Here is a 461,373-nt window from a genome sequence, read left to right on the forward strand (position 1 = left end):
TAAGGGGCATGAAAGTAAACTAGGAGAAATTGTTTTCCAGATTCCAAAATCTACTCCCGCATTTGCATCACGTACCATCCATCTCAAAAACATGTTGATTCGTTTTGCAGCAGAGTTCTTGAGTGGGTCACTCACGTGTTTTTGTGTTCTTGGTAAATGTTCGACCTCAAAAAATAATTTCTTAAAATTTGAAATAGCGGGTTGTAGGCCTTTACTTGTGATTCCCATCTTAAAAGCATTTTCTAGACCACCATGATTGAGATAAATGTGCTGTAATGCTCTTATGAATGTCTCTAAATCTCCGCTATTAAAAGTACGATGTACAAACCCATCAAAAAGGTGTGCTTGATCTGGATCGTAATTTAAGATAAAATCATAAGGTGCATTTCCCATGATATCCATCATTTTTGTAGCATTCGTTATGATACTCTTGCGATTGCCCCAGGCAATAGTAGCTGTTAAGAAAGCGGCAATCTCGATATCTTCTTTTAGTTCAAATTGATGAGGGATTTGAATAGGATCGTGTGGAATAAAATCGCCATTCTCATATTGAATTGCTTTTTCGTCCAAGAAGATTTTAAGATCCTTTTTATTCATGTGTTCGTATATGTGTGCAGTAGGGTGTGTTGCGCTTTCGCGAAAGCGTACTAAGATTAACTAGTTACAAACTCGCCATCTTTCATTACAAGCTTACGGTCTGCCATATCTGCTAGCTCTTCATTGTGAGTAACGATAATAAGCGTTTGATTAAACTCATCTCGTAGTCTAAAGAACAACTTATGAAGATGATCTGCGCTTTCTGTATCGAGATTACCAGAAGGCTCATCTGCTAGTATGAGCGCAGGATTATTGATAAGCGCTCTAGCAACTGCTACTCGCTGTTGCTCACCTCCAGAAAGTTCGTTAGGTTTATGATTATAGCGATGTGATAATCCTAAAAAGTCAAGAAGCTCTTTTGCTCGGGCCTCTGTGGGTGCTTTATCTTTTTTGGCAATAAATGCAGGAATACACACATTTTCCATAGCTGTAAACTCAGGAAGTAGTTGGTGAAACTGAAATATAAAGCCAATATGCTCATTACGGAAGGCGCTCAGTAACTTAGATTTAAGCCCTGTTAGTGATTTTCCGTTAATAGTAAGTTGTGTTTGGGCATTGTTATCAGGCATGTCTAGAGTGCCTAGAATCTGTAGTAGTGTAGTTTTACCAGCACCACTTTGCCCTACAATAGAAACTACTTCTCCTTTTTTTACGTCTAATGCAACGTCTTTAAGGACTTGTAGGTTTCCAAAAGTTTTTGATATATGTTCTGCCTTTACCATAATACAATATTGACTGTGAAAGTACTATAATAGCTGCTTTTTACCAACGTACTAGGCGGTCTTTTTAAAGATGCCTTTGACATTATTATAATCTATAAAATAAGTAACTCTAAGGGATAGCGTATGGTTAAGAGGTTCATCAAATAAGTTGCCAAGACTCTGTCCATAATCTAAAGTGGATTGCTCATCAAAGTTCGAAATCTGATGACGATAGAGTAGGGACGCTTCGCTTCCTGGAGCAAAACGCCAGCGGTAACTCACATCAAGATTCCAGATATTAAAGTTTGCATTAGGATCACGCTGTACGGTGGTATCATAGTTATCTATTTGAGATCTTGACCCGTCAGTATTTAATAGGTAATATACGTTGCTACTGTGATCTGATACTGCCCAAAAGTTACGTAGACTTAAGTTGAGCGCCTTATAGGGGTCAAAATTATAATTTACATTCACTCTGTTTTCTAAAGATTTTACGTCTCTAAGGCCCAAAAACACCTCTGTATCTGTGTTATCAACCCATCCAAAGTTGTCTTTTCTACTAGAGTAATTAGATGATAAAATAACGAGCAATTTATCTGAAAATCTATAACGTGGTGAGAAATTAATACTGTGATTAAATTGATCTTGATTTCCAAACCATGAACGCACAGAACCTCTTAAATCAAAAGCAAATTTCTTTCTAAAGTCGGTTGAGATAAATCCACTACTACCTAGGTTAGACTCAAAGGTGACAAATCTTCCTTCTACTCTTGGCTCAAAATAATCCTGATCCTTACCGTTGAGACTCATGTCAAGTCCAAAAGCTAGGCGTTCTGTGGTTGAGAAAAAAGAATCAAAGCGTATGCTGTTTCTTGTTTTAATACTAGGCTCATATAGACGTCTATGTCTTACGGTTACATCAAAACGATATCTATTAAATTTACCCTTAGGTTGTATTAGCTCATAAGATCCACCTACAGCAAAGCTATTAAAGTTATTTCTAAAGTTTACCCCTAGGTCATTGATGTTGAGTTTAGTATCTGCAAAGTCATGACCAAAACGATAACGCCAGTTTCCTTTAATCTTTCTAAAGTCAAATTCTGATAGAAAACCGCTAGTGGTTTCTCCGGCTTCCCTTACGTTACTAAAAATTGCACGTCCAGATGCTCTAAAGTTATTCCCTTTATCTGCTATATCAAATACACCACCAGTAACATTTGCATTTCTAAATTTACTGCCACTTCTTGTTACATTAGTATTAATGAGTGATACAGAAGAGTTTTGATTAAACTGTTGGTCTAGTACAAATACATTGTAATTTGTGAGTGGTTCCACCACTTCGTCGCGTTTACTTTTTTCAATTACTTCAACGCCATTTACCTCTGTCGTTATTGTATTTTCTATGGTAGCAAAGGTTTCTTGACCTACTGAATTTAAAAACCCTATACCCAGACCGCCTTTAGTACGTCCAGAGATCTTTACAGAGTTTACAAGCTTTACGGTAGAAGGTGAAGATATCACCTCTTCTGTATCTAATAATTCAGGGCTGGCAGAAGGTGCTCCTCCAATACGTCTTGAAAAGAAAATTCTTCCTTTATTAAATAAATCTATTCCTTCTGTAAAGAATGCTCTATTCTCTCCAAAAGTTTGCTCAAAAGGTCCTAAGTTGAGCTCTACATTATCAAAAGCTACTTGGCCAAAATCTGGAATTAGCTGGGCGTCAAGTGTAAAACTATCTGTAAGACCATATTTTATATCTAGACCTCCAGTAAAGTTGGTTTCATTATTTCCATCAAAGAAATTAGTAGAGGTTTGTGCAAAAGGGAAAAAGGTAAGTCTTACTGGTGGATCAATGTCACGCACACCTGTCACTGTACCGTTGTACTGCGTGTCTCTACCAACACCACGTTCTATAAAATTCCATGTATGTGTTTCATTCTTTTTTACTAACCTTCTATAGAAATTCACACTCCAATCTTGAACTGCTACCTCTGGAAAACGCAGGGCATTATAAGGAATGCGATACTCTGCATACCATCCTTTGTCATCTCTAGAAACTTTACATTCAAAAACTACATTAAATCCAAAATCTCTGTTGTTCTGTGTGATACGTTGATCACCTATCGTTCCGGCGCTAGTTACATAAAACCGAGTTTCATTGATACCGTCATTATAAGTATTTAAAGCAACTACAAAATGATCTGCTTGTGAGAATACTTGATCTCGCTGACTGAACTGACTGGGTATATTTTCTGGGTCTGGATCAAATAAGTAGGCTGCTATGTAAACTGCCTTATCATCATAAGCCATTTTAATTTCTGTGCGCTGGTCTTCTTCAATCGTTCCTACATTCCCAGGTTCAAACATGTTAAAGCCATCATAAGTAGCTAGAGACTTCCATACAGCATCATCGAGCACACCGTCTATCTTAGGTGGCGTGTTTATGCGCTCTGCATTAAGCGTTTTAGTTTGCTGAGCTTTAAGGAAATGGGGCAATAGTAAAAACAGGGAGAATATCCCAAATAGAAAAATGCGCATAGCATGTGTTTGATTGGCTTGACAAATCTAACCGTGTCATTCTAAGAAAACTCTAAATAAAAAGTTAAATAGAGAAATAAAAATGTTTAATAAATAGTATCTTTGATTAAACAAAAATAAATATCTCCCATGCCATATAGAAGTTTTGAAGAGTATAACATTGAAGTTACAGACGAAATAAAAGATAATTTCACCTCAATTATTAAAAACTTAGGAGAAGACACCACTAGAGAAGGTATTGTAAAAACACCAGAAAGAGCGGCAAAAGCAATGCAATTTCTTACTTCTGGATATGACATGGATCCAGCTGCTATACTCAAAGGAGCGATGTTTAAAGAAGATTATGATGACATGGTTATCGTAAAGAACATAGAGCTTTACTCATTGTGTGAGCATCATATGCTCCCTTTCTTCGGTAAGGCTCATATTGCGTACATTCCTAATGGTCATATCGTAGGGCTAAGTAAACTACCTCGTATTGTAGACGTGTTTGCAAGAAGACTTCAGGTACAAGAAAGGCTTACACATGATATTTTAGAATGCATCAACTCGACATTAAATCCTAAGGGTGTTGCTGTGGTCATTGAGGCGTCTCACATGTGTATGATGATGAGAGGTGTACAAAAGCAAAACTCCACAACGACCACTTCTGGTTTTAGAGGACAGTTTGAAAAGCAAGAAACTCGTAATGAATTTCTCAAATTGATTTCATCTAGTCTAGATTAATAATTTTGGAATGTTATTTGATTAGTTTAAAGTATTATATTTAATATACTTATGGATAATCAAACAAATAAATACAAGCTTTTATTAATTGGACTTCTTATTGACGTCTTAGGTATTGTTACCTCAAGTTGGGTGTTTCCGGTAATAGGAGATATGTCTGACGTGGTATGGGCACCATTATCTGCATGGCTCATGACAAGATTGTATAAAGGCGCTGCAGGAAAAGTAGGAGGTGTTATCACCTTTGTAGAGGAGATTGTACCTGGTTTAGACATCATTCCTTCTTTTACTCTAATGTGGTTATATACATACGTTTTTAAAAGCTCTGCAATAGGGCAAAGTATTGAGAAGAAATTTGAATAAACTTCTCAATTACAATTCGAACTACAACATTATGTTATAAAAAAAGCCACTCAATCGAGTGGCTTTTTTATGATATGTATAAAGAGTAATTGTATACTAGTACTCTCTTAACGCCTTTACGTATTCACGTAATTCGTCTTCATTTGTTTTTTTATCTACATCTCTTATCAAGCAAAAGAAGTAGTGTAAGCTTTCTTCAGGAGTGCTTTCCGCAGGATCTGCAGCTGCAATCACTTCTTCATTTTCATCTTCAATATCATCATCTGCAGGGATAGGAATTGCAAAAGTTCCTGTTTCCTCTATATGTTCAGCAGCAAGGCGTGTAGCTTTGGCTAATAAAGGTAGTTGCTCTGTAATAGTATGAGGGCGAAGCGTTTTAAGGTCTTCAACTACTGTATTTGTTATAATTCCGTTTTGAGCAACATCTCCTATGAGTTTTTTGATCAAGTTTACGGCTTTACTATCTTGAAGTGTATTCATTGTAAAATGATGATTTATATATGAAGTTGGTATAGTTGCAAAAATAGGTTTTTGATTCGCTTTTTACGACTATTTTTTATTATAAATTCGCAATAAGTAATCAATTAGCAATGAGCAAACGGGCGTTAAAAAAGCAAATTTCTACATTAAGCAATGCAGAGCTTCAAGAGCAAATTATGGAGCTTTATGAACGTATACCTGAGGTGAAGACCTATTATGACTTTGTTTTTAACCCTAAAGAAGATAAACTCGTAGACGAAGCAAAAATTAAAATAAGTAACGAGTATTTCCCCACACGACGCAAACGTCCTAGAAAAAGACGTTCTATTGCTCAAAAGTATATCAAGCACTTTAAAACATTAGGAATGAACCCGCTGTTACTTTCTGATGTGATGCTTTTTAATATTGAGATTGCACAAACATTTGAGCAATCTAGTCCAGGACTTCCAGATGCGTTTTATAAAAGTATGCTCAATTCCTTTAAAGAACTCGTGCAGTATGTTACTTATCATCATCTATTAGAAGAACTAGGAGAGAGGATAGAACACATCGTTTCACTAGCAGAAGAACGTAAGTGGCCTAACGCAGATTTGTTTGACGAAGCAGCAGATCCATCTTAAAATCACCCTCTTTCGTCCATTTTCATTAAATAAGGCATAATTTTTAAAATTGTGTCAAGAATTCTTGCAGTACGCTTTCGCAAAAGCATAAAAATCACTTAGTTTTGCAAGATTGACTTTTAACCGAAGAAACCTACACTTTTGAGCGACGCTATTCAAGAAAAAGAAACTCCAGAAAAAGAATTATACGATTACCAACTCAAGGATCTTGAGGCTGTTTTTAGCGTAATGGATCGTACATCGGAAGACTATAACTTGTTGTATCAACTACCTACTGGTGGTGGAAAAACAGTTATTTTCTCTGAGATAGTTCGTAACTACATAAAAAGAGCAAATAAGAAAGTAGTAATCCTCACGCACCGTATTGAGCTTTCTAATCAAACCTCAAGAATGCTTACAGAATTTATGGTCCCTAACATGATCATAAGTAGTGACGTTAAGACCTTAGAAGAAGGTGATGATTATATGTGTTATGTGGCGATGGTAGAAACGCTTACTAACAGACTGCAAGAGGAGCAGATGAATATGGACGATGTAGGTCTTGTCATTATTGATGAGGCGCATTATAACTCCTTTAGAAAACTCTTCAGCTACTTTGATAAAGCTTTTATTTTAGGGGTAACTGCAACTCCACTAAGTTCCAATATTAAGTTGCCTATGAAAGACAACTATAGCGAACTGTTAATAGGGGAGAGTATACCTGCTTTGATAAAAAGAGGATTTTTATCTAAAGCAAAAACAATAAGCTATAATGTAGGGTTGAGTTCCCTTAAGCTTGGTATTAATGGTGATTATACAGTAAAGTCTTCAGACATTCTGTACACAGATACCATCATGCAGCAAAAGCTTTTGAGCGCTTATGAGGATCAATCTAAAGGGAAGAAGACGCTTATCTTCAATAATGGTATAAATACCTCTCGCTACGTCTATGAGACGTTTAAAATGGCAGGGTATGACATACGCCACCTAGATAACACTAATAGTGCTAAGGAACGAACAGAAATCTTAGACTGGTTTAAAAATACTCCAGATGCGATACTTACTTCTGTAAGTATTCTTACTACTGGTTTTGATGAACCTACGGTGGATACTATTATCTTAAACAGAGCAACAAAGTCACTTACCTTATACTTCCAGATGATAGGTCGTGGATCACGTATTGCCCCAGGTAAAACTACATTTAAGGTACTTGATTTAGGAAATAATGCAGCGCGTTTTGGACTTTGGGAAGCACCAATAGACTGGAAAGAGATTTTTGCATACCCAGATTTCTATCTTGAAAACCTAATTGCAGATGAGGAGATAGAGCGCAACTTCACCTATGTGATGCCTCCAGATTTACGTAAGGAATTTGCAAATACTAAGAATGTTTATTTTGATATCAAGAAGGAATACAAACGTGTAATTAAAGAGGGACTTAAAGCAAAAACAGCATTAGAAAATGCCATCGAGCAACATGCAGAAATGGTGATTGAAAATAGTGAAGATGTTTTTGATGCTAGAATCCTTGCACGTAAGTTAAAGGATGATATCGCGTATCGAGTGCGTCTATATTCATATAGTATTATGAATAACACTAAAAACTATAGAGACTGGTTACAAGAAGATTACGAGCGTAAGTTAAAGCTTAGAGTTAATCAGATTTGTAGAGAACGAGATATGTAATCTCTGCAAGAAACTACCATAGTATATTTATAAAAAGAGCCCAGAAGTATAAACATCTGGGCTCTTTTATTTTTGAGGATGATTAATTTCTATAATGATGAATTAGCTTTTCTGCTCTGCGGCATATGCTTGCACTTCATCAAGAACACGTAGTAAATTACCACTCCATAGTTGTTCGATTTCTTCTTGTGTATAACCACGGCGCACAAGCTCTATAGTTACATTCATAGTTTCTGACGCATCGCTCCACCCTTCTACACCGCCACCGCCATCAAAGTCTGATGAGATACCTACGTGGTCAATTCCTATCTTTTCTACGAGGTAGTCGATGTGATCTATAAAGTCTGTCACGTCTACGGCAGGAGGAAGGTCTGTGCGTTCTGCCAGTTTCTTCTTCTGTGCAGGAAGTAACACGTCTCTATAGGTCTCGTAATACGCTTTTCTTTCGGCTTCAGGTAGTGCTCTTGCTGCTGAGCGATCTAGCCAAGTAACACCTAGAGAATCTGCGATGTTTTTTATCACTTGATTTGCTTCGGCTTGGTAGGCGTCATTTTTTTCTGTGTTTAAGTAGCTTTTAAAAGCAACTGTTTGTACCACACCGCCATTATCTTGCATCCATTGCAATTGTTCGTCATCAAGATTACGGCTATGGTTACATAATGCTCTAGCAGAAGAGTGAGAAGCTATAATAGGTGTCTCACTTAGCTCAATCATCTGGCGCATGGCTTCCTTGCTAGGGTGTGATACATCTATCATCATCCCTACACGGTTCATCTCTGCAATAACCTCTTTTCCTAAGTCACTTAGTCCATTGTGCAGCCATACATCATCGGCTTCACCGGTGTTACTATCACTTAGCTGGCTATGCCCATTATGTGCTAGTGACATATAACGACCTCCTAGATTATAGAACTTCTCTACATTAGAAGCATCTGTACCTACTGGATATCCATTTTCTATACCGATCATGGCTACTTTTTTACCAGATTTCCAGATATCTCTTGCTTCTTGAGAAGTCGTAGCTAGCTGTATTTGCTCTGGAGCAATCTCTTCACAGAGTTTATGAATGGCATCAAACTTTGACATTGCATTCTCATAAGCGGCTTTGTAACCTTCTTCGTTAAGCTCTCCTTGACCTGTATACACCACAAACCATGGCACGTCTAGACCACCTTCTTGCATTTTAGGTAAGTTTACCTGTGATGCTAGGTTTTGTGTATAGTTTACGGTGTCTGTAAAGTTATCTACGTTTATATCGCAATGCGTGTCTAGCGTCATCACGTTGCTGTGTATTTCTTTCGCTTTTGCTAGTACTTCGGCCTCCGTCATTTCTTTTGGTGGTGCTACTTCTTTTTTCTTTGTTTCTTGACAAGAAAACATCGCTAGTATACAAGCGGTAATGGTAAGGGATCTAATCATTGGTTATTATGGTTTTTGAAGTTCCTAAGATACTGAAATTGAGTGTTCACATTTTCGCGAAAGCGTAATTATCTCAAAAGTCTAAAAAAAGCTGCGTGTCGTACCATATACCGTTTGCATCTTGTATGGACGCAATGCTGGTATGTGTGGCATCACTTTCTATAGCTGCTTTGTGCTTGGGGCTATTGAGCCAGCCGTTTACAACACCTTGAGCAGTGCGGTAACCTTTACCTACGTTCTCACTCACAGCGGTGGCGCCTTTGTACTTTAAGTAATCACTACGCTTAAAGAAGTTATCGTGACTCATAAGCCGCTTGTCTACCATATAATTAGTGTGATCAAGGGCTTGGGCTTGAGATAGGGTAGTGGTTCTCAAGGTCCTGATACCAAGAGAGTCTCGGTAGTCATTTACGAGCTGTAAGATGGCAGCTTCTCTAGCGCTATCACTGGGTCTATTGCTCGTAGAAGTAATGGGCGGACTAGTAGTGGTGTTAGATTTCTTTTTCTTTTTACAACTGGCAGTAAGCACTACCAGAACGAGTAATACGTTTAAAATTCTCATATTTAGATACTTATGGTTAATAGTGGCTAAGTTATAAAAAAAAGAAGACCCTAGCGCTTATAGCAACTAGGGTCTACCAAACTAACCAACCAAAAATCTAATTCTTATCCTCTTCTAGATCTCGTAGATGTGCTTCTACTTGACTTGCTATTTGAGCTTCTGCTCGTGCGCTGCGGTGCAGCTTTACGAGATGAAGATCGTTGAGTGTTAACTTTACTTGAGCTTCTACTCTTAGTAGATACCGCTCTTTTTTGTGAGGTACGAGGTGCAGCTTTAGACTGTGTACGTGATCCTCTATTTGTTGCTACAGACTTAGTACTTCTATTTGTAGTACGCGTTGTAGGTCTTGTAGTTCTAGGAGTACTCTTACGTACGCTATTTCCAGATCTAGAAGATGCCGTAGGGCGTTGTCTAGGTGTAGTAGCTACTGTAGGTCTTCCTCGTTGTGTTTCATTACGATTAGAGATTACAGCACGCTTGTTTGTACTTCTTCTTGACGTTGTAGTAGCAGTACCTCTCTGTGCACCATTACGGCTAGTAGATTGTGCTACACGACCATTTCTACTTGATGTATTTGCGCTAGATGTTCTACGTGCAGAAGTATTATTTCTTCTTGTAGTAGTAGTAGTGTTAGCACGACTTGCAACGCGTCCTGTGTTTGCTCTTGTAAAGCGAGCGTTATTACGGTCTACATTATCACGTCTACCATTATTGTGAGCTACACGACCTCTATCTGGACGTCTAAAGTCACGGCGAGCATTTGCATACCCACGGTTGTAACCTCTGCTATAATTGTTTCTATGGAATGCATAGTTATAACGTACTGGTGTGTAATATCTTCTATATGGTGTATTAAATACTAGACATCTGTTAAAAACTGGTCTGTAATAGTAATTGTGATACGGGTGGAATACATAGTTTCTGTTATACACGTTGATGAAGCCTGTATAGTGAGAAAATAATCCGCGGTTGTTGTAATAAATCTGTAGTCCTCCTACACGAGATATTCTGTTGTCTCTATAGTTGATACGTACGTCACCTGCTTGTGCTAAGCGTCCGTAATTATCATAATAAAGCGGAGTGTCTTCTACTTGAATCACAGCTCCATACTCATCATACTGTACATATGGATCATAGTCAAAACCTGTGTTAAAGCTTATGCCCACTGGCCCAGCGTTTACAGAGAGGCTTACTCCTTCTACATACTGTGGTATGTAAAAATCAAACTCTCCATCTGGAAATACTGAAAATTCGATACCGTTTTCTACAAAAATATACTTGCTACCGTCATATACGGTACCGCGTCGTATCGATGTATCTTCTTCTGCTGCATAGGTACTTGCCGAGAAGGTAAGTAGTCCTATAAATAATAATGCAAGATGTTTCATAATGTTCGTTTTTAATTAATTGTGTGGATTGATGTTCACGATTAGGTAATTACAAGTAGCGTGCCAAAGTCTGAAAAGCACCCTATACCAAGTAGGGTAGTAGTACCGCTTTCGCGAAAATTTTAAATACACAAAACACTTAATCTACTGAATAACAGTTTTATAAAATAGAAAAAACTGATTACATCAACGACGTTGCTATTGTTTCGTTTTAATTCTAATAATGGCCATGTAATGGAACTTATCTACTCTCGACCCATTATAAAATGGCTCCTATGAAATCAATACTGCTCACTTCGTTCTTATTATTAAGTACAATATTTACAGCAATCGGTCAATCTCCTACGGTGATTGAATTATTTACATCACAAGGATGTAGTAGCTGTCCACCCGCAGATAAATTAATAGCTCATCTATCTAAAGAACTTAAGGAGGAGGTTATTATTCTTTCTTATCATGTAGACTATTGGGATTATATAGGCTGGAAAGATCCTTATGCATCTGCTAGTAATACAAATCACCAATATGAATATGGTCGTACTTTTAATATAAGGAGCGTTTATACTCCTCAAGCAGTAATTAATGGTCGTAATCATGTGGTAGGATCTAATGAAAGAGAGCTCAGGGGAGCAGTAGCTAGTGAAACTAGTCGTATTGATAAGTCAGCAGTTACTATTGCTTCATTAGAGCGTGTGGCGGAAGGTGTTACTATTCAAGCAAGTTTTAAAAAGCTTCCAGATAATGCTATAATTATGTATGCTCTCACTGTAAAGGAAAAAACGACCATTATAAAAAGAGGAGAAAACAGAAACAAAACCTTAAAAAATACGCACATCGTTGCAAATTTTAAAAAGGAGCAAACATCTTATAATCAGCAAGATGTGGTTTTAAGTATTCCTTCGTGGGTAGCAAAGGATGACGACATTACAGTAGTTATTTATGTTTCAGAACCAGAGAACGGCATTGTAGCATCAGCAGCTCAAAACGTTAAATAACTCTGAATTAGCATTTTGATTAACAACTAGCTATGATGCTTTAAAATACCTTTATCAAAAAAAAAATAAAGCTATGAATACTACACAAAACAAAAAGCACGCAGACTTTCAAGATGCACACAGAAGATCTTCAAACTTTAATCGTACCATCCCAAAAGAAGAATTTGAGATTAAAGGTAACGGAGACGTTACTTTAGATAATGAGTAAGACTTATATAATACTTGTAAGTTTTTTTAAGATAAACCCCTTGATAAAGAGCCACTACCACATATAAGGTAGTGGCTTTTTCCTATTATAGAGATGATACCTTACTCGTTAAACTTCTCTAAAGACAACTCTTAAATACTATTAAAGTGCATTCTCAGCATGTAGTCTCCCCGTAATTTTACAACAACAAAAAAAACATTACCAATGGAAAGAGAAATAAAAGGAGGTTTTAGAACCATAAATCCTCATACCGAACAATCAATTAAGGAGTATACATATTTTACAGATGATCAGGTTACAGAAGCGATAGACAACTGTCACGACGCTTTTAATGACTGGAAAATGCAATCGCTTGACGATAGAGCCACTGTAATAAAGAATATAGGAGAGCAACTTAAAAATTATAAAGATCAACTTGTACAACTCATGACCGATGAGATGGGTAAAACCATTGAGCAAGGGAAAAGTGAGATTGATCTTTGTATTGCTATCACAGAATATACTGCCGAGAACGGAGTAAAAGAATTACAACCTATAGAAAGAACTCTACTAGATGGTGGAAAAGGAATTATCAACTTTTCTCCAGAAGGTGTTATTTACAGCATCCAGCCGTGGAATTTCCCAACATACCAACCACTTAGAGTTGCCATTGCAAACTTACTAGCGGGTAACGGGATTTTATTAAAGCACGCGCAGAATGTAACGGGAAGCGCATTATTAATAGAAGAGCTCTTACTTAAAGCTGGCGTACCAGAAGGACTTTTTAAAGTACTTGTGATAGATCACGCACAGTCTGATAAGGTGATAAGCAATGATAAAGTACGCGGAGTGACATTTACAGGAAGTTCTGCTGGAGGAAAAATCATAGCAAAAACTGCAGGAGCATCTATTAAGAAAACAGTATTAGAGCTGGGAAGTAACGATGCATACATCGTACTTGATGATGCAGATGTAGAAGAAGCTGTAAAAGCCTGTGTACAAGGTAGAATCATAAACAATGGTGAGACTTGTATTGCAGCAAAACGTTTTATCGTAGTAGATAAAGTGTATGATGCATTTAAGGAAGGCTTTGTACAAGGAATGAAAGATGTGGTCATGGGAGATCCTAATAAAGATGGAACACAACTAGGACCAATTGCTCGTAAAGATTTACAGGAGTTGCTAAGCGACCAAGTAAAAGAAAGTGTAGAAAAAGGAGCAAAAATTGAAACTGGAGGAGAAATACCAGATGGTAGCGGATATTACTACCCATCTACAGTACTAAGTAACGTACAGCCTGGACAACCAGCTTATGATGACGAACTCTTCGGGCCAGTAGCTTCTTTAATTAAAGCAAAAGATAATGAAGATGCAATGCGCATAGCAAATGATAGCCGTTTTGGACTAGGAGGAGGAATTTTCTCTAAAGATGAAAAAGCAGCAGTCAAGCTAGCACAAGAGCACTTTGATACAGGAATGATTTTCATTAATTCGTACGGACTGGCACAGCCTATGATGCCTTTTGGAGGAGTAAAAGACTCTGGATATGGTAGAGAGCACGGAGGATTCGGGATTAAAGAATTTGTAAATGCTAAGTCTATTTTACTAGCAGAAACTGAATAATATGAGTTATCAGTCATCTTTTATGAAGCAAGCCATTGCGCTAGCTCGAGAAGGTAAAGATACAGACGGTGGCGGCGCTTTTGGCGCCGTCATTGTTCGTTCTGGGCAGGTCATTGCGGCTTGTCATAATCTCGTAGGAGGTTCGCAAGACCCTACGCAGCATGCAGAGTTACGTTGTATTCAACTAGCATGTAAAGCGCTTGGTACAAAAGATCTTTCAGATTGTGATTTGTATACGAGTTGCGTGCCTTGCATGATGTGTTTAGGCGCAGCGAGATGGGCTCGATTTCAGCATATTTATTACGGAGCTTCTGCTGCCATGGCAAAAGATGCTGGCTTTATCTATAGCGATATGTTTTACGCTAGAGATATTGAGGCACGTGATCAAGAGTTTAACATGCAACAGTTTCTTGGAGAAGAGGCTGCTGCGGTGTGGAACGATTAATTATGGAGTTACGCTTTCGCGAAAGCGTACTAAAAACCACTACAATGATATTAAGGCTTCAAGACAACCGTTCTTGGAGCCTTTTTCTTTATCCAGAACAGAATACAGAGTGATATTGCGGCACACGAAGAAAAACCAATGAAGAGTGGGAGCGTGGTCTCCTCAATAAAACGACCTATAAAAGTACTGATGGGCACTGCCATAAGTGTAGAAATAAGACCTGTGATTGCCGCTCCTATACCAGCAATGTGACCTACAGGCTCCATCGCTAGCGCTCTAAGATTACCAAACATAAAACCTATACAGAAAAACTGCATTGCAAAGAACCCTATGAGTACATATACCGAAGGATGCAACACATCATTAAATAAAATCACATATAATATGGAAACGATAAAGAAGCCTACGAGGGCACCGGTGACTATTTTTTCCATCCCAAAACGCACGACAAAGTTGGCATTGAGTAAGATGGCAGCGCCTATAGCCGAGGCAAGTCCGGCAAAAATGTAAGGAAACTCATCTACGAGGCCATATTGATTTTGGAAAATTTGCTGACTAGCACTTATGTACACAATAAACGAACCTACAATAAAGCCTTGTATAATCGTGAATCCCATGGTGCGCTTATATTTTATAGTCTCGCGAAAACCTCTCGTTATGCGCTCTATAGAAAAAGGAATTCTGTTTGCTGGTTTGAGTGTTTCCTCTTGACGCCTCCAGAACCATAGCATTACAAAGAGGCTTATTATTACCTGTACTAAGAAAATCGCTTGCCAGTTCCAGATATCAAGAATCACTTTACCCATAGCGGGAGCGATTATAGGAACAAGTAAAAAAACTACCGTGACGAAAGACATAATACGCGCCATATAATCGCCTTCATAAAGGTCTCTTATAATCGCAACACAGATAGTACGCGGCGCCGAAAGTCCGATGCCCTGTAATATTCTACCTAAAATCATAACCTCAAAACTACGTGTGTACATACATATAAATGAAGCGATTATAAAGACGGTAAACCCAAAGTAAACAGAAGATTTTCTACCTTTAGCATCGGCTAGTGGTCCAAAGACAAGTGGTCCCAGGCCTAGACCTAAGAAAATCATACTTATAAGTAACTGATTATCGGCGGGAGTTTTGGTTTGTATCGCAACACCTATAATATCAAGTGCTGGAAGTAGGGCATCAATAGATAGTGCGGTGACAGACATTAACGCCGCCATAAGTGCGATAAATTCTATTTGCGATCCTTTCGTTTTTTGCATTTGGCAAAAGTACAAGAATGCCTTACGAGCGATGGTCGTTTTATGTAAAATCTAACACCGTGTTAACACCCCACAAAGGAATAGTTTTTGCTACCTATCTAATAAAACTGTATCTTATGAAAAAATACATCATCATCATCCCGTTTCTTATACTCGCAATCGCGTGTAAGACTAAGCAACCCATGACGCAGCAAGAGCTGGCAACAGCAAGCCGTGTGCAAGAATTAATAGACAATCGCAAGATTGATATTACAGCAACCTGGGCATACCCACTGGCAAGTAATGTACTCAACCAACTAGCAGTAAACAATGGGCTAGGGGCTGGTAACAGCGGTAGCCGCATCAATTTATTAGGTAACGGCAACTTTCTCAAAATACATAACGATAGCGTGAGCGCTTATTTACCGTATTATGGCGAGCGCAGGATGGGCGGCGGTTACAACTCATCAAATGGTGTGGAATTTTCTGGAATTCCTAAATCCTTTGAAATTACTAAAGACAAGAAAACAGATCGCACAGAAATGACATTTTCCATATCTCAAGATGCTGAAACCTATGAGGTGTTTATAGAATTTTTTAATACCAAGAAAGTTCAGATTTCTGTAAACAGCGTTCAACGTTCAAGCATTCGCTATGATGGATTTATGGACTTAGATGTAGAATAATGTTTTTATAACGCTTTCGCGAAAATTTGAACAGATGATACTGAGTCTTTTTATTTTCAATTAAACCCACAGATATTATATACGCAGCATTGCCATAGCACCATAACCTTAAATCTTTGAGTGTATGCTTTTATGATTTCGTTTTGTGAACTAGAAGTAGGACGAAGAGAGACTGTACAGTTTGTTATTTGTTTTAGGAATTGTAAAGAGTACTAATGGTTAATCAAATATTCTATTTGACATAATATAAATTATAATACAAATTGATATATCTAGAAAAGAGTGGATAGCGCGCTTTTCAGCGCTATTTGACATAGTTACAGATATAGCAACACCACAGGTGTTTTATATCGTCAGCATTTATGTAACAGCCCTTTTACGTACTTATTGCTATAGTGGACTTTAAGAGATTCACGAAATCCTATAACTACAATATAAACCTGTGAGTATTCTTGTAAGAGCTCTTTTTCAGACTGATCAATACTTACAGCTGTAAAATGCTTCGTTTTTTCTTTTGGTTATAATTCGCTTATATGGGAAAATGCTTTAACCAAAAGATTAAAGAGGCCAAATTCAAATAAGAACCCAGTTTTGAAATTAACTGTTAAACTAATTCCAGGTTTCTAAATAATTTATAAATTAAAAATTTCTTTGAGGTAATGTGGTTCTTGTTTAATACGTTTAACATCTTTTACAAGAAAGTCAGCAATATCGGATTTCTGAGAATCTCTTAGTTTACCGGATAAATTATTATTTGAGTTAGACAAATCAATAATTCTTTTATTTCTAAGGTTTTTTGCAATGAATAACATACTATTCATGAGGTTATTTTTATCAGATTTATTGATACCGTAGTTTTTATCTGATAATGCAGTAACTACACATTGATCAATAATTGTTGTGGGTAATTCTAATTTATTCCTGTCTCTATACACCTTTAAAAGTTTTACAATCCTTCTAGTGTTCGGTTTGTTAACCATTAAATTCTTGTCAATTCCAACATTGGATTTCGACGAACTACCTTTTTGCCACACCCAGTTTGGATTAACATACAAATTCAGTTTCTTCTCTAAATCATAATTGTTAATTTCCCTACCAGGTACTATATCAAAATGAATATCTTCTTCATATTGGCTCCGAAAAGTCAAACCAATTGTCTTCTTTTGCTTTGTAATTTTAGCTTTTGATGCAAAAGATTCTTCTATGGTTTCAAAAACATCATCATACATCTTTTCTAATGTTGTATAGTAATTTCTCTGAAAAGGTAAAATTATATCCAAATCATAATTTGACCCTATCGCCGTTCTTTTATGAAATGATCCAGCATCTTCAGGAGAAGTCACTAACCCTGCTTTAAACTTCTTAGATAATCTTTCCTTTACTTTCTTTCTATATTTGAGTACATCATTATAGAACTTTGAGTCTGCTTTTAAATGTTCATCTTTTAAGACATTTTTTAAGTATTCATTTGAACGAAATGGATTTTTATTTTCCTTAGTGCGTTTAAATTCATTTGTCAAATAACCAATTCCACCTCCTAAACTAGCACCAATTAAACTCTTTTTTAAAGTTCTTTCTCCATCATAATTATCCCATGTAAATTCATCACCTCTTTTATTATGGTCAGACCATTGAGAAAGAATATCACTTATTGCAATAATACCAATTCCTACAAGTGCCCCTTTAATAATATATTTATCTTTTCTTCTCATTTTTTTTGCTTTTTAGGTACAGGGTGCATTCCTCCCCCTTTCCATTTACCAGTGATATGCCAATTTTCATAATGGTATATCCATAAACTTGTCCAAGGAATAATACAGTCAGAAAGCAACATTTTTGAATTAAATTCTTGATATTTAGGATAATACAAACATAATTCATTCAATGGGTAAACATGAGGGATTTTATCATTCTTAAAATTCCTCTTTAATTCCGGATTCAAAATATTTACTTTCGGTCGCATGCCTATTCTATATTTTAACTTAAAAGAATAATTTATACTTCTTGAAGTAGGCCTTATTAATCCAGTACATATAACACAATCTTTTAAGAGCTTAACGTTAAATTCTGGATAGCTTTTTTTTAGAGCAATAAATTGCTCTGATAAATTATATATTTTTTGTTTATTCACTTCCGAAAAAAGTATTGTTTTTTATCATTTTCATACTATCAACAAGTGATTCGGCTATAATACCATTCGAAGTGTTGATACCAATACTATTCATCTTCCTAGCTTTTTCAAGCTGGTTTACTTGTGATTCTTGTGCTTTTAAGAATACTTTTTCACCAAATAATCCCTTTATTGTATTTGCTTCCTCAATAACACCATTTTCATCTTTCAAAATTTCCCATTGCTTATCTAAATGAACTACGAATTTCTTAAAATGTTCATACAATTCAGGTTTTTTATCATCATCCCACTTATCACTAAAATCTTCTTCTGGATTTACAGGATTTAATACTTTCAAGCGATTTCCAACTAGACCAACGATGTTAAAATTTTGCTTTATTTTATTTATGATATTTTCAATAGTATCAAAAATTGACTCTTCACCTTCATAAAACTCACCTGCAATAGTTGTTAAAATTATACTGGATGTTGCCATTTTAGGATTCGAATTAAAGAACTCATCACGATACATCTTGATTAACTGAACTGCTCTTTGTAAAGGTTTCTTTTTGGAAAACTCATCAGCTGGTAAATTTTCCATTGCATACGCCTTTTCTAGTAAAGTCATTTTTGCCAAATTTGATTTGTCTACAAACCAATTTCCATAACCCCTTGGATTACTTGACGTCCAATCTCCTAATTCCCTATCTGGTATAACTAATTTATCTTCGTCAAAACTTGTCTTTTGACAACCAGGTAAAATATCCATATGAAAATCACCAGCGTAGTTTAGGCGAATACACCTATTCTTTAATTCAACTTTATCTTTATACCTATCGCTATTCTGCAGAACTCTTTTTAATTGATTGTAAATATATTGTGGAGAATATTTCTCCCAATCCATAACAATATGTACTACTATATCTAAATCGAATTCATTTTTTCCAGTCGGCTTGACAGTAGTTCCAATTCGAACTGAACCTTGAGGGTATATTTCAAAAACAGCGTCTTTAAAAAAGCCAGTATCTTCATTAAGTAAACTCTCGATTGCTCTATAAGCAGTTTCCATTCTTTCTTTACGCGTGTCATCTAATTGAATTTGTTCAGCGATTCTGGCTAATAAATCGTCTAACTGCGTATTTTTATTTTTAAATAATATCATGTTTTACTCCACTTTAAATTTAAAACCCACTTTGCGTGCGGCCCAATATTGTATTTAGTACCTAACTCTCCCTCATCATAACCTAGTTTATTAATCATTTGGGCACTAGCCCATTTGATATATTCACTATCTCCTTTAAATAATAATTCTTCCAATTCCTTTTGTTGTGATTTATTTGGTATCAATTCTAAAACATCATATTGCAGAATCTCCCAACAATCCCAACCGGATTCAATAGGAGCTCGTTTTAATGGCGTTTGAACTGATTTTAAAAATCTGTAATTAACGTATGGAAAATTCTTTTTTTTAAGGATTCGATTATCTGCTTTCTCCCCCAACAGTTCTTCGTAAAATTCTCTCCAATGAGAAATTTCACGATTTTTTTCACTATTAAACCAATCAAGAAATTTCATTGCATTTCTTGCAGGTACAAAAACCGCTAAATCACCATTTTTTAATCCAGCGGTCTTCATTTTTAAATCGTCAGTAGCATTCATTTCCTTCAAAACACTTTGTGTTTCAGGTAATCTTTTATACTTGCCTCCTACGTGTTGATACCAATTCCAATTTGGATTTGCGTTTTGTACTAATAAGTATTTATCATTAACCTTAATTACATACTGATAGGACATGGAAAATCTTATGTATTTTCCAAATAGGCCAATCCAAAAAGAATGCAGCGTTAATTTTAACCTATTTCTGTTTTTGTAAAAAAAATTAAAACCATCAATAATTAAAATAGTGATAATTAAAATATATCCGCCTCCAATGAATTCAGGACGAAGCGACTCATCTATATTATAACCTATGGTAATTAGAATTAATGCAACTAATATTTTTAAAATAAATCTCAACATACATATTTATTATTACCCCTTTGGTGGAAAATTATCGTTACCAAAACTATCTTTTTGTCTAATTTGCCCTTTTTGATTATGAACTAAAAGTTCAGATTTTTGATTTTTAGCAATTTTTCTAGCTGCGTTAATTGCCTCCTTTTGAGTAGAAGTAACTTTTGTTGCCTTTTGATTCCCTGCTCCTTTAACTGCCCAACCACTGCTATGTGGAACTACGTGTTGATTCTTTTTCATTATTTAAATTTTTATTATATTTTCTACAATGCCTTGTATCTTAAAATCTCTTGTTAATATAATTGGCTGATGCTCTTTATTTGTTGATTTTGGTAACAAAACAATATGGTCTACATTATTTTTGAATTCCTTTATTGTAGCTTCATCATCAATTAAAGCGACTACTCTATCTCCATCTGCTGCGGTTTGTTCTTTTCTTATTAAGACTAAATCTCCATCATCTATATATGCTTTGTTCATTGAGTCACCAGAGGCTCGAAGTATAAAATACTTTTTATCCATTCTAATGAGCTTTGATGAAACAGAAATTTCTGTTTCAATATTTTCTTCAGCAAAAAGTGGAAATCCACATGCAACATTCCCTAAAACAGGAATATTTATCATTTTCACATACTCTTCTTCACTTTCTGCAACTTTTAAAATAGTTGATTGCGCTTTACCATAAGTCCTTTTAGAATTGTTCGTTTCTAGTAACTCAGCGACAGCAACATCTAATATTTTAGCAATTTTGAATAAATCCTCAAGACTTGGTTGTCTTCTGTTTTTTGCGTACGAATTAACCATGTTATAACTCTTCTCTAGCCTTTCAGCTAACCAAGTTTGTTTAATGCCTCTACTTTCTAAAACTTCTTTTATGCGATTCATGCTAATGAATTGATTTACAACTGTAAAATTAATTTATAATATTTTTATATCTCATATTGTGAGATGTATTTTACAAACAAAATGATAACATTTATTAACAAGATGTAGCCTTTTTATTTATTAATATTTTCAAACCCTTTTCCTACTTTTAGGAATAAAATTATCACATATTAAATTTCAGAAAACGCAATGAATCAAATAGTTAAAAATCAACACTATATACCAAGGTCATATTTGAAAAATTTTGGATATCTAGTCTCGGAATACACACGTCCAAGCGGAAAAGTTGATAAAAAATATAGTATTTATAATATCGAGAAGGGTGGTGATATAAAAGTGAATAGTACGAAAAAAGTATGCAAAATGGAATACTTATATGACCTACCTTTTGCTAATGAACAACATCGACAATTCATAGAGAGAGCATATGATAAAGAAGTTGATAGGCATTTTGCAGAGGTAACCGAGTTCATTTCAGATGAGAGTTTGAAAACCATAAGTGATGAAATGAGAGAAAAGCTGCTAAAATGTGCTTTAAGTCTTTATTTCCGTACTCCAAGACATGTTGCAATTAGTGAGAAAGAAAAAGCAATAGTTTCTAGATTACCAGAGGGTAAACAACAAAAATTGCTTGATACTTTTAAAACTCGAAGACTTGAAAAACATCTTGAAAATTTTGAAAAACTATATAATCAGAAAAAGAAAAACGGCATTTGTATAAATAAAGCAGTTGGAGATTGGGATTTCATATCTGGTGATAATCCAGTAATTATTAGAGCTCCAAGTGGTCAATTTATAGATGTTTTTTCTTTAGAAAATATTATACATGTACCCTTTTCTCCAAAGTTTTGTATTACAATTATGCCAGATACGGAAACAAATGAAGTACCTACGTTCGCTCGTTATGACTATCCTAATCATCATATTATGACTATAAATTATGATATTGAGGAACGCCATGATCAGTATATATTTGGTTCCGAAAAGGCTTTAAATGATTACATAAATGAATCTCCAGCATATAAGGCTCCTGCGAGTGAAAATGACCAAAGAGTTTTAGCAATAAAAAATACAGTTTTAGGATTGCAACACTTTACAAAAGTACTAGAGCAGTATGGACCTTTTTCAAAAGAATCAAGAGCAGTTTTCTTATATTATTGGCATTCAATACCTGCTTTTAAAGAAGACCCAAATAATATAAAACTTAAAAAACAGCTAGGTTATTAGCCATTTCATACATATTCCCTCTTCACTCTTTTATCGTTGCTTCAGAAATCGATCTCCCATCCACATCCCAAAAATAAACCACTACCAGCAACAACCCTTACTAAAAACCGCAATCACATAATATTTTTCACAAAGTCAAGCAAATCCCCTAAAAACTGCGACCATCTATAACACAGTTATTCCCTTCTGTAATGTCCCCACCACAAAAGCGATTAATTACACCTATAAAAGTCCAAGGCAAATCACTGCTCACTTACAGTTTTTATTTACCTTAGAAGTTCCAGAAAAATGATCGCAACATATGAGTAAACAAACCAAAGAGTTCGACCACTTAAAATCGGTAGATGAAGAACAGCTACCCGTAGGAAAAAATAAATTAAAAGATTGGACGCATTTTGCGGGTCTTTACGCTGCAGAGCACGTAGCAGCAACAGAGTTTGTAATTGGGGCGACCTTTGTCGCATTGGGAGCCAAAACTTCAGATATTATTCTAGGATTGTTAATCGGTAATATTCTGGCTGTGTTAAGTTGGAGATTCATCACCTCCCCTATCGCTGTAGAAACTCGTTTAAGCCTCTACACCTATCTCAATAAGATAGCGGGTGACTCGATGACCAAGTTATATAATTGGGCAAATGTGATCATCTTTTCTGTTATTTCGGCGGCGATGATTACGGTATCGTCCACAGCAGTACGTTTTGCATTTGATATTCCTGCGCAACTTAATTGGTATCCCACAAATGCTTGGTTTGTATTGATTGTATTGGCGGTGGGTATAGTTGTGGTTTCTATCGCACTCTATGGTTTTAATGCCGTTTCTGAGTTCTCTGGTCTCTGTGCGCCTTGGCTTTTTGTAATGTTTACAGGAGGTGCAATGGTGCTGCTGCCTGCATTGTCTCTAGATGTGTTAGATAAAACCATACCATCAAATTGGGCAGATTTTATGACGCTAGGTAATCAATCCATCTGGACAGGAATTAATAGCGATGGTGAGACTGGAATTGGACTCGTAGAGGTTATCGGTTTTGGATGGGCGGCAAATACAATCACCCATTTTGGACTGGTGGATATGGCATTATTACGTTTTGCCAAAAAGAAAAACTATGCCTACGCTTCTAGTACGGGAATGATGTTTGGTCACTACGTAGCGTGGATTGCTGCAGGAATTATGGGAGCTGGTGCTGCCGTTATTTTAGGCAAATCTATTGTAGAACTTGATCCAGGTGATGTTGCTTATTACGCTTTAGGTTGGTCTGGTTTTGTCATTGTGATTGTTGCAGGATGGACTACAGCAATAACAAATTTATATAGAGCAGGTCTCGCTGCTCAGGCCATTTTTTCAAATCATTCTAGAAAGAAAACAACTATTGTCGTTGGCTTGGTAACCGTGACTATCGCTTGTTTTCCTTTTGTATTCTCACAGATTTTACCACTCCTCACCTATGCAGGACTACTCGTAGTTCCAGTAGGTGCGATTGTATTTACAGAACATCAAATCTTCCCTAGAATAGGATTTACAAGATACTGGTCATCGTACCGCAAGCTTAAATTTAGTATGCCGGCTGTTGCCTCTTGGGGATTAGGCTTAGTTTTTGGCTTCGGACTGCAAGCGCTAGATGTGATATCCTTTTACTACCTCTTTATTCCTACTTGGTTTTTTACCATCGCTATGTACACCTTCCTTGCATCTAGATATGGGGCAAAAGATAGTTATACAGAAGAGGTAAAAGAAGAAGCACTTAGAGAGGAAACTATAAAACGTTTTCAAGAGCAACAAGCCGCACAAGAAGATGTGCAGGTTAAGGATACTTCTATGTTTTCAAAGACATTAAAATTCTTAGCAATTTCAGCACTTATAGCTAGTCTAGCACTGGCTTGTAATGTGATGTTTGGCAGTGCTTCTGAGACAGAATATATTGACAATAGACAACTATTTTATACGTACACTTTTATCTGTACTATCCTTTATTTTGTATTTGCATATTGGGCATTACGAAGAGGAAAATCAAAAAACGCAACTATCTAATGGGAAAATTGACACCACTTAATCAAGAAAATCTAGCCGAAATAGGCAAACAAATACCAGTACCTACGTATGATCGTTCGCCAGATAAGGCAGGCATTGTACACATAGGCGTAGGTGGTTTTCATCGCGCTCATCTTGCATACTACGTGCATCAAATCAGACAACTGGGTGAAGCATCAGAATGGGAAATTTGTGGAATAGGCTTGCGCCAAAATGATCAAAAACTTCACGATATTTTCAAGAAACAAGACCATCTCTACACCTTGATGGTTCAGCATCCAGACGGAAAAAAGGAGGCAGAAGTCATTGGCTCCATTGTCGATTTTAAAATGGGCACAGACGACCCAGAGGCTGTCATCACCCGTATGGCAGCACCTGAAACAAAGATTGTATCATTAACCATCACTGAAGGTGGATACAATTTTAATCCTAATACAGGTGAATTCAATTTTGAAAATCCGCAGATTCAGCACGAACTCGCACATCCTGACGACCCAAAAACAGTATATGGTTTTCTTACAGCATCCTTAAAAAGACGTCGTGATGAAGGACTACCTGCTTTTACCGTACTGTCTTGTGACAATATTGAGCATAACGGCAATATGATACAGAAAATGTTGCTCGCTTTCGCGAAAGCGCAAGACCCTACACTAGCACAGTGGATAGAAAAAGAGGTGAGTTTTCCCAATAGTATGGTAGATCGTATCACGCCTGTAACCACGCAAGAAGACATCAAACTACTAGCTGATACTTATGGCGTGGAAGATGAATGGCCCGTTACCTGCGAACCTTTTATACAATGGGTGGTAGAAGATAATTTTTCTAATGGAAGACCCGCTTTTGAAAAAGTAGGCGTCCAGTTTGTACCCGATGTAGTTCCTTATGAGAAAATGAAATTGCGTCTGCTTAACGCTGGGCATTCTGTGTTAGGACTTTTAGGTGTGCTACACGGCCACCCTACTATAGATGTATGTGTACAAGATGAGCTATTCGCACAGTATTTACGTGCCTTTTTTGACGAAGAAGCAACACCAGTTTTAGGTGAGATTAAAGGTATTAATCTAGCAGATTACAAGGATAGTCTGCTAGAACGATTTGGGAATCCTAACATTAAGGATAGTGTAGATCGTATCTGTTCAGAGAGCTCGGCAAAGCTTCCAAAGTTTTTAATTGCAACCATTCAAGAGAATTTAGCTACTGGTGGAAGTATCAAATATGCGACACTTGTTTTAGTAGCTTGGTGTTATTATAGTGACAAACAAGAAAACCAAAACGGGCAAAAACTAGTCATTCAAGACGAAATGAAAGAGGAGTTGCATCAAGCAGCAAAGAAGACTACAGAAGATGCTTTAAGCTTTATAAAGCTGGAATCTATTTTTGGAAACCTTATTGATAACAAAAGATTTACAGATCTATACACGGAGATGGTTAATCGTTTTTACAATGACGTTGATATCAAAAAGTATATGCAAGAATTGTTATAAAGAGCTGTTCTGAGTTGCTTGATACTCATTTTAGTCATTAAAAAGATAAAAGCAGCTCAAGGTGTGGGTTTTAGCTAAGGTAAAGTATAAAATATGTTATAAGAGGAATTGTACACTTTAAAAATCTAGGTAATAGTTATAGGGTGTACATTCTCCTGTATGATATCTTCAAGCGCTTCTTTGTTTATAGGCTTATTGATAATATCACGTATGCCCACATTGCGACATCGATCTTTTACCTCGCTTATTTCTAGTGCTGTTAATGCTATGATGGGAATTTGCTTGTTCTCTGCAGAAATAACTTCTGAGGCTTCAAATCCGTTCATCACGGGCATATTGAGATCCATTAAGATGAGATCAAAATGGGTGTTGTGGTATTCTTTTATAGCTTCTTCTCCATTTACAGCAATGGTACACTTGTGACCAAGCGTTCTTATTAGTTTTTGAGTTACTAGTTGGTTGATCTTATTGTCCTCAACGACTAGTATTTCTAGGCTCTTAGATTCAGAAACCACCGCTCGCTCATCAATCTCATTTGCAACTTCGCATGCTAGGATAAACGAGAATTGCGATCCTACTCCTACTTCACTGGTGACAGATAATTTACTACCCATCACTTTCATTAAGGACTTAACGATAGGCAGTCCAAGACCAATGCCGTATGAGGTGTTTTCTTCTGTATTAGCTTGTTTAAAACTATCAAAAATGATGGCTAGATTTTCTTTAGAGATACCTGTTCCTGTGTCTGAGACTTTAAAAGTGATGCGATCCATGCCTTTTTCTTTTTCAGCTAAACTTACACTGAGCGTTACAGTACCATTTTTTGTGTTTTTAAGCGCATTATCAATGAGTTTTAAAAGAACCTCTGTAAGATTAGTTTCATCTAAGATGTAGTAGCTGGAAATCTCATCTGCAATAGCTAGTCGTAGTTCCGTTTTTTGCTGGTTTGCTAGATAATTTAAGGAGGTGACAATATTCTCTAAGAGGTTATGTAAATGAACCTTCGTACGCTTAATCGTAATGTTGTTAGACTCTACCTCATTAATCTTTAATATGTTATTTACCACCGATTTTAAATGATCTCCAGAGAATTTTAACGCATTTAGAAGACTTTTATTTGTCTTAATAATGGAAGGATTTTCTATAAGCATCTCTGTAATTCCTACCACTCCGTACAAGGGTGTTCTTAAGTCGTGACTAATATTAACTAATAGCTCAGATTTTAATTTGTGAGCGTGTTCTGCTTCATTTTTGGCTTGTAATAGCGCCTTATTATTTTTTTCAAGCGCTAAGAATGATAATCGTCTCTTCCGATTATAAAAGATTAAAAAGGAGGTACTTAAAAATAACAGCGCACCAATGCTTCCAAAGATGATAACGTTGGATTTTAATTGAGATGCTTCGGCTTTTTGTTGGAACTCCTTTACTTTAAAATCTGCTTCAACTTGTTCTATTTGGAGGTTTTTTACCTCATTAAAATCTAAGTCTTTATAATAGAAATGTTTTCTAAGGCTTTCTAGAGCCGCATCATATTCTCCTAGCTCTTGATGTATCTCACTTTTAAAATCATAAATATCTATAAGTTCTCTGGTGAGACTATGCTTCTCTCCTATCTCTAGTGCGTTATTAATAAAGGTGAGCGCCAGTCTATGATCTTCTTTTTGGTTATAATAAATAGCAAAGTTCAACTGTTGCAGGAGCCCGTAGATTGGGTCTTCCTTGTCAATGTTAGGTAACAACGTATCGGCTTCTAGAATGTAAGGATATGCTTTATCTGGATCTTTAAAATTAAGGTACATGCCCGCTATATTGTAATAGGTATAAAAGGAATGCTCATTTTTGCCTGCCTCTAGTGTGTATACGATAGACTTTTCAAAATAAGCAGCAGCCTCGTCTGCCGTGGTAATATCCATTGAGTATATATTACCGAGACCATTGAGTGAAGCTACGTTTACGAAGTAATCATCTGTCTTTTTATCGAGTGCGAGGTTATAGTAATTTTTCGCGGAAGCGAAATCTTTTATAGCTTGATAGGTATTTGCCAGACTCACATAAGCCTTTGCTTGTAAGGTTTTATCCTTTCCTTGATTTGCATATTGCACTGCAGAAGTTGCAAATGTTAATCCATCCTTATAATTCCCGCTTATGTTTTCATCCTTAGATAAGGAAATAAAAATACTGACGCTATCTATAACGTCACTAGCACTATTTTGAGATAAAATAGGTGCACAATAGCAACATACAAGTAGGACTAAAAGTAGCTTGTTTTTCAACTTTAATACATTTGGGGCATTAAAAGATAGCAAAGATTAATTTAAAAGTCACTGGAAAAGACATTATTACGATAAAATGCCACATAATAATAAATATTTGTTACTTCTTTAATTTCAGATGCTTAAATCTACTATTCAGTAATTAGAGGTAAGCTGTTTTAGTCTTGTTTAGAGAAATATACGCTTTACAGAATCCGCATATTATTCAGAATTCAACAACCAAATTTTAAGTAATTCAGAATTATTTACTGTAATTTTTAAGCAGGTAATTTTCAGAGAAAGCGATTTTTTTGCTATATTACAGAGACAACTGCCTAATATTTAAAGTTTTAGAATCCCTATTCATAATTGCAATTTATTTATGTTTTAAACTTTTGAAACATAATTAAGGATCTAGATAAAAATCGTAAATTCTTAGTTATGATACTTGTATTATATTCTTAACTAACCACCGCCCCATATGAATAGTTTTGATATTAATTATTTAATGGTTTCCATATTTACCGCAATCTTTGGCGTTTTTGGAATATACCACTTCGTATCTTATTTAATTTTACGGCATAAAATTTTATGCCATTACTGTATCATTATATTTGGACTTACATTGCATTGGAGTTGGTCACTATTTCCGGAGGGATATCTTCCTGAGGTTATTCAAAAAAATGGATCACTTATCTCTGCAATGACCACCACTTTTGGATTCTTATTGTTTACAACCAATTATTTAAATATTCATCGCGGCAATCATCCTAAAATATCACGCAGTTATACTTTTTTAAAATATACCACAGTTTTAATCCCAATTCTTTTTGTTCTTAATATTCTAACTCTCCATATTCCTTGGTTGCATAGTTCGCTAGTAATGTCTGCAGCGATTACTGCTTTGCTATCCGTATTATTGAATATTTTCTCTGGGATTCGCTTATTTAATGAAGAAAAGTTTAATAAGTACTATTTGTATGCATACTCCCCAATGCTACTCTCCTCAGTCATCTATATAAGCGCATGGTTTTTAAAAGATGCTTATACTGTAGACAAACATTTTATTGTATTAATCACTTCAATTCTCATCACTCTACAACTCATTCTCTTCTCTATTTTAATTGGCTATAAGTTTAAGTCTATTGAAGACGAAAACATAAGAACACAAGTAGAAACTAATAAAATCCTTGCCTTAGAGGTAGACAAGCAGACGAAAGATTTACAAATCGCAAAAAAGGATTTAGAAAGTAAAAACCACGAGCTTGAATCTGTCAATTCTCTTAAGAACAAGCTGTTCTCTTTGCTTACACATGACGTTAGAGGACCGTTACATAATATCGCCCTGCTGGTTAATCTACTTGAAAACCAAATTGAGGATAATGAACTAAAAGAGATCTCACAAAGTCTTAAAAATGAACTGGATGATAGAATTGCTATGGTGAGTGCGTTACTAGACTGGTCATATAACCAGCTAGAGGGAATTAAACTCAATAAAAAGGATTGTGATATTCAAGAAATCTTTACATCTATAGCTAAGCAATATGAACGCTCAGCAAAAGAGAAAGATGTAAAACTATTATTCGAAATTGAAACGCCTACCCTATTTATTGATGAAAATATGTTTAAAGTGGTCTTACGTAATTTGATTTCAAATGCCATAAAATTTAGTACAAAGAATCAAAATGTCATATTATCAAGCAAGAAATGCCCAGATGGTATTGAAATAGGCGTACAAGATTTTGGCGTGGGAATGACAACTAGCTGGCACAAAAATCTTGTTAAAGATTGTATTCCTAAGACAACTTTAGGCACTAAGGGCGAGCAAGGAACGGGTTTTGGACTACTCATCACAAAAGACTTTGTTGAAATGAATGGAGGCGAACTTTTCTGTACAAGTAAACCCAATGAAGGCACTCATTTTGTAATGCGTTTTGCGGTTAGTAATAGCTGATTTATGCTGCATTCTAAGGGTTTATTAGGTATTTTATAAATAAGCAGATTACGTTTCCAATCCCCATAAAAACCTACCATCCAAAACTTAACATTTTATTTTTTTTACATTTTCTCTCGTCTAGTTCAGAATTATTGCTACTTTTAAAGTCTAAACTTTAGGAGTAGCTATTAAATTAGTTTGAGAAAAATCCTTAGAACCTGATTTGGTTAATACCAACGTAGGGAAAAGTTAGAGGTTCTTGCACCACTGCGCACTTCCTCTATTTTTAATTCTATCCTTCTCATTCCTTTATCGTTTATATAACCGAAGCACAATGCTTCATAATTGTATTAAACATGATAAACATAAAGGTCAATCAAACCTCGTATCAATTTCCAGCACAGGTCACACTAGACCAGATTCTCACCCAACTCGACATTTCGGTTAGTGGGATTGCTGTGGCTATTAATGAGCGCATTATTACCAGATCACATTGGGTTTCTACCATTCCTGATGATGGCGATGCGGTGCTTATTATTAAAGCCACACAAGGTGGATAATAGCGACTTCTAGGTACTTCAAGAGTAAAAAAACATCATTAATTAATCCAGAAAGATGAAAAATAGAGACACTGCGCCTAAGCAAGGCGGCATTACCCGAAATCCATTTCCTAATTCAAAAAAAATCTACGTAAATGGTACGATACATCCACAAATTAAAGTGGCTATGCGCGAGATTGCGCTTAGTGATACTGTGGATTCTATGACCAAAAAGAAAACACCTAACGAGCCAGTAACGGTGTATGACACCTCTGGACCATATACAGATCCAAAAAAAGAAATCAATATACACAGCGGTTTAGAGCGCATACGTGAGTCGTGGATTTTGGAGCGCAATAATGTAGAACAATTAGACAGCTACTCCTCTACCTATTGCAATGAGCGTCTTAATGATAAGAGTCTAGATCACATGCGTTTTAAGCTTTTAAAGAAGCCTATGCGTGCAAAAAAAGGTGAGAATGTAACGCAGCTGCATTATGCAAAACAAGGAATCATCACTCCAGAAATGGAGTATATCGCTATTCGCGAAAATCAGCGTATCGATGAGATGACGGAGATTAGAAAGCAACATAAAGGAGAACATTTTGGCGCATCTATTCCTGATAAAATCACGCCAGAATTTGTACGCTCAGAAGTTGCAAGAGGCCGTGCCGTAATCCCATCAAACATCAACCACCCAGAAGCAGAGCCTATGATTTTAGGGCGTAATTTCTTGGTAAAGATTAATGCAAATATTGGAAACTCTGCAGTTACCTCGTCCATTGAGGAAGAAGTAGAAAAAGCTGTGTGGGCATGCCGCTGGGGAGCAGATAATATCATGGATTTATCTACTGGTGAAAACATACATGAGACCCGCGAGTGGATCATACGCAACTCCCCTGTTCCCGTGGGAACAGTTCCTATTTACCAAGCGTTAGAAAAAGTAAATGGCGTTGCCGAAGATCTTACATGGGAGATTTTTAAGGATACCTTAATTGAGCAAGCAGAGCAAGGCGTAGACTATTTTACCATACACGCCGGTGTGTTGTTGCGTTATGTGCCCATGACCGCAAATCGTGTGACCGGTATCGTCTCTCGTGGCGGATCTATCATGGCAAAGTGGTGTCTTGCACATCATAAAGAGAGCTTTTTATATACGCATTTTGAAGATATCTGTGAGATTTTAAAACAATACGACGTTGCCTTTTCATTAGGTGACGGTTTACGCCCAGGATCTGTGGCAGATGCAAATGATGAGGCACAATTTGCTGAGCTAGAAACACTAGGCGAACTTACACAAATCGCTCGTAAGCATGATGTTCAGTGCTTTATAGAAGGTCCTGGTCACGTACCGATGCACATGATTAAGGAAAATATGGAAAAGCAAATCGAACTTTGCGATGAAGCTCCTTTTTACACCTTAGGGCCGCTTACCACAGATATTGCGCCTGGATATGACCATATTACCTCAGGTATTGGTGCTGCCATGATAGGCTGGTATGGTTGTGCGATGTTGTGCTACGTTACTCCAAAAGAACACCTTGGATTACCCAATAAAGAAGACGTGCGCGTTGGTGTGGTTACATACAAACTAGCGGCGCATGCTGCAGATCTGGCCAAAGGTCACCCAGGTTCACAACATCGAGATAATGCGCTGAGTATGGCACGTTTTGAGTTTCGCTGGGAAGATCAGTTCAATCTAGGTCTCGATCCAGAGCGCGCTCGTGAGTATCACGATGAAACCTTACCAGCTGCAGGAGCAAAAGTGGCTCACTTCTGCTCAATGTGCGGACCAAAATTCTGCTCCATGAAAATTTCTCAAGAAGTCCGCGATTTTGCTGCTGTAAATGACATAGTCGATAACGAGGTCATCCAAAAAGGAATGGAAGAAAAGTCTAAAGAATTTAAAGCCAAAGGTTCCGAAGTATATCTGTAAAAAGATGTGGGAGTTCCCACGCTGCAAAAGCGTGGGCAGGCTTTCCACTACAATCTTTTGCCAGAAAAAGGCAAAAGGATTTTCATTACAATCCTTAACTCAAAAACATGATCATCGTACTATCACCAGAAAATGATATCCCTAATGAAATAGAAATAATCAACAAGTTATTTAAACAAGGATTAGCATGCTATCATGTAAGAAAACCACATAAAAATTATGAGGAATATTGCGCCTATATACAACAGATTGATACGGTATTTCATGACAGGATTGTAGTGCACGATCATCATATGATAATCAACGAATTCAATCTAAAAGGAATCCATTTTAAGGAACAGCATCGCATAGATCACATAGATAATCCTGGTAAGTATTTTAAAGGATTAAACATGTTCGGAAAAACGATAAGCTCTTCTTTTCATGATTTGCAAGCCTTAGAAGACTGCTATTTTGAATTTGATTATCACTTTTTGAGTCCTGTGTTTAATTCCATATCAAAGGAAGGTTATAAAGGCCGTGGCTTTGATGTAAATAACAGTGATAAAACAATCATCGCCCTAGGCGGAATCCGCCCAGAAAATGTAGCACAAGTCAAACAACTAGGCTATAACGGAATTGCTGTTTTGGGAAGTATTTGGAAAGCAGAGAATCCTCTAGCTAGCTTTAGAAAAATGAAACAAGCTTTTTGAGAATAGTAACATCAGGAAAGCACATATAACCATGTATAAAACAGCTCGCGTTAAGGATTGAGCGGTTAGACTGCGCTCACCGCAGGCTATACTAAGATTAGAGGATATTTCAAACGCATGAAAGTGATATTTAGAGGACTAAAAAGATAACAATAAAACAGTTCGCGTTAAGGATTGAGCGGTTCGACTGCGCTCACCGCAGGCTATATGTTTGAGCTCTTTTTATGAATATTTCGTTAATAAAAAAGCGAGTAGCGAAAGCCTGACCTGAAAGGGAACGCCAAAATAAAGAGTAAAATATAGCATTGAAAACAAACAATTACATATTAACCATTGCAGGCCTAGACCCATCAAGTGGCGCAGGAATCACTTCAGATATTAAAACATTTGAAGCGCACCGGCTATACGGTTTATCAGTGTGCACCGCAGTTACGGTTCAAAATGACATCGATTTTAAAGAATGTGTGTGGATAGACAAAGCTGTGATTATTTCGCAAATAGAAACGCTTTTTGAACGGTTTGAAATATCCGTAGTGAAGATTGGTATTATTCAATCTTGGGAAGTGCTCTCTCTTGTTTTGGATAGCTTACATACGCTTAATCCTGTAATAAAAATCATTGTAGATCCCATCATAAAGGCGAGCGCTGGTTTTGATTTTCATAGCCTCGAGCATCAAGATATTTTTGACAAGATATGGTCACAATGTTATATGATTACTCCTAATTACGAGGAAATACAGCAGCTATATCCACACCTTAATATTAAAGAAACTATAACACACATAAGTAGCTTCACAAACATTCACTTAAAAGGTGGACATAGAAATGATAAAACAGGATGGGACGTGCTTTACCACAGTAAAACGGTTGTAAAAAATATTGCTCCAAAGGCAGAAAAGGTGTTACTGAAACACGGAAGCGGTTGTGTGCTTTCGGCCGCGCTGGCGAGTAATATTTTGTTGCAGCAAGGTATAGAAGAAGCCTCGATAAACGCAAAATATTATACCGAAGCCTTTTTAAACTCAACCGATAACTTACTGGGACAACACAGTTACCCAACACTAAAAATTAAGTCGTAATGATACCAAAACTACATTATATCTCTCAAGGTAATACTCCAGAAACGCATCTTGATAACATACAGAACGCTTGTATTCATGGCGCAACACTGGTGCAACTCCGCTTAAAGAATGTCTCTTTAGATCAGGTATTAATTACAGCAAAAGAAGCGCGAGCAATAACCGCACAATACGGCACAAAACTCATCATCAATGATAATTATGAAGTAGCAAAAGAGGTAAAAGCAGATGGTGTGCATTTAGGAAAAACCGACTCCTGCCCTACTGTCGCTAGAGCGCATTTATACTCTTGGCAAATTATAGGTGGCACAGCAAATACGCTAGAAGACTGTCAATCATTGATGGACAAAGGTGTGGATTATATAGGCCTTGGTCCCTTACGATTTACAACTACCAAAAAGAATTTAAGTCCGGTTTTAGGTTATAATGGCTATCACCAAATTACAGATACATTAAAAACTAAAACTCCCATTATTGCAATCGGAGGAATCACAATCGACGACCTAACAGATCTAATAAAAACAGGCATTCATGGAATCGCTGTATCTGGAGAAATCACTAGTGATTTTACAAAAATAGATGCCTTGCAACAATCACTAGGAGCATCATTAATAGAAGAACAACGCCATACATTTGAATAATATATGAACGATATTTTAAAAATAGCCGACAAGGAATTCAGCTCACGATTATTTACTGGAACGGGAAAATTTAGCGCAGATCATTTAATGAGAGAGGCTTTGATAGCATCTGAAAGCGAACTAATAACCGTTGCTCTAAAGCGTGTAGATGTTGCTAATGAGGAGGATACTATGCTTCAAAGCATTATGCGTCCCCATGTGAATATACTTCCCAACACTTCTGGAGTAAGAACTGCAACAGAAGCAGTTTTTGCAGCGCAACTAGCGCGTGAGGCACTAGAGACTAATTGGATTAAACTAGAAATTCATCCAGATCCCAAATACCTATTACCAGACCCTATAGAAACCCTCAAAGCCGCCGAAGAGCTTGTAAAGTTAGGTTTTGTAGTCATGCCATACATACATGCAGATCCTGTGTTATGTAAAAGGCTGGAAGATGTGGGTGTACAATGTGTAATGCCTTTAGGAGCACCCATAGGCACTAATAAAGGAATAAAAACGGTAGACTTTCTAGAAATTATCATTGAGCAAAGTAATTTACCTGTAATTGTAGATGCCGGTATTGGTAGTCCGTCGCATGCGGCTTATGCCATGGAGTTAGGAGCTGATGCTGTTTTAGTAAATACTGCCATCGCAGTGTCTAAAAATCCTGTAGCTATGGCAAAAGCATTTAAAATGGCAGTAAAGGCTGGTCGCATAGCTTACACTGCAAAACTAGCTCCGGTAAAAACATATGCAGAAGCTAGCAGCCCACTGACTTCTTTTCTTAATTAAAACAACTAGTTATGTCTTTTAAAAATACTTTTGACACCTATGATTGGGATACTGTAGAAAAAGAAATCTATAGCTACACAGCACAAGATGTACGGCATGCTCTTGATAAGGAAAAAATCGATTTGGAAGATTTTAAAGCACTGATTTCTCCTGCTGCCAAAGACTTTCTTGAGGAAATGGCACAGCGTAGCCATGTGCTTACTAAAAAGCGATTTGGTAATACCATCCAGATGTATATCCCGATGTATCTGTCTAATGAGTGTCAAAACATATGTACGTACTGCGGTTTTAGTATGACTAACAAAATTCCTCGTAGAACACTCAATGATGAAGAGATCTTAAAAGAGGTTGCATTTCTAAAATCTAAAGGATATGATCACATATTACTGGTTACCGGAGAAGCAAACAAAACGGTAGGCGTTTCTTATCTAAAGCACGCAATTGTACTCATCAGAGAACATTTTTCAAATATAAGTATCGAAGTACAGCCGCTAGATCAAGAGGAATATGAACAGCTTATAGAAGCTGGTTTATATGCTGTGTTGGTATATCAAGAAACGTATCATGAAGCAACGTATAAAACACATCACCCTAAGGGTAGAAAATCAAACTTTGATTATCGCTTAGATACACCTGACAGACTTGGTAAAGCTGGAATACACAAAATAGGTATTGGTGCTTTATTTGGTCTTGAAGATTGGCGTGTAGATAGTTTTTATACAGCCTTACATTTAAAATATTTACAAAAAACCTATTGGAAAACAAAGTACTCCATCTCCTTCCCTAGGCTAAGACCGCATCAAGGAGAAGTGCAACCTAAAGTTGAAATGACAGATGCCGATCTGGTGCAGCTTATTTGTGCATATCGCTTACTAGATGAAGATGTGGAGTTATCAATGTCTACTAGAGAAAGTGAACGCTTCCGAAATAACATTATAAGTTTAGGGATTACGTCAATAAGTGCACAATCTAAGACAAACCCTGGAGGATATGTGGTAGACCCACAATCCTTAGAACAATTTGAAATTTCAGACGAAAGAGATACGGAAGAAATCAAACAAATGATTGAATCTCAAGGGTACCAAGCAGTTTGGAAAGATTGGGATAAAAGTTATTTTGAAATTGCTTAGCATGGAACTAACCACCGCCGAAAAACAACAATATAGCCGACATCTTATTCTAGACAAAATAGGATTAGAAGGTCAATTAAAAATCAAAAAAGCAAGCGTTTTAGTCATAGGTGCAGGTGGTTTGGGATGCCCAGTATTACAATACCTTACTGCTGCAGGTGTTGGTAGCATTGGAATCATAGACAATGATGTGGTGGAGCAATCCAATTTACAACGTCAAATTTTATATACTCATGATGATCTTGGGAATAACAAAGCCATATCAGCTACAAGACGCTTAGAAAAGCTCAATCCTTATATCAATTTTGATACATACCCAATGCGTCTTACTAGAGATAATGCGCTAGAGCTCTTTGCAAACTATGATATCATTGTAGATGGATCTGATAATTTTGCTACGCGATATTTAATAAATGATGCTGCTGTATTAAAAGATAAACCTGTCGTGCTGGGTTCTATTTATAAATTTGAAGGTCAGCTGGCTGTATATAATTATAAAAGTGGTCCTACCTACCGATGTTTATATCCAACACCTCCTAAGCAGAATGAAATGCCTAATTGCTCTGAAGCCGGAGTTCTAGGCGCACTAGCAGGAATTATAGGTGCATTACAAGCCAATGAAGTATTAAAAATCATCTGTGGAATAGGTGAAGTTCTTTCTGGAAAATTGCTCACCTATAACATGTTAAGCATGGAACAAATGATTTTGGGATTTGATAAGGATACCAGTATCATAGTCAGTCGTCTTGAAGACGAGTACGAATTACAATGTGAGTTTTCTGTAGACAATATGGGTATTACAATAGATGAGATTAATAAACATCCAGAAAAATACAATCTCCTTGATGTTAGAGAGCATAATGAAAGAGCAGTACATCATATAGGAGGTCAACATATTCCTTTAGGCGAACTGCAGAATAGAGCACACGAAGTATTGCAAACTAAAGATCTGGTTGTGTATTGTAAAGCTGGTGTACGTAGTAAAAAAGCTATCAAATTATTGCAAGAAGAAGACTTTGACTGCAGGCTTTTATATTTGACGGGGACTGTTTTGTAGTTTTTGCTCAACAAATTTAATTCTATAAAAAAGAAAACGCCTTAGCTATGCTAAGGCGTTTTATATACTTAATATTAAGTCGTCTTATGCAATCTCTAAAAGCTCAAGTTCAAACTCTAAGGTTTGTCCTGCTAGTGGGTGGTTTGCATCTACAATAATATGATCTTCATTTACTTCAGATACACGTAACTGCTGCTCAGAACCATCAGGTCTAGAAGCTACTAATATAACACCTACTTCTGGTTTGATTTCTTCAGGTAGTTGCGTTTTCGGTACTGTTTGAAATAACTCTTGCTGCACGTCACCGTACGCTTCTTCCTTAGTTATAGTAACCGTTTTCTTCTCGTTAACCGCCATATCTATTAAAGCATTCTCAAATCCTGGGATAAGTTGGCCTTTGCCAAGTTCTACCTGTAAAGGTTCTCTTTGTAAAGAGCTATCAAACACCTGTCCATCTGCTAATTTTCCTGTGTAGTGTACTTTTACTACATCATTTCCTTTTACTTTACTCATAATTACTTGTTTTTAATCGAATTATAATTTGCAAAATTACAAGAAGAAAATCGGCTTACGAAGGAATCCATCAATGAATCTGGATACTGTAAAAACTTGTACTGTGATATGTAGTTTTACGACGATTCATAATATCCAATTTTATCTCAGAAATAAAGGCCTGACACCCCTGCCAGACCTTTATAAGCTCAAAAATCGTGAGCCCCTCTCACGATGTTGATTCAATTGAATTGTGCAAAAAACTACTTCTAATCTCAGAGAAGCATGAACGCTATTCAACAAGAAGCTAGTGCTATTGATAATCTTTTTGCCAGAGGTAAATTGATTATTAGACTTTATAAAAATTACTTATTTCATATTGAGCCAACTTAGGAATAGCAGCGGTAAATACTTTAATCTCCCAGTGGCTTAAGTGCGGCATCATTTCCATAGGATGCTCAAAGAATATCGTATTATCTGCTGTTGTAAACGTAGCAGACGGAATAATATAAAAGGCTCTTGGGGCATCTTCTATTATTGTAACTAAACCCAAAAAACGGTGCGATGCAACCTGTCCGTAATCAAGCTTTTGAATTTTAATACTTTCTTCCTCTTTAACTTGGATAGTCCTTAGTTGCAATTCGCTTGTTTTACCTGTAGGTGCCGTAATGAAAAAGTCTAGAACTTCTACCCTATTAATATCTGGAGTGATTGTAAAATCGGCTTTTGAGAGTTCGCTAGTAACAAAATCTAGTAGTTGTGATGTTTCGTTTTTCATAATGGGGTGCAAAGGTAATTATTTCTTTAAATAAGTATGATTACACAACCACCATAAAGATCCTCTAAGAAGGTTACATCAAATGTATTTTTAGTTGAGAGTTACGCTTTCGCGAAAGCGTAAAAAGAAAATATTTAATCATATTTCAAACAACATCAACCACAACTTAATAATTAAAAATGTAATGCGAATTATAAAGCGATGGACAGATAGCTGAGTCTCTTAAAAAATAAATAGATTCTTGTGTAATGTAATCAAGATACTATCGTCAGAGTACAAATAGCTTAAAATGAAATCTATATTATAGTTTGCGAAAATTTCATCTTTTTAATTACTTAAACATTAAAAAATTAACTTTTTTTAAGCTTTAAAATATTATTTGAACACTAGTTTTGCGCTTTTAAATTATTTATCAAGAATCTCAATAAGGAGATAGCAACCTGCAATAACGAGCAAGGTGCTAAATAGATAAGCCAATTAATTGGAACCAATGTTAACTCATACTTCTATCTAATTGCTATTATCTCCTTGCAAGAATGAAGAAGAACATGACACAGACTACACAAATTACCCCAAAATTTACAGCTTTAATCCCGCTATTTGTATTTGTAATAACATTTTTAGGCGTTGGTATTTATCAAGATGACTTTTATGCACTACCTGCTCCTATGGCGGTTATTACTGGAATTATTGTGGCTTTTATAATGTTTAAACAGACTATAAATGTTAAGATTGACATCTTACTCAAAGGATGTGGTGATGACAAAATTTTAACCATGTGCCTCATTTATTTACTAGCTGGAGCATTTGCCGCAATTACTAATGCTACAGGAAGTGTGGATGCGATTGTAAACCTGGGCTTAGATTACATTGCGATACAATATATCTATGTAGGTATTTTTGTGATTGCTGGGTTTTTATCAGTTTCTACGGGAACATCTGTGGGAGCAATTGTTGCACTAGCACCCATTGTTGTTGGTTTTGCAGATAAAAGTAGCGCAGACCTTGCCATTCTTTGTGGAGCTTTGCTAGGTGGTAGTATGTTTGGAGATAACCTCTCAGTAATTTCAGACACCACGATTGCCGCTACCCAATCTCTGGGTACAAAAATGAGTGATAAATTCAAGCAGAATATTAAAATTGCGGTTCCCGCAGCCCTACTTACTATTGTTATTTTGATTTTTCAAGGAGTAGATCTCACGACAGATGTTACAGAAACCGTTGTTTATGAATATGATGTAATAAAAATTGCTCCTTATGTCCTTGTAATTATCCTCTCTATTGTAGGTCTCAACGTTTTTGTAACGCTACTTGTAGGTGTACTTGCTGCAGCCTTACTAGGGATTCTTTATGGTGATTTTACCATTATAGAGTCCACAAAAATTGCCTATACAGGATTTACAAATATGACCGAGATTTTCTTGTTATCTCTGCTCACTGGTGGTCTTGCAGCACTTGTAGCTAGTAATGGCGGTATTGAGTTTATCTTAGTGAAAATTAAAAAACTTATTAAGAGTAAAAAAACTGCCCAACTTGGTATTGCAGCGCTGGTAAGCACCATCAATATGGCAATTGCAAATAATACCGTATCCATCATTGTTGCTGGACCTATAGCAAAAACCATTAATGATGAATATGAGTTAGACAATAAGAAAACGGCTTCTATTCTGGATATTTTCGCTTGTATCTTTCAGGGCTTATTACCTTATGGAGCGCAGGTTTTAATGATTTTGAGCTTCTCAGAAGGTAATATCAATTACTTAGATCTTGTAGCAAATACTTGGTATTTATTGCTACTGTTTGTAGTTACCATCTTATACATCATCTTTAAGAGTGATACTCATAAGCACGCTTTCGCGAAAGCTGATTAATTTATCATCGAAGCACGTGGTTAGTACTAATGACTGGTAGGTTATATGTAGAATTTTTTGCGAAATCGAAAGAGAGAAGAAACCTAGAAGAGCTTGTAATTAAGTTTTGTAGCAAATTTTATGCAGCATTATAACTTTATGACAATCCAGACATAATTGTTAAACCTATCCCAAATTCAAACCTTACCGAGAACCGTACGAGAAGCTGCTGCGTTATATATGTAAATCTATATAACACAAACACTAAACAATTATGAAAACAGTAAACGTATTATCAATGGCACTTTGTGCAGGACTTTTATCACTTGCATCATGTGAAGGTTCAAAAAATGTAGGAAAAGAAGAAGCAGCAGATCAAAATGAGATGATGGATGATAAGTTGTCTCAAGTGGAGGATATGATGGACGATAAAATGTCTGAGGGTGAAGATATGATGGATGAAATGACAGTGATGGTAGGTGGTGCAGCAATGTATCCTTCTAAAAATATTGTTGAGAATGCTGTAAACTCTAAAGACCATACTACCCTAGTTGCTGCTGTAAAAGCTGCAGGTCTTGTAGAAACTTTACAAGGAGAAGGTCCATTTACAGTTTTTGCACCAACAAACGCTGCTTTTGAAAAACTTCCAGCGGGAACAGTAGCAACACTACTTAAGCCGGAAAGTAAAACTGCTTTACAAGGTGTACTTACGTATCATGTAGTTGCAGGAAAATTTGATGCAGCTGCTATCATGAGCGAGATCAAAAAGAACAACGGTACGGCTACATTTACTACTGTAAACGGTGGTAAACTAATGGCTTCTGTAAAAGGAACATCAGTAGTTCTTATGGATCAAAATGGAAACAGCTCTACAGTAACTATTGCAGATGTAATGCAGTCTAACGGTGTGATACACGTAGTAGATACAGTGGTTTTACCAGCTAAATAATTATAAGAATACCCAACTTGAAAAGCGTCAACTGTAAATTACAGTTGGCGCTTTTTTTATTTCAGCTTTTTTATGCGGTAAATCACTCGTATTAAAAGAGCTAGCTTCATGAATTGGAGATTGTGAATATCTATTGTTGTTTTTTACTTTTTCGCCTTGAGCTAACCCCTATTTTTGGCAACCTTAAAATAAAAGAGATATGAGTGCAACTTGGTATGAGTGCAAAGTAAAGTATAGAAAATTTGATGAGGCATCTGGAACTCAAAAGGTAAAAACAGAGCCTTTTCTAGTAGATGCAATATCATATACAGAAGCAGAAAGTAGAATAACGCAAGAAATGGCTGCCTACTTAAGTGATAGCGAAGAAATCAAAATCACAAACATAAAAGTAGCAAACTACGCAGAGATACATCCGTTTGAAAACTCAGATAGATGGTTTAAATCTCGTGTATCACTCATTGCTTATGATGAGGAAAGTGGTAAAGAGCGTAAGACTAATCAATATTTGCTTGTACAAGCAAATGATGTGAAGGAAGCCTTTGATAACACTGTTGTCACTATGAAAGACACGATGGGTGAATATACAATTCCAGCAGTTTCTGAATCACCTATTATGGATGTATTCCCATACTTTTCTGGTGAGGAAGAAGATCTTGAACGTCTAGAGGAGTTTACTAGAATTAAAGATTCTGTTCCTGTAGATTATAGCGAAAACAAGGAGCAAGCCATGGCAGACTCGCTCGTTACCGAAGAAGAATAGATTAGACGATTTTACATAAAATCTACTATAAAGAGGCTGTTTATATACTTATAGGCAGCCTCTTTGTTTTTAATAACACATGCCCTTCATAACTACGGTAAGACCCACGCGGGATGAGTATCTTTGCTAGATTACTATATAACTGTTTTACGTAGTTATTAAATAAGAAGATTATGATTCCAAAACTTCATTACATATCGCAAGGAAGCTCACTCAAAGAGCACATTGAACATATACAAAAAGCATGTAATGCCGGAGCTGAGCTCGTGCAACTCCGTATAAAAGACTGTTCTCAAAAAAAACTGCTTGCCATTGCACAAGAAGCTAGAGAGATTACCGCTCATTTCCAAACGCGATTAATTATTAATGATGATTATAAACTTGCCAAAGAGGTTAAAGCAGACGGAGTACATCTAGGAGGTACAGATGCCTGCCCTATCTCTGCTAGGAAGCACTTATACACTTGGCAAATAATAGGTGGCACGGCACATACTTTACAAGATTGTGAGACACTTATTGAGAAGCAAGTAGATTATATAAGTCTAGGGCCTTACAGCACTTCTACCACAAAGGAAACTACAGCAAGCACGCTGGGTGTTTCTGGTTACAAAGCAATTATAGAAGAACTGGGTACCACTACTCCTATTCTTGCCGTGGGAGGCATCACACTTGATGATGTTACAAAAATTTTGGAGGCTGGTATAGATGGTATTGCCGTTTCAAAAGCGATAACGACAGATTTCAATAGCATTCGCTCGTTTAATGAGTTGCTCAGTGCTTCTTCTACACAAGAGCAGCGACACTCTTTTAAATAAGCATTAGTTACTTGTGACATGCGTTACAGATTATAGGTACGCTTTCGCGAAAGCATAAAAAGTCCATAACAACAAAAAGCCCATCTAAATAAATAGATGGGCTTTTTTAAAAACTTAAAGTATGTATTAGATAACTTTTACGTTTACTGCGTTTAAACCTTTGTTACCTTCTTGAAGATCAAATTCAACTTGGTCACCCTCGCGAATCTCATCGATTAATCCTGAAATGTGTACAAAGTGGTCTTTTTCAACACCTTCTTCTGTAATAAAACCAAATCCTTTGGTATCGTTGAAAAATTTTACTGTTCCGTTACTCATAATAATATTTATTTAATAATTAGTAATCGATATTCAATTACGCGGTAAAAATACAACTTTTAATTACCAATCTATAGGGAAATAGTCTTTTAAAAATTTTCCTGACCAATGCTTACCTGTATTGATACCATCAATAAGTGGGTCCATCACCCTAGCAGCACCGTCTACGATGTCTAATGGTGGTTGAAAGTCATGTACTTCTACTTTCTTTTTTGATAGCTCCGCAGGGTCCTCATCTGTCACCCAGCCCGTATCTACGGCGTTCATATAGATCCCAGACTTAGCAAAAGTGGCAGAAGACGTGTGTGTAAGCATATTTAAAGCAGCCTTTGCCATATTAGTATGTGGGTGTCTATCTTCCTTTTTAAAGCGGTGAAATTTACCTTCCATAGCAGATACATTTATGATATGCTTTTGTCCAGTATTTTCCTTCATCATAAGGTTAGACAAGCGATTGCATAATACAAAAGGCGCTACAGCATTTACAAGCTGTACCTCTACCATCTCTGTCGTTTCTATCTCGCCCAGCTTTAAACGCCAGCTATTAGTCTTACGTAAATCAACTTGTTGCAAATCTGCATCTAGTTTTCCTTCTGGAAAGACTTCGCTAGTTTGTAACGAATTATCAAAACTGTAAGGAATCTGAGAAAGCTCTGCCGAGTTGCGCAGTCCTATTCCTGGCTCAGGTCCATGCCAAGTAACTGGCAATACATTATTCTTACTAGTTTTTGCAGTACTCACACTTAAGTCTGATAACTCCTGCAAGCAGGTTATGTGATCTTGTAAGAGTGGTTGTGCGAGCTTAGGAAGTTGATCAACGGGTAGTTTTTCATTTTCCATTAAGTGGAAATAGAATCCAGATGGCCTACGCACCGTTTGTGCCGCATTATTAATTAAGATATCTAGTCTATCATATTTCTGCTCTATATAATTACAAAATATCTCTACACTGGGTATATGACGTAAGTCAAGACCATGGATATGCAAGCGATCGCTCCAGTCACCATAATCTTCTTCCTTTGCATATCGTATTGCGCTATCTGCAGGGAAACGTGTGGTTGCCACCACCGTCGCACCAGAACGCAATAGCATGAGAGTTATATGATAACCTATTTTTAATCTTGAGCCTGTTATTACAGCTACTTGCCCGTTTAAATCGGCTGTTTGAAAGCGTTTTGCATAATTCAGATCACCACATGAAGTACACATGGTGTCATAAAAGTGGTGCAGCTTTGTATACACTGTTTTACACACGTAGCAATTTCTTGGAGACTCAAGTTCTGGAGTGTCTTCTGGGATTGCAGCTGCGCCCAGTAACTTAGGAGCAACAAAAAGCGAAGCTTCTCTAGCAGATCGTATTCCAGTGGTTTTACGAGCGTGCTTATCTCTAGTAATCATCTTACGTTTAGCAGCCTTCTTTGCGTCTTTCCTCCTACGCTGAAACTCATCTCTATTAGGACGAGATAACATTCCTGAAGCTTTGAGAAGCTCTGTGCGCTGTTCTTCTGGAAGCTCAAAAAGCTGATTCGTATCGGCTACTAGTTGCTGCAATGTATTAATACATGCATCAATTTCTTGTTGAGAGAGAATTTTATCTTGGGTGTTTTTACTTTGATCTTCGGGCATAATGAACTGCAAACAGATTTTTTGCAAAGGTAATTATACTCTTTTGACCTTTTCTTTAAAAGTGGGTGTTATATTATGTATTTGGGTTACGCTTTCGCGAAAGCGTAACGCTACCAAATAATAGTTAAAAATCTACAAAGCATTATTTATTTTTAGTTATTAAACCATTCACACTATTTAAAATATACGGTTGCTAGGCTCAAAGATTACATATGTACTAAAACAAAATATTTCCATATGTCTTGTTACAATTTTACAATCAGACGAATAGCAGAAATTTTACGACGAAAAGCAATAATTTAAAGGAAATTATTTTTTTCTGTTAAAAAAGATAATTTCGCCATTGGAAAGAGTGTGTTATTTTCGGTTATTCGTCTGATTTACGCATATTTGCGCACTCATCAATCAAATCTGAATGATTAAAAAATACACTGTTTTTTTTCTATTTTCAATACTTAGCGCCTCCGTTTTTGGTCAGAAGGTTGGAATTAATACTCAAACTCCTCGTAAAACATTAGAAGTTGCAGGAGATATGGTAGTTACTCAACAAACCGTAATATCAGAATTGCCACCAATTGCAGATGGCGATGAAGCGAGTTTTCTAATTCAAAATGACAGTGACTTTATTATTAAGCTTGATCCCAAAAATCCTTCTGGTGCGGCATTAGGTTATATACAGACATATATTATAGAAAATCCCAACTTAGACTGGGTAAGAGATTTTGACACAGGCATTTCGGCTACAGATTATGAACTTATCGTGGCTTCTGCGCATTTTAACAATCAACTCGTACTTGTCGGAATAGAACAAGACAAATTCTCTTTACCCTATACTTCTACTTTTATCGAAAATGGGACTTGGCATATCATTGCAGATTATCCTGGTGTGGCAAACGACTTTGATACAGCAGATTCTAAGTGGGAAATACAAACATTGATTTTTTCTAAGGATTTAACTAAGCAATTTGGTGTCATCTCAGTCCCAATGGGCGGAGGAACTACAAACGCGGCTGCAACACCATTTATAGATTAATTATGCGAACGTTTCTATTATTGTTAATCTTATTCTCATCACTTGCCCATGCTCAAGTAGGCGTAGGAACAACAAATCCTCAAGCAGATTTACATATCGCAGGTGATTTACTAGTGCAAGACGCTTTTAAAACGGCAGAGCTGGGAACGGTTTCTGCTGCAGAAGAAGATTTTGAATTAGTGACTCATATTACTACTAGTAATCCTCCTGGACTTGTTACAAAGCTTGATGTTTCAGAAGTTTCTGCAGCTCCTATCAATGTTGTCAACTATACATTCTCAAACCTAGATGGTGATAACCTTACTGATGTCGATTTACAATTTAAGACTAATAAGTATATCGTCGCTGTTGCAAATTTTCAATATATAGGTGATGGAGTTAGTAAAACTACTGTAAACCCTACGGTGCGATCTATGGGTACATTTGTTATAAGAACCTTTGAAAGTGGAGATTCTTGGCACCTTGAAATTGGAAACAGAGAGCTAGATCCACTTGCAGGTGGTACGGTTACTTATAAGGTCACGCTAGTTATCTATGATAAATCTTACTACAGAGAACTACCACAAATCATTACTAACTTAGGCTCCTCAAATAGCGGTACAGCTTCATCAATACCTGATTTAAATTGAGAACTTCATTACTTTCATATTCTTTAGTGCTGGTTACAGCAGTATGTTGCATATCTACAATGCGCGCTCAGGTAGGAATAAATAAACCTAATCCCTCAGCAATACTTGACGTAGATGGTGATGTAATTGTAGATCAGACATTAACACTAGAAAACCCAGGAAACTCTTTAGAAATAAGGGGTTTAAATCTACTTGTTGTTTCTACTGCTAATGATATGTTACAGTATGACATTGATATTGCAAAATATGGGCCTATTAACAATGTGCAATTCGAATTTACAGATTTATCTTATGATGGCTTACAAGATTATAATACTCAGGTCCCTGTAGATGAATATGAAATGGTTGTACACAGTTTTTTCTTTAAGCGAGTGGGAAGCGATAACTATAACGTATTGTTGGGAAGTAATTCATCTGTTTTAAATGTAGAGGGTTATCAGGTGTATGCTTATAAACACGCCACACACAATACATGGTTTTTGAGAGCTATTGTAAACGACTCATCATTTCAGATTGATACTGGCTTGGGTACTATTATAGAAAATAATATTGATATGATTCTCAATGTAGCTTTATACCGCAAAGGATTACTTACTAAAACACTTAACGAGGTTAATGTAGATATGGAAACTTCAAGTACTGGTACGGCTCCTCTTCCTGCTGGATTTACAAATTAATGAAGGTCTATATGATATGAGGTTATTAAAGCCAACTAATTAAATAGTAAGTGCTTTAAAATCTCGCAAAAAAGTATATTCGCGCCATGTGGATGTATTTAGGCTTACTAGCCGCACTTTTTCTTGGATTACACAACTTAGCAAAGAAACATGCAGTACAAGGTAACGAAGTGTTACCTGTATTGTTAGGTACACTCTGCGCTGGTTTTGTATTAATACTTCCATTTTTTATAGGTTCAAGATTTTTTCCAGAATACACTAAGGAAATAGGGTTTTACATCACTCCTATTCCATGGAAAACGCATGGTTTTATCATTATCAAATCCATGATTATGACTGCCTCATGGATTCTAGCATATCAAGCTTTAAAGCACCTACCTATCACCATAGTAACTCCTATACGATCTGCTGGACCGTTTTTTACATTTATAGGTGCTATTTTTATATATAGAGAGCAACCTAATGCTCTACAATGGGTAGGTTTCTTTGTGATTATTCTATCAGTAATTCTTTATGCAAATATTGGTAAGAAAGAAGGGATTCACTTTAGAAAGAATAAGTGGATTTTTGCCATTATAGGTGCTACTTTCCTAGGAGCCTCCAGCGGATTGTACGACAAGTTCTTAATTCAGAATCTATCTCTTAATCCTCAAACGTTGCAGTTTTGGTTTTGCTGGTATACTATTTTAATGCTACTAGCCATTCTAGCGATTACTTGGTTTCCCAAAGCCAAAAAAAGACAAGCCTTTACCTTTAGGTGGACCATTATAGCAGTAGGTGTACTACTACAAACCGCCGATTATTTTTATTTTAAAGCGCTACAAGATCCAGATGCGCTTATCATGTTACTCTCTGCAATAAAACGTAGCCAACTTATCATTGCCGTAGTTATAGGTGGTCTTGTATTCAAGGAAAAGAATAAACGTAAGAAACTAGTTCCGCTCGCAGGTATTTTGCTTGGTGTCTTCCTTATTTTGTATTCTTAGTGAGGTGCTGTTCGGTTATAACAGACTTATGTTAGCCTGTAGCTCATGCTTAAACTTAATTAAATAGTGTGCTTTTTTCACGCTTTCGCGAAAGCGTAACATCCTACTTATCCCCTTTCCTATCTTTTAAACCAGCTCTATTTAAAAAGGATAATTTTTATATCTATTTCTGGTCTTAAATTAAATGTTTGTTAAAAAAGAATGAACGTTCATTTTTGATACTATCTTTGCACCAGCAATAAAATAATATGGCCAAACTTCAAAAAAGTATAGATAAACGTAATGCGCTTGTAAAGGCGACCATAGAGCTTGTAAACAATAATGGTTTTCATGCTACACCTATGAGTAAAATAGCCAAAATGGCAAACGTTTCTCCTGCCACTATCTATTTATATTTTGAAAACAAACAAGACTTAGTAAATAAAACATATATAGAAGTTAAGGCTTCTTATACAGAATATGCATTTGCATCTTACGACGCCACGCTGCCAGTAGAATCAGGTTTTGAGTACATCTGGAAGCGCATTGCAGATTTTAAATTAAAGGAATGTGAGAAAGCAATGTTTCTTGCTCAGTGTGATAACACTCCTATGATTGATGAGGAAAGCAGACAAGAAGGAATAAAGCACTTACAGCCCCTACTCGACTTATGGGAACGCGGTAAAAAGGAAGGAATTATCAAACCATTATCAGATTTTATATTATACGCATATGCAATTAATCCGCTTTCATTTTTAATGATGACCCAAAAGCGAGGAGCATTTCAATTAGATAAAACGCACATGGAAGAAGCTTATCAATCTGCATGGAGTAGTATTAAAGTATGTCAATAAAAAACAACAAGAAACCAAATAATAAGAATATGGATTTATTAGATAAGTTAAACTGGAGATATGCCGCAAAGGCAATGAATGGTAAAAAAGTAGCCGAAGATAAAATTGAAAGAATTTTAGAAGCTACAAGACTTGCTCCTACTTCGAGCGGACTACAACCTTTTGAAGTTATGGTGATTAAAAACCAAGACATCAAAGAACAAATTAGACCTGTAGCATGGAACCAGTCTGTAGTTACGGATTGCTCACACTTGTTAGTTTTTGCTGCTTGGGATACATATACTCCTGAGAGAATCAACTACATGTTTGATCTTACTAATGATATAAGAGGATTTAAAAATGAAGGATGGGAAAACTACCGCCAGATGTTATTAGATTCTTACCCACAAAAAGATGAGCAAGAAAACTTTGAGCACGCTGCGAGACAAGCATATATCGCTTTTTCGCATGCAATCATCGCTGCAGCTTTTGAAAATGTAGATGCAACACCACTAGAAGGTTTTGACGCTACAGAAGTAGATAAAATATTAGGCTTACGCGAAAAGGGTTTACGTAGTGCAGTATTACTTCCTTTAGGATATAGAAAAGAAGATGAAGACTGGCTAGTAAATCTTGTAAAGGTGAGAAAGCCTATGGAAGATATGGTGACTGTAATAGAGTAAAAAGATATAGCGATGACTAAAAGTATATTATTAAAAAGTAGACCAGAAGGAACACCATCTTTATCAAATTTTGAATTTGTTACAGATGAAAAAAACTTATCTGCTGGTTCTGGTGAAATCTTAGTAGAAGCAGCATATGTTTCTGTAGATCCTTATTTGAGAGGTAGAATGAGTGATGCAAAGTCATACATCGCACCCTTTGAAATAGGTAAACCTATACACTCTGGTGTAGTTGCAAAAGTAACAGCATCTAATAATGACGCTTTTAAAGAAGGTGATTATGTTTCGGGAATGCTAGATTGGGCAACTGCTCAAGTGCACACTGGAGAAGGATTGCTTAAAGTAGATCCATCAAAAGCTTCATTAAGTGCGTACCTAGGTATTTTAGGAATGACTGGACTAACAGCTTTTCTAGGGTTACATGAAATAGGAAAACCTGTAGCTGGAGAAACGCTCGTTGTTTCTGGTGCAGCTGGTGCTGTAGGTAGCGTTGTAGGACAGATTGGAAAAATCTTAGGACTGCGTGTAGTAGGAATTGCTGGAACCGATGAGAAGGTAGCAATGCTTAAAGATAAATTTGGCTTTGACGCAGCTATCAATTATAACACTACAGATGATATGGCGGCGGCAATAAAAGCTGCAGCGCCAGATGGTGTAGATGTTTACTTTGATAATGTAGGTGGACCCATCTCTGACGCAGTGCTCGTAAATATTAATCGTTTTGCAAGAATGATTATTTGTGGAGCAATCTCTGTGTACAACAATACAGAAATACCTATGAGTATGAGTGTACAGCCGTTTTTAGTTAAAAATAGCGCACTAATGCAAGGTTTTATTGTCTCGAACTATGCAGAGAAATTTCCTGAGGCTATGAAACAACTGGCTACTTGGTTATCTGAAGGTAAACTTACTTACACGGAAACAGTAGTAGAAGGTTTTGAAAATATCCCAACAGCTTTTATTGATTTATTTGAAGGCAAAAACAAAGGGAAAATGGTCGTAAAGATCTAAAGATTATTGAAAGAAAAAAGAAAAAGAAAAGTACGATGAACAATTTTGAATTTAAGAATCCGACTAAAGTCATCTTTGGAAAGGATACGATTGCAAAGCTGAGTGAAGAAATTCCTGCAGATGCCAAAGTGCTATTATTATATGGTGGTGGAAGTATCAAGAAAAATGGAATTTATGACCAAGTAAAAACAGCGCTATCAAATGTAAATGTTACTGAGTTTGGAGGTATCCCTGCAAATCCTGAGTATGCAGTACTTATGGAAGCGTTAGAGGTAATTAAAGACAAAGAAATTACATATTTACTTGCTGTGGGTGGTGGTTCTGTAATCGATGGAACTAAGTTTTTATCTGCAGCAGCTCTTTATGAAGGAGATACGCCTTGGGATATTCTTACACAGAATATCAAAACTGAGAAAGGAATGCCTTTTGGAACGGTATTAACACTACCAGCTACAGGATCTGAGATGAATTCAGGATCTGTAATTACGAGAAAGGAAACGCAAGAGAAGCTTGCTATGGGAGGTCCAGGATTATTTCCAGTATTTTCTATCTTAGATCCGCAGGTAATTACTTCTATTCCAGAACGCCAGCTAGCAAATGGTCTTACAGACGCATTTACTCACGTTCTTGAGCAATATATGACGTATCCTATAGGTGCGCGTTTACAAGATCGTTTTGCCGAGAGTATCTTACAAACATTAATCGAGGTAGCTCCTACTGTTATTAAAGACCCAACAGATTACAAAGCCGCAGCAGATTTTATGTGGAGTTGTACCATGGCTCTTAATGGATTAATTCAAAAAGGAGTTCCTACAGACTGGGCGGTACATGCCATTGGTCATGAACTTACAGCAATGTTTGGTATTGATCACGCACGCACGCTAGCAGTTATTGCTCCTAGTCACTATAAATTTAATTTTGAAGCTAAAAAAGAGAAATTGGCTCAATATGCAGAACGTGTATGGAATGTAACAGAAGGTAGTATAGATGACAAAGCTTATGCTGCTATCGAAAAGACAGAGGCTTTCTTTAAAGAATTAGGAATAGATACGAAGCTCTCAGATTACACAGAAGATTACGAAGGAACTGCTGAGAAAATTTCTAAGCGATTTACAGATCGTGGCTGGGAAGGATTAGGAGAACACCAATCACTAACTCCAGATAATGTGGAGAAAATAGTCAAAATGGCTTACTAATAACAATTATGAAGATTATACAATCACTAGCACTTGTGCTAACTATTATCACAGCAACAAGCTGTAAGGAATCAAAAACTAAAACAACTTCTGAAAAAGTTTCGGAAGTAACAACAGAAACCAAAAAAGAAAAAGAAATGAACGTTTTATTTGTATTAACATCACACGACCAACTAGGAGACACTGGAAAGAAAACAGGATTTTGGGTAGAAGAATTTGCTGCGCCATATTACTCGTTACTTGACAAAGGTGTAAACATTACAATCGCAACTCCAAAGGGAGGAGCTGCACCTATAGATCCAAGTAGTGACTCTCCAGACGCTGCAACAGAAGCTACAGAGCGTTTTGACAAAGACGAAACTGCAAAAAACCTTATCGCAAACACTAAAGTACTTGCAGATATGAATGCAGACGATTTTGACGCTGTATTTTACCCAGGAGGTCACGGACCATTATGGGATCTTGCAAATGACGCAAAGTCTATCGCACTTATTGAAAAATTCAATAGTCAAGATAAGCCAGTTGCATTCGTATGTCACGCTCCAGCTGCATTAAAAGATGTAAAAGGAACTGATGGAAACCCATTAGTACAAGGTAAAAAAGTAACAGGATTTACTAACACTGAAGAAGAGGCTGTACAACTTACTGAGGTAGTACCTTTCTTAGTAGAAGACATGCTAACTAAAAACGGTGGTATCTATTCTAAAAAGGAAGATTGGGCTGCATATGCAATCCAAGATGGAAACCTTATTACAGGGCAAAACCCAGCTTCATCAGAACTAGTAGCTGAAAAATTATTAGAGAGCATCAAGTAATTGATGTATTTCTTACAAGTGAAAAGGTTGCCGTTTGGCAACCTTTTTTTATGCGGTAAAGTGTGATAATTTTTAATTTGTTTGCTGTAGAAGGGTTACGCTTTCGCGAAAGCGTAAAAACAGAATACATCGTTACTATCTCCTACTCCGCCTTTCTGAGCACCTCAAGGGGAGAACTGTGCAATACACCTCCTATATTACTAAGGCCAATAAACACAACCAATGATGTGATGCCAGGTAGAAATACTAGGAATGGGATTAAAGATGGGACAAATGGCTCTTTAAAGACATATATTGCTAGCATCAAACTACTCACTAATGCCAGTAAGATCCCAACTAAACTTCCCAAAACACCTAAAAAGAAGTACTCAAATGCCGAAATCTTAAGAATCTGCTTGTTTTTTGCACCTAATGTTCGCAGTAGTACGCTTTCTTTAATGCGTTGATATTTACTCGTACGTACAGAACCTATAAGTACGATGATCCCTGTAAGAATACTAAAGAATGCCATAAAATTGATTATCCACGACACTTTGCTCAAGATATCTTCTACCACATTATAAACCTGTCTTAAATCAATAATTGAGACGTTAGGAAATGCCGTGACTAAATCCCGCTGTAATCCCGCCGATTTTTCTTTAGTACCTGCATACGTGGTTAACACATTAAACTGAGGAGCATTCTCAAGTACACCCTTAGGAAAAACGATGGAGAAATTGAGTTGTAATCGTGCCCAATCAACCTTGCGAATACTTCCCACGGTAGTTTCCATAAGCACTCCTTGCACATTAAAAACAATAGGATCACCTACAGTCACATTTGCATCATCTGCAAGATTATCAGAGATGGAAATTGTTATAGGTTCGTTAGGTGCTATAGCGTCTATCCACTCCCCTTCCACAATTTCTTCTGAAGCTATAAGCTCATCCCTGTAAGTAGTTCTAAACTCATGGTTGAGAATCCACTTACGTATTTGTGCGGTACTATCTGTACGTAAGGTGTTTACTAGAATTCCATTAATACTGTGCATACGCATAGTCACTAGCGAAATATTATCAATAACTTGTAAGTCATTAGTTTTGAAAGTAGTGGCTACCTCCTCAACTTGATCTGGCTGGACGTCTAGCGTAATGATATTTGCACTATTTGAGGTGTTGCCTACTTCCGTTTTGGCAAGTAATATATCCTTTGTAAAATAAAGCGTACTTATTAAAAAAGTACCTAAACCTATGGCAACTAGTAATACTAAAGTTTGATTATTAGGTCGGTATAAATTGAGGAGACTCTGGCGCATGGTGAATGACGCTTTCTTGGGGAAGTACTTCTTAACGATGAGCATAGTACCTCTTGCTACTCCAGCTAAAACAGCAAATGTCACGACAACACCGCCTACAAAAGCGAGTGCGAATAAACCATCCTTTAATAACCAAAAGGAAAATAAATACAGTGATACCAAAATAAGCCCTACGACCACTAATCTAGCTTTTGCACTTTCTTGATTAGATGTTTCAGTCACTCTTAACACATCTAATGGAGACACATACCAAGTACGAATAAGTGGTAATAGCGCAAATAAAACAGACATAAATAAACCAAGTAATACTCCCATGATGAGTGGCTGTATGGAAATATTTATGGTCACATCAAAAGGTAAAAACTCTTGTAGGATATAAGGGAATAACTCTTGTAGACCTGCGCCTATGATGGTGCCTATGATTCCACCTATTAATCCAATGCCAGCTATTTGTATCAGAAAAATTAAAAAACTCTGTTTTCTAGATGCTCCCATGCACTTCAAAACAGCGATGGCTTTCAGTTTTTCTTTGATATAGATATTTACAGAACTAGCGATGCCTACGCATCCTAATAAAAGTGCTATAAATGCTGCAAGGTTGAGAAATGCTCCTACATTTTCGTATCGCTGTCCTAAGCGCGCACTGGTACTTGTATGGGTATCTATGTCCGCATTTTCTAATTTGAGAATTGGATCTATGTTTTTTTCTAAAGCTTCAAGATCTATGGACGGTGCTTTATAAAAAAATTGATATTCCTTACGACTACCAAACTGCAATAGCTCCGTCTCTGCAATAAAACGATTAGGGATTATTACGGGCGGTGCAACAGAACTTGATACAGCACTGCTTCCTGGCATAGATATTAACTCCCCAATGATAGGCAACGTGATCGACCCTACTTTGATAGAATCTCCAGGAACCACATTGTACTGTAGCATAAGAGTTGCGTCAACGAGAGCTCCGCCATTACCCTGATAACTAGTTCCTGCGTTTACGGGATTAGTTTGCATAGCTCCATAGAATGGAAAATCGCCTTCTAGCCCTCTTACACGTACCAGTTTTGTTCCTCCATTTTTAGGAAACGCAATCATAGATACAAAGTTTACCTCTGATGCATCTGGTTGAAGCGAGTCTATGATAGCTTGAGCACGCTCGCTTGGAGCTTGTCTACTGTCAATGATATAATCAGCCCCCATGAGGGTTTTAGATTGTCGCTGTATATTTTCTGTAAGATTCTGGCTAAATAGCTGAATGGAAACCACCGCTGCAATTCCCAATATGATGGAAGCCATAAAGAGCAACAAACGCACTTTACTTGCCTTAGCATCCCGCCATGCCATTTTAAACAACCAACTTGTAGCTGCCTTAGTGATTAGTTTTCGATTATTCAAGATGCTGTGGTGCGTTCGTTAGTTAAAATTTGACCTCCTTTTAATCTCAAGATTTGTTGAGTTCTATTTGCTAGATCTAAGTCGTGTGATATAATCACTAAGGTAGTTCCGGCACTTTTGTTTAGTTCAAAAAGGAGTTTTATCACTTTTTCGCCAGTTTCCTCATCAAGATTTCCCGTAGGTTCATCTGCAAAAAGTATTGATGGCTTATTTACGAAAGCTCGTGCAAGAGCGACACGCTGTTGCTCTCCACCAGAAAGTTGGGAAGGATAATGATCTATACGATCAGCTAGACCCACTTGCTCTAGTAGTTCTTTTGCACGTATAGACGCACTTTTGTCTCCCTGAAGTTCAAGAGGTACACTCACATTCTCTATGGCAGTAAGTGTTGGTAATAGTTGGAAATTCTGGAAGATAAAACCTACTTCTTTATTGCGTAATGCAGCACGCTCATCTTCGTTTAATGCACTTAAGTCATGACCGCATAACTCAACAGTACCAGCATTAGGCTGGTCAAGACCTGCACATAAACCTAGCAGAGTCGTTTTACCACTACCTGACGGACCTATGATAGAAAAAGTTTGACCTTTTTCTACTTCAAAATCTATATTTTGTAATACGGTGAGCTGTTTTGAGCCGCTGGTATACGTCTTTTCTAGCCCGCTTATCTTTAATATCTTTGACATGCTTCCTTAAATAAATACAACTAATTATGTTCTCTATAAAATTAACACAATGGTCTTTAAAAAGCCCACAGTCGCTACAATACATTATCACAAAGTTTATTCTTGTTATAATGACGATTTCATTGGCTTCATGTAACAGTAATACGGCTACAAAAGAACAAGTTGTACAAGAGCCCACAATAGCGGTTTCTCAAGAAGAGGTACATGATTCAAATAAAACTCTGCTCTTCTTTGGAGATAGTATTACTGCTGGCTATGGCCTAGATGATACAAATGATGCCTATCCAGCACTCATCCAAAATAAAATAGACAGTTCAAACTTAGATTATGAGGTGATAAATTCAGGCTTAAGCGGAGAAACCAGTGCAGGTGGTCGAAGCAGGATAGATTGGATCCTCAACCAACCAATAGATGTATTTGTGCTCGAACTTGGTGCAAATGACGGCTTACGAGGCGTTGCTGTAGAAGAAACCAGAGAAAACCTTCAAGCTATTATTGATGCTGTACGTGCCAAAAGTCCGTCTACTACTATTGTTCTTGCTGGAATGCAACTGCCTCCTAATTTTGGAGAAGTGTATACATCTAATTTCAAAAACATGTTTTTAGAACTTGCTACCTCAAATGATATAAGCTTGATTCCTTTTATTTTAAAAGACGTGGGCGGTATTAAAGCCCTTAATCAAAATGATGGTATTCATCCTACAGAAGAAGGTCATGAGATTGTTGCCGAAACTGTCTGGGAAACCCTAGAAGAGCTTCTCACCAAAAAGCAATAAACAGTATTGATTATCAGTTATTTGAAAATATAAATATATCGTTATATCATTAATTGCATCTTCTCATTTTACAATGCTCTAATGCGTTAAAACACTCTTATCACCTTCTTAAAATACCATTAAGACCCATGGTAAAGCTGTAAAGTCCACTTAATTTTATAAAAAAAACAAAATTATGGAACTTACAAATAAGACAATAATCATAACAGGAGCATCAAGTGGTATAGGTGAAGCAACCGCACACAAACTAGCATCACACGGTGCAAATGTGGTATTAATGGCTCGTAGTGAAGATAAATTGCAAGAGCTACAAAAAGCAATTACCGATAATGGTGGAAAAGCGATTGTAGCAACAGGTGATGTAACAAGCAAAGAAGATTTTGATAAAGGTGTTGCTGCCGCGGTAAAAGAATATGGCAAAGTAGACGGCCTTATTAATAATGCAGGATTAATGCCATTATCTTTTGTAGAAAAGCTCAAAACAGATGAGTGGATGCAAATGGTAGATGTAAATATAAAAGGAGTATTAAATGGAGTTGCAGCCGTTTTACCAGAACTTAAAAAGAATAAAGGAGGCCATATCATAAACATCTCTTCCATGGCAGCACACCGCTATTTTCCAGGTGGAGCTGTGTATTGCGCTACAAAGAGCGCCGTAAAGATGTTTTCTGAAGGACTACGTCAAGAGTTAGCTCCAGAATATGGAATTAATGTTACCTCTATCGAGCCAGGCGCAGTAAGCACTAGCCTTACTGAGACAATCACAGATGAGGATGTCAAGGAAATAATGGAAGGAATGCAAGAAATGACAACGCTAGAAGCAGAGGATATTGCAAATGCAATTTACTACTCTTTAAGCCAGCCAGCGCGTGTCAATATTAATGATGTGTATATTGTGCCAAGTGAGCAAAAATAAGCTTAGATAAGAATTACAATAGAAATAATGTAGGGTATGCTTTTGCGAAAGCATACCCTATTTTTTTTACCAAATTTCTATACGCTCCTCCTCGGTCTTAAAGTTCTCTTGTCCTTCAGTAACATTAAAGGCTTCGTAAAAAGGCGTAAAGTTCATTAATGGGCCGTTTACACGCCACATAGGTGGTGAGTGTGGGTCTGTAGCAACATAGTTACGCAAATACTCATCTCTTGTCTTTACTCTCCATATACGAGCTACAGACATGAAAAAACGTTGATTAGGAGTATATCCGCCTATAGAGATAGTATCTTTTCCTTGCTCCGTCATTTTAAAAGCATCATAAGCAATTGCGATTCCGCCATTATCTGCAGTGTTCTCACCTACTGTGAGTGCTCCTTTAAGATGCACACTGTCTAAAACGGTAAAAGAATCATACTGCTCGATAATTTGCTGCGTCTTTACCTTAAATTTTGTGTAGTCATCATCCGTCCACCAGTTTGTTACATTTCCATCTTTGTCATACTGCGCTCCTTGATCATCAAAAGCATGTGTAAACTCATGTCCTATTACCATACCTATACCTCCATAATTTACAGCATCGTCTGCATAAAGATCAAAATAAGGCGGCTGTAAGATTCCTGCAGGAAACACTATTTCATTAAGAGATGGGTTATAATATGCTGTAACAGTGGATGGAGTTGTACCCCATTCATCACGATTAGGCGCTTTATTCAATTGTTTAAGTTCGTAGTCATAACTATCTTCACGCAAGTCTACTACGTTTTCAAAAAACTGCCCTCTGTCGATTGAAACATTATACTCGCGCCATACATCTGGATATCCTATTTTCTTGTTGATGGCATATAGCTTTTCTTTAGCTTTTACTTTGGTACTATCACTCATCCATGCTAAGTTTTCAATGCGAACTTCAAGTGCGCTTTGAAAATTATTTACAAGTTCAAGCGCTCTCTTTTTGGCATCCTCATTGAAATAACGCTTTACGTATAGTTGTCCTAATGCAAACCCTATTTGCCTGTCTACATTGCGCACCATACGTTTAGATCGAGATTGTTGCTCAGACTGTCCAGATATCACCTTAGTATAAGCAAATGCCGCATCTTGAAATGGAGTGCTCAACATAGTATCATGACTGCTTATAGAGTGTGCTTTTAGATATAATTTCCATTCCGCTAGTGGCACACTTGATAACATGCTATTTAATGCATCATAATATGCGGGCTGTCTAACGTCAAGCGAGTCTACGCTTGCTCCTAAGTTCTCTAGCATTTTTGACCAACCTATAGCAGGCTGTTTAGCTGCTAGATCTTCAACTGAAAACTTATTGTAGTTATCCTTTATGACTCTGCGCTCGATACGTGTTTTATGAGCGCTAGCAAGTTGTTGTTCTATGCTGTATACTGTTTCCGCTTTCGCGAAAGCGTTATCCTCACCCACTAATTCAAATAGTGTAGCTAAGTACTTTTTATAAGCCTCTTGAATTGCTTTTGACGAGCCATCTTCATTGAAATAATAATCACGGTCAGGTAATCCCAAACCAGTCTGACCAACATGCAAAATATTAATCTTACTATTTTTTTGATCTGGAGATATGTAAGGAGCTACCACCGAATAATCTCCGCTCATAATTTGCGTGCTCACAAAGTGCATCATCTCTGAAACATTACTAATAGACTCAATTCGATCAAGAATAGGTTTCATAGGTTCAATCCCTCGTTTATCAATACTCAAAGTATCCATACCTGAAGCATAAAAATCACCTACAAGTTGCTCTACAGAACCTTTGATATGTGTTTCTGTTGAGACTTCTTCTAAGATATTCTTTAATAACTCTTGCTGTGGAATGTTTAAAAATCTGTAAGCTCCTACTCCTACTTGATCATCTGCAATAACGGCATTGTCATACCATGTTTTATTGACATGATTGTAGAAATTATCTCCCGGTGCAATGGAAGTATCTATACCATCAAAGGCGATAGCTTGTTGCTTTTTCTGAGCTTCGTCTTGACCGTCATTCTTAGTGTTGCAAGAAATTACCAAAACAGCAATGATTGCCGAATAAATGAGATTTTTCATAATGTTATACTTTTAATCTGGATACAATCAATGTAAGAATTAAAATTAGTCTTCTGATCCCCAAGGTGCGTCTGGAGTTTCTATAGGATTTGTGAGATCCATAACCACTGTAAATAGTCGATCTGTACCCAGTCTTCTTAAATTATATGTAAATGAAGTTTCATCTACGGTGATCCACCATACATTAGTCGCTGCTCCCGGAATCATTTGCTGTGTGTGGACATCTGCAGGAAAAAATTGAATATTAGCTTTTCCAGCATTACTAGCAGTACCTCCATAGAAGTTTACGTCATCCTCGCTGCCATCTTCATGACGATGATCATGTTTTAATGAGATAATACCGTCATTCATAGTAAGTATCCACGTACGTGACTTATCATCACCTACAAAAAACGGAATTCTAATCTCGTTTTCATTGCAAGAACGTACATGCATAGTGAGTTGTTTACCTCCAAAGGCTTTATCTTCTTTAGGTTTTTCAAGTACTCCTTGATATGCTTTACCACAATGCGCCTTGAGCGTATCCCAAAATTGTTGAGAAGGTACATCTGATTGAGCAGAGGCAGAAAATGAAATTAAACCGATTACGAGGAGAAAAAGAAGATTTTTTATCATTCTCAAATGTAATTAAATTAAGTAAAGTGTAAATATTTAATATTTTAGGGCCACTGTAAAAAGTTTTACATCAGCACTTTGTAAATTTAAAATTTGATGTTTTGATGAATATGTGTATTACGTCTGATATAATGAGATATTCATCATGTTATATAAGGAATTCCTTTGATACCAAGAAGCATATTCTTACATTAAAAAAATGTGTGTTATGCGTATCTTGCGTGTAATGTTAGGATCCCAAATCAACACATTGAATTTTAAGATTACACTATGAACTACAAAAATCACCTACTCGCATTAGCTTGCACCATACTCGGTAATTTAACGTTAACTGGGCAAGTTGGAATAGGTACTACCTCTCCAGACGCATCAAGTATGCTCGATATCACTTCCACAGAAGCTGGAATTCTCATTCCAAGAATGACAGAAACTGAGAAAGAAGATATTGACTCTCCAGTAAAAGGACTGTTGGTTTTTCAAGATGATGGAAATGAGGGATTTTGGTATTTTGATGGAACTATATGGGTGCCTATTGATAATAAGGGAGAGTTTATAAGTATAGGTGGTGTTATAAGAAATACCACAAATAGAAAGGTTGACGACTTTGTAGTAGGAAGCACTACTCTTGAAAATATCGCTGGAGGTGATGATGATAGACGTCTATTTTTTGATAAAAGTAGAGGAGCCTTTAGAGCTGGATATAATGATGATGACTCATGGGATGATGCAAACCGAGGAAATTACAGCGTCGCACTAGGCTTTAATAGCGTAGCTAGTGGAACGTTTTCGACAAACATAGGACGTGGTGGTGACACTTCTGGAGATTATGCAGTCTCGATAGGTCGTGAAAATACAGTATCAGGAGCAAATGCTACTAGTTTCGGGTACATTAACGAATCCTCTGCTGCTTATGCAACAACTTTTGGTAGAGGAAATGTTGCAAGCGGTGAGTATGCAATGGCTGGTGTTCTTGCTAGTAAAGCCACTGGATTGCATTCCGTAGCTCTTGGAAATACAAGTACCGCTTCTGGTGAGAACTCATTTGCTTTAGGACGTCTTAATCAGGCTTCTGGACTAAATAGTATTGCCTTTGGATTTACGAATGTTGCAGATAAGGAAGGAGCTATTGCTATGGGAAATGTTAATAGAGCTAATGGTGATCGTAGTGTTGCTTTAGGTAATAACTTGCTTGCGCGTTCTTATAGTGAAGTTGCCGTTGGTTTATACAACACAGATTATACACCTGCATCCACATCATTAACCGTAGGTGAAGATCGAATTTTTAGTGTAGGAAACGGTTTTAGAACTGGTGGTGTTACCACATTCAATAATGCACTAACCATCTTAAAAAATGGACATGTAGGTATAGGAACAGATAATCCAGGAGAAGCCTTGGAAATTCATGGTGATGACAACTTTAGTGGTGATGCAGATTTTGATGCTCACAGTTATGGTACCAATATTACCTCATTTCACATCCGTAGTGCTTTTGGAACACAAAACAATCCACAAGCCGTTTCTGGTAAGGCTAATGCAAATTACTATAACATGGAAGCTCAAGGATATGATGGTACTGCATACAGAAATGCATCTGCTATAAGAATGGGTTCTATGGCAAATAATCTTACTGGAGCCTCAGACATGCCAGGACGTATTGACTTTCACACTTCAACAGACGGTACTATCGACAATAAACTTAGAGTTCGTATTGATGACAATGGAAATGTTGGGGTAAATACTGGAAACGCTGTTCTCACAGAAAAATTAGAAGTTAACGGTAAGATAAAAGCGGTGGATGTTAACTTTTCTGGGTTGCCTGTTTTTGCAAGTGATGCTGCTGCAGGAACTGGCGGACTTACTCAAGGTGATATGTATAGAACAGCAGGTGGAGCTTTAAGGATTAAGCTATAGATTATTGTTGTTTTCCTCAATCTTATTGAAAGCTCTTTAAATCAACAAGCGCTCTAAGTTGACTGGATAGCTGGTTCTGTTTTATAGAAAAGCTTCTATTTCCTATTCCTAAACCAATTAAACTCTGTACTCTTAATCACATAGCCTAGTCTGATAATACTACTAGATTTTTGAAAATCAAGTAATGACTCTGCTTGACCTAAATACCACTCAAGCATGATGTGTTGGTTAAGTTTACTTGTTTTAAAAGGGTTGTAATATAATCTAGAGCGCACTACACCTCTGCCATCAAAACCTAGTCCTTTACGTAGCATAAGATTTAACGTGAGCTTATCATGCTTAATCTCATGATTAATATGCACTTCCCCTACTCCTACATATTCTAATAAGTCTGCATTACTTTCTTGGTAACCAAAAGGCAACCAGAGCTCAAATCGTGCTGTAGTATTTTTAAAAAGAGGTGTTGTGTATCCAGCGGTAATACGATTCCAACTGCGAGAAGATATACTGTCTCTGCCGTTAGATTCATGCTCAAATTCAAGTGATGCTATACCTCTTAATTGATTATCCTTATTGAAAATCGCTTTACCTATCGCGATAGACGGATTGAAATTAACATCTCTAAAAGGTAATGACTCCTTATAAATATTCCAGAATGCCTTTTGTGTATACGTCAAGTATAAATAAGACTCGAAGGGAAGTAAATCTCTCGAGATTATCTGTTTGAAACTTACTTGATACTTAGCATCTGCGCTATTGCGATCTATATCTCTATTAGTAGGTAAGCCCGTTACAAAGTAATTGTCTTGGTAACTAGAAAATGAAGGCAATCCTTGTAAAGAATCATTAAACTTATCACGTGTGATTTCTTGTCCAAAAGAAACGCCGTAAGACAACAGCAGAACAATTATGAATAGTTGTTTTTTCATCATTTTAAGATATGAAATTACTAATGTAAAAGCTAAGCTATGGTAATTTGGATACTTAAACCGACTTAACAGAAGAAAACAACAGCTTCTTGTCTTTAAAACTTATTTTTTCTTCTTCTTTTTTGGAAGTGCCTTAGGTTCGATACTTTTAAGAGCAGATGCAATGCGCTCTGCCATAAGTTTATCAATAAGTTCTTCCTTTGTCAAGTGATGAAACACTGCGTGAACGCTTTCTTTTAGCTCTGCAGCAATTTCTCTGTTAGGCTTGGTTTTGAAGATTTTCTTGGCCCAAAGTACCGTATTATTATCCTCAATTTGTTGTGGTGATGCTTTCGCGAAAGCGGAAAAAGAAATACCAAGCTCATGTTCAAACTCAGGAATCTCTTTTACTTCCTCTTCTTGTAAAATAGTAAGTGCATATCCAGTTGCACCAGCACGAGCTGTACGACCACTTCTGTGTACATACATATCGTAAAATTCTGGAAGGTGGTAATTTACTACGTATTCAACACCCTTCACATCAATACCTCTAGCAGCAAGATCTGTTGCTACAAGAATGTCAATGTGCCCTTCTCTAAACTGGCCCATCATACGGTCACGTATAGGCTGGCTTAAACTTCCATGGATTGCGCCAGAGGAAAATTTATTAATCGCTAGATTTTTGGCTAGTTTATTAACTGCTGCTTTTGTTTTACAAAAGATGATACCTCTCTGCCCTATTCTTGAGTTCAAGAAATGCATTAAAACATCTAGTTTTTCAATAGGCTCAACAACTACATATTCATGTGTAATTTTCTGACTACCTAGGGTTGCAATTTCAGCGCTAACTTCTATTGGGTTCTTAGAAAGATAGTTTTGAACTATTTGTTTGATTGCTCCTGGCATGGTAGCAGATAATAGAAAAGTCCTTCTATTATTAGGCATAGCAGTAACAATCGTATCTAGACTATCTTTAAGAGAGCTTACCATCTCATCTGCCTCATCAAGCACAAGATAATTTGCTTGCGTAATATTGATAGCCTGGCGTTCCATAAGATCTATAAGACGTCCAGGTGTTGCTACAATAATTTGAGCAGGTTCCTTAAGTCGTTCTATTTGATCTTTTACAGGTACACCTCCATAAAAAACGGCAGTGCTTACCTCAGGAAGATGTGCAGCAAGTGCCGCAATGTTAGATTGTATCTGTTGCCCTAATTCCCTTGTAGGAACAAGAATAACTGCTTGCGTAGTTGGGTTAGTGCGATCTATAAGCTGTAATAACGGTACCCCAAAGGCTACCGTTTTTCCAGTCCCAGTTTGTGCGAGCGCTATGACATCCTTTTTAGACGTGAGCATTGCAGGTATAGCCTGCTGCTGTATATCTGTAGGAGAAGTAATCTCTAGTGATTTTAAGGCTTCTTGGATAGCATCCATTACACCTAATGCTGTGAAAGTACTTGTCATAGTCTCAATATTTATTAAATAATAATCTCCTATTTACTGTAATGTACAATGACTATCTCAGTAAAAGGATATAGTAATCTTATGCTTCTTGTAAGTGTCTTTTAGACTTACGGTAGTTATGCTTAGGGTAAATATTGCGCTTTGCAAAACGATTAAGGTTTCCAGCATTTACCATTTTAATATAAATAGGCTTCGTAACTCCAAAGTACTCATAAGTAGTCCCATCTGTAAATGTGATTTCTAGTAGTAATCCTTTGTGCTGGTAATCTGCGATAGCGGCATTTGTTATCGTCTCTGTGTAAGCTTCTAAATTTGCAGCTTTGGTCTCTGGTGCCATGCTTACTAGAAAGTGGTAACCATCAATAATGCGACGGCTTTGTATCTCTGCTTCCTCTTGTTTTGCATCACCATCTTGAAATTTATCTGGGTGCCATTCTTTTACAAGGTTGCGGTAGCTCTTTTTGAGCATTTTAAGATCAATTTCTTTTTCAACTCCAAAGAGTTTCTTGTATTCATTTATTCTCTTCATAATCAGGGCTTTTATCAGAGCGCGAAAGTACTTCTTTTTAATGTAATTTAATAAATTATAAAAAGTTAATAGCAAGGACACTATAAATTAAGAGTAAACAAAAAAAAGCCCGTCAGTTATGACGGGCTTTTCTCTTAATTGAAAGTATATATAACTTAGATAACTTTTACGTTAACTGCATTTAATCCTTTGTTACCTTCTTTAAGGTCAAACTCCACTTCGTCACCTTCTCTAATCTCATCGATTAATCCAGAAATGTGTACAAAATGGTCTTTTTCAACTCCTTCTTCTGTTATGAATCCAAAACCTTTAGTGTCGTTGAAAAATTTTACTGTTCCTTTACTCATTGTATTATAATTTAATTTATTAATACTTAGTGATAAACAAAGATGGTGCCACAATCTACAATCATCAATCATCAATTTATATCCTATAACTCAAAATGCATCAAAGGTCATTTACTGTACTACAATAGGACACAATTCTTTTAAGATATTTTTTTGAAATAAAAATATGGCCTTTAAGAAACACGATAGCAATAAAGTAATTTACAACTCGTAATGAACGCTTATCTAAACATCTAAAAATAAGATAATTACCACTAATCAAAACGCATTACAACAAACTTAAATTGCATAGATTTTTAAAGGATTTTAAATAGTTCTGGACAACAGACCATTATTACATTTATCGTTAAACTATTTATAAAACGTTCAGCCTTAGATTTTTGTTAACACTTTAGATTTTAAATTTACGAAACCAAAAACATCAAAAGCTATGCAACACTCAAACAACACCATCTTAAAAAGTCTCAATGATTTAATTGAATATTCAACAGATTTTAGATTTCAACGTAGTGCTAGCTTTCAACAGCTTCACATTGCATTGATCAAACATTTTTTTAACGCATCATCTGTTGTCTTAGATATTGATACAAATAGCGTTTGTTTAGGAATAGATGTATTAAACAAAGGTGCCGAAGTGACTATAGAGTTTGATAATCTAGAAAAATTCTTAAAGTCATGTATTCGCAATAAGCCAAGTAACATGGCATTTTATAAAAATATACTACACTACTACGCAAGTAATGCGGCAGTAGCTTAATAGTAATTAAAAGCGGTTCTTATTGAGTCGCTTTTTTTATGCTTTCGCGAAAGCGTAAAATCAAAAAATAACATATAACCATCACTTGTTAGTTCTTAAAAAACAGGTGATTATTGCCAAAAATGTATTAATTAAAACACAATCTAATCATAGTTTTATTGCTAGCTCAAATTTGTCATTATCTTTATATCACAACAATCAAACCCACTTAATTATGAATAATAACACAAAAGGTATATTAGGACTAATCGCTGTAGCAGCAGGAGCTTTAGGATTATATAAGTACAAGAAAATGTCTCCTGAAGAGAAAGCAGCTTTAAAAGACAAAGCAAGAAAAGCTGGAGACACTCTAAAAGAAAGTTATAATGAAGTTGAAGATCAAGTGTCTGAAAAACTTACAAGCTTAAAAAACGCTTTAGAGCGCGAGACTGCAAAAGCTAAGAACTCTGTAAATAGAAATATAGATCACGCAGAAGATGTAATTGACATCACTGCAGAGAATATTGAAAAGACAGTAAAGTCATAAAACAATTTAAAGTAAAAAAAAGTCCCATCTACACGATGGGACTTTTTTTTGTTTCCAAGAGTTTGATTATACCCTACCCCTTCTAAAACGCATCTTCTTTGTTTGCGTCTTATCATTTTTACGTACGCTATTTATAAAATATACACCGCTTAGCAAGACACATGCTGCAATAATAGACTGAGTAGTTACATTTTCATCTAGAAAATACCAACCTAAGAATAAAGCAACAACAGGATTTATATATGCAGAGGTTGCCACTTTTTCTGTTGAAACATTTTTAAGTAAGTAATTAAACGAAGTAAATGCCGCTATTCCTCCAAAAACAATAAGGCATACCATAGATATCTGTGCGCGCGAACTCCAATCTACAGGAGAGCTCCATGTTTCTCCTATAATAAAACTCCATGTCCACAATAAAATACCAGCACTTACCATTTGATAACCAGTAGTAATAAAAAAGTTTTTAGGTAAGTCTGCTTGCGCTACAAACAAACTCCCTATACTCCAACTCAAAATACAGGTAAATATCATTATAATTCCTAGAGTTGCTCCTTCTTGCATAGCGATCTCCCTTTGAGAAACTAGTAAGTACATCCCTATTAACCCTAAAACTACACCAATGATTGATTTGAGCTTTAATCCCTTTTTCTGAACGATACGCATTAACAAAAGAATAGACAACGGCTGTAATGCTGCTAGTAGCGCGGCAAATCCGCTATCCACATACTTAAGTGACCATACAAAAACTCCGTTACCATACACGAGAAAGAAAAAACCAGCGAGTACAGAGTTGCGCAGTTGTTTCCTAGTTATTTTAAGTGATTTACCGCTTAGTCCCGCAATGAGAAAGATTATAAGACCTGCAGTGGTAAAACGTAAACCTGCCAGCATAAATGCAGGAACTTCGCTTACTACAATTTTATTCCACAGATAAGTTGATCCCCAAAAAACATAAATAGAGAAAAAAGCGAGAATAGCTAGATAGGTTTCCTTCTTCATTATAAGGCCTTAAATAGTTTAAAATTTATAAGTTACGAACTTAGCTATTTTATGCATACGGAGTGTATCTTTATTTTTAAATAAAACAACAATAGAATTTGTAATTTATTCAAGTAAACTGCGCTCTTGAGTAGTATCTTTACTCTTATTTATAAACCATCTTGGACGAAATACGCACCTATATAAACCAGTTTGCTCCCGTATCTGATATAGATTGGGAACTTTTTACGTCAAAGCTTGTAGAACGCACGTTTAAAAAGAAAGAAACCATTCTTAAAGCTGGTGTAACAGAAAACTACATTTCCTTTATTAAGGAAGGTTCTGTACGTTTATTTATACCAAAGGAATCATCAGACAAAGAAATCACCTTTGGTTTCTGCTTTGAAAACCAGTTTGTAAGTGCCTACGATTCATTTTTAGTTCAAGAACCATCTAACCACTCTGTACAAGCCCTCGAAGACACTGTGATTTTGAGCGTTTCATATAAAGATCTACAAGAAATTTACGAGAAAACTGCTATAGGCAATCTTATAGGCAGACTCACTGCCGAAAATCTTTTTATTACAAAATCAAAAAGACTACAATCACTCCTAGATCAAACTGCCGAAGAGCGTTATTTGAGCATCTTTAAAGAACGCCCTCAGTTACTTAAGGAAATTCCGCTTAAATATATAAGCTCTTACATAGGCGTGACACCACAGGCTTTAAGCCGCATACGCAAGCGTATTACTTGATACAGGTTCATTGTCTGGCATCATTTGTGAAAGTACCTTTGTAAAAAAAAATGCTTATAATATTCTTTATAGTAATCCTCTGGTATAGCGGATTATTTTTTCAGTCATTCTTTCTCCATAGATATGCTGCTCACCAGACATTTACAATGTCTAAAACCACAGAAAAAATCACTTTTATATTAACCTGGCTTTTTCAAGGACCAAGTTACTTAAGTGCTTATGGTTATGGGATTATGCACCGTATGCATCATGCTTATACAGACACAGAAAAAGATCCCCACTCCCCTTCTTATGATGCAAACCTATTTGCAATGATGTGGAAGACTAAGACTATTTATCAAGATATAAATAATGATCGTATTGAGGTAGATCCTAAGTTTAAGAAAAATGTACCACAGTGGAAGAGTTTTGACAACTTCGCTAGCTCGCGCTTATCACGCTTACTTTGGGTAGGTTTATATATCGCTTTCTTTGCCGTATTTGCAACAGCTTGGTGGCAATGGTTATTATTACCTGTTGCCTTTGCAATGGCTCCTATACATGGAGTGATTATCAACTGGTTTGGTCACATTCTAGGGTACACAAACTTCAAGACTAAGGACACTTCTAAAAATTTATTTCGCTTTGACTTCTTAATGATGGGTGAAGCATATCATAATAACCACCACAAATTTGCGGCTAGACCTAACTTTGGAGGTGTGCATTGGTATGAGATTGATGTTACTTATGTAATTATGAAAGTATTGCACCGCACAGGAGTGATAAAGATGAAACCTATCACGATAGACGTACACTCGCACCATTAAAAATCGACCATTCTGTGAGCAAACGTATTCTTAAGTTCCCCCAGCTTAGGTGATATGTAACGCTCACAGAAGGGTTTATTTGGATTTTTCTTATAGTAATTTGTAATCTCTTCTCTTGAAGGATTAAAGTCTTTAAAAGGCATTACGGCAGTAATTATTTTCTCTTCGCTGCTTTTTTGTAATGTTTTCAATACCGCTTTCGCGAAAGCGTTATCCTCCTCATTATAAACATATACTGCAGATCGATACGTATCTCGCATGCTGTGCATTTTTGTACTCTTATGCGTGAGAAGGTGAATTTCAATTAATACCTCCAGAGGTATAACGCTCCTATCATAATGCACAATAACAGCTTCAGAAAAGGAAGCGTGTATTCCAGTTGAAGCAATATATCCTTGCGCTACAGTCAGAACACCACGCAATGATTGGAAAACCGCCTCTGTACACCAGTGACAGCCACCTCCTAATCCTATTTTATGTATTTCCTTATCTTTCAATTAGTCTAGGTTCAATAAAGCAGACGTTCGTTTTAACTCTTGATTAAAGTGCTCCTTGGTTATCTCCTGCTTGTAGCTAGGTACAATCTCGCTTAATCGTTGTTTACCCTCAGCTGTTTCCATAATCTCTGGGAAGGCCTTCTCTAGTACGTCTAGCATAATTCTAGGCGCTGTAGACGCTCCTGGCGATGCACCAAGTAAACAAGTAATTTTCCCATCAGATCCGCTTACGATTTGAGTCCCAAATTCAAGCTTCCCTCCTGCAAATTCATCTCGTTTTATAGTCTGTACTCGCTGTCCAGCTACTTCTATGCGCCAGTCTTCATTTTTTGCATCTTTTATAAAAGTGCGTAAGTCTTTCATACGGTCGTCAAAGTTCATGGTAATCTGACCTATCAAATATTTAGTCAAATCTAGATTGTGCCAGAAGGCACCTAGCATAGAAGGTATATTTTTAAACGTTACACTATCAAGTAGGTCAAAATTAGATCCTTCCTTTAAAAATTTAGGACTAAAACCAGCAAAGGGGCCAAACATTAATTGCCGCTCTCCATCTACATATCTAGTATCTAGATGCGGCATGCTCATAGGTGGCGCGCCCTCGCCTGCCTTGCTGTACACCTTTGCATAATGCTGATTTATGATTTCCTTGTTTTTACAAACAAGCCATTCTCCACTTACGGGAAATCCTCCAAAACCATCTTTCTCTTCTATTTCAACAGTTTCTAGCAATAGCAAAGCACCACCACCTGCACCTATAAATATATGATCTGCCTCTATAGATTGCTTAGTTCCTGTTTTTAAATCTTTTGTAATTGCCGTCCAATTCCCATTTTCAAGCGGATCGAGATCCTTTACTTCTTTATGGAAATGGACAGGTGTATCAAATTCTGTTTCTAGAATCTCATATAATCGCTTTGTAAGTACGCCAAAGTTAACTTCTGTCCCTCGATCTATGCGCGATCCTGCCATTACCTCACCCTCTGTGCGCTCTCTCATGATAAGCGGAAACCACTCCTTCATTTTTGACACATTGCGAGTAAACTCTATAGTATCAAACATAAAGTGATCTTTAAACGCCTCATAACGCTTCTCTAGATAATCTGCGTTTTTTTCTCCAGTCACCCAACTATGATGAGGAATAGGCTTTAAAAATGCCTGAGGATCCTCTATTAGACCTTCTTCTACGAGATGCGCCCAGAACTGTTTTGTGATTTCAAACTGTTCACAGATTTTGATTGCCTTATCAATAGAAACAGAACCATCACTTTCCTCTGGACAATAATTGAGTTCGCAAAGAGCAGAATGACCCGTTCCTGCATTATTCCAAGCAGCCGAACTTTCTTGAGCTACATCTCCAAGTCGTTCTAGAATTAAGATGCTCAACTCTGGTTTTAGCATCTTGGCCAGTAACGCCAGATTTGCACTCATAATTCCTCCGCCTACACAAATGAGGTCGTAATGTTGTTTTGGGATAGCTCCAGTCATAGTAAATTTTTACACTCTAAAGATATTAATAAGCTCGTTGAGTTTGAGTAAAACATCAAAAAAGAATGAGTCGGTAAAGATTCTAAATGATAACAATTACGCTTTCGCGAAAGCTTAAAATGGCAACACAAAAATCTCACACATATCATGAATTTACACTTTTAGTCTTGTCTAAAAATTAAGCTAATACAGCAATCAAAATCCTCAAAATGACTACTCTTTCCACTATGCAGTTATCATCATAAATTAACTTAAAATCTCTGATACCAATCTTAAATAGCTATTCTTTATGATTAAATAATAGCTTTAAAAATATTACATAACTTATTGATTTTAATACATTTGATATTATTTCAAACTCTATATAGACAACATCTATAGTTAGTAATTAATGATGATTCATTTACCATTGATTTGCTAAACAAAAGTCTTAAACAAGTGTTGATTAGAGAGCAGAATGTTTCAAAAATTAAGTCCACTTTGCTCTCTATTCTGCTTTAGAATATTCCGAAACTTACTAGTTCTACATCCAGAATGTATCGCACAAAAAAGAGGCGATGATTTTATAATCATCGCCTCTTTCAGGTATTAATTTAGGTTCCTAAAATTACTTTAGAAGACCTTCTATTTTTTCGATTACACCTTCTGCTGCTCTCTCCCCAGAAACCATTGCTGCATTTAATGAACCATTTAATAAATGATCTCCAGCAAGAAAAATGTTATTGGTAAGCTGCGTTTCTGATGGCGCGCAATTGTTACGGAGATTGCTAAGCTCAGGTAATGCTTTTCTTATTTCATAAGATTTGAGAAAAGTAGCTCCTTTTATACCACAATACGTACTAAGCTCTGACGATACCATAGCGCTAAGTGCTTCTATGCTCAAATCGCTATCATCTACTACGGTAACGGATAATAAACTCTTTGCACCATTTGTAGCTGTTTGTAGGGTGTCGTGATAGAATATGTTATTAATTCTTGTATTCTCATCTGCCACAAGACCTATGAGTGGTTTACGGTCTTTGGGAGCATCTGCTTCAAAGTATAAGTTTACACATGATTTCCAAGGAGTCTCTTGACCTCTCAGGTTGGGAACTATATGACTTGCTTCTGTTGCAATAATGATGTAGTCACTCTCTAGCACCTCGCCATTTTCTAATGTGATTGTTTGTCCTGAGACTTCCTTAACGGCGGTGTCTAGTCTAATCTGAGTATTAGCTAGCTGTTCTTGTAATTGTTTTGGTATTGCTCCTATTCCAGCTTTTGGCAATGTTGCCATACCAGAACCAAACATCTTATAAACGAACTCAAACATCCTACTAGATGTTTCAAGTGAAGATTCTAAAAATATCCCACTAAAGAATGGCTTAAAGAAATCTGTTATCATCGCTTTACTAAAGCCTTTATCTTGCAAATACTTTAAAGTGGTTATTTCTTCTTCCTTAAAAATATCCTCCAGTGATTTCTTCTTAAGACTTTTATTAAGCTTTAAAATTTTAACCTTATCCCCTAGTGTGCCTATAGATGAGCTCATAGTTGGGATAAGCATTTTGAGACTACGTGTAGGATCTCCTATAGATTGCGAGTTTCTATTTTTATAAATAGTAGCTCCAGGTAAAAACGATTGTAATTCAAGTTTTTTGTAATCAAGATACTCTTTGGCTTTCGGGTAGCTTTCTAGTAGCACTTGAAAACCATGATCTAGCTGGTATCCTTTTACAATATCAGTTTTTACACGTCCTCCTATTCTATCTGTAGCTTCAAGAATTATGGGTGCGTAGCCTTTTTTCTCTAAGTTAATAGCTGCAACAAGGCCGCTTATTCCAGCGCCTATGATGTAAATCTTCTGGTCAGTTTGATTCATAACTCAAAAATAAGGTAAGTATGTATTGTTTGGTCTGTTGGTTTGATAATTCTTGTACTATAAAAATCCGCTGGCTGTGGTGTGATCTTATTCTAATAGGAGATCGTTTCACATTTTCGCGAAAGCGAGATTGTTTTAGAATGGATATCCAATAGCAAAGTTAAAAATAGGTTCGTCAAATTTGAAATCCCATCGCTCGCCCTCTGGTAATGATGGATCGTGAAAAGGAGCTGCGAGATCAAAACGAATCACAAAGCCCTGAACATCTACTCTAAGCCCAAAGCCACCGCCTATTCCTAATTCATTGATAAAATCTGAGGTGAACTTATCTTTACCTTCAAGATCTTCATTTTCTGTGCTATTCCATATGTTTCCAGCATCTACAAAAAAGGCTCCTTTGAGATAACTGAAAATTGGAAAACGGTACTCTGCATTTGCTTCTAGCCTGATGTTTCCTATTTGGTCAAAGAAGTTTCCGCTAGATTGATTTCCAGAAGATGTTCCAGGACCCAAAGAGCGTATTCTAAAAGCACGCACACTATATGGACCACCAGAATAGTATTGCTTTACAAATGGCAATATCTCTGAGTTGCCGTACGCATACCCATATCCTGCAAAGAGTCTCGTTGCGATTTTCTGCTCATTTGCCATATTAAAATGATACCTAAAATCTACATCTAGCTTTGCAAACTGCGCATATTCCAGTCCTATAAATGTCTTATTTTGAGTGTCTGCATCATCTTTTCCTAGCAAACTAACGGCGTTACCTGCAAGTTCAAAATTAGAATTAAAAAAGATTTGATGTGTTTTTTGCGTATCTACCATCCCATTATAGGTAAAACTGTAATTGAGCCCAGCAATAAACTGCTGATCAAAACTCTGTCTTAATAAGGGATTTTCAGTGAGTATATCTTCAAATTCTGTCGTGGTATTAGAGAGTCTCGTATAACTCACAGAAATAGGATTAATACGGTGTGTGACATATTTATTTGCATCCCACACATAGCCAAACCCAGCATTACCAGATAATAAGGTGTATAATTTAGAACGGCTCAAATAATCCACACCGAGTGCTGCAACCGTTTTTGGAATATTATACTCAAAAAAATCTGTTGAAATATCAATAGGAAAAATCACTCTTGGGAATACGAGTTCGCTGGCCAGACCTAACTCTATACTACTTAATGACTCTCCTCCTCCTAGTTGTACTTCGTACCCTGCAGATCCTGTGATATTAAGAATCTCTCCACCGTTAAAAAGATTTCTGTTGCTATAGGTTAAAGCCAATCCAGGTCCAGCAAAGTTGTTTGATTTGGTCACTGCTTGCACTTCTGCTCGTATGGCTCTTTTATTTAATGGCGACAAATAAATATTTGCCTCAAGAATACCCAAGCTATCTGTGCGCAAGCTATCAATCTCGTCATACTGGATATTTACAAATTTATAAGCTCCTATAGTAGACAAGCGTCTTGCCGTATTGCGGGATACATCTGGATGGTACAACTGCCCTTCTTCAAGTTGCACAAATGGCGCAAGGTATTTAGGTTTAAAATAAAGCTCTTCTTGAATAAAATTCAAACTGTCATAACGAACCACATCAGACTGCAAAGAGTCCTTTAGGGCATAATTAGGATACACATTTACCTTGCTTATTTTGTAAGGAACAATGACCTTATTAGGCACATCCTTCTTAATCTTCAAGAACATATCAAAACGCTTATTGCTGTATTGATTGGTATCTATCTCAAATATTAAAAACGAAGGATTGAAGTTGTAATATCCTTTTCTTTTAAGGAGATAATCAATACGATCGCGCTCAAGTTTAAGATTAGACAAGTCATATCTCATGCCTTTTTCAAGCGGTGAGGAAGCCACCGTGCTTATCATCTCTCTATAAATAGGCGGTGATAGTGTATCAAGTTGATACGTCTCCATGCGGTATGGCGTAGGGACTTTCAAATCATAGATGATGGAGGCTCTTTTTTTTGTCTCGCTTTCGCGAAAGCGTGAACTCACCGTACTATAGAAAAATCCGCGGTTTTCTAGTCTGTTGCGTAGTAATGATTCTACTTCAAATTCTTCTACATCAGATTGATAAACTGGCTCCTCTCCTATTTTTTTATTAAGCCATTTATTGATTGCTCCTGGTTTTTCACGCTGTGCTTTGTAATAAACACTTAAATAAGGATAGCCTCCTAAGATATTAGAATTAGGGGTAGGTCGTAAGACGCCTTCAAGCTCTGTCTGTAGCGAACTTTGATTTGTGATGGTGCTATCTGGCGTTATGACAATTTCAGCGCCAGTATATAAACGTTCTCCCTCTGGAATGTACTTTTCAACACTACAAGATGCACATAAAGCAATCAAAACTAGAGCTAAAAAATATGTAGATAATCGGTATTGCACGTGCTAGTTGTTTTTATTGTTTTCAATAGTTTCCTCAGGTGGAGTCGCTTCTTTCTTAGCTTTTTCCTCTTCTACAAGCTGCTGCTGTTTCTTTCTTAAAATAGCATCCCACAGCTGACTAAATTTATTGAACTCTTGCTGGAATATAAGCGATATACCGCTTACAATCGTTTGTCCATCTATTACATTCTCAAACTCACTACGGCGAAAACCTTTAAGACGGTATTGACCGTCCTCGGTAAGCTCATATTCAAGACTCACATTCCCAATAAGCGGATTACTCTCGCCAGAAGCACTTTGACCAGCTACATCAACACTACTGCCTACGCGTACTGTAAGCTTATCACCAAAAAACTTACGTTGTGCTGCAATATCTAGCTGTGTACGCTCTTGTGGTGTGGTTCCTTGATAATCTGTAAAACTATCTAATCCGAAATCAAGTTGAAATCCTGTTTTTCCCAACAACTTATCTGAAAAAATATTAAGCTGGTCCGATAAAGCGTCATTCAAGTTATCTCTTGCAATACTTGCAAAACCACCACGACTACCATCAGAATTGGAATCTGGGTAAAATCTATTTAATACCAGCAATGAGAATACCTGACGGTTGAGCTCTCCTTCTTGCTGGTTTACTTGCTGCACACGGCTATAAATCTGGCCACCTATAGCACCTTGTTCATCTTCTGGTAAATCAAGAGCAAAATTGATTTTTGGACTCAGCAGTTCGCCATCTATATTTAAATAAACTAAGAATGGTAGCTGCTGTCTGTATTTACTACTTTGAGCAGGGTCTGCTCCCGCATTTGCGCTTGCCATTAAAGGTGATGCAGAAGCCTCAACTTCATATACAGCACGTACATCGAGTTTTGCATCAAATGGATCACCAGACCAGCTTACTCTACTACCAGGATCTAATTTGAATGTGCGGTTCACTAGATTGTATAGGTTCATTTCATACTGACCACCAGTCACATCATACACACCCGTGAGCGTCATTCTACCATTAGGTTGTAATGTAAAATTAAAATCTCCTTCTCCTTGTACTTTAAGATTATCGCCCGTTTCCTTGTCAATGAGTACGGTTACTTGCGCTTCTTTATTAACCTTAAAAAGTCCTTTGAAATCGAAACCTGTAATTGTTCCGGTCTCCTCTTCTGTTCTTGTAAGTATGGCATCTGGATTTTCACGATTTACAAAAACTACAATTCCGTCACTAGATTCTATATTTGCTGCCGCCGTAGGCATCACATAAGTAACATCTGTAGCACCTCCTACTGTTGCGTCCACCGTAACAATTGGAATTTGTAAATCCCCCTTGATACTTGCTTTTGCATCAAAAACAGCCGTACCATAAATGAAGTCATTATCTTCTGGCTTAGCATTTAAAGCTTGAAAATCTTTTGCGTTGATTGTTAAATCAAAAGTTGGGTTAATAAAACTCTCCGTACCAATGAGCCCAGAAACTACAAGTGTGTTTTGTTTTTCATCTAATACTGTAAAATTAGACATTGAGATTCCATCGTTATCTAAGGAGATTGTTTCGTTCTTTAAAGAAAAAGGAGCATTAAGCTTTGACACTACAAATCCTGCATTCTTAAACCTCAAAAATCCTTGATATTCTAAGCTTGCTAGTGCCCCATTTAATTTAAAATTACCCTCCAGACTTCCTGAGCCATCTTTAAGCTCTCCAAGTGAAAAGCCATCTATAGCTTCCATTTTAATCTCGTTAATATCGAGATCCATGTTAATTAATGCGCCATCTACATCTGCTACATAATCACCAGTCAAATCAAGGTCTACACTTCCACCTTGCACGCCTAAGTTAAAGTCATAACGATCTCCATTAAGTGATCTACCTGTAAGCTCTGCTGTACCTAGATTCTCTCCCAATAAACCAAGCTCTTGCACATATAAGTCTGCCAAGAAACCTAAATCTCCAAAAGGCTCTTCTAATACCAGATCGCCGTTAAGATTTCCAGTAGCTAGTTGCTCATTTGGATTGAGATAAGCTAAGAATTCGCTAATCTTAAAATTCCTAAAGTCTATTGCAATATGGTCTTTCTCGATAGTAGGCAATTTATCTGTAATCTCTACTGATTGGGTATTTCGCTTAAAGCGAAAATCATTAAAGGATAATTTTTTATCTGTGATGAGGACTTCATTAGTAACTGGGATTCCCCATTGTTTTTTATTAAAAATCAAACTATCTCTCAAAACACGAAAACGGAGATTATCTCTACTTCCAGTAATTTCAGATTGAACTTGTATAAGCTTCTCTCCTCCCGCATAGGCAAGAAAATCTAATGCTAGCTCATTATTGGTCTGATTACCGCTTATCTCTGTACGCTGAATTGCAAGTGGACCAGCTGTTATTCCTTTAAAGCCCAGATTAAAATTGAAATCATCCTTATCTGTATTCATTACAAAAGCAAGACTATCAATCTCGTTACCTCCATAATTAATATGTGGTGCTTTAATAGAAGCATTTAATACACGCTTTGCTTGTGCAAAGTCTAGATCAATGGATACCGTGTCAAGATCTTTCATGTTTACTAAAAACACTTCATTAAGTAAAGGCGACTGTCTAATTTTTCCTTTAAGAATAAGATTTACAGGATTCACCAGTGTATCTGCAACAGCCACATCTCTATAGAAATAGCTATAAATGTGATCTTGAAGTGCTGTTGTTATGCGTGCTGGATCTGCATTTGATTTTAAATCAAGATTCATGATTTTATTATCAAAAGTAACTGAGGTACTATCTGGGCGAACTCTCGCAGTACCATCTAGGTTCCCAATGAGGTATGAGCGGTCATCATAAACAACAATACCATCATCCATCGTAGCAGCTACGTCATAACTCGTTGCATTACCTTTAAAATTTCCTTTTAGTTTAAAACCTGTGCGCACATCTCTTTGCATGAGACCAAGCGCTTGAAGATCTGCTCCTATAATATCAAGATCTATTGAGGCTTCAGGAGCTATAGAATCTAACACTACTAAGCCGTCTAACGTCATATTAAGATTTTCATCTTTATAAGTAGATTTAAATGCTCCTTTACCATTTGTGACTTGACCTTTGAGGTTAAGGTCCTTAATAGCATACTTATTATATTGGAAAGTATTTACAGTAGCATCTATACTAGCATCGAGTGTATTTACGGTGCTTCCTGATCCACTAGTTTTAACAGATAAGGTGAGTGCTCCTAGTTGGTCATTACCCAGTAATTCTCCCATCGCATATTCCTGCACAGCAAGATCTGCCTCAAATGCAATTGTGTTACTATTTTTAAATCTACCAGCTATGGTTGCTGCACCTTGGCTTGTAGTCATTGTTGCGTTCGCTATAATATCCTCAATACTACCCTTTGCATTCCCTACTAGTTTAAACTTCTCAGGTAAATTAATTGAAAGCGAGTCTGTACTTACAAACTTTGAAATATCCCTCTTGCTTGTTTGTGCTTGTATTTTTGGTAAGTTCATGTAGAGCTTATCTACATCATTAAGATTACTAAGAGAACCACTTGCCGAAATCGCTGTTTCTTTACCCCAATTCACGCGTAATGATGGAACATCAAGTGAAGCCAACGATCCTGATGCACTTACAGATCCAGTTATTAATTGCTTGCTTAATGCGCTTGCATATTGATTGTTTGCTAAGTCTTTCTGAAATCGATAAGCATCCTTAACATTAAATTTAACGCTTGGTATTGAGACATTTAGAGTTACCTTTTCAGGTTGCGATGTTAATGATTCAAATGAAGGGTAATTCATTGATATATTACCATCTAAAGTACTATTATTTAACTGAAGCTTTAAATTATTGATAGCTAGATTTTGCTCTGAAACAATAAAATCTGTTGCCAAAGATTTAAGATGAATACCACTAAATTCATAACCCGAAAGATGAGCGATAGTACTACCCGCTTTAAAGTCTTTTAGAAATGTATTTGATGCGTCAAAGGCGATATCTTCAAGAATAACAGCATTGGGATTGAATACACCTTTAGAAGGAGTTGCTCCATCTACTGTATAGGCAATATCTGTATTTTTTATTAGCGCTTCGTTTATTTGAATAGTGTAAGCCGGAAAAATGGAACTCGCTACCGTTTCATTATTTAATGCAGGTGCGATAGTTGTCATATCAATACCTAACTTGCTATCTGCAATATTGATTGTATTTATATCAATGGTAAACGTATTAAAATCTGCTTTTGGGATTTCGGCATATAGTTGTTTGAAATCGAAGTCAAAATCAATTCCTGCCTCTGTACCAGTATAATTACCGCTAACGTTGTTAAGCGTTAACTCGTCAAACGCTAGAAATGGTAACGGAATTTCTTCTGCATTTGGATCTGCAGGTATTGGAACTTGGTAAATATTAAAGCGTCCATTTGTAATCACGCCACTAGTAGCAGTGAATTTCATTACTTCCAGGTCTACAATATCCATCTCTACTTCAAGAACATCAAATACGTAACTGCTTGTAATTCCAGTTACGGCATCATTGTAAGTGATGTCAAAATCCTTTAAGGAAAGATCTCCTATAATTATATCAAGAGGCTTTGTCGTAGTGGTATCTACCACTGCAGTTGATGGGCTAGCAAATGCTTCTGTTATAAAGTCAAAGTTAAACCCAGAGATACTATCTTTTCTTATGATGTTTGCACGAACGCCTTCCCACTGTGCATCTTCAATTCCTATTCCAGAACCTTGTATTATGGGAAGAAACGGGATATTTGCCTCTAATGATCTGCTGTAAACCAGAGTATCACCCTTCTTATCTTCTATATAAAGTCCTTCTACCGCAATATCACCATCAAAGGTGATAAACACCCTTTCTAGTTCAAATTTGGTATTTGTCTTCTCAGATAAATAGGTAACTGCTTTAGAAACTATAATATTCTGTCCCCACTCACTTCGTATGAACAAAATAATTAAGAATAATATGAAAAGTATGATCAGTAAGATTCGACCAATAATGCGAAGCCATCGATACTTTCTCTTAGGCTTTTTTGGGATAGACTGTTGTTCTTCTGACAATGAAAATAGAGGATTTGATAAGCTTTAACAAATTAACGCCGATAATCGCTTTTAACATAATTTGACGACGTAATCTTCTGTTAAATAGTATCAACCTACTATTAAAATTTTAACATTGTTGTGTGTTACGCTTTCGCGAAAGCGTGCTAGAGCCAAACCCAAGCAAGAGCTTTTAGAAGTTTTTAAGCTTCGGAATGTAAATTTCGTAGGCAACATAAATAGTAATTACTACCTAAATACAGAACGAAATGATCTATGAGATGGAGATAAGTAAAGGAGCAATTGGTAGGCTAGTCAGCCATTAAAACGCTATCTATAATATATAAAGAGCCATTTGAGGCACTCATATCTGAAGTGAGTATTCTAGCAGTATGACCACTTTCATCATTAAGGATGATGTTTGTTTTATTTAATGTCGCATGGATGCTAGCTCCATTCTGGGTAGTCAACTCTAATGAGCCTCCACTTTTTTTAATTTCTGATTCAAGTTTTTCTGTAGTCCACTTATTTTGAACTACGTGATACTTAAGTGCGCTTTTTGCCTCAACCTTATTATAATCACTAGATTTCTTATTTAAAACACTTAAATTTTTATTGTCAAATGCCTCATTATTTGGGGCAAATACAGTAAAAGACCCTTGATTTACTAAACATTCATCTATTTCTAGTTCCTTAATTTGAGATTCAAATTCTGAAAGCTCCTCAGTATTGTTAATTTTAGAAACTAAGCCATGAACCTTATTATCTTCAATGATGATCTGTTCTTTAAGAGCTTTTTCTGATAGTTTCTTTTGGAGAATCTCGCGTTGTGCTTCCTCGCGTATTTCTTGACCTCGTTGTTTATGATCACAAGATGATAGCGTAACGAATGCAGCAATGCACCCTCCTAACAGTATCGTTTTGTTGAAAAACATAATAATTCTTTTTTTACAAATATCACCAGGACACAAAAGAATGACCGCTAAGTAATCGTTAAAAATGGACTAAAAGACGTTAAAAACATAAAAAGCGAGCCATTATAGCTCGCTTTTTACAACTTTTTAATAAATAATACACCTATTATAGGGTATCCATATCAATTACAAAACGATATTTTACATCGTTATTTTGTACACGCTCATAAGCTTCATTAATATTTTTCATATCAATCATTTCTATATCGCTTACAATGTTGTGCTTACCACAGAAATCTAACATTTCTTGAGTCTCTTTAATACCTCCTATAAGAGAACCTGCAACACTTTTACGTCCCATAATAAGATTACCACCATGTACATCTGGTAACGGTTCTATCGCTCCTACCATACACATAGTTCCATCTACGCCTAACAATGCTAAATATGGATTGATATCGTGGCTTACAGGTACTGTATTTAATATAAAATCAAAAGTTCCATGTTGCTCTGTCATAGCATTTTCATCCTTAGAGATCAGAACGCTATCTGCTCCTAGGCGTTTTGCATCATCGGCTTTTCCTTTTGAAGTTGTAATCATTACTGTCTCTGCTCCCATGGCATGAGAAAACTTAATTCCCATATGACCAAGACCACCTAGACCTACAATTCCTACTTTCATTCCTTCCTTGATACCCCAGTGGTGTAATGGTGAGAATGTAGTAATACCTGCACATAATAAAGGTGCAACGGCTTTAATATCTAAATTACTAGGTATGTTAAGCACGAAGTTTTGATCTACAGTTACTTCTTGAGAATACCCTCCAAAGGTGTGCCCATCTGTATGCTTGTCTTTACTGTTGTAAGTCCATGTCGCTCCTTCTTTACAGAATTGCTCAAGGTCACTTTTACATGATGAACATTCTTGACAAGAATCTACTAGACACCCTACTCCTACTACGTCTCCTTTTTTAAATCCTGTGACATCAGATCCTACTTCTATTACTTCTCCTACAATTTCATGTCCTGGAACTACTGGGTACATTGCTGGTCCCCAATCACTTCTTACCGTATGTATATCACTGTGACAAACTCCACAGTATGTAATTTTAATTTTTACATCTGTAGCAAGTGTATCACGACGTTTTATTGTCATTTCTTTTAAGTCGGCGTCTTTATCTTGAGCGCCATATGCTTTTACTTCTGTCATATTTGGTTATTTAGTTTATTATTAATTGGTAGTTTTCGCGAAAGCGTAACTATTCTTCTTTCTTTTTAAAATGTTGAAATCTTTTGAAACCTATTCCTGTCTTTAACTGGCGCGCTTCATTATAATATGCGTCTGCATATACTCTCGTAAAATTTGCTCCAAAGAATAAAATCAGGCTGCTATAAGAAACCCAGAGCATGATGAGGATTATTGATCCTGCTGCTCCATATGTAGAACTAGGCTCCATAGTATTAAAATAGTATGCCATCGCAACTTCTCCTAATATAAATAAGATGGTTGTAAGACCGGCGCCTACTCGTACTGCTTTCCAGCGCACATAAACGCTGGGTAAGAACTTAAACAATGCAGCAAATAGCGTATATATCACCATAAATGAGACTGCAATATCTATTACAAAAATAAACTTTATTAAAGAGGCTGGTAAAAATTCTGCTAGTCTATTTGAAAATGCACTAAGTAGTGAAGTGGCTATAAAACTGATGAGAAGTAAGAACCCAATAATTAAAATAAATCCAAATCCCTTCGCCCTACTTTTTATAATATTAAAAATCCCATCTTGCTCATTGAGATTAACTCCCCATATCGTGTCTAGCGCCTGCTGTAATTGAAAAAAAACACCCGTTGCACCGTATAATAGCACTAAAACACCCACTGTAGCTGTAAAAAAACCAGTTTCTTCATCTCCTCGGTCTACCATCATGAGTCGTATAGACTCTGCTGTTTCTTGTCCTAAGACTTTAGTAATTTCAGCAAGTAGTTCTCCTTGAACGATATCTCTACCCCACACCGCTCCTACAATGTTTAAAATAATAACAACAAGTGCAGGCAGTGATAAGATGGCATAGTAGGCAACGATAGCACTTAACTTAAATGGGTCTGATGCCATCCATTTTTTATAAGTGTCAACCATAAGTCGAGGCACATCCTTTATTTTAAAAGAACGCCTACCTTGGTCTGCCGTCATATAATTATCTGTTTTTTCCATAAAAAAACCCTTTTGCAAGGGTTTAAACGTTATGCGTTATTTTTTTGCTCTTGGAGCGTTGGGTAATCAATGTAACCTTCTTTTCCAGGAGTATAAAACGTATCTGGATTAGGCTCATTGAGAGAAGCATTTTCTTCAAAACGCTTAACTAAATCTGGGTTTGCTATAAAATTACGTCCAAAAGCGACTAAATCTCCTTTCTTATCCATCAAATCTTGATTTGCCTTTGCAGCATCATAACCACCACTAAGAATAAGTAAACCACTAAAACGGTCACGTATATTCTTCTTAATATCTGCTGGTAAGCCTGGTGCTCCCATAGATTCATGGTTTACGAGATGTATATAAACTGGTGCAATCTCTTCTAATTTTGCAGATAGGTAATCAAATGTCTCTTTCTGGCTATCAAAAGGTCCTAGGTCATTCATTGCTCCATTAGGTGATAAACGAATTCCAACTTTTTCCTTACCTAATGCTCCTACAACTCGTTCTGTAACCTCAAGTGTAAAGCGGCATCTATTCTCTACAGAACCACCGTAGTTATCATCTCTCTTATTTGTTCCAGTATTTAAAAACTGATCTAATAAATAACCATTTGCGCTATGAACTTCTACGCCGTCAAAACCAGCTTCAATAGCATTTTTTGCTGCAGTAACGTACTCTTCTATGGTATGCTCTATATCCTCAACGCTCATCGCTGTAGGTTCTGGAATAGGTAATTCACCTTTTCCATCTACATACATCTTCGTTTCTTCTGGTCTAATAGCAGACGGCGCAAATACTATCGCATCATCAGACATGTTATCTGGATGTGATATACGACCAGAATGCATAAGTTGCATAAATATTTTTCCACCATTTTTGTGTACAGCAGTAGCAACTGGCGTCCAAGCCTTTACTTGCTCACGACTATAAATACCTGGTATACGAGGATATCCCACACCATTAAGTGATGGCGAAGTTCCTTCTGTTATTATAAGTCCTGCACCGGCACGCTCACCATAATACTGAATCATTATATCTGTCGGGATATGTCCCGCAGTAGATCTAGACCTCGTAAGAGGCGCCATTACCACCTTATTTTTTAATTTAAAATGCTCAGTATTTAACGGGCTTAAAAGTTCTTTATAATTTTCCATGCGACTTTTTTTTTGCAAAATTAGTCCATGCTCTGGCCCATTGCGGTTAATGCGTTGTTAAAACAATGTTTTCATTATCATAAGGTTTTCACTTTCGTTAAAAATTGAAATCATAACCAACTATCTTTTTGATGCAAGTAAGTGAAGTTGTACTTTTATCTCTTAAAGCGAGTATTAAACCTTACTCACATCATTATAAAAGAAAATTTGTATGGCTACTAAAGATATGATTCTCAAGAAACTTCAAATCTTAATTACACAAGAATTTGATAGTCCGGAGCAGGCTTTTGCTTTTTTTGACGAAGATGGTAATGGTACTTTATCAAAGGATGAAATCAAAGAACTATTAAAAAAAGCAGAAATAAGTGGTTTTATAAGGTCTATGGTTGCCTCTGCATTAATAGACGGATATAGTAAGGATGGTAATGATAGTGTGAGCTGGGAAGAGTTTAAAAAGGCACTTGACGAGATCAAACACTAATTTCTTACCAATAGGATTCACTTTTTTAAAATAGCATTCACAATCTTTTCCATTTTTTAGGAATTATTCCTAATATCTCAAAATAAAGAGTAACTTTGTAACTCATTTATGAATGAGACAGAGCCTACATATCATTGTGTTATAGACGTAGAAACTACGGGAAAAGGAATTAATGGCAATCGTATCACAGAAATATGTGCGGTACGCCTTAAAGATGGTGAGGTAGTAGATAAATTTACTTCACTAGTAAATCCTGAACAATACATTCCGCCATTTATTACCAATCTTACGGGTATAGATGACGCCATGGTGGCAGATGCACCACTGTTTAATGAAATCGCAGATCGAATTATTGAGATATCCTCAGGAGCCATATTTGTAGCACATAATGTAACTTTTGATTTTAATGTGTTACGTAGCGAGTTCAAGCGACTCGGTCACTCATTTACTCGAAAGAAACTTTGTACGGTTAGGCTTTCGCGAAAGCTTATACCTAGTCTATTCAGCTACTCGTTGGGTAATCTTTGCGCCTCCATAGGAATTCCTCTTAACAATCGTCACAGAGCTGAAGGAGATACAGATGCTACTGTAATTCTCTTTAAAAGATTGCTTACCCTCGATGAAGATGGTAAAGTAATGAGTTCCTTTCTTAATGTTCGCTCTAAAGAAGCTACGCTCCCACCTCATTTACCATCACGCACTATTCAAGAGTTACCAGAAACAGCTGGCATTTACTTGTTTAAAGATCGCGCGGGTAAAGTGATTTATGTGGGCAAGGCAATTAATATAAAAAAGAGAGTCCTCTCGCATTTTTACGATAAAAAGAATAAGGAATATTTATTAGGTCAAGAAACCTATCAAATAGATTATGAAGTTACTGGAAATGAACTTTGCGCATTATTACTAGAATCTGAATATATTCAGCAATATTTCCCAAAGTTCAATAGAGCTCAAAAAATACCCACAAGCACCTACTCTATTATATCTTATGAGAATAGAAAAGGTATCATACAGCTCGCTGTAGCCAAGACAAAATATAGACATACAGCTACTCAAAAAGTATTTACTAGGGCTAAAGCCACAGAGCGACTCATGGAGCTTTGTGAGATGCATGAATTATGCCCACGTTTTTGCGGACTTCAAGCAACCTTTGATGAGTGCTCACATTACAGTTTAAAAAATTGTAAAGGTATCTGTAGTGATAATGAATCTGTGTCTGATTATAATCTCCGCGTTCGTGAGGCATTGCAATCCTTTGATGCAGAAAATGAGAGTTACATTATAAAGGAAGACGGTCGCACCGAAGATGAAACAGCGTTCATATACATAGACAAAGGTGTTTATAAAGGTTTTGGCTTTGTACCTGAGACAGAGCAAGTGAGTCATTTTGATGAAGTAGCCTCACATTTATTACCTAAAAAAAGTACGTATCATACAGACATTATATTGAGAAGTTATTTACGTAGACATAAAAATCCGCATATTGTATCACTTGCTATTTCTGCTTAATTATGGACACAGCCTTAGATTTTAAAACCTATTACCTTGAAATACCTGAACTATTAGTAAGTCATTATCCTGATCTTAATTTTCAAAATCATTGCTATCTACGCATTGCGCTAGATAATGTAATAGGCACAAAGTGGGATACTCAGATTGCTAAGCCAGCATATAAGCATCTTACAACAGATCAAAGAAAACTGGTCATATCTTATCTCTCATCTTACGTGAAGGACAAGAACTTACTTTTATCACATAATATGATCTCACTAGCATATAGAGGAAAGTTAGTGTAAACAGATACTTTTTCCTACCCAAAGAAAAAGGCTTGCTTCTCTTACTAAGGAAAGTATAATTGGTAATTTTGCACCGTTAATCACTTTATATATTAATTAGGTATAAAGTGGCTAATTAACTGCCGTGATAACATATAAACAGGGCGTTACTAATTATCTAGCTATGCATCCAAATAATAAAAATATAGGTCCTTATCTTTTTAAACAGCTTAGAAAAGCAAATAAAGAGCTTGCTCCTTATGTTCTAGAAACAGACCGGGGAATTCAAACAATAGATTTTACAAATCCTAAAGCGGTTTTAGAACTCAATCGTGCTATTTTATTAAGCGATTATTCTTTAAACTGGTATGAAATTCCTGAAGGATATTTGTGCCCAGCAATTCCGGGACGCGTAGATTATCTACATTATCTCAATGATTTTATAGGAAAAGAAGATGCTCACGGCCTTGATATAGGTACTGGTGCAAACTTTGTATACCCACTTCTAGCAGGATCTGTTTTTAATTGGAAAATGAAAGGAGTTGATATTGATGCAAAGGCTATTAGAAATGCAAATACAATCCTTGAAAAAAATACGCACCTCAAAGGATTCTTAACAGCTACCTATCAACAAGATCGTGCTAATATCTTTACAGGAGCTATTTTACCTGGGGAGCATTACGATTTTACAATGTGTAACCCTCCTTTCTACAGCTCTGAAAAGGATGCTTTTAAAGCAACTAAGGAGAAATCAAAAGGGCTTAAACTCAAAGAAGTTGAACGTAACTTTGCTGGACAATCTAACGAGCTTTGGTGTAATGGTGGAGAAGCACTATTTATCAAACGCATGGTGAAGGAAAGTGTAAACTTTAAATCACAAGTGGGCTGGTTTACAACTTTAGTTTCAAAAAGCGAACACCTTCCTAAAATCAAAAAGCAACTTGAAAAGCTTAATGCTGAGCATAGAACGGTAGATATGTCTCAGGGTAATAAGAAATCAAGATTTTTAGCTTGGAGATTTAAAGAGTAGTAAAAAACAATACGCTTCTTAACAACCAACTTTATTTACTTTACTCTTCCTTTAATTAGATATGAGCCATACTCACTTCAAATTATTCAAACCTTATGGTTTTATTAGTCAGCTGCTGAGTAATGATGCGCGACAGGCTAGAAAGAAGAAGTTTTTGAGCGAGTTATATGATTTTCCTGAAGGCACAATGGCTATAGGGCGTCTTGACGAGAAATCTGAGGGACTACTACTCATGACAACAGATGGTAAACTCTCAGATACCATTAATCGATCAGGTATTGAAAAGGAATATTATGTTCAAGTAGATGGTATGATTACGGACAACGCCATTAAACAAATGGCCGCTGGAGTCGAGATTGGTTTTGACGGTAAGAAATATCAAACAAAACCATGTAAAGTAAGACGATTAATTGAGGTTCCTACGCTGCCAGAACGTTCTAAGAAAATAAGAGATGCTCGTCATGGTCCTACACCATGGATATCTGTAACTATTACAGAGGGGAAATTTAGACAAGTACGTAAGATGACGAGTGCTGTAGGATTCCCTACACTGAGACTTGTAAGAATAAGAATAGGCTCACAAACCCTAATGGGTCTGGAGCCTAGACAAGTTATTGAGGTAAAGGAGTTGCTTTAAGCAACTTTACTCACGCGTACTGCGTTCATTCCTTTTTGTCCTCTTTCTATTTCGTAAGACACTTTATTGCCTTCTTTAAGTTCACCATCGCGTACTTCAGAAATGTGTACAAAGTACTTTTCTGGAGTATCGGCATCTTTGATAAATCCAAAACCTTTTGAAGAGTCAAAAAATTCTACAAAACCAGTTCTGATAGGATCTGGCTCATCGCCTTCAACTTTCTTAGGAATCCCTAAAACAATATCTTCTACATCTACCTCTTCCTTCAAAGCTGGATCTGGTGGAGTATCTACTAATTGTCCTAAGTGGTTTACGTATACAAACTCATTTGCTTTTTCTCCGCTTTCTTTTCGCGCTGCTTTTTTCTTGCGCTTATCTTCAGCTTTCTTAAGCCTTTTCTTTTCTCGTTCTTTTTTACCAAAGGTTTCTTGTGGTCTAGCCATTAACTCTTTTCTCGTATTAAATGAAGTCGTTACAAGAATATCCCGTAACGCTCACGTTTACGCAGTTTAAAAACAATTAAGTCTGTAAAAGATTTTTGAACTGTGTAACCTACCTTTTGATAAGGTATTCGTGAATAATTGTAAAGATACAAAAAATAATGTGATTTTTTAGCTTTCGCGAAAGCGTAATTATCTACACACCCCACTATGACTTGTATTTAACACCATTTGTTATCCTTTTCTTATCAATGGGTTAAAGCCCATTTTATAACTATGATATCTTCTTAACTTTATAAAAAACAAAAGATATGAAAGCACAAGCAAATACCAATAACAAGTTAAAGGAAGACCAAAAGGATACATCATACAACTCTGATATTACGAGTGAAGATCTTAAAGTATTAGGACAAGATATCGAAAGCAATATTCGTCAAGATGGTGGAGATGATGTTGCGTTAACTAATAGAGTAGAAAAAGTTGATTTTTCTGGAAAAGATCTAGACGTGCCTGGACGTAGTGCCGCTAGCAAGAACACAACAAACAGAATTAAAGACGAGGAAAACATGTTATATAGTCAAGGTGGAGAATCAAAAGAGAATCTTGAAGAGCAAAGTGATCAGTATATAAAGTAACCATTTACAATAAATGATAAAAAGCGACCAAACGGTCGCTTTTTGTTTATCTGGAAGTTAACTTTACAATTAGTATATCTTTATTAAATGACAATAGCACATACAGTACTTATAGGATTAATAGGCTTTTCATTCCTTTATTACGGTGTGAGTTGTTTGTCTTCCAATTTTATGACCGCCGAATTTGAGCGCTTTGGACTATCTAAACTACAACGAAAAATTACTGGCGTCGCGCAAATTATAGGTGGACTAGGAGTCTTAATAGGATACTTCTACAAGCCGTTACAAATTGCAGCCCTGATGGGGATTTCACTACTAATGTTATTAGGATGGGGTGTTCGCCTTAAGATAAAAGATACCTTTATAGCCGCTTTGCCATCCTTTGTATTCTTTGTGCTCAATGCTTATCTAGCTTATTATCTGATTTTCCTTAAATAAGAATAATCAATACTGAAAGTGCTAAAAACAAAAATGCAGGAAAAGACTTTTTTAAAGCATCCCCTACTTTCAAGTGCATTGCAATTGCTCCTACCATCATCACCGCAATACCTAAAGCACTATAAAATTCTAAAACTGGTACAAAAATAGAAACTAGAAGCCCTAAAGCAAGTAAACACTTAATGGTTCCTACAGCATTCATCGCCGTTTCTGATAATCCATAATGAGCAAATTCTTCTTTTAAAGAGTTTGCATTTCCTCCTCTCCAAGGTGAAGATTGTCCTTTACGCAATAGCCAAACATTAAGAATGCTTAAACCAACAATACATTTTAAAACAATCGATAAATATTCCATGTGTTTTTTATTTAAAATTAAGATTTTAAGATATGTAAAGGCTTCATTTCACAATAAATATTAATTTCTATCATGAAATTTACCAAGAGATTAAGATTTAAGACCTTTACTTAACAAAATATAAGCAAAATCATGAATGACAACAGTACACCCGCATTAAATATATTAGGCTCATCGTTGATAGGTTGTTGCAGTGATCCTATGACAGGGTATTTTAGAGATGGATACTGTAGGACTGCTGGCATAGATCAAGGTACTCATGTAGTTTGTGCAATTATGACAGAGGAGTTTCTTACTTACACCAAGTCTAAGGGTAATGACCTCTCTACTCCTATTCCTCAGTGGAATTTCCCTGGACTTAAACCTGGCGATGGATGGTGTTTGTGTATTTTAAGATGGCTAGAAGCAGAAAAAGCTGGAGTAGCGCCACTGGTAAAGTTGGCTGCTACAGATCAAAAAGCACTGGAGTACACTTCCATTGATATGCTTAAAAAATATGCATACGATTAAGAATAGGTAGTTTTCTCGTAGTAATTAGACTGTAAACATAGTATAGTGAATCGTTTAATTACTAGCTATTTAAAAAATCACTAAATCTTAGCTTGATACGTGTATAAGTCAAAATACCTTCCTTCTTTATCTATAAGTTCATCATGAGTTCCCTGCTCTGCGATGCGCCCATCTTCTATCACTAAGATTTGGTCAGCCTTTTTTATAGTACTAAGCCTGTGAGCAATAACAATAGTCGTTCTATCCTTTACAAGTTGTGATAACGACTTTTGAATAAGCGCTTCGCTTTCGGTGTCGAGATTTGAGGTTGCCTCATCTAGTATAATCACTTTAGGAGCAGCAAGTATTGCTCTAGCAATGGCAATACGCTGTCGCTGCCCACCAGATAGTTTTACACCTCGCTCACCTATAAGTGTATCAAGTCCATCTTCAAAACGATCTGTAAACTCATTTACATAACCAGCCTTTACCGCTTCCTGTAATCGCTCTTCTGAGGCATCTGGTCTAGGGAACATTATATTGTCCCTTATGGTTCCCTCAAATAGAAATTCATCTTGCAATACAACTCCTAAATGCTTTCTAAAACTAGGTAACTTTACTCTTGATAAATCTTGACCATCTACAGACACCACTCCTTGTTGAGGATTTAAGAATGTTGCAGATAATCCTGCAATAGTAGACTTTCCAGAACCAGAGCTACCTACAAGTGCTACCGTCGTTCCTGCTTTTGCTTCAAAGGAAATATTATGTATCACTTCTTTTCCTTTTTCATAAGAGAAGGATACATTTTCAAATTTTATATCTCCTTTAAAATTTTCTAGTTCTATGTCACGATTACCTATTTCATCCTCAGGTGTCATATTCATTAATTCTTCCGTACGGTCTAATCCTGCTAGCGCCTCTGTAAGTTGGCTCCCTATATTACTCATTTGTACGATAGGTGCAATCATAAAACCTAGCAAGAGTGTAAAAAACAGAAACTCTCCCGTAGTCATCTCTCCTTGTATCATAAAATAGCCACCTATACCCATAATTCCCACAGATGCTAAACCAAGTAAAAATGTAGAACTACTAGACATCACTGCAGTGGCAGTAAGACTTTTCTTAACGTTTTGGAATAATCTATCAACACCTTCTTCAAATGATTTATTTTCTTGTTCTTCTGCACCAAAGCCCTTTATCACTCGCACACCAGATAGTGTCTCGGTGAGTCTTCCTTTTACTTCGGCATTGATTTTACCTCTATTTCTAAAAATAGGACGGATATATTTGAAAGCACGTAAGGCAACATACCCAAAAATGGCTACTGGTAAGAACACAAACAACGTCATTAACGCATTAATACGTATTAATAGCACTAGTGATATAACGGCGGTAATGGTACCTCCCACCAGCTGTACTAATCCTGTACCTATAAGATTGCGCACGCCTTCTACATCACTCATGATACGTGATACGAGGGCTCCAGATTTTGTGTTATCAAAAAAACTAATAGGTAATGACAATACTTTCTTCTGTACCTGAGCTCTAAGTTCTGAGATGAGATACTGTGCTTGCACACTCAATATACGTGTAAGTAAAAATGATGTGATGGCTTGTATAAGAAGCGCAACCCCTACGAGCCACAATAAATCGTATAGTGCAGCCATGTCCTTATTAGGGATAATGTCATCTAGTAATGCTTTTGATTTCCATGGCAACACGAGACTCGCTAGACGACCTATTACGATAAGAATGAGTCCAATAAATACTAGCTTTCGACGTGGCCAGATAATGGTTTTAAATGCAGATGTTATAGTTACTTTACTCTTTTTACTTTGTTCTTTTGACATAGTACAAAACTAGTTATAATTGCGCTTTCGCGAAAGCGTAACTAACCACCGTCATTATATTTGAAAGCTGTAACTATGGGGTTTTTATCTTATGCTAGTAGCATCATACACTATTACTTTTTCCCAAAGATGAGCGCATTCTTCAATAAACATTTTATGTGCAGCCTCATCTTGATATGCCTGCTGATCCTCAGCTGATGCAAAACTCAGCACTAAATTATAAGTAAAGCTATCATCTACAACTTCCCTTGTTGCTCTAGGGGCTGTACCTATAAACTGTGTTTTTGCATATAACGAACTATCCAAGAAAGTGCGCAGGGACTTTTCAAAAAGTTGCTTATCCTCCTCGTTGGTAGGGTCTTTAAACCAAAAATACACGATGTGGGCATAATTTTCATTAAACGCTGTCTCGCTATCTGTTGAGATAATGACATTATTCTTGATCGCAGCAGTACCCACAGTAGATTCCTTTTGATCGCAAGAATTTATGAAAATGCTGAAAATGAAAAGAATAATGAGTTGCTGTTGTATTTTCATGCGCTATAATTATGAGTTAAATGTAACAAATCTTACCTTTGTACGTTATATATACTCAATAATAGAGTTTATTCTTTATTATAACTTTATCATATCTTAAAATTATCATAACGTAATTTTTACTAGTCTCGGTTTTACTGGGTTTAGAGCATATTTTTTAACAGTTTTAGTTAAATACTTGCTTTTATGAATCATTTAGGTTATAATGGGGTAATACTCACTTAATACAAAGACAATACATGAGACAACTCAAAATCACCAAGCAGGTTACTAATAGAGAGACGAAATCCCTGAACAACTACCTTCAGGATGTGAGCAAGATTGATTTAATTACTGCCGAAGAAGAGGTTGAGTTAGCACAACGTATTCAAAAAGGAGATGAGAGAGCACTAGACGCTCTTACAAGAGCAAATCTTCGTTTTGTAATATCTGTAGCAAAACAATATCAAAATCAAGGTTTATCCCTTTCTGATTTAATTAACGAAGGAAATGTTGGGCTTGTAAAAGCAGCAAAACGTTTTGATGAAACTAGAGGTTTCAAATTTATCTCATATGCCGTATGGTGGATTAGACAATCTATCTTACAAGCTATTGCAGAGCATGCACGTACGGTACGTCTTCCTCTCAATAAAATTGGTGAGATAAGTAAGATTAACAAAGCAATGGTTTACTTACAGCAGGTACACGAGCGTAAGCCTACCTCTGGAGAAATTGCAAAGTATCTTGACATATCTGAAGAAAAAGTAAAAATCTCACTTAAAAACGTAAGTCGTAGTTTAAGTATGGATGCTCCTTTTGCCGAAGGTGAAAATGATAACAACTTATATGACGTTTTAAGTTCTAGCGAGTCACCTCGTCCAGATAGAGAGCTTATGCAAGAGTCTTTAAGTATTGAGATCAACAGAGCACTTGATACACTTACAGAGAAAGAAGCAGAGGTTGTACGTTTAAACTACGGTCTAGGTAATCAACCAGCTATGACGCTTCAAGAGATAGGAGATATTTTTGATCTAAGCCGTGAGCGTGTACGCCAGATTAGAGAGAAAGCTATCAAGAGATTGCGTCACACTTCTAAAAGTAAAATTTTAATGAAGTATTTAGGATAATCTCCTTAATTACATTACAACATAAAAAAAGCCCGTTTTTACGGGCTTTTTTAGGTTAAGTAGGTTAGATATTAATGCTAGCTTTGGGGCCTAGACACTAAAAACTATTGTAAAATCAACTTATGAATTGGGGATTCTAATTGACCATCTTTTAATGATGATTCAAATATAAAACCCTTAATTCAATCCCACAAGCTATTTGTGTATTTTATCGTAATTAAATGCATTTTATCGATATTAATAGTATCTACATGTTAATATCTGCCAATTAAGACTACAGATTGTCATCTGGATTAAACCTTTGAGTACATTAGAAGTCTTATAGTTAGTTAAAAACGTATCTCATAGAAGAGCAGGACCTCATACTCGCATTACAGCAAGATCCAAATAATGGATCATTTGCTATGTTACTTGATAAATATCAAAAGCCATTGTATTGGCATATACGAGGGATTGTAAAAAATCATGAAGACGCAGATGATGTGCTTCAGAACGTCTTTATTAAAGTGTATAAGGGTATCAAAAACTTCAAAGAAGATAGTAAGCTCTATACCTGGTTATACAGAATTGCTACTAATGAATCGCTAACGTTTTTAAAAAAACGTGCTCGACATTTACAAATTTCAAATGAAGAGCTTCAAACGCGTATTGTAGAGAACCTAGAGAGTGATGTCTATTTTAATGGTGACGATATACAGCTAGCGTTAGAAAAAGCAATAGCGCAATTACCAGAAAAACAACAGCTAGTCTTCCAGATGAAGTATCATCAAGATATGAAATATGAAGATATGAGTGAAATACTTGGAACTTCCGTAGGAGCTCTCAAAAGCTCTTACCATATCGCTACAAAAAAAGTAACCGCCATATTACAAGCAGATTAAACCTTTTGACTTTTTAAGAGTCTTATTTATAGAACCGTGAAAACAACAAACAACATACCGTCTAAAAGAGGTTTTAAAGTTCCTCAAGATTACTTCGACACTAGTCGAGAAGTAATTCTTGATAATATCACTTTAGAAGCATCATTATCTAGCTCAAGTAATGAGCGCTATGATATTCCTGATGGATATTTTGAGAACTCTAAAAACGAAATGCTTGCTACGCTTTCGCGAAAGCTAGAAGAAGAAAGCATACCAACTCAAAAAACTGCTACTAAAGTAATATCTCTTAAAAGCTATTACTATTCCATTGCGGGAGTTGCGGCTGCCCTCCTACTCTTAGTAAGTATTGTTTGGTCACAACTAGATACAACGGCTGGAATCGAGAGTATTGCTATTGCAGAATATCTTGATGGCGAAGCAGGTGATCTTGAACAAATAGAATTTGCAGATTGGTTATCTGATGATGACATTGATGCGCTTCACAACGATATTGCCTTAGACGAATCAGTTATTATAGACTATCTAGATGATCGCACAGATAGCTACCACTTTTACTTAGATTAAATTATGAGACTACTTATAACATTTATAATTACCATTATGATCACTGCGACTGCAGTAGGTCAAGAGGAAGATAGAAATTCAAAAAAAGAAAGAATACAAGCACTTAAGGTTGCTTATATAACAGAAAAGCTATCGCTTACTCCAGACCAAGCACAAGTGTTTTGGCCTATTTACAATACCTACGGTGAGCGCATGTCTGAGATTTATAGCAGAGAACGTAAAGTACTTAAGGAAACCAGAGATCAATTTGATACTATGGATGAAAGCAGTGCAAAAAACACGCTTGACAACATTCAGTCTTTTGAGCAACAAAAACTTGATGCTAGAAAAGCACTGTTTGTGAGTTTAAAAAATAAGCTCTCTTATAAAAAGACACTTATACTTCTCAAAGCCGAAGGAGATTTTAGACGTGATTTATTACACAAACTTCGTGGTGATAAAGATGGAAAGCGCGATCACAGAGAACCATAATAACTCTCTTATCTTTTAAAATTAAGCCTTGCTAGTGCGTTTTTTCCTCCCGCATAAGCTGTAGAATCATTTGCAAACCTTACAGTCAAGAAAGGCGCGTCAGATAATTGTTTCCATGAAGCACCTGAGTCGCTTGAATATGAAATACCTGTAAATCCAGCTGCAATGATTTCTTTTCCATTTGAGTTAGGAACATACTGAACACAACTTTTATAGCCATCATTTTTACCAGAAGCTGTAACTATCCATGACTTACCACCGTCGCTTGTCATGGCTATATTGTCAATATTATCTTCTGGTGTAGTATAATCACCTCCGTATATAATACCTGTTTTATTGTCATAAAAATCCATGGTATAAGCACCTTGAGTATCTTTTCCTTGAGCTACTGGAACGTTATAAATACTCCAAGAAAACCCTTTGTTTGCAGAATAGTATATTCTAGACGTACCGCCACCGGTAATAATCCATGTCTCGTCGCCTATGGTTTGAATATTAGTATTACTAGCAGCAAAAGCTCCTTCTTTTTCTAGTTGATTAGGCAATGATCCACAATCTAGCTTTCCCCAAGTAGCACCACCATCCCTTGTAACAATAATAGATAAACAACCGTTTACAGAATCCCCTATCGCGATTCCCTCTTCCTCATTCCAGAAAGTCATAGCATCATAAAAAACACCATCTTGTTGCTCTGTATATACTAATGAAACCTCTTTGCTTGTTCTATCATAACGATATAACAATGCTGGGTTTTCAATAGAGAGTATGTAAAAAGCCTTGCTCGTACTAGCTATACTTCTAAAAGCTGGGTTTTTACCCAAAAAGTCTATTCTACCTTTATTAGTTTCCTTAAACTGTGAAGCCATCGCAGCATCTGTAGACTTGGTTTTATCAAGATTCATCTCATAAATACCATAGTGACCGTCGCTACCTGCATACATCACTGCATCGTGAGCTACTTCTAGAGCACGTATACTTGTACTGTCCTGATGTAAAAATTCGATATCCACTTTCGTGAAAACTTGAGCATCCTCAACAGCAGGAGATTGGTCATTGGTTTTTACATCCTTACAAGATGTAATAAGAAGAAATAAAATGAAAAAAGTAGATAGAAAACGCATTGTCAAAATTTTAGTAAAAATAGCACTATTACCTAAAGAACCAATACCTTTACACCCTCAAAATAAAGTATGAAATTACACAGAAATTTAGTCTTTGCCGCAGTTGATGCACTAGGGATGATATTTAATGACGGAGAACAAGCTGATAAGGTTTTAAGAAAGGTTCTCAAATTTGACAAAAGATGGGGATCCCGTGATCGCGGTTTCATTGCAGAGACAGTTTACGATATCGTGCGCTGGCAACGATTATACTCAGAAATTGCAGAAGTAAAAGCACCATATAGTAGACCTAATTTATTTAGGTTATTTGCTGTTTGGGCTACATTAAGAGGTATTGAAGTTCCAGACTGGAAACAAATGGAACCTATACCTACTCGAAGAATAAAAGGACGTTTTGACGAACTTTCAAAAATCAGAAAGTACAAGGAGTCTATTCCGGACTGGATGGATGAGATGGGAGAGAAAGCACTTGGTAAAAAATGGGCTTTAGAACTTGCAGCTTTAAATACACAAGCACAAGTTGTACTTAGAGCAAATACGTTAAAAACTACTCCAAAAGATTTAAGAAATACCCTTGCAGATCAAGATATAGATACTCGATTATTAGATGGGTATCCAGATGCCGTAGAGCTTGTAGAGCGTAAGAATGTATTTACCACAGAAGCTTTCAAGAACGGTTTCTTTGAAGTGCAAGATGCCTCATCTCAAAAAGTGGCACGTATGCTTGATGTAAAACCAGGAATGCGCGTAGTAGATACTTGCGCAGGTGCTGGAGGAAAAACACTACACCTAGCAGCCTTGATGGAAAACAAAGGGCAGATTATCGCCATGGATATCTATGAAGGTAAACTTAAGGAACTTAAAAGAAGATCTAAGCGTGCTGGAGCGCATAATATTGAGACTAGAGAAATCACCTCAACAAAGATTTTTAAGAAACTATATAATACGGCAGACCGCGTATTGATCGATGCGCCATGTACAGGCCTAGGAACTATTAAACGTAATCCTGATCTAAAATGGAAATTGCAGCCAGAATTTATAGATAAGGTTGTACAAAGACAAGCAGAATTACTAGAAAGCTATAGTAAAATCGTTAAGGAAGATGGAAAAATGCTTTATGCTACTTGTTCTATCTTACCTAGAGAGAATCAAGAGCAAGTGCAAGCCTTCCTAGCTACAGAACAAGGTCAGAAGTTTCAACTTGATAAAGAAGAAACAGTAAGCCCTGCAAAAACTGGTTACGACGGATTTTATATGGCATTGCTTTCGCGAAAGCAATAAAAAAACACCTCAACACTACTCTTATTTATCAAAGAAGAGTTCTGAGATTATACTTAATGAAAAAGCCTTATTATCGATTGATAATAAGGCTTTTTTTATGTGAATAAATCTAATCTAAGAATTAAAATCTACTGCACTATAATCTTCTTAGTTTTAGTAAATCTGCCCGTTTGATCATTTACTGTTACTATATATACTCCTGAAGAGAGGTTAGCTAAGTTCAATAATACTCTAAAACCATCATTACCTCTAGCTATTGCTTTATACGTTAATTGCTGCCCTAGAAGATTAGAAACACCTATATACACTTTACCATCATAATCTGTTGGCAATTGCACATCAAATTGATTCTCTTCTACTGATGTAATGACTAAGTCTGTAGTTCCTTCTAGGAAATCATCAATGTTTAATGTATCATCTATAGTAACCGTATAATCCTGCACCTCCCCAAAACGGAAATCTGAACAAGGATTATTAATATCACCTGGCTCTCCTCCATCGATGGCCTTTGCTCGTAATATATGACTTCCCAAAGGTGCATCTAGTGGAATTACCAGATCAAAACTATCTAGCGTATTTGCTCCTGGGAAAGGAACGCCTTGAATCAATTGTTCTGACTCTTCAAAAATGAAATTATCATTAAAATCAATCCATACCGAGAGCACTTCAATACCTGCTCCTGCATCATAATTATGACGCGCTTGAAGTACGTATTCATTTTGACCAGCTACATTACTTAGTGTTGTCTCAAGATCTGTACGATCTGCATAACCTTGAGGCCCGTTTGAAGGCTCTGTATTACACCCATCACCACCATCATCTACATTGATGGTGTTTAATATAAATTGCTTAATTCCGTCTGCCTGGCATCCATTACCATTAGGCTCTGTCGCTCTAGGCATACAAGAGTTGACTACTTCTGTAGTTGCAATATCATTTGTAGGATCTTGATCATCCACGCTATTAGTTCTTGCTTCTAACTGATAGGTCGTAAATACTGTAATATCTGCTTGGACTGCAAATGAGAATTCTTCAATCGCTCCAGGAGCGATGGCGCCAGTAAAAGTTTCTACTACAGGAGTTCCGCCGTCTATGGTGTATTGTACTTCAAAATCTGACTGCGCATTTGCTCCAAAATTCTTGACACGAATAACTACTATTTCTTGTGACAAACCACCAGCCGATTCTGGTGAAATGATACTCACGACTCCAAGGTCATTTTCAAATAAGTGTGTTACTGTTTTTACAGCATCATTATTTACTGGAGCTTGATCTGTAGCTAGACTAGTTTCTGCAGCTATTATATATGATTGTCCTTGTACAGATAAATCTACTGTGGTTGTAAATTCAAATGAGCCGTTAGAATTAGGAGCAATAGGCCCAGCAATAACCTCATTGGCTACCACTACCCCATCTAATGATAAAGAAATAGGGATATCTACTTGTGCATCTGTACCAAAATTTCTTACTGTTACTTGAACAGTTTCAGTACTTGTGAGATTTCCATCTACTGGAGAGTCGATAGCAATTACACCAACGTCACTAGTAAATCCATCAGATAATCTAAAAGAAGCTATCTGCGTATCCCAAAAATTGGTTGCCGAGAAATATTCTGCCGTATGCCAAAAAGAAAAGTCATTTGGATCCATTGTTAAATGTGAGTAATCTCCAAAACGATTAGAAAAAGTTTGTATTCCAGAACCTTGTATAATGATAGCTTCACCCAGTGTCATCTCACCAGAAGTATCACCATCAAAACGCCCTGTATAACTGATTCCGATAAAATCACTAGCGCTTCCTATATTAAAGGCTAGTCCTATGTTTCCTTGAGCATCCATTGCACCACTTCCCATAAAACGACTTTTTCCATCCTCAGGAGCATAAGTTCCTTGCTGGAAAACACTCCATGGTTCTGTATCACTGTTACGCAACTCTGTCCAGCGTATTCCTGATCTATCATTTCCGTCTACATCTACATTAAATGTGATAAGCCATGAATTATGATCTTCAAAACTTCTATAGTTTGCAGCATAAGAAATAACACCTCCTATCATATCTATTTTTTGATTAGATCCAGGCTGCGCCAGATCTCCCTCTCCAAATTCTCCAAAAACTGAATCAAAAGGAGCAACTGGTATTTCTAACGGCATTGATACCGTTGAGTTTCCAGGCTCGTCAAAATTCACGTCTAGTTCCCAAACTTTTAAATGATCTTCTGTTATCGCTCCACCCCAACCATCATCTTGTAAATAAACAATATAACCTGGTGCATCTTCAGGGAATGTAAAACCTGTAAGGTTTGCTGGTTCTGGGCTAAAAACAGTAGCCGGGTTACGCACAATACCAGGAAGATTAAAACCAACTAAAGTAACGTTATCCTCTCCTGCAAGCATTGCTGCTCTATCAAGAGCATAGGTCGTATTCCCTTGATTTTTATTTGCCGTTAAGTAATACGCATCTGGCCACACAGCATAATGCGGATAATCTGGAAAAGCATCTAGTTGAAATTGATATAAGAAATAGGCACCAGTAGGATCTGGAGTTTCAGAAACTCCGATTACAAGAATATTATTTAAACTCGCAACATTAGAGGTTTGAAACTGGCTAACAAAAAAACGATCTGCTAGTTGGTCATACATAACAATAGGATCTCCTTGATTCTGTCCATTTCCTAGAAAATCTCCTAATGAAACAGGCCCTAAGAGTAATGACCCTTGTTTATCATATATGTTAATGACACTATTTACTCCTTGTACGTAATGATTAGGCCCCACCGCTCCAGAAGGATCTGGTGGTGTAAAATTAGATTGTGAAGAATTTCCTCCTCCAAAATTTGCTTCTGTTTCAAGCATCATGAATTGCCCCGTAGTAAACTGAGCAATCGGGTCTGCACCTAGCGGTAATGCTTGGTCATTTACTTTTCTATTTCCTCGTAAGTTATTAGGAACAATCGTAATCTCTGAGACTCCTTGAGATTTATTTGCATTAATTATTGGTAAATCTCTTAGTGCTGCTGTTTTACCTACAAAGTTTCCTGTAGTAATCTCAGAAGGTGGCAATAACTCCTGCGCAGTGAGATAAGTAGAAAATGTAATTAGTAAAAGAAAAAGTAGTTTGTTCTTCATGATCTAGGGGTTTTCATTAAAGGTAATGTTTTAACTAGTTCTCTACAATAGTTAACAACTCGTTAAAAGAACAAGACAAAGAGATATTATCCTACCTATAATATCAATAAATATTGTAGTAAATTTACTTCCTTAAACAACGCAACAAAACCAATCGGATGATCCACTTCTTTGGAAACCCTCAAGGCACTGTTTACGCAGTACAAAGTACACAAGCATTTACACAAGATGATACCGCAAAGCTGGTATGGCTTTTCGGCAACTCTCATAAAATTGAAGCGTCTCATATTGACGCTTTTTTTATTGGGCCACGAGCCGCTATGATAACTCCGTGGAGTACTAATGCTGTTGAGATTACCCAGAATATGGGAATTTCAAATATTATAAGGATAGAGGAGTTTCACGCTTTCGCGAAAGCGGACTCTTCATCACAACAAGTTAACACGAATCCTTTTCCATCTATAGAAGATGCTACAGGCGTGGTTACAGAAAACACTCCTGATTATGATCCTATGATCTCTCAAGAGTACGCAGCTTTAAATCAAGATATTTTTACGGTTAACGTTACTCCAGAACCTATTTTATCTATAGAAGACATTGCCGCATATAATGAGCAAGAAGGTTTATCGCTAAGCGATGAAGAGGTTGCTTACCTTGATGGTGTTGCTGCCAAAATAGGCAGACCACTTACAGACTCTGAGGTTTTTGGTTTTAGCCAAGTCAACTCGGAGCACTGTCGTCACAAAATCTTTAATGGAACTTTTGTTATAGATGGAGAAGAGATGCCTTCTTCCCTATTCAAGTTGATAAAGGAAACCTCAAAAGCAACTCCAGGAACAATAGTTTCTGCATATAAAGATAATGTTGCTTTTATAGAAGGACCTAGAGTAACACAGTTTGCACCAGACACTGCAGATAAGCCAGATTTCTATACAGAGAAAGATTTTGACTCTGTTATTTCTTTAAAAGCAGAAACACACAACTTCCCAACTACCGTAGAGCCTTTTAACGGAGCTGCTACAGGTTCTGGGGGAGAAATACGTGATAGACTTGCGGGTGGTAAGGGATCACTTCCACTTGCTGGAACAGCTGTATACATGACTCCGTATTCTAGACTTGAAGAAGAACGTCCTTGGGAGCATGGAATGGATGCTCGCAAATGGCTTTATCAAAACCCGATAGACCTACTTATTAAAGCTTCAAATGGTGCTTCAGACTTTGGAAACAAATTTGGACAGCCTTTAATCGTAGGATCAGTTCTTACTTTTGAGCATCAAGAAGACGGTCAGCGTCTTGGGTATGACAAAGTAATAATGCAAGCTGGTGGTATTGGTTATGGTAAACGTGAACAAGCACTTAAAGATACTCCACAAGATGGTGACAAAATTGTAATCTTAGGTGGTGAAAATTATAGAATAGGAATGGGTGGTGCTGCAGTTTCAAGTGCAGATACTGGAGCTTTTGACTCTGGAATCGAGCTTAATGCGGTACAACGTTCTAACCCAGAAATGCAAAAACGTGCTGCAAATGCAGTACGTGGTATGGTTGAGAGTGATGTTAACCCAATCGTATCTATACACGATCATGGTGCTGGAGGGCATCTTAACTGCCTTTCTGAACTTGTAGAAGATACTGGAGGTCTTATCGATCTTGACAAGTTACCTGTAGGTGACCCTACCCTATCTGCAAAGGAAATTATAGGAAACGAGTCGCAAGAACGTATGGGACTTGTGATAGGAGAAAAAGATATCGATATGCTACAACGCATTGCAGATCGTGAACGCTCACCTATGTATGAAGTAGGTGATGTTACAAATGATCATCGTTTTACTTTCAAAAGTAAAACAACAGGCTTAAGTCCTATGGACTTGCACCTAGATGATATGTTCGGGAGCTCTCCAAAAACTATAATGACAGACAAAACAGTTGTTCGTAATTATAAAAACCCAGAATATCAACTTGAGCATTTCCACGATTATCTAGAGCAAGTATTGCAACTAGAAGCTGTGGCTTGTAAAGACTGGCTTACTAACAAAGTAGATCGCTGTGTAGGTGGTCGCGTTGCAAAACAACAATGTGTCGGACCGTTACAAATACCACTTAACAATGTGGGTGTGATGGCACTTGATTATAAGAGTACAGAAGGGATTGCTACGTCTATAGGACATTCTCCGGTTTCTGGTCTTATTGATCCTGTAGCAGGAAGTAAAAACAGTATTGCAGAAGCACTTACAAACATAGTATGGGCACCTCTTAAAGATGGTTTACAGTCTGTAAGCCTTTCGGCAAACTGGATGTGGCCTTGTAAAAATGAAGGAGAAGATGCTAGACTTTATAAAGCTGTAGAGGCAATATCTGCAATGGCAATCAATCTTGGGATTAATGTTCCTACCGGTAAGGATAGTCTCTCAATGAAACAAAAATATCCAGATGGAGATGTAATTGCTCCTGGGACTGTCGTTATTTCGGCAGCTGGAAATTGTAATGACATAAATAAAGTAGTAGAGCCTGTTCTTCAAAAAGACGGTGGTGCTATTTATTACATTAATATGTCTGGAGATACTCATAAACTAGGAGGATCTAGTTTTGCACAAGTGTGTCACGCTATTGGTAATGAAGCGCCAAGTGTTGTGAGTGATAGCGCTTTCGCGAAAGCGTTTAACACCATACAACAACTTATTAAAGATGATAAAATTCAAGCTGGTCATGATATCGCTAGTGGCGGACTTATCACTACCCTACTTGAACTTTGTTTTGCAGATGTAAACTTAGGTGCAAACCTAGACCTGACTGCACTTGGAGAACAAGATCTTATCAAGTTACTTTTTTCTGAAAATGCAGGATTAGTTTTCCAAGCAGATGCATCTGTTGAAAAAATACTTACTAATAATGGTGTTGCATTCTCAAAAATAGGAACAGTAACAACCACTGCAGAGCTTACAATCAAAAATAGTGGCGTAGAATTAGGTCTTAACATTGCATCGCTGCGCGATACTTGGTTTAAGACTTCTTATTTACTAGATAATAAACAAACGGCAAATGGTCTTGCAAAAGACCGTTTTGACAATTATAAAGTACAACCATTACAATATACGTTCCCTGTAAACTTTACAGGAAAAAAACCAGCATTAGACACTAGTAAAGCTAGACCCAAAGCAGCAATCTTACGTGAAAAAGGAAGTAACTCTGAGCGTGAGATGGCAAATGCGATGTACCTCGCAGGTTTTGATGTAAAGGATGTACATATGACAGATTTAATCTCTGGACGTGAAACACTAGAAGATATTCAGTTTCTTGGAGCTGTAGGAGGATTTTCTAACAGTGATGTATTAGGTTCTGCCAAAGGATGGGCTGGAGCCATAAAATATAATGAGAAAGCAAATAAAGCGATTAAAAACTTTTTTGCACGTGAAGACACACTCTCTGTTGGTATCTGTAATGGTGCCCAACTTTTCTTAGAACTTGATCTTATAAATCCAGATCACGAGAAGTTAGCTAAATTAAAACACAATAACAGCCGCAAGCACGAGAGCAACTTTACTTCTGTAAAGATTGAAGAAAACAACAGTGTGATGCTTTCTACGCTCGCTGGAACTACTTTAGGCGTATGGATTTCTCATGGTGAAGGTAGATTTGATTTACCTATGGGAGCAAGCGCATATGATATTGTAGCGACCTATGGTTATGAAGGATATCCTGCAAACCCTAACGGATCAGACTTTAATACAGCGATGATTTGTGATACTACTGGTCGTCACCTTGCAACGATGCCGCATATCGAGCGATCTACATTCCCATGGAACTGGGCGCACTACCCTGCTGCAAATAATGATGAGGTAAGTCCTTGGGTTGAAGCCTTTGTAAACGCAAGAAATTGGGTTGAGAAAAACTCATAATATTATATACTTCAAATTACAGAATGCCTCACTTATCACTAAGTGAGGCATTTTTTTTTATAAAATCTTGTAATTGAGTTACATAATATTTCAACGAGTATATAATTTGTAATACTGTTTATATATTACCGACTAGGTAGGACAATTTGATTGCAGCTTGTTTTATCTTTAGTTGCACGTATTCAACCAAGTAAGACACTTTAATGCTCTTTAAAAAACTACCAATTATTGTTTGTATATTTTTCTGTTACGCTTTCGCGAAAGCGCAACAAGAGACGCCACAATATAAACGTGTAAAAGTATTTTTAAATCAAACAAAAACGCTTGCACTATTAAACCAAACTGGTGTTGCCGCAGACCACGGAATACATAAAGATGGTACTTTTATCATCTCAGACTTTTCATTACAAGAGCTGGAAAAAATTAGAAATGCAGGTTTTCAATTCGAAACAATTGAAGAAGATATACAGAAAGCCTATAAAGAACAATCAACACGATCCACCATTGCCACTCGCAATGTAGCTTGTAGGTCTAGTGATGCTGTTGCTTATGAAACTCCTGCAAACTTTAATCTAGGATCTATGGGTGGCTACTTGACATATCAAGAACTACTCGATGAACTCGATGACATGGCTGGACAATATCCAGACTTAATAACTGTGAAAGCTCCTATAAGTAACTTTCTTACGGAAGGCCTTACAGATGATGGTGTCACGCCGTCCATAGGAGGAAATCCTATTTACTGGTTAAAAATAAGCGACAATCCTAACAATGATGAAGCTGAGCCAGAAGTACTCTATACATCTATACATCACGCCAGGGAGCCTATGTCCCTCATGCAGCTGGTGTACTATATGTGGTATTTACTTGAAAATTACGATACTAATGATGAGATACGAGCCATTGTAAATAACACAGAACTCTATTTTATACCAGTTATAAACCCAGATGGTTACTTATATAATGAGCTAACAGATCCTGAGGGTGGCGGACTATGGCGTAAAAATAGAAAGAATGGACATGGAGTCGATAATAATCGCAACTATGACTACCATATTAATGGTAATCCCAACGATGGTAGTTGGGGCGGTCCAGGATCTTCATCAAATACAAATAACCAGACTTATCATGGTTCGGGTCCATTTTCTGAAGTAGAGACGCAAGCAGTAAAATGGTTTGTTGAGCAGCATGATTTTGTGATTGCTCTTAATAATCATTCTTTTGGCGAGTTAGTATATTATCCTTTTGGCTATGCAGATGTGGACACTCCTGATGATGATTTGTTTCAAGGAATTGGAGGAGCACTTACCTCAATGAATGGTTACAACGCACTTAATGATTTTCCTTTTGCTGGAGACAGTGACGATTTCATGTATGGAACCGTGGGAACTCATGATAAAATTTTTGCTTTCACCCCAGAAATAGGAACCTCATTCTGGCCGCCTGCAAGTACAATAGTAAGTACTTCACAAAATATGATGTTCCTTAATATTACGGCTGCACAAATGGCAGGTAACTACGGCGTACTAGAAGAGACATCCCCTACATTTACAGGGGAGTCTATTTCACTTTCTACTTCTTTTGATGTAAAAAGGTTTTCTGTAGAAAATACAGGAGACTTTACTATTACCTTATCTTCTGTATCTTCTAATATTATTGATGTGGGAGCGCCAGTTACATTATCGAATTTAGCACCATTACAAACTCAATCAGGAAGTATTGCTTATTCCCTATCTACAAATATTGAAGTGGGTGATACTATTGAATTTGATCTAATTATAAACAACGGCCTTTTTGAAAAAGAAGTCCGCGTTAGTAAAATATACGGTAGTACAACACAGATATTTTATACAGATGGAAATTTGCTCGCAGATTTTGAATCTACAAGTTGGGGAACCACGAGTGCAAGCTTTGTTTCACCTTCCTCTTCAATAACAGATTCGCCTTCTGGTAATTATAGTGACAACACTAATAATTTCATAGAACTCACACAGTCTTTAGATCTCACAGAAGCAACTACGGCTACAGTAAGCTACTATGCAAGATGGAACATAGAAGATACATGGGACTATGTGCAATTTGAGATTTCTAAAGATAATGGAGCTACTTGGGAGTCACAGTGTGGCAATTTTACTACTACCGGGACAAATATTCAGCCTTTAGGAGAACCTTTATATGACGGTGTTCAAGATGATTGGATACTGGAAGAAATTAATTTAAGTGATTATATAGGAGAAACTATTAAGGCAAGGTTTAGTTTGCGCACAGATGGCGCGGTAACACGTGATGGTTTTTATGTTGACGACTTATCATTCTCTATAATATCTGGTGAGCAATTACACGTAGATAGTGAACAATTTTCAAAAGCTTTTGAGATATTTCCAAACCCAGTTTCGAATCATCTCAATATACGCACATCACTAGCTTCATATACGACTAGTGTATATAATGTTTTAGGTCAAAAAGTGACTACCTCCCTCCAACAAAGTGGAAACACAACCGTAGACTATAGTGTTTTGCCTACGGGAATGTATTTTTTGAAGGTAGAAAACACAAAAACGAGCACTATTTTTAAAATTGTTAAAAAATAAGTTAAAACGCATCTTAAAGAAAATCAAAGGTATATCGCACTTTGATTAAAAATCCTTTCTCATTTTATGAATATCTCAATAAAAACCGTGCAATTTTTCCTATTTTGTAACACTATATAAAAAGCAATCTATGGAAATTACCAGACTTTTTGATTTTCCTTATTATCAATTGGAAAAATTTAATCTCTCAGACGCACTCAACACCAAGAAAAATGGTGTCTGGGTTGCTACGTCTACTCAAGAATATATCGATCAAGCAAATGCTATAAGTCGTGGTCTATTACGATTAGGTGTTAAACCTAATGATAAGATTGCTGTTATCTCTTTGACTAATCGCACAGAGTGGAATATTTGCGATATAGGAATTTTACAATTAGGAGCTCAAAACGTCCCTATTTATCCTACCATTTCTGAAGAGGACTACGCTTATGTACTCAATCACTCTGAGTCTAAGTATGTATTTGTATCATGTAATGAAGTACGTGATAAGGTAATGGCTATAAAAGATAAAGTACCTTCTCTTATTGAAGTATACTCTTTTGAAGAAATTAATGATTGTAAAAACTGGTCTGAGGTTCTAGAGTTAGGAGCAGATACTTCTAATCAATCAGAAGTAGATGCTCTTAAAGCTGCTGTAACCACTAAGGATCTTGCTACGCTCATATATACATCTGGTACTACTGGCCGTCCTAAAGGGGTAATGCTTTCTCATGAGAATATTGTGAGTAACGCACTTGCTAGTGCATACCGCCTACCTCTTGCCGAAACAGGAATGAGAGCCCTAAGCTTCTTACCTGTATGCCACATTTATGAACGTATGTTGATGTATTTATATCAATATAAAGGTGTATCAATTTTCTTTGCAGAATCGCTGGAGACTATAAGTGATAACTTAAAAGAGGTGAAACCTCAAGTTATGACTGCAGTGCCACGTTTACTTGAGAAAGTATATGACAAGATTATTGCAAAAGGAGCTGCACTTACTGGAGTAAAGAAAAAATTATTCTTCTGGGCTGTAGATTTAGGTCTTAAATATGAACCATATGGTCAAAATGGCTGGTGGTATGAAAAACAGCTTGCACTTGCTCGCAAACTCATATTCTCGAAGTGGAAAGAAGGTTTAGGTGGCAATCTTGATCTTATAGCTTCTGGAAGTGCTGCATTACAACCACGACTTGCTAGAATATTTAACGCTGCAGAGATGGGCATCATGGAAGGTTACGGACTTACGGAGACTTCTCCTGTATGTTCTGTAAATGATATGCGCGATGGAGGATTTAGAATAGGCACTGTAGGTAAATTGTTGCCAGGTGTTGAAGTTAAAATCGCAGAGGATGGTGAGATTTTAGTAAAAGGACCTAATGTAATGATAGGTTACTACAAGGATCAAGAAAAAACAGAAGAGGTATTAAAGAACGGCTATTTCCATACTGGTGATATAGGTCACATAGATGAAGATGGTTTCTTAAAGATTACAGATCGTAAAAAAGAGATGTTCAAAACATCTGGAGGAAAATATGTTGCTCCTCAACTTCTAGAAAATAGATTTAAGCAATCACGTTTTATAGAACAAATCATGGTAATAGGAGAAGGGCAGAAAATGCCAGCTGCTTTAATACAACCTAACTTTGAATTCTTAGAAGAATGGGCAAAAATGAAAAACGTAAGCTATTCTAATTTAGATGAACTTCTCGCATCAGAGCGTGTTCAAGATCGCTACCAGCAGGAAGTAAACGAAGCTAATGAAACATTTGCTAAATGGGAGAAAATTAAAGCTTTCCGTCTTACGCATGACGCTTGGACAGTAGAAGGTGGACACCTCACTCCTACTATGAAACTTAAACGTAAGATTATTAGAGAGAACTATATTCATCTCTATAATGACATTTACGATTTATAACATTAAAAAAGGTTGCGCATTGCGCAACCTTTTTTGATTAGAGCAGTTTCTATCAAAAAACTCTATCCGTTTATGTCTCTATACTCACTAGCACTTGTATTATCTCAGTTTAGCTTAATTTTCCTCATCATATGGAACGCGCAGTCCGTACATTGGGATCTACCCTCTTTAAGTGTACAACTACTAGGCATATTTATAGCTCTTTGGGGCATTTACAATATCAGAATAGGAAATTTCAATATTCAGCCAGAGGTAAAGTCTGAGGTTCTTGTAACTAAGGGAATCTTCAACATTTTAAGAAACCCCATGTACACGGGAATCCTATTAGTTTTTCTGCCTGTGGTTATAAGAGGTGACCATCCGTTTCTCTGGATTTGCTATGTATTATTATTTATCGTCCTTATTCTCAAGATATATAAGGAAGAGGCTTTCTTGGAGGAAAAATTTGGTCAGTCTTATTCAGTTTACAAGGCTCGCACATGGAGAATATTGCCATACATATTCTAATATGACTAGTGGTTTGAGAATGATTTTGTGGGTTATTTACGCTTTCGCGAAAGCGTAACAACCACTACTACCAATACCGTTAATATTAACAATCTCTTATAGTGCTACTCTCTTTCTATTTAGGGCGCAAAGCGGTAAATTTGTTGCTTTGTAAAAATGTATGATAGATCACGAAGAACGTATTGAAGTTTATGGTGCTCGCGCCCACAACCTGAAGAATATAGATGTAATGATACCGAGAGAAAAACTCGTTGTAATTACAGGATTATCTGGAAGTGGAAAGAGTTCGCTAGCTTTTGATACCATCTATGCAGAGGGACAACGTCGTTACATAGAAACGTTTTCTGCATATGCACGACAGTTTCTAGGAGGATTAGAACGTCCAGATGTAGACCAAATTCTAGGCCTTTCTCCAGTTATTGCTATCGAGCAAAAAACTACTAGTAAAAGTCCGCGATCTACGGTGGGAACCATTACAGAAATTTACGATTTTTTACGTCTCCTTTATGCAAGAGCGGCAGATGCCTACTCTTACAATACTGGCGAAAAGATGGTAAGTTACAATGACGAGCAAATACAGAAGCTCATTACAGAGAGTTTTGAAGGTAAAAGGATTAACATCCTCGCTCCTACCATACGCTCGCGTAAAGGGCATTATAGAGAGTTATTTGAACAAATTGCAAAACAGGGTTTTGTTAAGGTTCGTGTAGATGGTGAGGTTAAGGATATTGTAAAAGGATTAAAAGTAGACCGATACAAAGTACACGATATTGAGATTGTAGTAGATCGCATGCTTGTAAAGAAAGGTGATGACGATGACAAACGCTTGCGCGAAAGCATAAATACCGCAATGTATCACGGTGATGATGTGTTGATGGTGCTTGACCAAGACACGCAGGAAGTACGTTATTTCAGCCGAAACTTGATGTGTCCTTCTACAGGAATCTCATATCCTAATCCAGAACCAAATAACTTCTCCTTTAACTCCCCTAAGGGCGCTTGCCCTAATTGTAATGGTATAGGAGAACTATACAAAGTAAACCCTAAAAAGATAGTTCCAGACCCAAAACAGTCTATTAACGCTGGTGGACTAGACCCCCATGGACCTAAGAAGAACAACTGGATCTTTAAACAACTTCAACTTATTGCAGAGAGGTTTGACTTTAAACTCACAGACCCAATAGAAAAAATCTCTAAAGAGGCCATGGATTTTATATTCTATGGTGGAAATGAAAAGTTTTCTGTTTCTTCAAAGCAATTAGGTGTTACTAGAGATTATAAAATTGATTTTGAAGGGGTAGCAAATTTTATTGAAAATACCTTTAATGATAGCGAGTCTACTTCGCTTGTACGTTGGGCAAAAGGATACATGGATAAGGTAGCCTGTCCTGTATGTGAAGGATCAAGATTGCGCAAAGAATCACTCTACTTTAAGGTTGATGATCGCAGTATTGCAGACCTTGCTTCTATGGATATTCTTGAATTACAAGAGTGGTTTAAGACAGTAGAAAAACGACTCTCTAGCAAGCAATTACAGATTGCATCTGAGATAATTAAAGAAATAAACTCAAGAATACAATTCCTTGTAGATGTAGGACTTACATATCTTAACTTAAATAGAAGCTCTAAGTCATTATCTGGAGGAGAAGCGCAGCGTATCAGGCTCGCTACACAGATAGGGTCGCAACTTGTAGGCGTGTTATACATACTAGATGAACCTAGTATTGGGCTACATCAACGTGATAATGAAAAGCTTATTAATTCGCTTATTTCTCTGCGTGATATAGGTAACTCTGTCATCGTTGTAGAGCATGATAAAGATATGATTGAGCGTGCAGATCACGTGATTGATATAGGACCAAGAGCAGGACGTTTCGGAGGAGAAATTATAAGCGAAGGGACTCCAGAAGATTTGCTTAAGCACCATACATTAACAGCACAATACTTGAATGGTGAGAAAGAAATTACCATCCCAAAACAACGCCGAAAAGGAAATGGTAAGTTTATAGAGCTTAAAGGAGCGACAGGAAACAATCTTAAAAATGTTTCTATTAAAATTCCTTTAGGTAAAATGATTGCTGTGACAGGAGTATCCGGTAGTGGTAAGTCTACGTTAATTAATGAGACGCTCTACCCTATCATGAATGCTCATTATTTTAATGGTGTAAAAGTACCTATGCCTTACAAGAGCATCAAGGGACTTGACGAATGTGATAAAGTAATAGATATCAATCAAACACCTATAGGGCGTACACCTAGATCTAATCCTGCAACCTACACTAAAGCCTTTGACGAAATTAGAAGTCTTTTTGCAAAGACTCCTGAGGCGCTTATACGAGGTTATAAACCTGGACGTTTTAGTTTTAACGTTACTGGTGGTCGCTGTGAGACGTGTAAAGGTGGAGGTTTAAGAGTGATTGAGATGAACTTCTTACCAGACGTTTATGTAGAGTGCGAGACCTGTCAAGGAAAACGTTTTAATAGAGAAACCTTAGAAATTCGTTACAAAGGAAAATCAATTTCTGATGTTCTTGAGATGACTATGACCGAGGCAGCAGAATTTTTTGAACCTATTCCAAAAATATATCGCAAACTTAAAACGATAAAAGATGTAGGATTAGGCTATATTACGCTAGGACAACAGAGCACAACCTTATCTGGCGGTGAAGCGCAGCGTATTAAACTTGCGTCTGAGCTGAGCAAGAGAGATACTGGGAATACCTTTTACATACTAGATGAGCCTACCACAGGACTTCATTTTGAGGATATTAGGGTACTAATGGATGTACTCAACCGTCTTGTAGATAAAGGAAATACCATCCTCATTATTGAACATAATCTTGATGTTGTAAAAACGGCAGATCACATCATAGATATAGGATATGAAGGAGGAAAAGGTGGTGGCGAGGTAGTTGCCATTGGTACTCCAGAACAAATAATTAAAAAAAATAAAGGATACACAGCCCAGTTCCTAAAGAAGGAAATGGCATAAAGCTATATTTACAATATGGTTTTAAATTAACAACACTAAATATAATTATGAGCAACGAAAATAGACCTAAAGGCTGGAACGAGAAAAAAACAAATGATTCTTGGGCTATCTTTAAGATAATGGGAGAATTTGTAAATGGATTTGAAAAAATGAGCCGTATAGGTCCATGTGTATCCATTTTTGGAAGTGCGAGAACTAAACCAGATAATAAGTATTACAAACTAGCTACCGAAGTTGCCGAAAAAATTGCAGATAACGGTTATGGTGTAATTACTGGTGGTGGTCCAGGTATCATGGAAGCGGGTAACCGCGGTGCACACCTTGCAGGAGGAACATCTGTAGGACTTAACATTGAACTTCCTTTTGAGCAACACGACAATCCATATATCGATAGTGATAAGAGTTTAGACTTTGACTACTTCTTCGTGCGTAAAGTGATGTTTGTAAAGTACTCACAGGGATTTGTAGTAATGCCAGGAGGTTTTGGTACTCTTGATGAACTTTTTGAGGCAATCACACTTATTCAAACACATAAAATTCAGAAGTTTCCTATTATTCTTGTTGGCACAGAATTTTGGGGAGGACTTATGGATTGGGTAAAGACAACTTTACTTGATAGTTTCCAGAACATCAGCGCTGGAGATATGGATCTTATACACCTTGTAGATACTTCAGATGAGGTAATTGAGGTGCTTAATAACTTCTATGATGAATACCAATTGAGTCCTAATTTCTAAAGGTGTTACGCTTTCGCGAAAGCGTGAAAACTACATATAACAGTAAAACAAAAACAGCTTTTTCTATTACAAATTAACACATCCCTTTTCTAGTTGAGACACACCCTAAAATCTCTGTATGCTTTTATCTCATTGCTTCTCTTAAGTGTATTAGCCACGAGTCAACATACCATGGAAATTAATGCACAATTAATTCCAGATGAAAGAGCTATACATCTCAATCATACAATTACTATCACAAATACGTCTAGTGATGTGTGGAATGATGTATACTTAACAGACTGGGCACATAGTTTTTCTAGTAAAACCACACCACTAGCAAAGAGATTTTCTGAGTCTTTTGATAAGAAATTTCATCTTGCACCTGATAGTGATCGTGGTTTTACTAAAATGACTTCTATTGCAGGTCAGGGAACTATACTTCAATACACAAGACCCAAAAAACACCCTGATATCATAAAGGTTTTGTTGCATGAACCGCTATTGCCAGGTGCTTCTGTAAGAATGACCCTTGATTATACTGTAGTACTTCCAGATGTAAAATTTACAGACTACGGGATTACTAAAAATGGTGATTATAACTTGAGATATTGGTTTGTAACACCTGCCGTATATAACAATGGCTGGGAGTATTATAGCAACAAGAATCTTAACGATCGTTATTTTCCCCGAACAGATATACGCTTACAATTTTCTATTCCAAGAGGATATCAGCTAGTAACAGACCTTGAGCAAAATGACATTAGCAGTTCACATATTCAAGGTGAGAGACTTACTGTGCTTACAGGTAAAAATCGCACAGATGCTAAGATCTTTTTACTTAAAAACTCAAACTATGAAGAGGTTCAAACAGATTATGTAACCATTGTATCTAATCTGCATGACTACAGAATCCCTTCACCCTTAAGAGCTTTAATATCTGACCGCATTGCAGGTCATTTGCATAAAAATTTAGGCCAGTATCCCTTTGATAAAATTCTTGTTACAGATCTTGACTATAAAGAACAACCAGTATATGGGCTTAATCAGCTACCTAGTTTTATAAGTCCGTTCCCAGATGGTTTTCAATATGAAATTAAGCTTCTCAAGACAACGATCAACAACTATGTAAACAATACACTTCTAGTTAATCCAAGAACCGATAGATGGCTTATAGATGGCATTAAAGTTTACATGTTACAAAATTACATGGACACTTATTATCCTGATCTAAAGGTCGTAGGCTCTTTAGAAAAATACTGGCTTGTGCGACAGTTCTATGCTTCAGAACTTGAATTTAATGATCAGTTTAATATTTTATCTACTCATATATCTAGATTAAATCTTGATCAACCGCTAGATACACCCTACGACGAGCTAATTAAATACAACAAGAATATAGGCACGTCGTACAAAAGTGGCGTAGGACTTAATTACCTCAATGATTACATAGGAGATAATAAACTTGATGGGATTATTAAGAATTTTTATCAAAAATATAAGTCTCAACCACTCAGATCATCGCAGTTTGAAAAAGAAGTCAATGCTCAAATTAACAAGGATGTAGATTGGTTTTTTAAAGATTACATAACTTCTAATAAACGACTAGATTATGCCTTAAAAAATTCTAAGGTTAAAGGCGATTCTATTTATGTTGATGTAAAAAAGAAAGAGCGACGCTCCTCTCCTATTTCCATCTATAGCTTTAAGAATGACAGTCTTACAAGTAAGCGCTGGGTTTCTGGCACTCAGAAAATAGAAACACTTGCATACTCAAAAGAAGAAGCAGATAGGTTTGTCTTAAATTATGAGAATATCATTCCTGAAAATAACCTGAGAAACAACTACGAGAAACCCAATGCTTTTTTGAGCGTGGATAAACCCGTACAACTCAAATTCTTGCAAGATTTTGAAAACCCTGCAAAGAATCAGTTGTTTGTAATGCCCGTTGCTCAGTTTAATATATATGATGGTTTTATTCCTGGCGTGAAGCTCTACAATAAAACACTTTTAACAAAAGCTCTTAATTACAAAATAGAACCTCAAATAGGTTTAAAGTCTAAAAAGCTTATAGGTAGCGCTTCTGTATCGTATAGACATGACTATCAAAATCAAGGTCTCTACGCATTGAGATATGGGATTTCTGGAAATCGTTTTTCTTATGCACCAGATTTATTGTTTACAAGAGTTACACCGTTTGTAAATATGTCTTTTAGAACTTCTAACCTTAGGTCAAATAAGCGCCAGAGTGCATCTGCACGATTTGTAAGTGTACAACGACAAGAAGATCCCCTAATCGCATTACCTACTCCTAATTATGATGTACTTAACTTAAGATACACAAGATCAAATCCGGGAATTATTCATACACTAAACGTTACAGGAGATTTACAGTTTGCAAAAAACTTCGGGAAAGTATCTGGTAATATATTTTATAGAAGACTCTTCCTTAACAATAGACAATTAAATGTGCGCTTATTTGGCGGTGTATTTACCTACAACAATACACAGGCAGATGGCAACTTTTTTAGCTTTGCGCTAGATCGACCAACAGATTATTTATTTGATTATAACTACTATGGGCGATCTGAAGATAGCGGTTTATTCTCTCAACAAATTATCATTGCCGAGGGTGGTTTTAAATCACAGCTTGATGATGTAGCCCCTGTATTTGCAAATGACTGGATGTTTACAGCAAATGCAAGTACTACCCTCTGGAAGTATTTTTATGCTTATGGCGATGTTGGTGTAGTTAAAAATAAGAAAGCAAACGGAAGACTTGTGTATGACTCTGGGATTCAAGTAAGTCTACTTGATGACTACTTCGAACTATATTTTCCTTTGTACTCTAATTTAGGCTGGGAAATAGGCCAACCTAACTATGATCAGAAGATTAGGTTCCAACTACAAATAAGTTTTGATACGGTGATAAGACTTTTTTCACGAAAGTGGTACTAAAGATTCTCAAAAAGAACCGTTTAAGTTGTCATATTCTTAATAAAATCAAAAAATCTTGACTTTTGTTGAAAATGGACTGCGTAAAAAGCACTTCTAATGCGAAAATTATAAGTATTTAACGCAGCTACATATTGCATTGTGGATATGTTTTGGCTATTTTTACAATCAAATCTTTTAAACTTATGGCAATTACTTCTAATACCAAAGCAGCATTATCTTATGATGACTTTAAAGAATCTGTTCTTGAAGATTATCGAATCGCTGTTACTAGTAGAGAATGTAGTCTTTTAGGACGTAGAGAAGTCCTTACAGGAAAGGCAAAATTTGGAATTTTTGGTGATGGAAAGGAGCTTCCACAGTTAGCATGGGCACGCGCTTTTAAAAATGGTGACTTTAGATCTGGATATTACAGAGATCAAACGTTCATGATGGCCATAGACCATTTATCTATAGAAGAGTTTTTTGCTGGTTTATACGCACATACAGATATAGCATTTGACCCTATGAGTGCTGGAAAGCAAATGGGTGGTCACTTTGCAACACACAGTCTTGATAATGACGGTAACTGGAAAAACTTACTAGCTCAAAAGAATTCAAGCTCAGACATCTCTCCTACTGCTGGACAGATGCCTAGACTTTTAGGACTTGCGCAAGCTTCAAAAGTATACAGAAACGTTGCCGAAACTCAGAAAGAAAACTTCTCACATAATGGTGATGAAGTTGCTTGGGGAACGATAGGTAATGCTAGTACAAGTGAAGGTTTATTCTTTGAAACTATAAATGCTGCAGGTGTACTTCAAGTACCTATGGTAATAAGTGTTTGGGATGATGAATACGGAATTTCTGTTCACGCTAGACACCAAACTACAAAAGAGAGTATCTCTAAAATTCTTGCTGGTTTCCAGAGAGACGAAGAAGATAAGGGATATGAGATTATTAAAGTAAACGGATGGGATTATCCTGCACTAGTAGATGCATATGAACGTGCTGGAAAAATAGCCCGTGAAGAGCATGTACCAGTTTTAGTTCATGTTGTTGAGCTTACACAGCCTCAAGGGCACTCTACTTCTGGATCTCATGAACGCTATAAAGATCAAGATAGATTACAATGGGAACGTGAGAATGACTGTAATGTACAGTTCAGAAGCTGGCTTATTGATCAAGGTCTAGCTACAGACGAAGAACTTACTGTTATAGATAAAGATCTTAAAAAGAAAGTGCGAGATGGCAAGAAAGCTGCTTGGGAAGCATTTTTAAGACCTATTAAAAGTGAAAAAGAAAAAATAACATCAATATTAGAGGCACTCATTAAAAACTCTAGTAATGGTAGTTTTATAAAGCCGCTTTTTGAAAAGCTGGTAGAAAATAAGGAATCTCTCAAATGTGATTTACTTAGTACAGCGCGTAAAGCTTTACGTCTTACTATAGGTGAGGAATCTGATACTCACAAAGAACTCGCAGCATGGATTGATAACTATATTGCAACAATTCAACCACAGTACAGCGCACACTTATACAATGAAAATGGCAATGGTGCGACTTCAATAGAGGCTGTTGCCCCTACTTATGGAGAAGAAAACCTTGTAGATGGTCGCGTTATCTTAAGAGATAACTTTGATGCTATCTTTAGCAAATATCCTAATACACTTGTTTTTGGAGAAGATGCTGGAGCCATTGGTGATGTAAACCAAGGGCTAGAAGGAATGCAAGAGAAATACGGAGAGCATAGAGTTGCCGATGTAGGAATACGTGAAGCAACGATACTTGGTCAAGGAATAGGAATGGCGATGAGAGGCTTACGCCCTATTGCCGAAATTCAATACCTTGATTATATTCTATATGCAATCCAGATTATGAGTGATGATCTAGCAACTCTACGCTACAGAACTCATGGTAAACAAAAAGCACCACTTATCGTAAGAACTCGAGGTCACAGACTAGAGGGAATATGGCACAGTGGATCACAAATGGGAGCCATCGTACATCTTCTTAGAGGTATGTACATTCTTACTCCTCGTAACATGGTGAAAGCTGCTGGTTTTTATAACACACTATTAGAAAGTGATGAGCCTGCACTAGTTGTTGAGTGCTTAAACGGTTACCGTTTAAAAGAAAACTTGCCTACTAACATAGGAGAATTTAAAACTCCAATAGGTGTTGTCGAAACTGTAAAAGAAGGGACAGATATCACAGTCCTTTCTTACGGAAGTACACTGCGTATCGTTATGGAAGTTGCAAAAGAACTTCTAACTGTAGGTATCAACATCGAAGTAATTGATGCTCAATCCTTATTACCATTTGACCTTAATCACGATGTTATTGAGAGTATTAAAAAGACAAATCGTTTTATCGTTATAGATGAAGATATGCCAGGTGGAGCTAGTGCTTACTTACTTAATGCGGTATTAAATGAGCAAGATGCTTACAAATATCTAGATAGCAAGCCAGAAACGATGACTGCTAAAGCACATAGACCAGCGTATGGTACAGATGGAGATTACTTCTCTAAACCTTCGGCAGATGATATATTTGAGAAAATATACAGTATGATGAACGAAGTTAATCCTTCTAGTTTTCCTAAGTTGAGATAAGAAACTTAGTCTAAATATAAAACGAGATACATTAATTTGTATCTCGTTTTTTTTTTACGCTTTCGCGAAAGCGTTACTAACTAATACTACTCCGTTAGAATATTTTTTTTAATCTACCTCCTACTCTGGATATTCAATCCTGAGGTGATAAATGTTATTAAGCTTCTTTTTAAGTACTTTCTTAATCTGCTGAATTTCTTTGAATGTAATATTTGCATTAAGAAACTGCCCTTCATCCATTTGCTTCTTGATTATCTTTTCTACAAAAGCATCTATAAGTGTTGAAGTTGGATTTTTAAGACTCTTGGAAGCAGCCTCTACACTATCTGCCATCATTAATATCGCAGTTTCTTTACTAAAAGGTAACGGTCCTGGATATTGAAAATCTGTGATTAGTGTGTCCTCATTAATTTCCTTTTCCTTAAAATAAAAATACTGTACAGTACTGGTACCGTGATGCGTACGTATAAAATCGATTACACGATCTGGTAAATTGTATTTGCGTGCTAGTTCAATTCCATTGATCACGTGATCTATGATAATGCGTGCACTTTCTTTTGGAGATAAATCATCGTGACTATTAATACCTGTAGCTTGGTTTTCTGTAAAATCTGTGGGATTTTCTATTTTACCAATATCATGATAAAGAGCTCCTACCCTAACAAGCATGGCGTTTGCACCTATTTCATTTGCTGCTGCTTCAGATAAGTTTGCTACATTGAGACTATGGTGAAAAGTACCAGGAGCTTCATCTGCGAGGCGCTTGAGAAGCTTTGAGTTAGTATCTGATAATTCTAATAGTGAAACATCACTCACCAAACCAAAAACCTTTTCATAAATATAGATGAGCGGCTGTACAAATAGTGTTGCTAGACCAGCGAGTAAAAACATACCAAAGTCTTCCCACTGCAGCCCCTCCATTCCACCTTCACTTATAATATTAAATGCAAAATATGCTAGAATATAAATGAGTGTAATTTGACCTATGGAGATAAAGAGATTTGCTCTTTTATATAATTCCGGTATTGTTAAAATAGTTACAATACCTGCAATGACTTGTAAGAAAAAATATTCAAAACTATCTGGCACTATAAATCCTAATAATAGTATTGCAATTACATGTGTAAAAAGTCCCAATCGAGCGTCAAAAAATGCTTTGATAATGAGTGGTAGTATACACATAGGTACAGCATATACATACTGAGGACTCCACTTCACAACTATCGTTGTAAGAAGCACCATCACTAGAACATTGAAAAATATAAAGGTTACTTTAGTATTATTTAAAAATACAGAAAGTCGATAAGTTCGTATAAAAAGAAGCAACATTACGAGTGCTAGCAGCACTAACAAGATGTATCCAAAGAGCACCCAATTATAACGCGAATCACTTATGTTTTGCGACTCGTATTTGGCTTTTAGAGATAGTAATTTTTGCAGATTATCACCTTCTACGAGTTCTCCTCTTGCTATCACAATACTTCCCTTAGGTACTATATTGCGTGTTTCTGAAATCTGACCAAGCTCTATATCAAGTGTCTCCTTTGTAAGAACTTCATCTAACGAAACATTTGCTTCTAGTCCATCAAAATAAAGCTGAAGGTATTTATTAGAGTATGCTGCATAAGCACCATTCTCAATGACAGATGTAAGATCATCTGTTACATTATTAAGTACTGAAATTTGGTTTAACCTCATTTCATACACTTCATTTCCTTTTTTTATGAAAATAAGTCGGCCAGAATCATAGACAGGTTTGTTTTTTATAACACCAGTTTTGTAAACTCCCTTTAGCAAATTACTTCCATACCTTCTCAATTCTGGTTTTGGAAATTGATAATCAATACTATCAGGAAATACCTTATCAAAATTTTCATCATAAGATGCTATGATGTTATCTACAATGCCTTGATTATAATTAAAGTACACTGCAGATTGAGACTTTACCTGACTACGTTCTTCTTCTAGTTCTGTAGCACTTTTTAAAATAGCAAAATCCTCATCTGCATAAAGATTTTCATACTGCCATGGAAATCCCTTTTGAATCTCGTATTGGAATTTTCCGCTTTTCGGAAAAAAATAAACAATAAATCCTGCACAAATGAAGACAAGCAAGAGCTTGTAGATGAGATCTTGATGTTTATAAAACTTTTGTGCAGTGCTGCTCATAGGGTTGTCTAGTATGAAGCTAAAGTACTAAATTATTATCGCTTGATATACCACTTAGAGCGTCGCTATAGATTCTAAAATCTTCAAATTTTCCTTACATTCGCAAGAGAAAAATTTAGTACTTCAAACACACAAATATATGAGTAAGAACGTTGTTATAGTTGCGGCTGCACGCACACCGATAGGGAGTTTCATGGGAGCTTTATCCTCTGTTACTGCTAGTAAACTTGGATCAATCGCTATAAAAGGCGCTTTAGATAAAATTAACCTTGACCCTTCACTTGTAAGTGAAGTATATATGGGTAACGTGGTACAAGCTGGTGTAGGTCAAGCACCTGCAAGACAAGCTGCACTAGGAGCTGGAATACCAGATACTGTACCTTGTACTACTGTAAATAAAGTATGTGCTTCAGGAATGAAAGCTGTTATGATGGCTGCACAAGCAATTGCTCTAGGAGATGCAGATATTGTTGTTGCTGGTGGAATGGAAAATATGAGTCTTATTCCTCATTATGTTCAGTTACGTAATGGACATAAATTTGGACCGCAGACTATGGTAGACGGTATGCAAAAAGACGGTCTTGTAGATGCTTATGATGGTAACGCGATGGGTGTATGTGCAGATGCATGTGCAACTGAATATAAATTCTCACGTGAAGATCAAGATGCTTATGCTATCCAATCTTATAAGCGTAGTGCTGCTGCTTGGGAAGCTGGAAAGTTTGATAATGAAGTAGTACCAGTTCCAGTACCACAAAGACGTGGAGATGATGTTATCGTATCTCGCGATGAAGAATTTACAAATGTAAAAATGGAAAAAATTCCTGCTTTACGTCCTGCATTCTCAAAAGACGGAACAGTAACTGCTGCAAATGCATCTACAATTAACGATGGCGCTGGTGCTGTAATCGTAATGAGTGAAGAAAGAGCAAAAGAGCTTAACCTTACTCCACTTTGTACTATAAAAAGTTATGCAGATGCTGCACATGAGCCAGAGTGGTTTACTACTGCACCTTCAAAAGCATTACCTAAGGCTCTTGCAAAGGCAGGTGTAGCTCAAAGCGATATTGAGTTTTTTGAGTTTAATGAAGCATTCTCTGTAGTAGGTCTAGCAAATATGAAAATATTAGGCTTAACAGACGAAAACGTAAATGTAAATGGAGGAGCTGTTTCTTTAGGACATCCATTAGGATGTAGTGGAGTGCGTATTCTTATTACACTTATGAATGTCCTGAAGCAAAACGACGCAACACTAGGTGCTGCCGCGATTTGTAATGGTGGTGGAGGTGCTTCAGCCATGGTAATAGAAAATCACAAATAAGAATAGTTATACCCTATGCGATACGGTATTTGCCAGCTTAGTATAGTCCCTATGCGCGCCGAACCTTCGGATCCTAGCGAACTTGTAAATCAAGTTCTATATGGTGAACATTTTAAGGTTGTGGAGCAACGCAAGCAATGGAGCCGTATTAAACTTTCTCATGATAAATATGAGGGATGGATTGATAATAAGCAATACGTAGAGATTAGTGAGGAGGAGTACGCTTTCGCGAAAGCGAAACAAACCACACTCACCACAGATCCTGTACAATTTATCACAACAGAACATAACCAACTACTTACGGTAGTGCTAGGTTCTTCTGTTGAAAATATTGCGCTTCTTAAAGATTCTTATGATGGCAATAGTCACACTGGAAAAACATCCAGAACGCAGCTTGTGGAAACGGCACTACTCTATCTAAAAACTCCATATTTATGGGGCGGAAGGACAACCTTTGGTATAGATTGTAGTGGTTTTACTCAAATGGTGTATCGACTTAATGGCTTTGAACTTAAAAGGGATGCTTCACAACAAGCAACACAAGGTGAGGCGTTAAGTTTTATAGAGGAAAGTGAACCTGGTGATCTAGCATTTTTTGACAATGCAGAGGGATTAATTACACACGTAGGTATTATTATGGAAGATAATTATATCATACACGCTCATGGAGAAGTGAGAATTGATCGCTTAGATCATTCTGGTATTTATAATGTACATAAGGGTGTACACACTCATAAATTAAGAGTGATTAAGAAAATTATATAGTTTAGATTTAAAATATCTCACAAAAAAATAGCCACTCAAATGAGTGGCTATTTTAATTTATAGAAGATAGAAGATTAGTTTCCTCCTTCTAGTTTTTCAATGTTTGCTTTCATTGCATCTGCCTTAGATGTTTCACCTAGTTGCTCATAGATTCCGTATAGAGATCTTGCTACATCAAGGTAATCAGGCTTTGCTGCTAATGCTTTTTCTAAGTAAGGAACAGCATTCTTGTAAACATCCTGACGTTTAAGTTTTAAAGCATCATACTTGTCATAGTCTGCTTTTGAAGTTCCTAAACTATTCATCTCATCCACAATTGCACGCTCATCAGATAAGATAAGAACAGCAATGTTATTATAAGCTGCAGCATATGTAGGATCAAGTTCAACAGCCTTCATGTAATATTCCTTTGCCTTTTCCTTATTTCCTTGTTGATCAGAACTTACACCTAGGTTATATAATAATTCTGGATTGTTAGGGTCTTTTTCAAGAACTTTTGCAATTACTTCTTGATACTTATCCATTCTCTTCATTTTAAGGTAGATGTCTGCCTCAGAACGTAATAATAAGATATCATCTGGATTCTCTTTACGAGCATCTGCCATTGCAGCAAGCGCCTTTTCATTTTCATCCTTAGAGATGTAGATAAGAGCGATGTTTTTTGCTATTTCTGCACTTTTAGAATCTCCTAACTGCTCTTCTGGTTTTACGTGAGTTTTAGCAAGTACTTGAAGATCTCTTTCTTGCTTGCTTGGAAAATTTTCAACTTCGCTTGTCTCAACATTAGTTGCTACGTAAGAAACTTCTCTTCCTTTAAAACCTAAGTCTTTAAGCTGCTCATAATAACCTAATGCAGTATCGTAATCTTTTCCATTGATTGCATTTGATGCCGCAAAGTATAAGTATACAGTATCCTTCTTACTTAAGTTATATGCTTTTTCAAGTTTTGTTGCTGCACTTGCATAATCTTGACCATTTTGATCTGCTACTGCACCATTGATATAAGCATTTGTAACATTTGCAAGACCTGCTTCTGCTTCATTACTATACTTAGTATCCTTTAGATCTGAATAAGCCATTGCTGCTTTTTCTAGATCCTCTTGATTTTGATTATCTACTCCTAAATATGCCTGAGCTTTAAGAAGCATGAACTTCTCTTTTGTTTTCTCATCCATATTAGCTGTCAGAGCTTCGGCAGCTCCTAGTAGCGTTTTTGCTTCAGTATAGCTTCCAGACTTAATAGCCTTCTCTATAGCTTTTACTTCCTTTTTCTGTGCAAATGCCATTGATGTTGCGGCAAGTGCTATTGCTAAAAATAGTTTACTTTTCATTGTAATGGTTTAATTAATATAAGGGTTTCAAAATTACTACTTTTTTATCAACCCTTGATTATCGCTACTCCTCTTCATCAGATGAGTTTTGTTCTTGGGCTGTTGACTCTCCAGTAGGGTTCTCAGTAGTTTCACCTACTACTCCTTCTAGATCTTCTTCATCTATTGCATCATCGTCGCTTTTTACTTTGGCAACAGCTGCAATAGAATCATTTCCTTTAAGATTTATAAGTCTAACACCTTGTGTTGCTCTACCCATAACTCTAAGAGAAGCTACTTCCATTCTTATGGCAATACCAGATTTATTGATAATCATAAGATCATCATCATCTGTTACATTTTTAATAGCTACAAGTTCACCGGTTTTCTCTGTTACAGAAATAGTTTTTACACCTTTTCCTCCACGGTTAGTAATTCTGTAATCTTCAAGACTACTACGCTTACCATATCCTTTTTCTGAAACAACTAGAATATTGCTTTCTACGTCATTTACAGAAACCATACCTATGACCTCGTCTTGATCATTTGCAAGAGTTATGCCACGAACGCCAGAAGCGTTTCTTCCCATAGGTCTTGTCTTGCTTTCCTCAAAGCGTATCGCCTTACCAGACTTAAGTGCAAGCATTACTTGACTTTCTCCTGTAGTAAGTTTTGCAGATAGTAATTCATCATCATCCTTAATGGTAATTGCATTAATACCATTAGTACGAGGACGAGAATATTGCTCTAAAGCCGTCTTCTTCACTTGTCCTTTTTTAGTAGCCATGATTATAAAGTGATTATTGATGTATTCCTCATCTTTTAAATCACCGGTACATACAAATGCTTTTACTTCATCATCTTGCTCTATATTGATAAGATTTTGAATCGCACGACCTTTTGAAGTTTTACTGCCTTCTGGAATTTCAAATACACGCATCCAGAAACATTTTCCTTTTTGTGTGAAGAATAACATGTACTGGTGGTTTGTACCCACAAATAAATGCTCTAGAAAATCCTCATTACGAGTAGTAGATGCTTTTGTACCTACTCCTCCTCTATTTTGTGTTTTATATTCTGTAAGTGAAGTTCTCTTAATATATCCAGCATTTGAAATGGTAATTACCACTTTCTCATCTGGAATAAGATCTGTGATACTCACATCTCCTCCAGCATACTCAATAACAGAACGACGCTCATCACCATATTTATCTTTGATTTCTTGAAGCTCTTCTCTAATGATCGTCATACGACGTTCTTTATGAGCAAGAATATCCTTTAAATCATCAATAGTTTTCATGATCTCGTCATACTCTGTACGCAACTTGTCTTGTTCCAGACCTGTAAGTTGACGTAAACGCATCTCTACAATCGCCTTTGCTTGAATTTCAGAAAGCTTAAAGCGTTCGATTAAGTTGTTACGAGCTTCATCACCGTTTGCACTTGCACGTATAATTGCAATTACTTCATCTATATTATCAGATGCTATGATAAGTCCCTCTAGAATGTGAGCACGATCTTCAGCTTTTTTAAGCAAGTATTCTGTACGTCTCACAACCACTACGTGACGGTGTTCTACAAAATGATGAATCATGTCCTTAAGATTAAGCATCTCAGGACGTCCATTAACTAAGGCAATATTATTAACACTAAAAGAAGATTGTAGTGCAGTATATTTATATAATTTATTAAGAACGATATTAGGAATACCATCACGTTTAATTACATAAACGATACGCATTCCATTACGGTCAGATTCATCACGAATAGCAGAGATCCCTTCGATCTTCTTATCGTTAATCATATCTGCCGTTTTCTTAATCATATCTGCCTTATTGACTTGATATGGTATCTCCGTAACGATGATACACTCACGACCTTTAACTTCTTCAAACTCTGCCTTTGCACGCATTACAACACGACCACGACCAGTTTTAAAAGCTTCTCTTACTCCGTCATAACCATAAATGGTACCACCAGTAGGAAAATCTGGAGCTTTTACATGCTCCATTAGTTCATCTATAGTAACATCATTGTTATCTATGTAAGCATGAATACCGTCTACAACTTCAGAAAGGTTGTGTGGAGGCATATTTGTCGCCATACCTACTGCAATACCAGAAGCGCCATTAATAAGTAAGCCTGGCACTCTTGTAGGAAGCACCGTAGGCTCCTTAAGAGTATCATCAAAGTTAAGTTGATGATCTACAGTGTCCTTATCAATATCTGCAAGCATATCCTCAGATATCTTTTGCATTCTAGCCTCCGTATAACGCATTGCTGCTGGGCTATCACCATCCACAGACCCAAAGTTACCTTGACCATCTACGAGCATGTAACGTAAGCTCCATTCTTGAGCCATACGCACCATAGCGTCATATACAGAGGTATCTCCGTGTGGGTGATACTTACCTAATACTTCTCCTACTATTCTAGCACTTTTTTTATGAGCACCGCTTGCTCGTATTCCTAACTCGTGCATCCCAAAAAGAACACGACGGTGTACTGGTTTAAGACCATCGCGTACATCGGGTAATGCACGTGACACGATAACCGACATCGAGTAATCGATGTAAGCAGATTTCATTTCATCTTCAATATTAATCGAGATCAGCTTTTCTCCTGCAGCCATATATAAATTGATTAGATTTTATGTCAAAATTTTACTAGCTAGCAATGTAAGCATTTTGAAGGTTTTTTAAGGGTTCACGCTTTCGCGAAAGCGTACTATTTATCAACAAATTTTAACAAAGTCTTTTAATAACTACCTAAAGCCCTTGAAGGCAAATTGTCAGGTATTTTTGGTAATTTGGACTAATGACTTTAAGCGGAATGATTTTTGAACCAGTTTGCTTAAATTTACCTTAGAAAGAGAAGATAGATATGGACGATAATTTTTCACCAAGAGTAAAAGATGTGATTGCTTATAGTAAGGAAGAGGCCTTGAGGTTAGGTCATGACTTTATAGGTACGGAGCACTTACTACTTGGCTTATTAAGAGACGGAAGCGGTAAAGCAATCGATATTTTAGGAGCTTTAAATATAGACTTAGAGCACTTAAGGCGTAAGGTTGAGATACTAAGTCCGGCAAACCCCAACTTGAACTTACAGAGTAACGATAAGAAAAACTTACACCTTACTCGCCAGGCAGAGCGTGCACTTAAGACCACATTCTTAGAAGCAAAGCTTTTTCAAAGTTCATCAATAAATACGGCTCACTTATTATTATGTGTATTGCGTAATGAAAATGATCCTACCACAAAACTGCTCAATCGACTTAAAGTAGATTATGACAGTGTAAAAGACCAATTTAAATTAATGATGGCAAACGAAAGCGATGAATATATAGAGCCTATTAAGTCAGAATCTTTTAGTGATGATGCCGATAATAGCGATGAAGGATCAAAAGAAAATCCTTTTAACAGCCCTTCTACGCCTAAAGGAGGAAAGAAAAGTAAAACACCTGTTCTAGATAACTTTGGTAGAGACCTTACTGCAATGGCAGACGAGGGTAAACTTGATCCAGTAGTAGGACGCGAGAAAGAAATAGAACGTGTCTCTCAGATTTTGAGCAGACGTAAAAAGAATAACCCTCTTTTAATAGGAGAACCTGGAGTAGGTAAATCTGCTATTGCAGAAGGACTTGCTTTACGTATCGTTCAACGAAAGGTATCTCGTATTCTTTTTGACAAGCGTGTGGTTACTCTTGATCTTGCTAGCCTTGTGGCTGGAACAAAGTATAGAGGACAGTTTGAAGAACGCATGAAAGCGGTGATGAATGAGCTTGAGAAGAATGATGACATTATTCTTTTTATTGATGAAATTCACACGATTGTAGGTGCAGGTGGAGCAACAGGATCTCTTGATGCATCAAATATGTTTAAACCAGCTTTAGCTCGAGGCGAAATACAATGTGTTGGAGCTACTACGTTAGATGAATTCCGTCAGCATATAGAAAAAGATGGAGCCCTAGAGCGTCGTTTCCAAAAAGTAATCGTAGAGCCTACAACAGTTGAAGAAACTATTGAAATCCTACAAAACATTAAAGGAAAATACGAAGAGCATCATAACGTAACATACACGGATGAGGCTATTGAAGCTTGTGTAAAGCTCACTAATAGGTATATGACAGACAGATTTCTACCAGACAAGGCTATTGATGCGCTGGATGAGGCTGGATCTCGTGTGCATATTACAAATATAGACGTTCCAAAGAAAATTCTAGAACTAGAAAATAAGCTAGAAGAAGTAAGAGAACTCAAAACATCTGTTGTTAAAAAGCAGAAGTATGAAGAGGCTGCGAAGTTAAGAGATGACGAGAAAACCTTAGAAAAGGAACTTGCAATTGCTCAAGAGCGCTGGGAAGAAGATGCAAAGCTTCATAAAGAAGAGGTATCTGAAGATAATGTTGCAGATGTAGTGAGTATGATGACGGGAATCCCTGTTAATCGTATTGCACAAACAGAAAGTAACAAACTTGCCGAACTACCTGCTATCATTAAGAAAAATGTAATAGGTCAGGACGAAGCAGTTGCTAAAGTAGCTAAGGCTATACAACGTAACAGAGCAGGATTAAAAGATCCTAATAAGCCTATAGGTTCTTTTATTTTCTTAGGACAAACGGGTGTAGGTAAAACGCAACTAGCAAAAGTCCTTGCAAAGGAACTATTTGATAATCAAGATGCACTCATACGTATTGATATGAGTGAGTACATGGAGAAATTCTCAATATCTAGATTAGTAGGAGCGCCTCCTGGATACGTAGGTTATGAAGAAGGTGGACAACTTACAGAAAAAGTGCGTCGTAAGCCTTATGCAGTAGTACTTCTTGATGAAATAGAAAAAGCGCATCCAGATGTGTTTAATATGCTATTGCAAGTACTAGACGATGGTTTCTTAACAGATTCTTTAGGTCGTAAAATCGATTTTAGAAATACAATCATCATTATGACATCTAATATAGGTGCAAGAAAACTCAAAGACTTTGGTCAAGGAGTTGGTTTTGGTACCGCTACTCGTAAAACTCAAGTAGACGATAATGCTAGAAGTATTATCCAGAATGCACTTAAAAAGGCCTTTGCACCTGAGTTTTTAAATCGTGTGGATGATGTTGTAGTATTTAATGCACTAGAGCGTGAGGATATTCATAAAATCATTGATATTGAACTTGCAAAACTATTTACTAGAATCAAAGACTTAGGATATGACTTATCTCTTAGCGAAAAAGCTAAAGATTACATAAGTGATAAAGGATTTGATAAAGAGTATGGAGCAAGACCGCTTAAGAGAGCTATTCAAAAATATATTGAAGATGCACTAGCTGAGGAGATTATAAATTCTCAACTAAAAGAAGGTGACAGTATCTTCATGGATTTTGATGAGAAGAAAGAAGAACTAGTAATTGATATAAAAAAGGCAGCACCGACAGAGTCGTAGTTATAGCCAGGTATTTATAAAAAATCCCCGAAAGGTCTAATTGACTTTTTGGGGATTTTTTTATTAAAAGTACTATGCATACATTGTTAATGTATTGATAAATAGATTATTGTATTAGGTATTATTATTATCTTAAATGTCTAAGTCCCCCATGCATTTATGACACAATCAATAGAACACCACTTAAGTTTATCATTCGGCGAGATAACTGTCTATAACGACTATGTTTATACGGTTATGAACGAAGGCATAACCGTATCACCAAATCTGAACGATATTCTCCTTGCTGTAGCCGAAATCTATTATAGTGATAGAGAATTTGTCTATATAACTCACAGAATTAACTCCTACTCCATTGACCCTATTGTTTACATAGAAACTTCAAAAATTAAAAACTTAAAAGGTTTTATAGCCGTTTGTCCAAACAAGAGTCTTATTGAATCTTTTAGAATTGAAAAATTATTTTTTGAAAAGCCTTTTGCAGTATACCAAACCCTAGATGAGGCCCTAGCATATAAGGAAGAATTGCTCACTGGTAAACAATGATTTTTTTGTGGTAAATACTTTTATCTTATTTAAAAAAGAAAGAGTTTTGCGCACAAATTAATTCCCCCTACAACTCTTGAAAAATATTAAAGAATTTGAATTTGGAAAAATCCAAATCGAAGACAATTTTGTTATTGGTATTATGAAAGAAGGCTCTCATGTAGATCGAGAGTCTAACCAATTACTACTATCATTTTGCAACGACTATTTTAATGATGAGCCATTTGGCTACATTTCATATAGACTCAATTCATATTCAGTAGACCCTACGGTATATATGGATGCTGGAAATCATTGTGGTCTTAAAGCCATAGCTGTTGTTTTTGATAATCCGCTTATTAAATCCAATGTATTATTAGAAAAGCAATTTTTTAACCAACCCTTTGAGTCTTTCAATACTGTAAATGACGCAAAGACTTGGTTGTCTCAGCTGCTAGTTAAATAAGGCTTTTGCAATATGATGTGATTAAATAACTTAATATCATAGAGCACATCTACAAACTATTTATAATTTTAATAAAAGTATTGTTGAATAAAAAAGCCTTCAATTTTAGATAAAATTGAAGGCTTTTTATTAGATTAATTTACTGTTATTTAGTAGGTGGTTTAGATGGACGCACTTCTATTTTACTAGGTAATGTCCTTGGATGCATTTTGAGAAGATCAACGGTAATCTGACCAAGATCCTCTGGTTGTATGCGCCAGTCAGTACCTTCCTCTGGTGATCTACCTCCAAAATGGCTACTTACAGAACCTGGCATAATGGTAGTCACTTTTACATTATCTTGTCTTAAGTCTAACATAAGGGCTTGTGAGAATCCTGTTAAGCCAAATTTGCTCGCGTTATAAGCTGTTCCTTTTTCAAAGAAATTTGTTCCCGCAAGACTAGAAATTGTAAAAATATATCCTTCTGTTTTTTTAAGTGCTTCAAGTGACGCTTTTACTGAGTAGAAAACTCCTGTAAGATTGGTATCAATGGTCTCATCCCATTGCTTTATAGACATATCTGCAATACTCTCAAAATGCCCTAAACCTGCATTTGCAATGAGTACATCAATTTTTCCAAATTTATCTAGTACTGCTTTTACCGCATTTTGCTGGCTTTCATAATTCCTTACATCTGCCTTAATACCGAGAATGTAATTATCATTTTCAGTTAGTTCATGAGCTGCTTCTTGAGCACCTTTCTCATCTCTTCCCGTGATTGCAACCTTCATCCCTTGATGCAACAAGGCTTCGGCTATACCGCGTCCTATACCTTTAGTTCCACCAGTTATTAATGCGACTTTATCTTTTAATGATTCCATGATTACGTGTTTTTTATAAAGATAATCACGCTTTCGCGAAAGCTAACAAGAAATTTTCTTAAACTAAATCTAAAAAAGTGACACCTTTGCAAACAACTTAATCTGTAATCAAATGTCTATTAAATATATCTATTCGCTTCTTGTTATTACCATTTTACTATCCTGTAAATCTACTAGCCTACTTCCAGAGAACACGCAAGAAATACAGCAGTTTAACTTTGTAAATGAAGTGATTATTCCTGCCGACGCTATGTATGACGGAGTAGCTGTGGGTGGTTTATCTAGTATTGATTACGTGGATGGCAAGTGGTATATTATAAGTGACGACAGAAAAGATCCGCGATTTTATATTGCAGATATCAAGATTGAAAATGGCAAGTTACAATCACCAGTTTTCACATCTATGGTGAACCTCAAGGACACCTTAGGTATTGCTTTTAAGAGTGGTCTGGCTGATCCAGAATCTCTCCGAGTTACTCCATCAAAAGACATTATATGGTCAAGTGAAGGAAATATAAGCAAGGGTATTAATCCGTTTGTAAGAATATCAAGTATAGACGGAGCGTTTAAAAGTGCTATTAAGATTCCTTCTAGATATCTTGTTCAAAACGATCTTGCTAGTGGGCCGCATAACAATGGAGTTTTTGAAGCGCTTACTAGAAATTACGATAACAATGGCTTCTGGGTAACTACAGAATTACCACTTAAACAAGATGGCATAGTGCCAACTGCAAGTGATGCAAACTCTCCCGTGCGTATTGCATACATAGATCATGAACGCAACACTTTTACTAGAGAGTATGCTTACATGCTAGATAAAGTGGCTAGGAATGGGAAGCTTGAAGTAAATGGTGTGACTGAAATTTTGTCATATGACGAACACTCTTTTCTAGTTCTTGAACGGTCTTATGCTTCGGGTCATGATGACGGTGGAAATGACGTTAAGATTTACCAAGTTTCTATAAAAAATGCAACAGATGTAAATGACCTAAACAGTCTTTTTAATTCCTCTTACATCCCTGCTACAAAGAAGCTGCTATTGGATTTTAGTAGCGTGCGTAGTCTGCTCACAGATGGTATAGTAGATAATATTGAAGGAATGACTTTTGGTCCTAATTTTGAAAATGGAAATAGATCACTAGTCGTTATCTCAGATAATAATTTTAACTCCTTTGGAAAACAACTTAGTCAGATAATCCTATTTGAAATTAAGTAAAAGTTACTCTTTGATGAGTAGGCTTATTACTAGTTTGCCCTTATTTTTGTTGAAAAATATACGATGCTTAAGACCTTTAGAATTCTCAGTGTATTAGAAGGAATATCATTCTTATTAATCCTTTTTATCACCATGCCATTAAAGTATATATTTGATAATGGAGCACCTAATAAAGTTATTGGTATGGCTCATGGATTTCTATTTCTTGCCTATGTAGTAATGGCAATTATGATGAAATCATATATGAAATGGAACAATAAAACAGTAGGAATTGTCCTTTTATGCTCTATTATTCCATTTGGTACTTTTTGGATGGATAAAAAATATCTCCAGTCTACTTAAAGAATTTTATACTGATATAATAGTTAGGCTCTTCCCCATTACTAGCTCGTATTGCATTAATTATAGGCAAAATAAAGCCTAACACCGCAAGTATTAATAAAGTAACGAGACCTAATCCAAATAATAGTATTGCAGGGATGCTCAGTATGCAATAAATGAACAGACTTATCTGAAAATTTGCAATAGATTTTCCATGCTCATCCATGTTATTTACTCGGTCTTTATTAGAAAGCCACAGTATAAGTGGTACTATAAAACCTCCAAAACCAGTTATATAGTCTAGAAGTTGGGATAGATGAGTAAGTGCTAGCAGCGTTCTATCTTCACGCGCAAAAGTGGTTTGTTGTACGATTTCCATATGATTGATTATTGATTGATACTATATATGTATATGCTTACGCGAAAATGTTACACGTTTACGTAATTTTGTAAAGATGAATGTACAAGATACTATAGTAGCTTTAGCAAGTCCAGCCGGCGCTGGCGCTATTGCTGTAATACGCGTTTCTGGAGCTCAAGCCCTAGAAATAACCTCCCCTATTTTTAAATCTGTAAGTGGTAAAGTGTTATCAGAGCAAAAAACACATACCATTCACTTAGGACATATTATGGATGGTGAGCGCACTATAGATGAAGTTCTAGTCTCATTATTTAAAGGCACAAACTCATACACTGGCGAGCCTACCGTCGAAATTTCTTGCCACGGATCTAATTATATTCAGCAAGAAATCATACAGTTACTATTAAGGTCAGGCTGTCGTGCTGCGCAGGCAGGAGAATTTACACTACGTTCATTTATTAATGGTAAAATGGACTTGAGTCAAGCAGAAGCTGTTGCAGATCTAATTGCAAGTGATAACGAAGCTTCTCATCAAATTGCCATGCAACAAATGCGAGGAGGCTTCTCTAATGAAATAGCACAGCTGCGTCAAGAGCTTTTAAACTTTGCATCCCTCATTGAACTAGAATTAGACTTCTCTGAAGAAGATGTTGAGTTTGCAGACCGTAGCCAATTTAAAGAACTCATCGCTCGTATCACAAAAGTACTCAAGCGTCTCATAGATTCTTTTGCAACTGGTAATGTAATAAAAAATGGAATTCCTGTAGCTATTGTGGGCGAACCTAACGTAGGGAAATCAACATTATTAAATGCACTGCTCAATGAAGAGCGCGCTATTGTATCAGATATCGCAGGTACTACCCGTGATACTATAGAAGATGAGCTATCAATTGGTGGTATTGGTTTTAGGTTTATAGACACTGCTGGTATACGAGAAACTGTAGATGTGATTGAAGGCTTAGGAATAAAGAAAACATTTGAAAAAATCAAGCAGGCACAAGTAGTTATTTTATTATTTAGTGCAAATGAATTTCTTGCAAATGCCGAGTCTTTCAAAACAGAAATTGAAAAAATCAAAAACAAGTTTCCACTAAAGCCTCTTGTTATTGTCGCCAATAAAGTTGATCAAGTTTCTGAGAGTGACGTTAAAGAAATAAGTAATCAAATACCAAATCTCCATTTACTTTCTGCTAAAGAAAATAAAGGAGTTGATGAACTTAAAACTAAACTTCTAGAATTTGTAAACACTGGTGCCTTACGCAACGACGAGACTATTGTTACAAACAGTCGTCACTACGATGCACTCTTGAAAGCACTAGAAGAAATAGAAAAAGTGCAATACGGACTAGATACAGATCTCTCAGGAGATCTTATGGCAATAGATATTAGAGAGGCGCTCTATCATTTTGGAGAAATTACCGGACAAGTTACTAATGATGAGCTACTTGGTAATATTTTTGCAAACTTTTGTATCGGGAAGTAATTTCGATTACTAAGAAAATATTAAGAATATCTTCCTAGATACAATTACTTATAGATATTTTAAGAAGTATAGTCTTAAGAGCTTTGATTATAAAATCATGAAAATCAATATTATATTCATCAAAAAATAGTTCCGGAGTATTAGTATTTAGAAAACCTTCATTTAAATATTATATAATAAAGGCTGAGCAATTACAGTATTGCTCAGCCTTAAAATTATTGGGATGTAGTACTTCCTTATTATCTCTTGATAAGAACTTTCGTCCCTTGCACTACTCCATTTACAGTTGGCTTTAAGAAGTAAAAGCCTCTATGTAAATTTCCTAATTGAAGTGATGTTATAGATTGCCCTTCAGAAATTGTTGCATTTTGAGAAAATACACGAACTCCAAAAATATTGTATAGTTCGAAAGACACTTCGGTATTTATAGAGCTAGTGATATTCACGTTGGCATCTTTAATTACTGGATTAGGATATACTTTAATCTTAGAAATAACAATTGAAGAGTTATCGCAAGCCCCTAATGTTGCACCTTTTCGTAAAAATACTCTTGCAGCATAACGGCTTACACAAAGTGAACGCCCTTTGTAACAGAGCTGAACGCGCTGGAAATATGGATTATTACCACATGTAATATCCTCTACTGTAACAGTAATTTCCTTTGTAGTCTCACATCCATTGAAGTCCATTATGGTAACTGATACGGTTGTTGTTTCTTCAGGACAAAAAGTAATACTTTCTGTAGTCTCCCCCGTACTCCATAGTATGGATGTATCACCTTCTGCTACAATATCAAATACAGATAATGTCGTACAATCAGAATCATAACCTTTGTATATAGTCACATCCTCAGATACTGACAATGTTATTTGTGCAGGGCTAGATATATTAATATTTTCAACTAGGAGCTCTTCATCATTACTATCACTAATAATTACTGAATAGGTACCTTCAGATAGATTCTCTGCAAAATTTTCTGTCTGCCCGTCACTCCAAATATAGCTATACGGCGCAACACCTCCAGTTATAGAAACGGTTCCGACTCCATCATTTGCACCAAAACAAGTGATGTCAAATGTTTCTATAGATGCCACTTCTAATGGCTCTATAGTTTCAAATAAGAATCTAGCTGAAACTGGAAAGTGATCAGACGCGGTAAATGCATAGTCTTCATCATAAAATTGATATCCTATTGATGCACTGCTCTCGATATAATTATCAAAAAGCTCATTTGTGATTGCAATATGATCAATCATATTTTCTCTAGATACGAAGGATCTAAATCCAGCATCACTTAATACACTTGTAACAACATTGTAGTTTTCTGGATCTTGTACGTAAGCTATAAATGATGATTCTGTTGTGGGCACACCATCTGCAACCGTCTCATCTACATCATCATTGTAATCTCCTAAAAGTATAACCTTTCTATCTGAAAATTGTGCATCTAGAGAATCTTTAAGAACCTCTACATCATAACGACGCATATCATATCTATTTTGAGATTGAGTACTACCATTTGCACGAGCATGTAATGCTATTAAATCTATTTGCTCTGTGCTCCCATTTATAGTAACATCTGCAGTCATTAAGAAAGGTAGACGGCCACTTGCATAAAAACGATCTGTAGTACTAGGATAATCTACTAGAGCACTGTCATCTCCTCCATTGTATAATGGATGGATCGTAGCTAATAGTGCTTGAGTTTTTACAGGATTCACCGTAGCAGTTTTATAAATAAAACCAAGCTTTTGAAAAGGTGGTGTTCCAGTTGGGTTCGAAACAGCATCAGAAAGAATATAATCGTAGCCTTCTAATCCATCTACTAGCTCTTCGAAAAGTACATCATCTGCAATCTCTTCTACAGCAATAACATCTGCATCTAATCTTCTTAGTACTGTACGTACGCTATCTCTCTGTATTTCATCAGACATAGGTCTGCCAGCTGGCGGAGCATTATTTTCATCTCCAAACCACTCAATATTCCACGCGACTACATCAAAGCTATCATCCCTTGAAACATCAGAGGTTTCATCTGGACTTTCAAAAGGAGTAGCGCATGGTATATCACTTGCTAGTCTAGGTAATAGTTGGAAATTATCACCAAAACGACCTACAACTCCTACAATATCACAACTACTAGGTTGTGTTGATGTAATAAGTGAAGATGCATTCCCGTCTATACGCAACTGACCTGTTCCACTGCTATCTGTAAGTTCAAAATTAGAATTTCCAAATAGTAAGTCTCCTTCATTAGGAAAGCTTGCATTTACAACACGCACTAGTTGTCCTTCGTAATTAGATAATTGTGATAAAGTGATAGTTATAGGTTCTATAACACCTGTAGGCGGTGCATTAATTTCCACAATATTTACAGGACTTATCTGTGCAAGATCATTGAATGCACTTCTTGTACCCGTAACTGTGATAGAATCACCGATAGCAAATACATTCTCACCATGAACAAGATTATCAAATATTGCAATTCCTCCTGTTGCATCTTGAATAAATGCAGGTCCATTAAACTGATCACTTACTGTTAGGATTCCAGTAGTTGTTACGGTATCTCCTTCAGCAGCTGCTCTCACCTGCGCGATAGTAAGTATTTCCCCTGGCGTAATAATGGCATCATTTGCTCTCCCTGGTGTTGGAGTCTGACCAACATAGTTTGCTGTATTTCTAGTTCCTCCTTGTCCATTTGGAATTCTCTGTAAAGACTCTGAGTCTTTACTTCCGTTTGAATTCTCATTTAGCTGCTCTTGTCCAGGATTTAATAATACAATTAGTTCTAGGTCTGTATCATCATCAGTTCCATAAACTATTGCATCAACTAGTCCATCAAGGGTTAGTACTGTTCCATTTGGAAAATCAACTGCAGTTCCCTGATATAAACCTATAGCATCTGCTCCGTTTTGAAAAGAGTTGCCAGGGATTACTAAATCTACATTTAAAACATCTGCATTTCCTAAAACAAAGTAACCTTCTTCATTTGTAGTAAAGCCTTCTAAGTCAAAAGTGTTATAAACAGCATCGCCATTTCCATTATAAGCAACAACTACAAATCCAGAGAGGGAAGTATTACCCTGCCCACCATCGTAAATTTCAAGAAATTCTTGTGAATCTGATCCTGCGGTGTCTGCATCAAGTTCATTAATGACTAAAGTAATTGGTTCAGTAGCATTGCTATTTGTGGCTCCAGGAGTAGGCAATGCATTTACGTATGTTGCAGTTTCTCTTAAACCACCTGATCCATTTGTAAATCGTTGTAGTGAGAATATATCCTTATTACTTAACTCATCTTCATTAAGCTGTTCCTGACCTTCTTTTAGAAGTATGAGCAAACCATCATCATCTGCATCATTAGTATCGTAAACAACAGCATCTTGCAAGTTGTCAAAATCTACTAGACTTCCATTTGGAAAATCATTGGTAGCATCTTTATAAAGAGCAATAGCGTCTGCTCCGTTCTGAATCCCATTATTAGCAAAAACTATGCTTGCAGAACCTATTGATTCATTTCCTAAAACAAAAAAGCCATTTGCGTTTGTGGTAAAACCATCTAATGAATAAGATGCATAACTTGTATCACTAGAACCGTTATAAAATACTAAAGTATATCCATCAAGAGGTGTATTACCCGTTCCGCCGTCATATAATTCTACAAATTCCATGGTATCTGTACCAGTATTGTCTGCATCAATTTCATTAATAAGCAACACCGCATCGTTTGTTGGCTCTGAAGGAACTGTGATATTTTCAGAATTTGGAGAATTGATAGCTTCTCCTGCAGATGGTATTGCACTTGGAAAACCTGGAAGCCCAGCCCCGTTAAAATTATTTCTAATCCAGTCTGTTATGCTTCCCGAATTAGTTCCGCTAGGAATTCTAGATGCTCCACCTACTGTAAAAATTCCTCCATCAAAATCATTGGTTAGTACCACATCGCTGTATGACATATCTCCTTCATCACCATCACTTACCGCTACACTATCAATAATCTCATCCCAAGGATTAACATCAATTAATCCATCTACATTTGTATCAATAGTTTCTCCTATGTTACCACTAAAGTTTGTAACAAGAAGGATAGTTTGAGATCCATTTTGAAACACATTGTTTTGAAAAGGTATTGTATAAAGTCTATCTGCGGTGGTAATACCTAATTGAAATACTGAAGTAATAGTTCCAACAGAATTTACATCACCCTCAATAATTAAAAGTGAATACGTAGATATGTCTTCATTAGCACCCGCAAGCACCTCTATAAACTCGTCTGTATCAGATCCCGTATGATTAAATACAAATTCATTAATCACAGGCGTGATTATCAAAGTACCAAAATCTTGATTTGTATTTACCGCTCCAAAGGTATTTGTATTTGTAATTTCCCAAGTAAAATCACCTGCTTCTGTGCCATTTCCAGATAGAGATAGTGAACTTTCGGTTGAAGTATCTGCTCCTTCAGCTATGCCTATATTTCTACTAGTAAGTCCATCTGCCGGACCGCCTATAGCAGAAAGCTCTCCTTCATATGATAGAAATTGAACCACGTTATCTGTTGTATCTACAAGAGCGATACCGTCTGGAGCACCATTCTGAATTCCTGTAATAGGAAAATTTACTGTTCCATAACCATTTTGTTGATTGGCTATTACTCCTGAAAGGTCTACAGTTCTATAAGCTTCGTTATTAGAACCATTATATAAAACCAATGACCATCCGGCTAAATCCATTCCTTCAGGACCAGCAAGCTCGATTCCTTCATTAACATCGCCCCCGGCGTTGTCATAATGCAATTCATTAATAAAAACACCTTGAGCATTTATATTAGCACTAAGAAATGCCAATACAATGCACAAAAGCGCACTGAGTAGTTTTTTTTTCATTGAAAGAGTTTTTAGTTATGATTTTTGCAAATCTACAATCAAACTCAGTGTTCAATGTTTCTATAGTGTTAAGCAATCGGCAAGTGGTTATGAACAATAATTTTGACATTATTATTATTATTCTATAACAGCCCTAATTATAGGTCTCTTATTTTCAAAAAATTACAACTATTTTCTAGGCTTTCCTCTTTGATATTGCTTTGGCCAAGCAATCTTCTTCCCTCCCAGTTCAGGACTTAATAATCCAAAATATGGATTTCGTAACATTTCTCTACCTATAAATATTAAATCTGCTTTGTCATTAGTTAAGATCTCATCTGCTTGAATGGCGTCATCAATTAAGCCTACTGCACCCGTTGCTATATCTATTTCCTTCTTAATTTTTTCTGCAAAAGGAACTTGGTAGTTTTTTTCAACTATAATTTCTTGATTAATAACGACCCCTCCCGTCGAACAATCTATTAAATCTACTCCGCTATCCTTAAGAAGCTGAGCTATTTTTAGGGAATCTTCAATGGTATGGCCACCTTCTGCCCATTCCGTGGCAGATATACGTACAAATAAAGGCATTTTATCAGGAATTACTGATCGAATTCCCTTTGTCACCTCTAGTAAGAAGAGGGCTCTCTTTTCAAAATTACCGCCATATTCGTCTACACGTTTATTGGTTAGTGGAGACAAAAACTGATTTAAAAGATAACCATGTGCGGCGTGAATTTCTATAACATCAAAACCTGCTAATACAGCTCTCTTAGATGCATCTATAAATAACTTAATGAGATCTTTAATCTCACTTATAGAAAGCTCTTTGGGCACCACTCCTTCATCATTAAATGATATAGGCGACGGCGCCACAGGTAGCCATCCTCCATTTTCACTGTTAATCGCCTTACTACCTTCCCAAGGAGGTAACGTACTTGCTTTTCTCCCAGCGTGTGCTAGCTGAATTCCCACCGCCGTGCCTTGCTCCTTAATGAATGTTGTAATTCTCTTAAGAGGCTCAATATGTTCATCTAACCAGATACCCATATCTGAGGGAGTAATTCTTCCATTTGGACAAATTGCAGCGGCCTCAGTAATTATTAATCCGGCCCCTCCTACAGCTCTAGAACCCAAATGAACAAGGTGCCAATCATTTACCATTCCGTTAACTGAACTATATTGACACATAGGAGAAACTACAATTCTATTAGGTAATTCTAAACCTCTAATTGTGAATGGAGTGTATAATCTTGACATATTTATTTTTGTTAGGGATTATTATACTCTAAGAATAATTTCTAAATACTTCAGTGACTGTTTATATATGAATTCTAAGCAATGAGTAAAGTATTACAAAATCAAAACTTTTTACAAAGATAAACTCTATTATAAGTGACACGAAGACGAGATTGAAAAGACTCGAGTGAATATTATTAAAATTATAAAACTGAGTATGCAATAATTAATTTTAAAAGAACAAGAAGCTCTTCAATTGTAAGCTACCTCAAATATTTAAGCTACTTTGAAAAATAATTACTCTAAGTTATACTTGTAACCTATTCCAATACTTGTAGCCTTGGAGAAATCGTTAATGTAATCTGCTCCTAAATAAAGGTTGATAACTCCGACAGTATTGGTGTTATAATAAAGTGTAGCATAACTATAAAGTGCTTGTTGTCTAGGTTTAATGCGTGAAGTGTAGGTTCCTAAATTCTGAACATAGGAACCTTTAACAGCATAGTCAATCCTACCAATTTTTCCTGCTATACCCAAGTGATGACCTATCATTCTATTATTACTAGGAGTCGTTGTATTCCCAAAAGGATTAAGAAAGGGAAGTCCTATAATAGCTCCTTCATAAGTCCATCCTGATCTATATATACTATTTCTAAAATAATTATCACCACCACTTTGCTGTGCACTACCCTCAGTAGGCCTAGGCGCTCCACTTTGAGATACTGTCTGTATATACTCGTATAAAATGGATTTAATAAACTTACTTTCATTGGGTTGATAATTTAAGCCCCACACACCATCTGGAAAATTATTCAATTCTCTTCCAGAGCGATCCTCAAATAATGATTGATGATAGACCGCTAATGTCCCATTTTTAAAATATTTTTTATAATTAACATTATAACTACCTAAGTGATTTCCTAAAGCGTTGATAGCTTCGTTAGGGTTATCTATATCACCTCCATTGGCTCCAATAAAAATTCTACCAAATGCATTTAAGTCACTTGGGAGTTCAGTTCCGTCTGAGAGCGTACCTGCCCATTGTACATAATGTCTTAGTGCTATAGAAAGAGAACTTGTTTCATTTATTCTCCAATTACTTCTAATCATCTTATAATGAATCTGCGCATTTTTTGTACTGCGATTATCATTCAAACTATAATGAGCTAGCTCACCATCTAATGAAAATTTATTTGATAATTTAATTGGCGTAACATTAGAAATGATGATTCCGGGAAATGGTCGCGAATTACCAGTTTGTAAAATATTATTATTTATAGTGGAAAGATTATACTTCTCTGGAGTAAGCTGCTTTGCACCTGCAGTTACTAAAAACCATTTGTTTTTATATTCAAGGTAGAGGTTACTTCTTCTTAGGTTTTCATTAAACCCGTCAGAAATATAAGCCCCAGCGCCTAGGGTAAACATATGATTTTCTGAGATGCTATAGTCCGCTTTCGCGAAAGCGGAAACCCCATAACTACTTGACTCACTTAAGAAACCTTGACTATTAGTAAAACTCCAAAAAGGAAGTCTATCACTAGATACAAATCCTATTGAGCCAAGAGACCCAGAAAAATTTAATCTTTCTTGCGCAGTAATACTGGAAGTGAAAATGAAAATATAAAGTAATGCACTAATCAGCTTTTTAATCATAGAATGAAGATACTAGTTTCTTAAATATTTGAAGTATTTTTGACTCATGTTTGGAATTTTTAACAAAAAGAAGTCGTTTCTAGATATTTGGTCAGGTACACCAGAGATGCATTGTCATGTATTACCAGGAATCGATGACGGAGCCAAAACTGTAGCTCATAGCGAGAAACTTTTAAGGAAATATAAGAGTTTAGGTTGTGATAAGATTATTGCTACTCCTCATACTATGGGAGGAATATATGATAATACACCTGCGACTATTTTAAATGCATATAATAGCATCAAAGAAACGCAAGGGATTGATTTATCATACTCCTCGGAGTATATGTTAGATGAAGTATTTGCTAATTATTTAGAAAAAAAAGAGCTTATTCCTCTAGTCGATAATTTTGTACTAGTTGAAATGTCTTTTTTTCAACCACCAGAAAATCTCTTTGAACAAATTTTTAAAATTGGTTCTCAGGGCTATATACCTATTATAGCACATCCCGAACGTTATGCTTATTATCATAAGCGCCCCGAAATCTATAGGGACTTCAAAAAGAAAGGATGTCTCCTTCAACTCAATGGGCTTTCATTGTCCAATCATTATGGTGAATCAGTCCAGAAGGTTGCTTCTGGTTTATTAAAAGATGATCTATATGATTTTATAGGCTTAGATACGCACAGAATTGATCATCTAGAGAAAATTGAAAAGATGCAAATTCCAGCCAAATATAGTTCAGCATTAGAAAATATATGCTTGAGAACAACAAAGACATTTAAGTAACTTGCTTCAAACCAAAAGAGGCTAAAACTTTATCCAAGTTTTAGCCTCTTTTCTATTAAAATCATGAGTTCTAACTCAACCCAACCTTATTCTTAATTCTATTCAATAACGATGGTTTATCTTGTCCGTAACCATAGCCATACTTACTTCCGTAACCAAAGTTAGTTAACTTAATACCATTAATGGCAAACGCTATATTCTTAAGCTTACCATCTCTGTAAAGCTCATTAGGATACTGAAGCAGATTCCTTTCTGTATACTCAGCTCTACAAACATATACGGTCATATCAGCTTTTTGACTAATTAGTAATGTATCTGTTACTAGAAGCGTAGGTGCTGTATCTACAATTACATAATCATAATCATCACGCACATCTTCGATAAGTTTATCAAAACGCCCATTCATTAATAGTTCAGCTGGATTAGGTGGAATACGTCCAGATAGTATTAAATCAAAATGTTCATCACCGTTAAATACCTCATTTGTAATAGATTTAATATTAACTTCTGTGTCAAATAAATATTCAGATAATCCTATAGTCCATTCATTTTTATCAATGTACCTGTGCAATTGCGGATTTCTTATATCCGCACCTACAAGTAATACCTTTTTACCTGTACTAGTTAAAGACAGAGCTAAATTATAAGCTACAAATGTTTTTCCTTCTCCTTTAATGGTGGATGTAACAAAAATAGTATTCCCGAGACCTCCCTCGGTACTTTTAATAAAGTAACCCAAATTAGTTCTAAGAATCCTAAATGCTTCAGCTAATACAGATCTATCATTACTTGTAATAGTTTCACTTTCTTTACTGTCAACCACAGGAACTTCACCTAAAATAGCTAAGCCGGGAACCTCTTTTTCAACATCTATACGGTTATGTATTTGAGTATCTAAAAGAGTTCTTACATACACGAAACCAAATGGTATTAAAATTCCCAATACTAGGGCTCCCAAATAAACAGTTTTTGGTTTTGGAGAAATAGGCGTCTTTAAACTATAGGCTCTATCGACTATTTTCGCTTTTGGAGTAGTGACTGCCAAAGAGATTGCTGTTTCTTCTCTTTTTTGAAGTAGGTATAGATACAATGCCTCCTTAATTTCCTGCTGGCGCATAATATCACGGGCAGCCTTAGTTAAACTTGGAATAGAAGCTATTTTACCTCCTATACGTCCACTTTGTCTCCTCAAATCGCGATCTTCTATTTCTAGCGAGGTAGTAATATTATTTAAACTAGAACCAATACTACCCTTTAATTGATTAATTTGATCATTGAGTGCTATAATTACGGGATTTGCTGGTGTGGAACTTTTTAATAAACGTTCTTTTTCCAAAAGTAATCCATTATAGTTTTGAATGGCTCCTGCTAAACCATCACCTGATAAACCTAAATTAACAGGAAGTAATTCTTCAGATCCTTCATTATTCAAATAATCCTTCATTGAATTTGCCAATCCAATTTTGGTAGATAATTCCAACTGTTTCTTTTGTAGCTCAGTAGCGCTTTGTAAGAAAATTTGCCCTTCTGTTGCAATATCAGTAACTCGCCTATCTTCTCTAAAATCAACATTTCTAGTCTCTACAGAGTCTAATTCGCTAGTAATAATTTCGAGTCTTCTATCTATAAATCGAGCTGTATTAGCCGATACTAAATTTCTATCTAAAATAGCATCATTATTATAAGCATCTACAAGACCATCTAGTATTGCTTCTGACTTATTAGGTGCAGATGAACTAAAAGATAATTGTATAACACTACTATTTTTATTTACTGCTTGAATTGAAAGGTTATTTCTAAGACTTGTAATTGCCGAGACTTTATCACTTATAGTTACTAAAGTAAAATCTGTTCCTTCCTCAATAATATCTTGTTTGTATGATTTATTTGGAAAAACAACAATTTGTCCAAAATCTAAAGATTGGGGAGTTCCGTAATTTTTAATTTCTCCTTTTGAGTCTTCACTTTCTTTTATTTCATAAGTGCTTTCAGAAATTTGACGTATATAAACTGACTTCATAAAAGATTTGAGTGAATCTTCCAAACTCATCAACTCTACGGTAAATTTACTTCCCTTAAAAACTTCTGAAGATTTCACATTACCTTCTCGATAATACTTTACATTTAATTGGAAGTCGTCAACTACCTGAGATATTAACCTTTTTGACTTAATGATCTCAATTTCGTTTTCAAAATCAGACTTACTTAATCCTCCACCGCCTAAACCTAAATCTTCAAAAGCTGCGAGTTCTGATAAAGCACCATTGTTTGAATCTTTAATTAGTATGGTCGCTTGAGATTGGTATATGTATGTACTATAGCGAACATATAAAAAAGCAAGTGATACAAAAATAAGGGCTGACAGTACAAACCATGGCCAAAATTTTAGGTATTGATTTAATACATCTTTGAGGTTAAAATTTTCTTCTTGCGATAATTGAGAATTAGGTTGTTGCATGAAATAATATTAACGAGTAAGAATAGTTAAGACAGATATCACAATACCCGCTATAGAAATGAAAATAGTAGAGTTTCTATTAAATGCTCCACTTTGGATTTGCGCTTTATTTGGAGACACGATAATAACATCATTTTGCTGAAGATAATAAAAAGGGGAATTTACTAAATCAATACTAGTAAAGTCGAGCTCTCCATATGTTTTCACTCCTTCTTCTTCTCTAATTATTTTGACTGTTTTACGCTCACCAAAAATCGTCATATCCCCAGCAAGACCTAATGCTTCAAGTACTGTAATTCTTTCATTAGGAATAGTGAATGTACCTGGACGTTGTACTTCTCCAAGTACGGATATAGAAAAATTTAAAATCCTTAAATCGATGACAGCTTCTTTAGCAAATTCTCTAATACGATCTCGCAGCAACTGTATGGCTTCAATTCTTGTCTTGTTTGCTATAGCTAACGTTCCCAAATAAGGAAATTCTATATTACCGTCCTTATCTACTAAGTATGTTCCAAGACGATCGTTACTTGTTCTCAATGCATTTGCAGCTCCTGCTACTGGATTAAAAATAGCGACAGATTCTGGGTCTTGAGAAGAAACGGTAACCGATAATAAATCATCTGGACGTATTACAGTATTGTAATTAGTATTTTGATTTTGACCCGTCAAGCTTTCAATATCTTGAAAATACAATACTTCTTTCTTTGAAATACAAGAAGAACATAAAGCCACGCAGGCTAAGAGGGTTATAAAATATCTACTCAATTCTTTAATTGACATACGTAAAAATTTGGAGTGCAAAAATACTATACTACTGACTATTGCACAATGTTTTGAGAAGGCTTTATTTCAGATGTAATATCATGTACTTTAATATCTAACACCTCATATTCGGAGTTCTTACTCTTAAACTCAGGAACTAAAGATTTTAATTTAGCAACACTTATATTATTATTATTCTTAATTGCTGCTTTTACAATTTTACTAATTATCGTATTTACATAATCATAGTTAGCACTTATATCCTCACTGATCATTATTTTTTCATGATGTGTCGTTAGTGTCTTGCTTTCATCACTTAACAACTCTTCATAAAGCTTCTCTCCTGGTCTGAGACCTGTTATTTTTATTTCAATATCCTCACCTACCGTAAAACCAGCGAGCTTAATCATTTTTTCTGCTAGATCCATAATTCTGACAGGTTCACCCATATCAAATATAAATATCTCCCCACCCTTACCCATTGTACCTGCTTCAAGAACTAACTGGCAAGCTTCTGGTATGGTCATAAAATAACGTATGATGTCAGGATGGGTAATTGTTACAGGACCACCTTGCTCTATTTGCTTCTTAAAGAGAGGAACAACAGACCCATTTGATCCCAATACATTCCCAAAACGAGTTGTAATAAATTTTGTCTTTGATGTACCATCTTGAATAGCGTCAAAATATTTAGACTGCACATACATCTCTGCCGCTCTCTTGGAAGCACCCATTACATTGGTTGGATTCACTGCCTTGTCGGTACTCACCATTACAAAATAACCTACACCGTTCTTTGCCGCTATATCTGCAAGATTTTTAGTACCATATATATTAGTTAATATAGCTTCAGAAGGATTATTTTCCATTAAAGGAACATGCTTATAAGCGGCAGCATGGTAGATGATATCGATTTTAAAAGTATCAAATAATACTCTTAATCTATTTCGGTTCGCTACATCACAAATTGTAAATTCAAAATCAATATCAGGATACAGCCCAAGAAGCTCCAGACTTAAATTATGTAAGGGTGACTCAGCTTGATCTAAAACTATAAGCTTTGAAGGTCCATAAGATGCTACTTGCCTCGCTATCTCACTACCTATTGAACCAGCACCACCTGTTACTAACACTGTTTTACCTTGAATTTTTTGAGCCTTGTCCTTATCATTTAGTTTTATTGGATCCCTATTCAATAAATCTTCAATTTGTAGAGACTTTAACTGATCTGTAACTGTTGTTTTTTCACTCCAGTTAATTACCAAGGGAGAATTATAAACCTTGATATCATTTTCTAAGCAGTCTTTAACTAACAAGAAACGCTCTTCAGCATTCATCGTGTTACCTGCAAAAATGATTGCACTTGCGCCTAATTTATTTGTAAGTAAACTAATGTCATCGTTGAGTTCTAATACAGGCTTACCAAGTATTCTCAAACTTTTATTCTGTCTTTTTGATACAAAACCTTTAATAATAAAACGCTGAGGATGTTCAATATCTAGGGCTGCCGCAATAGATATTGCACCATCATCAATCCCCACTATAACAGCTTTAATAAGCTCCTCTTCTTTCTGTGCAATTTTAAATGATTCATACAGCTGTTTTACTACTAATCGAAATATAAATTGAGCACTAAAAGATAATAGAGCAAACAAAAATATGCCAGTCGTCAAAAATATTTTCTCACCTAGAAAAATTTTACTTAGGATATTAATAAATATCAAAGAAACAAATGTCGCTCCAGAAGCAAAGAGTAATTTAAGAGCATCCATAAAAGAGGAATGTCTTATTAGACCTGCATACGTTTTAAAAATTAGTAAAAAAAGAAAATTAATCCCTATGACTATGCTTATCTGTTTATTTAAGTCTAGAGTAAATAGCGAATTAATCTTAATGCCCTCGAGCAAATAATAGGTAGTTATAAGCGCTACAAAAACTAGAAAAATATCAATAAATAGTACCGCCCATCTAGGGAGATAGCGCAATTTTCGAATATCTAATCTATTATCCTCTGAAAATAGAGTATTCCATGCGACTTTCATTTTTCTAATAAGCATTCAATCTATATTAGTTCTTAGTAGTAATTAGTAAAGTAGACAAAATCTACAAGTCTTGCAAATATAGAGTTTCTAACCTTTAATTAATTATTGAAATTTCTTCAAGAGGAAATTTTATTTCCACCTTTCATTGTTGAAGTGAATAGTATAAGAAAAAAAAGAATGTCTATATGATACACACCCCAAAATAAAATATATTGAGTAGAACTCACAAAAATTAGTATTGCTATCATTAGCATATTTTTTTTATTAATATGCACAAAAATGAAACTTAAAAACAAACACGTATAAACTAATCCATTATCTGCTGCAAGTTGCAACAGACTATTGTGAGAATGTATAACCTTGCCACTGTCTGAAATGATTCTTAAAGGTTTAGAATAATTCCCAAAGAGAATATTTCCTCGTATAAATTTCACAAATGCTTCATAAATGGGTAATCTTCCAGTCAATACAATATTTATTATCGGTTCTGGGAATATTACAAAATAAAAAAGAATTCCATTAGTAATGACTATTAACGCTGCTAAAGCATATTTGATATTTTTATTGTGTTTAAAAAAGAGAAAAGATGTTATCAAATACACGACCATTCCTATAGTCATTGTCTTATTTGAAGAAAGTATCACACCTAGAATCCCTATTCCAATTAAAATGTATCTGATCGATTTAGAGTAATAACTATTAGCAAGAAATACTAAACATAACATATTCACTGCAAATGAACTTGATCCATCACTCAATCCATAAACGCCTGGACGTGAAAAAATATAATTATTCGGAGTTTTAATAAGTGAGGCATTTTCAACAAAGAAACTCTGCACTCCGAACGTAAACTCTGCTATACCGACAATAGCTTCTAAACAGAAAAAAAAAGAAAATATGAGTATTGGCAACCTGTAATTCCTAAAATAGAAACCGATAAAAGAACTCAATAATAGAAGTAATGGAATAGGAATTACCTGTCCTATGTCAATTTTACAAGCAGAATAAATTAAAAACTTTCGATAAAATATAACATAAATAATTACTGCAATTACTGTGATAACAATAGGCCACTTATGTTTTAAAATTATATCCTTTTGAAGAAAGAATGGAGAAAGCAAAAGAAGCAAGACTAGAAAATAATTACTTATTGAAAAGTAAGAAGGAACAATTAATATTGTTATTATCAATAGTGTGAGCCAACCTCTCCTCTTTTCTATATAATCCTTAAACACGAACCTTACGCTTTGCGTAAGTGTCTACACTTACATAGAGTATAGCCATAATTAATAAAATACATACAAGCACTACCAATTGTAAATTGTAAGCAGCATCCATCACATTTACAATTATAAAAGAAGATATTAACTGCAGCAAACCGTATACAATTGCAACTTTCATATGACTCCATTCATAGACATCCACTAGTTTTTGATATATATGATGTCTGTGTGGTTCAGATATTTTTTCTCTCAAACGTATCCTTTTTAAAATAGTAAGTAAGGTGTCAGCTCCGTAAACTGAAAAAAAGCCTAAAAACACGATACTATTATAAGTATCAAGGAAGCGCAATGATAAAAAGAGTAAAATAAATGCCATCGTAATACTTCCCACATCTCCAGCAAAAAACAAAGCTCTTTTTCTAAAATTATAGTAACCAAATATTACTACTGAAATAAGTGTGTAGGTAATAACTTCATTTATCACAAAAGTTTCCTTTATCGTATTTATATAAAGATACACCAACAATACAACAATTGAATAAACTCCTGTGATACCGTTAATTCCATCCATAAAATTAAAGGCATTCAAAAAGGCTATAGCACCAACCATCAGAATAGCTGTAAAGAAAATTGCTATATCTAAATCAATATAAAACAAAAGTAATGCGACCGCTATAAACTGAACAAGAAACCGTATTAAAGCTTTAAGTGTAATTATATCGTCTAAAAAGCTAATCACAGCAAGCAGTGTCAGACCTAAAAAAAATGGCCAGTATGCAAAGTCTGATCCTATAAAAAAACAAATTTGACTTAAAAAAAAAAGGATCCCTCCTCCTCTAATTGTAACTTTTTGATGGGAGCTCCTATGATTCGGTATGTCCAGTATCCCATATTTCTTTGCTATCGTTATATATATTCGTGACAGTATAATTAGCAGTAATGTAATCGCTAGATAATTCATAAGTTATTTTTAATTATAAATAGTATTTCTTTAATCCATTAAGTCCCCAATGTATAGAGTATTTAATAGCTTCTAGCCTGGATAATTGAGCATATTTTCTTAAAAAAGAATAATGTTTGAATATAAGTTTAAATTTATTATTTGTTGCACTTCCTTTAACTTGTCTATATAGTGCTAACTCCTCATCTAATGGTATACTACAATAACCATCCTTGAGTATACTTAACCAGAGTGCGTAATCTTGTTTTCTTCGCACATCTGGCATAAAATACTTTCCAATTTTTTCCTGATCATACATTGCAGTAAGACAACTTATTTCAGTTCTTTTCAAAAGATCTTTAAAGGTAACAGGTTTACGGCTCACATGATATGTATCTCTAATTCTATTCCCCTCTTCATTTGTGAATCCATAAGAAGTGTGAGAAAAAGAGGCATCATGTTCTTGCATAAATGCAACATGTCTCTCTAGCTTATTTAATGACCAAAAATCATCACTATCAAGAAAAGCTATGTATTTTCCTGAAGCTTGATCTATAGCGATATTACGAGCAGGTCCAGAACCACCATTTATATCTAAGAATACAGGTTTAATGCGTTTATCCTTAGAAGCAAGTTCTTTTAGAATATTCCTAGAATTATCTTGAGAACAGTCATCTACTAATAACCATTCCCAATTTTGATAAGTCTGATTAACAACAAAAGAACTCGTTTCTCTCAAAAACCGTTCTGCGTTATAGACGGGAGTTATAATTGAAACTTTAAATTCGTTTTTCATTCCCTATAAATAGATATAAAATTAATAAGTTTAAAAATATTATTGTGAATCTTAAAATATTAGCAACGGAAATATCAGAATTAAAAGATAAAAACATAAATATAAATATATTCCAAATAGCAAAACCGTAGATCCTATCGTTTAGAATTTTGTCACTAGACTTAATCAGTTCTAATAAAAAAATATTGAATACTGCAAATACAAAGAACATAGGCAAATACCCATATTCAACTAGAATTGAAGAAACAAAATGAGAAGGATGACTACCTGTACCCAATGGGGCTTGATATATTTTTGAAAAAATTTGTTGTTTAATACTAAATGCAGAGTTTATTTCATAACTATTATCCAAATACATTTGTATTCGCGCAATAAACCCGACTGGTTGTGTGACAAAAAATCTTCTCAATGGAGATTCTATAGCTATTCCTAAATTTGCAGTATCAGAGAAATCAACTCCTTTCGAAAAAAGATAATAACTAATCAGAAAAAAAGACACCAATGCAATTTTCCAAAAGTTAAACGTTTTTTTTGAAAAAAAGAAAATAAAAAAAATAAAAAAATAAGCTAATATACCCTTGTTACCACCACTACTTATGGCAAATACTGTAAGAACAAAAAATAATATTTTATATAATCTATTTTTTTTTAATGAATAAAAATAAAAAAAGATGGTTGGAAATAAAATTATAAATAAAGAACTAAAGGTTATATAAAATGGAACATTACCCGAAGTATCTAATCTGTCTACAACCTCACCTTCCTCTCCACTAAATAAGTTTACTATTGTCAATTTATTAAAGAACACTATTAGATATAGAGTCATCAAACACGTACTTAAAATAAAATAGAGCCTTATATTATAATTACCATAGACACCACCACTTCTAATAGTCTCAAAGAAATTTAAAAACCAATAACTTTTAGAATTTAATCTCGTCTTCATCCAAAATATCGAAACAAATGAGAATGAAACCCCAGAAGCACAAAATATATTTAGCGCTTCAGCTGTAAAGGCATGACTATAAACAGAAAAACCTGAAAAATAATATAATGCCGGAGTATAAAAAGAGAGAGTAAAAAAAATATTATAGAATAATAATAACTTTGACCCTCTACCTCCTAGTACTAATGACCACATCCAAATCAAACATAAACTTAGTAAGAAAAAGATTATATAATTTGCATCTTCTAATAACATCTAAAAAAAATAAACATATAATCAATTAATAATTAACACTAAATGGTTGTACAAATCAAATGTATAGGAATGACAATATTAAATGCCAGATTTTTTAATTTTTTTATATACAGACTTCAAAACTTTGCTTGATCTCACTTTACTTTTCAGAACAGATAAATAATCAATATTTTCACTCACTTCTATATCTAAAATTGAATTTAAAAGTTTCAATAGATCGCTAGATATTTTCTGATAGGCTTCTCTATTATAATGTCTTATATTATTAGATATTTGATCTGAACTAATTACGACATTTCTTACGTCTAACAGATAAGTATTTGGTGTCTCTTTAATAAATTCATCCAATATAGCATTCATAGTTTTATGCCTCTTTAATGCGTCCTTCTCTATATTAACAATTGGTTCTATTTCCGCCCCGTTAACGAAAATCAGCTTTGTTTTGTCATCTACAAAATTTCGAATATCCTTCAAATTTTTCACAAATTCTGAGGTTGAAATCGGTCCATAATACTCAAATTCTCTTCTAAATTCGACCAGTTGCTCTTTAGTAATGTCGATATTCATCTTTTTATAAGTATTAATAATTTCTATGTCATTTTCGTCATCAGTCCAACGTCTATAGTATCCACCAAAGGGTAATTTAACACCAGTTTTAGTATGTATATATAAGTCGTTTGTATAATCCATCAATACACTATAAACTATAGCCTTATATTTTCCATCGAAAAATTCTGAATCATAGTAGTTTTCATCCACGAAAGGTATGAAATCACTTGATTTGAAATATGATTTATTTTTCTCAGATAACAATTTTGAATCAAGTAGAACTTGTGAATGCTCCTGATGTATTGGGAAATTATCTTTAGAAACATAATTTGTTTCCTCAATAAAACGAAATCCTTTACCTTTTAAATAAAAAGTCATCTGACCTAAATCACAACCACCTTTGAAAAAAATCAATTCATTTCCTTTATTTTCTTGTACCTTTTGCTCTGAACTTCCTTTCACCTCTGATATCCAATGAGGAAAAGAATTATTTAAAGATATTGCAACTTCCGGAATAACAGTAATTTTAGGAAAACCAAGAGAAGCATATAGAAATTGTTCCACGCCGAGATTTAGTATCCTACAAGAAAATGTAAAATGTCTCAACTCATTCCTACTACGATTCAATGAAACTACTCCCGCTACTCCGTAATCTCCGAACTTATCTGATACCTTAATAACAAAAGTTTCAAAATCTACATTATTTATTAATTTTGACACCTCTTGTTTGGATGAACGAATCTTTGTGAAGTTCAATTGATTTGTTCTTTCTAAAAGCTCATAAATCCTATCCTTATAATTAACTAATTGATTTCCATAGATTTTTTCAATAACAATATTCGAATCTTCTAAAAATTTTGAATTATCATCGTAAGCTAAACTAGACTTAAATTTCTTTTCCAAAACCTTATATTGCTGTAGTCTTGAATGACTCTTATCGTCTTTACCTTTAAAAGCACTGTGATTAAGGATAGAACTTATCCCAGAAGGTTCCATTACGTGTAGAGTTTTATTATAATACTTTGCTTCTTCTAAATTCCCATGATTATCATCGATGAAGAGGACATTTGGTGCTCTTAATTGACTTCTATTTATAATATTTTCTATTGCCGGTCCTTTTGGTTTCCATCCTATTACCGGAAAAACAAAATAATCCCAAACTCCCAATTCAATTAATTTTTCTTTTGCTTGCTCAAAATCATTCTTGGAAACAATACTGTTCATTATACCTCGATCACATAATTCTTTGATTAAGGAAATATTACTGTCAATTGTTTGAATTCCTTCTTCCGATAGAGTTCCATGCCAAAAAGTCTCATCTAAATCCCAAATAACTAATTTAATCTTCTCCATTGTAATTTTTAAAATTCTTTATTTCTTCCCAATTCCATTAGGTATTTCGAAAACTATTTAATCTGTTGATTTTTATAAATTTTCAAGTAATGGATGTAAACCAATGCAAACATAAGAAAGAAAGCGATTGTAGTACTTATAGAACCTCCTAATATTCCAATATTTGGAACTAATAATATACAAAAGGCAATGTTGCATAACGCAGCACTAAAAGTAATAAGAGCTAGATTTTTAGTTTTTTTATAAAAGAATAAAAAATTAACAACAATTTTATACATACCATTCAAAGCATATCCAATAAGGACCCATAAAACGATTTTATAATCAACTATGAAATTCTCATTAATAAATAATCTATAAATAATTGGAGTACATAGGTAAATTAACAATGCAAGGATAATCATGAATATGAAATAACCGTAGTTAAATCGATGAAGACCTTTGTCAATAAGATCATTATTACCTTTTAATCTCTTAAACAAATAAGGGGTCCACGCTTGGTTAAAACTATTATTAGCGAAAGACATTATCATACCAACTTGGTAAGCAACTGCGTATAGCCCTACCTGATCTTTACCTAAAAAATGCAAAATTATAAAACGATCAGAAAAACTTATAACATATCCACCTAAACTATGAAGTATTAATGGAAAACTGTATGAAAAAGCAATTTTTAGATAACTCTTATTTATTTTTAGATTAATCTTAACTTTTTTAAATAAATATATAAGAGAAAAAACAGCAAATGTTGAAGTGCCTATGAGCATAGCATACACACGTCCCTCCCAACCCATAGTCAAGAATGCTACAAAATAAAGCGAAAATGATAAATCTACTATCGTTTTAGAGATTTTCACAATTCCGTAGTAAACCGGATTTTCTTCACCCCTTAGTAAACTTAAAAGACTTTCAATTATTTGACTACAAAAAGCATATATCAAAGCATAGAGGATGGTATTATTGGGCACCCCCTCTCCAAGGAGATTCGGCTCAGAAAAATGAAGAAAAACAAAAAAAACTATTATAATTATAATTCCAAAAATCAATAAAAAACTAATAATGGTAGACAAAAAAGATTTGAAATCTACATCGTCATAATAAAACCTAAGAATAGATGATACTATGTTAAGGCCTACTAGCGGTATAAAAATAAAGCTTATGGTATTAAAAATATCTACAACCGCATACTCAGCTGTAGAAAGATAATTCGTTAAGAATGGTAATAGCAAAAAAGGAATAGAAGAATTAATAAAATTTACAATTGTGTAAATCCCTAGATTCTTAAAAAGTTTTCCTTTCAGAATATTTAAAACAGTATCTATCATTATATCTATTTAATAAACCACAAAAACTTCAAAATTTTTGAAATAGCTAAAAGGTACTATTAATGAATTTTTATAGTGTGAACACTAGTTGAATTTGAATTTCGTTTGCCTTGTGTAAACATAATCCATAAATCCTCTCCATATTTTGACATCTGGGGTAACCAACTGGGATATTGAACATTATAATTTTCAAAAAAATCTAGGTTACCCTTTAGATCTGTATTTATCTTTCCTGTTATAATTTTTGAGTGTAATGAAAGATCTCTGCCTAATCTATTATCTGCAATATCTTTAGGAATTGCATTTAAATTAAAAAATAATGTGTCCCTTTTTAACGCTATATTTCCTGGCACTCGTAAATAAAAATTAGGATGTACTATTTCATATTTATTCCATGATTTATAAGGGTAGTCAGATGAAGCAATAAATTGCTTAGTATATTTACCATAATGTTTACTGTACAAAAAGTAAATTTTAGATCCATCTGTAACATGTTGACCTGCACTGAAATTTGACTTGGCAAGTTCTGGATTAAAATTACCATCTATTAAATTCACCTCACTTATCTGAAGATTTTCTTTCGCAACACTCTTATTATCACCCATCCATGTATTTCCTCCATCTTCTGAAAAAATATGACCTACCAAATATGTACTCGTATTATTTTTAATATTTGAAAAAGTTTTGATTCCTTTAGGAACATATTCAAAATAATGAAATGTAAGGTGCAATGTGTTGGATTCTGAAATACTTAAGTATTTACCGAACCGCACGTAACCATTTGACACTGAAAAATCCTCTTCTTTAAAAGATTTATTTCGCCAATTCATGTAATTTGAAACTAAAATTGTCTTTCCACTACCCCAACTGTCATTTGTATAATTTCTTTTCAATAATTCTAATGACCAATTTGACTTTCGAACATCCTTTCGCACAACTAGATAGAGGTTATCCTTTTTATCAATTGCTAAACTTGGATAGGTGAAATTACCTTTTAAAATTTCTAATTCTCCCCATGAAGCTACAGAATATGCTTCATTTGACTTGCTATAGCTAAGAGGTGAATTATGTGAGCCGTAAATGATATGAATGAAACCTTTAGAATCTATCACAAGTGTTGCACCACCGTGATTATCCTTAACATTATTAAAACTATATTCCTCATCCCAAATGGATGATTTTTTGTTTAAACGCTTAATAATTACTTTTTCGGAGCCATTACTATGTTCTAAATAAGTTACAAATAAGTAGTCTTTAGTATTGATAATTTTATCACTGTCATGGTAAGCAGTTGCTCTAGATGAACCTTGAGAGGTCAACTTCATATTATTACTATTATCAATAATGCGCGTTGCACAACTTGTACCTAGTAATAAAATAAACGAGATATATTTAAGTGTATTATTCAAAATGAAATTATTAAAAAAATGACTACTACTACTACTACTACTACTATAACGACGAAAAAAAGTGGATTATAAATTTAACTTCAGTCGTTCAGTAATTATTTCTCCCGTGTAATATTGTAATTTGGTTAAATCTATAGCCTGCTTCCTATCATTAACAGAAACTAAGCAGTTTTCTAATGAATTTTCTTCAGAGATTATCAAACCTCTGCTTATAAAATTATAGGCATCTATATTTTCTGACCAAAATGATGCTTTATAAACTAAACAACCTAAAAAGGCTGCTTCAATAGGTATTGCAGATTCATTAGTAATTACAACCTCACTAATTGCTAAATCTTCCCAAACATCCTTTATTACTGATTTAGTTAAATGACTTGCCAACTGTCTTTTATCGGCTGGATGCATTCTAATTCTAACAGCATATCCTTGCTTATTTAGTGCTTCTGCTGTCTGCTCTATGGAGGTTATACTATCTAATAAATTAGGACATAATAAAACGCTATTGGCTACTTTGTTATTACCCCTATAATTTAATGCTTTAAGAAATCGAAAATCAAATGCAATTATAACTTTTATTTTATCATTGGATTTTTGGTACTTATCTAAACTATCGTTGCTAAAAAGAACATTTATATCATGATAAAGAGCAGGAAATTTATCACCCACAGGTGCATGTTGTACGTATACTGTTTTAATATTTTGTTCTTGACAAATTTGATGAAGATAAAAACTCTCAGGACTATGATCATTAAATTGAATCACACTATTTAATGAGTGATTATCAATAAACATTTTTTCTAAATTAGAAAATCCTAGAACCTTAACTACCTTTATTAAATTCATTCTTAAAAATGAATTTTTCAAGAGCATCGCATAATTACTATAGATAGCATAACTAGAGAAAACAGAAAGTAGTAAGTCAACTTTAGAAAAATATCTATCACCCTTTACACTCATACATACAATATCAAAAGAGTTATGAGGTTCAAGAATTTTGGCAATTTTAAGACCATTCTTAGTTCTAACAAGAGCTATTTGCTTCCTTACTGCAATCTTCTTTACTTTAGATTTTAAGTAAGCACTAAATATCAAAGGCAAAGGAACAATTAAAATCAAGATTATTATAAATATAATATGATCTATAAGAGGATTTCTTCTTTGAAACTTGCTCCAGTGCTTGTGCCTAGTTAGGATATATGAAAAGGACTCTTTTAAGTCTTTATTATTCATGTTAGATAATAAATTTAATAACTATTATAAGTATGCGTTTTCCTTTTTAACTGGAGACAATCCCGAAAGAATATTCTGAAAAATTGTACAGATTATAATGAGAAACCATCATCTACTGTAATATTTTGACCATTTACAAATTGAGATAAATCAGACAATAAATACAACAATGTTCCAGATATATCTTTTGCGTCCAACATTCCTTTGTTTAAGCAAAATTGCCTATAACTAGCTAGAAAACTTTCGGGCTGTCCATCCTTTAAGCCTCCTAGAGAAATAGAGTTAACTCTAATATTTTTTCCTTTAAAATATTTTGCCATATACTTAGTTAGGTGAATAAGTCCAGATTTAATAGCCGCATATTCTACAGGCATAGTCATAGCAGTGTTGTCATAAACCTCAAACCTAGGAGCCATTACTCCATAAATTGAAGACATGTTAACAATATTACCATAATTTTGTCGATAAAAATATTTCGCAAATAACTGCGAGCAAAGAAAGTAACCTCCTAAATTCATTCCTAAATTATCGCAAAAATCAGTGTATTCAACATCAAAAAAATGCTTACCATAACTACTATTTCTAGGATATGCACTATTCACTATCGCATCTATTTTACCATATTTTAAGTGAAGCTTCTCAATAAGACTTTGAATGGAAGTTTTGGAAGTGATATTCATTTCCTCAACGAATAAATTTTCACTATTAATAATTTCCTTAATCTTATTTCCAGACACAATATCATATTCTGCCATGATAGCAATGCCACCATTATTAATAACCATTTTACAGAAATCAGACCCTAATAAGCCAGCTCCTCCTGTTATGACTATAATTTTATTTTCTAAAAGCATAAGTCTAAAACTTTATATCCTTCACTAATTGTGTTGAATGTGTTTTTATTATCAATAGCATTTTCAATGAAAAATGCCATTTGAGCTTCATATAAATCCATTATATTCTGTTCCTCTGAATATACTAGGTCATTATTAAACCAAATTTTATTTTCGAGTAAATTCAATAAATATGTCCCGTCAGATGTTAAAACTTCAAGTGTTCGTTTTGAATCTTTACGATAATAATTTAATATGATATTTGCATTGAATGTATCATAACTCCACAAATAGTTGGCATAATCATAAGCAGAAATGTCGAGACTAGAAATATTACTAAACGTACTTTTAGTTTTGTTTGGCTGACCAAAAATCCAATAAAGATAATCCAGTTCATGAATTAAATCAATGTGTACGCCACCACCTTGATCTTTATTAGCACTGTAAACTTCCTTATAGTTAACATTTGGTCTCCAATTTGGTAAATAAGAACCACAATAGGAGTTAATTTCTTCTACACGCTTACCTTCCAACAAAGATTTCATTTTAACTATACCCAAATGAAATCTCAAATTACAAGCTATATAAGTAGAATTGTTCTTTTCAATTAATTCTACTAGTTTGAGTTGTTCATTACCTTTTAAATTAAATAAGGGTTTTTCAATAAATAAAGGAATATTATATTGATAAACTATCTTAAGTGTATCGTAATGTATGTTAGTAGGGTTACTAATAATTATAAAATCAGGATTAATTGCTGGTATTTCTTGTAATGAATATATATGTTTAATACCATCAATTTCACGACTAACTGAGCGTCTATATGCATAGACTTCAGTTTGAGAATCTAATAATCTCAATGACTTTATATGCTTTTGAGCAATTGACCCTAATCCTATGATTAAAACCCTCATTAAATTAGTTTAAAGTCTAATTTGTTATTTTCTAATAAATATTCCATAAAATCAAAATCAATTGGATGGTCTAAATCAAAACAAGTATGTTGCATTTCAAAAATCAAAGATTTATTTGTTACTGCTGACTTAAGATTCTCTTTAAAAAATAATTGTTTATATATATAAAATGAGGCATTCATATCATATACCTGAGGTGCTGCCTGTCTGCTAAAAAAAGCCCCTGTTTTACTAAGACTATAAAAACCGTTTTGATTTTGTTCAACCATGTTAAAATATGGATTTCGATTAGCTAGGTTAACCGAAAATATATTGAAAGCCTCTTCATTATTTCTCAGCATATATAGTGCTGTTGTTAGATCCTCAACAGTCCGCAATGGTGAAGTAACGTCTAAGTCAACAATAAAGTCATATTCTAAATTGAACTTTTGTTCCATAAAAGATTTCACATCTTCTATAGCATCAATCTTCCCTGCTTTATCAGTTGCCAATACATCTGGACGTGAATATGATGTATCTATATCGAATTTCAACGATCTTACTGTTTCAGTTATTTCATCAGAATCTGTTGAAAGCACAATATCTACACTGTTTTCAAATGATTCCTTAAATAATGCAGATGATTTTAGTGTGTAGTATATTAAAGGCTTACCATTAATCAACTTAATATTCTTGCCAACAATACCTTTAGACCCGCCTCGAGCACAAATTGTTATTAAAATATTTATCTCTTTCATTAAAACTTTATTTTTTTAATATCTTCTTGTGCTTTTTTGAAATCTTCATGCTTACCAACGTCTAGCCAATATCCAGCGAGTGGATAAGAAATCACTTTTTTATTTTCAGCAATTAATTTGTCCATTAAATCTGTTGCATTAAAAAAAGAATTTTTGGGAATATAATCTAAAACAGAACGCTTCATCAAATAAATACCTCCATTGGAATAATAGGTGTATGTTGGCTTTTCTTTAAAATTTTTAATAAGACCATCATCTCCCTCTTCAAGCACTGCATATGGTATATTTACTTGATATGGAATGGATACCAATGAAAAGTCTGCATCCTTTTCTATAAAATCTAGATAAAACTGTTCATAATCAAGATTTGTTAATATATCCGAATTTGTAAGAAGTACATAGTCATGTTTAAAATTATCTATTTTGGATACTGCTCCAATAGTTCCTAGCGGTTCATTCTCCCAAACATAATTAATAGATAAATTTTTATTTTCCCCATTTCCAAAAAAAGCTTCAATCTGCTCTCCTAAATACTTTACAGAAAACCAATAATCATCAATACCATATAAAGCTAGTCTATCAACATTATGCTCCATTATAGCCTTATCACCTACTCTTAACAAAGGCTTTGGGGTATCATCAGTAAGAGGTTGTAATCGAGTTCCTCGACCTCCAGCCATAATTATAGCATCTACTGGTAAGTAAGATCTTAATAATCTAAAATTGATTACATTAATAACAAGTCCCTCTTGATCTATAACAGGAAGAATTCTATAATTATCATTTCTATAAGAGATAATCTTCTGGATATCATAATCACCTTTTTTAACAAACTTAGGATTAGATTGTATAATCTCCATAACTCCGTCATCTATAGAAACTCCTTTAAGAAGTCCTCTTCGCACATCACCATCAGTAAGAGATCCTATTAGTTTCAAATCACTAGTCACAATAAAAAGTATAGCATCTTTTGCTAATAAATCCAGTTGCGTTAAAGCATCCTTAATAGTACTTGATTTTAAAATTAAGTGGTCTTTGTAACTTCTCATAATATATTAATCGTTTTAACTAGATATATTTTTAATTGCTGTATGCTAATCTATTTTGGTAAATCGTAGAAAGACTTTTTCAAATTAATCGACTTTCGTGATTTCAAAACATCTATTATATGTTCTGTAGCGGTACCATTTCCATAAATTTTTGGTTGGGACTTAATTTTTGCTCTAAATTTTTGATCAAAACTTTTACTCAAGGCAGATTTAATCGCATCCAAGTTATTATCACAATTAATAACACTTTCACTCATTAACCTTCCTTTCTGTCTATCACCGATGTCTATTGTAGGGATTGAAAAATAAGGCACCTCAAGAACCCCACTTGAACTGTTACCTAGAACTACATCCACGTGTCTTAAAGCGCTTAGATATCTCAATTGACCAAGAGATACTATATTTACTGTCTTTTCTTTATTTTCATCACAATATGTATCTATCATCTTATTTATGATGCTTCCATCTCGATCAGAATTTGCATGAGTAAAAATAATTGCTGTATCCGTAAGTGAATTAAGAGCATTTAAAATATTCATAAATTGCAAAGATGCAGATTGACCCTCTAAAGTTACAGGATGATATGTTACTAATATATTATATTTAAAAAGTGTAAAGTCAATGCTTTTTTCAAATTCATCTTTATTCAATAGTTCAAGATTCCTTATAGAATCAATTCCAATTGCGCCTACATTAAAAACATTATCAGGATGTTCTCCTAACTGGATGACCCTTTTGCGATAAGTTTCTGCAGCAGTAAAATGCAAATAACTCATTTTTGTTATGCTGTGTCTTATGCTTTCATCATACGCACCTTCAGTAGTTTCTCCTCCATGAATATGAGCAATAGGTACATTTGCTATTGTGCAAGCTATAGCTGCACTAAGCATCTCTGTTCTATCTCCAAGAATAATTAGTAAATCAGGGCGTTTATCTTCTATGGCCTTAGCAAATCCTACTAATGCAGTCGCAACAGCTTTACTGGTATGAAAGCTATCATCCTTTTCTTCAAGACAGGGAATTTCAAAGTCTATAGAAAAACCAGAGGCTTCAACCTCGTCTCGAGTAAAACCAAATTTCTTGGACAGATGCATCGCCGTTACTATAAGGGTCAATTCAAAATAAGTATCCAGCTTTAAGGACTGAATTAATGGTCTTAATAATCCAAAATCGGCACGAGTTCCTGTAGCAACTGCAACTTTCATATTATATATTTATAAGATCATCTTCAGTAAAGTCATTTTTGGCTATACTACCTACAACAAGATCCCAGTCCATCGGACTAATACCAGTTCCTGGTCTTTTAACACCAATATTTTCCTCTGTTAAAATCTCCCCCTTTTTAATGGAAGATGTTGCCACGATACTTTTACGCGCTATTGGCCTATTTTTTAGTTCAGATTGACTTGGTTCCTTTTTTCCTGAACCACTTAAGGCTCTCTCCACATTTCTAATTCCTTGAACCATTGCTTTCAATTCTAACGGTTCTAAAGAAGCTCTATGATCCGGACCTGGTAAGTTTCTATCTAAAGTGAAGTGTTTTTCAATAACTGTAGCACCTAATGCCGTAGCCGCAATAGGAACCTCAATTCCTAAAGTATGATCAGAATAACCAATTGCAACACCAAGTTCTCGCTTAATATCTAGCATAGCTAGCAAATTGACATCACCCATTGGAGTAGGATATTCTGTATTACAGTGTAATATTGTTATATTTTCCTTTTGCTTCCCATTAGATATAAGTACTTCATAAGCCCCCCTAACTTCTTCCATGGTAGCCATTCCAGTGCTCAAAATAATCTCATCAAACAAAGCAGCCATAGTACGTAAATAAGGGAGATTTGTAAGTTCTCCAGATGGAATTTTAGCTAGAGTTATTCCTTTATTTTTTAAATATTTTAAGCTGTCAATATCAAAACCAGTAGATAAAAATTTTACATTTTTTTCCTTACAGTATTCTATAAGCTCTGTATGCATATTGTCACTAAGCTCTAGTGCTTTAAGCATTTCATATTGTGAGTCATTTACTTCTCCTGTATTATCTATTTGATACTGAGCTTTCTTAGAAGATTTGGTTACTAACTTACTCGCCTTAAAAGTTTGAAACTTTACAAAATCAACCTGAGCATCTGCCGCAGCATCAATAAGTTTCTTTGCCAACAATATGTCTCCGTTATGATTTACACCAGCTTCTGCTATTATTAGTACTTTACTCATATTTGTTTGGCAGGATTCCCTACCCATTTTGTGTTCTTAGGTATATCTCTTAAAATTACAGATCCTGAACCTATTATAACATTATCACCTATTACAACTCCTGGATTTATCACGGCATTAGCTCCTACAAATACACTATTACCTAATGAAACACTCCCTGTGAGAACCGCTCCTGGAGCAACATGCACATAGTCACCTAAAGTACAATCATGTTCGACAATTGAACCTGAATTTATAATACAGCCACGACCTATTTTTGTGAAACTATTTACAATTGCTCCTGAGGCAACAAAGGATGAATTTCCAATAATTGACTTTGTACTCACTAAAGCATTTGGATCAATTATAACGGTTTGTTTAAGTTTATACTTTTCAAATAATTGAATTATTTTTTCTCTTATACCATTATCACCTACTGCTGGAAATACTAAGTTTCCTTCTACAATTGACTCAAGATTGACTAACGTTTCATCTCCTTTATATTCAATATTTAAAGGATTACTATTAGCTTTAAATTTATCAAAATAACCTACAACTTCGCGAGAAGCCTTTTCTAAGCTATCTATAACAACATAAGAATGACCTGAATATCCAAATATGTAAATTTTATTACTCAATGACACTACTTGGTATATTAACAACACGATCTACTAACCATCTCGCATTAGAAAGATCAGTACATTGGTTATCCTTAAACATATTCATATCGCACATAAGTTCCCATATAGGTCTAGTCATGATGCCATTACTATTTGTATATTCTAAAAACTCTTGTTGCTGTGCCTTATCTTTTAAGATTATGGCATTAAGCCAAAAATTAGATTCTTCAAAAGGTCTTTCTTTGAAAAAGTCAAATTCTAAATTTTCAAAGAAGTCCTTATAGTTATAAGCCAACATTCTCTTTTGTCCTAGAATATAACCCAAATTTTCAAGTTGTGCTAAACCTAATGCAGCGTTTATGTTAGGCATTCTGTAATTATATCCTATTGCATCATGCTCATATTTCCATTTGTGTGGTATTTTGGCCTGAGTACTTAAATGTTTTATCCTATCTGCTAGCTCTATGTCATCAGTGATAAGTGCACCACCACCTCCAGTAGTCATAGTTTTATTTCCATTAAAACTAAATGTCCCTATAGCACCAAATCTACCTAGGTGCTTTCCTTTGTAAAAACTCCCAATAGATTCTGCAGCATCTTCAATAAGAACAATATTATACTTATCACATAACTCTTTAATTTCTTCAATGTAAACGGCATGACCGAAAGTATGCATAGGTAAACATGCCTTTATTTGGCTACCAGAAGTCTTATTATAAGTCTTACCGTCTTTAATTTCTGTTTGTGTTTCTAAAAAAAACTGCAAAGATGATGGGGACATCCCCATTGTATCTTTATCAACATCAACAAATACTGGAGTAGCTCCAGTATAAGCAATTGCGTTAACCGTAGCTATAAATGTAAGTGGTTGGGTTATAACTTCATCACCAGCCCCTATTCCATGTACTTCTAAAGCTAAGTGAATAGCATTGGTACCATTAACACAAACAACACATCTTTTTGCTCCTGTATATTTTGCTAATTCAATTTCAAACTGATCAACAAATTTGCCTACACTTGAGACAAATGTAGTATCGATACATTCACTTACATATTTTTTCTCATTACCAGAAAAATGAGGAATATGAAGAGGTATATAATCTTCCGGTGTTTTAAAAAGTCTTCTTACCTCCTGAATAACAGGCTTAAATTCATTCATAGTATTACATTTTACTATCTAAATATTTGCCAGTTTCTTCGTGAAGAAAATTTGGTAACATATCCTTAAAGAGTTCAACAATATCAGCTTTTAACCAAGTGCCATCAGATAGCATTTTGTTAATTGTATTAGTAAATCTATTAATTTTATTGTCAAAATCAATATATTCATTTTTAATGATTCCGAGCTTACTAAAGGATTCAAGATCTAAAATTTCATCCTCTGTATAAAATTCTTCAAAAGATTTTTCACCCGTAGTGTCACTTTTTGAAAAATAGCATGGCCATTTACCTTCTTTTGGCAGTGTACTTACTAGTTCTCTAGCTTCTGTTTCTGACTCACATTCAAATGGTTCATAGCCTAATTGTTTAAGATATAATCTAGCGATGCTTGCAAAAGTTATTAAATCGAGTCCGTGGTCCAACTTTGGAAAGAAAACATCCCTATTTTCACCAAGCAAACAAGAAATTAAACATAGTTCACCAGCTTCTTGTGGAACAACAAAATATCTTTTAACATCATTAGGTGCCACAATAGGTTGCCCTTTTTCAATACGTTTATTGAAGCCATGTAAAAGCGACCCATCAGAAAATGCTACATTGGCAAATCTAGCGGTAGATATAGAAAGCTCTTTACTAGCCTTCATTATATACATTTCCATAATTCTCTTTGAAGCTCCCATCATATTAACTGGGTTTGCAGCCTTGTCTGTTGACACACAGAAATATTTCTTAACACCCTTCTTTTTTGCCTGTTGCATAGACTTATGGGTATTAAAGATATTTACTTGAATCATTCTCATGAGTGTATATGGATCTTTTTCACTTCGCACGTGCTTAAGCGCACTTAAGTTCAAAACATAATCATATTGCCCATCGTTTTCAATGAAAGCATCATATTCCTTGCTACCTATATCGAGGGCAAATGTTTGAAAATCTCCATCAATATATCCTAATGAACTTCTGATATCCCTCACAAGTTCAACCATGTTATTTTCACTAATATCAACTACATGTAATTTGAGAGGATTCCTTTTAAATACCTCTTTAACAACTGCCTGCCCAATCGATCCGGCACCACCTAAAATGAGGAATGAACTCGATTGAACTTTATTGCTAAGTTTATCTTCATTATTGTAGATATCTTCTTCTAGTAATAAGCTATCACGACCTATTAAATTAAGGATATTCATATGTTCAATTATTTTTAAACTTTTATGTTTTTTGCTTAATTAAAACCTAAAATGGTAGACTACTATTTTGATAAAAAAGCATATTAACCTCTACCAATTGTATACATTTCAAAACCAATATCTTCCATTTTTGAAGAAACAAATATAGCCCTTCCATCAAAAATAAACGCAGGCTTTTGCATCAGATTGTAAATTTGCTGCCAGTCATATCCTACAAACTCATCCCACTCGGTCATAATCGCAATAGCATGGGCATTGTCACACGCATCCATAGGATTTGTAACCACTGTAACAAGTGCCCTGTTTTCTGCTTCAGAACGCGAATTTAAATAATCTAAATCTGCTAGAATCTTTTCTTCAGACACCTTTGGGTCGTATATAACAACCTCTGCTTGTTCATTGAGTAAATAATCTGCTACATAAATGGCTGCAGATTCTCGGGTATCATTAGTGTCCTTTTTAAATGCCCAACCTAACAATGTAATCTTCTTACCAGAAACAGTGTTAAACAGCGTTTTTACTATCTTTTCTGCAAATCGCCTTTTTTGATAATCATTCATAATAATTACCTGCTCCCAGTAATCGGCTACTTCATCAAGCCCATACGTTTTGGCAATATAAACAAGGTTCAAAATGTCTTTTTGAAAACAAGAACCTCCAAAACCTACAGAAGCCTTTAAAAATTTAGGACCTATGCGTGAGTCTGTTCCTATTGCTCTAGCTACTTCTTGAACATCTGCACCAGTAACTTCACATAGTTCTGACATGGCGTTTATAGAAGATACTCGCTGTGCTAAGAAAGCATTTGCCGTAAGCTTAGAAAGCTCTGAAGACCATACATTTGTTCTCAAAATACGTTCTTCTGGCAACCATTTTGCGTAAATTTCTGCAAGTGCATCTGTTGCTTTTATTCCTTCTGGTGTAGCCTCTCCACCTATTAAAACACGGTCTGCGTTTAACAAATCTTGAATTGCAGTTCCTTCTGCTAGAAACTCAGGGTTTGATAAAATATCAAAGCGCACACCATTTCCTGTATTATGTAAGATATTTTGAAGTGCCTCCGCCGTTCGTACGGGAAGTGTTGATTTTTCCACTACAATCTTGTCAGACGTTGCTACTCTTGCGATTTGGCGAGCACATAGTTCGATATACTTAAGATCGGCAGCCATGCCTTTTCCTATACCGTATGTCTTTGTTGGTGTGTTAACAGAGATAAATATAAGATCTGCTTCGTCTATTGCTTTATCTACTTCTGTTGAGAAAAATAAATTTCTTCCTCTAGCCTCACCTACTACTTCGGCAAGTCCTGGCTCATAAATAGGTAAGTTGTCCAAGTTTTCATCATTCCAAGCGGCAATACGTTTTTCATTAAGATCTACAACGGTTACTTTGATGTCTGGACACTTTAATGCTATTACAGACATGGTAGGACCTCCTACATATCCTGCACCTATACAGCAAATATTTTTAATCTTCATTCTAGTCTAATTTGTGGCAAATCGCAAATATAGCGGTTTGAATAATAAGGTAGTTGTGGTATTCCTTTACGCTTTCGCGAAAGCGGACTTAAGACTTTACGTAATAAGACTTGTACCATGTTACAAAAGCTGCAATTCCCTCTGCAACTGAGACTGAAGGCTCATAGCCAAAATCATTTTGCAATGAGGAAACATCTGCCCATGTTCTGTGTACATCTCCATCTTGCATAGCCATCATTTGCTTTGTAGCAGTTAGGCCTAGCTCTGATTCCAATGCCGAAATAAAATCTAACAACTTTACCGGTTTACTATTCCCAATATTATAAATTGGGTTTTTAGACTGGGAAGCACTAGAAATTACTGTCATCACACCATCTATGATATCTGATATATATGTAAAATCACGTGAGAGATTACCTTCGTTAAAGACTTTAATAGGTTTGTTATTTAATATAGCATCTGTAAATAAAAACATCGCCATATCTGGTCTTCCCCAAGGCCCGTAAACGGTAAAAAATCGTAATCCTACAGTCTCTATATTAAATAGATGACTATACGTATGCGCCATTAACTCATTAGATTTCTTAGTCGCTGCATAAATACTTATGGGCTCATCTACAGGCTGCTTTTCTGTAAAAGGGACCTCTTTACTATTACCGTAAACACTGCTACTACTGGCATAAACTAATTTTGAAACTTTATAATCTCTACAGCATTCCAAAATATTCAAGAAACCTACAATATTAGTATCTACATACACTTCTGGGTTTTCTATAGAGTATCGCACTCCCGCTTGCGCTGCAAGATTACAGACTTGATCAAAGGAATTTGAGCTAAACAGTTTTGGTAGCGCTGCTCTATCTTGAAGATTTAATCTAATAAATGAGAAGTTGTCTTCTACAGTACTAGCAGAAAGTGTATTCCACTTTTCTGCCTGTTCCTTCACTACACCCAGCTCTTTAAGTCTATCAAACTTGAGTTGTGGGTCATAATAATCGTTTATATTATCGAGGCCTACCACAGTGTGACCCTCGCTAAGTAAGCGTTTACAGAGGTGATAGCCTATAAATCCAGCAGCGCCAGTAACAAGAATTTTCATAAATCAATTAATGTGCTACGAAGTTAGGACTAAAAAGTGATTCTTTATTATATAATAGTTTCTCCCTGGTATTTTCAAAATAAACAGCTCCTCCTACTCCTTCACAAATAGCGTCTCCCGCTGCAGTATCCCATTCCATACAAGGCCCAAAACGCGGATACACATCTGCAGTTCCTTCTGCAACTAGACAAAACTTATACGCACTACCAGATGGTACTACTTCTGTATTTTTACCTGCGTTCTGCAAGTCCTTAACAAATTCTTGCGTTTTTGAATTTAAGTGAGAGCGACTAGTGACTACTTTGACGACATTAAGGTCATTGTAGTTTTTAAGCTTTCGCGAAAGCGGGATTGCCTTACTTATCAACGTTTTCCATGAGATATCATCTTTGGGATCAACCAACTTATAACTAGCTCCATCATCTGACCCACCAGCATACAAAGTATTATTTATAGGAACATAAATCACACCAAAAACAGGTCTATTGCCTACTACTAAAGCGATATTAACCGTAAACTCACCGTTGCGTTTTACAAACTCCTTGGTACCATCGAGAGGGTCTACCATCCAAAATTGATCCCATTTTGTACGAATTTCAAAAGGTATTTCACTTCCTTCCTCACTCAATATTGGAATCCCAGTTTCCTCAAGATGAGCTACAATAGCTTCATGAGCATTTAAATCTGCCTCAGTGAGTGGAGAATTATCTGATTTATGTGCTACATCAAAGTCACGACGGTAAACATCCATAATAACTTCCCCTGCTCTTATTGCAGCTTTAATTGCGATAGTTTTCCAAGATTCAATCATTAAAGTCTTTTGAGCATTTTTTGCAGCGAACTACCCCATTCTGGAATATAAACTTGAAATTGCTTTTCAATCTTATACGTGTCTAGCACACTATTTTCAGGTCGTTTTGCTTTGGTAGGGAACAAATCGCTTGTAACTGGAGTAATGAGAACATCGATTTGTGAGTTCTTAAAGATGGCTTTCGCAAAATCATACCAAGTAATACTTCCCTTATTAGAAAAATGATATACACCGGAATTATCTTCTTTCAATCCTCTGGCAACAGTTAAAATAGCATCTGCCAGGTCATTTGCCCAAGTAGGACAACCCAACTGGTCATTGACAACAGAGAGCTGATTCCTCTCTTGCCCTAATCGCAGCATTGTTTTTACAAAATTATGACCGTACACACTGTAAACCCATGACGTACGAATAATAGCGTATTTTGTTATATTGGATGCCTCAATTAAGAGTTCTCCGCCTAGTTTTGACGCACCATAAACTGTTTGCGGATTAGGCTTATCACTTTCTACATATGCAGTAGATTTATTACCATCAAAAACATAATCTGTAGAGACATGAATTAATGCACAATCGCGCTTTTTACACTCCTCTGCGAGATAACCTACAGCTGTTTCATTAATAAGGAATGCTTGATCTTTATCGTCTTCGGCAGCATCTACGGCTGTATATGCAGCAGTGTTGATAACAACATCTGGTTGATGTGTATCAAACACAGATGAGATATTATCACGAGAAGTTATATCAAAGTCTTTTCTTGAAAGAAACACATAGTAAAAATCCTTATGGTACTTAGACTGCTCTAGTAAAGCCATTCCCAGCTGGCCAAGAGCTCCAGTGACTACAATCTTTTTTAAAGTGACCTCTCTATTACTCGCAGTAACATTCATTAAAAAGAAATGTTTTTAAGTTCGCTGAGCATAGGGTTTTCTAAATCCTTAGGAGAAAGCAGAAATTCATGCTCGTCAAGCAACCAATCAATCTTTAATGATACATCATTGTAAGCAAGTCCACGTTCACTTTGTTGATCATAAAACGCGTCACACTTATATGCAAAGACAGCAGTATCACTCAATGTAATAAATCCATGCGCCATCCCTTTAGGTACAAAGAGTTGCTTTTTATTAGTACCTGAAAGTTTGATAGCAAAAGATTCGCCATAAGTAGGTTCTTCCTTACGAAGATCTACAACAACATCTAGCACCTCACCCTCAATGACTCTTACAAGCTTAGACTGAGCATGTATTCCTATCTGAAAATGGAGCCCTCTTAGTACCCCGTACGTAGATTTAGACTGATTATCTTGAACAAACGATGGGGAGAAACCTGCAAATTTTTTAAAAGCTTCTGAATTATATGATTCATAAAAATATCCTCGGTCATCTTCAAACACCTTTGGAGTGCATATAATTAAATCTTTGAATGCTGTTTTTTGAAATTCCACTATAGTGTATTTATATATTGTGCATAAGCACCTTTACCATACCTTGATGCACTTGCCTTAAGTGCTTCGTATGATATCCAATTCATTTTGTAAGCAATTTCTTCAAGACATGCTATCATTGTACTTTGATTGCGCTGTATCACTCTTATAAATTCTGTTGCATCATCTAGCGCGTCTACTGTACCTGTATCAAACCAAGACATACCTCTACTCATGATACCTACTGAAAGTTTTTTCTTCTCGAGATATTCTTGATTGATTGTAGTAATTTCTAACTCTCCGCGTTCTGACGGTTTTATTTTCTTTGCAATCCCCACTACCTCGTTATCATAAAAATAAATTCCAGGAACTGCGTAATTAGATTTTGGTGTACTAGGCTTTTCCTCAATGCTTGTTGCCTTCATTTCCTTATCAAAAGCCACAACACCAAATCGTTCTGGATCTCTAACGCGATAAGCAAAAATAGCCGCACCATCTACATCATTCTTACTTTGCAATAACTGACTAAGGCCATTACCGTAAAAAATGTTATCTCCTAGAACTAGTGCTACTTTATCCGGTCCTATAAATGATTCACCTATTATAAATGCCTCTGCAAGTCCGTTTGGTGATTCTTGAACTTCATATTGAAAATTACAGCCTAGCGAGGTTCCATCACCCAATAAACGCTCAAAAAGGTGACTATCTTCAGGTGTAGTTATTATTAATATCTCTCTTATACCCGCAAGCATTAACACAGAGATAGGATAGAAAATCATAGGTTTATCATACACAGGTAACAACTGCTTACTTACCGCAATGGTAAGTGGTGATAAACGCGTCCCCGAGCCGCCTGCTAGTACAATACCTTTCATTATGAGTACATTTTTTTATAATATTCTTGGTAAGATCCGGAAGTTACATTTTTGAGCCACTGATCATTAGCAAGATACCAATCTACGGTAAGCGATAGACCTTCCTCAAAGGTAACTGATGGTTTCCAACCAAGTTCTTTTTCAATTTTTGTTGCATCAATTGCATACCTCTTATCATGACCAGGACGATCTTTCACGTAAGTTATAAGTGATTTTGAAGAATCCCGCTTTCGCGAAAGCTTCTCATCCATAATATCACAAAGCAAACTTACCAAATCGATATTCTTCCACTCATTAAACCCACCTATGTTATAGGTTTCCTTTAATTTACCTTTTTCAAATATAAGTGCAATTGCTGCTGCATGATCCTTTACAAATAACCAATCTCTAGTGTAATTTCCATCACCATAAACAGGCAAAGATGTACCCTCGATTATATTATTTATAAACAACGGGATTAGCTTCTCTGGAAATTGATTAGGACCATAATTATTAGAGCAATTACTAATAATATATGGCAAACCGTAAGTTTCTCCATAAGCTCTTACAAAATGATCTGAGCTGGCCTTAGACGCTGCATAGGGGGAGTTTGGGTCGTATGACGTATTCTCTGTAAACAAGCCTGTCTCACCAAGTGTACCGTACACTTCATCTGTACTGATATGGTAGAAAAGTTTTGACGAATAATCATCTTTCCAAATACTCTTTGCAGCATTAAGAAGATTAAGTGTTCCAATAACATTAGTCTGCACAAAGGCTATTGGATCCTTTATACTTCTATCAACATGAGATTCTGCCGCTAGATGAATTACTTTATCAAATTGATATTTAGAAAACAGATTCATTAAAAAAGGGGCATCATTGATGTCCCCTTTTATAAATGTATAATTGCTAGAAGCTTCTACATCAGAAAGGTTTTCTAGGTTTCCAGCATAAGTAAGCGCATCAAGATTGTAAATATGACTTTTGGGAAAAATTTCTAAAAATAGTCTCACCACTTGAGACCCTATAAAACCTGCTCCACCTGTAATAAGAATGTTCATTACAGCTTAGCATCTGCTTTGTTACCTAACACCCCTTTTACATCATAAACTACAGATTTATCATTCTTAAGAGAATTTAAATCTAAAGAAGCAAATTCTTTATGCGCCACAGCTTGTACGATAGCATCAAATTTCTCTTTAGGAAGTTCGGTAAGAGTATTTAGTCCATATTCAAGTTTTACTTCTGTTGCATTTACCCATGGATCATAAATAGTTACATTAACCCCAAATTCTTTTAAATGCTTTATCACGTCCGTTACCTTGGTATTACGTACATCTGGGCAATTCTCTTTAAAAGTTATTCCTAACATTAAAAGCTCTGCTCCCTTAACCTTAATATCATTTTTGAGCATGAGTTTAACGACTTCTGAAGCAACATAAGCCCCCATACTATCATTAAGACGTCTTCCTGCTAATATAATTTCTGGATGATACCCTAATTCTTGCGCTTTCTGTGCTAGGTAGTATGGATCTACACCTATGCAATGACCACCTACTAATCCTGGTTTGAAAGGAAGAAAGTTCCATTTTGTTCCTGCTGCTTCTAGAACATCGTGCGTATTTATCCCCATCAAATTGAAAATCTTAGCAAGCTCATTAACGAAAGCGATATTAATATCTCGTTGTGAATTTTCTATAACTTTAGAAGCTTCTGCTACTTTTATAGTTGGAGCTAGATGCGTTCCTGCAGTAATTATAGAGCTGTATAAATCATCTACTTTCTTACCTATTTCCGGTGTGCTTCCAGAAGTAACTTTAAGAATTTTTTCTACAGTATGCTCTTTATCTCCTGGATTGATTCTTTCTGGAGAATAGCCTACATAAAAGTCTTCATTAAATTTGAGTCCGCTTACGCGTTCCAAAACTGGCACACACTCATCTTCCGTTACACCAGGATAAACAGTACTTTCATACACAACAATATCACCTTTCTTTAAAACCTTACCTACAGTCTCACTACTTTTATATAATGGAGTAAGAACAGGTCTGTTATTTTTATCAACTGGAGTAGGAACGGTTACGACATAATAATTACAATCTTCAATATCCTTACTATCTGAACTACATAACAATCCATTTAAGTCATTATTTTCAGTCTTAAGTACGCCTTGTAACACTTCATCAGAAACCTCTAATGTGCTATCTGTACCTAATTGTAGTTCTGCAATACGTTTTTCATTTATATCAAACCCTACCGTATTGTACTTAGTCCCAAATAACCTAGCCAGTGGTAATCCAACATAACCTAATCCAATAACTCCTACTTTAATTTTTGTCATATCTATATTTTTTATGCTTTCGCGAAAGCAAAAAACTTTATTTTAAATTTTTCCAGTACCACGCCATTGCTTCTTTGAGTCCATCTTTAATACTGAATTGTGGGTCGTACCCTACTCTACTCCTTGCGCGATCAATACTTGCTAAACTATGTGGAACATCCCCAGCTCTTTTTGGGCCATATTTCACATCAACGTTTGCAATATCTTTATCAAACTGACTTAATTCAGTTTTTAGAATCTTAACAAGTTCGTTTAAATCAGTTCTTTCTCCGTAAGCAACATTGTAAACTGTATTAATTGCCTCCTCACTCTCGGTGAGCATTGCTCTGATATTCATTTGAATTACGTTGTCAATATACGTGAAATCACGAGAAAAAGTACCATCACCGTTCATAACTGGTGATTCGTGGTCCATTAATAATTTTGTAAATTTAGGAATAACAGCTGCATACGCTCCATTAGGATCTTGCTTACGACCAAAAACATTAAAATATCGAAGCCCTATACAATCCAATCCATATGTTTTGTGAAATACATCTGCATACAATTCATTTACATATTTTGTAATAGCATAAGGTGATAATGGCTTTCCTATAAAATCCTCTTTTTTAGGTAAGCCTTGAGAATCACCATAAGTAGAAGAACTGGCAGCATACACAAAACGCTTTACCCCTTTATCTTTAGACGCTATAAGCATATTTAAGAAACCGCCCACATTTACTTCATTACTTGTTGCAGGATCTTGTATTGATCTTGGCACTGAGCCTAATGCTGCTTGATGAAGTACATAGTCACAGCTAGAAACAGCGTTCTCACATACTTCGATATCTCTAATATCACCATCAATAAATGTGAAGTTAGGATTTGATATAACAGCATCAAGGTTATGTTTATGGCCTGTAGCCAAATTATCTAAACAAGTAACAATTGCTCGATTCTCAATCAATACCTCGCAAATATTTGAACCTATAAATCCAGCTCCGCCAGTTACTAACACCTTCATTCCCTCGACTTGAGAATATACACTATCAATCATAAAAAAAAATTTTGAGCAAATATAAAGTATTTCGACTGTCTAGAGAACTATGTTTATTTTACCATAACCTTAGCATATCGGGTTAAACTTATATTAAACCCTATACCAGCGCCTTAGTAGGTTTAAATGCATTCGTAGCTTTACATAAACCAAAAAATAAAACTATGAATTATTTGAACTTAGATACAGAAAAGAGTAAACATACAGTAAATGAACTCAACACGCTACTTGCAGATTACCACGTGTACTACCAAAAGCTCCGTAACTTTCACTGGAACATTTCAGGAGTAAATTTCTTTGATTTACATATTAAATTTGAAGAATTATATGATGATGCAAAATTAAAAATTGACGAAATCGCAGAGCGTATTCTTACACTACGATTTGCACCTACTAGTAATCTTTCTGACTACTTAGAAAAATCAAGCATTAAAGAGGCAAAATCAGATTTATCAGATAGAGATATGGTCGATAACATTCTTGAAGATCATGGAATTATTTTAAAACAGCTAAGTGCTGTTGTGAATAAAGCAGATGACGCTGGTGACGAGGGAACTATTGATCTCATTGGAGCATATATACGTGAATTAGAAAAAACAAGCTGGATGCTGGATGCATGGAGAAAGAAAACAGCAGGAACATACACTGAAGCATAAGTTTCACACATATGTTACTAAAAAGGCTCAATTACTATTTTGTAATTGAGCCTTTTTTACGTCTGTAACAATTCTTCTATTCCTCTGGAGTAAAACTATACTCAGGCACCTTCCCTACTGCTCCTTTAAAAAATGCATAGATAGTTTTCATATCTTCCTCAATATTTCCAGATGGATATAATGGTTTAGAAATACGATGCTCTTTCTTGCCAAAATCAAAAGCTACCATAATGATAGGTACTTCTGCTGCTAGTGCTATGTAATAAAAGCCGGTTTTTAGTTTATCAACTTTCTTACGCGTTCCTTCTGGAGCGATTGTAAGTCTAAATTCTTCTTTATCCTTAAAGACATCTGCGATAGACTGTACTTTATCTTGACCTGGAGTTCTGTCTATAGGTGCGCCTCCCATTGCCTTAAAAAGAAGACCCATAGGCCACTTAAACAGTTCTTTCTTTCCTATAAAACCTATTTTCACATCAAGTGCGCTTCGTAATAAAATCCCCATATAGAAGTCATGCCAACTGGTATGCGGCACAGCGATTACCACTGCTTTTTTTACAGTATCTTGAGAAAAATCACCTATTGCTTTCCAGCCTATAACATCGTTATATATCCATTTAAAAAATCCCATAACTTTTATAAATCTTTATAAATTTTTATTGCCTTCTCAAGATCTTCTGGAGTATCAATTCCTATGGCTAGCTTGGAAGAACGTACCATTTTTATCTTTTTACCGTATTCTAAAAAGCGGATGCATTCTATCTTTTCTGCTTTTTCTAATGGTGTCATGTTCATAGAAGCAAAGTCTAAAATAGCTTGCTTTCTAAAAGCATATATTCCCTTATGCTTGTAGGTCGTTATTCCAGCTGTAGTATCTCTCACGTAAGGCAAAGGAGATCTAGAAAAATACAGAGCAAAATCTGCGTTATCTACTATTACCTTAACATTGTTAGGATTTTTAATTTCAGATACATCTGTCATGGGCATCATTACACTTGCAAGATCTATTTGATCTGCATCGTCACCATAGAATACATCTAGTACCGGTGCAAGATCTTCTCGTGTAGTAAAAGGCTCATCACCTTGTACATTTACCACAATATCTACATCAAGACTTGCAACAGCTTCTGCAATACGATCGCTACCACACTCATGTTCCTTTATGCTCATGATTGCTTTACCTCCAGCATCTTCTACCGCTTTGTAAATAACCTCACTATCAGTAACTACAAATACTTCATCAAAAAGTCCCGTTGCCACAGTACTCTCGTAAGTGCGCACAATTACTGGCTTACCAGCCAAATCCTTCATCATTTTGCCTGGGAAACGTGAGGCTGCATAGCGAGCAGGAATCATGGCTATAATTTTAAGTTGTTTACTCAAAAAAGATATTTTTAGAAAATTACAAAGGATGTGTTTACGCTTCCCGAAGTGAATTCGGGACGAGTTTCTCGAAAGCGTGATACGTCACCTCAAAACAAGTAGCGAAGTTAGTGAAAAGAGTACAAAAGCTATGCTCTTCTAAGACGACGAATTACCTTCCAAACTAAGCCCACTAATAACAATACGAGAATTAGTGCCAAAATAGGAGAAAATATACTTGCCACAGAGACTGTAGTCGCAGCAATTGTTTCTGTACCAGCGATTACCGGGTTTGCGAGTCCACCAGTGGTTGCAGTACTTCCTAATCTTGTAGCACTTGTAGTGCCAGAAACTGCTGCCGCTGCTCCGCCTCCAGCAATAATGGCAAGTGCCCAAGTGATGGTAGGATCCATATCTCCCATCGTTGCTACCATTAACAATGTACCTGCTACTGCAGCAAGTGGCACCGATATAGTGTCTAAGATATTATCTACCCAAGGAATAAAATAAGCTCCTATTTCAAAAATTGTGGCTACTCCTAGTAAGACTAATGCGGGAACACTCCCCACCCATTCCCATGAATTGTTTACAGGAAACCAGCCAAAATGAGCCGAGAGACTCAAAACTAATAAAGGGACAAACACTCTAAAGCCTGCAGATGCCGCCAGAGAAAATCCTAGAATAATACTTACAATTAATTCAAAACTCATAATGGTAAACTTAACTAATAATGTGCACAAGGTAAGAATGAAAAAGAAAAGTGCCAACGAACTAACCTATCCCCTAGCCCCGATTGCAGTGAAAATCCCGCAAGAGCTGGCGTAGCCGTAATGAGGAATTGTAACGTAAAGCGGGAAATAGCTCCAAAGGAACTACAACTTAAGCCTCTTCTACAAACATATCATCTTTAAAGCCTATTAAGTACAGCTTACTTTTAGATCGTGTGATGGCTGTATATAACCATCTCAAATAATCTTTATTCATCCCGTCAGGAAGATAGGGTTGCTCTATAAAAACATTATCCCACTGTCCACCTTGTGATTTGTGACAGGTGATTGCATAGGAGAATTTAACCTGTAGGGCATTAAAGAATTTATTATTCTTTATTTTTTGGAAACGTTTGTAGTTAGAAGTTTCATCTGCATAATCTTTTTGAACTTCCTTGTATAAGGTGTCACCTTGCTCATAAGGAAGTGCTGGCGTCTCAAGGGTAAGTACGTCAAGCATAACAACAGTTTCAAAAGGTTGCATCTGTGGGTAATCTACCATTTGCACTTTTACCTCTGCAAAACGGAAACCGTAGAGTTCCTTAATTGCTAGAATTTCTAGCACCTTTACAATATCACCGTTTGCAATAAATCCAGCATCACTTTTTGCATCAATCCAGAAGTAGTTGTTCTTTACAACCATCAAGTGATCTCCAGCAGATATCTCCTCTTCTTGAAATAGAATTCTGTTTCTTATTTGCTGATTATATAAGTTTGCTCGTTTGTTCGACCGTACGATGATGGCTGTCTCTTCTGTACCTACGCTACTATAACAGTCATTGATGGCATCCATAATCTCATGACCATCTATAAGTCGCACCACGTCTGTAAATCCTGCGATGTCAAATTTAAAATCTTCATAAAACTCTTCAGAGAGTTGCTCCCTTAAAGCGGTTGCGTTCATCAAGATACCACTATCCTCTGCTTGCCTCATTACTTCATCAAGCTGTATGGTCTCTACGTTTTTATTATACTGCATAGAAAGCAAATTAATGTCAAGTGCAGGTGACATATCAAGCTTTACTGGTGGTAACTGCGCCTCATCACCTACCAGAATGAGCTTACAATTATGACCGCTATAAATGTATTGCATCATATCATCCAGTAGTGACCCATTATCAAAAAACTTAGACTCTGCAGCCCTATCAGAGATCATAGATGCTTCATCAACTATAAAAATGCAGTTTCTATGCTTATTGGGTTGCAGACTAAAAGAAACGCCGCCTCCACGCTCTTTTTTGGGGAAATAAATTTTTCTATGGATGGTATAGGCTTGTTTTTTACTGTAATTACTCGCCACCTTTGCCGCTCTTCCTGTAGGTGCCATGAGCACAGATGTCATGCCAGCTTGCCATAAATTTTTAACTACAGTCCCAATTACTGTTGTTTTACCTGTACCTGCAAACCCTTTAAGAACAAACACTTTATCCTTAGAGGTGTCAAATAGAAAAGTAGACAATTGCTCTAACAGCCTGTCTTGCTTTAAAGTAGGTGTGTGTACAAAGTCTTTAACTAGCTGCTTGTAGAATGCTCTGGGTTCTTTAATCATAGGAGGTTGAGAATGCTCGCAAATTACATAATGAAAAATGAGATAATAAATTTTTGTGTGTAAAAAAAAATTGTAGATTTGTTCCTAACCATAACTAATTTTAAACATCATTACATGAAACTAGTAATACAGCTTGTACTTTGGGTAGTAATTGCCGCTTTAGGTTACCTTCTTTTTAACGCAGTTTGGGGAGAGGTAGAATTTAATGAAATAAAAGAAAAGCGATATAAGGCCGCTATTACCAATATGAGAGACTTACGTCAGACTCAATTAGCTCATAAAACTGTAACAGGTAAATATGAAAAAGACTTTGACAAACTAGTTCGTTTTATAGACACAGCTGAGTTCACAATAACTCAACGTAGAGATACAACTATACTTGATGTAGAAAAAACTAAGCGTTTCCGTGTAGATACTTTTAAAGAAATTGTTGTTACAGATACATTAGGTACTAAATCTATAAAGGACTCTTTATTTAAAGGTTCAGATCGTTATAAGACAATGATCAATGTTCCTATTGAAGGAATCGATGCAAAGTATACAATGGACGCTGGAGAAATTGAAAAAAGTAACACAATGTATCCTGTTTTTGAAATATCTATAAAAAAGGATATTTTACTTGCAGATCAAGATAAAGACTATCTTCAAAAAGAAAAGCAAATTGTATCTGTAGACGGTGTAAATGGTGATGCTTTAACTGTAGGGTCAATGGTTTCTATTAACACAAATGGTAACTGGCCTAAGAGTTACGGTGCTAATGACTAATAGCAAGCATACAAATTCATTATATAGTCTGTCCATCCAAATACATTTGGATGGACTTTCTTTTTTTACTCAACATATCCATTCTAAGGACGTAAAGGATGCAGAGGTAGTACGCTTTCGCGAAAACGTGAATCCTACCACCCTACTTGTTGAGATAGAAAAGGCTTTCAAAGAGATAGAGGCGCTCGCACAACCCTTTTTTAAGGTTACTGTGGTATATGCTAACGAATTGTTTACACTTGTCCCACAGGCGCTATTTGATAGTGAGAAGGCAGCAGACTATCTTAAGTTTAATACAAAGATTTTAAGTACTGATTATATAGCTCACGACACCATAGATTTTTATGATCTTATCAATGTTTACGTGCCGTATTCAAACATAAACAACTTCTTCTTTGACACTTTTGGATCGTTTGAATATTATCACAGTACGACAATATTTGCAAAACATCTTCTTACGGAGTATTCTAATAATGAAGAAGCTCAAGTATTAATAAATTTACAAAGCTCGTATTTTGAGATGGGCGTTGTAAAGAATAAAAAACTACTTTTTATTAATAGGTTTGAGATACGCGCCAAGGAAGATTTTATATATTACCTACTCTTCACTCTAGAGCAACTAGAACTCAATCCAGAAAATACACCTGTAACACTTACAGGTACTATAGAAAAGGATGACGAATTTTATAGTATAGCACATACGTACATCAGACATCTTATTATTAAAGATAGTCCGTCTACCAGCTTCACAAGATCTCAATCCCTACTCGCAACACTACTATGACAAGAATAATCTCAGGAAAATATAAAGGACGCCGCATCGCTGCTCCAAAAAAATTACCCGTACGCCCTACCACAGATATGGCAAAGGAAGCATTGTTTAATATTCTGAGAAGCAATTACCATATGAGCCAGCTTAGGGTTTTAGACCTTTTTGCTGGTACAGGAAATATAAGTTATGAGTTTGCCTCACGCGGCTCAGACCAGATTACAGCCGTAGATGCAAATTATGGTTGTGTGCAGTTTATAAATAAAACGGCAGAGGAGTTTGAATTTCCAATTCAAACTATAAAAAGTGACGTATTTAAGTATTTAGAGCGTGCAAGAGGCACTTATGATATTATTTTTGCAGATCCACCTTACGACATCGACATTAAAGATTTTGAAAAAATAGCAACGCTTGTTTTTAAACAAAATTTGCTAGATCAAGATGGCACCTTGATCATAGAACACGGAAAATATACTAAAATGGACTCATTTCCTAATTATGTACAAACACGTAATTATGGTGGAAATGCCTTCAGCTTTTTTGAAATGCCAGAAAGCGACGAAGAAGAATAACAATTTATATAAGCACGCTTTCACAAGACTCGTCCCAAATTCACTTCGGGAAGCGTAACAACATATAGTATAACAAATAAATCCCGCAACTAGCGGGATTTATTTGTTATAAAAAGCTTGTGAAATCTTAAAAAAAGCAGGCCTATAAGCCGGATTCTGTTCACTCTAGATGATTCTAGAGATTCCTTATTATTTATCTGGGATTACCATTACTAGTAACCTCTATCTGCCTACCCTCCCACAACGCGCGGATCGCACTTAACTGTGAGTATACTTGACATTGCACCGCATAGAGTTTACCTGGGTTCGCTACAGCATTACCTGTACATTCTTTCTGTTGCACTTGTCCTCCACTAAAAATAAATTTAGCGTGACGGCCGTTAGCCGCTATGCTATCCTTTGGTGTCCGGACTTTCCTATCCATTGCTGGATCAATAAGGCGGCCTGCTGGCGCAAAGGTACTCTAACTATTATAAGGGAGCAACGCATTACTCCCTTATGATGCTTTTTTATGCCGAGTTTCTACTCGCATTAATATTACCAAATAATGATCTCGTCACCATTTGCTCATACACAGCAAGCTTATCTGATTGTTCTCCAGATTTTTGCATTTCTTGTATAGCTCTCAATGCATATTGCTGGATGGTAAGAAGGGGCAATACAATGCGCTCCCTTTCTTGTATGGATGCTTTACCAGCTTGCTCATTTTCCATTAACTCCTTGAGTCCTGACACTTCAAGCATTAATCGCTTGCTACGCTCATATTCATCAAATAGAATCTTCCAGAAAGCACCAAACTCCTCGTCATCTGCCATGTAAGCGGTTAAGCCAAAGAAAGACTTGGTAAGACTCATCATACTATTTTCAAGCAGCGTACGGAAGAATGAACTATTCTTATAAAGCTCCTTTACCTCTTGAAGTGTTCCTTTTTCTTCAAAAGAAGCCAGCGCAGTACCTACGCCATAAAATCCTGGAACGTTTTGTTTAAGTTGGCTCCAACTGCCCACAAAAGGAATTGCTCTTAAATCCCCAAAATCTAGCGTAGACTTCTGAGAACGCTTACTTGGCCTACTACCAATATTTGTTTTTGCATAATACTTAAGCGTACTCATACGCTCTAGGTACGGCAAGAATTTATCGTGCTGTTTAAAAGCTGTATAAGCTTCATAACTCTTTTGAGCTAGTGCTTCTAGTGTTGCTCTATCAGTATCTGTAATGTCATTATTTGCAGAAGCAAAAACTTCATTTGCAACACCACTACTTAATAATTGCTCCAGGTTATATTGACATGAATCCAATGTCCCAAAATTTGAACTGATGGTTTGTCCTTGTACTGTAAGTTGTATTTCTTGGGCTTCAATTTTTGGCCCTAAAGATGCATAAAATTGATGTGTCTTTCCGCCTCCACGTGCAGGTGGTCCTCCTCTACCGTCAAAGAAGATTACAGTAACCCCATATTTTCTAGACATGGCAGTCATCGCTTCTTTAGCTTTAAAGATACTCCAGTTTGCCATGAGATATCCACCATCCTTGGTTCCATCAGAGAAGCCTAGCATGATAGTCTGTCGCATGCCACGACGCTTTAAATACGCACTGTATGTTGGGTTTGTATATAACGCCTCCATCACTTCTGGAGCAGCAATTAAATCTGGAACGGTCTCAAAAAGTGGGGAAACATCTGCAGTAGGCATATCCCAATCACATAGTCTTAAAAAAGTAAACGCCTGCATTACATGCAATGCACTTTGTGAATTACTTATGATATAACGGTTGGAGCCTTTTTCTCCATTTTCTTCTTGAATGGTTTTCATTGCATAAATAGAACCTAGTGTTTTTGTGACAACCTCTTCACTAAAACTATCTGGATCTAAGGAGCCAGAAACATCATTTAAAAACGCTATCTGCGCCTCGTCATCTAGACTCAAGTAGTTCTCTGGAAATATAGCTTTACCATCTATCTGAGCATGTGCTACTATTTCTTCAAACACAATTTTATGGATGCTACTATCTTGTCTTATATCTAGGGAGGCAAAATGCAACCCAAACAATTCTACTTTATGAATTAAGCTATCTATATGGTCTAAGTATAAACTTTGATGCTTATCTCTTACTACATCACGCACCTCTTTAAGAACGGTAAGAATATGGTTTTGATCAATCTCTGGCTTACCTTCTACAAAAATCGCTTTATACAACGCAGCCTCTAATGATCCCAGAAGTTCCTCTGTACCTTGAAAAGTTATACGACGACGCAGTTGTCTTAGTTCGCGATAATAATTTCTTAGTACGGTGCTGCGTAATTTACGTGCAACTTTAAGCGTGATTGCTGTAGTCACAAATGGATTACCATCGCGATCTCCACCTGGCCAAAAACCTAGGTCTACTAGTGAGTTACTAAAAGCTTCGTCTTGTATTAAGTGTTTATGTAAGTAATCATAAATAGCACCGGCACTATGGTAAAACACATTTTCTAGGTACCATATTAAACTTACTGCCTCATCATAAGGTGTAGGTTTTTCTTTCTTAAAGAAAGGTGTTTTTCCTAGTTGAGCCAGTAATGATTTTATGTCTTCTAGACGGTCTTCTCGTATTGCTTCACTAAGATCATTAATAATACCTAGCACCACTCCTGGATAAAACTGCGTAGGGTGTGCAGTAAGTACTGGTCTTATTTTAAAAGTATTTAAGTAAGCAATAAGCTCTTCTTTTTTACCAGTTGCCTCTGCTTCTTCCTTTATGTTACGCAGTGTTCCGCGTCCGTCCATATTGTTTACAATACGATATGAAGCATCCTCTATCGCATCAAAAAGTACCACTTGACGCTCTATATATTGTATAAATTTAAACAGCAAATCTTCCCTTTCCTTTGCCGAAGCATCTCTCATGTATCTTTCAAAAAAGTACTCAATGATTTCAGAAGGATTTTTATTGTCTTCATATCCTGCTTTACAAATAGAATGAAAAAGCGGTAGAAGTACTCCTGTATTTGAAATACCGTCAAAGGGAAGTGTCATAAATATAGCGTTGTACACTTCATATTTTGACTTTACATTTGTATTAAATCTCTCAATTTTTGGTTCTCTAGACATGGGTATTATTTTTATTAAAAGTACATATCACTTTTCACTTACTATATAGGGTTGTTAAATTTCAGAATCTCATAATTACACTCGTTTATGAGTCAACCTCATTAGCAAATAGCCAATTAATACATCGTAAAATTTATAATTTCTCTTTTTTGATGGGTTATTATTACGCTTTCGCGAAAGCGTAAAACCATATACTTCCAGCTTTTTTTGAATATTCTGAGAAGTAAAGTAGCAATAAGGAGTTTATAACAATGTGCAAGGGAAATTAAGAGCATAAAAAAAGGCCAGCAACCGCTGACCTTTTTAAAATTATGTGATTAATGATTACTCAAAATCTGCATCTGAAACTCCTTCATTTACTTTGATCTCTGTAACATTAAACTCTATAGCTTGTGGGCCTAAAGACTGGCTCAATGTAAATGGAAACATGATTCCTCCTACATCTTGGTACTTGCTATAAACGATCGTAGTCTTGAAAGTTTGACCTTGTGCTTCTTGTACAGAAACTTCTTGAAGTTTAAGTCCAGTTTTTGCACTGTAATAAGCCATTTTACCTCCATCAACCTTTACAACATAAGCATCTTCACCATCTACTTTCTCCATGCCTTCTAGAGTAGCTCCACCACTTAACCAGTTTACTTCTGGAAAAGGAGAAGATTCTGCTTTTACTTTGGCAATATCATCACCTTCTAGGTCTTTACGCTGTCCTTGTGCTACCATATAAGCGGTCTCACCATCTAGCACTTGCTTAGAAAGAGAATTACCTCCCATCATGATGTTCTGTACAAATTGCTCTTTGGTAGTCTTTTTAAGCTCAAAATCTAACGTCATACCTTGCACAGTACCTTGTGCCTTGATATACACAGAGTTTACTGCAGCAATCTTATCCTTACCACCTATGGCAGCAATGTAAGATTCAAGCACTTTATTTACCGTTAAGTCTGCAGGAAGTTCTTTCTTGAATTCTGGCTTTGCAATTGCTTTACCATATACATCATAGTACTTTACAGGTACAGCTTTACCATTAATAACAACCTTATTGAGGTTATCAATTACCTCGCTACCTTTTCCAGTAACTACGATTCTAGCATTATCTCCTTTAAACAATTTACTTGCAGCATTCTGCACGTCTTGTTGAGATACTTTATCAATATTAGAAAGGTAATTTTTGTAGAAATCCTTAGGAAGTCCTTTGCTCTCAATATTGTATGCATAGTTTGCGATAGTTTGTGGTCGCTCTAACGCTAGTACAAAATTACCAGTATACTTCGCTTTTGCATTTGCAAGCTCTTCGGCAGATACTGGCTCAGATCCCATGCGATTAATCTCTTTTACAATCTCAACCACAGAGCTATCTGTAACTACGTTACGTACACTTGCTGTAGCGCTAAAACGTGTTACCGTTTTCTCGTTAGATCCTATTCTAGAATAAGAACCGTACGTGTAACCTTTATCTTCACGTAAGTTGTTAAAAAGACGAGCTTCTCCACCACCACCTAAGATGTTGTTTGCAATCAATGCAGGAAAATAATCTGCATCAGTCATTTTTAATTCTACAGTGTTCTGAACAGCAATTTCTGACTGTACAGCGTTATCCATGTTTATGAAATTGATTTCTGTAGTAGATGCATTTCCTTGCTCTGAGAATGGCGTTTCAGGAATGTTTCCTTTTTTCCAGCTCTTAAAGTTCTTCGTTACAATCTTCTTTACATTATCAAAATCTACATCACCTATAATGATTAAATATCCATTATTAGGTCTGAAGTAATCTGAGTGAAACTTATTTACATCTGCAAGAGTTACATTATTTACCGTCTCTTCTGTAGTAAATTCTCCATAAGGGTGATCTGCACCGTAAGCAAGAACGCTTTGTACACGACCTGCAATTGCACTTACACTTTTCTCATTAGATTTTAAACCTTCTATGAGACGCTCCTTTTCCTTATCAAACTCTACTTGTGTAAAGTTAGGATTGATACCAGCATCTGCTGTAAGTTCTATAAGACGCTCAAAATACTTTGATAGTCCGCTAGCAAATGCACTTTGAGAACCAAAACCTATGTTTGCTCCTAAGTAATCTACTTCTTCCTCATAAACATCTTTTTCAATGTTTTTAGAACCTTTACCCAGCATAGATGACGTAAGGGAAGCAACGCCTGCCTTATCTCCTTCTACAATAAGAGGATTATTCATCGTAAGTTGAATAGATACTCTAGGTAATTTTTTATTTTCAACAACCATTACTTTGAGGCCATTCTTGAGCTCAAAAGATATTGGATCTTTTAAATTAATCTCAGGAGCCGGACCTGGCTTAGGTTGTATGCTTCTGTCTACTTGTGCATAACCAGCAGTTGCTAGCATTAATAGTGCACCTAATATAATATGCTTTTTCATTAATTTTCTTTTTGAGATTCTGGTAAGTACTCTAATATTACACGCTCATTTTCTTTGAGGTACTTTATAGCAGCTGCTTTAATGTCCTCTCTTGTTATAGATCTGTAAATATCAATCTCTGTATTAATAAGATTAGTATCATCATATAACATGTAGTTACGAGCAAGTGAATTTGCAATACCTTCTACACTACTGTTAGAATTTACAAAACGGTTTTCAAATTTATTTTGAAGTTTTTGATAATCTCTTTCAGATATTAGCGTTGTTTGAAGTTTTACAATCTCCTCATCCATTTCTGTTATTAAATTTTCTAGAGAGTTTTCGCCTAGAGGTAACGCTCCTATTAAGTAAGAACCGTAATCTTCTTGAGCACCGCTAAAAGCAAATACTTGTAATGCTTTCTTCTGGTCATCTACAAGTTTCTTGTAAAGTCTAGAGCTTTTACCATCACTTAATACAGATGATACCATGTCTAATACATAAGCATCTTTTTCTGTTTGAGCAGGAGTTCTGTAAGCTAAGAATATCGCAGGAATCTGGATATTAGGATCATAAAACTTCTCTCTTACAGGTACCACAGGATCTTCTTTAAAAGTGCTACGTGCAATATCCTTACCTCTTGGGATAGGCGCAAAGTATTTATTAATCATCTCTTTAGTCTCTGCAAGATCAATATCTCCAGCTACAACCAAGACTGCGTTATTTGGCACATAATAGGTATCGCTAAATTTTTGAAAATCTTCTAGTGTTGCACTAGCAAGGTGATCAAGAGATCCTATTGTTGTCCAGCGGTATGGATGCTTCTTAAAAAGCATCTTCCCTATTACTTCTTGAAAACGTCCGTATGGCTGATTGTCCACTCGTAAACGTTTTTCTTCTTGCACTACTTCCTTTTGAGTATCTACGCCTATTTGATTGATGATTGGGTGTAATAAACGCTCAGATTCCATCCATAGACCTAATTCTAGGTTGTTAGAAGGAAACACTTCGTAATAATACGTTCTGTCTTGTGTCGTGTTTGCATTGTTTTGTCCTCCATTTGAAGAAACTACCTTAAACCACTCACCACGTTCAATATTTTCTGTACCCTCAAAAAGTAAGTGTTCAAAAAAGTGAGCAAAACCAGTTTTACTTGGATCTTCATCTTTTGCACCTACGTGATACATTACAGATGTTGTTACTACTGGAGCGCCATTATCCTGGTGAAGAATAACGTGCATTCCATTGTCAAGATCATACTCTTCAAAGCTAACCTCTTGAGCATTAAGGGCAACGCCACTTAACAAAAGAGCTGCTAAAGCATACATTTTCTTTTTCATATTAGATTTTAAAGTTATTGTTAGTATGTAAGTCGCAGCAAGATAAAATTGTTACAACTTTACAGGAGTAAATTTATATACTCATTTGACGAATTACAAGGTATTTGTGCTTAAATTCCTACAAAATCATTTGAATAACACTAATTAAGAGGACTTTACCTTTCTTGTTTAACTTTCTTGTTAATTAGGACTTCCATCATTTTGGTATTCACTATTTTTATTTTTTATGAAAAACTCTATGAAGCGTAGTATTCTCGCACTTGTTATCATGTTATTTATGTTCGCTTTCGCGAAAGCGCAAAATCTAGCAGTGCTCAAGTATAAAGGAGGTGGAGACTGGTATAGTAACCCAACAGCTTTACCTAATCTCATTACTTTTTGTAATAAAAACATCAATACGAAGATGAATTCTACTCCTGTGTCTGTAGATGCTGGTAGTACAGACATATTCCAATATCCGCTATTGCATATGACTGGACATGGAAATGTTCTTTTTACAGATAATGATGTAGAAAACATGCGCAATTACCTTATAAGTGGTGGTTTCTTGCACATCGATGATAACTATGGAATGGCTGAGTACTTGCCTAAGGAACTTAAAAAAATATTCCCAGAGCAAGAACTTACAGAACTTGCCGCTACTCATCCTATATTTTCTAGCGCATATAGATTCCCTAAAGGGCTACCTAAAATCCACGAGCATGATGGCAAACGACCACAGGCGCTAGGACTTTTTTATGAAGATAGACTCGTTGTGCTTTTCACTACAGAATCAGACCTAGGTGACGGCTGGGAAGATCCAGAAGTACATGGAGACCCAGAAAGCGTACGCGAGAAGGCACTACAAATGGGTGCCAATATTGTTAAGTATGCTTTTGAGAACTAATTTATATTCCTTTTAAAAATCTAGACCTTTGAAATTATACTATTACTGTAGTTCATGTAAAAAAGAAAATAGCTTTAATACTAAAGCTAGCAATCGTTTTGAATTACAAGAAGAACGCGGCAATCATATAAATGACAGATGTAATCATTGTGGAACCCAAGTTAAAAGAAGAGTTAATCGAGTTCACGCAAAACCCGATATAAAAATAGTTTCAATAGGTTTATTATTAGGTATAATATCGACTATATTTTTATGGAATCTTGGCTGGATAGCAACCCTAACATTTAGTATTCCTATTCTTGCATTTTCATATGCTAGTCAACAAGCGAATAATTTTAATAAAGTAATGGTAGACGATAAATAGTCGGCTACAATCCTAATTCCCTATACTGTGCAACTCGCCCATAATCATCATAAACCGTCCACTCACAATAAAGAGATTATCCTCGTCTGTGAGCATATGACAAGTCCTGCTAATGCTGGAAGTATTTTTAGGCTAGCAGATGCCTTTGGTGTAAAAGAAATTATTTTCTGCGGAAATCAACCAGATACAAGAAGTAGCCGTTTACGTAAAACAGCTAGAAATACAGAAAAGACAATACCTTTTCGCGCAAGCGATACTATAAAAAATACATTACAAGAACTACATGACCTTTCCTTTACTAGTATTGCCCTAGAAATCACATCAAATAGTAAACCGATGAGCACAATAGATTTTTCTAGATTAGATAAAGTTGCTCTAATTATAGGTGCAGAAAGCATAGGAATTACGGACGAAACACTGGAGCAATGCAATAACATAGCGCATATTACGATGTATGGTATTAATAGTAGTATGAATGTAGCACAAGCTACAGGTATTGCACTTTATGAACTTACAAGGTCATAATTATAGTATCTTGCAGCCTCAAATGAAACCACTCAAAGCAAAAATAATAAGCATAGGTATATTACGAGCAATAGGCGTTGTAGTAGGCGTTCTCATGGTACTATGGTTGCTATATACCATTCAAAGTGTAATCGTTTATCTTGCCGTAGCTGCAGTATTATCACTAGTAGGAAGACCTATTGTGAAGTTTTTACGCTACTCGCTTAAATTTAGCCCTACTTGGGCATCCGTAGTGACCATTCTCCTACTCATCATGATTATTATGGGCGTGCTCGCCTTGTTTATACCAGTGGTGATTGATCAGAGTCAGCATCTTAGTCAGATTAATTTTGATGATGTCAAGGTGAATATTAATCGATTGTACGGAGAGATTGCCGCCTACTTTGGTATTAATAAAATGACCATTATACAAGGTGTACAACAAGCCGACTTTGTAAAGAACTTTGATTTTGGGATTATACCAACGTTTCTAAATAGTATTATAGGAAATCTAGGAGCTGCAGGAATAGGGATTTTTGCTATTATTTTTATCACATTCTTTTTCTTAAAAGACAATAGACTTTTAGTAAACAGCTTGTTAGTATTTGCCAGGAGAGGGAATGAAGGTAAATTTTTACGTGTTTTTGAAAAGATTAAATACTTGCTATCTCGCTATTTCATAGGACTCATCATACAGGTGTTTACCATGTTTGTACTTTATGCGATTATCTTGCTTTCCTTTGGGATAGACAATGCACTTGCGATTGCATTATTTTGTGCGGTATTAAACCTAGTTCCTTATATCGGTCCGCTGGTGGGTGGAGGTGTCATGTTATTACTTGTGACATCTAGTAATATCAATATGGATTTTAGAACTGTGATATTACCTAAGCTGTTTTGGATTTTTATATGCTATGGAGCTGCACAAATGGTAGATAATTTTATCATACAACCATTCGTTTTTGGAAATAGTGTAAAATCACATCCATTAGAAATATTTCTTGCAATCATTATTGCAGGATTACTATTTGGGGTATTCGGGATGATTCTTGCCGTACCTGTATATACTGCACTTAAAGTGATTTCTAAGGAATTTTTAAGTGAATACAAAATTGTTCAAAAACTTACACAAGATTTGTAATGAACACTATGCTTTTAAAGCCAGAAGTGCTTGATTATTTGAAGCTTCATGAGCAAACACCACTACACTCATTCATTCTCAAAGGTAGTCCGTTCAAAGAAATAAGCGTTCAAGAACTAGCGCAACAGCTAGAAGGCAAACGTAAAGCAAAGGGTAAATTACCGCTGTGGCATGAAACAGATGGGATTTTATTTCCACCTAAACTTAACCTAGAGCAAACCTCTTCACAAGCTACAGCTCGTTACAAAGCGAGTCTTATGGAAGGTAACCATATTGTTGATGGAACTGGTGGGTTTGGTATTGATGCATTTTACTTTGCTCAAATAGCAAAGCATGTTACGCACATTGAAATGAATGGTGAGCTTTCCGCTTTCGCGAAAAATAATGCGCAAACACTACAGCAATCTAATATTGATTTTATAGTAGGTGATTCCATAGAATTCTTTTCTAAAACTGAGCAGAAGTTCGATACCATTTTCTTAGACCCTGGAAGACGTACAGACGCAAAGGGAAAAGTATTTATGCTTAAAGACTGCCTACCTAATGTTCCTTTATATAAAAATCTATTACTATCTAAGTGTGATAGCTTATGGATTAAAACTGCGCCATTATTAGATATATCTGCAGGACTAGAAGAACTACAATATGTTGCCGAAATTCATATTGTTGCACTTAAAAACGAGGTAAAAGAAATACTGTGGAAGCTATCGTCTAAAAAAATGAGTATTCCTCAAGTTACCGTTGTTAATTTAGACTCAGAAGATCCTATACTTGAATTTGATTATACTGCAATTTTTGAGTCTACTCCCACATATGCAGCGCCTCAAAAATATTTGTATGAGCCTAATGCTGCACTTATGAAAAGCGGAGCTTTTCATTGGGTTTGTGATCATTTTAAAGTAGATAAACTTCATGAACACTCACATCTCTACACATCGGCAGAGTTAAAAGATTTTGCTGGAAGACGCTTTGAAATTTTAGAGGTACTACCCTACTCAAAGAAAGTAGCAAAAGAACTGCAAATCAATAAGGCAAATATCACCACCCGTAATTTCCCTATGAAGGTAGAAGATATACGCAAGAAGCTTAAGATTAAAGATGGAGGTTCTGTTTACTTATTTTTTACAACGCTTGAAAACAGTGAGCTCGTTGTTATAAAAACAAGTAAAATTTAATTCTAGTATTTTGTTATGATCACTTGACCTATATAAGAAGTACCTATAGGTTTTAAACTAGACACCTCTCGTCCCCCTGATGTGCTTACATAGGCCATAGATAGACTTAATGTAATACGATCTCCAGCGTTGTAAAATCTCACGTCTGTAGCATAAATTGGCAAAGAAAGAGCAGCAGGCACGTTTCCTCTGGGTATTCCTCCAAAAACTCTAAAACTATCTGTTTCATCAGTTAGTGTCGCTTTATCGTTATCAAGCTGTAAATTTATTAAAAAGTCTGTCGAGCCACTTAAAGTAATGTTAGTGTTAATCTCAAATCTATAGACTCCATCGGCTTCTATTTGAAAATATTCATCGCCGTCTGTTGCACTTGGATCTATTAAAGTTACTAGTGAAGTGTTGTTGATGCTTACTTCTGGATCAACAAATTCTATCCTACGACTGTCATTTGAATTACATGGAGAACATGTTTCAAAGATACTAGAAGTGGTAACCCCAAATTTTGCTTGATAAGCAAGTTGAGGGACTGCAACACTCTCAACTATCTGACTTGATTGTACAGTTACGATATCTCCGTTTGCATCTCTAGCTAGCAATCTACTCCTAGCATCATCATCTGATCCCAACGGGCTATCATCTATGCGCAAACCTCCATTAACGTGTAAGTCATTTTGAGGGTCTGCGGTACCTATTCCAACTTGTGAAAGTACCGTATTACCTAAAAGGCAAAAAGCAATATAAAACAGTAAACGCATAAACTAACTCATTATAGAGCCAAGTTAGTAATTGCAACGCTGTTAATGTTAAAATTTCGACGAGCGACTATATAATTCGTTGTTCTACAACCTTGTAGCCATTGGTGCTTTTAAATTTTAAAGCATTTGGTAAAAAAACAAATTTATGCCGCTTTACTATAGCACTTAACATTCTCAAATAATGCTCTAAGAACTTATAAAAAACACTTTAGACAAATGCTAGAGCTATAATAGGTAAACGTTTTACATAGCTAGAATGAAGAATAATTACTTCTTCTTAGGAGGCATCGGTCCACGCTTATGTATCACAAGACCATTTAAGAAATTACGTAAAAACTGATCGCCACATTCCATAAACTTAGGATGGTCAGGATTTCTAAAAATAGCTCCTAGTTCGCTCTTAGATACTTGAAATTCTACGAGTTTACAGATTTCAATGATTTCATCATCACGCAATTGAAGTGCTACTCGTAATTTTTTAAAGATATCGTTGTTTGTAAGAGCCATACTTGTCGGTTTTGAGCGCAAGTTACGAGATTAGACAGACAATCTTTATCATATACGAGACCTAATTTCAGTAAATAGCGACTTTTTTCATACAACTTTTAGTTAGTCAAAGCGCTATATAATGGCGATTACAAGGGTTTTAGCTTTCGCGAAAGCGTATAAAAAACTATTTTAAAACAATTAACTACAATTAATAGTTTCTGTATTAAATAACTGTAAATTTGCAACTTAACATATTTAAATTATTACAATGCACAAAGGAACAGTAAAATTCTTCAACGACACTAAAGGTTTTGGATTTATCAATGAAGAAGAAGCAAACCAAGAGCACTTCGTACACGTAACAGGACTTATCGACGAGGTAAGAGAAGGTGACGCTGTTGAGTTTGAATTAAAAGAAGGTAAAAAAGGATTAAATGCAGTAAACGTCAGAGTAATTGACTAAGCACATATAACTTTTTAGTTCACTTTTATGAACTTGCAATGCCAGTCTTACGACTGGCATTTTTTTTGTCCAATTATATAGTACTTTTGTAGCTCTATGGAAGAAAGAAAACAAACACGCATAAATAAATATTTAAGTGAAGTGGGCTACTGCTCCCGCCGTGCTGCCGATAAATTGATTGAGCAAGGAAGAGTGACCATAAATGGTAGAATTCCAGAGATGGGAACAAAGATCTCTCAAGGTGACGAGGTTCATGTAAATGGCGAACTCATCTCTGCTCCTACAGAAAAGCCTGTTTATATTGCCTTTAACAAGCCTGTAGGTATCGTTTGCACGACAGATACACGTGTAGAAAAGGATAATATCATTGATTACATTAATTATCCTAGTCGTATATTTCCAATAGGAAGACTAGATAAACCTTCTGAAGGTCTTATCTTTTTAACTAATGACGGAGATATTGTAAATAAAATTTTACGCGCTCGTAACAATCACGAGAAAGAATACGAAGTGTGGGTAGATAGACCTATCACACCTTCTTTTATTCAACAGATGGGGAATGGCGTACCTATACTTGATACTGTAACACGTACCTGTCACGTAGAACAGTTAAGTAGATTTTCTTTTAAAATCATTCTTACTCAAGGACTCAATCGCCAGATACGCCGCATGTGTGAAGCACTTGATTATGAGGTTACACGTTTAAAGCGTAACAGGATTATGAATGTTTCACTAGACGTGAAGGAGGGAAAATGGCGCTATATAACAGAAGATGAAATGAAAGAAATCTATGTACTTGTAGCAGATTCTGAGAAGACACAGGCAGAAAAAGATGCCGAACCAAAATTTAAAGATTTAAGAAGTTCTAGAAATAGATAATATTTTAAATACGCTTTCGCGAAAGCGTTATCTTAAAATCTAGAAAATAAAAAAGGCAAAGAATATACATTCTTTGCCTTTTTCTATAAAAGCCTTTTACTATTGTTCTTTCTTAGCTCGTAATATCGCCTCATCATTAGCCTCTTTCATAGCTAAATCTGATTCTTCTCGATGTACACCATTTCCTATGGATATAGGATTGGGATTATCTCTAACGATGCGTGCTTCTATTTCTTTTTCTCGCTCTGACTTATTTTTGTTTTCATCTAACTTTTTCATAATCTAAAGATACTGAGCTACCCTAGATGATATGGTTAACACGTCGTTAAGAATAGTTAAGCTTAGTTTAATTTAAAGCTCACCGCTATTTTAGTTGTGATAATAAGCTCGCCAGGTGCAATAGTTTCTCCTCCTGAGTTGTCCATTTCCATAGACATCATTCTTGCTTTATACATAGGTGGCTGTGGTGAAGAAGTGCCTTGCTCACTTATTTGTACCGCCTTACCTATAGTCTGTCCTAGCGCTTCTGCATATGCTGTTGCTTTTTCTTTTGCATCCTTTATCGCTGCTATACGAGCGTCTGCCTTTAAAGCATCCATCTTAGACGATGTGAATTGTACATTATCGATACGATTAATACCGGAATTAAGAAGTCCAGTCATTACACCCTCATACATTTTTAATTCTTTGAGCTGTATAGTGAGCGTTTGGTTTGCGTTGTAATTATACGTCTTGCTGTTATAATCGTAATTTTTATTAAGATTAATGTATTCTGTTTGTACATACTTATTATCAATTCCTTGAGAACGTAAAAACTTAATCACCTTGTCTATAGATTGATCATTTTCTGCCTTTACTTGTTGCGCTTCCTTTCCTTGAGTTTCTACACGAACTTTTATCGCCACGCCATCTGGAATTACTTTTACAATTCCTTCTCCTGTGACATTTACAAGTGGTTCCATAGTATCAGTTTGTGCAGTTAGACTCATTACCGTAAATAATAATATTGCTGTTAGATATTTCATATTTGTTTGTTTTAGACAATTAAGATAACAAAGTTGATACCATAGTTTCTTAAATCTTTCCCATTTTAAATAAGACAAAGAAAACAAGAATGGGTGCTGCAAGCGCAAGCACAATAGGTAATCTAACTTCTAGGAGCTCTGGAACCGAGATGAGCGCGATTGCATAACCCGCAATAGCACCACCAAAGTGGGCATCATGCCCTATATTATCATTGCGCTTTACCATACCATAAATGGAATAAATCATATATCCTACTCCGAATACCCAACCCGGTAAAAAGTAAATTTCTAGTCCTGGGTTAAGTAGAATACCAGCGTACACAACACCCATTACTGCTCCACTAGCACCTACTGCCGAGTAATGATATTCATCTTTATGTAGAAAATAAGACAGAATATTACCTAAGAGTAAACTGGATAGATATACCATTAAAAACTTAGGTACACCTATGGTATAGATCACAGCATTTGCAAAGAAATATAACGTGAGCATATTAAATAATAAGTGCTGCGTGTTTGCATGTAAAAAGGCAGAAGATACCATACGCACCTGCTCTCCTCTTCGTATAGCACCTATATTAAATTTGTATTTTTCAAACATAGAGTAGTTATTAAAACCACTCATAGAGAATAAAACATTTGCTAAGATAATTGCAATTGTAACTGGATGTAAATCCGCCATAAATACTAAGTTTTACTTGTAAAGATAGCTATATTTGTGCTATCAATTTCTTAACAAAATCTGAATGAAAGTAGTCGTTTTCTGGTTATTCTATCCCCTTTTATGGTTACTCTCTGTACTTCCTTTTAGAGCTTTATACATCGTTTCAGATTGTTGTTACTTTCTTGTTTATCATGTCATAGGTTACCGTAAGAAAACGGTGAGACATAACTTAAGACTCACGTTTCCAAACAAGTCTAATGATGAACTTAAGACTATTGAAAAAGAGTTTTATAGCCATTTTTGCGACATGTTTCTAGAGATGATCAAGTCTATGAATATTAAGAAAGAAGATCTCTTAGAGCGTTACCAGTTTACAAACAAGGAACTCATTACTCAGTATGATAAAGATGGTTTGAGCACTTGCCTGATGATGGGACATTATGCTAGTTATGAGTGGATTTTTGCGCTACAACTTTCTATGGAGAATCCTGGTTATGCTGTGTATAAAAAAATTAAGCATAAACAATTTGACGACCTTATTAGAAAAATAAGAGGACGATGGAATACCTTTATGATTGACTCAAAAGAAACTGTGCGCTACATACAACGACTAGAAAATGATAATAAGGTAGGTACTTATGGTTTTGTCGCAGATCAAACACCTAGGTATCATAAAGCACATTATTGGACTCAATTTTTAGGTCATGAAGTACCTTTTTTTACTGGTGTTGAACGTATTGCCAAAGAATTTTCTCTACCCGTGATATATTTTGGGACAGAGAAAATAAGCAGAGGTCATTATAGAGGAACATTTGAGTTACTATCTCCTAATGCTTCAGCAACTGATGAAGGTGAGGTTACTAACGCTTTCGCGAAAGCGCTAGAAAAACAAATTCTTGCACGTCCAGAATACTACTTATGGACACATAAGCGTTTTAAACTTCTAGGTAAAAAGGAAGAAATACTTTCAAAAATAAAGAAGGCCTAAGTCTCTTAAAACTCAAACCATTGGTCTATCGCTTCGCTTCTACTCTTTGACGTAGCAGCATCATCCTTGTGTAAATACTCATTTGAGTGCGTCTGATAACGATAATCTTCTGACCATTCTTTATGGTTTGATGCTAGTTCTTTAATGGCACTACAAGCATATAAAACCTCTTCGTTAGTGAGTGTAGGATGTATAGACATTCTAATCCAACCTGGTTTGTGAATTAAATTACCAGCGTCGATCTCGCAGGTAAGTGAATTAGATGTTTTTTGATCTACGTTGAGTAAATAATGACCGTAAGTACCTGCACAACTGCATCCACCGCGCGTTTGTACTCCAAAACGATCATTAAGCATTTTTACAGCAAGGTTAAAGTGTAAATCACTTATGTAAAATGAGATTACTCCCAACCTGTCTTTGTGATTACTAGCCAAAATATTAATATCCGGTACTTCATTGAGTTCTTTCCAGATAATATCTATAAGCTCGTGCTCACGGCTCACAATATTATCAACGCCCATCTCTTCTTTAAGTTTTATGGATAATGCGGTGCGTATGGTTTGTAAAAACCCTGGAGTACCTCCATCTTCACGCTCTTCTATATTATCAATATACTTGTGCTCTCCCCAAGGATTTGTCCAAGAAACGGTACCTCCGCCTGGATTATCTGGAACCACATTTTTATATAATCCTTTATTAAAAATTAATACACCTGAAGATCCTGGACCTCCTAAAAATTTGTGTGGCGAAAAGAAAATCGCATCTAGTCGTTCTTCGGGATTTGCTGGATGCATATCTATGTTAACATAGGGTGCGCTGCAAGCAAAATCTACAAAACACAATCCGCCATGTGCGTGCATTAATCTTGCTACATCATGATACGGAGTTTGGATACCTGTTACATTGCTACACGCTGTTATAGATGCTATTTTAAACGGGTGATTCTCATATTTGAGAAGTTCGTTTTCAAACATCTCTATACAAAAAAGCCCATCCTCCTTTGCGGGCACTACTACAACCTTTGCTGTAGTTTCTAGCCACGTAGTTTGATTACTATGATGCTCCATATGAGAGATAAAAACAATGGGTTTTATCTCCTCTGGTACGGTTACAAACTTTTTTATATTCTCAGGAACTTTTAATCCTAGTATTCGTTGGAATTTATTGATCATTCCCGTCATTCCGTTACCTCCTACAATGAGAACATCATCTTGATCTGCATGAACATGCTCTTTAATGATATCCTTGGCTTTGTGGTAACTCATGGTCATCGCAGTACCAGAGACAGTAGTCTCCGTATGTGTATTTGCCACATAGGGACCAAAATCACGTGTCATTTTATCTTCTATAGGTCCATACAGTCTCCCAGAGGCTGTCCAATCTGTATATAGTAATCGCTGGGTGCCATAAGGTGAAGTAAAGAATTGATCCACACCTACAATGTTTTCGCGAAAGCGTGTAAAGTAATTCTCTAGTTTACCGCTAGACTTAATAGGATTTAATGTTTTCATAATCAAAACTTTAGGATGTAAATTTATTAAAAAAGACAACAAAAAAGGAGCGCCGTGGCGCTCCTTTTTAAAATTGTATGAATAAGATATATTACAAGCCTGCAACCTCCTTTATAGTAACAATCATATCATTTGCGATTTGATCTGCGTTTTGTTGTGTGCTTGCTTCTGTATAGATACGGATAATAGGTTCTGTATTTGATTTACGTAAATGTACCCAGTGGTTTTCAAAATCTACTTTTACACCGTCTACCGTTGATACATCTTCATTTGCATATTTTGCAGCCATTTTTTCTAGTAATGCATCTACATCAAGCTCTGGAGTGAGTTGGATTTTTTGCTTACTCATAAAGTATGGAGGATAACTAGCTTTAAGTTCGCTCACGGTAATTTTAAGCTTCGCAAGGTGTGTTAAAAACAATGCAGTTCCCACTAAGCTATCACGACCGTAATGCGATGCTGGATAGATGATTCCGCCGTTTCCTTCTCCTCCTATTACAGCGTGTTGGTCTTTCATAGTTTGCACTACGTTTACCTCTCCTACAGCACTTGCAAAGTATTCTCCGCCATGTTTTCTTGTAATATCACGTAATGCACGAGAAGAAGATAAATTTGAAACCGTATTTCCTTTAGTCTCTCCTAATACATAATCTGCACAAGCAACAAGCGTGTACTCTTCTCCAAACATTTCACCTTTTTCATCTATAAAAGCAAGACGATCAACATCTGGATCTACTACGACACCAAAATCTGCACGCTCATCCACTACCATTTTACAGATATCACCTAAGTGTTCTTTAAGTGGCTCAGGGTTGTGAGGGAATTCACCATTAGGCGTGCAATATAATTTTACTGCCTCTACTCCTAATTCTTCCAGAAGTCTTGGTATTGCGATACCTCCGGTAGAGTTTACACCATCTACTACGACTTTAAATTTGGCAGCCTTAATAGCATCTACATCTACAAGTTCTAGCGCCTTTACTTCTTCAATATGCAAATCGATGTAAGCATCATTTTTTGTGATAGCACCTAGATCATCTACTTCAGCAAAAGTGAAGTCTTCATTTTCTGCATACTTAAGGATCTTCTCTCCCTCTACTCCGTTTAAGAATTCTCCTTTACTATTTAATAACTTTAAAGCATTCCACTGTTTTGGGTTGTGAGAAGCCGTGAGTATGATTCCACCGTCTCCATGTTCCATAGGTACAGCGATTTCTACGGTAGGCGTGGTAGAAAGTCCTAAATCTATAATATGAATCCCCATTCCTATTAAGGTATTCATCACAAGTTCTTGTATCATTGATCCAGAGATACGAGCATCACGACCTACTACTACTCTATAGGTTTCTTTGTTACGGTCATTCTTGAGCCAGGCCCCATATGCTGCAGCAAATTTCACAGCATCTACTGGTGTTAAGTTATCTCCTGTGCGTCCTCCTATGGTTCCGCGTATTCCTGAAATGGATTTTATTAGTGTCATAAATTATGATATTCTGAGATTAGGTGTTAGTTGATTGATGACGCAAAAGTAAAGAATTGAACTCGATAGCACTTATGACGCAATTTAAATTATGTTTAAGTTTTTTTGCTTTCGCGAAAGCGTAACTATCGCAACATTGATTTTTTAAGTATTATTTGCCCAGTAACCATTGATAATACAACTTGCAACAACTATCTTGTTCTCTATATGAACTTCCTTGCACACATTTACCTTACAGACGGATTACCACAAGAGACCATAGGCAACTTTATGGCAGATGGTATAAAAGGTAAAAAGTACCTCAAATACTCAGATGATATCCAGAAAGGAATTTTAATACATCGCTGGATAGATAGTTATACAGACAGTCACCCTATTGTAAAACAAAGTACAAAGCGGCTTCACGAGAAATATGGACATTACTCTGGTGTGATTGTAGATATTCTATATGATCACTTTCTTGCTAAAAACTGGAAGAACTATCACGACACGCCTTTAGACATATACATCGCAGATTTTTATCAATTACTTGAGGATAATCATCACCTGCTCACGAGCCGAATCCAAAAAATGATGATCCCTATGATGGAACAAAACTGGTTACTTAGTTATGCGACTATGGAAGGAATAGGCACAGTGCTCTATAATATGAATATACGCACAAAGCGCCGCGTGGCAATGGATAAGGCTATAGAAGACCTAGCCGAACACTATGAAGCCTTTGAGGATGAGTTTACGAGATTTTTTGAGGAACTGCAGGCATTTGTTGAGCTGAAACTCAAAGAACTTTAAGTTTGATATATTTACGTTAGAAAATACAACCACATGAAAAAATTACTATTACTCCTCTCTCCTATCTTATTTATAACGTGCAAGACAGAAACACCTACTCCTGAGCCCGTACATGGATTAATTGCACAAAAAGCAATGGTAGTTTCTGCTCGAGAAGAAGCCTCACGCATAGGATCAGAAATTATGGAGCAAGGCGGTAATGTTTTTGACGCCATGATTGCAACAGATATGGCGCTTAACGTGGCATATCCTTTTGCAGGAAGTCTAGGTGGTGGTGGTTTTCTAGTATATCGTACTAAGGATGGCGAGATAGGCGCGCTAGATTATAGAGAGATGGCTCCCGCAGCCGCTACGCACGATATGTATCTTGATAAAGATGGTAATGTGATTCCTAACTTGAGCACAGAGGGAAGCCTTGCTGTGGGTGTTCCTGGAGGTCTTGCGGGTATGTTTGCCGTACACGAGAAGTTTGGTTCTTTACCTATGTCTCAAATTTTACAACCGGTTATTAATCTTGCTCGTAATGGATATGTGGTAACTGAAAGTCAAGCCAAACGATTTGATGCGTTGCGCGAGAAGTTTATCGAGCTTAATGGAGATAGTATTTTATATGCAAACGCTTTCGCGAAAATGTCTACCCTCAAAAATGAAGCCCTTGCAAAAACACTAGAGCGTATTGTCGCAAAGGGTAAAGACGAATTTTACAAAGGAGAAACTGGACAGAAGTTAGTGAACTACCTACAATCAAAAGGCGGAATCATCACGATGGAAGATCTTGCTGCTTACGAAGCAAAATGGCGTACTCCCGTAACTTTTGAATATGATAATTTGAGAATCATTTCCATGAGTCCTCCCAGTTCTGGTGGTGTATGCTTATCAGAAATCATGCAAATGATTGAACCTTACGACATCTCACAATATGGACATAATACAGTAGAGAGCATCCAGCTACTTACCGAAGCCGAGCGACGTGCCTATGCAGATCGTAGCTTTTATCTAGGAGATCCAGACTTTGTTGAAATTCCGCTGGAAACATTACTCTCTGACGAGTATGCAAAAAACAGAATGGATTCCTTCTCTTGGGATAAAGCTACAAAGTCAAGTGACATGAGCCATGGGAAGTTACCTGGCTATGAAAGTATGGAAACCACACACTACAGTGCGATAGATCAGTACGGTAATGCGATTGCTGTGACAACTACGCTTAACGGTGCTTATGGATCAAAATTATATGTAGACGAGATAGGTTTCTTTTTAAATAATGAAATGGATGATTTTTCTAGCAAACCTGGAGTTCCTAATATGTTTGGCCTCATAGGTGCCGAGGCAAATAAGATTGAACCAGGGAAGCGTATGCTATCAAGTATGACTCCTACCCTAGTAGAAAAAGATGGAGAATTCTGGATGACCGTAGGAACTCCTGGAGGATCAACAATAATTACTTCTGTATTACAAACGGTTCTTAACGTTCATGAATATGGAATGACTATGCAAGAAGCGGTAAATGCACCACGCTTTCACCATCAGTGGTTACCAGATGTTGTATTATTTGAACCAAATAGTTTTGATGCTGAAACCATAAAAGGGTTACAAGAAAAGGGATACAACACAAATGAAGAACAATCTCCAGTTATCGGAAAAGTAGACGGTATTTTAGTGCTTCCTGACGGCACATTAGAAGGTGGCGCAGATAGACGTGGAGATGATACTGCGGTAGGGTTTTAAATAGCTTCACGAGTATAACACCCAATTTTATAATAACTTTAAGAATACAGTAAATACTATAGTTGATTATAGGACGTTATCATCGTTTTAACAGTAAAGGTTGCTATCTTTGGCAGCCTTTTTGTATACTATAAGAAACCTTTAAAAAAACATATATTTATGAAATACATTGCGCTTTTTATGTGCTCCTTCCTTGCCTCAGTGATGACGGCACAAAATCTTCCACTAGCGGTAAGTGATGTCGCTCCACTAGAGACACACTCTAGTCCTATTCTTCAAGAGCTACTTTCTCAAGAAATAGCAAAGAATCCTAAATGGAAGAGCATGGTCAAAGCAAATAAAATGTCTATAGGTATTGTAGATATGAGTAATGTAGATAGAATAGAATATGCAGGATTAAACGATGAGTTTATGATGTATGCAGCTAGTCTACCTAAAATTGCAATTTTACTTGCAGCTATGGATGCTATAGAAAATGGCGAGCTTAAGGATTCTAAAGAAGTGCGCAAGGATATGCACCTTATGATTAGTAAATCAAATAATGCTGCATCTACACGTATGATTGACCGTGTAGGTTATGAAAAAATAGAACAAGTACTACGTAGCGATCAGCTTAAACTTTATGATGAAGAAGTAGGTGGTGGTTTATGGGTAGGAAAGAGATATGCTGCAGGCGGGAGACGCCATCCAGAACCTATGAAAGGTCTTAGTCATGCTGCTACTGCAAGACAAGTGTGTAGCTTCTATTACCAACTTGCAATGGGAAATCTTATCAACCCAGCAAGATCTTTAGAAATGCTTAAAATCATGAAAGATCCTGCATTACACCACAAGTTTGTAAATACATTAGATAAAATTGCTCCAAAAGCTGACATCTATAGAAAGTCCGGATCATGGAAAAACTGGCACTCGGATTCTGTGCTAGTATGGGGACCTGAGCGTAAATATATTTTGGTTGCTCTTATAGATGATTCTCAAGGAGAGCAGATTGTTAGAGATTTAGTAATTCCTTTAGAAAAAGCAATGAAAAAATCACGAGCTTTAGCATTCAACTAGAGCATCTCACAATCCAAACATAATTAATGATAAAAAGACTTTATAAAAAAGCCTTTGATATAAGAGATGGTGAAATCACCATCTCTTTTTTTATGCAACTGTACATCTTTTTGGTGATTACAGTATTGCTCATTGTTAAGCCTACAGTAAATGCACTTTTCCTCTCTGCCCTAGGTGCAGAAAAATTACCCTATGGGTATCTCATGGTTGCCGTGGTAGCCATCATTAGTTCGTTTTTTTATAACAAAGCGCTTAAACAACATTCTTTTAAGAGGGTTGCGACAATCACACTCTCTGCTTTTTGTCTATTTTTTATTATTCTCTCTATAGCGCTACACTTTAAATTTCTTGAAGTCTGGGTGCTTTATCTCTACTATGTTCTTATATCGCTTTTTGCAGTTGTAGTTACTTCACAGTTCTGGATACTAGCGAATATGGTGTACAATGCTAGAGAAGCAAAGCGCTTATTTGGTTTTATAGGTGCTGGGGCTATTGCAGGAGGTATTTTTGGAGGATATTTGACAACGCTTATTTCTGCAATGTTCGGGAATAAGGTTTCTATTCTCATAGCAGGTATTCTTATTCTCTCATGTGTGCCCATTTTACACCACATATGGAATTTAAGGCTCCGTACGCTTACCGTTTATTCTAGAAAGAAGGAAGTACATCAAGCGACCTCGCCAGATCGTAATGCGTATCAACTCATATCAAAATCAAAGCATTTACTATACCTCGCTTCTATAATTGGTGTAAGTGTCGTTGTTGCTAAGCTCGTAGATTTTCAATTCAGTGATTTTGCGCATAGAGCATTGCCAGATTCAGATGAGTTAGCTTCGTTTTTGGGTTTTTGGTTCTCTTCATTTAATGTCGTTGCACTATTAATTCAGCTGTTTATCACAAACAGAGTGCTCAGTTATCTTGGGGTAACCTCAACCATGCTCATCCTTCCACTAGGGATTGCTTTGGGATCACTCCTATTTCTTACGGTACCTGAGCTTTGGGTACTTATCATTATCAAAGGATTAGATGGTAGCTTCAAACAATCAATAAACAAAGCAGCTGCCGAGCTTTCTATTTTACCCATACCTTACGCAATAAAAAATCAAGCTAAATCATTTATAGACATCGTAGTAGACAGTGTTGCTACAGGTCTTGCAGGATTTTTACTCATTTTTGTAATAAAAGGAATGGAGCTGGATACTAAGTTTGTGACAGTACTCACACTCTTTTTTCTATTTGTTTGGCTCATTTTAATTTACAAACTAAGGGATGCTTATTTTGACTCTTTCAGAACTAACTTGAAGAGCTTACTTCTCAATAAGGAGAGTTCTAAGAAGACATTCCAAGAAGATAGAACAATCTCTACCGCGAGACGTATTTTACAAACTGGTGAAGAACAAGAAATACTAACGCTCCTTACGAGGTTATCTACTACAAAACTCAATCCTCTTAAATCGCATATTGTAAAACTTCTCGATCACCCTTCTAACGCTGTAAAAAAAGCAGCTTTAGAAGAATTATATATATACAAAGAAGGAACAGCGCTAGCTAAGGTAAAAACACTGCTCTCTAACGAAGATGATGCGCTCACACTTGCTGTATTACAATATTTATTGCATCATACCCAATTAGAAGACGATAGCGTTTTTAATGAATACCTCAACCACCCTAATCAAAGAATATCAAAAGCGGCATTACTTTGTCTCGCACAAGATGCGCGCACTAATGATCGCCTCGCTACGCGATTTGACTTAAGAAATCGTATTGGCAAAGAAATCGAGAGATTAGGAACTCCCGAAGGATTAGAAAATCAAAAAGAAACATCAGAATTACTGCTAACGATTGCATACTCTGGGATGAAAGAATTTTATTATTTCATCTCTATTCATTTTAGTAACAAGCAACGTTCTGTTGCTAGAAAAGCAATTCAAGCTGCAGGTATCACTACAGATCCATTATTTGTAGGACACCTACTGCAATACTTAGAGGATAAAGACTTACGTAAGACTGCTATAAAAAGTTTAACTCAGTACGGACCAGAAATTACCAAAACCCTGCTTCAGTTAGAAAGTGAGGATGCTTTTAGCCTTGATATAAAAAGAAATCTACCTAAGGTTATTGCAACTTTTAATTCTCAGAATGCAGTGCGCATTTTATATAAATTTCTAGCTAGTAATAATCTTATCGTACGCAAGAATGCCTCAAAATCATTGTTGAAATTAAGTACGCAAAATCCTTCTCTAGTAATAGATAAGCGACGCATAACAAAATACATCCTAACGGAAAGCAACTATTATCAAAGCACCATAAATGCCCTTTCAACCTTTATAAAGCTTGTGAATACAACTTCCCTAAGCGAAGACATAAATGGAAAGGAAACAGAAATTTTACTTGCTCGTGAGGCGATTGTCATGATTTTAAGAGAGCAAGTAGATTTAAGTCTGAATAGTATTTTTACATTACTGAGCATACGCTATAACCAAGACGACATTACAGCTGCTTTTCTAGGCTTAAAAAGTGATGATGATAATGCAAAAGTGAACGCTATCGAATTTCTAGATAACCTACTTCACATTAAACTTAAGAATAAGATCTTACCGTTACTAGAGTACAACATTATTGAAACAGAAGGAGCAGATACAGCACACTTTGAAATAGAAGATCAGTCAGAATTTCAAACTATTCGTAATTTAATAAGAAACCGAAGCAGGCAAATGAATATCGCCATGCTACATCTTATAGAAATCTTAGAGGATGCGAGATACATTCCCATCACACAATCCTTTACTAAACATAGAAACAAAGGTATAAGCAAGCTAGCAACGAGAGTTCTGCAAGGTCTTAAAAGCTCTCAGAAAGCTAACAAATAATATAAAAAATGCCCATTAGATTAGTTCTAATGGGCATTTTTAAAGTTATTAATTATGATGACTAGGATGGATTTACCACCTCATCAATACTACTTGCTAGATACATGTGAGCTCCAGCAGAGTTTTTATTAAGCACATTGGTCATTAAGCAAACTATGTACTTCTTTCCATTAGGTTGCTCTACAATGATTACGGAGTTCATATAGTTATATACATTTCCTGCATAATCTTTACATCCTGGGTCTTTACTGCGATCACATTTATAAAATGATCCAGATTTAAAAAACACAGCGGCATCATCAAGTCTATTAGATTGTGCATAACGTATTCTTCTATCTGTCATATATAATAAACGCTTCATCTCCAGTGAGCTTTCTTCATCTATTACGTTTCCTTGCTCTAAGGCTACTAGAAACTTCATGAGTCCTTTAGGAGTTCCTATACTACCACCTTCTCTTCCTACATACTTTCCAGCAGGTCTTGTAAACATCCCTCCTAGTCTCCAGTCATCTTCTGTTATCCCCAGCTCTCTTAGAGGCTGATTTACAACTCTGTTTGCTTGGCTGGTAAGAGAGTCTCTATCCGTCTCTACAAAGTAATTTTCAGACTCTTCTTCTGTTAGGTCTGCATAATCCATTCCAAAGGCGTCTAGCAGCATCGTTTCTCTGTACAATACGCTTGCAGCTCCATTGTTACTCACAGACACCATATGATCTGCCCACTCGTATAATGAAAACTCATCACTTGCCACTACTTGGCGTTTTGTAAGCTTATCCTTTTCAATATCATAAATTGGAATGGTGTGGTGATCTCCTGTACCCCAGTAACGTGCTTTTACGCGCTTATTACACATAAGTCCTGTACGTAGTGCAAAATCATCTGGATAAGTCTCTGCAAGCTCATTGAAAAAACCATTTAGTACGGCAATTTTACCCACACTTCCTGGCTGGTAACCAGCGTTCTCTCTATGGGCTGCATACTTCAAGTTTTCTGGGTCACTCATATCAAGAACCGCAAGCGAGTAATTTCCGCCTGGAGTGATTCTTGCAATAGCACGCGCAAATTCTGGATCTTCAACGAGGAGTGCACCAAGAGAATCTTGCTTTCGCGAAAGCAAATTCAACTTAATATCATTTAGTTTTAAATAAGCTCCATTAGGAATACGCTTATTAGTAATGCTATCTTTCTCCATTTTTTGAAGACGATACAATCTTTTGATTCCAGTGCTGTCATAACCATCTATAGGATAAATTATCGTGGCAACAAGTGTGGATAATGCAATAAATGTAAATGTGATAAATGTCTTCATTAGTTTATTGGTGCGTCTAAGGTTATTAAAAAGTCTTCATTAATTACAGGCGAAATAGATTCTAAATATTCAGAAGTCTTTGCCGTTTTATTCTCTACAAAAGGTCTAATCTGGAACAACCACAGTTTATCATTCTCAAATCCTAACTCAACATCATAAGCTCCATCATAAGTAGATCCTGTCATTTCTGGAAGGCGTGTTCTTATAGACTGAGCTATTGCACGTATATCATTTATGTTTTTCTCATTGAGTATTTGCTTATCAAATGTGGCTATGTTCTTCTTAACACCTCCCGTTGCCGGCAAGCGTATATAATCTGCTTGACGTGCAGGAGAAAGTAACCTGCTGCCCGTTGTTGTTACAAGTCTAGTTTCGGCAGCTTGGCCATCTACTGCTCCTCCTGCTCCACGGCTAAAGGCGATTGTAAGATCCTCATCCGTTCCCTGATTAATTCCTTTGGTAATCATCACTCCACTATAATCCACATCTACAGATGGTATAATTAAAATGGATGGAAATACATTTTCTGGATTACTCAGATATTGCTGGCGCCACTTAAAGCTACGCTCCGTATATGGAGAAGCCCAAACGTCTTTAATTCCTTTCAAGATTTTATCTTCATCAAGTATATTAAAGAGGGTCAAGTTCAATCCTGCGCCTGTAAATTCCTCAAGGTCTTCCATATTTGTATCACTACGCAAGAACACGGGTGTTTTACCGATAGGTGATTTAAACACTTTTTGGAAATCTGCTCGTAAGCTATTCACAAATGACGGCTTAAGTGTCATTACATTAATCGCATCACGCAACCTCTTCAACTCTTCTAGTTGGAAGGTCTCTATCTCTTTTGACGATGCGCCAGAGGTTTTCATGTCTTCCGCTTTCGCGAAAGCGTTATTTAAAAACTCCCAGTAAGAACCATCATAACTAGCCATCTTTTGATCCATATGATCTTTAAATATTCCGAAAGGAATCACAAGTCCTTCTACTACCTGATCTGGAAACATCTTTTTAAGCTGACCAAGGTTTGCCGCCTTAGGACCTACAAGTTTTCCAGATGCACTTGCATCAAGATCTCGCATGTTTATGATATCTTTTTTATCAAGCTGAATCTTTTCTACAGGCACCGTTACTTGGCTAGTAGAACGTTGCTTCTTTGTAAATAACTCACGTTCTTCATCTGTAATATCGTCCTCGCCTTTTATGATAACGCTTCCCTTGTTTGAAACTGCATAAAACACATTCTTACCGCTATACTTACTCAAATCTTGAAGGTTTTCTTGAGATAAGGCCGCATTAGGAATACCTAAGTTTCTAGCAAGTAATTGCACGTGCGAGACAAGGTTACCTTCTGACACAGTCATAATACCAGCAACAGGTTTAAGATCTGATGGCGGTTTTTCAAAAACGTAAATCTTCTCCGTATCTACCTCCACTCCTTCAGGAGATCCTTCAATAACGACAAGCTCACCATAAGCATAGCCAGGATTTAATCCTCGTACAGAAGACTGTCCATCTATATCCATCACCTTGTTTTCAAGTCCTGAATGCTTTGCGATAAATGCTCCTAACGTACTAACACTCTCCCCTAAATCAAGAGCAACAGACGAGCGTACACGATCATCTATGAAGCCATATGCCTTAGGTTCAAACTGCGCATAGATATCTACAATCTCTTGATAGTTTGCTTTTACCTGAGAGGCGCTCCACTCTACAAGTCCCCTTGATGTGGCAAGAAAATCGTTTAGTTGTGCAACACTCTTATCATTATGATAGCTATCGGCGATGAGATAAGGCTCTACCGCTGCCCACTCATTCATTTCTATAAGTCCTGTTCCCGTCGCGGCATAACCCAACGTCTGAATCTTATATAGTAAACTCTTGAGTGTCTCTGGTTTCCACTCTTGTGTTTTTATAAGAAGTATATCTTCAAGCTCGTTAGAGAGGTCAAGCATTGTGAGCTTATCACTTCCTCTATCTAAAGTTTCTATCTCTTGGCGAATTAAGCACAAAATGTCTGCAATTTCTGGCACTAATATCTCAGGAGAGGCGTCACGCTCGCTGTTTGCAAGAAAGCTTGTTATACGTTCTGTGAGCTCATTTTTTACAGATACTTGATTTACTTGCGCTTGTAACTCCTTAAAATTAATAGGTGCATAAAAAGCAGCCATTGTTTTCTCTAAAGCATCAAACTGAGATTTTAATTTATCAGAAAGATTGCCTTTATGCTTTGTTCTAAATTCTTGTACCATCTGGATATCACTCACGCTAGGTTTACCATGTATCTTAATACGGGCATCCATAAACTTAGGATAATCTTCGGCGAGGATTTTTGATTCGCTACGCATACGTTGTGCAATGTTACTATCACCATCGTGTGGTATATCTCGCAATGTTTGACGCAGTAAATAGTAATTTTGTCTTAGTCTCGTATCGCTACGCAGTAGCCACTCATAAAAGTCGATACCCCATGCTTCTTCATCTTCAGATTGTACAGCTCCTCTATAAAATTGAGATTTGCGCTGCACCCATCCATCATCTACACTCCCTAAGTAGCGAGCAAGTTGATATTGTTTAATGCGGCTATGGTCGTTTGCCACATCCCAAAAAAGTTCTTTGTCTGTATTTGCAAGAATGTCTGCCACATATAAATGGTGCTTTTTACCTAGTGCGATAAGATCATCACTGTAACTTGCATGTTGTACTCCACCACCTATGTCATCTGGACAAGGGTCACGTGCTTCACGCTGTGTACCATCTTTACAAAACCATTCAATCTTTTTGTAAGGACCACGAGCATTTTCTTTAAATGTTTCAATACTCTTTTTTATAGATGCAACAGGAAGGTCCTGCGCATACATTGTACTCGCTATACAAATAGTAAGGCTTGTAAGCAATAACTGGGTAATTTTCAACATGTAGTAATGTTTGATTTGATTGTTTGAACTAATATAGGTTAGTCCAAATTTGATTGACTAGAGATTAACGTAAATCTAAGTGATAATTAACTTAATAATAACGATTACAGCCTACAGCCAGCCTATTTGGTAGCCATACCTACGGTAAAATTTATAGGCTAGAATCATCAATAATATGAAGTGTTACGCTTTCGCGAAAGCCTACTTAGCTATCTCGCTATTGTAAAAATAAACTCTGTAAATTTCCCAAGCTCCGACTTTACTTTTATCGTACCACCAAGGTTATTTACAAGTTTTTGTACTGTAGAAAGTCCAATTCCATGACCGCGTTCTCCATTTTTGTCTAAATGTCCTACGGTACTAAATAACGTAAAAATACTATCTACCTTATCCTCTTCTATACCACGACCATTGTCTCTTATAGAAAATTCAAAATGCTTGGACGTTTGGGTGGCCTTGATATCTATTACCGTATGCTTCTTATCATTATACTTAAGACTGTTCCCAATAAGGTTTAAGAAAATCTGATCAAGTGCAGACCTATTACAATGCAACTCTATATTATTTTCTGGGAAGTGAACGTCGCACTCATAATTGATATTGAGAAGATCTACAAGATCCTCAAGCATATCATTAAGCATAAACTCATGCACATCATCCTTATCATATGCAGTACTCTCATAATGCGTAAGAATGTTAGTGATATACTTACTCATAGACATAGATGACTTTTTGAGGTAGCTTAAATAGTTTTTACCTTTTTCATCTATCTCGTCATTATATTTTTTCTTTAAAATATCTGATGTCAATATGAGATTTGCTAGTGGCATTTTAAGATCGTGAGATACGGTCCCTGCAAAATCTTGTAGTAAAGAATTATGCTTAGTGAGGTTCTCCTTGGCAGCTCTTAGCTTAGCATTAACAGATCGTAATTCAAAAAGACGTTCTACCTGCTTACCTAAGGTAATGAGTGCTTCTCGTTGTTCTTGATTAAGTTTATTAGGCTTATGATCAATCACACATAATGATCCTACAGCCATCTTGTTCTTAGTACGCAATGGGATTCCAGCATAAAATATAACTGGCGCGTCGCCCTTAGTAAGTGGGTTGTTTACAAACCTCAAATCCTTTGTAGCGTCTGGAATCTCAAAAATCTCATTAGGTGTTAAAATCGCGTGTGCGCAAAATGAGCTATCTCGAGAGGTTTCACAAGGTGCAAAGCCTACTTTAGACTTAAACCACTGTCTGTCTTCATCTACTAGAGTGACGAGGGCTACAGGCGTATTACATATGTAAGCAGCAAGTTTAGTAATGTAATCAAAGTCTGGTTCTTGAGCTGTGTCTAGAAGTTCTAGACCATGCAAAGCTTTCATGCGCTTAAACTCATGTACTGGTGTTGCTGGTGCTATCATACTGGCGATACATTTAAGAGCCGTTTTAGGGTGTTGAACAGTTAGGCTCAAGGGACAAAGATAATGGCTTACTTTTAACGTTATAGCGTTTATACAATATCATTTTGACTGTATTGAATAACATGAGACGATATAATAACATAGAATTTACAAAAATTCTACGAACTTGAGGTATATTACAGTCAATGTATTAGCAACTACTCAAGTAAAATAAATAGTAGAAATCAATAAAATTCGCAAAAACTACTGTGCGTGCATAGTAAATTATTGTATATTTACAACGATTTCGGAATAAAACCCTATGAATGATAAAACAATAGACTACTGTTTGAGAGCCACTTGGCAAGCAGTAATGAAAATGTATAATGAACAAGCAGCAGAGTTTGATGTAACGATGGCCGTTGGTTTTGCCTTATTAAGTATAGATCCAGACCAAGGAACACCATCTACAGCATTAGGTCCTCGTATGGGTATGGAAGCTACTTCCCTATCTCGTACACTTAAGACTATGGAAGAAAAAGGCTTGATAGAACGCAAACCTAATCCAGCAGACGGACGCGGTGTTCTTATACATCTTACTCCATTTGGAAAAGAAAAAAGAGATTTCTCAAAAACAAAAGTAAAGACCTTTAATGGTGCTGTGAGAAATACTATAAGTGAAGAAAAAATCAACAACTTTTATGAAGTTATTGATACCATCAATGATTTGATTCAAAATAGAAAAGTTTTTAACCAAAAAGAAACCTTAGTAAAATAATGGCAAAACGTAGAATAAAGAAAGTAGCCGTCATCGGTAGCGGAATTATGGGAAGCGGTATCGCTTGTCATTTTGCAAATATCGGTGTAGATGTACTCTTACTAGACATCGTACCTAGAGAACTCAATGCTAAAGAACAAGCAAAAGGTCTTACTCTTGAAGATAAAGTAGTTCGTAACCGCATGGTAAACGATGCACTTACTACTGCTTTAAAAAGTAAGCCTTCTCCTATTTACAACCAGTCTTTTGCAAGTAGAATCACCACAGGAAACCTTGAGGATGATATTGCAAAAGTGAAGGATGTAGACTGGATTATAGAAGTAGTTGTAGAAAGACTTGATATTAAAAAGCAAGTTTTTGAGAACTTAGAAAAACACAGAACTCCTGGTACACTTATTACTTCAAACACATCTGGTATTCCTATCCAGTTTATGTCTGAGGGTCGTAGTGAAGACTTCCAGAAACACTTCTGTGGGACACACTTCTTTAACCCTGCGCGCTACCTTAAATTATTTGAAATCATCCCTGGGCCAAAAACAGACCAGAGCGTACTTGATTTCTTAAATAACTACGGTGAGCAATTTTTAGGAAAAACATCTGTAGTAGCAAAAGATACTCCAGCGTTTATAGGTAACCGTATTGGTATCTTCTCTATCATGTCATTATTCCATACCGTTAAGGAAATGGGAATGACGGTTGAGGAAGTAGATAAACTTACGGGACCAGTAATAGGTCGTCCAAAGTCTGCAACCTTCCGTACGGTAGATGTAGTAGGTCTTGATACGCTTGTACATGTTGCAAACGGTATTGCAGAAAACTGCCCTAAGGACGAAAGAAAAGAATTATTTGCCTTACCAGGTTTCATCAGCACGATGATGGAAAATAAATGGTTAGGTTCAAAAACTGGTCAAGGATTCTATAAAAAGAATGTTGATGCGACAGGGCAAAAAGAAATCCTTACGCTTGACCTAGATACTATGGATTACCGCTCTGCAAAAAGAGCAAAATTTGCAACCTTAGAGCTTACCAAAACTATCGATAATGTATACGATCGTTTTAAAGTGCTTGTGGGTGGTAAAGACAAGGCTGGTGAATTTTACCGAAAGTCTTTTGCACACTTATTTGCATACGTACAAAATCGTATTCCAGAAATTACAGATGAGCTTTACAAGATAGATGATGCTATGAAAGCTGGTTTCGGCTGGGAGCACGGACCATTCCAAATTTGGGATGCTGTAGGTGTAGAAAAAGGTATCGAACTAATGAAAGCAGAAGGTCTTGAAGTTGCCTCTTGGGTAACAGACATGACTGCTGCTGGAATCGAGACTTTCTATTCTGTAAAAGATGGTGCTACGCATGTATATTCCGCTTCCGCGAAAGCGCATGTAAAAAAACCTGGTCAAGATTCATTTATCATTCTTGATAACATTAGAAAACAAACTGAAGTATTCTCAAACTCTGGAGTATCTGTACAAGATCTAGGAGACGGAATCTTAAATGTAGAATTCCGCTCTAAGATGAACTCTATAGGTGGTGATGTACTTGCAGGATTAAATAAGGCTATTGATATGGCCGAAACAAATTACGACGGACTAGTAATAGGAAATCAAGGGACTAACTTCTCTGTAGGTGCAAACATTGGAATGATTTTCATGTATGCCGTAGAGCAAGAATATGATGAGCTTAACGCTGCAATAAAATATTTCCAAGATACGTGTATGCGTCTTCGTTACTCTGCTATCCCTACAGTGGTTGCACCTCACGGTATGACATTAGGTGGTGGATGTGAGATGACACTTCATGCAGACCGCGTTGTAGCTGCTGCCGAATCTTATATTGGACTCGTTGAGTTTGGTGTAGGTGTAATACCTGGTGGTGGTGGATCTAAGGAAATGGCCTTAAGAGCATCAGATAAGTTTGATAAAGGTGATGTACAATTAAATGTACTACAAGAGCACTTCCTTACTATTGGTATGGCAAAAGTCTCTACCTCTGCTCATGAAGCTTATGACCTTAACATCCTTAAGCACGGTAAAGATATCGTAGTGGTAAACCGTGATCGTCAGATTGCAACGGCTAAGGCTGTGGCACGCCAGATGGCAGATCAAGGATATACACAACCGGTAAAACGTAATGATGTACTTGTATTAGGTAAGCAAGCCTTAGGAATGTTCTTAGTAGGAACAGATTCTATGGAAGCTTCTCACTACATCTCTGAGCATGACAAGAAGATTGCAAATAAACTCGCTTATGTAATGGCAGGAGGAGATCTTTCTGAACCTACAAGAGTTTCTGAGCAGTACTTATTAGACCTAGAGCGTGAGGCGTTCTTATCACTAGCGACAGAGAGAAAATCGTTAGAGCGTATCCAGCATATGTTACAAAAAGGGAAGCCGTTGAGAAACTAGTTTTTCTGAATACGGATTATAGAGTATAGAATATAGACTTCTTACTCTTGTGAAATGGACAAAAGATTGTAGAGATAATGGCTAGGCATAATTTTAGAAACTTGAAAATTTGGCAATATGGTGTAACCTTTGCTAGTCAGAATTATAAGTTGACTAAAACCTTTCCAAAGTCTGAAATCTATAATCTTACAAGTCAAATGAATAGATGTTCAGTATCTATTCCATCAAATATCGCAGAAGGCTCTGCAAAATCTACTGATAAGCATTTTAAGTCTTACTTAGAAACAAGTCTTGGATCTGCTTATGAATGGGAAACACAATTAGAGATTGCTAAAATCGAAAACTATGTTTCTGAAACTGATTATAAAGAATTAAAAGATAGTATACAGCAATTGCAAAGAATGATAGGAGCATTTATTGATAGACTAAATAATTAAGTCTATACTCTATTCTCCATATTCTATAATCTTAAAAATTATGAAAACAGCATATATAGTAAAAGCATATAGAACAGCCGTTGGGAAAGCTCCCAAAGGTGTCTTCAGATTCAAGCGAGCAGATGAGCTTGCTGCAGAAACCATCCAGTATATGATGAAGGAGCTGCCAGAATTTGACAAAAAACGCATAGATGACGTAATCGTTGGAAATGCAATGCCAGAAGGATCGCAAGGTCTTAACATGGCACGTCTTATCTCTTTAATGGGACTTGACGTAATTGATGTACCTGGTGTAACGGTAAACCGTTTTTGTTCTTCTGGAATAGAGACTATCGGGATGGCAGTAGCAAAGATTCAAGCAGGAATGGGCGATTGTATTATCGCTGGTGGTGCAGAGTCTATGTCTTCTGTACCTATGACAGGATTTAAACCAGAATTAAACTACGATGCCATTGTAAAAACAGGGCACGAAGATTACTACTGGGGAATGGGTAACACGGCAGAGGCTGTTGCAAATGAATTCAAGGTATCTCGTGAAGATCAAGATGAGTTTGCATACAACTCTCACATGAAAGCACTACGTGCACTGGCAGAAGACCGTTTCCAAGATCAAATTGTTCCTATTGATGTGGAGCAAACGTATATCGACGCAAATGGTAAGAAAGCTACTAGATCTTACACAGTAAATAAAGACGAAGGACCACGTGCTGGAACTAGTAAAGAGGCGCTTGCAAAGCTTAGAGCAGTATTTGCTGCTGGAGGAAGTGTTACTGCAGGTAACTCTTCACAAATGAGTGATGGTGCTGCCTTTGTAATGGTAATGAGTGAGGAAATGGTTAAGGAATTAAACATCGAGCCTATTGCACGTATGGTAAACTATGCTGCGGCTGGTGTACCACCACGTATTATGGGAATAGGTCCTGTAGCTGCGATTCCTAAGGCATTGAAGCAAGCAGGTCTTAAGCAAAATGATATTGAGCTTATCGAGCTTAACGAGGCATTTGCATCACAATCACTTGCAGTAATTCGCGAGCTAGGTCTTGACCCAAATATTATAAACGTAAATGGTGGAGCTATCGCTTTAGGTCACCCGCTAGGATGTACAGGAGGAAAACTTTCGGTACAGTTATTTGACGAGATGCGCAAGCGTGATATGTCAGGTAAATACGGGATGGTAACTATGTGTGTAGGTACTGGACAAGGAGCAGCAGGAATTTACGAATTCCTTAAATAATATTAGGATGAGATCTTCTGTTAAAAGGGAGCATCTCATCTATTTAAAGTTCGCTTTCGCGAAAGCGGGAAAAGAAAAATCAAAAAAAGAATAACACAATTTAAACATAGAGATCAGATTTTAGAAGGATGATTACCCCCTATCTAACGTCTAAAATCTCGAATCTAATATCAAATTATGGCAACAGAAGAAACAAAAAAAGATATCCTACGCGGTGGACAATTTATCGTAAAAGAAACAGCTTGTGAAGATGTATTCACAATGGAAGATCTTGACGAAGAGCAAAGAATGATGCGCGATAGTACTAAGGAGTTTGTAGATCGTGATCTATGGGCACACTGGGAGCGTTTTGAAAAGAAAGATTATGCATACACAGAAGAAACAATGCGTACGGCTGGTGAACTTGGTTTACTAGGTGTTGCTGTACCAGAAGAGTATGGTGGATTAGGAATGGGCTTTGTATCTACAATGCTTGTTTGTGATTACATCTCTGGTGCAACTGGATCTTTTAGTACTGCCTTTGGAGCACATACAGGAATTGGTACCATGCCAATTACTTTATACGGTAACGAAGCGCAAAAACAAAAATATGTACCTAAACTTGCTACTGGTGAGTGGTTTGGTGCTTACTGTCTTACAGAGCCAGGTGCTGGATCTGATGCAAACTCAGGAAAAACAAAAGCTGTACTTTCTGAAGATGGAAAATCTTACAAGATTTCTGGACAGAAAATGTGGATTTCAAACGCAGGATTCTGTAACCTTTTTATCGTATTCGCAAGAATAGAAGACGATAAGAACATCACAGGATTTATCGTAGAAAATGATCCTTCTAACGGAATCACACTAGGTGACGAAGAGAAGAAATTAGGTATCCACTCTTCTTCTACACGTCAGGTATTCTTTAACGATACTGTAGTATCTGCAGAGAATATGCTTTCTGAGCGTGGTAACGGATTTAAAATTGCAATGAACGCACTTAACGTAGGTCGTATTAAACTTGCAGCTGCTTGTCTTGATGCACAACGTCGTGTGGTAAATGAAGCAGTAACATATGCTAAGGAGCGTGTACAGTTTAAAACTCCTATCGTAAACTTTGGAGCAATTAAGCAAAAGCTTGCTACCATGGCTACAAATGTATATGTAGATGAGTCTGCATCATACAGAGCTGCAAAAAACATAGAGGATCGTATCGCTATGCGTCATGCAGAAGGAAACACACACCAAGAAGCAGAGCTTAAAGGTGTTGAGGAATATGCTATTGAGTGTTCTATCCTTAAAGTTGCTGTATCTGAAGATGTACAGAATACAACAGATGAAGGTATCCAAGTTTTTGGAGGAATGGGCTTTAGTGCAGATGCTCCTATGGAATCTGCTTGGAGAGATGCTCGTATCGCTCGTATCTATGAAGGTACAAACGAGATTAACCGTATGCTAGCGGTAGGAATGATGGTGAAGAAGGCAATGAAAGGTCATGTAGACTTTATGGGGCCTGCTACTGCTGTAGGTGAAGAACTTATGGGTATTCCTTCTTTTGATACACCAGATTTTTCTGAAACATTATCTGAAGAGAAAGATCTTCTTAAGCGTCTTAAGAAAGTATTCTTAATGGTAGCAGGATCTGCTGCAAAGAAATATGGAACAGAGCTAGAGAAACACCAGCAATTACTAATGGCTGCTGCAGATATCTTGATTGAAATCTATATGTCTGAGAGTGCAATCTTACGTACAGAGAAGAATATCAAACGTACAGGTCTTGAGAGCCAAGCAACGCAACTTGCAATGACTCAACTATACTTATTTAACGCAGTAGATATTATCCAGACCAAGGCTAAAGAAGCTATTATCTCTTTTGCCGAAGGTGATGAGCAACGTATGATGCTTATGGGTCTTAAGCGTTTTACAAAGTACACAAACCAGCCTAACGTAATAGGCTTACGTAACCAGATTGCTGCAGATGTTGAGCAACATGGAAAATATCGCTTTGACGCATAATATATCTTAATAAGTCACTAAAACTATGTGTAATAGATTACGTATTGAAAATGACTTAAAAGTGTTTATGTTCGCTTGCGCGAAAATTTAATTTTATCAAAGCCACTTCTCCTATTGAAGTGGCTTTTTTTGTACCCTACTACTACAACGATTTCGTAACACAACAACCTATCTTATATAATGAAAATTAAAAAAGTCCTTGTCGCCAATCGCGGGGAAATTGCTATTAGAGTACTGCGTGCCTGTACCGAACTTAATATCGCTACAGTTGCGATTTATACCTACGAAGACAGATACTCACAACATCGCAATAAAGCAGATGAGTCTTACCAAATAGGCAAGAATAATGAGCCACTCAAGCCCTACCTTGATATGGATCAGATTATTGACTTAGCCAAATCTAAAAATGTAGATGCCATTCACCCCGGATACGGTTTCTTATCTGAAAACTCCACCTTTGCTAGAAAATGTGCCGAAAACGGTATCATTTTTATAGGTCCTAAACCTGAGGTGATGGATGCGCTAGGTGATAAAATCACTGCAAAAAAAGTAGCACAAAAGTGTAATGTACCTATAATAGAAAGTAATAAAATTGCGTTAGACACACTTGATATTGCACTTTCTGAAGCTACAAAAATTGGCTACCCAGTGATGCTTAAAGCTGCCTCAGGTGGTGGTGGTAGAGGGATGCGCATCATTCGTAAAGAAGAAGATTTACAGCTTAGTTTTGACTCCGCTCGTAATGAGGCGCTTAACTCCTTTGGTGATGATACCATGTTTCTTGAGAAATATGTAGAAGATCCTAAGCATATAGAAGTACAGATTGTAGCAGATTCTCACGGTAACATCAGACACCTATATGAGCGTGACTGCTCTGTACAACGTAGACACCAGAAGGTGGTAGAGATGGCTCCTTCTTATGGGCTATCACAAACACTACGAGATAATCTATACAAATATGCCGTTGCCATTGCTACCGAAGTAAACTACAACAATATTGGTACTGTTGAGTTTTTGGTAGATGCAGATGATAATATTTACTTCATTGAAGTAAATCCGCGTATTCAAGTGGAGCATACGGTTACTGAGATGGTAACAGGCATCGATCTCGTAAAAACTCAGATATTTGTCGCTGGAGGTTATAACCTATCAGACAAGCAGATTAAGATTTACGGTCAAGAATCTATTGGTACTTATGGGTTTGCGATACAGTGCCGCCTTACAACCGAAGATCCTGTGAATAACTTTACGCCAGATTATGGTAAGATTACTACCTACCGTAGTGCTTCTGGGATGGGAATCCGTCTTGATGCGGGAAGCATTTACCAAGGCTATAAAGTAAGTCCGTTTTTTGACTCTATGCTTGTTAAAGTTTCTGCACATGGTAGAACGCTTGATGGCTCTATCCGTAAGATGGTAAGAGCATTAAAAGAGTTTAGAATACGTGGTGTAGAGACTAACATTCATTTTCTGCAAAATGTCATCCAGACTGATACTTTTAAAAACGGAGAGACTACCGTAAACTTTATACAGAACACTCCTTCCCTATTTGACATCAAACTATCACAAGACAGAACTTCAAAAGTGGTTCAGTTTCTTGCAGAAGTTAGTGTGAATGGAAATTCTGACGTCAAGAAAAAGGATGATTCTAAGATTTTTAGAACACCAGAAACCCCATTATACAGCCTCTCAGATCCTTTCCCGAAAGGGACCAAAGACTTACTCACAGAGTTAGGTCCAGAGGAGTTTTGTAAATGGCTCATGGCAGAAAAAAAGATTCATTATACAGATACAACCATGCGTGATGCACACCAGTCCCTACTGGCCACACGCATGCGCTCGTTCGATATGCTCAAGGTAGCATCTAGTTTTGCAAAGAATCACCCTAACACCTTTAGTATGGAAGTTTGGGGAGGTGCAACCTTTGATGTTTGTCTGCGTTTCTTGCACGAAAGCCCGTGGACACGCCTGCGCGAATTACGTAAAGCAGTGCCTAATATTCTTTTCCAGATGCTCTTAAGAGGATCAAACGGTGTAGGATACAAGGCATATCCAGATAACTTGATAGAGAAATTTGTCGAAAAATCTTGGGAGAATGGTGTAGATATTTTTAGAATATTCGATTCGCTTAACTGGGTAAAAGCCATGGAACCTAGCATCCAGTATGTGCGTAACCTCACAGGAGGAATTGCCGAAGGTGCGATAAGCTACACCGGAGATATCCTTGATGTAAAGCAAACTAAGTATGATCTTAAGTATTATACCCAGCTAGCAAAAGATCTTGAAAACGCAGGAGCACATATGATTGCCATAAAAGACATGGCAGGACTCTTAAAACCATATGCCGCAACAGAACTGGTAACAGCGCTTAAAGACACCGTAAACTTACCAATCCACTTACATACACATGATACATCATCACTACAGACTGCTACCTATCTCAAAGCCATTGAGGCAAATGTAGATGTGGTAGATGTAGCCCTAGGCGGACTATCAGGACTTACGTCTCAACCTAACTTTAATGCGGTCGTGGAGATGATGAAATATCAAGAGCGTGAGCATCCTTTTGAGATGGACAAACTCAATCAGTTTTCAAATTTCTGGGAAGACACGCGCGAACTCTACTACCCTTTTGAGTCTGGACTCAAGGCAGGAACCGCAGAAGTTTTTGAACATGAAATTCCTGGAGGGCAATATTCTAACCTTAGACCACAAGCAACGGCGCTAGGTCTTGGTGATCGCTTTGCCGAAGTAAAAAAGATGTATGCTGCCGTAAATAGTATGTTTGGAAACCTAGTTAAAGTAACGCCTAGCTCAAAAGTAGTAGGTGATATGGCGATATTTATGGTGACTAATAACCTTACGCCAGAAGATGTGATGGAACGTGGCGACACGATTTCCTTCCCAGAATCTGTGATTAATTTCTTTAAAGGCGATTTAGGGCAGCCAGTAGGCGGATTCCCTAAAAAATTACAGGCTATCATCTTAAAGAATAAAGACGCCTATACAGACCGCCCTAACGCGCATCTGGCTCCTGTAGATTTTGATGAGGAGTATACAGCGTTTACAACCAAGTTTCAAAAAGGGTTTACACGTCCTCTAGAGATGGAAGACTTCTTATCATACATGCTCTACCCTAAGGTGTTTGAGCAAGCGCATGAAAATTACAAGAAGTATGGCAACCTAGCCCTCGTACCTACTAAGAATTTCTTTTACGGTATGGCATTAGGAGAAGAGATTCTCATTGAGCTAGAACCTGGTAAAACGGTCATCATCAAATTGCTTTCTATTGGTATACCTAGTGATGAAGGAATGCGCACCGTGTTCTTTAAAGTAAACGGTGAAAACCGCTTTGTCGAAGTACACGACACCTCGCTCAACATTAAGAAAGTAGAAAATCTTAAAGTAGACCCAGAAAACAGCAACCAGATAGGTGCTCCCCTACAAGGATCGCTCTATAAAGTGCTTGTCAAAAAAGGACAAGAGGTAAAGGAAAACGACCCACTGTTTATCATAGAAGCCATGAAGATGGAAACCACCGTAGTCGCCTCAAAAGACGGCCACGTAGCATCCATTACCGTAAGCGACGGCAATATGGTCTCACAAAATGACCTTGTCCTTACCATTGAGTAGTGCGCTACTCTATTGATTTCTTATAAGTACGCTTTCGCGAAAGTGTAACAAACTAAAAACCACCCGAGGAATTGGGTGGTTTTTTTTGTGGGTTCGATAATCAAATATGGTTAAAATATTATCTATTGATAGTAATAAATTAAGTCATCCGTAATAATGAAGATAATGAGGTAGCAAATGGCACGCCCGCTAACTGTTGCTCGTTTTTATATTTTATTTTAAGCTTGGCAAATTCTTTTGTTTGTCCATAGTTAAAGATTGTATCCTTGAATTCTGGTAATTTTTGATTTTCAAATCTTACAATGAGATAGGCTTCCCTTTTAGCATCTGGATGTCCAAGTTCTTCTAACATTTTTCCAGTAAACACTTCAATTCCACTTTTCAATTTATAAATTTCAGTTGCTATACCGTTTTTTGAATCTCGAATTAATAGAAATTTCGCACTTGCCTCTTTTTCAGAAAAACTAAGACCTCCTTTATCGTTATTCATCCTAAAATTATACATACCATTTTTAAGAAACCAATCCATTCTTTCTTTCCTTTTATTAGACTTTACGTAACCCACTAGAACATTAGTTTCATCTGGTATTAATTTTTGTTTTTGTTCTAAATCTAAGTACTCCGGTATGGGTTCTGAAATTTCATTAGGATTTTCATTCTTATAAACAGTGTGAGTTTTGTATGCGATATTCTCACGTTGTGATGCAGCATTTAGAAAATGCTCTAAAACCTCCTTTATAAAACTTTCTAGATAAATAGTTTCATTTTCATTTTCGGAAGGCTTAATAGGAAAGGCTCCTAAGCCTGGAAGCACTTCATGAAACCCTCGAAGTGGTTTATTAGTTTCCCCAGGATATAGAACATAAGCTCCGCTTGTTCGTCTTATGGCATCCTTGTAAGCGTGCATTTTTAGTAAATCTACATTCTTATAAATACCCTTTAGGTTATTCTTTTTCTCTTTTTGCAAATCACCATCACTAGAATCTTCACCTAGAATATGATTGATATTGGCAATTTTATATTTAGCATCAAAATGAATATGTACAATTTGGTCTTGCGCCTCTGCTTCAATTTCTTTCAATGTTGTCGGCCAAATAGATAATGTATAATCAGGTCGTAAAGTGGTTGTCCAACTTCCAGACTTAGAAATATCCTTTGTACCTCCTCTAAAACTTCTATTGTAATTAAATCTAATATTTAAATGTCTATTCCCCTTTGTAAAAGTTCCATCTAATGCGGTAACCTTTCCTTGCTTGAGTTGTAGACTTAAATTATCCTTAGAAAGAACAATCAATTTTTCTAATTCCTTTGGCTCAATATCAAATACATTTTTCAAAACTTCTAAAAGTTTAAAAAACAGCCAATATTCATAAAGTGTTGCTATGTCTTTTTTACCTCCACTATAAACTTCATCTCCTCCATTCCATATAAGTTGAGCAGCTAAATCATATTTTAACCAAACTTTCAGTAACTCTCGGTAACCTTCCTTTTTCTGAAGTGTAGGGCTATTTAATTTTAAGGTAGTTGGTCTAGAAACAGATTTAAACAAATCATGCTGTAAATGTCCCTCTAGTTTTTCAGAAACAGTGTCTGCCTCTTCTTTTAACCTTTGACCAGCATTTGGATGATTTGAAATATCCATACAAAACTTCAAGAAGGTTTCTAAAGCATGTTTAATGAATCTATTTTCTGAGGTATCAACGCTTTCAAGTTTTCTATAGGATTCAATCTTAGTTGCAACAGATTGGACACCCATATGAAACAATGGATGTGAGCTATTTAAATTTAAACGATTATCACTGTTTAATAATAGCCTTAATTCTCTGTTCTTGAACCGTCTTATTTTTCTGACATCTGTAAGCTCTGTCTCCTCTGTCCAAGTCGTTGTCGGACTTGTCACAATGCGTTGCAAAGCTTCATCAAACTCTTCTGAGTTTATGATAGAACTAATAAAAGCGAAACGTTGGTAGAGCGTTTTATTTTTTGTTTCTGGGTTTATTTCAAATGAATGACTCACTGGCGAGTTTGCCTGAATTATAAGGTCTGTACACTTTGATGTTATATCATTTAACATGTACTGATAATCTTGGCGATAACTCGTTTTAGTAGATTGAACTTCTAATTTTAAATCCTTTTTATCTTCAGGAATTTCAACATTCAAAATTTGTAAAGACAAAGTACCTACAAAAATGTTAGGTGCAATTACTCCAATATGTCCCTTTCGTTTCCTACTCTTTATAATATTAGTTTGGTCACTACATAAAAGCCTAAATTTCTTAGCTGTACTTTCATTTTTATGAAAAAATTCAAAGTCATAGAAACACCCTTCCTTCAATTGATATGTAGGTTCATTAGTATAAAGGTTAGTTGCATCTACTTCTATATCGCCTTTTTTCTGAGCGTCGATATATAGGTACAAACTAGGTTCTACAAATGATAAATCTATTTCTATGGATTGTTTTTTCTCCATATACTAGGCTTCTGCATAACTAGCAAATCCATTATCTACGGCTCCTTTATACATTCTTGTTATTTTTTCGAGAGACAGAGGATACATTACACTTTTGTTTGTTCTATAATCTATATCCTCTTTGTTGTTAAGAAAATCTTTTAAGACATCTGTTTTTTCAATAACACAGAACGATGCTAAAGTTTCTAAAATAGGACAAAGTTTACGCCTAGAACCGTGTAGTTTTGGTAATAGTTTTTGCATGATGGCAATATCTATTTTTGCTTCTTCAGGCATTTTATTATCTAAAGTGGTTAATTGGTTGTATAATCTGTGTATTTCACTCGCAGTACGATAACCAAATTCAGCACCTGTCTTCTTTAGTTCTTCAAAAAACAATACTAACTTTTCATTTAGTATTGTTGTATCAATCTCAGGAAATTCTTTATTTGAAGTCAACGAGATAAAATCTTCTCCCATTGTTGCTCCTTTACTGTCTAAATTAGAAAAGTCTATTTCTGTTGGCGACTCTAAAAATTTAAAAATTTCATCCTTGTTAACTCTAAACTCAATGACGTTAGCTCTATCCAACACTTTTGGACTAAACATATAAGTAGTTTCATCTATATTAACTGTACCAATGATAAATAAATTTTTCGGCCAATTTATAGTTGGTGGTACTGTTCCCTTATCGATATTAGAACTATGTAATTTTAGAAGGTCCTTAGATTCCATTACACTTAGAAAATCTGCAAAGTATCGTTCTACATGACTTAAGTTCATTTCATCTAGAATCAAGAAATAAGGCTTCTTCTGATTTTCATCCTTATTAGCCTCAACAAGTAGATTTAAGGCGCCATTTTCTGGCAATATGTACTCATCAACATTTAATGCATTTACGTAGCCCAATAAAGGCTCTCTATTAGTCCAATCTGCTCCTACTGGAACTATACAATATTGCTCATCATTTTCACTAATCCATCGCGCAAAAGCTTGTGCTAATTTTGTTTTTCCAGAGCCGGAAAGGCCACTAAGTAAAACAAAAGGTTTTGTTGCCAAAGATGAGATGTATCTCTTTATTAATTCTGGAGTAAAGTTTAGTCCAGAATACTGTAAGTCTGCTAGAAATTTAATATACTTGAAACTATCTGATTTAGAGATAGGCATTGAAAGTTTATTTGAAATAGTCATTCTATAATAAGTTCCTATTATATTATCTAAATCAATATTTAATATTTCATTATTAGGAAGATTATGCGTGTCATAGACCTTGTATATAAAAGAATCTCCATATCTCTCAGGCTTATTATATCCGTTTTGTAGAAAAAATTTCTTGATTGTGATTAGGTTTGGTAAATCCCAATTAATCTGTGGCTTTTTTGTCTCACTAATACCATATGCCAGGACAAGTTTATCAATACTCTTGTAAAATAAATATACAGGGTAAATACCTTCACTTGTCGTAAAAGGTTCTATCAGAAAAGATATCCATGGTATACGAGCTGAAACTCCTTGACCGAAACTTACCTTAACCTTAGTCCCTTTGTATTCTTTTAAGTAGTGCTTTGTTTTAAGGTTGTTTGTTTTTGCTTGATTTATGAAATTTACTAGTTCGTCATGATAATTTTCAGAATCGTTCATTATTATAATAATTTAATCTTTGGAATCTTAAGAGCACTATTATATCTGATTGTCAGAAATAAAAAGAATTACAGCAACAATTATAATTAATACTACTAACAAAACTCCATAAAAAAACATTACAAAATTTTGAGCCTAAGTTAAATTATAGTCCAATATTTAAATCTATAAGAAATTTCAAAAGTAGAACCTCCCAACCCATCCCCACCAAAACCATATCTTTGAGTAAAACACTTCCACCACTCAACCTATGGACGCCAAACCGCAAAAACATTCCATCACCTATATCCTATTGCTCATACTAGCGGGAGAGGCGGTTTTTATATTGCCGTTTGTGTTGGCTAGGGTTTTTAGAGCGACGGTGCTTGATGTATTTGAGATAAACAACACAGAGCTTGGTTTTTGCTTTTCTATTTATGGCATAGTGGCGCTGGTGTCTTACCTTTTCGGCGGTCCGCTGGCAGATAGGTTTCCTCCTCGTAAGTTAATGGGTGTGGCACTTGTACTCACCGCCCTGGGCGGACTGGTATATGCCAATAATCCCTCGCTAGTTACTTTGCAAGTGCTGTATGGCTTTTGGGGGTTTACGACTATTTTCTTGTTTTGGGCGGCGATGATAAAAGCCACACGTGTTTGGGGTGGTGAGAAAAGCCAAGGAAAAGCCTTCGGCTTTCTAGATGGCGGTCGCGGCCTTGTAGGTGCGCTTTTTGGAGCATTGGGTGTGCTTATTTTTTCGTTGTTTGCTCCGGAAAATGGAAGCGAACTATCACCAGAACAACAAGCAGATGCGTTTACTTCCGTCATCTATTACTCTTCTGCCATTGTAGCAATTATTGGGGTTCTTGTGTTTTTCTTTCTCAAAAGTGATGTAGCAGCTGAGGAAATCAATCGAGAAAAAATAACCGTAAACACCATAAAGCAAGTAATGCTACTACCCTCTGTAAGCTTGCTTATGGTCATTATACTTTGTGCATATGTAGGCTATAAAATCACAGATATCTTCTCGCTATATGCAAATGTAGTGATGGGATACAATGAGGTGGACGCTGCCAAAACAGGTACTTTCTTACTTTTTATTCGTCCCGTAGTAGGCGTGGTAATTGGTTTTCTAGCAGATAGATCTAGAGCGTCTGTGTACTTGATGATAGGTTTTGTACTGTCAGTTTTTGGCGCCATACTACTTGCTTCGGGAGTGCTTCATGAAGGAACTACCCTACTATTTTTTCTCTCTATCATTATCACAGCCGTAGGTGTGTATGCTTCGCGTGTGCTGTATTTTGCCGTGATGAAGGAAGGAAATATTCCGTTGTATCTGACGGGTACTGCTGTGGGCGTTATTTCATTTATAGGCTACACCCCAGATATTTTTGCAGGACCTATGATTGGCTACTTTTTAGACGGGATGCCTGGTCGTGCGGGTCACGAGGCTGTGTTCTGGCTACTCGCTGCGTTTTCGGCAGTTGGACTTGTGGCTTCTGTGTTGTTTTATCGATTTTCTGTACGTAATGATAAAGCCTAGTCTTTAAGGAAATAAGCTTTCGTGAAACTAATCCCGAATTCACTTCGCGAAAGCGTAAAAAACATAAGTTATACCATCCTTTTTAAATTTATCTTTGCAGCCAAATACAAACAATGCCCTATACCCTTCTTTCCTCACCACTACAAGGCTTTACAGACTTTAGATTCCGTAATGCGCAACAGCAATTTTTTGGTGGTATAGATACCTACTATGCGCCTTACATACGTCTCAACGGGAAGATGGCGATAAAGGGTTCTTATCAACGTGATCTTGATCCTGCAGCAAACACGACACTTGAGGTAATCCCACAAGTGATGACGGCAAGTGCAGATGAGTTTATGTTTGTGATTAAATATATAGAATCGCTAGGCTACACGGAGCTCAACTGGAACTTAGGTTGCCCCTACCCGATGGTTACAAAAAGCGGAATGGGTTCTGGGCTTATCTGTAACACAGAAAAAATTGATCATATTCTTGATCGCGCACATAGCGAGTCTAATGTGACCATCTCTATGAAAATGCGCCTAGGTTATGAGAGCCCAAATGAGATTTTAGAATCTTTTAAAGTGCTAGATAAATATCCGCTTAAAAATGTGGCTATTCATGCACGGCTTGGTAAACAGCTGTATAAAGGTGGTGTTGATCTTGAAAGTTTCCAGAAATGTATAGACGTTGCAAAACACACTCTATACTACAACGGTGATATTACAAGCGTCGAGCAGTTTAGAAAAATGCGAGAGTTATTTCCTTCTATCGAGCATTTTATGATAGGTAGAGGTCTCATTGCAGATCCGTTTTTAGCAAGTATGATTAAAGCAGATACGACGGAGTATCCTGCAAAGCGCTGGGAAACCTTTAGAGCTTTTCACGATACGATTTACGAGCAGTATGATGCTGCACTATCTGGCCCTACACCTATCAAGATGAAGATGCTAGGCTTCTGGGAGTTTTTCTCTCAGTCTACTCACAATCCACAAAAGGTGTATAAGGCAATTAAAAAGGCTGGAAATCCTGTAAAATATAAACAGGCTGTGGGCGAAATTATCGCTGCACAACGCAGAGCACAGTAATTTTACGCTAAGCGGTTGATAAAAGCGTTTTCTTCTGTCAATTTCGCTATTTTTAGATTTCATAATTAATTCGCGTCTATGAAGTCTAAGATTCCCAATGGGGTAATGCTTAACGCATACCCAGATAGTATAGGTAAAAAACTAAGCGATACCGTAGCTTTACTGCAACGTCCAGAATTACAGGATGTATTCTCCTTATTTTATGTCTTGCCTACATTTTTTAATAGCGACCTAGACCGTGGATTTTCGATAGTTGATTATAACATCAATACGGATCTTGTCTCGCAAGAGGATCTCGATGCGCTCAAAAAGCTAGATGTCATGCTTAAGTTTGACATTGTGCTTAATCACCTTTCTGTAGGCTCACCACAGTTTAAAGACATGCTAGAAAACGGTGACAACTCTATCTACAAAGACTTTTTTATTGACTGGAATACCTTTTGGGAAGGTAATGCAGATGCCTACAACAACGGTGTCGCTGTTCCCAAAAAAGAGTACCTAGATAAGTTATTCATGCGTAAGCCTGGCTTACCAGTGCTCAAAGTAATGTTTCCAGATGGTACAGAACGCCCGTACTGGAACACTTTTTATCAGCAAATTACGTATCACGCGATAACGATTGAAGATTTAGAAACTTTAAACGAACTGTCAGAAGAAGATAAAAAGGATACGGTGGAACTTGTAAATAATGCGATTGCTGGTGGATATGATATTTCTGAAGTACGCTTTCGCGAAAGCGTAACACCTCACATCCCTGAGCTTTTAAAGATCATTGAGCAACAACGCTCTTATCTTGGTCAAATGGATGTAAACGGCACCTCAGAAATGGTGTGGGACTTTTATGATGAAACACTAAAAAAAGTAGCCGATTTTGGATGTAAAATCTTACGCCTTGATGCCTTTGCTTATTTGCATAAAGAAGTGGGGCAAACTAACTTTTTCAACAAACCAGGAACGTGGACATATCTAGAGCGAATTAATCAAATTGCTCAAAAATATGATCTTACCTTACTTCCTGAGATTCACTCAGAATACGGATTAGGTCTACACGACGAAGTAGCATCAGAAGGCTTTCAAATCTATGATTTCTTCTTCCCTGGACTTGTTATTCACACCATAGAAACTGGAAACACAGCGGCTTTTGTACATTGGGCACAAGAAGTCATTACCAAAGGTTACAAAACCGTAAATATGCTAGGTTGCCACGATGGGATACCCGTGCTGGACCTTAAAGGAATCACAGATGCACAAGGAAATAACCATCCAGGACTTCTAAAGGACGCCGAAATTGAACACATTATTGAAACGATTTTAGATCGTGGTGGGCGCGTAAAAAACATTTATGATCCAGAAGGAAATAAAATCTCATACTATCAAGTAAACGCGACGTTTTACAGCGCCTTGGGCGAAGATGACCGTAAGCTCTTACTCGCTCGTGCACTACAAGTATTTATGCCAGGAATACCGCAGGTTTGGTACTTAGACCTTTTTGCAGGAAAGAATGATTATGAGGCGGCAGACGCTACTGGAACAGGAGGTCATAAAGAAATCAACCGAACTACATTAACGCAAGAAGATATTGAGCGCGGACTAGAAAAAGCTGTGGTCTTAAAACAACTGGACTTACTGCGTTTACGTAACACCGCTGCAGCATTTTCTGGAACAATGACCATAGAAAGTGAAGATGTTAGTCAGCTTGAAATCCGTTGGAAACAGGACGATGATACAGCCACCTTAAAAGCAAATTTCACTGACTACTCATTTACAGTCACTCATGCTTCAAATGGTGTAGAAAAGGTCATTTCTAATAGCTAATTAACCGTAAAACTTTGCATAATTTTAATTAACAAGCATGTAATTACTTTATTGTGAATGAAGTTGCTCATAATTTAAAATGCATTCGTAACTTTTACCATCTTAAAAACCAATCCAAATGAAATTAAAATACAGCACACTAGCGCTAGGTCTTGTTTTAAGCACCTCGCTATTTGCCCAAAAGGACAACCCAACCGTACAAGCGCTTATTAAAGAAGCCACCACAAACTCACAGCTAGAAACGTTAGCACACGAGATTACAGACGTATTAGGACCTAGACTCGTAGGAACGCCACAAATGCAAGCTGCCAATGATTGGGCAGTAGCGCAATACAAATCTTGGGGAATTGAAGCAAGAAATGAAAAATACGGAGAATGGCGCGGCTGGGAACGTGGTATCTCACACATAGACATGCTAGAACCACGTGTACAAAGCTTGCGCGGTACACAACTCGCATGGAATCCTAGCACATCAAAAGAAGGAGTTACTGCAGAAGTAATCACCTTACCTACTGTAAAAGATGCTAAGGATTTTGAAAGATGGCTTAAAAATGTAAAAGGAAAAATTGTACTCCTTTCCATGCCACAAATCACAGGACGACCAGATTATAACTGGGAAGAGTTTGCAACCGAAAAGTCTTTTGCTAAAATGAAAAGACAACGCGACTCACTTTCTAACCTATGGAATGATAACATACAGCGCACTGGTTTTACAAATAGAGGATTGCCAGAAGCACTAGAAAATGCTGGAGCTGTGGGTATTGTAACTTCAAACTGGTCAAGAGGTTTTGGCGTGAATAAAATCTTTAGTGCACGCACAAAGAAAATCCCAACCGTAGATTTAGAACTTGAGGATTACGGAATGTTATATAGACTTGCTGAGTCTGGACATACACCAAAAATAAATATCACAGCCATTTCAAAAGAACTTGGAGCGGTACCTGCATTCAACACTATTGCCGAGATAAAAGGAACAGAAAAACCAGAAGAGTATGTAATCCTTTCGGCACATTTTGATTCTTGGGATGGTGGTACAGGAGCAACAGATAACGGTACGGGAACGCTAGTTATGATGGAAGCTATGCGTATTTTAAAGAAGATTTACCCTAACCCAAAGCGTACTATTCTAGTAGGTCACTGGGGAAGTGAAGAGCAAGGTCTTAACGGCTCAAGAGCGTTTGTAGAAGATCATCCAGAGATTGTAGCAAAGGTGCAGGCATCTTTTAATCAAGATAACGGTACTGGACGTGTAGTACGCCTTAATGGTGGTGGATTTTTAAGAAGCTACGACTATCTTAGTAGATGGCTTAATGCAGTGCCAAATGAAATTACAGATGAGATTGAGACTACATTTCCAGGAGCTCCTGCACGCGGAGGATCTGATTATGCATCCTTTCAAGCAGCTGGTGCGCCAGGTTTTAGCCTAAGCAGCCTTAACTGGTCATACTGGAACTACACATGGCACACTAACCGTGATACGTACGATAAAATCGTTTTTGACGATATACGCAACAACGTAATTCTTACAGCGATATTAACCTATATGGCTAGTGAAGATCCAGAGTTTACTTCTCGTGAGCGTGCAGTCTTACCTATAGATCGTCGTTCTGGAGAGCCTAGAGAATGGCCTACTCCTAGATCTCCTACTCGTAAAGGAGGAATGGATTAATTAAAATAATGGGTACGCTTTCGCGAAAGTGTACCCATCTTTTTTTAAATAAAGCTTACACATTAAAAAGACCAAAAGCCTATGAAACCATTAAAAAAAGAAGATATTGCTCAAGGAGTTTTTGATCTTTATGACGACTACGCACATAATAAAATAGACCGAAGAATCTTTATCGAACGCTTATCTGTGTTTGCTGTGGGAGCAGTAACGCTACCTGCGCTACTTAGTTTTATGACACCAGATTATGAAACTACGCAAACCGTAGCGCAAGATGATCCTACTATCGATAGCGACTACATTCAGTACGATTCTCCCAAAGGTGGCGGAAGCATTAAAGGATTATACTCAAAACCTGCAAATGCAACAGGCAAATTACCTGGAGTCATTGTTGTTCATGAAAACAGAGGACTCAATCCGTACATAGAAGATGTAGGAAGACGCACTGCCAAAGCTGGATTTTTATCCCTAGCACCAGATGCTTTAAGTCCGCTAGGTGGGTATCCTGGTAATGATGATGATGGTAGAGCAATGCAACGCAAACGCGACCGTCTGGAAATGCTAGAAGATTTTATTGCTGCCTATCACTATCTTAAAAATCATGAAGACTGTAATGGCAAAGTTGCTGTGGTAGGTTTTTGTTTTGGAGGATGGGTTTCAAATATGATGGCAGTATTACTTCCTGATCTTGCAGGAGCTGTGCCGTTCTATGGAAGGCAACCAGATGATGAACAAGCCGCCGAAATCAAAGCTCCGCTCCTACTACAATACGGAGGACTCGACGAACGAGTAAACGCCGGATGGCCCGCTTTTGAAAAAGTGCTTACTGCAAATAATATTCCGCATACGGCTCACTTTTATGAAGGTGTCAATCATGGATTTCATAATAACACGACTCCGCGATTTGACGAGAAAGCCGCTACGCTCGCTTGGGATAGAACGATAGCATTTTTTAATACATATCTCAAGGCCTAGTCTTTATGAACCACAATACTCTTATTGAAACATTTTACAAGGCGTTTACTAACGGAGATGCAGCAGGAATGACTGCTTGCTATCATAATGACATTATTTTTTCTGATCCAGCGTTTGGAACCTTACATGGCAAAGAAGCAAAAGCTATGTGGCACATGCTTATTGAGCGTGGAAAAGGAGCCAATAAAGTGAGCTATAGTAACATTGAAACCACAGCCACCACTGGAAGCGCGCAGTGGACAGCCCGCTATCCATACGGACCAAAAAAACGCCCCGTAATAAATCATGTGACTGCAAACTTTACATTTAAGGATGGTAAAATTATAGAACATCACGATACTTTCGATATGTATAGCTGGACTAAACAAGCACTTGGCCTGCCAGGAGTTTTATTAGGATGGTCAGGATTTATGCGTAACTCGATTCAAAAAAAGACCAACGGAATGCTTAAAAACTACATGGAGATAAATCCGCAATAAGTCAGCTTCCTTTTAAAGTGTCACGATACTCATATCAATAGTGTGGAGTAATTCAAGTATCTTTATGCCCCGTTAGAAAAAGCATTCTTTTTGAAAGATATTTTACTCATCACTCCGCCATTTACGCAACTCAATACCCCTTATCCTGCTACGGCATATATAAAAGGGTTTTTAAATACTAAGGATATCTCATCATTCCAGATGGATCTTGGTATAGAGGTTATTTTGCAACTATTTTCGTCTAAGGAGTTTACAAGGCTTTTTGAGGTTGCTCACGAGCATGATACCATTGTTTCAGATAATTGCAGGCGTATCTATGCAATGCGAGATACCTATGTTAAGCTACTTGATGATGTGATCTCGTTCTTACAAGGAAATAATCAAACCATCGCCAGGCAAATTTGCACCGCCAACTTCTTACCACGTGCTTCTCGTTTTGATCAGCTAGATGATATGGAGTGGGCTTTTGGTGAGATGGGAATGCAAGACAAAGCAAAACACCTTGCCACTCTTTTTCTAGAAGACCTCTCAGATTTTATTGTAGAGTGTATTGATCCTAATTTTGGATTTAGTCGCTATGCAGAGCGTTTGGGTCAGAGTGCAAACTCTTTTGATGAGTTATACACCTCGCTACAAGATGACCTTACTATTATAGATGAGATTACTATAGAGATTTTAGAAGCACGCTTTCGCGAAAGCGTACCAAAACTAGTGTTACTCTCCGTTCCATTTCCAGGGAATCTATACAGTGCTTTTAGATGTGGGCAGTGGATTAAAGAACACTACCCAACAGTCAAAGTGGCTATGGGAGGTGGTTTTCCTAACACAGAATTACGAGAATTAACAGACACGAGAGTCTTTGAATTTATAGATTATATTACGCTAGATGATGGCGAACTCCCAGTAGAACTTCTCGTGGAAGATGTTGTGCAAAACGTTGAAAACCCTACCTATAAGCGCACATTCATTCTTGAAAATGGTGAGGTTACTTATAAAAATAATACGCTCCGTCATGACTATAAACAGGCGTACTTAGGTACTCCAGATTATTCAGATTTATTACTTGATGAGTATGTCTCTGTGATTGAGATTGCAAACCCTATGCACAGTTTGTGGAGTGATGGTCGCTGGAATAAGCTTACCATGGCGCACGGATGTTACTGGGGTAAATGTACCTTTTGTGATATTTCGTTAGATTATATAAAAATTTACGAGCCCATCGCTGCGAGTATTCTCGTAGATCGTATGGAAACACTTATAACGCAAACTGGAGAAACTGGTTTCCACTTTGTAGATGAAGCCGCGCCACCTGCGCTCATGAAAGCGCTAGCGCTTGAAATCATCAAACGCAAACTGGTAGTAACTTGGTGGACAAACATCAGGTTTGAAAAGAACTTTACTAAAGATTTGTGTAGACTTCTCAAAGCCTCTGGTTGTATTGCCGTTTCTGGCGGATTAGAAGTCGCTTCAGATAGACTATTGAAGCTTATTGATAAAGGAGTGACTGTTGCACAAGTTGCTCAAGTCACACTCAATTTTACCGAAGCAGATATTATGGTGCACTCCTACTTGATGTATGGATATCCTACTCAAACGGAGCAAGAAACGATAGATAGTCTTGAGATGGTACGCCAGCTTTTTGAGCTGGGCATTATACAATCTGGATTCTGGCATCAATTTGCTCTTACCACGCACAGCCCTGTAGGTAAAGACCCAGAAAGCTACGGAGTAACTCCACATTACAATGAGATTACCTTTGCAAATAATGATGTAGACTTTAGTGATAAAACAGGCATTGACCATAGCAAATTCAGCTACGGACTTAAGAAATCACTATTCAACTACATGCACGGTATTGGATTTGATGAGGGCTTGCAAGAGTGGTTTGACTTTGAGGTTCCTCGCACAACCATACATCCACATGTGATAGAAGATAGCCTTCAAGATGAATTGCAGTTTAATACAAAATCTACTTCTAGAATTTTGTGGCTTGGATTTGCTCCTATGCAAAAGACATTTAAAAAGAAAAAGCGCGAACTAACAGAGCTTACGTTTCAAGATCAAACGGGAACTACACAAATTACCGTAGATACTCAAGATGCACTTTGGCTAATTGACATGCTAGCAATGGCGAGTCCACATCAAGATAAATTACCTACTTATGCAGCTCTCAAAACTTCATATGAGGAAACAAAAGAAAATTTTGAGTTATTCTGGTATTCTAAGGCTATGCTCAGTTTGCGAGAAGCAGGACTACTGGTTATATAAAATAATAGGTTGTTGAAGTACGCTTTCGCGAAAGCGTAACAAGAAAAATACTACTAGTGATATTTCTGAAAAACCTTTAAAGCTTCGTTGTAGCTACTCTCAAAACTCATTGCGTTCACATTATCATTTGCCTTTACCGAAGCAAAGTAAGAAATGAGCTTTTCTGTAGGCATGTTGCCTGTAAGATCATCTGCTGCCATAGGGCAACCACCAAAACCTTGAATTGCACCGTCAAACCTACGGCAACCAGCTTTGTAAGCTGCATCTACCTTCTCATGCCAAGTTGTTGGCGTTGTGTGTAAATGCGCGCCAAACTCCACTTCTGGATAACGCTTAATAAGATTAGAGAATAGATAATCTATAGTTTCTGCATCTGAAGTACCAACGGTATCTGATAATGAAAGTATTTTCACTCCCATACTGCTGAGCTTCTCTGCCCACTCCCCTACGATATCCACATTCCAAGGGTCACCGTATGGATTACCAAATCCCATGGAAATATAAACAACGAGCTCTTTATCCTTAGAAGAAGCGAGCTCTATAATATCTTTCAATAAATCTACAGATTGAGCGATAGTTTTATGCGTATTACGCATCTGGAAGTTCTCTGAGATAGAAAATGGATAACCAAGATAATCTACCATTTCATGCTGCACGGCATCTTGAGCACCACGCAAGTTTGCCACAATAGAAAGTAACTTACTATCTGTCTTTGAGAGGTCAAGACTGTGCAAAACCTCTGCAGAATCCTTCATTTGAGGAATCGCCTTAGGCGACACAAAACTTCCTACGTCTATGGTGTCAAAACCACAGCGTAATAATGATTGTATATATTGAACCTTAGACTCTGTAGGAATCCAGTCTTTTATACCTTGCATCGCGTCACGAGGACACTCAATAATTTTTACATTCTCATTCACTACGTAAAAATAGCAGTTTCAATTGTTGTATCACAACTAGAAGCGACAATTAAGTGACGATTTTATAATTTAATTGTCAACAATATTCAACAGCATCTACTGCTGTGTTTCTTGTTTTGCAACAATTTTATCTACGCAGTTGATACCATCAATCGCTGCCGAGATAATCCCTCCAGCATATCCAGCACCTTCACCACATGGATATAATCCCTTAATCTCTACATGCTCAAGTGTTTCCCAATCTCGAGGAATAGAAACTGGAGATGATGTACGACTTTCTGGAGCGTGTATTACAGCATCATTAGTGAGATAACCTTGCATCTTTCGTCCAAAACCTAAGAACGCCTTCTTCAATCTTTTGGCAATCATATCTGGCAATACCTTATTAAGATCTACCGACACAATTCCTGGTTGGTAAGAGGTTTTAGGAAAATCCTTAGACACACGACCGTCTATAAAATCACGCATGCGCTGTGCAGGTGCTGCTTGAGTTTTACCTGCAGCTTCCCAACATGCACGCTCTACCGACTTTTGAAAGTCTAAACACACAAAAGGATCCCCTTCTTTGTAATTAGGTAAATCTTCTGGGGTAACACTTACCACAATTCCCGAGTTTGCATACGGGTTATCACGCTTAGAAGGACTCCAACCGTTAGTTACAATCTCTTCTTGATCTGTAGCACAAGGTGCTATAATTCCGCCAGGACACATACAAAAAGAATATACTCCTAGTCCGTCCACCTGCTGCACCAGACTATAAGAAGCTGGTGGTAAGTACGGATTATCACCATCTGAATGGTATTGTATGTCATCTATTAATTCTTGCTGATGCTCAATACGCACGCCTATTGCAAAAGGCTTTGCCTCTATCTTAATCTTGCGTTTATGAAGTAAGTAAAATATATCACGAGCAGAATGGCCTGTGGCAAGTATCACGTTATCAAAATCAAGCCAATCGGTATCATTTACCTGTATTGCTTTAATGGCATTATCTTCTACCTTGAGATCCGTAAGTTTTGTATCAAATCTAACCTCTCCACCATACTGAATGATGGCTTCACGCATCGCAGTAATGATTTTAGGCAATTTATTGGTACCTATATGTGGATGCGCATCTACTAAGATATCTTCTACCGCTCCAAAGTGTACAAACCACTCAAGAGCTTTAAGTACGTTACCACGTTTTTTTGAACGTGTATATAACTTCCCGTCAGAATATGTTCCTGCTCCTCCTTCTCCAAAACAATAGTTAGAATCTGGGTTTACAATATGTTCTTTATTGATAGCTGCAAGATCGCGTCTTCGCGCACGTACATCTTTTCCTCTTTCAAAAACAATAGGTTTTAATCCGCCCTCTACAGCGCGCAGTGCGGCATATAATCCAGCAGGACCAGCACCTATAATCGCTATTTCTTTTGCATTTGAAACATCTTGGGGTACAAAAGGAGGAATCTGGGGACGCTCTTCTCCATTTTTCCAGAATTCTATCTGTAGTGAGACTTTCACTGGTGATTTGCGAGCATCTATAGATCGCTTGCGTATATCCCATTCTCTTACATCATCTGCTCTTAGTCGCGCTTTTTTAAAGGCAACTTCTGCGATGTAATCATCATCTTCTGCTTGGTGTGGAAGTACGTTTATTTGAACAAGTGTAGACATAGCGCGAAGATAAGTCCTTACAATCTTGAAACCGAACTAGAATTTAAAAATTGAAACGTAATTTTCAGGAATTGTAGACAAAAAGAAGATTAGTCTATTTCTTCATAGTCTACATACTCACCTACCACTTTTGACGCTTTTTTAGGCACATCTTTAGTTTGAGCTGTAGGTCTTTGTGTTTGTTGAGCTTGCTGCTGGAAACCTTTAAAAGCGTTTTCCATTTTCTGTCCCGCCTTTTTAGTAATGTATTTTACGAGATAAGGCCAAAGTAATTTACCTAAGAATCGCAACCCAAAATACACCATCAATATGATGGCTAATGTTTTTAGGAAACTAGGAATTTCTGCAACTAAGAGCATAAATATAGCTTTTAGACAAAATTAGTAATTATGAATCGCAACAATAGCCCGTATAAGCTTAAAAAAAAGATAAATTCTCCTATATTTGATATACTAACCTACAAACCTATGCATACGTTGCGTTTTTTAACCTCAGTCTTTATATACTTCGCACTCGTGGCTACGGCTACTGCTCAATATACAGAGACAATTAATTCAAACAGACCTGGAGAATCCCAAGGTGCTTTTAGTGTAGGTACTCGAGTTTTACAAGTAGAGACAGGTTTTGATATAGGTAACGACACCCACTCCTTATTACAAACAGATACAGATATAATAGGCTATAATCTTAATTTAAGATATGGTTTGTTTTTTGAAAATCTAGAATTAAATGGACTTATGCGTTATCAACGTAACGAGGTTTCCTTTACTTCTGGATCTGCTCCATTAGACCCTATTTCTGGACTTGAAACGGTACAAATAGGAGCAAAATATTTAGTATATGATCCTTACAAATACGCTCAAGACGAGGTAAATCTATACAGCTATCATGCTAATAACCGCTTCAAGTGGAAAACATTAATTCCAGCAGTAAGTGTTTATGCCGCCGGTGTTTTTGACTTTACAAATAGCCAATTTAACACCGTACGCGAAGACGGGATTAGTCCTAACATTGCTTTAGTGTTACAGAATAACTGGGGTCGCTGGGTATGGGTAAATAACATAATCTTAGACAGAGTAGGCACTGAATTTCCTACAAACTCATGGATTACTACTCTAACGCATTCATTTAATGAGAAATTTGCTGGATTTGGAGAGTATCAACTTATAAATGGCGATTTATATGCCGATTATATTGTGAGAGCTGGTGCGGCATATTTAATTACAAAGGATTTACAAGTGGACTTAGGTGGTCTTGTAAATTTTAAGGACACACCAACTCGATGGAACGTTTCGGCAGGGTTATCATACCGACTAGACCAACATGAGAAAGACGAAATTATAGAAGATAAAAATGCGGCTGATGACAAGAACAGTTCATCTAAAAGACAAGCAAAGCGCATAAATAAAAAGAAACGTAAAGATGCTGTAGATCCAGATGGTCAAAGCAACGATACAAACTAACTCCCCTAAATGCAATCGATGATTACTCTTAAGGAAATGTCAACCCCTAGAGAACTTAAACAATTTGTAAAGTTCCCATTTTCCCTATATAAAAATGAACCTAAATGGGTACCTCCTATCGTGGCAGATGAGCTAGATAGTATGGATCCAGCAAAAAATCCAGTTTTCAAAAATGCTACAGCTCGTTATTTTCTTGCTTTCGCGAAAGCGGAAAATGGAAAAGAAGAAGTAGTGGGAAGAATTTGCGCAATCATTAATGCCATTGAAATTAAAGAACAAGGGAAACCAAAAATGCGTTTTGGTTGGTTTGATACTATTGATGACATAGAAGTTACTAAAGCGCTGCTAGCTAAGGTTACCGAAATAGGAAAAGAAAATAATCTCGAGTTTATTGAGGGACCTGTAGGGTTTTCAAACATGGAAAAAGCAGGATTACTTGTAGAAGGTTATGAGTATATGAATACCATGATTACCTGGTATAACTTTCCTTATTATAAAGATCATTTTGAGCAACTAGGCTTTGAAAAAGCTGCCGAATGGGTAGAGTTTAAAATACAGATCGATCCGCCAGAAAAGCAGAATCCAAAAATTAAGAAGTTTGCCGATATTATTGCCAAGCGCTATGAACTTAGTCCACTAGAGTTTAAAACCTCTGCAGATGTAAAGCCATATGTAAATGAAATGTTTGGCTTACTTAACAAAACGTATGACAAGCTGAGTACGTTTGTACCCATACAGCAGTACCAGATTGATCATTACAAGGAAAAGTATATCAAGTACATACATCCGGATTTCATTAAGTGTGTACAAGATAAAGATGGGAAACTAGTTGCATTTGCGATTACGATGCCCTCTTTTAACGAAGCACTCAAAAAAGCTAATGGTAGTTTATTTCCTTTTGGTTTTTATCACTTGCTTAAAGCGAAAAAGCGAAATGATACTGCTGCGTTCTATCTCATAGGTATTGATCCAGAATATCAGAATAAAGGAGTTACTGCGGTAATCTTCCAGAAAATGCAAGAGCTTTTTAATAAGCGAGGTATCACTCAAGTTGAGACGAACCCTGAACTGGAAGAAAATAAAGCTATACAGCAACTGTGGAAAAACTATGAGCATATACTCCACAAACGAAGAAGAACGTATAGAAAAGATTTTTAATAAGGCTTTACACGTTCTCAAAAGCAAATAACAACTACCTATGATGATAGATGCTCTAAGCCTTTTTCAACTTCTTATTGATTTTGGTCTCGTAGTGTTAATCCTTATGGTACAGCTTACAATTTATCCCAGTTTTCTGTATTACAAAACTGAAGATTTAGTGCGCTGGCATCAGAAATACACAGGAGCAATCGCTATGGTTGTTGGCCCATTGATGCTTGCACAATTACTTTTGTCCATTTACGTAGTATTTGTAAACCAACAGTATTTGCTAGGTGGAATTCACCTGACTTTAGTTCTCGCCACTTGGATAGCTACAGCAATACAATTTGTACCTATTCACAATCGGATTGGAAAAAGTGCACATACCAATAAGGATCTACAAAAGCTTGTACATCATAATTGGATACGAGTAATACTTTGGATTTTAATCCTTCTGCTAGGTTTATTTCAAAACTATCTAGCTTAATACTATAAAGATTTTTACAAGGTCTATTATGCTTGTAAAATGTGTTGCTTGTGATGAGCAACTAAACCATCAATAGGTCTTTTTAAAATTTTACCAGGTGTAAGTCCAAAACCTTTAAGCACTTCTTTTAACTCTGCTTGAAGATAAAAACCTATAGAACCTACAAAGTGAATTGGTATTTCCTTAGCATCTGGAAACTGTAAAACAACTTGGTGTTCTATAAATAGAGAAAGTCCCTTTTTGATAACCTCTTGGCAATAATCCTCATCTTTATTCTCTATAAGAAAACGAGCAAAAGTTGCTAAGTATGTATTGGGGTTAGGGTTTTTATACAAGTGATTCTTAATATTTTCTGAAGTAAGATCATATTCTGACTCAAACTTCTCTGCAAGATGTTTAGGTATTTTTCCGAATTTATAATCTCTTATAAGTTCTGCTCCATAATAATTACCACTAGCGTCATCCATAAGTATATAACCTAGGGACACTACTTTTTGGATAATATCTTTACCGTCATAATAACTACAGTTAGAACCTGTACCTAGTATACAAACAACACTCTTCTCACCTTCTGTAGCGGTTGCATATAGCGCCGCATAGGTGTCTTCTTGAATTACAATCTCTTTTGCCTCTTTAAATATCTCATCAAATACCTCTCTTATGAGTTCGCGAGGTTTTGTTGTTCCACAACCTGCTCCATAAAAGTAAAGTCCTTTTACTTTTTTTCGATCCTTATATAGTTCAAAGTTATTTACGATACGTTCACGTAAAATTTCTTGTGATAATACCTGCGGATTTAAGCCCAAAGTTTGAGTCTGGAAGAGGTGTTTACCATCATCAGAAAGTGCGATCCAATCTGTTTTTGTGGATCCGCTATCTACTACTAAGATCATATAGAAGTGTGTAAGTTTGTGTGTAAAGAGAAAATAATGCGCCTCTAGAGCGCATTTATAATAGCATAAATATAATTCTAATAGCTACTAATGCATTGATCATTAATAGCTATTAGATTATAAAAAACGTTCTTATAGTCCGTTAATCTTTTCTGCTAGGTCTACTAGTTTGTTTGAGTAACCAAACTCGTTATCATACCATGATACTAGCTTAAAGAATTTTGAGTTGAGCTCAATAGAAGCGTCTGCATCAAAAATACTTGTGCGATCATCGCTTACAAAATCTTGAGATACAACTCCTTCTTCTGTATATCCTAAGATTCCTTTCATTGAACCTTCAGATGCTTTTTTGAAAGCAGCTTTAATTTCTTCTAGACTAGTTTCTTTTTTAGTACGTACTGTAAGATCTACTACAGATACATCTACTGTAGGAACTCTAAACGCCATACCAGTAAGTTTACCATCTACCGCAGGAAATACTTTTCCTACTGCTTTTGCTGCTCCTGTAGAAGCTGGCACAATATTTACAAGTGCACTACGACCTCCACGGTAATCCTTTTTAGAAGGACCATCTACTGTAAGTTGTGTCGCTGTAGTTGCGTGGATTGTTGTCATAAGACCTTCTTCAAGACCCCAGTTATCCTCTACTACTTTTGCAAGTGGTGCAAGACAGTTAGTTGTACAAGACGCGTTAGAAACAATCTTATGATCTGCTGTTAATTTCTCGTCGTTTACACCCATTACAAACATAGGTGCATCTTTAGAAGGTGCAGATATCACTACCTTTTTTGCTCCTGCTTGAATATGATAATCTGCAGTATCAAGTGTAGTAAAAATACCTGTACACTCTGCTACAACATCTGTATCTACTTCATCCCACTTAAGGTTTTTAGGATCACGCTCTGCAGTAATACGTATTGTTTTACCATTTACTACTAGGTTCCCATTTTTTACTTCAATGGTTCCATCAAAACGACCGTGCACAGAATCATACTTTAAAAGATATGCAAGGTGCTCTACATCTAGAAGGTCATTTATTGCAACCACATCTACATTATCTCGCTTTACAGTTGCTCTGAAAACAATACGTCCTATTCGTCCAAAACCGTTTATTCCTAATTTCAAATTTGCCATCTTATCTTATTTACAATTATGTGGTCATTATCTCTGACACACGGATTAATTCTTTATTAATTTTAGTTTTACCTTTTATTGCTTCATCTAGTGGTGTAAGCTCCATCATATCATGAATGGTACCCACCATAAAATTACTTTTACCTTCTAGAAGTGACTCTACAGCCTTTACTCCCATCCTACTTGCAAGAACACGATCATAACACGTAGGAGAGCCTCCACGCTGCATATGTCCTAGTACAGATACTCGTACATCATATCCCTCCATATTCTCATCTACATAGTCTTTAAGTTCAAAAACAGATTTACCTATTTTATCACCTTCGGCTACTACTACAATACTTGAAGATTTTCCTGATATTTTAGAACGTTGTAACGATTCTACCAGTCTTTCTATTCCCATGTTTTCTTCAGGAATAAGAATTTCTTCTGCTCCTGCTCCTACTCCTGCATTAAGAGCGATGTGACCTACATCACGTCCCATCACTTCTACAAAGAAAAGTCTGTCATGCGAGTGTGCAGTATCTCGTATTTTATCTATTGCTTCTACTGCTGTATTAAGTGCTGTATCATATCCAAGGGTACGATCTGTACCTGTAATATCATTATCTATAGTTCCTGGAATACCTATTACTGGAAAATCAAACTCTTCACTAAAATGAAGTGCTCCTGTAAAAGTTCCATCACCGCCTATAACAACAAGTGCATCTATACCAGCCTTCACCATCTCGTTGTGTGCAATCTGTCTACCATCTTTTGTTCTGAAGCGTTGACACCTTGCAGATTTTAAAAAGGTTCCTCCTTTATTAATGATCCCTCGCACGCTTCTAGCGTCAAGAGGAATAAAGTCACCTTCAATCATTCCATCATAACCTCTGTAGATACCTACACAATCTATATTATGGTAGGCACAAGTACGCACTACAGAACGTACAGCAGCATTCATCCCTGGAGCATCTCCTCCAGAGGTCATAACTGCGATTTTGTTTATTTTTTTTGTCATATAAGAGCCAATAAAAATTAAATTTAGGAAACTTACCCTAGAAATATCAAGGAATTAGAGGGTATTTTGCGAGATTGTCAATTTCAAACGTTTTCGTTTGAAAAGTTTTTTCAGATTCTGAGAATTTGGAAGAAAAAATGAAGAAAATAGAAGAGGAATATTGGAAATACGCTTTCGCGAAAGCGTAAAAAAAGTCTAATTAGCGATTAAACTGTACTCCATCTGGAGCTATCTTGTTAGGAACGTCTTTTTCACCTTTGGCTTGCTCAACAGCTTCTTTTATTTTACCCTTAAAGATCTTACGAAGCAATTCTTTAAAGGTATTAAAATCTACCGCATACGATAATCCTACTCCTTGGGTATAACCTTCTGTTTCACCTATAAATTGAATATCCGTCTGGCGGTTGAAAACTTTGGCGCGAAGTGTACCATCTTCGTTTAAAAGAAAATCTATCTCCACATCTCCTACAATCACGCTCTCACTCACTCCGCCCGTAGGAACTCCTACCTTACCATTAATGAGTACACGGTTTGTAATCTGTGTAGAGAGCGTCACTCCCACTCTACCGGCCGACTGGACATCTAGTGTAGGGTCACGATCTGCTTGCACAAGATCAATACCTACGTCAAAAATACTGTCGTCATCATTAAAGAGTATTCCCGATAGAATAGATGACGTAGTCTCAAGTAAGTTATTTACCGCCGCCGAAGCCGTATTAATATCTGCCGAACTTAAAAAGGCTCCTTGAGATACTAGGGATATCGCATTAAGCTCCTTAGCATTTCTATCTTGAAGTAAAAACTCTAATTCTGAAACCACAGTACTACCTGCTCCAGGAAATTCTATATCAAAGGTAATGTCTGGCTTGAGTAGCTCACCATCTAGATTGATAACTACGTTTACAGGAATCTTTCTATTTACCGTAGAAGTTTGCAGTAACGTTCCCGGATTTGCTTGCGTTCTATAGATTGCGCTTACATCTAAGAGTGCTTTTGCTGGATCGCCATCCCAGCGTATGTTTGCATCTTGTTGTAATACAAAGTCCTTTGTAATAAAACCACCGTACCTAAAATTAAAGACTCCTTCGGTAGCAATAAAATCCCCGTTCATTATAAATTTACCGTTAGTATCTAGTTGTATCAGCAGTGTACCTACACCTCTACCCCTCAAAGTACTTCCGTTTGCTTTATCAACTACAACCTCCACTTCTGCATCTGGATCAATATCTAGGTCAAAGTTTACAGAAAGTCCTTTTACAGCCTCTGTAATTACTTGTACACCGTTAATGCGAGCTTCTTTTTCTTCTGGACTTAAAAATTTAATATAAGAGTTATCTCCTAATGCTTCAGAGTCATCAATAGGAATTTTAAAAGTTGTCCCTCTTGCTGTTTCTCCAAAAACATCAATTACCAAGTTATCTGTAGGTCCTTTTATAAAAGCCTCTCCTTCTAGAAATGCTGTACCATAATAAAGTGATTCTAGATCTTCTTCGGTATCTAGTACTGCAATTCTAGTTGCCGAAATCCCAAGATCAAGTTTCCAATCACTAAAAGACTTATGACTTATAGAACCATTGAGTGCTCCTAGCGTTTTATACTTTACATCTTCTAGCTGTATTGCTTCAAAAATGAATTGTTGCTTATTTAGTTTGACATTTGAAATGCCTTTGAAATCGTAATTTACATTTAAATAAGGAATGGCGATACCCGCATTTTCGAGTGTAAGATTCCCATTGATGTCAGGATTTCTATAATCGCCTATTACTTTGGCGTCTCCACTTGCCAGTCCTCTTATTTGATCTATGACTCCTTTACCCATTGGGTTAAATGGACTAAGATCTAATTCTTTGAGACCTACATCCATATCAATGTATGGCACTTTTCCAGATGCGTCTATACTACCATCTGCTGTTAAGGAACGGAGACCGTCACGCTCTAACTTAGACTTTATATTATACTTTGATAATGTTGCGTTACCTGTGACATTTAAGTCCAACTGACCAAGATTGGTCCCATTTACCGAAAAGTCTTTAATGGCTAGAGATGTATTAGGAAAATAAGCGCCATTCTTTTGTAAGATATCTAGTTTACCATTGATACGCCCTCCTAAATCAAGACTATCAAGATCTGGCGTTACCTTAGCAAGGTCAACATTTTTAAAATTTGCTTTGATATCCTTGTAGGTGCTATCTCTAAGCTGTCCTTTGAGATCAATACGTTCATCATTATGGCTCAGCACTAATGTATTAATATCGATATCTTTAAAATTATTATCAAAGACTACGCTGTTCTTTCTATCATTTTGCTCATTGATAAACCAAGGCTTTTCTTTAAAAATAATCTTTGATTTTTTAAAACCTAATACAGAGTTCCCTTCTGCATTTATCGTATGATATAGTGATAAATCAAAAGAATCGTCATTACGTTTACCACCCGTAAATTCTGACCTCATGAATAATGTATCCTTAAGGGTTACATTAATGAGGTTAAAATCTGACACCGCATAGAAACCAGCGTTTATACTATCTGCAGCTACGTAGGTATTAAATAAAGGGTTCTTATTATCTACACGTACCTCAATAGCCTCTGCCATATAACCAAAGGCATCTATCTTAGGCGACTTGAACGTAAGTTTGAATTCAGAATCATTTGCTACCACACTACCTCGTATGATTGTTTCTGGCTCAAAATCTAGCTCGGGAACAAATATGGCAACTATCTTATTATAGATAGTAAACTCAAAATCCATAAACTGGTCTTCAGTCAAGACCTCTGGCTGGTAGTTTGTATATAAACTCCCTATTGCATTTTTAAATAAGGGAACAACTTCATTAAATTTAAAAACACCACGTACCTCACCACTTATTATCTCTGTAGAGTTGATATCAATGGTGCGAATTTTTTTTGCGTCAAACTTTGATGTAATTTCAAAATCTTTAAAGCTGTAGGTATTGTTCTTATTTTGATAACTAGCATCTGCAAAGGATATTCTACCATATACATCTTCTACATTAGTACCCTTCATATCAATGATTACATTCCCCTTAAGGATAGAGATGCTATCATTAATAAAATTGAGCATTTTGAGATCTGCGTAGTCAATTTGAGCTTCAAGATCGTAGCTATTAAACTCTTTTGAGATATCTATTAATCCGTTAAGCTTTGCTTTTGCATTAGGATCATTGAGCAATAACTCTCCATCAAAAACTGGTGCTTTAAGATTTCCAAAAACCGTAATATTTTTATAAACGTAATTATTATAACCTATACTTTTAATACTTCCAGAGAGCTTCGTATTTATGTTTTCTTGTATAAAGCCCTTTCCTTCAACGTCCATGTCAAATGTGGCCTCCCCAAGCCGATTATCGTCTAGTAGTTTACCTAAGTTAAAGTTGTCAAACTTTACATTACCCTCATAGCCTGCATTATCTGCATCTCTTAATCCTTTGAGTACGAGATCTAGGGAAACATCTCCTAGGTTTGTAGTAATATTACCATCTGTAACCACTGTAGATAATGTAACCGTATTTGCACCACGAAAAGAAACTTGGCCTAATTTTGACATTTCTGGTGGTAAAGAAGAAAGCACGTCTGGTAGTAATCTTTTTAAGTCAAAATAATTCGTCTCAAGATTATTGTACGTTCCAGAAATTCTAAAGTCATCACCGCTTACTACTCCGTCAAAATAAACATCACCTTCTATCACAGAATTTCCTAATCCTGCTACTTTAAGATTTGGCACTCTAAAGTCGTTAAGATGTCCAGTTACATTCCCAGATATATCTAAATCAATGTCTGGAGCAATCTCTCTATAAAATGGACGTATATCATTAGTAGATATTTTAGCTTTCGCGAAAGCGGCCTCAACCTCCACTAGCGTATTAAAATCATCTAGCGCTCCATCTGAGGTATCTAACTTGATATCACCTTCAATAGCAGAAAAATCTGTTGTAAGTGAAAAATCTTTGAGCGTTATTAAATCTGGATCATAGTGAAAAGTTCCATCTAGGGATCTTATCTGGTAGCCTCTAATGGCGTCAAATGACAGTGACTCAATATGAGCATCTACAGAACTACTATTGAGATAAAAGTCTTCCCAATTAGTTGAAAGGTCTTGATAATCGAGTACTAAAGAGTTTTCTAAATCTCCATTTATATACATGAATCTACCTTCAGATATTGCCACATTATCTGAAGACATAATAAAAGCCTTTCCAGATTTAGGAGTATTTGTAGCAAACTGGCGAGAGAATAGCGTTAAGTTATCTGAGGCCTCACCTTTATACTTTGTGAGGTAAAAGTTTACACCTTCAAGTGTAATATCGCCCAGCTCCATATTATTATCTAGCACCTTCTGGACGCTATAGAGACTTGTAGCAAGCTCTCTCACGTAGATCATTGTATCTTGCTTATGGTCTTTAATTAATGTTCCTTTTACAAGGACATCTCCATTCCATTTTAGACCTACACGTTCTACTTGTATACTGGTACCGTAGGTATTATTTATGCGCTCCGTAACGCTCTTAGCAATTCGAGTTTGAACGCTGGGAAGAGAAAACAACAATAGAATGAGCCCAAAAAGCAAGAATAACACTAGAAGTGTGCGAAGTGCTATTTTTTTAAATTTCTTGATAGGGCTTATTGTTTTAACTTTGTACACTTACTGCAACATACGTGCCTTATGAATAATACGATTACTTCTACTTATATTCTTGCAATAGAATCATCTTGTGATGACACTGCTGCAGCTGTTTTACACAACGACAAGGTACTCTCAAATGTTGTTGCAAACCAAGACATTCATCAAGAATATGGAGGGGTAGTTCCAGAGCTTGCTTCACGTGCACATCAACAAAATATTGTTCCCGTTGTAACGGCTGCTTTACGCAAGGCAAATATCGATAAAAATCAGCTAAGCGCTATAGCTTTTACAAGCGGTCCAGGCTTATTAGGATCTTTACTTGTAGGTACCTCTTTTGCTAAGTCGTTTGCTATGGGTCTGGATATACCTCTTATTGATGTTAATCATATGCAAGCACACATTCTAGCTCATTTTATTGATGAAGAAGACTATAGTAAACCTACATTTCCCTTTCTAGGAGTTACTATCTCTGGAGGTCACACACAAATTGTACGTGTAGATGATTACTTCACCATGGAGGTTATAGGGCAAACTATAGACGACGCCGTAGGCGAAGCATTTGATAAAAGTGCAAAAATCTTAGGCTTACCCTATCCTGGAGGACCATTAATTGATAAATATGCACAATTAGGAGACCCAAAGGCCTTTCCTTTTACAAAACCTAAAGTAGGCGGACTGGACTTCAGCTTTAGTGGTCTTAAAACGCAAATCATGTATTTTGTACAGAAGCAACAGCTAGCAGATCCAAGTTTTATAGATAATCGTCGTGATGATGTTTGTGCTTCCATTCAATATACTATTGTCAATATTTTAATGGATAAAATCAAAAAAGCTGTAAAAGAAACTGGCATCACTCAGATTGCAATAGGTGGTGGCGTTTCAGCAAATAGCGGAATACGCAGCGCGTTAAAAGCATCTGAGTCTAAATATGGATGGACTACTTATTTACCAAAATTTCAATACACCACAGATAACGCAGCAATGATAGGAATTGTGGGTTATTTAAAATACAATGAGCTATCTGAGAAAAACGCATATCAAGACCTTGGTATTAGTGCTCAATCACGATTAAAAATATAAGAATGCAGTTATTTTATAGTGAGACATTAACAATAGATAGCGATACTTATACCCTACCCAAAGAAGAAAGTAAGCACGTAATACGTGTATTACGTAAAAAAACTGGTGACACCATTCACCTCACTAACGGACAGGGGTATCTTTTTAATGCAATTGTGGCAGAAGAAAATCCTAACAAATGTAGATTGCAAATAGAAAGTTATAGTTATGAAGAGCCTAGAGATTATAAACTTCACCTAGCTGTTGCACCCACAAAACTTAATGATCGCTTTGAGTGGTTTTTAGAGAAAGCTACAGAAATAGGTATTACAGAGATTACTCCACTACTTTGTGATCATAGTGAACGCAAGGTTATAAAAGAAGAGCGTTTCATGAAGATTATTCAGAGTGCTATGAAGCAATCACTGCACTATCATCTTCCTATCTTGCATCCGCTCACGTCATTTTCAGAGTTTGTGGAGCATCGCAGTATAGAAAACACGTTTATTGCCCACTGTGAAGATCTTAAAAAAGAGTCACTTAAAGATTATCTCAAACCTCATAATTCATACACCATACTCATAGGTCCAGAAGGCGATTTTTCTACTGCCGAAATTGAACTTGCTCTCAAGCAAGGTATTACTCCTGTGTCTCTTGGTAATAGTCGTTTACGCACAGAGACAGCAGCTGTAGTTGCTTGTCACAGCGTCGCTTTTGTAAATGAGTAATCACTTGCATTTGTACTTAAAACACTAGAGCAAAGCCCAGATTTTGTAAATTCAAATATTAATGGTTTATTTGCTTCCTGCGTCTCCACAAGAGATAAAGGCCCAACCTATTATTAATCAAAAGATTAGATAAAATTGCGTGATTTTGTCAAGATGGTTGCACCCTTTATCCCGGCGTTTATAAGCGTTTGCGGAGGCATTACTATGATGATAAGTTTAAAGTTATTTTTTACAAATGACCATCTAGCTGAGCTCAAAAACATACTTCTTTTACTCTTATTTTTGAGTTCTATTCTTGTTGTCGTTCTTCTTGGTTTTATTCTTTCAAAAACAGCCCGTCTTAAGTTTTCTGGAGATTCATTATCTCAAGAGATACAAAAATTGACACAGCAAGTTCACTATTTTAGAGATATTGCAGATATTCTTTTAAGATCATCCGTGTGGGCACCAGGGCTTAAAGAATACATTGACGAGGAATTCTCAAGTCTCAATTACTTTTTAGTCAAAGAATTCTACAAAGGAAGATCTAAACTAGCTTTAGAATATATTGAAGAGAAAGATCGCTACGGAGAAACAGAAATACTTTACCTAGAAACCAAAGCATTACTTCTCAATGACCCTAGTAAGAGCAGTGTAAAAGGCTACATGAATCCTAAAGAATATGATGTGCGTATGCTCAAAAAGTGGACTGAGCATAAAGTCGGAATGGGCTGGAACCATTACTTTGGATTTAAATATAATCAGTTTAAAGAAGAACTGGATATACATCGTGTGTATGAACGTCATCAAGAAAGAATTTTAAAGTATGCTATACAGCTAGACCCCATAAGATATAGAGGAATGGGATTTAGTGAAGAACTTATTTCAAAACTTGGGATGCACTTATCTGAGGAAGTATTACCTCAATTACTAAGCCTTACATCGCAGTCTGTGCGCAAGGTTCCCAAAGTTATCACGGTTGCATATATACTCATTGTATTGCTCGTTATGTTTGGCGTAATTCAACCTACCATTACACTTCTTTTCGGATTACATGTAGTTTTCGGTTTTATATCTATAACAGTTGTAGTGAGCATAATTTTCTTTTTAATGCTGTCTATATACCCTTTTGTAAAACGCGAAATTAATGGTTGATTTACGCTTTCGCGAAAGCAAAACAAACCTACTTAACCCGTATCTTTGCACTCAAAATAAATTGCTGTTTTAAATGCACCTTCTAGGTTTTTAAAAATGCTACTACCTAGAAGTTTATGTCAAAATTACCCAAAGCACACAAATTTGTTGACCTTTCTGATTATGGCCGAAGCATTGCTCGTCGTATCGCTTTTTCTCTAAAACACACGGCTGCTACGCCTGTACAAGTAACGTACTCTTTTGTAGTAAGTGGCATTATTGCTATTATTTGTATTACAAAAGGATATTACTTTTGGGCTGCATTTTTCCTGATTCTAAAATCAATTCTTGACGCAGCAGACGGCGAACTCGCGAGAATTAAAAACACTCCTTCATACACGGGAAGATATTTAGATTCGATATCTGATATTCTTTTGAACGCTGCTATCCTTTACACTATAGGATTCATAACTGACACTAGTTTATACTGGACGGTACTTGCTTTTTTTTGCATCCAGCTGCAAGGAACATTATATAATTACTATTATGTGATATTGCGCAGCAAGCTTGATGGCGACACCACAAGTCGTATTATAGAAATAGGAATTCCTAAGGCGTTGCCAGGAGAGCAGCAAAGTACTGTTACATTTTTATATAAAACATACAGAGTGTTGTATGGCGCATTTGACGCTATTATTTATAAGCTGGACCCTAAGGCAGAGAAAGGGTCTATTACACCTAACTGGCTCATGACAATAGTTTCTACTTTTGGTCTAGGTTTTCAATTATTATTAATTGCATTGTTTCTTGTGGTTGGGCTTGCAGACTATATCATTCCTTTTTTTATAGCATATTCTATTATGATCCCTATTCTAATAGTAACTAGAATGACCGTTACAAGCGAAGAGTAACACCTGTTTCTACAAATCAAAAAGCCCAGCTATTAAATATAGCTGGGCTTTTTAATTAACTAATAAGGTATGTTATAAACGGTACCCTATACTCAATGTAATGTATTGATTAGTTCCTGATCCATTTACAAGGAAGTTATCTCCATTCACAAGGCTATTATTATCTGCTTGTGGATCTCCTTCTCCAGGAGTATATGGTAAACGTACCGCTGCATCGTCTTCAAAAACCTCTAAGAATCCTTTTGTAAAGCGAGCTTCTACAAAGATGCTCTCGTTAAAGTGATATCCTATACCACCAAATGCAGAAAAGTCAAATGATTTGTAATTTTCTGATTGCTCATAAAATGAAATCTTAAGTCCTGCTTGTGGTCCTGCAATAAGAAAAAGTCTATTAAGATTAAGACGTAATCCTAAAGGGATTTGTAAAAAATCATAACGAACACCTTCATACTTGTTTCCTTGTGATGCAAAAGCAAATTCTGGCTGAAAGCTTAATTTGTTAGTTACTGGAATTTCTGCAAGAAATGCAACTGCAAATCCGTAGCGGCCTTCATCTATTGAATTAAAAGGCGCAATAGCCGGGTCACCATCTAAACCTGTATTTACGATAGTGTACTCTAGATTGCTTATTTCACTCACACTCAATCCTGCTTTAAAGCCAAAACGTACGCCTTGTGCAAAAAGCTGTGTGCTACATAAAAATGCAAAAAAGATGATAGATAGTACTATTTTTTTCATAATTAAAAGATATTCGTCATTAGTAAATAGAGATAACGTTGGGAACCTCAGGGTATAAAGATAAATTGTATAAATCAGTTTTCTATAGTAAAATAACAAAACCAAGTAAATAAACTATAAAAAACAAATTACACCCGATAACGAACACGATTTGCTCTAAAGTCTATAGCCTATTCCCAATTGAATCACAGCATTTTTACCTTCTAAGCCAGAAAATCGAGTCTCACCAGCGTTATCAAAAGTAAAATTGTTGTTGTCTTGAAAGATATCTGTGAGACCGTAAGTATATCTTGCTTCAATAAAAATATTAGAATCAAAGATATATCCTAAACCTCCAAATGCAGAAGCTTCAAAGTTTGAAAATATTCCAGACTTGTTAGGATCCCATACTTTTACACCTACTTGTGGTCCAGCATTAATATACAGATTACTTAAATTAAGTTTCAATCCTAAAGGAAGGTTTAAGTAATCTAAGCGAAAACTTTCTAAATTCTTTCCTTGTTGTGAGAAGATAAATTCTGGCATAAAACTCAACTTCTCTGAGATAGGAATATCCACTAGAAAACCTACAAAATAACTTGTGCGCTTACCGTCAAGTTGGTTTTCAATTCTCTCTGCTGCAGAGCTACCATCATTGTCAAAAGATAATCCATTTACATCTGCAAAATTCACACCTGCTTTAAATCCAGAAGTAACTTGAGCGTTGATGGAAAAAAAAGATAAAAGAAACAGTCCTGTAATAAAAAATAACGATTTTTTCATGAGCTAATGTTTTGTAATTCTAGGTTTTACGAGCAAATATACATTAATTTTTAAATTCTCATTATGAATTGTTTGAATGATACAAACTCTTAATAATACCATCTGCAAGTCCAATTTTCGGTACAATAATCTGTTTTGCTTTTGATGATTTCATTGCTTGTAAATAGATACGCAATGCAGGAATTATTACGTCTGCGCGGTCAGGATTGAGTTCTAATTTGATAATACGCTCATCATAACTCATATTTTGAAGCTCTTTATATAATTGCGTTAGAAAGAGGTATGATAATGTTTTACCTGGCTTTTTTGCACTTAACTTAAATACCTTATTTATGTTTCCACCAGATCCTATAAGGTCTATATGATCATAGTTTGCGCATTTTAAAGCAATCCATTTTTGCATAATATCCCAATCTTCTTGCGAGACGAGATCATTTAACAATCGTACAGTTCCTATTTTAAACGATCTAGATGCAATCATACTACCCATGTGATAGATGGTTATCTCTGTGCTCCCTCCTCCTACATCTACGTAGATGTATGTTCGGTCTTCCTTAATAAAACTATTAAGATCTGTAGCTGCTATAATTTTTGCCTCTTCCTCGCCGTCTATGATATCTATAGTAATGTTTGTTTTTTTCTTTAACGCTTTCGCGAAAGCAAAACCATTACGAGCATCTCTCATCGCACTTGTAGCACAAGCTCTATATTCAAGCACTTGATGAGCATTCATAAGTAACCTAAAAGCTTTCATGGCATCCTCCATGCGCTCTTGATTCTTTGCAGAAATCTCTCCGTTAATAAAAACGTCTTCCCCAAGCCTAATAGGCACACGAACTAACGCATTTTTTCTAAATAGCGTAGGACCATTTTCTTGCTCAATAATGTTTGCTATAAGTAGACGTATTGCATTAGAACCTATATCTATTGCGGCATATTTTTTTATGGTAAGCACTATAATTGAGAGAGTTTATTTACATAATAATCATAAGTAGCAAATTGTGATCTTATTACTGGCTTATCATCCTTTTTGTATCTGTTATCCATCTCTTTATTGAGTACACGTGCTTTTACGTTATCACTCCACGCAATTTCATGTGTTTCTATTATTTCTTTCTTAACATCCTCATCATAAATAGGCACAGTTACCTCTACTCTATTATCAAGATTGCGGCTCATCCAGTCTGATGAAGAGATAAAAACCTTCTCCCATCCCGGCTCTCCAAAAATGTAGACTCTTGTATGTTCTAAGAATTTATCGATAACACTAATAATTTCGATGTTTTCACTCATACCTGGTACACCTGGAATAAGACAGCATACACCACGTACAATCATCTTTATCTTTACACCAGCATTACTTGCCTCGTAAAGCTTGTCGATGATTTCATAATTAGAGATACTGTTAAGCTTTAATCGTATTAAACCATTACCGCCATTTTTGACAACCTCGATTTGCTCTTCAATGAGCCTGTACATCTTGTTTCTCGAGTAGTGTGGCGCTACAACGAGGTGCTTATATTTATTTACGATGTAATTAGTATCAAAGAAGTTAAAGAGCTTGCTTAAATCCTTTAGTATTTCCTTGTTTGCCGTAAAGAGCGTATAATCTGTATAAATACGTGCTGTAGCATGGTTAAAGTTTCCAGTACTTATAAAGCCATATCTTACGATCTTCCCTTCTTCTTCTCTATCAATCACGCAGACTTTACTATGCACTTTTAAGCCAGGAACGCCAAAGATGAGGCGTACGCCTTCGTCTTGCATTTTCTTGGCATAACGCATATTTGATTCTTCGTCAAAACGTGCTCGAAGTTCGATCTGTACCGTTACTTCTTTTCCATTTTGAGCAGCATTTATAAGTGCACTTGCAATACTTGATAATTTTGCAAGTCTATAAATGGTTATTTTAATAGATCTCACCTTTGGGTCTAAGGCTGCTTCTCTCAAAAACTTGATGGTATAAGAGAAACTCTGGTAAGGTGTGTATTGTAAAAAATCTTTTTTAGCCACGACAGAAAAAAGACTATCCTCTAAACTTATTCCCGGTATAGGTAAGGGCTTTACGCTTGGGTAATACAGCTCCTGTCTATTAAACGAAGGAAAGTTCATATAATCCTTTCGGTTGTGGTAACGACCTCCAGGTATGATACTATCTTTACGTTTAATCCCTAATTTATCTAGTAGAAACTGTAACGTTTCTTTTTCTATAGTTTTATCAAATACAAAGCGCACAGGCTCTCCATCTTCTCGCCCTTTTACACTTCTTGTGAGCTTCTCTAAGAAACTTTTACCTAAATCAGACTCTATGTCAAGTTCTGCATCACGTGTAATTTTAATCATATGAGCAGTGATACTGTCATAATCAAAAATGCTGAAGATGGTATCAAGATTGTACCTAATCAAATCATCTAGCATCATGATGTAATCCTTATCATCCACCTGAGGCAATACTACAAAACGATCTATTGTACTTGGTATCTCTAAAAGTGCATAGAGTGGCTTTTTTGTATCTGTAAGCACCATTTTGACCATTAGATAGGCATCAAGGTCTTGTATACGTGGTAGCTCTACATCTTCTCTCAGTATGATGGTCTCAACAGCTAGAGATACTTGATCTGTAAAGAAGTCTTTAATAAATGTTTTATGCTCCGGAAGCGTAATCTCATTTTCCGTGAGCATGTAAATATTTTCTCCTTCTAGCTTCTTGTAGATATCCTCAAGAATCTTGAGACTTTCTGTTTGCTGCTCTATAACGACCTCCGTAATTTTACCTAGTAGTTCCTCGGCAGAGTAAACTCCTAAGGCTTTTCTTCCCGTCTTTCCTGCATCTACAATTCTACGTACGGTAGCATATCGTACTCTAAAGAACTCGTCTAGGTTGTTTGAAAAAATACCTAAAAAACGAAAGCGCTCAATAAGTGGTACATTTTCATCTGCAGCTTCTTGTAATACCCTAGCGTTAAATTGCAACCAACTCAACTCACGGTTTATATATCTATTTTCGTCTGTTTGTGTCATTACTATAATTCTTTAGGAGCTTTGTAATAAATCGTCTTTCCTTTTTTAAGGTCTTTCCAGCTATCAATATCAAAAGTTATTGCTGTAAATGCAGCTGTAGAAACATTATCTACAGTTTCATTTCCATACGTATTAACAACATTAGTCATTGCATTATTATGCCCAAAAACCATTAAACAATCAACCTCATCACTCACATTACGTATCACCTCAACCAGATCTTCGCCCGCAAAGTCATACATTTTATAATCGAGTACTATATTCTTATCATTAATTCCATATGCTTGGGCAAAATATACCGCAGTAGTTTTTGCTCTTAACGCATCACTACTCATCATAAGATCTGGCTTAGGCATTGTTTCCGAAATATGGGCTGCCATAGCAGGTGCATCTTCTAGACCTCTCTCATTGAGCGGTCGCTCATGATCTATAACATCAAATTTCCAACTTGATTTTGCGTGTCTTACGAGGTAGAGTGTTTTCATATTATGAAGCTAGTCTTTCTTTAATCCACTGGTTGTCTTCTAGTCTGTAGCGTATTCTATCATGCAAACGGCTAGGTCTACCTTGCCAGAATTCAATAGATATAGGTTTTACAATATAACCACCCCAGTGCGCTGGACGTGGTATATCTTTACCCTCATAAGTGGCTTTAAGTGCTTTCATCTTATCCTCTAGCACTTCTCTCCCAGCAATTACACTACTTTGATCAGATACCCACGCGCCTAACTGGCTATCCTTAGGTCTCGCGTTAAAATAAGTATCAGATCGCTCCGTACTTACTTTTTCTATATCACCTTTGATAATCACTTGACGCTCTAGATTAGGCCAGAAAAAAGAAATTCCCACTTTATTGTGGTGAGCAATACTTTCACCTTTCTCGCTTGTGTAGTTTGTGTAAAAAATAAAACCATCTGCATCTAGTTCTTTGAGAAGAACTATTCTTGATTTTGGAAAACCGTCTGTTCCCAAAGTGGCAACAGTCATCGCATTCGGTTCGGCAACACCGCCGGCGTCTTCAACTTCCTTAAACCAAGTTTTAAATTGGTCCATAGGGTTTAAAGCCGAGTTTTCTAATAGCAACTCGCCTTTCTCGTATGATTTTCTGTAGTCGTGTAAGTCTCTGTTCATTGCAGTAAATGTACGAAGACCGAGGTGAAGATAAAAGTTAGAATTAGTTCAGAATTCGTAAAAATGAACTAAAATATACTCTTCAAAAGATAAAAATTTTGAGGTGCACGCTTTCGCGAAAGCGTACTTCTACTTCCTCATGAACCTTTTTTTAATTAAAAGTTTTCTCACTTTATCATTATGCTTTCTAATACGTGTAAACTCTTCATAATCCATGTCCTCATCATCTACTCCTGATGCAGCAAACTGACCTTCAAAGTTCTCTAGCATCTCCACACGATCTGTATAGATGTTATAACGACGGTGCTCTGTAAATCCATCTGCTTGTAAGAAATACTCACACATATACTGATCTTCTAGCATAAACATCTTAAAAGTAATGCTTATGTTTCCTTTTACAGAAGTAGATCCATAGATGGTATTTATCTTTTTAAGCTGCGTGTCTGGGCTTACTAAAAATAGGTTACGAGGTATCAAAATATCAAAATGCTCTTGCAACTTTGCTAATACTGGTTTTGCTATTTTCTTAATTTCTTCTTCCATCATAACGCTTTAAAATGTAAATTCTTTACCATCGTCTCCTAATAAGACATTCTCAAAATGAGGTCTAGCTTCTTCTATAAATAGATTCAAATCTCCATATCTAATGGAATAATGACCTAACACTAAACTTCCCACCTCTGCCTTTGCCGCAATCTGCGCTGCTTGTGCCGCCGTACTGTGACCAGTAGGTTTACACAAATGTGCATGACTTTCTAAAAAAGTCGCCTCATGATATAACACGGTAGCTCCTTTAATTTGTGTAGCGATTGCTTCTTTATAAGCCGTATCACTACAATAGGCATAGCTCTTAGGCTTAGATGGGTCAAAGGTAAGCTTATCATTAGGGATAAGCGTTCCATCATCTAAAGTAATATCACCACCTTGCTTAATTTTTGAGTAATAAGCCTTATCAATCTCATAATTAAGGCAGGCATTTATGTCTAGTTTACGCTCTCCTGGCTTTTCTTGAAAGTAAAAGCCATTTGTATAAATGCGATGTTTAAGCGGTATCGTGGTTACAGTAACCTCATCATCCTCATAAATTACCGTAGGTTCTTTACTTGTGATCTCAACAAATCGCAGAGGATAACTTGTAAATCCTTGCGTGATTTTTAATTGTAAGAGTATAATTTCTTTAAGCCCTTTAGGACCATAAATAGTGAGCGGTGCTGTTCTTTTAAGAAGACTAAAGGTGGTAATCACTCCCATTAGTCCAAAAAAGTGATCTCCGTGTAAATGCGATATAAATATGTGCTTTATACGAGAAAACTTAATCTTGTTACGGCGCAGTGCAACCTGTGTACCCTCTCCACAATCTATAAGAAATAAGTGATTACGTATGTCTAAAACTTGTGAGGTAGGATTTTTAAAAGAGCTGGGCGCTGCTGCATAACAACCTAAAATAGTAAGATGTAGATTGCTAGACATAAAATATTTTAAAATCCGAGATCGCGCTCTATTTCTTCCATTTCGATTACGTCTCCAGCTTCCTCAATCGTAGGAACTAGAATCATCTCATCAGGCACAACATCATAGTTAATCCCTGTATTTACAAAGACAAATGATTTCTTATCTGCACGCTGGTAGTTTGAAAGCTTTAAAAACTGCACAAGATCTTCAAGTGTGAGCTCGTCATATTTGAGAAGATCAATCACTAGATTCTTTTGATCATAGTGATCTGGTACTATGTTCTCTAAGTATAATGCAAAATCGCGCACATCTGTGCGGTCGTCTGTAAGTATGGTATAGGTTGGCTTTTCTGTAACCGTCATTATTGTTTGATTTTTGAAGCTAGAAGATACATTACTGCCATTCTCACTGCAACTCCGTTTTGTACTTGATCCAAGATAATTGCATGTTCTGAATCTGCAACGTCACTCGTAATCTCTACACCGCGATTTATAGGTCCTGGGTGCATGATTACAATTTGCTTATCTAGAGAATCTAGTAACTTCTTATTCACTCCGTATTGCTGCGTGTATTCTCTTGTGCTTGGAAAATAACTAATATCCATTCGCTCATTTTGCACGCGCAGCATATTTGCCACGTCGCACCACTCAAGCGCTTTGCGCAAGTCTAGCTCTACTTCTACTCCTAGTGATTCTATGTATTTAGGCAATAGCGTTTTTGGACCACATACTTTTACGTTTGCTCCTTGCAACTTAAGCGCATATATATTTGATAGCGCAACACGGCTGTGTAAAATATCTCCTACAATCACCACATTTTTCCCCGCAACATCACCTAGACGTTCTCTTATAGAATAACTATCTAGCAATGCTTGTGTAGGGTGCTCATGAGCACCATCTCCAGCATTTACAATACTTGCCTTGATATGTTTTGATAGAAATACGCCAGCTCCAGGGTTAGGGTGTCGCATAACTACCATATCTACCTTCATGGATAGAATATTATTTACGGTATCAATGAGTGTTTCACCTTTCTTTACAGATGATGCTGCAGCCGAAAAGTTAATTACATCTGCACTTAGACGTTTTTCTGCAAGTTCAAAAGACAATTTTGTACGTGTACTATTTTCAAAAAAGAGATTTGCAATAGTAATATCACGTAGTGATGGTACCTTTTTAATAGGGCGATTGATCACTTCCTTAAAATGATCTGCCGTTTTAAAAATAAGTTCAATATCTGCCTCATTGATATACTTGATTCCTAGCAGATGATTGACACTCAACTCGCTCATAATAGTTAGCTTTTTACTAGATATACGGTGTCTTCTCCATCATTTTCTTCCCAGCACACCTTCACTTGTTCATCATTTATAGCATCTACCTGACGCCCTTTATAATCTGGTTGGATAGGTAAATGACGAGAGAAACGTCTGTCTATAAGACATAATAACTCTACTTCTTCTGGTCTCCCAAAACTCTGCACAGCAGTAAGAGCAGCGTTTATGCTACGCCCAGTGTATAAGACGTCGTCTATAAAGACCACCTTCTTATCCTCTACTACAAAGTCTATTTTTGTTTTATTTGCTTCCAGCGTTTTCTCGCTACGGCGAAAATCATCACGATAAAACGTGATATCTAGATAACCTAACTTGATAGCCTCAATGCCATAGTCTGTGGTGAGCAACTTCTTAATACGTTCTGCTAGATAAACGCCGCGAGGCTGTATCCCAATAAGAACGGTATTTTTAAAATCAGTATGATTTTCAATGAGTTGACAAGCCAGACGATTGAGAATGATGTTAATCTCTGTCGCAGTAAGAAGTACTTTTTGGCTCATAGAATTTTCCGAAATCTGTTCGGGGGTCAAAGTTACATAATTCTAAGGATTGATGGTAGTGTTTGTTACGCTTTCGCGAAAGCGTATCTATTACTAACTTCGTTACAACCTAAACGCTGAAAAAGATGCTACAAACTCAAACATGGTGGAAAGAAGGAATTGTATACCAAATCTACCCTAGATCCTATCGCGATACGACGGGTAACGGCATAGGTGACTTACGCGGAATCATAGAAAAATTAGATTATATCGCTAGTCTAGGGGTAGACATTATCTGGCTCAACCCTATTTATGATTCGCCTAATGATGATAATGGTTATGACATACGTGATTACCGAAAGATTATGGCAGAGTTTGGCACTATGGAAGATTTTGACGAGTTACTTTCAGGCATGAAAGCTAGAGGACTGCGTCTAGTGATGGATCTTGTGGTAAATCACTGTAGTGACGAGCATGAATGGTTTAAAGAAAGTAGGACTTCTCGTGATAATCCTTACCGAGACTACTTCCACTGGTGGCCAGCGGAAAAAGGTACACCTCCAAAAAGATGGAGTTACTTTGATGTAGAAGAAAATGCATGGCAATACGATAAGCAAACAGATGCCTATTACTTACACTACTTTGCTGTAAAGCAGCCCGACCTCAAATGGGAAAACCCAAAAGTGAGAGCCGAAATATATGATATGATGCACTTCTGGTTTAAAAAAGGTGTTGATGGTTTCCGTATGGATGTGATTCCTTTTATAAGTAAAGATATCAACTACCCAGAAATTGACGCCAAAGAACCTCATGAATACATTGCGTATTATGCAAATGGCCCAAAAGTGCATGAATACCTCAACGAACTTAATAATGAAGTAATCTCAAAATACGATGCGTTTACTGTAGGTGAAGGCCCAGGGATAAGCATTGATGATGCGTTGGACTTTGTTCATGAAGAACGTAAGGAGATGGATATGTTCTTCCATTTTGACCTCATGAGTTTAGACCGTGCTCCTGGAGAGGTTTTTAAAATGCGTGAGGGCGGCTACTCCTTACCTGAATTTAAAAAAGTATTTACTGACTGGGATGCGGCATTTGCAAAAGCTGGCTGGGGATCGTTGTTTCTAGCAAACCATGATTTCCCCAGAACTGTGAGCCGCTGGGGAAATGACAGTCCAGAACACTGGAGAAACAGCGCTACCCTACTTCAAACATTTCTATTAACCATGCGCGGTACTCCTTATTTTTATCAAGGTGATGAAATTGGAATGACTAACGTACGCTTTACAGACATAGAAGATTATCGCGACATTAATACGATTAACAGATATGAGACTGTAAAAAACAGAGGCGGAGATCTTGAGGTCTTTATGGACAGCGAACAACATGCCGCTAGAGAAAATGCGCGCACACCCATGCAGTGGGATAACACAGAAAACGCTGGCTTTACAAGTGGCACTCCGTGGATAAAGCTCAATGAAGACTACAAAGTAGGTGTTAACACAAAAGACCAACTCAATAAAAAGGATTCTATACTCTCTTACTTCAAACAAATCACTGCCTTACGCAAGAAGCACCAAGCGCTTGTTTATGGAGCTTATGAGTGTATCAAGCCAGAACATGACCAAGTGTATTGCTACACGCGAACGCTAGAGAGTGAGCGTTTCTTAGTGCTATTAAACTTCTCTGAGGATACAGCACAGTTCTCGTTACCGCTTTCAGTAAGCTATAACAGGAAAATCAAAGTTATTTCTAATGATAAAATAATAGATGATAAGACCTTTAAAGAATTTACACTCCGCCCATGGCAAGCGATTGTATATCGATTAGAAAACTAGCCGTCTATAAAAATGTAAACAGCAATCCCTATAACAACAATAATTTGCAGCCACTTTAAAACAATACCCGCATTCTTATTAGTACGGAGTACATGAGAGATTTTTCCTGCGACAAGTGCAATACTCCCGAAGATGACAAAGGATTCTAGCATAAATAGCAATCCTAACACATAAAATTGATACACCGTGTTTCCTTCTGGATCCCATAAGAATCCTGGGAAAAATGCTAAGAAGAATATCGTCACCTTAGGGTTAAGGATATTCATAATCACACCTTGTTTAAAAAGGGCTGTGTACGACTTTTTTGGAGCACCATCTGCGAGATTAATAGACGCATCGCTACGGTATACTTTAAAGGCTAGATAAAGCAAGTACATTGCTCCTACCGTTTTAATTGCAAAAAACAGAAAAGGCGAAGCAGCAATCACTGCCGATAGCCCAAAAGCAACAAGTGTAGTATGCACAATACATCCAGAAATTAACCCTGCGGTGGTTGCAAGTCCAGATTTACTGCCATTTGCAACACTCTGCGTGAGTACATAGATGTTATCTGGCCCTGGCGAAAACGCAAGTAAAGCAGTTGCTGCTAGAAAAGCAATGATGGATTCTATCAAAGGAATACTAGTTAGTTAGTCATTGCAAAATAAGAAAAAACAAGATGCTTACAACACTACCACTGTCGTTCCTTCCACATCGAGTAAAAGCCTAGCAATAATAAAAGACCTGCTGCAGCAAGCTTTGCCCATTGCGGGATAAAGGTTGCGATATCAGGTTTCATCGCAAAAAGCATGACGGCAATGGAAGCAAAAATAAGTTTATGAGAATTTCTCATGGTATGAATTGATTAGCGTGTAGTTACTAGACGATGGCAACTTACTATCTTTTCGCTAAAATGGCGTTATTTATTTCTTTAATCAATCCTGGACCTTCGTATACAAACCCTGTATAGAGCTGTACAAGTGATGCACCTGCTTCAAGTTTATCAAGAGCATCTTGCGCAGAGTGAATTCCTCCTACGCCTATGATTGGAAATGAGTTATTACTCTTGTCTGATAAGTATTTAATCACACGTGTAGAACGATTTGTAACTGGCTTGCCGCTTAATCCGCCATTACCTATTTCTGCAAGGCGAGCGTCCGTGGTTATCAAACCTTCTCTATTTACAGAGGTATTACTTGCAATCACACCATCGAGACCTGTTTCTTTCACAAGCGCTACGATTTCATCTAGTTGCTGGTCATTAAGATCTGGAGCTATTTTAAGAACAATTGGTCGCTGCACCGCATACTTCTTATTTGCTTGCTGCACGGCTCCTATAAGTTCTTCTAGATAATCTTTATCATTCAATTTTGCATGACTAGAAACATTCGGGCAACTTACATTAAGCACAAAATAATCTACTACAGGATGTAATTCGTGAAAACACGTTAGATAGTCTGCTGTATAATCTTCCGGCTTAGTATCGGTGTTTTTACCGATGTTTCCGCCTATGATAATGTTGTTGTTTTTACGAGATTTTAATCGAGTTACCGCTTCGGCAACTCCTCCGTTATTGAAGCCCATTCTGTTTATGAGCCCTTGATCCTCTTTTAATCTAAACAGACGCTGCTTTGGGTTTCCTGCTTGTGCCTTTGGAGTAACAGTACCTATCTCAATAAAACCAAACCCTAAATCTCCTAGTTCATTAAAAAGCTTTGCATCTTTATCAAAACCTGCCGCTAGTCCTACGGGGTTTTTAAAAGTAAGGCCCAGTACTTTGCGCTCTAGTCGCTTGTCTTCCACCTTACCCATACGATTAAGAAGTCCTGAGAGTCCTAATTTATGCAATCGCTTTATCCATCTAAAGGTAAAATAATGCACTTTTTCTGGATCAAAGGAAAAGAGAATTGGGCGTATGAGGAGTTTGTACATTTCGGTCGTTTCTGTGGTGCAAAAATAGTCCAAAAAGAGGTATTTTTGAAGCAGAACTGAATGATGATTTTTACGCTTTCGCGAAAGCGTACTCACAACCACCCATTATGATTGATAAAGACGCACTTCTTAAAAGATTTATAAGCTACGTAACTACCTATACGGAAAGTGACCCTAACAGCGACACCACGCCAAGTACTGAGTGCCAGTGGGATCTTGCAAGACAGCTCAAGGATGAACTAGAAGCAATGGGAATGAGTGAGGTAACGATAGATGAGCATGCGTACGTGATGGCAACACTCCCTAGCAATGTAGATCACGATGTGCCTGTTATTGGTTTTATATCACACTTTGATACAACTCCAGATTTTACGGGGAAGGATGTAAAACCGCAGATTTGGGAGAATTATGACGGTGGCGATCTTGTTCTTAATAAAGAACAGAATATTGTGTTGTCTCCAGAATACTTTGATGACTTGAAGCAATACAAAGGGCAAACCATCATCACTACAGATGGTACTACCCTACTAGGTGCAGATGATAAAGCGGGTATTACAGAGATTATGGAAGCAATGAAATACTTGCTTGAAAATCCTCAAGTAAAACACGGTAAAATACGCGTAGGCTTCACTCCTGATGAGGAAATAGGTCGTGGCGCACATAAATTTGATGTAGAAAAATTTGGTGCCGAATGGGCGTATACTATGGATGGTAGCCAGATAGGCGAACTAGAATATGAAAACTTTAATGCTGCTGGGGCGGTCGTTACCATAGAAGGTAAAATTGTACACCCAGGCTATGCAAAAGGCAAAATGGTAAATAGTATGTACATCGCTACAGACTACATAAACAGCTTACCAAGACTAGAAACTCCGGAGCACACTTCTGATCGTGAGGGATTCTTTCACTTACATGACATTACTGGCAGCGTAGATAATACAACGCTAGAATATATCATAAGAGATCACGACAAAGGACACTTTGAAGCTCGCAAGGAAATGATGATCCAACTAGCAGATGAGCTTAATGCACAGCTAGAAAAAGAAGTAGTGACTGTAGAGATCAAAGATCAGTACTTTAATATGCGTGAGAAAGTGGAACCTGTAATGCACATTGTAGATATTGCAGAGGAAGCAATGAAATCGCTAGACATAGAACCACTTATCAAACCTATACGTGGTGGTACAGATGGATCACAGCTCTCGTTTATGGGATTACCGTGTCCTAACATTTTTGCAGGTGGTCATAACTTCCATGGGCGATATGAATATGTACCAGTAGAGAGTATGATCAAAGCCGTTGAGGTCATTGTAAGAATTACAGAAATCACAGCACAAAAGAACGCTTAAGACAACGCTCGCAATTAGCGAATTTCGAATAACTATCGTTTTATAAATTAGCTCACTTATGAATCCTTCTGCCACTGGCTGGATAAATAAACACTTCCCAAAGCTTCTTGACTATCTAGTTAAGAACCCTATGGATGAGCGTGCATTTTATGATTCGCTACGAGCAAAGGGTTTTATCTATGGACACTCTCTAGATACCTTACTGGATAGTGAATCCTCACAACTTAAGTGGACGGTACAAGAGAAGACAAAGATTAACCTCTTTGACGCACTTGCTTTTACGTATTACGATACGATTGCAAATGCTAGGCAAGAAGATTGCCTAGAAGCTATCGTTTCATTTTATAGACAGCTAGATAAAAAGGAACAGTACTTTATCAAAATCCCTCTGGGTAATGAATATGCGGCTGCTAAGGTTGAGAAAATTATCCACCAGCGAGTGCAGACTAATGAGTCGGCCTTGCAGAAGAGTTTTAGTCATCTTATCACTAATGCTTTAGTGTTTATAGATATTCTAAGTTTTGATCACTACCTCATTACCCAAGGTGATCCCTACGAGTATGCAAAAAACCTAGAGGCTGTTCTTACAGAATCTATATGGCTGGCATTGCAACAAAAGGAGAGTAAGGATGAATATAACAAGCTCCTTATAAAATTATTTGAAAGCTCTGTACGCTATAACGAACTCATAAAGCACACGCATACGAAGGTCTCTGAGATTAATCTCGGGATTATCACAGAACCCCTGGAGCAACAATATCTTCTAGATTTATGTAGTCTATCGCTATGGGATGACGAGAAGATCGATAAGCACGAACGCGAATTTATCATGCAGTTCTGTACGATTATGGGTCTTGATGAAAAGGGATACCTTGATGCGGTACTTGCTGTAAAAACATTCCTAACGGAACACGGTACAGAGATATCATATCTTAAATACAGTAATCCTATAAAGCATTTTTATAGTCAGACGACTTCTTCTGTCGGAAACCTAATCTCACGTAATAGCAAACGTCTTGTGAGAGAAATAAGAGAGAGTCGTGACTTAGTGATTTTGCTAGGCCAGTCTACTACACGTGATTTATCTAAAGAAGAGCGCAAAGTGGTAAAAAAACAACTACTTGACATTTGCAAAAGCATACCGTCACTCGCAGTATTCTTACTTCCAGGAGGCGGATTATTACTACCTATTCTCGTGCGATTAATCCCAACAATGCTACCTAGTGCTTTTAATGAAAATCTTGAGGATTAAGCAATCCACGTTTTAAAATCTTTTACGCGCTCCCTGCTTACAATAATCTCTTGCTCGCTCCAGGTATTCAGCTTTATTTTTAGTCTTGAGTTTGTATATGCAATGATATCTGCTATCGCATTGATGTTTACATAAAACTTCCTGCTTACTCGAAAGAATGTCTCAGGCTCTAGATCATTCTCTAGCAGTTCTAGCGTTGTATCCAGCAAATAATTACGTCCATCTATTGTACCAGCATACGTTCCTTTGTTTTCACTATAAAAACACTCAATCTCATCTATAGGAATCATTTTAATATGCTGTCCTATCTTAGTTGTAAATCGCTTTTTATACTCACGTTCTACTGCTGTTGCGCCTAGTAGCTTACGGATGTCTTCAAAGTTAAGTGACACATCTTGTGCCTTAGGCATGCGCTCTTTATACTTATTTACCGCCTTTTCAAGATCTTCGTCGTCTATTGGTTTCAATAAATAATCTACGCTATTGAGTTTAAAAGCTTGTAGCGCGTATTCATCAAACGCAGTGGTAAAAATAATAGCACTCTTCACCTCTACTTGATCAAAAATTTCAAAAGACAATCCATCTGAAAGTTGGATATCAAGAAAAATTAAATCTGGGTGTGTATTTGTTTTAAACCAGGCCACAGCTTCCTCTACAGAATGCAGCATTTCATTTACAGTAACTCCTACTTCGGCAAGCATTCTATTAAGGCGTCTTGCAGATGGTTTTTCGTCTTCTATAATGAGTACGTTCATGGATTGGTTGTTTGATGATTTTTTTGATGTACGTAAAAATACTAATTCTTTATTCTTGTGTGATAAGCACGCCCTCTTTCCAGATCTTCGCTATCGAGCTCATGTGCATCACATCTTCTACGGGAGATTTATCAAGCAATAACATATCTGCTTTAAAGCCTTCTTTTATATAACCTACGTTCTCTAGAGAAAACTTATCTGCCGGTAATGAAGTGGCACTTGCTAGCACTGCTTCTATGGGTAATCCCGCTTTCGCGAAAAAAGCCAATTCCTTATACAAATCGCTGCCTATATTAATATTGGCATTAGGTGGATCTGTACCTGCTAGAATAGGAATCCCAGCATCGTATAAGCGCTTAACTTCCTTGAGGAGACGCGCTTCTATTTCGGCAGTTTCTTCAGGAGTTTTATTGTAATACAGTGGCTGAATCAACACTGTGGTAAGTATGGTAGGTATCACAAAGAAGTTTGCATCTTCATTGAGTTGATCGAGCTGTGCTGCTGTGAGAGGCTCATCATTATAAATATGCACGAGACCATCTGCACCGCTTGAGAGTGCATCAAAAGCATCTTGTGCTCGTGACACATGTACAACCGCAATTTTATCTGCTTTATGAGCTTCTTTAATAATAGCCGCTACGGTTTCTTTATGAAGTGTAGCTTTCCAAGGTTCTACAATGATTTTTATGTAATCAACTCCAGCGGCTACACGATCTGCTACCCATTGTTGCGCATCTTCTGGCACCGAAAGTGTGGGAATAGGAAAACCGTATTGTGTACCGTGACCGCCTTCTGTGGTAGCTGCATATCCTGCGCGATACAATCTAGCATTACCAAGAGTATCACGTAGATTAATCATTGCCTCTTGCATGGGTTCCATGCCGTGCATGTCTAGCAAATTAAGAACACCTGCTTGTGCTGCTTCTTGTAGTTGTGGAGCCGCCCATGTATGTACATGAGCATTAGTAAGAGCTGGCATTAAGAACCTCCCAGTGCCGTCTATGGTAGTCTGTGCAGTAAGTGGATTTGAAGACACCTCGCTGATGATTCCGTTGTCTACTTTTACAAATTGATTTGCTAAGATTTCGGTGCCATTAAATAAGGTTACATTTTCTACTACAAAACTTTGCTGCGCGCTCACGGAGCAGAAGGTCACTAATAGTAAGATAACTAACGTATGTCTCATGATTTCCTGTTTTCGCGAAAGCGGTTTGAAAACTCTTCTTCCTCTTGATCCATAAATTCTTGAATCTTGCGATCTTCCCATTTCTTTAATCCTTTAAAGAAGCGGAATCCTTTAAAGACATATATCCAATGCACTAGCAGCGATAATCCCCAGAAAAATGGTGTTGTATAACGTACCCACCAAGGTGCATTCCCTAGCACATCGAAGTTAAAAAACATCCCCGAATAGAATAGCTGCAAGAGCGTATTTATAATCAGATAGACGGTGAGATGCCTGTAAAACCCTTTCTCTTCTTCTACACGTTTTTTTGCGCGTTCGTATTTGCTCGTAGTTGATTCCATTATTTTTTAAATAGTGTATTAGACTGTGATTCTTGTTCTTCTTTTTTTAAATGCTCCTCTATCTTACGTTGTTCCCAGCCTTTGCCTAAAAAGAAGTTCAACCCGAAGAGTTTTATAGCATCTATAATAATCCCTAACAATGAAAAGCCTATGACCCACAATACCCACGGATTACGAAACTCGTTAACGAAATAATTTATGACTGCTACAATAGCAATAAAAATAAGGGAGTTAATTAATCTACTATAGAATTTCTTAACCTTTTGAACATGCGCTGTGGCTCTTTGATACTTTTCTTGTTGCGTTTCCATGTTATCTTATTTAAAGTCCTCGTTACGAATGTACTCATCTATCTTACGTTTTTCCCAATCTTTTGAGAAGAAAGGATTCCAGCCAAAGGTCTTTGCAGCGTGACTTAGTATCCCGATTCCCCAACCTGCGATAGGAAATATAGCCCAGAAAAAGCCTGTGGTATAAAAGTTTAATACTAAGAAGAAGCATACAAAGATGAGGTATGTCCCTAGGTGCGTATAAAACTCTTTAAGCTCACTTACTCTTGCTCTTGCTCTATCGTACTTTGTGTTTTCTGTTGATGTGTTCATGATGTTTGTTTTTTGTTTGATGGTGTAAATATCACATGATCTTCCATTTTTAAAAAGTAGTACTTACCGAAGTGTAGAAATTCATTACTGAATTGTAAAACTGTCATAAACTCGTTGACATCACTTCTCATAAACCGTATCTTTATGTAAAAAAAAGTTATGTTCGGATTATTTAAAAAGAAAAGCGAAGTAGAAAAACTTCAGGAAAAACACAAAAAGGTTTTAGAAAGGGCGTTCCAACTATCTAAGAGTGACAGAAGTGCAAGTGATAGTTTATATGCAGAAGCTGCAGAGATTGAGAAGCAAATATCACAGCATTCGTAATTTTCTGCACAAATTGTTACCATATCGTTAACTATTTGTAAAAAAAATTATATTTTACAACTGCAAACAAAAACACTCTAGTATGAAATCCCTATTCAACTCATCGCCAAAACTGAGGCGGTTAATGGCATATCGTAAAAAAGCGATGTGCAACGCAAAAAAATGGAGCAATAAAGATGAAATGGCTAGTCACAGCTACCAGATTATGGTGCATGTGATTGACCAGAAGCTCTCTGCACTTACTGTTAATAAATAAGCAATAAAGAGTCCATACTCACTAGCATAATAATACGTACCCCATTATATTTGTGAGTATGGAACCTTTTATAGTATCTGCCCGAAAATACCGTCCCACCACTTTTAAAGATGTTGTTGGGCAACAGGCTATTACTAACACTTTAGAAAACGCAATACGCAACAACCACCTCGCTCAGGCGCTACTTTTTTGTGGTCCTCGTGGTGTGGGTAAGACGTCTTGTGCACGTATTCTTGCAAAGCAAATCAATACCGACGAGAACACAAGTCCAGATGAGGATTTTGCTTTTAACGTATTTGAGCTTGATGCAGCGTCAAACAACTCTGTAGATGATATACGTAGTCTTATAGATCAAGTACGCATCCCGCCACAGGTAGGAAAATACAAAGTGTATATTATTGATGAGGTGCACATGCTCTCTGCTGCGGCCTTTAATGCGTTTCTTAAAACACTAGAAGAACCTCCTAAGCACGCTATCTTTATACTAGCGACTACAGAAAAACATAAAATCATCCCTACCATACTTTCTCGTTGTCAGATTTTTGACTTCAAGCGTATTACAGTAACAGATGCTCGCAAGCATCTTGTACAGATCGCGATAGAAGAAGGTATTGAAGCAGATGAAGAAGCATTACATATCATTGCTCAAAAAGCAGATGGTGCGATGCGTGACGCATTATCCATTTTTGACCGAGTAGTGAGCTTTAGTGGTAAAACGCTTTCGCGAAAGGCAGTTACAGAGAACTTAAACGTTCTAGACTACGATACCTATTTCACCACCACAGATTACTTACTTACGAACGATATCCCACAGGTACTCGTACAGTATAATGATATCTTGTCTCGTGGTTTTGATGGACATCACTACATAGCTGGTCTTGCTTCTCACTTTAGAGACTTAATGGTTTGTAAAAATCCGCCGACGATTCATTTATTGGAAGTAGGCGATACGACTAAGAAAAAGTACTACGAACAATCACAAAAGACAGATATGGCTTTCTTAATGGAAGCTATCAATATTGCAAATGATTGTGATCTCAAATTTAGAACCAGCCGTAACCAGCGACTTCTTGTAGAACTTTGTCTCATGCAACTTGCCTCTATCACTTTTGATGGAGAAAAAAAAAATGACGGTCCGTTCTTAGTACCACCTTCTTATTATAAAGTAGATCACACACAGACTGGCGCAGCACCACAGACGCAAACGGCAGTCACTCCAACTAATACTGCAGCTACACAAGCACCAACTGCTACGAATGCTGCACAGGTAGCAGCACCTGCTACACAAACGCCGAGTACTCCTACTCCGCCGCCTACTGTACAGCAAAGTGTACCTGTACAAGAAAATACAGTTGCACCAAATGCAGTCGCTCCACAAGCAACGCAAGCGCAAACGCAAAATGCAGCTCCTGTACAAAATACAGCAGCCACACAGCAACCTGCTCCCGTAACACCTCAAGCTTCACCAACAACTCCTAGCGTACCAGAATTATCGTTGCGCAAGGATCGTGTGTCTGGATTGTCACTTAAAGGATTACAGCGTAAAAAGGAGCTAGAGCTTAAGAAAGCTAACAAAAAAGTAGATGTAGAAAATCTACCTACAGAGCCATTTACCGAAATTGCAATGCAAGCTGCCTGGGCAGAGTATGTAAAGCGCCTTCTTGCCAAAGGAGAACGGATTATTGCCTCTAACCTAGAAGCAGATCAGCCGACTTTAAATGGTACTACTATTGAACTAGAATATCCTAACGAGACGATGAAAATTGAGGTAGAACGCGCCCAAGGGCCGCTACTTGAATTTTTAAAACGTAGTCTCAACAATTATGACATCACCTTAGGAATTACGGTAAATGAAGAAGTACAACGCAAGTATGCGTATACTGCTCAAGAACGATACGATAAACTACGGGAACACAATCCTGCGCTAGATATTCTCAGGAAAACATTTGATCTCGACTTATAAAAAAATACGCTATGGAAAATAAAGAAGCTATCCAGATGCTCCACCTTAAATTACCTACAGATCCTCGCTGGGTAAATATTGTAGAAAAAAACATAGAAGAAATACTTACAGATCACGCCTACTGCGAGCAGAAAGCTGCTTCTAGTGCGATTTCGTTTATCATAGGTTTTCCAGAATACACAGAGCTTGTTGCTGCGATGAGTGATCTTGCTATGGAAGAAATGAGCCACTTTAAAATGGTGCATGACATCATGGTAGAAAGAGGATTACACCTAGGTCGCGAACGCAAGGATGCCTACGTACACAAGCTACGTTTCTTTTTCCCAAAAGGAGGATCAAGAGTAGAGAGTTTAGTAAATCGCTTGCTAGTTGCGGCGCTTATTGAAGGTAGAAGCTGTGAGCGTTTCCGCTTACTGTCTGAGGAGCTTGAAGATAAAAAGCTTGCTAAGTTTTACCGCAAACTCATGATAAGCGAGGCTGGACACTACACCATGTTCTTAAACTTTGCCCGCCAGTACGGAGACAGAGCAAAAGTTGATGCAAAGTGGCAAGAATTGCTAGATTTTGAAAAGCAAGTGATGAAGGATCTAAGTGTTACAGAAACCATACACGGATAATATTTCCACTAGTTTTCTCACCTAAACACAAGCTTATATGCGCATACGTATTCTTATTATTTCTTGTTTAGTAATGAGCTGTATCGCTTGTAAGGAGAAAGCTCTTGTGCAAAAACCGACCACACCTTTTGATTATCTACTAGGAGACTGGGAGCGCACTAATAGTAAAGGCGGCAGTGAGACCTTTGAACACTGGAAAACAGTTACTGCTACAGAGCTACGTGGTCACGGTTACACCTTAGAAGATGAGGATACCGTTTTTAACGAGCGCATACGTCTTGTACAAAAGAAAAACGAGTGGCAACTACAGATAAGTGGCCCTAATGAAACGCCAACCATTTTTAAAATCACCGAGAATGACGGTAAGTCATTTACAGCAGTAAATCCTGAAAATGAATTCCCGAAGGTGATTACCTATTCTTACTTTGATGATGTGCTTACGGCGACTATCTCCTCAGAGGAAATGGAAATTCCGTTTATATTCTGGCGGGTAGAAGATTAACCTTCGGCGAGAAGGTTGTCTATGATGCTTCTTATGCTGTCGCTATTCCAGTCTGAGGCGCCTGTTTCTTTTACGACTATATTTCCTTCTTGATCTATAATGTAACTCGTAGGTATCGAGCGTTCAAAAAGTAACTCCGGTGTTTCCATCGCTGGTAATACTGCTGGGAGGTCTAGTTCTCTTTTGGTCATAAACTTTTTGACAACTGCTGGATCTTCGTTTGTGATGAGCAAGAACGTTATTTTATCTCCATAATCTGCATGCAGTTCGGCTATAGATGGTAGTTCGGCAATACACGGAGGGCACCAGGTTGCCCAGTAACTTATAAAAGTCACTTTGCCTTTCCCTACGCCTACTTCGGCTGGAATTCCTTCTAGCGAGCTTACTTTATAATCAAAAGACTGGAGTTGAGTTTGGTCCTTTTTCGCGAAAGCGGACGGTGAAAATATCGCCACCTTCACCTTATTTATTGCCACTTGAATAGGAGTTCTCGTCTGCGGAATTATAAGCAGGAGAATCACAATGATGAACAATATATTTTGCCAACTAAATCTTTTTTTCTGAGCCATAGGGAATAAAAAAATGCGTGTGCACGATGAGTCGTACACACGCATTAAACTTACGTTTTTTTATACTTAATTACGAGTAACCGTCACAGGTTCTGATAAGTCAAAACAACCGCTTAGGTCATTTGCATTTGCACCCACCATAAGACCGGTAAGTCCTTCCTCATAACGCAGGTACCAGATAAGGCAAACGCCCGTCCCAGCATCATCAAAGTTTACACCCTCTACCGCAGCCAGTGTAGGTGGTAATCCCAGGATCTCTCCAGTATCTGTAGTGATCACCCAGCTATTTAAAGCGCCTACGCTCTCTCCCGTAAGACCTAGCCCGCTTACCATATCTGGTGTGCCGTCTACGGTAAAGGTAAAAGGACCTCCAGTAATTTCGGCAGCGATGGCCTCGTTACGTACTACTTCTACAGGTTCAGAAAGATCAAAAACTCCCGTAAGGTCATTTGCATTTGCGCCTACTTCTAGCCCTTCTAGTCCTGGCTCATAGCGTAGGTACCAGATAAGGCAGATTCCTGCTCCTGCATCGTCAAAGTTTACACCCTGCACTGCATCAAGCGTAGGTGGTAATCCTAAAATTTCGCCAGTGTCTGTGGTAATCACCCAACTATTCTCAGATCCTACAGAATCACCCATAAGTGATAAACCGCTCACCATATCTGGCGTACCGTCTACACAAAACTCAAAAGGTCCTCCCACGATTTCGGCAGCAAGTGGTCCCGCGTTGCGGTTTACTACTAGAAAGTTAGAGAGCTCAAAATCTCCTGCAAAATCATCAAGATTTTCGCCCGTTGCTAGTCCGCTCAAGCCATCTTGATATGCAAGGTGATAGATGTAACAAGCACCTACACCCGCATCGTCAAAGTTTACACCCTCCAGCGCCTCCAGCGTAGGTGGTATTCCTAAGATGTTTTTAGAGTCATCTGTCACTACAAAAGTGGTCACATCTCCTGCTAATTCGCCAGTGATTGTCACGCCCGTTACCATATCTGGTGCTCCATCTACAAAGAAGGTAAAAGGACCTCCTGCTAGCGTCCCAGCTTCTGGTGTGATTGCGTTTGTGGTGGTATCGTCGTCAGAGTCACACGATACAAGGATAGCTCCTAGAGCGAAGCATCCCATTAATAGTTGCTTTTTCATTATTGATAGTTTTTTTTGATTTATATGGTAAATCTAAAACCATCAAGATTGCTTAAATGTAAGCTAGCTTACATTTTGTGATTTTATGCCACTTTTATGCGAATTTCATTGCGAGAAAATTCTAAAAACTGCGTCGCCTTTAGCTCGTTCATAATCGCATTAAGCGTAGGTCGTGACGTACCTATGAGACTCGCAATATCTTTTTGAGTGTATGGATGTTTGATTACCGTATCACCCGTATTTGGACAGCAGTATCCATAATCTTCGGCAAGTTCTGTCATAAATTCCTTTACACGTGTGGTTGCATCTTTAAAGAGAAGCAAGTCTAGACGGCGTTCTAGCTTTTTAAACCTAATCCCGAGAAATTTATACACCTTAAGACTAAAGCTGTGGTTATTGCGCATTAACTCCTGCATCTGGCACACCGGCACGGGGCATACCGAGGTTTTTGCATCTATAGACTGTGCAAACTCACTGCGCGACTCCTCCCCTAGTATTGCTTTCTCGCCAAAGAGTTCGCCCTTAGTAAGTATCGCCCGCACCACCTCCTTACCATCCTCTGCATAGTAGCCCAGCTTTACTTTACCCTTCTCTATCAAGTACACCTTATTTGCCGCATCCTCCTCAAAGTAAATAAAGTCCTGCTTCCCGTATTGTGAGAAGTTATGCCGCTTTCTATACTGCTTTGTTTTATGGGGACACAACACGCTAAAAACATTTACATCTTCAAGAAACCAGATTTTTGACATAGCGCGTGTAGGGTTTAATTGTTACACATCTGTCGGCAACTGCTCTGTAACCTTACAGCCAGTAGGCGTTTATAGCATTGTGGGTGTAGTACGCTTTCGCGAAAATGTCTCGGATTATATCCACATGCTTTTATGAGTAGTGTGGTTAGTGGGTGGTTTTTACAGCGTGACTGCTCGCGAAAAACTGATATCCTTTTTGAAGTAAAGTGACTTATTTTCAATTATTTCGCTATAAATGAGGATTACCGTATGGGAGTTTGGATTTGAGGTGGTAGATTAGTGGTTTGCTTGTAATCTATTATGATTTACAGCAATAAATGGTAATCTATTAATGCTCTTTTATGAACTGATATTCATTGGTTTGTGGGTGGGGTTTTGGTGGATTGCTTGGATAATTAAGTTGGCGGTAATTAAAAAAAGACAATAAATGATTCCAAAAAATATCAATAAAGAACATTTAGAAAAAGCTATCAAAGAGATTGATAAAGATGGTATCAGAAAAGGAAGGCATTCGTCAACTTATGATTTGATTCATAATGGCAAATCTTATCCACCAAAATTAGTTTTATCCATAGCTAATAGATATGCTAATGGCACAGAACTAGATTCAAATGATTTTGGAGGTGGAAAAGGCAGCCCCGCATTTGAATTAATGAAAGCTGAAGGGTTCGAAATAATTCCAAAAAATGACCCTATAAAATCATTGATTGAAAACTATAAAAAACGAATTACCCAAACAGAATTAAAGGATGAGATATACAAATGGGAGCTTGTAAATGAATATAGAGGACGACCAAATCCTGAAACTCCTGATTTTTATAAAGAAATAAAAGACGTCAAGTTTAAAAACTTAATCTATGCAATGGGCATGGCAGTTATTAATCACTTAACTAAAGATAAGCCAGAAGAACTGCGTCAGCTTTTTATCAATCTTTTTGACGAGACCAAAGACTTAACTGAAAGGGTGAAATCTTTCAACAAAGACACACTCAAAATTTATAGAGAACTAGGAGAGACTCTTCAGCATCATCAAGATGAGAGGTCAATTGCTACATACTTAACATTTTACAATTCCGATAAATACACTTTTTACAAATCCTCTTTTTACAAAAAATATTGCAAAATATTAGGTATTAAAGAGGCCAAGAAAAACGAAAAATACACGCATTATCTTACGCTTATTGATGATTTAATTGAAAATTATATCGCCCCTGATAGTGAGTTAGTCGAACAAGTAAAAGACTTAATACCCGAATATTATAATGGTACTAATCATAAGTTACTAGCGCAGGATATCCTTTTTCAAATGTTGGACAAAAAACAAGATACTAACTACTGGATTTTCCAAGGCAACCCAAAAGTATTCGATTTTGAAACTGCCTTGCAAGATGAAATTCTAACTGATTGGACGGTTAGTGCTCATAAAGACAAAATTAAAGTTGGAGACAAAGTAATATTATGGATAACAGGCAGTAAATCTGGATGTTATGCACTTGCTGAAGTTACTGCTGAACCACACAAAAAAACCTCTTCACCAGACGATCACCTTTGGAAAGGAGAGGACAAAAGTGAATTGAAGGCTGACATAAAGATCACTCACAACTTTGTGGACTCACCAATACTTAAATTTAAAGTTGACTCATTAGAGGAATTAAGAAATTTAAAAGTTGGAAATCAAGGCACAAATTTTTCAGCTACTAAAGATGAATTTGAATCCTTATTAGGTCTTGTTACCAGCAAAGTAAAAGAGCAATATTGGCTTTATGCTCCCGGAGAAAATGCCCGCAATTGGGAGGAATTCTATAAAAATAGAATCATGGGACTTGGCTGGGATGAGATTGGAGATTTGAAACAGTACAATAGTCGTATTGACATAAAAAAGGCTTTAGTAGATGCGTATGGCGGTAAAGGCTCAAAAAAGAATGATGTTTCAGCTAATGATGATTTTCTAAATAAAATCAATATTGGAGATGTAATAATTGCTAAGAAAGGTAGAGGTGAATTACTTGGCTATGGTGTTGTTACTTCTAATTATGAATATGACAAGAGTCGATCGGAGTATCATAAGATTAGGCTAGTTGATTGGAAATTAAAAGGAAATTGGAAAGTAGATTTTAGCCTCGTGCTTAAAACATTAACTGATATAACCAAATACTCTTCCGACCATGCAGACTATAACACATATTATGAAAGACTCCTTGGTATAATGGGACAGAATAATGAAACTAAAAAACTTTCAGACATGAATTTATCATTAAACACCATTTTCTATGGCCCTCCAGGCACTGGAAAAACACATATCCTCAAAAACCAATACATGGATATGTTTACAAGCTCTGAAAGCTCAATAACAAGACAAGACTTTCTAAAAGACATAATTCAAAATTGTTCTTGGTGGCAAGTAATAGCTTTGGCAGTTTTGGAATTAGGAAAAACAAAAGTTGCAGATATTTTTAATCACGAATATGTGCAAGTAAAAGCTCTACTTTCAAATTCTACAACTGTTACACCTACAATTTGGGGTCAATTACAAAGTCATACTGTTGAAGAATGTGAAAATGTTAAAGTTGCTAGAAGAATGCCTCCAATGATTTTTAATAAGACAGAAAAATCAGAATGGGAAATTCTTCAAAATGAAGTCGAAGAACAATCACCTGAGCTGTTAGAACTTAAATTGAAAATTGAAAACTTTGAAAGTTTTCCTAATAAAAGAATTGAGAGATTTGAATTTTTAACATTTCATCAATCATATTCTTATGAAGACTTTATTGAGGGCATAAAGCCAGAATTAGCAGAAAATGACGTCTCCTATATAATCGAAGAGGGTGTTTTTCATAAAATGTGTAATAGAGCGAGAAATGACTCCTCAAATAATTATGCAATTTTCATTGATGAAATTAACAGAGGTAATATTTCTTCAATATTCGGAGAATTAATAACTCTTATTGAAGATGATAAACGAGAAGGGAAGCCAAATGAAATAAAAGCTACTCTACCCTATTCTAAAAAACATTTCTCAGTACCAAACAATCTATATATAATTGGAACAATGAACACTGCTGACCGAAGTGTCGAAGCATTAGATACTGCTCTTAGGAGAAGATTTTCATTTATCGAAATGAACCCTGAACCAGCAAAATTAAGTACAGAAGAGTTTAAATGTACAGGAATCGATTTAGAAGCTTTATTAAACGCCATAAATGCTCGAATAGAAAAACTACTTGATAAAGATTATTGTATTGGTCACTCCTACTTTATGACTATTAAAAATCGTCAAACACCAACTGCAGAAATTAAGACCATTTTTCAGAATAAAATCCTCCCTCTTCTGCAAGAGTATTTCTACGGTGATTGGGGTAAAATCCTTTTAGTAATAGGGAAAGAATTTGTAGAAACTAAAAAGGACTCTATTAAATTCTTATCTACTGAAAGCTATGAGGATTTTGAGGAGTATGATGAAAAGCCTATTTATAGTTTCACTGACCCATCAAATTGGACATTAGATTCATTCAAGACAATTTATGAGTAACCCAAAAAACATATTACAAGTTTTTGAACACCATACTTTGAAAGTTGATGAGGAATCAACTTTTAAAATGGTTCACTTTAATGCACTTGAAAAGTATGGCTACATGACAAAGGAAAAATTCTTTTCGGTAGGTAATAAAAGAATTAAATTTAATAATTACGTTGGAGTTATTCAAGTCAAGAATCTTACAATTGAAATACTTCCCAAAGCCGATAATAACGGAGAAGATAAAGCTTCAAAAGATAAATGGCATAATGCACTGATTACAATGCTAAAAGAGTGCAAGTTGATCAAGATTAACACAATATCTAATGCTAAACTAAAGCTAAAATCGGCATCTATTTTAGACTTGTACTATGACCTGTTTTTATCTGAAAGCGAAACGATTTTCAAACACGGCTTAAGGAAAAACTATAGATCTATTGAAGAGAACCTTAATAAAGTAAAGGGCAAAATTCTCTTCACAAATCACATTCGTAAAAATGCTTTTCATAAGGAACGATTCTTTGTTGAGCATAAAATATTTGATGCTGACAACAATCTAAATCAAATACTGCTAAAGGCTTTACTAGTTCTAAAAACAATAGCACATAACCCCAATCATAATATTAGGATTAACAAACTACTCTTAAATTTTGAGGATGTTTCGGAAGAAAATATCACTGATAAATGGTTTAAAAAAATAAAATTCGATAGAAACACAGAGAGGTATAGACAAGCAATTACTTTAGCAAAGCTTATTATTTTAAGATACTCTCCAGATTTAAAAGGTGGAAATGAAAACGTATTAGCAATTATGTTTGACATGAATATGCTCTATGAAAACTACGTCTATCGAAAATTAAAGAAATTACAAAATGATTCAGCTAATCCAATTATTAATGTAAAAGAGCAAAATAGGACACCTTTTTGGGAGACTAGAGGCTTAAGAGCAGATATCGTTGTAGAAACCAAAGATAAAAGGCTCGTAATAGATACAAAATGGAAAGTGTTGAAAGATAATAAACCATCAGATGCCGACCTCAAGCAAATGTTTGTTTACAACCTGCATTATAATACTGACTTGAGTATTTTGCTATATCCTAAAACAACTTTAGAATCCGCTAACAAGAAACCATTTAGAGATGAGAAATTTAAAGCCTTGAATTGTCAAGTAGCTTTTACTGATCTTTTCAATGATGATGGAAGACTAGAGAAAGATTTAGGGAAAAGGATTTATAATGAATTATTAAAAGAAGAAATAAAAACTGGTGTCAATAAAGAACTGAGTTAAAAAATAAGCCTACTCCTACCCTTCCACTCCTCTACAAAACCATTACTAAACAACCTCAAATCCATCCGCTTGAGAATCTTCTTTGTTATTTTATCGGTGTTCTTGTTGTCTGTTTCTTGTAAGAATAAAAAACAGCCTGCTCCTATCTTAGCAATGACTCATCAAGAAAACAATGGAATACGATGCACAGATAATGGATGTAGTGGTTCATACACCGGAGCAGAGTTTATAAATGGAGATGATGTTGCGCATCAATTCTCCAACACCATGAGTAATGCCGTAGGCAAGAAGCTAAAAGAACTCTATCGTGAAGAAAAATATAGAAAAGTAGATTTTGCCTCCATAACCATGAGCACCCAAGGAATGGGAAGCGGTAAAGTCGTTTACACCCTTGTGATACCCTTTACAGCTGTTAATGAGCCATGCGATGCTTTTACTTCTTTTGACCACGTAGGAGGCTGGAATCACACACCTGCATTAGCTAGAAGAAAAAAAGAACTTGAGGCAGTGACTATGACAGGTCATAAATTAGCGATAAGTAAGCTAAAAACAACACCTGAGGGATTACAAGAATATTGGATCCAATGGAAAAACAAAACAACGCAATCAGATTGCGAGTAAGGAATTGTGTTGAAGAAGAATACTTGTTCGCAGTGGCTCAGTAAATGCTGTTGAGCTAGTCTACATTATTATTTAAGGGTTTCCTGATTTTGTTTTGCTATCTGCCTTATTTAGGAGGTAATTTTATAATTTACGCTCGGTAAGACTTATAAGAGACTTTATTATTACCAAACAACTAACAAACCATTCATTACAATCAAAAATTAATCATGAAAAAATTATTTCTTTTAGTACTCATCAGCTTCACTTTATTAGCATGTTCATCAGATGATAGTCCTACAATCCTGGAAGAAGAAACTAATGCTTCTCTTAAGCTTTACAAAAGAACAAACAGTTATTACGATGGTGTATTATCTTCAACTCAAGAAGTATTTTACAATAGTGAAAGTAAGATTGAATCTGTTACCTTAAATGAGGTTGATTATTTAAATAGAACTTTTACAGTTAATTACACCAATGGCAATGTAAGCGGAATTACTCGATACACAGATGTAATTAATCCAAATGGAATGGATGAAACCATTAACTACAATGACATAACGCTAACCAATAATACCATAATTCTTGTCTCTGACGCTTCTGATAAAACCTTAGAAATTGAATTTTCTAACGGCTATGTAAACTCAACAAAGTTCTACTCAACGTCAATGCCAAGTAGCCTCTTCGAACAAATATTTACTCGTAATTCAAACAATCAACTTATTTCTAATACTACTGGTTCCGACAGTTTTGAATATTCAGATTTTGATGCTGACAAACAATTGGATCCGTATGGTAGCGTCATGGAATATGAGCATAGTACATTCTTTATGATATTTGGTCTTAAGGTATCGAGAGATAATCCTTTGACCGCCACTTACAATGGAAACGATGGAGATCCTTATAGTAACATCCTAGAATATGACGAACAAGGTTACGTCACGAAAGTGAGTTATGATTCATCAAACTCAAATTCAAACTATTCTGAACACCAATATATTACAGAATAAGCGGGTTCTAAACTTTGTAAGATGAGTAATAGACTTTCTGAAAATAAGATGCATTTTAATTAGAGAGTAATTTTATAGTTTGCACATCAATAACCATTAAATACACTTTACAAATCACTTGAAAAAAACATTTATCATAGCAATTAATATTTTGATTTTAGTTGGGTGTCAATCCAAAATCAAGAATGACTTGACTACTGAAAGCCCTTCTAAGCAACTGAATAAAATCCGGAAAGAAACTAAAGTTTTTGGTGATAGTTTGAAAATAGTATATGAATATCGTGGAGATACTGTGATTCAAGAAAGAATTGATTTGAAAGAAATATCAGAAGATAATTTTGATGATTCATTTACGGTGGTTTCTGTCTTTTCTCGTAAGGAAAAATCTAATTTGTTATGTACAGAAATGTTCAAAATGACAATTGACAGTATGGATTTCCAGTATTGCTATGATGATATATTTAGCAAATTAGAAGCTGATCTTCTTACAGCTAAGAACGCTGATAAACCTTGGAAAGTAGAAGGTCTTAATGAAACTAAGAGAAAAATAATTGATTATAAAAATGGTACAAAAACAGATTTAAAATGGATAAAACGTCACTTTGTGTTTGATTTAATATTAGACTTAGACTTTGAGATTTACGACAATAAATACAGATCAGAAATTGAAAGCATTATCATCGAAAAGTATGAAACTAACTTTTCTGGAGGACACCAATATTATTTTTTAAACAAAGAACGGGATACAATTTCAACATATAATATTCGGGATTGGATTATTTAATTCTAAAGAACATAAAAGACTAAAAATCAATTAAATTACACTCAACCACACCAATGAAAAAACTACTACTTCCCCTACTCCTAGTTGGAATTCTTATTGCAGGATGCAATCCGTCAACTAAGAAAACAAATACGCTACAAGAGTTCTTCAGTTATACTGAGAATGGCGATACCTTAATCAGTGCGCATCGTGGTGGTAAAAGTTATGCAGGCTACCCTGAGAACTGCTTAGAAACCATGAAATACATCAAAGAGTCTATTCCAAACGCGTTGTTTGAAATTGACGTTGCAAGTAGTGAGGACGGCGTTCTATTTCTTATGCATGACAGTTCGCTAGAAAGAACAACAACAAGCTCTGGAAGAGTAGATCAAAAAGATTGGGAAACACTCTCCCAACTCCACCTTAAAGATGATTTTGACTCCATCACTGATTATAAAATCCCGTTATTTAAAGATGTGCTAGACTGGGCAAAAAAGGAAAACGCCATACTCACGGTTGACATTAAGCGCAGCGTTGATCCAGAACTTGTACTCCGTTTCATAGAGGAAAATGATGCCTTAGAACAATCGGTGATTATTACTTACTCTATGGAGACGGCACAGCAACTTTACAAGTTAAATCCTGAGGTTGTACTTTCTGTTAGCATTAGAAATATGAAAGAGTTTGATACAGCTGCTAGCTCTGGCATTCCATGGAAAAATATGGTGGCTTTTACGGGAACCATAGAATCAGATCCATCATTATATGCCAAATTACATGAACAGGGAGTGATGTGTATGCTAGGAACTTTAGGTAACCTTGATAAAAAAGCAAAGGCAAGAGGCGATGTCCTCTATAACGAATGGACAAAGCTTGGCATAGACGTCTTTGCAACCGATAGACCACTTGAAGTGCAAAAAGCGCTTTCAAAGTAGCAAATCAACCAGCAACACCTAGTATTAAAATAACCGAGTAACAGCATTTACAACCTTAGATTATCGTACCAATGAACAGACTAACACTTCTACTCCTTTCAATCGTATTAATTTCTTGCAACAACACCGAAAAGAAAGAGCAGCTTCCAGAGAAAAAGCAGGTAGTACAACCAACAATTAAATCCATAGAAGAAGTTAAAAGCAAAATCAAGCGTTTTAATGATTTCATCCCGAGCGATTATGAACTTGTGATTTCTAGAAATGAACTCAATAAGGTAATGTCAGATTTTAATAAAGACGGCGTTTCTGATTATGCGGTATTACTAGCCAGCGGAAAAAACGACAGAGACTACTCAAACACAAAAGACGTGCGACTTGCGATTTTTGAAGGACAAGCGGATGGTTCTTTCGTACTCAAAAGCCAAACCGGTAATTTGACTTCGGCCTTTTTACATGTAAACCCTAACCGAAGAATAAAAGTTGCCAGAGCAAATGTGATTAGTGTGAAGCACGAATCGATGAGACATGATTATGAGTTACAAATCAAATATGATAAAACATACAACGACTATATGCTCATAGGCTCTGAATACAACAACTACGGCAACGCCGCAAAAGATGGAGCAGGAAACATAAGCTCAAATTTCATAGAAGGCAAAAGAGTGTCGACTATTGGTAAAAATAAAACAACGACTTTAGATAAGAAGCTATTGCCTATTTCGGAAATTAACGATAGTACTGTTTATGAATTGATTGGTGGGTAGGGTTTTGGTTGAAGTTGAAGTTGAAGTTCAATAATTTGAACACTGGCTAATTTTAGATATATAATAGATATGAAAAAATTAAAAATCTGGACCATAATTTTACACTCATTCATTGTAATAATTCATAAGTCCACCATCTCGGTGATGTTCTTTATCGAATTTTTCATTATACAAAGATGGCTCGCAAATAACGGTGATTTTTCAGATTCTTTTACAAGTCTCATGCTTACTGCCTCAATAATTTCGGCACTTGGAAAACTATTAATCATTACAAGCTTCTATGTAAAAAAAGTAGTTGTAAAAAATCTAACTGGTATTATTGGCCTAGTACTATTATATTTTTCCTTCAGATATGTAGCTTATCCTAGTTTACCCGATACAGATTTTCATAAATGGGCATTTTGGTCAGGAATTCCGTTTATAATTGCTTCTATACTCCTATTTTATCAGCAATTTACCGTTCTAAAGAACAAATTTTCAAAAAAGAAATCAGAGGTTACAGATGTTTAAAAAAGCTATTGATTAAAGAATCTAACACTTTGCCATACCTCAAAACCACCATCTAATCAAAAAACCTATTAAACCAATAGTTGTTTCACGCTGTATAAAGGGAGATTACGCTCAATGAAGATGAGCAATTAACTAACTACATATCAATACTCTAAAGATAGTTTTGTGTCAATATAAATCATAAAACTTTTGACATGCCTACAGAAACAAAAAAATCAGACAACATTCTTGAACAATTTTTAAGCGAATTTGAAACCTTAGTTTCCGGAATTACCGAGCACGCATTAAAAAATGCAGAGGACGAAGATGAAAAAGCGGTGATACAATCATTTGCTCCATCACTTAATAATCAAATTTTTGAACTCAATCAGTTTATTAGAGAAGGTTCAAAAAAATCTTCAAAATAACAAGAACGCGATGTACTTGAAGTTTTAAAAATAAGCTCAGGTGTATCACTTGCCAAAAATGCAAAAGGGATGTTCCCAAGTATAGGCTCCCTCGTAGGAAAACTTGGAATTGATAGAATTATCAAAGAAATTAAAAAGATTATCTACACTATTCTTGATATGATAGGTATCAAACTGCCTAAATGGTTGGATAAAATCATTAACCTTATTGATGAAATAATCGCATTTATCTTATCAGGAGGCTCTTCAAAAATGATGACTACATTTTCTATTCAAGAGCAGAATTACTTGAACGAATTAACGCAGCTAGCCAAATTAGAGCAAGCGCACCAATTCAAGTTCCAAGAGGATGAAGATGAAGAATAAGTCATCAGAATAAAAAAGCTGCAGTAAGCAGTTAGCGTTCTAGTCCATTACTACAAGCTTTTAATTCAATCTATGCTATTATAAGCCTTTGGCTCACGCTATAAGTTGTGGCTCATGATTGTATTAAGAGCTTGTTTTTTTATAGATATTATAATTGCTGTTACGCTTTCGCGAAAGCGTATACTTCACTATAAATTCTTGTATCTTTAATGTAAGATAAATTGCTATTCACTATTAGCAGATTAGAATCCATAAAGTTCCACTTCCCAATCTTTGATTATTATTTATGCTAGAAACTATCAGACTAAGGTTTGAGCCAATATCTCCAAAACATCTAGAAGATGCTGCAGATATGTTTTGTACTAATAATCGCGTTATGGCATCTACACTAAAAGGCAGCGTTTTTACTAGAAGCGAATTTGATTCCTTACTTCATACAGATTTTATAAATGAGCAAGAGCCTGTATTTGGCTTCTGGTGCATTATATTGAAAGAGAGCAATCGTTTTATAGGAGTCTCTGGTATCCATAAAATTAAGTATCAAGATGAAGAGTATTGTGAATTTGGTTTTATATTAAACGATAGTCACTGGGGTCAAGGTTTTGCCACAGAGATAGGTTACCACTGGATTTCATATGCAGCGGAAACCCTACAACTTGACCAGATTATTGCCACTGTAAGTCCGCACAACCTAGCATCTAGAAGAGTATTAGAAAAACTTGATATGAAGTATATGGATCAAGTAACATCTGAAGATAGAGGCGACCGCATTATCTTAGGTAGGACGCTCTCATAGCATTTATTACAATAGCATATTTGGAATATTCATTCATACCAACTTACAAGACTACATTTCTTTTAAGTACAGGATTCTCAATAGTTGTACGCTTTCGCGAAAGCGCACTAATCCATCAATAACTTCCATTAAAGACTGAAAGACATAATAAACGTATATTTATCGCTTTGTTATTATGTAAATATCTTAATACGCTTTATGCCATCATCTTCCCTCAATAATCTCTACAAGTACTTAAATAATGAAGGCGATGAGCGGGTTTGTAAAGGCATTACAGATGAGGCCTGTAAACATGTTGCTACAAACTACTTTAGTATACTCCTTACACACACCTTTACAAAACTAGGTGATACACTAAGTAATCCTAAAACAGTGCTCACATGGCTCATGAATTATGTGGGAGCACCGGTTTTTCTCATAAGTCTAATTGTCCCTATACGTGAGTCTGGTGCGCTTATCCCGCAAGTTGCTATCTCAAATTACGTGAAAAAGAAACCCATACGTAAGTACATATGGGTGGTAGGTGCTATTATTCAAGGTCTTGCTATTGCTGCAATAGGGATTGTGGCATTACAATTTGAAAAACAAACTGCAGGATGGTTAATTATTATATGTTTAATCATTTTTAGCCTTGCGCGTGCTCTAGCTTCTGTGAGTTCTAAGGATGTAAAAGGAAAGACTATCCCAAAAACAAGAAGGGGAAAACTAGGAGGATATACCTCGTCTTTTGCTGGTATTTTAGTTCTTGTTGCAGGTTTGTACATTACCTATAAGTCTAAAACTAATGAGGATATACAGTTTTATACAAACCTCATATTTTTTGCGGCTTCGATGTGGATCATTGCAGCGGTGATTTATGCTTTTATAAAAGAATTTCCAACAGACATTACAACAGACGAGAGCGAGCAAAACAGTATTCTAGATAATATTAAACTACTTAAAGAAGATAGCCACCTAAGAAACTTCGTGATCGCAAGATCGTTATTACTCTGCTCTGCCCTATCTGCACCGTTTTACGTCACATTAGCACAAAATAACGTTGAGGGAACTAGCTATCTATTAGGGTTACTCATTATCTCAAATGGACTTGCCTCTATTGTAAGTTCGCCATCCTGGGGTAAACTAGCAGATAAATCTAGTAAAAATACGATGGCATATGCAGTTACTATAGCCTCGCTTTGCGGTATTGTACTAGTCATTCTTGTAAGCTTTTCATCTAGTTTAAAAACACAATTATGGTTATACCCCTTGGCGTTTTTTATCCTCGGTATTGCGCACAGTGGCGTGCGTCAAGGTAGAAAAACATATGTTTTAGATATGGCAAAGGGTAATGAAAGAACAAATTATGTCTCTGTAAGTAACACCATCATAGGGATTATTTTACTTTTTACAGGAGGATTGAGTGCTGCGCTATCCTTGATATCCGTAGAGGTTGTTATCGTTGTACTATCTATTTTAGGCTTTTGGGGTGCCATAAAAAGCTACCGCCTACCTAATGTCGAAAAAGAGAACGGGTAATTATGAGCCAATTTATTACTGAGTTCTCATTTCAAATCTAATGGCATGGGTTGATACAAATCCAATGTTCGCGAAAGCGAATAATCACATCCCATTTGGTTGCATACTAAAAAGCAAGTAAGTTTGTTATTCATCCAAAACATAGCAACCAGAACCTACTTATCATGACACAAGACCTTACTAATCTAGCCTTTAACCTTCTACCCGCAGTGATCGTCGCGTTGCTGGCATATTACTTTTTTAGCCAGTACATAAAGGAGCAACAAGGACAACGCAGATTTCAACTTCATAAAGACAATCAGGCAAATGCGTTACCTCAAAAATTACAAGCCTATGAGCGCATTACGCTCTTCCTTGAGCGCATCTCCCCAGGCAATCTAGTATCGCGTGTAAAGCCTTACAGTGATGATGCAAATGAATATGAAGCGCTTTTATTACGCACCATTACAGAGGAATTTGAGCATAATTTATCACAGCAAATTTATATTACTCAAGAGTGCTGGAACGTGGTGCGCACTGCCAAAAGTGCAACTGCAGCCCTCATTCGTAAGACTAATATGAGTGATAAAGTTGATACGAGTGACAAACTGCGTGAGACGATCTTACGTGATCTTATGGATACGGCAGCTCCTAGCGACACGGCTTTACAATTTATCAAACAAGAAGTAAGCGAGATTATCTAGTTATAACGCGTTTATACGTTGCAAATAAGCGATTTCTTGTTCTGAGAGGTCGCTTTTTATAGTTACAAGCATAGCGGCTATTTTTGGATTTTTAAGGGCATTAATAAGTAACTTTCTTGCGCTTTCGCGAAAACGCCAAACGTGATGTACACTAGCTTCTATAAGATTATGTAAGCTCTCCTCCTCATAAGATTCTAGCTGTCTTAAATAGTTAAATGCATTCTCCCGTAGCTGATACGGTTGAGATGGCGCTGTATAACCTATAAGCTCTTTATAACGAGCTAATGATGCTGCAGGCTTATATTGTGGTGTCGCCAGGGATAACGCAAGCCACAGCGTTCTTATATTGCCATCTGCAAAACCCAGCTGATTGTCCATGAGATTTAGTACTTTGCGTTGTGACGTAGGGTCGTTACGCTGCTGGTGATATACCCACAACTTAATCATGGCCTGCTCTCGAGTGACATAGCTCTTATCACTAAGTAGCTCATAAAACTCAAGTACCAGCGCTTCTGGAACTTCCTTAAGCGAACTAGCAATAGCTTGTCTTATAAACACATTCTCTGTTTCCATGGCGCTTTTATATGCCGGAAGCGTAGCATTTATTGATTCTTGCGAGAGCTGGTAGATTGCCTCTGCGCCTAGATAATCGTTATTTGTAGCTATGGCATTCATGAGCGCTGTAAACTTAGAAGAAAGTGCTACTCCTCTACCCGACTGCAATTGGAAATACTGCTGCATGAATGCGTTTTCCTTGAGGGAAGCAAGCGCTTCCTCAGCTTGAAAAGCGCTCTGATACAACCAGTTTTTCTTAAATGCAGTGAGATCCACGTTTGTTACTGCGGCCACTTCTGCCATAAATAGGTCTGTGGTTACGTTTTTGTAAGCGTAGTTAGTCAGGTAATTTCTTACTGCGGTATCGAAAGCTTCGGCTCCTACTTGTTCTCGTAGTATATGCACTGCCCACGCGCCTTTTTGGTAATATGTGAGGCTACTCCCTCCAGCAGCTACGAGTCTCTGCCCTTCGCCCATATCGCTGAGTTCACGTAGCTGCTCTGCGGTTTCAAAAAGCTTGAAATAAAAATAATCATCTCCAAAAATCTCACGCTCTGCTAGCAATGCGTAATACGTAGCAAATCCTTCATGCAGCCAGTGATGCTCACTACTAGTTTCTGTCACTAAATCTCCAAACCATTGATGCGCCAACTCGTGAGCGTTTACATTTACATAATTGCGATCTGTAAAGCCTATCTCATCTACCATAAAACTATCTGAAAACACAGTGAGGCTTGCGTTTTCCATGCCTGCATACAGAAAATCCTTTACGGGAACTTGCTTATAATCTTGAAAAGGAAACGGCACACCAATCGTGGTTTCTAAGAAGTCGAAAATATCTTTAGAGTGCTTGTAAGTGGTAGCGACCTTAAGCGAATCCTCTGGACGGTAATAATATTCCAACGGAACACCAGAACTAGCAGTCTCGCTCTTCATAACATAATCTCCTGCTACGAGCGCAACGAGATAGCTAGAAATAGGCTGTTGCATATCAAAAGAAGAAAACAGAGCCCCATAATCCTTTAAAACTCTATTGCCTTTTCCATTTGCTATAATCGTCTTGCTGTTATGTCCAGCTACTTTTAAGTCAAAAACAATCTTATCGTTCATATCATCAATACTCGGTAACCAGTGCGATGTATACTTTCCTTGTCCCTGTGTCCAGAATTCTTCTTTGCCGTTATTATTTACAAAGTAAGCCGCTTTTGATGGTTTCACTTGATAATCAAATTGGGCTTTGTAAGTCGTACCTGCCTTAAATTTCCCAGTGAGCACAATGGTACTATCTGTAGCAGTGACAGTGATTGACGGTGTTTTATCTACAACCTTCATTGCGACGCCATCCATGACTACTTGATCAACATTTTGTAATATCGTAAATGTAGTTTCAACAGATCCTAAAATGGATTTACTGTCAAAATCTAAAGACAAGGATGCATTGATGGTCTTAAAATCAACAGTAGCGGTTTGTGCAGATATCTCTTGAGAATACGCTTTCGCGAAAGCGTAACAAGAGATTATTAACAGGAATAGGTATTTCATAATTTAAAAATAACAACTTTTAAGCCACTATCTTTTAAATATCAATTCGAAAATCTGAATTAAAGACCTTATTTTTACTTTAATGAATCCCACTTTTTTACAAACTCCCATAGATTACCTCAAAGGCGTAGGTCCTAACAGAGCAGACTTGCTCCGTTCTGAGCTGGGTATTCATACCTTCCAAGACCTAATGCACCTGTTTCCTAATCGATATATCGATAAAACGCAGTATTACAAAATAGGCGAACTAGAACGTAATAATGCCGATGTGCAAATAATAGGCAAGTTTTCAGGACTCAAAATGATAGAAGGAAAAGGGCGACGACTCGTCGCTACTTTTAAGGATGAAACTGGGCAAATGGAGCTTGTGTGGTTTAGAGGACATAAGTGGATTAGGGAGAGTATAAAGCTCAATACTCCTTATGTAATTTTTGGAAAATGTAATTATTACAACGGTAATTTTTCCATGCCTCATCCAGAAATGGAGCTACTTGCAGATCATGAAAAGAGTATCAAATCTGCGATGCAACCCGTCTACCCATCTACCGAAAAATTGAGCAATCGAGGAGTCACAAATAAGGTGGTAAATGGTGTGATGCAAACTCTCTTTTTAGAGTGTAAAAATCACCTCTTTGAGAGCCTCTCAAAACCCATCCTAACTGAACTTAAATTGATGCCAAAAAGAGAGGCACTTTTGAACGTTCATTTCCCGCAATCTCAAGAGCATTTAGCAAGGGCACAATACCGCTTAAAATTTGAAGAATTTTTTTACATTCAGCTACAATTAGCATTCAAAAATGTTAACCATAAAACTAAAATAAAAGGGTATCCATTTGAAAAAATAGGACTTAATTTCACCACCTTTTATAACGACCATTTACCCTTTGAATTGACAGGTGCACAAAAACGAGTGCTCAAAGAAATACGTCATGATCTAGGTACAAATGCACAGATGAATCGTCTTTTACAAGGAGATGTAGGTTCTGGAAAAACTATTGTGGCGCTCATGTCAATGCTTATGGCACTTGACAACGGTTTTCAAGCTTGTTTGATGGCTCCTACTGCCATCCTGGCAGTGCAGCACTACCACGGTTTAAAAGAATTGTGTAAAGAGCTGAATACCAGTATTTCACTACTACAAGGTTCAACCAAAACTTCAGAACGTAAAATCATACACGAACAGCTTGAAAATGGCGAGTTAAACATCTTAATTGGTACCCACGCGCTGCTAGAAGACAAGGTGAAATTTAAGAATCTTGGGCTTGCTGTGATAGATGAGCAACACCGTTTTGGGGTAAAACAACGAAGTAAATTATGGCATAAAAACGAGTACCCTCCACATGTACTTGTGATGACCGCCACCCCTATTCCGCGCACCCTCGCCATGACCGTTTATGGAGACTTAGATGTGAGTGTTATAGACGAACTTCCACCGGGTAGAAAGTCCATAAAAACAGTGCATAGATATGACTCAAATAGGCTCAAAGTTTTCAAGTTTATTAGAGACGAAATTGCACTAGGAAGACAGGTCTATATTGTATACCCATTAATCCAAGAATCTGAGGCGATGGATTACAAAGATTTGATGGATGGTTATGAGAGTATTTCGCGAGAATTCCCCATGCCAAAATATCAAATTTCCATCGTCCACGGACAAATGAAACCAGCCGATAAGGAGATTGAAATGAATCGTTTTATCAAAGGCGAAACACAAATCATGGTCGCCACTACCGTTATTGAAGTTGGCGTAAATGTTCCCAACGCCTCAGTGATGATTATAGAAAGCGCAGAACGTTTTGGGTTAAGTCAGCTACACCAATTACGTGGTCGTGTAGGTCGTGGCGCAGAGCAGAGTTACTGTATCCTGATGACCAGTCATAAGTTGTCAAGTGACAGTAAAGTGCGTTTAGAAACGATGACACGCACCAATGATGGTTTTGAGATTGCCGAGGTTGACCTAAAGCTACGTGGTCCAGGTGATATTACCGGAACTCAACAAAGCGGCGCCTTAAACCTCAAGATAGCCGATATTATTAGAGATAATGATATTCTTAAAGTAGCCCGAAGCTACGCGTGGGCTGTAGTTAAAGACGATCCTACCTTTAAAAAAGAAGAAAATCAAATTGTGCGATTCATGTATGCTCAGATGATGAAGTTTAAAAATATCTGGAGTTACATATCTTAATTACTCAGCTAGCAACTGCGCTACAAATTCTTCAAACTCCTTTTTAAACTCGAGGTGCTTCTCCCCTGTTGCAGTACCGTTATATCCAGTGTGGATGCGTCTCACAGTTCCTTTCTTATCTACAAAAATGAGTGTAGGATATGAAAGCACATGATTAAGCATAGGTAGCTTTTCGGTAGCCTTTTTTTTATCAGAATCTCCCCATTGCGCTAGAAGTATCGGATACGGAATGTCTAATCGTTCTTGCATACGCTTAATGCTCGCAAACGCCTTTTCCTTAGTGGGCGCATATTCAAAAGCCAAAGAAACTACCTCAAGATCATCTGATGGAAATTCTTTCAAATATTGTTTTATAAATTTTGATTCTTCCAAGCAATTAGGACACCACGTACCCATAAGCTTAACGAGTACTACCTTATTTTTAAATCGCTTGTCTTCTAGTGACACCACTTCCCCACTGCTATCCGGGAAAGAAAATGCAAGTCTATCATACCCCTCTTTTAAATAAGTCAAGGTGTTTGCATCTGGAAGTTCGTAGTTGTCATTCTTAGTTGCTACAAACGGCTCTTTCCAGTGATCACCACTATAAAAATGCCCCTGCAATGTACTATCTGTTACAGTTGCCACAAAGAGAAACGCATGCGCTCCATCAAAGGTTGATAGTCGAAGCTTGTCGCCATCTAACTTTCCCTCGAGATAACGGTAATCACCCGTTGTAGTTCTAAAAGTACCCGTAACAATATCACCATCTGACTTAAAAGTACCTTTGGCGATATATCGATCGTCGGCATTATCTGGACTAAAAACAGTCTCCCAACTACCATCTACCTTAACATTCGCTGTATTCTCGCTTAATACTTCGGCTGAGGAAACAAAACGTTCTTTTACTCCGTAATTCATTGTAAACGGTACCACTCGATCAAGACTTGGCTTTATAAAAGAGCCCGTTATTTGATTTCCGCTTTCGCGAAAGCGTCCCGCAAAATACCCTTCAAAAACAGGAGTTTGGATACGTATACTATCGCCATTAATCACAATCTCGTCCACCTCTATGCGCTCCTCTGCGTTGTAAATGGTAATAGTTCCATCGTCATTTGCCTCAAATATAAAGGGAAGTTCTTCATGATCTTGAACAGCTAGTGTAGCTCTCCAAAAGCCTGAATTCAACGTTTGAGGAGTGATTACTACCTTGTCTTGCTTACAAGAAAGAATGCTAATAAATGAGATGAGAATAAGTATCTGTTTCATAAATCAAAGATATACCAACACAGTCTCATTCTTTTAAAGTGCCTTACAGAAGTTTTAAATAGTAAGCTACGCATAACGTCTCACCGCCTAGTAAATAGAAAATGCCAAACACCTACAAAACAGTGTTTATAGTCACCAATTATTGAGATGACGGGTTGCTAAAACACGCTTTGGCGAAACTAGTTCCTAATTCACTTCGAGAAGCCTAAAAAAACTGCTGAGATACTCGCTCATCTGCTTTGCTCACTAGCTAGGTTATTCTATCTTTGACGTCTTAAAATCGCAACGTTTTATGAAGATTTCTTACAACTGGCTTAAGCAGTTTATCGATATAGATTGGAGTGCCGAAAAAACCGGAAACCTCCTTACAGACCTAGGTCTAGAAATTGAAGGAATAGACACCTACCAAAGTGTAAAAGGTGGTCTAGAAGGAATTGTAATAGGTCACGTACTTACTTGTGTGCAACATGAAAATGCAGACAAACTCAAGGTAACCACCGTAGATATAGGTGCAGATAAACCTGTACAAATAGTATGTGGGGCTCCTAATGTAGCAGCAGGACAGAAAGTGCCAGTAGCGACTATAGGAACTACACTTTATACAGAAGAAGGTGAAGCCTGGAAAATAAAGAAAGGCAAAATACGCGGTGAAGAATCTCACGGAATGATCTGTGCAGAAGATGAGCTAGGATTAGGAAAGAGCCACGATGGAATTATGATTCTTAATGAGGATCTTATCCCCGGAACTCCAGCTGCCGACGTTTTTGATATAGAAAATGATCAAGTTTTTGAAATAGGACTCACACCTAACCGTGCAGATGCAATGAGCCACTGGGGTGTTGCCCGTGATCTTAAAGCAGGTTTATTACAACATGAGGTTAATAAAGGCCTTATCACTCCATCTACGTCTTCTTTTAAAATTGAGAAGCGCTTGCATAAAATTGATGTTCAAGTTCTAGATGCAGAAAAAGCACCTCGTTATGCAGGAGTCGTAATAAGCGACTTAAAAGTGAGCGAATCTCCAGAGTGGTTAAAGCACAGACTTAAAGCCATAGGCCTCTCTCCTATTAACAATATTGTAGATGCGACTAATTATGTATTGCATGATCTAGGACAACCACTACACGCGTTTGATTTAAACAAGATTACAGGAGATAAAATCGAAGTGCGCACTGTAGAAGCAGGTACTAAGTTTACTACACTAGACGGTGTAGAACGTGAGTTACACGAAGATGACTTAATGATCTGTGACGCAGAGAAACCTATGTGTATTGCAGGAGTTTTTGGTGGAGCCCACAGCGGAGTTACAGAAAACACCTCTGCTATATTTTTAGAAAGCGCCTATTTTAATCCTGTCGCTGTACGTAAGACAGCTAAACGTCATGGTTTAAATACAGATGCATCTTTCCGTTTTGAAAGAGGTATCGATCCTAATATCGCAGAGTATGCTCTTACTAGAGCTGCGCTTCTTATTATGGAAATTGCTGGTGGAGAAATTACTAGCGAGATTGTAGATATTTACCCAAAGAAAATAGAAGACCAGCAGGTGTTCTTAAACTTTGATAATGCTACAAAACTTATAGGAGAAGAACTTCCTAAAGAAGTTATTAAAGGAATCTTGATGTCACTAGATATCAAAATTAACAATGTTACAGAAAGCGGTATCGGGATGACCATACCTGCTTTTAGAAACGATGTAACTCGCGAGGCAGATGTTATAGAAGAAATTCTAAGAGTGTATGGCTATAACAATATCACCTTTGGTAAAAAGCTTAATGCTACGGTGTCTTCAAGTTCAAAATTTGACGATCACAAAGTAAGCGACGTGATAGGAAACCAACTTGCCTCTCAAGGTTTTTATGAGATGATGGCAAATAGTCTTACTACACCTACATATACAGCACTTTCTGAAAATCTAAAGGAGGAGCATCAAGTTGAGATGCTTAATCCGCTAGGGAAAGAATTGAGTGTGATGCGACAGTCTATGTTATTTTCTGGACTAGAAGCTATCTCATACAACATAAACCGTCGTAGAGGAAACATTAAACTCTTTGAGTTTGGTAAAACGTACCATAACTATACAGAGGAGCGCAAGGAAGATAAGCACCTTGCCCTTTTTGTTACTGGAAGTCGCACCGAAGAATCATGGACTAACCCTACCACTCCTACTAACTTCTATTACCTAAAAGGTGTGGTAAGCGCTGTACTAGAAAAGTTAGGGATTAATAAAGTTCGATCTTCTGCAGTGAAGAATGATATTTTTTCTGAGGCCGTAGGACTTTCACTAGGAAAGCAACAAGTAGTAAGCTATGGTATCGTTAAGAAAAGTATTCTTAAGAAATTTGACTTATCACAAGAGGTGTATTATGCAGATTTTAACTGGGATGCTATTTTAGAGATTGCTGCTCGTAATAATGTCAAATTTAAGGATATTCCAAAATATCCTTCTGTACGTCGTGACTTTGCACTTTTACTGGATGCAAATGTTCAGTTTGAAGATATAGCAACCATTGCAAAGCAAACCGAGAAGCAACTACTTAAAGATGTTAATCTTTTTGACGTTTATGAAGGTAAAAATCTTCCTGAAGGCAAGAAAAGTTATGCAGTAAGCTTCTTGTTACAAGACGAAAACAAGACACTTACAGATAAGCAGATAGACAAAACGATGAATAAACTGCAACAGCGTTTTGAAAAAGAGTTAGGAGCTACACTTCGATAGTAAGGTAGCTGTACTATTTTGAAGCTCTTAGATACTTGATGTATCTAAGAGCTTTTTTTTGGCTCATATTTTCTTAACTATTTTGTTTAATTAATACATAAATCACCTAGTATCAATTATTCCCATTGACATTATCGCATTTGTATTGTATCTTTAAAAGAAAAAAAGATGCTATTATCCAGAACCAACATTCACGAAAAGTTACTTCGTGAGCGCAGTAAAAGTGAGCAAGAACAAGATATCCTAGCACAAGTACAACAGGTTTTTGATCAAGACCGCTTTCGCGAAAGCGGAATCCTCAAAACCCTAAATGGAGCTTCTGAGGCAGGTTATAATGAGTTTGACTTTGACTTACTCGAAACCTCAAAAATCTTCCACATTAAACAAATAGAGAAAATATGCGTAGACTATAGACTGCGTTTTCTCGATACCAAATACTTTAAAGGAAAATATCCTCAAGAAGTACTAGATAATATTAAGTACCTAGAAAATACGCATCACACGGAGCTTGATGGTTTTAAAATCATTGCACCTTCAAAAATGTTTGTGCTAGAAAAAGCAGATGACCCATTATTATTTGCTCCTATGGGTAATGGTTATTACTATTTGATACACCAGTGGGGTAATGATCTCAATCCTTTTAGAAAGCAATGGGCATGGTCATTTAAGTCTGTTGAGAACCTAATAGTCACGACTGTACTTATTAGTTTAATCGCCACGCTTTTAACACCAGACGGTCTTTTTACAAAGAATCAAGATTTTGGTCAAGATATTATGGTATTTTTCTTTATGTTTAAGTCCATCGGAGCGGTAGTTCTTTTCTATGCATTTGCATTAGGTAAGAACTTCAACAAAGCGATATGGAATAGTAAATACGACAAAACAAGATAAACTTACCAATATTATATATGAGCATACTTCCAGACTCTCGTTATGAAAAAATCCACACTGGGTCTATCATAGAAATAAAAAGATTACAGGCCATTCTAGAGGAAACAGACATTCCTAGTATAGTGAGAGATGATAACGAGAGTGCAAAGCTGGCAGGCTATGCCCTAGGCTCTCCTGATCAATCTAGATTGCTTGTTGATAAAGAGTATCTGGTAAAAGCAAAACATATTGTAGAAATTGCTCTTGAAGACTTTTCAAACAACGCACTATCTGACGAGGAATTAAACAATCTATCGCAACAAGAAGCGCCGAAAGTAACAATCAATAGAATCACAAGACCAGCACCAGAAAAGAAAAAGCCAGAATTATCTTCTGGCCGTCTTCTCTTATATGTATTTTTCTTAGGACTCTCCATCTGGAGACTCTCACCGTTACTTCAAGGTGAAGAGCTTCCTACTTTGCGCATTGTGCTAAGTGGAGGCCTCATTGTTTTTTGTAGCTATATGCTCATTACACACTTTATGAACAAGAGTAAGGCTTAGCCTTACTCATACATCGCCATACGTTGTTCTTTTATGCTCTTGTCGCTCATGTACTCATCAAAGTTCATGTAGCGATCTATAACACCCTTAGGCGTTAATTCTATCACACGGTTACCTACCGTGCTCGCAAACTCATGATCATGCGTTGTAAGCATCACAGTGCCCTTAAAGTTTTTAAGTGCATTGTTAAACGCTGTAATTGATTCTAGATCCAAGTGGTTAGTAGGTTCATCTACCATAAGGATATTTGCACGCTTCATCATCATTTTTGAAATCATGCAACGTACCTTCTCCCCTCCTGAAAGGACATTAGACATTTTAAGCGCCTCCTCACCAGAGAAAATCATTTTACCAAGAAAACCTCTTAAGAATACTTCTTCTCTTTCTTCTTCTGTTTGCGCATACTGACGTAACCAGTCTACAAGATTAAGCGTTCCATCTTGAAAGTAAGATGCATTATCTAGTGGCAAGTAAGATTGTGTAGTAGTCACTCCAAAATCAAAAGTCCCACTATCTGCTTGCTGGTTACCATTGATAATCTCATAAAAAGCAGATGTTGCACGGCTATCTCTTGAGAATAACACTGCCTTATCTCCTTTATTTAAGTTCATATCTACTCCCTTAAACAGGACTTCACCATCTAAAGTAGCGGTTAGACCAGCACAGTTAAAAATCTGATCTCCAGCCTCACGATCTCTATCGAAAATAATACCAGGGTAACGACGACTAGAAGGTCTAATCTCTTCTATATCTAGCTTATCAATCATCTTCTTACGAGATGTTGCCTGCTTAGATTTTGCAACGTTTGCAGAGAAACGAGCAATAAATTCTTGAAGTTCTTTTTTCTTCTCCTCAGACTTTTTATTCTGTTGTGCACGTTGTCTCGCTGCTAGTTGAGAAGACTCATACCAGAAAGTATAGTTACCACTGTAGTGCGTGATTTTATTGTGATCAATATCTGAAATGTGTGTACACACAGCATCAAGGAAGTGACGGTCATGCGATACAACAATCACACAGTTGTCATAGTTTGCAAGGAAATTCTCTAACCAAGAGATTGTCTCATAATCCAGGTCGTTTGTAGGCTCATCCATGATAAGCACATCTGGATTTCCAAAAAGCGCTTGTGCAATAAGCACACGTACACGTTGCTTACCATCAAGATCTGCCATCATTGTATAATGATGCTCTTCTTTGATTCCTAGGTTAGAAAGCATGGTTGCAGCATTACTATCTGCATTCCACCCATTCATTTCTTCAAATTTTACTTGAAGCTCTCCGATACGATCTGCATTTTCATCCGTATAGTCTGCATACAGTGCATCGATTTCTGCTTTGATTTCATAAAGAGGCTTGTTACCCATCACCACTGTCTCAAGGACATTATACTCATCATAAGCATAGTGGTTTTGCTCTAGTACAGACATACGCTTTCCAGCCTCTAGATGCACGTGACCAGAGGTAGGATCTTGTTGACCTGTAAGTATTTTTAAAAAGGTAGACTTTCCTGCACCGTTTGCACCTATGATGCCGTAACAGTTACCGTTAAGAAATGAAGTATTAACTTCATCAAATAAAACGCGCTTACCAAATTGAACTGAAAGATTAGAGACTGATAACATAAAAAACTTCTATTTTGAGCGTGCAAAAATACCTATAATTAAAGAAAGTTTAATCATAACAAACACAAAATGCTTTTAACGATATGTTAACAACATGCAAAAGTCATTAAAGTTACTTTTGGAAATAGCCATATAAGCTACCTTTTTAGTGTAAATTGACCTTTATGAAGTACCTCCTACTCTTAGTTATTCTATCCACCACCCTTACTAGCTGTGTTTTTGACGAAGATGACAAATCTCAAGGGACATATCTAGGTGGGCAGATTATTAACCCTGTACAGAGTTATGTGCTGCTACGTAAGGGAGAAGTAGTTACTGATAGTATTCCACTAGATAGAAGAAATAGGTTTCTATATAAATTTGACAATTTTCAACCAGGACTTTACAGACTAGAACATGGAGAACATCAACTTGTTCATATAGAAGAAGGGGACAGTATATTATTGAGAGTAAACACTAAAGATTTTGATGAGTCACTTAGTTTTTCTGGATATGGGGCGGAAAAGAGTACTTTTTTACTAGACATGTATTTGCATTGGGAGAGTGAAAATGAAAGCATTAAGAAAAAATATCAAAAAAATCCAAAGAACTTTCAGAAGACGCTAGATTCTATGGCGATTACTCATAAAGAGGAACTAGATAAGTTTTTGCTTGATAAGGATTATTCGGATGAATTTATTGAAATAGCAACATCTGTAACAGAATTTGATAATTACCAGCGTAAAGAGTGGTATCCATTTGCTCACTATGGGAAAGACAAGTTATCCTTCATTGATAGCTTACCTAATGATTTTTATAGCTTTCGCGAAAGCATAGATGTAAACAATCCCAATCTTGAAGAATTATATAGTTTTAGAAGATATCTTGCTTCTTACATTAATAACCTCACCTACCTTCGTTATGGAAAGGAGAACGATTATAATCGCACTTCATACATACACAACCATCACCAGATAGCAGTCATAGATAGCCTTATCAATAACAAAGACCTTAAGGAGCGACTTTTATCTCAAATGTCACGTATTTTTATAGCAAACAGCAATAATCTAGACGAAGTAGATAAGCTTTTTGACGAAATAAAAGAAGTCTCTACTTCTGATGAAACGGTTGCACTAGTAGATGCGTTATATGACAATAATAAATCTATGCAAGCAGGAAATATGATTCCTGATGTTATGATTGTAGGTGCAGATTCTGGAATGAATACTTTATCAAGTCGCATCACAAAGCCTACGGTATTATTTTTCTGGTCTTATTTGAGAATGGCTCACATGGACAATTCTCATGCTAAAGCTCGCGAGTTGCAAGTAAAGTATCCTGAGTTTAATTTTATAGCCATTAATGTGAATACAGAGCATAATAAATGGATGCTTCACTTAAAGAAAAATGATTTTGATGAGTCTAAAGAATATAGACTTTCAAAACCAGAGCAAGCCAGAAAACAACTTGTGCTCAATGATATTAACAAGACCATTGTGCTTGATAAAGACGGGAAGATCTTAAACAGTCACGCAAACTTGCACAACTCTAAATTTGAAAACGAACTACTGGCTTATTTAAATCAATAGCCAACCCTTATAGAAATAAAAAAACCCCTTTTACTTTGCAGTAAAAGGGGTTTTTTATTGGTGGGAAACAAGGATTAGTTATTACCCTTCTCGTAGTCTGCTAAGAATTTTGCAAGACCGCTATCTGTAAGTGGGTGCTTTAATAATCCTTCTATAGATGATAAAGGTCCCGTCATTACATCTGCTCCTATTTTTGCACAATCTATTACGTGCATAGTGTGACGTACAGATGCTGCTAGAATTTGAGTTTCAAACATATAGTTATCATAAATGTGACGAATCTCTGCAATAAGATTTAATCCATCTGTGGAGATATCATCTAGTCTTCCTATAAATGGAGAAACATATGTTGCACCAGCTTTAGCCGCTAGTAAAGCTTGTCCACATGAGAATACTAGTGTACAGTTTGTACGTATTCCTTTATCAGAAAAATATTTTATCGCCTTAATACCATCCTTAATCATAGGTACTTTTACTACGATTTGCTCGTGTAATGCAGCAAGCTCCTCCCCTTCTTTTACCATCTCATCATAAGTGGTAGCAATTACCTCTGCACTTACATCTCCTGTTACAATCTCACAGATATCTACGTAATGTTGTAATATATTTTCACGTCCAGTAATGCCTTCTTTGGCCATTAATGATGGATTTGTAGTAACACCATCAAGAACTCCTAGATCTTGTGCTTCTTTAATTTGGTCAAGGTTTGCTGTATCTATAAAAAATTTCATAGTCTTTTCTTTTTATGATTTTACACAAATGTAGCTAAAAGTGATGTGCAGAAGCTAAGAGCGTGTTTAATTGTTTGTTAACTAAAGCTTATAATGATTAAGAAGTAGTTTTTCATACCATGTATCTGGCAGTATGCGCTTGAGCGCAATACTAAAACGCTGCATAAAGAATCCTACGCGATAATGCACTTTAGGGTTTTTAGACTCCATTACGCGTTTCACCACTTTTGCCATGATTATCGTATCCATTCCTTCATCTACATGCGCATCCATTAATGAAAGTGTATTCTTATAATTCTCCTTATATGGGGAGTTTTCAAGCACTGGTGCATGGTAACGGCCTGCAGCAATATTAGTTGCAAAGTCACCTGGAGCTACCGTAGTCATCTTTACATTAAATTCTTTAAGCTCCATACGGTACGCCTCTGTTGTAATCCCCAAGGCACCCTTGGTCGCAGAGTAAATACCTCTATATGGTAATCCCATATATCCTGCTATTGAAGTAATATTAATTACCATACCGCTGCGTTGTTTACGCATCGTAGGCAAGACAGCTTTTATTACTTCTAGAGCGCCAAAATAATTAGTCTCAAAGACTCTTTTAATTTCGGCATCTGGTGTTTCCTCTAGAGGCCCAGTAATCCCCATTCCAGCATTGTTAATCAGGTAGTCTAATCTCCCTTCCTTTTCTAATACAGACGTTACAGCAGCCGCAATAGTCGCTGGTTTTGTAACATCTAGCGCAACCATATGCACTCCTTTTTCTATATTATTTTTTGGGTTACGGCTCGTTCCATATACAGTATACGACTGGTTTACAAGATACTGAGCAATGGCTAAACCTATTCCTGAGGAAGCCCCAGTGATTAAAACTACTTTTGACATAAATCTATTTAAAGGTGGTCAAAGATAAGAAGTTCGCTTATTGTTAATTAGAACAAGCGAGATTTTGTTAGCAGTATCTTTTTAATGGATAATTTGAGAGTTACGCTTTCGCGAAAGCGTAAAAAAAAAACGCTCAGCATATGCCGAACGTTTTATATATGATTGTAAAAGCTTGTACTATCTGGTACGTCTTGCTTTATTAAAAAATGCGTAGTAAGGTGCTGTATCTCTGAGCATACTATATCCAGAAACTTCATCCTTTCTTCTACCATTTGAGTCTAGTAAGAGTACAGTAGGAAAAGATTTATCCTTATTGTATTTGTCTTGAAGCTTCATATTCTTCTTCTTTTGTTCTGGAGAAATGATATCTTCTCTAAAAGGGATATCTACTTCAAGCAACACAAAATCATCTGCTTGTTGTATAAACTCATCCGTCTCCCAGAGATCTTTCTTAAGCATTTTGCAAGGTCCACACCAATCACTACCTGTAAAATACATGATAATAGGCTTTCCCTGGCGCTGCGCTACCTTTTTTGCTTTGTCAAAATCAGTATGCCATTTAGCTTCTTGAGCTTGTAATGTTACTGTCGAAATAAAGAATAATAAAAATGCTATATGTTTCATTGTACTAAAATTAGGGCTACTGCAAAGTTATAAACTTTTAGAAAATAACAAGAATCCTGCCACAATATTGTGTTACAGCCCTATATTCTGTGGAAAGTTACAAATCAAGGACCGCATTGTCCAAGGTTTTGCGCACTTTTTTCATAGTAGAAAACATATCATCTTCTGCTCTATAGCCTATAGGCATTACTAAAACAGACTGCAATCCTTTATTAGCAAGATCAAAAAACTCATCATATCCTTCTGGAGAAAAACCTTCCATGGGGCACGCATCTATTTCTTCAATCGCACAAACGGTAAGCAAATTACCCATAGCAAGATATGCTTGTTTTGAAGCCCACAAGTCATTATCCGCATTTGTAGCGCTTTTAAAATGATCAAGAAGGTAATTCTTAAATGGCTTTATAATTTCCTCTGGCGTGTTTCTGATTTCTTTTACGTTATCAAAATAGTTTTCTACATAATGTTCATCCACCTGCTTTTCAATACAGAAAATTAGCACATGTGAAGCATCTGCTACTTGTCGCTGGTTCATTGATAAAGGAACGAGAGCTTCTTGCTTCTCTTTATTACTTACTACAACTAATCGTACTGGCTGCAACCCAAAGCTAGTAGCAGTGAGGTTAAATGCGTTTTTTACAATCGCTATTTTCGATTCTGGAAGTATGCGCGTGCTGTCAAACTTTTTAGTCGCATATCTCCATTTTAAAGCTTCTATTACTTGTGGCATTTGTTCTATTTTAAGACCTTGCAAAGATACACTTAGAAGTACGTACTGCACATATTTTGTCTAGTAATTATATAAAATGATTAAACAAGCATGATTACTCTTGAAGAACGTATTGAAAATTCTGTAACTCGCATCTTTAAAGCGGTGTTTCCTAATACTACAAATCATTACGACACGCTTTTTGGCGGGACTGCAATGCATATGATGGACGAAGCAGCTTTTATATGCGCCACACGCTTTAGCCGAAAGAAAGTAGTTACCATATCTACTAGCCAAATAGACTTTACTAAAGCCATTCCGCAAGGAACTATTGTAGAATTAATTGCTCGTATTGAAAAAGTAGGCAATACAAGCTGCGTAGTACGCGTTGAGATTTATAAAGAAGATATGTACAATTATGACCGCGAACTCGCAGTAGCTGGAACATTTACCTTTGTTGCTATCAATGATGAAAAGAAACCTATTAAAATAATAGATAACGCTTAGTGCTCAAACATCTAAAGAAATTTATTGCCGTTGCTCTCATTGGGATTATCCTCCTTATTTGTGGAGTGCTCGGACTTTCTCACCATATTGAATCAAGTACAAAGAATCAAACTTTTACTCGTAGCTCAAAAGTGCCAGAAGCCTACACAGCAATAGTACTAGGTGCTAGTGTGAGAGCAAATGGCAATCTATCAACGATGCTAGAAGACCGTGTGGCAAGTGCTCTCAAATTATATAATGAAGGCAAAGTAAAACGTTTTCTACTTTCTGGAGATAACGGCACTGCTTCTTATAATGAGCCTAGGGCAATGAAAGCATACCTTATGGACAAAGGTGTTCCAGAGGATGACATCTTTCTAGATTATGCCGGCTTTGATACCTATGATAGTATGTATAGAGCAAGTTCAGTATTTAATGTAAAAGAAGCTATCGTAGTTACTCAAGAATTTCACTTGCCACGAGCATTATATATCGCCAATAAATTAGGCCTTACGTACTATGGATTTGTGGGTGACAAACGTACCTACCAGAGAGAAAGCGCAAATAAGCGCAGAGAATTACTAGCAAATGTAAAAGCTTTTCTGGAGTTGACTATAAATAAAGAACCTACGTACTTAGGTGCAAAAATCCCAATTAATGGACCGCCACAGTCAAGCTATCCTCAATAAATAATTTCTAAAAAATTAAAAACTACAGTACATTTACTTTTAAAACAAACCACTTTGTTCGCTATACTTAAAAAAGAAATATCCTCATTTTTTTCCTCGGCAATTGGGTATCTGGTTATTGGGTTATTTATCGTAGTTACCGGTTTATTTCTATGGGTTTTTCAAGGGCCTTTTAATATCACAGAGACTGGATTTGCAGATCTCGCACCGTTCTTCCAGATTGCACCTTGGATTTTTATATTTCTTATTCCTGCGATTACCATGCGCAGTTTTAGTGAAGAACAAAAAGTAGGCACCTTAGAACTTCTACTCACAAAACCTATCTCTAAACTCCAGTTAACACTAGGAAAATTTTTAGGAGCATTTGCTCTTATCATGCTTGCTATCATACCCACCCTTATTTATGTAGTCGCAATTTACCAACTGGGTAATCCCGTGGGAAACCTTGATGTAGGAGTAACCATAGGCAGTTATATAGGACTAATGCTTCTAGCTGCAACATTTACGGCAATAGGCATATTTGCCTCAAGCCTTACAGATAATCAAATCATAGCTTTTATAATCGCCGTGTTCTTAAGCTTCTTTTTATATTTTGGACTAGAAGGCATAGCAGCATTTAGTACAACAAGCAGCGTGAGAGATTTCATTAATTCAATGGGTATACAATCGCATTATACCAGCATAAGCCGCGGTGTGGTAGATACTAGAGATCTCATTTACTTTATTAGTGTAACCGCATTCTTTATCATTATTACGATGATGAAACTGCATAAAAGGAGTACACTTTCGTGAAAAATTTAAAATACATACTATCACTTCTTCTTGTAATTATCGGCCTATTTATAATTAACATTATAGGTTCGCTAGTTCACAAGCGCTATGACCTAACACAAGATCAACGCTACAGTTTAAGTGATCCTACGCTTGATTTATTAGATCAAATAGACAGTCCGCTTATTATTGATGTTTTTCTAGAAGGAAATTTTCCAGCGGAGTTTAAAAAACTTCAAAACGAGACGCGTTACCTGCTAGAGGAAATGCAAGCCTATAATGATAACATTAGGTTCGAATTTTCAAACCCAGTAGAAGATGGAGAAAATGTAGCTGAAGTTGCGGGACAATTCAATGAATTTGGGATGACTACCATCCCTCTCAAAGTAAAAGAGAACGGAAAAGAAACCACGCAAACTATTTTTCCTTGGGCTACTATAAATTTCAATGACAAGGCAGTACCGGTAGGACTTGTAAAGAATGTAGTAGGCGCTTCTCCAGAGCAACTCGTATATGCCTCCATCCAAAACCTTGAATACGTCTTTGCCGAAAGTTTACACAGCACTCTTAATGCTAAGTCTAAGCGTATTGCTGTATTGAGAGATAATGGAGAGCTACCAGATGCAAATATTGCAGATATGTTTCGTAAGCTAGGTGATACCTACAATATTGCACCTTTCCCGATGGAATTTGCAAATCAAGATCCAGATAAAGCGCTCAAAGCTTTACAAAACACCTTTGATCTAGTAGTTATTGCAAAGCCCACAGAAGCATTTACAGATAAGCAGAAGTATGTGATTGATCAATATATCATGAACGGTGGTAACAGCCTTTGGATGCTAGATGCTGTAGCCATGGAAGATGATAGTCTTCGCAATGATCAAGGTAAAACTATTGCTTTCCCTAGAGATATTAATCTAGATGACCAACTGTTCAAATATGGAATTAGAGTAGACCCATCCTTAGTAGTAGACCTCTACTCTGCCCCACTTAGCGTTGCATCTGGTGATGGAAGTGATGCTCAGTACATACAGCTACCATGGTTGTATAGACCACAAGTACCTAGTATGAATACGCATCCCATAAATACTAATATTGAAAAGCCTGTTCTTTTCAATTATGCAAATCCTATCACTTTATTAGACAACAATAGAGGCGTTAATAAAACAGTCTTATTGCAGTCTAGTATTTATACAAAAATAGAAAGTACGCCACGAGAAATCTCTCTCGGCCAGGTAGATATTGAACCTTTAGAAAGCGATTTTCAAAGCGGACAGCAACCACTTGCCGTTCTTCTAGAAGGCTCGTTTAATTCGGCTTTTACTAATAGAGTATTACCAGATGGAAGTGATAAAAGTAATTTTCGCGAAAGCGCACAAAAAAATCCTAAGCTTATTCTCATAGCCGATGGTGATATAATCTCAAATAGTCTTGATGCACGCGGGCAACCACTAGAATTAGGATTTGATTATTATACAAGAACCAGCTATGGAAATAAGGAGTTTTTGCTCAATGCGATTAACTATCTCCTTGATGACACTGGGCTTATTAACATACGCAGTAAAGAAATTGCGCTTCCTTTTCTTGATATGAAAAAGACAGCACAAAGTATGACCACGTGGCAAGTCTTGACTATTGGGCTTCCGCTGGCTATTTTGCTTATCTTTGGTCTCATCTACAACGCAATTAGGAAACGTCGTTACGCACGATAGATGTTGATAAGTTAATTATAAAAGCCGTCGCATTTAAAATATATTTGTAAGTAGTGAGTGGAGCATAAATTGCGTCACTTTCAGTACCATTTTATTGTATTGCAAAACCTAACTTTCTATGAAATTTATAGTCTCTAGTACATACCTCCTTAAACAATTACAAGTATTGGGTGGTGTGATAAACAACAGCAACACCTTACCTATACTCGATAATTTCCTTTTTGAACTAGACGGAAATACGCTTACAGTTTCTGCATCAGATCTAGAAACTACGATGACATCAAAATTAGATGTGGAGTCTAGTGATAATGGTGCGATTGCGTTACCAGCTCGTTTACTTCTTGACACGCTTAAGACGTTTCCAGAGCAACCACTAACGTTTACACAGCACGAGAATAATACGGTAGAGATAAGCTCTAACCATGGTAAATATGCACTAGCATATGCAGATGGAGCAGAGTTTCCTAATGCGGTATCACTAGAAGATCCTAGTGTTGTAAAAATACCTGGAAGTGTACTAGCTACCGCAATAAGCAATACTATTTTTGCTACAGGAAATGATGATTTACGCCCAGTAATGAGTGGTGTATTTTTTCAGTTTGGTACAGATGGACTTACGTTTGTAGCAACAGATGCTCACAAGCTTGTAAAGTATGGTCGCACAGACGTTGTGGCTTCTCAAGCGGCGGAATTTATCATGCCTAAGAAACCACTTAACTTACTTAAGGGAATACTTTCTACTTCTGACGATGAAATCGCTGTAGAGTATAATGAGAGTAATGCAAAGTTTACATTTGATAATGTGGAGCTTGTATGTCGTCTTATTGATGGTAAATACCCTAATTATGAAGCGGTAATCCCAAAAGAGAATCCAAACAGACTTACTATAGATCGTAATCAGTTTTTAAACTCTGTACGTCGTGTTTCTATTTTCTCAAATAAAACTACACACCAGATTCGTTTAAAAATCGCTGGAGCAGAGCTTAATATTTCTGCAGAAGATATCGATTACAGTAACAAAGCAGAAGAGCGTCTTACTTGTGATTATCAAGGTGATGATATGCAAATAGGCTTCAACTCTCGTTTCTTAACAGAGATGCTTAATAATATGAATGCAAATGATGTTTCACTAGAAATGTCACTACCTAATAGAGCAGGTATCCTTACTCCAGTAGATGGACTAGATGAAGGAGAGCAAGTTACAATGCTCGTAATGCCAGTAATGCTTAACAACTAAGATTTAATATCTTAATAATAACGAGGTCATTCTAGCAATAGAGTGACTTTTTTTTGTGCTCTTTTTTTAAAGTTGCATAAGATATATTGGGTAGTTACGCTTTCGCGAAAGCAAAAAAACACACTACGCTATCTCATATTTTATCCAATTGAATTCAGTACTTTTATCAGAATAAACAATTCCTTATAAATGAAAAAATATTTTGCCCTAATAGGATTGGGACTCATTGCCCTTTCTTGTAACGAATCAAAAAAAGTAGTAGCACCTGCTGCTCCTTCAGAACCTGTACTTATAGATGTCACTTCTCTTGAAAGTAATGAGAATGACGTACGTAAATACACCAATACTATTACTGCAAATGAGCTGCAAGAAATGCTTTACGTTTTTGCCGGTGATGATTTTGAAGGTCGTAACACTGGAGATCCAGGGCAAAAGAAAGCGGCTGCATATCTTGTAAACTATTACAAACAACTAGAAGTGGCTCCAGGAAATAATGGAGATTATTACCAGATTGTACCAAAAACTTTTTTTAGAAAAGGAAGTGATCTTAACGACTCAGAAAACATACTAGCATTTATAGAAGGATCAGAAAAACCTAATGAAGTACTTGTACTCTCTGCACACCTGGACCATGTAGGAATGGACTCAAACGGTAATGTCTTTAACGGAGCAGATGATGATGGATCTGGTACTGTAGCTTTACTTGAGATTGCAGAAGCTTTTAAACAAGCTGTAAAAGACGGAAAAGGACCTAAGCGCTCTATCCTCTTTTTACATGTTACAGGAGAAGAGAAAGGCTTATACGGGTCTAGATTCTACTCTGAAAACCCAGTATACCCACTAGCAAATACAATCGCAGACCTTAACATCGATATGATAGGTCGTAATGATGACGCACACTTAGAAGACAATAACTACGTTTATTTAATAGGGTCAGATAAATTAAGTACAGATTTACACAATGTATCATCTGCGGTAAATGCAAAGTATTTTGATATTAATCTTGATTACCGCTATAACGTAGAAAATGAGCCTAACCGTTTTTATTACCGCTCAGATCACTACAACTTTGCAAAAAAGAATGTACCTATCATTTTTTACTTTAATGGAACACATGAAGATTATCACAAGATAGGTGATACACCAGATAAGATTAACTACCCTTTACTTGAAAAGCGCACAAAACTAGTTTTTGCAACTGCTTGGGAACTTGCAAATCGTAAGGATAGACCTGTAGTAGACAAAGCGGAGAAAGAAGAATAAATTATTTTAAAAATTATTATGTGTTTTATTTAAGTAAATTCACCTAATAATCAACACTTTGAAAAAGGAGTGGAAAATTTCACTCCTTTTTTTATTAGAAAAAGTTGCACATCTTCTAATATTAATTATCTTTGCACTCGCAATTAAAATGGTGGTTGTAGCTCAGTTGGTTAGAGCGCTGGTTTGTGGTACCAGAGGTCGCCGGTTCGAACCCGGTCTTCCACCCTTATTCAAGTCTTCAGAGAAATCTGAAGACTTTTTTTATGCGCATTAGTTGACAACTTATAGCTTAACTTAAAGCAATAACCACAAAAAAGCCACCCGCAGGTGGCTTTTTTATAACTCAGAATATTTATTCCCTATTTGTTTAATGCAGTCTTATTTACTCCATATATTCTTAAGTATTGCTTCGTGATGGTATCTGGGATAACGACTTTCATCTCGTCATTTGATTTAACAGGATAAACACTCATGGTATAAGCTTTCTGTTTACTAGATGCAAACTTTTCATCAACAATGAGATCTCCTGACATATCATATCTCTTAAGCAGTTGAGAAGGTAACTTCTCAAGAGCATCTAAGCTAGATACATTTGGCACGTGTTTGAAAGGTATCGAGGTAGGTATACTATCTAAATGAAACGAAGACGTCTGCCCTATGGCTACAACTCCAAACATTACAAAGCCAACAATCAATACCCGCTGTATCATCACTAATTATTTTAAATCAAATAAACTTTCTACCGCTGGATAACGCTCTACCGTAAAACCTTCTCCATATTCTGTACCTATGAGACGTCCAAGGTCTCTAGAGCGATAATTAATACTCTCCTTGAAGGTTTCGCTAGAAATAGGTGTATCACCATCTTTGTTATTTGGATCGTGAAACTGCGAGCTGTATGCAAAGACAGCTTCACACTTTTTATCTATAAACCCACTTACATCTACCACTACATCTGGCTCTATGTGTTGCCATTGTATATAATGATATACTGTTTTGGGACGCCATTTTTCTTGTGACTTTCCGTCTACAGAGGTTTCTATCTTTTTCAATCCGCTCAAGAAGCAAGCATCACTTGCAAGTTTACTTCCCTTTCCATGATCTATATGCCTATCTGTAATTGCATTACAAAGCACTATTTCTGGCTGATACTTTCTTATTACTTCGATGATTTTGAGTTGGCTCTCTTTATCATTCACAAAGAAACCATCTGCAAGTGCAATATTCTCACGTACTGCTACACCTAGAATCTTTGCTGCAGCTGCAGCTTCCTCATCGCGTATCTCTGCACTACCTCGAGTTCCTAGTTCGCCTCTTGTGAGATCAAGTATTCCTACTTTCTTTCCATTTGCTATCTCCTTTGCTAGGGTTGCACCACAGCCTAATTCTACATCATCTGGGTGTGCTCCTATGGCAAGTATATCTAGTTTCATATGTATGCTCGCTGTGCGAGTATCTTTTGGATTAATGTTATATAGTCATCAAACTTACGTGTGAATGACATTTCCCTTTATTTAATTACCCACTTTTAAGAACAAATAAAAAGTTAAGCGCAATGGAGTGTTAATCTGCTACCAGTACTGTCTTTTTCAAAACTGCCTTAAGCGCTTGGTCTATATCTTCCATGAGGTCTGCCTTCTCCTCTATTCCTACAGAAAAACGAATTAAGCCATCTGCGATACCTTGTTTTGCTCGCTCTTCTTCTCCTAGTAATGAGTGTGAAGTTTGTGCTGGACATAACATCGTACTCTCTACACCTGCAAGACTCATTGAAGGTTTAATAAGTTGTAGCGCTTTTTGAAAATCTTCGGCATCTATATGTGATGTTAACTCGAAGGACATCATCCCACCAAAACCGCTCATCTGCTCTTTGGCTAGTTTATAATCTGGATGAGATTTTAATCCCGGATAGTACACCCGACTTATCTCGTCTTTCTTATCAAGCCATTTGGCTATTTTCTTTGCATTTCTATTTTGAGCTTTTACACGTAGTGCCATGGTTTTCATGCTACGCTCAAGCATCCATACGGTAAGGTCACTTAGACTTCCCCCTAGATTTTTTGCCAGATTCCAGATGCGATCCATATGTTCTTGACTCGCAGCAATAGCACCTGCACAGATATCACTGTGCCCTCCCATATATTTTGTTGCAGAGTGAAGTATAATATCAATTCCAAAATCTGCTGGATTCTGATTTACTGGAGAGGCAAATGTATTATCTATCATGGTCACAATGCCGTGTTTTTTGGCAAGTGTAGCAACCATCTTCATATCTGTAACCTTCATAAGTGGATTAGAAGGTGTCTCAATGTAAATCACTTTAGTTTGTGGAGTTATCGCTTTCGCGAAAGCGGCCTCACTCAAATCCTCAGTAAATGAATATGTGATACCGTACTTCTCAAATTCCTCAACTACTAGGTTATACGTACCTCCATATAATGTTTCTTGAAGTACCACATGATCACCACTTCTCAAAAAAGCTAGCAATGCAGTACTTACTGCCGCCATACCACTACCAAAGATCATTCCAGCCTCTGTCTTCTCAAGGGCAGCAATTTTCTTACTTAATCCTTCTTGATTAGGAGTATTGAAGTAGCGAGGGTAGCGCTTTACATCTACATCCATAAAGGCATAAGAAGATGATAAGTAGATAGGAGATACAGCTCCTTGAAACTGCTCGTCTTTAATTTCTCCTGTATGCGTACAAATTGTATTAAGGCCTTTATGTGATTTACTCATAGTTTATGTTTTTTTTCAAATCTAAAAATACAAAAAAGGGTTACAGTAAATCAGCCAATTTATTATAGTTTACCATAGTATTAATAAAGAAATTTCTTACAAGTCTAACGTTCAATATTTTACATTTTAATATGAAATTCTCCCAACAATCTTAGATAGATAATGAAGTAAAGTCCCTACCTTTAAAACGGTTAAAAGTACCATTAGACCATATTTATAAAGAAATTCTTAACTCATGGAGCTAATGACTTTTATCCAATTAGAAAAAAATATCATATTTAATAATCACGAAAACCCCTACCTTTTTATAATGCGTTAAGTTATTGTCTCTAAATACTTCCCCAGTAAATAATGATGCGCAGACGAAGGAATTTTATGATCATACCTAATTTTAACATTACGCCAGGAAATACCGTAGGTGACATTTTTATTAATAAAGGAATAAGAACATTTTACGATGCTATACGTGCTATACACAATCTTCCATATGGTAGGTTAAAAGACCCCTTAGAATTGGGATCTGTGATTACCGAAGGGCAAGGCACATGTAGTACAAAGCATGCAACTCTAAAGGCACTCACAGATGAGCATGCAATCTATGGACTGCAACTAGAGCTCATAATTTATGCCATGGATAATACCAATACCCCAGGCATAGGTAATGTGCTTGAAAAGTATGACCTACCTTATATACTGGAGGCACATACCGTACTGGCATATGATGATGAGATGTATGATTATACATTTGCTGGAACATACAGTATGAAATGGAGAGATGCGGTACTTATGCAAACCACTATAGATACAGATCAGATACAGGATTATAAGGAAGAATATCACAAATCTGTACTACAAGATTGGATAGAAAGAGATAAGCTAGCATATAGTCTTGATGAAATATGGAAGATAAGAGAAGAGTGTATACTAGAACTAAGCGCTGTAAAATCACATTAAAACAATCACAACTTTTACAAACTAATCACTGTGAACATCATTCCATACAATTCTCAATTTACTACAGATTTTAAAACTCTAAATATAGAATGGCTCGAGGCCTTTTTCTACGTAGAGCCTTATGATCTCAAAGTATTGAGTAATCCCGAAGAATATATCATTAACAAAGGAGGTTTTATCTTCTTTGCATCAAAAGATGATAAAATTCTAGGTACGGTAGCGCTTATGCCTACTGGAAATACTGGTGCGTTAGAACTTACAAAAATGGCAGTCTCACCTTCGGCGAGAGGAATGGGTATTGGACAGCAATTGATTGCACATTGTATCGCTTTCGCGAAAGCGCAACACCTCAGCAAACTCATCTTATACTCACACCGTACGCTAGAAAATGCCATTCATATCTATAAAAAATGGGGTTTTATAGAAATTCCTCTTGAAGAAGATGTGGTCTACAAGCGCGCAAACATTAAAATGGAACTCGTATTTAACTAATTTTTGTCAAAATGTAACATACAAGACGATAACTTTGTTAATGTAATCCATTAAAACAATGTTATGAAATATTTATGTACCCTCTTTCTTATCGCTTGTACGATGAGCAGCTGTAAAGAAACAGTAAAAGAAACGGAAACCGTTACCACTGTAGAAGAAGTGGACGAACTAACTACCACAACAGACTCAGAAGTAAAAGAGTTTGAAATTATCCCTATTGAGCATGCGTCTACTATTCTTAACTGGGATGGCAGAACCGTTTATGTAGATCCAGTGGGAAAACCTGAGCTTTATAAAGGTTATAAAAAGCCAGATCTTATTGTAATTACACACCTACACGGAGATCACCTCAACGTAAAAACGCTCGAAGGTCTAGACACCTCAACCGCAAGAATCGTTGTGCCACAATCTGTAGCAGAAAAAATGCCAGAAGCATTTAGCTCAAAGTTAGATATCTTAAATAACGGAGAAAAAATAGAAACTTTAGGTATCACAACAAACGCTGTACCCATGTATAATCTAGGTCCAGTAGAGGAACGCCGTCACAAAAAAGGATGGGGTAATGGTTATGTACTAGAGAAAGATGGTAAGAGAGTTTACTTTTCTGGAGATACAGAAGATATTCCAGAGATGCGCAGCCTACAAGATATTGATATTGCCTTTGTATGTATGAACTTACCTTACACTATGACGGTAGAGAGTGCTGCTAGTGCAGTTTTAGATTTTAAACCTACACAAGTATATCCATTTCATTACAGAGGGTCTGACGGTCTGAGTGATGTTGCTACATTCAAATCTATTGTGAATAAAGGAAGTGATGCTATTGAGGTTGTACAGCTAGACTGGTATCCTAATCGTGACTAAATAGGCATTTTAATAGCAGCGTTTATAACAAAAGAAAGCCGCAATGGACCTAGGTCGCATTGCGGCTTCTTACTTAACCTACTTAAGTATCTTCTATTTTAAACTGAATGATGTTTGAGCAATAAGTACTCCTTTATCAAAAACATTTACTTCGTACTTTCCTTCAAGAAAATCCTTTGTTGTTTTACCTACATTCTCACAGATATCAAGTGCAGTGTTCTCATAGTAAAATTTAGAAATTGCACTATAATTAACAACCTTACCATCAAAGGCAACTTGCTTATTTTCTCCTAGTGTTGCTCCAGAAGGATCAATGATTTGTACATATAACACACGGTCACCAGCTTCGGCAAGTCTGTTTTGTGGTACTGTATAGCAAGCTCTTAACTTATCTACACGTTTGTTATTTGCGTTTTCTACAAGTTTTCCAGAAGAACGCTCTATAACTCCTACTGCTCTAAGCTTGTTGGCTGCAAGCGCAGATCCTAAGGTTACTCTTTCTGCTAGTGCAGAGTTTTCTAACGTAAGGGAGTCCCCTACTCCACGCTGTACTTCAAGTTCATAAGTTGTGCTATCTATACGCATAGCCAGCATCTGGTTACTACCGCGTAGTGAATCGTTTTGAGCAAATAAGAAATCACGCTCATTACGTAATTTAAATACTTCTGCTCTATACTTTCCTAAACTTGCAATAGTTGCATCCTTTTCCTCAATATCACCTATGAGCTTCTGGATTCTATCACGCGCATCATTAAGTTCTGTATCCTTAAGATTATTCTCTTCAATGACTACATCGTATTTACTCACCATTTCTTTAAGATCTGAGAGTACTACGTTCTTTTCCTTTGTGAGTTGGCTCTTTGTATCCTTCTCTTGATTATACAGTTTTACAGCAAAGGCACCGGCTACGACAAGAAGTACTGCAAGAATTCCTGCAATAATCTTAATCCCGTTTCCACTTTTTTCGTTATCCATAATTTAATAGTTGTTTTAATGGTTATACGTTTAATGCAAAGAATTGGATTTTATTATAAACGCTTTAGCGAAAATATTCTTTTTACCATACAATTAACGCCAACTTTTAAAAAATGTTAAAATATATTCAAGGCTTAGATTGTAGGAGATGAGATTCTTAAACATTAGTCTGCTTATACCCGCACTACCATTGATTTTGAAATTCTTAATTTACATACAGCGGCTGGAAGGTTTGGTTATTAGTATTATTCGGTATAGAATAATTAAGCTTTATAAGTATTGAACTTTCATTTTTACGCTTTCGCGAAAGCATAACACCTCAACACACGCTGCTATCACTGTTAACTAATATTAAAAAAGAAACCTACTCAAACTATTTTACGGAAATTGCAGTGATGAATAAAATCTACACAAAACTCAGATTACTATATAGTCAAGTTACTGGAAACATAGGCTTCTTTCCCAGCATTATCGCATTAATGGGACTTGCTTTTGCTTTTTTAATGCTCTACATAGAGGAACAAGGGGTTTCCAAATACTTTATTGACAACTTCCCGTGGCTCGTTATTAATAATGCAGATACTGCTCGCTCCTTGTTGAGTACGTTTATAGGAGGGATTATCTCTCTTATGGTTTTTAGTTTCTCTATGGTGATGCTATTGCTCAACCAAGCTTCGAGTAATTACTCTCCTCGTATTCTTCCAGGTCTTATATCAAATAAAAAACACCAGTATGTATTAGGTTTTTATATTGCTGTAATCATTTATTGCATCATCATATTATTGAGTATTGTTCCTACAGATGATAAGAATCAGCTACCTGGATTTGCAGTACTTGTGGGTATTGTTTTAAGTATTCACGTACTTGCGGCTTTTATCTATTTTATTCACTCTATCTCACAAGCAATACAGATTAACAATATTACAGATCGAATTTTTGTTGCGGCTCACAAGAGGTTACAAGGACTCATTGATAAAGAGAGTGAGGTTCAAGGACTAGATATTTTTGATGATATTTCTGAATGGCATGGATATAAAAGTACCTCGTCTGGATATCTCAATGATATTGCATTTGATTCCCTATCTAAACTAGCCAAAGACTGTGACATCTCCATAAAAATGCTCGTTTCTAAAGGAGAGTTTGTACTTGTAGATGTCCCTATTGTAAAAGTGAATAAAGAACTAGACGAAGAAAATCAGGAGATGCTACAGTCATGCTTTGGATTTTCTCGTAGTGAGATAGTAAAACTCAATTATGTACTCGGTTTTAAACAGCTCACAGAAATTGCAGTAAAAGCAATGAGTCCGGGAATTAACGACCCAGGAACTGCTATAACCTGTATTGACTATCTCACAGAACTCTTTGCTTTGAGAATGCTTAAAAAAGATAATAGCTACGTAGTAAATGATGAAGATAAAGCTGTCGTCTCCTTAGACACTGTTGATTTTGAAGAGCTTATCTATTTTATTTTCGCTAGCTTACGTCAGTACTGTAAATCTGATTTTATAATGATGACAAAAATGTTGACCTCTCTATATTACCTCAAAAATGTAGAAACTATAGACGATAATTATAAGAAAGTAATAGATACACAGGCTCATCTTATTCTAGAAGATGCTCAGGCATATATTAAAAATGAAACAGATTTAAAGAATCTAAAAGAGTTTACTGAAAAATTTAAGTAGAATAAAATAAATCATAACCACCCAGTTCACAATCCTAATAATGCTTCAGGCTAGATTTGTAAAAATGCTTTAGCTACTAGCGATTGTAATACTTGATAAAGTACCTTACGTTTACGTATGCGTTGGTTTTTAGACTTTACAGATTAAAAAAACGCAGTTAATGTAACAAAGTGAAATACTTTCCTACATATAGGGTATGTATAAATCATTTTTTCAAAATATAGCGACAGAGCAAGGAGGTACTTTTTTATACCAAGATCAAGATACTAGTATAGGTGGCGGCATACGCCTTCCTAAAGTACAGTATCTCTTAACAATTCCTGTAGGAGATACTGAGATGAACATCATTAATATCACGGGAAAAGAATTTTCTGGTCATATCTCTATGAAGTTACCAAAACAGCCAGAGAGTCACACTTTTGAACTAACTACAAACTCGCATATTAAATCACTTTTTATAGGCAAATCAAAGCGCTTTAATATCAATAGCGACAGCACTCAAATGACTGATTTTTTAAGAAACAACAGTTATATTGCAATCTTAAAAGAAATTGCTCAAGAAGATAGCTTCCAGCCTATAATTACGGGTACAAACGAGGATGATCATTATCTTTTGATAGCAAAATATCATCTAGAATTTGATAATTGGAATAGTCCTGTGCTTCCACTTATAGATTTATTTAAAGAGTTGCACACACGATTTGTGGTGAACAACGAGCGCTTTTCAAATAACGTAACTATCAGTATGGGGTCTTAAATAACTCCTAACACAATCTTAAACAACTACCGTCTAGCGTAGTAATGCCATAGCTTTGTTACACTTGCCCTTTTACAAAGGGTGAGTATAACAACCAACCTATGAAACACTACGCCATAATAGGAGGAGGTCCCAGAGGACTTTTTGCTCTTGAAAACCTTTTTACTGCGCTCTACAATAACGCTCCAGATGCTCAAATAAAAGTCACCTTATTTGAACCTTTTAAATATCCTGGAGCAGGCTGGGTATGGAATCCTGAGCAAGTGGCGAGCAACTGGCTTAATATTACTGAGCGTGCCTTACAAGACTTACCTGGCAGACCAGAAATAAAACTAGGTGATGATATCATCCCTGCATTTCCCTCATATACGGAGTGGTTACCAGAAGAACAACAAAATCCACCAGCGACGCATCCAGATCAGTTTCCTCCACGGGCAAAGATGGGAACCTACCTTAATGCTCGTTTTGAGACTATTACAAGTGCGCTTAAGGGGTTTGATTTATTAAAGATTGTTGAGGAGACTGTTACCAAACTAACTTATATCGCGCCACACTTTACCGCAATAACATCAACGCAGTCTGTAGAAGAAATAGAAGAAGTGGTCCTCACAATAGGACATCAGGATACGGAGCTCTCAGAGCAGCTGCAAGAATGGAAAGATCACGTTGCACAAACTGATAACGCCCTACTATTTACAGAAGCCTATCCCGTAGAAAAAATGATAGATGCAAACATCACCTCAGAGAGCGTAGTTGCTTTTAGAGGTTTTGGACTTGCAATGATTGATCAGATACGTGCACTCACCTTGCAGCGCGGTGCACATTTTGAGATATTTGATAATGATACCAAAGAAGTAGCTTTTCACGCTGGAGAAAACCATCCACAGCGGTTTGTTCCCTTTTCCTTAGACGGACTTCCTATGGTGCCAAAACCTATAAATAAAGCGGTAGATAAGTGGTTTATGCCAAGTGATGATGCTATAAACGCTTTCGCGAAAGCGATAAATAAAGGCGCCTGCGGCGATCACCCTGCCAAGGATCAATACTTTCTACTAGAAGCAATGGCAGCAGTTGTAGCACCTTTATTTTTAAAATTAGGAGACAAAGCCATACAACACGATCTTACCGAAGAAGAAGTTTATTTCTTGACGATAAATTACCTCAACAATAAATCACTAGCGCATCTCCTACTCCTATCCCAACAAAAACCTGTCTTGCAAATGATGCAACAACAAGTGGAAATGGCAGTAGGAGAAGCACCGGTAAGCCTCGACTATTTTATAGGTCAAGTATGGCGACACTGCCAGCTTACAATCTACAGAGAGTTCTCATATCCAGCAATTGCAGATGATGTAGTGGCAGAAGTTATTGCGCTAGACGAAGCATCAAAACGATATTCTTACGGCCCTCCTGTTGAAAGTATACAACAACTTATTGCGCTTGCAAAAGCAGGATTGTTAGATCTTGACTTTGTAAATAATCCAGAAATCACTTGCGTAGATGGAGGCTGGCAACTTGAATCGGATGGTAATAAGGTTACCGTAGACGTAACGCTTAACTCAGTACTAGACTCACCACAGCTTGTTACGGTAGATACACCAATTATAAAAAACTTACTAGACAACGAGATGATTGAGCCTAAACATACAGATCTAGGCATACGCACAGACGATTATGGTTATGTAGAAGTACCCGAGGGCAAAAGTTTTGTACCACTAGCGGTATTAGGTAGATTATCTAAGGGAAGTGTGATAGGTGTAGATGCAATTTTAGAATGTTTTGGACCGCGCACTATAAGCTGGTCTGAGCGCAGTATAGCCTTAATGAAGAACGAAAAATAAAGAAAATGAGCAGAGGATTTGTAAAAGAAGATGACCAAGAAGAAACTCCTATAATTCCGCCTAGGGCAGCACTACCAGATGGTGTAACAAATTACGTCACTAAACACGGATTAACGCAGCTTAAGGAAGAGCTTAGTACGCTAGATAATAAAATCTCCACCCTAGATGAAACAGATGAGCGCGAGCGCAGGCGCGCACTCGCAGTTCTTAATGGGAAGCGCAACTTACTACTGGAACGCATACAGAGCGCAAGACTACTTGATCATATTAAGGATGAGGGAGAAATACGTTTTGGCGCCACAGTCACCTATACTATCGCTGGTATGCCTAAGCCCATTACCATCCAGATTGTAGGCGTAGATGAGGCTAGTGTAAAAGACAAAAAAATTGCCTTCACCGCTCCTATTGCTAGAGCCCTTATTGGCAAAAAGGTGGATGAAACAACTACATTTCAGCTAGGTAATGAGGAGAAGAAACTCACTATTAAAAATATAGCCTACGTAGAGTAGTATGAGGTTTACGCTTTCGCGAAAGCGTAACAAAGACTCTCAAAAACAAGTTCACATATCGTAACTTTATAACCAAAAATAGAGCTACTCAATCCCTAATTTATCACCTATGCAAACGATTCTATATAAAGCAAACAGTCGAGGAAACGCAAACCACGGCTGGTTACAGAGTTTTCACACCTTTAGCTTTGCGAGTTACCATAACCCCAACCGTATGAACTTTGGAGCGATGCGTGTGCTCAATGATGACACCGTAGCTGCTGGTAGAGGTTTTGATATGCACAGGCATCTCAATATGGAAATTGTATCCATCCCGCTTTCTGGTGATCTAGAGCATAAAGATAGTATGGGTAATCAGACGGTGATTCAGCAAGGTGACATCCAAGTGATGAGTGCCGGGACTGGAATAGATCACAGTGAGTATAATAAAAATAGTGATCGCGAGGTACAGTTTTTACAAATCTGGATTATGCCTAACCAGCGCCCAGTCTCGCCTCGATATGATCAGATTAAAATAAACGAACATCACCTCAAAAATGAATTTGTACAAATACTATCACCAAATCAAGATGATGAGGGCGTATGGATTTACCAAGACGCTTGGTTTCATATGGGGGAGTTTACACAAGAGCAAACGCTTGTACACAAATTACATAAAAAAGGGAATGGCCTTTTTATTTTTGTACTTGAAGGTAGCGCCCACGCCGCTGGCGAACTGCTAGACAGGCGTGATGCTATAGGAGTTTATGACATTGCCGAGCTAGAAATCACTGCACAATCTGATTCCAAAATATTACTTATCGAGGTGCCTATGCAGTTTTAATAGTTGGGCGTTACCTGTCGGTCGGGCTTTCGGCAGTCGCTCTCTACGAGGAGCTTCAACAATTGCCTCTATCCCTAACGCATTACGATTTCTTGTTAATGACAGACATATATTTCTTTAACTCATTTGCAACCTTAGGAGCAAGTATCACAAGCCCTATCATATTAGGTACCATCATCGCAAATACCATTGCATCAGAAAAGCCTATGACCGCTCCTAAACTAGCTGCACCACCAATTACTACAAATATGCAAAAGAGCGTCTTATAGGCATACTCCACTTTTTTACCTCTCCCAAAGAGATAACTCCACGATTGATACCCGTAATAAGACCACGATATCATAGATGAAAAGGCAAAAAGTATCACTGCAAAAGAAAGTAAGTATGGAAACCAAGAAATCCCGCTCTCCAGCGCAGATGCCGTGAGCAAGACGCCTTGCTCATCATTCAAAATTGCCCCTACCACTAGTGTATCTGTTATAATAAGTGCTAAGGCAGTCATTGTACAAACCAGAACGGTATCTATAAAAGGCTCTAGCAAAGCTACTAATCCCTCACTTGCTGGATAATCGGTCTTCACAGCACTGTGTGCGATAGAGGCACTTCCTATACCCGCCTCATTAGAAAAAGCGCCACGCCTAATGCCTTGTATCATCACACCTACAAAACCACCAGTAACACCTTCTGGGCTAAATGCTCCGTCCCATATACTTAGTAATGCTGCAGGCAAAGCGTCTATATTTAGCCCTATTACTGTGAGCACGGCAAGTACATACATCACCACCATAGCCGGAACAATTTTATCTGTAACCGTGGCTATTTTCTTTATTCCTCCTATGATAACGATGCCTACAAGTATGGACATTATAAGTCCAAAAAGCCATCCCTTACCATAAAACCAACTTTGCTCTGCTCCCGTGACGTGTTCGAATAACTTAAATGCTTGATTTACCTGAAACATATTACCTCCGCCAAAAGACCCACCTATACACATTATAGCAAAAACAACAGCTAGCACCTTTCCTAGTTTTGTGAATCCTTTACTCCTGAGACCTTTACTCAAATAATACATAGGCCCTCCATATACAGTTCCATTTGCTGCTACTTCTCTATAAGAAACACCTAGCGTACACTCAACAAACTTTGATGACATACCTAGCAACCCGACAACAATCATCCAGAAAGTTGCACCTGGACCACCTATAGAAAGTGCGATTGCAACACCTGCAATATTACCAAGTCCTACTGTTGCAGATAATGCTGCTGTGAGGGCTTGAAAGTGACTTACCTCTCCCTGCTCACTTTCATCTCTTATAGTGTCAGGTATATCTACTGTGGGTGTATGCATTTCTCCTCCCTTTTCTATTGCATCATACTTACCTCGCACAACCTGAATAGAAGTCCAGAAACCTCTTACATTAATAGCTTTAAAATAGAAGGTGAAATATGTAGCTCCAGCAATAAGAACGATAAGTACCCAAGGCAAGCCCACATTTTCTGTAATGGGAATTTGCCACATTACTGCATCTACAAACCAGCTAGTTGCCTTATCAAATTGTTCATTAATACGCTCATCTAGAGAGCTATTTTGAATACATAAAAAGAGATTCATAGTATATGTTTTTGATCTTCTCAAAAGTCATATACTTATGCTCACTATAAAAGGTTACGTAGTGTTCAAAAAGACATAGTTATGTACTTAAGTACTTCTTAACCCTCTTGTTTTATAGAAGCGTGTTGCAGTAAATCATTTGCTTTTGCAAATGCAATTAGTCGTTCCTTACCTCCTGTTCCGCTTATGCTTAGCATCTTTTTGATTTGGTGTATATGAGCTTGAAAACCATCTAGCGAGATGTGCATCGCCTCTGCCATCTCTCCATAAGACATTGTATCACCATATAACCCTAAGTTACCTAAAACTTCTTTTTGCCTGTCTGAGAGTTCAATCTTATGTGCTGCTTTGAGCGTTTTAAGCTCAGACTTCATATTTTTTATAGTATCAAGATGGCTTTCATTTGCCAGTGTAAGTTGCTCTTGATTTTTAAGTAGTCTACTATTTTCAAGGGTGAGTGATGCCGCTCTACTTTCTTCTTGTTCTTTTTCTGATAAGAATTTCCAACTATATAACAAGATGGAAAATAATAATATAAAGAGAAACTTAAATGATATAGAGGTCACCGCTCCTAAAGCATCCCAACTTTCTGTAAGTGGGGTATTCTCTATATAGCTATAAGGTATAATGCGATGCGTCACTGCAATTACAATCAGGATAAAAAGAGCAATTACAGGGATTACCATAAATCGCATATCTCTATTATTAAATGCTTTATGCAACTCGATAAGTAATGCCACCGCCACAACAATAGAAATAGGGATATCTATAAGCCAGATAAGTGTATTGCTTATAGCTGTATTATTATATGAGGTTACTATAAAAACAAAAGCGATCATCACCAGTATCCCTAAAAAAAAGCGCACAAACTCACGCTCTGTAAAACGTTCTACTAGTCGTACAACTAGGCTACGCTCTTTGTTATGTTCTATAGATGGTAATGAGAGTAAAATACACAGCGAGTTTACTAAGGAAAAAAGTACACCTAGATAAATGATAGACCTACCGTTATAATTACTATCAAATATACCTCCTAGTACAAGGTTAGCTAATGCGCCCACTCCCCAAATTAAAATTGCCCAGCCAAACCATTTTATGCCGTTTACAGCCTTTAAAGAAGCTCCGCGTTGTAATTCTTTAAAGTAAATACGTTGTATGACAACAGCCGTAATAAGACAGACAATGGCAGTAACGGTGTAAACAGTGGTCGTGAGCATAGAGTACTAATATAAGAGATTGTTTGCTATTAAATAGACCTCTGTAATTTTGATTGTTTTACATTACGCTTTCGCGAAAGCGTAACAAAACCATTTTAAAAGCTACTTACATACAAACTTATATAAATGATTATTACGACTACAAATAGTATACAGGGCAGAGAGATCACACAGTACTTAGGTGTGATTACAGACTTCATCTATGCAAAGATTTACGATACTAAGGGGCTTAGTTTTCGAGATTCACTCAATAGAGATAAGATTTATGAACGAAGTGAGGAAGGAATAGATGCTGCAAAACAAGAAGTACTCAAGAAACTGGAAGCCAAAGCTAAAGAAATGGGAGCTCACGCGATTGTAGGAGTTACAATGGATGTAGAGGTAATAAATGAAGGTTTTAAATTAGGAATCTCTTCAATGGGAACTGCTGTAGTATTGAGATAAGGATACATATAGAACACTGTGAGATTCGCGATTTTATTAATCGACAGCTTAGCGGTATCTGACGTTCTAAAATCTTAAATCTTTCCCATTTAATATGGCTTTAAGAGAGTTAAGCATTTTTAAGGATAGTTTTATATAACCAACCATTCCAATAAAATGAATTTCACTCTCAAAAACTTCTTGCAAGGTTTTGGCATCATTGCTGTCATTTTAACATTGTTACCTCTTATTGCCGTAGATTACTGGTGGATACGCATTTTTGATTTTCCGCATGCGCAGCTTACGGGGCTTACGTTCATTGCTATCCTTACCTACTTCATACGGTTTGACATAAAGTATTACAAAGATTACCTTTTTGTAATCATTCTTATAGGTTGTTTCTTATTTCAGTTAAGTAAAATTTATGCTTACACGCCATTTGCAGATTTTGAAGCTCAAGAAAGCACAATTACTGACTCATCAAATACATTAAAAATTTACACAGCCAATGTATTACAGAAGAATGAAGAGTACCAACTTCTACTCGACCAAGTAGCCGAAAAAAATCCTGACATTGTACTGCTCATGGAGACTGACCAACTGTGGCAAGATGCCGTACACAAAACATTATCTGCATCATATCCTTTTAGTATGCTGGAGCCGCTAGACAATACTTATGGAATGTTGCTATACTCTCGCTTACCTATGTCTCAAAACAAAATTAATCACCTTGTAGATAAAGAGATTCCATCTATGGAGGCGATTGTTACCTTGGAGAGCGGTAATCAATTTCAATTATTTGCCATCCACCCTACTCCACCTATGCCACAGCATAATCCTATGAGCTCAGACAGAGATACAGAGATGATGACTACGGCACTTCGTGTTTACAAAAGAGAAATGCCCGTAATTGTAATGGGCGATTTTAATGATGTTGCCTGGTCTGAGACTACCTCATTGTTCAGAAAGACAAGTACATTACTTGATCCTCGAATAGGTCGTGGTTTTTACAACACATTTAACGCAAAAAATGTGCTCATGCGCTGGCCATTGGATCACTTATTTATTTCTGAAGAGTTTCGTGTAAAGACTTTAAACCGCACAAAAGATATCAAATCTGATCATTTCCCGATGTATACGGAACTTACTTTTGAACCAGAGAAAGCAAAAGAACAAAAAGCCGAAAAACCATCCAAGGAAATCCTAGAGAGAGCACAATCCCAATTAAAAGAACAGCATCTTCTAAATATGGAAATGCCTACAATTTCTAGTGATTAAAGTTTATCTATATTTATAGTCTAACTCACTGTTCATGCGCTTTATTCTATTACTATTTGTATGCTGTATTTGTGTCGTTGCTTGCGATAAAACTCCTCAAGTAAAGGCTGCATTACATCAAAATCATATTAGGCATCAAGAGGATACTATTGGTTTTGCTCAATATTCATGGCAAATGGATAGTATAATCAGTAGAATGGATGACGCAGATAAACTGCCAAATTCTGAAACCTACAAAGCTGTAATATGCCCACATGATGATTATGGATATGCTGGAGGATTGTATTACAAAACCCTCTCTGGAATAAAAGCCAAAACAATTATCCTTGTGGGCGTAGCTCACAGAGCAAGAAATTTTGATTTACAAGATCGTATCATTTTTGGGAGTTATGATAGTTGGCAATCTCCCGATGGCAACATACCTGTAAGTAACCTTAGAGATAAACTCCTCACTAAACTCAAAAAAGAAACATACGTCGTGCATGATTCTATGATGCAGTTAGAACATTCTCTAGAAGCTATAACCCCTTTTTTAAAACGTAAAAACCCTGCTCTAGAAATCATACCTATACTAGTTCCTTACAACACATTCCAAAACATGCAGTTATTTTCTGATGATATAGGAAGTGGTATTGCTGCGCTTATGAAGGAAGAGAAGCTTAAATATGGTAAAGATATTGCTGTCGTAATTTCTAATGATGCTATACATTACGGTTCTGAGGGCTGGGGAAGCGGTAATCTCGCTCCCTTTGGCACAGACAGTACAGGGACAGCTCAGGCTAGGCAGAAGGACCTTGATATTGTAAAGGAGACCTTGCAGGGAGAACTTACCACAAAAAGGATTAAAAAGTTCAATGATATAACCATTATGGCTGACGATTATAAGTCTTATAAATGGACTTGGTGTGGTAGATACTCCACTCCATTTGGCTTACTGCTTGCAAATCGCATTGAGCAACTTACGGGAGCGTCTAGTGAAGATGGAAAACTTCCGCACCTCACTGGTACGTTTATAGACTGGCGATCTAGCCTACACAATACTCATATTAAGGTTGACGATTTACGCATGGGGCATACCGCACAGGCAGATAGCACGCACTGGGTAGCTTATGTAGGTATGTCTTATCAATAAAATTATAATTTCTCGATGATGTAAGTTGTTAGGTGTTACGCTTTCGCGAAAGCGTACCTATCCTCAATACTAGCTTTAACATTAATTGTAACTATTTTAACCCGAGCTTAATACTTAAAGGCTCGTCTATCTTGTATCTTACTGATTATGATATACTCAGATAAAACAGAAAACAAGAACAACGCTTTTTTAACAGAAACTATCGAATATTTAGAAAACAAGGGATTCGAAAATATTAAGGCAGATGCCGAAGGTTACGACACTCCTATTTCCTTTAAAAGACAGGAAACAGGAAATTCTCTTACTCCAGATATCGTAGCAGAAAAACGTGGTATCAAATACTTCTTTGAAGTGAGTTTAAAAAGTTCGAAACCAAAATTATTAAAATCTAAGTGGTTACTTCTAGACACCTTAACTAGAATGAAAGATTATCGCTTTAGAATCATAACAACCAAAGGACATCTAAGCTTTACAAGAGATATGATTGCAGATACTAATCTCAATAAAGATTTCATTCGCATATAAATTTCAATACAGTACAATTACCTAAAGGGTCTTGCTTATATAAGCAGGACCCTTTTTTATTAACATATTTTAATAGTACTATGGCAACTATTTAGGAGAAAAGAAATGTACATTGAAAAAAATATTTCTTGTGAATAAAAGACTACTCTTCTTTAATAAAATGTTTGGCTTATCTATTGTATCTCTGCTATTTATAGCGTGTGCTGTACATCGCGATAATTATAGAGATAAAGATAATAGTACTTTTTTTGACTCCAATTCTAGAGAATACACGAGTATATTTTCTATAGCCAATGCTGGTGCAGCCTCGAAAGGTCCAAATAGCCAACTAATCGTCTCATTAGAAAAAGAATTTGCATCGTTATCAAAAGAAGATGACTATCTCTTATTTTTAGGAGATAATCTACATAATAGCAATCTAGAGGATAGCCAAGTTTCATCTCAACTAGATGCACAATTATCGTTATCTACATCATTCAAAGGAACTTCATTATTTCTTACTGGAGAGCAAGAATGGAATGAGAGAGGTGTAAAAGGTCTTGAAGATATTGAAACTTACATTGAAGACTTTTATAAGGAAGAAGATCACTTTTTACCTAAAAATGGTTGTCCGCTAGAGGTGATAAGCGTGAATGATGAAATAGAGCTTATACTCATAAACTCACAATGGTATATAGAAGACTGGAGTAAAACGGACGGTATTAATGATAAATGCGAGTTAAAGACAAGAGTACAATTTAATACCCTGCTCGCTGGTGAGATGCGTAAAGCTCGTCATAAAACTGTGCTTATTGCTATGCATCACCCTTTATACTCAAATGGTATTTACGGTGGAGAAATCCCGTCTACAGTTGTATATAAGCCTACTTCAGAAAATGCATACATACCACTCGCAGGAGCATCGTTATCATTTTTAAGATCACAAGGAGGTCTATCTAAGCAAGACCGCTTTAACCCTCTTATGAACGACTTAATGTCTACCATAGAACTGGCTGCGTTTGATGTTCCTAAGGTAATTATAGTTTCTGGTCACGAACGCTCATTACAGTATATAGATCACGGAGCTATAAAGCAAGTAATTTCGGGAACGGGAAGTAGTGTAAAACCTGCCCGTTTGAGTAAAAGAGGACTATTTACCTCAACAAAACCTGGATATACAGAAGTAAGGATTTATGAAGACAACTCATCATCTGTGCACTTCTTTACATTACAAAACGGCACGTTTAAAGAAGCCTTTAGCCAGAGAGCTTTTAAACAACCAGAACCTTACGATCTTGATTCACTTCCTACGGTATTTCCTAAAACGGTGAAGGCTTCTGTGTATCCTGCAGAGGCTGTAAAGAAATCTGAGAAGTATGAAAAATTCTGGGGTAAGCATTATCGATACGTATACGGAGTTGATGTAGAAGCACCCGTTGTACTACTCGATACCCTATATGGAGGACTTACTGTAGAAAGAGCAGGTGGCGGAAACCAGACTAACGGTTTGCGTCTAGTAACAAAAGACGATAAAGAGTATAACATGCGAGCCATTGCAAAAGACCCAATCGCCTTTCTTAAATCTGCTGGATATAATGATCTCGATGGAGAGAGTTATTTTAAAGGAACAGTGCCGGCGAGTGTTATTAAAGATTTTTACACGGCTGCACATCCTTATGGTGCTTTTGCTATCCCTAGGCTAGCAGGTGCGATAAAATTACCACATACGCATCCTAAATTATTCTATGTACCTAAGCAAAAGCTACTAGGAGATTTTAATAAAACACATGGTGACCAATTATATATGATAGTCGAAAAACCTGATGGTGATTTTGACGATTCACATATGTTTAGGTTTAGTAAAGAGGTAGAAAGCACTCAGGATCTTTTTAAAGAACTGCGCGAAGATGATCAAAATCAACTTGATGAAAGAACTTATATAAGAGCTCGCATTTTTGATATGCTCATAGGTGATTGGGATAGACATGAGGATCAATGGCGCTGGGCACAAAGCCAAGTAGATGAGAAAGAAGGAACTACCATATACACTGCTGTACCTAGAGATCGCGATCAAGTGTTTGCAAAGTTTGATGGTTCATTTCTTACCTCCATGCAAAAAGTGATGAGTGGTTTGAGACAGTTTGGTAATTACGGCCCAGATATTCCATACATAGAACAATTTAGCCAGAGCGCTATTAATCTCGACCGGGCCTTAGTGATGCATTCAGATAAGTCTGTGTGGATAGAAGAGATGAAGTATATCCAGCAAAATATCACACCTGAAGTGGTAAAAAAGGCTTTTAGTGAGGCTCCAATTGAAATTCAAGATGAGATATGGAAAGGTATTCAAACTGATCTTCTCTCACGTAAAGACAACCTAGAGGATATTGTACAGAGGTACTACAAGCACTTTCTAGAGTTTCAAGTGCTCAAGGGAACTGACAAAGACGACCATTTTGATATCCAGAATCTTGCTAATGGTGAGGTACGTGTAACCGGCTATAGAATTAAAGATGGTGAAAAAGGAAACGTATTATTTGATCGTACTTTTAATCCTGTTGATACTAAAGATATCTGGATTTATGGACTTGATGACAAAGATGTATTTGACGTGCAAGGTGAACATAAAAGTGCGATTAACATTGTGTTATCTGGAGGATTAGACAATGATACTTATGAAATTATTGGTGGAAATAATGTTACCATATACGATCAAAAATCTACTAAAAATAAGATTGTAGATAAAGGGAATGCGACAAGGCACATAGATGACATTTATGAAAACCGCATTTACGATGCAGAGAGAACACCTAAAAAAGGAGGAAGCTTTGGTCTTGAGGCGGTCTATAATCCAGATGAAGGTTTCTCTCCTAGAATAAAATTTGGAAAATCTACTTTAGGATTTGAAAGAAATCCTTTTACTACAAAATTTGAGTTAGATGCTCGCTATATTTCCCTTACCCAAGCAGGTGATGTTAAACTATCATGGCATAAAGCGCACCTTTTTCATGACTGGAATTTCAAAGTTTTTGGACGAGCAACTACTGCAAATTTTACAGAAAACTTTTTCGGAGAAGGTAATAGTTCACTGTTCAACACTAGCAACTCTTTTGACGCAAACCGCATTAATATGCAGTATCTCAAAGGTGGTATAGGGATGTACTACAATGGAGAATATGGAACTACTTCTGAGATTGACATATCTTATGAAGATATAAATGTGGGACCTCAAAATAATACTAGCATAGTAGATGCTCGTTATTTTGTAGTAACAGGGCTCTATAATTATCATAGTATCGATGATGAGCGATTCCCTACTCGCGGGATGGATGTGACTATAAGAGGAAGTTTTCTTGATGAAGTAACTAGTACTAATACTGTAGGAATGCTAGATCCTCGTCTTACGCTTTGGAATGCAATAGATAGATCTCGTGATCTTGTACTTAAAACTAGTCTAGCGGGACAGTTGCGCTTTGGAAATGATATACCGTTCTATAAAGCAGCTTCGTTAGGAGCAAATACAGGGTTGAGATCTTATAGGCAAGATCGTTTTATAGGCAAACAAGCGCTTACAGCTTCGGCAGATCTGGCTTTCCAACTGAAACCTATTAAAACTGCCTTTTTCCCGTTGAGAATAGATATGTATGCAGGTTATGATACTGGAAGAGTCTGGAGTGATTTAACAGAAAGCAGCACACTACATTATAGTTATGGTGGTGGTGTTAACCTTTCAACCGCTAGCGCTCTCAAAGGAAATATAAGCTATTTTGAAGGTCCTGAAGGTGGAAGACTAGGCTTCGGAATATCACTCGGATTATAATAGACTACTAGTTTTAGAGTTACGCTTTCGCGAAAGCGTGAAAAAGAAATTTACCCCCTAAAAAAAATCAAGTCTTAGTCTTCTACAACCTACACAAATTCAAAAATAGTACATATAAAAAAGCTCCCTATTTGGGAGCTTTTTTTATGCATTAATGCGAGATTTTAAAATCTTGCTATAAAGGATTATTACAATCTTACACCAAATCTAAAATCGATTCTCATACCATCTTCACCAGCAAACGCTCCTAGTTGGCCAGATACAGTATCTACCATATTTAACCAGAAACCACCACCAAAGTCATTGTGCCACTTCTCACTATCTTCTCCATCAAGCCAAACACGACCTACATCTCCTCCACCAAAAATACCTATCTGAATAGGAATTAAGCCTGTAGAAAATCTATTAAAACTATATCTCAAATCTGCCGAACCAGCTAGGGATGATTCTCCTGTAAATCTATTAAATCTATATCCTCTCAAACCAGAATTTGCACCTAATGATGCGGCTTGATAGAACTCATAGTCATCACCTATAAGAACTTGGGCTTGCACAAGTGTTTTAAGGACAAGTTTTCTGTTTTTAGATAGTGCATTGTAGAACCCTAATTTAGGATTTACATATGCATACATTCTACTACCATCGCTTATATTGCGCTTTGCACCTATTACTGTTGCAAAATCCATCCCTCTCGTAGGGTTAGCTTGGTTATCTGCACTTACATAAGTATAAGCTCCCTCTACACCTATAAAAGATTGCCCTCCAAAGAAATTACTGCGATCTGGTGTAAATAAGCTAGCGTCATCAATCACTCGGCCACCTGTAGGTTCAATTTCAATACGCTCATAATTAAATACAAATCGCAATCTACTACCAAAGGTATTATCACTCTCTACTCCTATATGAGCGCCTACTTCTCCATTACGAACTCTATTAAAGTCAAGACCTAAATCATCATCGTTATTTACAGTCTCGTTACCAAAACCAAAGAAGTTACGAGAAAATGCTTCATTTGTAAACTTCCCTCCTATCAATAAATTCCACTGTCCAAAGGCGTTTGCAAAATTTCCTTCATATTTTAAGCTGAGTGATTCTGTTGCAAATGAGTAGGTACCATTAAGAACGTGCTTGCTGCTGAATGGATCATTCTTAAAACCGTTAGTAGTAAACACATCATTTACTCCTATCAAGAAACCATCATCAGGATTAAAACCTATGGCTGGTAAAATATTATTTGCATAACTCTTTTTCTTTAAAGGGTCATAGGTGTTAAACGAATAGATATTTGACATTTTAAAACTTGCTCCTCCTTTTTCTTTTATCGTATTAGGAAGCGTCTTATGCTCATAAACCTTGAGGCGACGACCGTCTTTTATCTCATAGATATCGTTGTTTTGTCCTCCTACAATTTTCATTCTTATAGGCGACTTTCCTTCTCCACTTACCTTAAAGCTATCATCATCATCAAGACCATAAATCCATATCTCGCCAGTCTCATCAGAATTTATAATGCGATCTACAAAAGGAGTTTGAACTTCGCCATCTTTAATCCTCGATATCTGGACTCTAGTCTCCTTATCGTTACGTGTAATTTCAAAATGATCATCTTTATCTGTTCCGGTAAGTACTACTAGCGAAGCCAGGTAATCATAATATTCACCTGCTATGTCAACGATATTACCTCTTCGTTCTTTAAGGCTTTTCTTAATCTCATCTACACCTACGTCTTGCACTTCGAGAGGTAGTTTTGTAAATGCTCTAGCGATATCTTCATCACTAAGATTATCTTGAATGTATTGAGCTTGTGCTATCCAGTCCTTCTTTACAGAATTCTTGGTGAGCGCTCTATCCATTTTTATACCTGCCTCATTAATCCACTTTACATTTTCTAGATCTCCATCATAATTTTGAAACTGTCTAGACGCTGGAATTAATGTTTTGAGTAATCCTAAAATAGCACCATCAAATTTTGAAAAAACCTGATCTCTATCTCTTGGAATAGGCTTGTATATTTTCTTTCCATCACTATCAAAACGCGCCCATCTCCACTGGTCTGCATGACGATCCCAGTCACCTATGAGCATATCAAAAATACGCGCTCGTAGATAGGAGTCCTCATTTACTTGATACTTCTCATCCTTACGTAAGTTTTCATATAGATCATCTGTACTATCAATACTATCAGGATTTCCAAAAGAAGGAACATCTAGAAAATCTTCGTCTGGGCGTTCTTCTATAATATATAGTTCATTACCGTAATCTGCATTGTACTTACCTAATGCATCATGTTTTGGAACATAAATTAAGCTAGGATTTGTGTGATAAATACCCACTGCATCAGAGAGCTCTGCCACAGCAAGAGAAGCATATGGATGTGCAGATGTATAGAAATCTAAGATTAAATCCTCTGTAAATGTATCTCTGAATTCTTCTTGAACAAAAACCTCTTTAAAAGCAACACTTTGCAAGAACTGCACGGCGCTCTTTCTCACTGCTCTTAAATTATAAGCTCTTCCGTCTTTATCTTTTAATCGTAATGATCTTGTCTGGTGACCACCACCCTTACGGTCAACTGTAAATCCGCCCATAAGTGTGTCTAGCGTAGCAACTTTAGCCGTTACTGGAGTTCCGTAAACAGCTCTATAATGATCTCCCCATAGTGACTCATGTACATCCGACACATCTGTATTATTTTGTGCATACACCGTAGCCATCACAGTCTCTGGATATATATCTGGTAGCGAGTCTAAATTTACTTCTTTGCGAGGAGCAAAAATTTCCTTTGTATAAAGTAAAGTAGGTTCTCCTTGATTTGCTGCATAAAATCTTACAGATGAAGACTCATCTTCATATACGTCCAGAATAGCAAATCCTTGACCTCCGTAAGAAAACAAACCATCGTCTCCTAAAGCTGCGGCACTGTTCTTTGCTCCTGCTCCGCTCACGATTTGCTTTATACCATCATGCTCTATGTACTGGATACTATGCTCATGTCCTGATGCAAAAATCACCTTATCTGTATCTCTCGCAAGTACAGAAATACGTTGCATTAACTCATTATATTGCTTGTTATAGCGATCTTGAATTGATACTCCACCCTGTGATCTTACTTGAGTGACAAGAGACGCAAGAACTGGTAGTGGTAAATTACTCTGTGTAGGATATAACTGCTTCCTTATACCATATTTACCACCATGAATCCCATTTGTATACATAGGGTGGTGCATTGCTACAAGTATTGTCTTTTCGTTATTCTTTTTGAACTCATTTTCTATTTCTAAAAATAAATCAGTTCTGTTTCTTATATCGCAATTATCATTTATTGTAGGATGCTTGTCCCAGTCTTCTAGATACCACTGCGTATCAATGATCATCAACTCTACAGAGTCGCTTATGCTTTTCATTTCAATAGGACATCCATTTTCAGGTTGAAATGCCTCCTTATCATCTAGCGCATCTTCTATATACTTCTCTTGACGCTTTACACCTTCTACGCCATCTGCATACCAATCATGGTTTCCTGGAATAAAAATGGTTTTACCCTTAAAATTTTGGACTGCTGCTACCTGTATGTTTAATCTGCGCTCAGCTTCGGCTCTTTCTGGGTGTTTTTTTGATGGAAGTCCCGCATCATAAATATTGTCACCTAAAAAGATTGCATAGTCATTCTCTGTCTGTGCCGTGTCTATCACTTTCTTAAATGCGTCAAGAGCATAGGTGCTACCACCATCTTTATCTCCTCCTGCATCACCTATAAGGTAGAAAGTTTTATGTATACGCTTTCGCGAAAGCGAACTATTATCAAAACGAGAAGGCTCGCTTGACTCATCTGCATATTTGGGAGAATAAGTCGCACAACTACTAAGCAAAATGGCTACTGAGAAGTTAAGAAAACGGTAATATTTGTTCATGTCCTTGTTTTTAATGTACATTAGAGGTCTAACAGGCTTATAGTAACTATGACTGAACTACTAGAAAAGACAGATAGATTTATTTCTGAACTATTTGATAATGAACTACCTAAGACATGTATATATCATAACTATGTCCATACCAAACGAGTACTTAAAAGTACCCAAGAAATAATTGATAATAGTGAAGAAAGTCTTAAAGATGAAGAAAAGCTCATCTTACAGCTTAGCGCACTACTACATGACATAGGATATGTAGATGGAACCGAAAATCATGAAGCACGCAGTGCAGAAATGGCTGAAACGTTTTTGAAAGAACAGGGCGTTGAGGCTTCTATTATAGAAGAGGTGAAAAAAGTGATTCTTGCCACAGACATGCGCGTAGAACCACAAACATACCTAGAACAAGTTTTAAGAGACGCAGATGCTTCACATTTTGCTAAGGATTATTTTCCTGAGGCTAGTGAATATTTACGTCAAGAATTAAAAATAAAAGGTATTAAAGAGTTTACCACAGAGGAGTGGAATAAGGCAAATATTGAGATGTTTACGATAAAGCATCGCTATTATACGCACTATGCCCAAGAAAACTGGAAACCGAAAAAAGATAATAACCTAAATGATCTCACCAAAGCAAGAAAGAAAGCTAAAAAGGCACGTAAAAAGGAAAAACTAAAAGTACAGCTTAAAGATGCTAGCCCAGAAAAAGGTATCCAGTCTATGTATCGCATCGCGCTACGCAATCACATTAAATTAAGTGATATTGCAGATACTAAGGCAAACATATTGCTATCTGTAAATGCGATTGTGATTTCTCTTGCTCTTGCAAACCTGATCCCAAAACTAGAGTCTCCTAGTAATGCGCACCTTATCTATCCAACGGCGGTATTTGTACTTTTTGCCATGATATCGATGATTATGTCAATTATTGCTACACGACCTAATGTAACAAGGGGTGAGTTTGACAGAGAAGATGTAAAATTGAAAAAGGTGAACCTATTGTTTTTTGGTAATTTTCATAAAATGAAACTTGAAGATTATGAATGGGCAATAGGAGAAATGCTTCAAGACAAAGATTATATCTACTCTGCCCTTACTAAAGATTTATACTTTCTAGGAGTTGTACTCGATAGAAAATACAAGCTCTTAAGAATAACCTATAATATTTTTATGGTGGGTATCATTATATCTGTACTAACGTTTGCTGTGTTCTTTGCTTACAGAGATCAAGCAGTAGAAGTCATGGAGGACGTGGAAAGTCTCACTAATATGGTGACAACACTATTATAAAAAGCAAAACGGGTTCTTTACAGAACTCGTTTTTTTATGCTTTCTTAATTTTTTATTTCCTCAATGAGATCTTCATAGGTGTAAAATTCTTTTGTCTCTTTACCTATTACTTTTTTATATAATACATTCACACGAATAGCCTTTAATCCGGTAACAGCTTGTAAGTCTTCTAGCTCAAGAATTTCTACTTCATTACCTAAGTGATTCTTTAACTGTAAGAAGTTAATGTATCTGAGATACTCTTGCTCATCTGCTTCTTGTGAGTAGACTATAGTGATTTTTCCAGCTTGTGTTATACGTTCTGTAGTTCCTTTTATGAAAGCCTTATCTACACGCTTCTTTACAACTTCATAACGAGCGTTGTAAGTTCCATCTACATCAAATCTTTTCTCATCCATACGGTATCGTACAGATAATGATGTATTAAATACAAGAATCATAGACGCTACCTCAAGTGGATGATCCATTTTTTGCGCAAGCGAGAAATGCTCATTTTCCATCTCGCACATTACTTGTAGCTGCCACAACCTTAAGTTGTAGAGATAAATCTTATTAAAGCTATTATGCTTTGTTATAGACTCACCTACATACATATTATGCTCTACTCCGTCTGTTTTAAAAAGTTCAAAAAAGTGAGGATACATCATCTGCGCCTCTTTTTGTTTGCGCTGTAGTACAGACGCTAGACGCTTATTTAATAGCATTACAGATTCATCATAAAACTTACGATGGCGGTATACGAGACCCAGACTATCTTCTATCTGGCTTCTGTATGCTGTAATCAACTCATTAAGTTCGTCACTTTTTTTAAGCAAGTGCGTAAATAATGGCCTGATATTCTCACTCAAGAAATTTAAAATCTTACGTTCACTATCTACCTCTAGCTTCTCTTCTGTTTTTTCTAAAAATATATTAAGATTGAAAATAAGTTGCTCATAGATAGGTAGACTTTCATTAGTCTTGGCCGCTTCTAATATCGCAATGGCATTATGTAACTGTAATAAGATATCTTTTTGAGTCGCAGCATTACGAGACTCAGAAGATCCTTTAATATCAATCTGTCCAAATAACGGATAAACATCTTTAAATACAACATCCCTATATTGAACGTTATTATCCCCTTCTATCTGTAATCTTAAATATCGTTTTGCTTCCTTTTCAAATTTCCAGTACACACTTTTATGAATAGATGTACATTCATTTTGAATAATTAGGTCTATTTCATTTTCTTGTTGCTCCTTGTTACGTAATACAGCATCAATAAGATACGGCATTATGTCTGCAAGCTTATTTGCATTTATACTATTAAGCGCTCCTTTATTAGGCGAGGCTAGCTCTAGAATACCTAATAAAACACCTTTGTGACGTATTGGGGCTAGAATAACACTCTTTATCCCCTGGTCATAAAGATTTTGATACATCTTTATACTCTTATCGCTTTTATGATGTTTTGCAATATCTGAAACCGCAAAGTAGTCTCCAGTATTAAATACAGCATCATAAGACCCTTTACAAAGTATCGTATTACACGACGCTTCTGTATCTCCATATAAGAGATAACTACTTATGTCCTTAAATGGCACAAGCTCAAAAGCCTCATCTTCCTTATTATAATTAGAAAAACCTATTTGTAATTCTGGAAGGTCAAAAATGGCTTGAAAAATTCTATGGAAGTCATGTGTAAAGTTTATGTCCTCATCTTCATAACGAAGTAAGCCAGACTTAAAATCTGATATTGAAACTTCGGTAGTGGCATCATATAAATTTGCTATCACAAAGCCTTTGAAAATATAACTGTGCGGAGGAAATTTTTCTTTCCACATCTCTATATTATCAAAATTATCTAGCAGTACATTTACTTCTTCTTCTGTTATTTGAGGTGTTCCTTCCTTACGTTCTATATCAATATAATCCCCATTATAGAGCATTCTATAAAAACGTGTCATTCCCAAACCATCAGGAATTTCATAGTAAAATGGACGTCTAAAGTCAATTTTAAAACCATAATACTGCATTAGGATAATACTACATCCCATGAGATAGTAATGGTCTGCATTAAAATTCTTTATCTCTGGAATAAAATTATCGCCTGCATTGAGAAGTATGTTATCATACCTCTGCGTAGATTGTAGCACAGCCTCTTGAAAAGGCATAGATGCAATTTTTATTTCATTCTGCTGCAGTACTTCTGGAAATAGCTCACTAAGAAGATCATCAATTTGATTCTTATAGCTCCCTATAGTATCTAGATTATTTATTCCTGATTCTAATTCTGGATAGTCAGAAATAATTTCCATTATTTCTGTTGCACGTCTTTTTAATCTTAAATTATCTGAAGTAAGATTGTTTTTATAATGACTCACTAATTTCCCTACACTAAAATGTAATTCTAGTGGAAACTCTTGATCTTTAAAATGTACTCCGCTTTTCATAAAATGGGTCTTCAAAACTCCTCTTCTCTTCTTTATTAATAACTGTAAACCTTATTTTTGTTATAATAAAAATATGATCTCATGAAACAATTACTAATTCTTGTAATTTTATTCTCTTTATTCTCCTGTGGAGATAATAATAGTACTCCTATAAAAGGTACCGCTGCTGGTATGGCTGATGGTACGTCACTTATCTTAGAGGAATTAGGGCCTAATAATAAACGTATTCCTTTAGACACTGCCGTTGTAAATGCTGGTAAATTCACTTTTACAAAAGCTATAACAGAAGGCACTGGTTTATTAATACTAAGTGAAGCTACAGCTACTAGCCAACTTTTGCTAGTAAAAGATGAGCAACCACTTACTCTAACTCTGTACAAAGATAGCTTATCTAGCTCTTTAGTCACAGGTAGTATAGAAAATGAGTTGTTTAATAATTATCGTAAGACTGCTATGCAGACTAACAAAAAGAGACAACAGCTCATTCAAGAGATGCAAAAGGCACAGAGAGAAACAGATGGAATTAAGGTAAACATTATCCGTGACCAAATAGCAGCCATGGACACGCAATTTATTACCGATAAAAAAGCAGTAGTTGAGAAAAATACTGACAAAATGGTCTCCGTAATTGCACTATCTGACTTAATAAATGAGAAAGTCTTGAAAATTGAAGAGTCCGAAGCATATTATAATAGTCTTTCTGAGGATATTCAAAACTCTACTGTGGGAGAAAGTGTAGAAAACTATATCGCACAACTCAAGTCACAACGTATCGCTAGCGGACTTGCCAGTATAGGAAATAAAGCTCCTGAGTTTACCGCAAAAACTCCAGAAGGTAAAGAACTTTCACTCTCAGAGACTTTAGGTAAATACACCATCATTGACTTTTGGGCTTCATGGTGTCGCCCTTGCCGTATGGAAAATCCTAATGTTGTAAATGTGTATAATCAATATCATGACAAAGGTCTTAATATTATAAGTGTATCTCTTGATAGACCAGACCAAAAAGAAAGATGGCTACAAGCTATAGAAAAAGATAAAATGGACTGGTATCATGTTTCAAACTTACAGTTTTGGCAAGATCCTATCCCTAGAAGTTATGGAGTACGAGCAATACCTGCGACATTTTTACTAGATGAAAATGGCGTTATTATAGCAAAAGATCTAAGAGGTCCTGCACTAGGAGCAAAAATGAAAGAGCTCTTAGGCGAAATTTAGATTTATTCTTCACAAACAATTCTAAAAAGCATCGCTCCTATCGCGATGCTTTTTTACATTTACTATAATGTTACTACTACTATTCTCAATATTTATCATAGGGCCACTACTCCCCTTGCTTCCGGCGACACACTGGAGCATACGCTTTTTTGATTTTGTGAGAATTCAAACAGTAGTTATTCAGCTACTTTTATTAGGAGTTGCATTTATATCCTGGGAGGTCTTCACTGTGACACACATAGTATTTATCGCTGTGATGATAGCGGTACTTTTATTTCAATTATGGCTCATTAGACCCTACACACCTTTTTATCACAGACGCAAGCCTAAGGCAGAGTTCCACAAAGAACAGCTCACACTCGTTACCGCAAATGTATTGCAGACTAACACGAACTACGATAAATTTATAACTATCATAAAGGAGAGCAATCCTCATATATTTATCACCATGGAGTCTGATCAAAAGTGGGATAAAGAAATATCTCAAGCTTTTCCAGAGTATACTCACACCGTAAAAGCTACACTGGATAATTTTTATGGAATGCATGTGTATTCAAAAATTCCGTTTCAATCATCAGAGATTAAATATCTTGTAGAAAAGGACATTCCATCCATACATTGTGAGATAACATATGCAGACCAGCCTTTTAATCTTATAGCAATACACCCTGCTCCTCCTAGTCCATCAGAAAACGAAACTTCAAAAGAACGTGATGCCGAGTTGATGCTCGTAGGTAAGCAATGCAGAGAATCTAAGGACGCAACCGTAGTTTGCGGCGATCTCAATGATGTGGTGTGGTCTAAGACTTCTAGACTTTTTAGCAAAATCACAGGATATCTAGACCCGCGCGTAGGTCGTGGTCTCTATCCGTCCTTTCATGCAAATTACTGGTTACTCAGATTCCCTCTTGACCATTTATTTTATTCAAAAGATCTTCATGTAACACACATGAAAAGACTGGCATATTTTGGTTCAGATCATTTTGCTATGTACTATAACATAGCATTTCCTATGGTAAATATTGATGTTGCAAATCCTAAAATTACTACAGAGGACAAGGAAAATATTCAGGAGATAATAGGCGATGGGATTCTTTCGGCTAGAGCTTCACAAAATCATTAAGCGGAGGATTATTATTTTTTCACGCTTTCGCGAAAGCGTAACATTCCCACATTACTTCTTAATATTTACTCAAAATACCTTACTACAGGCGTTAATGATGGTTAAAGCCCTTGTGAACGCCAACAAGCAGAAGTAAATTGAAATCCAACTAAAAAAAAGACATGGATAAGATTACTGAATCATTAAATAATCTCTCAGCAAAACTCTGGGGATGGGTTGAAGCTTTTATAAGAAACTTACCAAACTTAGGAGTCGCTCTTCTAGTTTTACTAATTGCTTACTTCGTATCGAGATTTGTAAATAAATACTCTCAAAAGATTGTAAAGCGATACGTACCACAACAATCTATCACAAAACTCATAGGTAGAGCACTAGCTGTATTTGTAGTACTTGTAGGTATATTTCTCGCCTTAGGTGTATTAAATTTAGACAAAACATTAAATACCTTAATTGCTGGAGCAGGAGTTTCTGGTCTTGTTATAGGTCTGGCCTTACAGGGTGCCCTAGCAAATGGAATTGCAGGTATCATATTATCTTTTAGAAAAAGAGTTAATATAGGAGACTGGATAGAAACTAGTGGATATGTAGGTTTTATAGAGGATATTAAGCTTAACAACTTTAGTATAAGAGAGCCAGATAATAATATTGTTGTAATACCAAATAAAACCATTACTGATAACCCGATGAAAAATTATTCGGTTACAGATCGTATGCGCATCATTATAGAATGTGGTATAGGTTATGAGTCTGACTTGGAAATGGTAGAAAAACTAACTAAGGATACCATCTCAAGTAAATTTCCTCAAGAAGGTGATAAGGAGGAGGTAGAATTTTTCTACACTGCCTTTGGAGGAAGTTCAATTGACTTTATATGTAGATACTGGGTAGATTGTGTAAATGGCAAGCAAAAACTAACTGCCAAGCACCAAGGAATGTTAGCTATAAAGAAAGCTTTTGATGCCAATGATGTTAATATCCCGTTCCCTATTAGAACATTACAATTTGATAATCAATTGCAAATGGTCTCATCTAGTGATAGTCAAGAATAGATTTTAAATAGTGTAAAAAAATAAGCCGTTACTTTTAAAAAGTAACGGCTTATTTTTTTTTAATATATATTGGAGTTTTATGCTCCAAAAGCTTCTGCTACTTTTGCAGAAAGTCTTTTATAAGTTCCATTATCTAATCGCTCACGAATTGCTTCAAAGGCATTTAGAGTCTCTTCTACATCTGTAAGTGTATGTGACGCTGTAGGTATCATTCTAAGTAAAATAAGTCCTTTAGGAATAACTGGATACACTACGATAGAACAAAATACACCATGGTTCTCACGTAGATCTTTTACAAGTGCCATTGCTTCTGGTACGCTTCCTTTGAGGTATACAGGAGTTACACATGACTGTGTAGTCCCTATATCAAAACCTCTATCTTTTAATCCTCCTTGAAGTGCATTTACATTCTCCCATAACTTCTCACGAAGTTCTGGCATTGTGCGTAACATATCAAGACGTTTAAGTGCTCCCACCACAAGTTGCATTTGCAATGACTTTGCAAACATTTGTGATCTTAGGTTATATTTTAAGTAATCAATGATTTCTTGATCTCCGGCAATAAAAGCTCCTGTAGATGCCATAGACTTTGCAAATGTTGCAAAATACACATCAATATCATCTTGTACTCCTTGTTCTTCTCCTGCTCCTGCTCCCGTTGCTCCTAAAGTTCCAAAACCATGTGCATCGTCAACAAGTAAACGGAAGTTAAATTTTTTCTTAAGAGCTACTATTTCTTTAAGCTTCCCTTGTTCTCCGCGCATTCCAAAAACACCTTCAGAAATCACGAGGATTCCTCCTCCTGTTTGCTCTGCCATTTTAGTAGCACGCTCAAGATTCTTTTCGATACTTGCCATATCATTATGCTTGTAGGTAAAACGTTTACCCATATGCAAACGAACACCGTCTATAATACAAGCGTGAGTATCTACATCATATACAATAATATCATCTTTACCTACTAATGCATCAATAGTAGACATGATACCTTGGTATCCAAAGTTTAAAAGATAGGCAGCTTCTTTTTGTACAAACTCCGCACACTCATTTTGTAATTGTTCATGCAATGAAGTATGACCAGACATCATACGAGCACCCATAGGGTAAGCCGCACCATAATCTGCTGCTGCTTGCGCATCTACCTCACGTATTTCTGGACGATTTGCAAGACCTAAATAATCATTTACACTCCATGTAATTACTTCCTTTCCTTGGAACTTCATTCGGTTAGAAATAGGTCCTTCTAGTTTAGGAAAAACAAAGTATCCCTCTGCCACTGAAGCCCATTTACCTAATGGCCCCTTATCCTTGTAAATTTTATCAAATAAATCTCTCATATACTTGTTTTGAAAACAGGTGCAAAAGTACACATTTTTGATATTTTGAACAAATACAAAAACAATTGTAATATGATGCCAAAAATCAAAAAGCTCCTACATAGGTAGGAGCTTAAATATACGTAATATTTTAGACGTTTATTTGATGTATTCTATAGTTGCTACAGTCTCTTCGTTTTGACTATCAAAAAAACCTTGATCATTCATCCACTTATCAGAAAACACTTTACTCATATAGCGACTTCCGTGATCTGGAAAAATAACCACCACCTTACTATTCTCATCAAACTCTCCTTGCGCAGCAAGTTGTTTTACTCCTTGAATAGCAGCACCACTTGTATATCCTACAAAAAGACCTTCTGTAGTAGCAATCTCTCTCGCACTGTGAGCACTCTCTTGATCACTTACTTTTTCAAACTTATCTATTGCATCAAAATCTGTTGCAGAGGGTATTAAGTTTTTCCCTAGTCCTTCTATACGATATGGATAGATTTCTGCTGCGTCAAACTCACGGGTTTGATGATACTTTTGAATCACAGATCCATAAGCATCTATACCTATAATTTTTATTTCTGGGTTTTGTTGTTTTAAGAAACGTGCTGTACCAGATATAGTACCTCCAGTTCCACTACAAGCAATTAAGTGAGTAATCTTACCTTCTGTTTGATTCCAGATTTCTGGTCCTGTCGTATTAAAATGAGCATCTATATTTAACTCATTAAAATACTGATTGATGTATACAGAGCCTTTAGTTTCCTCATGTAAACGCTTTGCAACACTATAATAAGATCTAGGATCGTCTGCCTTTACATTTGCAGGACATACATACACCTTTGCTCCCATTGCTTTTAAAGCATCAATCTTATCTGGTGATGATTTTGAGCTTACTGCAAGGATACATTCATACCCTTTAATAATACTTACCATTGCGATACTAAATCCAGTGTTTCCAGATGTAGTTTCAATAATAGTATCACCAGGTTTAAGAACTCCTGTACGTTCTGCCTCTTCTATAATGTGAAGAGCGATACGATCTTTTGATGAGTGTCCCGGATTAAAAGCCTCTACCTTTGCGTAAAACTGACCTTCAAAACCTTCTGTAATTTTATTTAACTTGATGAGTGGTGTGTTACCTACTAGTTGTAACACGTTATCATACACGTTTAAATCCTTATTCATATATCTTGGTTAAAGCGCTGCACAATCCTAAAAAAGAGACATGCAAAACAGAGCAAAAGTAACACAAAAATATGGAACGTGTTTCCTCTACCCTAGTTCAATATCATGCAGTTATAAACAGCGTTTTACCCGTTTACCGATTAATAGACTCTAAATCAAGCAAGAACGCATAATCTTCGGCGATTTCTTTTAATGCTTCAAAACGTCCAGAAGCACCACCATGACCTGCATCCATATTACAATGAAACATGATTTTTGTATCAGCTTGATTCGTTTCTCTTAGTCTCGCTACCCACTTTGCAGGTTCCCAATATTGCACTTGACTATCATGGTATCCTGTGGTAACAAATATATTTGGGTACGCTTTCGCGAAAGCGTTATCATAAGGACTGTAGCTCTTCATATACTCATAGGACTCCTTTTCATTAGGATTGCCCCACTCATCATACTCACCTGTGGTAAGCGGAATGGTATCGTCAAGCATGGTTGTCACAACGTCTACAAAAGGGACTGCCGCAATAATACCATTGTAAAGCTCTGGCGCCATGTTTACAATTGCACCCATCAATAATCCTCCTGCCGAACCTCCGTAAGCATATAAATGACTAGCCGAAGTGTAAGAGTTACTTATCAAATGTTTTGAAACATCAATAAAATCTGTGAACGTATTTCTTTTCTTGAGCAACTTTCCATCCTCATACCACTTTCTTCCTAAATACTCACCTCCTCTTACGTGTGCGATGGCATAAATAAAACCACGATCTAAAAGAGATAATCTTATTGTTGAGAAAGAAGGATCTGTAGTACTACCGTAACTTCCATAGGCATACTGTAACAAAGGAGCTGTACCATCTAGTTGTGTGTCTTTGTGGTAGATTATAGATACTGGAACCTTAACTCCATCTTGAGCAGTTGCCCAAATGCGCTCCATGTTATAATTATCTTTATCAAAGTTTCCGCCTAATACTTCTTGCTCTTTAAGGACCACTTTTTCTTGAGTGACCATATCAAAATCTATGACAGATGCTGGCGTATTTAGAGCATTATAAGCATATCGTAAGATTTGAGTATCAAAATCGATATTTGTGGTAGGATAAGCGTCGTATGTTTCATTATCAAACGGCAAATAATAGCTTTCTGAATTATCCCATCGCTTGATGTGAATTTTATTCAACCCATTGCTACGCTCACTTACCACAAGAAAATCCTTAAAAATCTCTACATCTTCTAGCAAGGTATCATCTCGATGAGGGATAATATCTACCCAATTTTCCATTCCAGTAGCAGATACTGGCGTTTTCATGAGTTTAAAGTTGGTCGCCTTATCTTTATTAGTCTGTATATAAAAAGAATCGTCATAATGAGATACTGCATACTCCAGCCCTCTTGTACGTTCTTGAAAAACTTTAAACTCAGTAGTACCCTTTGCAGCAGATGCAAAACGAAATTCGCTCGTCATCGTGCTGTCAGAACCTATCATGATGTAGTCCTTAGACTTTGACTTGAAAACATAGGTATAGAATGTCTCATCATTTTCTTGATAAACAAGTTCGTCTTGACTTGGATCTGTTCCTAGGGTGTGTTTAAATATTTGATTAGATCGTAGGGTTTCTTCGTCTTTTCGAGAGTAATAAACTGTTTTATTATCGTTAGACCAAACGGCACCACCAGTAGTGTTTTTGATTTCAGCTGGGTAAATTTCTCCAGTCTTAAGATTTTTAAACCTTATTGTATATTGCCTTCTACTTACGGTATCAATTCCAAAAGCAGCAATCATATTATCCTCAGATACGGCATAACTAGCCTGACTAAAATAAGTATGCCCCTCTGCCATTTTATTATTGTCAAAGACTATAATTTCTTCACTATCCAAGGTAGCTTCTTTTCTACAATACAGCGGATAGTCTTTTCCAGTCTCAAAACGACGATAGTACCAGAAACCATTATGCTTATAAGGTACTGAGGAATCATCTTCCTTAATACGACCTTTCATTTCTTCGAAAAGTGATTTCTGAAAATCCTTTGTATGCGCTGTAAGTTTATGATAATATTCATTCTCTTGATTTAAATAATCAAGAACCTCAGGAGCATCGCGCTCTTTCATCCAGAAATAGTCATCAGTACGGATATCTCCATGCTTCTGTAATTGTACTGAAATCTTTTTGGCTACTGGAGGTAATATGTGCTTTGTCAAAGTAATTTATTTTATAAAATGCTCACAAAAATACAACGCACAGGCTTAACTATTTTCCGTTCTTGTAAATAGCTTCATAATCATTTAATAACTTTGTCTTCTTAATACAAAACACAAAACTATGTTTGGAGATATGATGGGCTTAATGGGTAAACTCCAGGAAGCAAAAGTAAAAGCAGAAGAAACAAAAGAACGTCTTAAAACAGTACTTGTAGATGAGTCGTCATCTGATAATTTATTAAAACTTACAGTAACTGCAAGCGGGCGCTTAAAGGAAATTTCTCTTGATGATAGTCTACTTGAAGATAAAGAGCAACTAGAAGATTATTTAATCTTAACGCTTAATAAAGCGCTAGAGAAAGCACAAAACATCCACGATACAGAAATGGCAGCAGTTGCCAAAGAAGGCATGCCTAACATCCCTGGTATGGATATGTTTAAGTAAATTAATTCTTTATTACCTTAAAAGCTTGGAAACCGTTTTCGGTTTTCAAGCTTAAGATGTAAATACCACTAGATAATTCTGAATAGTCTATTGTAAAATCAATGGCGTTAGGTCTGTATTGATTTATGGATTGTCCACTCAAAGTATACAGCGAGATTATCTCAATATGTGATGAAGCGTTTACTTTCCATTGACTATTATCATAATCATTTGCGACCATAACTAGCGATGTTGTATCGTCATTTAAACCTAGAGTTTTAATCTCAAAAGATTGTTCTTGTGAAAATGGCGAACCGATGTATTGATTATCAATAGTCTGCACAGCCCAATAATATGTTCCTATCTCAAAATCAACTAGATTATAACTTGTGTTATACTGATTATTCCCTAATTCTACGGTATATCTTAAACCCGTTTCAATATTCGCATTAGGACTTAGTATATTACTTGTATTGGGCTCAGTGCCTATATAAAGATTATAGCTTAAATTATCAACGGCTGTTTTCGTATCTGTTCCAGCCTCCCATGATAATAACACCGTACTTCCAGTCACTGCACTTTCTAAAACAGGTGGCGAACTGGGCATCTCGTTCTGAGTTGCCTGTGTATTAAAGTAAATGTCACTTTCTTGAGAATTAACAACAAATAGGTCTAAATCACCATCTAAGTCAAAATCTGCAACTTCCATATCATTATAAGATGTTAATGGTAATCCCGTATTAGTGTTTTCAACAAATGTAAAGTCGCCATCATTTTCTAATAATTCATTATAAAATAAAACCTGTGTAAATGGAGGAACTCTACCTATATTTAACAAATCTAAACTACCATTTCCTGTGAAATCTGCTACTAATAAGTTGGACTCATCTCCTACTCCCTGAAGATTAATGTTCTCTGCTAATACAAAATCAAAATTGGCATTATTTAAATAGACCTTAGAACCTGACTCACTATTATTATTGAAGGCCCCTGTCTTAACGATATCTACAAAACCATCTTCGTTAATATCCCTTAATTGCATTGAGCCGTTAAGGAAGCCCTCAAGTTGCTCTACGATTTGAAAGTTAAAATCACCTAAATTTTCGTAGACGTATAAGGGATAAATTGCTGCACCAAGTGACGCTCCAGACGTAGCTACATCGAGGTCTCCATCACGGTCAAAATCTGCAAAAGCTGTAACCCCCTGTAATGATGGTAAAAAATCATGTGTAATACTTTCAAAGGTGTCGTCTCGTGAACCCTTGAATAAATGAGCTTCTTCATATAATGCATCCACCTCTCCTAATAATAATAGATCTGCATATTTATCATTATTGAGATCACCCCAAGCAAATTGTCCGTTAGTTATTGTATTATTAAATAAATAATCATCTTGGATAAAAGTAGCTCCGTCATTAACGAAAAATAATGTCTTAGCTTCTCCACTATTTGATAAACCTGTTATAAATATATCAAGATCATCATCTCTATCTATATTAACAAATGCTATATCTCCATTAGTAAACTGCTCAGTAAATATAATTTCACTTTCTTGAAAAATCCCTTGACCATCATTATTATATAATATAATTCGATATTGACTTCCAGCTGAGTTATCAATTCCCATAACTACAATATCCATATCCCCATCCCTATCGTAGTCTCCTATGGATGATTGAGAATTTTGTAATGGTATAAATACATTCTGTTGTGTTGATTGAAAAAATTGTGCCTGAGCACTAAACGGCATTACAAACAATAGCGCTATTAATAAAGAATTGAGGTAGTAATCATTCATAACTGTAAACTTAATAGAAATGCCACAAAAGAAAAATGATAAACAAAAAAAAGCGCCTTCTTTCGAAGGCGCTTTAACATTGGGCTGGTTAGCTAATGTTTTATAAAGTCTTAGTTATTGATAAGACGGAATTCAGTACGACGGTTGTCAGCATGCTGACGCTCAGTACAAGAAACACCATCTGCACAACGATTCTTAAGTTTGTTTTCTCCAAAACCGTTTGCAACAAGTAAGCTGTTGTTTACTCCTTTAGAAATAAGGTAGTTTGCAACAGATTGTGCACGACGCTCAGAAAGATCTTGGTTAGAAGCAGAAGCCCCTCTAGAATCAGTATGTGAAGCAATCTCTAATTTTACACCTGGGTTTTGAGCTAATAATGGCATAAGACGTGTGTCAATGATGCTTTTAGCAGCAGGAGTTAATGTAGCAGAGTTAGTATTCCAGTTGATAGGAAGTGCTTGGTACTCAACAAGAGCACACTCAACTTCTCTCCAAGTAGTAAGACCACCTTTTTGCTTAAGAACTTCTTTAGAAACAGTAGAGAAAGTAGCAGCAACAACATCTTCAGTTGTAGTTGCATCTTTAACCATTACAGTTTTAGTAATAGTTGCAAATTCAGCTGGGATTTCTTCGTCAACAACACGTGCTGGTTGATCAATTACTCTTACAGTGTAAGTTCCGTTTGCAGAACCTCCTGGAGTAGATTGAACAGCAGCGTCAGAAGCTAAAGTACGCTTAGATACCGTAGTATATTCTGCTGGGTATCCTTTGTAACACCAGTAACGACAATCGTCAGGGTTAGAAGAAGCACAATCAGGAGCTGGAGCACCTAATTCCCACTGCGCATATGCAGATTTTACTTCAATAGTTTCAGTATCGTTCGAAAAAGATGCAGGAACAATTCTTAAAGAAGAACCTGAAGTACTTTTTACATAAGTTACTGTTTCAGTTTTGTAAGTAGCTGGAATTACTCGAAGACGCTTAGAAGCTTCTTTTACCATAACACGCTCAGTTACTGTATCGTATTGAGCAGGCACTACCTTAAGAACCTTGTAAGCAGGAGTCTTTTGGATTTGAACACTTTGAGTCTCATAGATATCAGGAGTAGTACAACGTACGTAACACTTTCCTGGCTCAGGGTTTGTTGGTAAATCTTGTGCTTGCACATTTGCAAATGCAAAACCTACAAAGGCACATAAAAATAAAATTTTCTTCATAATGTTGATTTTAAAAGTAATTGTTGTGAATTTCAATTTCAAAGTACAAAAATAAGAGCTTTCCCTAACAAATGCGTTAACTTTTTTTTAAGAATTTTAAATTCTGACGAAATCACATCTTTTATCGATGAAATACATGAATAAAATGAAACTTAGCAATTGTTATGATATTAATGCATAAATCCTCAAAAACTAGACACTCTCAAATTTCTTCAAAACGTCTAAAACAAGCTTGTGAGACGCATTACTGTAGTCATAATGAGTTACAATCCTCAACTTACCCTGCCCCATGTCACTTATAATTACATCATTATCAAAAAGATAACTAACAAAAGCAGCTTCATCGGTCGTTTCTTTTAGATTAAAAATTAAAATATTGGTCTCTGTTTTCTCTACAGATTTAACATATGAAAGCGATTCAAGTAACCTTGCAATTTCTTTTGCCTTAGCGTGATCATCACTCATTCTTTCAATATGATGATCTAGTCCATATAATCCAGCAGCTGCCATATAACCCACTTGTCTCATACCTCCTCCTAGTACTTTGCGCACACGCATTGCCTTATTCATAAACTGTTGTTTACCTACTAGAACAGAACCCATAGGGGCTCCAAGCCCTTTTGATAAACACACAGAGATGGTATCAAATAATTCACCATAGGAGCTAGCCGTTTGACCAGTAGCAACTAGTGCGTTCCATAAACGTGCACCATCTAAGTGTAACCCTAAACCGTGAGTATTACAGACTTCTTTAATTTTTACTATCTCCTCAAGATCATAACAAGCACCTCCTCCTTTATTTGTAGTGTTTTCAAGACATACCAATGTTGTGAGCGGACTATGATAAAAATCTGGTGGATTTATTGATTCTTCTACCTGCGCTGCAGTTATTAAACCACGATTACCATCTATAAGCTTACATGATACTCCACTATTAAAAGAGACACCTCCACCCTCATAATTATAAACGTGTGCATACTTATCTGCGATGAGTTGTTCACCAGGTTGGGTGTGAATTTTTATGGCAGCTTGATTTGTCATACTTCCTGTAGGAAAATAAAGTGCACTATCCATCCCAAACATCTCTGCAATGCGCTGTTCAAGCTCATTTACAGTAGGATCCTCCTTATAAACATCATCACCTACTTCTGCATGCATCATATATTCAAGCATGGCAGGAGTAGGTTTTGTAATCGTATCAGAACGTAAATCTATTTTCATCAAAAATATAAGTATTAATTATGGAGACCATTGGTTTATCTCCACTATGATTGGCTTAAAAATGTATACGCTTTCGCGAAAATGTTACTCAAAACACCCTATCGGGGATCCATCAGGAATCTTAGGTGATGGAAGAACTTTAAACTTCTCTGGCGATTTTAAAAAGTCTTTAATCTCATCGACCATAAATGCTGCATTAGCATCAGAAGTTTTAGAACCAAAATTAGACATCACCTCTTTTAACTGTGCTTTTGCAAAAGCCTTAGTTTGCGGTATTGCCTTTGTATGATTTGCAAGGTTCATTAGGTGCTTCAATACATTGTAATTTATAGTTTGCTGTACCTCCTTGCGGTAACTATCTGATTCTTTTGAAAAAAGTGTAGTCTCAACCAAAGTATCTAGCATACCATCTAACCCCATTTGCTTATTATCTAAAGCCTTCTGTTGTACTAGCCTGTTTGCACGTTCTGGATGTAATAGCAAGCTCAATGTCATGTCACTAGCTGTTGCTGCTGCCCCTAGCGCATCAAATGCTACTCCATCATTACTTTTAAAGCTTTCTCTAGAGCGAGAATATCCCTGCGCTCTAGGTGGAAATAAAGCCAATTTATCTTTGGGAATTGCTAGTTCGCTAGCGGTAAGTGTTTTTAAAACACTTTTTAAAGCTCTCTCCTGCTCTTTAGGAGCAAGTGTTTCTGTTACTTTGAGATTACTATCTCCTTTTACAGCATAATTATAATCAAGACCTCCTATCATCTTTACTGCCCCTTCGGTTTGATATCTGTGATAGAAATATAAAGGGACAAATACATCTTCAAGCATTGAGTATGGCTCGTTTGTACGGATGTTGTCTATAGAAAAGTTTGAAATTCCACCTTTTCTAAGAACGAGCATTTTCTCTAACTCATCTGCCGCATCTGATCCATTGTCCCAAAGATGGGCCTTATAATGTGCTCCACCTTGAGCTCGCGCATCACTATCTGTAATGTATCGTAATCCGGCCTTTTCTGCGGTAGTAAGTATATTATCAAGAAAGACCTCATCTGATGTTCCTTGAGGAGCCACTCCGTAGCTGTAGTTAACTGTTACTTTATCCCAAGCTCCTATACCTGTGGCATAGGCATTAGAAAAGTCTACTTCATCACCAGCCCATGTAAGCGTAGGATGAGGATAATCCATCACACTTGCTCTATTTTCTGTGCTGGCAGCAAAATTATGAGCAAAACCTATGGTATGTCCCACCTCGTGAGCGCTTAGTTGGCGTATTCTAGCTAGTGCCATTTCTAGCATAGGCTTATAATTATCATCTCTTTCGGCAAAAGGCTTATTCATAAGCGCTTGAGCAATAAGGAAATCTTGACGAATACGCAGACTACCCAAACTTACATGACCTTTGATAATCTCACCTGTACGAGGATCTGTAACACTTGCTCCATAACTCCACCCTCTTGTACTGCGATGTACCCACTGTATCACGTTATATCGCACGTCCATAGGATCTGCATTTTCGGGTAACATTTTTACCTGAAAAGCATCTTTAAAACCAGCAGCTTCATAGGCCTGATTCCACCAGCTAGCTCCTTCTAATAGTGCAGAACGAACAGGTTCTGGAGTACCTGGGTCTAGATAATATATGATAGGCTCCACCGCCTCACTTACTGCTGCCGTTGGGTTTTTCTTTTCTAAACGGTGACGGTTTGCATAACGTTTTACAATAGGCTCTTGTATAGGTGTTGCATAATCTAGATATGTAGTTGAGATATTTCCAGCTCTTGGATCAAAACGTCTAGGTGTATAATTATCATCTGGTAATTTTACAAAAGAGTAATGTTGTACCACTGTGAGTGCACTCGCATCTGGAGCTACACTTCTTATGTTTCTGCCTGTAGGAGTTCCCTTAAACGTAAGCAGCGCTTCAAACTCTGTATTTTCTGGAAATGCTTTTGTGCGCTCCATATGCATAGCACTTCTAGTTTTATCTAGTTTATAGGTTCCTTCCTTGCTTCGTTTTAGTCTAGCTACAACTCCATGAGTGTCTTCTAGTAAAAATGGTGTGAAATCAATGAGGTACTTCCCTCCTTTTGTTTCCTTAATAGGAAACCCAAACAGCACCGACTTTGCAAATGCTTCCTCTATAGATTTACGCTCTAAGGCGTTATCAGTATTTGCTCGGTATTTTAAATTAGGCTGAACTAGTAATAGTTTATTACCTGCCTTTTGAAACTTTACAACCGCAGTTCCTCCTAGTTGACCTCTATCTATCCCAATATCATTACTTCCTAAACCTGTGCGAAGAGAGTGAACATATAAAAACTCCTCATCCAGCTTATCTACCTCTACATATACTTTATCCTCGCTTTCGTCATAGTGAAGGGTAAAGAAACCCTTTTCTGTAACGAGGTCTTTTTTTGTTTCTAAAAATTGTGCGAACGCAGAGCTTGCGACAAGCAAGGTAACGGTGAGAATTAGATATTTTTTCATGGATTGCTGTTAAGGTTGTCTAAGATACGTGTTTAGCTCAAAAAATTAAATCCAAATATCAAAATAGCTAATATCAGCGGGCTGAATATAGTAGAGACACACAATACACTCCAAGCTAGCCCCGATTGCCGTGTAAATCCCGCAGCTGCCTGGCGCAGCCGGCGCGAGGAATTGCAACAGAAAGCGGGAAACTTAGTGTGCTGTTACACAATGACCACATGCTCCAAACAAAAAAGAGCACCCAAAGGGATGCTCTTTATATATGGAAAGCCTATCGCCAAATAGGACTCATGCGTTCAACATTTTTTGATCATTACTGATTTTCAAAAACTTCCATAATACTGCCAAACTGAGATACATCTATATCACTTTTGTTAAGCGACTCTGCCATACGCATCATATCTCCTATATTCATGTCATTACCTAACAGACGAGCCAGAACGAATCCTTTGTTGTCATCTGCACCAAAGAAAATTACTTCGTCGATAGCCTCTTCTTCTCCCTTAAAATAAAGGCGCATTTGGCCCATATCTCCAGAAGCTTTCATAAGCTCTTCATAATCATCTGAGGTAAGGATATCTTTTACTTTATCACGCTCTATCTGCATGGCTGCAGTGTCTCCAGATTTTGTTTGATATGCCATAAGATTGATCTTACGCACGGTCTTAAAAACCTTTTGTTGCTCTTCTGTTAATGCTTCTACATTCTTACCAAGTAGGCTTGTAGGTACATCTACAAGAATGAAATCACCATTCTCTTGATTGTCTACATAATATTCTTGTAAAGACTGCTTATTACTACAACTGGCTAGTGTAACAACAGCTAGCACTGCAGTGATGGTTACTTTTATAAATGTGTTCATCTTACGATTTTTTTGCGTTACCTACTTCTTTAAGAGCATCACTACCTTTAAAGTCTAAATCTTGTGCAAGTTTTGAGATTTGCTTGAGATCAATGTTTCCTGTTACTTGAAAGAATACAGCACGTTTCTCACCTTCCATATCTCCGCTTAAGAACATCACAAATTCTTTTACATAATCTTCACTACTTCCTTCTTTGTAGTAAAATTTTACATTTTTACCATCGTCCTTTACTCTCATTAACTCTTGAAGATTGCTACTTGTAATATAGCTCTTCATCGTACCGCTCATCTGGTCCATTACTCCTGTATTTGCACTTGTGTACATCTTTACGTTCTCAAGATTATCTACAAGGTTAATATACTTTTGCATTTCTGGGTCAGATGAGTTGAGATCTACTTTACTAAGCAGCTTGAACATCTTTTGATTCATTACTATAGAAGTAACTCCTTTTACATCCTCGTATTTATCAAAAGGACTTTGTGCGTAACTTACTAAGGTTACGAGGGCAAATGCCACTAACATTATTGACTTTTTCATAATATTTTTAATTTGAATTTTTATTTAAATAAAGTGCTGGATGCCTTATCAAATTCTTGCACCACCTCCAGCTGTGTCGTACTTTGATTAATCATCTGGGACATCATCCCAAGTGCTTGTTTTGTTTTTAAGATGGCTAGTTCTTCATTCTCATAGTTAGTAGAAATACTAGCATCTACTTGAGTACTTTGCGTCCATAATACTAACCCCACAATAACTGCTGCTGCAGCACTGGCTGCAAATCTGTAAATAGATGTTGACCGTTGTTTTTGAGGTAGCACTATTGATGCATCATATGTTTCCTTTGAGGCAACACTAAATGCCGTAAACATGCTAGTATATTCTTCTAAGTGTGGCGCCACATGATCACTTGTAAAATAAGCTCTCAACTCCTGCTCTTCCTTAAGCGTAGTTGCTCCTTCAAAGTAACCATCTAGTAGCTTCTCTATATTATGAGATTCCATAGTTTCGTTTTTTAATCAATTCTTCTCTTAGTTTTTTGCGAGCTCTAGATAAAGCTACTCTTACAGCAGTTTCATTCATCTCGAGTATCACAGCAATCTCTGCGTTATCCATTTGCTCTACATCTCTCATTTGTACAATAAGTCTTTGCTGCTCTGGTAAATCTTCCATGAGTTTAAAAACCCAAGCTACCTCATCTGCAACTTCTATATGCTTACTTGTATTTCCTGAGTGATCTTCATAATTGTTATGAACGATTTTAAGATTATTGCTTCCTTTTGCTTTAAGCTTATCGTAGCAATAATTTTTTGTCATCGTCATCGCAAATGCTTCAACACTTCGATATTTTTTTATGTCGGACCTCTTTGTCCATAAACGCAGTAGTACTTCCTGCGTAGCATCTTGAGCTTCATCGTCAGATACGAGTAACCGCTTTGCAACGCGGTACACTTTATCCTTAAAAGGAGTTACAAGTTTTATGAACGTATGTTGGTCCATCGATTAATTGGTTAGTTATAAGGAAGACGAAGCAGTATTGCATTTGTTACAATGAGAATAAGAATTTTCTTTACGCTTTCGCGAAAACGTGATACAATCACAAACAACTCTTCTATAAAAACAAGAAATCCCGTCTCAATAAAGACGGGATTTCTAAGTAATTATGAAGTAGTAATACTAAAGTGTATTATTTCTTTCCTTTTTGTTGTTGCTCTGCCTGCTCCATCATCTGTTGCATTTTCTTAGCAAATTTACCTTGCTTTTTAGGCTTAGCTTTCTTCACTTCAATTTTTGCTTTAATCTTTTCTTCATCGATAATGAAGTTTTTGATTACCAAAATAATACCAATCGTAAGAAGGTTTGATATGAAGTAATACAAACTCAATCCACTTGCATACTGGTTAAAGAAAACAAGCATAAGTAGTGGAGAGAAATACATCATGTACTTCATCATCTTACTCATATCTGGCATTCCTTCTTGCGTAGGCTGTTGCATTTGCTGGTTACCTGTGGTTAATCTCATTGAGAAGAAAATAGTAACTGCTGCAAGTATTGGGAATAAACTCACGTGATCTCCATAGAAAGGAATTTCAAACGGAAGCTTTGCAATCTCATCATAGCTAGATAAATCATCTGCCCATAAGAAGCTCTTTCCTCTTAAATCAAACGCAGATGGGAAGAACGTAAATAGTGCATAAAACACAGGAATCTGTAATAAAGCCGGTAAACAACCTGCGGCAGGACTTGCCCCTGCCTTGCTATAAAGCGCCATTGTTTCCTGCTGCTTCTTCATTGCATTGTCCTTATGCTTCTCAGAAATTGCTGCAATCTCTGGTTTTAAGATTTTCATCTTAGCCTGAGAAGTGTACTGCTTGTACTGAACTGGCGACAGTAATAACTTTATTGAAATAGTCATCACAATAATTGCGATTCCCGCTGGTAAAAATCCAGTTAAGAATGCAAAAAACGGAATTACTAAGTATTTGTTCAAGAACCCAAAGATTCCCCATCCTAATGGCATTGCTTCATCTAGGCCTTGATCATAAGACTTTAAAATAGTATAATCTGTAGGACCATAGTACATCTGCATGGCGTAGTCTATCTCTCCATTTTTTGCTTCTAGCAATACATCAGACTTGTATTCTTTTGTAAAAATAGTTGCCTCATCTCTATCGTCTGCCTCCTTATATAAATCGGTAGATGATAATCTTGCTTCTTTAAATGGAGTCTCAGAAATAAGCATTGAGCTAAAGAAGTGCTGGCGGTAATTCATCCACACAAGATCTTCTTCTATCTCATCGTCATCTCCTGCTGGAGATAACTTATCTGTCTTATCTTCTTCATATTTATAAGTAAGACGTGTGTATCTATTTTCGTAAGACTGGCTACGTGCGTGACGCATTCCCTTAAAATCCCACTGCATGCGCATAGGGTTAGACGTATTTAAACGAGAAGAAAGTCCTTGAGACTTCATCCCAAAATCCATCATATAATCACCCTCTTTAAGCTCATAACGATACTCTAAGTATTCACTTGGAGAAACCTTAAGTTTCATAGACAGGACATCATTTCCTCCATTTTTTGATAAAGTAGGCTCAAAAAATAAATCCTTTGTATTAAGATTACGATTATCTGCCGTGCTAAAGCTTACATTAAATTGGCTATTACCATCCTTAATAAGGTATACAGGAATTGAGTCAAAAGTACTGTGTTTAAGCAGTTTTACTTCTGTAATATAACCTCCTTTATTACTTACTTTAAGCTCCAATACATCATTTGCAATTGTAGTTGTTGCTCCTTCCTTTGCAGATGGCAGCGAACCAGAGTAAGCAAATGTTCCTAATCTATTTTGTAATGCTACATTACTTAAAGAGTCTGTCGCAATTACAGGCGTAGCATCCATTACTGGTAGTGAAGCAACATCTTCTTCGGTTTCTTGAAGTTGTTCTGTTTGTGCTGCTTTTTGTGCTTCTATTTCTTCAGGAGTAGGCTTATTAAAATAGATAATCCATACTAGAATCCCTCCCATAAGGAGCATTCCGATAAGAGAATTTGTGTCGAAGTTCTTTTTCATCAATTGTATTTAGGTAGTGTTTTTATTACGCTTTCGCGAAAGCGTGATTTTCTCAAAGCAATTCTGCCTCCATTATTATAATTTATGACATAGTGGCACGCGTACTATCTTGAGCATAACTTACAGCTGCTCTAACAAATGCCACAAATAACGGATGTGGATTAGATACCGTACTCTTATATTCTGGGTGATATTGCACTCCCACAAACCATGGGTGGTCTTCTAATTCTATAATTTCTACAAGTCCAGTGTCTGGATTTGTCCCTGTGATTTTCATGCCAGCTTTTTCAAGCTGCTCGCGGTATACATCGTTAAATTCATATCTATGACGGTGACGCTCCATAATAACTTCTTCACCGTAAACATCACTCACAATACTGTTAGGCTCAAGTTTACAAGCCCAAGCTCCCAAACGCATGGTACCTCCCATCTCTGTGATGTTCTTTTGCTCGTCCATTAAACCAATAACTGGATGCGGAGTATTTGCGTCCATCTCTGTAGAGTTTGCTTTTTCAAGACCACAAACGTTTCTACCATATTCTATCACTGCCATTTGCATACCAAGACAGATTCCTAAAAATGGAATTTTATGCTCTCTAGCATACTGTACCGCTTTAATTTTACCCTCAATACCACGTTCTCCAAAACCTGGCGCCACAAGAACACCATCTAGTTTTGCTATTTTATTTTTGATGACGTCTGGAGTAATATGCTCACTATGTATGCTTTCTATCTTTACTTTCACCTCATTTTCTGCACCTGCATGAATGAACGATTCAAGTATAGATTTATAAGAATCTTGTAACTCTACATACTTCCCTATCAATCCAATAGTAACTGTAGATTTTGGGTTCTTATGTTTTGCAAGAAATTCATTCCATCCAGTAAGCTCTGGTTGAGTTGTATCAGGAAGATCTAGTTTCTTAAGGGATATAACATCAAGTCCTTCTTCTAGCATAAGATTAGGTACATCATAAATAGTACTTGCATCTCTAGACTCTATCACTGCTTCTTGCTCTACATTACAGAAACGAGCAAGTTTTGCTTTAAGCTCATATCCTAGTTCATGCTCTGTACGACATACTAAGATATCTGCCATGATACCACTTTCCATAAGTGTTTTTACACTATGTTGCGTAGGCTTAGTCTTAAGCTCTCCTGCTGCTGCAAGAAAAGGAATAAGTGTTAAGTGAATAACTAGTGAATTTTGCTTTCCTAGCTCCCACTTAAGTTGTCTTATACTTTCTATATATGGAAGTGATTCAATATCACCTACGGTTCCACCTATTTCTGTAATAACAATATCATAATCTCCACTTTTACCTAAAATCTGGATACGCTCCTTGATTTCATTTGTAATGTGAGGGATTACTTGTACCGTTTTACCAAGGAATTCTCCTCGACGTTCTTTATCGATAACGCTTTGGTAGATACGACCTGTAGTGACATTATTTGCTTGTGATGTAGGAACATTGAGAAAACGTTCATAGTGACCTAGGTCAAGATCTGTCTCTGCACCGTCATCTGTTACATAACACTCACCGTGCTCGTAAGGATTTAAAGTACCTGGATCAATATTTATATAAGGATCTAATTTCTGGATAGTAACTCTATAGCCTCTGGCTTGAAGTAATTTAGCTAGCGATGCAGCGATGATACCTTTACCTAGAGAAGAAGAAACTCCGCCCGTTACGAAGATGTATTTTGTAGATGCCATTGAAGGTTTTTCTGTAGTTCGTTTACGGGGTGTAAAAGTACAAGATTTTAAGGAGACTTTAAGACACTTGACCCGTTTATTTAATCAAAACAAAAGGCAATCCTAAGCTGGATTGCCTTTTGTAATTTAAGTTTTGCTTTGTAGAAAGCTGCCTATTTATCTAGAGTAATTAGGTGCTTCTTTTGTGATTGTTACATCATGTGGATGGCTTTCATTAATACCACTAGCCGTGATTTTTACAAATTGTCCATTTTCCTTTAGTGCATCTACACTTCCAGCTCCACAATACCCCATTCCAGCTCTAAGACCACCTACAAACTGGTGGATACTCTCATTAAGTTCGCCTTTATATGGTACGCGACCTACAATCCCTTCTGGGACTAGTTTTTTAATATCATCCTCTACATCCTGGAAGTAACGATCTTTTGATCCTTGTTTCATTGCTTCTACAGAACCCATACCACGATAAGATTTAAACTTACGCCCTTCATAGATGATAGTCTCTCCTGGAGATTCTTTAGTACCTGCAAGTAATGATCCTAGCATTACACAATCTGCTCCTGCAGCAATTGCTTTAGGGATATCACCTGTGTAACGTATACCACCATCTGCAATTACTGGTACTCCAGATCCTTTGATAGCGGCTGCACATTCAAGTACTGCGCTAAATTGTGGAAAACCAACACCTGCCACTACACGCGTAGTACATATTGATCCCGGACCAATACCTACTTTAACCGCATCTGCTCCTGCTTCTACAAGATATTTTGCAGCAGCTCCAGTAGCTATGTTTCCTACTACACAATCAAGTGTAGGATATTCTTTTTTGACTGCCTTAAGCACTTCTACTACACCTTTAGTATGACCGTGAGCAGTATCTATTACAATAGCATCTACTCCCGCTTTTACTAATGCACCTGCACGCTCAACAGCATCTCCAGTTACACCTATCGCAGCTGCAACTCGCAGTCTACCATAGATATCTTTATTTGCGTTAGGCTTTAAAGTAAGTTTTGTGATGTCTCTAAAAGTGATGAGACCTATAAGTGTATTGCTATCTGTTACTACAGGTAGTTTTTCAATTTTATGATTTTGAAGAATTTCCTCCGCTTGTTGCAGTGAAGTTCCTTCAGCAGCTGTAACGAGGTTTTCTGAAGTCATTACTTCGCTTACCGGACGATCATTGTTTTTCTCAAAACGTAAATCTCTGTTGGTCACGATACCTATCAATTTCCCAGCGTCGTCTACAATAGGAATACCTCCAATGCTATGCTCCTTCATGGCTGCTTTTGCATCGCCTACATTTGATTCAAGAGGTAATGTAACTGGATCGATAATCATTCCACTTTCGGCACGCTTTACTTTGCGCACTTTAATCGCTTGCTCCTCGATAGTCATATTTTTATGCAACACGCCTATTCCACCCTCTTGCGCTATAGCAATTGCCATACGGCTTTCTGTCACTGTGTCCATTGCCGCAGAGACAATAGGCACATTAAGTGTGATGTTTCGGGTAAATTTTGATTGTATACTAACCTCTCTTGGAAGTACTTCAGAAAAAGCTGGTACTAAAAGTACGTCATCGTACGTAAGTCCTTCTCCTAAGATTTTATTCTCGTGTGCAGTCATCGCAATTATTGTTTTAAGAAGTGAGAGTGGGTTATTACGCTTTCGCGAAAGCGAATAAACTATAAATCCACGCTAACAATTAATTGCGTGCAAAAATACAGATAATATGTAAAACTTGCGAGTCAAAAATCATATTTAAGAACTGCAACCTATATTATACAATGAGCACCCTCTAGCTGAAGCCAAAAAATAGTCCCTTATTTAAAGTTCACAATCCCCCGTTGAGACTTTCTAACGAATAATTACAACTTAATCTGTAACGTCGTGTAAAAAGTAACCGGTTCTGCTGGTATAATCCCAGGGCCAGGATATCCTGTAGCACGTCTCGTGAAGTAAGACTCATCTAGTGCGTTATTTAATCCAGCCTCTAGTTTAAAACGCTTCCAAGTATATGCCGCCGAAATATCTAGCACTCCGTATGAAGGTATTGTTCCCTCTATACCACGCTGATTGTCATTTACATCTTGTGGAGCATTTGATGCGTCTGTAAATTGCTCTGTAAGGTATGTGTACTGCACACTTCCTGTGAAGTTTTTATATCCAAAATTTACCCCAGTTTTAAAGTTTACATCTGGAATAAACTCTACTTCATTACCCTCTACACCATTTGCATCAGAGCTTAAATATTCTGAACTTGTAAGCGCTAGGTTTGTAAAGAGCTTAAGTTTATAATCTGATTGATCTTCAAAAAATGTGTTTTTTATATTCCAATCGGTAAAAAATTCTAGGCCGTAAATAAATGCATCTCCTATATTGCCACGACGTCTCTTTATACTATTATCTGTATCTTCAAAAAGCACTTCCCCTAAGCGGTCATCATATCGCACACCAAACAAACTAAAGTCGTAAGCAAACTTATTATCTATGCGACCTCTAGCACCTAAGTCAACGGTAAATCCCTCCTCATCAGTTATATTTTCATCAACTACAAATGATGGATTTGTAATTCTAATATCATTAAATGTAACAGAACGATAATTCTGGCTAAAGTTCCCGTACAATTCAACTGCTGGAGATAGATCATATGTTACGCCTGCACCTAATAGTAAAAAATCACGGTCAAAAACTCTATTATCTGCTATATCCTCATTTACAAGTAAATTACCCGCTAGGTCAACAACTACATTATTAAAAGAGCCTGCACTCTCCGTTTTGATTTGCTCATATCTAAAACCTGGAGTTATAGAAAGTCTGTCTGTAACATTAAAGATGTTTTCTCCAAAAATAGCTAGGTTTCTATTAGGAAAATCAAATTCCGCTTGACGTTCATAATTAGGAAACTGCTCTGTAGCAAAACTAAAATCTGCATCTGCAGCCGTAGTTCCAGGACCTTGCTGCTGACTGTTACTTGCATCGTAATACTTGCTTCCTATCAAGAAAACAGCATCCTTCTCTCCTATCTTATATCTCGTAAGCAAGCGTGCCTCTGCTCCCCAGTTTGTAAAGTTGTCCACAAGAAGTTCTCTAGGCTCTTCTAAATCATCTGGCTGTGATACTCTATTGGTTCTAAAACCTACTGCACTACGTTGTGCGTCTAGTCCAAACACATTTAAACTAAAATCTGTTTTATTACTAAAGGCGTGATCTAGGCGTAAAGAATATACTTTCCAGTCTACATCAAACCAGTTACGATCACGGTTACTAAAGTTAGGATCCTCTATAAATTGAGCGTCTGTGAGACCTCCAGCCTGTTTGGCTAGATAATTAAACAAGGTTAATTCTCCAGTTATTTTAGTATTCTCACTTAACTGGTATGCTGCGTGCGCAAAGTAATTACGGCTATTAAACTGAGAATTTGGCCTCCATCCATCTCCTTCTTTATAATTGAAGTAGGTGTAATAACTGAATTTCCCCACCGTACCACTTAAACTATTAAAGGAAGTAAGCAACTCATAAGAACCTGCAGTTTGTCTTGATATCAATTCGATTTTCTTGTCTTTTACTGGCTCTCTGAATTTAAAATTTATCAATCCACCAAACTGTGTTCCATATTGCAATGATGCAGCACCACGTACTACTTGAATTTCTTTAAGAGCCTCTGCCGGTGGCGTGTAGTAACTTTCTGGATATCCAAGAACGTCTGCACTTATATCATAGTTATTCTGTCTAATATTAAAGTTGGCAGAGCGGTTAGGATCTAGACCACGACCACCTATATTAAGTTGCAATCCAGCATCTCCGTTTTCATAAATGTTGAGCCCTACGACCTGACTATAGATCTGTCTAGGTGCATTTGCTGCTAGGTTTGCCGTAAGTTGGTCTACAAGCACCACTTCACTCTTTTTACCAGCATAAATTGCTGTTCCCTCTACTTTTTTAAGTGAGCGTAAAGCAAAAATCTTCTCGCGACGACTAGTAAGCACCACTTCAGAAAGTGATTCTCCTAGCTCTTGAAGTGTATAATTCTTAGTGACATTGCTTGTAATATTAACTTGATCTTCTACAAGCTCATAAGCAAAGCCAAAAACAACTACAGCATAGTTTCCAGATGGCACATTCTCAAATGAAAAAGCCCCAGAAGCATTTGTGGTAACTACCATATTTGCCTGGCGCACATAGACCTCAACCTCAGGAATACCAGCACCTGTGGCGTCTGTTACTTTACCTGAAAATGTAAATTGTGCACTCGTAGACAGCGCACATAAAATCAATAATAACGTACTATAAACCTTTAATTTCATCTGTAAATGGTATAATCCAATTTTTATGAGCAAAAGAATCTTCTATTTGCGCGAGATCCACTTTAGGATCAACATAAGCGGTACTTAACCTTCCATTGAGAGCAACATAAGACTCAACGTAGACTTCTACCTCTTGATGACCTTGCCCCTCAAAATGGTCGCGAAGATAGTGAGCATATTCTAAAATAAAGTCTGGTTGGAAGCTCATTTGCTTTTCTTGCAGTGGCGTTAAGAAATCTGTGTTATCTACATAAAATCGCTTTCCGCTCACACCGTCTACTATTTTAAATTGTGCATACCCAGATTTCTCCATAAGCATCACTCTCCATGAAAATCTGTAACCTTCTTCTGTCCAGAATAACTCCCCAGGATACGCTAGGTAACGCCATGGCAAAAGTAGTTGGATTACAAAAAATACTACAACAATAACTAAAGAAGTCTTTGCTAGATTAGGATTTTTAGGTATAAAACGCTCTGTAGTTTCTAATAACTGTTGTGGGTATTTTACCGCTTTCGCGAAAGCATAAATAATCTTTTTATGAAAACCTGCATCAAAGAAAATCAATGCGCTCACTATCATCACATACGGAAACATCCCGATAGGAAATAGTACTCGTGTTAGTACATGGAAAATAATAACCATGATAAATGCGTAAGTCCTAGACTTACGCCAGAGCAGAAAAAATGGAATAAATAAATCATATCCCGCTCCAAACCAACTAAAGGCATAATGCACCCATTCTTGACCCAACAAATCGCCTATAAACGGAATATCAAACTTAGAAGGTAACCAGATTTTAAGCGGCATTGCTTTTACAAGCCAGTCGCTATTAAGTTTTGCTAGGCCAGCATACACATACACTATCCCCAGCAGTAGTTTGATACTATCAATTGTCCAGCGAGGCACAAACTGGATGGGTGTAGCTGTACGCTTTCGCGAAAGCTGTAATGCATCAATCGAAAAATAAGAGCCAGCTGGTATGAAAATCATCAGGAAACTAAGCATGCTGATGAAGTAGTAGTGATTGAGATACATGGTTTTATCCATGAGCTCTATATACGTGAAACTCAGAAAGAAGACAATGATTGCCGAACGGTATTTATAACCTATGGTTATCATGATCGTACTCAACACACATATCGCAAATAATAAGTAGGTATAATTCCCAAAAGGACGCACCCACTCAAAACCATAAAATGTAAAATGGAAGGATGGCGTAATGTAAAATTTTTCAATCCACCCGTAACTCCAGAATCTGATGAGACTGGCTAGCATGAGCAACCCAAAAGACACACGAAAGACCGCTAGTGGTGCGGCCTCTCTTTGTGTATTTAAATATCTTTTGACTTGCTGTATCATCTAAGATCTAATCTCCGTCTGCATCTGCAAAATCAATACTAATGCTCATCGCGCTTACCATATCTACTTTAAGAAGTGGTACAAGACGTTGTACTTCATTATAAGACTCTAAGAATGTAGAAGGAGGATTTTGAGAAAGTTCGCTTTCAAAACTACCTAAAGCCGTTACAGAAGCACGTGCAACATCAAACTGATTATTAATAATCGAACTTAAAAATATATCACCTTCAATAGCGTTAAGCTCATCTAGGTATGATGATAAGCTTTCGCCTTGAGCGCTAGTATTATAAGCTGTTCCATTAAAGAAGTCTTGAGTTGCATCTAGACCTACTAAGAATAATTCTTTAGAAAGGTTACCTGCATACAGTGCTTCTAGATTGCCAACTTCTACATTACCAGAAAATACGCCTCCAGGAATTCCCATTTTACCAGCACGTAAGAACTTCTCATAATAGAATATGTAATCATTTACAAAACGATCTGTAGACGCCGTCGCCGAAGCTCCATCGTTTTCTATAAATGCAGCTCTGTAAGAACCTTGCCACTCGCTTAATACTGATGCTGTAAGTTGCTTCATATCTGCAACTACATCATTAAGATATTGCTTGTAAGCTGCTCCTTCTGTTCCATTATAAACTGCAAGAATTGTAGTCTCGTCTGCTCCTAGACCGTATAATAAGTAATCGATTGCTGGAAAACCTTTGGCAGAGCGGTTAGATGAAAGTCCGAAATCATAAGAACCGTTATCAATGTTACTCTCTATGGTAGTAACATTTGCTGGGTAAATATTTACATTAAGACGTAGGTTCACCGTTTCGGCTGGGCCTATTTCAAACATAGAAACTCGTTGCCATGTTTTGTAAGCGTCTAACCATGCGGCACGCACTGCGGTAAGATCACTAGCATCTGCAGTAAATGCTGCTGTTGCGCTTTCTAGCGTATTTACCTTTGCACTAAAGTCTACATAACCTGGCACAATAATATTATCTGCCCAGTTAGTAAGCATCGCGCTACGATCAAAGTTACCTGTGTTATCTGTTCCACTATCGTCTGTTGTAATGGTTGTATCATCACTACCACATGCATAAAAGAACAAAGCAATTGCTATAATTCCAAAAATCTTTTTCATAGTTAATTCTTCTTTTTACCACCAAAAGGGAGCCAATGGGCTCCCTGTTAATAGGTGTTATTTCTTATTAGCTTCCTGCCTGCTCTAATGTGAAGTCAAAACGATCTATTATCGTAGTTGATATCAAATCAAGGGTTGCTGGTGTAACTTCCCAAAGTCCGTTACCAGCTGTAAGTTGGCTTACGATTCCTTGTACTTCTTCTCTAGATAAGTATGGTGCATCTGTATCAGGGTTACGTGTAAATTGTAAACTATATACAAATCCAAAACCTTCTGATAGATCATGAAATGCAGTCCCAAAATTACCTGCCTCTATTGCATTTTTACCTTGTTGTAAGTAGTAAACTGCACGAATACCTACTACCTCAGAGATTTTTGTTCTTAAGATTTCTGCTTGCTCATCTCTTAATTCGTAATCCTTTGCAACGATTGCTGCACGACCTAGTTTAAAAGCATCAAAAACATCTTGAGCGATACCTGCAAAGTCTTCATCTCCTTCTACACGACCTAAATATCTGTTTAAAAAGAAATCATCTGTACCTATAGTAGCATTTGCATTTGCTGGATCTGCACTGTTACCAAAAAGGTAACCGAAAGCCTCATCCCACTTGTGCTCCATGTCTGTATAAACTGCTCCTTCTACAAGTACATCTGTATCATTATCTGCTACATTAGTACCAGCGTCTAGTACGTTTGTACCTAAGTAATTGTTAAGCATTTGATCTACCATAAGTGATCCTATAAGACTCTTTGCAACTACTTGGTTATATTCAAAACCATTTGCTGCAACGTAGCGAGTGCTTTCTCCATCTGCTATTTGACCAGCAACACCTATAGAAGCTTGTGTATTTTGAGCTGGAAATACTTCATTTATTTGTGTTGTGAAGTGTGACTCTATATATGCTTTGATTTCAGCAGAGGCTGCTGCATTTGTAGAAAAGTAATCTGTAGATGCAGCTACTTTGCTTTTTACACTCTTGTCAGACGCATTTAAATCTGCATCCTCAAAAGGGTTGTTCTCATTTGCAAACATGTCTGTTAATGATGCTATAGATGCATTATCAAAATCACTCATCTCGCTCACAATTTCTTGTGCCATTGCGATGCGTGTTGTTTGTCCTGAGAAGCTTACAGTGCTTTCTCCATTTCTTTCAAAAGAATAAGTTGCTGGTGCAACTACTTCAATTTCTTGTTCGATTACTGGGCTATCGTCATCTTCACATGATGTAAAGGCGATTGTCGTAATTGCTAATGCTATTGGTAAGAAGTTTTTCATTTTTATTTAGACTTAATATAAATAGTGAATTTGTTTACGACGGCAAAAATAATAGTCATTTCTCGTTCTCGCAAGCTTATTTAGAATAAATAAGAATAAGAATGTGTTAAAATTGATTTTTGCTAGTTTTACTGTACCACCATCTCGCTCTGTATCTGGGTTCGAGCTTCTTTTGCCCAATTTTCTAAAAGCTCTTTTTCTTCGTCAGTTAAGTCTCCATGAAGGAGTGTATATGATTTTAAAGGCATTTCTCCCTCTTCTACTTCTTCTATAAGCTCATCTAGTTTATGGTCTTTTTTCTTGAGGGAATAGTTATTCCACTCTTCCACATCAAAATGTCTTTTACCATCTTCAATGTGATCGTTAACCCAATAAGATAAAGGTGCTATATCTGCATACCAAGGATATGTGGTTACACCACTATGACAATCATAACAATTGTTGCTGAATATCGCTCTCACCTCTGCAGGCATATTAGTTTCTGTTTCAAATGCATCTATAGCGAGATAATTACCTTCTTGCTTATCTGGTCTAATAAATTGAATAACTACAAGCGCAATAAGTGCAATGATTAAAAAGTATCGAAGAATCTTCATAATATGGTTGTTTGTATTATGCGGCAAAAATAATACGTAGTTGAAAAAGAGACAACCTTATCTTTAATTATTCTAAATAAGTTTAAGGATAATAAAGTTCACTTAACATACGCTTTCGCGAAAGCATAAAAAAACCCCTTATCCATACAGATAAGAGGTTTCATAATTATTGAAGAATATAATTAACGTCTTCTTGAGTTTTTATTTCTGCTATCAGAACTTTTACTTCCTCCAGTACTTTTTCCTCGTGCTCCACCATTACGTGAGTTACGACGTCCTTGCTGGTGTCTTGCTTTATTTTCGGCAGCTTCTTTTTTGATCTGCGCTAGTGTATCTGTTGGCTGAAAACCTTCTAATACTTCGCTATGTAGCTTTTCTCCTAAGAGTTTTTCTATTCCTCTTACGTATTCTACCTCATCTACACCTACTAGTGATATTGCTTGACCACTTGCTCCTGCCCTACCTGTACGACCTATACGGTGTACATAATCTTCTGGCACATTAGGAAGCTCATAGTTAATTACATAAGGTAATAATGGAATATCAAGGCCACGAGCTGCGATATCTGTAGCTACAAGTACGCGAACTTTTCCACTCTTAAAACCAGCAAGTGCTTTCACTCTTGCGTTTTGTGTCTTATTACCGTGTATTGCTGCAGATGAGATTCCGTCTTTTTCAAGTTTTTCAGAAAGTCTATTTGCACCGTGCTTTGTTCTTGTAAATACAAGTACTTGATCCCAGTTTCCTTCTCTTATAAATTTGATAAGCATTTCTGTTTTACGAGACTTATCTACTCTATAAGATTTTTGATCTACTTTCTCTGCAGTAGTGTTTTCTGGTGTTGCTTCTACTAATACAGGATTAGTAAGAATGCTACTAGCAAACTTCTTAATGTCTGTATTAAAGGTTGCACTAAAAAGGAGGTTCTGCCTTTTCGCCGGAACCATTTTTAGTACTTTTTTAATATCGTGTATAAAGCCCATATCAAGCATACGGTCTGCTTCATCAAGTACTAGAAACTCTACATCAGAAAGGCTTAATAAACCTTGGTTTTGTAAATCTAATAATCTACCAGGAGTGGCAACTAGAATATCTACGCCTTGACGTAAGGTGCGTACTTGTGGGTTTTGGTTCACTCCTCCAAAGATGACCATAGATTTAATATCTACATACTTACTGTACTCTAATACATTCTCTTGTATTTGTGCAGCAAGTTCTCTTGTAGGCGTAAGCACAAGTGCTCTTATCTTACGGCGTCCTTGTCTTGGGTTATTTATGAGCCTATGGATCATAGGCAATGTGAATCCAGCAGTTTTTCCTGTTCCTGTTTGTGCACTTGCAAGAACATCTTTGCCTTGAAGTACTACTGGGATTGCTTTTTGTTGAATAGGTGATGGCGTTGTATAGCCTTTTTCGCTCACAGCTTTGAGCAGGGCATCAGAGAGCCCTAAAGATTTAAATGACATATAAAGGTTTTGTGAAATGACCTATATGTAGTCACTTCCTTAAAGCGCGAAGGTAGGGCTTATTTAATTAGTTACTCCGCTATTAGCAAAGTGTTGTGACTATATGCCTTCTTTACACAAAACGATTTGCACGTCACTAGCGTTTCCAGAATTTTAAACGCTTTTTAAGTCGTTTCTTTTTATAAAATGCTTCTTGGAAGTTTTGTACCGCTGCTAGCATGGCATCAAATACTTTTTTCTCATTATCACCACTCTCTGCTGCATAAGCACCAGCCATTACTGCAATATCCTCTGGACGTGGAGATAAACGTGCAAAATTATTCATACGCGTCTCAAAATCCATAGGGCCAAATTTCATCCTATTAAGATCGACCAAGTAAAAATCATAGCCTTTATCTGTGATAACAATGAGCGTATTACCTAGAGAGTGATCAAGAAAGTGTATTCCCTTTTCATGTAAACTATACGTAAACCTTGCAAAAGCACTTAGTATATCTTTATTCCCTAAGTAAGGAGATGCTTCACATAACTCTCTATACGTAAGATCATAGTTGAGATGATTACTCACATAAAAACTTTGCCCAAATAACACTCCTTCTTCTTCAAAATAAGCAATGGGTTGTGGTGTAAGAATCCCGTTTTCTAAAAGCTTATGAGCATACTCAAAAGATCTCGCTGCTTTTGAGCTGCGCAGATATTTGTAAGCTATTCTATTAACAAGATTAGGAACCTTAAAAGACTTCACATTAATCACCCTTCCTCCTACTTCAAAAAGCTTTAAAGAATTGCGCTTGCGCTCATCAAACTTCTTACCCGAAGTATCAAAATCTGTGATACACTGCTTGATTGCTTCTGTATCACCCTTAAATTTTTTTGAGAAAACTATGTTCACAGATATGAGTTAGTTAAGATGGCATTTAATGTCGTTGCGTTAGAAATTCATAAGAAGTCGCTCTTACGATTACAGTCGCTTACTATAAAACATCAATACATTATATCCCGCAAATATATAAAATTGCTATCCTTCCCTTTACAAAGTGCCTTAGAGTATACTAATAAAAAAAGAATAGGTTATTTTTGCAGTTAAATTTATTTGATGAAACAAGAACACGACGCAGCACTAGCCGTTTTAAAAAGAGGTGGCCTTATTCTTTACCCTACAGATACTGTATGGGGAATAGGTTGTGATGCTACAAACCCAGATGCCGTAGATAAAGTATATGCACTTAAAAAGCGCGCAGAGAGTAAATCTCTTATCTGTCTTGTAAGTGATTTTAAAATGCTTAACCAGTATATTGAAAATATTCCTGAGGTAGCATATGACATACTTAAATATGCCGCAAAGCCTACCACAATCATCTATGATGATCCTATACGTGTGGCTACTAATGTGATTGCACCAGATAACAGCACTGCCTTTAGAGTATGTCGTAATCAGTTTTGTAACTTTTTACTTAAAAAGTTTAGAAAACCTATCGTTTCTACAAGCGCAAATGTAACTGGAAAGCCTACTCCTCAAAGTTTTAGTGAGATTTCTCAAGAAATTATAGACGGTGTAGATTATGTAGTGAATTTAGATCGTGATCGCACATCAACTAAACCTAGCGCAATTATAAAACTTACAGAAGATGGTAAAGTAACCATCATTAGAGAATAATTCATTTAAGTATCTACTTTTAATTAAGTAAGCCTATCTCTATTTTTATAAAAATATGCTTGGCATGATCTCGCTTTCGCGAAAATGTGCCAAATCCACACCTTTACCTCTATTTAAATTCTAGTAATGAATCTAAAGAACGCACTCTCCCTTCCTATCTTTAACACCATTTCTAATGCCGCAGATGCACTCGAACTAGAAACCTACGTTATAGGTGGATTTGTGCGTGATTACCTTTTAAAACGTAATAAAGAAGTAAAAGATGTTGACGTTGTAGCTGTGGGTAGTGGTATTGCACTTGCTCGTAAAGTATCGCAAATTTTACCAAACAAACCTAAAGTTCAAGTATTTAAAACATACGGCACTGCTATGTTACGCTCTGGTAATATGGATATTGAGTTTGTAGGTGCTCGTAAAGAATCTTATGCTACAGACAGTCGTAATCCCGTAGTAGAAGATGGCACACTAGAAGATGACCAAAACCGTCGTGACTTTACTATAAACGCACTAGCTATTAAGCTCAATGATAACGGTTATGGCGATGTGATTGATCCCTTTGACGGAATAAGCGATCTTGAACGTAAGATTATAAGAACGCCCTTAGATCCAGATATCACATACAGTGACGACCCACTTCGTATGATGCGTGCAATCCGTTTTGCTTCACAGCTAGACTTTATGATTGAGCGCACGTCGCTAGAGTCTATCACTAGAAATGCAGAGCGCATTAAGATTATCACAAACGAGCGCATTGTAGATGAGCTTAATAAAATAATGTTGAGCCCTACTCCTTCTAAAGGTTTTTTACTGTTGGAAAAAACAGGACTACTCCCATATATCTTACCGGAGCTTATGGCTTTGAAAGGTATAGATGAGATAGAAGGACAAAAACATAAAGATAACTTTTACCACACGCTAGAAGTAGTAGATAACATCTCAGAACATACCGATGATCTCTGGCTACGCTGGGCTGCATTGCTACATGATATAGGAAAGGCGCCAACGAAGAAGTTTTCAAAAAAAGTAGGCTGGACCTTTCATGGGCACGAGTTTGTAGGCTCAAAAATGGTCTACAAACTATTTAAACGTCTCAAAATGCCATTAAATGACAAAATGAGATTTGTCCAAAAAATGGTACTTATGAGTTCGCGACCTATCGTTATCTCAGAAGATCATGTGACAGATAGCGCTGTAAGAAGGCTCATTTTTGACGCAGGAGATCACATTGAAGATCTCATGACGCTATGTGAAGCAGACATCACCACAAAGAACCCAAAACGCTTTAAGAGGTACCACAACAATTTTAAAGTAGTACGTGAGAAAATGAAAGAGGTTGAAGAGCGTGACCACGTGCGCAACTTTCAGCCGCCAGTTTCTGGAGAGGAAATCATGGAAGCTTTTAATCTTAAGCCAGGTCGTGAGATAGGGATACTTAAGGAAGCAATTAAAGAAGCTATCTTAGAAGGTGAAATCCCAAATGAAAAGGAAGCTGCCCTTGCTTTTATGATCAAAAAAGCAAAAGATATAAAACTCATTAAATAGAGAATGTCTTCATCCAACTAAAAAGCCCTTAGCATATCGTAGATATACTAAGGGCTTTTTAATGATAGTTAGTTAAGCTATTAACCTATCTCACAAGTCTTGTGACTTCCATCACAGTATGGAGGATTCTTTGTCATCTTACAGTTACATAAGTATGCTGTTCCTGTCTTTTCTGCTTCAAAACGTAAGCTAGGCGTACTTTCTGCTCCTTTATGTCCTCCGTCGCAAAAAGGTTGCTTCTCAGAGTGACCACAAGTACACCATGAATATTTCTTTCCTTCTTCTAGCTCTACAGCTATTGGTGCAATACCTGCTACTTTTTTATTGTCTTCCATAATTTATTTGATAATCACCTCAAAAGCTGGTGATGATTTATATTTTTAATTTGTAGCGACCTCAACTGTTTCTTCGTTATCGCCTATTACTTCACTACTTTTCTGGAACATACCAATTGTATAGTCAAGTAACTCTTTATCTCCTCTACCGCCATGCCCTGGAATCACTTGTACTACTTTTGGATAATGGCTTTGTAACCTTGTTACTGTATTTGACCACTCATCAAGATTTGCATCTGCGAGATTTCCTTTTGTTCCATCTAGCGGCTTGATCATACAACCACCTAATAAAATATCTGATGCTCTTATGTATGCAATAGAATTATCATCACTATGAGCAGGACCCAGATATTGCATAACTATAAAATTTTCGGCTATTTGTATGCTGTCTTTTTGTGAGAAAGGATTGCTAATAGCTATAGAATCTTTGGCTAGCAATGCTGCTGTTTCAGCAGAAGCGTAGGTGGGTATTTTTGCTTTCGCGAAAGCGTTAATACCACCAGCACCATCTATATGGGAGTGACTCACTTGCACCCCTTTTATAGTTGCCTTTAAGTCTTCTTGTACAAATGTGATAAGCTGCTCAGAAAGCGTATCATTAAGAGGTGTGTCAAAAATAAAAGCTTCGCTTCCTTCTACACGTATGTAACCATTACAAGGAATAAAACCACCATAACTATCTTTTAGATAAGATACATGTATGTAATCTTGCTCTGATAATTTTATGATCTCCAAAGATCTTACATATGGTTCTGGATCATACTTACTATTATCAAAACAGGAGTTTAATAGTAGTACGGCTAGACAGATCCCTAACATCTGTAGTAGTCGACACATTTTTTTACTTATTTACGTTTATTTCTTTTGTTGTAGTTCTTATCTCCCCTAGTCTTAGGTTTCTTATATTTTTGGGCTATTTCCCTTCTATAAGCACCACCTAAATTGACCTTAGAGTTCTTTTCACTTTTATCATGAAAAGCAGGCCCTGGAGCATCGTCATCATTTTTATTCCATCGATGCGGATTAAAAATTTCTTTTGCTTCTGGGCGTTCCTCTGGAGTTAGTTCTTTAGAAATCGCGACATCTTCTGGCAATGGTTGAATAGCAACCTTCACTCCCATTAATGCTTCTATTTCTGCTAGGTATTCATCCTCTTCTGGAGTACTAAAAACAATAGAAACTCCTTCTTTTTGAGCACGACCTGTACGACCTATTCTGTGGAGGTAATTTTCTGGAAAACGTGGCGTGTTGATGTTAATTACATGTGTAATATCATCTATATCAAGACCACGTGCCATTACATCTGTAGCTACCATCATACGTACCTTCCCTTTTGCAAAGGATTTAATACTATTGATACGGTAGTTTTGCGTTTTATTTGAGTGTATAAGATCTACATCACCCGGAAAAGCCTCTTCTAATTTTGAATAAAGCCTGTCTGCCATACGTTTATCACGTACAAATAACAGCACCTTAGGATACTTATTTGAAAAAGCAAGTTCTTCTAATAGGAAGTTTACTTTCGTATAAAAGTTAGGCATTTTATAACCTATCTGTGTAATGTTTTCCAGCGGTGTACCACTTTTTGCAACCTTAATAAATTGAGGCGCGCTAAAGTAATCTTTTATAAGTGCATCTACATCCTCTGTCATCGTTGCACTAAACATGATATGCTGGCGACGCTTAGGTAGAATATCAAAAATATTCATGAGCTGTGGTCTAAAACCTAGATCTAGCATCACATCTACCTCATCAATCACCACTTTCTGGATACTCTTGAGTTGTAATACTCTACTCACCGCAAGGTCATAAAGCCTTCCTGGAGTAGCAACCACAATATCTTGCCCTTGAGCAATAAGTGCTTTTTGAGTATTAATATTTGCACCTCCATATACACCAGCAACGCGCACATCAATGTACGTTGTAAGCTTTTCTAGCTCACTTACCACTTGCAGCACTAATTCTCTTGTAGGGACAAGGATAAGCACACGCGGATTCTCTTGACGAGAATATGGAAGTGTTCTAAGTATAGGAAGTAAGTACGCGTAGGTTTTACCCGTACCAGTTTGTGCAATCCCAACCACATCTCCACCAGACATAACTGGAGCGAGTGCATCCACCTGTATAGGAGTAGGTTGAGTGAATCCCATATCGTCTAGGGCATTCCACAAAAATTTATCGAGATTGAGGTCTTTAAAAGTCATAGCTATAAACGCGAAAATACCTCTTTTTTAAAGATTGACAGTACTTTAGAGCGTATTATCGGCTTAAAAGTATATCATTTGTGGGTATTACCTCTTTTTAGAATTTGGTCACACAAGAAATAATCAGCAATCTTCTTTTGGGATAGAATTTTCAGAACTATACTAAGTCTCAATAATGAAACTTTAACACATAAAAAAAGCACTCACGATGATGTGAGCGCTTTGGTGTATGTACGCTTTCGCGAAAGCGAGATCTTATAAATCCCTCTTCTTAAGTAAGGCAAGACTCGCATAAATAAATATGAATATCCATATAGATACAATGGCAATCTCATGGAAATATACCGTGTAATCTGAAAGCACATCTGCCTGAATTTGATTTGCTGCAGACTGTACTACGTTTAATCTTGTAATAGGTTGTTCTATAAGATTACTCATAGACTCTAGCGGTAAGAACTGTGTTACATTACTGCGTAAACCTTCCATGTCATACTTCTCTTGAAAGAACAAGCACACTAATTGCACTACGCCTTCAAAGAAATACCACATAAGAAGAAATCCTAACGCAAAAGCCGAACGCTTTATAAGTATCCCTAAAAAGAGACAAAATGAAAAGAATGCAACTAGCTTGATAAAAAATGCTAGTAAGTACTCCATATCAGAAAAAACGATAGATGCCTCTGTAAAATCTGAAAATGCAAAGCCTAAAATAAGACTCATTACTGCTACAAATATGGTAGACACTGCCGAAAACACAACAACTGTAAGAAACTTAGAGAGTATAAACTCCTTCTTGCTTAATCCATCAATAAGGTTTTGCTTGAGTGTTCTATTACTATATTCATTTGCCGTCATGGAGACAATCACCACGGCAAGAAAGAACTTAAGTATTGCCGCAACATAGGTATTAAAATGCCAGATATATGGGAAATTAAAAATACCCTGATCTGCCAGGCGAAACTCGGCTCCAAAAAGATTAAACTTTATAGAAGCGAGCAATGCTATTGCCGAGAGTAAAATGAAATAGCCAATTATGAGTACTCGAGACGTTTTACTGTGCTTGAGTTTATGATATTCTATGGTAAGTAGTCGTAACATCTGGTTGGTTAGTTTTTAGTTAATTCAAGGAATTGCTCTTCAAGGCTTTCTTTACGCTTCACTAGGTGCGTAAGTACAATTCCTTGCTGGTGTAGTTGAGTATTTAACGTTTTCGCGTCAAGCGGATTCGTTAAGAACCCCGTGAGAAGATCATCTTTTATACTCACTTCTCCAAAGTCTGAATGACTCTCTAAATACGTTTTTAATAGCGCAAGATTATCAGAACGTAGCTCAAAAAATCCGTGACTTGCATTCATGGCATCTACACGTCCAGCATAAAGTTTTACTCCTTTACGTAAGATCACGACATGCGTACACACTTTTTCTACCTCGTCTAGTAAGTGAGAAGCTAAGAGAATGGTAGTTCCCCCTGCTGCAATGTTTTTTATAATCTCTCTTATCTGGTGTATTCCCTGAGGATCTAAACCATTAGTAGGTTCGTCAAGAATTAAAATCTCTGGATCATTAAGCAATGCAGAAGCAATAGCAAGACGCTGTTTCATCCCAAGAGAATACGTACTGAACTTGCTGTGCATACGATCTAGCAGACCTACGATAGTAAGTTTTTCTTGAATTTTATCTGGTGAGACATCTTTAATCTTACAAACTAAAGCAAGATTTTGTGCCGCTGTCATGTATGGGTAAAAATTAGGACGCTCTATAATAGCTCCTACTTTCTTTAAGGCATTGTGTGTAGTATCTGTCCCGTCAAACCAGTGAAAAGTTCCTGCCGTGGGGTTTACTACATTAAGCACCATTCCTAAGGTAGTAGATTTACCACTTCCGTTAGGTCCTAGAATTCCGTACACGTTTCCTTTTTCTATCGTAAACGAGAGATCATTTACCGCCTTCACATGGCCGTAATGCTTCGTGAGATTGTTAATTGTTAAAATAGTTTCCAATATCTTGGTTGTTTTTTGATTGCTAGTGTTTACAAGACGTCTGTCTCCGGTATTTGTTACAAGCCTTTAGTATCTTTACTAAAAAGCATACACCCCTATGGAGAAAAAGTTAATGTCAAAGAAGAAACCTTCTTTCCCTGTAAATGAGAAGCTCCTTGCTTATTTAGACAATTACGGAAGGACTACTAAGGTTTCTATTTCTTATGAAGATCTTTTACGCTTTTCTGGTGGTATTACTGTTTATGATAAGGAAGATAATGACACGCTATGGATACGCGTGTACTATCCCGAGTTTGAACAAAATGAAATTGAATATAATCTCAAAAGTATATATACCCAACTCCACTCTGATGGTAATGAGAATATTTTTGACTATTTAAAAATAGCCGGCATAGACTACTGCACTTTTGGAAACTCTAAGCCTTTTCGCATCAAAGTATTAAATGTGTACAATAATAACTATGTATACTTTTATGTAAAACAGGCAGATGCAAGTAGAATTTATGGGCTAGAACTAGAACATATACTTTCTCCTAATAGGATTAATTTCTTAGTTTATAAAAACACTCTTATTGAAGAACATATTGCCGGTATTCCTGGTGACGAATTTATAAATGAGCATCTTAAGGAGTGTGATGACCTAGGGCTTGCCCAAATAGCAAAGGAGTTTGTAAAGTTTAATGAACGTTGCATGATCACGCTCTTAGGAGACATGAGATCGTATAATTTTGTAATTATACCTACACACGATTTTGATCTAGTTCGTTATAAAATACGCGCGATAGATTTTGACCAGCAGTGTTATGAAGGTAACTTTAAAGTCTACCAACCAGCAATTTTTAAAGAAAATATAAAACTTGTAAGGCTTGTTGCAAAGCGCTTAGACAACCGCTCTATCGAGCAATATCGCAATGAAGAAAGAGCTTTACTAGCAAAGCGAATCATAAATGGTAAAAAACGCCTCACAAGATTACTTAGAGTAATGGCAACTGATAATATCTCACCACGCGACCATGTCAAGCAATTGAGAGCAGATATTTATGACTTTACAAACGATATGAAATTTAGACGTGCAGCAAATATGGGAGCTATACTGAGAGCAGCCTTAGAATTTGTAAAACGTAACTATGAAGACATCAGTTTAAAGAGAATTATAAAAGATATATAACGCTTCAAAAACTAGCGACATAAAAAAAGCGTAGCACTGCGTGTGCTACGCTTTTTTTTATATCAGAACTGGTTATTACTATTTCTGTTCTTTATTAAAGTACACTAAGTAATAGTACATCTGTTTTTCTTCGTCCCATCCTTTTTCAACAAACTTCTCTGCGCTTTCTCCATTGATAAAATCTAGTTTTATCTGGATATTAGTATCAAGATTAATAACACTCTTGATCTTCTTACGCTGTGCTGTTACTGCTTTGTTGCTTATAGAAAAATCGGTAAGATCCTCTATTTTATATTTTGGAGATTGCTCTGTTTTATAGTTTCTAAACTCAGGTATTAAATCTGGATTTTCAATCACCTCATTCATAAAAGCAGACTCGTCAAAGGTATCGTTCTTTGCAAAGTGATTTACCGCACGGTTCATAAAAAGAACTTCTTCCTTCTTATCCTCTGCAGGTAATACAACGTCTTTTGCAAAGTCTTGACAGAACTTCAAGTACTTTTTAGTGTAGAAAGTCTCATCTTCAAAAATCTCAACTCCTAAGAAATTCTCTAGCCAGTACTTCGTATCATAGCGGTTAGAATCTACAGAGAGTACTTTATACCCCTCCTCTTCTTTATGATTAAAAATCAAACACCCTTTATCTAGTTTATTAAGATTAATCCCTTGCTCAAGAATCATCTCTAAGTTTGTCCCGCTTTCGCGAAACTGTAAGAAATCCTGTTTAAGTTCGCTCTTAAAGATCCCTATCGCATCTGTTTTAATATTATCTATCTGCACACCATCTAAGTGTACGATGTATAACTCTCCTGGTTTGATATGCGGGTGATCACTTTGTCCATAAAGATGCTTTGCGATATCTTCAGAAAGTAAGTGTGTACCACTTGGATTATCAAATATTTTCTTTGCTAGACTAAAAAGCGTGTTAAACTCTATATCTTGTTCATGGAAGAATTTATAATAATTCTCCTCTTTCTCACGAAAAGGCTTAAAGAAAAACTCCTTAATAAGTGGTGTAAGTTCATCACTTAATGGATATGGATCTTGAGATACAAAAAGCCCTTCTGCTTTACCTTTATTTCCAATACGGTGAATGGAAAGTGATTCTATCTGGGCACTGTATAAGTTTATCATTTGTAGGTATAGGTTGTTAATTATGAGCTTGCAATAGCAGGCTCAAGGTACTACGTAAAATTTAAAGCAAACTAGTTCCAGTTTTCATCAAAACTAAGATCGTCAAAATCGTCGATGTTATAGTCGTCATTAAACTCATCATCATCGTCGTCCTCTGCTCCTAGCTCCTGATCTTCCATTTCAAACTCTGGCGCTTGATCTGGCACTTGGCCTTGTACATACATCAAGTTAGGATATGTCATGCCATCTTCTGGCTCTGTAATTTCAGCCAGTTCTACTAGAAAACGCCACATATTTAAAAAGTCATACACATAGATAAGACGTGTCTGGTGTTCTCCTAAAAGACCATCTAGCGAAGTCTCATTCATAATACGTAGCTGGCTCTCACCTTCTCCCATATCAAATTGTGCAAACTCCTCTCCTTGCATCCATGTATCATCACTTAAGTAAAAAGCGGCAACCTCTGCTCCATCAAATCCAAAAGACTGATTTATAGCATTATGTAAATCTTCTAAAGTATCTGTTGCTTCAATTTCAAGATCGCGAAAAACGTTTTCTTCTGTGTCTAGAATTGCTCTAAAACGGTAAATCATTGTAAAAATTTTAAGATGGTAAAGATAATTGGTTTTAAACAACTACGCAGGAGAGAGGGCTCCCCTTTTTGGGAAACTTTCTAACAATACGTAGAATTGTGCGCCAAACAATAATGACGACACTACAAGGTGTAAAGGTTGCGTACCAAATGGAAAATCTATGTAGTACATAGCAATCCCAGTTACTACCTCCAGCCCTATAAAAATAAGCACCCAGTTCAGCAACTTAGTATGACCTAAAAATAAGCTTCTATTACGCCAGAAAATATAAAGATTCAATAGCGTTACAAGTATTGAAAAAGATCTATGCACATAAAACCATATTGTTGCAGGATTCAGCCATAAGCTTTTAGCCTCATAGCCTACTTCGGCCACACGCTCGTCTACATATTGACGCACTTGCGTTCCTAGGGCTATCTGCACAAGTGTGAGTAAACTTGCTATGACTATTAAGTTTTTAAAGCGTGGGTCATAAATACGCTTTCGCGAAAGCGTATCCTGTACACCTTCCTTTATCTGAGATTTCCACCATAAGAACAACAATAAGGCTACAATAAATAACGCCGCTATCATGTGAATGGTAATCTTAACAGGAAGTAAATTTGAATCTACCACTTGCTTACCAAGCCATGCTTGAAAAAGCATGAGAGGTAATACCATGAACGTGGCAAAAATGAGCCATTTATTACCTTTCCAATACCAGAAAGCTAGGATAACCATGAGTAACATAGGGATTCCTGCAAGTGCAGTTACAAGCCTGTTTATATACTCTATCCACGTATGCCACACATTAAAACTAGCATAATCATGCTTCTCATACGTCTCCCAGTTTGCTTCGTTATAAGAATCTCCAGAAGTAAAATCTGTAGGAGCAATACGCAATGATTCCTCTAGTATGATTACTTGTCCATCTTCATACAGATGGTTAGGCTCCCATCGCAGCTCGCTCTCCTCTGTAGGTGGTACCAGATACCCAAAACACTGCGGCCAGTCTGGACATCCCATACCACTTCCCGTCATACGTACCACTGCTCCAGCAATGATAATTAAGTATAAAAATATAATGGATATTTTAAGAAGGCGTCTGTACCACATAAGTGTTCATTTTTAAGAGGTGCAAAAATACAAAACGACCTTATTTTAAATCTCGTTTGGTGTTCAAAATACTTGAAAATTGGGACTGCTTTTAAAATGCATTTTCTAGTCTTAATTACACTTTAACTAAAAGCTTTTGTCTCTACCAGAACTGTCTATTCATTTCTTTTAACCCCTATACAACAGCCATCTAGGTAGTTAATCGTGAGTAATTATGATTATATCGAAAAATCTCACTTTTGAATTACTGACTTACAGTCAATTACTATTTTTACGACTGGTTAACCCAAATCTATTGCTATGAAATTCATTACAACAGTCCTCTTTGTTGCATCATTACTTTGTTCGATACAGTCCTTTGGCCAAGTAGGAATAAATACTACGTCACCTGCTAGTACTCTTGACATTACAGCTAGTAACGAAGCCCTGCCTAGTAATACAGATGGAATCTTAATTCCGAGAGTACAAGCTTTTCCTGTTGTTGACCCTACAGCAGATCAAGATGGTATTTTAGTCTTTTTAAATACTACAGACGGTTCTGATAATCGTGGCTTTTATTACTGGGATCACTCGCAAACGAGATGGGTAGGTTTTGCAGATGAATGGAGAGATGGTATAAACGCATCTGGAGATGATTTAATCTTTGCATCTCAAGCTAGTACTACAGGCACACAAATCGTGATTACAGATGATGGTCGTATAGGTTTTGGGACAGAAGATCCTATAGAACGCTTTGAGTTTAGAGGTCCTGGAGATAATGATTTTCAAATTACAAGTGCAAATACTAACCCACCTAATGTAATTGTTTACAATACAGGAGGAACACTAGATAGTCCAACAGCACTTGCTAGTAATGGTGAAGTTGGTTCATTTATAGCAAAAACTCACGATGGTAATGGTATACAAGAAATAGGTGGTTTTAGATTTTATATGGACGGCATGGCCTCTCCAGGAAATACGCCATCTCGTTTTGTAATTAATACTACACCTCAAGGTGCTACTACTCAACGTGAACGCATAATTGTAAGAAGCACGGGTAATACTGGACTTTCTGAAGCAAACCCTACGGCAACTTTACACATAAGGCCAGGTACAACAGCAGCACAATCTGCACCTATAAAGTTAAGTCAAGGAACCATCATGACTACACCAGAAGCTGGAGCTCTTGAGTATAATGGAACTAATCTCTATTTTACGGATAATACTGGTACTCGCAGAATAATACAAACAGGTAGCGGCGCTACTAGCCCTACAACAACATCGGCATCTATATATTATAATGTAGCGGCTAATAGCACTACAGATTCCTACGGTGTGTATATCGCAGGTGCACAAGTTGGAATGTCTTGTTCCTGTGCCCCAGCCACAGCACTTCCGGCTGGATTAACTTGGAGCTGTTATATATCTGCCGCAAATACAGTTACGGTTAGAGTTGCAAACGCAACCAACGCTCAAATTACGCCAGGAAATATTGTCTTTTACATTACAGCAATCAGGCAGTAAAAAGACCTAAAAATTTATAGATAATTTTAATATTCTAAAAGAGCTAAACTCAATGTGTCTAGCTCTTTTTTTTTGATTGATGTATTAAGAGGTGGATGAAAGTTGGAGACATTCACCCTTAGCGTATAAGATGTTGATAACGTTGAAAGAATAGAGCTATTGAATATAATACTGTGTAGTATATTGTGTATAATTTACCTCACTAATATGAAATCATTACTATTAACATTATTTTCAACAAAAAGAGGTTTAAAAATTTTAGACGAAGAATTTGAAGATGACTTATACAGGAAAAGTCTCTTGATTTTTGGTGTTTATGGAATGATTCAATTTATAACCGATTTTGAACAAGAAGCTTACGAAAATGGAATACTTCAAATTTTCTTAGAGTTTGGATTGTCTATTTTATTCTCGATTCTAGTTGGCCTAATATTTTCCTACATGTTATACCAGGTTGGAAAATGGTTTAATGGAAATAGTAATTTTATTGAGATATTTTCTCTTTTAGCATACTCATATTTCCCAATTATTATTGGATTTATAATTATTATAATATTAAAAAAATCTAATTATGGAATCGGAGGCATAAAAAACACTAGTTTATTTAATTTTATTTTGCTGCTGAGTTGGTTGCTATCTGGAAAAATAATATTTCAAGGATTATTAATGTTTAACGACTACGGAACAGCAAAAGCAATATTGAATTTGTCAATTTTAATAGCACTTATCGTTGGATTATATTTTTTACTTCCATATTTAATCATATCATAAAAATTACAATTCTAAAGCAGATTAATTTAATTCTCATAGAATTTAACTGGTTAGAACTCAATACCATCATGCTATATGTTACTGAGAGTTTAAAATTTTATAAGACATATCTAAACTATGTACCCAAAAGCTATTAGATATATAGTTCTCCTTTTTCTCTTAAACCTAATAATATTAGTGATTAATATCATTTATAGGGATCCTTTTGCCTCCGTGATATCTGATTTAGACTATTCAAAATTATTCCTATTTCTAAGCGGTATTAGTTTAATGATATTTGTCATTTTATCATCGTCATACAAAGAATTTAGAGTATTAATTATAATCGCGTCCATTTCATTTCTATCCTTATCAATATTCTTTAATCTGAGATTAGCAAAGGCAAATTTTAACCGAATTCAATGCAACAAAAGCCTTACAGAGTATTATGATTATTTTGAGGTTGATTCGTGTGTGGAAATCACAAAGAAATTTAAGCAAGATGTAATCAATCAAGAGATAAAGTACTTTCAAAGAGAATACAACCGAAATAAGGAGTTTGAAGAAAGAATCAGAGATCAATATGGAATAAAGTTAATAGGAGAAAACTGCACACAATTTACTGCTATGCAGTGCTACAATGAGCTTGTTAAGGATTATATCGCTAAGAAAGAAGAGTAATATAAACCACTAATTATTTTCGCGAAAGCGTAACACCCCATAAAAAAAACCTGCTATCACTAGCAGGTTTTTTAGTACTCTATAATATGTTACTGTGATTACACGTGTAAAGCTCTGTCTTCCGTAGCAGCTAGTGCTGCTTCTTTTACAGCTTCTGCATATGTAGGGTGTGCGTGGCTCATGCGTGCAATATCTTCTGCACTTGCACGGAATTCCATTGCGGTTACACCTTCAGCAATAAGATCTGCTACACGAGCTCCTACCATATGTACTCCTAGTACCTCATCTGTTTCCTTGTCTGCAAGGATTTTTACAAATCCGTCGGTATCACCACTCGCGCGGCTACGTCCTAGTGCACGCATAGGGAACTGTCCAGACTTGTATGCTACACCAGCTTCTTTAAGTTGCTCCTCAGTTTTACCTACAGAGGCAACTTCTGGCCATGTGTACACAACACCTGGAATTAAGTTATAATCAATGTGAGGTTTTTGACCTGCCATGATTTCGGCAACAAGTGTTCCTTCTTCCTCAGCTTTGTGAGCGAGCATTGCTCCTTTAATCACGTCACCTATTGCATAAATGTTTGATACATTAGTTTGCAAGTGCTCGTTTACCTCAACTTTTCCTCTCTCATCTGTCTTAATACCTACAGCATCAAGATTAAGACCATCTGTATAAGCATGACGTCCTACGGCTACAAGCACATAGTCTGCCTTAAACTCAACTTCTTGACCTTTCTTATCTGTCGCTTTTACAGTTACCTCATCTCCATTTCTCTCTACAGCAGTAACACCATGAGAAAGTGCAAATTTCATTTTTTGCTTCTTGAAGACTTTAAGTAATTCTTTACTTTGCGCGCCATCCATAGTAGGGATAATGCGATCCATATACTCTACTACGGTTACCTCTGCGCCTAGACGCTTGTACACTTGACCAAGTTCAAGACCTATTACTCCTCCACCTATTACAACTAAGTGCTTAGGTACTTCTGGAAGTTTTAACGCCTCTGTAGAAGTAATGATACGCTCTTTATCTAGTGTGATAAAAGGTAATGTACTAGGCTTAGAACCTGTGGCAATAATGGTATTTTTTGCCTCAATAGTTTCGTTCTTTTCACCAGCAATATTGATGTGCGTAGCATCTTTAAAAGATCCTACACCTTGATAAACGTCTATGTTATTTTTACCCATCAAGAACTCGATACCCTTTGTAGTAGTATCTACAACGCCTTGCTTACGCGAGATCATTTTCTCAAGATTAAGGCTTACTTCGCCTACGTCTATTCCGTGATCTTCAAAATGTTTTATGGCGTCTTCGTAGTGGTGAGAAGAGTCTAAAAGTGCCTTAGAAGGAATACAACCTACGTTTAAGCAAGTTCCTCCTAGTGTACTATATTTTTCTATAATTGCAGTTTTCATTCCTAGTTGTGCACAGCGTATTGCTGCAACATATCCTCCAGGACCAGAGCCTATAATGGCTACATCGTATGAACTCATAATTTATTTTTAAAAGTTATTCAAAGATACAAATATGAGCAGTAGTTTAAAACATAAACAAGACTCCTTTTTTTGTATAAACACATCATAACGACAAGTACTAATTTTCCATAAAAAAAGCCCTCTAGTGAGGGCTTTCCTGTTTGCGCGAAAGCGAAAAAGTACAACTTACATTGCTCCCCATTCTTTAAGAGAGTCCATGTTCATTTTTACATAATCTTGATTCTTTGCTTCCTTTGCTCCTTCTAGAGATGCTTGTGCCGCCTTGATAGCACCTTTCTTGTTACCTACTTTTGCAAGTAATAAAGACTGCTGGCGTAGTTGCCAGAATTTTGGCTCCTTAGTCATAGACATTGCTTTCTCCATGTACGTATTTGCCTTTTCTAGAGATTGACCAGTGCTTGAAAGATATACTGCAGCAGCATAATAATCATTTACTCCTGGTCCAGCCATGATTTTATCAATCTGAGCCATTACCGTCTCGTTTGCTGGTACATTAAAAGGTACTGCAACAAACGTTTTATCCCACTGCATTGTTAAGTGTGCACCCTCGTTAGTAATGTGGTTGATTCCCATAGTAAATGACTCTGCAACCATGTTACTCATTTGTACTTTTGCTGTAAACGTAGCTGCTACTTTACTATCATCCCAAGTTGCTGGAGTTCCCCAGTTGCTTGTATCATTATAAAAATATACTTCCCATGCATCTTGCGTAGGCTTAGTAAATACAGCATAAGAACCTGCTTTAAGCTCTTTCCCTCCTACTGTTACTGGAGTAGAAAAGCTTACCGTAGTATTTGCATTTGCTCCCGTACGCCACATTGCACCATAAGGCACTAGATCTCCCATGATGGTACGTCCTTTCATTGCTGGGCGTGAGTATTCTAATGTAACATCTGTAAGACCTACTACTTGCATCACTTTGGCCGCTGGGCTAGGTGCTGGTGTGTCAATTTGTGCAGTAACGCCCGCAGTCATAAGACCTAAGAAAGCTACAAAAAGTAATTTTTTCATTGTTGTTGTTTTTTTAGTTAATGTGATTTTTAACGCTTTCGCGAAAAAGTCTCTCACAAAAATAAGGCGTTCTAAAGGGGTAAGTGTTAACAAAATCTTAATATCAGCGCATTCTCTTAAATGGCTTAAAACCGTTTCTTTCCATAATATGTATTTAGTGTGTGCCGCTACTCTTGATGCTTCTGTCTGCTTTACTCTTTAAATAAGGTACTCATATAGTAATGCGTCAAAATGATATATTATTTTAATTTAATTTTTGTTTAACCTTTTAGTACTTGTAATTAAACATTTTGATTGTATTTTTAAACTCTCAATAAAGCGACTATGAAAATCTATCAAATACATACCAAGCAAAATGTTCCCATCACGGTGGAAGAAGCTTGGAATTTCTTATCAAACGCTCGTAACCTAGGTACCATCACTCCATCGTATATGAACTTTAATATCTTATCTGGTGCAGATAGACCTGTGTATGCAGGACAGCTTATACGATATACGGTGACTCCTATTTCTAACATTAAAATGAAATGGGTGACAGAAATTATAAGTGTAAAGGAAGGAGAGTACTTTGTAGATGAGCAAAAATATGGTCCATATGCATTATGGCACCACAAGCACTTTATCAAAGCAATACCGGGTGGTGTAGAGATGGAAGATATTGTAGACTATGCAGTACCCGCAGGATTCTTAGGTAGACTAGCACATCCCTATCTAGTACAACCTAAGCTTGATGAGATTTTTGAATATAGAAAGAAAGCGCTTGAAGAAAAATTTGGAGTTTATAAAGCTCCCACAGAAACAACAACTTTAAAACAAGATATAATCGCATAACTGCATCACCACAATAACATATAACACTATGGGCAAAAACATACTATTAATAGGAGGAAGTCACGGGATTGGTTTTGAAATAGCCAGCAAATTACACCACGATCACACAGTATACGTAGCATCGCGTACTAATGAAAATCTTGGAAATCTTGATGTAAATTACATCGAGTATGACACAGAAAAAGACGAACTAGATTTGAGCCAGCTGCCAGATCATATCGATGGTTTTGTATTCTGCCCAGGGACTATCAACCTTAAGCCTTTTAAAATGCTAGGTGTAGATACTTTTAGAGAAGACCTAGAGATTAACTTTTTGAGCATGATTAAGGTGGTGCACCAAGTTATGGAGCACTTAAAGAAGTCTGAGCAAGCGAGTCTAGTATTCTTCAGTACCGTAGCAGTTAAGGTAGGTATGCCTTTCCACACGAGTGTAGCAGCTGCAAAAGGCGCTATCGAAGGTTTTGCAAAAGCACTAGCAGCCGAGTATGCTCCTAAGCTTAGAGTAAACGTGATTGCTCCATCGCTTACAGATACCCCTCTTGCCAAAAGATTATTGAGCAATGACAAGAAAAAAGAAATGATGGACGCTCGTCACCCGCTTAAACGCGTAGGTACTAGCCAAGATATTGCAAACATTGCAGCCTTTTTATTAGGCGACGAGAGCTCTTGGATCACTGGGCAAGTGATTGGCGTAGATGGAGGAATGAGTACGCTTAACGTAAATTAAACCCCTACATTTATAATTATGGGTGGTACGCTTTCGCAAGAGCGTGCAACTCATTATCACAAGGCTCAAAGATGCGATTAGTATCTTTGAGCTTTCTTATGCAACAACTATGAGCAGTAATAAAGTAAATATTTTTTGGTTTCGTCGTGATTTACGATTAGATGATAATGTAGGATTTCTTGAAGCACTAAAAGGTGACTTCCCGGTGCTTCCTATCTTTATATTTGACAAAGAAATTCTCGATAAATTACCAAAAGATGATGCTCGTGTGACGTTCATTTTTGAAACGCTGCAAAATATGCGTAGCACCTTGCAGGATGAGCATGGTAGTTCGCTAGCCATGTATTACGATACGCCAGAAAAGGTATTTACACAGCTCAGTAAAGATTATGAGATTGCTACGGTTTTTACAAATCGTGATTATGAGCCGTATGCAAAGGAGAGAGATGAGGCGATTACATCATTGCTAGAAGAAAATGACTTTGAATTTAAAACCTTCAAAGATCAAGTGATTTTTGAAAAAGACGAGGTGGTTAAAGGCGATGGCGATCCATACGTAGTCTACACACCATTTAAGAACAAATGGAAAGAACGCTTTGATGCAGATAAAGATCTTACCATACACTACACTTCCCAGCATCTCAACAATCTTATAGAACACAGTCGCCTGCCTAATCTGAGTTTATCAGACATGGGGTTTGAAAAATCATCTATTGAGGTTCCTGAGTATGACGTTACTCCTACTCTTATTCAGAATTACGAAGATACACGCAACTTTCCTGCACAAGATGGCACCTCACATTTAGGGCCGCACTTGCGTTTTGGGACGGTAAGTGTACGTAAAATGATGAAAAAAGCCATCGCAGAAACCAATGAGATTTTCTGGAGCGAACTCATATGGAGGGAGTTTTTTATGCAAATTCTGTATCACTTCCCACATACAAAGGATAAAGCCTTCAGATCAAAATACGACCGTATAGACTGGCGTAATAACGAAGAGGAATTTGAAAAGTGGAAAAATGGCGAGACTGGTTATCTACTAGTAGATGCTGGTATGCGCGAGCTAAACACTACGGGATACATGCACAACAGAGTGCGTATGCTGGTGGCGAGCTTTTTATGTAAGCACTTACTTATTGACTGGAGATGGGGAGAAACTTATTTTGCCGAAAAACTACTGGATTACGACATGAGTTCAAACGTAGGAAACTGGCAGTGGGCAGCAGGTTCTGGTGTAGATGCAGCACCTTACTTCCGCATATTTAATCCTATGACGCAGGTGGATAAATTTGACAAGCAAAAAGAATACATCTCAAAGTGGATTCCAGAGCATAACACAGATAAGTATCCTGAGAAAATGGTAGATCATAAAGAAGCTAGAGAGCGTTGTTTAAAGACGTATAAGGAGGCGGTGGCTTAGTATGCTTTCGCGAAAGCGTAACGACACAAACAGCAAATTTCAAAAAACCTTACAAAAAGAATATAGGTTTAACAACGCTGCTAAAATTTTCATAAAGAACACATAATTACTTTTGACGCGTCTCGTACTTACTAGAGATTTGTTTCAAAAATTATTATGAAAACAACAACCATAGCAAATATACTCACGATTATAACCATACTAGCCATCGGTTATTTTGCATTACCAAAACTGATAGGTCTTGAGCAAAGCGTTAAAGGTTTTTCTAATTTTAATGAGGTAATAGGAATCCCAAACAACATCGCGCGATACGTGACGGGAGTTGTAGAGTTAATCACAGCCATCCTCCTTATACTCTCGCTTACGCTTAAAAGAAAAACAGAAGTTGCACACATTTTGGGTTATTTACTACTAACCGGAACGATGCTAGGTGGACTACTCACAGAGTATTTAATACGCCCTGAGCCTAAAATGATGCTCGTATATATTGCCATAGCTTTACTTATAATTGCTGTGTACCAACTTTTAAATACGTACGCGCTTAAAACCGTTGATCATGAATAACTCACTAGATAAAGTAATACTCATCACAGGTTCGTCAAAAGGGATAGGCAACGCGACAGCAAAACTACTTGCAGCACATGGCGCAAAAGTGGTGATTAACTACGCATCAAGCGACAAGGAGGCTTCTGAAACATTAGAAACCATAACAGAAAACGGTGGTGATGCGATTGCTATAAAAGCAGACGTAAGCAAGCCAGAAGATGTACAAGAATTATTTGATAAAACGATTGCTCATTACGGCAAAGTAGATGTGCTTATCAATTGTGCTGGGATCATGAAAAACAAGCCTTTTCAAGATATTGAACAAGATGATTTTACATCACAATTTGATGTAAATGTGAGAGGTGTTTTTAACACGATGCAGCGCGCATACCACGACCTTTCAGATAACGGAACTATCCTTAATTTTTCATCCAGCACTACAAAAATGATGTTGCCTAGCTACGCTATTTACTCGGCAACCAAAGCTGCTGTTGAGCAAATGACGCGAGTAGTAAGTCAAGAAATAGGACGCGGTATTTCTGTAAACTGTATTGCTCCTGGCCCTACAGAAACAGATTTATTTCTAGAAGGCAAATCTGCCGAGTTTATAGAGCAACTTAAAAGTAAATCCCCATTCAACAGACTAGCACAACCAGAAGATATTGCAAAAGCAGTTCTCTTTATGGTAAGTGACGACTCAAAATGGGTCTCTAGCCAAGTGCTATACACAAACGGCGGTATCGTATAGTTTTCTTTTCGCTTTCGCGAAAGCGTATTTGTTGCAAGCGCCTTTTTAAGCGCTTCGCTCTCTATGCCAATTCAATGTATATTTAGATCGAATAAACGAGACTAGACGTTAAAAAGAATCAGGAATTCCTTTAGCTATTAGGAAGTGTATTTCTTTTATATCATGGGCTATTGTACATAAATTTGAGAAAAATATCAAAAATATGAAGGTGCACGTTTTTTTAGGAGAGTTTAAAACTAGAAAAGGCGCGACATCTTATACTGAATCATATTGGGAACCTGAACCTGATGAATCTGTATCTGATAGAGATTACGAAATATGGGAAAATAGTAATCCAAAATGGAAAATGAAATCTGATTTAAACTGTTATTTGGATGGAGATTTTATTGAAACAATTACTGAGGGTAACAAATTTGAATATCTATATGGAGTGATACAAAACCCAGAAAGCATAAAACATTTAAAAACAGAACTAGACAAGAAAGTACTTGTTCTAATATTTGAAAAGGGAATAAATAGTCAAAAATCTAAATTAAAATCAACTGAGATTTTAGAATATATAGGAGTTTTTGAAAGTACTTTGAAATAAAACATCCGTTAGACTAAATATCCATACTCCAACCCTGCAAGAGCTAAGCTAATTTCAAACTTTAAATAATTTAGGTTTACCCTTATAACAAGTAATGGCTTCCTTAAAAGGATTAAACATAACTGCAAATAATTCTAGCATGTTGCCGTAACCTTCTTTCATTATTCTTTCGTGAAAGCGTACTTTTCATATATTAGTAGCTAATAATCAACCATGCTATCATCCATACTCACTTTCTGGAAGTCCTTATCATACACTACCAGATTCTCCGTCATAGCTTTTATCGCAATACTTCCTATGGGGCTCTTTAGTATGGGAATTCTAGGAGCGTTACTGTATTATCCCGTTTCATTCTTCTTGACCTCCTATCCTACCCTCAATGACTGGACTGGTGATTGGGTATGGCCAGCAACTATAGGTGTTGGGATGTTTTGGTCTTTTGGCTTTATCTGGGCTGGGCTTGCTTGGCACTTTCTGCGTAGTAAGATACATTCTCTACATGTGCTCAGAGTGATGTATGCGCTTATATGCTGGGCTTGGGCTGCAGTATTATGGTATGGAGTGATAAGCAGCAACCTATCGTAACGATATCATTTTCTGGAGTTTTGATTTTGTGTATCTTAGAAGCTACCAACCAAAATGTTAGACTTTAATGAAAAAATTGACACTCCTCTACGTTTTGAGTATGATCACGCTAAGCGTCTCTGCTCAAAAACTATCAAAGAACAAACAAGCGGTAATCGCCTCTGTTGAAAAACACGAAAAAGAACTCATCCGCATTTCTGATGAAATATGGTCTATAGCCGAAACTGCTTTTGAAGAAACCCAGTCGGCTGAAATTCTAGCTAGTTATGCTGAGAAAAATGGATTTAAAGTAGATCGTGGCGTTGCAGGAATGCCTACAGCTTTTGTTGCTACGTATGGATCTGGAAGCCCTGTAATTAGTGTTCTAGGAGAATTTGATGCACTACCGGGACTTTCTCAAAAGACAGAGCCAACAAAGAATCCGCTCAATGAAGGCGAGCCTGGTCATGGCTGTGGTCACAATATGTTTGGCGCAGCGAGTTTAGGTGCTGCCATTGCCATAAAAGAACAAATAGAAGCCGGAAAAATCAAAGGAACCGTAAAATTTATGGGAACACCTTCTGAAGAAAAGTTCTTTGGGAAAATATGGATGGTGCGTGAAGGTCTCTGGGATGATGTAGATGTAAATATTTCTTGGCATCCAGCAGCAGAAATGAAAGCAGATGTACAAAGCTCTCTTGCGCTTGTAGATTTTAAAATAGAATTTTTTGGTCAAGCAGCACACGCCAGCGCAGACCCATGGAATGGACGCTCTGCCTCTGATGCACTTGAAATTTATACAACAGGTGTAAACTATTATCGTGAGCACGTAAAACCTACCGTACGCATGCACTACCACATACAAGATGGTGGTCAAGTGGTAAATGTAGTTCCAGATTACTCGCGTCTATGGATGCGAGTGCGCGACACAGAACGTAAAGGGATGATGCCCGTGTATGAGCGCTTACAAGAAATGGTAGAGGGCGCGGCCATCCTTGCCGATGTAGATTATAAAGTGTCTCTTATTTCTGGGATTTATGAAGTACTCGTCAATAGAACTGGTGGAGCAGTAATGCAAAACAATCTTGAGCTTCTAGGACCTATTAATTATACGCCAGAAGAAATTACCTTTGGTAAAAAAATTCAAGAAGTAACTGGAAAGCCTCAAGTAGGAATGGATAGTGCTATCAAACCACTTGAAGCGACTAGAGAAAATCCAGGTGGCGGTAGTACAGACGTAGGTGATGTGAGCTGGAATGTTGCAAACATCAACCTTGGTGTTACCACTGCTCCTAAGGATACACCGTGGCACTCATGGGCTGTCGTGGCTTGCGGCGGGATGTCTATTGGTCACAAAGGAATGACATATGCCAGTAAAGCAATGAGCATGACGATGCTTGATCTTTTTGAAAATCCTACACTTGTTAAAGAAGTTAAAGCAGAATATAAAGAACGTAAAGGCGATGCCGTGTACGAAGCAATTATACCAGCAGGACCGCCGCCAGTAAATCAAGGGAAGTAATGATGACTAACAAATTATTTACATACGCAGTAGCTCTTATAGTTACTGCGTTATGCTTTTACTCTTGTGCAGAAAAAACAAGCACAACACCCACTAATCTAGACTCAGCGTCAGGATTTCAAGTTGCGATAGATCATTATGCGATTAACGTAGCAGATCTAGATCAGAGTGTCGCTTTTTATCAAGAGGTTTTCGGTTTGAAGGAAATTAAGGATGGCACAGAGCAGCCACACATAAGGTGGTTTAGACTAGGATCATCGCAAGAATTACATATCATTGAAGTAGATAGCCTTGATAAGAAAATACCTAAAGGAGTTCACATTGCGCTTGCTGTAGGTGATTTTGACCGCTTTCGCGAAAGCATAGAAAAAAGAAACCTCAACTACTATGACTGGCCAGGAAGTGCTAGCCAAATTTCAACACGACCTGATAAGGTACGCCAACTCTACTTCCAAGATCCAGATGGATATTGGGTGGAAGTAAATAACGGTAATCAGTTTAATAACTAAAAACCACATCATGTCTAAAATCGAAACTATGAAAGAAAATGCCATTGCTTTTTACAAAATGGCATATGAGGGAAATCCGCGAGAGGCGGTTTCTTTATACGTAGGTGATGAATATATACAGCACAATCCCGACGTAGAAAATGGTACTGAAGGATTCATCACCTACTTTGAAAGAATGCAGGCTGAGTATCCAGAAAAGTCAATCAACTTTGTACGCGCCATTGCCGAAGGTGACCTTGTTTCCTTACACACGCATCAAATATGGCCAGACGATGATCAATACATCACGATGGACTTTTTTAGATTTGACACCAACGGAAAAATCGTAGAACACTGGGATGCTATCCAGCAAATTCCAAAAACATCTGCAAACCCAAATACGATGTATTAAAATCAGGTCTTAAGTCGCTCGTTGCCTAGAGTGACTTAAGACTTCATTAAATCTATTTCCTTAAGATTTTCAATACGGTTTCTTTTTAAGAAATCGTCAATGCTTTCAAAGTGTTCAATAACTCGCTTCTCCTTAAATTCGAATACCTTCTTAGATAGTCCTTGTAAAAAATCACGATCGTGAGAAACAAGGATAAGTGTTCCATCAAAGGTTTGTAGTGCTTCTTTCAAGACATCTTTAGACTTTATATCTAAGTGGTTTGTAGGCTCATCCAGTATTAATAAGTTTACTGGATCAAGAAGCAACTTCACCATTGCTAGTCGCGTTTTCTCTCCTCCAGAAAGTACACTTACCTTTTTATCTAGATTATCTCCAGAAAACATAAAGCGACCTAATATATTTTTAATCTGCGTGCGCATATCACCTTTGGCAACCTCATCTACTGTTTGAAAAACGGTAAGATCTGGATCTAATAATGCAGCCTGATTTTGAGCAAAATAACCCACTTTTACATTATGCCCTAGTTCGCAAGCACCTTCTACCTCGATTTCACCAAGAATGGCTTTAATCATCGTCGATTTTCCCTCGCCATTTCTACCTACAAAGCTCACTTTTTCGCCTCGAGCGATATCCATATTTGCACTACTAAAGACCGTATGATCGTCATACTTCTTAGTAAGATCTTTCACTTTTACAGGAAAATCTCCAGACCTAGGCGCTGGTGGAAATCTCAATGCTAGTGCTGAGTTATCTACCTCATCAATCTCAATGATGGTAAGCTTTTCTAGCATACGCTCACGAGAAGAAACTTGGTTAGTTTTACTATAGGTTCCTTTAAAACGATCTATAAAGGCTTGGTTATCTGCAATAAATTTTTGCTGCTCTTGGTAGGCTTTGATTTGATGTGTACGACGATCTGCACGTAGCTCAAGATAGTGTGAGTAATTTGCTTTGTAATCGTAAATGCGTCCCATCGTAACCTCTATCGTACGATTTGTAATATTATCAATAAACGCCTTATCGTGAGAGATCACAACCACTGCCTTTGCCTTATTCAACAAGAAATCCTCTAACCATATCACTGACTCAATATCTACGTGGTTTGTAGGCTCATCCAATAAGATAAGATCTGGTTTTTGTAGTAAGATTTTGGCTAGCTCAATACGCATGCGCCATCCTCCAGAAAATTCGCTCGTAGGTCTTGTAAAATCCTCACGTTTAAACCCAAGTCCTTTTAATGCTTTTTCAACTTCCTCTTCATAATTTACCTCCTCAATCGCATAAAACTTCTCTCCAAGATCTGTCACCTTGGTAATGATATCCATGTATTCCTTAGACTCATAATCTGTACGAGTTTCCAGCTCCTTATTAAGACGAGCCATCTCCTCCTTCATTGTAAATACAGTAGAAAAAGCCTTAGAAGCCTCCTCCATTACCGTACAATCATCATCTGTAAGTAAGTGCTGTGGTAAATATGCTATGACTGCATCCTTTGGAGTTCGAACATTACCGCGAGTAGGTTTTAGCGCTCCTGCGATAATTTTCATCATGGTAGACTTACCAGCTCCGTTTTTACCCATGAGGGCAATTTTATCATTCTCATTAATAGAGAAAGAAACATCTGCAAAAAGTGTGTCTCCGCTAAACTCAACGGCAAGGTTATCTACTGCAATCATAATATAAATTTAAGATTGTAAAAATACTATATTAAGTGGTGCTGTGTGAAGATTAGTACGCTTTCGCGAAAGCGTAATTTTCAAACATTAATCTAAGCGAAAAGATAAAAAATTAGCATACTATTCTTCTGCTAGTTCAAAAGTCAGAGGTAGCATTGCTCCCACCTTACGTGCTGCCATCGCACCGCCTGTATAAAATACATCAACAGGACTGTGATTTCCGAATGAATCAATAAAAAATGAAGCTGTAGCTTCAAGTTTTGATTGCTCGTCTTGGTTATAAAGAATCTGGATATCTTCTTCAAGAAGGGTTACTTCATGGCCTTTATCTGTAGCCATTATCTTAAAAGGCGCATATGGAGCAGTCTCATATTTGTCTAGAAAAACTCTATACTTTTCTTCTACCAATTTATGATCACGTAGCGCTCTCAAAAAGTGAAGTAGTGAGCCCTTATATTCTGCAGTTCTATTTTTTGAAATCTTACGGCTCGTTTTTTCTTTAATGTTTTCAAAAAACACAGTGCCCACAAAAAAGGACTTGCTCGCCATATTAAATCCATTGAGACTTTTCTCATAAGTAACCTCAAAGTCCATGAGATCATAAGATACGAGATACCCTAAGTTTTTATTTCTAATCCTAATAGGCACATTGCTGTCTGCATACAGCATTCCGTTAGTAGCACTATATCTCAACCGAATATCTTTCTCATTAAGAATTTTGACATCCTTTGTATTTAATACAGAACCTATAAAGTGCTTTTTAAAAGCCCTCATTTTACGTTCTCTTGACCATGTATCATCATCTAATATTACCTCATCTAGTGAATCGATACTTTCTTTGAGGTAAAGCGTTCCTAAAGAGCCTAGTTGATTGTGAGGGATAATAAGCGTCTCAAAACCTAAAACACTTATAATAAGTTCGGTTTGTATCGCATTATCTCTAGTGATTTTGAAATCTCCTTGCGCATTAGATATAGCGCCAATTGTGGTATTATTAAAATAGACAGAAGCATTCTCGATGGCAAGACTGTCTTGTGTAGCTAGTAGTGTTCCTGTAATTACATCTTGAGCGTGTATTGTTATCGCAAAAAGAAAAAAGACAATACAACTAGCTACTTTCATAAGATATAAATTACGACAACATATTATTTTTTAAGAGTAAATTTATTGATCTAAACCACTTGCTGCATCTTCGTCCATAAACCAATGAAGTTCTCCAGAGAGTGGTGAAACAAGACTTGCTGGATAATCTCTGAAATCTTCTTCTTGATTAATGATTGTTTTCACCTTTTCTTCTTTTGAAGCTCCAGTAACTAGAAATGCTACAGCTTGCGCATTATTGATAATATCGCCCGTAATACTCACGCGTTGTTGTCCAGATTCTGGATGTGTCGCAACTTCACACCAGTTTGATGAGTCCCACAGTTCTATCTCATGAGGAAATATAGATGCAGTGTGACCATCATCTCCCATACCAAGTATCACTAAATCAAATTGAGGCACCTCATTTTCTGAAGCGAGCGTACTTTCTAAAACCTCTGCATAGCGTATAGCTTCTGCTTCTGGATTATTTTCGCCAAGGATGCGGTGTATATTTTCCGCAGGGATATTGATTTTTGAAAAAAGATGATCGACTGTCATTTTGTAATTGCTTTGCTCATCTGTAGGAGCAACACAACGCTCATCTCCCCAGTAAAACTGAAACTTAGACCAGTCTGTATCTTTATGCTTCTCTGCAAGTAGGTCAAAAACAATCTTAGGAGTGCTTCCTCCAGATAGTGCTACAGTAAAACGTTCTTTACCGCTTGCAGCTTCCATTAAATAAGTAGCAAAATCTTGAGCTACTTCTTGCTTTGTTTTTGATATATGTAGTGTCATTGTTTTCTATTATATAACTGCAACTGCAGAAGCTAGTTAATATGGGTAAAACTCAATATTGTTATTCTATCACACAGTATCCTGGATCATCTGCTAGATGGGCTCCTGGATTACGCCAGCCGCCACGACCTTCTATGAGATCATCTGCAAATTCTGGTCCCCAGACTCCTGCTGCATAACCATACATCTTTACATCACGACTTGTCCAATATTCTAGTATAGGATCTGTAAATCTCCACGCAGCTTCTACCTCGTCTGCACGAGAATATAAAGTAGCATCACCTTGCATTGCATCAAGCAATAGACGTTCGTAAGCCTCCATAATATCTGTATCACCTAAGCTAGAGTAGTAAAAATCAAGATTACCACGTTCTACCTTAAATCCTTGTCCTGGCACTTTCACACCAAACTTTACTAGGATACCTTCATCAGGTTGAATACGTATGATGAGTTTATTATCTTTATTAATGTCTGAGTTTTTAAAGATCTGGTGGTGTGGTGATTTGAAGTGTATCACAACTTCTGTAACCTTAGTAGGCATACGTTTTGCCGTACGCACATAAAAAGGAACATCTGCCCAGCGCCAGTTATCTACAAAAAACTTAACCGCAGCATAAGTTTCTGTAATACTATCTGGATCTACATCTTCTTCCTCACGATAGCTATTTACACGCTCACCATCTATCTCACTACTTAAATACTGTCCGCGTATCGTATTTTTATCAAGCACCTCTGGGTCTGTCATTAATCGTAATGACTTGAGAGCTTTTAATTTTTCGTTACGTATTTCTTCTGGATCTGCACTTAATGGTGGTTCCATTACTATTAATGCAACGAGCTGTAATAAGTGACTTTGAAACATATCTCGCAATGCTCCAGACTTATCATAATAACCACCTCGAGACTCTACACCTCCACTCTCTGCATTTGTAATCTCTACGTGATCTATGTAATCACGATTCCATAAGGGCTCAAATATGCTATTTGCAAATCGAGTTACAAGTATGTTTTGAACGGTTTCTTTACCTAAATAATGATCAATTCTGTAAATCTGCGATTCTTTAAAATATCTGTGTAATCCCTCGTTAAGTGACTTTGCAGTCTCAAGACTGTATCCAAAAGGTTTTTCTACTATAAGTCGTTTCCAACCTAGACGCTCATCATTTAGTCCTTTTGCTGTAAGATTCTTTGCTATGGCTTCAAATAAACTAGGAGGTGTAGATAAGTAAAAGATGATATTATTATCACACTGGTATGTGGTATTGATATCTTGTATACGCTCATTAAGCTCACGGTAATCTACATCGTATTTTTTATGGAGATCTTCATAAAATAACTTTTCAGAAAATGCGGCAATAAACTCCTCACTATCATCTAGATATTTGCTTTCTAGCGCTACGCGTTTTCTAAACTCCTCATCGGTCATAAAACTACGCGCCACACCAAGTACAGCAAAATGCTTAGGTAAGTGTTTATCTTTATATAATTTATATAGAGCAGGAACTAATTTTCGAGCAGTGAGGTCACCCGAGGCGCCAAAAATGACTAATAACTGATTCTCTGTCTTGCGCATATGAATAACTTATTTAAGGTGCTTCAAAAGTATTGAAACTTTCGTCCATTCCCAACCGACTTCCCTACCACTTACTCACAAAAACAATTATTTTTCCACTATTTTTGAAGAGCAATGCCCACTGATAATTTTGAGCTGCTTTTCTGAGCATATTTGTGGGGAATGAAACTTTACTTATGAAAAATTCTTACGATTTTGGCTTGGTTGGACTGGGCGTAATGGGACGCAACTTTATATTAAATGTAGCCGATAATGGCTTTAGCGCGATGGGCAATGATCTTGACCCAGAAAAAGTGCAAGCGCTTATAGAAGAAGGCGGTGACCCAAAACGCGTAGATGCTACGGTTGATGTATCCGCTTTCGCGAAAGCGTTATCATCCCCACGTAAAATCATGCTACTAGTACCCGCAGGTAAAGTAGTAGACATCGTCATAGAAAGTTTACTACCACACTTAGATAAAGGAGATATCATCATAGACGGAGGAAACTCTTTCTTTACCGATACCGACCGAAGAGAAGCTTACTTATCTGAAAAAGGAATTCACTTTTTTGGAGCAGGAGTTTCTGGAGGAGCAAAAGGCGCACGTATAGGACCTAGCATCATGCCTGGAGGGTCAAAACCTGGATATGCAGCGGTACAACCCATTTTTGAAGCAGTATCTGCCAAATATAACGGAGAACCTTGTGTTGCTTACTTAGGACCTAAATCTGCTGGAAACTATGTGAAAATGGTGCATAACGGTATTGAGTACGGACTTATGCAACTCACTTCTGAGATATACGACGTGCTTAAAAAGGCAGGAAACTTATCTAATCAAGAACTGCATGAGACCTATAAATCATGGAATGAAGGACGTTTACAATCCTTCTTAGTTGAAATTACATCAGAAATTTTTGCCGAAAAAGATACCCTTACTAGTAGCGACCTTGTAGACCAGATTCTTGATAAAGCAAAACAAAAAGGAACAGGAAAATGGACTTCGCAAAATGCGATGGATCTTGGTATTCCCGTACCTTCTATTGATATCGCTGTGAGTATGAGAGAAATCTCTGCACTTAAAGATGAGCGCACCATTGCAGACTCTCTGTACGATCGTCCAGAAGTGGCAACAATGGATAAAGCAAAGCTGACTAAACTTACAGAAGAAGCGCTTTACTTCTCTTACATTATTACTTATGCTCAAGGTTTGCATCAGCTAGCAGACGCATCTAAGGAATATGGATATGACCTCGATATTGCAGTAATTGCAAAAATATGGAGAGCTGGATGTATCATAAGAGCAAAGCTCCTTGCAGATATCACAGATGCATTTACAGAAGATACAGAGCTACCTAACCTTTTATTATCTCCATCGTTTATTAAAAAAATACAAAGCACTGTGGACTCAGCTAGAGAACTTGTTGCTTACGGAGCTATTAATGGAATCCCGCTTCCTGGAGTATCAAACTCGTTAACGTATTTTGACGCTTATACTTCTACAAGATTACCGCTTAATCTTATCCAAGCACAACGAGATTATTTTGGATCGCATACTTACGAAAGATTAGACCGCGAAGGAATCTTCCACACAGAATGGGAGAAATAAGAACGCAATAATTAATATCACCATTGAAGCACTTCCCTATTGTATCATAACAATATCTTTTTGAGAAAATCTAGCACATGTACAGCGGCTGTATGGCTCGCTGTCGTGCTTTTAAGTCTATGTACAGTAGGTTGTTCTAACAGTAAAAACACAGAGCGAGATCATGAAGTGTTTAGATACAACGAGCAATACCAGATTTCAACATTAGATCCTGCTTTTGCTCGTAATCCGCCTATTATCTGGCCGGTGAATCAATTATTTAATGGACTTGTACAATTAGATAATGATCTTAATGTGCAGCCAGATATCGCTAAGTCTTGGATTATTTCTGAAGATGCCCTCACCTACTCTTTCACGCTACGTGATGATGTAAAGTTTCATAAACATGAAGCTTTTAATACTGTAGATAGCACAAGGAATGTGGTTGCAAGTGACTTTGTATATTCCTTTGATAGACTTACAGATCCAGCTATCGCATCACCTGGAAGTTGGGTACTTAGTAATGTGGAACATTATAAAGCAGAAAATGACAGTACTTTTACAGTACAATTAAAGCAACCTTTTCCAGCCTATTTAGGATTGCTTAGCATGAGATACTGCTCTGTTGTACCTAAGGAAGTGACAACTTTTTATGGAAATGAATTTAGATCAAACCCTATAGGTACTGGTCCTTTTAAATTTAAACGTTGGGAAGAAGGTGTAAAACTTGTACTTCGTAAAAACGAATTATATTATGAGAAAGATGCTGCTGGAAATAGCCTTCCTTACTTAGAGGCTGTTGCCATTACATTTTTACCAGACAAGCAAAGCGAATTTTTACAGTTTGCTCAAGGTAATATAGATTTTTTAAATAGCCTTGATCCATCGTATAAAGATGAGATACTTACTGCTTCTGGACAACTACGAGAAAAATATCAAGATCAAGTAAATTTTGAAAAAGTTCCATGGCTTAACACTGAGTACATAGGTTTCTATCTTGATAGTAACACTCCAGAAGTTCAATCTACTTTATTACGTAAGGCAGTGAACTACGGTTTTGATCGTGAGAAAATGATCACCTACCTGCGCAATGGGATAGGAAAACCTGCAGTAAACGGTTTTATTCCCAAGGGACTTCCTGGTTTTAACGACATAGATGGTTATAGTTACAATCCTACACTTGCTAAAGAACTTGTAGCTCAGTACACCGCACAAACTGGAGACCAGTCACCACAACTCACGATAGGTACAAACAGTCAGTACCTTGATATATGCGAGTACATACAGCGAGAGTTACAAAAAGTAGGACTGGATGTACAAATTGATGTGATGCCTCCATCTACCCTACGCCAGATGAAAAGTAGTGGTGAGCTAGACGCTTTCCGCGCTAGTTGGATAGCAGATTACCCAGATGCCGAAAACTACTTGAGTTTATTTTACAGTAAAAACTTCACTCCTAATGGACCTAACTATACACACTTTAAAAGTGCGACCTTCGACAGTCTTTACGAGAAGAGTTTAAGTATTATAGATATTAATGAACGCAAACAGTACTATATAAAAATGGACTCTCTTATTATAGAGCAATCCCCTATCATTCCGCTTTATTATGACGAAGTGGTACGATTTACCCAAAAGACCATTTCAGGTTTTGAACCCAATGCTCAGAACTTCTTAGTGTTGAAACATGTAAAAAAGAGTAAAAAGTAGTGTGATTACGCTTTCGCGAAAGCGTACCTAAAACAATTATAATATCGAACAAAAAGACACTTATAACACCATTTTATCACCTTCTGAAGAGACACTCTTTAAGGATAGAAATAGCAAATTCTTTGGCTATGCATTCCCCGTTACCACAGAGGAAGAAGTCAAGGAACATATAGATGCCTTAAAAAAACAGCACTACCAAGCCAGACACTGGTGCTATGCGTATGTGCTAGGTAAGGAATACGAACAATACCGTGCAAATGACGATGGCGAGCCTTCTAATAGTGCGGGTGCTCCTATTTATGGACAGCTACAATCTTTTGATGTTACAAATGTACTTGTAGTGGTTGTAAGATATTTTGGTGGAACAAAGTTAGGTGTAGGCGGTCTAATCAATGCTTATAGAACGGGTGCACAACTCGCACTTGATAATGCTCGTATTGTAGAGAAAACAATTGATATTCCTTTTTCTGTACAATTTGAGTATCCCCTACTCAACAAAGCGATGCGCTTAATTAATGACTACAAGGTGACCATTATCGAGCAAAAAATGGAAATGGACTGCGTCTTTCATCTCGCTATACGCAGAAAAGAGTCTGAAAAGGTGATTGAGGCTTTTAATGAAGTCTATGGAATTAACCTTCTAAAAGAAGATTAACTAGAGCTTCTCTAAAATGTATTTTGGGCACCTCATAGGTCTCCCAGTTTTAGTATTCATAAAGATCAATTCTGTACTTGCCACTGTTAATAACTCTTCCTTTTGGTTATAAACTTTATAATCGAACATAATACGCACCGTAGGAATATTCCTAAGTGAAGTTTCTATTTTAAGGCGATCATCGAAAAGTGCAGATTTTTTAAAGGTCGTATTTAAATTATATACCGGTAGCATAACTCCATTTTCTTCCATCCATTTATAAGAAATTCCAAGCTGTTCTAGCCATTCAAGTCTCGCAATTTCAAGATATTGAGCGTAGTTACTATGGTGCACAAAGCCCATCTGGTCGGTTTCTGAGTAGCGAACTTTAACAAAAGTAATATGGTTTTTCACAGTAGAGAGGTCTAATTTTTTGTAATTTTAAATCTGATATATGATGCAACAAAATTTGCAAAAAAACAACCCTCTACTAGTTTTTTTATTACTTTTTTTGTTCACATATTTGCTTAGCTTTTAAAGGGGGCCTTATCAACAATACGATAATCCTTTTAAAAGGCATTCTGTACTAAAAAACAACCAATAATTTAACTCAACGAATGACTCTAACTGCGCAATCTGTATGGGATAATTGTCTCGCTTTTATTAAGGACAATATTACACCCCAGGCATACAAGACGTGGTTTGAACCGATTAAAGCGGTCAAGCTCACAGATAACGCATTAAGCATACAAGTGCCTAGTAAGTTCTTTTATGAATGGCTAGAAGAGCACTATGTTAAACTTCTTAAAGTTGCGCTTAACAAAGTACTAGGTGAAAATGCCAAACTGGTTTATGTAATCAGAATGGAAAACACTTACGGAAATAATCAACCGTTTACTGAAAAGATTCCTAGTGCAAATCGTAGCACAATGAAATCTCAAGATGTTGATGCTCCATTTAAAAATAAGAATCCAGAGCTTAAAAATCCTTTTGTAATTCCTGGTATCAGAAATTTACAAATTGAATCACAGCTCAATCCTAATTATAATTTTGATAACTTCCTTGAAGGTGACTCTAACCGTCTTGCACGTTCTGCAGGAATGGCGGTTGCAAATAAACCTGGAGGAACATCATTTAATCCACTACTCGTTTTTGGTGGTGTAGGTTTAGGAAAAACACACCTTGCACACGCCATAGGTGTTCAAATAAAAGATAAATATCCAGCAAAGACTGTTTTATACATATCTGCTGAGAAGTTTACACAACAGTATATTGAGTCTGTAAAAAAGAACAACAGAAATGACTTTATACATTTCTATCAAGTTATTGATGTTCTTATTGTAGATGATATTCAATTACTAAGTGGTAAAGCAGGAACTCAAGATGTGTTCTTCCATATCTTTAATCACCTACATCAGAATGGTAAGCAAGTAATTCTTACCTCAGATAAGGCGCCGGTTGATATGCAAGACATCGAGCAACGCCTTCTTTCTCGTTTTAAATGGGGATTAAGTGCAGAGCTACAACACCCAAGCTTTGAAACGCGTATAGCCATCATAAAGCAAAAGCTGTATCAAGATGGTGTTGAGATGCCAGAAGAGATTGTAGAATTTCTTGCAAATAATATCAAGACAAATGTAAGAGAGCTAGAAGGTGCTATTATATCACTTATTGCTCACTCTTCTTTCAATAAGAAAGAAATCACATTAGATCTAGCTAAGAAGATTGTAGATAACTACGTGAAGCACACCAAGCGCGAAGTATCTATAGATTACATACAAAAAATTGTATCAGATTACTTCCAGATGGATGTAGAGACACTACAGTCTAAAACTCGTAAACGTCACATTGTACAAGCAAGACAGCTCGCTATGTTCTTTGCAAAGAAGCTTACAAAGGCATCTCTTGCAAGTATAGGTTCTCAAATAGGACAACGCGATCACGCAACCGTATTACACGCTTGTAAAACGGTAGATAACCTTGCCAGCACAGACAAGCAGTTTAGAAAATACGTAGAAGATTTAGGAAAGAAGCTCTCTGTGTAACTTCTATCTTGAATTGATTATAATAACAAAGCCTCTACATTTTCATGTAGAGGCTTTGTTAGTTTTTAGGAATGAATAAAAATTATTGAGTCACTTATTTCTTTTTAATGTTGTCACTCGCAGCTTTTTCTCTAGAAGAACTAACTATACCGTAAATCGTTACAGCCATACCCGTGAGAAGAAAGCCAAAAATAAAATAATTACTAGCCTCAAAAGCCATACACATAATACCAGTAGTAATGAGCACTCCACCAAAAGTTGATATCCATTCTCCTTTTGAACTTTTTTGAATTTTCATGATATTACTTCTATTGTTAGAAATGTCAATATACAATTAACATCACGAATAGTTAACGTCTAGGCAAATCGCTTTCCTCATCTTTTAATGGAAGCTCAGAACTTCCCATTAAAAACTTATCGACGTGGTGAGCTGCTTGACGCCCTTCAGAAATTGCCCAGACGATAAGTGACTGCCCTCTACGCATATCACCTGCTGCAAATACACCCGAGACATTGGTACTATAATCAGTTGCCTTAATGTTACCTCTCAAATCTGTATCGAGATGTAATTGGTCAATTAATGTTTTTTCTGGACCGGTGAAACCTAATGCTAGAAATGCCATATCACATTCCCATTCTTTTTCTGAATTAGGAACTTCTTTTAACTCTCGTCTTCCACTTTCATGAGTAATCCACTCCACCTCTGCGGTAATTAGTCCTGTAAGATTTCCTGCAGCGTCACCCACAAATTCTTTGGTAGATATACTAAACACACGATCAACCCCTTCTTTATGCGAAGAACTTGTGCGTAGTCGCATAGGATAATATGGCCAAGGCTGTTCTGTAGGTCGATCTACAGTAGGCTTATTAAGAATCTCAAAGTTAGTCACACTACTTGCTCCTTGCCTATTACTCGTGCCTATACAATCAGAACCTGTATCTCCTCCTCCTATTACGACAACGTTTTTACCGGTTGCTACAATTTCTTCTTCCCAATCATTTAAGCCATCTTGACGCTCGTTATTCTGCTTTAAAAAATCCATTGCTTGATACACTCCTTTAAGATGCGCACCCTTAATTGGTATTGATCTTCTTATGGTTGCTCCTCCGCACAGTACAATAGCATCATACTCATTTTGGAGCGCCTCTACACTTATGTTATTACCCACATGTGCATTTGTTTTAAAGATGATTCCTTCTTCCTCAAGGACCTCAAGACGACGATCTATTACATTTTTTTCCATCTTAAAATCTGGAATTCCATAACGTAGTAATCCGCCCACTTTTGCATCCCTTTCAAAAACAGTCACCGCATGTCCAGCTCTGTTGAGCTGTTGCGCTGTAGCAAGCCCAGAAGGTCCAGAACCTATAACAGCAACAGATTTACCTGTACGTTTCACAGGTGGTTGCGCTGTAATCCATCTTTCTTCAAAAGCACGCTCTACTATATTTTTTTCTATATTTTCAATACTTACTGGATCTTCATTAATGCCAAGAACACAAGCTTCCTCACATGGGGCAGGACAAAGTCTTCCTGTAAATTCTGGAAAATTATTGGTTGCATGTAATATCCCTGCAGCCTCTTTCCAGCGACCTTTATACACTGCATCATTAAAGTCTGGTATAAGGTTACCTAACGGGCATCCAGAATGACAAAATGGAATCCCGCAATCCATACATCTTCCTCCCTGCTTTTTGAGATCTGACTCTTCAAGTGGAACGGTAAATTCTTTGTAATTTTTTAAGCGTTCCTCCGGAGCTACATAGCTCTCATCTTTGCGCTTATATTCTAAAAATCCTGTTACTTTTCCCATCTCTTAGTTTGCTAATTTTTGTTCTTCCTCTAGTCTTATTAAAGCCTGGCGGTATTCTTCTGGTAACACTTTCGTGAAATTGCCTATTTCCACATCCCAATTTTCTAGGAAACGTTGTGCTAGTGGAGATTGTGTGGCATTATAATGGTTTTCAACCAATTGTCTAAGTTCTTCACGATCTTGTTTTTCTTCTACTTTTAAGAAGTTTAAGCCCTCTGAGTTTGCTTTTCGCGAAAGCGAACTATCAACATCATACACATATGCAATTCCACCACTCATTCCAGCTCCAAAGTTTCTTCCCACGGCTCCTAAAATCACTGCTACTCCTCCTGTCATATACTCACAACCATGATCACCTATACCTTCTACAACAGCTCTAGCTCCCGAGTTACGTACACAAAAACGCTCTCCTGCCTTTCCATTGATGTAAGCCTCTCCAGCGGTAGCACCATAAAATGCTACGTTTCCAATAATGACATTATCCTCAGGAATTATGGTTGCCTCTACAGGTACTTTTACAATCACTTTTGCTCCAGAAAGTCCTTTACCTATATAGTCATTTGTATTTCCAGTAACCGAAAGTGTTAGTCCATGCGTTGCAAATGCTGCAAAACTTTGTCCAGCCGAACCTTCAAAGTTGATTTTTAATGTATTTTCTGGTAGCCCATTAACTCCATAAATTTTTGAGATCTCATTACTTAAAATGGCTCCTACTGCTCTGTCTTCATTTGTAATCTTAAGATCAAGCGTGGTTTTCTCTTTTCTGAATAATGCAGGGTGCGCCTGAGATATAATTTTGAAATCTAATGCTTTTTCTAAATCGTGATCTTGCTTCTCTGTATTTCGTAAGGACTGTCCTTCTTTAACAGCAATCTTGTGTAATATAGGAGACAAGTCTAGACCTAATGCTTTATACTGATCTATAGCGGTGTTTCGCTCTAGTTTTTGCACTTGCCCAACCATTTCATCTACGGTCTTGAAGCCAAGCTTTGCCATAATCTCACGAAGCTCTTGCGCCACGAAATACATAAAGTTAACTACATGTTCTGGCTTTCCTTTGAAACGCTTACGTAACTCTGGGTTTTGCGTAGCAATTCCCACAGGACAAGTATTTAAGTGACATACACGCATCATAATACATCCAGAAGCCACTAGCGGTGCAGTTGCAAAACCAAACTCCTCTGCTCCTAAAAGACATGCAATTGCTACGTCTCTACCGGTTTTTAGTTGGCCATCACATTCTAATCTCACACGACCACGCAAATCATTCATAACGAGTGTTTGCTGCGCTTCGGCTAGTCCTAACTCCCACGGAAGCCCTGTATGTTTTAATGAAGTAAGCGGCGTTGCACCAGTTCCTCCATCATGCCCAGAGATTAAAATAACATCTGCCTTTGCTTTTGCAACTCCAGCGGCTACAGTACCTACACCTACTTCTGATACTAGTTTTACATTAATGCGCGCTTCTCTATTTGCAGATTTAAGGTCATAAATAAGCTGTGATAAATCTTCAATCGAGTAAATATCATGGTGCGGTGGTGGAGAAATCAATCCTACATAAGGAGTAGAATTACGTGTTTTTGCAATTTCTGGATTTACTTTAGGCCCAGGCAACTGCCCTCCTTCACCAGGCTTAGCTCCTTGCGCCATTTTTATTTGAATCTCTGCAGCATTTGTAAGATAATTTGAAGTTACCCCAAATCGGCCAGAAGCCACTTGTTTGATTGCACTGTTTTTCCAATCACCGTTTACATCCTTATAAAAACGCTCTTGGTTTTCTCCTCCTTCTCCAGAATTTGATTTACCATCTATACGATTCATCGCTACAGCAAGTGTTTCATGCGCCTCTTTACTAATAGATCCATAAGACATTGCTCCCGTTTTAAAACGCTTTACAATATCCGTCCAAGGCTCTACTTCGTCAATATCTATAGGATCATAGTTTGTAAACTCAAACAAGCCCCTAATAGTCATTAGTTGTTTTGCTTGATTATTTACACGATCTGCATATTCCTTATAAATTACCGGCTTATTGCTTCGTACAGATTCTTGAAGTTTTGCAATCGTAAGCGGATTAAATAAATGAGCCTCCCCGTCTCTTCGCCATCTGTACTCACCACCTATTTCTAGTGGTAAGTCTGCAGCAATTTCCTTTTTATCGTAAGCAGCTGTATGACGCTTACTTATTTCTCCTTCTAATTGGTGTAATCCAACACCCTCAATTCTAGTCACCGTGCGAGGAAAGTATTTTGAAACTACTTTTTTACTAATACCTATACATTCAAATAGCTGCGAACTACGATATGAATTAAGTGTAGAAATTCCAATCTTGTTCATCACCTTAAGCACACCTTTACCTACAGCTTTATTGAAATTTTGAATAGCCTCCTCTACATCTACACTAGCAAGCTCAAGATCTTCTGGGTGATTTTCTATAATCTCATTAACCATATAAGGGTTAATCGCACTCGCACCATAACCAAACAATAACGCAAAATGATGCACCTCTCTAGGCTCTGCAGATTCAATAATTAAACTTAATTGTGATCTCTTCTTATGAGTTGCTAGTCCGTTGTTTACATAAGAGCAGGCAAGCAATGCTGGTATAGGTGCCTCTGTAATTGACGTATTTCGATCTGATAGAATAACAATATTTGCTCCCTCATCAAGCTGCTTGCTTACATTTTGCAACAGTTTTTCTAGCGCTTCTTCAAGACCGTTATGACCTCTCTCTACCTGATATAACATCGGCACAGAAACCACTTTGAAGTTTTTATCATCTAGACTTTTAATCTTATCTAAATCTTGTTTTGATATAACTGGGTTTTGGATTTTAAGTTTTCTACAATGCTCGGGATTTATGTCAAAAATATTATAATCGGCTCCCAGGGTTAGAGAAATATCTGTAATCAACTCTTCTCTAATACCATCTAGTGGTGGGTTTGTAACCTGAGCAAATAATTGTTTGAAGTAGTTATAAATGAGTTGCGGTCTTTCTGAAAGCGCTGCAATAGGAGCATCATTACCCATAGAACCTATAGGCTCCTTAGCATTTGCAGCCATGGGTAGTATAATTGTATTTATATCTTCTTGCGTATACCCAAAGGTGATCAAACGCTCTTTAAGTGGCGCTTCATTTAAAAATAACGGACACTCATTATAAGGGATATCCCTTAAGTGAATTAAATTTTCATCAAGCCATTCTTGATACGGGTGGCGCGTTGCAATCTCCTCTTTTATTTCCTCATCGTTAATGATACGACCTTGCGCCATATCTACTAGAAACATCTTACCAGGTTCTAAACGACCGTGGAACTGTACATTGCTAGGCTCAATATCTACCACACCTATTTCTGAAGCCATAATCACGTAGCCATCCTTTGTAACAGAATAACGCGATGGACGCAATCCATTACGATCAAGTACCGCTCCTATATAATTACCATCTGTAAATGGAATAGATGCAGGACCATCCCAAGGCTCCATTAGGCAGGAGTTAAATTCATAAAAAGCACGTTTTGCAGGAGACATCTCCTTATTTTTTTCCCACGCTTCTGGCACGAGCATCATCATTACCTCTGGAAGTGAGCGACCTGTCATTAATAACAGCTCTACCACCATATCCATAGACGCACTATCAGATTTACTTGGGATTACCACTGGTAACACAGCTTTGATATCCTCCCCAAAAAGCGGACTCTCCATAAGCTCTTCTCGCGAATACATACGAGTTACATTCCCTCGCAACGTATTAATCTCTCCATTATGGCACATGTATCTAAAAGGCTGTGCAAGATCCCATGTAGGGAATGTATTTGTTGAAAAACGCTGATGCACAAGTGCTAGACGTGTCACAACCCTAGGATCCATCAAGTCCTTATAATAGACCTTAATATCTTGAGGCATTAGTAGCCCCTTATAAATGATTGTTTTGGTAGAAAAACTAGGCACATAAAAGAATGAACTTTCAGATAGCTTAGAATCATATATGGTGTGTTCTGCAATTTTACGTGCAGTAAATAATTTTAAATTAAATGCAAATTCTGGAGTTGGTTTTTGTTGCGCTTTCGCGAAAGCGGGATTCTTATCACCACCGTCATACGAAACAAAGATTTGCTTTACAAAGGGTTCTGAAACCTGAGCAATCTCACCCAAAATAGATTTATCTACCGGTACATCTCTCCATCCTATAATATGTATACCTTGATCTGCAAGACTCTTCTCAAACACCGAAATACAGTAATCTCGTTGGTTTTGTTTACGAGGAAGAAACACATTACTCACAGCATAACTCCCTTCTTGTGGCAACTCAAAATCACAGCTCGCTTGAAAATAATCGTGAGGTATATCTATAAGGATTCCTGCGCCATCTCCCGTTCTTCCATCTGCACTTACAGCTCCTCGATGCTCTAGTTTTTCTAGAATTTCTAGTGCTTTATGAATAATGTCATTTGACTTTATTCCTTTTAAACTACAAATGAATCCCGCTCCACAAGCATCGTGTTCAAATTCTTTTAAATATAATCCCTGATCCTTAAGCATTGTCTACATTTTTATGGTGAAACCATCATTACTTATTCACAAGATAATCCTACTTATCTAAGTCTCAAAAACCACCGCACATTATTGCGATTAATAAATTATAGACACCACTTAATTCATATAACCTCATTAAAACATAGGTTATTTTATCATATTCAAATTAATAAAATTGCTCAAAAACCACGAAAACGTTATCGCCATTGCAACGAATACTACCTAAGACCAAAATATCCTTAATAATTTAACTCATTTAACACTAAAAACCCAACAACCCAAAAACACATATCACAACAAAATCACAAATTATTTACCACACCCCTAATTTTTTAGGGGTGATTTTAAAAAAAACATAAAAATTTACAAAACAACACCACAATTTATAGCCTTAACTAAATTTTAAGATACATTTGGGAACTAATCAACAATAAAACCACACTCTTATGAAGTCCATTATTACGTTCTTAGTACTAGCCATTACAACCGCTTCCTTATTTGCTCAGGAAGAATCAACAAAGAAAAAATTTACTGTAGAAGGAAGTGTTGACACATACTTTAGACAAAACCTTTCTGGACCTAATGGCGAGGATGCTATCGCTCCAAATACCTCCTTTGCAAATCGCAATGGTTTTGCAATTGGTATGGCAAATGTGATAGGTTCTTTTGAAAGTGAAAATGGAAAAGTAGGTGCTGTCGCAGATTTAGTTTTTGGCCCTAGAGGTGAAGAAGCTGTTTTCTTATCTGGACCTTCTTCAAATATTGTTAACCAACTTTACGTATACTGGAATGTTTCGGAAAAAGTAAAACTTACTTTAGGAAACTTTAATACCTTCTTAGGTTATGAAGTAATCTCTCCTACTCTCAACTTTAACTACTCAACGTCTTATATGTTTTCATATGGACCATTTTCTCATACGGGTATAAAAGCAGACTTTACTTTATCTGAAGATTGGAGCGCTATGGTAGGTGTACTCAACCAGACAGATGCTACAGAATTTAATTTTGATAACGATTACACACTAGGCGCTCAACTAGGTTATAAGTCCACGTATCTTAATTTCTTGTATGGAAAGCAAGGAGGAAGTACAGAAAGCACATTCCAAGTAGATCTTACTACTGGTCACGATCTATCAGATGACTTTTACCTAGGTCTTAACGCAACATACAATGACACAGACGGAGCTTCATTTTATGGTGTTGCGCTATATCCACAATACAAAACATCAGAATCATTTACACTAGGACTGAGAGGAGAATACTTTGCAGAAGCAGAAGGTGGTGCTGGAGCCATAGGAGGTTATGATGATGAAGGAGATGCATCTGTACTTGCAGTTACTCTTACTGGAAGTTATACCGTAGGTGACCTTACCATCAAGCCAGAATTTCGCTTAGACAGTGCTAGTGAAGACACCTTCCTTGATACTGACCTTGAACCTAACAGCTCATTATCTTCATTTCTAATTGCAGGTATCTATAAATTCTAATAAAACCAATCTCTAATTATGATACAACTATTAAACTCAATTATGCCTAATCTCATGTTTATACAAGACACTGTAAGTCCTGAAGATTTAGAAAATGCAATCACTGCGATTAATGGAGACATAGGAATGCTTTGGATGCTACTATCTGGTATACTAGTATTCTTTATGCAAGCCGGATTCACATTAGTAGAATCTGGAATGACACGTTCTAAAAATGCCGTAAATATTGCAATGAAAAACCTACTAGACATTTGCGTAGGTTCTTTAACATACTGGATTGTAGGATACTCTCTGATGTATGGAGACACTTCTAACGGTTGGTTTTTCTGGAGTGGTCTTTTTCAAGGAGAAGGCGCAGATCTTTTCTTCCAAACAATGTTTGCTGCAACAGCTGCAACCATCGTGTCTGGAGCAATTGCAGGTAGAACAAAATACTCAACATACATTATATTCTCTCTAATAATGACAGCCGTTATTTATCCTATTTCAGGAGGATGGCAATGGCAAGGAGAAGGCTGGTTATCTAACCTAGGCTTCATTGATTTTGCTGGATCATCTATTGTTCACTCTGTAGGTGGATGGGCTGCATTAGTTGCTGCTATATTAGTAGGACCACGTATTGGAAAATTTGTCGATGGAAAAGTATTTGAAATACCAGGACACAACCAAGTACTAGCCACTCTAGGTGTATTTATTCTTTGGTTAGGATGGTTTGGTTTCAATGGTGGATCTCAACTCGCTTGGGGTGGAGCAGATGCTATAGGAGCTTCAAACGTTGTACTAATCACAAATCTATCTGCTGCTGGAGGAGGACTAGGTGCATTAATAACAACGTGGATCTGGTATGGAAAACCACACCTAGCACAAACCTTAAATGGAGCCCTTGCCGGTTTAGTAAGTATTACTGCAGGTTGTGGTAATATGAGCGCTGGAGGAGCGGTTTTAGCTGGATTAATAGGAGGTATCCTAGTGGTATTCTCAATAGAGTTTATCGAGAAGAAACTTAAAATTGACGATGCAGTAGGTGCAGTTTCAGTACACGGAGTTGTAGGTGTTTGGGGAACCATAGTAATTGGACTTTGGGGAATTGATGGAGATGCAGGAATAGGTCTACTTAATGGTGGTGGCGCTAGTCAACTAGGCGTTCAAGCATTAGGTGCTTTGGCGTATGCAGCATGGTCTATTGGCTTATCATTTATTATTTTATTTGCACTTAAGAAGACTATTGGACTACGTGTAAGTAAAGAAATAGAAGAATTAGGTCTTGATATGGCAGAACACGGTACTATAGCTTACCCAGGAAAAAGAGATAGAGGAGAGTAATTAAATATCAACCTCAATTCGCATATTTTACTTTAATTTTAAAACCCTGACCATCTGGTCAGGGTTTTTTATTATCGGTATTTTATTACGCTTTCGCAAAAGCGTATATAAATTAAGTACCTTAGAGTTATGAACGAACAAGCTCCCTCCACTACAAAGATCTTAATGGTTTGCCTAGGAAACATATGCCGCTCTCCGCTAGCCGAAGGTATTTTAAGATCTAAACTAGACGAAACTCTTTTCAATGTAGACTCCGTAGGTACAGGAGATTGGCACGTTGGTAATCCGCCAGATCCTAGGAGCGTAAAAGTAGGATTATCTCATGGTGTGGATATCTCAGGACTTAGAGGGAGACAGTTATCTCAAAGTGATTTTAATGATTTTGATCATATTTATGTAATGGATCAAAACAATCTGGAAGATGTGCTGGCCAAAGCAACTACAGATGAGCAGCGCCGTAAAGTAGTGATGATTCTCGATGTAGTGTTTCATGGAGAAAAAGTAGATGTTCCAGATCCATATCATGGAAGTGCAGAAGAATTTGAGAGAGTGTATGAAATGCTGGATACCGCATGCAATCATATCGCAAAGGAACTAGCGTAATTTATTACATCATACATCTTATTAGAAATTATAGACATTGCAAAAGTAAATATTGCTCATATGAGTCGATGTATTTATATTGCAACCCATACGATAACCCCAACCTATAAACTACTTACCTATGAGTTCATTTACCGCAACTGGAAAATTATATCTGATACCCACGACTCTAGGTGACACAAGCGCTCTAGAAGTGATGCCTATCTCTGTAAAAAAGGTAGTAGAATTTATAGATACGTACATCGTAGAAAACGAAAAAACAGCGCGTCGCTCCATTAAAGCGATATCTCCTGGCAAATCACAACCCTCACTAAAATTATTCCCATTAAATAAATACACAGATATTGCTGAGCTCCCATCGTATTTAGAGCCATGTTTACAAGGGGAATCTGTAGGGTTACTATCTGAGGCTGGAGTTCCAGGTGTCGCAGATCCTGGAGCAGAAGTTGTAAAAATTGCCCACCAAAAAGGCATCCAAGTTGTGCCACTTGTAGGTCCATCATCTATACTCATGGCAATGATGAGTAGTGGTATGAATGGTCAAAATTTTGCTTTTAATGGATATCTACCTATTGACGCACAACAGCGCAAGCAAGAGTTGAAACGATTAGAACGTTTATCTTCTGAGCAGGGACAAACGCAATTATTCATTGAGACTCCGTATCGCAACAATAAGATGCTAGAAGACATTTGCAATACTGTTCATCCTGAAACACAAGTTTGTATTGCTTGTGATATCACGCTTCCTACAGAATATATAGTGACAAAAAGTGCTTCTTTCTGGAAAACTAATGCACCAGACTTACACAAAAGACCTGCAATTTTTATAATTCACAAGTCATATTAAGTTAGCGCCTCAAATTAGCTGGCCTAGGATATTTTTGTTGGATTTTTTTAATCATGGGTTCTAGACCATTTACTTTAATTTCCATCATTTCTTGAAGTAACCTTCCCAGCTTACCTTCTGGAAAACCTTGTTGTCTAAACCACACAAAATAAGATTCTGGCAGATCTACTAAGTACCAACCTTTATATTTACCAAAAGGCATTCTATAATAAGCCATCTCTATAAGGTGATCTTGTGCTTCTTTATGTATATCTGCCATGCTTGTTATTTCTTAATCACCGTTTTACCCTCAATCGTTATTGCCGAACCTTCTATCAAATACATAGAAGTAGGCTCCTGAACTTGTAGGAAGCTAAATTTCGCACCATACATCGCCTCAAAGTCAATATCAAACGTTGCTTTCTTTATAGGATGATGATTCCATCGCGGGTGCGTCACCTCGTACTCATTAGTTTTAAACTTAGAAGGACTGGCGTATCCCCAGTAATGTTCTGATATGAACTCCATCTCACTATTCTTCTCAATAGGTTGCGAAGCTACAGCAGCCTCTATACTAATAGACTGCCAAGTGCCATCTTTTTTCCATCCATATGAGATCTTGCGATGTTCACTTGTAATCTCCCACTCATGTCGCATTGGTAAGGTTTCATAGCTCTCATTATAAAGTGCATTTGCAACAAAAGAAATTGCAGGCTTAGGAACTACTTCTTTTATAAACACTGCCCCACGTTTCCAAATACCACCATCTTTTCTACGCACGTAAAAACGCAGATTCACCTCTTCAAAATTTACGTGAAATGGAATTTTGACACCCTTAATACGCGTATCCATAAACATAAAAGCAATGACACTCACATAACATTTACCTTCATAAAAATCTAGCTCTGTTCCATAAGGGACATATGGCTCTAAAAGAGCTGGATCTACCTCATAATTTATAAAAGCAAGCTGGCGCCATGCTGCGGTAAGGAAGCTCATAGAATTATAGTGTGATAGTAATTAATATAAAGTAGTGCGAGTCTCACCTAGACTGTAAAGTAGGATTGTTTAATGCTGATACACTTTTATGCCATCTACATACGTAGCAGCGACTTTTAAGTTAGGAATCTTATCCTCTTCCACCGTCATGATATCTTCATCCATGATGATAAAATCTGCAAACTTTCCAGTTTCAATACTTCCTTTCTCGTCTTCTTCAAAATTTGAATAGGCAGCCCAGATTGTCATTCCTTTTAACGTTTCTTCTCTAGTAAGTGCATTCTCCATTTGATATCCACCTTCTGGATATTGCTTTAAATCTTTACGAGCAACAGATGCATAAAATGTATAAAACGGACTTACCTGTTCTACAGGAAAATCTGTTCCTAGGATTACAATACCTGACTGATTTAATAAGTCTTTATATGCATACGCTCCTTTGATACGCTCTGCTCCTACTCTATCTTCTGCCCAGTACATATCGCTAGTCGCGTGTGTAGGCTGTACAGAAGGTAAAATCTTATCACTAAAAACATCAAAATCTTCTCTTGATACTATTTGTGCATGTTCTACTTTCCATCTTGGATCTGTTTTTGAAGCTAGCACTTTTTCATAAGCTCTTAGTACGACTACGTTTGCACTATCACCTATGGCATGTGTATTCATTTGGAAATCTGCTGCGGCGATACGCTTTGCAAGATCATTCATCTCTTCAGATGGTGTGATCATCGCTCCAAAATGTCCATCCTTATCACTATAAGCCTCACGCATTGTCGCTCCACGAGAACCAAGAGCTCCATCACCATAAACCTTAATAGAACGTACATTAAGACGATCTGTTTTTACTTTTCCTGTAGTTAGGTAGTGATCTAGATTTTCTTCATTATTAGACAACATTGCATATACTCTCATTTGCAAACTTCCAGCTTGCTGAAGGCTATCTATAAGTTCTACAATATTTTTATTAAGACCTGCATCGTTTACAGTGGTAAGACCGTAAGAAAAACAAAGCTCCTGTGCTTCTAGTAACACTTGAGCACTTTCGGCAGTGCTAGGTTGTGGTAATACTGCGTCAACTAATGTTTGCGGTGTATCGATAAGAACACCAGTAACTTTACCGTCTACAAGTACTACTTCTCCTCCACTTACCTTTGTAGAAGCGTCAATACTGGCAAGATCTAACGCTTTTTGATTTACTAAATATGCGTGACCATCCACACGTTCTAAAACAACAGGAACATCTGGAAATAAAACGTCTAACTTATCTTTTGTAGGAAATTCTTTTACAGCCCAATCGTTCTGATCCCATCCTCTTCCTCTCAACACTGTTGCATCAGGATTTTCCTTTGCAAATGCAGATACTTTTGCAATTACCTCATCATAACTTTCAGTACCAACGAGATCTGCTATTTGGAGGTTTTGACCGAGTCCATAAAAGTGACAGTGACCATCTATAAGTCCAGGCAACACAGTTTTTCCTGTAGCATCTATTGTTTCAGCAGCTTCATACTTTTCACTAATGTCGTTAGACGTGCCTACTGCTATAAATTTTCCATCTTTGATTGCAAAAGATTCCGCTTTCGCGAAAGCGTTATCTACCGTATACACATTTGCATTTGTAACAATAAGGTCTACAGATTGCTTGGTGTCACAAGAGAATAATAAAGGAAGAATTGCTAAAGAATATAGAATTTTACGCATCGTTGGTTTTTTGTTTAAAAATACAAAAGACTCCTAGTACGTTGATAGTTTTTATCTAAGATTATGAACCTCAAGATCAACTTTTACATCTTGAGGCGACCTATAATTGAGGTGAAGATCAATCTCTAAATCATAAGTAATATTATACAGCTCCAGAACTGCATCTATTCTATCTTTTTTGAGCTTTGCTTCGCGAAGCTTTAATACGTGATAACTATATATCTTAACGCTATCTGATAAAAACTTATAAGCGAAAATAAAAATGAAGAAAGGTAATCCATACAATTTAAAAATTATATAATATCCAGGGGATTTCATAGATTCAAGTATCGTATACATGTAGTATAGGAAATAAACTCCAACACCTATTAAGAACAAACCTAATAGACCAAAGACAAATACACTTTTAAACTTTGATTTCCTTTCAATTTTAGCATACTCAAAAAGAATATTAACCTCCCTTAGCATGTTTTTGAATTTTGTAGAAAATAGCTTTTTTGAGCACGTACGATTAAAGTCTGGTTTGCGTTTTGTGAGATTACAAATTGAACCCTCACGTAAGTTTTTACGCTGGTGATTACAAAGTTCGCAGTGCCAATTATTGATCAATAGTCTCTAATATCTTAAATAACTGCTACTATCTTAATAACAGACTGGCTTAAAGATATACATTATAGAAAAAACCACCCTGACTCTGTACTACATTTTCAACATTTGAAAACTGTACATCAGAGTAGTTGTTTACATTACAACACTCTCCCTCTTGAAACTCCACGTCAAAAGACAAATCTGTTTCAAAACCATCAGGAACTGTTATACGCAACACTACATTAGAGCGACTTTCAGAAAAAGCATTAAGTGCTACTTGAGCCATTTGTGACTCATCAGATATACCCGTAAAAAAAGGGAAGTCTGCATTGTTGGACACATCTGTAACTACTAGTTCATCAAAAGAATATGTATCGTTAAAAAATACATCTTCTCCGGTTTCGGTATCTAAGAATTGTATAATTATATTACCTGACGCACAAGATACTGCACTGCAATCTGCTAGAGCGCTGTCTAAATCACTACTACAAGAACTCAGCATCATAATGAATGCTAGCGCACCTATTAATCTCTTCATAACCTTAGGGGTTTACATAGAAGATGCACTCTTTATGGAAAGGTTGCTTTTAAAAGTCAAATTTATAAGTAGCTCCCACCATTCCTTGAAGACCTTGCACTTCATAGTTAAGCCATTTCTCGTAATTACTGTCTAGAATGTTATTTACACGAGCAAATGCAGACAAGCGATTATTAAAGCGATAGCCCACATGAGCATTTGCATCAAAATAGCTATCTAGGGTTTCCACTGTATTTGTAATCAAAAGATCTGCAGGGTCGTTACTAGATACTAAATCACTGCGTTCTCCCATGAAGAATAAGTTTACTCCGGCAAACCATTTTTCTGTAATCTGGTAATCTGCAAAAACAGATGCCTGTAAGTCTGGAAGGTTCCAAGCTTCTTGCTGGCTATCTGTGTTATAAGTATAATATTGACCGTTTACTTTCATTTTAAAGTTTGCATTCACATCAAAATTAAGCTCTGCAAATACTCCTACCGTATTGATATCATCATAAGCAATTGAGAAAGAGTTTCCGTTTGCATATCCATTTGCACCAAATCCATTACCGCTTTGCGAGTATGGATTGTGAATGAATAAAGCCTTATCACTCTCTGCCGTATAACTTGCACGTAGGTTGTAACTCAAGGCTTCAGATAATTTACCCTTCATCCCTAAATAACCGTCATACTGCTTATCTGTAGGCTTGATAGTAAGTGTAGGTGATATAAAAGGATTTTCTTGTGCAAAATCATGGTAGTTATTTTGTTGTAATCCACCTTCAAGTCCTGCATACGCAATGAAATAATCTCCAGCCACTCTATAAGATGCTGTAATTTTTGGATACACAAAGAAGTCTGTTTCACTGGCCTCAGTATCTAGCGACACCATTGCCTCTACACCTAAAGTCACCTCAAGATCATCTCTTAAAATCACGAGACTTGGATTTATCCCCGCATTAAGAAAGCTATAGTTGATTTCCGTATCTACGGTATCAAATGCGTTGTCAAAAGAACCACTTACATAATCTGCTGTTACTTTAGTAGTAATAAGCTCTCCCGCAATAGGAAACTCAAATGTAGGAGCAACTACTGCTCTAAGTTCGCCGCTATCTTGATCATCACCAAAGTATCTCAACGTAGCATTTGCTTTCTTAAAGAAAGAATCTTGCAAACTCACACTACCATTTAATCCTGCTGTGAGAAAAGAATGAGACACGTCAAAATCTTCATTAAATAAAGGCGTGTTACCTGCTCCGTTAATTGTCTTAAGTTCCTCAGGAATTCCATACCAATTATATACTTGATGTTTTGCATCAAGATCTGCTCTCCATGTCATATCACGCTCACGCGCTCCGTAACTTAAATTAAGTCTGCTATCATAAAAATAATCGTCAACTACAGTACCGTCTATTCCGCCCTGAGAAGAATTATGATTTAAAAAGACACCAAAATCCTCTGTACGGCTTATTTGAAAATTACTATAAAGCTCTGCTAAAACAGATGTATAGCTACCAAAACCAATAGTTGCATAGTTATCATACAACTTTTCTTTTTTAGTTTTCTTTACTACGGCAGCTTTGCCTTTGGCTGGAGTAAACGTACTCGCTACAGGCACAGAAAAGATGCTATAAGTCACCTTCTTTTTTGCTGTAGTGATAGAGTCATTAAGCGCAGGAGTCGCTTTTACTTTAAAAGCATCACTTATGGTAGGAGTATACGCTTTTACAACGTTTACCACTTCTGTACCTATGGTAGACTCTTCTTCTTGTGCAGTAACTACTTGAACAAAAAGCATTGCAAATGCAACAAGTCCTAAGTTATATAATGTATTGAATGAACGATTCATATAATGTATTGTCTTAATTCGTTAGACGTTTGTCTTATTTATAAAGCAAGTGATTTGTTGATGTATTAATCAACAATTACCCTTTTTCTACAGAGGCATTTGTTTTTCCTTCTGCTTGTTTAATAATTGCTAGTTCGCCACGTGCTTTTTCTACAGTTTCTGGATAATCTGCAAAGTTTGTAATCACACTTTCTAAAATGTATGTTGCTTGATATGCATCTCCGAGTGCATAAAAGTTCTTTGCCATAAGCACAAGACCTTTTGCCCCATACTCTTTAAAACCACTGTAATCTTTAGCAAGTTTTTGCACTACCACATTAGATGCTTCAAAGTTTTGAGCCTCATTTTTAAAATAGGCATCATAATATAAAGCCTCTGCTGCCAGTGCTCCTGTAGCAATTTTTTGAACCTCGGCATAAGCTGTTTTGGCTCTTGCTTTATTACCTGTCTTTATAGAAGAGCGAGCAATTATTATTTGCGCATCACTTTTTACTGCATTATCAATTTTTGCATTTCCAAGCACCTTTTCAGCATAGCTCACTGCCTTGGTCAAGTCTTCACCTTCATAAAAAGATTTCATCAGGTTAGACTGAGCAAAAACAATATTCTGTGGGAAGTCTGCTTCTGTTTCTAGTCGCTTTAACACCGGAATTGCAGCTGTGTAGTTTTTATCTGTAAGATATACTTGCCCTAGACGTGCTAGTGCTTGCTCCGTAAATTCACTACGCTCTTTTGCAATAACAAATTGGTAATGCGGAATTGTTTTTTTGTATTCCGCTTTCGCGAAAGCGAGCTGTCCTAAGTAAAAATGTGCCTGTAATGCATGCTGCCCATTAGGATAGTCACTCAAGTATGACTCAAAAAGTCGTTCTGCTTGACCTACATTATTCTCCACATATTGCTTCTCTGCCGAAGCGTAAGCAGCATCATCAAGCTCTGCATCCTCCACATCGATAAAATCTAGTGTACTCACCCATTGACCATACTCATCTACACGACCTAGGTCTATATAAATAAGTTTTGCTGTAGTCACTGCTTGCAATGCCTCCGGAGTCCCAGGATAATCTCCAGCTACCTTGCGTAATAATGCGAGTGCCTCGTCTGACTTGTTTTTATTATCAAGTATCAACGCTTTTTTAAGCATTGCTTTTGACACGTAAGAGCTACCAGGTAAATCTCTTACTAGTTTATCATAAGCTGTAATTGCTTGATCATTTTTGTTTTGAGAAACATAGATGTTACCTAATTCATAAAGCGCATCATCGCGATAAGTAGAATTTGGAAACTTGGTCGAAAAAGTTTGAAGTCCGTTTATTTTGTCCTCATCCTTTTTTATAAAACCATAACTCATCGATTTTTGAAAAGTCGCATAATCTTGATCTGTCATATTAAGCGCTATAGACTTATTATAGGCTTCAAGTGCAGGCCAGTACTTACTACTTATAAAACGGCTATCACCTAGACGTAAGTACGCATCATTAAGTTTAGTTTGATCTTGCACATTACTTGCAGCATACGACTCAAAAACTGTTGCTGCTTGCTCATACTGCTTATCAGAAAAATATGCGTACGCAAGATTATAATTGATGTCTTGATATTCTGGAGTACTTGCAGCATTACTGTTATTTAAAAACTGCTTGTACCCTATAATCGCTTCTTTAAAATCATTTGCAACATAATCACTCTCTGCTTTCCAGTAAGTTGCACGCGTTACATATAATGGATCACGTGGTTCTTTAAGAGATTTCTTAAATGCCGCAGCAGCCTCTGGATAATTACCTTCATTATAAAGATCAAGACCATAAAGAAACGCTACTTTTTGATAAGCTATCTTATTATCAAAATTGCTGTTGCTTTCTAGCAAGCGCATTGCCTCTTTGTAATTTTTTGAGGTGATATAAGAATCAATAAGTAATGCTTCTAGCTCTGTCTTAGCTGGAGATTTTGGATATGCGTCTATATAATCTGTAATCACAGCAGGTGTAGACTTGTATGCATTACCTATTTCATAGCTCAACTTTGCGTAATTAAGACCACTATCTTCTTTAATTTGTGCATTAAAATCCATCTCACTTGCATTTTTAAATGCATTGAGTGCTTCTTGCTTTTTATCTAATTTTAGGTAAGATTCTGCTAAGTGGTAATATCCATTTTGTGCTACACTATTATCACCATCAATTATTTTATTAAATTCATTGATAGCATTTGCATAATCTCCTTGCTTATAATAAGTATATCCTAGCTGGTAGTAATCTGTATTATTCCACTTACCACGTTTTCCTTTGTAAGCTTGTAAATATGGTAATGCCTCTGCGTACTTCTTTTGATTAAAATAGCTTTCTCCTATAATTTTATTAAGCTCAGACTTTTCTGTTGCGTTTGCCTTTGTTAGCTGTGACTTTCCCTCAGAAATTGCTTCATCAAATTTCCCTAACTTAAAATTAAGGTCTGCTTTAAAGTATGCAAGATCCTCATTATATGCTCCTCCTGTCTCTGCTTCTACTTCCTCAAAAAGCTCATTTGCCTCTTCATATTCATCACCCTCATAAGCCATAAAACCTATGTAATACTTAGCCTGCGCTCCATATTTTTTTGAATCACGTACACGGTTTAAGTACTTCTTTGCTTCATCAAAACGATTACTTTTAAAATAAGCATAACCGTTATTAAAGTAAAAAGTCTCCTTTTCTCCAGCTGTAAGCGTACTTTCATCTACGCGATCATACCATTTACGAGCATAAGCAAATTTGCCATTATCAAAGTAATACTGAGCTACATCTAGAAATGCGCTGTTGCGCTTTGTACTTGTAGGGTACTCTGTCACAAAAGTGGTCATAAGATCATCTGCCCCTTGCTGATTAAGACGCACTGCCGCGTTTGCAATGTAATAAGCACAATCACCTTTTACGGTGGTATCATCTGTATCTCCCTTTACTTCCTCAAAAAGAGTTTGCGATGCTAGATATTGCTTACTATTATATAAGGAGAGTGCCTTATTAAATTGTACAAGATCATTCGTATATATTGCCGATTGTTGCGCTACAGCAATAGTTGAATATAAAAATAATGCAACAAGTACGTACTTGATTTTATGCATAGTTAAGAGTTGTTTTATGTGTTCTGATCATTATCAGGAATAGACTAAAAAAGTGTAATATAAGCACGCTTTCGCGAAAGCAAAACGCATCATTTACACCTCACCAAAGTTAGCTTTCTTCCTTAAGGATAACGTCAGAAATCTTTGTTAATTATATCAAGTTGTGAAAAGGATTTTAACAGTCTAAAAGATTACTTCAAAAAGCAAAAACAATTAAAATCGAACCTCTTGCTTCTAAGTAAATTAGCCACTTGAAATAAGATTAGACTGTATTCTATTTTAATTTTGACATTGCACAACACCTAACAATACATAACATTCCTCCATACCTTTGTAACATTAAGAGCAAAAGGAAACATCGATGACAGCAATTATAAAAATCAAACAACTAGGCTTTCAGTGGGAAACACAAGATCCATTTCTTTTTTGTGCGTATCATTTAGATAATTACCCAAAAGGCAATGAGCAGCTAGGTCCCGCTGCATCACTACAAGGACGTAATCTAGGAATGGATTTTGAGCCCCATCCAGATGGATGGAATATGTATCACGGCACTACAGTACCGGGATTTCCTGCACATCCACACCGCGGTTTTGAGACTGTAACTATTGTAGAGCGAGGTCTCGCAGACCATAGTGATTCTCTAGGAGCTGCTGGGCGTTTTGGAAATGGAGATGTACAGTGGATGACCGCTGGTAAAGGTGTACAACACAGCGAGATGTTTCCGCTACTGAATGATGACAAAGAAAATCCGCTGTTATTATTTCAACTCTGGCTCAACCTTCCTAAAAAGAATAAACTGGTTGATCCACATTTTAAAATGCTGTGGAAAGAAGACATTCCTATTCATTACTTAAAAGACGACGATGGAAAAAGTACAAGCATAAAACTCATATCTGGAGATTACAATGATACAAAAGCTCCCGATGCTGCTCCAGATTCTTGGGCAATGGATACTAGTAATCACGTAGCCATCTGGCTCATTACTATGGAATCAAACGCTGTGTGGAAGATACCCTCAGCAGCTGGTCAACTAAATAGATCTCTATATTTTTATAGCGGAGAAAAAGTAACTATAGAAGGTAATCAGATACCAGTTAATCACAGTCTTGATCTTTTAAGTGATCAAGAGCTTGAGATAAAAAACGGCAATACCACTGCAAGTTTTCTACTCTTACAAGGTAAACCTATAAATGAGCCAGTAGCTCAACAAGGACCTTTTGTAATGAACAGCCCTCAAGAAATTCATGAAGCCATCACCGAATTTAGAAAGACGGCTTTTGGTGGGTGGCCTTGGAGTTCTTATGATCATACGCACCCTAAAGAACGCGGGCGTTTTGCCCTGCATGCAGATGGTCGCGAAGAGATTAAGTAAGATCTATCACATTTTCGCGAAAGCGTCACACAAAAAAAACACCTCGCCTTTTACAGACGAGGTGCTTAATTATTAACCTATAGTGTGGGTAAACTATAGCTCTTAGTACATAGCTCTTAATGCAGTAACATCATTTGAGCTGAATTCACCATCCTCATTGTTTGAGAAACAAGCTTGCATGATAGAGTCAAAATCTCTTGTTGGAGTTCCAGGTAATTGTATTGCCCCTGTAGATCCAGCAGACTCACCTCCACCGCTTCCACAGCTCGCGCGATCATAGTAATCTGAGTGACGGAAACCTATAGAGTGACCTATCTCGTGTGTGATCACGTGCTCATTTACGTTTGTAGATGATCCCTCAAGACCATAAATCTGTACAAACTTATTAGGAAGTCCTTGTGCACTTGGAAAACCAGCTACACCTCCACTTTGACCAGGATTATTTGCAGTGTTGTCATACACTACCATATCACTGTTATTGAAGTTAGTTCCAAATGTAAGACGGAAACGTAATGCAGATCCAGAGATACGGTTGTAGTTATTTACAGCCCACTCTAATGCAGTACGGCCTTTTGAAGAAAGGCCGAAGTTATCATTACCAGTATAACCTATGATATCTACTGTTCTGTTTGCTCCAGTTACAAGGTTGTTTGTTCTAAACTGTCTTGTGTCTTGATTCACTGTCATTTCTTCTAGCTCCTTTGCTGTCACAACAATATCTTCACCTATATAGATACGTTCTTGTACAGTTCCATCAGGAAGGTGGAAATCTCCTTTTGTTACTGCACCTGCATCAAGTTTAAGGTCCTCTCTAATTTTACCTAAAATTCCTGCATCAGTCACAGCTTCTCTAGTTTCTGCTACAAGCTCTTCAGTTACAAGATCATTCTCGATTGCTTCTTCTGTTTCTTTCTCACATGATGTGAATGTAATAGCCATCATCGCGATAGCCATTGCACTAAATTTGAATTGATTTTTCATTTGGATTGTTTATAAGGGTTAACATTTGATCCAAATTTAACTCTTTTTAACAATTAAAATATAGTAATCATACCACTACAACGTTTTCGCTAATATTTTTATCAAATAATCATTTAAATAGCATAATTATTCGCAAAGCAATAAAGGGAATCCTTTTTTGGGAATCAACCACTTGAAAGGCAGCAGATTGAAAACCCACAAAGTTACTATAGTTTTAAAAAATCAAGTAAATATTCGGTATTTACTTGTAAAAAATCCAAATATAATCACAATATTATATGTAAAATCCTTAATAATTTTACAACTATTAAGGATTTCGCAATTATATGGTCAATTATGAGATATTCTATATTTTGACTTAATTACTGTATGTTATAATCCTCAAAGTCTAGAGGATCAAAGTTTTTGAAATGCCCATTAAGAGCTATTAGCCTTTTAGTCCTATTTACAGATTTAAGCGTAGGTAATGCTATCTCTAGATGTTCTATTAGGTATTGTAATCGTTTATCTTCAGAAGGAATTTGTAGCAACTCATATTCTTGCTCTAAGGTCAATCCCATTTTATGAGCAAGTGTGAAACTTCGTATGGTATTGACATTAATTTCTGGCGTTTTCATATCGAGCTCATCATAAAAATCAGAAAGCAATGTGATAAGTCTTATTTTACGAGAAGAAGATGGCTCTTGACGTTCCTCTATAAATGTAACCTCACCTCCAGCATATAGTCGTTCTCCTAGCGTATTATAAAAGTTCATAAGCTTAAAAACCCTCAAGCCCTTACAGATAATATCTGCAGCTCCAGAAGGATATCGTTTTACCACCTGTGTAACTTCCATTTCTGTACCATAGGCAAGACTATTATTTATATAAGTGGGAATACCAAAGGTGATACCTCCAGATTCACAATCTTGTAATAATTGCTGGTATCTATCTTCAAACACATGTAAAGAGAGCGGCTCGCCAGGAAAGGCAACCATTTCTAAAGGGAACATAGGTAAAATTGCTGTAGTCATAACTCAGTTTTATCAATGAAAAATACGAAAGCTTCTGCTCACTGTTATATAATGAACAATTTTTAACCTTATTGTTCAACATTTATTGACATTGTATCTTATCAATTTCCAAAACTCTTCTAATTTTGCTTTAAATACGTTAAGATGAAAAACAGAGATCTTTTAAACGTGGTCAACACCCACGGAAGTCCAGTTTATGTATACGATGCAGAGACTATTACGACACAATATAATAGACTTACTAATGCATTTAAGGATGTAAAACAGTTAAGACTTAACTATGCCGTAAAAGCTTTAAGCAACATTTCTATATTACAGCATTTAAAGAGCTTGGGTTCTGGACTAGACACTGTTTCTATTCAAGAAGTACAACTAGGCCTTCTTGCTGGCTTTACTCCAGATCGCATCATCTTTACACCTAATGGCGTATCGCTTGCAGAGATAGAGGAAGTGGCACAAATGGGTGTACAAATTAATATAGACAACCTTTCTATACTAGAACAATTTGGGACAAAGCACCCTCAAATACCCGTGTGTATCCGTGTGAATCCTCACGTGATGGCTGGTGGAAACACTAACATTTCTGTAGGACACATCGATAGTAAATTTGGGATTAGTATTCACCAGCTACCACATGTACTCCGTATTGTGGAAAATACAGGGATGAATATCAATGGAATTCACATGCACACTGGAAGTGACATTCTCGATATTGATGTATTTGTATATGCTACAGAAATATTATTTGATGCTGCACAAAAATTCAGCGACCTTACTTTTATTGATTTTGGTAGCGGTTTTAAAGTACCTTATAAAGCAGGAGACATTGAGACTAACATAGAGGAACTAGGAGAGAAATTAGGTAAACGTTTTAACGCTTTCGCGAAAGCGTACGGAAAACCCCTCACTCTTACCTTTGAACCTGGTAAATTCCTTGTGAGCGAAGCAGGTAAATTTCTTGTACAAGTAAATGTAGTAAAACAAACGACCTCAACAGTGTTTGCTCAAGTGGATAGTGGGTTTAACCACTTAATACGACCTATGCTTTACGGAAGCCAGCATGAAATACGAAATATAAGTAACCCAAAAGGGAGAGAACGTTTTTATAGTGTTGTGGGATATATCTGTGAGACAGATACTTTTGCAAATAACCGTCGTATCTCAGAAATTTCTGAAGGTGACATTCTAGCATTTGATAATGCAGGTGCGTATTGCTTTACGATGGCGAGCAATTATAACAGTCGCTACAGACCTGCAGAGGTGTTGATCAAAAACGGCGAAGCGCATTTAATACGTAAACGAGAAACCTTTGAAGACCTCATAAGTAACCAAGTTATTCTCAAAGAATAATCACACATAAAACTATCATAAAGACCAGCAAACAGCTGGTCTTTTTTATGAATACTCAGTACATTTATACTATGAAATATTGGGTATTTATAGTAGTAATATTTGCAAGTTGCAGCAATCCTATCGAGACAGCATTAAGCTCAAAAAACGAGCTTATAAAAACCGTTGTGAGCGATATTAAAAAACACGAAGTACAAATATTATTTACACAGATCGACACGTCAAGTAGTGGCGAAATGATATTTACAGATTACGAGTATAACGCACATACTGATCAATATTTCTATCCAGCAAACACTATAAAACTACCTGTAGCCCTACTAGCAGCAGAGTTTATGGATGCAAATGAGAACCTCAACCTTGACACACCATATATTATAGGTGATGACGACAACCTCCACACAGTGTCTGACGATATTAGACAGATTTTTGCAGTAAGTGATAATGAATCCTACAACAGGCTTTATGAGATTTTAGGTAGAGATTATATTAATAACCGCTTACGCGAAAAAGGATTAAACAACACCCGTGTCGTCCACAGATTATCTACGCCAGATGCTGATAAAGCTAGCAGGAGCAATATTCGATTTTTTCCAGGATATACAGAAGACGTAATTGAATTAAAAAATCAAACAGATAGCGATATCACTCCAGTTACTATACAAGGAATCAACAAAGGCAAAGGATATATTGAAGATGGAGTGCTAAAAGAATCTCCAATGGACTTTAGCGAGAAAAACTACTTCCCACTAGAAGAGCAACATGTACTAATCAAAAAGCTTATAGCTCCAGAAGTCTTTCCCGCAGCAGAACGATTTGACCTCTCCGAAGAAAGTAGAACTCGCTTACTATCTGCAATGAAAGCACTACCTAGGGAGGCAAAATATACCTCGCCAGAGTATTATGATAGTTACGTTAAGTTTTTCATGTATGGAGACTCAAAAGATGCTATACCTAGCAATATCAAAATTTATAATAAAGTGGGATATGCATATGGAACGCTTACAGAGACTGCATATATTGTTGACACAGAGAATGACATTCGCTTTATACTCTCTGCAACTATTTTAGTAAATGAGAATGCAATTTTAAATGATGATACCTATGAGTATGAAAATATAGGAATCCCTTTTCTCGCGCAACTAGGCCGTGAGATCTACAAACAAGAAAAAGAGCGTAGGGAATAAAGCACCTTAGATGGAAATTTTGTTACTTCGCAGCACTATCAAGGCAATGCCTTAAATTGACAGCAAATTAATTTGCTTTTACAACCTATAAATCGAGTACTGTGAGCTTAAGAGAACTTAATAAACGCACCACCATTTGTGAACTATGTAGTAACGAATACGATCTTTCTCCATTTATCGTGGAACCAAGAGAAGATGATATTCTTGCCTGCAAAACATGTATCAACCAGATTAACAATCCAGAAGAGGTAGATCCAAATCACTGGAGATGTCTCAATGATAGCATGTGGAGCACAGAACCTGCAGTACAAGTTGTCGCGTGGCGTATGCTTACGAGATTACGTAAAGAAGGCTGGCCACAAGATCTTCTTGACATGATGTACTTAGAAGAAGAAACGCTTGAATGGGCAAAAGCTACTGGAGAGCACATAGAGGAAGATGAAAACACCATCATTCATAAAGACTCAAACGGTACTAGACTGGCTAACGGTGATAGTGTAGTTTTAATTAAAGATCTAGACGTAAAAGGAGCCAACTTTACTGCAAAACGCGGAGAGTTTATGCGTAATATAAATCTTGTACATGACAATCCTGAACACATAGAAGGTCGTATACAAGGCCAACAAGTTGTCATTGTTACTCAATATGTAAAAAAGAGTAGCTAGACTCTACTCTATCTTACTATAAATCAAAAAACGCTCTGGTAAACCAGAGCGTTTTTTTTTAATTCGCTTAAACAAAACTACCAGTTATCAAAATTGATTAAAGCGTTCTTTGCTTGCGTGTATTCTGTTATCATATCTGAGACTATTTGCCCTGCTGGCTTTATATCATGTATAAGTCCAGAAATCTGACCTATTTCTAGTTCGCCATCCTCAAGATCTCCTTCAAACATACCGCGTTTTGCACGTGCACGTCCTAATAATTGTGAGAGCTGCTCCTTTGATGGTGCCGTAGTATATAATTCTGCTACCTGCTCATAAAATTTATTTTTTATAAGTCTTACAGGGGCAAGTTCTTTAAGTGTTAATACGGTATCTCCTTCCTGAGTATCGACTATTGCTTGTTTAAATAATTGGTGAGCACTAGATTCTTCACTTGCTGCAAAACGACTTCCTACCTGTACACCGTCTGCGCCTAATGTCATTGCTGCAAGCATACCTCTACCTGTTGCAATACCACCCGCCGCAATAAGAGGGATATCTAACTTTTCTTTCACCATTGGTATTAGCGTGAATGTTGTAGTCTCCTCTCTACCATTGTGACCTCCAGCTTCAAAACCTTCGGCTACTACTGCGTCTACTCCTGCTTCTTGTGATTTTAAGGCAAACTTTACACTACTTACTACGTGCACCACTTTTATTCCGTGCTTCTTTAATTCTTTAGTCCATAGTTTTGGATTACCGGCGCTCGTGAAGACAATAGGGACTTTATAATCTACTACCGTTTTCATGTGCTCTTCTATGTTAGGATATAACATAGGTATATTTACCCCAAAAGGTTTATTGGTTGCTTTTTTACACTTCTCTACATGTTCTACTAGGACATCTGGATACATAGACGCTGCTCCTATTAATCCTAAACTTCCAGCATTACTCACAGCACTTGCGAGACGCCAGCCAGAGTTCCATATCATTCCACCTTGTACTAGTGGATACTTAACGTTAAATAGGGATGTGATTCTATTCATTATGCTTTTATAAATTTTTGAGTAACCATTGAAGTTCCATCGTTTATTTGAATGAGATACACTCCTTTTCTAAGTGTTGAGATAGGAAGTGCATTTACTTGTTGTGACATACGTTTGGTCGCAATCTTCTTACCTAAAATATCAAAAATGGTCACCTCAACTTGAGTTACTTCCTTAGGCAATACTAATACTGCCATCTCAGATGCTGGATTAGGTAAAATCTGATAATCTTTGTACTCCTGAGTTTCATTAAACGCTGCAGTATTTGAAACCTCTTCTAATGCTGCACCAAAGTCTGGAATACCATACCCTAACTGCGCAGTAGGATTTTCATATATACTAGCACTCTCCCGAACGAGCTGCATTATAGTGGCATTTGTAAGCTCTGGATTTGCCTGCCAAAAGCTAGCTATTGCTCCAGCCATTATCGGCGAACTAAAGCTCGTACCATTATTTGTAGTAATGTTATTATTTTGATCTATAACCGCACTACCCACTCCCTTTGCTACTACATCTGGCTTGATCCTACCGTCACTTGACGGTCCTATACTACTAAAGCTAGCATAATTACCACTAGCATTTACAGCTCCTACTGTAAAAGAACCTACAGCATCTGCAGGAGCACTTATCATTCCTGTGCCACTATTTCCTGCACTAGTAACCACTAGCATTCCTTTTTCAAATGCAAGCGTTGCTCCTCTAGAAATGAACGTAGTCTCTCCATCCATATCATCATAGCTGTAGTCATAATTAAGATTATCAAAGGTTCTATATCCTAGTGATGTATTTATAACATCTACACCTAGACTATCTGCTCTTTCTGCGGCTTCCACCCAGTAAGATTCTTCTACTGGATTCTCACTTGCTACATCTTCTGTTCTAAAACAGTAGATGGCTGCATCTGGAGCTGTGCCTACAAATTGGTTTTCTATAAAACCTACAATGTCACTTGCTACTCTAGTTCCGTGGCTACTATTTGAAAATTCAAACTCATCGTCGTTTCTTCCCACAAAATCATATCCATCTAGTAAATTTCCTGCATTTCTCAATCTTGAGAACCCTTCACTCACATCAACTCCCGGAAATCCAGAGTCCATGATCGCAATTACCATTCCTGCACCTGTAAAATCCTGCTCATGCAGTTCTTCTACAGAAAGCATGGTTACTTGATTATCTGTAGCTCCATAATTAAATGTAACTCGTGATTCTTGTGGCAAAGGATCATTTTTAAAAAACTCAAAAGGAAAAGATTGTCTTGTTATACTTCGATCTGCAAACTCTATATAATCTACAATTTGCAATGCTTCTAATGCTGCAATCTCTGCTTCTGTCCCTCTTACGTGGATGCAGTTCATCCATTTAGATTTTGCTAGTACAGTAATTCCAGGTTCAGATTTAATTTGAGTAATATAATCCTCATTTACGGGCACATCTCTTTCATCTATAGCTACACCGTGTAGCTCCTTACGGTCTAATGCTTCTTGAGAAAGAATAGAAATAGGATTATCAAGGCTGGCCGCAACGTTTTCTTTATCTACAAAAAATACCCAAGCATCCTGCTGGGCATTCCCATAAGCCGTCATAAAAAGCAGTACAAAGAGTAATTTTAGATTCATAAGCGAGACGTTGAGCTAAGCTCTACGAGATGAGTACGTAAGTTACGAAATAACTCCAGAACCCAAGCACTCTTCTCCATGATGCCATGCCACAAACTGACCTTCGGCTATGGCGGTCTGAGGATTATCAAAAATCACATACATACCACCTTCTACTCTATAAAGTGTTGCTTTTTCTAGTGGCTGTCTATAGCGTATCCTTGCTTCTACTTCCATAGTTTCATCTATAGCAAGCGTGAGATCTTCTCGTATCCAGTGTATTTCTTCCTCTTTTACAAAGAGCCCTTTGCGGTATAATCCTCTGTGATTTTTCCCTTGACCTGTGTAAATTACATTTTCATTTACGTCTGTATCTATCACAAAAAGAGGCTCTACAGTGCCGCCCACTGCAAGTCCCTTGCGCTGGCCTATTGTGAAGTAATGTGCTCCTTGGTGCTTTCCTACCACCTTTCCTTCGGCAACGCTATAAGTTGGTTTTTTTACAAGGTTTTCTAAGTCCGCTTTCGCGAAAGCGTTACTAGCCTCCATACCACCTGCAACCTCAGGAATAGTATCTTCCATCACCTCAACAATCACACCTTCCTTAGGTTTTAATTGTTGTTGTAAAAAGTCTGGTAATCGTACTTTCCCTATAAAACAAAGTCCTTGAGAATCTTTCTTTCCTGCAGTTACAAGGTCTTGCTCTAAAGCTATCTCGCGCACCTTAGGCTTTTGTAAATGCCCTATAGGAAATAACGTCTTTGCCAATTGCTCTTGCGATAGCTGGCATAAAAAATATGATTGATCTTTATTGTCGTCTGCTCCAGCTTTAAGCTGATATATAGTCTTACCGTCTACTTCAATCGAAGTCTTTTGACAATAATGTCCAGTAGCTACAAAATCTGCACCTAGTGAAAGTGCTATTTTCATGAACACGTCAAACTTAATCTCACGGTTACACAGCACATCTGGATTAGGAGTGCGTCCCATCTCATATTCTTTAAACATGTAATTAACAATACGCTCTCTGTATTGCTCGCTTAAATCTACTGTTTGAAAAGGAATTCCCAACTTTTCGGCAACGAGCATTGCGTCATTGCTATCATCTAGCCACGGACACTCATCAGATATCGTTACAGAATCGTCGTGCCAGTTCTTCATAAAAAGACCGATCACGTTGTATCCTTGTTCCTTTAATAAGTGAGCCGTAACACTACTATCTACTCCACCACTAAGACCTACTACTACCGTTTTCATTTTCTAATATCTGTTTGCAAAACATCGGCTAATTATAGCTTCACTTTGCTATTTTAAGAGCTATTATTCTTGCTCATAATTAAGAATGCAAATTTACACAATAAGAGTGCATTTTTTCACATAAGAAGTAGTTGATATTTATAGAGAAAACTTACACTAAGATTACTGAACTCCTATCTTGTTACGAGGGTATTTAATTTCTTTGTCTACCCTATCACCTTTATAATACTTCCAGAGACCGTGCTTACGATTATTCTTGTAAGTACCCTCTACTTCTAGTTGTCCAAAACCATTGTATAATCGTACTGCCCCTTCTAGTTTGTCATTTACATACTGTAATTCTTTAAGTACTTTCTTTTCTTCTGAGTAATAAGTGGCTTTCCCTTCTTTTAAACCTTTCTTATAAAATTCTTGTTGCGCAAGAACGCCATTTATGAAGTAAACAGAGCGTTCTTCATCTAATTTGCCATTTTCATAATTCTCTTTTATCATTACTGAATTTCCATCTTGATGGTATGACAACCACTCTCCTATGCGTTCTCTCCCATTCATCTTTCCTTTACTTACCATCTTTCCATCGGTTGTAAAAAAGGTTACATATATATAAGGTGAATCTGGCGTATATACTTTTACAGCAGTGGGATGACCTCCTTTACTATCATAAAAATTAAAGGTGCCTACTTCTTGACCATGACTAAAAGCTCCAGTATATCGTAATTGATTTTCATTATCAAAAGTTTTCTGCCATAGGCCGTGGCGCTTACCATCTTCATCAAATTGATTATAGCTTTGTGCTACGCTCAACTGCTGATATTGAGCCATTAGAATTATTAAAACAATTGTTAATCTTGACATTTTAACTATTAATTAGGAGTTTATCTTGTTTAGTCATTTTAATTTTACATTAAACAAATCAAAAACTACATTTTTATGAAAAATCTAATGAGTATTACAAAACTAGCGTTTATTGCATTAACGCTATTAGTTACAATTTCTTGTAACGATGACGACGATAATGGAAACATTATAGAAGGAGAAAGCAACACCATTGCAGACTTTGTAGCAGGTAATGAAAACTATAGTTCTTTACTAGCCGCTTTACAACGCACCAATCTCGACGCCACACTAGCAGGAAGCGGAACATTTACTGTATTTGCACCTGATAACGCAGCTTTTGAAACATTTTTAAATGGAGCTGCTCTTGAGGAAGTAGATGATGCGGTATTAACCCAAGTACTATTAAACCATGTTCTTAACTCGACAGTTACTTCTAGCGAACTGTCAACTGGATACGTAAGCAACTTGGCCACAGAGCCTTCTTCTAACGCAAATATAAGTCTATATGTAGATACAACAGATGGTGTCGTTCTTAATGGACAATCTGCAGTAACTACTGCAGATATTGTAACAGATAATGGCGTAATACATGCCGTAGACACCGTAATTGATTTACCAACCATCGTAACATTTGCAACTACAAATCCTGCATTAACATCACTAGTTGCCGCTCTTACAAATGAAGGAAATACAACTTTTACAGATCTATTAAGTGATACAGATGCAGACTTTACAGTATTTGCACCTACTAACGACGCCTTTGCAACATTTTTAGGTGATAACACCCTTGCAGATGTAGATAATGGCGTGCTTGCACAAGTATTATCAAACCACGTAGTACCGGGAGCTGTTGCGATTTCGACAACATTAAGTAATGGATATGTAAATACAGCTGCTACTTTTGAAGGAAACGAAGATGCGCCTATAAGTCTTTACGTAAACACAAATGATGTGGTAACACTCAATGGAACTTCGAATGTAATTATAGCAGATATTGTAACTGTAAATGGTGTGATTCATGTAGTTGACACCGTAATAGGACTTCCAGATATCACGACATTTGCCACTGCAGATCCTAATTTTTCTACACTTGTTGCAGCATTAACTGCAGATGAAACTTTTGGATATGTAGCTGCATTGCAGACACCTTTCGGAACATCACCAGCACCGTTCACTGTATTTGCACCTACTAATGATGCTTTTGCAGATTTACTAGCAGACCTAGAATTAGAGATGTTATCAGATATTCCTACAGAGACACTCGCTGCGACCTTAGAACTGCATGTGATTCCTAATGCAAATGTAAGATCAGAAGATCTTGCAGATCTTGATGGTACTGCAGTTACTCCACTAGGAGGAGCAGATGTAACTATACAAGCAGATCCTGCAGCAATCATCGACCCAGATGGCGATGCAAACCCAATTGTCGCTACAAATGTACAAGCTACAAATGGTGTAATACATGCTGTAGGTAGAGTGCTAAGAGACTTGTAAAAAAGATTCTTACCCAACTATTTAAAATCTCCCCTGCAATTTATTGTAGTGGAGATTTTTTTTGAAATTACATTATAAAAAAACCTCCCATCTTTTTTTAAGATGGGAGGTTTTAAGTGTTACGCTTTCGCGAAAGCGTACTTATTACACTTAGTCTAAATGACCGTATTTGCTAGAATAATCAAGCATTTGATTTTCAAAGCTTTCTGGTTGCTCTATAGTAAAGCCAGTAATTTCCTCACCTTCCATTTGCGGAACGATTACAGGATTTACAAAACCACTGTATGGAGCACTTTTGAATTGGCTATTACGAGCCAGTACTTCCTTGTGTATATCCTGATCTACTATCACCCCATAATTTTCAACAAGAGCTTTTGCAGCTTCGTAATCTCCCTCTGAAGTAATTCGCTGCGTCTCTCTTAGTAATTCTCCAAAGATTGCACGAAGCTTTGTATAATCTGTGATATTAAAGTATGTCTTATCATCACGAGTTACTTTCTCAATAACATTTTCTTTTGCACCACGCTCAAAAGCCCATGCACTTACCCACTGACGATTTACCATGTGAGCTTCTTCTACATTATCACCTAGTTCAAGACGTATAAGCTGCGTCATCAATCCATTACGGATGTAGCCATCATATGCAGCCATTCCTGTTTTTTCCCAGTCTTCTACCAGTCCTATTTCTTGAAGTTTTGGATCCATAAGGTAATACAGCCCAAAAAGATCTGCGCGACCTTCTTCTATCGTAGACTTATAACGTTTAAGAGTTTCCTTAGGTGTACCCACTCCTTTGTTAATCTGTCCAGAGGCATGACCTACTACTTCATGTAAAGCTGTGTGAAGCTTATCTCCTAATTGTCCATATGCTTCTTCTAGCTCAACTTCCTCTGCATCATGTGCAAATTCTTTAAGACGTCCAGATCCACCAGCATTGTTGTAAGCATTGATTATGTTACCTAGAGAAACCGATTTACTACCATGCGTCTGGCGTATCCAGTTATTGTTAGGCAAGTTTACACCTATAGGCGTAGATGGTGAGGCATCTCCTGCTTCTCCTGCTACAATCACTGTTTTATAAGAAACTCCTTTTACTTCCTTCTTCTTATGCTCTGGCATTAACGGTGAGTTATCCTCAAACCACTGTGCATCTACAGATAGTGCTGCCATTTTTTTTGACATGTCAAAATCTTTAATTTGAACTACTGTCTCATAAGAACCTTTATAACCTTTAGGGTCATTGTAGACTTCTATAAACCCGTTAATCCAATCTATGTTTCCTTCTGTAGAAGTTGCCCATGCGATACAGTAATCATCCCAAGTATCAAGGCTTCCCGTCTTGTAATATTCAATAAGCAGTCCTAAAGCTTTTCCTTGCTGCTCATTTTCGGCAACGGTTTGTGCTTTTTCTAACCAACCGATTATATTATCTATAGCCTCGCCATATAATCCTCCACTCTTGTAAACTTGTTCTACTAGTTTTCCGTTTTCTTTTACAAGACGTGTATTGAGTCCTTTTTCTATAGGCTCATTTTCATCTACTTTAATTGCATCATAAAATGCTTCTGCCTCTGCTGTAGTTACATCTGGTCCATAAAAGTTAATCGCGCTTTCTAGAACGATATCAACATCTTTGGCTAGGTTTACTTTCTTGCTGTCCTTATCATTAAAGAGTACTTCAAAAGCTTCACCTTCTAGTGTTGCTCCACTTTCGGCAAGTAATTGTTTTAGGTAGTCTTGAGAAAAATCTGGCTTCATCTTAGCATTACTGTAATGGTGGTGTATACCATTTGCAAACCATACTCGCTTCATGAATGTTTCAAACTGCTCCCACTCTTCTCCTGTTTTTGCAACCTTATCAGATGTATAAATCGTCTCTAGCGCATTCCTAATCTCAAGATTATGACGGTAGTTTTGAGCCCACATAATATCACGACCTGCAAGTCCTGCTTGTGTCATATAATACACCAGCTTTTGCTCCTTAAGTGTTAGGTCTTCAAAACCTGGAATTTGGTAACGTAATATCTTAATATCGGCAAACTGGCCAACTGTAAAATCAAAATCTGCAGTTGTTGTTTCCGCTTTCGCGAAAGCGTTATCATCCTTATTTTCTTCTCCACATCCTACTGCGAGAATCGCTGCAATTGCTAGCGCGTATATTCCTTTGTGACTCATAAGTTATTTAATAATTTGTGCACGTAAATATAGCAAAATTCCACACGATGAATTTTGTTATCTTTACTGCAAACCAAACCATCACCAATGAAATTTTTAAAATTTTTACTCTTCGTTATTCTTATTGTTGTTATTGCTGGAGCAATATACTTTGGCACTCAAGATGGCACTTATCAAATAGAAGCCTCTAGAGAGATTAATGCGCCAAGAGAGGTGGTTTACGATATTGTAAACGAGTACAAAACATGGGAAGAATGGGGCCCTTGGAAGAAGGAAGAGCCTACTATGGTTTTTAATTATGCTGATAAAACATCTGGAGAAGGGGCTTCATACAGCTGGCAAGGTGAAGTGGACGGAAGCATGACTACTACAGAAGCTGTTCCTGGCATTTCACTAAAACAAGACATGACGCTGCAAACACCAGGAGGTGAACGTAAACCTGAGGTGTACTGGACGTTTGAAACTACAGAACAACTTGCTACCATAGCAACATGGGGAATTAAAGGTGAGCACACGCTCATGGATAAAGTTTATTTTGCCTTTACAGGAATGGACTTTGAAGCCGATATGCAAGAAATGTATGAGCAAGGGCTTACTGGTCTTGAAGCAGCTGCTCGTGAAGAAATAGGGAAATACAAGGTTAATATAGATGGAATCACGCAATACAGTGGAGGTTTCTATTTATACAGAACTACTTCTGCCAAAGCTCCTTCTGTACCTACTATCATGTCTCAAAACTATAACGGCATTTCTACATTTATGTCAGAAAATAATATTGCAGTAACTGGGATGCCTTTTACTATTTACAATGAGACATTCCCTAATGGTGATGTTATTATGACAAATGCATTACCTGTGCGTGAAAAGATTATTGTAGCTGGAGATACAAACGTTTTTAGCGGATATATGCCTACAGTAACTGCGGTAAAAGTTACACTAGTTGGTAATTATATAAATCTGGGAGAGGCATGGAGCACTGCTATGAAACATGTGCAGGACAAAGGATATACACTTTCCAATGAAAAACCTTTTGAGGTTTATGTAACAGACCCTCAAGATCATCCTAACCCGGCAGATTGGATTACAGAAATTTATGTGCCAATTGAAGATTTAAAATAAGCTCTCTTGAAAACTCTTATACTCGTTTTTATAGGTGGTGGTACTGGAAGTATTGCAAGATACCTTCTAGGGAAGTTTATAAATGATCCTAGTTCTGGTATACCTTACGGCACTTTTGCGGCAAACATTATAGGTAGCTTGTTGATAGGTATTATACTAGGATGGGCACTTAAAAACAACACACTTAACAGTAACACTACATTATTACTAGCAACAGGTTTTTGTGGAGGTTTTACCACTTTCTCTACCTTTGCATATGAGAATCACGTACTTCTAAAATCTGGAGATTTTATGACATTTGCATTGTATGCCATTGCAAGTTTCGCTCTTGGTATTCTTGCAGTCTTTGGCGGGATTGAGCTGGGTAAGAGTTTTTAAAATATCGCAGCTTTTCACTTTTAAGTAGGTTAATTATACTTTGATTCTCTTTTTCATCTCCTCTACGATGTTAAAGGCAGCTGGACACATCTTCACGTTTTCCATAGTGAGCTTAGAAATTTGCTGAAATTTCTTTCTATCCGTGTGCGGAAACTCTCTACAAGCCTTAGGTCTCACATCATAGATAGAGCAATAGTTATCTGCTCCTAGAAAAGTGCACGGTGTTTCTTGCAGCACGTAATCCTTCTCTTCATCAATACGTAAATACGTCTTAATAAAGTCAAATTCCTTCATGCGGAAGTGTTTTGAAATACGCTGGATATCCTTATCTGTAAAGAGCGGCCCTGTTGTCTTACAACAGTTTGCACACGTAAGGCAATCTGTTCTTTCAAACTCATCTTCATGCAGTTCTTGCATGATGTAGTCCAAGTTTTTTGGAGGTTTACTGCGCAGCTTTGCAAAGAACTTTTTATTCTCATTCTGCTTATCTTTGGCCAGCTGCGGGAGGGCTTTAATAAAATCTTCCATGGCGCAAAGGTAATCATAAAGCTATGGCAAAAGAGGTAGATATTTTTGGGGCAGCACTCCAAGATTTTATTGATAACAAGTACACAGAAGATATCGTGGTGCACTCCTCTATTGCAGAAGATGATGTAATCCCTATTCCATATTTATTCAGGCCATTTGAAGAAATGCCAGTGATAGAGCAACGAGCATTATCACTTTCTAAGGGAACTATACTCGACATAGGTAGTGGCGCGGGCAGTCATAGTTTATGGTTACAAGAGCAAGGACTTGATGTTACTGGAATAGATATTAGTGAGGGAGCTATTACGCTTTCGCGAAAGCGTGGTTTAAAAAAAGCAGTGCACTCTAATATTCTAGAACATAAAGACACCTACGACACGCTTTTACTACTCATGAATGGCACAGGAATTTTTGAGCGAATATCAAAAATAGACGATTACTTAAAGCACCTTAAAACGTTACTCAATAAAGATGGTCAGATTCTTATAGACGGATCAGATATCGCATTTATGTTCGAGGACGAGGATGGCGGATTCTGGATGGATACACATCGTGACTACTATGGAGAGGTGACGTACTCGATGAGCTATAGAGGCGAGCAGAGCTCTAACTTTGACTGGCTTTATCTAGACTATGAAACACTTGCATGGTATGCACAAAAAAATGAGCTCAATTGTGAGCTCATTTTAGAAGGTGATCATTATGAATATCTAGCGAAACTTACGCTTACATAGTATATCCTTTTTCGGCAAGTTTATCTACCATCATTCTGTATAAATCTCTACTCCAGATTTCTGATATTTCTCCTATGTTCTGAGCAATATCTGGCTCTACAGTTAAGATCTTTTGTCCTGTAGGTGTATTATAAAATACTGTTACTTCTTTCTGTTGCTCATAATCTAATGCTGTTTTATCTGTAAGCATTTGACGTCCTGCACCCGTTTCATAAAAAGCAAGCATATTCTGAATGTCCTCTTGATTATAGCTTCCTCTATAAGCAGAAACCAGCATATTTAAGATGCGATCTACCTGTTTAGGTGTTTCTGTTTTTAATTCGTTCCACACAGCGTCTGGAACATTCTTGCTAGCGTATTGATTTTTTAATAAATCAAAAAGGCCATTAGTTGCGTTACTATACTGATCTGCAGTACCATTCACTTGAAAATATCTCAAAACTTGCTCGTGATACGTTTTCTCCTGCGAGTATCCAGCTAAAGAAGTAAAGAGAAATACGGCTATAAATAATTTTTTCATCATTTTTGTTGTTCTAATAAGGGCATAAATATAGAACATTATACACATGAAATCATTGAAACAGCTTGCATTTTTAATACTATCACTCCTTTTTATTATAAGTTGTGACGATGATGATCCTACTACACTATCATCTGACCCAACAGAGAATGCTGCAAATAAACAACCACTAGGAACCTCTGCAAACGAATTACTATCTAGTGATGAGTTTACTAGCCTACGAGTAGAAATAGCATATCCGGAAGGCTTTAGACCAACGGATAGCACTATAGAATTATTAATACCATTTCTTGAAGAGCGACTTAACAAACCAGACGGTATTACACTTGTAGAATCTACAGTAATAACAAATACAGAAGGTCCATATGATATAAATGATATCGTGGCCATAGAAGATGCGAATAGATCTGTTTTTAATAATGGGGATGAAATGGGCGTGTGGCTATTCTTTTCTGACGAAAGCAACCCAACAGATACTGACACTTCTGTAGTATTAGGTACTGCCTACAGAAACACATCGATGGTTATCTATGAAAAAACTTTAATAGATATAAGTGAGAATGCTATAACTCCTGGTAACAGAACAGCAATCGAAACAGGTACTATCCGTCATGAATTCGGTCATATTTTTGGACTTGTAAATGGTGGAACACCACTTACGTCAGATCACCATGATGAGGAAAATGGCAGACATTGTAATATTGAGGATTGCTTAATGTATTTTCAAACTGTAACTACCATCTTTAATACTAGTAATACCGCATCTCTCCCTAATTTTGACGCGTTATGTATTCAAGATTTACAAGCAAACGGAGGGTTATAAAAGTTTATTACAACAACTAAAAAAGGGATTGACTTGCGTCAATCCCTTTTTTTAAATACCATTTAATTTTATAAATTATTCTTCTATAAAAGGTACTTCTTCAAGTTCTAATGTATCTGTATATTTCATAAGATACACCGCATTATTTGAAAAGCCGCCTTTTGCTCTTGAGCTATACTTAAACTTGTTTTCTACATAATCTGTCTCCACACCTGTCGCTGCCGCAGCATATAAATCTGATGAGTAAGCTAGACGCAACAATGTATCATACATTACATCATATCCTCTTATTGCTGCCTCACTAGGACTTACACCATACATAGTCTCGTAACTATCAATAAAAGCTTTTGCTTTATTGTACTTATATTCTTTTTCTACAGATGGAAAATGGAAAGCAAGATTCTTTAAATGATCATGCTGTATCTCATCACTATCATAAGCATTACTCCTATCAGTAGTAAACATCACTACTTTCATAGTACCTAATTGCCCATTAAGACTTGTAGTAACACTACTAATCAAAGGAACATCATTAGTCTCTACAATCACCCAGTTTTCTAGTTCGCTAGAAAGCTGTGCTGGAATATCACCTGGATATAAGAAGTACCCTTTATCGTTAGAGCGAGGTGTTACCGTCTTTAGATTAGGGAAAATAGCTCTTATCTTTGATAATGTAGCGCTATTTTTCTTATCTGCTATTACCACAATATTTTTACCTGATCCATTAGCCTTTAAGTAAGAAAGCATCTTTTTACTTAACAAATCATCCTCTGGTCTTGATACAAAAATATTATTTCTTCCAGCCACCTTATTAGACATAGGTGATATTACAGGTATGTTGCGTGCATTGAGTAGTGATGACACTCTATCTATATTATTACCTAAAAGCGGCCCTATTACAGCATTAACCGCAGAAAAATCATTTGACTGTATAATAGTTTCTACTTTGCGTGCATTTGTTGCCGCGCCATCTTTACGATTGTATGAGGTATCATAGGTATCTACAACGGTGGTAATACCAGCTTTTTTAGCATCTTGAACTGCCATAAGCATACCACTATATAAATCTAATGATAGCCTAAGAATACGATCATCTCTAAGTAAATTTTCATTTACCTCTGCATTACCAGTATTTACACGCCCTACCCCAAAAGGAAGCATTATAGCCACACGTTTTGGTGAGAAATCAGTTAATTGATTAACTAAAGATCCTTTTTCACCTTCTAGAATAGTAACATCAGGGTTTCCTGCAACGGCTTGCGTCGGAGTACCTGAACCTGGACTTCCTTTAGGCACTTTGAGGATCATTCCTTCCTTAAGACCTTCGTCTAGTGCTGGGTTTAATGCGATTAACTCATCTGCTTCTAGCTTAAAAATGCGTAATAAACTATATAGTGTATTTCCTTTTTGCACTTCATAAAAAGCATATTCATCATTATCTATGATGGTACTCTTTGCAAAATTTGCTTTAGGAACTCTTAGTTTATCACCTATTTTAAGACCTTCTCTAAGCGACGGATTTGTACTTTCAAGCTCTGCTATGGTAATTCCATACTTTCTAGCGATCCCGTATTTAGTCTCTTTTGCTATAACATCATGAGTTATATAAGCTCCTTGAGAATCTGGTAAGCTTACAGTGGTATCTGTCACCGCACTTTCAGAATAATTAACTGGTATGCGCAGCTTGTCACCTTTGCGTAGCACTTCGCTATATAAAGACTTATTAAAACGCTTTATCGTCTCTTGAGAAACACCATACTTTTTAGAAATGCTATAAAGTGTCTCCTTGCGTTTTACCTTGTGCGTTTTAAACTTTACATTATCTTGAGTAACATTATCTACCTTTCTAACAGCAGTTGCTGTAGATGGCAATATCAATACCAAACCTTCGTAAACTTCTTTACGAGCATCTGGATTGAGCTTAGTGATTTCTTTTGTAGTAATACCATACTTATCGGCTATGTCTTTTAGTGTTTCTCCAGCTTTCACTTGATGAGAAACAAACTTTTGAACAGTAGCAGTATTGCTAGATATTGTAGCTGCTGGTGTTGAGCACGCTTTCGCGAAAGCGCTAAAAACAACTATCGCAATTACAGTAATATATTTTTTCATAGTTAAGATTTATTCCCACTCAATTGTAGCAGGTGGCTTAGAGCTTATGTCATAGACTACTCTATTAACGCCTTTTACCTTATTAATTATATCGTTAGACACTTTTTGTAAAAATTCATAAGGAAGATTTACCCAGTCTGCCGTCATTCCATCTGTACTCTCTACAGCTCTAAGTGCAACGCATTTTTCATACGTGCGCTCATCACCCATCACTCCTACAGAGTTTACTGGTAATAACATTGCTCCTGCTTGCCATACTTTATCGTATAATCCCCACTCACGAAGACCACTGATAAATATATGATCTACTTCTTGTAAGATGCGTACTTTCTCGGCAGTAATGTCACCTAGAATTCTAATCGCTAGACCAGGCCCAGGAAATGGATGTCTACCTAATAACTCAGGTGATAACCCCATACTCGCTCCTACTCTACGTACTTCATCTTTAAATAACATTCTTAAAGGCTCTACTACCTTAAGTGTCATATAATCTGGTAATCCTCCCACGTTGTGATGAGATTTTATAGTTGCGCTAGGTCCTCCGGTTGCACTTACAGACTCAATAACGTCTGGATAAATAGTACCTTGACCAAGCCACTTTGCATTTTCTACAAGTTTACTCTCGTCATCAAATACTTCAACAAAAACGCGTCCTATAGCTTTACGCTTAGTCTCTGGATCGCTCTCTCCTTCTAGCGCTTCCAAGAAACGTGCCGAAGCATCTACACCTTTTACATTAAGCCCCATACCTTCGTATTGCTTAAGTACTTGAGTGTATTCGTCTTTACGTAACAATCCATTATTTACAAAGATGCAATATAGATTCTTGCCTATTGCTTTATGTAGTAAAGTTGCTGCAACAGTACTATCTACACCTCCAGAGAGTCCTAAAATTACACGATCGTCATTAAGCTTTGCTTTTAGATCTGCAACCGTAGTATCTACAAAGGCATCTGGCGTCCATGTTTGCGCTACTCCTGCTATTTTCACTAAGAAGTTTTCTAAAATCTGCTTCCCGTCTGTAGAGTGATATACTTCTGGGTGAAACTGTATTCCATAAGTTTCTTCTCCCTCTAGTTTATATCCAGCGTTTTCCACATCATGTGTAGATGCAATACGTTTTGCTCCTACTGGTAATTTCTTGATGGTATCACTATGACTCATCCACACTTGACTTCCTACAGAAACCCCTTCTAAGAAAAGTTCTCCTTCGTCTACTACAGAAAGTTTTGCTCTTCCATACTCACGAGTGTTAGATTGTCCTACCTCACCATCATAAAAGTGAGCAAGGTATTGCGCTCCGTAACAAACTCCCAGAAGAGGTTTTTTACCTTTTATTTCTGAAAGATCTGGATGCGGTGCATCTTCTCCTCTTACAGAATGCGGCGATCCCGAAAGGATTACAGCCTTATAAGAAGAAAGATCTTTTGGTGGGTTATTAAATGGTTTTATCTCGCAGTATATATTTAATTCTCGCACTCTACGTGCTATCAACTGCGTGTATTGAGACCCGAAGTCTAATATGAGGACGTTATTTTGCATAGACAAAAATAGCATAATTTGATAGAGTTCCTATAAAGACAAAAGCAGAAATATTTGGTTTTTTTTCTACAGCGCTTTTACCATTAGAGGACATCCCATGCAACCACTTAAACTTATTTAAAATTGCAGTCTATAATAGCTACTAAGTTAAAGGTTATAATGACTTTTATTAATCCGTTGCATGAAGAATGCAACAGCAGTTATATTTTAGAGATTAGTAACCTATAAACGGTGATTTCTACCTACTCAACGAGAAGTAGTGAAGTACATTAATTACTAATTTTAAACTATTATAAAATATTTAATTTTACATGCAATTATGTATCTCTAACTATATTTAATAGTAAGTAACGACCACATAAACAACTTCTTATAAATCCTTATGACCGAAGATGAAAACAATCACTATGAAAGCGGAATAGATGAATGGCGCAAGCTCCCTGTTTTTAGACAAGGCGTTGTGATTCTTCATCTTGTAGAGCATATCATAGAAGGTATTAAGCTAGAGGACAACAATCCTAACTCTCAATATAAAAAAGCGCTCTACCAAAGATATACACAACAAATGATGGATAATGCGATTCTTATTCCATCTGCCATAGCCACTGCTCACGGAGTAGATCTGTATGACCTCAAAATGGAGAATGCTACCGTAGTAAGAAAGGCGGCTAGAGAAATCATTCAGGATTCAAAAGGTTTACTAGCCTCTGGCTATAAAGATGTTGAGTATCTCGATTTATTAGGAGATGCTATTGAGATGCTTAGACCTATTTTTGCTCGCTGGGTTCAGACCTTTGATGCCACTCAATATATCATTGATAGATGGGGCCTCTTTAATCCCCCAGGTGTAAACTTTGATGATCCCGCCCAACTAAAGAACATAGACCCAAACACATTTTTAAATAATCTAGATGAAGATGATGAATGGGAGGATAGTGAGGACGAAGGCTTAAAAAATTAAGCTTCTTTGCTATTTAAGAATAGGATTTTGAGCAACTACGTGAGAAAGCACTATTTGCGTTTTTGACTCCCCGTACGATATCACTCTATCTATAAATTGCTCAAGGTGTTTTTGATTACGCAACACGACTTCCATCACAATATTTTCATTACCTGTAATACGATAGCAATTCACTACCTCTTCCCATCCTTTTACGTTTTCTAAAAAAGGTTTCAACTTCCCCATAAAAGCTCTTATCGTAATAATTGCTTTGAGTTGATACCCCAAAGCCTCCTCAGAGACTTCTGCCTTATAACCTAGTATTATCCCTGCATCTTCCATCTTTCTTATGCGCTCTCCTACGGCTGGCGAACTTATTCCTACTTGTGTAGCAATTGCAGTATTAGACTGTCTCGCATTTTCTTGCAAACATTTTAAAATACGATTATTAAGTGCATCTACCATATAATTTAAAATTCAAGGTTAATAATACAATATTCTTAAAGCAAAAATAGCATTCTGCTTAATAAACCAAATTTACAATAAGTATTCTGATTGTATTTTTACTTTACGATGAAAATAGTTCAAGAACCACAGTTTAAGCAATCTTTTGATATAAAGCGCCACGCTTTATACAATGAGGCTATGGATCTTTTTACGCTTTCGCGAAAGCTGTCTAATGGACATTTGCAACACAGTATTTTAAACTGTCCTTCAGAAAAAGAACTTGCCACAAATCTATCTGAATTTATTTCGCACACAGCGCTATCATTACCTATGTCTATTGCCGAAGCCGCAATAACTGCCGACTATTCAAAAAAGCTTTATTTTCAAAAGCATATAGAGGAGCGCGTAAGCCAACTTTCTAAACTTTGTAAAAGGCTCGAAATCCTTTACCGCAATCGCTGTCATAGTGTACAACAACTAGCACATACAGCTCATAAGCTTGAGGCAGGATTTAAAAAGTGGTCGTTACAGTTGACTAGCCAAAACTAGCACGATAAATTTTCCCAACGTCTCCAGGGAAATTGTCAATATATTAAGAATGCCTTGTTAAATATCGTTAAGCAAACATCTGGATTTCAGCAATCCACCTACTTTTAACATTGAACAACTATAAAACCAATTGTTATGAGAGATATTATATCCCTAATTGTAGTTCTCCTAATTATAGGCTGGCTCGTAGGATACTTTGGCTTTGGAGATGCAGTAGGAAGTTTAATTCACATTTTACTCGTACTGGCTGTAGTAGGCATTCTCTATAGACTAGCAACCGGAAAAAAGTTATAAAAACAAATTAATCAATAAACCATAAAACAATGACTAAGAAATTTTTAACACTAGCAGCAATCGCAATTTTTACACTTTCATTTTCAAGCTGTAGAGAAAAAACCACTGGCGAAAAAGTAGGAAACGCAGTAGAAAATGCAGTAGATGACGTAGAAGATGCAGTAGATTAATCGCATCAAAAGTTTTAATAGAAAAGCCTTTCCAAAACGGAAAGGCTTTTTTTGTTTCTCATGTTATCAAGAAAAAATGCGTTTTGGTGAATTGCTCTGCAAAACGCATTTTAGAATGAGGGATTTATTTGGGGAACTTGCGGTAAGCTATTTATCAATCTTAAATGACTCAACACATTTAAGAACCATTATATAATACGATATACGCTAGAAAGATTGTATTTGGATTACTCAGCATAAAAAAAGTGCAATTTATAATTGACTTACAACTAGTTACTACTTAATTACAAAATTATCTCTACTAAAATGTAAGCGTTCTCATAAAGCTCCGTCCAACCGAGCATAAGAATTTCAAATGGTAAAGCTTTAGTGATCACTATAACCACCATGAAATTACTAAACTGATTTTTAAAAAAACATTTACGTTCAAAATCCAATACAATGAAAAAAATAATTTCAATTTTCGTACTTATCTTAACGGTTTCTTTTTCTGCACAAGCGCAAGATAAAATGATGAAGGAGAGCTCAAACAAAGTAATCGCATTAGAGCAAACTAAAGGAGAGTTTACTCAAAAGCAAATCGTAGTAAGTGAAGGAACTTACACGTTTTCAATTGCAAATAACAATGTAGGTACAGATGTAGGTTTTGTTTTAGTACCTAAAGGAAAAGATATTTCTAATCCAGAAAATCACATCAAAACTGCCTATGTAACTGCAGTAGTACCTAATAATACGACAGGAACTTCAAACGTTACAAAACTTACTAAAGGTGAGTATGTTTACTTCTGCCCACTTAACAAGACATCTACAGATAACGTTCTTGTAGTGCAGTAATCTATAATAAATATAGCAAAGCCCTGTATAACCTTATACAGGGCTTTTTTTAGTTATTTTTGTACCTCAAAAATAACACTATGAAATTATACTCAATGCTTCTTGCATCTTCTCTAGTTATATTAAGCTGTAAAGAGGAGAACACCACAACTAAAGGAGACACCAATAACCTAGAAGTTGAAGCTACATTCACACCTACTACAGAGGCAGAAAAAGTTGCTTATGCAAACGGCCTTGCAAACTGGAAAGATGTAAAAAAACTTGACTTTACATTTAATGTAGATCGCAACGGCGCTACTGTAGCAAGTCGTTCATGGTCATGGAAACCAATAACAAATGATGTGACTATGATTGCCGCTGGAGATACCATTTCTTATAATCGTGCTACCGTAGACAGCACCTCTATGCAAGCAGACCAAGGGTTTATAAATGATAAATACTGGCTTCTTGCTCCTTATCAACTTGTTTGGGATGAAGGAACTTCAATAAAAGTAACCGACAGTGTAATGAGTCCGCTTTCGCGAAAGCAAACTAAAAAACTTACCCTTCTCTACGGAAATGAAGGAGGTTACACACCAGGAGACGCCTACGACTTCTACTATGGCGATGACTATGTAATTACCGAATGGGTTTTTAGAAAAGGAAATGCTACCGAACCTTCTATGGTTACAACTTTTGAAGGATACAAGAATATCGAAGGGCTTTCTATAGCTACAGATCACAAGAGTGAAGATGGTAGCTTTAGACTATACTTTACAGATGTAAACGTCATCAAATAATATGAGTTTTAGACAAAAAAAGAACAGCCCAAAGTGGAACTTAATCACTTTGGGCTGTTTTATTATTATCTGCACCGCAATGCTCTACTATGGCGATTATGGTACGCTAAGCAAGAACGCAGCTTCGGTTGCTGGGATTCCACTTATTCTAGGAGTTGCAACAGCTTTGTTATATGTTTTATCAAGATTAATTGGTAAACGATATAACTGGATTATCACTATCCTAGGTATTATGAGCATGCTCATGATCGCGATTCCTATTTTCTTTGGAGCCGCAAAGCATGCTTAGTTATTTTTTCTTAGACATCGCTCTGTGACGCTCGCGAGCTAGTAAAGTATTCTTAAGCAGCATTGCTATTGTCATAGGCCCTACTCCTCCTGGTACTGGCGTGATAAAACTTGCCTTTTTACTTACAGGCTCAAAGTCTACATCTCCAGTAATATAATAACCTCTCTCACGAGTTTCATCTGGTACGCGAGTGATTCCCACATCTACAATTACAGCTCCATCTTTTACCATTTCGGCTTTAAGGAATCCAGGAACTCCTAGTGCAGTAATAATGATATCTGCTTGCGATGTAATTTGCGTTATATTCTTAGTATGACTGTGTGTTAAGGTAACAGTAGAGTTTCCTGGGAAGCCTTTACGCCCCATTAATATACTCATAGGTCTACCTACAATGTGGCTACGTCCTATAACCACGGTATGTTTTCCCTTAGTCTCTACACCGTAGCGATCCATAAGCTCAAGGATACCAAATGGCGTTGCAGGGATAAATGTACTCATATCAAGAGACATCTTTCCAAAGTTTGTAGGGTGAAAACCATCTACATCCTTATCCGGATCTACTGCTAGTAATACTTTTTGAGTATCAATTTGAGGAGGTAATGGCAACTGCACTATAAAACCATCGATATCTTCGTTCTGGTTAAGTTCCTCAATTTTATCTA

Annotated in this window: 398 protein-coding genes, 1 tRNA gene, 1 other RNA gene and 2 riboswitches (2 of these 402 cut by a window edge); of the genes, 197 read left to right on the forward strand and 203 right to left on the reverse strand. The window is 36.8% G+C overall.

All coding sequences use genetic code 11. The features are described 5' to 3' along the window. The 3 genes in view from ACJJVU_RS09485 to ACJJVU_RS09495 are tightly spaced (at most 56 nt apart) and all read right to left on the reverse strand, a layout consistent with a single transcriptional unit that may run on beyond the window. On the reverse strand, window positions 1-597 hold the 5' portion of the coding sequence (locus ACJJVU_RS09485; protein WP_405224617.1) for a TIGR02757 family protein. 168 nt of this gene lie to the left of the window's left edge; the window shows 597 of its 765 coding nt (coding positions 1-597); the start codon lies at window positions 595-597; its stop codon lies off the left edge, out of view. Window positions 598-653: 56 nt separating this feature from the next. Continuing rightward, window positions 654-1,319 carry an ABC transporter ATP-binding protein gene (locus ACJJVU_RS09490; RefSeq protein ID WP_108878864.1) on the reverse strand — a complete coding sequence of 222 codons (666 nt, stop codon included), beginning with the start codon at window positions 1,317-1,319 and terminating at the stop codon, window positions 654-656. 51 nt (window positions 1,320-1,370) lie between these two features. Then, window positions 1,371-3,836 (reverse strand): DUF5916 domain-containing protein, encoded by a 2,466-nt coding sequence (locus tag ACJJVU_RS09495; RefSeq protein ID WP_405224620.1) that lies wholly within the window; start codon window positions 3,834-3,836, stop codon window positions 1,371-1,373. 129 nt (window positions 3,837-3,965) lie between these two features. Here ACJJVU_RS09495 and folE point away from each other — a divergent pair, with 129 nt between their 5' ends. After that, a complete protein-coding gene (gene folE / locus ACJJVU_RS09500) occupies window positions 3,966-4,562 on the forward strand; it encodes a GTP cyclohydrolase I FolE (RefSeq protein ID WP_298325168.1) in 597 nt (198 codons plus the stop codon). 51 nt (window positions 4,563-4,613) lie between these two features. Further along, entirely contained in the window at window positions 4,614-4,925 is a 312-nt protein-coding gene (locus ACJJVU_RS09505) for a hypothetical protein (protein WP_298325164.1), read from the forward strand. Window positions 4,926-5,021: 96 nt separating this feature from the next. Here ACJJVU_RS09505 and ACJJVU_RS09510 read toward each other — a convergent pair whose 3' ends face one another. Next, the gene (locus ACJJVU_RS09510) at window positions 5,022-5,405 is read right to left on the reverse strand and encodes a hypothetical protein (protein WP_298325162.1); all 384 of its coding nucleotides are present in this window, start codon (window positions 5,403-5,405) and stop codon (window positions 5,022-5,024) included. A gap of 110 nt (window positions 5,406-5,515) precedes the next feature. Between ACJJVU_RS09510 and ACJJVU_RS09515 the strand changes: the two genes are divergently transcribed. Beyond that, entirely contained in the window at window positions 5,516-6,025 is a 510-nt protein-coding gene (locus ACJJVU_RS09515; RefSeq protein ID WP_298325159.1) for a DUF6155 family protein, read from the forward strand. 141 nt (window positions 6,026-6,166) lie between these two features. After that, complete coding sequence (locus tag ACJJVU_RS09520) at window positions 6,167-7,690, forward strand: DEAD/DEAH box helicase (protein ID WP_298325156.1); 1,524 nt, start codon at window positions 6,167-6,169, stop codon at window positions 7,688-7,690. Window positions 7,691-7,792: 102 nt separating this feature from the next. Here ACJJVU_RS09520 and ACJJVU_RS09525 read toward each other — a convergent pair whose 3' ends face one another. From ACJJVU_RS09525 to ACJJVU_RS09535, 3 genes are all read right to left on the reverse strand, one after another. Next, the gene (locus tag ACJJVU_RS09525; protein ID WP_405224626.1) at window positions 7,793-9,109 is read right to left on the reverse strand and encodes a dipeptidase; all 1,317 of its coding nucleotides are present in this window, start codon (window positions 9,107-9,109) and stop codon (window positions 7,793-7,795) included. Between the two features lie 73 nt (window positions 9,110-9,182). Further along, entirely contained in the window at window positions 9,183-9,671 is a 489-nt protein-coding gene (locus ACJJVU_RS09530; RefSeq protein ID WP_339844391.1) for a CAP domain-containing protein, read from the reverse strand. Between the two features lie 104 nt (window positions 9,672-9,775). Further along, complete coding sequence (locus ACJJVU_RS09535; RefSeq protein ID WP_405224628.1) at window positions 9,776-11,059, reverse strand: hypothetical protein; 1,284 nt, start codon at window positions 11,057-11,059, stop codon at window positions 9,776-9,778. 275 nt (window positions 11,060-11,334) lie between these two features. On the opposite strand from ACJJVU_RS09535, the gene ACJJVU_RS09540 reads away from it, so the two are divergent. The 4 genes from ACJJVU_RS09540 (at window position 11,335) to ACJJVU_RS09555 (ending at window position 14,309) form a co-directional block, all read left to right on the forward strand. Beyond that, window positions 11,335-12,054 (forward strand): DUF1223 domain-containing protein, encoded by a 720-nt coding sequence (locus tag ACJJVU_RS09540; protein ID WP_405224631.1) that lies wholly within the window; start codon window positions 11,335-11,337, stop codon window positions 12,052-12,054. A 73-nt stretch (window positions 12,055-12,127) separates the two neighbouring features. Then, window positions 12,128-12,262, forward strand: coding sequence for a hypothetical protein (locus ACJJVU_RS09545; RefSeq protein ID WP_013752148.1), 135 nt, complete (start codon window positions 12,128-12,130; stop codon window positions 12,260-12,262). 204 nt (window positions 12,263-12,466) lie between these two features. Further along, window positions 12,467-13,864 (forward strand): NAD-dependent succinate-semialdehyde dehydrogenase, encoded by a 1,398-nt coding sequence (locus ACJJVU_RS09550; RefSeq protein ID WP_405224634.1) that lies wholly within the window; start codon window positions 12,467-12,469, stop codon window positions 13,862-13,864. Window position 13,865: 1 nt separating this feature from the next. After that, window positions 13,866-14,309 (forward strand): nucleoside deaminase, encoded by a 444-nt coding sequence (locus tag ACJJVU_RS09555; protein ID WP_405224637.1) that lies wholly within the window; start codon window positions 13,866-13,868, stop codon window positions 14,307-14,309. A 50-nt stretch (window positions 14,310-14,359) separates the two neighbouring features. On the opposite strand, the gene ACJJVU_RS09560 is transcribed toward ACJJVU_RS09555, so the two are convergent. After that, window positions 14,360-15,589: a multidrug effflux MFS transporter gene (locus ACJJVU_RS09560; RefSeq protein WP_405224640.1), complete on the reverse strand. Its 1,230-nt coding sequence runs from the start codon at window positions 15,587-15,589 to the stop codon at window positions 14,360-14,362. Between the two features lie 101 nt (window positions 15,590-15,690). Between ACJJVU_RS09560 and ACJJVU_RS09565 the strand changes: the two genes are divergently transcribed. Then, window positions 15,691-16,239, forward strand: a complete 549-nt coding sequence (locus ACJJVU_RS09565; RefSeq protein ID WP_405224643.1) for a DUF4251 domain-containing protein — start codon at window positions 15,691-15,693, stop codon at window positions 16,237-16,239. A 632-nt stretch (window positions 16,240-16,871) separates the two neighbouring features. Here the strand turns inward: ACJJVU_RS09565 and ACJJVU_RS09570 are convergent. Genes ACJJVU_RS09570 through lexA form a run of 6 tightly spaced genes read right to left on the reverse strand, consistent with a single transcriptional unit; the run spans window position 16,872 to window position 21,247 of the window. Continuing rightward, complete coding sequence (locus tag ACJJVU_RS09570) at window positions 16,872-17,951, reverse strand: hypothetical protein (RefSeq protein ID WP_405224646.1); 1,080 nt, start codon at window positions 17,949-17,951, stop codon at window positions 16,872-16,874. After that, on the reverse strand, window positions 17,948-18,370 hold the full coding sequence (locus ACJJVU_RS09575; protein WP_405224648.1) for a hypothetical protein: 423 nt from the start codon (window positions 18,368-18,370) through the stop codon (window positions 17,948-17,950). The genes ACJJVU_RS09570 and ACJJVU_RS09575 overlap by 4 nt, the downstream gene beginning before the upstream one ends. After that, a complete protein-coding gene (locus tag ACJJVU_RS09580) occupies window positions 18,363-19,511 on the reverse strand; it encodes a nucleotidyltransferase (protein WP_405224651.1) in 1,149 nt (382 codons plus the stop codon). The genes ACJJVU_RS09575 and ACJJVU_RS09580 overlap by 8 nt, the downstream gene beginning before the upstream one ends. Beyond that, window positions 19,508-20,368, reverse strand: coding sequence for a hypothetical protein (locus ACJJVU_RS09585; protein ID WP_405224654.1), 861 nt, complete (start codon window positions 20,366-20,368; stop codon window positions 19,508-19,510). Before ACJJVU_RS09585 ends, ACJJVU_RS09580 begins: the two co-directional genes overlap by 4 nt. Window positions 20,369-20,380: 12 nt before the next feature. Then, the gene (locus tag ACJJVU_RS09590; RefSeq protein ID WP_405224657.1) at window positions 20,381-20,602 is read right to left on the reverse strand and encodes a DUF2188 domain-containing protein; all 222 of its coding nucleotides are present in this window, start codon (window positions 20,600-20,602) and stop codon (window positions 20,381-20,383) included. A gap of 3 nt (window positions 20,603-20,605) precedes the next feature. After that, window positions 20,606-21,247 carry a transcriptional repressor LexA gene (gene lexA / locus ACJJVU_RS09595; RefSeq protein WP_405224660.1) on the reverse strand — a complete coding sequence of 214 codons (642 nt, stop codon included), beginning with the start codon at window positions 21,245-21,247 and terminating at the stop codon, window positions 20,606-20,608. 189 nt (window positions 21,248-21,436) lie between these two features. Here lexA and ACJJVU_RS09600 point away from each other — a divergent pair, with 189 nt between their 5' ends. From ACJJVU_RS09600 to ACJJVU_RS09610, 3 genes are all read left to right on the forward strand, one after another. Further along, window positions 21,437-22,474, forward strand: coding sequence for a DUF4238 domain-containing protein (locus tag ACJJVU_RS09600; protein ID WP_405224663.1), 1,038 nt, complete (start codon window positions 21,437-21,439; stop codon window positions 22,472-22,474). A gap of 301 nt (window positions 22,475-22,775) precedes the next feature. Further along, a complete protein-coding gene (locus ACJJVU_RS09605) occupies window positions 22,776-24,500 on the forward strand; it encodes a purine-cytosine permease family protein (RefSeq protein WP_405224666.1) in 1,725 nt (574 codons plus the stop codon). Then, entirely contained in the window at window positions 24,500-25,984 is a 1,485-nt protein-coding gene (locus ACJJVU_RS09610) for a mannitol dehydrogenase family protein (RefSeq protein WP_405224669.1), read from the forward strand. Before ACJJVU_RS09605 ends, ACJJVU_RS09610 begins: the two co-directional genes overlap by 1 nt. A gap of 125 nt (window positions 25,985-26,109) precedes the next feature. On the opposite strand, the gene ACJJVU_RS09615 is transcribed toward ACJJVU_RS09610, so the two are convergent. Further along, a complete protein-coding gene (locus ACJJVU_RS09615; protein ID WP_405224672.1) occupies window positions 26,110-28,257 on the reverse strand; it encodes a response regulator in 2,148 nt (715 codons plus the stop codon). A gap of 460 nt (window positions 28,258-28,717) precedes the next feature. Between ACJJVU_RS09615 and ACJJVU_RS09620 the strand changes: the two genes are divergently transcribed. The 9 genes from ACJJVU_RS09620 (at window position 28,718) to moeB (ending at window position 38,020) form a co-directional block, all read left to right on the forward strand. Further along, window positions 28,718-30,190, forward strand: coding sequence for an ATP-binding protein (locus ACJJVU_RS09620; RefSeq protein ID WP_405224675.1), 1,473 nt, complete (start codon window positions 28,718-28,720; stop codon window positions 30,188-30,190). A gap of 149 nt (window positions 30,191-30,339) precedes the next feature. Next, window positions 30,340-30,434, forward strand: a riboswitch (TPP riboswitch). Window positions 30,435-30,528: 94 nt separating this feature from the next. Then, window positions 30,529-30,732 (forward strand): sulfur carrier protein ThiS, encoded by a 204-nt coding sequence (gene thiS / locus ACJJVU_RS09625; RefSeq protein ID WP_013752138.1) that lies wholly within the window; start codon window positions 30,529-30,531, stop codon window positions 30,730-30,732. Window positions 30,733-30,787: 55 nt separating this feature from the next. After that, entirely contained in the window at window positions 30,788-32,647 is a 1,860-nt protein-coding gene (thiC, locus tag ACJJVU_RS09630) for a phosphomethylpyrimidine synthase ThiC (RefSeq protein ID WP_405224678.1), read from the forward strand. A 107-nt stretch (window positions 32,648-32,754) separates the two neighbouring features. Beyond that, window positions 32,755-33,339, forward strand: coding sequence for a thiamine phosphate synthase (locus ACJJVU_RS09635; RefSeq protein WP_405224681.1), 585 nt, complete (start codon window positions 32,755-32,757; stop codon window positions 33,337-33,339). 305 nt (window positions 33,340-33,644) lie between these two features. Next, the gene (locus tag ACJJVU_RS09640) at window positions 33,645-34,418 is read left to right on the forward strand and encodes a hydroxymethylpyrimidine/phosphomethylpyrimidine kinase (RefSeq protein WP_405224684.1); all 774 of its coding nucleotides are present in this window, start codon (window positions 33,645-33,647) and stop codon (window positions 34,416-34,418) included. Then, window positions 34,418-35,059, forward strand: coding sequence for a thiamine phosphate synthase (gene thiE, locus ACJJVU_RS09645; RefSeq protein ID WP_405224687.1), 642 nt, complete (start codon window positions 34,418-34,420; stop codon window positions 35,057-35,059). The genes ACJJVU_RS09640 and thiE (ACJJVU_RS09645) overlap by 1 nt, the downstream gene beginning before the upstream one ends. 3 nt (window positions 35,060-35,062) lie before the next feature. Next, window positions 35,063-35,833: a thiazole synthase gene (locus ACJJVU_RS09650; protein ID WP_405224690.1), complete on the forward strand. Its 771-nt coding sequence runs from the start codon at window positions 35,063-35,065 to the stop codon at window positions 35,831-35,833. 11 nt (window positions 35,834-35,844) lie between these two features. Further along, window positions 35,845-36,963: a 2-iminoacetate synthase ThiH gene (gene thiH, locus ACJJVU_RS09655; RefSeq protein ID WP_405224693.1), complete on the forward strand. Its 1,119-nt coding sequence runs from the start codon at window positions 35,845-35,847 to the stop codon at window positions 36,961-36,963. A 1-nt stretch (window position 36,964) separates the two neighbouring features. Then, a complete protein-coding gene (moeB, locus tag ACJJVU_RS09660) occupies window positions 36,965-38,020 on the forward strand; it encodes a molybdopterin-synthase adenylyltransferase MoeB (RefSeq protein ID WP_405224696.1) in 1,056 nt (351 codons plus the stop codon). A gap of 84 nt (window positions 38,021-38,104) precedes the next feature. On the opposite strand, the gene ACJJVU_RS09665 is transcribed toward moeB, so the two are convergent. Together ACJJVU_RS09665 and ACJJVU_RS09670 are read right to left on the reverse strand one after the other, a co-directional pair. Continuing rightward, window positions 38,105-38,533 (reverse strand): peptidylprolyl isomerase, encoded by a 429-nt coding sequence (locus tag ACJJVU_RS09665; RefSeq protein ID WP_298325089.1) that lies wholly within the window; start codon window positions 38,531-38,533, stop codon window positions 38,105-38,107. Window positions 38,534-38,861: 328 nt separating this feature from the next. After that, window positions 38,862-39,290 carry a hypothetical protein gene (locus ACJJVU_RS09670; protein ID WP_405224699.1) on the reverse strand — a complete coding sequence of 143 codons (429 nt, stop codon included), beginning with the start codon at window positions 39,288-39,290 and terminating at the stop codon, window positions 38,862-38,864. Between the two features lie 404 nt (window positions 39,291-39,694). After that, a riboswitch (SAM-I-IV-variant riboswitch) is annotated at window positions 39,695-39,791 on the forward strand. A 47-nt stretch (window positions 39,792-39,838) separates the two neighbouring features. On the opposite strand from ACJJVU_RS09670, the gene ACJJVU_RS09675 reads away from it, so the two are divergent. The 4 genes from ACJJVU_RS09675 (at window position 39,839) to thiE (ACJJVU_RS09690) (ending at window position 43,664) form a co-directional block, all read left to right on the forward strand. Beyond that, window positions 39,839-41,161: a Na+/H+ antiporter NhaC family protein gene (locus ACJJVU_RS09675; protein ID WP_405224702.1), complete on the forward strand. Its 1,323-nt coding sequence runs from the start codon at window positions 39,839-39,841 to the stop codon at window positions 41,159-41,161. Between the two features lie 253 nt (window positions 41,162-41,414). Continuing rightward, a complete protein-coding gene (locus ACJJVU_RS09680; RefSeq protein WP_405224704.1) occupies window positions 41,415-42,089 on the forward strand; it encodes a fasciclin domain-containing protein in 675 nt (224 codons plus the stop codon). Window positions 42,090-42,288: 199 nt separating this feature from the next. Next, window positions 42,289-42,849 (forward strand): DUF4494 domain-containing protein, encoded by a 561-nt coding sequence (locus ACJJVU_RS09685; protein ID WP_339844457.1) that lies wholly within the window; start codon window positions 42,289-42,291, stop codon window positions 42,847-42,849. A 173-nt stretch (window positions 42,850-43,022) separates the two neighbouring features. Then, the gene (gene thiE / locus ACJJVU_RS09690; protein ID WP_405224709.1) at window positions 43,023-43,664 is read left to right on the forward strand and encodes a thiamine phosphate synthase; all 642 of its coding nucleotides are present in this window, start codon (window positions 43,023-43,025) and stop codon (window positions 43,662-43,664) included. Window positions 43,665-43,790: 126 nt separating this feature from the next. Here thiE (ACJJVU_RS09690) and ACJJVU_RS09695 read toward each other — a convergent pair whose 3' ends face one another. Further along, window positions 43,791-43,982 carry a cold-shock protein gene (locus ACJJVU_RS09695; protein ID WP_298325079.1) on the reverse strand — a complete coding sequence of 64 codons (192 nt, stop codon included), beginning with the start codon at window positions 43,980-43,982 and terminating at the stop codon, window positions 43,791-43,793. Window positions 43,983-44,045: 63 nt separating this feature from the next. Next, window positions 44,046-45,608: an SDR family oxidoreductase gene (locus ACJJVU_RS09700; protein ID WP_339844463.1), complete on the reverse strand. Its 1,563-nt coding sequence runs from the start codon at window positions 45,606-45,608 to the stop codon at window positions 44,046-44,048. A 415-nt stretch (window positions 45,609-46,023) separates the two neighbouring features. Between ACJJVU_RS09700 and ACJJVU_RS09705 the strand changes: the two genes are divergently transcribed. The 9 genes from ACJJVU_RS09705 to ACJJVU_RS09745 all read left to right on the forward strand — a co-directional run bounded on the left by ACJJVU_RS09705 (window position 46,024) and on the right by ACJJVU_RS09745 (window position 53,450). After that, window positions 46,024-46,641, forward strand: a complete 618-nt coding sequence (locus ACJJVU_RS09705) for a hypothetical protein (protein WP_339844465.1) — start codon at window positions 46,024-46,026, stop codon at window positions 46,639-46,641. A gap of 2 nt (window positions 46,642-46,643) precedes the next feature. Further along, window positions 46,644-47,270 (forward strand): hypothetical protein, encoded by a 627-nt coding sequence (locus tag ACJJVU_RS09710; protein WP_405224714.1) that lies wholly within the window; start codon window positions 46,644-46,646, stop codon window positions 47,268-47,270. Beyond that, a complete protein-coding gene (locus ACJJVU_RS09715) occupies window positions 47,267-47,947 on the forward strand; it encodes a hypothetical protein (RefSeq protein WP_339844468.1) in 681 nt (226 codons plus the stop codon). Before ACJJVU_RS09710 ends, ACJJVU_RS09715 begins: the two co-directional genes overlap by 4 nt. An 86-nt stretch (window positions 47,948-48,033) precedes the next feature. Beyond that, window positions 48,034-48,933, forward strand: a complete 900-nt coding sequence (locus ACJJVU_RS09720) for an EamA family transporter (RefSeq protein WP_405224717.1) — start codon at window positions 48,034-48,036, stop codon at window positions 48,931-48,933. Window positions 48,934-49,181: 248 nt separating this feature from the next. After that, a complete protein-coding gene (locus ACJJVU_RS09725; RefSeq protein ID WP_298325070.1) occupies window positions 49,182-49,766 on the forward strand; it encodes a TetR/AcrR family transcriptional regulator in 585 nt (194 codons plus the stop codon). Between the two features lie 29 nt (window positions 49,767-49,795). Continuing rightward, window positions 49,796-50,428 (forward strand): NAD(P)H-dependent oxidoreductase, encoded by a 633-nt coding sequence (locus tag ACJJVU_RS09730; RefSeq protein ID WP_405224720.1) that lies wholly within the window; start codon window positions 49,796-49,798, stop codon window positions 50,426-50,428. A 12-nt stretch (window positions 50,429-50,440) separates the two neighbouring features. Beyond that, a complete protein-coding gene (locus ACJJVU_RS09735; RefSeq protein WP_405224723.1) occupies window positions 50,441-51,439 on the forward strand; it encodes an NADP-dependent oxidoreductase in 999 nt (332 codons plus the stop codon). Between the two features lie 35 nt (window positions 51,440-51,474). After that, window positions 51,475-52,635 carry an iron-containing alcohol dehydrogenase gene (locus tag ACJJVU_RS09740; RefSeq protein WP_405224726.1) on the forward strand — a complete coding sequence of 387 codons (1,161 nt, stop codon included), beginning with the start codon at window positions 51,475-51,477 and terminating at the stop codon, window positions 52,633-52,635. A gap of 8 nt (window positions 52,636-52,643) precedes the next feature. Continuing rightward, window positions 52,644-53,450: a type 1 glutamine amidotransferase domain-containing protein gene (locus ACJJVU_RS09745; protein ID WP_405224729.1), complete on the forward strand. Its 807-nt coding sequence runs from the start codon at window positions 52,644-52,646 to the stop codon at window positions 53,448-53,450. 142 nt (window positions 53,451-53,592) lie between these two features. Here ACJJVU_RS09745 and ACJJVU_RS09750 read toward each other — a convergent pair whose 3' ends face one another. Then, window positions 53,593-56,085 carry an ABC transporter permease gene (locus ACJJVU_RS09750; RefSeq protein ID WP_405227496.1) on the reverse strand — a complete coding sequence of 831 codons (2,493 nt, stop codon included), beginning with the start codon at window positions 56,083-56,085 and terminating at the stop codon, window positions 53,593-53,595. A gap of 47 nt (window positions 56,086-56,132) precedes the next feature. Further along, the gene (locus ACJJVU_RS09755; RefSeq protein ID WP_405224732.1) at window positions 56,133-56,822 is read right to left on the reverse strand and encodes an ABC transporter ATP-binding protein; all 690 of its coding nucleotides are present in this window, start codon (window positions 56,820-56,822) and stop codon (window positions 56,133-56,135) included. A gap of 26 nt (window positions 56,823-56,848) precedes the next feature. Between ACJJVU_RS09755 and ACJJVU_RS09760 the strand changes: the two genes are divergently transcribed. Further along, entirely contained in the window at window positions 56,849-57,598 is a 750-nt protein-coding gene (locus ACJJVU_RS09760) for an arylesterase (protein ID WP_405224735.1), read from the forward strand. A 175-nt stretch (window positions 57,599-57,773) separates the two neighbouring features. Then, on the forward strand, window positions 57,774-58,514 hold the full coding sequence (locus ACJJVU_RS09765; RefSeq protein WP_405224738.1) for an SDR family oxidoreductase: 741 nt from the start codon (window positions 57,774-57,776) through the stop codon (window positions 58,512-58,514). Between the two features lie 66 nt (window positions 58,515-58,580). On the opposite strand, the gene ACJJVU_RS09770 is transcribed toward ACJJVU_RS09765, so the two are convergent. Together ACJJVU_RS09770 and ACJJVU_RS09775 are read right to left on the reverse strand one after the other, a co-directional pair. Further along, window positions 58,581-60,608, reverse strand: a complete 2,028-nt coding sequence (locus tag ACJJVU_RS09770; RefSeq protein ID WP_405224741.1) for a M13 family metallopeptidase — start codon at window positions 60,606-60,608, stop codon at window positions 58,581-58,583. A 45-nt stretch (window positions 60,609-60,653) separates the two neighbouring features. Then, window positions 60,654-61,223 (reverse strand): hypothetical protein, encoded by a 570-nt coding sequence (locus ACJJVU_RS09775; RefSeq protein WP_298325043.1) that lies wholly within the window; start codon window positions 61,221-61,223, stop codon window positions 60,654-60,656. A 270-nt stretch (window positions 61,224-61,493) separates the two neighbouring features. Between ACJJVU_RS09775 and ACJJVU_RS09780 the strand changes: the two genes are divergently transcribed. Beyond that, a complete protein-coding gene (locus tag ACJJVU_RS09780; protein ID WP_405224744.1) occupies window positions 61,494-63,134 on the forward strand; it encodes a hypothetical protein in 1,641 nt (546 codons plus the stop codon). 95 nt (window positions 63,135-63,229) lie between these two features. Here the strand turns inward: ACJJVU_RS09780 and ACJJVU_RS09785 are convergent, their stop codons facing one another. From ACJJVU_RS09785 to ACJJVU_RS09800, 4 genes are all read right to left on the reverse strand, one after another. Next, entirely contained in the window at window positions 63,230-64,066 is an 837-nt protein-coding gene (locus tag ACJJVU_RS09785; RefSeq protein ID WP_405224747.1) for a phospholipase A, read from the reverse strand. A gap of 99 nt (window positions 64,067-64,165) precedes the next feature. Continuing rightward, the gene (locus ACJJVU_RS09790) at window positions 64,166-65,506 is read right to left on the reverse strand and encodes a DEAD/DEAH box helicase (protein ID WP_405224750.1); all 1,341 of its coding nucleotides are present in this window, start codon (window positions 65,504-65,506) and stop codon (window positions 64,166-64,168) included. 79 nt (window positions 65,507-65,585) lie between these two features. After that, window positions 65,586-66,035: a KTSC domain-containing protein gene (locus ACJJVU_RS09795; protein ID WP_108878813.1), complete on the reverse strand. Its 450-nt coding sequence runs from the start codon at window positions 66,033-66,035 to the stop codon at window positions 65,586-65,588. A 155-nt stretch (window positions 66,036-66,190) separates the two neighbouring features. After that, window positions 66,191-66,382, reverse strand: coding sequence for a cold-shock protein (locus ACJJVU_RS09800; protein ID WP_108878812.1), 192 nt, complete (start codon window positions 66,380-66,382; stop codon window positions 66,191-66,193). 430 nt (window positions 66,383-66,812) lie between these two features. Between ACJJVU_RS09800 and ACJJVU_RS09805 the strand changes: the two genes are divergently transcribed. Next, complete coding sequence (locus tag ACJJVU_RS09805; protein ID WP_298325030.1) at window positions 66,813-67,139, forward strand: hypothetical protein; 327 nt, start codon at window positions 66,813-66,815, stop codon at window positions 67,137-67,139. A 214-nt stretch (window positions 67,140-67,353) separates the two neighbouring features. Next, window positions 67,354-67,665 carry a YtxH domain-containing protein gene (locus ACJJVU_RS09810; RefSeq protein ID WP_204161779.1) on the forward strand — a complete coding sequence of 104 codons (312 nt, stop codon included), beginning with the start codon at window positions 67,354-67,356 and terminating at the stop codon, window positions 67,663-67,665. A 66-nt stretch (window positions 67,666-67,731) separates the two neighbouring features. On the opposite strand, the gene ACJJVU_RS09815 is transcribed toward ACJJVU_RS09810, so the two are convergent. Beyond that, entirely contained in the window at window positions 67,732-68,664 is a 933-nt protein-coding gene (locus tag ACJJVU_RS09815; protein WP_405224756.1) for an EamA family transporter, read from the reverse strand. 161 nt (window positions 68,665-68,825) lie between these two features. Here ACJJVU_RS09815 and ACJJVU_RS09820 point away from each other — a divergent pair, with 161 nt between their 5' ends. Both ACJJVU_RS09820 and ACJJVU_RS09825 read left to right on the forward strand, forming a co-directional pair. Beyond that, window positions 68,826-69,398, forward strand: a complete 573-nt coding sequence (locus tag ACJJVU_RS09820) for a Crp/Fnr family transcriptional regulator (protein WP_405224759.1) — start codon at window positions 68,826-68,828, stop codon at window positions 69,396-69,398. A 50-nt stretch (window positions 69,399-69,448) separates the two neighbouring features. Continuing rightward, entirely contained in the window at window positions 69,449-70,204 is a 756-nt protein-coding gene (locus ACJJVU_RS09825) for an acyl-CoA desaturase (protein WP_405224762.1), read from the forward strand. Here the strand turns inward: ACJJVU_RS09825 and ACJJVU_RS09830 are convergent. The 9 genes from ACJJVU_RS09830 to ACJJVU_RS09870 form a co-directional block, all read right to left on the reverse strand. Further along, a complete protein-coding gene (locus tag ACJJVU_RS09830) occupies window positions 70,201-70,701 on the reverse strand; it encodes a peptide-methionine (S)-S-oxide reductase (protein ID WP_405224764.1) in 501 nt (166 codons plus the stop codon). The two genes, ACJJVU_RS09825 and ACJJVU_RS09830, sit on opposite strands and share 4 nt — an antisense overlap. Then, on the reverse strand, window positions 70,702-72,189 hold the full coding sequence (gene mqo, locus ACJJVU_RS09835; RefSeq protein WP_405224767.1) for a malate dehydrogenase (quinone): 1,488 nt from the start codon (window positions 72,187-72,189) through the stop codon (window positions 70,702-70,704). A gap of 607 nt (window positions 72,190-72,796) precedes the next feature. Next, entirely contained in the window at window positions 72,797-74,050 is a 1,254-nt protein-coding gene (locus ACJJVU_RS09840; protein ID WP_405224770.1) for an NAD(P)/FAD-dependent oxidoreductase, read from the reverse strand. Window positions 74,051-74,185: 135 nt separating this feature from the next. Continuing rightward, on the reverse strand, window positions 74,186-76,456 hold the full coding sequence (locus ACJJVU_RS09845; RefSeq protein ID WP_405224773.1) for a BamA/TamA family outer membrane protein: 2,271 nt from the start codon (window positions 76,454-76,456) through the stop codon (window positions 74,186-74,188). A 3-nt stretch (window positions 76,457-76,459) separates the two neighbouring features. Continuing rightward, on the reverse strand, window positions 76,460-81,388 hold the full coding sequence (locus tag ACJJVU_RS09850; RefSeq protein ID WP_405224776.1) for a translocation/assembly module TamB domain-containing protein: 4,929 nt from the start codon (window positions 81,386-81,388) through the stop codon (window positions 76,460-76,462). Window positions 81,389-81,789: 401 nt separating this feature from the next. Then, entirely contained in the window at window positions 81,790-82,413 is a 624-nt protein-coding gene (locus ACJJVU_RS09855; RefSeq protein ID WP_405224779.1) for a fasciclin domain-containing protein, read from the reverse strand. 145 nt (window positions 82,414-82,558) lie between these two features. Beyond that, a complete protein-coding gene (locus ACJJVU_RS09860) occupies window positions 82,559-83,602 on the reverse strand; it encodes an NAD(P)-dependent alcohol dehydrogenase (RefSeq protein ID WP_405224782.1) in 1,044 nt (347 codons plus the stop codon). Window positions 83,603-83,651: 49 nt separating this feature from the next. Then, window positions 83,652-84,608 (reverse strand): YihY/virulence factor BrkB family protein, encoded by a 957-nt coding sequence (locus tag ACJJVU_RS09865; protein ID WP_405224785.1) that lies wholly within the window; start codon window positions 84,606-84,608, stop codon window positions 83,652-83,654. 29 nt (window positions 84,609-84,637) lie between these two features. Continuing rightward, window positions 84,638-85,747, reverse strand: a complete 1,110-nt coding sequence (locus ACJJVU_RS09870) for an alkene reductase (protein ID WP_298324990.1) — start codon at window positions 85,745-85,747, stop codon at window positions 84,638-84,640. Window positions 85,748-85,958: 211 nt separating this feature from the next. On the opposite strand from ACJJVU_RS09870, the gene ACJJVU_RS09875 reads away from it, so the two are divergent. From ACJJVU_RS09875 to ACJJVU_RS09895, 5 genes are all read left to right on the forward strand, one after another. Continuing rightward, window positions 85,959-86,228, forward strand: a complete 270-nt coding sequence (locus ACJJVU_RS09875) for an EF-hand domain-containing protein (protein WP_298324987.1) — start codon at window positions 85,959-85,961, stop codon at window positions 86,226-86,228. A gap of 108 nt (window positions 86,229-86,336) precedes the next feature. Further along, a complete protein-coding gene (locus ACJJVU_RS09880) occupies window positions 86,337-87,737 on the forward strand; it encodes an exonuclease domain-containing protein (RefSeq protein WP_405224789.1) in 1,401 nt (466 codons plus the stop codon). A gap of 2 nt (window positions 87,738-87,739) precedes the next feature. Beyond that, entirely contained in the window at window positions 87,740-88,024 is a 285-nt protein-coding gene (locus tag ACJJVU_RS09885) for a hypothetical protein (RefSeq protein WP_013752197.1), read from the forward strand. Between the two features lie 124 nt (window positions 88,025-88,148). Then, a complete protein-coding gene (rlmF, locus tag ACJJVU_RS09890) occupies window positions 88,149-89,033 on the forward strand; it encodes a 23S rRNA (adenine(1618)-N(6))-methyltransferase RlmF (RefSeq protein WP_405224792.1) in 885 nt (294 codons plus the stop codon). Between the two features lie 61 nt (window positions 89,034-89,094). Beyond that, a complete protein-coding gene (locus ACJJVU_RS09895) occupies window positions 89,095-89,670 on the forward strand; it encodes a pseudouridine synthase (protein WP_405224795.1) in 576 nt (191 codons plus the stop codon). Here ACJJVU_RS09895 and ACJJVU_RS09900 read toward each other — a convergent pair. Continuing rightward, window positions 89,667-90,113 carry a cold-shock protein gene (locus tag ACJJVU_RS09900; RefSeq protein WP_013752200.1) on the reverse strand — a complete coding sequence of 149 codons (447 nt, stop codon included), beginning with the start codon at window positions 90,111-90,113 and terminating at the stop codon, window positions 89,667-89,669. The two genes, ACJJVU_RS09895 and ACJJVU_RS09900, sit on opposite strands and share 4 nt — an antisense overlap. 308 nt (window positions 90,114-90,421) lie before the next feature. On the opposite strand from ACJJVU_RS09900, the gene ACJJVU_RS09905 reads away from it, so the two are divergent. Further along, entirely contained in the window at window positions 90,422-90,745 is a 324-nt protein-coding gene (locus tag ACJJVU_RS09905; RefSeq protein WP_405224798.1) for a hypothetical protein, read from the forward strand. A gap of 87 nt (window positions 90,746-90,832) precedes the next feature. Further along, on the forward strand, window positions 90,833-91,183 hold the full coding sequence (locus tag ACJJVU_RS09910; RefSeq protein ID WP_405224800.1) for a DoxX family protein: 351 nt from the start codon (window positions 90,833-90,835) through the stop codon (window positions 91,181-91,183). Here the strand turns inward: ACJJVU_RS09910 and ACJJVU_RS09915 are convergent. Then, window positions 91,176-91,538 (reverse strand): DoxX family protein, encoded by a 363-nt coding sequence (locus tag ACJJVU_RS09915; RefSeq protein ID WP_405224802.1) that lies wholly within the window; start codon window positions 91,536-91,538, stop codon window positions 91,176-91,178. The two genes, ACJJVU_RS09910 and ACJJVU_RS09915, sit on opposite strands and share 8 nt — an antisense overlap. 132 nt (window positions 91,539-91,670) lie before the next feature. Here ACJJVU_RS09915 and ACJJVU_RS09920 point away from each other — a divergent pair, with 132 nt between their 5' ends. Continuing rightward, window positions 91,671-92,048, forward strand: a complete 378-nt coding sequence (locus ACJJVU_RS09920; protein WP_405224805.1) for a DUF2237 family protein — start codon at window positions 91,671-91,673, stop codon at window positions 92,046-92,048. 80 nt (window positions 92,049-92,128) lie between these two features. On the opposite strand, the gene ACJJVU_RS09925 is transcribed toward ACJJVU_RS09920, so the two are convergent. Together ACJJVU_RS09925 and ACJJVU_RS09930 are read right to left on the reverse strand one after the other, a co-directional pair. Further along, on the reverse strand, window positions 92,129-93,880 hold the full coding sequence (locus tag ACJJVU_RS09925; RefSeq protein ID WP_405224808.1) for an ABC transporter ATP-binding protein: 1,752 nt from the start codon (window positions 93,878-93,880) through the stop codon (window positions 92,129-92,131). A gap of 84 nt (window positions 93,881-93,964) precedes the next feature. Beyond that, window positions 93,965-94,417: a Dabb family protein gene (locus tag ACJJVU_RS09930; protein ID WP_405224811.1), complete on the reverse strand. Its 453-nt coding sequence runs from the start codon at window positions 94,415-94,417 to the stop codon at window positions 93,965-93,967. Between the two features lie 239 nt (window positions 94,418-94,656). Here ACJJVU_RS09930 and ACJJVU_RS09935 point away from each other — a divergent pair, with 239 nt between their 5' ends. From ACJJVU_RS09935 to ACJJVU_RS09950, 4 genes are all read left to right on the forward strand, one after another. Then, window positions 94,657-95,523 carry an RNA polymerase sigma factor RpoD/SigA gene (locus ACJJVU_RS09935; RefSeq protein WP_013752207.1) on the forward strand — a complete coding sequence of 289 codons (867 nt, stop codon included), beginning with the start codon at window positions 94,657-94,659 and terminating at the stop codon, window positions 95,521-95,523. 404 nt (window positions 95,524-95,927) lie between these two features. Next, window positions 95,928-96,404, forward strand: coding sequence for an RNA polymerase sigma factor (locus ACJJVU_RS09940; RefSeq protein WP_298324956.1), 477 nt, complete (start codon window positions 95,928-95,930; stop codon window positions 96,402-96,404). 36 nt (window positions 96,405-96,440) lie between these two features. Continuing rightward, a complete protein-coding gene (locus tag ACJJVU_RS09945; RefSeq protein WP_405224814.1) occupies window positions 96,441-96,968 on the forward strand; it encodes a hypothetical protein in 528 nt (175 codons plus the stop codon). Window positions 96,969-96,971: 3 nt separating this feature from the next. Beyond that, window positions 96,972-97,439, forward strand: coding sequence for a hypothetical protein (locus ACJJVU_RS09950; protein ID WP_405224817.1), 468 nt, complete (start codon window positions 96,972-96,974; stop codon window positions 97,437-97,439). Window positions 97,440-97,447: 8 nt separating this feature from the next. On the opposite strand, the gene ACJJVU_RS09955 is transcribed toward ACJJVU_RS09950, so the two are convergent. Beyond that, window positions 97,448-98,560 (reverse strand): WD40/YVTN/BNR-like repeat-containing protein, encoded by a 1,113-nt coding sequence (locus ACJJVU_RS09955; protein WP_405224820.1) that lies wholly within the window; start codon window positions 98,558-98,560, stop codon window positions 97,448-97,450. A gap of 69 nt (window positions 98,561-98,629) precedes the next feature. On the opposite strand from ACJJVU_RS09955, the gene ACJJVU_RS09960 reads away from it, so the two are divergent. Further along, a complete protein-coding gene (locus ACJJVU_RS09960) occupies window positions 98,630-99,841 on the forward strand; it encodes an RsmB/NOP family class I SAM-dependent RNA methyltransferase (protein ID WP_298324947.1) in 1,212 nt (403 codons plus the stop codon). A 128-nt stretch (window positions 99,842-99,969) separates the two neighbouring features. On the opposite strand, the gene ACJJVU_RS09965 is transcribed toward ACJJVU_RS09960, so the two are convergent. Further along, window positions 99,970-102,966, reverse strand: coding sequence for a GEVED domain-containing protein (locus ACJJVU_RS09965; RefSeq protein WP_405224824.1), 2,997 nt, complete (start codon window positions 102,964-102,966; stop codon window positions 99,970-99,972). A 158-nt stretch (window positions 102,967-103,124) separates the two neighbouring features. On the opposite strand from ACJJVU_RS09965, the gene purL reads away from it, so the two are divergent. The 8 genes from purL (at window position 103,125) to ACJJVU_RS10005 (ending at window position 121,117) form a co-directional block, all read left to right on the forward strand. Next, entirely contained in the window at window positions 103,125-106,862 is a 3,738-nt protein-coding gene (gene purL, locus ACJJVU_RS09970) for a phosphoribosylformylglycinamidine synthase (RefSeq protein ID WP_405224827.1), read from the forward strand. Between the two features lie 203 nt (window positions 106,863-107,065). After that, window positions 107,066-109,453, forward strand: coding sequence for a M14 family zinc carboxypeptidase (locus ACJJVU_RS09975; RefSeq protein ID WP_405224830.1), 2,388 nt, complete (start codon window positions 107,066-107,068; stop codon window positions 109,451-109,453). Window positions 109,454-109,583: 130 nt separating this feature from the next. After that, window positions 109,584-111,353 (forward strand): AMP-dependent synthetase/ligase, encoded by a 1,770-nt coding sequence (locus ACJJVU_RS09980; protein WP_339844567.1) that lies wholly within the window; start codon window positions 109,584-109,586, stop codon window positions 111,351-111,353. A 72-nt stretch (window positions 111,354-111,425) separates the two neighbouring features. Then, the gene (locus tag ACJJVU_RS09985) at window positions 111,426-111,860 is read left to right on the forward strand and encodes a methyltransferase family protein (RefSeq protein WP_405224833.1); all 435 of its coding nucleotides are present in this window, start codon (window positions 111,426-111,428) and stop codon (window positions 111,858-111,860) included. A gap of 160 nt (window positions 111,861-112,020) precedes the next feature. Continuing rightward, window positions 112,021-114,852, forward strand: a complete 2,832-nt coding sequence (gene uvrA, locus ACJJVU_RS09990) for an excinuclease ABC subunit UvrA (RefSeq protein WP_405224836.1) — start codon at window positions 112,021-112,023, stop codon at window positions 114,850-114,852. 47 nt (window positions 114,853-114,899) lie between these two features. After that, window positions 114,900-115,589, forward strand: coding sequence for a TIGR00730 family Rossman fold protein (locus tag ACJJVU_RS09995; RefSeq protein WP_035337030.1), 690 nt, complete (start codon window positions 114,900-114,902; stop codon window positions 115,587-115,589). A gap of 171 nt (window positions 115,590-115,760) precedes the next feature. Next, window positions 115,761-118,526 carry a metalloprotease gene (locus ACJJVU_RS10000; protein ID WP_405224840.1) on the forward strand — a complete coding sequence of 922 codons (2,766 nt, stop codon included), beginning with the start codon at window positions 115,761-115,763 and terminating at the stop codon, window positions 118,524-118,526. A 182-nt stretch (window positions 118,527-118,708) separates the two neighbouring features. Next, entirely contained in the window at window positions 118,709-121,117 is a 2,409-nt protein-coding gene (locus ACJJVU_RS10005; protein WP_405224843.1) for a thiamine pyrophosphate-dependent enzyme, read from the forward strand. Window positions 121,118-121,237: 120 nt separating this feature from the next. On the opposite strand, the gene ACJJVU_RS10010 is transcribed toward ACJJVU_RS10005, so the two are convergent. Further along, complete coding sequence (locus ACJJVU_RS10010; protein WP_405224846.1) at window positions 121,238-123,286, reverse strand: HD family phosphohydrolase; 2,049 nt, start codon at window positions 123,284-123,286, stop codon at window positions 121,238-121,240. A gap of 139 nt (window positions 123,287-123,425) precedes the next feature. Between ACJJVU_RS10010 and ACJJVU_RS10015 the strand changes: the two genes are divergently transcribed. Beyond that, entirely contained in the window at window positions 123,426-124,607 is a 1,182-nt protein-coding gene (locus tag ACJJVU_RS10015) for an acetyl-CoA C-acyltransferase (RefSeq protein ID WP_339844582.1), read from the forward strand. A gap of 15 nt (window positions 124,608-124,622) precedes the next feature. Further along, the gene (locus ACJJVU_RS10020; RefSeq protein ID WP_405224850.1) at window positions 124,623-125,372 is read left to right on the forward strand and encodes an NlpC/P60 family protein; all 750 of its coding nucleotides are present in this window, start codon (window positions 124,623-124,625) and stop codon (window positions 125,370-125,372) included. A 74-nt stretch (window positions 125,373-125,446) separates the two neighbouring features. Here ACJJVU_RS10020 and ACJJVU_RS10025 read toward each other — a convergent pair whose 3' ends face one another. Next, window positions 125,447-126,703 (reverse strand): tetratricopeptide repeat protein, encoded by a 1,257-nt coding sequence (locus ACJJVU_RS10025; protein ID WP_405224853.1) that lies wholly within the window; start codon window positions 126,701-126,703, stop codon window positions 125,447-125,449. Window positions 126,704-126,767: 64 nt separating this feature from the next. Continuing rightward, window positions 126,768-129,314 (reverse strand): DNA gyrase subunit A, encoded by a 2,547-nt coding sequence (gene gyrA / locus ACJJVU_RS10030; RefSeq protein ID WP_405224856.1) that lies wholly within the window; start codon window positions 129,312-129,314, stop codon window positions 126,768-126,770. Between the two features lie 251 nt (window positions 129,315-129,565). Here gyrA and ACJJVU_RS10035 point away from each other — a divergent pair, with 251 nt between their 5' ends. The 3 genes from ACJJVU_RS10035 to ACJJVU_RS10045 all read left to right on the forward strand — a co-directional run bounded on the left by ACJJVU_RS10035 (window position 129,566) and on the right by ACJJVU_RS10045 (window position 133,109). Beyond that, window positions 129,566-132,118, forward strand: a complete 2,553-nt coding sequence (locus ACJJVU_RS10035; protein WP_405224859.1) for an ATP-dependent Clp protease ATP-binding subunit — start codon at window positions 129,566-129,568, stop codon at window positions 132,116-132,118. A 237-nt stretch (window positions 132,119-132,355) separates the two neighbouring features. Next, complete coding sequence (locus ACJJVU_RS10040) at window positions 132,356-132,664, forward strand: hypothetical protein (protein WP_405224862.1); 309 nt, start codon at window positions 132,356-132,358, stop codon at window positions 132,662-132,664. Window positions 132,665-132,740: 76 nt separating this feature from the next. After that, the gene (locus ACJJVU_RS10045; RefSeq protein WP_405224865.1) at window positions 132,741-133,109 is read left to right on the forward strand and encodes a hypothetical protein; all 369 of its coding nucleotides are present in this window, start codon (window positions 132,741-132,743) and stop codon (window positions 133,107-133,109) included. A gap of 145 nt (window positions 133,110-133,254) precedes the next feature. Here the strand turns inward: ACJJVU_RS10045 and ACJJVU_RS10050 are convergent, their stop codons facing one another. Continuing rightward, window positions 133,255-133,971 carry an SDR family oxidoreductase gene (locus ACJJVU_RS10050; RefSeq protein ID WP_405224868.1) on the reverse strand — a complete coding sequence of 239 codons (717 nt, stop codon included), beginning with the start codon at window positions 133,969-133,971 and terminating at the stop codon, window positions 133,255-133,257. Window positions 133,972-134,083: 112 nt separating this feature from the next. On the opposite strand from ACJJVU_RS10050, the gene ACJJVU_RS10055 reads away from it, so the two are divergent. Then, window positions 134,084-135,187 (forward strand): esterase-like activity of phytase family protein, encoded by a 1,104-nt coding sequence (locus ACJJVU_RS10055; protein WP_405224871.1) that lies wholly within the window; start codon window positions 134,084-134,086, stop codon window positions 135,185-135,187. Window positions 135,188-135,250: 63 nt separating this feature from the next. After that, on the forward strand, window positions 135,251-135,529 hold the full coding sequence (locus ACJJVU_RS10060; protein ID WP_013752231.1) for a DUF3817 domain-containing protein: 279 nt from the start codon (window positions 135,251-135,253) through the stop codon (window positions 135,527-135,529). On the opposite strand, the gene ACJJVU_RS10065 is transcribed toward ACJJVU_RS10060, so the two are convergent. Then, entirely contained in the window at window positions 135,522-135,887 is a 366-nt protein-coding gene (locus ACJJVU_RS10065; protein ID WP_405224875.1) for a DUF4870 domain-containing protein, read from the reverse strand. The genes ACJJVU_RS10060 and ACJJVU_RS10065 overlap by 8 nt on opposite strands. A 76-nt stretch (window positions 135,888-135,963) precedes the next feature. Between ACJJVU_RS10065 and mnmE the strand changes: the two genes are divergently transcribed. Next, window positions 135,964-137,352: a tRNA uridine-5-carboxymethylaminomethyl(34) synthesis GTPase MnmE gene (gene mnmE, locus ACJJVU_RS10070; RefSeq protein ID WP_405224878.1), complete on the forward strand. Its 1,389-nt coding sequence runs from the start codon at window positions 135,964-135,966 to the stop codon at window positions 137,350-137,352. A 239-nt stretch (window positions 137,353-137,591) separates the two neighbouring features. Here the strand turns inward: mnmE and ACJJVU_RS10075 are convergent, their stop codons facing one another. From ACJJVU_RS10075 to ACJJVU_RS10085, 3 genes are all read right to left on the reverse strand, one after another. Continuing rightward, window positions 137,592-142,238, reverse strand: coding sequence for a lamin tail domain-containing protein (locus ACJJVU_RS10075; RefSeq protein ID WP_405224881.1), 4,647 nt, complete (start codon window positions 142,236-142,238; stop codon window positions 137,592-137,594). Between the two features lie 168 nt (window positions 142,239-142,406). Then, window positions 142,407-143,477 (reverse strand): NADH:flavin oxidoreductase/NADH oxidase, encoded by a 1,071-nt coding sequence (locus ACJJVU_RS10080; protein ID WP_405224884.1) that lies wholly within the window; start codon window positions 143,475-143,477, stop codon window positions 142,407-142,409. A 276-nt stretch (window positions 143,478-143,753) separates the two neighbouring features. After that, complete coding sequence (locus ACJJVU_RS10085; RefSeq protein WP_405224887.1) at window positions 143,754-145,112, reverse strand: capsule assembly Wzi family protein; 1,359 nt, start codon at window positions 145,110-145,112, stop codon at window positions 143,754-143,756. A 46-nt stretch (window positions 145,113-145,158) separates the two neighbouring features. On the opposite strand from ACJJVU_RS10085, the gene ACJJVU_RS10090 reads away from it, so the two are divergent. Next, window positions 145,159-145,881 (forward strand): tyrosine-protein phosphatase, encoded by a 723-nt coding sequence (locus ACJJVU_RS10090; protein ID WP_405224890.1) that lies wholly within the window; start codon window positions 145,159-145,161, stop codon window positions 145,879-145,881. Between the two features lie 70 nt (window positions 145,882-145,951). Here the strand turns inward: ACJJVU_RS10090 and ACJJVU_RS10095 are convergent, their stop codons facing one another. From ACJJVU_RS10095 to ACJJVU_RS10235, 29 genes are all read right to left on the reverse strand, one after another. Further along, window positions 145,952-148,339 carry a GumC family protein gene (locus ACJJVU_RS10095; RefSeq protein ID WP_405224893.1) on the reverse strand — a complete coding sequence of 796 codons (2,388 nt, stop codon included), beginning with the start codon at window positions 148,337-148,339 and terminating at the stop codon, window positions 145,952-145,954. Window positions 148,340-148,348: 9 nt separating this feature from the next. Further along, window positions 148,349-149,122, reverse strand: coding sequence for a polysaccharide biosynthesis/export family protein (locus tag ACJJVU_RS10100; RefSeq protein ID WP_405224896.1), 774 nt, complete (start codon window positions 149,120-149,122; stop codon window positions 148,349-148,351). 38 nt (window positions 149,123-149,160) lie between these two features. After that, window positions 149,161-151,161 carry a polysaccharide biosynthesis protein gene (locus ACJJVU_RS10105; protein ID WP_405224899.1) on the reverse strand — a complete coding sequence of 667 codons (2,001 nt, stop codon included), beginning with the start codon at window positions 151,159-151,161 and terminating at the stop codon, window positions 149,161-149,163. A 101-nt stretch (window positions 151,162-151,262) separates the two neighbouring features. Next, window positions 151,263-152,381: an O-antigen ligase family protein gene (locus ACJJVU_RS10110; RefSeq protein WP_405224902.1), complete on the reverse strand. Its 1,119-nt coding sequence runs from the start codon at window positions 152,379-152,381 to the stop codon at window positions 151,263-151,265. Next, window positions 152,374-153,330, reverse strand: coding sequence for an MraY family glycosyltransferase (locus ACJJVU_RS10115; RefSeq protein WP_405224905.1), 957 nt, complete (start codon window positions 153,328-153,330; stop codon window positions 152,374-152,376). Before ACJJVU_RS10115 ends, ACJJVU_RS10110 begins: the two co-directional genes overlap by 8 nt. A 13-nt stretch (window positions 153,331-153,343) precedes the next feature. Next, window positions 153,344-154,105, reverse strand: a complete 762-nt coding sequence (locus ACJJVU_RS10120; protein ID WP_405224908.1) for a glycosyltransferase family 2 protein — start codon at window positions 154,103-154,105, stop codon at window positions 153,344-153,346. Continuing rightward, window positions 154,089-155,306: a hypothetical protein gene (locus ACJJVU_RS10125; RefSeq protein ID WP_405224911.1), complete on the reverse strand. Its 1,218-nt coding sequence runs from the start codon at window positions 155,304-155,306 to the stop codon at window positions 154,089-154,091. The genes ACJJVU_RS10120 and ACJJVU_RS10125 overlap by 17 nt, the downstream gene beginning before the upstream one ends. A 78-nt stretch (window positions 155,307-155,384) precedes the next feature. Beyond that, window positions 155,385-157,208: an HAD-IIIC family phosphatase gene (locus ACJJVU_RS10130; protein ID WP_405224914.1), complete on the reverse strand. Its 1,824-nt coding sequence runs from the start codon at window positions 157,206-157,208 to the stop codon at window positions 155,385-155,387. Window positions 157,209-157,261: 53 nt separating this feature from the next. After that, the gene (locus ACJJVU_RS10135; protein ID WP_405224917.1) at window positions 157,262-158,533 is read right to left on the reverse strand and encodes a lipopolysaccharide biosynthesis protein; all 1,272 of its coding nucleotides are present in this window, start codon (window positions 158,531-158,533) and stop codon (window positions 157,262-157,264) included. 59 nt (window positions 158,534-158,592) lie between these two features. After that, complete coding sequence (locus tag ACJJVU_RS10140; RefSeq protein ID WP_405224920.1) at window positions 158,593-159,942, reverse strand: BNR-4 repeat-containing protein; 1,350 nt, start codon at window positions 159,940-159,942, stop codon at window positions 158,593-158,595. 66 nt (window positions 159,943-160,008) lie between these two features. After that, window positions 160,009-161,172, reverse strand: a complete 1,164-nt coding sequence (locus ACJJVU_RS10145) for a hypothetical protein (RefSeq protein WP_405224922.1) — start codon at window positions 161,170-161,172, stop codon at window positions 160,009-160,011. Window positions 161,173-161,264: 92 nt separating this feature from the next. After that, window positions 161,265-162,026, reverse strand: a complete 762-nt coding sequence (locus ACJJVU_RS10150) for an oxidoreductase (protein WP_405224925.1) — start codon at window positions 162,024-162,026, stop codon at window positions 161,265-161,267. Continuing rightward, window positions 162,017-162,919 carry a Gfo/Idh/MocA family protein gene (locus ACJJVU_RS10155; protein WP_405224928.1) on the reverse strand — a complete coding sequence of 301 codons (903 nt, stop codon included), beginning with the start codon at window positions 162,917-162,919 and terminating at the stop codon, window positions 162,017-162,019. Before ACJJVU_RS10155 ends, ACJJVU_RS10150 begins: the two co-directional genes overlap by 10 nt. Beyond that, window positions 162,919-163,656 carry a cytidylyltransferase domain-containing protein gene (locus ACJJVU_RS10160; protein ID WP_405224931.1) on the reverse strand — a complete coding sequence of 246 codons (738 nt, stop codon included), beginning with the start codon at window positions 163,654-163,656 and terminating at the stop codon, window positions 162,919-162,921. The genes ACJJVU_RS10155 and ACJJVU_RS10160 overlap by 1 nt, the downstream gene beginning before the upstream one ends. After that, a complete protein-coding gene (locus ACJJVU_RS10165; RefSeq protein ID WP_405224934.1) occupies window positions 163,656-164,705 on the reverse strand; it encodes a nucleotidyltransferase family protein in 1,050 nt (349 codons plus the stop codon). The genes ACJJVU_RS10160 and ACJJVU_RS10165 overlap by 1 nt, the downstream gene beginning before the upstream one ends. Window positions 164,706-164,755: 50 nt before the next feature. After that, window positions 164,756-165,910, reverse strand: coding sequence for a UDP-N-acetylglucosamine 2-epimerase (gene neuC / locus ACJJVU_RS10170; RefSeq protein WP_405224937.1), 1,155 nt, complete (start codon window positions 165,908-165,910; stop codon window positions 164,756-164,758). A 1-nt stretch (window position 165,911) separates the two neighbouring features. Then, window positions 165,912-166,922 (reverse strand): N-acetylneuraminate synthase, encoded by a 1,011-nt coding sequence (gene neuB, locus ACJJVU_RS10175; protein WP_405224940.1) that lies wholly within the window; start codon window positions 166,920-166,922, stop codon window positions 165,912-165,914. Then, window positions 166,919-167,539: an acetyltransferase gene (locus ACJJVU_RS10180; RefSeq protein ID WP_405224943.1), complete on the reverse strand. Its 621-nt coding sequence runs from the start codon at window positions 167,537-167,539 to the stop codon at window positions 166,919-166,921. Before ACJJVU_RS10180 ends, neuB begins: the two co-directional genes overlap by 4 nt. After that, window positions 167,532-168,680: a LegC family aminotransferase gene (locus ACJJVU_RS10185; protein ID WP_405224946.1), complete on the reverse strand. Its 1,149-nt coding sequence runs from the start codon at window positions 168,678-168,680 to the stop codon at window positions 167,532-167,534. Before ACJJVU_RS10185 ends, ACJJVU_RS10180 begins: the two co-directional genes overlap by 8 nt. Window positions 168,681-168,684: 4 nt before the next feature. After that, on the reverse strand, window positions 168,685-169,872 hold the full coding sequence (locus tag ACJJVU_RS10190; RefSeq protein WP_405224949.1) for a UDP-N-acetylglucosamine 4,6-dehydratase: 1,188 nt from the start codon (window positions 169,870-169,872) through the stop codon (window positions 168,685-168,687). Between the two features lie 83 nt (window positions 169,873-169,955). Next, entirely contained in the window at window positions 169,956-171,350 is a 1,395-nt protein-coding gene (locus ACJJVU_RS10195) for a UDP-glucose 6-dehydrogenase (RefSeq protein ID WP_405224952.1), read from the reverse strand. An 88-nt stretch (window positions 171,351-171,438) separates the two neighbouring features. Further along, window positions 171,439-172,449: an NAD-dependent epimerase gene (locus tag ACJJVU_RS10200; RefSeq protein ID WP_405224955.1), complete on the reverse strand. Its 1,011-nt coding sequence runs from the start codon at window positions 172,447-172,449 to the stop codon at window positions 171,439-171,441. A gap of 7 nt (window positions 172,450-172,456) precedes the next feature. Then, the gene (gene cysQ / locus ACJJVU_RS10205) at window positions 172,457-173,260 is read right to left on the reverse strand and encodes a 3'(2'),5'-bisphosphate nucleotidase CysQ (RefSeq protein ID WP_405224958.1); all 804 of its coding nucleotides are present in this window, start codon (window positions 173,258-173,260) and stop codon (window positions 172,457-172,459) included. Then, entirely contained in the window at window positions 173,260-174,150 is an 891-nt protein-coding gene (gene rfbD, locus ACJJVU_RS10210; protein ID WP_405224961.1) for a dTDP-4-dehydrorhamnose reductase, read from the reverse strand. Before rfbD ends, cysQ begins: the two co-directional genes overlap by 1 nt. Next, the gene (gene rfbC / locus ACJJVU_RS10215; protein WP_405224964.1) at window positions 174,150-174,704 is read right to left on the reverse strand and encodes a dTDP-4-dehydrorhamnose 3,5-epimerase; all 555 of its coding nucleotides are present in this window, start codon (window positions 174,702-174,704) and stop codon (window positions 174,150-174,152) included. Before rfbC ends, rfbD begins: the two co-directional genes overlap by 1 nt. After that, a complete protein-coding gene (gene rfbA / locus ACJJVU_RS10220) occupies window positions 174,704-175,558 on the reverse strand; it encodes a glucose-1-phosphate thymidylyltransferase RfbA (RefSeq protein ID WP_405224967.1) in 855 nt (284 codons plus the stop codon). The genes rfbC and rfbA overlap by 1 nt, the downstream gene beginning before the upstream one ends. Next, window positions 175,558-176,601, reverse strand: coding sequence for a dTDP-glucose 4,6-dehydratase (rfbB, locus tag ACJJVU_RS10225; RefSeq protein WP_405224969.1), 1,044 nt, complete (start codon window positions 176,599-176,601; stop codon window positions 175,558-175,560). Before rfbB ends, rfbA begins: the two co-directional genes overlap by 1 nt. Further along, a complete protein-coding gene (locus ACJJVU_RS10230; protein WP_405224972.1) occupies window positions 176,601-177,881 on the reverse strand; it encodes a nucleotide sugar dehydrogenase in 1,281 nt (426 codons plus the stop codon). Before ACJJVU_RS10230 ends, rfbB begins: the two co-directional genes overlap by 1 nt. A gap of 37 nt (window positions 177,882-177,918) precedes the next feature. Next, on the reverse strand, window positions 177,919-178,917 hold the full coding sequence (locus ACJJVU_RS10235) for an SDR family oxidoreductase (RefSeq protein ID WP_405224975.1): 999 nt from the start codon (window positions 178,915-178,917) through the stop codon (window positions 177,919-177,921). A gap of 164 nt (window positions 178,918-179,081) precedes the next feature. Between ACJJVU_RS10235 and ACJJVU_RS10240 the strand changes: the two genes are divergently transcribed. Then, the gene (locus ACJJVU_RS10240) at window positions 179,082-179,573 is read left to right on the forward strand and encodes a Dps family protein (RefSeq protein ID WP_405224978.1); all 492 of its coding nucleotides are present in this window, start codon (window positions 179,082-179,084) and stop codon (window positions 179,571-179,573) included. 76 nt (window positions 179,574-179,649) lie between these two features. On the opposite strand, the gene ACJJVU_RS10245 is transcribed toward ACJJVU_RS10240, so the two are convergent. The 4 genes from ACJJVU_RS10245 to ACJJVU_RS10260 form a co-directional block, all read right to left on the reverse strand. Next, window positions 179,650-180,204, reverse strand: a complete 555-nt coding sequence (locus ACJJVU_RS10245) for a 1-acyl-sn-glycerol-3-phosphate acyltransferase (protein ID WP_108878734.1) — start codon at window positions 180,202-180,204, stop codon at window positions 179,650-179,652. A gap of 5 nt (window positions 180,205-180,209) precedes the next feature. Further along, window positions 180,210-180,929 carry a 3-deoxy-manno-octulosonate cytidylyltransferase gene (gene kdsB / locus ACJJVU_RS10250; RefSeq protein WP_405227499.1) on the reverse strand — a complete coding sequence of 240 codons (720 nt, stop codon included), beginning with the start codon at window positions 180,927-180,929 and terminating at the stop codon, window positions 180,210-180,212. A 155-nt stretch (window positions 180,930-181,084) separates the two neighbouring features. Next, window positions 181,085-181,645, reverse strand: a complete 561-nt coding sequence (locus ACJJVU_RS10255; protein WP_298324753.1) for a DUF4126 domain-containing protein — start codon at window positions 181,643-181,645, stop codon at window positions 181,085-181,087. Between the two features lie 169 nt (window positions 181,646-181,814). Further along, complete coding sequence (locus tag ACJJVU_RS10260; protein WP_298324750.1) at window positions 181,815-183,251, reverse strand: ATP-dependent RecD-like DNA helicase; 1,437 nt, start codon at window positions 183,249-183,251, stop codon at window positions 181,815-181,817. A 114-nt stretch (window positions 183,252-183,365) separates the two neighbouring features. Here ACJJVU_RS10260 and ACJJVU_RS10265 point away from each other — a divergent pair, with 114 nt between their 5' ends. The 3 genes from ACJJVU_RS10265 to ACJJVU_RS10275 are packed head-to-tail and all read left to right on the forward strand — an operon-like array spanning window position 183,366 to window position 185,357. Then, window positions 183,366-184,016, forward strand: a complete 651-nt coding sequence (locus ACJJVU_RS10265) for a hypothetical protein (protein ID WP_405224983.1) — start codon at window positions 183,366-183,368, stop codon at window positions 184,014-184,016. Then, window positions 183,979-184,800, forward strand: coding sequence for a DUF3822 family protein (locus tag ACJJVU_RS10270; protein ID WP_405224986.1), 822 nt, complete (start codon window positions 183,979-183,981; stop codon window positions 184,798-184,800). The genes ACJJVU_RS10265 and ACJJVU_RS10270 overlap by 38 nt, the downstream gene beginning before the upstream one ends. Beyond that, window positions 184,797-185,357, forward strand: coding sequence for an RsmD family RNA methyltransferase (locus ACJJVU_RS10275; RefSeq protein ID WP_405224989.1), 561 nt, complete (start codon window positions 184,797-184,799; stop codon window positions 185,355-185,357). Before ACJJVU_RS10270 ends, ACJJVU_RS10275 begins: the two co-directional genes overlap by 4 nt. 129 nt (window positions 185,358-185,486) lie before the next feature. Here the strand turns inward: ACJJVU_RS10275 and rnpB are convergent. The 4 genes from rnpB to ACJJVU_RS10295 all read right to left on the reverse strand — a co-directional run bounded on the left by rnpB (window position 185,487) and on the right by ACJJVU_RS10295 (window position 192,159). Next, window positions 185,487-185,808: RNase P RNA component class A (gene rnpB / locus ACJJVU_RS10280), an RNA gene on the reverse strand. A 58-nt stretch (window positions 185,809-185,866) separates the two neighbouring features. After that, window positions 185,867-188,446: a phosphoenolpyruvate carboxylase gene (locus tag ACJJVU_RS10285; RefSeq protein WP_405224992.1), complete on the reverse strand. Its 2,580-nt coding sequence runs from the start codon at window positions 188,444-188,446 to the stop codon at window positions 185,867-185,869. 324 nt (window positions 188,447-188,770) lie between these two features. Next, entirely contained in the window at window positions 188,771-190,840 is a 2,070-nt protein-coding gene (locus ACJJVU_RS10290; protein WP_405224995.1) for a M16 family metallopeptidase, read from the reverse strand. Then, complete coding sequence (locus ACJJVU_RS10295) at window positions 190,840-192,159, reverse strand: M16 family metallopeptidase (RefSeq protein WP_405224998.1); 1,320 nt, start codon at window positions 192,157-192,159, stop codon at window positions 190,840-190,842. Before ACJJVU_RS10295 ends, ACJJVU_RS10290 begins: the two co-directional genes overlap by 1 nt. Before the next feature lie 238 nt (window positions 192,160-192,397). On the opposite strand from ACJJVU_RS10295, the gene ACJJVU_RS10300 reads away from it, so the two are divergent. From ACJJVU_RS10300 to ACJJVU_RS10320, 5 genes are read left to right on the forward strand one after another with little or no spacing between them, the layout of a single operon-like run. Beyond that, window positions 192,398-193,045 (forward strand): DUF4159 domain-containing protein, encoded by a 648-nt coding sequence (locus ACJJVU_RS10300; protein ID WP_298324727.1) that lies wholly within the window; start codon window positions 192,398-192,400, stop codon window positions 193,043-193,045. A gap of 28 nt (window positions 193,046-193,073) precedes the next feature. Then, window positions 193,074-193,409 (forward strand): hypothetical protein, encoded by a 336-nt coding sequence (locus tag ACJJVU_RS10305; protein WP_298324725.1) that lies wholly within the window; start codon window positions 193,074-193,076, stop codon window positions 193,407-193,409. Between the two features lie 27 nt (window positions 193,410-193,436). Then, window positions 193,437-193,934, forward strand: a complete 498-nt coding sequence (locus ACJJVU_RS10310; protein WP_405225002.1) for a TrmH family RNA methyltransferase — start codon at window positions 193,437-193,439, stop codon at window positions 193,932-193,934. Window positions 193,935-193,956: 22 nt separating this feature from the next. Further along, window positions 193,957-195,054 (forward strand): AI-2E family transporter, encoded by a 1,098-nt coding sequence (locus ACJJVU_RS10315; protein ID WP_298324722.1) that lies wholly within the window; start codon window positions 193,957-193,959, stop codon window positions 195,052-195,054. Further along, window positions 195,054-196,229 carry a THUMP-like domain-containing protein gene (locus tag ACJJVU_RS10320; protein WP_405225005.1) on the forward strand — a complete coding sequence of 392 codons (1,176 nt, stop codon included), beginning with the start codon at window positions 195,054-195,056 and terminating at the stop codon, window positions 196,227-196,229. The genes ACJJVU_RS10315 and ACJJVU_RS10320 overlap by 1 nt, the downstream gene beginning before the upstream one ends. 2 nt (window positions 196,230-196,231) lie before the next feature. Here ACJJVU_RS10320 and ACJJVU_RS10325 read toward each other — a convergent pair whose 3' ends face one another. Both ACJJVU_RS10325 and ACJJVU_RS10330 read right to left on the reverse strand, forming a co-directional pair. Further along, entirely contained in the window at window positions 196,232-196,984 is a 753-nt protein-coding gene (locus ACJJVU_RS10325) for a hypothetical protein (protein ID WP_405225008.1), read from the reverse strand. Between the two features lie 267 nt (window positions 196,985-197,251). After that, window positions 197,252-197,491, reverse strand: a complete 240-nt coding sequence (locus ACJJVU_RS10330) for a DUF1456 family protein (RefSeq protein ID WP_013752290.1) — start codon at window positions 197,489-197,491, stop codon at window positions 197,252-197,254. A gap of 250 nt (window positions 197,492-197,741) precedes the next feature. On the opposite strand from ACJJVU_RS10330, the gene ACJJVU_RS10335 reads away from it, so the two are divergent. Both ACJJVU_RS10335 and rluF read left to right on the forward strand, forming a co-directional pair. Further along, window positions 197,742-197,936, forward strand: a complete 195-nt coding sequence (locus ACJJVU_RS10335; RefSeq protein ID WP_013752291.1) for a cold-shock protein — start codon at window positions 197,742-197,744, stop codon at window positions 197,934-197,936. A 96-nt stretch (window positions 197,937-198,032) separates the two neighbouring features. Next, complete coding sequence (gene rluF, locus ACJJVU_RS10340; RefSeq protein WP_405225012.1) at window positions 198,033-198,815, forward strand: 23S rRNA pseudouridine(2604) synthase RluF; 783 nt, start codon at window positions 198,033-198,035, stop codon at window positions 198,813-198,815. A 99-nt stretch (window positions 198,816-198,914) separates the two neighbouring features. Here rluF and ACJJVU_RS10345 read toward each other — a convergent pair whose 3' ends face one another. From ACJJVU_RS10345 to ACJJVU_RS10355, 3 genes are all read right to left on the reverse strand, one after another. Further along, complete coding sequence (locus ACJJVU_RS10345; protein ID WP_405225015.1) at window positions 198,915-199,094, reverse strand: hypothetical protein; 180 nt, start codon at window positions 199,092-199,094, stop codon at window positions 198,915-198,917. Window positions 199,095-199,156: 62 nt separating this feature from the next. Next, complete coding sequence (locus ACJJVU_RS10350) at window positions 199,157-199,840, reverse strand: SIMPL domain-containing protein (RefSeq protein ID WP_144783871.1); 684 nt, start codon at window positions 199,838-199,840, stop codon at window positions 199,157-199,159. 49 nt (window positions 199,841-199,889) lie between these two features. After that, window positions 199,890-200,522 (reverse strand): rhomboid family intramembrane serine protease, encoded by a 633-nt coding sequence (locus tag ACJJVU_RS10355; RefSeq protein WP_144783869.1) that lies wholly within the window; start codon window positions 200,520-200,522, stop codon window positions 199,890-199,892. A 64-nt stretch (window positions 200,523-200,586) separates the two neighbouring features. Between ACJJVU_RS10355 and ACJJVU_RS10360 the strand changes: the two genes are divergently transcribed. Further along, the gene (locus tag ACJJVU_RS10360; RefSeq protein WP_405225020.1) at window positions 200,587-201,492 is read left to right on the forward strand and encodes a lysophospholipid acyltransferase family protein; all 906 of its coding nucleotides are present in this window, start codon (window positions 200,587-200,589) and stop codon (window positions 201,490-201,492) included. Window positions 201,493-201,497: 5 nt separating this feature from the next. Here the strand turns inward: ACJJVU_RS10360 and ACJJVU_RS10365 are convergent, their stop codons facing one another. Both ACJJVU_RS10365 and glmM read right to left on the reverse strand, forming a co-directional pair. Beyond that, window positions 201,498-203,003: an aminotransferase class V-fold PLP-dependent enzyme gene (locus ACJJVU_RS10365; RefSeq protein ID WP_339844715.1), complete on the reverse strand. Its 1,506-nt coding sequence runs from the start codon at window positions 203,001-203,003 to the stop codon at window positions 201,498-201,500. Window positions 203,004-203,094: 91 nt separating this feature from the next. After that, entirely contained in the window at window positions 203,095-204,483 is a 1,389-nt protein-coding gene (gene glmM, locus ACJJVU_RS10370; protein WP_405225023.1) for a phosphoglucosamine mutase, read from the reverse strand. A gap of 207 nt (window positions 204,484-204,690) precedes the next feature. On the opposite strand from glmM, the gene ACJJVU_RS10375 reads away from it, so the two are divergent. The 4 genes from ACJJVU_RS10375 to ACJJVU_RS10390 all read left to right on the forward strand — a co-directional run bounded on the left by ACJJVU_RS10375 (window position 204,691) and on the right by ACJJVU_RS10390 (window position 210,926). Beyond that, window positions 204,691-205,275 (forward strand): ACP phosphodiesterase, encoded by a 585-nt coding sequence (locus ACJJVU_RS10375; RefSeq protein ID WP_405225026.1) that lies wholly within the window; start codon window positions 204,691-204,693, stop codon window positions 205,273-205,275. Between the two features lie 33 nt (window positions 205,276-205,308). After that, window positions 205,309-207,000 carry a gamma-glutamyltransferase gene (gene ggt, locus ACJJVU_RS10380; RefSeq protein WP_405225029.1) on the forward strand — a complete coding sequence of 564 codons (1,692 nt, stop codon included), beginning with the start codon at window positions 205,309-205,311 and terminating at the stop codon, window positions 206,998-207,000. A gap of 159 nt (window positions 207,001-207,159) precedes the next feature. After that, entirely contained in the window at window positions 207,160-208,056 is an 897-nt protein-coding gene (locus ACJJVU_RS10385; RefSeq protein WP_298324686.1) for a serine hydrolase, read from the forward strand. Between the two features lie 26 nt (window positions 208,057-208,082). After that, window positions 208,083-210,926: an Npt1/Npt2 family nucleotide transporter gene (locus ACJJVU_RS10390; RefSeq protein WP_405225033.1), complete on the forward strand. Its 2,844-nt coding sequence runs from the start codon at window positions 208,083-208,085 to the stop codon at window positions 210,924-210,926. A gap of 61 nt (window positions 210,927-210,987) precedes the next feature. Here the strand turns inward: ACJJVU_RS10390 and ACJJVU_RS10395 are convergent, their stop codons facing one another. From ACJJVU_RS10395 to ACJJVU_RS10405, 3 genes are all read right to left on the reverse strand, one after another. After that, window positions 210,988-212,235: a serine hydrolase gene (locus ACJJVU_RS10395; RefSeq protein WP_405225036.1), complete on the reverse strand. Its 1,248-nt coding sequence runs from the start codon at window positions 212,233-212,235 to the stop codon at window positions 210,988-210,990. After that, window positions 212,235-215,153, reverse strand: a complete 2,919-nt coding sequence (locus tag ACJJVU_RS10400) for a PEP/pyruvate-binding domain-containing protein (protein ID WP_405225039.1) — start codon at window positions 215,151-215,153, stop codon at window positions 212,235-212,237. Before ACJJVU_RS10400 ends, ACJJVU_RS10395 begins: the two co-directional genes overlap by 1 nt. A gap of 209 nt (window positions 215,154-215,362) precedes the next feature. Then, entirely contained in the window at window positions 215,363-216,565 is a 1,203-nt protein-coding gene (locus ACJJVU_RS10405) for a GAF domain-containing sensor histidine kinase (protein ID WP_339844732.1), read from the reverse strand. Window positions 216,566-216,866: 301 nt separating this feature from the next. Here ACJJVU_RS10405 and ACJJVU_RS10410 point away from each other — a divergent pair, with 301 nt between their 5' ends. The 6 genes from ACJJVU_RS10410 (at window position 216,867) to ACJJVU_RS10435 (ending at window position 227,026) form a co-directional block, all read left to right on the forward strand. Next, the gene (locus ACJJVU_RS10410) at window positions 216,867-217,322 is read left to right on the forward strand and encodes a MarR family winged helix-turn-helix transcriptional regulator (RefSeq protein WP_013752306.1); all 456 of its coding nucleotides are present in this window, start codon (window positions 216,867-216,869) and stop codon (window positions 217,320-217,322) included. Further along, window positions 217,322-219,730, forward strand: a complete 2,409-nt coding sequence (locus ACJJVU_RS10415) for a 3-hydroxyacyl-CoA dehydrogenase/enoyl-CoA hydratase family protein (RefSeq protein ID WP_144783850.1) — start codon at window positions 217,322-217,324, stop codon at window positions 219,728-219,730. Before ACJJVU_RS10410 ends, ACJJVU_RS10415 begins: the two co-directional genes overlap by 1 nt. Window positions 219,731-219,807: 77 nt before the next feature. Continuing rightward, window positions 219,808-220,167 carry a four helix bundle protein gene (locus tag ACJJVU_RS10420; RefSeq protein WP_013752308.1) on the forward strand — a complete coding sequence of 120 codons (360 nt, stop codon included), beginning with the start codon at window positions 219,808-219,810 and terminating at the stop codon, window positions 220,165-220,167. 40 nt (window positions 220,168-220,207) lie between these two features. After that, complete coding sequence (locus ACJJVU_RS10425; protein ID WP_298324660.1) at window positions 220,208-221,401, forward strand: acetyl-CoA C-acyltransferase; 1,194 nt, start codon at window positions 220,208-220,210, stop codon at window positions 221,399-221,401. Between the two features lie 177 nt (window positions 221,402-221,578). Beyond that, window positions 221,579-223,393, forward strand: a complete 1,815-nt coding sequence (locus tag ACJJVU_RS10430) for an acyl-CoA dehydrogenase family protein (protein WP_405225046.1) — start codon at window positions 221,579-221,581, stop codon at window positions 223,391-223,393. A 180-nt stretch (window positions 223,394-223,573) separates the two neighbouring features. Further along, a complete protein-coding gene (locus ACJJVU_RS10435) occupies window positions 223,574-227,026 on the forward strand; it encodes a pyruvate carboxylase (protein WP_405225049.1) in 3,453 nt (1,150 codons plus the stop codon). 139 nt (window positions 227,027-227,165) lie between these two features. Here ACJJVU_RS10435 and ACJJVU_RS10440 read toward each other — a convergent pair whose 3' ends face one another. Both ACJJVU_RS10440 and ACJJVU_RS10445 read right to left on the reverse strand, forming a co-directional pair. Beyond that, a complete protein-coding gene (locus tag ACJJVU_RS10440) occupies window positions 227,166-229,496 on the reverse strand; it encodes a DUF2357 domain-containing protein (protein ID WP_405225052.1) in 2,331 nt (776 codons plus the stop codon). Window positions 229,497-229,499: 3 nt separating this feature from the next. Next, window positions 229,500-231,116, reverse strand: a complete 1,617-nt coding sequence (locus ACJJVU_RS10445; RefSeq protein ID WP_405225055.1) for an MrcB family domain-containing protein — start codon at window positions 231,114-231,116, stop codon at window positions 229,500-229,502. 250 nt (window positions 231,117-231,366) lie between these two features. On the opposite strand from ACJJVU_RS10445, the gene ACJJVU_RS10450 reads away from it, so the two are divergent. The 7 genes from ACJJVU_RS10450 to ACJJVU_RS10480 all read left to right on the forward strand — a co-directional run bounded on the left by ACJJVU_RS10450 (window position 231,367) and on the right by ACJJVU_RS10480 (window position 240,908). Next, on the forward strand, window positions 231,367-232,635 hold the full coding sequence (locus tag ACJJVU_RS10450; RefSeq protein WP_405225058.1) for a nitrate/nitrite transporter: 1,269 nt from the start codon (window positions 231,367-231,369) through the stop codon (window positions 232,633-232,635). Between the two features lie 113 nt (window positions 232,636-232,748). Next, window positions 232,749-233,705 carry a tRNA dihydrouridine synthase gene (locus ACJJVU_RS10455; protein WP_405225061.1) on the forward strand — a complete coding sequence of 319 codons (957 nt, stop codon included), beginning with the start codon at window positions 232,749-232,751 and terminating at the stop codon, window positions 233,703-233,705. Between the two features lie 78 nt (window positions 233,706-233,783). Further along, entirely contained in the window at window positions 233,784-235,520 is a 1,737-nt protein-coding gene (locus ACJJVU_RS10460; protein WP_405225064.1) for an alpha-amylase family glycosyl hydrolase, read from the forward strand. A 118-nt stretch (window positions 235,521-235,638) separates the two neighbouring features. Continuing rightward, on the forward strand, window positions 235,639-237,189 hold the full coding sequence (locus tag ACJJVU_RS10465; RefSeq protein ID WP_405225067.1) for a M20/M25/M40 family metallo-hydrolase: 1,551 nt from the start codon (window positions 235,639-235,641) through the stop codon (window positions 237,187-237,189). Window positions 237,190-237,270: 81 nt separating this feature from the next. After that, complete coding sequence (locus ACJJVU_RS10470) at window positions 237,271-238,161, forward strand: dienelactone hydrolase family protein (protein WP_405225070.1); 891 nt, start codon at window positions 237,271-237,273, stop codon at window positions 238,159-238,161. Between the two features lie 5 nt (window positions 238,162-238,166). Next, entirely contained in the window at window positions 238,167-238,640 is a 474-nt protein-coding gene (locus ACJJVU_RS10475) for a nuclear transport factor 2 family protein (RefSeq protein ID WP_405225073.1), read from the forward strand. Between the two features lie 90 nt (window positions 238,641-238,730). After that, entirely contained in the window at window positions 238,731-240,908 is a 2,178-nt protein-coding gene (locus ACJJVU_RS10480) for a B12-binding domain-containing radical SAM protein (protein ID WP_405225076.1), read from the forward strand. A 53-nt stretch (window positions 240,909-240,961) separates the two neighbouring features. On the opposite strand, the gene ACJJVU_RS10485 is transcribed toward ACJJVU_RS10480, so the two are convergent. The 3 genes from ACJJVU_RS10485 to ACJJVU_RS10495 all read right to left on the reverse strand — a co-directional run bounded on the left by ACJJVU_RS10485 (window position 240,962) and on the right by ACJJVU_RS10495 (window position 243,846). Then, on the reverse strand, window positions 240,962-241,828 hold the full coding sequence (locus ACJJVU_RS10485) for a hydroxymethylglutaryl-CoA lyase (RefSeq protein ID WP_405225079.1): 867 nt from the start codon (window positions 241,826-241,828) through the stop codon (window positions 240,962-240,964). 96 nt (window positions 241,829-241,924) lie between these two features. Next, window positions 241,925-243,487: an NAD(P)/FAD-dependent oxidoreductase gene (locus ACJJVU_RS10490; protein ID WP_405225082.1), complete on the reverse strand. Its 1,563-nt coding sequence runs from the start codon at window positions 243,485-243,487 to the stop codon at window positions 241,925-241,927. Window positions 243,488-243,576: 89 nt separating this feature from the next. Further along, entirely contained in the window at window positions 243,577-243,846 is a 270-nt protein-coding gene (locus tag ACJJVU_RS10495; protein ID WP_108878692.1) for a DUF4834 domain-containing protein, read from the reverse strand. A gap of 30 nt (window positions 243,847-243,876) precedes the next feature. On the opposite strand from ACJJVU_RS10495, the gene ACJJVU_RS10500 reads away from it, so the two are divergent. Genes ACJJVU_RS10500 through ACJJVU_RS10510 form a run of 3 tightly spaced genes read left to right on the forward strand, consistent with a single transcriptional unit; the run spans window position 243,877 to window position 246,577 of the window. Then, the gene (locus ACJJVU_RS10500; RefSeq protein WP_405225086.1) at window positions 243,877-244,950 is read left to right on the forward strand and encodes a transporter; all 1,074 of its coding nucleotides are present in this window, start codon (window positions 243,877-243,879) and stop codon (window positions 244,948-244,950) included. An 18-nt stretch (window positions 244,951-244,968) separates the two neighbouring features. Further along, window positions 244,969-246,108, forward strand: a complete 1,140-nt coding sequence (locus ACJJVU_RS10505; protein WP_405227501.1) for a GNAT family N-acetyltransferase — start codon at window positions 244,969-244,971, stop codon at window positions 246,106-246,108. 40 nt (window positions 246,109-246,148) lie between these two features. Next, window positions 246,149-246,577: a hypothetical protein gene (locus ACJJVU_RS10510; protein WP_405225089.1), complete on the forward strand. Its 429-nt coding sequence runs from the start codon at window positions 246,149-246,151 to the stop codon at window positions 246,575-246,577. Window positions 246,578-246,603: 26 nt separating this feature from the next. On the opposite strand, the gene ACJJVU_RS10515 is transcribed toward ACJJVU_RS10510, so the two are convergent. The 4 genes from ACJJVU_RS10515 to ACJJVU_RS10530 all read right to left on the reverse strand — a co-directional run bounded on the left by ACJJVU_RS10515 (window position 246,604) and on the right by ACJJVU_RS10530 (window position 254,267). Then, window positions 246,604-247,470 (reverse strand): N-acetylglucosamine kinase, encoded by an 867-nt coding sequence (locus ACJJVU_RS10515; protein ID WP_339844799.1) that lies wholly within the window; start codon window positions 247,468-247,470, stop codon window positions 246,604-246,606. 132 nt (window positions 247,471-247,602) lie between these two features. Beyond that, window positions 247,603-248,604, reverse strand: coding sequence for a type I glyceraldehyde-3-phosphate dehydrogenase (gene gap, locus ACJJVU_RS10520; RefSeq protein ID WP_405225092.1), 1,002 nt, complete (start codon window positions 248,602-248,604; stop codon window positions 247,603-247,605). 16 nt (window positions 248,605-248,620) lie between these two features. After that, window positions 248,621-249,607 carry a 6-phosphofructokinase gene (gene pfkA, locus ACJJVU_RS10525; protein WP_339844802.1) on the reverse strand — a complete coding sequence of 329 codons (987 nt, stop codon included), beginning with the start codon at window positions 249,605-249,607 and terminating at the stop codon, window positions 248,621-248,623. A gap of 199 nt (window positions 249,608-249,806) precedes the next feature. After that, window positions 249,807-254,267: a translocation/assembly module TamB domain-containing protein gene (locus ACJJVU_RS10530; protein ID WP_405225097.1), complete on the reverse strand. Its 4,461-nt coding sequence runs from the start codon at window positions 254,265-254,267 to the stop codon at window positions 249,807-249,809. Window positions 254,268-254,288: 21 nt separating this feature from the next. On the opposite strand from ACJJVU_RS10530, the gene tsaD reads away from it, so the two are divergent. The 4 genes from tsaD (at window position 254,289) to ACJJVU_RS10550 (ending at window position 258,060) form a co-directional block, all read left to right on the forward strand. After that, window positions 254,289-255,329: a tRNA (adenosine(37)-N6)-threonylcarbamoyltransferase complex transferase subunit TsaD gene (gene tsaD / locus ACJJVU_RS10535; RefSeq protein WP_405225100.1), complete on the forward strand. Its 1,041-nt coding sequence runs from the start codon at window positions 254,289-254,291 to the stop codon at window positions 255,327-255,329. A 2-nt stretch (window positions 255,330-255,331) separates the two neighbouring features. Beyond that, a complete protein-coding gene (locus tag ACJJVU_RS10540) occupies window positions 255,332-256,036 on the forward strand; it encodes a 16S rRNA (uracil(1498)-N(3))-methyltransferase (protein WP_405225103.1) in 705 nt (234 codons plus the stop codon). Window positions 256,037-256,240: 204 nt separating this feature from the next. Continuing rightward, the gene (locus tag ACJJVU_RS10545) at window positions 256,241-257,170 is read left to right on the forward strand and encodes a hypothetical protein (protein WP_405225106.1); all 930 of its coding nucleotides are present in this window, start codon (window positions 256,241-256,243) and stop codon (window positions 257,168-257,170) included. 116 nt (window positions 257,171-257,286) lie between these two features. Then, window positions 257,287-258,060, forward strand: coding sequence for a CDP-alcohol phosphatidyltransferase family protein (locus ACJJVU_RS10550; protein ID WP_405225109.1), 774 nt, complete (start codon window positions 257,287-257,289; stop codon window positions 258,058-258,060). Window positions 258,061-258,132: 72 nt separating this feature from the next. Here the strand turns inward: ACJJVU_RS10550 and ACJJVU_RS10555 are convergent, their stop codons facing one another. The 11 genes from ACJJVU_RS10555 to pyrR form a co-directional block, all read right to left on the reverse strand. Continuing rightward, window positions 258,133-258,798: an outer membrane beta-barrel protein gene (locus ACJJVU_RS10555; RefSeq protein ID WP_298324594.1), complete on the reverse strand. Its 666-nt coding sequence runs from the start codon at window positions 258,796-258,798 to the stop codon at window positions 258,133-258,135. 156 nt (window positions 258,799-258,954) lie between these two features. After that, a complete protein-coding gene (locus ACJJVU_RS10560; RefSeq protein ID WP_405225113.1) occupies window positions 258,955-259,560 on the reverse strand; it encodes a porin family protein in 606 nt (201 codons plus the stop codon). A gap of 61 nt (window positions 259,561-259,621) precedes the next feature. After that, window positions 259,622-260,515: a Ppx/GppA phosphatase family protein gene (locus ACJJVU_RS10565; RefSeq protein ID WP_405225116.1), complete on the reverse strand. Its 894-nt coding sequence runs from the start codon at window positions 260,513-260,515 to the stop codon at window positions 259,622-259,624. Further along, window positions 260,515-262,581, reverse strand: coding sequence for a polyphosphate kinase 1 (gene ppk1 / locus ACJJVU_RS10570; protein ID WP_405225119.1), 2,067 nt, complete (start codon window positions 262,579-262,581; stop codon window positions 260,515-260,517). Before ppk1 ends, ACJJVU_RS10565 begins: the two co-directional genes overlap by 1 nt. Window positions 262,582-262,583: 2 nt before the next feature. After that, window positions 262,584-263,066 (reverse strand): SixA phosphatase family protein, encoded by a 483-nt coding sequence (locus ACJJVU_RS10575; protein ID WP_405225122.1) that lies wholly within the window; start codon window positions 263,064-263,066, stop codon window positions 262,584-262,586. A 1-nt stretch (window position 263,067) separates the two neighbouring features. Further along, window positions 263,068-263,712: a pyridoxamine 5'-phosphate oxidase gene (pdxH, locus tag ACJJVU_RS10580; RefSeq protein WP_405225125.1), complete on the reverse strand. Its 645-nt coding sequence runs from the start codon at window positions 263,710-263,712 to the stop codon at window positions 263,068-263,070. 129 nt (window positions 263,713-263,841) lie between these two features. Beyond that, window positions 263,842-264,258, reverse strand: a complete 417-nt coding sequence (locus ACJJVU_RS10585; protein WP_298324579.1) for a hypothetical protein — start codon at window positions 264,256-264,258, stop codon at window positions 263,842-263,844. Window positions 264,259-264,264: 6 nt separating this feature from the next. Further along, window positions 264,265-265,182, reverse strand: coding sequence for a ribonuclease Z (locus ACJJVU_RS10590; RefSeq protein ID WP_339844827.1), 918 nt, complete (start codon window positions 265,180-265,182; stop codon window positions 264,265-264,267). A gap of 8 nt (window positions 265,183-265,190) precedes the next feature. Beyond that, on the reverse strand, window positions 265,191-265,526 hold the full coding sequence (locus ACJJVU_RS10595) for a ribonuclease Z (protein ID WP_405225130.1): 336 nt from the start codon (window positions 265,524-265,526) through the stop codon (window positions 265,191-265,193). Then, window positions 265,526-266,455 (reverse strand): aspartate carbamoyltransferase catalytic subunit, encoded by a 930-nt coding sequence (locus ACJJVU_RS10600; protein ID WP_298324571.1) that lies wholly within the window; start codon window positions 266,453-266,455, stop codon window positions 265,526-265,528. Before ACJJVU_RS10600 ends, ACJJVU_RS10595 begins: the two co-directional genes overlap by 1 nt. Before the next feature lie 5 nt (window positions 266,456-266,460). Continuing rightward, on the reverse strand, window positions 266,461-267,000 hold the full coding sequence (gene pyrR / locus ACJJVU_RS10605; protein WP_013752345.1) for a bifunctional pyr operon transcriptional regulator/uracil phosphoribosyltransferase PyrR: 540 nt from the start codon (window positions 266,998-267,000) through the stop codon (window positions 266,461-266,463). A 125-nt stretch (window positions 267,001-267,125) separates the two neighbouring features. On the opposite strand from pyrR, the gene ACJJVU_RS10610 reads away from it, so the two are divergent. Then, window positions 267,126-268,820 (forward strand): alpha-glucosidase, encoded by a 1,695-nt coding sequence (locus ACJJVU_RS10610; protein ID WP_405225133.1) that lies wholly within the window; start codon window positions 267,126-267,128, stop codon window positions 268,818-268,820. Here ACJJVU_RS10610 and ACJJVU_RS10615 read toward each other — a convergent pair. The 3 genes from ACJJVU_RS10615 to ACJJVU_RS10625 are packed head-to-tail and all read right to left on the reverse strand — an operon-like array spanning window position 268,817 to window position 270,731. After that, on the reverse strand, window positions 268,817-269,434 hold the full coding sequence (locus tag ACJJVU_RS10615) for a LysE family translocator (protein ID WP_405225136.1): 618 nt from the start codon (window positions 269,432-269,434) through the stop codon (window positions 268,817-268,819). The genes ACJJVU_RS10610 and ACJJVU_RS10615 overlap by 4 nt on opposite strands. Before the next feature lie 56 nt (window positions 269,435-269,490). Further along, window positions 269,491-269,652 carry a hypothetical protein gene (locus ACJJVU_RS10620; RefSeq protein WP_013752348.1) on the reverse strand — a complete coding sequence of 54 codons (162 nt, stop codon included), beginning with the start codon at window positions 269,650-269,652 and terminating at the stop codon, window positions 269,491-269,493. A 44-nt stretch (window positions 269,653-269,696) separates the two neighbouring features. Beyond that, window positions 269,697-270,731: a quinone-dependent dihydroorotate dehydrogenase gene (locus ACJJVU_RS10625; protein ID WP_405225139.1), complete on the reverse strand. Its 1,035-nt coding sequence runs from the start codon at window positions 270,729-270,731 to the stop codon at window positions 269,697-269,699. 107 nt (window positions 270,732-270,838) lie between these two features. On the opposite strand from ACJJVU_RS10625, the gene pepT reads away from it, so the two are divergent. Together pepT and ACJJVU_RS10635 are read left to right on the forward strand one after the other, a co-directional pair. Beyond that, window positions 270,839-272,080 (forward strand): peptidase T, encoded by a 1,242-nt coding sequence (gene pepT, locus ACJJVU_RS10630; RefSeq protein ID WP_405225142.1) that lies wholly within the window; start codon window positions 270,839-270,841, stop codon window positions 272,078-272,080. A 58-nt stretch (window positions 272,081-272,138) separates the two neighbouring features. Next, a complete protein-coding gene (locus tag ACJJVU_RS10635; RefSeq protein WP_405225145.1) occupies window positions 272,139-273,332 on the forward strand; it encodes an LETM1-related biofilm-associated protein in 1,194 nt (397 codons plus the stop codon). On the opposite strand, the gene ACJJVU_RS10640 is transcribed toward ACJJVU_RS10635, so the two are convergent. The 5 genes from ACJJVU_RS10640 to ACJJVU_RS10660 are packed head-to-tail and all read right to left on the reverse strand — an operon-like array spanning window position 273,329 to window position 276,216. Next, window positions 273,329-274,087: a LytTR family DNA-binding domain-containing protein gene (locus ACJJVU_RS10640; RefSeq protein WP_013752352.1), complete on the reverse strand. Its 759-nt coding sequence runs from the start codon at window positions 274,085-274,087 to the stop codon at window positions 273,329-273,331. The genes ACJJVU_RS10635 and ACJJVU_RS10640 overlap by 4 nt on opposite strands. A 49-nt stretch (window positions 274,088-274,136) precedes the next feature. Then, window positions 274,137-275,273: an amidohydrolase family protein gene (locus tag ACJJVU_RS10645; RefSeq protein ID WP_405225149.1), complete on the reverse strand. Its 1,137-nt coding sequence runs from the start codon at window positions 275,271-275,273 to the stop codon at window positions 274,137-274,139. Continuing rightward, window positions 275,270-275,614 carry a 2TM domain-containing protein gene (locus tag ACJJVU_RS10650; RefSeq protein WP_298324543.1) on the reverse strand — a complete coding sequence of 115 codons (345 nt, stop codon included), beginning with the start codon at window positions 275,612-275,614 and terminating at the stop codon, window positions 275,270-275,272. Before ACJJVU_RS10650 ends, ACJJVU_RS10645 begins: the two co-directional genes overlap by 4 nt. Beyond that, window positions 275,614-275,925 (reverse strand): 2TM domain-containing protein, encoded by a 312-nt coding sequence (locus ACJJVU_RS10655; RefSeq protein ID WP_298324540.1) that lies wholly within the window; start codon window positions 275,923-275,925, stop codon window positions 275,614-275,616. Before ACJJVU_RS10655 ends, ACJJVU_RS10650 begins: the two co-directional genes overlap by 1 nt. Before the next feature lie 6 nt (window positions 275,926-275,931). After that, the gene (locus ACJJVU_RS10660) at window positions 275,932-276,216 is read right to left on the reverse strand and encodes a 2TM domain-containing protein (protein ID WP_405225154.1); all 285 of its coding nucleotides are present in this window, start codon (window positions 276,214-276,216) and stop codon (window positions 275,932-275,934) included. A gap of 159 nt (window positions 276,217-276,375) precedes the next feature. Between ACJJVU_RS10660 and ACJJVU_RS10665 the strand changes: the two genes are divergently transcribed. The 5 genes from ACJJVU_RS10665 (at window position 276,376) to ACJJVU_RS10685 (ending at window position 279,878) form a co-directional block, all read left to right on the forward strand. Continuing rightward, window positions 276,376-276,540 carry a Lacal_2735 family protein gene (locus ACJJVU_RS10665; RefSeq protein WP_144783786.1) on the forward strand — a complete coding sequence of 55 codons (165 nt, stop codon included), beginning with the start codon at window positions 276,376-276,378 and terminating at the stop codon, window positions 276,538-276,540. Window positions 276,541-276,622: 82 nt separating this feature from the next. Next, a complete protein-coding gene (locus tag ACJJVU_RS10670; RefSeq protein ID WP_405225157.1) occupies window positions 276,623-276,796 on the forward strand; it encodes a hypothetical protein in 174 nt (57 codons plus the stop codon). 58 nt (window positions 276,797-276,854) lie between these two features. Further along, a complete protein-coding gene (locus ACJJVU_RS10675) occupies window positions 276,855-278,759 on the forward strand; it encodes a DNA polymerase III subunit gamma/tau (protein ID WP_405225160.1) in 1,905 nt (634 codons plus the stop codon). A gap of 35 nt (window positions 278,760-278,794) precedes the next feature. After that, a complete protein-coding gene (locus ACJJVU_RS10680) occupies window positions 278,795-279,376 on the forward strand; it encodes a tRNA-(ms[2]io[6]A)-hydroxylase (RefSeq protein ID WP_405227504.1) in 582 nt (193 codons plus the stop codon). A gap of 37 nt (window positions 279,377-279,413) precedes the next feature. Then, complete coding sequence (locus ACJJVU_RS10685; RefSeq protein WP_405225163.1) at window positions 279,414-279,878, forward strand: hypothetical protein; 465 nt, start codon at window positions 279,414-279,416, stop codon at window positions 279,876-279,878. On the opposite strand, the gene ACJJVU_RS10690 is transcribed toward ACJJVU_RS10685, so the two are convergent. The 3 genes from ACJJVU_RS10690 to ACJJVU_RS10700 form a co-directional block, all read right to left on the reverse strand. Further along, window positions 279,875-280,399, reverse strand: coding sequence for a TlpA family protein disulfide reductase (locus ACJJVU_RS10690; protein WP_405225166.1), 525 nt, complete (start codon window positions 280,397-280,399; stop codon window positions 279,875-279,877). The two genes, ACJJVU_RS10685 and ACJJVU_RS10690, sit on opposite strands and share 4 nt — an antisense overlap. A 114-nt stretch (window positions 280,400-280,513) precedes the next feature. Beyond that, entirely contained in the window at window positions 280,514-281,590 is a 1,077-nt protein-coding gene (locus ACJJVU_RS10695) for a hypothetical protein (protein ID WP_405225169.1), read from the reverse strand. A gap of 83 nt (window positions 281,591-281,673) precedes the next feature. Further along, on the reverse strand, window positions 281,674-282,339 hold the full coding sequence (locus ACJJVU_RS10700) for a Crp/Fnr family transcriptional regulator (RefSeq protein ID WP_108878658.1): 666 nt from the start codon (window positions 282,337-282,339) through the stop codon (window positions 281,674-281,676). 427 nt (window positions 282,340-282,766) lie between these two features. On the opposite strand from ACJJVU_RS10700, the gene ACJJVU_RS10705 reads away from it, so the two are divergent. The 13 genes from ACJJVU_RS10705 (at window position 282,767) to ACJJVU_RS10765 (ending at window position 295,493) form a co-directional block, all read left to right on the forward strand. After that, on the forward strand, window positions 282,767-285,868 hold the full coding sequence (locus ACJJVU_RS10705) for an AAA family ATPase (RefSeq protein WP_405225173.1): 3,102 nt from the start codon (window positions 282,767-282,769) through the stop codon (window positions 285,866-285,868). Continuing rightward, window positions 285,861-287,141: an McrC family protein gene (locus tag ACJJVU_RS10710; protein WP_405225176.1), complete on the forward strand. Its 1,281-nt coding sequence runs from the start codon at window positions 285,861-285,863 to the stop codon at window positions 287,139-287,141. Before ACJJVU_RS10705 ends, ACJJVU_RS10710 begins: the two co-directional genes overlap by 8 nt. A 69-nt stretch (window positions 287,142-287,210) precedes the next feature. Then, entirely contained in the window at window positions 287,211-287,762 is a 552-nt protein-coding gene (locus ACJJVU_RS10715) for a hypothetical protein (protein ID WP_405225179.1), read from the forward strand. A gap of 209 nt (window positions 287,763-287,971) precedes the next feature. Continuing rightward, the gene (locus ACJJVU_RS10720) at window positions 287,972-288,751 is read left to right on the forward strand and encodes a hypothetical protein (protein WP_405225182.1); all 780 of its coding nucleotides are present in this window, start codon (window positions 287,972-287,974) and stop codon (window positions 288,749-288,751) included. 118 nt (window positions 288,752-288,869) lie between these two features. Next, on the forward strand, window positions 288,870-289,535 hold the full coding sequence (locus ACJJVU_RS10725; protein ID WP_405225185.1) for a hypothetical protein: 666 nt from the start codon (window positions 288,870-288,872) through the stop codon (window positions 289,533-289,535). A 53-nt stretch (window positions 289,536-289,588) separates the two neighbouring features. Beyond that, the gene (locus ACJJVU_RS10730; RefSeq protein WP_405225188.1) at window positions 289,589-290,449 is read left to right on the forward strand and encodes a glycerophosphodiester phosphodiesterase family protein; all 861 of its coding nucleotides are present in this window, start codon (window positions 289,589-289,591) and stop codon (window positions 290,447-290,449) included. 71 nt (window positions 290,450-290,520) lie between these two features. Further along, window positions 290,521-291,213 carry a hypothetical protein gene (locus ACJJVU_RS10735; protein ID WP_405225191.1) on the forward strand — a complete coding sequence of 231 codons (693 nt, stop codon included), beginning with the start codon at window positions 290,521-290,523 and terminating at the stop codon, window positions 291,211-291,213. A gap of 69 nt (window positions 291,214-291,282) precedes the next feature. Beyond that, window positions 291,283-291,723, forward strand: a complete 441-nt coding sequence (locus ACJJVU_RS10740) for a hypothetical protein (protein WP_405225194.1) — start codon at window positions 291,283-291,285, stop codon at window positions 291,721-291,723. Window positions 291,724-291,917: 194 nt separating this feature from the next. Further along, the gene (locus tag ACJJVU_RS10745; RefSeq protein ID WP_405225197.1) at window positions 291,918-292,130 is read left to right on the forward strand and encodes a hypothetical protein; all 213 of its coding nucleotides are present in this window, start codon (window positions 291,918-291,920) and stop codon (window positions 292,128-292,130) included. A 69-nt stretch (window positions 292,131-292,199) separates the two neighbouring features. Next, window positions 292,200-292,496 carry a hypothetical protein gene (locus ACJJVU_RS10750; protein ID WP_405225200.1) on the forward strand — a complete coding sequence of 99 codons (297 nt, stop codon included), beginning with the start codon at window positions 292,200-292,202 and terminating at the stop codon, window positions 292,494-292,496. Between the two features lie 286 nt (window positions 292,497-292,782). Continuing rightward, on the forward strand, window positions 292,783-293,292 hold the full coding sequence (locus tag ACJJVU_RS10755) for a GNAT family N-acetyltransferase (protein WP_405225203.1): 510 nt from the start codon (window positions 292,783-292,785) through the stop codon (window positions 293,290-293,292). A 198-nt stretch (window positions 293,293-293,490) separates the two neighbouring features. Beyond that, entirely contained in the window at window positions 293,491-294,810 is a 1,320-nt protein-coding gene (locus tag ACJJVU_RS10760) for an MFS transporter (protein ID WP_405225206.1), read from the forward strand. A gap of 164 nt (window positions 294,811-294,974) precedes the next feature. Further along, on the forward strand, window positions 294,975-295,493 hold the full coding sequence (locus tag ACJJVU_RS10765; RefSeq protein WP_405225209.1) for a hypothetical protein: 519 nt from the start codon (window positions 294,975-294,977) through the stop codon (window positions 295,491-295,493). Here the strand turns inward: ACJJVU_RS10765 and ACJJVU_RS10770 are convergent, their stop codons facing one another. Continuing rightward, window positions 295,494-297,590 (reverse strand): M1 family metallopeptidase, encoded by a 2,097-nt coding sequence (locus tag ACJJVU_RS10770; RefSeq protein WP_405225212.1) that lies wholly within the window; start codon window positions 297,588-297,590, stop codon window positions 295,494-295,496. It abuts the gene before it with no gap. A gap of 82 nt (window positions 297,591-297,672) precedes the next feature. On the opposite strand from ACJJVU_RS10770, the gene recG reads away from it, so the two are divergent. After that, entirely contained in the window at window positions 297,673-299,775 is a 2,103-nt protein-coding gene (recG, locus tag ACJJVU_RS10775) for an ATP-dependent DNA helicase RecG (RefSeq protein ID WP_405225215.1), read from the forward strand. Here recG and ACJJVU_RS10780 read toward each other — a convergent pair whose 3' ends face one another. Further along, the gene (locus ACJJVU_RS10780) at window positions 299,776-301,023 is read right to left on the reverse strand and encodes a peroxiredoxin family protein (RefSeq protein ID WP_405225218.1); all 1,248 of its coding nucleotides are present in this window, start codon (window positions 301,021-301,023) and stop codon (window positions 299,776-299,778) included. 292 nt (window positions 301,024-301,315) lie between these two features. Between ACJJVU_RS10780 and pheT the strand changes: the two genes are divergently transcribed. The 3 genes from pheT to ACJJVU_RS10795 all read left to right on the forward strand — a co-directional run bounded on the left by pheT (window position 301,316) and on the right by ACJJVU_RS10795 (window position 305,175). Further along, window positions 301,316-303,742 (forward strand): phenylalanine--tRNA ligase subunit beta, encoded by a 2,427-nt coding sequence (pheT, locus tag ACJJVU_RS10785; RefSeq protein ID WP_405225221.1) that lies wholly within the window; start codon window positions 301,316-301,318, stop codon window positions 303,740-303,742. 168 nt (window positions 303,743-303,910) lie between these two features. After that, window positions 303,911-304,633, forward strand: coding sequence for a hypothetical protein (locus ACJJVU_RS10790; RefSeq protein ID WP_339844902.1), 723 nt, complete (start codon window positions 303,911-303,913; stop codon window positions 304,631-304,633). A 17-nt stretch (window positions 304,634-304,650) separates the two neighbouring features. Continuing rightward, window positions 304,651-305,175 (forward strand): putative signal transducing protein, encoded by a 525-nt coding sequence (locus ACJJVU_RS10795; protein WP_405225225.1) that lies wholly within the window; start codon window positions 304,651-304,653, stop codon window positions 305,173-305,175. 2 nt (window positions 305,176-305,177) lie between these two features. Here ACJJVU_RS10795 and ACJJVU_RS10800 read toward each other — a convergent pair whose 3' ends face one another. Then, the gene (locus tag ACJJVU_RS10800; RefSeq protein WP_108878637.1) at window positions 305,178-306,797 is read right to left on the reverse strand and encodes an ABC-F family ATP-binding cassette domain-containing protein; all 1,620 of its coding nucleotides are present in this window, start codon (window positions 306,795-306,797) and stop codon (window positions 305,178-305,180) included. A gap of 164 nt (window positions 306,798-306,961) precedes the next feature. Here ACJJVU_RS10800 and ACJJVU_RS10805 point away from each other — a divergent pair, with 164 nt between their 5' ends. Then, entirely contained in the window at window positions 306,962-308,365 is a 1,404-nt protein-coding gene (locus ACJJVU_RS10805; protein ID WP_298324452.1) for a thioredoxin-like domain-containing protein, read from the forward strand. 74 nt (window positions 308,366-308,439) lie between these two features. Here ACJJVU_RS10805 and fsa read toward each other — a convergent pair whose 3' ends face one another. The 4 genes from fsa to ACJJVU_RS10825 all read right to left on the reverse strand — a co-directional run bounded on the left by fsa (window position 308,440) and on the right by ACJJVU_RS10825 (window position 311,335). Further along, a complete protein-coding gene (fsa, locus tag ACJJVU_RS10810; RefSeq protein ID WP_108878635.1) occupies window positions 308,440-309,096 on the reverse strand; it encodes a fructose-6-phosphate aldolase in 657 nt (218 codons plus the stop codon). Between the two features lie 81 nt (window positions 309,097-309,177). Then, complete coding sequence (locus tag ACJJVU_RS10815) at window positions 309,178-309,981, reverse strand: SDR family oxidoreductase (RefSeq protein ID WP_339844910.1); 804 nt, start codon at window positions 309,979-309,981, stop codon at window positions 309,178-309,180. Window positions 309,982-310,158: 177 nt separating this feature from the next. Further along, a complete protein-coding gene (locus ACJJVU_RS10820) occupies window positions 310,159-310,605 on the reverse strand; it encodes a thioredoxin family protein (RefSeq protein ID WP_405225231.1) in 447 nt (148 codons plus the stop codon). 97 nt (window positions 310,606-310,702) lie between these two features. Beyond that, a complete protein-coding gene (locus ACJJVU_RS10825) occupies window positions 310,703-311,335 on the reverse strand; it encodes an NAD(P)H-dependent oxidoreductase (protein ID WP_405227507.1) in 633 nt (210 codons plus the stop codon). Window positions 311,336-311,425: 90 nt separating this feature from the next. Between ACJJVU_RS10825 and ACJJVU_RS10830 the strand changes: the two genes are divergently transcribed. From ACJJVU_RS10830 to ACJJVU_RS10860, 7 genes are all read left to right on the forward strand, one after another. Further along, window positions 311,426-311,821 carry an acyl-CoA thioesterase gene (locus ACJJVU_RS10830; protein ID WP_339844914.1) on the forward strand — a complete coding sequence of 132 codons (396 nt, stop codon included), beginning with the start codon at window positions 311,426-311,428 and terminating at the stop codon, window positions 311,819-311,821. Then, window positions 311,821-312,489, forward strand: a complete 669-nt coding sequence (locus tag ACJJVU_RS10835; protein ID WP_405225234.1) for a vancomycin high temperature exclusion protein — start codon at window positions 311,821-311,823, stop codon at window positions 312,487-312,489. Before ACJJVU_RS10830 ends, ACJJVU_RS10835 begins: the two co-directional genes overlap by 1 nt. 54 nt (window positions 312,490-312,543) lie before the next feature. After that, window positions 312,544-313,281: a gliding motility-associated ABC transporter permease subunit GldF gene (gldF, locus tag ACJJVU_RS10840; RefSeq protein WP_405225237.1), complete on the forward strand. Its 738-nt coding sequence runs from the start codon at window positions 312,544-312,546 to the stop codon at window positions 313,279-313,281. Then, complete coding sequence (gldG, locus tag ACJJVU_RS10845) at window positions 313,278-314,972, forward strand: gliding motility-associated ABC transporter substrate-binding protein GldG (protein ID WP_405225240.1); 1,695 nt, start codon at window positions 313,278-313,280, stop codon at window positions 314,970-314,972. The genes gldF and gldG overlap by 4 nt, the downstream gene beginning before the upstream one ends. A 118-nt stretch (window positions 314,973-315,090) precedes the next feature. Next, window positions 315,091-316,209 (forward strand): DNA polymerase III subunit beta, encoded by a 1,119-nt coding sequence (dnaN, locus tag ACJJVU_RS10850; RefSeq protein ID WP_108878628.1) that lies wholly within the window; start codon window positions 315,091-315,093, stop codon window positions 316,207-316,209. 189 nt (window positions 316,210-316,398) lie between these two features. Then, a complete protein-coding gene (locus ACJJVU_RS10855; RefSeq protein WP_405225243.1) occupies window positions 316,399-317,472 on the forward strand; it encodes a M28 family metallopeptidase in 1,074 nt (357 codons plus the stop codon). A gap of 150 nt (window positions 317,473-317,622) precedes the next feature. After that, window positions 317,623-317,698, forward strand: a tRNA-His gene (locus tag ACJJVU_RS10860). Between the two features lie 133 nt (window positions 317,699-317,831). On the opposite strand, the gene ACJJVU_RS10865 is transcribed toward ACJJVU_RS10860, so the two are convergent. The 3 genes from ACJJVU_RS10865 to ACJJVU_RS10875 all read right to left on the reverse strand — a co-directional run bounded on the left by ACJJVU_RS10865 (window position 317,832) and on the right by ACJJVU_RS10875 (window position 320,211). After that, entirely contained in the window at window positions 317,832-318,182 is a 351-nt protein-coding gene (locus ACJJVU_RS10865) for a hypothetical protein (protein ID WP_405225246.1), read from the reverse strand. Between the two features lie 6 nt (window positions 318,183-318,188). Continuing rightward, window positions 318,189-318,905: a bacillithiol biosynthesis deacetylase BshB1 gene (gene bshB1, locus ACJJVU_RS10870; RefSeq protein WP_405225249.1), complete on the reverse strand. Its 717-nt coding sequence runs from the start codon at window positions 318,903-318,905 to the stop codon at window positions 318,189-318,191. 130 nt (window positions 318,906-319,035) lie between these two features. Then, window positions 319,036-320,211 carry a trans-sulfuration enzyme family protein gene (locus tag ACJJVU_RS10875; protein ID WP_405225252.1) on the reverse strand — a complete coding sequence of 392 codons (1,176 nt, stop codon included), beginning with the start codon at window positions 320,209-320,211 and terminating at the stop codon, window positions 319,036-319,038. A 375-nt stretch (window positions 320,212-320,586) separates the two neighbouring features. Between ACJJVU_RS10875 and ACJJVU_RS10880 the strand changes: the two genes are divergently transcribed. The 3 genes from ACJJVU_RS10880 to ACJJVU_RS10890 all read left to right on the forward strand — a co-directional run bounded on the left by ACJJVU_RS10880 (window position 320,587) and on the right by ACJJVU_RS10890 (window position 322,521). Further along, window positions 320,587-321,165: a hypothetical protein gene (locus ACJJVU_RS10880; protein ID WP_405225255.1), complete on the forward strand. Its 579-nt coding sequence runs from the start codon at window positions 320,587-320,589 to the stop codon at window positions 321,163-321,165. 30 nt (window positions 321,166-321,195) lie between these two features. After that, window positions 321,196-321,657, forward strand: coding sequence for a GNAT family N-acetyltransferase (locus ACJJVU_RS10885; RefSeq protein WP_405225258.1), 462 nt, complete (start codon window positions 321,196-321,198; stop codon window positions 321,655-321,657). Window positions 321,658-321,720: 63 nt separating this feature from the next. Next, complete coding sequence (locus tag ACJJVU_RS10890; RefSeq protein WP_405225261.1) at window positions 321,721-322,521, forward strand: MBL fold metallo-hydrolase; 801 nt, start codon at window positions 321,721-321,723, stop codon at window positions 322,519-322,521. Window positions 322,522-322,614: 93 nt separating this feature from the next. On the opposite strand, the gene ACJJVU_RS10895 is transcribed toward ACJJVU_RS10890, so the two are convergent. Next, the gene (locus ACJJVU_RS10895; protein ID WP_339844938.1) at window positions 322,615-323,496 is read right to left on the reverse strand and encodes a hypothetical protein; all 882 of its coding nucleotides are present in this window, start codon (window positions 323,494-323,496) and stop codon (window positions 322,615-322,617) included. Between the two features lie 395 nt (window positions 323,497-323,891). Here ACJJVU_RS10895 and ACJJVU_RS10900 point away from each other — a divergent pair, with 395 nt between their 5' ends. From ACJJVU_RS10900 to ACJJVU_RS10920, 5 genes are all read left to right on the forward strand, one after another. Continuing rightward, window positions 323,892-325,181: a DUF2254 domain-containing protein gene (locus ACJJVU_RS10900; RefSeq protein WP_405225265.1), complete on the forward strand. Its 1,290-nt coding sequence runs from the start codon at window positions 323,892-323,894 to the stop codon at window positions 325,179-325,181. Window positions 325,182-325,377: 196 nt separating this feature from the next. Then, on the forward strand, window positions 325,378-325,938 hold the full coding sequence (locus tag ACJJVU_RS10905; RefSeq protein ID WP_405225268.1) for a hypothetical protein: 561 nt from the start codon (window positions 325,378-325,380) through the stop codon (window positions 325,936-325,938). A gap of 101 nt (window positions 325,939-326,039) precedes the next feature. Beyond that, a complete protein-coding gene (locus ACJJVU_RS10910) occupies window positions 326,040-327,779 on the forward strand; it encodes an FAD/NAD(P)-binding protein (RefSeq protein ID WP_405225271.1) in 1,740 nt (579 codons plus the stop codon). Window positions 327,780-327,784: 5 nt separating this feature from the next. Then, window positions 327,785-328,288: a GreA/GreB family elongation factor gene (locus tag ACJJVU_RS10915; protein WP_405225274.1), complete on the forward strand. Its 504-nt coding sequence runs from the start codon at window positions 327,785-327,787 to the stop codon at window positions 328,286-328,288. Between the two features lie 109 nt (window positions 328,289-328,397). Next, window positions 328,398-329,111: a pirin family protein gene (locus ACJJVU_RS10920; protein ID WP_405225277.1), complete on the forward strand. Its 714-nt coding sequence runs from the start codon at window positions 328,398-328,400 to the stop codon at window positions 329,109-329,111. An 82-nt stretch (window positions 329,112-329,193) separates the two neighbouring features. Here the strand turns inward: ACJJVU_RS10920 and ACJJVU_RS10925 are convergent, their stop codons facing one another. Both ACJJVU_RS10925 and ACJJVU_RS10930 read right to left on the reverse strand, forming a co-directional pair. Continuing rightward, a complete protein-coding gene (locus ACJJVU_RS10925; RefSeq protein ID WP_405225280.1) occupies window positions 329,194-330,723 on the reverse strand; it encodes an alanine/glycine:cation symporter family protein in 1,530 nt (509 codons plus the stop codon). 98 nt (window positions 330,724-330,821) lie between these two features. Next, window positions 330,822-331,940: a hypothetical protein gene (locus tag ACJJVU_RS10930; RefSeq protein ID WP_405225283.1), complete on the reverse strand. Its 1,119-nt coding sequence runs from the start codon at window positions 331,938-331,940 to the stop codon at window positions 330,822-330,824. Between the two features lie 126 nt (window positions 331,941-332,066). On the opposite strand from ACJJVU_RS10930, the gene ACJJVU_RS10935 reads away from it, so the two are divergent. From ACJJVU_RS10935 to ACJJVU_RS10955, 5 genes are all read left to right on the forward strand, one after another. After that, a complete protein-coding gene (locus ACJJVU_RS10935) occupies window positions 332,067-332,384 on the forward strand; it encodes a heavy metal-binding domain-containing protein (RefSeq protein WP_339844956.1) in 318 nt (105 codons plus the stop codon). Between the two features lie 156 nt (window positions 332,385-332,540). Continuing rightward, on the forward strand, window positions 332,541-333,641 hold the full coding sequence (locus ACJJVU_RS10940; RefSeq protein ID WP_405225286.1) for an endonuclease/exonuclease/phosphatase family protein: 1,101 nt from the start codon (window positions 332,541-332,543) through the stop codon (window positions 333,639-333,641). A 34-nt stretch (window positions 333,642-333,675) separates the two neighbouring features. After that, the gene (amrB, locus tag ACJJVU_RS10945) at window positions 333,676-334,773 is read left to right on the forward strand and encodes an AmmeMemoRadiSam system protein B (RefSeq protein ID WP_405225289.1); all 1,098 of its coding nucleotides are present in this window, start codon (window positions 333,676-333,678) and stop codon (window positions 334,771-334,773) included. A 147-nt stretch (window positions 334,774-334,920) separates the two neighbouring features. Beyond that, on the forward strand, window positions 334,921-335,298 hold the full coding sequence (locus tag ACJJVU_RS10950) for a hypothetical protein (RefSeq protein ID WP_405225292.1): 378 nt from the start codon (window positions 334,921-334,923) through the stop codon (window positions 335,296-335,298). A gap of 130 nt (window positions 335,299-335,428) precedes the next feature. After that, the gene (locus tag ACJJVU_RS10955) at window positions 335,429-339,097 is read left to right on the forward strand and encodes a hypothetical protein (protein ID WP_405225294.1); all 3,669 of its coding nucleotides are present in this window, start codon (window positions 335,429-335,431) and stop codon (window positions 339,095-339,097) included. A 188-nt stretch (window positions 339,098-339,285) separates the two neighbouring features. On the opposite strand, the gene ACJJVU_RS10960 is transcribed toward ACJJVU_RS10955, so the two are convergent. Further along, the gene (locus tag ACJJVU_RS10960; RefSeq protein WP_405225297.1) at window positions 339,286-343,008 is read right to left on the reverse strand and encodes a metallophosphoesterase; all 3,723 of its coding nucleotides are present in this window, start codon (window positions 343,006-343,008) and stop codon (window positions 339,286-339,288) included. Between the two features lie 48 nt (window positions 343,009-343,056). Between ACJJVU_RS10960 and ACJJVU_RS10965 the strand changes: the two genes are divergently transcribed. Further along, a complete protein-coding gene (locus tag ACJJVU_RS10965) occupies window positions 343,057-344,298 on the forward strand; it encodes a Pycsar system effector family protein (RefSeq protein WP_405225300.1) in 1,242 nt (413 codons plus the stop codon). A 44-nt stretch (window positions 344,299-344,342) separates the two neighbouring features. Here the strand turns inward: ACJJVU_RS10965 and ACJJVU_RS10970 are convergent, their stop codons facing one another. Beyond that, on the reverse strand, window positions 344,343-346,730 hold the full coding sequence (locus tag ACJJVU_RS10970; RefSeq protein ID WP_298324345.1) for a GAF domain-containing protein: 2,388 nt from the start codon (window positions 346,728-346,730) through the stop codon (window positions 344,343-344,345). An 81-nt stretch (window positions 346,731-346,811) separates the two neighbouring features. On the opposite strand from ACJJVU_RS10970, the gene ACJJVU_RS10975 reads away from it, so the two are divergent. The 3 genes from ACJJVU_RS10975 to ACJJVU_RS10985 all read left to right on the forward strand — a co-directional run bounded on the left by ACJJVU_RS10975 (window position 346,812) and on the right by ACJJVU_RS10985 (window position 350,120). Next, window positions 346,812-347,948: a TlpA disulfide reductase family protein gene (locus ACJJVU_RS10975; protein ID WP_339844973.1), complete on the forward strand. Its 1,137-nt coding sequence runs from the start codon at window positions 346,812-346,814 to the stop codon at window positions 347,946-347,948. A 67-nt stretch (window positions 347,949-348,015) separates the two neighbouring features. Then, window positions 348,016-349,071 carry an endonuclease/exonuclease/phosphatase family protein gene (locus ACJJVU_RS10980; protein ID WP_405225305.1) on the forward strand — a complete coding sequence of 352 codons (1,056 nt, stop codon included), beginning with the start codon at window positions 348,016-348,018 and terminating at the stop codon, window positions 349,069-349,071. A gap of 161 nt (window positions 349,072-349,232) precedes the next feature. Then, window positions 349,233-350,120: a mechanosensitive ion channel family protein gene (locus tag ACJJVU_RS10985; RefSeq protein ID WP_405225308.1), complete on the forward strand. Its 888-nt coding sequence runs from the start codon at window positions 349,233-349,235 to the stop codon at window positions 350,118-350,120. A 77-nt stretch (window positions 350,121-350,197) separates the two neighbouring features. On the opposite strand, the gene ACJJVU_RS10990 is transcribed toward ACJJVU_RS10985, so the two are convergent. The 3 genes from ACJJVU_RS10990 to ACJJVU_RS11000 form a co-directional block, all read right to left on the reverse strand. Then, window positions 350,198-351,457, reverse strand: a complete 1,260-nt coding sequence (locus ACJJVU_RS10990) for an aminotransferase class I/II-fold pyridoxal phosphate-dependent enzyme (protein ID WP_013752424.1) — start codon at window positions 351,455-351,457, stop codon at window positions 350,198-350,200. Window positions 351,458-351,595: 138 nt separating this feature from the next. Further along, window positions 351,596-352,636, reverse strand: coding sequence for a pyridoxal-phosphate dependent enzyme (locus ACJJVU_RS10995; protein ID WP_339844980.1), 1,041 nt, complete (start codon window positions 352,634-352,636; stop codon window positions 351,596-351,598). 133 nt (window positions 352,637-352,769) lie between these two features. Next, on the reverse strand, window positions 352,770-354,830 hold the full coding sequence (locus ACJJVU_RS11000; protein ID WP_405225311.1) for a S9 family peptidase: 2,061 nt from the start codon (window positions 354,828-354,830) through the stop codon (window positions 352,770-352,772). Between the two features lie 121 nt (window positions 354,831-354,951). Here ACJJVU_RS11000 and ACJJVU_RS11005 point away from each other — a divergent pair, with 121 nt between their 5' ends. Next, entirely contained in the window at window positions 354,952-355,275 is a 324-nt protein-coding gene (locus tag ACJJVU_RS11005; RefSeq protein ID WP_108878597.1) for a YbaB/EbfC family nucleoid-associated protein, read from the forward strand. A 1-nt stretch (window position 355,276) separates the two neighbouring features. Here the strand turns inward: ACJJVU_RS11005 and ACJJVU_RS11010 are convergent, their stop codons facing one another. The 18 genes from ACJJVU_RS11010 to ACJJVU_RS11095 form a co-directional block, all read right to left on the reverse strand. After that, a complete protein-coding gene (locus tag ACJJVU_RS11010; protein ID WP_405225314.1) occupies window positions 355,277-357,052 on the reverse strand; it encodes a T9SS type A sorting domain-containing protein in 1,776 nt (591 codons plus the stop codon). A gap of 110 nt (window positions 357,053-357,162) precedes the next feature. Further along, complete coding sequence (locus ACJJVU_RS11015; RefSeq protein WP_298324322.1) at window positions 357,163-358,269, reverse strand: OmpA family protein; 1,107 nt, start codon at window positions 358,267-358,269, stop codon at window positions 357,163-357,165. A 192-nt stretch (window positions 358,270-358,461) separates the two neighbouring features. Further along, complete coding sequence (locus tag ACJJVU_RS11020) at window positions 358,462-359,490, reverse strand: threonine aldolase family protein (RefSeq protein ID WP_405225317.1); 1,029 nt, start codon at window positions 359,488-359,490, stop codon at window positions 358,462-358,464. An 84-nt stretch (window positions 359,491-359,574) separates the two neighbouring features. Continuing rightward, entirely contained in the window at window positions 359,575-361,971 is a 2,397-nt protein-coding gene (locus ACJJVU_RS11025) for a zinc-dependent metalloprotease (protein ID WP_405225320.1), read from the reverse strand. Window positions 361,972-362,284: 313 nt separating this feature from the next. Then, window positions 362,285-362,833: a DUF4252 domain-containing protein gene (locus ACJJVU_RS11030; protein WP_013752431.1), complete on the reverse strand. Its 549-nt coding sequence runs from the start codon at window positions 362,831-362,833 to the stop codon at window positions 362,285-362,287. Between the two features lies 1 nt (window position 362,834). Beyond that, the gene (locus ACJJVU_RS11035) at window positions 362,835-363,371 is read right to left on the reverse strand and encodes a DUF4252 domain-containing protein (protein WP_339845000.1); all 537 of its coding nucleotides are present in this window, start codon (window positions 363,369-363,371) and stop codon (window positions 362,835-362,837) included. Between the two features lie 20 nt (window positions 363,372-363,391). Continuing rightward, window positions 363,392-363,835, reverse strand: a complete 444-nt coding sequence (locus ACJJVU_RS11040; RefSeq protein WP_405225323.1) for a hypothetical protein — start codon at window positions 363,833-363,835, stop codon at window positions 363,392-363,394. Next, complete coding sequence (locus tag ACJJVU_RS11045) at window positions 363,822-364,331, reverse strand: RNA polymerase sigma factor (RefSeq protein WP_035337394.1); 510 nt, start codon at window positions 364,329-364,331, stop codon at window positions 363,822-363,824. The genes ACJJVU_RS11040 and ACJJVU_RS11045 overlap by 14 nt, the downstream gene beginning before the upstream one ends. A 187-nt stretch (window positions 364,332-364,518) precedes the next feature. Further along, window positions 364,519-366,405 (reverse strand): membrane protein insertase YidC, encoded by a 1,887-nt coding sequence (yidC, locus tag ACJJVU_RS11050; RefSeq protein WP_405225327.1) that lies wholly within the window; start codon window positions 366,403-366,405, stop codon window positions 364,519-364,521. An 82-nt stretch (window positions 366,406-366,487) separates the two neighbouring features. Beyond that, on the reverse strand, window positions 366,488-368,122 hold the full coding sequence (locus tag ACJJVU_RS11055; RefSeq protein WP_339845008.1) for a CTP synthase: 1,635 nt from the start codon (window positions 368,120-368,122) through the stop codon (window positions 366,488-366,490). 156 nt (window positions 368,123-368,278) lie between these two features. After that, window positions 368,279-369,751 carry an IMP dehydrogenase gene (guaB, locus tag ACJJVU_RS11060; protein ID WP_298324296.1) on the reverse strand — a complete coding sequence of 491 codons (1,473 nt, stop codon included), beginning with the start codon at window positions 369,749-369,751 and terminating at the stop codon, window positions 368,279-368,281. Window positions 369,752-369,993: 242 nt separating this feature from the next. Continuing rightward, a complete protein-coding gene (locus ACJJVU_RS11065; RefSeq protein ID WP_405225331.1) occupies window positions 369,994-372,432 on the reverse strand; it encodes a TonB-dependent receptor domain-containing protein in 2,439 nt (812 codons plus the stop codon). Continuing rightward, complete coding sequence (locus tag ACJJVU_RS11070) at window positions 372,413-373,792, reverse strand: HTTM domain-containing protein (RefSeq protein WP_405225334.1); 1,380 nt, start codon at window positions 373,790-373,792, stop codon at window positions 372,413-372,415. Before ACJJVU_RS11070 ends, ACJJVU_RS11065 begins: the two co-directional genes overlap by 20 nt. Window positions 373,793-373,799: 7 nt before the next feature. After that, window positions 373,800-374,921 carry an imelysin family protein gene (locus ACJJVU_RS11075; protein WP_405225337.1) on the reverse strand — a complete coding sequence of 374 codons (1,122 nt, stop codon included), beginning with the start codon at window positions 374,919-374,921 and terminating at the stop codon, window positions 373,800-373,802. 67 nt (window positions 374,922-374,988) lie between these two features. Next, window positions 374,989-376,197: a DUF4856 domain-containing protein gene (locus tag ACJJVU_RS11080; RefSeq protein ID WP_405225340.1), complete on the reverse strand. Its 1,209-nt coding sequence runs from the start codon at window positions 376,195-376,197 to the stop codon at window positions 374,989-374,991. Window positions 376,198-376,325: 128 nt separating this feature from the next. Next, window positions 376,326-376,793: a heme-binding domain-containing protein gene (locus tag ACJJVU_RS11085; protein WP_405225343.1), complete on the reverse strand. Its 468-nt coding sequence runs from the start codon at window positions 376,791-376,793 to the stop codon at window positions 376,326-376,328. Window positions 376,794-376,975: 182 nt separating this feature from the next. After that, window positions 376,976-378,259, reverse strand: a complete 1,284-nt coding sequence (locus ACJJVU_RS11090) for a DEAD/DEAH box helicase (RefSeq protein ID WP_298324281.1) — start codon at window positions 378,257-378,259, stop codon at window positions 376,976-376,978. 136 nt (window positions 378,260-378,395) lie between these two features. Further along, window positions 378,396-379,151, reverse strand: a complete 756-nt coding sequence (locus ACJJVU_RS11095) for a Kdo domain containing protein (protein ID WP_405225346.1) — start codon at window positions 379,149-379,151, stop codon at window positions 378,396-378,398. 204 nt (window positions 379,152-379,355) lie between these two features. Here ACJJVU_RS11095 and ACJJVU_RS11100 point away from each other — a divergent pair, with 204 nt between their 5' ends. Together ACJJVU_RS11100 and ACJJVU_RS11105 are read left to right on the forward strand one after the other, a co-directional pair. Then, entirely contained in the window at window positions 379,356-379,916 is a 561-nt protein-coding gene (locus ACJJVU_RS11100) for an L-threonylcarbamoyladenylate synthase (protein WP_298324276.1), read from the forward strand. A 126-nt stretch (window positions 379,917-380,042) separates the two neighbouring features. After that, window positions 380,043-381,458 (forward strand): CCA tRNA nucleotidyltransferase, encoded by a 1,416-nt coding sequence (locus ACJJVU_RS11105; RefSeq protein ID WP_405225349.1) that lies wholly within the window; start codon window positions 380,043-380,045, stop codon window positions 381,456-381,458. Between the two features lie 80 nt (window positions 381,459-381,538). On the opposite strand, the gene ACJJVU_RS11110 is transcribed toward ACJJVU_RS11105, so the two are convergent. The 5 genes from ACJJVU_RS11110 to ACJJVU_RS11130 all read right to left on the reverse strand — a co-directional run bounded on the left by ACJJVU_RS11110 (window position 381,539) and on the right by ACJJVU_RS11130 (window position 385,997). Then, the gene (locus ACJJVU_RS11110) at window positions 381,539-381,793 is read right to left on the reverse strand and encodes a CDGSH iron-sulfur domain-containing protein (RefSeq protein ID WP_339845033.1); all 255 of its coding nucleotides are present in this window, start codon (window positions 381,791-381,793) and stop codon (window positions 381,539-381,541) included. Window positions 381,794-381,838: 45 nt separating this feature from the next. Beyond that, entirely contained in the window at window positions 381,839-382,630 is a 792-nt protein-coding gene (locus ACJJVU_RS11115; protein ID WP_405225353.1) for an MBL fold metallo-hydrolase, read from the reverse strand. An 8-nt stretch (window positions 382,631-382,638) separates the two neighbouring features. Further along, window positions 382,639-383,997 (reverse strand): DEAD/DEAH box helicase, encoded by a 1,359-nt coding sequence (locus ACJJVU_RS11120; protein ID WP_298324264.1) that lies wholly within the window; start codon window positions 383,995-383,997, stop codon window positions 382,639-382,641. A 255-nt stretch (window positions 383,998-384,252) separates the two neighbouring features. Beyond that, window positions 384,253-385,095 carry an ABC transporter permease gene (locus ACJJVU_RS11125; RefSeq protein WP_405225357.1) on the reverse strand — a complete coding sequence of 281 codons (843 nt, stop codon included), beginning with the start codon at window positions 385,093-385,095 and terminating at the stop codon, window positions 384,253-384,255. Between the two features lie 8 nt (window positions 385,096-385,103). Then, a complete protein-coding gene (locus tag ACJJVU_RS11130) occupies window positions 385,104-385,997 on the reverse strand; it encodes an ABC transporter ATP-binding protein (protein ID WP_013752452.1) in 894 nt (297 codons plus the stop codon). A 97-nt stretch (window positions 385,998-386,094) separates the two neighbouring features. Here ACJJVU_RS11130 and ACJJVU_RS11135 point away from each other — a divergent pair, with 97 nt between their 5' ends. Next, window positions 386,095-387,165, forward strand: a complete 1,071-nt coding sequence (locus tag ACJJVU_RS11135; RefSeq protein ID WP_298324259.1) for a hypothetical protein — start codon at window positions 386,095-386,097, stop codon at window positions 387,163-387,165. A gap of 78 nt (window positions 387,166-387,243) precedes the next feature. Here ACJJVU_RS11135 and ACJJVU_RS11140 read toward each other — a convergent pair whose 3' ends face one another. From ACJJVU_RS11140 to ACJJVU_RS11150, 3 genes are all read right to left on the reverse strand, one after another. Beyond that, on the reverse strand, window positions 387,244-388,299 hold the full coding sequence (locus ACJJVU_RS11140; protein WP_405225361.1) for a nucleoid-associated protein: 1,056 nt from the start codon (window positions 388,297-388,299) through the stop codon (window positions 387,244-387,246). 71 nt (window positions 388,300-388,370) lie between these two features. After that, complete coding sequence (locus tag ACJJVU_RS11145) at window positions 388,371-388,892, reverse strand: IS1096 element passenger TnpR family protein (RefSeq protein ID WP_405225364.1); 522 nt, start codon at window positions 388,890-388,892, stop codon at window positions 388,371-388,373. Window positions 388,893-388,934: 42 nt separating this feature from the next. Beyond that, window positions 388,935-389,987, reverse strand: coding sequence for a COX15/CtaA family protein (locus ACJJVU_RS11150; protein WP_405225367.1), 1,053 nt, complete (start codon window positions 389,985-389,987; stop codon window positions 388,935-388,937). A 300-nt stretch (window positions 389,988-390,287) separates the two neighbouring features. Between ACJJVU_RS11150 and ACJJVU_RS11155 the strand changes: the two genes are divergently transcribed. Together ACJJVU_RS11155 and ACJJVU_RS11160 are read left to right on the forward strand one after the other, a co-directional pair. Continuing rightward, window positions 390,288-391,490 (forward strand): hypothetical protein, encoded by a 1,203-nt coding sequence (locus ACJJVU_RS11155; protein ID WP_405225370.1) that lies wholly within the window; start codon window positions 390,288-390,290, stop codon window positions 391,488-391,490. Between the two features lie 207 nt (window positions 391,491-391,697). After that, the gene (locus ACJJVU_RS11160; RefSeq protein ID WP_405225373.1) at window positions 391,698-392,261 is read left to right on the forward strand and encodes a YIP1 family protein; all 564 of its coding nucleotides are present in this window, start codon (window positions 391,698-391,700) and stop codon (window positions 392,259-392,261) included. Between the two features lie 758 nt (window positions 392,262-393,019). Here the strand turns inward: ACJJVU_RS11160 and lpdA are convergent. Next, window positions 393,020-394,417: a dihydrolipoyl dehydrogenase gene (gene lpdA, locus ACJJVU_RS11165; protein ID WP_405225375.1), complete on the reverse strand. Its 1,398-nt coding sequence runs from the start codon at window positions 394,415-394,417 to the stop codon at window positions 393,020-393,022. A gap of 168 nt (window positions 394,418-394,585) precedes the next feature. Then, the gene (locus tag ACJJVU_RS11170) at window positions 394,586-395,431 is read right to left on the reverse strand and encodes a DUF2911 domain-containing protein (RefSeq protein WP_298324245.1); all 846 of its coding nucleotides are present in this window, start codon (window positions 395,429-395,431) and stop codon (window positions 394,586-394,588) included. A 324-nt stretch (window positions 395,432-395,755) separates the two neighbouring features. On the opposite strand from ACJJVU_RS11170, the gene ACJJVU_RS11175 reads away from it, so the two are divergent. The 10 genes from ACJJVU_RS11175 (at window position 395,756) to ACJJVU_RS11220 (ending at window position 403,278) form a co-directional block, all read left to right on the forward strand. Next, window positions 395,756-396,262 carry a cell division inhibitor gene (locus tag ACJJVU_RS11175; RefSeq protein WP_405225378.1) on the forward strand — a complete coding sequence of 169 codons (507 nt, stop codon included), beginning with the start codon at window positions 395,756-395,758 and terminating at the stop codon, window positions 396,260-396,262. Between the two features lie 28 nt (window positions 396,263-396,290). Beyond that, entirely contained in the window at window positions 396,291-396,989 is a 699-nt protein-coding gene (locus tag ACJJVU_RS11180) for an SDR family NAD(P)-dependent oxidoreductase (RefSeq protein WP_379953067.1), read from the forward strand. 109 nt (window positions 396,990-397,098) lie between these two features. Continuing rightward, window positions 397,099-398,409: a cryptochrome/photolyase family protein gene (locus ACJJVU_RS11185; RefSeq protein ID WP_405225381.1), complete on the forward strand. Its 1,311-nt coding sequence runs from the start codon at window positions 397,099-397,101 to the stop codon at window positions 398,407-398,409. Window positions 398,410-398,565: 156 nt separating this feature from the next. After that, entirely contained in the window at window positions 398,566-398,973 is a 408-nt protein-coding gene (locus tag ACJJVU_RS11190; protein WP_405225384.1) for a DoxX family protein, read from the forward strand. Then, a complete protein-coding gene (locus tag ACJJVU_RS11195) occupies window positions 398,966-399,703 on the forward strand; it encodes an SDR family oxidoreductase (RefSeq protein ID WP_405225387.1) in 738 nt (245 codons plus the stop codon). The genes ACJJVU_RS11190 and ACJJVU_RS11195 overlap by 8 nt, the downstream gene beginning before the upstream one ends. A gap of 202 nt (window positions 399,704-399,905) precedes the next feature. Continuing rightward, entirely contained in the window at window positions 399,906-400,292 is a 387-nt protein-coding gene (locus tag ACJJVU_RS11200; RefSeq protein WP_405225390.1) for a hypothetical protein, read from the forward strand. Window positions 400,293-400,505: 213 nt separating this feature from the next. Further along, window positions 400,506-400,877, forward strand: coding sequence for a hypothetical protein (locus ACJJVU_RS11205; protein ID WP_405225393.1), 372 nt, complete (start codon window positions 400,506-400,508; stop codon window positions 400,875-400,877). Between the two features lie 67 nt (window positions 400,878-400,944). After that, on the forward strand, window positions 400,945-402,378 hold the full coding sequence (locus tag ACJJVU_RS11210) for an amidohydrolase (protein WP_405225396.1): 1,434 nt from the start codon (window positions 400,945-400,947) through the stop codon (window positions 402,376-402,378). Next, window positions 402,378-402,887, forward strand: a complete 510-nt coding sequence (locus ACJJVU_RS11215; RefSeq protein ID WP_405225399.1) for a VOC family protein — start codon at window positions 402,378-402,380, stop codon at window positions 402,885-402,887. The genes ACJJVU_RS11210 and ACJJVU_RS11215 overlap by 1 nt, the downstream gene beginning before the upstream one ends. 10 nt (window positions 402,888-402,897) lie before the next feature. After that, window positions 402,898-403,278 (forward strand): nuclear transport factor 2 family protein, encoded by a 381-nt coding sequence (locus ACJJVU_RS11220; RefSeq protein WP_405225402.1) that lies wholly within the window; start codon window positions 402,898-402,900, stop codon window positions 403,276-403,278. 35 nt (window positions 403,279-403,313) lie between these two features. Here the strand turns inward: ACJJVU_RS11220 and ACJJVU_RS11225 are convergent, their stop codons facing one another. The 4 genes from ACJJVU_RS11225 to zwf all read right to left on the reverse strand — a co-directional run bounded on the left by ACJJVU_RS11225 (window position 403,314) and on the right by zwf (window position 408,405). Further along, the gene (locus tag ACJJVU_RS11225) at window positions 403,314-404,954 is read right to left on the reverse strand and encodes an ABC-F family ATP-binding cassette domain-containing protein (protein ID WP_405225405.1); all 1,641 of its coding nucleotides are present in this window, start codon (window positions 404,952-404,954) and stop codon (window positions 403,314-403,316) included. Between the two features lie 120 nt (window positions 404,955-405,074). Beyond that, entirely contained in the window at window positions 405,075-406,076 is a 1,002-nt protein-coding gene (locus ACJJVU_RS11230; RefSeq protein WP_405225408.1) for a carboxypeptidase-like regulatory domain-containing protein, read from the reverse strand. 42 nt (window positions 406,077-406,118) lie between these two features. After that, complete coding sequence (gene pgl / locus ACJJVU_RS11235; protein WP_405225411.1) at window positions 406,119-406,832, reverse strand: 6-phosphogluconolactonase; 714 nt, start codon at window positions 406,830-406,832, stop codon at window positions 406,119-406,121. 61 nt (window positions 406,833-406,893) lie between these two features. After that, window positions 406,894-408,405: a glucose-6-phosphate dehydrogenase gene (zwf, locus tag ACJJVU_RS11240; RefSeq protein ID WP_144783694.1), complete on the reverse strand. Its 1,512-nt coding sequence runs from the start codon at window positions 408,403-408,405 to the stop codon at window positions 406,894-406,896. A 176-nt stretch (window positions 408,406-408,581) separates the two neighbouring features. Between zwf and gndA the strand changes: the two genes are divergently transcribed. From gndA to ACJJVU_RS11255, 3 genes are read left to right on the forward strand one after another with little or no spacing between them, the layout of a single operon-like run. Continuing rightward, entirely contained in the window at window positions 408,582-409,991 is a 1,410-nt protein-coding gene (gndA, locus tag ACJJVU_RS11245) for an NADP-dependent phosphogluconate dehydrogenase (RefSeq protein ID WP_405225415.1), read from the forward strand. A gap of 60 nt (window positions 409,992-410,051) precedes the next feature. Further along, window positions 410,052-411,680 (forward strand): ABC transporter substrate-binding protein, encoded by a 1,629-nt coding sequence (locus ACJJVU_RS11250; RefSeq protein ID WP_405225418.1) that lies wholly within the window; start codon window positions 410,052-410,054, stop codon window positions 411,678-411,680. A gap of 43 nt (window positions 411,681-411,723) precedes the next feature. Further along, window positions 411,724-412,335, forward strand: a complete 612-nt coding sequence (locus ACJJVU_RS11255) for an IMPACT family protein (RefSeq protein ID WP_405227510.1) — start codon at window positions 411,724-411,726, stop codon at window positions 412,333-412,335. Here the strand turns inward: ACJJVU_RS11255 and ACJJVU_RS11260 are convergent, their stop codons facing one another. After that, complete coding sequence (locus ACJJVU_RS11260; RefSeq protein WP_144783688.1) at window positions 412,336-412,728, reverse strand: thioesterase family protein; 393 nt, start codon at window positions 412,726-412,728, stop codon at window positions 412,336-412,338. 203 nt (window positions 412,729-412,931) lie between these two features. On the opposite strand from ACJJVU_RS11260, the gene dnaA reads away from it, so the two are divergent. Beyond that, entirely contained in the window at window positions 412,932-414,359 is a 1,428-nt protein-coding gene (gene dnaA, locus ACJJVU_RS11265) for a chromosomal replication initiator protein DnaA (protein WP_339845085.1), read from the forward strand. Between the two features lie 94 nt (window positions 414,360-414,453). Here dnaA and ACJJVU_RS11270 read toward each other — a convergent pair whose 3' ends face one another. From ACJJVU_RS11270 to gltB, 3 genes are read right to left on the reverse strand one after another with little or no spacing between them, the layout of a single operon-like run. Beyond that, complete coding sequence (locus ACJJVU_RS11270; protein ID WP_405225422.1) at window positions 414,454-414,657, reverse strand: hypothetical protein; 204 nt, start codon at window positions 414,655-414,657, stop codon at window positions 414,454-414,456. Between the two features lie 52 nt (window positions 414,658-414,709). Beyond that, window positions 414,710-416,173: a glutamate synthase subunit beta gene (locus ACJJVU_RS11275; protein ID WP_405225425.1), complete on the reverse strand. Its 1,464-nt coding sequence runs from the start codon at window positions 416,171-416,173 to the stop codon at window positions 414,710-414,712. Window positions 416,174-416,176: 3 nt separating this feature from the next. Continuing rightward, window positions 416,177-420,715: a glutamate synthase large subunit gene (gltB, locus tag ACJJVU_RS11280; protein WP_405225427.1), complete on the reverse strand. Its 4,539-nt coding sequence runs from the start codon at window positions 420,713-420,715 to the stop codon at window positions 416,177-416,179. Window positions 420,716-421,155: 440 nt separating this feature from the next. Here gltB and ACJJVU_RS11285 point away from each other — a divergent pair, with 440 nt between their 5' ends. From ACJJVU_RS11285 to ACJJVU_RS11300, 4 genes are all read left to right on the forward strand, one after another. Then, window positions 421,156-422,196: a porin gene (locus ACJJVU_RS11285; RefSeq protein WP_405225430.1), complete on the forward strand. Its 1,041-nt coding sequence runs from the start codon at window positions 421,156-421,158 to the stop codon at window positions 422,194-422,196. 54 nt (window positions 422,197-422,250) lie between these two features. Beyond that, on the forward strand, window positions 422,251-423,519 hold the full coding sequence (locus tag ACJJVU_RS11290; protein ID WP_298325449.1) for an ammonium transporter: 1,269 nt from the start codon (window positions 422,251-422,253) through the stop codon (window positions 423,517-423,519). 129 nt (window positions 423,520-423,648) lie between these two features. Continuing rightward, window positions 423,649-424,122, forward strand: coding sequence for a low molecular weight protein-tyrosine-phosphatase (locus ACJJVU_RS11295; RefSeq protein ID WP_405225433.1), 474 nt, complete (start codon window positions 423,649-423,651; stop codon window positions 424,120-424,122). Window positions 424,123-424,243: 121 nt separating this feature from the next. Continuing rightward, a complete protein-coding gene (locus tag ACJJVU_RS11300) occupies window positions 424,244-424,969 on the forward strand; it encodes an SAM-dependent methyltransferase (protein ID WP_298324182.1) in 726 nt (241 codons plus the stop codon). A gap of 1 nt (window position 424,970) precedes the next feature. Here the strand turns inward: ACJJVU_RS11300 and ACJJVU_RS11305 are convergent, their stop codons facing one another. From ACJJVU_RS11305 to ACJJVU_RS11335, 7 genes are all read right to left on the reverse strand, one after another. Then, window positions 424,971-425,228: a DUF3820 family protein gene (locus tag ACJJVU_RS11305; RefSeq protein ID WP_013749509.1), complete on the reverse strand. Its 258-nt coding sequence runs from the start codon at window positions 425,226-425,228 to the stop codon at window positions 424,971-424,973. 5 nt (window positions 425,229-425,233) lie between these two features. Beyond that, window positions 425,234-425,947 carry a YqjF family protein gene (locus ACJJVU_RS11310; RefSeq protein WP_405225437.1) on the reverse strand — a complete coding sequence of 238 codons (714 nt, stop codon included), beginning with the start codon at window positions 425,945-425,947 and terminating at the stop codon, window positions 425,234-425,236. A gap of 69 nt (window positions 425,948-426,016) precedes the next feature. Next, the gene (locus ACJJVU_RS11315) at window positions 426,017-427,648 is read right to left on the reverse strand and encodes an amidohydrolase (RefSeq protein WP_405225440.1); all 1,632 of its coding nucleotides are present in this window, start codon (window positions 427,646-427,648) and stop codon (window positions 426,017-426,019) included. A gap of 51 nt (window positions 427,649-427,699) precedes the next feature. Continuing rightward, window positions 427,700-427,966, reverse strand: coding sequence for a hypothetical protein (locus ACJJVU_RS11320; RefSeq protein WP_405225443.1), 267 nt, complete (start codon window positions 427,964-427,966; stop codon window positions 427,700-427,702). 340 nt (window positions 427,967-428,306) lie between these two features. Then, the gene (locus tag ACJJVU_RS11325; protein WP_405225446.1) at window positions 428,307-428,774 is read right to left on the reverse strand and encodes a hypothetical protein; all 468 of its coding nucleotides are present in this window, start codon (window positions 428,772-428,774) and stop codon (window positions 428,307-428,309) included. A gap of 49 nt (window positions 428,775-428,823) precedes the next feature. Next, on the reverse strand, window positions 428,824-430,602 hold the full coding sequence (locus ACJJVU_RS11330) for a TonB-dependent receptor (protein ID WP_405225449.1): 1,779 nt from the start codon (window positions 430,600-430,602) through the stop codon (window positions 428,824-428,826). A 76-nt stretch (window positions 430,603-430,678) separates the two neighbouring features. Continuing rightward, window positions 430,679-433,699 carry a tetratricopeptide repeat protein gene (locus ACJJVU_RS11335; protein WP_405225452.1) on the reverse strand — a complete coding sequence of 1,007 codons (3,021 nt, stop codon included), beginning with the start codon at window positions 433,697-433,699 and terminating at the stop codon, window positions 430,679-430,681. Window positions 433,700-434,060: 361 nt separating this feature from the next. Here ACJJVU_RS11335 and ACJJVU_RS11340 point away from each other — a divergent pair, with 361 nt between their 5' ends. Continuing rightward, complete coding sequence (locus tag ACJJVU_RS11340; protein ID WP_405225455.1) at window positions 434,061-435,074, forward strand: pirin family protein; 1,014 nt, start codon at window positions 434,061-434,063, stop codon at window positions 435,072-435,074. Between the two features lie 102 nt (window positions 435,075-435,176). Here ACJJVU_RS11340 and ACJJVU_RS11345 read toward each other — a convergent pair whose 3' ends face one another. Further along, a complete protein-coding gene (locus ACJJVU_RS11345) occupies window positions 435,177-436,055 on the reverse strand; it encodes a zinc-dependent metalloprotease (protein WP_298324152.1) in 879 nt (292 codons plus the stop codon). Between the two features lie 362 nt (window positions 436,056-436,417). Continuing rightward, window positions 436,418-437,068 carry an LON peptidase substrate-binding domain-containing protein gene (locus tag ACJJVU_RS11350; RefSeq protein WP_405225458.1) on the reverse strand — a complete coding sequence of 217 codons (651 nt, stop codon included), beginning with the start codon at window positions 437,066-437,068 and terminating at the stop codon, window positions 436,418-436,420. A 144-nt stretch (window positions 437,069-437,212) separates the two neighbouring features. Here ACJJVU_RS11350 and lysA point away from each other — a divergent pair, with 144 nt between their 5' ends. From lysA to ACJJVU_RS11365, 3 genes are all read left to right on the forward strand, one after another. Beyond that, window positions 437,213-438,418 carry a diaminopimelate decarboxylase gene (gene lysA, locus ACJJVU_RS11355; RefSeq protein ID WP_405225461.1) on the forward strand — a complete coding sequence of 402 codons (1,206 nt, stop codon included), beginning with the start codon at window positions 437,213-437,215 and terminating at the stop codon, window positions 438,416-438,418. Window positions 438,419-438,489: 71 nt separating this feature from the next. Next, complete coding sequence (locus ACJJVU_RS11360) at window positions 438,490-439,605, forward strand: serine hydrolase (RefSeq protein WP_405225464.1); 1,116 nt, start codon at window positions 438,490-438,492, stop codon at window positions 439,603-439,605. A gap of 101 nt (window positions 439,606-439,706) precedes the next feature. Beyond that, window positions 439,707-440,270 (forward strand): PhnA domain-containing protein, encoded by a 564-nt coding sequence (locus ACJJVU_RS11365; protein ID WP_339845126.1) that lies wholly within the window; start codon window positions 439,707-439,709, stop codon window positions 440,268-440,270. A 77-nt stretch (window positions 440,271-440,347) separates the two neighbouring features. On the opposite strand, the gene ACJJVU_RS11370 is transcribed toward ACJJVU_RS11365, so the two are convergent. From ACJJVU_RS11370 to ACJJVU_RS11385, 4 genes are all read right to left on the reverse strand, one after another. Further along, on the reverse strand, window positions 440,348-441,295 hold the full coding sequence (locus tag ACJJVU_RS11370; protein ID WP_405225467.1) for an NAD(P)H-dependent flavin oxidoreductase: 948 nt from the start codon (window positions 441,293-441,295) through the stop codon (window positions 440,348-440,350). Continuing rightward, window positions 441,295-442,911 (reverse strand): S8 family serine peptidase, encoded by a 1,617-nt coding sequence (locus ACJJVU_RS11375; RefSeq protein ID WP_405225470.1) that lies wholly within the window; start codon window positions 442,909-442,911, stop codon window positions 441,295-441,297. The genes ACJJVU_RS11370 and ACJJVU_RS11375 overlap by 1 nt, the downstream gene beginning before the upstream one ends. 42 nt (window positions 442,912-442,953) lie before the next feature. Next, window positions 442,954-444,147, reverse strand: coding sequence for a tRNA 2-thiouridine(34) synthase MnmA (mnmA, locus tag ACJJVU_RS11380; RefSeq protein WP_405225473.1), 1,194 nt, complete (start codon window positions 444,145-444,147; stop codon window positions 442,954-442,956). Window positions 444,148-444,309: 162 nt separating this feature from the next. Then, window positions 444,310-445,002 carry a toxin-antitoxin system YwqK family antitoxin gene (locus ACJJVU_RS11385; RefSeq protein ID WP_405225476.1) on the reverse strand — a complete coding sequence of 231 codons (693 nt, stop codon included), beginning with the start codon at window positions 445,000-445,002 and terminating at the stop codon, window positions 444,310-444,312. A gap of 75 nt (window positions 445,003-445,077) precedes the next feature. On the opposite strand from ACJJVU_RS11385, the gene ACJJVU_RS11390 reads away from it, so the two are divergent. Next, a complete protein-coding gene (locus ACJJVU_RS11390; protein WP_405225479.1) occupies window positions 445,078-446,478 on the forward strand; it encodes a fasciclin domain-containing protein in 1,401 nt (466 codons plus the stop codon). Between the two features lie 150 nt (window positions 446,479-446,628). Here the strand turns inward: ACJJVU_RS11390 and ACJJVU_RS11395 are convergent, their stop codons facing one another. Beyond that, entirely contained in the window at window positions 446,629-448,653 is a 2,025-nt protein-coding gene (locus ACJJVU_RS11395; RefSeq protein ID WP_405225482.1) for a dipeptidyl-peptidase 3 family protein, read from the reverse strand. A gap of 87 nt (window positions 448,654-448,740) precedes the next feature. On the opposite strand from ACJJVU_RS11395, the gene ACJJVU_RS11400 reads away from it, so the two are divergent. Both ACJJVU_RS11400 and crcB read left to right on the forward strand, forming a co-directional pair. Next, complete coding sequence (locus ACJJVU_RS11400) at window positions 448,741-449,772, forward strand: GyrI-like domain-containing protein (protein ID WP_405225485.1); 1,032 nt, start codon at window positions 448,741-448,743, stop codon at window positions 449,770-449,772. Window positions 449,773-449,778: 6 nt separating this feature from the next. After that, a complete protein-coding gene (gene crcB / locus ACJJVU_RS11405; RefSeq protein ID WP_144783641.1) occupies window positions 449,779-450,150 on the forward strand; it encodes a fluoride efflux transporter CrcB in 372 nt (123 codons plus the stop codon). 33 nt (window positions 450,151-450,183) lie between these two features. Here the strand turns inward: crcB and ACJJVU_RS11410 are convergent, their stop codons facing one another. Beyond that, on the reverse strand, window positions 450,184-450,678 hold the full coding sequence (locus ACJJVU_RS11410) for a YkgJ family cysteine cluster protein (RefSeq protein ID WP_013749530.1): 495 nt from the start codon (window positions 450,676-450,678) through the stop codon (window positions 450,184-450,186). Between the two features lie 23 nt (window positions 450,679-450,701). Between ACJJVU_RS11410 and ACJJVU_RS11415 the strand changes: the two genes are divergently transcribed. Further along, window positions 450,702-451,412: a class I SAM-dependent methyltransferase gene (locus ACJJVU_RS11415; RefSeq protein WP_405225490.1), complete on the forward strand. Its 711-nt coding sequence runs from the start codon at window positions 450,702-450,704 to the stop codon at window positions 451,410-451,412. On the opposite strand, the gene ACJJVU_RS11420 is transcribed toward ACJJVU_RS11415, so the two are convergent. Beyond that, a complete protein-coding gene (locus ACJJVU_RS11420; RefSeq protein WP_339845147.1) occupies window positions 451,405-451,935 on the reverse strand; it encodes a DUF2059 domain-containing protein in 531 nt (176 codons plus the stop codon). The genes ACJJVU_RS11415 and ACJJVU_RS11420 overlap by 8 nt on opposite strands. Before the next feature lie 43 nt (window positions 451,936-451,978). Between ACJJVU_RS11420 and ACJJVU_RS11425 the strand changes: the two genes are divergently transcribed. After that, complete coding sequence (locus ACJJVU_RS11425) at window positions 451,979-452,755, forward strand: membrane metalloprotease (protein WP_405225494.1); 777 nt, start codon at window positions 451,979-451,981, stop codon at window positions 452,753-452,755. Between the two features lie 75 nt (window positions 452,756-452,830). Here ACJJVU_RS11425 and ACJJVU_RS11430 read toward each other — a convergent pair whose 3' ends face one another. Together ACJJVU_RS11430 and guaA are read right to left on the reverse strand one after the other, a co-directional pair. Then, window positions 452,831-454,867, reverse strand: coding sequence for a LysM peptidoglycan-binding domain-containing protein (locus tag ACJJVU_RS11430; RefSeq protein WP_405225497.1), 2,037 nt, complete (start codon window positions 454,865-454,867; stop codon window positions 452,831-452,833). Window positions 454,868-454,876: 9 nt separating this feature from the next. After that, the gene (guaA, locus tag ACJJVU_RS11435; RefSeq protein WP_405225500.1) at window positions 454,877-456,409 is read right to left on the reverse strand and encodes a glutamine-hydrolyzing GMP synthase; all 1,533 of its coding nucleotides are present in this window, start codon (window positions 456,407-456,409) and stop codon (window positions 454,877-454,879) included. A gap of 382 nt (window positions 456,410-456,791) precedes the next feature. Between guaA and ACJJVU_RS11440 the strand changes: the two genes are divergently transcribed. Further along, on the forward strand, window positions 456,792-457,370 hold the full coding sequence (locus ACJJVU_RS11440) for a hypothetical protein (RefSeq protein ID WP_339845157.1): 579 nt from the start codon (window positions 456,792-456,794) through the stop codon (window positions 457,368-457,370). Window positions 457,371-457,379: 9 nt separating this feature from the next. On the opposite strand, the gene ACJJVU_RS11445 is transcribed toward ACJJVU_RS11440, so the two are convergent. Then, window positions 457,380-457,814, reverse strand: a complete 435-nt coding sequence (locus tag ACJJVU_RS11445) for an Lrp/AsnC family transcriptional regulator (protein WP_013749537.1) — start codon at window positions 457,812-457,814, stop codon at window positions 457,380-457,382. A gap of 108 nt (window positions 457,815-457,922) precedes the next feature. On the opposite strand from ACJJVU_RS11445, the gene ACJJVU_RS11450 reads away from it, so the two are divergent. From ACJJVU_RS11450 to ACJJVU_RS11475, 6 genes are all read left to right on the forward strand, one after another. After that, window positions 457,923-458,345 (forward strand): hypothetical protein, encoded by a 423-nt coding sequence (locus tag ACJJVU_RS11450; protein WP_405225504.1) that lies wholly within the window; start codon window positions 457,923-457,925, stop codon window positions 458,343-458,345. Between the two features lie 135 nt (window positions 458,346-458,480). Beyond that, window positions 458,481-458,639 (forward strand): lmo0937 family membrane protein, encoded by a 159-nt coding sequence (locus ACJJVU_RS11455; RefSeq protein ID WP_035337578.1) that lies wholly within the window; start codon window positions 458,481-458,483, stop codon window positions 458,637-458,639. Window positions 458,640-458,668: 29 nt separating this feature from the next. Then, a complete protein-coding gene (locus ACJJVU_RS11460; protein WP_013749540.1) occupies window positions 458,669-458,809 on the forward strand; it encodes a hypothetical protein in 141 nt (46 codons plus the stop codon). Between the two features lie 441 nt (window positions 458,810-459,250). Further along, on the forward strand, window positions 459,251-459,643 hold the full coding sequence (locus ACJJVU_RS11465) for a cupredoxin domain-containing protein (RefSeq protein ID WP_298324083.1): 393 nt from the start codon (window positions 459,251-459,253) through the stop codon (window positions 459,641-459,643). A gap of 80 nt (window positions 459,644-459,723) precedes the next feature. Continuing rightward, window positions 459,724-460,422 carry a hypothetical protein gene (locus ACJJVU_RS11470; protein ID WP_405225509.1) on the forward strand — a complete coding sequence of 233 codons (699 nt, stop codon included), beginning with the start codon at window positions 459,724-459,726 and terminating at the stop codon, window positions 460,420-460,422. A gap of 1 nt (window position 460,423) precedes the next feature. Next, the gene (locus ACJJVU_RS11475) at window positions 460,424-460,711 is read left to right on the forward strand and encodes a hypothetical protein (protein ID WP_405225512.1); all 288 of its coding nucleotides are present in this window, start codon (window positions 460,424-460,426) and stop codon (window positions 460,709-460,711) included. On the opposite strand, the gene ACJJVU_RS11480 is transcribed toward ACJJVU_RS11475, so the two are convergent. Beyond that, window positions 460,712-461,373, reverse strand: the 3' portion of a protein-coding gene (locus ACJJVU_RS11480) for a bifunctional 5,10-methylenetetrahydrofolate dehydrogenase/5,10-methenyltetrahydrofolate cyclohydrolase (protein WP_108878511.1). The gene runs 232 nt beyond the window's last position; the window shows 662 of its 894 coding nt (coding positions 233-894); the start codon falls outside the window, past its right edge; its stop codon occupies window positions 460,712-460,714. It abuts the gene before it with no gap.

Origin of the sequence: Dokdonia sp. Asnod1-B02 (assembly GCF_045063955.1) — a bacterium.
GTDB lineage: Bacteria > Bacteroidota > Bacteroidia > Flavobacteriales > Flavobacteriaceae > Dokdonia.

Bases quoted from the DNA above. Each gene is read 5' to 3' on its own strand.
- ACJJVU_RS10445 (WP_405225055.1), bottom strand. From the start codon at position 231,116: ATGAACGATTCTGAAAATTATCATGACGAACTAGTAAATTTCATAAAT.
- ACJJVU_RS11360 (WP_405225464.1), top strand. From the start codon at position 438,490: ATGAAATATTGGGTATTTATAGTAGTAATATTTGCAAGTTGCAGCAAT.
- ACJJVU_RS10910 (WP_405225271.1), top strand. From the start codon at position 326,040: ATGAAACACTACGCCATAATAGGAGGAGGTCCCAGAGGACTTTTTGCT.
- ACJJVU_RS09680 (WP_405224704.1), top strand. From the start codon at position 41,415: ATGAAAACAGTAAACGTATTATCAATGGCACTTTGTGCAGGACTTTTA.
- ACJJVU_RS09770 (WP_405224741.1), bottom strand. From the start codon at position 60,608: ATGAAAAATCTCATTTATTCGGCAATCATTGCTGTTTTGGTAATTTCT.
- ACJJVU_RS10640 (WP_013752352.1), bottom strand. From the start codon at position 274,087: ATGAACGTACTCATTATAGAAGACGAAAAACCATCTGCAAGACGCCTT.
- ACJJVU_RS10975 (WP_339844973.1), top strand. From the start codon at position 346,812: ATGAAACAATTACTAATTCTTGTAATTTTATTCTCTTTATTCTCCTGT.
- ACJJVU_RS10240 (WP_405224978.1), top strand. From the start codon at position 179,082: ATGAATTATTTGAACTTAGATACAGAAAAGAGTAAACATACAGTAAAT.
- ACJJVU_RS09860 (WP_405224782.1), bottom strand. From the start codon at position 83,602: ATGACAGAAGTAAAAGCATATGGCGCTCAAGATAAAGACGCCGACTTA.
- ACJJVU_RS11005 (WP_108878597.1), top strand. From the start codon at position 354,952: ATGTTTGGAGATATGATGGGCTTAATGGGTAAACTCCAGGAAGCAAAA.
- ACJJVU_RS09675 (WP_405224702.1), top strand. From the start codon at position 39,839: ATGACACAGACTACACAAATTACCCCAAAATTTACAGCTTTAATCCCG.
- ACJJVU_RS10600 (WP_298324571.1), bottom strand. From the start codon at position 266,455: ATGAGCGAGTTGAGTGTCAATCATCTGCTAGGAATCAAGTATATCAAT.
- ACJJVU_RS11450 (WP_405225504.1), top strand. From the start codon at position 457,923: ATGAAAATAGTTCAAGAACCACAGTTTAAGCAATCTTTTGATATAAAG.
- ACJJVU_RS10020 (WP_405224850.1), top strand. From the start codon at position 124,623: ATGCGATACGGTATTTGCCAGCTTAGTATAGTCCCTATGCGCGCCGAA.
- gltB (WP_405225427.1), bottom strand. From the start codon at position 420,715: ATGCTTAAGGATCAGGGATTATATTTAAAAGAATTTGAACACGATGCT.
- ACJJVU_RS10890 (WP_405225261.1), top strand. From the start codon at position 321,721: ATGAAATATTTATGTACCCTCTTTCTTATCGCTTGTACGATGAGCAGC.
- ACJJVU_RS10585 (WP_298324579.1), bottom strand. From the start codon at position 264,258: ATGATGGAAGAAGAAATTAAGAAAATAGCAAAACCAGTATTAGCAAAG.
- rfbD (WP_405224961.1), bottom strand. From the start codon at position 174,150: ATGAATGTTACTGCGAGTAATAGAGAGGTCACTTTAAAAAAGATTGTA.
- pgl (WP_405225411.1), bottom strand. From the start codon at position 406,832: ATGACACTACATATATCAAAAACAAAGCAAGAAGTAGCTCAAGATTTT.
- ACJJVU_RS10200 (WP_405224955.1), bottom strand. From the start codon at position 172,449: ATGAAAATTCTTGTTACTGGCGCTGCTGGATTTATAGGCTATCACCTC.
- ACJJVU_RS10950 (WP_405225292.1), top strand. From the start codon at position 334,921: ATGATATACTCAGATAAAACAGAAAACAAGAACAACGCTTTTTTAACA.
- ACJJVU_RS11430 (WP_405225497.1), bottom strand. From the start codon at position 454,867: ATGAAAAAATATATTACTGTAATTGCGATAGTTGTTTTTAGCGCTTTC.
- ACJJVU_RS11460 (WP_013749540.1), top strand. From the start codon at position 458,669: ATGACTAAGAAATTTTTAACACTAGCAGCAATCGCAATTTTTACACTT.
- ACJJVU_RS10185 (WP_405224946.1), bottom strand. From the start codon at position 168,680: ATGAATGAATTTAAGCCTGTTATTCAGGAGGTAAGAAGACTTTTTAAA.
- ACJJVU_RS09610 (WP_405224669.1), top strand. From the start codon at position 24,500: ATGGGAAAATTGACACCACTTAATCAAGAAAATCTAGCCGAAATAGGC.
- ACJJVU_RS09985 (WP_405224833.1), top strand. From the start codon at position 111,426: ATGTCTCTATACTCACTAGCACTTGTATTATCTCAGTTTAGCTTAATT.
- ACJJVU_RS10495 (WP_108878692.1), bottom strand. From the start codon at position 243,846: ATGCTCTTAGTTGCAGAAATTCCTAGTTTCCTAAAAACATTAGCCATC.
- ACJJVU_RS10320 (WP_405225005.1), top strand. From the start codon at position 195,054: ATGAACACTATGCTTTTAAAGCCAGAAGTGCTTGATTATTTGAAGCTT.
- ACJJVU_RS11020 (WP_405225317.1), bottom strand. From the start codon at position 359,490: ATGAAAATAGATTTACGTTCTGATACGATTACAAAACCTACTCCTGCC.
- ACJJVU_RS11230 (WP_405225408.1), bottom strand. From the start codon at position 406,076: ATGAAAGTAGCTAGTTGTATTGTCTTTTTTCTTTTTGCGATAACAATA.
- ACJJVU_RS10820 (WP_405225231.1), bottom strand. From the start codon at position 310,605: ATGAAACATATAGCATTTTTATTATTCTTTATTTCGACAGTAACATTA.
- ACJJVU_RS10290 (WP_405224995.1), bottom strand. From the start codon at position 190,840: ATGAAAAAGCATATTATATTAGGTGCACTATTAATGCTAGCAACTGCT.
- ACJJVU_RS10465 (WP_405225067.1), top strand. From the start codon at position 235,639: ATGAAATTAAAATACAGCACACTAGCGCTAGGTCTTGTTTTAAGCACC.
- ACJJVU_RS11125 (WP_405225357.1), bottom strand. From the start codon at position 385,095: ATGTTACGACTACTTACCATAGAATATCATAAACTCAAGCACAGTAAA.
- ACJJVU_RS09790 (WP_405224750.1), bottom strand. From the start codon at position 65,506: ATGACAAGTACTTTCACAGCATTAGGTGTAATGGATGCTATCCAAGAA.
- ACJJVU_RS10000 (WP_405224840.1), top strand. From the start codon at position 115,761: ATGGAAATTAATGCACAATTAATTCCAGATGAAAGAGCTATACATCTC.
- ACJJVU_RS10675 (WP_405225160.1), top strand. From the start codon at position 276,855: ATGGAACCTTTTATAGTATCTGCCCGAAAATACCGTCCCACCACTTTT.
- ACJJVU_RS09620 (WP_405224675.1), top strand. From the start codon at position 28,718: ATGAATAGTTTTGATATTAATTATTTAATGGTTTCCATATTTACCGCA.
- ACJJVU_RS10410 (WP_013752306.1), top strand. From the start codon at position 216,867: ATGAATGATAAAACAATAGACTACTGTTTGAGAGCCACTTGGCAAGCA.
- ACJJVU_RS09740 (WP_405224726.1), top strand. From the start codon at position 51,475: ATGAACAATTTTGAATTTAAGAATCCGACTAAAGTCATCTTTGGAAAG.
- ACJJVU_RS11160 (WP_405225373.1), top strand. From the start codon at position 391,698: ATGAAATCATTACTATTAACATTATTTTCAACAAAAAGAGGTTTAAAA.
- ACJJVU_RS10540 (WP_405225103.1), top strand. From the start codon at position 255,332: ATGCAGTTATTTTATAGTGAGACATTAACAATAGATAGCGATACTTAT.
- ACJJVU_RS10920 (WP_405225277.1), top strand. From the start codon at position 328,398: ATGCAAACGATTCTATATAAAGCAAACAGTCGAGGAAACGCAAACCAC.
- ACJJVU_RS09515 (WP_298325159.1), top strand. From the start codon at position 5,516: ATGAGCAAACGGGCGTTAAAAAAGCAAATTTCTACATTAAGCAATGCA.
- ACJJVU_RS09685 (WP_339844457.1), top strand. From the start codon at position 42,289: ATGAGTGCAACTTGGTATGAGTGCAAAGTAAAGTATAGAAAATTTGAT.
- ACJJVU_RS10645 (WP_405225149.1), bottom strand. From the start codon at position 275,273: ATGAGACATACGTTAGTTATCTTACTATTAGTGACCTTCTGCTCCGTG.
- ACJJVU_RS10090 (WP_405224890.1), top strand. From the start codon at position 145,159: ATGTTTGGAATTTTTAACAAAAAGAAGTCGTTTCTAGATATTTGGTCA.
- ACJJVU_RS10695 (WP_405225169.1), bottom strand. From the start codon at position 281,590: ATGAAAAAGCAACTATTAATGGGATGCTTCGCTCTAGGAGCTATCCTT.
- glmM (WP_405225023.1), bottom strand. From the start codon at position 204,483: ATGACACTAATAAAATCCATTTCAGGAATACGCGGAACCATAGGAGGA.
- ACJJVU_RS10285 (WP_405224992.1), bottom strand. From the start codon at position 188,446: ATGTCTAGAGAACCAAAAATTGAGAGATTTAATACAAATGTAAAGTCA.
- ACJJVU_RS11035 (WP_339845000.1), bottom strand. From the start codon at position 363,371: ATGAAAAAGTCAATAATGTTAGTGGCATTTGCCCTCGTAACCTTAGTA.
- ACJJVU_RS10905 (WP_405225268.1), top strand. From the start codon at position 325,378: ATGTATAAATCATTTTTTCAAAATATAGCGACAGAGCAAGGAGGTACT.
- ACJJVU_RS11115 (WP_405225353.1), bottom strand. From the start codon at position 382,630: ATGTGTCGACTACTACAGATGTTAGGGATCTGTCTAGCCGTACTACTA.
- ACJJVU_RS09565 (WP_405224643.1), top strand. From the start codon at position 15,691: ATGAAAAAATACATCATCATCATCCCGTTTCTTATACTCGCAATCGCG.
- ACJJVU_RS10135 (WP_405224917.1), bottom strand. From the start codon at position 158,533: ATGATAGATACTGTTTTAAATATTCTGAAAGGAAAACTTTTTAAGAAT.
- ACJJVU_RS10425 (WP_298324660.1), top strand. From the start codon at position 220,208: ATGAAAACAGCATATATAGTAAAAGCATATAGAACAGCCGTTGGGAAA.
- ACJJVU_RS11415 (WP_405225490.1), top strand. From the start codon at position 450,702: ATGGCAAAAGAGGTAGATATTTTTGGGGCAGCACTCCAAGATTTTATT.
- ACJJVU_RS11335 (WP_405225452.1), bottom strand. From the start codon at position 433,699: ATGCATAAAATCAAGTACGTACTTGTTGCATTATTTTTATATTCAACT.
- ACJJVU_RS09895 (WP_405224795.1), top strand. From the start codon at position 89,095: ATGAGCCATACTCACTTCAAATTATTCAAACCTTATGGTTTTATTAGT.
- ACJJVU_RS10015 (WP_339844582.1), top strand. From the start codon at position 123,426: ATGAGTAAGAACGTTGTTATAGTTGCGGCTGCACGCACACCGATAGGG.
- ACJJVU_RS09800 (WP_108878812.1), bottom strand. From the start codon at position 66,382: ATGAGTAAAGGAACAGTAAAATTTTTCAACGACACTAAAGGTTTTGGA.
- ACJJVU_RS10330 (WP_013752290.1), bottom strand. From the start codon at position 197,491: ATGGCTCTTACAAACAACGATATCTTTAAAAAATTACGAGTAGCACTT.
- ACJJVU_RS10335 (WP_013752291.1), top strand. From the start codon at position 197,742: ATGCACAAAGGAACAGTAAAATTCTTCAACGACACTAAAGGTTTTGGA.
- ACJJVU_RS09750 (WP_405227496.1), bottom strand. From the start codon at position 56,085: ATGGCATGGCGGGATGCTAAGGCAAGTAAAGTGCGTTTGTTGCTCTTT.
- ACJJVU_RS11325 (WP_405225446.1), bottom strand. From the start codon at position 428,774: ATGAAGAGATTAATAGGTGCGCTAGCATTCATTATGATGCTGAGTTCT.
- ACJJVU_RS09840 (WP_405224770.1), bottom strand. From the start codon at position 74,050: ATGAATCAAACTGACCAGAAGATTTACATCATAGGCGCTGGAATAAGC.
- ACJJVU_RS10130 (WP_405224914.1), bottom strand. From the start codon at position 157,208: ATGGAGAAGATTAAATTAGTTATTTGGGATTTAGATGAGACTTTTTGG.
- ACJJVU_RS11320 (WP_405225443.1), bottom strand. From the start codon at position 427,966: ATGAAATCCCCTGGATATTATATAATTTTTAAATTGTATGGATTACCT.
- ACJJVU_RS11045 (WP_035337394.1), bottom strand. From the start codon at position 364,331: ATGGACCAACATACGTTCATAAAACTTGTAACTCCTTTTAAGGATAAA.
- ACJJVU_RS09745 (WP_405224729.1), top strand. From the start codon at position 52,644: ATGAAGATTATACAATCACTAGCACTTGTGCTAACTATTATCACAGCA.
- rfbA (WP_405224967.1), bottom strand. From the start codon at position 175,558: ATGAAAGGTATTGTACTAGCAGGCGGCTCGGGGACGCGTTTATCACCA.
- ACJJVU_RS09600 (WP_405224663.1), top strand. From the start codon at position 21,437: ATGAATCAAATAGTTAAAAATCAACACTATATACCAAGGTCATATTTG.
- ACJJVU_RS11100 (WP_298324276.1), top strand. From the start codon at position 379,356: ATGAAACAAGAACACGACGCAGCACTAGCCGTTTTAAAAAGAGGTGGC.
- ACJJVU_RS09525 (WP_405224626.1), bottom strand. From the start codon at position 9,109: ATGATTAGATCCCTTACCATTACCGCTTGTATACTAGCGATGTTTTCT.
- thiH (WP_405224693.1), top strand. From the start codon at position 35,845: ATGTCTTTTAAAAATACTTTTGACACCTATGATTGGGATACTGTAGAA.
- ACJJVU_RS10560 (WP_405225113.1), bottom strand. From the start codon at position 259,560: ATGAAAAAATCGTTATTTTTTATTACAGGACTGTTTCTTTTATCTTTT.
- ACJJVU_RS10055 (WP_405224871.1), top strand. From the start codon at position 134,084: ATGTCTATTAAATATATCTATTCGCTTCTTGTTATTACCATTTTACTA.
- ACJJVU_RS11150 (WP_405225367.1), bottom strand. From the start codon at position 389,987: ATGTGGTACAGACGCCTTCTTAAAATATCCATTATATTTTTATACTTA.
- ACJJVU_RS11180 (WP_379953067.1), top strand. From the start codon at position 396,291: ATGGGCAAAAACATACTATTAATAGGAGGAAGTCACGGGATTGGTTTT.
- ACJJVU_RS10895 (WP_339844938.1), bottom strand. From the start codon at position 323,496: ATGGATAACGAAAAAAGTGGAAACGGGATTAAGATTATTGCAGGAATT.
- ACJJVU_RS09695 (WP_298325079.1), bottom strand. From the start codon at position 43,982: ATGAGTAACGGAACAGTAAAATTTTTCAACGATACCAAAGGATTTGGT.
- ACJJVU_RS11395 (WP_405225482.1), bottom strand. From the start codon at position 448,653: ATGAGTCACAAAGGAATATACGCGCTAGCAATTGCAGCGATTCTCGCA.
- ACJJVU_RS09705 (WP_339844465.1), top strand. From the start codon at position 46,024: ATGATTAAAAAATACACTGTTTTTTTTCTATTTTCAATACTTAGCGCC.
- ACJJVU_RS09720 (WP_405224717.1), top strand. From the start codon at position 48,034: ATGTGGATGTATTTAGGCTTACTAGCCGCACTTTTTCTTGGATTACAC.
- ACJJVU_RS09510 (WP_298325162.1), bottom strand. From the start codon at position 5,405: ATGAATACACTTCAAGATAGTAAAGCCGTAAACTTGATCAAAAAACTC.
- ACJJVU_RS09955 (WP_405224820.1), bottom strand. From the start codon at position 98,560: ATGCGTTTTCTATCTACTTTTTTCATTTTATTTCTTCTTATTACATCT.
- ACJJVU_RS09775 (WP_298325043.1), bottom strand. From the start codon at position 61,223: ATGATAAAAAATCTTCTTTTTCTCCTCGTAATCGGTTTAATTTCATTT.
- ACJJVU_RS10825 (WP_405227507.1), bottom strand. From the start codon at position 311,335: ATGCCACAAGTAATAGAAGCTTTAAAATGGAGATATGCGACTAAAAAG.
- ACJJVU_RS10085 (WP_405224887.1), bottom strand. From the start codon at position 145,112: ATGATTAAAAAGCTGATTAGTGCATTACTTTATATTTTCATTTTCACT.
- ACJJVU_RS10025 (WP_405224853.1), bottom strand. From the start codon at position 126,703: ATGAAAAGTAAACTATTTTTAGCAATAGCACTTGCCGCAACATCAATG.
- ACJJVU_RS10735 (WP_405225191.1), top strand. From the start codon at position 290,521: ATGAACAGACTAACACTTCTACTCCTTTCAATCGTATTAATTTCTTGC.
- ACJJVU_RS10105 (WP_405224899.1), bottom strand. From the start codon at position 151,161: ATGCTTATTAGAAAAATGAAAGTCGCATGGAATACTCTATTTTCAGAG.
- ACJJVU_RS11350 (WP_405225458.1), bottom strand. From the start codon at position 437,068: ATGACTACAGCAATTTTACCTATGTTCCCTTTAGAAATGGTTGCCTTT.
- pepT (WP_405225142.1), top strand. From the start codon at position 270,839: ATGATTGATAAAGACGCACTTCTTAAAAGATTTATAAGCTACGTAACT.
- ACJJVU_RS09585 (WP_405224654.1), bottom strand. From the start codon at position 20,368: ATGTTGAGATTTATTTTAAAAATATTAGTTGCATTAATTCTAATTACC.
- ACJJVU_RS09505 (WP_298325164.1), top strand. From the start codon at position 4,614: ATGGATAATCAAACAAATAAATACAAGCTTTTATTAATTGGACTTCTT.
- ACJJVU_RS11270 (WP_405225422.1), bottom strand. From the start codon at position 414,657: ATGAAAATTCAAAAAAGTTCAAAAGGAGAATGGATATCAACTTTTGGT.
- ACJJVU_RS10350 (WP_144783871.1), bottom strand. From the start codon at position 199,840: ATGAAATATCTAACAGCAATATTATTATTTACGGTAATGAGTCTAACT.
- ACJJVU_RS11110 (WP_339845033.1), bottom strand. From the start codon at position 381,793: ATGGAAGACAATAAAAAAGTAGCAGGTATTGCACCAATAGCTGTAGAG.
- ACJJVU_RS11175 (WP_405225378.1), top strand. From the start codon at position 395,756: ATGAAAATCTATCAAATACATACCAAGCAAAATGTTCCCATCACGGTG.
- ACJJVU_RS09700 (WP_339844463.1), bottom strand. From the start codon at position 45,608: ATGCCCGAAGATCAAAGTAAAAACACCCAAGATAAAATTCTCTCTCAA.
- ACJJVU_RS10450 (WP_405225058.1), top strand. From the start codon at position 231,367: ATGGACGCCAAACCGCAAAAACATTCCATCACCTATATCCTATTGCTC.
- ACJJVU_RS10295 (WP_405224998.1), bottom strand. From the start codon at position 192,159: ATGAAAAAGAAAATGTATGCTTTAGCAGCTCTTTTGTTAAGTGGCGTT.
- ACJJVU_RS10745 (WP_405225197.1), top strand. From the start codon at position 291,918: ATGCCTACAGAAACAAAAAAATCAGACAACATTCTTGAACAATTTTTA.
- ACJJVU_RS10460 (WP_405225064.1), top strand. From the start codon at position 233,784: ATGAAGTCTAAGATTCCCAATGGGGTAATGCTTAACGCATACCCAGAT.
- ACJJVU_RS10080 (WP_405224884.1), bottom strand. From the start codon at position 143,477: ATGTCAAGATTATACACTCCATTCACAATTAGAGGTTTAGAATTACCT.
- ACJJVU_RS11200 (WP_405225390.1), top strand. From the start codon at position 399,906: ATGAAGGTGCACGTTTTTTTAGGAGAGTTTAAAACTAGAAAAGGCGCG.
- ACJJVU_RS11210 (WP_405225396.1), top strand. From the start codon at position 400,945: ATGAAAAAATTGACACTCCTCTACGTTTTGAGTATGATCACGCTAAGC.
- ACJJVU_RS10260 (WP_298324750.1), bottom strand. From the start codon at position 183,251: ATGATTAAAGAACCCAGAGCATTCTACAAGCAGCTAGTTAAAGACTTT.
- ACJJVU_RS10415 (WP_144783850.1), top strand. From the start codon at position 217,322: ATGGCAAAACGTAGAATAAAGAAAGTAGCCGTCATCGGTAGCGGAATT.
- ACJJVU_RS11170 (WP_298324245.1), bottom strand. From the start codon at position 395,431: ATGAAAAAATTACTTTTTGTAGCTTTCTTAGGTCTTATGACTGCGGGC.
- ACJJVU_RS09960 (WP_298324947.1), top strand. From the start codon at position 98,630: ATGAAATTACACAGAAATTTAGTCTTTGCCGCAGTTGATGCACTAGGG.
- ACJJVU_RS09495 (WP_405224620.1), bottom strand. From the start codon at position 3,836: ATGCGCATTTTTCTATTTGGGATATTCTCCCTGTTTTTACTATTGCCC.
- ppk1 (WP_405225119.1), bottom strand. From the start codon at position 262,581: ATGACACAAACAGACGAAAATAGATATATAAACCGTGAGTTGAGTTGG.
- ACJJVU_RS11105 (WP_405225349.1), top strand. From the start codon at position 380,043: ATGAATCTAAAGAACGCACTCTCCCTTCCTATCTTTAACACCATTTCT.
- ACJJVU_RS09590 (WP_405224657.1), bottom strand. From the start codon at position 20,602: ATGAAAAAGAATCAACACGTAGTTCCACATAGCAGTGGTTGGGCAGTT.
- ACJJVU_RS10590 (WP_339844827.1), bottom strand. From the start codon at position 265,182: ATGTCTAGCAATCTACATCTTACTATTTTAGGTTGTTATGCAGCAGCG.
- guaB (WP_298324296.1), bottom strand. From the start codon at position 369,751: ATGACTGCACACGAGAATAAAATCTTAGGAGAAGGACTTACGTACGAT.
- ACJJVU_RS11455 (WP_035337578.1), top strand. From the start codon at position 458,481: ATGAGAGATATTATATCCCTAATTGTAGTTCTCCTAATTATAGGCTGG.
- yidC (WP_405225327.1), bottom strand. From the start codon at position 366,405: ATGAAAAAGAACTTCGACACAAATTCTCTTATCGGAATGCTCCTTATG.
- ACJJVU_RS10355 (WP_144783869.1), bottom strand. From the start codon at position 200,522: ATGGCGGATTTACATCCAGTTACAATTGCAATTATCTTAGCAAATGTT.
- ACJJVU_RS11085 (WP_405225343.1), bottom strand. From the start codon at position 376,793: ATGAAGATTCTTCGATACTTTTTAATCATTGCACTTATTGCGCTTGTA.
- ACJJVU_RS09755 (WP_405224732.1), bottom strand. From the start codon at position 56,822: ATGTCAAAGATATTAAAGATAAGCGGGCTAGAAAAGACGTATACCAGC.
- ACJJVU_RS10390 (WP_405225033.1), top strand. From the start codon at position 208,083: ATGATAAAAAGACTTTATAAAAAAGCCTTTGATATAAGAGATGGTGAA.
- ACJJVU_RS09950 (WP_405224817.1), top strand. From the start codon at position 96,972: ATGAGACTACTTATAACATTTATAATTACCATTATGATCACTGCGACT.
- ACJJVU_RS11090 (WP_298324281.1), bottom strand. From the start codon at position 378,259: ATGTCATTTAAATCTTTAGGGCTCTCTGATGCCCTGCTCAAAGCTGTG.
- ACJJVU_RS09785 (WP_405224747.1), bottom strand. From the start codon at position 64,066: ATGATGAAAAAACAACTATTCATAATTGTTCTGCTGTTGTCTTACGGC.
- neuC (WP_405224937.1), bottom strand. From the start codon at position 165,910: ATGAAAGTTGCAGTTGCTACAGGAACTCGTGCCGATTTTGGATTATTA.
- ACJJVU_RS09530 (WP_339844391.1), bottom strand. From the start codon at position 9,671: ATGAGAATTTTAAACGTATTACTCGTTCTGGTAGTGCTTACTGCCAGT.
- ACJJVU_RS10315 (WP_298324722.1), top strand. From the start codon at position 193,957: ATGAAACCACTCAAAGCAAAAATAATAAGCATAGGTATATTACGAGCA.
- ACJJVU_RS10155 (WP_405224928.1), bottom strand. From the start codon at position 162,919: ATGAGGGTTTTAATCATAGGATTAGGGTCAATTGCTCAAAAGCATATA.
- ACJJVU_RS09940 (WP_298324956.1), top strand. From the start codon at position 95,928: ATGTTACTTGATAAATATCAAAAGCCATTGTATTGGCATATACGAGGG.
- ACJJVU_RS09735 (WP_405224723.1), top strand. From the start codon at position 50,441: ATGACTAAAAGTATATTATTAAAAAGTAGACCAGAAGGAACACCATCT.
- ACJJVU_RS09780 (WP_405224744.1), top strand. From the start codon at position 61,494: ATGAACTACAAAAATCACCTACTCGCATTAGCTTGCACCATACTCGGT.
- thiE (WP_405224687.1), top strand. From the start codon at position 34,418: ATGATACCAAAACTACATTATATCTCTCAAGGTAATACTCCAGAAACG.
- ACJJVU_RS09855 (WP_405224779.1), bottom strand. From the start codon at position 82,413: ATGTTTTTCAACAAAACGATACTGTTAGGAGGGTGCATTGCTGCATTC.
- lexA (WP_405224660.1), bottom strand. From the start codon at position 21,247: ATGAATCGCATAAAAGAAGTTTTAGAAAGTAGAGGCATTAAACAAACT.
- ACJJVU_RS09795 (WP_108878813.1), bottom strand. From the start codon at position 66,035: ATGAAGAGAATAAATGAATACAAGAAACTCTTTGGAGTTGAAAAAGAA.
- mnmE (WP_405224878.1), top strand. From the start codon at position 135,964: ATGAATGTACAAGATACTATAGTAGCTTTAGCAAGTCCAGCCGGCGCT.
- ACJJVU_RS10115 (WP_405224905.1), bottom strand. From the start codon at position 153,330: ATGAATTATCTAGCGATTACATTACTGCTAATTATACTGTCACGAATA.
- ACJJVU_RS11195 (WP_405225387.1), top strand. From the start codon at position 398,966: ATGAATAACTCACTAGATAAAGTAATACTCATCACAGGTTCGTCAAAA.
- ACJJVU_RS10550 (WP_405225109.1), top strand. From the start codon at position 257,287: ATGTCAAAATTACCCAAAGCACACAAATTTGTTGACCTTTCTGATTAT.
- dnaN (WP_108878628.1), top strand. From the start codon at position 315,091: ATGAAATTTATAGTCTCTAGTACATACCTCCTTAAACAATTACAAGTA.
- ACJJVU_RS10595 (WP_405225130.1), bottom strand. From the start codon at position 265,526: ATGACGGTTACAGAAAAGCCAACCTATACCATACTTACAGACGACCGC.
- ACJJVU_RS10195 (WP_405224952.1), bottom strand. From the start codon at position 171,350: ATGAAGATTAAAAATATTTGCTGTATAGGTGCAGGATATGTAGGAGGT.
- ACJJVU_RS10730 (WP_405225188.1), top strand. From the start codon at position 289,589: ATGAAAAAACTACTACTTCCCCTACTCCTAGTTGGAATTCTTATTGCA.
- ACJJVU_RS11225 (WP_405225405.1), bottom strand. From the start codon at position 404,954: ATGATTGCAGTAGATAACCTTGCCGTTGAGTTTAGCGGAGACACACTT.
- ACJJVU_RS11305 (WP_013749509.1), bottom strand. From the start codon at position 425,228: ATGGCAGATATACATAAAGAAGCACAAGATCACCTTATAGAGATGGCT.
- ACJJVU_RS11445 (WP_013749537.1), bottom strand. From the start codon at position 457,814: ATGGTAGATGCACTTAATAATCGTATTTTAAAATGTTTGCAAGAAAAT.
- ACJJVU_RS09865 (WP_405224785.1), bottom strand. From the start codon at position 84,608: ATGGAAAAAACAGATAATTATATGACGGCAGACCAAGGTAGGCGTTCT.
- ACJJVU_RS10770 (WP_405225212.1), bottom strand. From the start codon at position 297,590: ATGAAATACCTATTCCTGTTAATAATCTCTTGTTACGCTTTCGCGAAA.
- rfbB (WP_405224969.1), bottom strand. From the start codon at position 176,601: ATGAACATTCTTATTACAGGTGGAGCAGGTTTTATAGGGTCTCAAGTG.
- ACJJVU_RS10400 (WP_405225039.1), bottom strand. From the start codon at position 215,153: ATGTTGAAAATTACCCAGTTATTGCTTACAAGCCTTACTATTTGTATA.
- ACJJVU_RS10455 (WP_405225061.1), top strand. From the start codon at position 232,749: ATGCCCTATACCCTTCTTTCCTCACCACTACAAGGCTTTACAGACTTT.
- ACJJVU_RS11155 (WP_405225370.1), top strand. From the start codon at position 390,288: ATGAAATTCATTACAACAGTCCTCTTTGTTGCATCATTACTTTGTTCG.
- kdsB (WP_405227499.1), bottom strand. From the start codon at position 180,929: ATGATTCCTGCTCGCTATGCAGCCTCACGTTTCCCAGGCAAAATGATG.
- ACJJVU_RS10970 (WP_298324345.1), bottom strand. From the start codon at position 346,730: ATGAAAAGCGGAGTACATTTTAAAGATCAAGAGTTTCCACTAGAATTA.
- ACJJVU_RS11080 (WP_405225340.1), bottom strand. From the start codon at position 376,197: ATGAAAAACTTCTTACCAATAGCATTAGCAATTACGACAATCGCCTTT.
- ACJJVU_RS09900 (WP_013752200.1), bottom strand. From the start codon at position 90,113: ATGGCTAGACCACAAGAAACCTTTGGTAAAAAAGAACGAGAAAAGAAA.
- ACJJVU_RS11030 (WP_013752431.1), bottom strand. From the start codon at position 362,833: ATGAACACATTTATAAAAGTAACCATCACTGCAGTGCTAGCTGTTGTT.
- ACJJVU_RS10635 (WP_405225145.1), top strand. From the start codon at position 272,139: ATGAATCCTTCTGCCACTGGCTGGATAAATAAACACTTCCCAAAGCTT.
- ACJJVU_RS10760 (WP_405225206.1), top strand. From the start codon at position 293,491: ATGCCATCATCTTCCCTCAATAATCTCTACAAGTACTTAAATAATGAA.
- fsa (WP_108878635.1), bottom strand. From the start codon at position 309,096: ATGAAATTTTTTATAGATACAGCAAACCTTGACCAAATTAAAGAAGCA.
- dnaA (WP_339845085.1), top strand. From the start codon at position 412,932: ATGACTCTAACTGCGCAATCTGTATGGGATAATTGTCTCGCTTTTATT.
- ACJJVU_RS09765 (WP_405224738.1), top strand. From the start codon at position 57,774: ATGGAACTTACAAATAAGACAATAATCATAACAGGAGCATCAAGTGGT.
- ACJJVU_RS10325 (WP_405225008.1), bottom strand. From the start codon at position 196,984: ATGCGTTTACTGTTTTATATTGCTTTTTGCCTTTTAGGTAATACGGTA.
- ACJJVU_RS10985 (WP_405225308.1), top strand. From the start codon at position 349,233: ATGGATAAGATTACTGAATCATTAAATAATCTCTCAGCAAAACTCTGG.
- ACJJVU_RS10555 (WP_298324594.1), bottom strand. From the start codon at position 258,798: ATGAAAAAAATAGTACTATCTATCATCTTTTTTGCATTTTTATGTAGC.
- uvrA (WP_405224836.1), top strand. From the start codon at position 112,021: ATGATAGATCACGAAGAACGTATTGAAGTTTATGGTGCTCGCGCCCAC.
- folE (WP_298325168.1), top strand. From the start codon at position 3,966: ATGCCATATAGAAGTTTTGAAGAGTATAACATTGAAGTTACAGACGAA.
- guaA (WP_405225500.1), bottom strand. From the start codon at position 456,409: ATGCAAAATAACGTCCTCATATTAGACTTCGGGTCTCAATACACGCAG.
- ACJJVU_RS10230 (WP_405224972.1), bottom strand. From the start codon at position 177,881: ATGACAAAAATTAAAGTAGGAGTTATTGGATTAGGTTATGTTGGATTA.
- ACJJVU_RS10780 (WP_405225218.1), bottom strand. From the start codon at position 301,023: ATGAAACAGATACTTATTCTCATCTCATTTATTAGCATTCTTTCTTGT.
- ACJJVU_RS10245 (WP_108878734.1), bottom strand. From the start codon at position 180,204: ATGGGATTTTTTAAATGGATATATAACGATGTTATAGGCTGGAAAGCA.
- ACJJVU_RS10490 (WP_405225082.1), bottom strand. From the start codon at position 243,487: ATGTCTACACTTGTTCAAATAAACGTACTTCCACACCAAGCAGAAGAT.
- ACJJVU_RS10275 (WP_405224989.1), top strand. From the start codon at position 184,797: ATGACAAGAATAATCTCAGGAAAATATAAAGGACGCCGCATCGCTGCT.
- ACJJVU_RS11055 (WP_339845008.1), bottom strand. From the start codon at position 368,122: ATGGCATCTACAAAATACATCTTCGTAACGGGCGGAGTTTCTTCTTCT.
- ACJJVU_RS09760 (WP_405224735.1), top strand. From the start codon at position 56,849: ATGTTCTCTATAAAATTAACACAATGGTCTTTAAAAAGCCCACAGTCG.
- ACJJVU_RS10575 (WP_405225122.1), bottom strand. From the start codon at position 263,066: ATGAAAACACTCTACCTCGTAAGACACGCAAAATCAAGTTGGAAATTT.
- ACJJVU_RS10625 (WP_405225139.1), bottom strand. From the start codon at position 270,731: ATGTACAAACTCCTCATACGCCCAATTCTCTTTTCCTTTGATCCAGAA.
- gndA (WP_405225415.1), top strand. From the start codon at position 408,582: ATGAAAAATTCTTACGATTTTGGCTTGGTTGGACTGGGCGTAATGGGA.
- ACJJVU_RS09730 (WP_405224720.1), top strand. From the start codon at position 49,796: ATGGATTTATTAGATAAGTTAAACTGGAGATATGCCGCAAAGGCAATG.
- ACJJVU_RS10005 (WP_405224843.1), top strand. From the start codon at position 118,709: ATGGCAATTACTTCTAATACCAAAGCAGCATTATCTTATGATGACTTT.
- ACJJVU_RS09540 (WP_405224631.1), top strand. From the start codon at position 11,335: ATGAAATCAATACTGCTCACTTCGTTCTTATTATTAAGTACAATATTT.
- ACJJVU_RS10385 (WP_298324686.1), top strand. From the start codon at position 207,160: ATGAAATACATTGCGCTTTTTATGTGCTCCTTCCTTGCCTCAGTGATG.
- ACJJVU_RS09965 (WP_405224824.1), bottom strand. From the start codon at position 102,966: ATGAAGAACAAACTACTTTTTCTTTTACTAATTACATTTTCTACTTAT.
- ACJJVU_RS10265 (WP_405224983.1), top strand. From the start codon at position 183,366: ATGAAACTAGTAATACAGCTTGTACTTTGGGTAGTAATTGCCGCTTTA.
- ACJJVU_RS10915 (WP_405225274.1), top strand. From the start codon at position 327,785: ATGAGCAGAGGATTTGTAAAAGAAGATGACCAAGAAGAAACTCCTATA.
- ACJJVU_RS10660 (WP_405225154.1), bottom strand. From the start codon at position 276,216: ATGAACACATCAACAGAAAACACAAAGTACGATAGAGCAAGAGCAAGA.
- ACJJVU_RS09555 (WP_405224637.1), top strand. From the start codon at position 13,866: ATGAGTTATCAGTCATCTTTTATGAAGCAAGCCATTGCGCTAGCTCGA.
- ACJJVU_RS11345 (WP_298324152.1), bottom strand. From the start codon at position 436,055: ATGAAAAATCAATTCAAATTTAGTGCAATGGCTATCGCGATGATGGCT.
- ACJJVU_RS10060 (WP_013752231.1), top strand. From the start codon at position 135,251: ATGCTTAAGACCTTTAGAATTCTCAGTGTATTAGAAGGAATATCATTC.
- ACJJVU_RS11330 (WP_405225449.1), bottom strand. From the start codon at position 430,602: ATGAATCGTTCATTCAATACATTATATAACTTAGGACTTGTTGCATTT.
- ggt (WP_405225029.1), top strand. From the start codon at position 205,309: ATGAAAAAATTACTATTACTCCTCTCTCCTATCTTATTTATAACGTGC.
- ACJJVU_RS11185 (WP_405225381.1), top strand. From the start codon at position 397,099: ATGAGCAGTAATAAAGTAAATATTTTTTGGTTTCGTCGTGATTTACGA.
- ACJJVU_RS09665 (WP_298325089.1), bottom strand. From the start codon at position 38,533: ATGAGTAAAGTAAAAGGAAATGATGTAGTAAAAGTACACTACACAGGA.
- pfkA (WP_339844802.1), bottom strand. From the start codon at position 249,607: ATGACAAAAAAAATAAACAAAATCGCAGTTATGACCTCTGGAGGAGAT.
- ACJJVU_RS10360 (WP_405225020.1), top strand. From the start codon at position 200,587: ATGAAAGTAGTCGTTTTCTGGTTATTCTATCCCCTTTTATGGTTACTC.
- ACJJVU_RS09570 (WP_405224646.1), bottom strand. From the start codon at position 17,951: ATGAGAAGAAAAGATAAATATATTATTAAAGGGGCACTTGTAGGAATT.
- mqo (WP_405224767.1), bottom strand. From the start codon at position 72,189: ATGACTGGAGCTATCCCAAAACAACATTACGACCTCATTTGTGTAGGC.
- purL (WP_405224827.1), top strand. From the start codon at position 103,125: ATGATCCACTTCTTTGGAAACCCTCAAGGCACTGTTTACGCAGTACAA.
- ACJJVU_RS11010 (WP_405225314.1), bottom strand. From the start codon at position 357,052: ATGAATGATTACTACCTCAATTCTTTATTAATAGCGCTATTGTTTGTA.
- ACJJVU_RS10800 (WP_108878637.1), bottom strand. From the start codon at position 306,797: ATGTTATCAGTCTCTAATCTTTCAGTTCAATTTGGTAAGCGCGTTTTA.
- ACJJVU_RS10470 (WP_405225070.1), top strand. From the start codon at position 237,271: ATGAAACCATTAAAAAAAGAAGATATTGCTCAAGGAGTTTTTGATCTT.
- ACJJVU_RS11465 (WP_298324083.1), top strand. From the start codon at position 459,251: ATGAAAAAAATAATTTCAATTTTCGTACTTATCTTAACGGTTTCTTTT.
- ACJJVU_RS11370 (WP_405225467.1), bottom strand. From the start codon at position 441,295: ATGAATAGAATCACATCCCTATTTAACGTTAAGTATCCACTAGTACAA.
- ACJJVU_RS09490 (WP_108878864.1), bottom strand. From the start codon at position 1,319: ATGGTAAAGGCAGAACATATATCAAAAACTTTTGGAAACCTACAAGTC.
- ACJJVU_RS10255 (WP_298324753.1), bottom strand. From the start codon at position 181,645: ATGAGTTTTGAATTAATTGTAAGTATTATTCTAGGATTTTCTCTGGCG.
- ACJJVU_RS10510 (WP_405225089.1), top strand. From the start codon at position 246,149: ATGATGATAGATGCTCTAAGCCTTTTTCAACTTCTTATTGATTTTGGT.
- ACJJVU_RS10050 (WP_405224868.1), bottom strand. From the start codon at position 133,971: ATGGAATCATTAAAAGATAAAGTCGCATTAATAACTGGTGGAACTAAA.
- ACJJVU_RS09550 (WP_405224634.1), top strand. From the start codon at position 12,467: ATGGAAAGAGAAATAAAAGGAGGTTTTAGAACCATAAATCCTCATACC.
- ACJJVU_RS09925 (WP_405224808.1), bottom strand. From the start codon at position 93,880: ATGTCAAAAGAACAAAGTAAAAAGAGTAAAGTAACTATAACATCTGCA.
- ACJJVU_RS11190 (WP_405225384.1), top strand. From the start codon at position 398,566: ATGAAAACAACAACCATAGCAAATATACTCACGATTATAACCATACTA.
- ACJJVU_RS10925 (WP_405225280.1), bottom strand. From the start codon at position 330,723: ATGAATCTCTTTTTATGTATTCAAAATAGCTCTCTAGATGAGCGTATT.
- thiC (WP_405224678.1), top strand. From the start codon at position 30,788: ATGAAAAATAGAGACACTGCGCCTAAGCAAGGCGGCATTACCCGAAAT.
- ACJJVU_RS11420 (WP_339845147.1), bottom strand. From the start codon at position 451,935: ATGATGAAAAAATTATTTATAGCCGTATTTCTCTTTACTTCTTTAGCT.
- pdxH (WP_405225125.1), bottom strand. From the start codon at position 263,712: ATGAACAGAGACTTACACGACTACAGAAAATCATACGAGAAAGGCGAG.
- ACJJVU_RS10125 (WP_405224911.1), bottom strand. From the start codon at position 155,306: ATGTTATTAGAAGATGCAAATTATATAATCTTTTTCTTACTAAGTTTA.
- ACJJVU_RS10750 (WP_405225200.1), top strand. From the start codon at position 292,200: ATGTTCCCAAGTATAGGCTCCCTCGTAGGAAAACTTGGAATTGATAGA.
- ACJJVU_RS11425 (WP_405225494.1), top strand. From the start codon at position 451,979: ATGAAATCATTGAAACAGCTTGCATTTTTAATACTATCACTCCTTTTT.
- cysQ (WP_405224958.1), bottom strand. From the start codon at position 173,260: ATGATTGAATCTTGGAAAACTATCGCAATTAAAGCTGCAATAAGAGCA.
- ACJJVU_RS10100 (WP_405224896.1), bottom strand. From the start codon at position 149,122: ATGTCAATTAAAGAATTGAGTAGATATTTTATAACCCTCTTAGCCTGC.
- ACJJVU_RS10095 (WP_405224893.1), bottom strand. From the start codon at position 148,339: ATGCAACAACCTAATTCTCAATTATCGCAAGAAGAAAATTTTAACCTC.
- ACJJVU_RS10035 (WP_405224859.1), top strand. From the start codon at position 129,566: ATGGACGATAATTTTTCACCAAGAGTAAAAGATGTGATTGCTTATAGT.
- ACJJVU_RS10610 (WP_405225133.1), top strand. From the start codon at position 267,126: ATGCTACAAACTCAAACATGGTGGAAAGAAGGAATTGTATACCAAATC.
- ACJJVU_RS10190 (WP_405224949.1), bottom strand. From the start codon at position 169,872: ATGAATATCCTTAATTTAATAGGTCGTGATAGCTTATTACTAGAAGAA.
- ACJJVU_RS10720 (WP_405225182.1), top strand. From the start codon at position 287,972: ATGAAAAAATTATTTCTTTTAGTACTCATCAGCTTCACTTTATTAGCA.
- rluF (WP_405225012.1), top strand. From the start codon at position 198,033: ATGGAAGAAAGAAAACAAACACGCATAAATAAATATTTAAGTGAAGTG.
- ACJJVU_RS10755 (WP_405225203.1), top strand. From the start codon at position 292,783: ATGCTAGAAACTATCAGACTAAGGTTTGAGCCAATATCTCCAAAACAT.
- amrB (WP_405225289.1), top strand. From the start codon at position 333,676: ATGCGCTTTATTCTATTACTATTTGTATGCTGTATTTGTGTCGTTGCT.
- ACJJVU_RS10515 (WP_339844799.1), bottom strand. From the start codon at position 247,470: ATGATCTTAGTAGTAGATAGCGGATCCACAAAAACAGATTGGATCGCA.
- mnmA (WP_405225473.1), bottom strand. From the start codon at position 444,147: ATGAAAACGGTAGTAGTAGGTCTTAGTGGTGGAGTAGATAGTAGTGTT.
- ACJJVU_RS10160 (WP_405224931.1), bottom strand. From the start codon at position 163,656: ATGAAAGAGATAAATATTTTAATAACAATTTGTGCTCGAGGCGGGTCT.
- ACJJVU_RS09545 (WP_013752148.1), top strand. From the start codon at position 12,128: ATGAATACTACACAAAACAAAAAGCACGCAGACTTTCAAGATGCACAC.
- ACJJVU_RS10545 (WP_405225106.1), top strand. From the start codon at position 256,241: ATGATGATAAGTTTAAAGTTATTTTTTACAAATGACCATCTAGCTGAG.
- ACJJVU_RS11310 (WP_405225437.1), bottom strand. From the start codon at position 425,947: ATGAGCTTCCTTACCGCAGCATGGCGCCAGCTTGCTTTTATAAATTAT.
- ACJJVU_RS09980 (WP_339844567.1), top strand. From the start codon at position 109,584: ATGGAAATTACCAGACTTTTTGATTTTCCTTATTATCAATTGGAAAAA.
- ACJJVU_RS11065 (WP_405225331.1), bottom strand. From the start codon at position 372,432: ATGAAATTAAAGGTTTATAGTACGTTATTATTGATTTTATGTGCGCTG.
- ACJJVU_RS11385 (WP_405225476.1), bottom strand. From the start codon at position 445,002: ATGTCAAGATTAACAATTGTTTTAATAATTCTAATGGCTCAATATCAG.
- ACJJVU_RS09710 (WP_405224714.1), top strand. From the start codon at position 46,644: ATGCGAACGTTTCTATTATTGTTAATCTTATTCTCATCACTTGCCCAT.
- ACJJVU_RS10650 (WP_298324543.1), bottom strand. From the start codon at position 275,614: ATGGAATCAACTACGAGCAAATACGAACGCGCAAAAAAACGTGTAGAA.
- ACJJVU_RS10010 (WP_405224846.1), bottom strand. From the start codon at position 123,286: ATGAGCAGCACTGCACAAAAGTTTTATAAACATCAAGATCTCATCTAC.
- ACJJVU_RS09905 (WP_405224798.1), top strand. From the start codon at position 90,422: ATGAAAGCACAAGCAAATACCAATAACAAGTTAAAGGAAGACCAAAAG.
- ACJJVU_RS10855 (WP_405225243.1), top strand. From the start codon at position 316,399: ATGAAAAAATATTTTGCCCTAATAGGATTGGGACTCATTGCCCTTTCT.
- ACJJVU_RS10670 (WP_405225157.1), top strand. From the start codon at position 276,623: ATGAAATCCCTATTCAACTCATCGCCAAAACTGAGGCGGTTAATGGCA.
- ACJJVU_RS10620 (WP_013752348.1), bottom strand. From the start codon at position 269,652: ATGAGAAATTCTCATAAACTTATTTTTGCTTCCATTGCCGTCATGCTT.
- ACJJVU_RS10145 (WP_405224922.1), bottom strand. From the start codon at position 161,172: ATGAATAATAAAGACTTAAAAGAGTCCTTTTCATATATCCTAACTAGG.
- zwf (WP_144783694.1), bottom strand. From the start codon at position 408,405: ATGCGCAAGACAGAGAATCAGTTATTAGTCATTTTTGGCGCCTCGGGT.
- ACJJVU_RS10740 (WP_405225194.1), top strand. From the start codon at position 291,283: ATGAAAAAATTAAAAATCTGGACCATAATTTTACACTCATTCATTGTA.
- ACJJVU_RS10075 (WP_405224881.1), bottom strand. From the start codon at position 142,238: ATGAAAAAAAAACTACTCAGTGCGCTTTTGTGCATTGTATTGGCATTT.
- ACJJVU_RS09995 (WP_035337030.1), top strand. From the start codon at position 114,900: ATGAGCAACGAAAATAGACCTAAAGGCTGGAACGAGAAAAAAACAAAT.
- thiS (WP_013752138.1), top strand. From the start codon at position 30,529: ATGATAAACATAAAGGTCAATCAAACCTCGTATCAATTTCCAGCACAG.
- ACJJVU_RS10700 (WP_108878658.1), bottom strand. From the start codon at position 282,339: ATGTCAAAAATCTGGTTTCTTGAAGATGTAAATGTTTTTAGCGTGTTG.
- ACJJVU_RS11440 (WP_339845157.1), top strand. From the start codon at position 456,792: ATGACCGAAGATGAAAACAATCACTATGAAAGCGGAATAGATGAATGG.
- ACJJVU_RS11300 (WP_298324182.1), top strand. From the start codon at position 424,244: ATGAGTTCATTTACCGCAACTGGAAAATTATATCTGATACCCACGACT.
- ACJJVU_RS11135 (WP_298324259.1), top strand. From the start codon at position 386,095: ATGGAGAAAAAGTTAATGTCAAAGAAGAAACCTTCTTTCCCTGTAAAT.
- ACJJVU_RS09880 (WP_405224789.1), top strand. From the start codon at position 86,337: ATGAATGAGACAGAGCCTACATATCATTGTGTTATAGACGTAGAAACT.
- ACJJVU_RS10705 (WP_405225173.1), top strand. From the start codon at position 282,767: ATGATTCCAAAAAATATCAATAAAGAACATTTAGAAAAAGCTATCAAA.
- moeB (WP_405224696.1), top strand. From the start codon at position 36,965: ATGGAACTAACCACCGCCGAAAAACAACAATATAGCCGACATCTTATT.
- ACJJVU_RS10765 (WP_405225209.1), top strand. From the start codon at position 294,975: ATGACACAAGACCTTACTAATCTAGCCTTTAACCTTCTACCCGCAGTG.
- ACJJVU_RS10235 (WP_405224975.1), bottom strand. From the start codon at position 178,917: ATGATTGATAGTGTATATTCTCAAGTCGAGGGAATGAAGGTGTTAGTA.
- tsaD (WP_405225100.1), top strand. From the start codon at position 254,289: ATGAATAATACGATTACTTCTACTTATATTCTTGCAATAGAATCATCT.
- ACJJVU_RS10930 (WP_405225283.1), bottom strand. From the start codon at position 331,940: ATGCTCACGACCACTGTTTACACCGTTACTGCCATTGTCTGTCTTATT.
- lysA (WP_405225461.1), top strand. From the start codon at position 437,213: ATGAAAAACAGAGATCTTTTAAACGTGGTCAACACCCACGGAAGTCCA.
- ACJJVU_RS10300 (WP_298324727.1), top strand. From the start codon at position 192,398: ATGAAGCGTAGTATTCTCGCACTTGTTATCATGTTATTTATGTTCGCT.
- ACJJVU_RS09920 (WP_405224805.1), top strand. From the start codon at position 91,671: ATGAATGACAACAGTACACCCGCATTAAATATATTAGGCTCATCGTTG.
- thiE (WP_405224709.1), top strand. From the start codon at position 43,023: ATGATTCCAAAACTTCATTACATATCGCAAGGAAGCTCACTCAAAGAG.
- ACJJVU_RS11315 (WP_405225440.1), bottom strand. From the start codon at position 427,648: ATGCGTAAAATTCTATATTCTTTAGCAATTCTTCCTTTATTATTCTCT.
- ACJJVU_RS11025 (WP_405225320.1), bottom strand. From the start codon at position 361,971: ATGAAAAAATATCTAATTCTCACCGTTACCTTGCTTGTCGCAAGCTCT.
- ACJJVU_RS11075 (WP_405225337.1), bottom strand. From the start codon at position 374,921: ATGAAAAAGATTTTTGGAATTATAGCAATTGCTTTGTTCTTTTATGCA.
- recG (WP_405225215.1), top strand. From the start codon at position 297,673: ATGAATCCCACTTTTTTACAAACTCCCATAGATTACCTCAAAGGCGTA.
- ACJJVU_RS09975 (WP_405224830.1), top strand. From the start codon at position 107,066: ATGCTCTTTAAAAAACTACCAATTATTGTTTGTATATTTTTCTGTTAC.
- ACJJVU_RS10405 (WP_339844732.1), bottom strand. From the start codon at position 216,565: ATGATAGCACCAGCAACACCAGTACATGAGTTTAAGCGCATGAAAGCT.
- ACJJVU_RS10430 (WP_405225046.1), top strand. From the start codon at position 221,579: ATGGCAACAGAAGAAACAAAAAAAGATATCCTACGCGGTGGACAATTT.
- ACJJVU_RS09930 (WP_405224811.1), bottom strand. From the start codon at position 94,417: ATGAAAATACAACAGCAACTCATTATTCTTTTCATTTTCAGCATTTTC.
- ACJJVU_RS10440 (WP_405225052.1), bottom strand. From the start codon at position 229,496: ATGGAGAAAAAACAATCCATAGAAATAGATTTATCATTTGTAGAACCT.
- ACJJVU_RS10990 (WP_013752424.1), bottom strand. From the start codon at position 351,457: ATGAGAGATTTATTTGATAAAATTTACAAGGATAAGGGGCCATTAGGT.
- ACJJVU_RS10150 (WP_405224925.1), bottom strand. From the start codon at position 162,026: ATGCTTTTAGAAAATAAAATTATAGTCATAACAGGAGGAGCTGGCTTA.
- ACJJVU_RS09810 (WP_204161779.1), top strand. From the start codon at position 67,354: ATGAATAATAACACAAAAGGTATATTAGGACTAATCGCTGTAGCAGCA.
- ACJJVU_RS10875 (WP_405225252.1), bottom strand. From the start codon at position 320,211: ATGAGTAAATCACATAAAGGCCTTAATACAATTTGTACGCATACAGGA.
- ACJJVU_RS09725 (WP_298325070.1), top strand. From the start codon at position 49,182: ATGGCCAAACTTCAAAAAAGTATAGATAAACGTAATGCGCTTGTAAAG.
- ACJJVU_RS10500 (WP_405225086.1), top strand. From the start codon at position 243,877: ATGAATCGCAACAATAGCCCGTATAAGCTTAAAAAAAAGATAAATTCT.
- ACJJVU_RS09815 (WP_405224756.1), bottom strand. From the start codon at position 68,664: ATGAAGAAGGAAACCTATCTAGCTATTCTCGCTTTTTTCTCTATTTAT.
- ACJJVU_RS10710 (WP_405225176.1), top strand. From the start codon at position 285,861: ATGAGTAACCCAAAAAACATATTACAAGTTTTTGAACACCATACTTTG.
- pyrR (WP_013752345.1), bottom strand. From the start codon at position 267,000: ATGAGCCAAAAAGTACTTCTTACTGCGACAGAGATTAACATCATTCTC.
- ACJJVU_RS10935 (WP_339844956.1), top strand. From the start codon at position 332,067: ATGATTATTACGACTACAAATAGTATACAGGGCAGAGAGATCACACAG.
- ACJJVU_RS10165 (WP_405224934.1), bottom strand. From the start codon at position 164,705: ATGAGAAGTTACAAAGACCACTTAATTTTAAAATCAAGTACTATTAAG.
- ACJJVU_RS10815 (WP_339844910.1), bottom strand. From the start codon at position 309,981: ATGTCAAAAGTAGTTTTAATCACTGGGGCTTCCTCAGGAATAGGTTTA.
- gyrA (WP_405224856.1), bottom strand. From the start codon at position 129,314: ATGGCTGCAGGAGAAAAGCTGATCTCGATTAATATTGAAGATGAAATG.
- ACJJVU_RS10830 (WP_339844914.1), top strand. From the start codon at position 311,426: ATGATTACTCTTGAAGAACGTATTGAAAATTCTGTAACTCGCATCTTT.
- ACJJVU_RS10270 (WP_405224986.1), top strand. From the start codon at position 183,979: ATGGTAACTGGCCTAAGAGTTACGGTGCTAATGACTAATAGCAAGCAT.
- ACJJVU_RS10680 (WP_405227504.1), top strand. From the start codon at position 278,795: ATGCTCCACCTTAAATTACCTACAGATCCTCGCTGGGTAAATATTGTA.
- lpdA (WP_405225375.1), bottom strand. From the start codon at position 394,417: ATGAGTTCATACGATGTAGCCATTATAGGCTCTGGTCCTGGAGGATAT.
- ACJJVU_RS09670 (WP_405224699.1), bottom strand. From the start codon at position 39,290: ATGAAAAACGAAACATCACAACTACTAGATTTTGTTACTAGCGAACTC.
- ACJJVU_RS11205 (WP_405225393.1), top strand. From the start codon at position 400,506: ATGCTATCATCCATACTCACTTTCTGGAAGTCCTTATCATACACTACC.
- ACJJVU_RS11390 (WP_405225479.1), top strand. From the start codon at position 445,078: ATGAAAAATCTAATGAGTATTACAAAACTAGCGTTTATTGCATTAACG.
- ACJJVU_RS11470 (WP_405225509.1), top strand. From the start codon at position 459,724: ATGAAATTATACTCAATGCTTCTTGCATCTTCTCTAGTTATATTAAGC.
- ACJJVU_RS10505 (WP_405227501.1), top strand. From the start codon at position 244,969: ATGATTACTCTTAAGGAAATGTCAACCCCTAGAGAACTTAAACAATTT.
- ACJJVU_RS10940 (WP_405225286.1), top strand. From the start codon at position 332,541: ATGAATTTCACTCTCAAAAACTTCTTGCAAGGTTTTGGCATCATTGCT.
- ACJJVU_RS10795 (WP_405225225.1), top strand. From the start codon at position 304,651: ATGAGCATACTTCCAGACTCTCGTTATGAAAAAATCCACACTGGGTCT.
- ACJJVU_RS11145 (WP_405225364.1), bottom strand. From the start codon at position 388,892: ATGATTTACCGTTTTAGAGCAATTCTAGACACAGAAGAAAACGTTTTT.
- neuB (WP_405224940.1), bottom strand. From the start codon at position 166,922: ATGAGTAAAGTACTAATAATAGCAGAAGCTGGTGTAAATCATAACGGA.
- ACJJVU_RS09650 (WP_405224690.1), top strand. From the start codon at position 35,063: ATGAACGATATTTTAAAAATAGCCGACAAGGAATTCAGCTCACGATTA.
- ACJJVU_RS10805 (WP_298324452.1), top strand. From the start codon at position 306,962: ATGAAGTACCTCCTACTCTTAGTTATTCTATCCACCACCCTTACTAGC.
- ACJJVU_RS10420 (WP_013752308.1), top strand. From the start codon at position 219,808: ATGGCTAGGCATAATTTTAGAAACTTGAAAATTTGGCAATATGGTGTA.
- bshB1 (WP_405225249.1), bottom strand. From the start codon at position 318,905: ATGAAACTAGATATACTTGCCATAGGAGCACACCCAGATGATGTAGAA.
- ACJJVU_RS11140 (WP_405225361.1), bottom strand. From the start codon at position 388,299: ATGATAAACTTATACAGTGCCCAGATAGAATCACTTTCCATTCACCGT.
- ACJJVU_RS11400 (WP_405225485.1), top strand. From the start codon at position 448,741: ATGAAATTTTTAAAATTTTTACTCTTCGTTATTCTTATTGTTGTTATT.
- ACJJVU_RS11040 (WP_405225323.1), bottom strand. From the start codon at position 363,835: ATGGAATCTCATAATATAGAGAAGCTACTAGATGGTTACTTTGAAGGA.
- ACJJVU_RS10345 (WP_405225015.1), bottom strand. From the start codon at position 199,094: ATGAAAAAGTTAGATGAAAACAAAAATAAGTCAGAGCGAGAAAAAGAA.
- ACJJVU_RS10065 (WP_405224875.1), bottom strand. From the start codon at position 135,887: ATGGAAATCGTACAACAAACCACTTTTGCGCGTGAAGATAGAACGCTG.
- ACJJVU_RS09605 (WP_405224666.1), top strand. From the start codon at position 22,776: ATGAGTAAACAAACCAAAGAGTTCGACCACTTAAAATCGGTAGATGAA.
- ACJJVU_RS09635 (WP_405224681.1), top strand. From the start codon at position 32,755: ATGATCATCGTACTATCACCAGAAAATGATATCCCTAATGAAATAGAA.
- ACJJVU_RS09915 (WP_405224802.1), bottom strand. From the start codon at position 91,538: ATGGAATATTTATCGATTGTTTTAAAATGTATTGTTGGTTTAAGCATT.
- ACJJVU_RS10900 (WP_405225265.1), top strand. From the start codon at position 323,892: ATGAATAAAATCTACACAAAACTCAGATTACTATATAGTCAAGTTACT.
- ACJJVU_RS11275 (WP_405225425.1), bottom strand. From the start codon at position 416,173: ATGGGAAAAGTAACAGGATTTTTAGAATATAAGCGCAAAGATGAGAGC.
- ACJJVU_RS11340 (WP_405225455.1), top strand. From the start codon at position 434,061: ATGACAGCAATTATAAAAATCAAACAACTAGGCTTTCAGTGGGAAACA.
- gap (WP_405225092.1), bottom strand. From the start codon at position 248,604: ATGGCAAATTTGAAATTAGGAATAAACGGTTTTGGACGAATAGGACGT.
- ACJJVU_RS10120 (WP_405224908.1), bottom strand. From the start codon at position 154,105: ATGAAAAACGAATTTAAAGTTTCAATTATAACTCCCGTCTATAACGCA.
- ACJJVU_RS10395 (WP_405225036.1), bottom strand. From the start codon at position 212,235: ATGAAGACATTTATCACATTTACATTTATTGCATTATCCACACTTGTT.
- ACJJVU_RS11070 (WP_405225334.1), bottom strand. From the start codon at position 373,792: ATGATACAGCAAGTCAAAAGATATTTAAATACACAAAGAGAGGCCGCA.
- ACJJVU_RS10995 (WP_339844980.1), bottom strand. From the start codon at position 352,636: ATGAATAAGGATTTAAACGTGTATGATAACGTGTTACAACTAGTAGGT.
- ACJJVU_RS09535 (WP_405224628.1), bottom strand. From the start codon at position 11,059: ATGAAACATCTTGCATTATTATTTATAGGACTACTTACCTTCTCGGCA.
- ACJJVU_RS10375 (WP_405225026.1), top strand. From the start codon at position 204,691: ATGAACTTCCTTGCACACATTTACCTTACAGACGGATTACCACAAGAG.
- ACJJVU_RS10475 (WP_405225073.1), top strand. From the start codon at position 238,167: ATGAACCACAATACTCTTATTGAAACATTTTACAAGGCGTTTACTAAC.
- pheT (WP_405225221.1), top strand. From the start codon at position 301,316: ATGAAGATTTCTTACAACTGGCTTAAGCAGTTTATCGATATAGATTGG.
- ACJJVU_RS10435 (WP_405225049.1), top strand. From the start codon at position 223,574: ATGAAAATTAAAAAAGTCCTTGTCGCCAATCGCGGGGAAATTGCTATT.
- ACJJVU_RS11285 (WP_405225430.1), top strand. From the start codon at position 421,156: ATGAAGTCCATTATTACGTTCTTAGTACTAGCCATTACAACCGCTTCC.
- ACJJVU_RS09875 (WP_298324987.1), top strand. From the start codon at position 85,959: ATGGCTACTAAAGATATGATTCTCAAGAAACTTCAAATCTTAATTACA.
- ACJJVU_RS11295 (WP_405225433.1), top strand. From the start codon at position 423,649: ATGAACGAACAAGCTCCCTCCACTACAAAGATCTTAATGGTTTGCCTA.
- ACJJVU_RS11120 (WP_298324264.1), bottom strand. From the start codon at position 383,997: ATGACTTTTAAAGACCTCAATCTCGATAAATTTTTGTGGAATGCCCTA.
- ACJJVU_RS10960 (WP_405225297.1), bottom strand. From the start codon at position 343,008: ATGAACAAATATTACCGTTTTCTTAACTTCTCAGTAGCCATTTTGCTT.
- ACJJVU_RS10040 (WP_405224862.1), top strand. From the start codon at position 132,356: ATGAACGAAGGCATAACCGTATCACCAAATCTGAACGATATTCTCCTT.
- ACJJVU_RS10865 (WP_405225246.1), bottom strand. From the start codon at position 318,182: ATGATACAGCGGGTATTGATTGTTGGCTTTGTAATGTTTGGAGTTGTA.
- ACJJVU_RS10655 (WP_298324540.1), bottom strand. From the start codon at position 275,925: ATGGAAACGCAACAAGAAAAGTATCAAAGAGCCACAGCGCATGTTCAA.
- ACJJVU_RS10790 (WP_339844902.1), top strand. From the start codon at position 303,911: ATGCTATTATCCAGAACCAACATTCACGAAAAGTTACTTCGTGAGCGC.
- ACJJVU_RS10880 (WP_405225255.1), top strand. From the start codon at position 320,587: ATGATCATACCTAATTTTAACATTACGCCAGGAAATACCGTAGGTGAC.
- ACJJVU_RS09935 (WP_013752207.1), top strand. From the start codon at position 94,657: ATGAGACAACTCAAAATCACCAAGCAGGTTACTAATAGAGAGACGAAA.
- ACJJVU_RS10665 (WP_144783786.1), top strand. From the start codon at position 276,376: ATGTTCGGATTATTTAAAAAGAAAAGCGAAGTAGAAAAACTTCAGGAA.
- ACJJVU_RS11475 (WP_405225512.1), top strand. From the start codon at position 460,424: ATGAGTTTTAGACAAAAAAAGAACAGCCCAAAGTGGAACTTAATCACT.
- ACJJVU_RS09885 (WP_013752197.1), top strand. From the start codon at position 87,740: ATGGACACAGCCTTAGATTTTAAAACCTATTACCTTGAAATACCTGAA.
- ACJJVU_RS11410 (WP_013749530.1), bottom strand. From the start codon at position 450,678: ATGGAAGATTTTATTAAAGCCCTCCCGCAGCTGGCCAAAGATAAGCAG.
- ACJJVU_RS11015 (WP_298324322.1), bottom strand. From the start codon at position 358,269: ATGAAGAAAATTTTATTTTTATGTGCCTTTGTAGGTTTTGCATTTGCA.
- ACJJVU_RS09580 (WP_405224651.1), bottom strand. From the start codon at position 19,511: ATGATATTATTTAAAAATAAAAATACGCAGTTAGACGATTTATTAGCC.
- ACJJVU_RS11375 (WP_405225470.1), bottom strand. From the start codon at position 442,911: ATGAATCTAAAATTACTCTTTGTACTGCTTTTTATGACGGCTTATGGG.
- ACJJVU_RS09805 (WP_298325030.1), top strand. From the start codon at position 66,813: ATGCAACACTCAAACAACACCATCTTAAAAAGTCTCAATGATTTAATT.
- ACJJVU_RS10685 (WP_405225163.1), top strand. From the start codon at position 279,414: ATGCGCATACGTATTCTTATTATTTCTTGTTTAGTAATGAGCTGTATC.
- ACJJVU_RS09825 (WP_405224762.1), top strand. From the start codon at position 69,449: ATGCTTATAATATTCTTTATAGTAATCCTCTGGTATAGCGGATTATTT.
- ACJJVU_RS11220 (WP_405225402.1), top strand. From the start codon at position 402,898: ATGTCTAAAATCGAAACTATGAAAGAAAATGCCATTGCTTTTTACAAA.
- ACJJVU_RS11215 (WP_405225399.1), top strand. From the start codon at position 402,378: ATGATGACTAACAAATTATTTACATACGCAGTAGCTCTTATAGTTACT.
- ACJJVU_RS10965 (WP_405225300.1), top strand. From the start codon at position 343,057: ATGACTGAACTACTAGAAAAGACAGATAGATTTATTTCTGAACTATTT.
- ACJJVU_RS09870 (WP_298324990.1), bottom strand. From the start codon at position 85,747: ATGGAAAATTATAAAGAACTTTTAAGCCCGTTAAATACTGAGCATTTT.
- ACJJVU_RS10365 (WP_339844715.1), bottom strand. From the start codon at position 203,003: ATGAAAACATTAAATCCTATTAAGTCTAGCGGTAAACTAGAGAATTAC.
- ACJJVU_RS11290 (WP_298325449.1), top strand. From the start codon at position 422,251: ATGTTTATACAAGACACTGTAAGTCCTGAAGATTTAGAAAATGCAATC.
- ACJJVU_RS10980 (WP_405225305.1), top strand. From the start codon at position 348,016: ATGTTACTACTACTATTCTCAATATTTATCATAGGGCCACTACTCCCC.
- ACJJVU_RS09910 (WP_405224800.1), top strand. From the start codon at position 90,833: ATGACAATAGCACATACAGTACTTATAGGATTAATAGGCTTTTCATTC.